344 protein-coding genes, 2 tRNA genes, 25 pseudogenes, 1 riboswitch and 2 other annotated features (1 of these 374 cut by a window edge) are annotated in these 383074 nt (G+C 65.7%); of the genes and pseudogenes, 172 read left to right on the top strand and 199 right to left on the bottom strand.

What is annotated here, in order from left to right:
• Window positions 1-282 precede the first annotated feature (282 nt).
• A complete protein-coding gene (locus tag DQG15_RS18780; RefSeq protein ID WP_304466039.1) occupies window positions 283-897 on the bottom strand; it encodes a TetR/AcrR family transcriptional regulator in 615 nt (204 codons plus the stop codon).
• Between the two features lie 111 nt (window positions 898-1008).
• Here DQG15_RS18780 and DQG15_RS06375 point away from each other — a divergent pair, with 111 nt between their 5' ends.
• Window positions 1009-2130, top strand: a complete 1122-nt coding sequence (locus tag DQG15_RS06375; protein WP_116083612.1) for a zinc-binding alcohol dehydrogenase family protein — start codon at window positions 1009-1011, stop codon at window positions 2128-2130.
• Between the two features lie 152 nt (window positions 2131-2282).
• Here DQG15_RS06375 and DQG15_RS18565 read toward each other — a convergent pair whose 3' ends face one another.
• Window positions 2283-2654 (bottom strand): RidA family protein, encoded by a 372-nt coding sequence (locus tag DQG15_RS18565; RefSeq protein WP_255415107.1) that lies wholly within the window; start codon window positions 2652-2654, stop codon window positions 2283-2285.
• Between the two features lie 45 nt (window positions 2655-2699).
• Between DQG15_RS18565 and DQG15_RS18375 the strand changes: the two genes are divergently transcribed.
• Both DQG15_RS18375 and DQG15_RS18370 read left to right on the top strand, forming a co-directional pair.
• Window positions 2700-3053, top strand: a complete 354-nt coding sequence (locus DQG15_RS18375) for a LysR family transcriptional regulator (RefSeq protein ID WP_232830726.1) — start codon at window positions 2700-2702, stop codon at window positions 3051-3053.
• A complete protein-coding gene (locus tag DQG15_RS18370) occupies window positions 3005-3610 on the top strand; it encodes a substrate binding domain-containing protein (protein WP_232830741.1) in 606 nt (201 codons plus the stop codon). The genes DQG15_RS18375 and DQG15_RS18370 overlap by 49 nt, the downstream gene beginning before the upstream one ends.
• A gap of 437 nt (window positions 3611-4047) precedes the next feature.
• Here DQG15_RS18370 and ftrA read toward each other — a convergent pair whose 3' ends face one another.
• A complete protein-coding gene (gene ftrA, locus DQG15_RS06360) occupies window positions 4048-5103 on the bottom strand; it encodes a transcriptional regulator FtrA (protein ID WP_232830725.1) in 1056 nt (351 codons plus the stop codon).
• Between the two features lie 14 nt (window positions 5104-5117).
• On the opposite strand from ftrA, the gene DQG15_RS06355 reads away from it, so the two are divergent.
• Window positions 5118-5528, top strand: a complete 411-nt coding sequence (locus DQG15_RS06355) for a rhodanese-like domain-containing protein (RefSeq protein WP_232830724.1) — start codon at window positions 5118-5120, stop codon at window positions 5526-5528.
• A gap of 110 nt (window positions 5529-5638) precedes the next feature.
• A complete protein-coding gene (locus DQG15_RS06350; RefSeq protein ID WP_116083608.1) occupies window positions 5639-6061 on the top strand; it encodes a GNAT family N-acetyltransferase in 423 nt (140 codons plus the stop codon).
• Between the two features lie 64 nt (window positions 6062-6125).
• Here the strand turns inward: DQG15_RS06350 and DQG15_RS06345 are convergent.
• The 3 pseudogenes from DQG15_RS06345 to DQG15_RS18835 all read right to left on the bottom strand — a co-directional run.
• Window positions 6126-6428 (bottom strand): annotated as a pseudogene (locus DQG15_RS06345) (integrase core domain-containing protein); the annotation flags it as partial.
• Between the two features lie 4 nt (window positions 6429-6432).
• Window positions 6433-7149, bottom strand: a pseudogene (locus tag DQG15_RS06340) (IS30 family transposase); the annotation flags it as partial.
• Window positions 7150-7752: pseudogene (locus tag DQG15_RS18835) on the bottom strand (IS3 family transposase); the annotation flags it as partial.
• Window positions 7467-7621: a sequence feature (AL1L pseudoknot), on the bottom strand. (Overlaps the previous pseudogene by 155 nt.)
• A gap of 391 nt (window positions 7753-8143) precedes the next feature.
• Between DQG15_RS18835 and DQG15_RS06330 the strand changes: the two are divergent.
• From DQG15_RS06330 to DQG15_RS06310, 5 genes and pseudogenes are all read left to right on the top strand, one after another.
• Window positions 8144-8449, top strand: a pseudogene (locus DQG15_RS06330) (transposase); the annotation flags it as partial.
• A 175-nt stretch (window positions 8450-8624) separates the two neighbouring features.
• The gene (locus tag DQG15_RS06325; protein WP_116083606.1) at window positions 8625-9497 is read left to right on the top strand and encodes an oxaloacetate decarboxylase; all 873 of its coding nucleotides are present in this window, start codon (window positions 8625-8627) and stop codon (window positions 9495-9497) included.
• A gap of 64 nt (window positions 9498-9561) precedes the next feature.
• A complete protein-coding gene (locus DQG15_RS06320) occupies window positions 9562-10509 on the top strand; it encodes a tripartite tricarboxylate transporter substrate binding protein (protein ID WP_116083604.1) in 948 nt (315 codons plus the stop codon).
• A gap of 58 nt (window positions 10510-10567) precedes the next feature.
• A complete protein-coding gene (locus DQG15_RS06315; protein WP_157968919.1) occupies window positions 10568-11041 on the top strand; it encodes a tripartite tricarboxylate transporter TctB family protein in 474 nt (157 codons plus the stop codon).
• A 12-nt stretch (window positions 11042-11053) separates the two neighbouring features.
• Window positions 11054-12604, top strand: a complete 1551-nt coding sequence (locus tag DQG15_RS06310; protein ID WP_116083601.1) for a tripartite tricarboxylate transporter permease — start codon at window positions 11054-11056, stop codon at window positions 12602-12604.
• Window positions 12605-12883: 279 nt separating this feature from the next.
• Here DQG15_RS06310 and DQG15_RS06305 read toward each other — a convergent pair whose 3' ends face one another.
• On the bottom strand, window positions 12884-14038 hold the full coding sequence (locus tag DQG15_RS06305) for a 2-methylaconitate cis-trans isomerase PrpF family protein (protein WP_116083600.1): 1155 nt from the start codon (window positions 14036-14038) through the stop codon (window positions 12884-12886).
• 154 nt (window positions 14039-14192) lie between these two features.
• Here DQG15_RS06305 and DQG15_RS06300 point away from each other — a divergent pair, with 154 nt between their 5' ends.
• Window positions 14193-14891 (top strand): GntR family transcriptional regulator, encoded by a 699-nt coding sequence (locus DQG15_RS06300; RefSeq protein WP_116083598.1) that lies wholly within the window; start codon window positions 14193-14195, stop codon window positions 14889-14891.
• A gap of 19 nt (window positions 14892-14910) precedes the next feature.
• On the opposite strand, the gene DQG15_RS06295 is transcribed toward DQG15_RS06300, so the two are convergent.
• The gene (locus DQG15_RS06295) at window positions 14911-16254 is read right to left on the bottom strand and encodes an MmgE/PrpD family protein (RefSeq protein ID WP_116083596.1); all 1344 of its coding nucleotides are present in this window, start codon (window positions 16252-16254) and stop codon (window positions 14911-14913) included.
• The gene (locus DQG15_RS06290) at window positions 16251-17657 is read right to left on the bottom strand and encodes an MmgE/PrpD family protein (protein WP_116083595.1); all 1407 of its coding nucleotides are present in this window, start codon (window positions 17655-17657) and stop codon (window positions 16251-16253) included. The genes DQG15_RS06295 and DQG15_RS06290 overlap by 4 nt, the downstream gene beginning before the upstream one ends.
• A 156-nt stretch (window positions 17658-17813) precedes the next feature.
• Between DQG15_RS06290 and tcuA the strand changes: the two genes are divergently transcribed.
• Both tcuA and DQG15_RS06280 read left to right on the top strand, forming a co-directional pair.
• Window positions 17814-19331: an FAD-dependent tricarballylate dehydrogenase TcuA gene (tcuA, locus tag DQG15_RS06285; RefSeq protein WP_116083593.1), complete on the top strand. Its 1518-nt coding sequence runs from the start codon at window positions 17814-17816 to the stop codon at window positions 19329-19331.
• Window positions 19332-19345: 14 nt separating this feature from the next.
• Complete coding sequence (locus DQG15_RS06280; RefSeq protein ID WP_116083591.1) at window positions 19346-20806, top strand: MmgE/PrpD family protein; 1461 nt, start codon at window positions 19346-19348, stop codon at window positions 20804-20806.
• Between the two features lie 276 nt (window positions 20807-21082).
• On the opposite strand, the gene DQG15_RS06275 is transcribed toward DQG15_RS06280, so the two are convergent.
• Window positions 21083-22069, bottom strand: coding sequence for an Ldh family oxidoreductase (locus tag DQG15_RS06275; RefSeq protein WP_116083590.1), 987 nt, complete (start codon window positions 22067-22069; stop codon window positions 21083-21085).
• Window positions 22070-22144: 75 nt separating this feature from the next.
• On the opposite strand from DQG15_RS06275, the gene DQG15_RS06270 reads away from it, so the two are divergent.
• The 10 genes from DQG15_RS06270 to DQG15_RS06225 all read left to right on the top strand — a co-directional run bounded on the left by DQG15_RS06270 (window position 22145) and on the right by DQG15_RS06225 (window position 32365).
• Complete coding sequence (locus DQG15_RS06270; RefSeq protein ID WP_116083588.1) at window positions 22145-23005, top strand: alpha/beta fold hydrolase; 861 nt, start codon at window positions 22145-22147, stop codon at window positions 23003-23005.
• Between the two features lie 67 nt (window positions 23006-23072).
• A complete protein-coding gene (locus tag DQG15_RS06265) occupies window positions 23073-24137 on the top strand; it encodes a C4-dicarboxylate TRAP transporter substrate-binding protein (RefSeq protein WP_157968918.1) in 1065 nt (354 codons plus the stop codon).
• Window positions 24138-24226: 89 nt separating this feature from the next.
• Window positions 24227-24742: a TRAP transporter small permease gene (locus DQG15_RS06260; protein WP_232830722.1), complete on the top strand. Its 516-nt coding sequence runs from the start codon at window positions 24227-24229 to the stop codon at window positions 24740-24742.
• Entirely contained in the window at window positions 24742-26052 is a 1311-nt protein-coding gene (locus DQG15_RS06255; protein ID WP_116083583.1) for a TRAP transporter large permease, read from the top strand. Before DQG15_RS06260 ends, DQG15_RS06255 begins: the two co-directional genes overlap by 1 nt.
• 25 nt (window positions 26053-26077) lie before the next feature.
• Window positions 26078-26890 carry an N-acyl homoserine lactonase family protein gene (locus DQG15_RS06250; RefSeq protein WP_116083582.1) on the top strand — a complete coding sequence of 271 codons (813 nt, stop codon included), beginning with the start codon at window positions 26078-26080 and terminating at the stop codon, window positions 26888-26890.
• Between the two features lie 16 nt (window positions 26891-26906).
• The gene (locus DQG15_RS06245; protein WP_116083580.1) at window positions 26907-28043 is read left to right on the top strand and encodes a zinc-dependent alcohol dehydrogenase family protein; all 1137 of its coding nucleotides are present in this window, start codon (window positions 26907-26909) and stop codon (window positions 28041-28043) included.
• Window positions 28044-28076: 33 nt separating this feature from the next.
• Entirely contained in the window at window positions 28077-29555 is a 1479-nt protein-coding gene (locus tag DQG15_RS06240; protein WP_116083578.1) for an aldehyde dehydrogenase, read from the top strand.
• Between the two features lie 73 nt (window positions 29556-29628).
• The gene (locus tag DQG15_RS06235; protein WP_116083576.1) at window positions 29629-30099 is read left to right on the top strand and encodes a nuclear transport factor 2 family protein; all 471 of its coding nucleotides are present in this window, start codon (window positions 29629-29631) and stop codon (window positions 30097-30099) included.
• Window positions 30099-31571 carry an FAD-dependent oxidoreductase gene (locus tag DQG15_RS06230; protein ID WP_116083575.1) on the top strand — a complete coding sequence of 491 codons (1473 nt, stop codon included), beginning with the start codon at window positions 30099-30101 and terminating at the stop codon, window positions 31569-31571. The genes DQG15_RS06235 and DQG15_RS06230 overlap by 1 nt, the downstream gene beginning before the upstream one ends.
• A 23-nt stretch (window positions 31572-31594) precedes the next feature.
• Window positions 31595-32365 (top strand): SDR family NAD(P)-dependent oxidoreductase, encoded by a 771-nt coding sequence (locus DQG15_RS06225; protein ID WP_116083573.1) that lies wholly within the window; start codon window positions 31595-31597, stop codon window positions 32363-32365.
• A gap of 69 nt (window positions 32366-32434) precedes the next feature.
• Here DQG15_RS06225 and DQG15_RS06220 read toward each other — a convergent pair whose 3' ends face one another.
• Entirely contained in the window at window positions 32435-33409 is a 975-nt protein-coding gene (locus DQG15_RS06220) for a D-2-hydroxyacid dehydrogenase family protein (protein ID WP_116083571.1), read from the bottom strand.
• Between the two features lie 2 nt (window positions 33410-33411).
• Window positions 33412-33654 (bottom strand): AbrB family transcriptional regulator, encoded by a 243-nt coding sequence (locus DQG15_RS06215; protein ID WP_255415099.1) that lies wholly within the window; start codon window positions 33652-33654, stop codon window positions 33412-33414.
• Between the two features lie 654 nt (window positions 33655-34308).
• Between DQG15_RS06215 and DQG15_RS06210 the strand changes: the two genes are divergently transcribed.
• The 4 genes from DQG15_RS06210 to DQG15_RS06195 are packed head-to-tail and all read left to right on the top strand — an operon-like array spanning window position 34309 to window position 37339.
• On the top strand, window positions 34309-35211 hold the full coding sequence (locus DQG15_RS06210; protein ID WP_116083785.1) for an acyl-CoA dehydrogenase: 903 nt from the start codon (window positions 34309-34311) through the stop codon (window positions 35209-35211).
• Complete coding sequence (locus tag DQG15_RS06205) at window positions 35204-35881, top strand: PIG-L deacetylase family protein (RefSeq protein ID WP_116083568.1); 678 nt, start codon at window positions 35204-35206, stop codon at window positions 35879-35881. The genes DQG15_RS06210 and DQG15_RS06205 overlap by 8 nt, the downstream gene beginning before the upstream one ends.
• Window positions 35865-36455, top strand: a complete 591-nt coding sequence (locus DQG15_RS06200; RefSeq protein ID WP_232830721.1) for a trans-aconitate 2-methyltransferase — start codon at window positions 35865-35867, stop codon at window positions 36453-36455. The genes DQG15_RS06205 and DQG15_RS06200 overlap by 17 nt, the downstream gene beginning before the upstream one ends.
• Window positions 36452-37339, top strand: coding sequence for a glycosyltransferase family 2 protein (locus DQG15_RS06195; protein WP_116083565.1), 888 nt, complete (start codon window positions 36452-36454; stop codon window positions 37337-37339). The genes DQG15_RS06200 and DQG15_RS06195 overlap by 4 nt, the downstream gene beginning before the upstream one ends.
• Before the next feature lie 128 nt (window positions 37340-37467).
• On the opposite strand, the gene DQG15_RS06190 is transcribed toward DQG15_RS06195, so the two are convergent.
• The 12 genes from DQG15_RS06190 to DQG15_RS06135 all read right to left on the bottom strand — a co-directional run bounded on the left by DQG15_RS06190 (window position 37468) and on the right by DQG15_RS06135 (window position 52331).
• On the bottom strand, window positions 37468-38238 hold the full coding sequence (locus tag DQG15_RS06190) for an ATP-binding cassette domain-containing protein (protein ID WP_116083563.1): 771 nt from the start codon (window positions 38236-38238) through the stop codon (window positions 37468-37470).
• Complete coding sequence (locus DQG15_RS06185; protein ID WP_232830720.1) at window positions 38235-39287, bottom strand: ABC transporter permease; 1053 nt, start codon at window positions 39285-39287, stop codon at window positions 38235-38237. The genes DQG15_RS06190 and DQG15_RS06185 overlap by 4 nt, the downstream gene beginning before the upstream one ends.
• A gap of 76 nt (window positions 39288-39363) precedes the next feature.
• Window positions 39364-40389, bottom strand: a complete 1026-nt coding sequence (locus tag DQG15_RS06180) for a substrate-binding domain-containing protein (protein WP_370454160.1) — start codon at window positions 40387-40389, stop codon at window positions 39364-39366.
• Window positions 40390-40566: 177 nt separating this feature from the next.
• Window positions 40567-41520, bottom strand: coding sequence for a sugar-binding transcriptional regulator (locus DQG15_RS06175; protein ID WP_116083560.1), 954 nt, complete (start codon window positions 41518-41520; stop codon window positions 40567-40569).
• Between the two features lie 4 nt (window positions 41521-41524).
• Window positions 41525-42982 carry a xylulokinase gene (xylB, locus tag DQG15_RS06170; RefSeq protein WP_116083558.1) on the bottom strand — a complete coding sequence of 486 codons (1458 nt, stop codon included), beginning with the start codon at window positions 42980-42982 and terminating at the stop codon, window positions 41525-41527.
• A 64-nt stretch (window positions 42983-43046) separates the two neighbouring features.
• A complete protein-coding gene (gene tkt / locus DQG15_RS06165; RefSeq protein WP_116083557.1) occupies window positions 43047-45032 on the bottom strand; it encodes a transketolase in 1986 nt (661 codons plus the stop codon).
• A 497-nt stretch (window positions 45033-45529) separates the two neighbouring features.
• Window positions 45530-46939: a M20 family metallopeptidase gene (locus DQG15_RS06160; protein WP_198665077.1), complete on the bottom strand. Its 1410-nt coding sequence runs from the start codon at window positions 46937-46939 to the stop codon at window positions 45530-45532.
• The gene (locus DQG15_RS06155) at window positions 46932-47924 is read right to left on the bottom strand and encodes an ABC transporter ATP-binding protein (protein WP_116083555.1); all 993 of its coding nucleotides are present in this window, start codon (window positions 47922-47924) and stop codon (window positions 46932-46934) included. Before DQG15_RS06155 ends, DQG15_RS06160 begins: the two co-directional genes overlap by 8 nt.
• Window positions 47921-48907: an ABC transporter ATP-binding protein gene (locus tag DQG15_RS06150; protein ID WP_116083553.1), complete on the bottom strand. Its 987-nt coding sequence runs from the start codon at window positions 48905-48907 to the stop codon at window positions 47921-47923. Before DQG15_RS06150 ends, DQG15_RS06155 begins: the two co-directional genes overlap by 4 nt.
• Window positions 48907-49818: an ABC transporter permease gene (locus DQG15_RS06145; RefSeq protein WP_116083552.1), complete on the bottom strand. Its 912-nt coding sequence runs from the start codon at window positions 49816-49818 to the stop codon at window positions 48907-48909. The genes DQG15_RS06150 and DQG15_RS06145 overlap by 1 nt, the downstream gene beginning before the upstream one ends.
• Window positions 49819-49831: 13 nt before the next feature.
• Complete coding sequence (locus DQG15_RS06140) at window positions 49832-50749, bottom strand: ABC transporter permease (protein ID WP_116083550.1); 918 nt, start codon at window positions 50747-50749, stop codon at window positions 49832-49834.
• Window positions 50750-50813: 64 nt separating this feature from the next.
• Window positions 50814-52331, bottom strand: coding sequence for an ABC transporter substrate-binding protein (locus tag DQG15_RS06135; protein WP_157968916.1), 1518 nt, complete (start codon window positions 52329-52331; stop codon window positions 50814-50816).
• A 293-nt stretch (window positions 52332-52624) separates the two neighbouring features.
• Here DQG15_RS06135 and DQG15_RS18830 point away from each other — a divergent pair.
• The 7 genes and pseudogenes from DQG15_RS18830 to DQG15_RS06100 form a co-directional block, all read left to right on the top strand.
• Window positions 52625-52849: pseudogene (locus DQG15_RS18830) on the top strand (P27 family phage terminase small subunit); the annotation flags it as partial.
• Window positions 52850-53043: 194 nt separating this feature from the next.
• Window positions 53044-53736, top strand: coding sequence for a GntR family transcriptional regulator (locus tag DQG15_RS06125; RefSeq protein WP_116083545.1), 693 nt, complete (start codon window positions 53044-53046; stop codon window positions 53734-53736).
• Window positions 53733-54728: a TRAP transporter substrate-binding protein DctP gene (dctP, locus tag DQG15_RS06120; protein ID WP_116083543.1), complete on the top strand. Its 996-nt coding sequence runs from the start codon at window positions 53733-53735 to the stop codon at window positions 54726-54728. Before DQG15_RS06125 ends, dctP (DQG15_RS06120) begins: the two co-directional genes overlap by 4 nt.
• A 79-nt stretch (window positions 54729-54807) precedes the next feature.
• The gene (locus DQG15_RS06115; RefSeq protein WP_157968915.1) at window positions 54808-55320 is read left to right on the top strand and encodes a TRAP transporter small permease; all 513 of its coding nucleotides are present in this window, start codon (window positions 54808-54810) and stop codon (window positions 55318-55320) included.
• A gap of 11 nt (window positions 55321-55331) precedes the next feature.
• Window positions 55332-56645 carry a TRAP transporter large permease subunit gene (locus tag DQG15_RS06110; protein ID WP_116083540.1) on the top strand — a complete coding sequence of 438 codons (1314 nt, stop codon included), beginning with the start codon at window positions 55332-55334 and terminating at the stop codon, window positions 56643-56645.
• Window positions 56646-56673: 28 nt separating this feature from the next.
• A complete protein-coding gene (locus DQG15_RS06105; RefSeq protein WP_116083538.1) occupies window positions 56674-58071 on the top strand; it encodes an FAD-binding oxidoreductase in 1398 nt (465 codons plus the stop codon).
• Window positions 58068-58805: an HpcH/HpaI aldolase/citrate lyase family protein gene (locus DQG15_RS06100; RefSeq protein WP_116083537.1), complete on the top strand. Its 738-nt coding sequence runs from the start codon at window positions 58068-58070 to the stop codon at window positions 58803-58805. Before DQG15_RS06105 ends, DQG15_RS06100 begins: the two co-directional genes overlap by 4 nt.
• Before the next feature lie 229 nt (window positions 58806-59034).
• Here the strand turns inward: DQG15_RS06100 and DQG15_RS06095 are convergent, their stop codons facing one another.
• The 12 genes and pseudogenes from DQG15_RS06095 to rfbC form a co-directional block, all read right to left on the bottom strand.
• Window positions 59035-59931, bottom strand: coding sequence for a glycosyltransferase family A protein (locus DQG15_RS06095; protein WP_198665076.1), 897 nt, complete (start codon window positions 59929-59931; stop codon window positions 59035-59037).
• Window positions 59928-60641, bottom strand: coding sequence for a hypothetical protein (locus DQG15_RS18130; RefSeq protein WP_232830719.1), 714 nt, complete (start codon window positions 60639-60641; stop codon window positions 59928-59930). The genes DQG15_RS06095 and DQG15_RS18130 overlap by 4 nt, the downstream gene beginning before the upstream one ends.
• Window positions 60626-61393, bottom strand: coding sequence for an oligosaccharide flippase family protein (locus DQG15_RS18125; RefSeq protein ID WP_157968913.1), 768 nt, complete (start codon window positions 61391-61393; stop codon window positions 60626-60628). The genes DQG15_RS18130 and DQG15_RS18125 overlap by 16 nt, the downstream gene beginning before the upstream one ends.
• Window positions 61394-61428: 35 nt before the next feature.
• Window positions 61429-62157 carry a hypothetical protein gene (locus DQG15_RS18120; RefSeq protein WP_157968912.1) on the bottom strand — a complete coding sequence of 243 codons (729 nt, stop codon included), beginning with the start codon at window positions 62155-62157 and terminating at the stop codon, window positions 61429-61431.
• A gap of 155 nt (window positions 62158-62312) precedes the next feature.
• Window positions 62313-63410, bottom strand: a complete 1098-nt coding sequence (locus tag DQG15_RS06085; RefSeq protein WP_116083534.1) for a DegT/DnrJ/EryC1/StrS aminotransferase family protein — start codon at window positions 63408-63410, stop codon at window positions 62313-62315.
• Window positions 63407-63829 carry an FdtA/QdtA family cupin domain-containing protein gene (locus DQG15_RS06080; RefSeq protein WP_116083532.1) on the bottom strand — a complete coding sequence of 141 codons (423 nt, stop codon included), beginning with the start codon at window positions 63827-63829 and terminating at the stop codon, window positions 63407-63409. The genes DQG15_RS06085 and DQG15_RS06080 overlap by 4 nt, the downstream gene beginning before the upstream one ends.
• A complete protein-coding gene (locus DQG15_RS06075) occupies window positions 63826-64374 on the bottom strand; it encodes a GNAT family N-acetyltransferase (protein ID WP_116083531.1) in 549 nt (182 codons plus the stop codon). The genes DQG15_RS06080 and DQG15_RS06075 overlap by 4 nt, the downstream gene beginning before the upstream one ends.
• Window positions 64374-65074 (bottom strand): annotated as a pseudogene (locus DQG15_RS06070) (nucleotide sugar dehydrogenase); the annotation flags it as partial. The pseudogene DQG15_RS06070 and the gene DQG15_RS06075, both read right to left, overlap by 1 nt.
• Before the next feature lie 266 nt (window positions 65075-65340).
• Window positions 65341-66222: a glucose-1-phosphate thymidylyltransferase RfbA gene (gene rfbA, locus DQG15_RS06065; RefSeq protein ID WP_116083529.1), complete on the bottom strand. Its 882-nt coding sequence runs from the start codon at window positions 66220-66222 to the stop codon at window positions 65341-65343.
• Window positions 66219-67076 carry a dTDP-4-dehydrorhamnose reductase gene (gene rfbD / locus DQG15_RS06060; RefSeq protein ID WP_116083528.1) on the bottom strand — a complete coding sequence of 286 codons (858 nt, stop codon included), beginning with the start codon at window positions 67074-67076 and terminating at the stop codon, window positions 66219-66221. The genes rfbA and rfbD overlap by 4 nt, the downstream gene beginning before the upstream one ends.
• Window positions 67073-68113, bottom strand: a complete 1041-nt coding sequence (gene rfbB, locus DQG15_RS06055) for a dTDP-glucose 4,6-dehydratase (RefSeq protein ID WP_116083526.1) — start codon at window positions 68111-68113, stop codon at window positions 67073-67075. Before rfbB ends, rfbD begins: the two co-directional genes overlap by 4 nt.
• On the bottom strand, window positions 68110-68682 hold the full coding sequence (gene rfbC / locus DQG15_RS06050) for a dTDP-4-dehydrorhamnose 3,5-epimerase (RefSeq protein WP_116083524.1): 573 nt from the start codon (window positions 68680-68682) through the stop codon (window positions 68110-68112). The genes rfbB and rfbC overlap by 4 nt, the downstream gene beginning before the upstream one ends.
• A 264-nt stretch (window positions 68683-68946) precedes the next feature.
• Between rfbC and DQG15_RS18555 the strand changes: the two are divergent.
• A pseudogene (locus DQG15_RS18555) lies at window positions 68947-69376 on the top strand (transposase); the annotation flags it as partial.
• 150 nt (window positions 69377-69526) lie between these two features.
• Here DQG15_RS18555 and DQG15_RS06035 read toward each other — a convergent pair.
• The 12 genes and pseudogenes from DQG15_RS06035 to DQG15_RS18110 all read right to left on the bottom strand — a co-directional run bounded on the left by DQG15_RS06035 (window position 69527) and on the right by DQG15_RS18110 (window position 80340).
• Window positions 69527-70638, bottom strand: a protein-coding gene (locus tag DQG15_RS06035; RefSeq protein WP_116083523.1) for an IS3 family transposase whose coding sequence is annotated in 2 segments (ribosomal slippage) — window positions 69527-70377 and window positions 70377-70638 — 1113 coding nt in all. Because the reading frame shifts where the segments join, the coding sequence is not laid out codon by codon here.
• 83 nt (window positions 70639-70721) lie between these two features.
• A pseudogene (locus DQG15_RS06030) lies at window positions 70722-70865 on the bottom strand (transposase); the annotation flags it as partial.
• Window positions 70866-71068: 203 nt separating this feature from the next.
• Entirely contained in the window at window positions 71069-72118 is a 1050-nt protein-coding gene (locus DQG15_RS06025) for an EpsG family protein (protein ID WP_116083521.1), read from the bottom strand.
• A gap of 50 nt (window positions 72119-72168) precedes the next feature.
• Window positions 72169-73131, bottom strand: a complete 963-nt coding sequence (locus DQG15_RS06020) for a hypothetical protein (RefSeq protein WP_116083519.1) — start codon at window positions 73129-73131, stop codon at window positions 72169-72171.
• Complete coding sequence (locus DQG15_RS06015) at window positions 73128-74327, bottom strand: ATP-grasp domain-containing protein (protein ID WP_116083518.1); 1200 nt, start codon at window positions 74325-74327, stop codon at window positions 73128-73130. Before DQG15_RS06015 ends, DQG15_RS06020 begins: the two co-directional genes overlap by 4 nt.
• 78 nt (window positions 74328-74405) lie before the next feature.
• Window positions 74406-75230, bottom strand: coding sequence for a hypothetical protein (locus tag DQG15_RS06010; RefSeq protein ID WP_116083516.1), 825 nt, complete (start codon window positions 75228-75230; stop codon window positions 74406-74408).
• Window positions 75205-75861: a haloacid dehalogenase-like hydrolase gene (locus DQG15_RS06005; protein WP_116083514.1), complete on the bottom strand. Its 657-nt coding sequence runs from the start codon at window positions 75859-75861 to the stop codon at window positions 75205-75207. Before DQG15_RS06005 ends, DQG15_RS06010 begins: the two co-directional genes overlap by 26 nt.
• Complete coding sequence (locus DQG15_RS06000; RefSeq protein ID WP_232830718.1) at window positions 75858-77045, bottom strand: glycosyltransferase; 1188 nt, start codon at window positions 77043-77045, stop codon at window positions 75858-75860. The genes DQG15_RS06005 and DQG15_RS06000 overlap by 4 nt, the downstream gene beginning before the upstream one ends.
• Before the next feature lie 29 nt (window positions 77046-77074).
• On the bottom strand, window positions 77075-77227 hold the full coding sequence (locus DQG15_RS18115; RefSeq protein WP_157968911.1) for a hypothetical protein: 153 nt from the start codon (window positions 77225-77227) through the stop codon (window positions 77075-77077).
• A 73-nt stretch (window positions 77228-77300) separates the two neighbouring features.
• Window positions 77301-78413, bottom strand: a complete 1113-nt coding sequence (locus DQG15_RS05995) for a glycosyltransferase (protein ID WP_198665074.1) — start codon at window positions 78411-78413, stop codon at window positions 77301-77303.
• Entirely contained in the window at window positions 78410-79498 is a 1089-nt protein-coding gene (locus tag DQG15_RS05990) for a glycosyltransferase (protein ID WP_116083511.1), read from the bottom strand. The genes DQG15_RS05995 and DQG15_RS05990 overlap by 4 nt, the downstream gene beginning before the upstream one ends.
• Before the next feature lie 35 nt (window positions 79499-79533).
• Window positions 79534-80340 carry a hypothetical protein gene (locus tag DQG15_RS18110; protein WP_157968910.1) on the bottom strand — a complete coding sequence of 269 codons (807 nt, stop codon included), beginning with the start codon at window positions 80338-80340 and terminating at the stop codon, window positions 79534-79536.
• A gap of 192 nt (window positions 80341-80532) precedes the next feature.
• Here DQG15_RS18110 and DQG15_RS05980 point away from each other — a divergent pair.
• A pseudogene (locus tag DQG15_RS05980) lies at window positions 80533-81465 on the top strand (IS5 family transposase).
• An 81-nt stretch (window positions 81466-81546) separates the two neighbouring features.
• Here the strand turns inward: DQG15_RS05980 and DQG15_RS05975 are convergent.
• From DQG15_RS05975 to DQG15_RS05915, 13 genes and pseudogenes are all read right to left on the bottom strand, one after another.
• Window positions 81547-82386: a glycosyltransferase domain-containing protein gene (locus DQG15_RS05975; protein WP_116083508.1), complete on the bottom strand. Its 840-nt coding sequence runs from the start codon at window positions 82384-82386 to the stop codon at window positions 81547-81549.
• A gap of 55 nt (window positions 82387-82441) precedes the next feature.
• The gene (locus tag DQG15_RS05970; RefSeq protein WP_232830717.1) at window positions 82442-83242 is read right to left on the bottom strand and encodes an FkbM family methyltransferase; all 801 of its coding nucleotides are present in this window, start codon (window positions 83240-83242) and stop codon (window positions 82442-82444) included.
• A gap of 55 nt (window positions 83243-83297) precedes the next feature.
• Window positions 83298-85121, bottom strand: coding sequence for an ABC transporter ATP-binding protein (locus DQG15_RS05965; protein WP_198665073.1), 1824 nt, complete (start codon window positions 85119-85121; stop codon window positions 83298-83300).
• A complete protein-coding gene (gene tviB / locus DQG15_RS05960; RefSeq protein WP_116083776.1) occupies window positions 85118-86392 on the bottom strand; it encodes a Vi polysaccharide biosynthesis UDP-N-acetylglucosamine C-6 dehydrogenase TviB in 1275 nt (424 codons plus the stop codon). The genes DQG15_RS05965 and tviB overlap by 4 nt, the downstream gene beginning before the upstream one ends.
• Before the next feature lie 190 nt (window positions 86393-86582).
• Window positions 86583-86771: pseudogene (locus tag DQG15_RS18825) on the bottom strand (UDP-glucuronate 5-epimerase); the annotation flags it as partial.
• A 14-nt stretch (window positions 86772-86785) separates the two neighbouring features.
• On the bottom strand, window positions 86786-87142 hold the full coding sequence (locus DQG15_RS05945) for a MarR family EPS-associated transcriptional regulator (protein WP_116083503.1): 357 nt from the start codon (window positions 87140-87142) through the stop codon (window positions 86786-86788).
• A 326-nt stretch (window positions 87143-87468) separates the two neighbouring features.
• Window positions 87469-88611, bottom strand: a complete 1143-nt coding sequence (locus DQG15_RS05940; RefSeq protein ID WP_232830716.1) for a glycosyltransferase family 4 protein — start codon at window positions 88609-88611, stop codon at window positions 87469-87471.
• Between the two features lie 197 nt (window positions 88612-88808).
• Window positions 88809-89324 (bottom strand): hypothetical protein, encoded by a 516-nt coding sequence (locus DQG15_RS05935; protein WP_116083498.1) that lies wholly within the window; start codon window positions 89322-89324, stop codon window positions 88809-88811.
• A 77-nt stretch (window positions 89325-89401) separates the two neighbouring features.
• Window positions 89402-91993 carry a DUF927 domain-containing protein gene (locus tag DQG15_RS05930; RefSeq protein WP_116083496.1) on the bottom strand — a complete coding sequence of 864 codons (2592 nt, stop codon included), beginning with the start codon at window positions 91991-91993 and terminating at the stop codon, window positions 89402-89404.
• Complete coding sequence (locus DQG15_RS05925; protein WP_116083495.1) at window positions 91990-92325, bottom strand: hypothetical protein; 336 nt, start codon at window positions 92323-92325, stop codon at window positions 91990-91992. The genes DQG15_RS05930 and DQG15_RS05925 overlap by 4 nt, the downstream gene beginning before the upstream one ends.
• A 408-nt stretch (window positions 92326-92733) precedes the next feature.
• Window positions 92734-94044 carry an AAA family ATPase gene (locus DQG15_RS05920; protein ID WP_116083493.1) on the bottom strand — a complete coding sequence of 437 codons (1311 nt, stop codon included), beginning with the start codon at window positions 94042-94044 and terminating at the stop codon, window positions 92734-92736.
• The gene (locus tag DQG15_RS18105) at window positions 94041-94181 is read right to left on the bottom strand and encodes a hypothetical protein (protein WP_157968909.1); all 141 of its coding nucleotides are present in this window, start codon (window positions 94179-94181) and stop codon (window positions 94041-94043) included. The genes DQG15_RS05920 and DQG15_RS18105 overlap by 4 nt, the downstream gene beginning before the upstream one ends.
• Window positions 94182-94463: 282 nt before the next feature.
• Window positions 94464-95655, bottom strand: a pseudogene (locus DQG15_RS05915) (IS3 family transposase).
• Between the two features lie 259 nt (window positions 95656-95914).
• Between DQG15_RS05915 and DQG15_RS18100 the strand changes: the two are divergent.
• Complete coding sequence (locus DQG15_RS18100; protein WP_157968908.1) at window positions 95915-96766, top strand: hypothetical protein; 852 nt, start codon at window positions 95915-95917, stop codon at window positions 96764-96766.
• A gap of 959 nt (window positions 96767-97725) precedes the next feature.
• Here the strand turns inward: DQG15_RS18100 and DQG15_RS18820 are convergent.
• Complete coding sequence (locus tag DQG15_RS18820) at window positions 97726-97866, bottom strand: hypothetical protein (protein WP_370454170.1); 141 nt, start codon at window positions 97864-97866, stop codon at window positions 97726-97728.
• Between the two features lie 352 nt (window positions 97867-98218).
• Window positions 98219-98992: pseudogene (gene sbcD, locus DQG15_RS18815) on the bottom strand (exonuclease subunit SbcD); the annotation flags it as partial.
• 556 nt (window positions 98993-99548) lie between these two features.
• Between sbcD and DQG15_RS05895 the strand changes: the two are divergent.
• A pseudogene (locus DQG15_RS05895) lies at window positions 99549-99971 on the top strand (transposase); the annotation flags it as partial.
• 2 nt (window positions 99972-99973) lie between these two features.
• Here the strand turns inward: DQG15_RS05895 and DQG15_RS05890 are convergent.
• A pseudogene (locus tag DQG15_RS05890) lies at window positions 99974-100144 on the bottom strand (transposase); the annotation flags it as partial.
• Window positions 100145-100196: 52 nt separating this feature from the next.
• Window positions 100197-100376: pseudogene (locus DQG15_RS05885) on the bottom strand (transposase); the annotation flags it as partial.
• A 438-nt stretch (window positions 100377-100814) separates the two neighbouring features.
• On the opposite strand from DQG15_RS05885, the gene DQG15_RS05880 reads away from it, so the two are divergent.
• Both DQG15_RS05880 and DQG15_RS05875 read left to right on the top strand, forming a co-directional pair.
• Window positions 100815-101198 carry a hypothetical protein gene (locus DQG15_RS05880; protein ID WP_116083486.1) on the top strand — a complete coding sequence of 128 codons (384 nt, stop codon included), beginning with the start codon at window positions 100815-100817 and terminating at the stop codon, window positions 101196-101198.
• Entirely contained in the window at window positions 101185-102297 is a 1113-nt protein-coding gene (locus tag DQG15_RS05875) for a tyrosine-type recombinase/integrase (RefSeq protein ID WP_116083484.1), read from the top strand. Before DQG15_RS05880 ends, DQG15_RS05875 begins: the two co-directional genes overlap by 14 nt.
• A gap of 154 nt (window positions 102298-102451) precedes the next feature.
• Here DQG15_RS05875 and DQG15_RS05870 read toward each other — a convergent pair whose 3' ends face one another.
• Genes DQG15_RS05870 through DQG15_RS05860 form a run of 3 tightly spaced genes read right to left on the bottom strand, consistent with a single transcriptional unit; the run spans window position 102452 to window position 105396 of the window.
• Entirely contained in the window at window positions 102452-103798 is a 1347-nt protein-coding gene (locus DQG15_RS05870; protein WP_116083482.1) for a TRAP transporter large permease subunit, read from the bottom strand.
• The gene (locus DQG15_RS05865; RefSeq protein WP_116083481.1) at window positions 103795-104322 is read right to left on the bottom strand and encodes a TRAP transporter small permease subunit; all 528 of its coding nucleotides are present in this window, start codon (window positions 104320-104322) and stop codon (window positions 103795-103797) included. Before DQG15_RS05865 ends, DQG15_RS05870 begins: the two co-directional genes overlap by 4 nt.
• A 15-nt stretch (window positions 104323-104337) precedes the next feature.
• Complete coding sequence (locus DQG15_RS05860) at window positions 104338-105396, bottom strand: TRAP transporter substrate-binding protein (RefSeq protein WP_198665072.1); 1059 nt, start codon at window positions 105394-105396, stop codon at window positions 104338-104340.
• A 25-nt stretch (window positions 105397-105421) separates the two neighbouring features.
• Between DQG15_RS05860 and DQG15_RS05855 the strand changes: the two genes are divergently transcribed.
• Window positions 105422-106273 (top strand): SDR family NAD(P)-dependent oxidoreductase, encoded by an 852-nt coding sequence (locus DQG15_RS05855; protein WP_232830715.1) that lies wholly within the window; start codon window positions 105422-105424, stop codon window positions 106271-106273.
• Window positions 106274-106290: 17 nt separating this feature from the next.
• On the opposite strand, the gene DQG15_RS05850 is transcribed toward DQG15_RS05855, so the two are convergent.
• A complete protein-coding gene (locus tag DQG15_RS05850) occupies window positions 106291-106797 on the bottom strand; it encodes a winged helix DNA-binding protein (RefSeq protein WP_116083477.1) in 507 nt (168 codons plus the stop codon).
• Window positions 106798-106868: 71 nt separating this feature from the next.
• Between DQG15_RS05850 and DQG15_RS05845 the strand changes: the two genes are divergently transcribed.
• Genes DQG15_RS05845 through DQG15_RS05835 form a run of 3 tightly spaced genes read left to right on the top strand, consistent with a single transcriptional unit; the run spans window position 106869 to window position 110055 of the window.
• A complete protein-coding gene (locus DQG15_RS05845) occupies window positions 106869-108494 on the top strand; it encodes an AMP-binding protein (protein ID WP_232830714.1) in 1626 nt (541 codons plus the stop codon).
• Window positions 108491-109654 (top strand): thiolase family protein, encoded by a 1164-nt coding sequence (locus tag DQG15_RS05840; protein WP_116083474.1) that lies wholly within the window; start codon window positions 108491-108493, stop codon window positions 109652-109654. Before DQG15_RS05845 ends, DQG15_RS05840 begins: the two co-directional genes overlap by 4 nt.
• Window positions 109655-109662: 8 nt before the next feature.
• Window positions 109663-110055 (top strand): Zn-ribbon domain-containing OB-fold protein, encoded by a 393-nt coding sequence (locus DQG15_RS05835; protein WP_116083473.1) that lies wholly within the window; start codon window positions 109663-109665, stop codon window positions 110053-110055.
• Window positions 110056-110387: 332 nt separating this feature from the next.
• Here DQG15_RS05835 and DQG15_RS05830 read toward each other — a convergent pair.
• Window positions 110388-110461, bottom strand: a tRNA-Cys gene (locus tag DQG15_RS05830).
• Window positions 110462-110837: 376 nt separating this feature from the next.
• Between DQG15_RS05830 and DQG15_RS05825 the strand changes: the two genes are divergently transcribed.
• From DQG15_RS05825 to DQG15_RS05815, 4 genes and pseudogenes are all read left to right on the top strand, one after another.
• Window positions 110838-111419: a GAF domain-containing protein gene (locus DQG15_RS05825; RefSeq protein WP_157968907.1), complete on the top strand. Its 582-nt coding sequence runs from the start codon at window positions 110838-110840 to the stop codon at window positions 111417-111419.
• 2 nt (window positions 111420-111421) lie between these two features.
• A pseudogene (locus DQG15_RS18810) lies at window positions 111422-111499 on the top strand (hypothetical protein); the annotation flags it as partial.
• A gap of 178 nt (window positions 111500-111677) precedes the next feature.
• Window positions 111678-111809, top strand: a complete 132-nt coding sequence (locus DQG15_RS18715) for a hypothetical protein (RefSeq protein ID WP_255415096.1) — start codon at window positions 111678-111680, stop codon at window positions 111807-111809.
• A 152-nt stretch (window positions 111810-111961) separates the two neighbouring features.
• Window positions 111962-112777, top strand: a complete 816-nt coding sequence (locus DQG15_RS05815; protein WP_116083468.1) for an alpha/beta hydrolase — start codon at window positions 111962-111964, stop codon at window positions 112775-112777.
• 49 nt (window positions 112778-112826) lie between these two features.
• On the opposite strand, the gene DQG15_RS05810 is transcribed toward DQG15_RS05815, so the two are convergent.
• The 5 genes from DQG15_RS05810 to DQG15_RS05790 all read right to left on the bottom strand — a co-directional run bounded on the left by DQG15_RS05810 (window position 112827) and on the right by DQG15_RS05790 (window position 117563).
• Window positions 112827-114095 (bottom strand): ABC transporter substrate-binding protein, encoded by a 1269-nt coding sequence (locus tag DQG15_RS05810; RefSeq protein WP_116083466.1) that lies wholly within the window; start codon window positions 114093-114095, stop codon window positions 112827-112829.
• A gap of 85 nt (window positions 114096-114180) precedes the next feature.
• Entirely contained in the window at window positions 114181-115137 is a 957-nt protein-coding gene (locus DQG15_RS05805) for a branched-chain amino acid ABC transporter permease (protein WP_116083465.1), read from the bottom strand.
• Window positions 115134-116039, bottom strand: coding sequence for a branched-chain amino acid ABC transporter permease (locus DQG15_RS05800; RefSeq protein WP_116083463.1), 906 nt, complete (start codon window positions 116037-116039; stop codon window positions 115134-115136). Before DQG15_RS05800 ends, DQG15_RS05805 begins: the two co-directional genes overlap by 4 nt.
• The gene (locus DQG15_RS05795; protein ID WP_116083461.1) at window positions 116020-116769 is read right to left on the bottom strand and encodes an ABC transporter ATP-binding protein; all 750 of its coding nucleotides are present in this window, start codon (window positions 116767-116769) and stop codon (window positions 116020-116022) included. The genes DQG15_RS05800 and DQG15_RS05795 overlap by 20 nt, the downstream gene beginning before the upstream one ends.
• The gene (locus DQG15_RS05790; protein WP_232830713.1) at window positions 116766-117563 is read right to left on the bottom strand and encodes an ABC transporter ATP-binding protein; all 798 of its coding nucleotides are present in this window, start codon (window positions 117561-117563) and stop codon (window positions 116766-116768) included. Before DQG15_RS05790 ends, DQG15_RS05795 begins: the two co-directional genes overlap by 4 nt.
• An 81-nt stretch (window positions 117564-117644) precedes the next feature.
• Between DQG15_RS05790 and DQG15_RS05785 the strand changes: the two genes are divergently transcribed.
• From DQG15_RS05785 to DQG15_RS05770, 4 genes are all read left to right on the top strand, one after another.
• Window positions 117645-118034: a RidA family protein gene (locus DQG15_RS05785; protein WP_116083459.1), complete on the top strand. Its 390-nt coding sequence runs from the start codon at window positions 117645-117647 to the stop codon at window positions 118032-118034.
• Window positions 118035-118294: 260 nt separating this feature from the next.
• Window positions 118295-120145, top strand: coding sequence for an ABC transporter ATP-binding protein (locus tag DQG15_RS05780; protein WP_116083457.1), 1851 nt, complete (start codon window positions 118295-118297; stop codon window positions 120143-120145).
• Complete coding sequence (locus tag DQG15_RS05775; protein WP_116083456.1) at window positions 120142-122034, top strand: ABC transporter ATP-binding protein; 1893 nt, start codon at window positions 120142-120144, stop codon at window positions 122032-122034. Before DQG15_RS05780 ends, DQG15_RS05775 begins: the two co-directional genes overlap by 4 nt.
• A gap of 240 nt (window positions 122035-122274) precedes the next feature.
• Window positions 122275-122829, top strand: a complete 555-nt coding sequence (locus tag DQG15_RS05770; RefSeq protein WP_232830712.1) for a TetR/AcrR family transcriptional regulator — start codon at window positions 122275-122277, stop codon at window positions 122827-122829.
• Between the two features lie 139 nt (window positions 122830-122968).
• Here the strand turns inward: DQG15_RS05770 and DQG15_RS05765 are convergent, their stop codons facing one another.
• The 7 genes from DQG15_RS05765 to DQG15_RS05735 form a co-directional block, all read right to left on the bottom strand.
• Window positions 122969-123586 (bottom strand): DUF1989 domain-containing protein, encoded by a 618-nt coding sequence (locus DQG15_RS05765; protein ID WP_116083453.1) that lies wholly within the window; start codon window positions 123584-123586, stop codon window positions 122969-122971.
• A gap of 11 nt (window positions 123587-123597) precedes the next feature.
• The gene (locus DQG15_RS05760; protein WP_116083452.1) at window positions 123598-125592 is read right to left on the bottom strand and encodes a CocE/NonD family hydrolase; all 1995 of its coding nucleotides are present in this window, start codon (window positions 125590-125592) and stop codon (window positions 123598-123600) included.
• Between the two features lie 61 nt (window positions 125593-125653).
• Window positions 125654-127210, bottom strand: a complete 1557-nt coding sequence (locus tag DQG15_RS05755) for an ABC transporter substrate-binding protein (protein WP_116083450.1) — start codon at window positions 127208-127210, stop codon at window positions 125654-125656.
• A gap of 23 nt (window positions 127211-127233) precedes the next feature.
• A complete protein-coding gene (locus DQG15_RS05750) occupies window positions 127234-128235 on the bottom strand; it encodes an oligopeptide/dipeptide ABC transporter ATP-binding protein (RefSeq protein ID WP_370454169.1) in 1002 nt (333 codons plus the stop codon).
• Window positions 128214-129179: an ABC transporter ATP-binding protein gene (locus tag DQG15_RS05745; RefSeq protein WP_116083447.1), complete on the bottom strand. Its 966-nt coding sequence runs from the start codon at window positions 129177-129179 to the stop codon at window positions 128214-128216. Before DQG15_RS05745 ends, DQG15_RS05750 begins: the two co-directional genes overlap by 22 nt.
• A complete protein-coding gene (locus tag DQG15_RS05740; RefSeq protein WP_116083446.1) occupies window positions 129176-130057 on the bottom strand; it encodes an ABC transporter permease in 882 nt (293 codons plus the stop codon). The genes DQG15_RS05745 and DQG15_RS05740 overlap by 4 nt, the downstream gene beginning before the upstream one ends.
• Window positions 130058-130060: 3 nt before the next feature.
• On the bottom strand, window positions 130061-131005 hold the full coding sequence (locus DQG15_RS05735; protein WP_116083444.1) for an ABC transporter permease: 945 nt from the start codon (window positions 131003-131005) through the stop codon (window positions 130061-130063).
• A gap of 203 nt (window positions 131006-131208) precedes the next feature.
• Between DQG15_RS05735 and DQG15_RS05730 the strand changes: the two genes are divergently transcribed.
• Window positions 131209-131952 (top strand): GntR family transcriptional regulator, encoded by a 744-nt coding sequence (locus DQG15_RS05730; RefSeq protein WP_116083442.1) that lies wholly within the window; start codon window positions 131209-131211, stop codon window positions 131950-131952.
• Window positions 131953-132221: 269 nt separating this feature from the next.
• Window positions 132222-133055 carry an MBL fold metallo-hydrolase gene (locus DQG15_RS05725; protein WP_116083441.1) on the top strand — a complete coding sequence of 278 codons (834 nt, stop codon included), beginning with the start codon at window positions 132222-132224 and terminating at the stop codon, window positions 133053-133055.
• Here the strand turns inward: DQG15_RS05725 and DQG15_RS05720 are convergent.
• A complete protein-coding gene (locus tag DQG15_RS05720; RefSeq protein ID WP_116083439.1) occupies window positions 133025-135166 on the bottom strand; it encodes a CHASE2 domain-containing protein in 2142 nt (713 codons plus the stop codon). The genes DQG15_RS05725 and DQG15_RS05720 overlap by 31 nt on opposite strands.
• Before the next feature lie 140 nt (window positions 135167-135306).
• Between DQG15_RS05720 and DQG15_RS05715 the strand changes: the two genes are divergently transcribed.
• Genes DQG15_RS05715 through DQG15_RS05705 form a run of 3 tightly spaced genes read left to right on the top strand, consistent with a single transcriptional unit; the run spans window position 135307 to window position 138496 of the window.
• Window positions 135307-136443 carry a tetratricopeptide repeat protein gene (locus DQG15_RS05715; RefSeq protein ID WP_116083438.1) on the top strand — a complete coding sequence of 379 codons (1137 nt, stop codon included), beginning with the start codon at window positions 135307-135309 and terminating at the stop codon, window positions 136441-136443.
• A gap of 10 nt (window positions 136444-136453) precedes the next feature.
• Window positions 136454-137362 carry a FecR domain-containing protein gene (locus DQG15_RS05710; protein ID WP_116083436.1) on the top strand — a complete coding sequence of 303 codons (909 nt, stop codon included), beginning with the start codon at window positions 136454-136456 and terminating at the stop codon, window positions 137360-137362.
• A gap of 3 nt (window positions 137363-137365) precedes the next feature.
• Window positions 137366-138496 (top strand): nucleotide disphospho-sugar-binding domain-containing protein, encoded by a 1131-nt coding sequence (locus DQG15_RS05705; RefSeq protein ID WP_116083435.1) that lies wholly within the window; start codon window positions 137366-137368, stop codon window positions 138494-138496.
• On the opposite strand, the gene DQG15_RS05700 is transcribed toward DQG15_RS05705, so the two are convergent.
• The 8 genes from DQG15_RS05700 to DQG15_RS05665 all read right to left on the bottom strand — a co-directional run bounded on the left by DQG15_RS05700 (window position 138493) and on the right by DQG15_RS05665 (window position 147583).
• Window positions 138493-139221: a DUF6065 family protein gene (locus tag DQG15_RS05700; protein WP_198665071.1), complete on the bottom strand. Its 729-nt coding sequence runs from the start codon at window positions 139219-139221 to the stop codon at window positions 138493-138495. The two genes, DQG15_RS05705 and DQG15_RS05700, sit on opposite strands and share 4 nt — an antisense overlap.
• Window positions 139218-140966, bottom strand: coding sequence for a patatin-like phospholipase family protein (locus DQG15_RS05695; protein ID WP_198665070.1), 1749 nt, complete (start codon window positions 140964-140966; stop codon window positions 139218-139220). Before DQG15_RS05695 ends, DQG15_RS05700 begins: the two co-directional genes overlap by 4 nt.
• 149 nt (window positions 140967-141115) lie before the next feature.
• Window positions 141116-142156 carry a sodium:calcium antiporter gene (locus DQG15_RS05690; RefSeq protein ID WP_116083431.1) on the bottom strand — a complete coding sequence of 347 codons (1041 nt, stop codon included), beginning with the start codon at window positions 142154-142156 and terminating at the stop codon, window positions 141116-141118.
• Window positions 142157-142387: 231 nt separating this feature from the next.
• Window positions 142388-143908 (bottom strand): aldehyde dehydrogenase (NADP(+)), encoded by a 1521-nt coding sequence (locus DQG15_RS05685; RefSeq protein WP_116083430.1) that lies wholly within the window; start codon window positions 143906-143908, stop codon window positions 142388-142390.
• A 13-nt stretch (window positions 143909-143921) separates the two neighbouring features.
• Window positions 143922-144716 (bottom strand): NAD(P)-dependent oxidoreductase, encoded by a 795-nt coding sequence (locus DQG15_RS05680; protein WP_116083428.1) that lies wholly within the window; start codon window positions 144714-144716, stop codon window positions 143922-143924.
• A 9-nt stretch (window positions 144717-144725) separates the two neighbouring features.
• Window positions 144726-146003, bottom strand: coding sequence for a TRAP transporter large permease (locus DQG15_RS05675; protein ID WP_116083426.1), 1278 nt, complete (start codon window positions 146001-146003; stop codon window positions 144726-144728).
• 4 nt (window positions 146004-146007) lie between these two features.
• Entirely contained in the window at window positions 146008-146523 is a 516-nt protein-coding gene (locus DQG15_RS05670) for a TRAP transporter small permease (RefSeq protein ID WP_116083425.1), read from the bottom strand.
• A gap of 67 nt (window positions 146524-146590) precedes the next feature.
• Window positions 146591-147583, bottom strand: a complete 993-nt coding sequence (locus DQG15_RS05665; RefSeq protein ID WP_116083423.1) for a TRAP transporter substrate-binding protein — start codon at window positions 147581-147583, stop codon at window positions 146591-146593.
• A gap of 98 nt (window positions 147584-147681) precedes the next feature.
• Between DQG15_RS05665 and DQG15_RS05660 the strand changes: the two genes are divergently transcribed.
• From DQG15_RS05660 to DQG15_RS05635, 6 genes are all read left to right on the top strand, one after another.
• Window positions 147682-148395, top strand: a complete 714-nt coding sequence (locus DQG15_RS05660; RefSeq protein WP_116083421.1) for a FadR/GntR family transcriptional regulator — start codon at window positions 147682-147684, stop codon at window positions 148393-148395.
• A gap of 85 nt (window positions 148396-148480) precedes the next feature.
• On the top strand, window positions 148481-149386 hold the full coding sequence (gene kdgD / locus DQG15_RS05655; RefSeq protein ID WP_116083419.1) for a 5-dehydro-4-deoxyglucarate dehydratase: 906 nt from the start codon (window positions 148481-148483) through the stop codon (window positions 149384-149386).
• Complete coding sequence (locus DQG15_RS05650) at window positions 149383-150519, top strand: mandelate racemase/muconate lactonizing enzyme family protein (RefSeq protein ID WP_116083418.1); 1137 nt, start codon at window positions 149383-149385, stop codon at window positions 150517-150519. The genes kdgD and DQG15_RS05650 overlap by 4 nt, the downstream gene beginning before the upstream one ends.
• Complete coding sequence (locus DQG15_RS05645) at window positions 150520-151380, top strand: amidohydrolase family protein (protein ID WP_116083416.1); 861 nt, start codon at window positions 150520-150522, stop codon at window positions 151378-151380. It abuts the gene before it with no gap.
• A 270-nt stretch (window positions 151381-151650) separates the two neighbouring features.
• On the top strand, window positions 151651-153105 hold the full coding sequence (locus tag DQG15_RS05640; protein ID WP_116083415.1) for an aminotransferase class V-fold PLP-dependent enzyme: 1455 nt from the start codon (window positions 151651-151653) through the stop codon (window positions 153103-153105).
• A 176-nt stretch (window positions 153106-153281) separates the two neighbouring features.
• Window positions 153282-154193, top strand: a complete 912-nt coding sequence (locus DQG15_RS05635; RefSeq protein WP_198665069.1) for a LysR substrate-binding domain-containing protein — start codon at window positions 153282-153284, stop codon at window positions 154191-154193.
• Here DQG15_RS05635 and DQG15_RS05630 read toward each other — a convergent pair.
• Window positions 154190-155074 carry an EamA family transporter gene (locus tag DQG15_RS05630; RefSeq protein ID WP_116083411.1) on the bottom strand — a complete coding sequence of 295 codons (885 nt, stop codon included), beginning with the start codon at window positions 155072-155074 and terminating at the stop codon, window positions 154190-154192. The genes DQG15_RS05635 and DQG15_RS05630 overlap by 4 nt on opposite strands.
• Window positions 155075-155152: 78 nt before the next feature.
• Between DQG15_RS05630 and DQG15_RS05625 the strand changes: the two genes are divergently transcribed.
• From DQG15_RS05625 to DQG15_RS05545, 17 genes are all read left to right on the top strand, one after another.
• Window positions 155153-155647 carry a MarR family winged helix-turn-helix transcriptional regulator gene (locus DQG15_RS05625; RefSeq protein ID WP_116083410.1) on the top strand — a complete coding sequence of 165 codons (495 nt, stop codon included), beginning with the start codon at window positions 155153-155155 and terminating at the stop codon, window positions 155645-155647.
• Window positions 155648-155986: 339 nt separating this feature from the next.
• Window positions 155987-156985 carry a TRAP transporter substrate-binding protein gene (locus tag DQG15_RS05620; RefSeq protein ID WP_157968904.1) on the top strand — a complete coding sequence of 333 codons (999 nt, stop codon included), beginning with the start codon at window positions 155987-155989 and terminating at the stop codon, window positions 156983-156985.
• 75 nt (window positions 156986-157060) lie between these two features.
• Entirely contained in the window at window positions 157061-157531 is a 471-nt protein-coding gene (locus DQG15_RS05615) for a TRAP transporter small permease (RefSeq protein WP_116083407.1), read from the top strand.
• A complete protein-coding gene (locus DQG15_RS05610; RefSeq protein ID WP_116083405.1) occupies window positions 157528-158832 on the top strand; it encodes a TRAP transporter large permease in 1305 nt (434 codons plus the stop codon). The genes DQG15_RS05615 and DQG15_RS05610 overlap by 4 nt, the downstream gene beginning before the upstream one ends.
• A 4-nt stretch (window positions 158833-158836) precedes the next feature.
• Window positions 158837-159775 (top strand): dihydrodipicolinate synthase family protein, encoded by a 939-nt coding sequence (locus DQG15_RS05605; protein ID WP_116083403.1) that lies wholly within the window; start codon window positions 158837-158839, stop codon window positions 159773-159775.
• A 10-nt stretch (window positions 159776-159785) separates the two neighbouring features.
• Entirely contained in the window at window positions 159786-162014 is a 2229-nt protein-coding gene (locus DQG15_RS05600) for a molybdopterin-dependent oxidoreductase (protein WP_116083402.1), read from the top strand.
• 1 nt (window position 162015) lies between these two features.
• Entirely contained in the window at window positions 162016-162795 is a 780-nt protein-coding gene (locus DQG15_RS05595) for an SDR family oxidoreductase (RefSeq protein ID WP_116083400.1), read from the top strand.
• Window positions 162796-162805: 10 nt separating this feature from the next.
• Window positions 162806-164032, top strand: coding sequence for a D-amino acid dehydrogenase (locus tag DQG15_RS05590; RefSeq protein ID WP_116083398.1), 1227 nt, complete (start codon window positions 162806-162808; stop codon window positions 164030-164032).
• A gap of 155 nt (window positions 164033-164187) precedes the next feature.
• The gene (locus DQG15_RS05585) at window positions 164188-165063 is read left to right on the top strand and encodes an STAS domain-containing protein (protein WP_116083396.1); all 876 of its coding nucleotides are present in this window, start codon (window positions 164188-164190) and stop codon (window positions 165061-165063) included.
• Between the two features lies 1 nt (window position 165064).
• Entirely contained in the window at window positions 165065-165418 is a 354-nt protein-coding gene (locus DQG15_RS05580; protein ID WP_116083394.1) for an STAS domain-containing protein, read from the top strand.
• Window positions 165411-165830 (top strand): ATP-binding protein, encoded by a 420-nt coding sequence (locus DQG15_RS05575; protein ID WP_232830711.1) that lies wholly within the window; start codon window positions 165411-165413, stop codon window positions 165828-165830. The genes DQG15_RS05580 and DQG15_RS05575 overlap by 8 nt, the downstream gene beginning before the upstream one ends.
• Complete coding sequence (locus tag DQG15_RS05570) at window positions 165827-166831, top strand: ATP-binding SpoIIE family protein phosphatase (protein WP_116083392.1); 1005 nt, start codon at window positions 165827-165829, stop codon at window positions 166829-166831. Before DQG15_RS05575 ends, DQG15_RS05570 begins: the two co-directional genes overlap by 4 nt.
• A complete protein-coding gene (locus DQG15_RS05565) occupies window positions 166828-167964 on the top strand; it encodes a sensor histidine kinase (RefSeq protein ID WP_116083390.1) in 1137 nt (378 codons plus the stop codon). Before DQG15_RS05570 ends, DQG15_RS05565 begins: the two co-directional genes overlap by 4 nt.
• Window positions 167965-168213: 249 nt before the next feature.
• Complete coding sequence (locus DQG15_RS05560; RefSeq protein ID WP_232830710.1) at window positions 168214-169164, top strand: DMT family transporter; 951 nt, start codon at window positions 168214-168216, stop codon at window positions 169162-169164.
• Between the two features lie 147 nt (window positions 169165-169311).
• Complete coding sequence (locus DQG15_RS05555; RefSeq protein WP_116083389.1) at window positions 169312-169794, top strand: Fur family transcriptional regulator; 483 nt, start codon at window positions 169312-169314, stop codon at window positions 169792-169794.
• The gene (locus tag DQG15_RS05550; RefSeq protein WP_116083387.1) at window positions 169791-170594 is read left to right on the top strand and encodes a metal ABC transporter ATP-binding protein; all 804 of its coding nucleotides are present in this window, start codon (window positions 169791-169793) and stop codon (window positions 170592-170594) included. Before DQG15_RS05555 ends, DQG15_RS05550 begins: the two co-directional genes overlap by 4 nt.
• Window positions 170594-171415 carry a metal ABC transporter permease gene (locus DQG15_RS05545; RefSeq protein ID WP_116083765.1) on the top strand — a complete coding sequence of 274 codons (822 nt, stop codon included), beginning with the start codon at window positions 170594-170596 and terminating at the stop codon, window positions 171413-171415. Before DQG15_RS05550 ends, DQG15_RS05545 begins: the two co-directional genes overlap by 1 nt.
• Here the strand turns inward: DQG15_RS05545 and DQG15_RS05540 are convergent.
• The 8 genes from DQG15_RS05540 to DQG15_RS05505 form a co-directional block, all read right to left on the bottom strand.
• Complete coding sequence (locus DQG15_RS05540; RefSeq protein WP_116083385.1) at window positions 171412-172557, bottom strand: alpha-hydroxy acid oxidase; 1146 nt, start codon at window positions 172555-172557, stop codon at window positions 171412-171414. The genes DQG15_RS05545 and DQG15_RS05540 overlap by 4 nt on opposite strands.
• Window positions 172554-173915: an FGGY-family carbohydrate kinase gene (locus DQG15_RS05535; protein WP_116083383.1), complete on the bottom strand. Its 1362-nt coding sequence runs from the start codon at window positions 173913-173915 to the stop codon at window positions 172554-172556. The genes DQG15_RS05540 and DQG15_RS05535 overlap by 4 nt, the downstream gene beginning before the upstream one ends.
• Entirely contained in the window at window positions 173912-174229 is a 318-nt protein-coding gene (rhaM, locus tag DQG15_RS05530; protein WP_116083382.1) for an L-rhamnose mutarotase, read from the bottom strand. The genes DQG15_RS05535 and rhaM overlap by 4 nt, the downstream gene beginning before the upstream one ends.
• Window positions 174226-175233, bottom strand: a complete 1008-nt coding sequence (locus tag DQG15_RS05525) for an ABC transporter permease (protein WP_116083380.1) — start codon at window positions 175231-175233, stop codon at window positions 174226-174228. Before DQG15_RS05525 ends, rhaM begins: the two co-directional genes overlap by 4 nt.
• Window positions 175230-176198, bottom strand: coding sequence for an ABC transporter permease (locus tag DQG15_RS05520; RefSeq protein WP_116083379.1), 969 nt, complete (start codon window positions 176196-176198; stop codon window positions 175230-175232). The genes DQG15_RS05525 and DQG15_RS05520 overlap by 4 nt, the downstream gene beginning before the upstream one ends.
• Complete coding sequence (locus tag DQG15_RS05515; protein ID WP_116083377.1) at window positions 176195-177715, bottom strand: sugar ABC transporter ATP-binding protein; 1521 nt, start codon at window positions 177713-177715, stop codon at window positions 176195-176197. Before DQG15_RS05515 ends, DQG15_RS05520 begins: the two co-directional genes overlap by 4 nt.
• A gap of 83 nt (window positions 177716-177798) precedes the next feature.
• On the bottom strand, window positions 177799-178794 hold the full coding sequence (gene rhaS, locus DQG15_RS05510; RefSeq protein WP_116083375.1) for a rhamnose ABC transporter substrate-binding protein: 996 nt from the start codon (window positions 178792-178794) through the stop codon (window positions 177799-177801).
• 32 nt (window positions 178795-178826) lie between these two features.
• On the bottom strand, window positions 178827-179630 hold the full coding sequence (locus tag DQG15_RS05505) for a DeoR/GlpR family DNA-binding transcription regulator (RefSeq protein WP_116083374.1): 804 nt from the start codon (window positions 179628-179630) through the stop codon (window positions 178827-178829).
• A 181-nt stretch (window positions 179631-179811) separates the two neighbouring features.
• On the opposite strand from DQG15_RS05505, the gene DQG15_RS05500 reads away from it, so the two are divergent.
• Window positions 179812-181914, top strand: a complete 2103-nt coding sequence (locus DQG15_RS05500; protein ID WP_116083372.1) for a bifunctional rhamnulose-1-phosphate aldolase/short-chain dehydrogenase — start codon at window positions 179812-179814, stop codon at window positions 181912-181914.
• A 34-nt stretch (window positions 181915-181948) separates the two neighbouring features.
• The gene (gene rhaI / locus DQG15_RS05495) at window positions 181949-183223 is read left to right on the top strand and encodes an L-rhamnose catabolism isomerase (RefSeq protein WP_116083370.1); all 1275 of its coding nucleotides are present in this window, start codon (window positions 181949-181951) and stop codon (window positions 183221-183223) included.
• 123 nt (window positions 183224-183346) lie between these two features.
• Here rhaI and DQG15_RS05490 read toward each other — a convergent pair whose 3' ends face one another.
• The gene (locus DQG15_RS05490; protein ID WP_116083369.1) at window positions 183347-185854 is read right to left on the bottom strand and encodes a cation:proton antiporter; all 2508 of its coding nucleotides are present in this window, start codon (window positions 185852-185854) and stop codon (window positions 183347-183349) included.
• 387 nt (window positions 185855-186241) lie between these two features.
• On the opposite strand from DQG15_RS05490, the gene DQG15_RS05485 reads away from it, so the two are divergent.
• Window positions 186242-186841, top strand: coding sequence for a malonic semialdehyde reductase (locus DQG15_RS05485; protein ID WP_116083367.1), 600 nt, complete (start codon window positions 186242-186244; stop codon window positions 186839-186841).
• A 27-nt stretch (window positions 186842-186868) separates the two neighbouring features.
• Here the strand turns inward: DQG15_RS05485 and choV are convergent, their stop codons facing one another.
• The 3 genes from choV to choX all read right to left on the bottom strand — a co-directional run bounded on the left by choV (window position 186869) and on the right by choX (window position 189913).
• Window positions 186869-187894: a choline ABC transporter ATP-binding protein gene (choV, locus tag DQG15_RS05480; protein WP_116083366.1), complete on the bottom strand. Its 1026-nt coding sequence runs from the start codon at window positions 187892-187894 to the stop codon at window positions 186869-186871.
• On the bottom strand, window positions 187891-188724 hold the full coding sequence (choW, locus tag DQG15_RS05475) for a choline ABC transporter permease subunit (protein WP_116083364.1): 834 nt from the start codon (window positions 188722-188724) through the stop codon (window positions 187891-187893). Before choW ends, choV begins: the two co-directional genes overlap by 4 nt.
• Before the next feature lie 265 nt (window positions 188725-188989).
• Window positions 188990-189913: a choline ABC transporter substrate-binding protein gene (gene choX, locus DQG15_RS05470; RefSeq protein WP_116083362.1), complete on the bottom strand. Its 924-nt coding sequence runs from the start codon at window positions 189911-189913 to the stop codon at window positions 188990-188992.
• Window positions 189914-190013: 100 nt separating this feature from the next.
• Here choX and betI point away from each other — a divergent pair, with 100 nt between their 5' ends.
• From betI to betA, 4 genes are all read left to right on the top strand, one after another.
• A complete protein-coding gene (betI, locus tag DQG15_RS05465; RefSeq protein ID WP_198665068.1) occupies window positions 190014-190586 on the top strand; it encodes a transcriptional regulator BetI in 573 nt (190 codons plus the stop codon).
• Window positions 190583-192091, top strand: a complete 1509-nt coding sequence (betC, locus tag DQG15_RS05460; RefSeq protein WP_116083359.1) for a choline-sulfatase — start codon at window positions 190583-190585, stop codon at window positions 192089-192091. The genes betI and betC overlap by 4 nt, the downstream gene beginning before the upstream one ends.
• Before the next feature lie 16 nt (window positions 192092-192107).
• Window positions 192108-193565 carry a betaine-aldehyde dehydrogenase gene (betB, locus tag DQG15_RS05455; protein ID WP_116083764.1) on the top strand — a complete coding sequence of 486 codons (1458 nt, stop codon included), beginning with the start codon at window positions 192108-192110 and terminating at the stop codon, window positions 193563-193565.
• A gap of 81 nt (window positions 193566-193646) precedes the next feature.
• Window positions 193647-195314: a choline dehydrogenase gene (gene betA, locus DQG15_RS05450; protein WP_116083357.1), complete on the top strand. Its 1668-nt coding sequence runs from the start codon at window positions 193647-193649 to the stop codon at window positions 195312-195314.
• Between the two features lie 46 nt (window positions 195315-195360).
• On the opposite strand, the gene DQG15_RS05445 is transcribed toward betA, so the two are convergent.
• The 8 genes from DQG15_RS05445 to DQG15_RS05410 all read right to left on the bottom strand — a co-directional run bounded on the left by DQG15_RS05445 (window position 195361) and on the right by DQG15_RS05410 (window position 204169).
• Window positions 195361-196092, bottom strand: coding sequence for an SDR family NAD(P)-dependent oxidoreductase (locus tag DQG15_RS05445; protein ID WP_116083356.1), 732 nt, complete (start codon window positions 196090-196092; stop codon window positions 195361-195363).
• The gene (locus DQG15_RS05440) at window positions 196089-197759 is read right to left on the bottom strand and encodes an SMP-30/gluconolactonase/LRE family protein (protein ID WP_116083354.1); all 1671 of its coding nucleotides are present in this window, start codon (window positions 197757-197759) and stop codon (window positions 196089-196091) included. Before DQG15_RS05440 ends, DQG15_RS05445 begins: the two co-directional genes overlap by 4 nt.
• A gap of 11 nt (window positions 197760-197770) precedes the next feature.
• Window positions 197771-198901 (bottom strand): ABC transporter ATP-binding protein, encoded by a 1131-nt coding sequence (locus DQG15_RS05435; protein WP_116083352.1) that lies wholly within the window; start codon window positions 198899-198901, stop codon window positions 197771-197773.
• Between the two features lie 17 nt (window positions 198902-198918).
• Window positions 198919-199752: a carbohydrate ABC transporter permease gene (locus DQG15_RS05430; protein ID WP_116083351.1), complete on the bottom strand. Its 834-nt coding sequence runs from the start codon at window positions 199750-199752 to the stop codon at window positions 198919-198921.
• 12 nt (window positions 199753-199764) lie between these two features.
• A complete protein-coding gene (locus DQG15_RS05425) occupies window positions 199765-200658 on the bottom strand; it encodes a carbohydrate ABC transporter permease (protein WP_116083349.1) in 894 nt (297 codons plus the stop codon).
• 142 nt (window positions 200659-200800) lie between these two features.
• Window positions 200801-202066 (bottom strand): sugar ABC transporter substrate-binding protein, encoded by a 1266-nt coding sequence (locus tag DQG15_RS05420; RefSeq protein ID WP_116083347.1) that lies wholly within the window; start codon window positions 202064-202066, stop codon window positions 200801-200803.
• Between the two features lie 32 nt (window positions 202067-202098).
• Window positions 202099-203274, bottom strand: a complete 1176-nt coding sequence (locus DQG15_RS05415) for a mandelate racemase/muconate lactonizing enzyme family protein (RefSeq protein WP_116083346.1) — start codon at window positions 203272-203274, stop codon at window positions 202099-202101.
• The gene (locus DQG15_RS05410; protein WP_116083345.1) at window positions 203267-204169 is read right to left on the bottom strand and encodes a dihydrodipicolinate synthase family protein; all 903 of its coding nucleotides are present in this window, start codon (window positions 204167-204169) and stop codon (window positions 203267-203269) included. Before DQG15_RS05410 ends, DQG15_RS05415 begins: the two co-directional genes overlap by 8 nt.
• A 110-nt stretch (window positions 204170-204279) precedes the next feature.
• Here DQG15_RS05410 and DQG15_RS05405 point away from each other — a divergent pair, with 110 nt between their 5' ends.
• From DQG15_RS05405 to nrdF, 12 genes are all read left to right on the top strand, one after another.
• Window positions 204280-205179, top strand: coding sequence for a 2-dehydro-3-deoxygalactonokinase (locus DQG15_RS05405; RefSeq protein WP_116083343.1), 900 nt, complete (start codon window positions 204280-204282; stop codon window positions 205177-205179).
• Window positions 205176-205532 carry a VOC family protein gene (locus DQG15_RS05400; protein ID WP_157968903.1) on the top strand — a complete coding sequence of 119 codons (357 nt, stop codon included), beginning with the start codon at window positions 205176-205178 and terminating at the stop codon, window positions 205530-205532. Before DQG15_RS05405 ends, DQG15_RS05400 begins: the two co-directional genes overlap by 4 nt.
• A complete protein-coding gene (locus DQG15_RS05395) occupies window positions 205529-206392 on the top strand; it encodes a DMT family transporter (RefSeq protein ID WP_116083340.1) in 864 nt (287 codons plus the stop codon). The genes DQG15_RS05400 and DQG15_RS05395 overlap by 4 nt, the downstream gene beginning before the upstream one ends.
• 13 nt (window positions 206393-206405) lie before the next feature.
• Window positions 206406-207035, top strand: a complete 630-nt coding sequence (locus DQG15_RS05390) for a 2-dehydro-3-deoxy-6-phosphogalactonate aldolase (protein ID WP_116083339.1) — start codon at window positions 206406-206408, stop codon at window positions 207033-207035.
• 5 nt (window positions 207036-207040) lie between these two features.
• On the top strand, window positions 207041-207784 hold the full coding sequence (locus tag DQG15_RS05385; RefSeq protein ID WP_116083337.1) for a ChbG/HpnK family deacetylase: 744 nt from the start codon (window positions 207041-207043) through the stop codon (window positions 207782-207784).
• Between the two features lie 79 nt (window positions 207785-207863).
• Window positions 207864-209603, top strand: coding sequence for a type I secretion system permease/ATPase (locus tag DQG15_RS05380; RefSeq protein ID WP_116083336.1), 1740 nt, complete (start codon window positions 207864-207866; stop codon window positions 209601-209603).
• Window positions 209603-210904: an HlyD family type I secretion periplasmic adaptor subunit gene (locus tag DQG15_RS05375; protein ID WP_116083334.1), complete on the top strand. Its 1302-nt coding sequence runs from the start codon at window positions 209603-209605 to the stop codon at window positions 210902-210904. Before DQG15_RS05380 ends, DQG15_RS05375 begins: the two co-directional genes overlap by 1 nt.
• A 195-nt stretch (window positions 210905-211099) precedes the next feature.
• On the top strand, window positions 211100-211903 hold the full coding sequence (locus DQG15_RS05370) for an aspartate dehydrogenase (RefSeq protein ID WP_232830709.1): 804 nt from the start codon (window positions 211100-211102) through the stop codon (window positions 211901-211903).
• Window positions 211904-211960: 57 nt separating this feature from the next.
• Window positions 211961-212154, top strand: a riboswitch (cobalamin riboswitch).
• Window positions 212155-212268: 114 nt separating this feature from the next.
• Window positions 212269-212490, top strand: a complete 222-nt coding sequence (nrdH, locus tag DQG15_RS05365) for a glutaredoxin-like protein NrdH (RefSeq protein ID WP_116083332.1) — start codon at window positions 212269-212271, stop codon at window positions 212488-212490.
• A 6-nt stretch (window positions 212491-212496) separates the two neighbouring features.
• On the top strand, window positions 212497-212901 hold the full coding sequence (gene nrdI / locus DQG15_RS05360; RefSeq protein WP_116083330.1) for a class Ib ribonucleoside-diphosphate reductase assembly flavoprotein NrdI: 405 nt from the start codon (window positions 212497-212499) through the stop codon (window positions 212899-212901).
• Entirely contained in the window at window positions 212871-215030 is a 2160-nt protein-coding gene (gene nrdE / locus DQG15_RS05355) for a class 1b ribonucleoside-diphosphate reductase subunit alpha (RefSeq protein ID WP_116083329.1), read from the top strand. The genes nrdI and nrdE overlap by 31 nt, the downstream gene beginning before the upstream one ends.
• Window positions 215031-215121: 91 nt before the next feature.
• Complete coding sequence (gene nrdF / locus DQG15_RS05350; RefSeq protein ID WP_116083327.1) at window positions 215122-216096, top strand: class 1b ribonucleoside-diphosphate reductase subunit beta; 975 nt, start codon at window positions 215122-215124, stop codon at window positions 216094-216096.
• 148 nt (window positions 216097-216244) lie between these two features.
• Here nrdF and DQG15_RS05345 read toward each other — a convergent pair whose 3' ends face one another.
• From DQG15_RS05345 to DQG15_RS05320, 6 genes are all read right to left on the bottom strand, one after another.
• The gene (locus DQG15_RS05345; RefSeq protein ID WP_116083326.1) at window positions 216245-217072 is read right to left on the bottom strand and encodes an ATP-binding cassette domain-containing protein; all 828 of its coding nucleotides are present in this window, start codon (window positions 217070-217072) and stop codon (window positions 216245-216247) included.
• Complete coding sequence (locus tag DQG15_RS05340) at window positions 217069-217956, bottom strand: ABC transporter ATP-binding protein (RefSeq protein ID WP_232830708.1); 888 nt, start codon at window positions 217954-217956, stop codon at window positions 217069-217071. Before DQG15_RS05340 ends, DQG15_RS05345 begins: the two co-directional genes overlap by 4 nt.
• A 49-nt stretch (window positions 217957-218005) precedes the next feature.
• The gene (locus DQG15_RS05335; protein WP_116083323.1) at window positions 218006-218908 is read right to left on the bottom strand and encodes an ABC transporter permease; all 903 of its coding nucleotides are present in this window, start codon (window positions 218906-218908) and stop codon (window positions 218006-218008) included.
• Complete coding sequence (locus DQG15_RS05330) at window positions 218905-219912, bottom strand: ABC transporter permease (RefSeq protein ID WP_116083322.1); 1008 nt, start codon at window positions 219910-219912, stop codon at window positions 218905-218907. The genes DQG15_RS05335 and DQG15_RS05330 overlap by 4 nt, the downstream gene beginning before the upstream one ends.
• Before the next feature lie 77 nt (window positions 219913-219989).
• Window positions 219990-221546, bottom strand: a complete 1557-nt coding sequence (locus DQG15_RS05325; RefSeq protein WP_116083320.1) for an ABC transporter substrate-binding protein — start codon at window positions 221544-221546, stop codon at window positions 219990-219992.
• Between the two features lie 115 nt (window positions 221547-221661).
• Window positions 221662-225483, bottom strand: a complete 3822-nt coding sequence (locus tag DQG15_RS05320) for a hydantoinase B/oxoprolinase family protein (RefSeq protein ID WP_116083319.1) — start codon at window positions 225481-225483, stop codon at window positions 221662-221664.
• Between the two features lie 282 nt (window positions 225484-225765).
• Here DQG15_RS05320 and DQG15_RS05315 point away from each other — a divergent pair, with 282 nt between their 5' ends.
• The gene (locus tag DQG15_RS05315) at window positions 225766-226383 is read left to right on the top strand and encodes a helix-turn-helix domain-containing protein (RefSeq protein ID WP_116083317.1); all 618 of its coding nucleotides are present in this window, start codon (window positions 225766-225768) and stop codon (window positions 226381-226383) included.
• A 29-nt stretch (window positions 226384-226412) separates the two neighbouring features.
• Window positions 226413-227621: a M20/M25/M40 family metallo-hydrolase gene (locus DQG15_RS05310; RefSeq protein ID WP_116083316.1), complete on the top strand. Its 1209-nt coding sequence runs from the start codon at window positions 226413-226415 to the stop codon at window positions 227619-227621.
• An 81-nt stretch (window positions 227622-227702) separates the two neighbouring features.
• On the opposite strand, the pseudogene DQG15_RS18545 reads toward DQG15_RS05310, so the two are convergent.
• From DQG15_RS18545 to DQG15_RS05280, 9 genes and pseudogenes are all read right to left on the bottom strand, one after another.
• Window positions 227703-227828: pseudogene (locus DQG15_RS18545) on the bottom strand (IS5/IS1182 family transposase); the annotation flags it as partial.
• A gap of 44 nt (window positions 227829-227872) precedes the next feature.
• Window positions 227873-229042, bottom strand: a complete 1170-nt coding sequence (locus tag DQG15_RS05305) for a mandelate racemase/muconate lactonizing enzyme family protein (protein WP_116083315.1) — start codon at window positions 229040-229042, stop codon at window positions 227873-227875.
• A gap of 90 nt (window positions 229043-229132) precedes the next feature.
• The gene (locus DQG15_RS05300; RefSeq protein WP_157968902.1) at window positions 229133-230896 is read right to left on the bottom strand and encodes an ABC transporter permease subunit; all 1764 of its coding nucleotides are present in this window, start codon (window positions 230894-230896) and stop codon (window positions 229133-229135) included.
• A gap of 45 nt (window positions 230897-230941) precedes the next feature.
• Window positions 230942-231973: a polyamine ABC transporter substrate-binding protein gene (locus DQG15_RS05295; protein WP_116083312.1), complete on the bottom strand. Its 1032-nt coding sequence runs from the start codon at window positions 231971-231973 to the stop codon at window positions 230942-230944.
• Window positions 231970-233085 (bottom strand): ABC transporter ATP-binding protein, encoded by a 1116-nt coding sequence (locus tag DQG15_RS05290; RefSeq protein WP_116083310.1) that lies wholly within the window; start codon window positions 233083-233085, stop codon window positions 231970-231972. Before DQG15_RS05290 ends, DQG15_RS05295 begins: the two co-directional genes overlap by 4 nt.
• Window positions 233086-233094: 9 nt before the next feature.
• Window positions 233095-234267 carry a Xaa-Pro peptidase family protein gene (locus DQG15_RS05285; RefSeq protein WP_198665067.1) on the bottom strand — a complete coding sequence of 391 codons (1173 nt, stop codon included), beginning with the start codon at window positions 234265-234267 and terminating at the stop codon, window positions 233095-233097.
• A gap of 360 nt (window positions 234268-234627) precedes the next feature.
• Window positions 234628-234936, bottom strand: a pseudogene (locus tag DQG15_RS18540) (hypothetical protein); the annotation flags it as partial.
• A 418-nt stretch (window positions 234937-235354) separates the two neighbouring features.
• Window positions 235355-235582 (bottom strand): annotated as a pseudogene (locus DQG15_RS18535) (transposase); the annotation flags it as partial.
• A 97-nt stretch (window positions 235583-235679) separates the two neighbouring features.
• Complete coding sequence (locus tag DQG15_RS05280; RefSeq protein WP_198665066.1) at window positions 235680-236675, bottom strand: LacI family DNA-binding transcriptional regulator; 996 nt, start codon at window positions 236673-236675, stop codon at window positions 235680-235682.
• Window positions 236676-237004: 329 nt separating this feature from the next.
• Here DQG15_RS05280 and DQG15_RS05275 point away from each other — a divergent pair, with 329 nt between their 5' ends.
• The 4 genes from DQG15_RS05275 (at window position 237005) to DQG15_RS05260 (ending at window position 240564) form a co-directional block, all read left to right on the top strand.
• Complete coding sequence (locus DQG15_RS05275) at window positions 237005-238006, top strand: D-2-hydroxyacid dehydrogenase (protein ID WP_116083305.1); 1002 nt, start codon at window positions 237005-237007, stop codon at window positions 238004-238006.
• Window positions 238007-238089: 83 nt separating this feature from the next.
• Window positions 238090-238326 carry a glutaminase gene (locus DQG15_RS05270; RefSeq protein WP_116083303.1) on the top strand — a complete coding sequence of 79 codons (237 nt, stop codon included), beginning with the start codon at window positions 238090-238092 and terminating at the stop codon, window positions 238324-238326.
• 486 nt (window positions 238327-238812) lie between these two features.
• Window positions 238813-240195: an aldehyde dehydrogenase family protein gene (locus DQG15_RS05265; RefSeq protein ID WP_116083302.1), complete on the top strand. Its 1383-nt coding sequence runs from the start codon at window positions 238813-238815 to the stop codon at window positions 240193-240195.
• A 12-nt stretch (window positions 240196-240207) separates the two neighbouring features.
• Window positions 240208-240564 (top strand): Rid family hydrolase, encoded by a 357-nt coding sequence (locus DQG15_RS05260; RefSeq protein WP_116083300.1) that lies wholly within the window; start codon window positions 240208-240210, stop codon window positions 240562-240564.
• 34 nt (window positions 240565-240598) lie between these two features.
• Here DQG15_RS05260 and DQG15_RS05255 read toward each other — a convergent pair.
• Window positions 240599-241897: pseudogene (locus tag DQG15_RS05255) on the bottom strand (IS3 family transposase).
• Window positions 241465-241581: a sequence feature (AL1L pseudoknot), on the bottom strand. (Overlaps the previous pseudogene by 117 nt.)
• Before the next feature lie 65 nt (window positions 241898-241962).
• Between DQG15_RS05255 and DQG15_RS05250 the strand changes: the two are divergent.
• Window positions 241963-243266: pseudogene (locus DQG15_RS05250) on the top strand (IS3 family transposase).
• 131 nt (window positions 243267-243397) lie between these two features.
• Here DQG15_RS05250 and dctP (DQG15_RS05245) read toward each other — a convergent pair.
• The 5 genes from dctP (DQG15_RS05245) to DQG15_RS05225 all read right to left on the bottom strand — a co-directional run bounded on the left by dctP (DQG15_RS05245) (window position 243398) and on the right by DQG15_RS05225 (window position 249004).
• Window positions 243398-244438, bottom strand: coding sequence for a TRAP transporter substrate-binding protein DctP (gene dctP / locus DQG15_RS05245; RefSeq protein ID WP_116083298.1), 1041 nt, complete (start codon window positions 244436-244438; stop codon window positions 243398-243400).
• Window positions 244439-244745: 307 nt separating this feature from the next.
• Entirely contained in the window at window positions 244746-245882 is a 1137-nt protein-coding gene (locus DQG15_RS05240) for a mandelate racemase/muconate lactonizing enzyme family protein (protein WP_116083297.1), read from the bottom strand.
• Between the two features lie 40 nt (window positions 245883-245922).
• Complete coding sequence (locus tag DQG15_RS05235) at window positions 245923-247218, bottom strand: TRAP transporter large permease (RefSeq protein ID WP_116083295.1); 1296 nt, start codon at window positions 247216-247218, stop codon at window positions 245923-245925.
• Complete coding sequence (locus DQG15_RS05230; RefSeq protein WP_157968899.1) at window positions 247218-247778, bottom strand: TRAP transporter small permease; 561 nt, start codon at window positions 247776-247778, stop codon at window positions 247218-247220. The genes DQG15_RS05235 and DQG15_RS05230 overlap by 1 nt, the downstream gene beginning before the upstream one ends.
• Window positions 247779-248080: 302 nt before the next feature.
• Window positions 248081-249004, bottom strand: coding sequence for a LysR family transcriptional regulator (locus DQG15_RS05225; protein WP_116083292.1), 924 nt, complete (start codon window positions 249002-249004; stop codon window positions 248081-248083).
• A 153-nt stretch (window positions 249005-249157) separates the two neighbouring features.
• Here DQG15_RS05225 and DQG15_RS05220 point away from each other — a divergent pair, with 153 nt between their 5' ends.
• The 7 genes and pseudogenes from DQG15_RS05220 to DQG15_RS05190 all read left to right on the top strand — a co-directional run.
• Complete coding sequence (locus tag DQG15_RS05220) at window positions 249158-250249, top strand: FAD-binding oxidoreductase (protein ID WP_116083290.1); 1092 nt, start codon at window positions 249158-249160, stop codon at window positions 250247-250249.
• Window positions 250233-250541 carry a (2Fe-2S)-binding protein gene (locus DQG15_RS05215; RefSeq protein ID WP_232830707.1) on the top strand — a complete coding sequence of 103 codons (309 nt, stop codon included), beginning with the start codon at window positions 250233-250235 and terminating at the stop codon, window positions 250539-250541. The genes DQG15_RS05220 and DQG15_RS05215 overlap by 17 nt, the downstream gene beginning before the upstream one ends.
• On the top strand, window positions 250538-251950 hold the full coding sequence (locus DQG15_RS05210; protein ID WP_116083289.1) for an NAD(P)/FAD-dependent oxidoreductase: 1413 nt from the start codon (window positions 250538-250540) through the stop codon (window positions 251948-251950). Before DQG15_RS05215 ends, DQG15_RS05210 begins: the two co-directional genes overlap by 4 nt.
• Window positions 251934-252278, top strand: a complete 345-nt coding sequence (locus DQG15_RS05205; protein WP_116083287.1) for a RidA family protein — start codon at window positions 251934-251936, stop codon at window positions 252276-252278. Before DQG15_RS05210 ends, DQG15_RS05205 begins: the two co-directional genes overlap by 17 nt.
• Window positions 252279-252395: 117 nt before the next feature.
• On the top strand, window positions 252396-253292 hold the full coding sequence (locus tag DQG15_RS05200; protein WP_116083760.1) for a glutaminase: 897 nt from the start codon (window positions 252396-252398) through the stop codon (window positions 253290-253292).
• Between the two features lie 272 nt (window positions 253293-253564).
• Window positions 253565-253657: pseudogene (locus tag DQG15_RS18530) on the top strand (hypothetical protein); the annotation flags it as partial.
• 102 nt (window positions 253658-253759) lie between these two features.
• A pseudogene (locus DQG15_RS05190) lies at window positions 253760-253933 on the top strand (IS3 family transposase); the annotation flags it as partial.
• Window positions 253934-255493: 1560 nt separating this feature from the next.
• Here the strand turns inward: DQG15_RS05190 and DQG15_RS18805 are convergent.
• The 3 genes from DQG15_RS18805 to DQG15_RS18095 all read right to left on the bottom strand — a co-directional run bounded on the left by DQG15_RS18805 (window position 255494) and on the right by DQG15_RS18095 (window position 257026).
• Complete coding sequence (locus tag DQG15_RS18805) at window positions 255494-255874, bottom strand: SEC-C metal-binding domain-containing protein (protein WP_116083286.1); 381 nt, start codon at window positions 255872-255874, stop codon at window positions 255494-255496.
• Window positions 255817-256212 carry a hypothetical protein gene (locus DQG15_RS05180; protein ID WP_116083284.1) on the bottom strand — a complete coding sequence of 132 codons (396 nt, stop codon included), beginning with the start codon at window positions 256210-256212 and terminating at the stop codon, window positions 255817-255819. Before DQG15_RS05180 ends, DQG15_RS18805 begins: the two co-directional genes overlap by 58 nt.
• 457 nt (window positions 256213-256669) lie before the next feature.
• Complete coding sequence (locus DQG15_RS18095; RefSeq protein ID WP_157968898.1) at window positions 256670-257026, bottom strand: hypothetical protein; 357 nt, start codon at window positions 257024-257026, stop codon at window positions 256670-256672.
• A gap of 445 nt (window positions 257027-257471) precedes the next feature.
• Between DQG15_RS18095 and DQG15_RS05175 the strand changes: the two genes are divergently transcribed.
• Genes DQG15_RS05175 through DQG15_RS05160 form a run of 5 tightly spaced genes read left to right on the top strand, consistent with a single transcriptional unit; the run spans window position 257472 to window position 263931 of the window.
• Window positions 257472-259544 carry a hydantoinase/oxoprolinase family protein gene (locus tag DQG15_RS05175; RefSeq protein ID WP_116083283.1) on the top strand — a complete coding sequence of 691 codons (2073 nt, stop codon included), beginning with the start codon at window positions 257472-257474 and terminating at the stop codon, window positions 259542-259544.
• Between the two features lie 18 nt (window positions 259545-259562).
• Window positions 259563-261353, top strand: coding sequence for a hydantoinase B/oxoprolinase family protein (locus DQG15_RS05170; protein WP_116083281.1), 1791 nt, complete (start codon window positions 259563-259565; stop codon window positions 261351-261353).
• A gap of 36 nt (window positions 261354-261389) precedes the next feature.
• Window positions 261390-262385, top strand: coding sequence for a TRAP transporter substrate-binding protein DctP (dctP, locus tag DQG15_RS05165; protein WP_157968897.1), 996 nt, complete (start codon window positions 261390-261392; stop codon window positions 262383-262385).
• Window positions 262382-262597 (top strand): hypothetical protein, encoded by a 216-nt coding sequence (locus DQG15_RS18090; RefSeq protein ID WP_157968896.1) that lies wholly within the window; start codon window positions 262382-262384, stop codon window positions 262595-262597. Before dctP (DQG15_RS05165) ends, DQG15_RS18090 begins: the two co-directional genes overlap by 4 nt.
• On the top strand, window positions 262594-263931 hold the full coding sequence (locus tag DQG15_RS05160) for an amidase (RefSeq protein WP_157968895.1): 1338 nt from the start codon (window positions 262594-262596) through the stop codon (window positions 263929-263931). Before DQG15_RS18090 ends, DQG15_RS05160 begins: the two co-directional genes overlap by 4 nt.
• Window positions 263932-263952: 21 nt before the next feature.
• On the opposite strand, the gene DQG15_RS05155 is transcribed toward DQG15_RS05160, so the two are convergent.
• The 17 genes from DQG15_RS05155 to DQG15_RS05075 all read right to left on the bottom strand — a co-directional run bounded on the left by DQG15_RS05155 (window position 263953) and on the right by DQG15_RS05075 (window position 280432).
• A complete protein-coding gene (locus DQG15_RS05155) occupies window positions 263953-264624 on the bottom strand; it encodes a class I SAM-dependent methyltransferase (protein WP_116083275.1) in 672 nt (223 codons plus the stop codon).
• On the bottom strand, window positions 264590-264973 hold the full coding sequence (locus tag DQG15_RS05150) for a MerR family transcriptional regulator (RefSeq protein WP_116083274.1): 384 nt from the start codon (window positions 264971-264973) through the stop codon (window positions 264590-264592). Before DQG15_RS05150 ends, DQG15_RS05155 begins: the two co-directional genes overlap by 35 nt.
• Before the next feature lies 1 nt (window position 264974).
• Window positions 264975-265781, bottom strand: coding sequence for a CoA ester lyase (locus DQG15_RS05145; protein WP_116083272.1), 807 nt, complete (start codon window positions 265779-265781; stop codon window positions 264975-264977).
• Window positions 265778-266974: an MFS transporter gene (locus tag DQG15_RS05140; RefSeq protein ID WP_116083271.1), complete on the bottom strand. Its 1197-nt coding sequence runs from the start codon at window positions 266972-266974 to the stop codon at window positions 265778-265780. The genes DQG15_RS05145 and DQG15_RS05140 overlap by 4 nt, the downstream gene beginning before the upstream one ends.
• Complete coding sequence (locus DQG15_RS05135; RefSeq protein WP_116083269.1) at window positions 266971-267744, bottom strand: GntR family transcriptional regulator; 774 nt, start codon at window positions 267742-267744, stop codon at window positions 266971-266973. The genes DQG15_RS05140 and DQG15_RS05135 overlap by 4 nt, the downstream gene beginning before the upstream one ends.
• The gene (locus DQG15_RS05130) at window positions 267741-268919 is read right to left on the bottom strand and encodes a CaiB/BaiF CoA-transferase family protein (RefSeq protein WP_116083267.1); all 1179 of its coding nucleotides are present in this window, start codon (window positions 268917-268919) and stop codon (window positions 267741-267743) included. The genes DQG15_RS05135 and DQG15_RS05130 overlap by 4 nt, the downstream gene beginning before the upstream one ends.
• On the bottom strand, window positions 268916-270067 hold the full coding sequence (locus DQG15_RS05125; protein ID WP_116083266.1) for an acyl-CoA dehydrogenase family protein: 1152 nt from the start codon (window positions 270065-270067) through the stop codon (window positions 268916-268918). Before DQG15_RS05125 ends, DQG15_RS05130 begins: the two co-directional genes overlap by 4 nt.
• Before the next feature lie 11 nt (window positions 270068-270078).
• Window positions 270079-271497, bottom strand: coding sequence for an MmgE/PrpD family protein (locus tag DQG15_RS05120; RefSeq protein ID WP_116083264.1), 1419 nt, complete (start codon window positions 271495-271497; stop codon window positions 270079-270081).
• 17 nt (window positions 271498-271514) lie between these two features.
• The gene (locus tag DQG15_RS05115; protein WP_116083262.1) at window positions 271515-272783 is read right to left on the bottom strand and encodes a TRAP transporter large permease; all 1269 of its coding nucleotides are present in this window, start codon (window positions 272781-272783) and stop codon (window positions 271515-271517) included.
• 3 nt (window positions 272784-272786) lie between these two features.
• The gene (locus DQG15_RS05110; RefSeq protein WP_198665065.1) at window positions 272787-273356 is read right to left on the bottom strand and encodes a TRAP transporter small permease; all 570 of its coding nucleotides are present in this window, start codon (window positions 273354-273356) and stop codon (window positions 272787-272789) included.
• Window positions 273340-274335: a TRAP transporter substrate-binding protein DctP gene (gene dctP / locus DQG15_RS05105; RefSeq protein WP_198665064.1), complete on the bottom strand. Its 996-nt coding sequence runs from the start codon at window positions 274333-274335 to the stop codon at window positions 273340-273342. Before dctP (DQG15_RS05105) ends, DQG15_RS05110 begins: the two co-directional genes overlap by 17 nt.
• Before the next feature lie 43 nt (window positions 274336-274378).
• Window positions 274379-274885 carry a MaoC family dehydratase gene (locus tag DQG15_RS05100; protein ID WP_116083259.1) on the bottom strand — a complete coding sequence of 169 codons (507 nt, stop codon included), beginning with the start codon at window positions 274883-274885 and terminating at the stop codon, window positions 274379-274381.
• Between the two features lie 737 nt (window positions 274886-275622).
• Window positions 275623-275697: transfer RNA gene (locus tag DQG15_RS05095), tRNA-Gln, on the bottom strand.
• A gap of 61 nt (window positions 275698-275758) precedes the next feature.
• Window positions 275759-277102 carry a mechanosensitive ion channel domain-containing protein gene (locus tag DQG15_RS05090; protein ID WP_116083257.1) on the bottom strand — a complete coding sequence of 448 codons (1344 nt, stop codon included), beginning with the start codon at window positions 277100-277102 and terminating at the stop codon, window positions 275759-275761.
• Window positions 277103-277168: 66 nt separating this feature from the next.
• Window positions 277169-278014: a 3-deoxy-8-phosphooctulonate synthase gene (kdsA, locus tag DQG15_RS05085; protein WP_116083255.1), complete on the bottom strand. Its 846-nt coding sequence runs from the start codon at window positions 278012-278014 to the stop codon at window positions 277169-277171.
• Window positions 278011-279795, bottom strand: coding sequence for a capsule biosynthesis protein (locus tag DQG15_RS05080; protein WP_116083254.1), 1785 nt, complete (start codon window positions 279793-279795; stop codon window positions 278011-278013). The genes kdsA and DQG15_RS05080 overlap by 4 nt, the downstream gene beginning before the upstream one ends.
• Complete coding sequence (locus tag DQG15_RS05075) at window positions 279773-280432, bottom strand: ABC transporter ATP-binding protein (protein WP_116083252.1); 660 nt, start codon at window positions 280430-280432, stop codon at window positions 279773-279775. Before DQG15_RS05075 ends, DQG15_RS05080 begins: the two co-directional genes overlap by 23 nt.
• A gap of 197 nt (window positions 280433-280629) precedes the next feature.
• On the opposite strand from DQG15_RS05075, the gene DQG15_RS05070 reads away from it, so the two are divergent.
• From DQG15_RS05070 to DQG15_RS05050, 5 genes are all read left to right on the top strand, one after another.
• Window positions 280630-281232 carry a uracil-DNA glycosylase family protein gene (locus DQG15_RS05070; protein WP_116083756.1) on the top strand — a complete coding sequence of 201 codons (603 nt, stop codon included), beginning with the start codon at window positions 280630-280632 and terminating at the stop codon, window positions 281230-281232.
• Window positions 281229-282005, top strand: a complete 777-nt coding sequence (locus DQG15_RS05065) for an SseB family protein (RefSeq protein WP_116083250.1) — start codon at window positions 281229-281231, stop codon at window positions 282003-282005. The genes DQG15_RS05070 and DQG15_RS05065 overlap by 4 nt, the downstream gene beginning before the upstream one ends.
• A 96-nt stretch (window positions 282006-282101) precedes the next feature.
• On the top strand, window positions 282102-283877 hold the full coding sequence (gene aspS / locus DQG15_RS05060; protein WP_116083249.1) for an aspartate--tRNA ligase: 1776 nt from the start codon (window positions 282102-282104) through the stop codon (window positions 283875-283877).
• Window positions 283878-284143: 266 nt separating this feature from the next.
• Entirely contained in the window at window positions 284144-285523 is a 1380-nt protein-coding gene (locus DQG15_RS05055) for a DUF1800 family protein (protein WP_116083755.1), read from the top strand.
• 4 nt (window positions 285524-285527) lie between these two features.
• Complete coding sequence (locus tag DQG15_RS05050) at window positions 285528-286739, top strand: DUF1501 domain-containing protein (protein ID WP_116083247.1); 1212 nt, start codon at window positions 285528-285530, stop codon at window positions 286737-286739.
• Window positions 286740-286757: 18 nt separating this feature from the next.
• Here the strand turns inward: DQG15_RS05050 and DQG15_RS05045 are convergent, their stop codons facing one another.
• Window positions 286758-287450, bottom strand: a complete 693-nt coding sequence (locus DQG15_RS05045; RefSeq protein ID WP_116083245.1) for a response regulator — start codon at window positions 287448-287450, stop codon at window positions 286758-286760.
• 174 nt (window positions 287451-287624) lie between these two features.
• Between DQG15_RS05045 and mce the strand changes: the two genes are divergently transcribed.
• Both mce and DQG15_RS05035 read left to right on the top strand, forming a co-directional pair.
• On the top strand, window positions 287625-288029 hold the full coding sequence (gene mce / locus DQG15_RS05040) for a methylmalonyl-CoA epimerase (RefSeq protein ID WP_116083244.1): 405 nt from the start codon (window positions 287625-287627) through the stop codon (window positions 288027-288029).
• Window positions 288030-288341 (top strand): DUF1467 family protein, encoded by a 312-nt coding sequence (locus DQG15_RS05035; protein WP_116083242.1) that lies wholly within the window; start codon window positions 288030-288032, stop codon window positions 288339-288341. It begins immediately after the preceding gene.
• On the opposite strand, the gene DQG15_RS05030 is transcribed toward DQG15_RS05035, so the two are convergent.
• The 3 genes from DQG15_RS05030 to DQG15_RS05020 form a co-directional block, all read right to left on the bottom strand.
• Window positions 288256-288996, bottom strand: coding sequence for an EI24 domain-containing protein (locus tag DQG15_RS05030; protein ID WP_116083240.1), 741 nt, complete (start codon window positions 288994-288996; stop codon window positions 288256-288258). The two genes, DQG15_RS05035 and DQG15_RS05030, sit on opposite strands and share 86 nt — an antisense overlap.
• Window positions 288993-289568, bottom strand: coding sequence for a nitroreductase (locus DQG15_RS05025; RefSeq protein WP_116083238.1), 576 nt, complete (start codon window positions 289566-289568; stop codon window positions 288993-288995). The genes DQG15_RS05030 and DQG15_RS05025 overlap by 4 nt, the downstream gene beginning before the upstream one ends.
• Before the next feature lie 65 nt (window positions 289569-289633).
• Complete coding sequence (locus DQG15_RS05020) at window positions 289634-290734, bottom strand: class II histone deacetylase (protein WP_116083237.1); 1101 nt, start codon at window positions 290732-290734, stop codon at window positions 289634-289636.
• A 54-nt stretch (window positions 290735-290788) separates the two neighbouring features.
• Here DQG15_RS05020 and DQG15_RS05015 point away from each other — a divergent pair, with 54 nt between their 5' ends.
• Window positions 290789-291046: a DUF167 domain-containing protein gene (locus tag DQG15_RS05015; RefSeq protein ID WP_116083235.1), complete on the top strand. Its 258-nt coding sequence runs from the start codon at window positions 290789-290791 to the stop codon at window positions 291044-291046.
• A 76-nt stretch (window positions 291047-291122) separates the two neighbouring features.
• Here the strand turns inward: DQG15_RS05015 and DQG15_RS05010 are convergent, their stop codons facing one another.
• The 3 genes from DQG15_RS05010 to DQG15_RS05000 all read right to left on the bottom strand — a co-directional run bounded on the left by DQG15_RS05010 (window position 291123) and on the right by DQG15_RS05000 (window position 293025).
• Entirely contained in the window at window positions 291123-292202 is a 1080-nt protein-coding gene (locus tag DQG15_RS05010) for a 5-(carboxyamino)imidazole ribonucleotide synthase (RefSeq protein ID WP_116083234.1), read from the bottom strand.
• Entirely contained in the window at window positions 292195-292683 is a 489-nt protein-coding gene (gene purE / locus DQG15_RS05005; protein ID WP_116083232.1) for a 5-(carboxyamino)imidazole ribonucleotide mutase, read from the bottom strand. The genes DQG15_RS05010 and purE overlap by 8 nt, the downstream gene beginning before the upstream one ends.
• Before the next feature lie 123 nt (window positions 292684-292806).
• The gene (locus DQG15_RS05000; RefSeq protein WP_116083230.1) at window positions 292807-293025 is read right to left on the bottom strand and encodes a YdcH family protein; all 219 of its coding nucleotides are present in this window, start codon (window positions 293023-293025) and stop codon (window positions 292807-292809) included.
• A 190-nt stretch (window positions 293026-293215) separates the two neighbouring features.
• Here DQG15_RS05000 and DQG15_RS04995 point away from each other — a divergent pair, with 190 nt between their 5' ends.
• Window positions 293216-293656 (top strand): Hsp20 family protein, encoded by a 441-nt coding sequence (locus DQG15_RS04995; protein ID WP_116083229.1) that lies wholly within the window; start codon window positions 293216-293218, stop codon window positions 293654-293656.
• Window positions 293653-293889 carry a DUF1150 family protein gene (locus DQG15_RS04990; RefSeq protein ID WP_116083227.1) on the top strand — a complete coding sequence of 79 codons (237 nt, stop codon included), beginning with the start codon at window positions 293653-293655 and terminating at the stop codon, window positions 293887-293889. Before DQG15_RS04995 ends, DQG15_RS04990 begins: the two co-directional genes overlap by 4 nt.
• A gap of 128 nt (window positions 293890-294017) precedes the next feature.
• Here the strand turns inward: DQG15_RS04990 and DQG15_RS04985 are convergent, their stop codons facing one another.
• Together DQG15_RS04985 and trxB are read right to left on the bottom strand one after the other, a co-directional pair.
• Entirely contained in the window at window positions 294018-295724 is a 1707-nt protein-coding gene (locus tag DQG15_RS04985) for a bifunctional sulfate adenylyltransferase/adenylylsulfate kinase (protein ID WP_116083225.1), read from the bottom strand.
• A gap of 256 nt (window positions 295725-295980) precedes the next feature.
• Window positions 295981-296991, bottom strand: a complete 1011-nt coding sequence (gene trxB / locus DQG15_RS04980; protein WP_116083224.1) for a thioredoxin-disulfide reductase — start codon at window positions 296989-296991, stop codon at window positions 295981-295983.
• Between the two features lie 179 nt (window positions 296992-297170).
• Between trxB and DQG15_RS04975 the strand changes: the two genes are divergently transcribed.
• Entirely contained in the window at window positions 297171-297671 is a 501-nt protein-coding gene (locus tag DQG15_RS04975; RefSeq protein WP_116083222.1) for an Lrp/AsnC family transcriptional regulator, read from the top strand.
• 4 nt (window positions 297672-297675) lie between these two features.
• Here the strand turns inward: DQG15_RS04975 and DQG15_RS04970 are convergent, their stop codons facing one another.
• The 11 genes from DQG15_RS04970 to DQG15_RS04920 form a co-directional block, all read right to left on the bottom strand.
• Window positions 297676-298434, bottom strand: a complete 759-nt coding sequence (locus tag DQG15_RS04970) for a TIGR02186 family protein (RefSeq protein ID WP_116083221.1) — start codon at window positions 298432-298434, stop codon at window positions 297676-297678.
• Window positions 298431-299342, bottom strand: coding sequence for a sulfite exporter TauE/SafE family protein (locus tag DQG15_RS04965; RefSeq protein ID WP_116083219.1), 912 nt, complete (start codon window positions 299340-299342; stop codon window positions 298431-298433). The genes DQG15_RS04970 and DQG15_RS04965 overlap by 4 nt, the downstream gene beginning before the upstream one ends.
• A 70-nt stretch (window positions 299343-299412) precedes the next feature.
• On the bottom strand, window positions 299413-300378 hold the full coding sequence (locus DQG15_RS04960; protein ID WP_116083217.1) for an ABC transporter permease: 966 nt from the start codon (window positions 300376-300378) through the stop codon (window positions 299413-299415).
• Window positions 300379-300472: 94 nt separating this feature from the next.
• Window positions 300473-301627 (bottom strand): ABC transporter permease, encoded by a 1155-nt coding sequence (locus tag DQG15_RS04955; RefSeq protein WP_116083216.1) that lies wholly within the window; start codon window positions 301625-301627, stop codon window positions 300473-300475.
• On the bottom strand, window positions 301627-303252 hold the full coding sequence (locus DQG15_RS04950) for an ABC transporter ATP-binding protein (protein WP_116083214.1): 1626 nt from the start codon (window positions 303250-303252) through the stop codon (window positions 301627-301629). Before DQG15_RS04950 ends, DQG15_RS04955 begins: the two co-directional genes overlap by 1 nt.
• Before the next feature lie 70 nt (window positions 303253-303322).
• Complete coding sequence (locus DQG15_RS04945; RefSeq protein ID WP_116083213.1) at window positions 303323-304321, bottom strand: BMP family protein; 999 nt, start codon at window positions 304319-304321, stop codon at window positions 303323-303325.
• A gap of 166 nt (window positions 304322-304487) precedes the next feature.
• Window positions 304488-304928, bottom strand: a complete 441-nt coding sequence (locus DQG15_RS04940; protein WP_116083211.1) for a GNAT family N-acetyltransferase — start codon at window positions 304926-304928, stop codon at window positions 304488-304490.
• Window positions 304925-305578 carry a tRNA (adenosine(37)-N6)-threonylcarbamoyltransferase complex dimerization subunit type 1 TsaB gene (gene tsaB, locus DQG15_RS04935; protein ID WP_116083209.1) on the bottom strand — a complete coding sequence of 218 codons (654 nt, stop codon included), beginning with the start codon at window positions 305576-305578 and terminating at the stop codon, window positions 304925-304927. The genes DQG15_RS04940 and tsaB overlap by 4 nt, the downstream gene beginning before the upstream one ends.
• A complete protein-coding gene (locus DQG15_RS04930) occupies window positions 305571-306140 on the bottom strand; it encodes a NifU family protein (protein ID WP_116083208.1) in 570 nt (189 codons plus the stop codon). The genes tsaB and DQG15_RS04930 overlap by 8 nt, the downstream gene beginning before the upstream one ends.
• Window positions 306141-306291: 151 nt before the next feature.
• A complete protein-coding gene (locus tag DQG15_RS04925) occupies window positions 306292-306747 on the bottom strand; it encodes a universal stress protein (protein WP_116083753.1) in 456 nt (151 codons plus the stop codon).
• Between the two features lie 67 nt (window positions 306748-306814).
• The gene (locus DQG15_RS04920) at window positions 306815-307675 is read right to left on the bottom strand and encodes a branched-chain amino acid aminotransferase (RefSeq protein ID WP_116083206.1); all 861 of its coding nucleotides are present in this window, start codon (window positions 307673-307675) and stop codon (window positions 306815-306817) included.
• Window positions 307676-307893: 218 nt separating this feature from the next.
• On the opposite strand from DQG15_RS04920, the gene DQG15_RS04915 reads away from it, so the two are divergent.
• A complete protein-coding gene (locus DQG15_RS04915) occupies window positions 307894-308214 on the top strand; it encodes a hypothetical protein (RefSeq protein WP_116083204.1) in 321 nt (106 codons plus the stop codon).
• Between the two features lie 138 nt (window positions 308215-308352).
• Here the strand turns inward: DQG15_RS04915 and trpS are convergent, their stop codons facing one another.
• The gene (trpS, locus tag DQG15_RS04910) at window positions 308353-309390 is read right to left on the bottom strand and encodes a tryptophan--tRNA ligase (protein ID WP_116083203.1); all 1038 of its coding nucleotides are present in this window, start codon (window positions 309388-309390) and stop codon (window positions 308353-308355) included.
• Between the two features lie 79 nt (window positions 309391-309469).
• On the opposite strand from trpS, the gene DQG15_RS04905 reads away from it, so the two are divergent.
• Window positions 309470-310159 (top strand): rhomboid family intramembrane serine protease, encoded by a 690-nt coding sequence (locus DQG15_RS04905; protein ID WP_116083201.1) that lies wholly within the window; start codon window positions 309470-309472, stop codon window positions 310157-310159.
• Window positions 310160-310162: 3 nt separating this feature from the next.
• Here the strand turns inward: DQG15_RS04905 and murJ are convergent, their stop codons facing one another.
• The 3 genes from murJ to DQG15_RS04890 form a co-directional block, all read right to left on the bottom strand.
• On the bottom strand, window positions 310163-311707 hold the full coding sequence (gene murJ, locus DQG15_RS04900) for a murein biosynthesis integral membrane protein MurJ (protein WP_116083199.1): 1545 nt from the start codon (window positions 311705-311707) through the stop codon (window positions 310163-310165).
• Window positions 311708-311798: 91 nt separating this feature from the next.
• A complete protein-coding gene (locus tag DQG15_RS04895) occupies window positions 311799-314636 on the bottom strand; it encodes a [protein-PII] uridylyltransferase (protein ID WP_116083197.1) in 2838 nt (945 codons plus the stop codon).
• Window positions 314596-315777, bottom strand: a complete 1182-nt coding sequence (locus DQG15_RS04890; RefSeq protein WP_116083195.1) for a penicillin-binding protein activator — start codon at window positions 315775-315777, stop codon at window positions 314596-314598. Before DQG15_RS04890 ends, DQG15_RS04895 begins: the two co-directional genes overlap by 41 nt.
• 74 nt (window positions 315778-315851) lie before the next feature.
• On the opposite strand from DQG15_RS04890, the gene rsmI reads away from it, so the two are divergent.
• From rsmI to gshB, 3 genes are all read left to right on the top strand, one after another.
• On the top strand, window positions 315852-316754 hold the full coding sequence (gene rsmI, locus DQG15_RS04885) for a 16S rRNA (cytidine(1402)-2'-O)-methyltransferase (RefSeq protein ID WP_116083193.1): 903 nt from the start codon (window positions 315852-315854) through the stop codon (window positions 316752-316754).
• Between the two features lie 25 nt (window positions 316755-316779).
• Window positions 316780-317151, top strand: coding sequence for a YraN family protein (locus DQG15_RS04880; protein ID WP_116083191.1), 372 nt, complete (start codon window positions 316780-316782; stop codon window positions 317149-317151).
• A 149-nt stretch (window positions 317152-317300) separates the two neighbouring features.
• Window positions 317301-318245 carry a glutathione synthase gene (gshB, locus tag DQG15_RS04875; protein WP_116083190.1) on the top strand — a complete coding sequence of 315 codons (945 nt, stop codon included), beginning with the start codon at window positions 317301-317303 and terminating at the stop codon, window positions 318243-318245.
• Here gshB and DQG15_RS04870 read toward each other — a convergent pair.
• Window positions 318191-318859 (bottom strand): annotated as a pseudogene (locus DQG15_RS04870) (ATP-binding protein); the annotation flags it as partial. The gene gshB and the pseudogene DQG15_RS04870 overlap by 55 nt on opposite strands.
• 147 nt (window positions 318860-319006) lie before the next feature.
• On the opposite strand from DQG15_RS04870, the gene DQG15_RS18085 reads away from it, so the two are divergent.
• On the top strand, window positions 319007-319540 hold the full coding sequence (locus DQG15_RS18085) for a hypothetical protein (protein ID WP_157968894.1): 534 nt from the start codon (window positions 319007-319009) through the stop codon (window positions 319538-319540).
• Window positions 319537-319740, top strand: coding sequence for a hypothetical protein (locus DQG15_RS04865; RefSeq protein WP_116083186.1), 204 nt, complete (start codon window positions 319537-319539; stop codon window positions 319738-319740). Before DQG15_RS18085 ends, DQG15_RS04865 begins: the two co-directional genes overlap by 4 nt.
• Before the next feature lie 3 nt (window positions 319741-319743).
• Here DQG15_RS04865 and DQG15_RS04860 read toward each other — a convergent pair whose 3' ends face one another.
• Entirely contained in the window at window positions 319744-319974 is a 231-nt protein-coding gene (locus DQG15_RS04860) for a DUF6471 domain-containing protein (protein WP_116083185.1), read from the bottom strand.
• 98 nt (window positions 319975-320072) lie between these two features.
• On the opposite strand from DQG15_RS04860, the gene DQG15_RS04855 reads away from it, so the two are divergent.
• From DQG15_RS04855 to DQG15_RS18525, 3 genes are all read left to right on the top strand, one after another.
• Window positions 320073-321032 carry an IS1595 family transposase gene (locus DQG15_RS04855; protein ID WP_116083183.1) on the top strand — a complete coding sequence of 320 codons (960 nt, stop codon included), beginning with the start codon at window positions 320073-320075 and terminating at the stop codon, window positions 321030-321032.
• Window positions 321033-321255: 223 nt separating this feature from the next.
• On the top strand, window positions 321256-321789 hold the full coding sequence (locus DQG15_RS04850) for a hypothetical protein (protein WP_157968893.1): 534 nt from the start codon (window positions 321256-321258) through the stop codon (window positions 321787-321789).
• Window positions 321790-322050: 261 nt separating this feature from the next.
• Window positions 322051-322248: a hypothetical protein gene (locus DQG15_RS18525; RefSeq protein ID WP_116083752.1), complete on the top strand. Its 198-nt coding sequence runs from the start codon at window positions 322051-322053 to the stop codon at window positions 322246-322248.
• A 17-nt stretch (window positions 322249-322265) separates the two neighbouring features.
• Here the strand turns inward: DQG15_RS18525 and DQG15_RS04840 are convergent, their stop codons facing one another.
• Window positions 322266-322736, bottom strand: a complete 471-nt coding sequence (locus DQG15_RS04840; RefSeq protein WP_116083180.1) for a hypothetical protein — start codon at window positions 322734-322736, stop codon at window positions 322266-322268.
• A gap of 49 nt (window positions 322737-322785) precedes the next feature.
• Window positions 322786-323721: pseudogene (locus DQG15_RS04835) on the bottom strand (YifB family Mg chelatase-like AAA ATPase); the annotation flags it as partial.
• Window positions 323722-324302: 581 nt separating this feature from the next.
• Between DQG15_RS04835 and DQG15_RS04830 the strand changes: the two are divergent.
• Entirely contained in the window at window positions 324303-325181 is an 879-nt protein-coding gene (locus tag DQG15_RS04830) for an RNA polymerase factor sigma-32 (protein ID WP_116083750.1), read from the top strand.
• Window positions 325182-325431: 250 nt separating this feature from the next.
• Here the strand turns inward: DQG15_RS04830 and DQG15_RS04825 are convergent, their stop codons facing one another.
• The 7 genes from DQG15_RS04825 to DQG15_RS04795 all read right to left on the bottom strand — a co-directional run bounded on the left by DQG15_RS04825 (window position 325432) and on the right by DQG15_RS04795 (window position 332157).
• The gene (locus tag DQG15_RS04825; RefSeq protein WP_116083176.1) at window positions 325432-326349 is read right to left on the bottom strand and encodes a LysR family transcriptional regulator; all 918 of its coding nucleotides are present in this window, start codon (window positions 326347-326349) and stop codon (window positions 325432-325434) included.
• A gap of 15 nt (window positions 326350-326364) precedes the next feature.
• A complete protein-coding gene (locus tag DQG15_RS04820; RefSeq protein ID WP_116083174.1) occupies window positions 326365-327798 on the bottom strand; it encodes an aminobutyraldehyde dehydrogenase in 1434 nt (477 codons plus the stop codon).
• A 1-nt stretch (window position 327799) separates the two neighbouring features.
• On the bottom strand, window positions 327800-328870 hold the full coding sequence (locus DQG15_RS04815) for an ABC transporter ATP-binding protein (RefSeq protein ID WP_116083173.1): 1071 nt from the start codon (window positions 328868-328870) through the stop codon (window positions 327800-327802).
• A 6-nt stretch (window positions 328871-328876) separates the two neighbouring features.
• On the bottom strand, window positions 328877-329680 hold the full coding sequence (locus DQG15_RS04810) for an ABC transporter permease (protein ID WP_116083171.1): 804 nt from the start codon (window positions 329678-329680) through the stop codon (window positions 328877-328879).
• Entirely contained in the window at window positions 329680-330498 is an 819-nt protein-coding gene (locus DQG15_RS04805; protein WP_116083169.1) for an ABC transporter permease, read from the bottom strand. The genes DQG15_RS04810 and DQG15_RS04805 overlap by 1 nt, the downstream gene beginning before the upstream one ends.
• Before the next feature lie 82 nt (window positions 330499-330580).
• Window positions 330581-331615 (bottom strand): ABC transporter substrate-binding protein, encoded by a 1035-nt coding sequence (locus DQG15_RS04800; protein WP_116083168.1) that lies wholly within the window; start codon window positions 331613-331615, stop codon window positions 330581-330583.
• A 65-nt stretch (window positions 331616-331680) separates the two neighbouring features.
• Entirely contained in the window at window positions 331681-332157 is a 477-nt protein-coding gene (locus DQG15_RS04795) for a DUF3830 family protein (RefSeq protein ID WP_116083166.1), read from the bottom strand.
• A 290-nt stretch (window positions 332158-332447) separates the two neighbouring features.
• Here DQG15_RS04795 and DQG15_RS04790 point away from each other — a divergent pair, with 290 nt between their 5' ends.
• The 11 genes from DQG15_RS04790 to DQG15_RS04740 all read left to right on the top strand — a co-directional run bounded on the left by DQG15_RS04790 (window position 332448) and on the right by DQG15_RS04740 (window position 344726).
• Window positions 332448-333746, top strand: coding sequence for a WcaI family glycosyltransferase (locus tag DQG15_RS04790; protein ID WP_198665062.1), 1299 nt, complete (start codon window positions 332448-332450; stop codon window positions 333744-333746).
• Complete coding sequence (locus DQG15_RS04785) at window positions 333743-335209, top strand: hypothetical protein (protein ID WP_116083163.1); 1467 nt, start codon at window positions 333743-333745, stop codon at window positions 335207-335209. Before DQG15_RS04790 ends, DQG15_RS04785 begins: the two co-directional genes overlap by 4 nt.
• On the top strand, window positions 335206-336495 hold the full coding sequence (locus DQG15_RS04780) for a hypothetical protein (protein WP_116083162.1): 1290 nt from the start codon (window positions 335206-335208) through the stop codon (window positions 336493-336495). Before DQG15_RS04785 ends, DQG15_RS04780 begins: the two co-directional genes overlap by 4 nt.
• Window positions 336492-337505, top strand: coding sequence for a glycosyltransferase family 9 protein (locus DQG15_RS04775; protein WP_116083160.1), 1014 nt, complete (start codon window positions 336492-336494; stop codon window positions 337503-337505). The genes DQG15_RS04780 and DQG15_RS04775 overlap by 4 nt, the downstream gene beginning before the upstream one ends.
• Entirely contained in the window at window positions 337502-338632 is a 1131-nt protein-coding gene (locus DQG15_RS04770; protein ID WP_157968892.1) for an AGE family epimerase/isomerase, read from the top strand. Before DQG15_RS04775 ends, DQG15_RS04770 begins: the two co-directional genes overlap by 4 nt.
• Window positions 338629-340104 carry a D-glycero-beta-D-manno-heptose-7-phosphate kinase gene (gene rfaE1 / locus DQG15_RS04765; protein ID WP_116083157.1) on the top strand — a complete coding sequence of 492 codons (1476 nt, stop codon included), beginning with the start codon at window positions 338629-338631 and terminating at the stop codon, window positions 340102-340104. The genes DQG15_RS04770 and rfaE1 overlap by 4 nt, the downstream gene beginning before the upstream one ends.
• Window positions 340101-341081 (top strand): ADP-glyceromanno-heptose 6-epimerase, encoded by a 981-nt coding sequence (gene rfaD / locus DQG15_RS04760; RefSeq protein ID WP_116083155.1) that lies wholly within the window; start codon window positions 340101-340103, stop codon window positions 341079-341081. Before rfaE1 ends, rfaD begins: the two co-directional genes overlap by 4 nt.
• Window positions 341078-341611, top strand: a complete 534-nt coding sequence (locus DQG15_RS04755; RefSeq protein WP_116083154.1) for an HAD-IIIA family hydrolase — start codon at window positions 341078-341080, stop codon at window positions 341609-341611. The genes rfaD and DQG15_RS04755 overlap by 4 nt, the downstream gene beginning before the upstream one ends.
• Window positions 341608-342777: a glycosyltransferase gene (locus DQG15_RS04750; RefSeq protein WP_116083152.1), complete on the top strand. Its 1170-nt coding sequence runs from the start codon at window positions 341608-341610 to the stop codon at window positions 342775-342777. The genes DQG15_RS04755 and DQG15_RS04750 overlap by 4 nt, the downstream gene beginning before the upstream one ends.
• The gene (locus DQG15_RS04745) at window positions 342761-343348 is read left to right on the top strand and encodes a putative colanic acid biosynthesis acetyltransferase (RefSeq protein WP_198665061.1); all 588 of its coding nucleotides are present in this window, start codon (window positions 342761-342763) and stop codon (window positions 343346-343348) included. The genes DQG15_RS04750 and DQG15_RS04745 overlap by 17 nt, the downstream gene beginning before the upstream one ends.
• 85 nt (window positions 343349-343433) lie before the next feature.
• The gene (locus DQG15_RS04740; protein WP_116083151.1) at window positions 343434-344726 is read left to right on the top strand and encodes a hypothetical protein; all 1293 of its coding nucleotides are present in this window, start codon (window positions 343434-343436) and stop codon (window positions 344724-344726) included.
• Window positions 344727-344729: 3 nt separating this feature from the next.
• On the opposite strand, the gene DQG15_RS04735 is transcribed toward DQG15_RS04740, so the two are convergent.
• Window positions 344730-346979, bottom strand: a complete 2250-nt coding sequence (locus DQG15_RS04735; RefSeq protein WP_116083149.1) for a DEAD/DEAH box helicase — start codon at window positions 346977-346979, stop codon at window positions 344730-344732.
• Between the two features lie 215 nt (window positions 346980-347194).
• Here DQG15_RS04735 and DQG15_RS04730 point away from each other — a divergent pair, with 215 nt between their 5' ends.
• Window positions 347195-347728: an invasion associated locus B family protein gene (locus tag DQG15_RS04730; protein ID WP_157968891.1), complete on the top strand. Its 534-nt coding sequence runs from the start codon at window positions 347195-347197 to the stop codon at window positions 347726-347728.
• A 96-nt stretch (window positions 347729-347824) separates the two neighbouring features.
• On the top strand, window positions 347825-348583 hold the full coding sequence (locus tag DQG15_RS04725; protein WP_116083146.1) for an NAD kinase: 759 nt from the start codon (window positions 347825-347827) through the stop codon (window positions 348581-348583).
• A gap of 33 nt (window positions 348584-348616) precedes the next feature.
• On the opposite strand, the gene DQG15_RS04720 is transcribed toward DQG15_RS04725, so the two are convergent.
• The 3 genes from DQG15_RS04720 to DQG15_RS04710 form a co-directional block, all read right to left on the bottom strand.
• Window positions 348617-350209, bottom strand: a complete 1593-nt coding sequence (locus DQG15_RS04720; protein WP_116083144.1) for a sigma-54 dependent transcriptional regulator — start codon at window positions 350207-350209, stop codon at window positions 348617-348619.
• A gap of 165 nt (window positions 350210-350374) precedes the next feature.
• On the bottom strand, window positions 350375-352285 hold the full coding sequence (locus tag DQG15_RS04715; RefSeq protein WP_116083142.1) for an AMP-binding protein: 1911 nt from the start codon (window positions 352283-352285) through the stop codon (window positions 350375-350377).
• 348 nt (window positions 352286-352633) lie between these two features.
• On the bottom strand, window positions 352634-353431 hold the full coding sequence (locus tag DQG15_RS04710; RefSeq protein ID WP_116083141.1) for an SDR family NAD(P)-dependent oxidoreductase: 798 nt from the start codon (window positions 353429-353431) through the stop codon (window positions 352634-352636).
• A gap of 209 nt (window positions 353432-353640) precedes the next feature.
• Between DQG15_RS04710 and treZ the strand changes: the two genes are divergently transcribed.
• The 5 genes from treZ (at window position 353641) to DQG15_RS04685 (ending at window position 360964) form a co-directional block, all read left to right on the top strand.
• On the top strand, window positions 353641-355410 hold the full coding sequence (gene treZ, locus DQG15_RS04705; protein WP_116083139.1) for a malto-oligosyltrehalose trehalohydrolase: 1770 nt from the start codon (window positions 353641-353643) through the stop codon (window positions 355408-355410).
• On the top strand, window positions 355407-357698 hold the full coding sequence (gene treY, locus DQG15_RS04700; RefSeq protein WP_116083138.1) for a malto-oligosyltrehalose synthase: 2292 nt from the start codon (window positions 355407-355409) through the stop codon (window positions 357696-357698). The genes treZ and treY overlap by 4 nt, the downstream gene beginning before the upstream one ends.
• A gap of 97 nt (window positions 357699-357795) precedes the next feature.
• A complete protein-coding gene (locus DQG15_RS04695; protein WP_116083136.1) occupies window positions 357796-359058 on the top strand; it encodes a sugar phosphate nucleotidyltransferase in 1263 nt (420 codons plus the stop codon).
• 104 nt (window positions 359059-359162) lie between these two features.
• Entirely contained in the window at window positions 359163-359573 is a 411-nt protein-coding gene (locus DQG15_RS04690) for a PaaI family thioesterase (protein WP_157968890.1), read from the top strand.
• Between the two features lie 68 nt (window positions 359574-359641).
• Window positions 359642-360964 (top strand): cytochrome-c peroxidase, encoded by a 1323-nt coding sequence (locus tag DQG15_RS04685; protein WP_116083132.1) that lies wholly within the window; start codon window positions 359642-359644, stop codon window positions 360962-360964.
• A gap of 70 nt (window positions 360965-361034) precedes the next feature.
• On the opposite strand, the gene DQG15_RS04680 is transcribed toward DQG15_RS04685, so the two are convergent.
• Window positions 361035-362573 (bottom strand): CRTAC1 family protein, encoded by a 1539-nt coding sequence (locus DQG15_RS04680; protein ID WP_116083130.1) that lies wholly within the window; start codon window positions 362571-362573, stop codon window positions 361035-361037.
• Window positions 362570-363823: an ROK family transcriptional regulator gene (locus DQG15_RS04675; RefSeq protein WP_116083128.1), complete on the bottom strand. Its 1254-nt coding sequence runs from the start codon at window positions 363821-363823 to the stop codon at window positions 362570-362572. The genes DQG15_RS04680 and DQG15_RS04675 overlap by 4 nt, the downstream gene beginning before the upstream one ends.
• Window positions 363824-364030: 207 nt before the next feature.
• Here DQG15_RS04675 and xylF point away from each other — a divergent pair, with 207 nt between their 5' ends.
• From xylF to DQG15_RS04605, 14 genes are all read left to right on the top strand, one after another.
• On the top strand, window positions 364031-365068 hold the full coding sequence (xylF, locus tag DQG15_RS04670) for a D-xylose ABC transporter substrate-binding protein (protein ID WP_116083127.1): 1038 nt from the start codon (window positions 364031-364033) through the stop codon (window positions 365066-365068).
• Window positions 365069-365178: 110 nt separating this feature from the next.
• Complete coding sequence (locus DQG15_RS04665) at window positions 365179-366468, top strand: sugar ABC transporter permease (RefSeq protein WP_116083125.1); 1290 nt, start codon at window positions 365179-365181, stop codon at window positions 366466-366468.
• A gap of 4 nt (window positions 366469-366472) precedes the next feature.
• Window positions 366473-367234: an ATP-binding cassette domain-containing protein gene (locus DQG15_RS04660; protein ID WP_116083123.1), complete on the top strand. Its 762-nt coding sequence runs from the start codon at window positions 366473-366475 to the stop codon at window positions 367232-367234.
• Window positions 367235-367289: 55 nt separating this feature from the next.
• Window positions 367290-368747, top strand: coding sequence for a xylulokinase (xylB, locus tag DQG15_RS04655; RefSeq protein WP_116083121.1), 1458 nt, complete (start codon window positions 367290-367292; stop codon window positions 368745-368747).
• A complete protein-coding gene (gene xylA / locus DQG15_RS04650; protein WP_116083120.1) occupies window positions 368744-370042 on the top strand; it encodes a xylose isomerase in 1299 nt (432 codons plus the stop codon). Before xylB (DQG15_RS04655) ends, xylA begins: the two co-directional genes overlap by 4 nt.
• Window positions 370043-370235: 193 nt before the next feature.
• Window positions 370236-370916, top strand: coding sequence for a ribulose-phosphate 3-epimerase (gene rpe, locus DQG15_RS04645; protein ID WP_116083118.1), 681 nt, complete (start codon window positions 370236-370238; stop codon window positions 370914-370916).
• Between the two features lie 50 nt (window positions 370917-370966).
• The gene (gene gph / locus DQG15_RS04640; RefSeq protein ID WP_116083117.1) at window positions 370967-371641 is read left to right on the top strand and encodes a phosphoglycolate phosphatase; all 675 of its coding nucleotides are present in this window, start codon (window positions 370967-370969) and stop codon (window positions 371639-371641) included.
• Between the two features lie 11 nt (window positions 371642-371652).
• Window positions 371653-372522, top strand: a complete 870-nt coding sequence (locus DQG15_RS04635; RefSeq protein ID WP_116083115.1) for a LysR family transcriptional regulator — start codon at window positions 371653-371655, stop codon at window positions 372520-372522.
• Between the two features lie 102 nt (window positions 372523-372624).
• The gene (locus tag DQG15_RS04630; RefSeq protein WP_116083113.1) at window positions 372625-373092 is read left to right on the top strand and encodes a formate dehydrogenase subunit gamma; all 468 of its coding nucleotides are present in this window, start codon (window positions 372625-372627) and stop codon (window positions 373090-373092) included.
• The gene (locus DQG15_RS04625; protein WP_116083111.1) at window positions 373089-374597 is read left to right on the top strand and encodes an NADH-ubiquinone oxidoreductase-F iron-sulfur binding region domain-containing protein; all 1509 of its coding nucleotides are present in this window, start codon (window positions 373089-373091) and stop codon (window positions 374595-374597) included. Before DQG15_RS04630 ends, DQG15_RS04625 begins: the two co-directional genes overlap by 4 nt.
• Complete coding sequence (locus tag DQG15_RS18775) at window positions 374594-374821, top strand: hypothetical protein (RefSeq protein WP_116083109.1); 228 nt, start codon at window positions 374594-374596, stop codon at window positions 374819-374821. The genes DQG15_RS04625 and DQG15_RS18775 overlap by 4 nt, the downstream gene beginning before the upstream one ends.
• A complete protein-coding gene (fdhF, locus tag DQG15_RS04615) occupies window positions 374818-377733 on the top strand; it encodes a formate dehydrogenase subunit alpha (protein WP_116083108.1) in 2916 nt (971 codons plus the stop codon). The genes DQG15_RS18775 and fdhF overlap by 4 nt, the downstream gene beginning before the upstream one ends.
• Window positions 377730-378497: a formate dehydrogenase accessory sulfurtransferase FdhD gene (fdhD, locus tag DQG15_RS04610; RefSeq protein ID WP_116083106.1), complete on the top strand. Its 768-nt coding sequence runs from the start codon at window positions 377730-377732 to the stop codon at window positions 378495-378497. Before fdhF ends, fdhD begins: the two co-directional genes overlap by 4 nt.
• Window positions 378494-378766, top strand: a complete 273-nt coding sequence (locus DQG15_RS04605; RefSeq protein ID WP_116083104.1) for a formate dehydrogenase subunit delta — start codon at window positions 378494-378496, stop codon at window positions 378764-378766. Before fdhD ends, DQG15_RS04605 begins: the two co-directional genes overlap by 4 nt.
• Window positions 378767-378803: 37 nt before the next feature.
• Here DQG15_RS04605 and DQG15_RS04600 read toward each other — a convergent pair whose 3' ends face one another.
• From DQG15_RS04600 to dtd, 5 genes are all read right to left on the bottom strand, one after another.
• A complete protein-coding gene (locus tag DQG15_RS04600; RefSeq protein ID WP_116083102.1) occupies window positions 378804-379541 on the bottom strand; it encodes a proteasome-type protease in 738 nt (245 codons plus the stop codon).
• Between the two features lie 32 nt (window positions 379542-379573).
• Complete coding sequence (locus DQG15_RS04595; protein ID WP_116083100.1) at window positions 379574-380377, bottom strand: transglutaminase family protein; 804 nt, start codon at window positions 380375-380377, stop codon at window positions 379574-379576.
• A 4-nt stretch (window positions 380378-380381) separates the two neighbouring features.
• The gene (locus tag DQG15_RS04590; protein WP_116083098.1) at window positions 380382-381323 is read right to left on the bottom strand and encodes an alpha-E domain-containing protein; all 942 of its coding nucleotides are present in this window, start codon (window positions 381321-381323) and stop codon (window positions 380382-380384) included.
• 4 nt (window positions 381324-381327) lie between these two features.
• Window positions 381328-382755, bottom strand: a complete 1428-nt coding sequence (locus DQG15_RS04585; protein ID WP_198665060.1) for a circularly permuted type 2 ATP-grasp protein — start codon at window positions 382753-382755, stop codon at window positions 381328-381330.
• 190 nt (window positions 382756-382945) lie between these two features.
• On the bottom strand, window positions 382946-383074 hold the 3' end of the coding sequence (dtd, locus tag DQG15_RS04580) for a D-aminoacyl-tRNA deacylase (RefSeq protein WP_116083096.1). It continues 318 nt past the right edge of the window; the window shows 129 of its 447 coding nt (coding positions 319-447); the start codon falls outside the window, past its right edge; it ends in the stop codon at window positions 382946-382948.

Here is a 383074-nt window from a genome sequence, read left to right as displayed (position 1 = left end):
TCTTTGATAACGTTCAAAGTAATGCCTAAGCAGCAACAGCAGCTAAGTCCGCACTGCCGACCTTGTGCCGTTGGAAATGCTGCACCACAACTGAATGACCGGTCTGGGGCGCCGCGTGGCAAAATTGGGGCCGGCAAGGAACGGAAGGTTTGGGCCGCAAGCGTCGACCATCTGGATGAGAGCTCGAAGAATGCAGCTGCGTCGGGGCAGGTCGCATTCGCGCCCAGATAACCCAAAGGCGGCATGGCAACTGTTCGCGCCTCCGCCCCGAGATCGAGTGTTTCATTCGAAGACCATCTTGCACGCCAGGCGGCAGTGCTCGTCGACGAGCTCCTGCATGTTGCCCCACGGGAATGCCGGTCGCGCAAGCAGGAGCGAGACGAGGCCGTGGAGGGAAGCCCACAGGCTTTGACTTCGCATCAAGACCGTTTCGGCAGAGAGGTCCGGACGATTCAGCCCGACGATCCGGATCAGATGCCCGAATGCCCGAGGGCCGGGATGATCGGTTTGATGGAACGCGGACACGCTCGGGTCGGCCGGGTCTGGCTTGTCCGCCGGATATTCCAGCATGAAAGCAATCCGGTAGGCATGCGGGTGAGAGAGACCGAACTCGAAATAGCCGCGCACCGCCTTTGCGAGCTGTGTTTCCGGGCTCTCGCCGTCTGCTGAGGATATCGCCTGTTCCAGACGCGCGAACGCCTCGGCCGCGACCTCGTCCTGGATCTGCTGGAGCGAGGCGAAATGCGCATAGAGCGAGGGCTGCGAGATCCCGACCGCCTGCGCGATGCGCCGCGTCGACACCGCGTCCACGCCGTGGCGGGCGAAGAGCGCGCCGGCCGCATCCAGGATCTCATCCCTGCGGTTGCGGCGCCTCGGTGTCCTCTGCTCGGGCGGCATGATCGGTGGTCCCTCCCCCATCCTGGGCTTCCCAACCTAACCCTGCCTGCCGGACCTTGAAAGTATCCCTATCAGCGATAGTTTTACCTATCATTGATAGGACAACGCTTCATGTCGTCGAACGCAGCCGCCTGGCTTGTCGCCCCCCACGAGCTCCTGACCGTTGCCGATGCCCCGCTCGTGCAACCCGAGCCCGGCCAGATCCGGCTGCGGGCTCGCGCGGTCGCGATCAACCCGGTCGACCGTTTCAAGCAGAAGATGGGCAGACCCCTCTACGGCTGGCGGGAATATCCTATGATCCTGGGCTTCGACGTAGCCGGAGAGGTCGAGGCAGTCGGCCCCGGTGTCACGAGGTTCGCGCCCGGTGACCGGGTCGTCGCGCTCGCGACCGGCATGGAGAAATCCCGCAACCGCAACGCCGAGGCGGCCTTTCAGCTTTTCCCGATCGTGCGAGCCGACCTGTCGGCGCCGATCCCGGATGATATGAGCTACGAGGCCGCCGCAGTCCTGCCGCTGGCCCTGTCGACGGCAGCCTGTGGTCTGTTCGCAGAGGATCAGCTTGGCCTCTCCCGGCCCGGCGCCACGCCCGAGGATCAAGGACAGACGGTGCTTATCTGGGGCGGGTCGACCAGCGTGGGATGCAGCGCAATCCAGCTGGCCAAGGCGGCAGGCTATCGGGCCGTCACCACCGCCTCGCCGGCCAATTTCGACTATCTGAAGCGCCTTGGTGCGGACGACGTGCTCGACTACGCGGGCCCGGACGCCGCGGGCCGCGTGGCGCGGGCGCTGCGCGGCCACGAGGTCGCAGGAGCGATCGCGATGGGCGCGGGCTCGGCTCGGGCGTGCATCGAGGTGCTCGGCGTCAGCGCAGGCTCGCGCAAGGTCGCCATGGCGACCTTCCCGCCGGTCGATATCGATGCCCTTCCGGACCGGCCGGGCCCCTGGACGCTCATGACCCGGATGCTGCCCCGCATGGTCGCCGGCATGGCCGGGCTCTCGGTCGCGGCAAAGCGCCGAGGCGTGGCGCGCTCGACCATCTGGGGGACGGCACTGATGGACACTGATCTCGGCCCGGCAACCTTCGAGAGCTTCCTGCCTCATGCGCTGGCGTCGGGTCAGATCGTCGCCGCCCCGCCGCCCTTGATCGCGGGTCACGGGCTGGAGGCGATCGAACCGGGCTTCGAGCGGCAGAAACAGGGGGTCTCGGCTGCCAAGATCGTCGTGACGCTCTGAAGCCGATCTCAGCTTTGAAAGGCGAAATCAAACGACGGCGCATGGACCATGCGCCTTCCTGAACCGTTGGTGTCAAACCTTGCTGAAACGATCGATCGCACGCGCTCCACCAGGCGAGCGACTGCCCCTCGGCCGAGGAGGGACAGCACCGGTCACGCGGGAAGGCTGACGATCATCTCGATTTCAAGCTGCAACTCCGGCTCGGCCAGCACGGACACGCCGATGCCGGTTAGGCTCGGTTGCGCCCCGTTCAGGAAGGCCGCGAGCCGGGTCATGACAATCCCCTGCGTTTCCGGGCGCAGCTCGGTCATGTAGATCCGCATCTGGGCGATCTGCTCCGGGCCCGCGTCCAGCGCCGCCAGGGCATGCGAGAGGTTTTCGATCACGCTGTCGGTCTGCTCGTCCAGATCGGCCGGCACCGCGCCGCCGTCGCGCTGCCACGGGACCTGACCCGAAACGAAGGCGAGCGGACCCGGCGGGGTCACCGAGATCTGGGAGTAACCGACGCGCCCCGCGTCGGGCAGCGATCTGCGAATGGAGTTCGCCGCTGTGATGAAGATGGAGCCCCGGTGACCCGCGCCGCGCTGAACGGGACACGCGTGGACGAGATCCTGACCTTTCTCGCGATCGTCGAGACAGGGAGTTTCGTGTCGGGCAGCCGGAGCATGGGCCTGTCGCGATCCGCCGCCGGCAAGGCCCTGACGCGGCTCGAGGCGCATTGCGGGGCAAGGCTGCTGAACCGGACCTCGCGCGCCCTCAGCCTGACCGAAGAAGGCCGGCGGCTGTATGCCCAGGGGTCGAGCTTCGTAGCACGCTCGACGCGGTCGGTGCCCAGTTCGCGGGCGACGGCGGCGATCCGCGCGGCGAGCTCCGCATCAGCGCGCCGGACGCCCTTGGTCGGCGTCTCGTTCTGCCGGTGGTGAAACGGTTTCTCGAGAGCTGGTTGGAGGGGCAGGTCGAGATGAGCCCGTCGGATGGGGTGACGGACCTCGTCTCGGACGGGGCGGACCTGGCCGTGCGGATCGGCGTCCGTATGCCGAATCCTGGCTTGATCTGCCAGACCCTGCGGCAGGAACCGTTGGTGCTCTGTACCAGTCCCGCCTACCTATCCCGCACCACCGCTCCGACTCGGGTCGAGCATCTGAGCCGACATGATCTGCTCATACATGCCAGCCAGAACATGCGGCAGACCTGGCGGCTGAAGGAAGTCGACGGCACATTGGTGCGGGCCAGCCGGCGCTCTCGCCTGCGACTGGATCCCGGCGAATCTCTTAGGGAGGCGGCATTGGCGGATCTCGGCGTGGCGCCGTTGCCGAAGCGCATCGTTCAGGGCGACTTTGCAGATGGGCGCCTGCGAAGGGTTTTGCCGGAGCGCAACACGGGATCAGTCGAGATCATGGCGCTCTATCCGCACAAGCGCTTGCTCGAGGCGAAGGTGCGTAACTTCGTGGATCTGGACGCCGCGGATCTTGCAATCTGAGCGTTGCATCGATCGGGATCGGGATCGGGATCGGGATCGGGATCGGGATCGGGATCGGGATCGGGATCGGCGCGAGACTGAAGATACTGTGGTATGGCAAGCGAGGATCGGCTCCTCCCGGTCTACCGATGACCCGTTTTGCAGAAGTCAGAAATGTCCTGCATAGTTGAATCCCCCCTACAAACCGATGCTGCGTGAAGGCCCCGACGACCGCATTTTGCGCGCTGAACCGCGGCGCCGGCCCACCATTTGAGAGCCCGCATCGGGCCGACCCCAGACGTGGCCAGCGCTTGGCGTGAAGGTCGGCTCTGGGCCGGGACCGGTCAGCCGCTGAGCCTGGCGCGAACGGCAGCTTTGGGCCGGGTGCGACGGGCGCTGCGTCCCGCCAGGTGTTCGGCTCGCTTCGTCACCGCAAGTCGGCTCCGAGCCCACCCCGGTCATATTGATGCGTCTACACTCGTGGGCAGGAACAGCAGTCGGTAGGACGAGGGGGTCAATCCGGTCCGACTGCGGAAGTGGTAGCGAAACGCGTGCGCGGAGCCAAAGCCAACGGCTTGCGAAACCCCCTCGATGCTAATGTGACCCTCGCACAAGAGCGCCTTGGCAGCCTCTACCCGCTCCGCGATCAGCCAGTCGCCCGGCGTGGTGCCGGTTGCGTCGCGGAACCGGCGCAGAAAGGTTCGCAGGCTCATCCCTCCGTCCCGAGCCATGCGTTCGACCGGCCAATCATCATCCAAGGTCTCGCGCATCCGGTCGAGAAGCGGGGCAATTCCGCCAGTTGGGTGGACCGGCACCGGCCTCTCCAGGAACTGCGCTTGGCCGCCCGTCCGGTGGGCCGGCACGACCAGGCGGCGCGCGACCGAATTGGCCGCTTCAGGGCCAAAGTCCTGTTTGACGATCTCGATCAAAAGATCGATGCCGGCGGCGCTTCCGGCCGAGGTGTAGACTCGGTCATGGCCGCGATAGAGCGACGCTGCATCGACGCGGACCTCGGGGAACCGGGCCTGCAACGCGTCGGCATAGCGCCAGTGCGTCGCGGCGGCCGCCCCGTCGAGCAGGCCGGTCGCGGCCAGCACGAATGCACCAGAGCAAATCGACACCAGTCGAGCCCCACGAGCGTGTGCCGCGCACAACCGGTCGGCCAGAGCCTGCGGTACGACCGCGTCCGCACCCTTCCAACCCGGAACGATGATGATGTCTGCCTCGTCCAGCAAATCCGGTCCCTGGTCGGGAGTAATGCTGAAGCCGCCATGCGCCCGCAGCGGCCCCAGCTCGATTGCGCAGCTGGCAAAGCGATACCAACCCGACCCCATCTCGGGCCGGTCCAGCCCGAACACCTCGGCTACGATCCCAAATTCGAAGGTGCAGAGACCATCATAGAGGAGGGCCGTCACCAACGGACCGGTGGCGTTCGGAGGAGCGGATCGGTTTGGCACAATATTTACGGAGGATGTCATTTCCGCCAATTGCCATGAACGGCCGTACTTCGCCATATCCTCCTGACAACTTGAAAGGATATTCCATGGTGTCTGCCGTAACAGATTTCCCCGCTGCCTCCAGCGACGCCGCGCGCCAGCATTTTGCCGCTGAGTTCGCGTTCGAGACCGACTGCTGGGACGTTCATGACGCTTTGGCCAAGGGGGCGGATTTCGTCCTGCTGGATGTGCGCGGTCCCTCGCTCTACGCCGCAGGACATATCTCCGGCGCCGTTCTTCTGCCGCACGGCAAAATCACCCGCTCGAAAATGAGCGCGTGGCCCGAGGACACGGTGTTCGTCACCTACTGCGCCGGGCCGCATTGCAATGGGGCGGCCCGCGGCGCGCTGCGCCTGGCCGAGCTCGGGCGGCCGGTCAAGATCATGGCCGGAGGCATCACGGGGTGGATAGACGAAGGGTTCAAATTGGTCACGGACGTATAATCCTTCGGGGTGCTCAGCCAGACGATGGCGACCAGCTTCTATCGCTGATCCAAAACCACGCTGCGTTCGAACGCGGCGCAGCGACATTAACGGCGGATGTTCTGGACGACGTGCTGCTGTGTTCCAATCCGCCGGTTCACCTGTTCGTGGCCGACATGGAGGGGTTGGTCGCTTATGCCGCGCTGACGTTCCACTACGCACTCTGGCACGGTCTGTTTGTCGCCCAGCCATGCCGTGGGCTCAAGATCGGCGGCAGCCTTCTCACTAAGGTTGTTCAGTCGGCCCACGAGGCCGAAGCCATCTGGCTGGAATGGCAAACGCCGCGATGGAACACGGCCGCCACGAACTTCTATCTGCGAAATGGCGCGGAAAACTGGAGAAAGAGCGCTTCCGCTTGTCCTTCTGAGCGCCTGCATTGTCCGCTCAGCGGACGTTGGCTGTCGGAGAATGCTGAGCGACGCACGAACGACCGCTTCGGTGAAGCCGCGTCGCGGCATGGTAACCAAGTCCCAAGGTCGGCAATGGGCCGGTAGCGAAGCCACGCGAGGGACGACCAAGTGAACCGCGCCGGGTTTGCCGGAGGCTGATTTTCGTTAGTTACGCGGCCATGTTCTCAGTTCTCTGAGCGGCGTAGAAGTTTGTTTCAGCTTCCGAAGGCGGGATATTTCCGATCGGCTCGAGCAGCCGGCGATTATTGAACCAGTCCACCCATTCGAGGGTGGCGTATTCGACGCTCTCAAAGCTGCGCCAAGGTCCCCGGCGATGGATGACTTGGGCCTTGTAGAGACCGTTGATCGTTTCGGCCAACGCGTTGTCATAGCTGTCGCTCACGCTGCCGACGGACGGTTCTATGCCGGCTTCGCCCAGCCTTTCAGTGTAGCGGATTGACAAGTATTGGGCAGTCTCAACCGGTCGTCGCAACATAGCCATTTTGGGCCTCGAGGAGATAGGTTTCCAGTGCTTCGGCGGGGGTTCTTCAGGCGAGAGTCTTTCGCGGTATGCCGTTGAGAGCGGCGGCTACGGCATGAAGGACATCGGGGGCATGGAGGCTAAGACCGGTGCCCTTGGGAAAGTACTGACGGAGTAATCCGTTGGTGTTCTCGTTCGTGCCCCGCTGCCAAGGGCTTTGAGGATCGCAGAAGTAGACCGGCAATCCGTGATCAATCTTCAGGTCGGCGTGACGCGCCATCTCGGCGCTCTGGTCCCAGGCCAACGAGCGCCGCAGCTGTGCAGGCAAGGTCGTGATCGCAGCGGCGATGGCGCCACGGACGGCTTCGGCGCCATGGCCAGCGAGCGGTGGCCCGTTCTTCACTCGAGGCTCCTCACCGTGCCCCGGCATCGGCGGGAGGTGCAGAAGCATGGTGAACCGCGTCGTGCGCTCGACCAGCGTGCCGATCGCCGAGCGGTTCAGCCCCAGGATCAGATCTCCCTCCCAGTGGCTTGGCATGGGGCGGTCAGCGGCCTCCGGGGGCCGTTCGCTGATCATCACTTCCGGCGTGACGAAAGATTTCCCTCTCCCGGATCTGCGAGCGTGGGGAACGCGCAGGACCCGCCCCGTGCGCAGGCAGGCGGTCAGCTCCCGACGCAGGGCGCCGCGGCCTTGGATGTAGAGCGCCTGGTAGTTGGGCGCCGGGGCGCGGAACTCCGGTTCACCTTGTCCAGAGGGCACGGGGCCTTCTTGTCGGGGATTGTTGTTCGGTGCAGCTTGCCGCGGATGATGCCTTGGATGCCCATGTCTTTCATCAGCCGGGCCACGGTGCAGCGCGCGACAAAGAGGTTTTCTCGGACGAGCTGTCGCCAGACCTTCCAGACGCCGTAGACTCGCCAGTTCTCCTCGAAGACACGGCGGATCTCGGGTCGCAGAGCGGCATCACGGCGGGCACGGTTCGACAACCGCGCCGGATCACCCCGCTTCGACAGGTGGTCGTAGTAGGTGGAAGGGGCGATCGGCAGCACCGTGCAGATCGGCTCGACCCCGTGGGCGCTCCTATGCGCGTCGATGAAATCCACCATCATGTCGACCGGCGGTCGAGCTATCTCGGGCAGTGCTCGAAGCGATGCCGCTTCTGCCTTCGATAATCGCAAAATACGCCGACGCCTTCCTGAGGATCTCGTTCGCCTGGCGCAGCTCCCGGTTCTCTCGCTCGAGCGTCCTCATCTTCTCGGCCACCGAAGCGATCGCCTACCAGCGCGATCCGTGCTGACCCGGATTGTCGAGGACCATGCGCACGGCGCGCTCGCGGACCTCAGCGGAAAACTTGTTCGTCGTCTTGCTCGATGATGACTCCAGTCCACTCAAGAGTTGGAGCCTCCGGCAGACCCGGTGCGGTTCATATGGCCGCTGCAAGGCGATGCATCCGCCGATGCAGCCATACGTTTAAGTCACACGCTTCGGGTTTCGCTTCGATAGCTATCGCAGCATGGGGCCGAGCCGTTTGTGCCTCAACACAAATGAAACTCACCTTTGGTGCTCCGGATCTAGCCATCTAAATTTAAAAGCTACTTTGTCCGCACCGCCGACGTCCAGCCGCCCAAAACGCTGCAGTCTGGATCAATGGGGCCCAGTTGCACGAGGCCTGACCGGGATTCACATCGCGAGTCCAGCAGCAGGCTGGATGCCCGCCCCAACCCGCTACCGCACCCTGAACTGGTGCGCCTACAACGCCTCGCTGAGTGAGCGTGGGTCGTTGACCGTCTGGTTCGACCCTTCGACGCCTTGGCACGCGGCGCCATCGGGCAAACGCGGCGGCCAACCGGTCTAGAGCGACGCCGCGATCCAGGCTTGCCTGACGATCAAGATCCTTTTCAGCCTGCCGCTTGGTCAGACAACGGGCTTCGTCGCGAGCCTTCTGAAGTTGGCGCGTCTCGACTGGCCGGTGCCGGACTTCTCGACGCTCTGCCAACGGATGAAGGTCTTGGCGTGGCGATTGAAAGGGGAAACTCACCCTTCGGGCGTTCCGGCCAACAGAGTCCATCGCCGCGATAGAAGGCAAAAATAGTGCCGAATGGGCCGTGCATCTTTTGCCTAAATATGAAAACTGTATAATGTTGACAATCTAAGTGGGCTATGGCCTTGTGGGCCCGAGAGGTAGAGAGATGCGCGAAACCACCAAGCTCAAGAAGATCCTGGCGCGCCGCGAAGCGGTGATCGTGCCGGGGGTCGCCAACGCCATGTTTGCCAGGATCGTCGAGGCCCAGGGGTTCGAAGCAGTCTACGTCACGGGCGCTGGCATCGCGAACATGCATCTCGGTGCGCCGGATGTCGGTCTGACCACCGTGACCGAAGTAGCCGAGATCACAGCCACGATCCGCGATGCGACCACCGTGCCGCTGATCGTCGACATGGACACCGGCTTCGGCAACGCGGTCAACGTGGTGCGCACCGTCCGGCTGCTGGAGCGGGCCGGCGCGTCCGGGCTTCAGCTCGAAGACCAGGTCTTTCCCAAGAAGTGCGGGCATTTCAGCGGCAAGGAGGTCATTCCTGCCGACGAGATGGTGCAGAAGATCCGCGCCGCCGTCGATGCCCGCGTCGACGGTGACCTGCAGATCATCGCCCGTACCGACGCCCGCGCGATCGAGGGGCTCGACGCCGCGCTTGACCGCGCCTCCGCCTACATCGAGGCGGGGGCCGACGCCACATTCGTCGAGGCGCCGACCGATCTCGACGAGCTCGCGGCAATCCCCGCGCGGCTCGACGTGCCGCAGTTCGCAAACATGGTGCATGGTGGCCGTACCCCTGATCCGGGTCAGAAGCGACTGGCCGAGATGGGCTTTTCGGTCGCCCTTTATGCCAACGCGGTGCTTCAGGCGACCATCCGCGCTGCAAACGACACGCTGGCCGAACTCAAAAGCGAGGGCAGCCTTGCGACACTCGGCGACCGGCTCGCCGGGTTCGAGGAGCGCCAGGCGACCGTGGACAAGGACGCATGGGACGCGCTGGAGGAGCGCTACCGCAAGCGCGGAGAGTGACTGCGCCTGCTGAGACGCGGGGCGAGGCGTGCCCCGCAAGAAGGGGAAGAGGGAGGAGATTCAGATGAAGTACGTTGTGAAGATGATCGGCGCAGCCGCCATAGCGGCGGGGCTCGCCACCGGTGCGGCCGCGCAAGACGACTACCCTAGCAAGCCCGTCACCTGGACCATTCCGTTCGGCGCCGGCGGCGGCACCGACCAGCTCGCCCGTCTGCTCGCGGCCGAGGCCGACCGCATCTTCGGTCAGCGCGTGTCGGTCGAGAACCGGCCCGGCGCGGGCGGTGTCGCAGGCTGGGAGTATATCCTTGATCAGCCGGCCGACGGCTACACGATCTTCAATGCCTCGCCGACGCCGATCATCACCCTGCTGAGCGAGAGCAATCCGCCGATCCAGCCAACTGACATCTCGATCCTCGGCTACCTGACCACCTACTCCTCGCTGATGGTCGGGCAGGAGGACATGTTCCCTGATTGGGACAGCTTCGTCGCGACCACCGAGGAGCGTGGCGTAACCATCGGCGGTACCAACTCCACGCTTCTTGGCATGGCAAACCTGCTTGACCAGGCCGGCGTTGAAGCCGTGCTGGTGCCTTACGCAAGCACTGGCGAGGCGGTGACCGACTATCTTGGCGGCCACATCGACGCCGCCGTGGTGACCGAGGCGACCGCGATGACAATAGTACCCGAGAACGGCCGCGTAATCGTGAATTCCTCGAGCCGGAACCTGCAGCCCGAGATCGAGGAAGCGCTCGGCGGGGACGTCCTGATGGCCGAGGATCTGGGCTTCGACGGCATTGCCTTCCCGCGCTGGGTCGGGGTGCACCCCGACACCCCGGAGGACGTCCAGGCGCGCATCTCAGAGCTGGTCGAGGAAGTCGCCAGCGATCCCACCGTCAAGGAAGCCTTCGCCAAGGCGGGCTCGCCCATCGATTACGTGAGCCGCGAGGAAGCCGCCAAGGACTACTCCTCGCTGGTCGAGCGGATGCGGTCGGCATCTGAGCTGCTGGAGTGAGGCAAGACGACGGCCGGCGCGCATGCGCCCGGCCGTCACTTCTCGGGGGGATATCGACATGACCGGCGCGTTTCGCACCAACCGGCTGGTCGGGGTGGTCCTGACCGCGGCAACCGGCGGCCTTTGCCTGTTTCTCTGGCTCCGGCCGTGGACACACGAGGTCCTGCGCGACGGCTTCACTCTCGGGTTCTTCCCGCTTATCGGCGCGGGCGCGATGCTGATCTGCGCGGCACTGATGATCGTCGATCCGCTGCGCCGCGAGGTGCCCGAAGGTCTTGAGGACGTGCGCTGGTCCGACGTCGGTATCGCCGCGATGATGCTTTTGGGCATCGGGATCTACGCGGTTCTCATGCGGCGCTGGGGCTTCGTGACGGTCACGCCGGTCTTCCTGCTGGTTTACATGTGGTGGCTGGGCGTGCGCCCCCTGCACACCGCCCTCGCGCTTGCAGTGGCACTGCCCATCGCAATCTATGCCCTGTTCACCCTGCTCGGCGTATCGCTGCCGAAGGGTGTCCTGGCCTTCATTCTTTGACGGAGCTCCCGGATGTCTGACGCTCTCTACGAAGCGTTCAGCCTCGTCTTCCAGTTCAAGACGATCCTTTGGCTGATGGCCGGTGTCGCCCTCGGGGTCGGGCTGGGCGCGATCCCGGGCCTGACCGCATCGACGGGTATCGCGCTGGTGCTGCCGCTGAGCTTCACGCTCGACATCGCGGCAAGCCTCGGGCTGCTGATTGGTCTCTACAAGGGCGCGGTCTTCGGCGGCTCGATCTCGGCGATCAGTTTCGCCACACCCGGCTCTCCGGACAGCGCCGCGACGGTCTTCGACGGCTACAAAATGACGAAGTCGGGGAAGGGGCGCAAAGCGATCCTCATGGCGCTCTACAGCTCGGTCACCGGCGACGCAGCCAGCGACATCGTGGTGATCCTCGTAGCGCCCTCCATCGCGCTCCTGGCGCTGCAGTTCGGCCCGACCGAACGGCTCTGGCTGATGGTGCTCGCCATCGCGCTGCTTGGCGCGCTCAGCGGCCGGCATCTTGCCAAGGGGCTGTTCAGCGCCGCGATCGGTCTGTTCCTCGGGACCATCGGGGCCGACCCGGTCAGCAACGTCGCGCGCAACACGTTCGGGCAGGACTGGTTGCGCGACGGCATCCACCTCGTGCCGCTGGTCATCGGCATCTTCGCCATGTCTCAGATGATCGAGCAGGGGCTCGAACTGGTGCGCCGCAAGCGCGTCGTGCAGGAGGCGACGGCCAAGCTTGGCGATCTCTTCGGCAAGAACACCGAGGGACTGAGTTTCCGCGAGTACCTGTCTGCCTGGCGCGAGATGGGCATCGGCATCGGCATCGGCACCTTCATCGGCACTCTTCCGGGGCTGGGTGCCACGGTGGCGGCTTTCCTGTCCTTCGGCATTGCCAAGCAGCTCTTCCCGAAGAAGAAGATCGGCGAAGGCTCTATCTACGGCATCGCCGCGGCAGAGGCCGGCAACAATGCGACCGTCGGCCCGACGCTCGTGCCGCTCCTTGCCTTCGGAATTCCGGGCAGCGCGACGGCGGCCCTGATCGGCGCGGCACTGATGCTGCAAGGGATCACGCCGTCGCCGCGGATGTTCCAGATGTACCCTGAGGTGATCTACGCGCTGTTCATCATCCTGATCCTCGGGAACGTGTTCAACCTAGCGATCGGGCGGTTCTTCGCGTTCTTTTATGCGCGCCTGGGCCAGTTGCCGGGCGAGATCCTCGTGCCGACGATTATGGTCATGGCGGTCATCGGGGCCTACGCCGCGCGCAGCGACCCCTACGACGTACTGATGATGCTGGGACTGGCGTTCATGGGCTTCGGGATGCGCAAGGTCGGGATGCCCGAAGCTCCGCTGATCATCACCTTCCTGATTGCGCCGCTGCTGGAACAGAACCTGCGTCGCGCGCTGCTCATCAACCGGGGCGAGTGGGGTGACGCGCTCTTCGGCTCGCCGGTGGCCATCGGCCTGGCCGGGGGGGCGGTGCTGCTGCTGGTAGTGACGATGCGGATGAACATGGGCAGCCGCCTTGCCCGCTATGGCCGAGAGGAGAAGGAAGAGTCCGCCGGCGGGTCCTGATCGCACGGCGCGGGGGGCACCTGTAAAAGGAGCCGGTTCAGCTTGCGGTGGGCAGCCTTTGAGGCCCCCGTAAGCGTTCGTACCGTCAAGCGTGACGTGCCAAAGGCGTGGTCCGAGGTTCCGGCCGTCTGGATCGCCTGCACGAGGGGATCGGCGCTTGAATGGGAATTCGGGCCGGGCAGCGGCGGCAGCCGATCATGCGGACCTCTCCGGCCTCCGATCCCGCGCTGGGCGTAGAAGTGAATGGACCCGCGCTGTGCATAGCGCGGGCCTGCTCGCTTAGGCCGCCGAGGCGGCGGGGATCAGGACGTGGCCCTCGAACAGCCGCCGCGCGGTCCGGTAAACCGCTCCATGGACGGCATAGGGGCCGTCGTCGCGCGTCTCCACCCTCGCGTCCACGTCGAGCGTACCCGAGGGATGACCGATACGGATCGCGCCGTTGCTAAGCCGCGCGACACGGGCGGGCAGGGTGCCCGGGGTGCGCGCCGCGACGCCAAGGCACAGCCCGCCGGTCAGCGGCGTCGCGCGGTGCGGCTTGCCGATGGAGACCATGCGTACGCAGATGTCGTGATCGTCCGCCGACACGGTCGTGCCTGACAGTGTCTGGTAGTCCTTGGGCGCGCAGACCATTGCCGCCTTGGGGATGGAGGGCAGACGCCCGGCCTCCTCGGCGGTCGCGGCGATGCCCATGGAAACGGCAGCGGCCCTTCGGATCGCCTCGATCGCCGCGCCGAACTCGGTGTCCGCCTCGAGCGCCTCGGGGTGTTCGGTGCCGGCCTTGCCAACGGTCGCCGGCTCGAGGAAGACGCAGGGGTTGGCCGCGTCGATCATCGTCACCTCGATGGTGCCGAGCCCCGGCACCTCGAGCTGCGAGACGGTTTCGCCCCTCGCCGGCAGGAGTTTTCCGGTGCCCGCTCCGCCGGGCTCGAGGAACTCCAGCTTGATGGGCGCCCCAGACCCGGCGACCCCGTCGAGCGTCTGCGTGCCGGCGACGGCGGCGCGGCCGTCCAGCACCGGGAAGCGCGCACGGATGATCTTGGAGGTGTTAGTGTTGTGAATGCGCACCGTGGCCTCGTCGCCTCCAGCGTGTGTCACCAGCCCTTCGTCGAGCGCAAAGGGCCCCATGGCCGAGGACATGTTGCCGCAGTTGCCGCTTTCATCGACTAGGTCGTCGGTGACACCGATCTGGAAGAAGCTGTAATCGATATCGGCGTCGTCGCGGCTGGGCGGGCCGACCACGCAGACTTTCGACAGCGAGGATATGCCCCCACCCATGCCGTTGAGCTGCCGTCCGTTCGGATCGGGCGAGCCCATGGCCTTGCGGAAGATGTCGGCCCACAGCCCGGTGTCGTCGGGCAGATCGCCCCGTCGGAACACGAGCGCCTTGGATGTTCCGCCGCGCATGAAAGTGCAGGGAATACGGATATAACTCATGTCTCCTCCACCAGAAATTGGCCTCTGAAGCTACATGTTTGAACCGAAATACGATAAAGTGTCAACAATTTACACTAATCAGTTTATACGTGGCGCCACCTGCGTTATAGGATAAGGAAACAAATGGCGGCACGAACCAACGAAGGACAACCGAGTGCAGGGATTTGCGAAGAAGGTCGAAGCGAAATCGCTGGTGGATGCAGTCACCGAACGCCTGGAAGAGGCGATCATCGGTGGCGAGCTGGCCCCCGGCGAACGCATCCGGGAACAGACGCTCGCGGCGTCCCTCGGGGTCAGCCGCGGTCCTTTGCGCGAGGCGATCCGACGGCTGGAGGGGCGACGCCTGCTCGACCGGAAGATCAACTTCGGCGTGCGCGTGGCGGAACTCTCGCCGCAGAAGCTCGACGATCTCCTGACGGTGCGCGAAGCCCTCGAAGGCATCGCCTGCCGGATCGCAGCTGATCGAATGAGCGACGCCGAGATCGACGAGATGCGCCGCCTGCTCGACGGTCATGCCGAACAGCGCGAGGTGCGGTCCGGGGAAGGCTACTACGTGGAATCGAGCGATTTCGATTTTCACTCCCGCATCGCCGCCTCGACCCAGAACGAATTGCTGACCTCGATGGTCACGGGCGACCTGTACGACCTGCTGCGGGTCTACCGTTACAAGTCGTCGACCATGGCCGGGCGTGCCGCGCAGGCCTTGGAAGAGCACCGCGCGATCCTCGACGCGCTTGCGGCGCGCGATCCGGAACTGGCAGAGCAGTCGATGCGCACGCACATCCGCAACGCACGCAAGCATGCCAAGCTGGCCTTGGAAAAGGCTGCCGCAGCAGCGCCTGCCGCGGAATAGGGTCCCATCCGGTCGGGTCTCAGTCCGGGCGCAGCGTGGCGGTGAGCGCCGCGAGCTCGTCCGCGCCCATCTCGGCGATCCGGTCCAGCCGGGCATGCAGGTCGGGCGCAACGCCGCCATGGGCCAGGCAATCCCGCGCCTTGTCGGCAAGCCGCGCAGCCGGCGCGGCGCGGCCCCAGATGCCCGGCGGTCCGTCGCACCGGCCCTCAGCCATCCCGCGATCGGTGTCGATCTCCACGTCCACCACCATTCGGTCGAACCGGCCCTCGCGGGCGGGATCGGGCGCGAGGACGACCTTGGGCAGCGTCGGCTCCATGTCCGGTGCGCGGCGCCGCGCATCTGCGAAGGTGTCGAGCGCGACGCGCGCGTCGAGGATTGCCGCGGCGGCGACGTACTGGAAGCTGAACTTGCCGTCGAGCCCGCTCGCCGGGGCGGGGCGATCGACATAGGGCATCGGCGGCGCGACGATACGCACAGCGCGGACCTGCGCGCCCGCGGTCATCTGCCGCCGCGCCGCGAGCGCCGCCTCGATCACGAAATGCGTGCCGTACTGGCTGGGATAGAACTTGTAGGCCGGACCGGGATCGAGGAGCGCGAGGGGCGCCTCGCGGGTCAATTCGTGGGGATCTGCGGCCTCGCCGAAGAAGGCGGCAAGGAACCCGCGCGGATTGCCAAGCGCGTCGGGATCGGCCTGGAACCCGGCCTCGGCCAGCAGCGCAGCGTCGAGCCCGTCCGCCGCCGCGGCCCCGCAGTGCAGAGACTTGGTCATGCTCCCGACGTTGGCGAGGAGCGCGCCGGACCGCGAAGCGGCGATGCCCATGGCGTGCCGCATCCGGTCTGCGTCCAACCCCAGGAGGCAGGCGCAGGCCGCCGCCGACCCGAGCGGGCCCACGAGGCCCGGCGGATGGAACCGCAGGTCCTTGGGGTCGAACTCCTGCGAGGCGCGGCGCAGGCGCAACTGCGCCTCGATCCCGACCGCAAAGGCGGCCAGGAGGTCGCGCCCGGTGACGGCGAGGTCGCTGCGAAGCTCCGCGAGACCCAGAAGCGCCGGTAGGATCGTGGAGACCGAGTGGTTGGCGGGCGACCACATGGGTTCGTAGTCGAGCACGTGCATCGCCGCGCCGCCGGCGCGCACCGCAAGAAGCAGGGGCATCGGTCCGGCGCCGCCGATGGGATGAACGCCGCCCGCGTCGCCGTCCGGACAGACCGACCGCAGCGCGGTCGGCGACGGCTCCTGCGCACCGGCGAGCGCCACCGAGATTCCGTCGACGAACAGCGCGGTCAACTGCGGATGGGCTGCCGGGCAACCGTGGTAAGCGTCCAGCAGGATTCTTGCGAAGGCGTATGTCAGCCCGGCGGTCATGCCCCGCCGAGCGTTCCCATAAGGGTCGCGACATCGTTGTCCTCGAGCCCGAGGATCAGGTCGCGGATGTGGTGCGCGCGACTGTCGTCGATGGCGAGCCCCGCGTTCATCATGTATTTCTTGGTCACGCCGTCGACGTCGAGCTGCCGTTCGCCCGCACCGGAGTTCACCGGCACATGGGCTTCGAGCACGCGACCGTCCGACAGCGTCACCTTGACCCCGCCCGAGAAGTAGTCGGGCCAGCGGGTGTCGGGGTCGACCTCGCAGGAACACCGCGCGGCCACGGCGCGCGTGTCGGCATCGGCCAGCGCCGCATCGGTCAGGTCCGGCAGTCCGAACCTGCCGCGCAGGAGCATTGCCGCGACCACGAAGGGGGCGCTGAACTTCGCCTCGTACTCGTTGGTGGCGTTGCGCTTTTGCTCGATCGGCTCCGCGACGATGGGCAGGGTGTCCTTGGGCAGGCGGATCTCGACCTTGGTGATCTCCGTCCCGCCGATCTGCGGATGCAGCTCTGCCGCGGCATCGGCCGCGCCGTGGATGAAGTGACACACGGGGTAGGGCTTCAGCGCCGTGTCGGCCATCATCCATCGCTCGCCCAGACCGTCGGTCAGGTAGCTGTAGTCGACGTTCTCGGCATGCTCGTGAAGATGGGTGTGAAACAGCCCGAAGCGGCCTTCAAAGACGCGGGTCGGGGCCTTGAAGCCGCTCTGCGCCAGCGTCGCCGCGGTGATGCCCGCCGCCGCCGCCCAGCCGGGATGGAGGCGTTTGGTCCACGCGCCTTCCTCGAGGAAAACCTGGATGCCCGAGGCGGTGCTGCCCGCGATGCCCATGGCGGCGACGTGCTGCGCGGCATCGCTGCCCATCAGCCGCCCGGCCGTCACGGCCGAACTGAAATGCGCGATCACGCCGGTTGCGTGGAAGCCGGTGTGGTGGAACCCGGCCTGCACCGCCGCGCCGATGCGCACCGCGATTTCCATCCCGATGCAGTAGGCGGCGAGCGCCTCGCGCCCCGAGGTGGCCCTCGCCTGTCCGATGGCCAGCATCGTGGGCATCACCGCGGCGGTCGGATGCACGATGGCCTGCTGGTGGGTGTCGTCGAAGTCGAGCCCGTGGATCAGCACGCCGTTGGCCATGGCCGCGTCGCGCAGCGTGCCGGTGACGTTAGAGCCGATAATCGCCGAGGACCCCTCGCCGAGGGCGCACACGGCGTCGATGGTCGGCCCGGCGAAGGGGAACTGCGTGGAGGCAAGGCCCAGGCCCGCGCCGTCAAGGATATGCAGCCGCGCGCGATCGAGCACGTTGGCGGGAATGTCCTCGAAGCGCAGGTCCGCGGCGAAGCGCGCCAGCGCGTCGGAAGGGCCGGTTTTAGCGGTCGTGGTTTGGGCGGTGTCGAGTGGCGCCATGGCGGGATGACTCTCCTTGCGGGTACACCCAATGAGTAGACGCACTACACCTCATTTGTAAACTGTTGACATTTTTCTTGGGATGCCCTTTTTTGCGCAGCGACCGGGGCGGCATCTGTGCCGCTCGTCTCGTGGGATGCAAAGGGAGTTGGAGACATGCCGGATTATGATGTGATCGTTGTGGGCGCCGGAAACGCGGCGCTGGCCTCGGCGGTATCGGCGAAGGAAAACGGAGCCGAGCGCGTCGTGGTCCTCGAGAAGGCGCCGCGTGAGATGCGCGGCGGAAACACCCACTGGTCCGGGGGCGTCCTGCGCTTCGCCTTTGACGAGCCCGAAGAGATCGGGCCGCTCGTGCCGAACGCCTCGGAAGAGATCGAGAACTTCTACGAAGGCATCATGCCTTACCCGCGCGAGGACTATCACGGCGACCTGATGCGGGTCACCGGCGGCCGCACCGACCCCGTTCTGTCGCGCATCCTCGTCGACAATTCCAAGGACACGGTGTTCTGGATGAACGAGGTCGGCAAGGTTCCCATGGAACCGGCGCTGTCGCTGTCGGCCGTGAAGAGGGACAACAAGGTGATCTGGGCGCGCGGCCTTGTGGTGCGCGCAAAGCACGAAGGTGTCGGCCTTTCGAAGTCGTGGTTCAAGACTGCCGAGGCGATGGGCATCGAGATCCGCTACGGCACCGCGGCGCGGTCGCTCGTTCAGGGTGACGACGGGCGCATCTCGGGCGTGAAGATCCGCGACAACGAGGGCGTCAAGACGCTGACCGCCCACGCGGTGATCATGGGCTGCGGTGGCTTCGAGGCCAACGTGCAGATGCGCACACAGCATATCGGCGTGAACATCGGCGGCGCAAAGGTGCGTGGCACGCCCCATAACCAGGGCGACGGCCTGAAGATGGCGATGGACGTCGGCGCCATGCCCTGGGGCCAGTGGTCGGGTTGCCATGCGACCCCGATCAGCGCCGACTGGGGCGAATTCGCGCCGCGCGAGATGACCGACCGTTCGAACCGTCTGAGCTACGTCTACTCGGTGATGCTGAACCGCAAGGGCAAGCGCTTCGTGGACGAGGGCGAGGATGCGGCGCTCTTCACCTACGCCAAGTTCGGCCGCGCGATCCTTGCCGAGCCGGGCGCGAAGGCCTGGCAGATCTTTGACAGCAAGGTGCTGCACCTGCTCGAGCCACGCTACTCGACCTCGGACCCGATCGTCGCAGACACGCTAGAGGACCTGGTCGACCAACTCGACTTCGAGGACCCCAAGCAGGCACTGGCCACGCTCAAGGAGTACAACGAGCACGGCCGTGACGAGGACGAGGGCTACGATCCCTCGCGCAAGGACTCGCTGGCGACGAAGGACGGACTGGAGCTGCCCAAGACGAACTGGGCCCTCAAGCTCGACAAGCCGCCGTACCATGCCTACAGCGCGACCGGCGGCATCACCTTCACCTTCGGCGGCCTGAAGATCACCGAGGACGCGCAGGTGGTTGGAACCGACTGGCGCGGGATCGATGGTCTCTACTGCTGCGGCGAGATGGTTGGTGGCCTCTTCTACGACAACTATCCCGCAGGCACCGGCCTCGTGTCTGGCGCGACCTTCGGCCGGATCGCCGGGCGCAGCGCTGCGCAGGCCGCGGCAGAGGCCGCCGGCAAGGCCAAGGCGGCGTAAGGGGAGGACACCTCATGGCGGACACCGATCCGATTGCACTACGGCTGGCGCGGAACATCCGCGCCGTCACCCACGACGCCCTGAGCCCGAAGGCGCGCACCCGTGCTGTCATCGGGATCGTCGACACGGTGGGCGTGACGCTCGCTGGGGCCGGGGAGGACTGCGTGCAGCTCCTCCTCGCCACGCCGGGCGTGGCTGAACACGACGGCCCGTCCGCGCTGATCGGCGGCGCCAAACGGGTCTCGATGCTCGACGCGGCGCTGATCAACGGCACCGCGTCCCATGCGCTCGACTACGACGACTTCTCGTCGGTCTTCGGCGGGCACCAGTCGGTGCCGCTGGTTGCGCCGCTGTTCGCGCTGGCCGAAGCCGAGGGCAAATCCGGCCGGGAGGTCATTACCGCCTATGCCGCCGGGGTCGAGACCGAGATTCGGCTGGCCCGCGCGGTGCACTGGCACCACTACGACAAGGGCTGGCACCCGACGGCCACGCTTGGCACCATCGCCGCCGCGGGAGCCTGCGCGCGCCTTATGAAACTCGACGAGGACGCGACAGCGACGGCGTTGTCCATTGCAGCGTCTCAGTCGGCGGGCCTGAAAGCCAACTTCGGCACGATGACCAAGCCGCTGCACATTGGCAACTGCGCGCGGGCGGGCCTGCTGTCGGCACTGCTGGCGCGGCAGGGCTACACCGCCAGCGCGCGCGCCTTCGAGCACGACCAGGGTTTCTTCGAGGTGTTCAACGGCGCGGGCAACTACGACGCGGAGAAACTCTTCGAGGGATGGAGCGCGCCGTGGGAGCTCGAGGACGACGGTCTCGCGCTCAAGCTCTGGCCCTGCTGCGGCTCCACACATGCAGCCATCGCGGCGGCACTCGACCTGCGCAAGGACGAGGGTCTGACGGCCGACGATATTGTTCGCATCGAGGTGCTGCCGCATCCCCGCCGGCTCAAGCACACCGACGCGCCGCACCCCAGGACCGCGCTCCAGGCGAAGTTTTCGGTGCAGTACGTGGTGGCGCGGGCTCTGGCGGACGGGGCGGTCACGCTGCGCGACTTCGAGGAGGACCGCATCGCCGAGCCGCGCATCGCGGCACTGCTCGACAAGCTCGTGGCCAAGGGACATCCCGAGATGGGTGACAGCACCGACGGACAGTGGGCGGCCGAGGTGAAGGTCGAGACCACCGACGGGCGGCACCTCTCAAAGCGCATCGACGACCTTATGGCCGGCGGGCGGACCATGCCGGCCGCGCCTTCGGCGCTGGAGGACAAGTTCGAGGACTGCGCCAAGCGCGCGCTGCCTGAGGACCGCATCTTCTCGCTGTTCGAGCGGATGGAGACCTTCGAGTCGGTGACCGACATGGCCGCGCTCGGACGAATGCTCCTGGCCCCCGCCGTGAAGGCCGAGAAGGAACGCATCTCGGCTGCGACGGGCGAGGATGCCGACCGGCTCGCAGAGACCCAGTGGGTTCCCTGACCTACAACCGGTTCTGACGCCGACGCGGGCCATCTCCGAAAGGGGGTGGCCCGTTTCCGTTGCGCCCGGGGCACCGTCCCGGCCTTTGGCGCGCGGCGGTGCTGCGGTTTGGGGCAGGGTGTGGCGGTCGCGCCCTGACTGCTCGCGAACGGCGGTTCGAGGGGGATGCGCATCGCCGGGCCGGTGGGGGTCGGCCCGGTGACGGGCGCCGAAGATCGGCGCGGCGTCGGGCTTAGCGGGCTCCCCTCTGGCACGATGCGTTCGATGTCGCCGGGTCTAGGCGGCGATCGCGGCGCGGAGCGCCTCGATCACGTGGTCGGCGACCTCGATCTCTGCGGAGGCGCGGCGCGCCTCGCGCTCGTCATAGGACCGGTCGAAGGGCATTCGCGGCGCGCCGGCGCCGTCCAACGGTTTCGCGCCGCGTACCTCGTCGGCGTAGGCGTCCACATGCTCGCGGAGCGCGTCGGTGCCGATCAGCAAGTCCGGCGACATGAACATCAGGAACAGTGAGCAGTCCGACAGTGGGTCCGGCCGCAGTTGCGATCCCGAAAGCAGGCCAAACAACTGGATCATCGTGCCAAGCGCGGACCCCTTGTGACCGCCCCAGACGGCGAAGGCCCCCGCGAGGCCCTCGGCCGGATCGCGGGTCGGTACGCCGTCGGCCGTCCACGCAATGCCCTCCGGCAATTCTTGCCCGAGCCGGCGCGCCAGCGTGGCCTCCGAGATCATGATCGACGCCACGCCGGTGTCCATGATCACCGGCCGGTCGCGGCCCGGAAAGCCGAAGGCGATCGGATTCGTGCCAAAGCGCGCCTCTGAGCTGCCCGCGGGCGCCACGCGCCAATCCGAACTGCCGGCGGCCATAGCGATCATGCCGCGCTGCGTGGCCATTTCCATGTAGTGCGCGAACATCCCGGTGAACCAGGTGTTGGTCAGGCCGGCAACCGCGATCCCGCTTTCGGCGGCCTTTGCGAGCCCCATGGTCGTCGCGCGATGCCCGACGAGGTAGCCCGCCTGGCCGCCGCCATCGAGCAGCACCGATACCGGTGTCTCCTTGATCACGCGGATCGGGTAGCGCCCCTCGGGCCGCTTGCGGATGCGCTCCATCACCGACAGCGCCCGCGCCAGCCCGCCGTAATCCTGTCCGCGCAATTCGCAGTCCATCAGGTGGTCGGCGATGATCTCGGCCTCCTCGGGCGAATGTTCTACCGCCAGCATCGCCTCGACCACCATGGCGCGCGCTTCTTCAAGCGTCAGTTTCATGTCCGTCCTCCCTCAAATTCCGTGCATTGACAGAAGATAGTAAACTGTTGACAGTTTGCGTAAAGGGGGGGAGTCATGAGACGTTTCGTGGACACGAGGATGGGGCAGGTCTGCTGCCACGAAGAGGGGCAGGGCGCGCCGCTTCTGATGATTCACCAGTCCGGACAGTCCGCGCGCATGTTCTTCGAGGCGCTCCCGCTTCTTGGCCGGACCCGCCGCGCGATCGCCATCGACCTTCCCGGCTTCGGATTGTCCGACTCGATGCCCGAGGGCGCGAGCATGGCAGACCTTGCCGATCTCTGCGTCGATGTGCTCGACGCGTTGGGGATCGCGCGCGCGGATGTCTACGGGCATCACTCCGGCAACAAGATCGCGACCGAACTCTCCGTCCGCGCGCCGGACCGCGTGAAACGCCTCGTCCTGGCCGGTCAGAGCCACAGCATTATCGCGGACCGCGATGCGCGTAACGCGGCGATCGCAAAGTTCACGTCGCCCCATACAGCGCTTGCCGCGATCGACGATCCCGTTGCCGCGGCGGCCGAGAAGTGGATGCGTACGCTCTCCACGGTGTCCTCCGCCTGGACCCAGCCGGGGGCTGCGTCGTCGGATGAGGTGCGGCGCCATGCCCGTCGGCAGGCGCTCGACGCCATCGACGGGGCAGAGGGATCGGCGCGGCTCTACGCCGCCAATACCGCCTACGACCTTGGCCAGGGTTACACCCGGATCCCGGTCGAGACCCTTCTGATCGAGATCGTCACCGACGAGGAGGACGAGATGATCGGCCGACAGGGTGCGCCGGTCTGCGCGCTCATCCCGAATGCCAGGCTGGCCGAGATCTCTGCGCCGAACGGGGACGGCGTGACACTCGAATGGCAGGCGCAAGACCTTGTCGGCTGCCTGGAAGAATTTCTGGGAGAGCCCGACGACAACACTTGATCGATACCGCAGACGTGTTACAAAAAATGCCAACTGTAAAATGTCTACAGTTGTGGAGGAGGTCAGAATGAAACTGTCGAAACTGCTTTGCGCGACTGCGCTTGTAAGCGCCGCCGCGGTAGCTGGGCCCGTCGTTGCTCAGGAGGACATTCCTGAAATGACGCTGCGCTGGGCACATTTCGCGCCCGACGCCTGGGGCTCGGCGCAGGCCGAACAGCTCTTCGCGAAAGAGATCGAGGAGCGCACGGACGGCAAGGTGAAGATCCGGTTCTTCTGGAACGGCTCGCTTGGCGGTCCGGCAGAGCTGATGGAGCTGGCGCAGTCCGGCGCCGTCGATTTCGCGAGCTTCCCGCCGACCTACTATCCCGCTCAGTGGCCGATGATCGGGCTGACCAACAGCCTGCCGATGACCTGGCAGGACGCCTCCACCGCCATGGACGTGCAAGAATACCAGATCGAGAATAACGCCGCCGTTCAGCAAGAGCTCGAGGACAACGGCCTCAAGATTGTCCTCGTCCACGGCCTGCCGCCCTACCGGCTACAGTGCACCACGCCGGTCGAGACCATCGACGACCTGCAGGGCCTGCGCATCCGTACCTTCGGCGACTGGCCGCCCTACGTCATGCAGGAGCTTGGTGCGGTGCCGGTCAGCGTGACGCTGGGCGAGGTCTACGAGGGCCTGCAGCGCGGCAGCCTCGACTGCGGCTATAACCCGGTCGAGAACGCCGGCTTCCTGAAGCTCTACGAGGTCGCGCCCTACTGGAGCACGATCAACTTCGGCGCCATCGCCGCCTATTCGTCCTTCACCAGTCAGGCGAACTGGGACAGCTGGCCGCAGAGTCTCAAGGACATCATGGCCGAAGCCTACGATGTGGCCATCGAGTTCGAGAAGGGCAACTTCGACAAGCTGGCCGAACAGCACATGGCCGACGCCCGCGACGCCGGCGCCGAAGAGATCACCTTCAGCGAGCAGGAAGAGCTGAACGCCCGCTTCCCCGACATGCTGACCACCTGGCAGGAAGCTATGTGCGAGCGTGACATGTGCGAGCAGGCGGAAAGCGTCGTCGCTGACACCAAACAGGTCATGGAAGAAATTGGCGGCTCCATGAGCGCCGAGGGCGAAAGCCAGTGACTGAAGACGGTTCGCTACGACATCCCGGCGCGGACCCCAGCATGACGCCGGGGTCCCCCCAGGGGGCCCCGGTCTTGATCAGCCGGGTCATGGGCTGGATCACCCGGGGCGCGCTCGCCCTCGCAGCGGTTTCGGTGGCGGCGATCGTCGTCATCGGCACCTGGGACACAGTTGGGCGGATCCTCGGACATCCGCTGCTCGGCTCCGTCGAGATGACCGAGTCGCTGCTTGCGGCCACGATCTTTCTCGCGCTGCCCTTCGCGCAGCGTGAATATCGCCACGTGGTCGTGGATATCGTGATCCAGAACCTGCCCAAGGTCACCGAGCGTCCGCTGAACATAATCGCGCTGGTCTTTACTCTGGGCGCCTTCGGCCTGCTGTTTCTGCAGAGCTACGAAGGGGCGCACCGGGCCTACGCCGTCGGCGAGGTGTCCTCGGGCTCCGTCCGGGTGCCCGTGTGGCTTGCCAAGATTTTCGCCAGCATCGGCCTGCTGATCGCCACCGTGGAGACCGCGCGGCAGCTCGTCTTCACCCTGTTCTGGCCCGATCTCGAACTTCGCGCGATCGCGACCGACCCTGAAACCGGTACGTCGGAAAGCGACTGATGGATCCTTTCTCTATAGCCTTGTTAAGCATCTTCGGGATGCTCGCCCTGATGGCGCTCGGCATTCCTGTTGCCGCCGCGATGATCTCGGCCTCGGCCGTCGGTCTCTGGGCGAGCGTCGGACCGGGCTTCACGCTTACAACCTTGACAACGCTCCCGTTCGCGACCGCGAGCTCCTACAATTTCGCCGCCGTCCCGACCTTCGTGGCGATGGGCATCATCGCCGGATCGACGGGCATCGTCTCGGACATATACCGCTCGGCGGACATGTGGCTCGCGCGGATGCGCGGCGGGCTCTACTTCGCCACGACATGTGCCTCGGCGGGGTTCTCGGCGATCAACGGCTCGACGATCGTGGGCGCTGCGCTGTTTACCCGCATCGCGCTGCCCGAGATGATCAAGCTCGGCTACGACAAGGCCGCCTCGGCCGGTTCGATCGCCGCGGCAGGCACCTTTGCCGCGATGATCCCGCCCTCGATCACCATGGTCCTCTACGGCGTGCTGACCAACGAATCCATCGGTCAGATCCTGATCGCCGGCGTTCTCCCCGGTCTGCTGACCGCGGTCATCTACATCATCGGCATCATGATCTTCGTGCGGGTGTTCCCGCACTGGGCCCCGCCGTCCGACCGCCGCTTCCCGCTGGGCGAGCGCATCCGCAGCCTCAAGACCGTCTGGCCGATCCTCGTTATCGCATTCATCGTGGTCGGTGGCATCTACTCGGGCCTTGTCTCGCCTTCGGCGGCGGGCGCGGTGGGGGCCATGGCGGCGCTGCTCGTCACCATAGTGATGCGACGCATGAACGTGCGTACCTTCGGCCAGGCCATGGCTGACAGCGCCTCGACCACCGCGGTGATGTTCTTCATCGTGATCGGCGGGCTTGCCTTCTCGCGGCTGCTGCTGATCACCGGCTTCGTCGATGACGTGCTGACCGGGATCGAGGCGATGGAGCTTTCGGCCTTCGTGCTGCTGCTGGTCATGATCAGCATCTACCTGGTGCTGGGGATGCTCATGGACCCGGTGTCGATGATGGTGATGACGGTGCCCATCGTGCACCCGATCGTCACCGGCCTCGGCTACGACCCGATCTGGTTCGCGATCATCATGGTCAAGCTGATCGAGCTGTCGTGCATAACGCCACCAGTTGGCCTGAACCTCTTCGTGGTGGCGGGAACGACGCGCGGACTGGTGTCCATCAAGGACGTATTCCGCGGGGTGCTGCCCTTCATCTTCCTCGAGATCGTGGTGCTCACCATCCTTATCGCGTTCCCGCAGATCGTCCTGATCCTGCCGACGCTGATGCTGCGATGACCGAAGCCCCGGAGGAGGAGGCCAGATGACGAACCCCGACACCTACGAGATCCACGCGGTCCGCTACGCCACCAGCCCCGACCGCAAGCGGTTCCACAACTGCCTGCACTGCGCGACGGCGGACGTTCACGACGCGATGCCAATGGACTTCTACGTCTGGGTGATCCGCAACGCCGAGCGCACCATTGTCGTCGACACCGGCTCGCGCGAATGGAAGTGCAAGCAGCGCGGCCACGTCTTCATCCGCTCGCCCGTCGAGGGGCTGGCGGCGCTCGATGTCTCGCCGGAGCAGGCCGACGACGTGATCGTGACTCATCTGCACTGGGACCACGCGGGCAACATCGACGCCTTCGACCGTGCACAGGTGCACCTGACCCACGCCGAGATGCGCAACGTCACCAGCCAGGACATGGCCGACCCGACGATCAACGCGTTCTTCCTTGCCGACGACGTCTGCACGGTGGTGCGGCGGCTCTTCGAGGGGCGGGTGAGCTTCAGTTCGGGCGACCGGGATATCGCGCCGGGGGTCAGCGTTCACGAGGTCGGCGGGCATTCCGCCGGCATGCAGGTGGTCCGGGTCTATACCCGGCGGGGCTGGGTCGTGCTCGCGTCGGACGCCACGCATTTCTACGCCAATTACCGCGACCGCAACCCGTTCCCGGTGCTTTTCAACTTCCAGGACATGGTGACCGGCTGGGACCGCTGCCTGGAGCTTGCCGACAGCCCCGACCACGTCGTGCCCGGCCACGATCCGGCGGTGCTCCGCCGCTATCCGCCTGTGTCGGGCACGCTCGACGGCGACGCCGTGCGGCTCGACCTCGACCCGATTTCCGCGTGACCGGAGGATTCCACGCATGAAGATGACTGCCGCCGTCCTGCACGAGCAGGGCCTTCCCGCACCCTACGAAACAAGCAAGCCGCTGGTGATCGAGGACGTGGACCTCGACGGTCCCGGCCCCGGCGAGGTGCTCATCGAGATTGCGGCGGCGGGTCTGTGCCATTCCGACCTGTCCACCATCGAGGGGCTGCGTCCGCGAAAGGTGCCGACGGTGATGGGCCACGAGGCGGCGGGAATCGTGCAAGAGGTCGGCGCAGGCGTCACCCGCCTGAAACCGGGCGACCACGTCGTCGCGGTCTTCGTGTCGAGCTGTGGCGAATGCCGCTACTGCGCCGACAGCCGCCCGAACCTGTGCACCTCGTCGTGGCAGGCGCGGGCCGAGGGCACGCTGAAATCCGGCGCCCGCCGCCTGTCGCGCGGCGGCACGCCGATCCATCACTACACCGGCCTCTCGACCTTCGCTGAATATGCGGTGGTCTCCGAAAACAGCCTCATCGCCATCGACAAGGCCGTGCCGCTCGAGATCGCGGCGCTGTTCGGCTGCGCGGTGGTCACCGGCGTCGGTGCCGTCTTCAACACCGCCCAGATCCGCCCGGGCCGCAGCGCGGCGGTGCTGGGCCTGGGGGGCGTCGGGCTCAACATGCTGCTGGGTCTCGTCGCGGCGGGGGCCTACCCGATCATCGCGGTCGACCTGTCGCCCGAGAAGCTGGAACTCGCCCGGTCCCTTGGTGCCGATCACGGCATCGTCGCGGGAACCGATACCACCGTGCAGGAGGTCCACGACCTGACTGGCGGCGGCGTCGATTTTGCCTTCGAGGCGGCGGGCTCCATCCCCGCGATGGAGGCGGCCTATTCGCTTCTGGGGCGCGGCGGCACGGCGATCAGCAGCGGCCTGCCAGACCCCTCCAAGACCGTCGCCTACAAGCACGCGCCGATGGTGTCGGACGAGAAGTCCGTCCGCGGCAGTTACATGGGAAGTTGCGTCCCCCAGCGCGACATCCCGCTCTTCATGAATCTCTACCTCGCCGGGCGGCTTCCCGTGGACAAGCTGCGCACTGGCGACGTGAGCTTCGACACCCTCAATCGCGGCTTCGACCTGCTCTCGCAGGGCAAGGTCGTGCGGCAGACCCTGCGCCCCCGCGCGGCGGCGTGACACCGGAACAAGACAAACCGAAAGGCCACTGACATGGGCAAGCAATACCCGCTCTTCATCAATAACGAGCACGTCGAGGCCGCGAACCAGGAGAGGTTCCCGGCGATCAACCCCTTCACCGGCAGCGAATGGGCAAGCCTGTCGCAGGCAAGCCCCGACCAGGTGGCCGACGCCATCTCGTCCGCGCGGACGGCCTTTGACAGTCACTGGAGCAAGACCAGCGGCTATGAGCGCGCCAAGCTGATGCACAAGCTGGCCGATCTCATGGACGCGCGCGCCGACGAGATGGGCCGGATGGAGACCACCGACAACGGAAAGGTGATCCGCGAGACGCGCAGCCAGATGGGCTTCGCCGCGCGTGCCTACCGCTTCTTCGCCGGCATGGCCGACAAGCTGACCGGCAACACGATCCCGCTGGATCAGGGCAACGTGTTCGATTTCACCAAGCGCGAGCCGATCGGCGTGGCGGTCCTGATCACTGCGTGGAACTCCCCCATGGGGCTTCTGTCGAACAAGCTCGCCCCTGCGCTTGCGGCGGGCTGCTGTGTGGTCGTGAAGCCTTCCGAGCACGCGTCCGTCACGACGCTCGAGTTTGCGGAGCTGGTCAAGGAAGCCGGCTTCCCGCCGGGCGTCTTCAACGTCGTGACCGGCGACTACCGCACCGGCCAGGCGCTGCTCGCCAGCGGCCGGGTGGACCGCGTCAGTTTCACCGGCAGCCCGGCGGTCGGACGCATCATCGCGGCGGATGCCGGCAAGGCACTGGTGCCGGTGACACTGGAACTGGGCGGCAAGTCCCCGAACATCATCTTCGAGGACGCCGACATCGACAAGGCCACCGTCGGCGCGCTTGCGGGGATCTTCGCGGCGACCGGCCAGACCTGCATCGCGGGCTCGCGGCTCCTGGTACAGCGCGGGGCCTACGACGAGGTCTCGAAGCGGCTCGTGGAACGGGCCAAGCAGATCAAGCTCGGCGATCCCCTGGACACCGCGACCGAGATGGGCACGGCGGCGAACGAGCCGCAATTCAAGCGCATCCTCGAGTGCATCGAGAACGCCAAGACCGAGGGCGCCAACCTTGCCACCGGCGGGCAGGCGGCCAAGGGCGACCACCTGGGCAACGGCTACTTCATCGAGCCGACGATCTTCACGGACGTGAAGAACTCGATGACGCTCGCGCAGGAAGAGGTGTTCGGCCCGGTACTGTCGATCATCCCGTTCGACACCGAGGAAGAGGCGGTCTCGATCGCCAACGACACCAAGTACGGGCTGGCCTCTGGCGTCTGGACGCAGAACCTCAGCCGCGCTTTGCGGATGACCAACGCGATCTCGGCCGGCACGGTCTGGGTGAACACCTACCGCGCGGCCTCGGTCATGGCGCCCTTCGGCGGCTACCGCGACTCGGGCTATGGCAAGGAGCGGGGCGTCGTGGCGCTCGAGGAGTTCCTGCACACGAAGAACGTGATGATCGACTACTCGGACGAAGAGCGCGACCCCTTCGCGATCAAGGTCTGATCGTCAGTCGATACACCGAGACCGGGCGGCGCGGGAGGCGCCGCCCGGAGCCATTCCGGAAGGACTTTGCGTCATGATCACGCCGTCGGTTCAGGACTACATCGAGATCCATCAACTCTACGCCCGCTACGCGCGCGCCATCGACAGTGGCGACGGGGCGGGCTGGGCAAACTGCTACGCCGAAAAGGGCCGCTACCTGTCGTCGACCTTCGGCGAATGCAACGGCCGTACCGAACTCTCGGACTTCGCCGTGGATCACTATGCGCGCTGGATCGACCTCGGCGTGCAGACACGGCACTGGAATAACCAGGTCCTGCTCGAACAGCAGGACGACGGCAGCGTCGCGGGCTCCGTCTACATCCTGCTCTTCGGGGTGAAGGAAGGCGAAGCGCCGCAGGCGCTTCTGCAAAGCGTCTACACCGACCGGCTGGTGCAGGAGGAGGGCCGCTGGGTGCTCGCGCAGCGCCGGTCGGATGCGGATCAGACCCCGGCACCGACGCAGCTCGGCTTCACGAGTTGGGTCTCCGGGGAAGGGAGGGGATGATGACTGTGGAAAGCTACGACCTGATCGTCGCGGGCTGCGGTATCGCCGGTCTCTCGGCGGCCGTGTCTGCGGCCGAGACCGGCGCGCGCGTCGCGGTGCTGGAACGCGCCACGCCGGACGAGCGCGGTGGCAACACCCGCTGGACCGAAGCCTTCATGCGCATGAAGTCCGAGGACGAGGTGTCCGACGACTTCGAAGAGCATTTCATGGCCAATTCCGGCTTCCACCTCGATCCCGGGCTCATTCAGGACACGATGCGCCCGCACGAGGACTGGCCCGGAATTCTCAAGGCGCTGTCGTTCACGGACCCCGAAATCATCGGCACGCTCGCGGCCGAAGCGGGGCCGACACTGTCGTGGCTCAAGAGCTACGGCGTCACCTTCTCGGAGATGCCGAGCTACCTGATCACGCAATCGACCACGCGGATCAGCCCCGTCGGCGGCGGCCAAGCGCTGATTGACGCGCTGGCGGCGGCGGCCGAGGAACTCGGTGTCACGTTCTACTACGAGACGACCGCGCGCGGGCTCGTGACCGATCCCGACACCGGGCAGATCACCGGCCTCCGGGCGCTGTCCGCGTCGCAGGGACCGATCCATTTCAACGGTTGCGTGGTTCTGGCCTGCGGCGGGTTCGAGGGAAACTCCGAGATGCAGGCGCGCTACTACGGCCCTGCCGCGCGGTACATCCGGCCCGTGGCACGCGGCGGCTACTACAACCGCGGCGAGGGCGTTCAGATGGCGCTCGACGCAGGCGCGGCGCCCTGCGGCGACTTCAGCGAGTACCACGCCGAGCCGATCGACCCGCGCTCGGGCGAATCCGAAGCTATCGTCTTCAACTTCCCCTACGGGATCCTCGTCAACCAGTCCGGCAAGCGGTTCGTGGACGAGGCTTCGGACGCGGTGGACGCGATCTACGAGAACATCGCCCGTATCATCAACCGTCTGCCCGGCGGTGTCGCCTACGTTGTGACAGATGCCGGGCTCGACGACGTGCCGAACTGGCAGCGCACCGTCCGGTCGTCGGAAAAGCCCTTCGAAGCGGCGACACTCGACGCGCTGGCCGCGCAGATCGGCGTGCCGGCGGCGGCGCTGGCGGACACGGTCGAGAGCTTCAACGCGGCTTGCGGCGACGGCGACTTCAGCCCGCTGGAACTGGACGGTCTGGCGACCGAGGGCCTCGACCCGCCCAAGTCCAATTGGGCGCGGCCCATCGCGCGCGGTCCGTTCCGCGCCTGGCCGATCAGTTCCGCCAACTGCTTCACCTTCGGCGGGCTGCGCTGCGACACCGCCGCGCGGGTGGTCGACCACGACGGGCGGGCTATCGGGGGACTCTATGCGGCGGGCGAGACCATGGGCCTCTACTACGGCCGCTACACCGGCGCGACCTCGGTTCTGCGTGGCGCCGTCTTCGGCCGCATCGCCGGCAAGGACGCGGTCACGCATCGCAACGACACCCAGCGCGCGGCCTCCTGAGCGGCGCGGAAACGAGGAAAGACATGGCACGGACACCCGACTACTTCAAAGGCAAGACCATCGCGATCACCGGCGCGGCGAGCGGGCTCGGGCGCGCTGCAGCGGTGATTTTCGCGCGCGAGGGCTCCAACGTGATCTGCGGCGACATCGACGAGGCGGGGCTCGCCAAGACCGTCGAGATGGTCGAGGCCGAGGGAGGCGCAGCCGTCACGACGCGGTGCGATGTGATGAAGCGCGCCGACGTTCGCACCTTCGTCGACGCAGGCATGGAGCGTTTCGGGCGCATCGACTTCCTGTTCAACTCCGCCGGCTCCGCGCTCAAGCGCTGCGGCTTTCTCGAGGTAGACGACGCGCTCTATGACGCCTCGTTCGACCTGAACGTACGCGGCACGTTTTACGGGATGCAGGAGGTGCTGCCGCACATGATCGCGGCCGGGGGCGGCACCATCATCAACGTCGCGAGCATGGCGCACAAGCGCGGCGGACCGGGGACCTCTGTGCACTACGCCGCGGCGAAGGGGGCGGTGGTCACCATGTCGCTGGGAGTCGCGCGGGAATTCGCGGACCGCAACATCCGCTGCATCCCGATCGCTCCCGCGGCGGTGAACACGCAGTTCCAGGCGTCCTCGGGCACGAGCGAGGAGATGTCGCGCGCGCTGACCGAGGCGATCCCCATGAAGCGCAACGCCGAGGCCGACGAGCTTGGCGAGCTGGTGCTCTTCCTGTGTTCGGACGCTTGCCAGTTCATGACCGCGGACCCGGTCTACGTCAGCGGCGGAGGCGGCTTCCGCTGACCCCAGGCCCGTCCCGAAGCTTACGGGCGCCGGGGCGACCTGTGCTGCGCCGGCGCACCCGGGCGCGTCTCAGCGCCCGAGGACCTCGGGATTGGCGACGTTGATCGGCGCTCCCTCGGCGAAGGCGTTCACCTGGTCGTAGATGTCGTGGTAATGCACATCGAGTTCTTCCTCGGTAACGTAGCCGATGTGCGGCGTGGGGATGACGCGCGGGTGCCCCAGGAGCGGGTGGTTCGGATCCGTCACCGGCTCTTCGTCAAAGACATCCAGGGCCGCGCAGCCCGGCCGCCCCGCGTCCAGCGCCTCCTTCAGCGCACCCGGTGCGAACAGCCCGTCGCGTGAGGTGTTCACGATGATCGCGTCGGGCTTCATCTGCATCAGGTCGTCCTTCGTGACGACGCTCTGCGTGCCCGGCTTCAGCCTCAGGTGCAGAGAGATCGCATCGCACCCGGAAAAGAACGCCTCGCGGTTTTTGGCCACCGGTTCGCCGTCGGCGCGGGCGCGTTCGCGGCCCGCCTCCGAGCTCCACCAGACCACGTTCATGCCGAAGGCGCGAGCGTAGCCCGCAACCGCCCGGCCGATCCGCCCGTAGCCGTAGATCCCGAGCGTGCGGCCCGACAGGGTCTTGCCGACGCCGATCTGCCAGCGGCCTTCGCGCGCCGCCGCGGTCTGGGCCGGAAGCTGCCGCGCGGCGTTCAGCAGCAGCGCGAAGGTCAGTTCCGCCGCCGCCGCGCAGTGGCTGTCGCTGTGCAGGTTGGAGCTGAGCACGATGCCGCGCCGGGTCAGGGCCTCCACGTCAACATGCGGCCAGACGCTGCGCTGGCTGACGAGCTTCAGGTTCGGCAGGCGCGCCACCAGGCTGTCCGTTACCTTCGTGCGTTCGCGCATCAGCACCAAGACCTCGGCGTCCGCGACCCGCTCAACCAGCTCGTCCTCGGAGCCGGCGCGGTCGGTCCAGACGGTCACGTCGTGCCCGGCCATCTTTTCGTAGCTGGGCAGGCCGCGCAGCGTATCGAACCAGTCGTCGAGGATATGGACTCGCATGATCAGGTCTCCAGTTTTTTCACGCCGAGCAGGCGCGCGACTAGCGGCGCGCCTGCGATCACGATCAGCAGGCGCAGCAGATGGTGCGCCACGATACAGCCGAGGTCGGCGCCGGCGATGATCGCAAGCACCGTCATCTCGGAATGGCCGCCCCGCACTAGGGCAACAAAACCCTCCACGGGGTCGGTGAAGCCCGCCTGCATAACGACCTCGATCATGGAGGCGGCGAGGCAAGCGAGAATCAATACCTAGAAGATGCCCGACAGGACGTCGCGGAGCAATTCCCGCGGTATGGTGCCGACGCCGCCGATGTTCGCGCTGATGAGGAACTGCGCGATGTTCACCGCCTCGGCGTGGGGGCTCGAGGATGCTGGTCTGCGCCAGCACCGTCAAACGATCAGCAGCCCGAGGGTCGAGGCGCCGAATGACCGATACGTTCGCCGCCCTTGATGCCGACGACGGTCGCCCGAGGGCAACGGTGTATTGCAAAACAACTTGCATAACACTTTGCTGACGTTTCTCCATTAAAAATGTATTAAAACCAATGTTTTATACGTCAGTCGCATGGCGCTGTGACGGACACCTCCTCCGCCATCAGCCTAAAGCATTTATACTGCTGATAAGATATGTGCTTTGAGGTTGATCTGCGCCTCTTAATGCCCCCCCCTCGGATGGAGGCGTGCCGAACGTCTCGCTCTCGGAACGCAAGTAGGCCAAGGAACGTTGCAACCTTCGGGCAGGTCGTAGTGCTCCGCTAATCGCGACTGGATCAGACGGTGCGCAACCGGCCTTCCTTGCATTTCAGAACATCAATCCTGGCGACTTGTCGCGACGCGGCCCCGGCCGAAGATGCCGGAGCATCGCTGGACGGCACGATGCGGGCGGTGCTGAACAGCGGCATGCTGGATGACGACCACCCCGTCGATCTTGCCCGTTCCCTCGTTGCCCTTGCCGAAGCCAATCTACCGCTTGCGCGTTTGTGCGAAGGTCATGTGAACGCCCGTCAGCTGGTCGAGCGTCATGCCCCCGGCTCCGCACCGGCGGGGGCGATCCTCGGTGTATGGGGGGCGGACGGCGATCCTCCGGTGACCCTGAGCGATGCCGTTCTGTCAGGACGCAAGCGATATGCGTCGGGCCTCGGGATCGTCACGGACGCGCTGGTGACGGTACTCCACGATGGCGCATGCCGCCTGGCACTGGTCGACGTGACCGATCCTGCCCGGCATCATCCCGAAACCTGGGACATGCTCGGCATGCGAGCGACGGTGTCGGGCGACGTCGATCTAGCAGGTCTGGCGCCAACATGGATCGGCGAGGCGGGCGCTTATCACATCGAGCCGAGCTTCGTGGGCGGTGTCTGGCGCATCGCCGCGCTTCAGCTGGGGGGCACGTTCGGTCTGATCGGCGCCGCGCGGGATTACCTCTCCGCTTTGAACCGGCTGGAGACAGAGGCTCAGATCTCCCGGCTGACCCCACTTCTGGGGAGGTCGCTGGCCGCGTTCGGATTGATCGAAAAAGCTGCGCAAGTTGCTCAGGGGCCGTCGGGCAGCAATGACCCGGAGCGTGCGGTGGCCTTGTCGATCCAGGCCCGATTGCTGACCGAAGAGCTTGCGCAGGACACCATTGCCGCGGTGGAAAGGAGCGTCGGGCTCGCGCATTTCGCGCGCGGTTCGGACACGGGGCGGATCGCGCGCGATCTGGCGACCTATTGTCGTCAGGTCGCTCGAGACGCGATGGAGCAACGTTCCGGACGGATCCTCCTTGCGCGGAAGGGACCGCTGTCGGACGTCTGGCATGGATGACGCGGTCGATCTGTCGGGTGACACGCCGTGCTTGATCCTCGCCCCCCACGCGGACGACGAGGTGTTGGGATGCGGTGCGCTGCTGGCCGATCGCTGGCAGAGCGGAAAACCCGCCCACGTGGTCTGCCTGACCGACGGGGCGGCCTCGCATCCGAGGAGCGCGCTTGATCTCACCGAACTCCGCGCCCGCGAGCTGGCCGACGCCGTATCGATCCTTGGTGGCGATCCGAGGACGGATCTGACCTGCCTGCGCTATCCCGATGCGGCCCTGCACGACGTGCCCCGGGACATTGTCATCCGGGCATTTGAAGCCCTGATCCAAGGGCTTGGCTGCCGCATTCTCATTGCCCCATCGCCCCTTGATCCCCATTGCGACCATGTCACGACGGCCGCCATCGCCGAGATCCTTCGCGCACGACATCCGCAGCTGCATCTGCTGTATTATCCGATCTGGTCGCGCTGGCTCGGGCGCGGACAGGCCCCCAGGGTTCCTGGCACCCGGCGCATCACCTACCCAGTGGACGCGGCCTTGAAGTCACGCGCAATCGCAGCCCATGCCAGCCAGCAGGGCCACGTGATCTTCGATGATCCGGACGGTTTCACGATGCCTGCCGGCTTTGCCGAGATGTTCGCCCAGGGTCCCGAAATCTACGATGAGCGAAGCGGATAGCGCCATGGCCGTCACTCTTTCGCATCTCGAAAATCTGTATGCCCAATCGGACGATCCGTGGAACTTCCGCTCGTCGACATATGAACAGAGGCGGTTCGAGGCGACGCTCGCCGCGTTGCCACTCGCCCGCTACGCTCATACCCTCGAGATCGGTTGCGGCAACGGGGAACTGGCCCGCAGGCTGATCCAGCGCAGCGCGGCCTATACCGGGATCGATGCCGTGAAGAGCGCGCTGGAGACCGCCCGCGTCTCCGTGCCGGAAGGCACCTTCCTCGAGGCGTTCCTGCCCTGCGATCTGCCGCCGGGCCCGTTTGATCTGATCGTGCTTTCGGAAATTCTCTACTTCCTCGATCCGGCCGGACTGACGCTCCTTGCCGAACAGCTGGACCGGCGCTGGCCTTGCGCCGAGGTGCTTGCTGTCACGTGGCTCGGGCCGTCCGGAAACCCGCTCGAGGGGTGTGACGCCTTGCAGCGCTTCGCCGCCGCGACGCTCCGCCCCATGGTCCCGGCGCAACCCGGCGATCCTCGGCATCGGATCGACCTTTTCGGGCCGCTGGAAAGGCGCGCGCCATGACGTCGCTGCACCTGCCGCCCGGTTGGGGCGCCAGCGGCCTGATCGTGGCCATACCGGCGCGGAACGAAGCCTCGCGCTTGCCGTTCGCCCTGTCCGCACTGTGTCGCGGTACGAATGTGGACGTCATCGTCATTGCCAACGGCTGCACGGACGACACAGTCCGGATCGCACATGCCTTCACCGACCTGCCGGTCGCCGTGCTGGATGCCGGAAACCTTCCGAACGGCGTCGGCGAAGCCCGTCGGCTGGGAATGGAGGTGGCGCTCAAAGCGGCCCCGAGGGCTTCGATCCTCGCCACCACGGACGCCGACTGTACCGTAATGCCCGGCTGGGCGCAGTGTGTCCGGAAAGGACTGCAGGTGGCGGACGTCGTTTGCGGCAGGGTCGTGCCGGACCCGGCCGAATTCGCGCGACTGCCCGACATGGTGCAGCATCATGGCATGTTGGAAGACGCGGTTGCCGCCCTGCAGGCCGAGCTCGACGGCCTGCAAGCGCCCAGCCCTCACGATCCCCTTCCGCGACATGGACAGACGCCTGGGGCGAGCCTTGCCTTCCGCACGGGGACCTACCTGTCCGCAGGTGGCTTCAGCGCCATTCCCTGCCACGAGGATCGCAAGATCATTACGCGGATCGAAGCCTTGGGGGGGCGGATCGCACGGCCCTGGAATCTTGTCGTCACGGCGTCGTGCCGCCTGACGGGGCGAGCGCCGGGAGGGATGGCCGCGACCATCCTTGCTCGTGCCGCCGATCCAGCACAACTCGCCCGCGAAATCACGCAAATGCGCGGGTTGAGGGATCAGCTGCACGTTGCGATCGCAAGGCTGCAGAGCCAGGAGGGCGGCGGCGGAAAAAGTGAGGTATGTGCGATACCCGCCCCGAACTGAGGGATGCGCCAAAGTCGGCGCCACGCAGGACCGGTTGATGTTGGCTAGACGTTATGTTCGGCCGTTTTGTTGGACTTGCGATCGCAAACCCAGGCAGGCTTCGCGTCACAAAGCCCTTCGACAAGGCTTCAGGTGTTTTCCCAGCTCTTCGCGCCCGTCATGTATGCGACTGCATCCGAGGGTGTGCAGTCCCCCGGGTCGAGAACGCAGAGACGCCTTCCCAGGCGATGAACGTGAATTCTGTCTGCGACCTCGAACACATGTGGCATCGAGTGGCTGATCAGGATGATCGAGATCCCCCGATCGCGAATGTCCTTTATGATCTGCAGGACCTGACGGGATTCCTTCACCCCGAGCGCCGCGGTGGGTTCGTCCAGGATGATGACGCTGGAGCCGAAAGCTGCGGCCCTGGCCACGGCCACGCCCTGCCGCTGGCCTCCCGAGAGCGTCTCGACGGGCTGGCGAATGTCCTGGATGGTCAGCAGGCCGAGCTCGCGGAGCTCCCGGCGGGCGGCTTCGTCCATCCGCTCCTGATCGAGCATTCGCAGAACGGAGCCGAGGGGCCCCCGCCGACGCAGCTCGCGTCCCATGAAGATGTTTTCCGTGATCGAGAGCGAAGGCGAGAGCGCGAGGTCCTGATATACGGTCTCGATCCCCAGCGCCCGCGCAGCTTGTGTGTTCGGCAGGCGGATCGGCTTGCCGTCGAGGGTAATCCTGCCGCTGTCGGGCACGATCGCCCCGGAGAGCGCCTTGATCAGGGTGGACTTGCCGGCCCCGTTGTCGCCGATGACGGCGAGAACCTCGCCCCGGCGCAGGTCAAAGTCGACGCCGTCCATCGCGACAACACGGCCGTAAGTCTTGGTGATGCCCTCGGCAGTCATCAGGAAATCGCTGGTCATGCCGCGGCCCTCCGAACGAAGTGATCGAAGGCGACGGCTACGATGATGAGTACGCCGATCAGCAGGTAGGTCCACTGCGGGTCGGTTCCCGCCATGCGAAGGCCCATGGAAAAGGTGCCGACGATCAGCGCTCCGAAGAGGCTGCCGATAACGCTGCCGCGCCCTCCGAAGAGCGAGGTCCCCCCGATGACCACGGCGGTGATCGTCTCGATGTTGGTGAGCTGCCCCGCGGTCGGCGAGACCGACCCCAGCCGGCCGATGAGCGTCCAGCCGGCGAAGCCGCAGATCAGCCCGGATCCCGCATACACCGTGAGAAGGACATTGCGCGAGCGGACCCCCGCGAGCTCGGCCGCCTTGGGGTCGTCACCTACCGCGTAGACGTGCCGGCCCCAGGCGGTGCAAGTCAGAAGGTAGTGCACGACTGCCGCGAGGATCAGCATCGCGATGACGCCGTAGGTGAAGACCGCGCCCCCAACCTCGATGTTGCGGCCGAAGAATTGCAGGATCGGTGCTTGGTCGGCGATGTCCTGGGAGCGGATCGTCTCATTCCGCGAATAGAGGAAGTTGGCCGCAAGCACGATTTGCCACATCCCCAGTGTCACGATGAATGGCGGCAAGCGAACGATGGCCACGAGGATGCCCGAAACCAGCCCGCAGAGCGTGCCGAAGGCCAGGCCGATGACGATCGAGATTTCCGGAGGCAGTCCGTAGCGGAAGGTGCATTGTCCCATGACGACGGAAGAGCAAACCATGATCGCGCCCACCGACAGGTCGATCCCTGCGGTGAGGATCACCAGTGTCTGGGCAATCGCCACGATGCCGACGATCATGACCTGCTGAAGCACCAGTGTCAGTGAGAAGGGAGAAAAGAAGCGCGTCCCAAGAACGAGGCCGAAGACAACAATCGCCGCTGCCAGCACCGCGAGCGGGATGATGGCGGGGTGTGTATGGATGAAGTAGAGCGTCTTCCCGAGCCACCCGCGGCGCTGCGGCTCGAACTGCGCGAAGTCCTCTGACGGCTCCGTCTCCTCCCGGTGCGTTTGATCCATCATCTCTCCCCCCGATACTCTGGCCACGCGGCTCCGCCCGGGTGCGTCCGGGCGGAGCCAGTTTTTTGGCTGGACGTCAGCCCCAGCAGATCTCGCTGGCTTCCTCGGGCGTGATCGACTCGACGCCGTCGGCCTCATTGCCCGTCACGAGGTTGACGCCGGTGTCGTAGAAGTCCTTGCCCTCGGTCGCCTCGATGGGGGCGTCGTCACGGACCGCATCGGCGATCGCCTGGATGCCCTCGGACGCCATGCGCAGCGGGTACTGCTGGGCGGTCGCGTCGATGACGCCGTCCTTGACGTTCTCGATGCCCGGGCAGCCCCCGTCCACCGCGACAACCATCACGTCGTCCTGCCGCCCGAGGGCGCGAAGGGCCTCATAGGCGCCGGCCGCGGCGGGCTCGTTGATCGCATAGACGACATTGATGTTCGGGTCCTGCTGGAGAAGGTTCTCCATGCCGGTGCGTCCGCCTTCCTCGCTGCCTTGCGAGACGTCGTTGCCGGAGATCCGGGGATCCTCCTCGTCGCCCCAGACATTGGGGTCGGCGAGCTCGATGCCGAGACCGTCGAGGAAGCCCTGATTGCGCAAGACACCGACGCTCGACTGGCTGACGAGACCGTTCAGCAGGCCGATCCGTGCATTCTCCAAATCGTCGCCAAGCTGAGCCGCGGTCCACTCGCCGATCGCCTGGCCTGCCGCGAAGTTGTCGGTCGCGAACGTGCCGTCGGCGGCGTCCAGTGGATCAAGTGGCGTATCCAGGGCGATGACGATGATTCCAGCGTCCTGGGCGCGCTTTACGGTCGGAACGATGCCGCGGGTATCCGAGGGCACGAGCAGGATGCCGTCGACCTCGTTGGCGATGCAGGTCTCGATCGCGTCGATCTGGCTTTCACTGTCCCCATCGATGCGGCCGGCATAGGTGTTGAGCTTCACGCCCAGCTCCTCGGCCTTCTGCATCGCACCTTCCTTCATGGCGACGTAGAACGGGTTTGTGTCGGTCTTGGTGATGAGACAGGCGGAGACGTCTTGCTGCTGAGCCGACGCCGCAAACGGTGCCAGCCCGAGCGCAAGGGTCGCGCAGCCGAACAGTTTCATATTGGTCATTTGGATCCTCCCTTCGATGCAGGCCGCGGAATGCGCCCTGTAACGTCCTCGGCGGTAGCCGGCGGCGGGGATCTGGCCTGGATTGGGCCGGATCTGCACCTGGAACCTCCGATGAGATGAGCCTAGTTTTTCCGGAATTACTTGCAACAATTTCTACTTAGTGAAAAAAGTTGCACATCAAGCGGCGGCCTCCCGGCGCAGGAGCTGCGCTGCGGTTTCCGTGTCGGTTGCCAGCGAGGTGAGCAGTCCGCCCGACAGCGCTGCACGGATGGCCGCCACCTTTTCGGGACCCGCCGCAATGCCGAAGCGGGACGGAACTGCGAGGAGCTGCTCGAACGTGATCGAGATCGTGCGGTCCTCGAAGGCCTTCACCGGCGCGCCGCTGCCGTCGATGAACCGTGCGCAGATTGTGCCCACGCCACCGTGCTCCGCGATCTGACGAAGCTGATCGGCCGTGAAGAGGCCGTCGCGCACCGTCGAGGAGTCGGGAGTGAGCGAACCGACCCCGACGACTGCCAGGTCGAGCCGGGCGTAAAGATCGCTGAGTACGCGATAGGCTTCCGTTCCCCGCAGGACGTCCAGCATCTCCTTCGACTCGAGGAGGGCGGGCAGGGGGAGGATACGGGACTGACCGCCGGTCGCCTGGGCGAAGCGGCGGCAGATCTCGGTGGTGTGGCTCTCGGACTCCGCCTGGCCGACCCCTCCGATCAAGGTGACCACGTTCGTCGACGGCGCGTCGATCCTAGGCATTTCGGCCGTCACCGCCGCCATGCTTGTGCCGTTTGACACGCCAACCATCGTTCCCTCGCCGATATGGGCGATGATGGCACGGCCCGCCGCGCTGCCGAGAACGCGCAGCGTCGCCTCTTCCGTCCCCTGTGTCTGAACGACGATCACCTCCTCAAGCCCGAACGCCAGCTGGAGCTCTCGCTCGATGCGGAACTCGCGATAGGCGCTTTCGACCACCCGAACCTCGATCAGACCGCGCTCGAAAGCCTGTGCGAGATACCTGCTTACCGTCGCGGCCGAGACCCCAAGAGCCTTGGCGATGTCTCCCTGCGAAAGGTTGCGTTCATACCGCATCCGAGCGGTCTTGATGATCGTGGCGAGGTCGCGGCTCGGTCTTGGCATGGGGTCAGGCTTCGAGTGTCAGGAAGGTGGACGAGAGCCCGGCATAGAGGGCCCGATAAGCCTCCAGGCGCTCTGCATAGGCGGCATGGCGGGCGGGGTCGGGCAGATAGACTGCCTCTTCGGGCAGTGCGGGGCAGCACTCTGCAACCGTCGATCGCGTGGCGGCCGCGCGCGCCAGCCGGGCGGCGCCCAGTGCCGGCCCCACCTCGGACCCGCGTGACCGAACAAGCGGCCGGTCCAGCACATCGGCGATAAGCTGACAAAGGAAGGGCGAGCGTGACCCACCGCCGGTCAGCGCAAAGCAATCCGGCAGGCTGCCCAGAGCGTCCGCGCCGTCCGCGAGCGAGAAGGCGATGGCTTCCATCATCGAGAGGGCGAGCTCCCAGGTCTCGGTCGTCGCCGACATTCCCACGAAAGCGGCGCGGGCGGCCGGGTCGTCGTGAGGCGTACGCTCGCCCGCCAGATATGGCAGGGCCAAGAGGGTGCCGGGTCCGCTATGGCGGGCCTCGACCGCGCTGATGAGGGATTGCACGCTGTCGTAGCCGAGCCAGCCCGCCGTCTTTCCGAGGGCGCTGGCGCCGTTGAGCAGGGCCGCCATGTCGTACCAGGTGCCAGGGGCCACATGGGCGTGGGAGTGCACGGCCCGCCCGACCGCCGGCCTATAGCTGCCGCGTGCGACGAAGACCTGGGCCGAGGTGCCCAGGGAGATCATCCCCTCGCCCTCCGAAACTACTCCGAGCCCCGCCGCGCCTGCAGCCACGTCTCCGGCGCCGGTGGCGACAGGGATCCCGGGTCGCATCCCGAACCGCTGCGCGATCTCGGCGCGAAGCACGCCCGCGACCTCTCCCGATCCGACCAGGGCCGGCCGCGACAAACTGGCGGCCGCACAGGCCTCGAATGTCTCGCTGTCCCAGGTCCGGGAAGCCTGGTCAAAGAGCCAGCTGCCGGCGGCGTCGGTCGGATCGGTCGCTATTTCCCCGGTCAGATGCTGGCGCAGGTAGTCCTTGGGAAAGGCAAAGCAGGCAGCGTCCGCCAGGGCCTTCGGGTCGTGCCGGGCGGTCCAGAGCAACTTGGGACCCGTGAAGCCGGGCATCGGTTTCACCCCGAGCCGGTCCGCCAGTCCGGTTCGCCGCAACTCCTGCGCTTCCTCCACCGCGCGGAAGTCGCTCCAGATGCTTGCCGGTCGAACAGGGCGCCCGTCTTTGCCCAGAAGGAGCAGGGTATGCATATGCCCTGAGAAGCCAATCGCCTCGACACGGGCTAGGGCCTCGCCCGCCGTCTCGGCCAGCGCTGCCATGGCGCATTCAAAGGCCGCGATCCAGTCGTCGGGGGACTGCTCCACACGGCCTTTGGCAGGATAGAAGGTCTCGACCGGCGCCCGGGCGCTTGCATGCTCTCCATCTGTTTCGTTGGAGAGCACAACCTTGATCGAGGAGGTGCCGAGATCGACGCCGAGATACATCGCCCGAACTCCCGCTTCTGCTTTTCGTAGGTGTGGCTTGGGCCTGACTGCCCGGACGTCCGGGCTATGCGTTCAGTCGCGCCTGGATCTTCGCGGCGATAATTTGCGCCGTCAAACCCTTGGCTTCATAGACTTCCGGCCCTGGTGCCGAAAGTCCGAAATCGTCCAGGCCGAAAACGTTCTCGCGGCTGCCCACGTAGTCCGACCAGCCGAGCGGGGTGCCGGCCTCGACCGCAAAGCGGGGGGCAGAGCCAAGTATCTCGTGCCGCTCCGCTGCCGGCCTTTCGTCGAAGCGCTCCCAGCAGGGCACGGATACGACCGCGAGGTTCAGACCGTGGTCGGCCAGCAAGCGTCTCGCCTCGAGCGCGAGAGCGACCTCGGTGCCCGTCGCCAGCAATGTGGCATCCCGCTTGCCTTCGGCCTCGGCCAGGACGTAGGCACCGGAGCGCGCCGGCATGTCCGGGCGGTGCGAGAGCCGGACCTGCGGTGTCTTCTGCCGCGAGAGGATCAGGGCCGAGGGGCCCTCCCGTTCGATCGCGTCGAGCCAGCATTCCAGTGTCTCTACGGCGTCCGCAGGGCGATAGACGTTCAGCCCCGGGATCGCGCGCAGAGCCATGACCTGTTCGATCGGCTGGTGGGTCGGCCCATCCTCGCCCACGCCGATGGAGTCATGCGTGAAAACATAGATCAGGCGGAGTTTCATCATCGCGGCAAGCCGGATGGCGGGGCGGCAGTAGTCGCAGAAGGTGAGATAGGTCGCGCCATAGGGCACCAGTCCGCCATGGGCCGCGATCCCGTTCATCGCCGAGGCCATGGCGTGCTCGCGCACCCCGTAACTCATGTGCTGTCCTGCAAAGCCTGCCTCGGCGACCGAGGTCATGCCCTCGGCTTGCGACAGTACGCTGCCGGTCAGATCGCCGGAGCCGCCGAACAGGCGATCGGGCATCAGCTTGAACAGCGCGCTTGCGGCCCGCCGCCCGGACTTGCGCGTGGGTTCTTCGACGGCCTCGGTGACCAAGTTCGAGATCTCGTCACGGATGGCGTCCTGAAGCGTCTCGGGCAGTACGCCGGTTTCGGCCTCCATGAATTCCTTGCCCCGGTCGTGATTGCCCAACCGCACCTCCCAGTCGCGGCGCTGCTCAGTTCCGCGCGCGCCGGCCTCGCGCCAGGTCGCGCCGATCTCCGGGGGAACCTCGAAGGGGGCGGCGGTCCACCCGAGCGCCTTGCGCAGACCCTCAAGCTCCTCCGCTCCGAGAGGCGCGCCGTGAGCGGTGTTGCTTCCCTCCTTCGTGGGGGCGCCGAACCCGATGCGCGTGCGCGCCGCGATGAAGACCGGGCGCTCACTCTTGAAAGCCCGGTCGAAGGCGGACCTGATCTCTGCCACGTCGTGGCCGTCGATCTCCATCGTCTCCCATCCTGCCGCGGCGAAGCGATCCAGGTGCCGCTCGCTGGTCGAGATGTCCGTGGAGCCATCGATGGTGGTGGAGTTGTCGTCGAAGACGAGTGTCAGCTTCGAGAGCCCCAGGTGACCCGCGAGCGAGATGGCTTCCTGGGCGACACCTTCCATGAGGCAGCCGTCGCCACAGAAGGCATAGGTGCGATGGTCAACGAGGTCCTTGCCCCAGCGAGCCTCGAGAAGACGCTCGGCCAGGGCCATTCCGACGGCATTGGCGACGCCTTGTCCAAGCGGGCCAGTGGTTGTCTCGACCCCAAGCGGCTCGCCGCGTTCGGGGTGTCCTGTCGCCACGGAGCCCCGCTGACGGAAGGCGCGGATATCCTTGAGCGGCATTCCCTCGTAGCCGGTCAGGTGCAGCAGGCTGTATTGCAGCATTGATCCGTGCCCGTTCGACAGGACAAAGCGGTCGCGGTCGGGCCAGGCGGGCGAGGAGGCGTCGTACTTCAGGACCTCGGTGAAGAGGACGGTCGCAATATCCGCCATGCCTAGCGGCATGCCTGGATGGCCGGACTGTGCTGCCTCCACTGCATCGGCGGACAGGATGCGTAGTGCATTCGCCATGTCCCGGACACCAACTTCGAGTTCGTCGCGCATCGCCATCTCCTCTCTCGGGGCCGCTTTTCAGAAGGCTTACCGGTAATGAACGAATTTGCAATTTTTACCTTAAAATGCAAAAAAATGCACAACAGCTGAAGGCTTGGAGTCTTCCCTCATGGTGCCAGCTAGCGAGCTGCTTCGGTATGAGATGGAAGAAACCAGTCGCGCTGCCTTGGTAGGCTCAAAGATAGTAAGGCGCAGCGTGAGGTGATGGCACGCGGACGGTACGACAGCGGAACAAGACACCCAGTTCGGACCGAAGCGCCCTGACTGCGCGCCATTGATCGGGACCCGACCGCCGGCTGACTTCATCAGGGTGCGCAGCCGCATGATGCTGCATCCTGGACGTCGAGAGACCCCCACCGCGAAACTGCCCAGCTTCACATCCGCATCGCTCTCATGAATCGCTTCAATGCCTGCGGCACCGTCGCGATCCTCTCAGGCGTTAGCTCTGCAACAACGCCGTTGCCGGCGTCGCCCGAATCCCGTTTCGATCATGGCACGTCGGTCTCGCCGAGATCCCAGAAGAGGCCGGCCATCAGGCCCAGCCCTTCGCGCACGATCGACACCGGCAGGTGTTCGTTCGCGCCGTGCTGGCGGCAGCCGGGATAGGAATGCGGCACCCAGATCGTCGGCAGCCCGAGTATATTGGTGAAGATCGCATTTGGCAGCGAGCCGCCGAGGTTCGGCAGGATCACCGGCGCCCGGCCCGCCGTGCGTTCCAGGGACGCGGCGGCGAAGCGCACCCACGGCCCATCCAGGTCCGACCGGCTGGCGGGGAAGGAGGCGTCGGGCGCCGGCACGATCTTCACCCGTTCGAAGCCCGCGGCGTCGAGCTTGCGGCGGACCGCCGGTTCCACCTGCGACTGGTCGACGCCGACCGGGTGGCGCAGTTGCAGCCGCGCCCGCGCCCAGGGCGGGATCGCGTAAAGAGGCTTGGCGAGGTTGCCGACCTCGATCTCCATCACCTCCAGCGTCGACCAAGCGTAGACCCGTTCGGCCTGCGTCAGGCCCGGTGCGCCCCACCAGGGATCGAGCGGCGGATCGCCCTCGGCAGGGGTGATGGTGCAGTCCTTGAGCGCATCGCGCACGTTCTGCGGGATCTCGCCCGGCGTCAGCTCGGGCACGAGGCATTCTCCGGTGGGACCGATCAACGCGGCGATGGCGTGGCTCAGCTCCACCCCAGGATTGGCGAGAAGACCGCCCCAGTTGCCCGAATGGTGAAAGCCCTCGCGCGCGACCACTTCGAGATGCAGGTTGATACCGCCCCGCGAGCCGAGGAAGATCGTCGGATCCTCAAGCGACATGCGCGGCCCGTCCGAGGCGATGAGCACGTCGGCGGCGAGCCGCCCCTTGTGGCCCGCGCAGATCGCGTCGAGCGCGGGGGAGCCGTATTCCTCCCCCATTTCGACGAGGTACTTCAGGTTGAAGCCGAGCCTGCCGCGCACCGCCAGAACCGCTTCGAGCGCGGCGAGGTTGACCGAATGCTGGCCCTTGTTGTCGGCGGTACCGCGCCCGTACCAGCGGCCGTCCCGCTCGGTCATCTCCCAGGGGTCCAGTCCTTCGGACCACTGCTCGGGAATGCCTGTGACGACGTCGCCGTGGCCGTACATCAGGACGGACGGGCGCGCCGGATCCTCGATCCGCTCGGCCAGGAGGAACGGACCCGGAGCCTTGTCGTGACGCAGGATCTCGCAGGAGAAGCCGAGCCGTTCGTAAAGCGGCATCATCTCTTCGCGCAGATAACGCTCCAGCTCGGGCCAGTGTTCTTCCTCGCGCGAGACGGTGGGCATGGCGACGCGGCGGGCAAGGTCCTCCCGGAAGCGGCCGCTCTCCAGCGTCTCGCGGGCGGCGGCGATGGCGGCGTCGCGGGTCGCGGTGCGCTCTTGCGTGGTGTCAGGCAAACGCTCGCTCCTTGTCCGGGGCGTGTTCGGGATCGGTCAGGTGGCACGCGGCCCCGCCGGTCACCGGCGAGACGGGGCGCGGCACGACGCTGTCGCAGGGGCCGTAGGCGCGCGGGCAGCGGGGGTGGAACGGGCAGCCCGGCGCGGGATGCAGGGGGTCGGGGAACCCGGCGCCGAGCGCAAGGTCCGGCACCCCGTCCTCGGGTGCGACGGTGAGGACCGACTCGAGCAGCGCTTTCGTGTAAGGGTGCTGCGGCGCGTCGAAGATGCCGTCGACGCCTGTCAGCTCCACCACCCGGCCGAGATACATCACCGCCACCCGGTCGGCGATATGTTCGACCACCGACAGGTTGTGGGAGATGAAGACGTAGGTGAGGTTGAAGTCCGCCTTGAGCTCCATCAGCAGGTTCAGGATCTGGCTCTGCACCGAGGCGTCGAGCGCGGAGGTCGGCTCGTCGCAGATCACCACCTCGGGCTGCATGACGAGCGCGCGGGCGATGGCGACGCGCTGGCGCTGGCCGCCAGACAGCTCCTTGGGATAGCGGCTGGCAAAGCGCGCGGGCAGGCCGACCCGCTCCATCAGGCGGCGGGCGGTGCGCTCCTGCTCGGCCGCGGTGCCGATGCGGTGGACGCGCAGGGGCATCGACACGATGTCGAGGATCGTCTTGCGCGGATTGAGTGACGAGAACGGGTCCTGAAAGATCGGCTGCACGCGGCGGGCAAAGGCGGCGCGGCCCGCGTCCGCCGCGGGGTGGCCGTCGAAGAGGACATGGCCTTCGGACGGCGGCAGAAGGTTCAGCAGCATCTGCGCCAGAGTGGACTTGCCGCAGCCGCTTTCGCCGACGATGCCGAGGGTTTCGCCACGCATCACGCGCAGATCGACACCGTTCACGGCGTTCAGCGTCGCCTTGGGCTTGAACATGCCCTGGCTGACGCGGAACCGGCGGTGGAGGCCCGTGGTCTCGAGGATCGGTGGCTGGCTCATGCGGGCGCCCTTTCGGTTTCGTCCTTCTTTGCGCCGTGGATGCAGGCCCAGAGGTGGCCGCCCTCGGCGCGCAGCGGCACCGCATCGGCGCAGACCGGCTGCGCCACGGGACAGCGGCTGCGAAAGGCGCAGCCCCGGACATCGCCCACGAGCGAGGGCACGACGCCCGGGATCGTGCCGAGCGGCGCGCCGCGTTCGGACTTGCCCGGCTGCGGGATGCAGTCGATCAGTGCCTGGGTGTAGGGGTGGCGGGGCGACCCGAAGATCTCGGCGGCCGAGCCTTCCTCCACCCGCGCGCCGGCGTACATGACCACGATCCGGTCCGCGATCCGGGACACGAGGCCAAGATCGTGGGTGATGAACACGATGGCGATGCCGAGCCGATGTTGCAGATCGCGCAGAAGCCGCAGGATCTGCGCCTGGATCGTCACGTCGAGCGCCGTGGTCGGCTCGTCCGCGATCAGGAGCTTGGGCGAGGTCATCAGCGCCATGGCGATCATCACTCGCTGGCGCAGCCCCCCCGACAGCTGATGCGGATATTGCCCCAGGCGCTTTTCCGGCGACGCGATGCCGACCTCGGTCAGCATCTCGACCGCCCGCGCGCGGGCCGCGGAGCCGGTGGCGCCGGTGTGGTGGATATAGGCCTCGGTCATCTGGTCGCCGATGGGGAAGGCGGGGTTCAGCGCCGTCATCGGTTCCTGGAAGATCATCGCCATCTCGTTGCCGCGCACCCGGCGTACCGCGCGGCGGTCGGTCAGGTCGACCTCGCCGAAACGCATGGCGCCGACCGACCGTGTCGCGGCACGCGGCAGAAGATCCATCAGCGCCAGCGACGTCATCGACTTGCCGCAGCCTGACTCTCCCACGATGCACAGCGTCTCGCCCTCGCGGACCTCAAAGGACATGCCGCGCACGGCATGAAGCGTGTTTGTCCGCAGCTTGAAATCGACCTTGAGGTCGCGGACCTGCAACAGCGGTTCCATCAGCCCCTCCCGTCCGGTGATACCAGATCGCGCAGCCCGTCGCCCGCGAGGTTGATCGCAAAGACCAGCGTCGCGAGCGCGATACCGGGAATGGAGATCAACCAGAACGAAAAGAACATGTAGCTCTTCGCCTCCGAGATCATCAGCCCCCAACTTGGCGTCGGCGGCTGCACCCCGAGGCCGAGGAACGACAGCGCCGCTTCCATCAGGATCGCCGACGCGATCTCGATCGTCGCGATGACGATGAGTTGCGGCGTGAGGTTCGGCAGCACTTCCCGCGTGAGGATGTAGAAGTTGGACGCGCCCGCCGCCTTGGCCGATTGCACGTATTCCATGCGCGAAACCTGGGACGAGGTGGCGCGGACCACGACGGCGAAGCGGTCCCACTTCAGAAGGCCCAGCACGACCACGACGATGGTGATCGACCCGCCGAAGACGGCGACGACGGCCAGCGCCACGAGGATGATCGGCAGAGACAGGCGGATCGTGGTCAGGAAGGTGACCACCATGTCCACCCGGCCGCCGAAATAGCCGCCGAGAAGCCCCAGCGTCGTGCCGATGACCGACGCGATCGACACCGCGGCAAAGCCGATGAGAAGCGACACCCGCGCGCCGTAGATCAGCCGCGACAGGTAGTCCCGGCCAAGCTGGTCGGTGCCGAGAACATGCTCCCAGCTTCCGGCCTCGAACCAGACGGGCGGCACGGCGCGGTTGGTGATGTCCTGCGCGTAGGGGTCGTGGGGCGCCAGCAGCGGCGCGAAGATCGCGATCAGGATCATCAGGATGACGATGCCGCCGCCGATCAGCAGCGAGGGATGCTCGCTGAGCCGGCTCCACGACATGCGTCCGGGCGGCGTCTCGGCCAGTTCGGCCGTCGCGGTGGGGTCCGCGGAATTGCTCAGGTCTGCCATGATCGGCCCCTTCTCAGCTGACGCGCAGGCGTGGGTCGAGCCACGCGTTGACGATGTCGGACAGGAGCGTCAGCACGACGTAGACGACCGACAGCAGCAGGACGACGGCCTGCAGCACCGGGAAGTCGCGGTAACCGATCGCCTGGTAGGCGAGGTATCCCAGGCCATCGAGCGCGAAGATGCTCTCGATCACCACCGAGCCACCGATCAGAAGGCCAAGCTGCACGGTCACGAGCCCGACCACCGGCACCAGCGCGTTGCGCAGCGCATGCTTGAGGATCACACGATGCGCCGGCAGCCCCTTGGCCCGCGCTGTGCGCACGTAATCGTTGGACAGCGCATCGATCATCCCGGCGCGCACCAGCCGCATGAAGGGCGGCGTGATGTAATAGCCCAGCGTCGCCGCCGGCAGGATGAAATGTCGCCAGCTATCGGCGCCTGAGGCCGGCAACATCCGCCACTTGATCGCGAAGAGCATGACGAGGCAGAGCGCGAGGAAGAATGACGGCAGCGCCTGCCCAAGAAGCGAGACCAGCGAACACAGCCGGTCGATCCAGCTTCCCGAGAAGACAGCGGCCAGAACGCCGAGCGGGATGGATATCGCCAGCGCGATGGTCAGCGACATGATCGCGAGGATCACGGTGTTGCCGATCTTGTCGAAGATCAGATCCGAAACCGGCGACTTGAAGAAGTAGGACGTGCCGAAATCGCCGCGTAGCACGTCGCCGAGCCAGGAGGCGTACTGCACGATGAGCGGCCGGTCGAGCCCGTAGGTCTCGACGATGATGGCGAGGTCCTCGGCGCTTGCCCCTTCGCCGGCCAGCGCGCCGGCGGCATTGCCCTGAAGGCGCAGAAGGGCGAAGGCGAGGATCGACACGCAGAAGGCCACGAGCACGGCAAGCCCGAAGCGTTTGGCCAGGTAGATCGGCATGGGATGGCTCCTCGATCGGCGCAATGTCGGCCGGGGCGCGGTCCTTCGCGCCCCGGCCAGCCCGTCACTCGCTCCAGGAAAATTCCCAGAAGCGCAGGATCTCGTCGGGGTAGGTGTCGAAGCTCAGACCCTCGGCGCCGGCATAATAGACCGGCAGCGTGAACATCGGCACCGCCAGTGCCTCGTCCGCGATCCGCTTCAGCGCCTGCTGGTAGAGCGACTTGCGCTCTTCGGTGTCCATGGTCTCACCGGCGTCCTTAAGCGTCTCGATCAGCTCGGGGTCGAGCGCGTTGTCGTCCGGCTGACCGCCGAAATAGACCGGCGTGGACGCCGACAGATCGTAGATCGAATAGGAGCCCCAGGCGTTCTGAGCCAGCTCGACCTCGCGGGCGCGCATCGCGTCGCGCATGGCGGCGGGCTGCATGAAGTTCAGCTCCACGCTCACGCCGACATCCGACAGGTAGTTGATCACCGCCTCGGAGATATGACGCTCGCGGTAAGCGTAGAGCTCCACCGTCAGACCGTCGCCGTAGCCAGCTTCCTCCAGAAGCGCGCGGGCCTTGTCCGGATCGAAGGCATAGCTCGTCGCGCCCTCGTCGGTGCAGCCGAACTGGTCGATGAAGCAGACGGTGTCGATGGTGTTCGACCCCTCGCCTACGAGGTTCTCGGAGATCGCGTCCCTGTCGATGGCGTGGTTGAGCGCGCGGCGCACCCGCACGTCCTGCAGCGCGGGGTTGGGCGTGTCCTCGGACGTGTTGATCTGCAGAAAGACGATGCGCATCGTCTCGCCGCTTTGAACCTCGACCCCGGGCATCTGTGCGAGCTGGTCGGCCTGGTCCTTGGGCAGGCCCATGGTCAGGTCGAGACCGCCGGACAGAAGCTCAGCGATCTGGGTCTGCTGGTCGGGGATGGTGCGGATCGACACACGGTCGAGCGACGCGGCGGATTTGGCGTCGGTGGCGGTGTAATCTTCGAACCGCTCCAGCACGATCTCGCCGCCGGCGGAGTATTCGGCATACCGGAAGGGTCCGGTGCCGATCGGCAGGTCCGCGTCGGTCGTGCCGCCGGGGCCCGTGTAATGGTCGCTCGGCATGATCGCGAGCTGGGAGGAGACGAATTCCAGCGCGGAGGGCGTCGGCCCGGTGGTGGTGATCCGCACCGAATAATCTCCGGTCTTCTCCACGCTCTCGATCCAGTTCGCCACCTGCTGCGACACGATCCGGTTCTCGGGATCGGCGGCGTAGCTCAGGGTGTAGACCACGTCGTCGGCCTCAAAGGTCGATCCATCGTGGAAGGTCACGCCCTCGCGCAGCGTCAGGTCGAGCGTGGTGTCGTCGACCCACTCCCATTCGGTGGCGAGCAGCGGCTCGAATTCGCCGGACTCGAGGTTCCGCACGACCAGCGTGTCCCACACGTTCCGGCCGAGGATCACGCCAAGGCGCAGCGTGGTGAAATAGGGATCGGGGCTTTCCAGCGTCTGGCCGTAGGCGAAGCGCACGGCATTCTCGGACTGCTGGGCGGCGCCGGGAAGGGCGGCCAGGAGGCCGAGGCTGGCGCCGGCAAGGGTGGTTCTGAAGGTCATGGTCCTCTCCGTTGCAAGATCATTCGCGCGGATTTGTCCGCCCCGGCTGTTCCGTCGGGTTCGCGTTGATCCAACATATTTGATCAAATCGATCAATAGTCTCTTCATGTTTAAAATAAATTTGCTCGCAAGACGCGCAAATCGCCCGGTTTTTGATCGGATGGCGAACTGCGCCGGTCTGGAAGCGGCAACGCCATCCAGTACCCGCTCTTCGACGCCGGCATCCTGAGCGCGATCGACCGTGCGGCCTTTGCGGCTACTGCCAGTCCTGCAACCAATGACGTGAAGCGACCCGGACGCTCCGCGAGACGCCGAAGCTGATCAAGACGCCTTCGGGATACACGCAGCAGTCGCCCTTGTTCGGGATCGCCAGCAAGCAGCTCGATTTGATGGGGCGCGACAAGTCCGAGCTCGGGATCACGCCGACCTCCCGAAGTCGCTTCGACATGACCGAGGCAGCCAGCGTCGCCCACGAGCGGGTCTCGACCGCCCAGCGGGGTAGGTCCGGGTTGGGCTAGGCGGCACAGCGGGGAGCCATCAACGACTTGGCCGGGGCCAGGGAAGCCGAGTGCTCGGGCGCTTCATCGAGGTCGAGAGCGGGCGAGCGAAACGGGGCTCATTCAGGCTGTTCATCTGCATCGGGAAAACCCGTTGACACGCGACGCCTCGGCGAATGTATACTGAGTACGGTACACAGAGATGATGTTCAGATATGGCTGAAATCGAGATTTCCCGCGGCTCTTCCCTCTCGGATCAGGTTTACGATGTGCTGCGAACCCGGTTCCGGCAGAACATCTATCGTTCGGGCGAGCGGATGACCGAGGTCGCCATTGCGCAAGAGCTTAAGGTCTCGCGTACGCCGGTCCGCGAAGCGCTGTTCCGCCTGACCGCGGATGGACTGCTCGAAGAAGCGCGCGCGGGACGTTTCATGGTCTCGTCATTCTCGATCGCGGATGTTCGGCAGATCTTCGAGATCCGTCAGCTTCTTGAGCCATCGGCATTCGCTCAGGTGGCCCGCGACGCCGATGCCACTCTGGATGCCGAAGCGAGCCAAGCGGCGCAGCTCGTCGAAGCGGCGCGAGACCAGGAGTCGGCCGCCGATGCAAACACACGGTTCCGGTCGACCTGGCTCAGGCGGGTTGCGAATGGCCGCCTGCAACAAACAATCCTGAAATTCAACGATCAGGTCAGCCTGGTGCGCGGCGCGACCCTGTCTTCGCCGGAAGCGCGAGAGGATGCGCGGGACGGTGTCCTGCGACTAACGGAAACGATCCACGCCCGAGACGAAGCTTCTGCACGCTCTGCGATGGTCGAATTCGTGACCGTGGCCCTGGGGTACTTTGAAGCCTCCAAAGAGGGTTGGTCGAAAACCAGAAACGACACAGGGAAGGAAATCAGAAAATGACATTTCTTACGAGATCGAGAGTTGCTCTTGCAGCTACGGCGCTGGCGGCGAGCAGCATCGCGGCGCAGGCCGAAGAGGTGATCCGCGCCATTCACTTCGCCCCGGCGCAGGTCAGCTTCTCGAAGAACTTCATGACGTTCGTCGACAAGGTCAACGACCGCGGCGAAGGTGTCGTGAGGATCGAAGTGCTTGGCGGGCCGGAGACAATCCCGCAGGAGCGTATGGCCGAGGCGCAACGAAACGGCGTCGTCGACATGGTGCTCCTGGCGGGCGGACGGTTCCTCGAAATCATCCCCGAAGCAGAGGCGTTCGCGGGATCGAACCGCACCCCGATGGAGGTGCGCGAAGATGGCGGGTTCGAACTGATCAACGAGCTGTTCCATGAGAAGGCCAATGCGCATCTGCTGGCGCATGTGGATGGCGGTGCCGGGTTCCACGTCTGGCTGACTGAAAAGCCGGAGATCGCAGAGGATGGAATGCTGTCGCTGGAGGGGCTTCGCTTGCGGTCCTCGCCGCTCTACCGGGCCTTCCTCGAAGAGCTTGGCGCGACGCTGGTCGTGCAGGCGTCGCCGGAGGTCTACACGTCACTCGAGCGTGGGGTCGTTGACGGTACCGGCTATCCGATCATGGGGCTGCGCGACTTCGGCTGGGACAAGTTTCTCAACTATCGTATCGACCCGGGTTTCTTCCAGGTCGACGTGCTGGTCACGATGAACCTCGACAGCTGGAACAACCTGTCGGACGAAGCCCGCGACATCGTCGAGACCGTGGCCATCGAGCACGAAGCCTCGTCCTATGAGGCGAATATCGAGCAGACTGCGGCGGAATCCGAGGCCATGGCGGAAAACGGCATGGAAGTCATCGAGCTCACCGGCGAGCAGCGCGAGGCCTATCTGAAGACGGCCTATGACATCGCCTGGCAGCGAATGGCCGAACGTGACCCTGCCAATGTCGATGCGCTGAAGGACGTCTTCTTCGAAGAAATCGAGTGATCGGTGGCCCCCTTCTGGGGGCCACACCCGCTTTGCCGGTTGATCTTCCGAGAGCCGCCTCCCAATCCGGAGATATTGCGTGACCATAGCCTTACGGACCCTCGACCGGCTCTGTCAGCTGCTGTTCGCCCTGGCCTGCGCCCTGACCGCCTTCATCGCTCTGACTGTCACCTACGACGTGGCCTCCCGGAACCTCGGGCTGCCGGTGATCATATGGGCGGTGAATTCGGTGGAATACGCGATGCTTGCCATCACGTTCCTCGCGATGCCCTGGCTCGTCCGCACGCGCGGACATGTCTGCGTCGAGGTGGTGCTGACCTTCCTGCCCATCACGCTTCGGCGCTGGTGGGAGGCCGCATTGCACTACCTCGCGGCCGGGCTGTGCTTCTTTCTGGCCTACCGCGCCGGGCTTGCCGCCGCCGATGCCATGGCGCGCGAGCTCTATGACGTGCGCGCCTTCGATATGCCGATGTGGCTCCTCTACGGCGTGATGCCCATCGGTTTCTTCTTCAGCGCCCTTCAATTCCTGGCCTTTCCGATCCAGGGCCAGAGCTTCTACGGCGCTCCGCCGAGCGAAAAAGCCGGACTGTGAAAGAACGCTGAATGTATGACTGGACCATATCCATCGCCATCCTGATCGGCGGGCTGCTGCTGTCGATGGGAATTGGTTTGCCCGTGGCGCTTGGCTTCTTTGCGGTGAACATCGCCGGTGTCTTCCTGTTCATGGGCGGGAGCCGCGGCATCGATCAGATGCTCGCAAACGCGACGACCGCGGCATCGACCTATTCGCTTGCGCCGGTGCCACTGTTCCTCGTGATGGGATCGCTGTTCTTCCATTCGGGACTCGCACGCCGAGTGCTCGACGGCATTGATGCCTTGCTGGGCAGGCTGCCTGCACGTTTGTCATACCTGACGCTTACTTCGGGAACGGCCTTCGCCGCGCTGTCGGGATCGTCCCTGGCAAATACCGGGATGCTCGGCTCGCTGATGGTGCCGGAGATGACCAAGCGTGGTTACAAGAAGCACATGTCCCTCGGTCCGATCCTGGGCTCCGGCGGACTGGCGGTGATCATCCCGCCCTCTACCCTGGCGGTGCTGTTCGGCTCTCTCGCGCGCATCGACATCGGCGCGCTTCTGATTGCGGGGCTTCTTCCGGGGGTGGTGCTGGCGATGCTGTATGCCGGGCTGATCTACGGCCAGGCCAAGGTCGACCCCGACGCCGCACCTTATTTCGACGTGACGCCGCTGCCGATCAGCAAGCGCGTGTGGATATTCACGCGTGACATCCTGCCGATGGTTCTGATCATCATTGCCGTCATCGGCTCGATCCTGACAGGCGTCGCAACCCCGACCGAAAGCGGCGCGATGGGCATCGTTGCCGTGGCACTCCTGGCGCTGGCCTTTCGGGCGCTCGACATGGATGCCGTGATCAAGGCGATCTCCGAGGCCACTCGCGTCACCGGCATGACCTTCCTGCTGATCACCGCCTCGTCCACCTTCGCGCAGCTTCTGGCCTTCTCCGGTGCGTCCTCAGGACTCGTTCGCTGGGCCACGGGGATGGATTTCGGCGGTATGCAGATGCTGCTCATCATGGGGCTGATCCTGCTCGTCCTCGGCATGTTCATGGATCAGGTGTCGATGATGCTCGTCACCCTCCCGGTCTTCGTACCCCTCGCGAACACGCTGGGCTTCGACATGGTCTGGTGGGGTCTCATCATGCTCCTCCTTCTGGAAGCCAGCTTCACGACACCCCCCTTCGGTTTGCTGCTCTTCGTCATGCATGGGGTCAGCCCGCCCGGCACGACCCTGCCCGAAGTGGCCAAAGCGGCGCTGCCCTATATCGCCTGCAGCTTCATTCTCATCGCCATTCTGCTGGTCTTCCCCGGGCTGGCGACATGGCTGCCCTCGCTGATGTGATGACCTGCGCCAAACGAACGGAAGAAGAATGAACGATTTCACGCAGGCGCTTTGCAGCGCGTTTGACACCGGCGTCATCCTCGTCGGGGACGATATCCCCGAGCATTTCTGCAGCGACTGGGCGGGTCTGCCACCGGTGCGCCCGCTCGCTCTGGCGCGGCCACGGACGACCGAAGAGGTGTCGCGCATCCTCGCCCTTTGCCATGATGCGGGGATCGCGGTCGTACCGCAGGGCGGGCTGACCGGGATCTCCGGTGCGGCCCATCCCGAAAAGGGCGGGATCGCGCTGTCCCTGGATAGGATGAACCGGATCGAGTCCGTGGATGCCGAGGGCCGTACCCTGACTGCGGGCGCGGGAGCGGTTCTGGAAACCGCCCAGAACGCAGCGCGTGAGCACGGGCTGATGCTCGGCATAGACATCGGCGCGCGCGGCACCTGCCAGTTGGGCGGTGTCCTGGCGACGAACGCGGGCGGCAACACCGTGATCCGTTACGGGATGGCGCGCGATCATGTTCTGGGCCTTGAAGTCGTCCTGGCCGACGGCACCGTCATCAACGGCATGAACACGCTTCTGAAGAACAACGCAGGGCTCGACCTGAAACAGCTCTTCATCGGATCAGAAGGCCTTCTGGGGATCATCACACGCTGCGTACTTCGGCTGCATCCGCATCCGCCGTTCACTGCGACGGCGTTTTGCGGCTGCGCCGATACACAGGCGGTCATCTCGCTTCTGTCGGCGGCCGGGGCCAAATTGGGTCCTATGCTGACCAGCTTCGAAGTCATGTGGCCCCAGTTCTTCGATATCATGTCGGAGGGGACCGGCGCGGGATCGCCGCTCGAGGGGCGCCACGGCGCGTATGTCATCGTCGAGGCGTCCGGCTTCGACGAGGGCGCGACGCGTACCGGCCTTGAGACGGTCCTTGAAAAAGCCTTCGAGGACGGGCTGATCGAAGATGCGGTCTTGGCCAATTCACTGAAGGAGGAGGCCGCGCTCTGGGCGGTTCGCGAAAGCCCGTCTGAATATCAGGCAATTCTCGGGCCCATCATCCCCTTCGATGTGGGGTTGCCGTTGCATCGGATGCACACGGCCGTGACGCAGATCGAGGCGGAGATCGCCGAAATGTATTCATCGGCGCGTGTCCTGTCCTATGGCCATATCGGAGACAGCAACCTGCATGTCGTGATCAATGTCCCCGAAGCCGGGGAGAACCAGCCCGAGGCGGAGGTGAAGGAACTGGTCTACGGCATCGTGAGCGAACTCGGTGGAACGGTCTCGGCCGAGCACGGAATTGGCGTGATCAAGCGTGACTACCTGTCGTATTCCAGAACACCGCAAGAGATCGCGACCATGAATCTGATCAAGCAGGCGCTCGATCCCAAGGGTATCCTGAACCCCGGTAAGAGCTTTCACGAGGTCGTGGCATGAGCGATCTGCGCGCGCGCATTCGCCGTCAAGAGCAGCTCCGCGGGGTGTTCGCCTCCATTCCGTCGCCTGTCGCCGTGGAGATCCTCTGTCAAGCACGCCCTGACTTCATCTGCATCGATTGCGAGCACAGCTTCATCGCGGGCGAATTGCTCGAGAACATGATCCGCGCCGCCGCCCTTCACGCAGTTCCGGTCTTGGTTCGGGTGGCTGAGAATGATGGCGCAGAGATCGCGGGCGCGCTGGACAGCGGTGCCGTTGGAGTTCTGGTGCCGCGTGTTTCCTCCCGGGCCGAGGCTGAACGCTGCGTGTCCGCCGCTCGCCATGCGCCCGAAGGTCGCCGCGGTGCAGGGCCCGGACGGGCCTCCAACTATGGCGCGGATATCCCCGGCGCGGTCGCGAAGGCCCTGCGGGAAACTGTGGTCATCGCCCAGCTTGAAACGCCCGAGGCTGTCGAGGCCGCCGCGGAAATCCTCTCCGTCCCGGGCCTGGACTTGGGCTTTGTTGGACCAGGCGACCTGGGCCTTTCGTTGAAGGCCGCTAATTCGAAGGCGTCTTTGGATGCCGCGATCGATTGTATTCTCGACGCAGCACGTGCTTCGGAAAAGCCTGCTGGCATCTTCTCCATGTCGCGTGAAGATAGCGAGGCGTGGCTAAAACGGGTGAATTTTGTAATTCAACAATCAGACACCATGCTCCTGGCACATGCAGCACAGTATGCACTGAAAGCGCTTTGAGAGGCGCGCTTTAGTCCATCGAGGTGGAAGAAACTGTTGGAGCTCAAAAATATTAGCTTCTCCCTTGCATTCACCTGTAATATCCTCCGCTCCATGGGCTGAGCCGTCGATCACTACGATCTTTTCAGTTCTGCTTCCCTGAGACAGTGCCGACTGGATGCGAGTTTAATAAATGCTTCTCCGTTCTAAAGCGGGGATGATGATCGATATTCACGACAAGCAGTTGTTCTTACGGGGTTTTGTTCTTGGTGCAAAGGATGCGAAACGCTGCTGCGTCCAATAAGTAAAGAGCCTTAAGTGTTGTTCGATGCATCCTGCGAAATTTTGATGTAAATATCCTGTAGTGCAGCGCTGTCACCACGCGTCCAGAGACTGGGGCACCAAGCCGTTCCATCTCCCTCAGGTCATCTAATAGGACTCTTAGATGAGTGGAGTTCTCTTTCGCGAGTCGCCGTTCGTCGTTGAGTTTGCGGGTCAGACTGTTTTCTACTATGCGATACCTGACAACAGGTTCCGAGGTCCTTATGACCTTGCCGACGATGGCGGCTCGGAAAGGAAGTATTCGGTCTTCACTTTCAATCGCGCTTGGAATCGGACGTGGTGTCGTAAAACAGTCGCGTCGATAAGAATAGGCCGCTCCTTTTCCGATGCCGCCGCCATTGAACGAAATGGCGTTGTCTGGAATTTGCTTAAATGATTTATTTGAGATTCCTGTTGAGTCTAGAATACCAATTGTTTTGCCGTATGTCGCGGCAACGTTTTTAAATCTATTGAATACGTCAACCGCAATGCTGCATCTCAAGGGCAGTGAAATATCGTCGCCAGCAGCCAGGCATATTATCTCCCCTGTGCAGATTTCTACGACAGTATTGATGTGACCTGAAAGCCCCTGATTTCGTTCGTTTCTCCGAGCGCGTACGGTATGGTTGCCCGCGTATCGTGCCACCATCTCCTCCATGATCTCGAATGTCCGGTCCGTCGAGCAATCGTCCGACAAAATGATCTCGAGCGGCTCGTAGGTCTGCGCGAAGGCTCCTTCGATAGCCTCGCGGATGTAATCCTCCTGGTTGTAGGCAAAGAGGGCGAAGGTGACGAGCGGACGTTCGCTCGTGGTGGTCTTGGTCATGGGGCTGTCCTGATGGGCCATCCGGCCCTGTCGAATAGGGTAGTGAGCCGCCCGGCCACTTTGCCATCTGGCCCGGTTTTGGCCAGCACCGCGCGCAGGCCAAACACCGCCGTTCCCACGGCGAGCACCGGAGCCGCTGTCAGGCCCGCTGGGGCAGATATCATAGCGAGCGACAACAAGGCCACTGAAAGTGCTGCGTGCAAGCCCAGCAGGTTCCGGGTTAGGGGTGCCATCCGGTAGCCTACGGACCTCGAGACGATGATCATCAATAGCGTGAAGTTGATGGAATAGGCCACCGTAAAGGCCGGTCCGTGATAAAGGCCTTCACTGGGTATTCCGAGCAGCGTCATTGCGAGAAATATCACGTTGAAGTTGATTTGAGCAAAGAGGAACGTCTTCCCCTTTGCAGCAGTGGCGAGGGAGAACCCCAACGGCCAGCTGGCGAGTTTGAATGTGCTGCCGACCGGCTGCCACTGGAGAATTCCAACGGCTGGCGTGAATTCCTCGGAATAGAGGAACCTGATGACCCAGGGTGCCCAGCCGATCAGCATCAGCAACACCGGGCCGCCGATGGCGAAACAAAGCTGGGCTTGGTCATTCATTAAAGACACCGCCGCGGATTTGTTTGCGATGACCTCGGTCAGTCGGGGATAATAGTCAGCCGCCATGGCCCCAAGTAGAAAGCCGGCATAGGTCATCGTGATGCCCATGCGGCAGCGAAGTGACCCGCTGCCTCGAGCCTAAGCTGGGTCGAGATATGTCTCCGTAGGACCAGCAAGGTCATGCCAGTTGCAAGGCCGCCCACCATGAAGGTAAAGCCCAATTTCGACATCGGCAAACAGATGCGAGGAAGATCGCGCAGGGCAGGCGGTGACGAGGCGCTGGTCCTGATAAGCCCAACGAACCAACGCGCGACGATGAGGTTGCAAAGTGGTTGCACCAGGAGAAACCAGATCAGACCATCTTGGCCGAACAGCCAGACCGCCGAGAGACCTGCCGCGGTCCCAAATAGCGCGCCGATGACTGTGACGCGCCCGAGATCTCCTATGCGACGGAGGCCCTGCAATAGGGCAGTGTGGGCGGACGCAAGCAGGCTCATGGCGACTGCAAAGCCGACCAAACCCACTTGAAGTGCGAACCCTTCATCTCCGAACAGCCAGATCGCGATTTGTTCGCGTAGCAGCCATAAAGCGATCAGTGCCAGGCATCCCTGCGCCAAATGCGCGCTCAAAAGGACCTTCCTGACCCTTGCGAGCGTTTCGGGGTCATCGCGGACTGAGGCGATCTCCCGGACGCCGCTGGAAGACATCCCAAGGCCAGCGCCTTGAGCTGTCATGGTCATGAGATTGTTGTAGATACTCAGAAGGCCAATGCCTGTAGGCCCGAGCAAAACGGCCAAGGCTTTCTGACGGAAAATTGAGATTGCAATGTTAACGGCCTGCGCTGATCCGATGATCAACATCGACCGCAGAGCGGTTCGATATGAACTAGTAATCATCACGCATCTCTATGTTGCAGGTACCTCAGGCAGTGTTCGTAAGATCTATTCAGATCCTCCAGTCTTTCTGATGGCGGGCTCACTCTTCTGTACCCAGCCTTCCGGAAAGTCATGGATCTCGACAACATCTTAACTCTTTCAAAGGCAGAGGGGGCAACTTCTTTGATGAAGTCTGCGAGCTTTCTTACCAGGCCTATTCTCCCCATGTCGGCTACCGTAACGGCAGGAAGTTCACGATTCTTATTCGGTAGTGTTCTCCCTTGGTTGGAGTTTGGAATGGAAATTTCGATTCCACTTAGTCCATCTTCACCAAGTGCGGCGCCAAGGTCAAAAGAACTTGACGTTAGATTGTCAAAATGAATGAACACAACTCGGCTCTTGGCGCGTTCAGACCAATTCAAGAGTTTTCTGTAATCATAACAATCACACCTCTGGTTTCTGTAGAAGCAGCTTGGTCGCAACTTTTCGACGAGAGAGAGGCCAGCGTATAATTCTTGGTAATAAGATGGCAAAACATCCTCGGGCTTGCGCAATGTGACAACATACGTGTGCTCTATGTCGTTAAGGCGCTGTTCCAGCCGATCTAGTTTGTCCCAAAAATGCGCTTTCTTTTGCCAAACCAAGAACATCTCTTCGGAGATGAAGACTGTTTGACCGTTTTGAGTGAGTTGTCGAATGTCTTCGACCGCTTTCTCCGCCTCGGGTGAGCTTTGGTTCTTGGATACCATGCTGTGGAGAAGCCGTGCGTGAGACTCTGAGTTCCGTTCCCTTGGTTGAAAAGTGCCGAGATAGGTGATCTTGGGTGAGCATGTCCGCTCAAGGCCAATCTGCAGTGATGTAGTGGCTGTTTTGGGTGGGCCGATGTGAATGTAAAGGTGACCTGTCATCGTGCAGCCAACATGGCTTTCGTTGCTTCTTCCACGCTCGATGCCTTCAAGTGTGGCCCCATGGGCAAACTCAGAACCTCATCTGCCAACCGTCGGGCAAGCGGCAGCGCATCAGCTTCGATACCCAGCGGTTCGTAGGCAGCCTGCATGTGTGGCGGGATGGGATAATGAATGAGGCTACCGATGCCGTTCTCCGCCAGGTGCGCTTGCAATTCGGTGCGTTTTTGATTGCGAATGACATAAAGGTGCCACGCCGGCTCCGCCCAGCTGGGAACCAAAGGCAGGATGAGGTTGCTCACTTTCAGGCCCTCCTCGTATGCCGCAGCCAACGTCCTGCGTCTCTCAGTCCATTCCTCGAGATGGGCCAGCTTCACCCGCAGCACCGCTGCCTGGATCGGGTCGAGCCGCGAGTTGGCACCCTGCACTTCGTTCACGTATTTCTCGCGCGAGCCGTAGTTGCGCAGCAGGCGAATGCGTTCGGCGAGATCCGCGCGATCGGTTGTAACCGCCCCGGCATCCCCGAGGGCACCGAGGTTCTTGCCCGGGTAAAAGCTCCAGCAGACGACGTCGCCATGACTGCCGATCCGGCGTCCCTTGTAGCGGGCGGCGTGGGCCTGAGCGGCGTCTTCGACCACCGCAATGTTGTGACGCCGAGCGATGGCGAGGATCGGGTCGAGATCCGCTGGCTGGCCATAGAGGTGGACGGGCAGAAGAGCCTTGGTCCGGCCGGTGATCGCTGCCTCGATCAGGTCGGGGTCGATGTTGTGCGTTGCAGGATCCGGCTCCACCGGGACGGGCGTCGCTCCGACGGCGGAGACGGCCAGCCAAGTGGCGATGTAAGTGTTGGAGGGCACGATTACCTCGTCACCTGGGCCGACTTCCAGCGCTCTTAGGGCCAGCGTCAGGGCGTCGAGCCCGTTCGCCAGTCCAACGGAGTGCTCGGCCTCACAGAATTCTGCCCATTCGGCCTCGAAAGCCTCGACCTCCGGGCCGAGAATATACCAGCCGCTTTCCAGGGCCCGCAGAACGGCGGCGTCTATCTCCGGCTTCAATTCCCGGTAGGCGGCGCCGAGATCGAGAAAGGGGATTTTCATGTTTGAAGGCCTCTGATCGCGGCAAGGAAGTCATCGTAGTCGCGGTAGTAGTCGTTCTCGTCGTACCGATGTGACGCGAGGACCATGCAAACAGCGCCTTGGCTGAAGCGGTCCATCTCGCGCCATACCATCCGGCTGATATAAAGGCCCTTTCGAGGGTCCCGCAGCCAATATTCGGATTTCTTGTGTCCGTCGTCGACCTTCATGCGGAAGCTGCCCGAGAGGGCAAAGACAACCTGCTCCAGCTCCTTGTGCGCATGTCCGCCGCGCTCAGCATCGACGGGAACGTTGTAGAGATAATAGACCCGGGCGATGTCGAAGGGCAGGTGGTTCCCGCCTTCGACAAAGGTCAGGTCGCCACGAGGGTCATGAACCTGGGGAAGTTCGAATTCTCTTACATAGCCAGGGTTTTCAATCATAGGGCCTCCAGCAGTGATGCCTGATACTGTGCGGTCAATGAACGAAAGATCTCGGACGTGAGTGAGAAGTAAATGTCGCAAGCATCGCGTTTACTCTCTGTCATGCCAAAGCGCCGATAAAAGGCCTCCGCGTGAACGTTATCGGTCCTTACGTCGATCGAGGCGCACCTGAGGCCCAGACGCTCGAAGCCGATCCGGAAGGACAGTACCGCACTCTCCAACGCCGCCTTTCGCGGTTTGTTTTCGTCGAGGATCCAGCTTCCCCAAGTGAAACCGTCGCCCTCGATGTTGTAGAGCCGAACGGTGCCGCACCGGGTGCCGTCATGCCGTTCGATGATGTAGTAGAATTCCCCGCCAGCGGCTTCCCGAGCCTTGTAGGCTTCGATCCATGCGCGTTGGTCTTCGGCGGTCCCGCGCACCTCCGACAGGTGCTGGTTGTAAGCCGGGTTGATCCGCAGGTCGTGGACATAGGCCGCGTCATCCGGCTGGATGAGCCGGAGCGCGAGGTTGGGGCCTTCGATGCGTGTTGCGTCGTCTCGGGTCATCACAGCCTCAGATCACTGACGTTATAGGGAAGCACGCCCTTGAGATCGCAGAGAATGCTCGCCGGCTTGCGCCAAGCAGCGAAGGTATCCAGGCCACCGTCCTGGAACGTATCATGAGCCACCGCCAGCACGATGCCGCCATAGGTTCCCCCCGCCGGCTCCTCAATCAACTTCAAGCCGCATTCGTGCAGCGCCTCTTTCGGATCCACCCATGAGTCATGCACGTCGACCTCAACGCCATAGTCTCTAAGCTCGCCACAACATCTACGACCCGCGTATTCCTTAGGTCCGGGCAATTCTCCTTGAACGCCAGGCCCATCACGAGCACTCGAGCGCCTTCCACCTGAATCCGCTTCTTCAGCATCGCCTTGACCATCTGTCCGGCGACGTAAGCCCCCATCCCGTCATTTATCCGCCGCCCGGCAAGTATCACCTGCGGGTGGTAGCCCATCGCTTCGGCCTTGTGGGTCAAGTAGTATGGATCCACGCCGATGCAGTGCCCGCTGACCAGCCCCGGACGGAAGGGCAGGAAGTTCCACTTCGTTCCAGCCGCCTCGAGCACCGCCTGCGTGTCGATCCCCATCTTGTTGAAGATGATTGCGAGTTCGTTCACCAGCGCGATGTTTAGGTCCCGCTGGGTGTTCTCGATCACCTTTGCGGCTTCGGCCACCTTGATGCTCTCGGCTTTGTAAGTGCCCGCGGTGGGGGGGGACAAAAGGGGCTTATAGTGGTCAATGGAGGCGAGTGCCTGAATCGAACAAGTCTACACGGATTTGCAAGCCGCCTTCGGCGCTGTTTTCATTGATTTTTTTCTGTAAACCACGCCGTGGGGTGGTCGTGGAAAATCAATGGGTTAGCCGAAGGCCTGTAAACCGCTTTTCACGCCATTCGGCCTGTCGGGAGACGGGTCAAATCGCCTCGCACGGCTTTATGATGGTGACGGCGGGTCCTTCCCGCAAGGCCCCTCTACAGATCCTCGTCCGAAGCGATCTCACTCAGGTAATGCCCGTAGAAATTCTTCCCGAAGAGCTTCGCTCGCTCGCCGAGCGCCGCCTTGTCGATGAAGCCCATCCGATGGGCGATCTCGTCCGGGGAGCCGACCTGCTGGCCTTGTCGCTCGGTCAGGGTGCGCACGAAGTTGGCGGCGTCGAGCAGGCTGCCGTGGGTGCCGGTATCGAGCCAGGCGTGGCCACGGCCGAGCGCCTCGACAGCCAGCATTCCCTCGTCGAGGTATTGCTGGAGAAGATCGGTGATCTCCAATTCGCCGCGGGCCGAGGGCTTCACCTTCGCTGCTCGTTCGGGCGCGCTGCCGTCGAGGAAGTAGAGGCCGGTGACCGCGTGGCGGGACGGGGGGCGTTCAGGCTTCTCCACGATCTGGCGGGCGGTGCCGTCGGGGCCGAACTCCACCACGCCGTAGCGCTCCGGGTCGGTCACCCGGTAGCCGAAGATCGTCCCGCCTGTCTCGCGCGCATTGGCTGCTGCCAGTTGCTCAGGCAGGCCGTGGCCGAAGAAGATGTTGTCGCCCAGGACGAGCGCAGAGGGCGCGCCGGCGAGAAAGTCCTCCGCCAGCAGGTAGGCCTGTGCCAGCCCGTCCGGCGAGGGTTGCTCGATGTAGGTGAATGTGAGGCCCCACTGGCTGCCGTCGCCCAAGAGGCGCTTGAACTGGTCCTGATCCTGCGGGGTGGTGATGATGGCAATCTCGCGGATGCCGGTGAGCATCAGCACAGAGAGCGGATAGTAGATCATCGGCTTGTCGTAGACAGGAAGCAGCTGCTTTGAGAGCCCCATGGTGATCGGGTAGAGCCGCGTGCCGGAGCCTCCGGCGAGGATAATGCCCTTGCGTATCAATCTCTTGCTCTCAATTCGTCCAATACGTCGTTCAGGTCGTCCCGCCAGTCCGGCCGGGGGATTCCGAAGGTCTGTTCCGTCGACGCGCAATCCAGCCGGGAATTCAGCGGTCGGGGCGCCGGCGTCGGATAATCGCTGCTGGGGATCGGGGTGACGTCGACATTGCGGCCGGCGGCGGCAAAGATCGCCTGGGCGAAGCCGGCCCAGCTGACATCCGGCGCGCCGGAGAAGTGGTAGATGCCGGAGGGGGCGGTGCCATCGCGCAGCTGCTCCGAGACCGTCAGGACGGCACGGGCGATGGAGGCGGCCGAGGTGGGCCCGCCGATCTGGTCGTCGACAATGTTCAGCGCATCGCGCGTCTCTGACAAACGCAAGATGGTTTTCAGGAAGTTCTGCCCGTGGGCGGAGAAGACCCAGGAGGTGCGCAGGATGGCATGACGTCCGCCAATTGCTGTCACCGCCCGCTCGCCCGCGAGCTTCGTGGCCCCGTAGGTTCCCAGCGGGGCAGGGGTGTCCTCAGGCGCCCACGAGGCAGTGCCGCTGCCGTCGAAGACGTAATCGGTGGAGACATGAACGAAGGTCGCACCGATCTCACGCGCGGCCTCGGCGATGACGCCGGGGGCGGTGGTGTTGATGGCATAGGCCAGCTCAGGCTCGCTCTCGGCCTTGTCGACGGCGGTGTAGGCGGCGGCGTTGATGATGCGGTGGGCGCCGCTCTCCAGTACCGCCCCCCTGCAGGCCTTGGGGTCGGTCAGGTCGGCCGCGGTGCGGCCCAGAAACCGCGCGTCGGGGGCGAGGCGGGCCAGTTCGCGGGCAACCTGCCCGTTGGCGCCGAAGACCAGAAGGTCGCTCATGCCTTGGTGCCCAGCCGTTGCCCAACCCCCTCGCGGTCCAGCAGAGGGCGCCACCAGGCCTCATTGTCCAGATACCAGCGGACGGTTTGGGCGATCCCTTCCTCGACCGTGACCGAGGGCCGCCAGCCCAGCTCATCGCGGATGCGGGTCGGGTCGATGGCATAGCGCTGATCGTGGCCGGGCCGGTCGGTGACAAAGGTGATTAGCCGGCCATGGGGCGCGCCCTCGGGGCGCAACTCGTCCAGCTCGCCGCAGATCATCCGCACGAGGTCGATGTTCCGCGCCTCGTTCTCGCCGCCGATGTTGTAGGTACGGCCCACCGCGCCCCGTTGCAGCACGGTCAGCAACGCGTCGGCATGATCCTCGACGTAGAGCCAATCGCGGACGTTGCTGCCGTCGCCGTAGACCGGGATCGGCTCCCCGGCGAGGGCGCGCAGGATCACCACGGGGATCAGCTTCTCGGGAAAGTGGTAGGGCCCGTAATTGTTCGAGCAATTGGTGACGAGGACCGGCAGTCCATAGGTCTCGCCCCAGGCGCGCACGAGATGGTCAGAGGCGGCCTTGGAGGCAGAGTAGGGCGAGCGCGGGTCGTAGGGCGTGTCTTCGGTAAACTTGCCGGTCGGACCGAGGCTGCCATAGACCTCGTCGGTCGAGATGTGGTGGAAGCGGAAGCCCTGGGTCTTGCCGGCCGCCTGCCAGTAGGCGCGCGCGGTCTCGAGCAGGTTGAAGGTGCCAGTGACATTGGTCTCGATGAAGAGCGCGGGGCCGTCGATGGAACGGTCGACGTGGCTCTCTGCCGCCAGATGCATGACGGCATCGGGGCGGTGGGCGGCGAAGATCCGGTCGAGCGCTGGACGGTCGCGGATGTCGGCCCGCTCGAACGTGTAGAACGGACTCTCCGCAACGGAGGCGAGACTCTCGAGGTTGGCCGCGTAGGTGAGCGCATCGAGGTTCACCACGGCGTGGCCGGCCGCCACCGCCTGCCGCACGACCGCAGAGCCGATGAAGCCCGCGCCGCCTGTGATCAGGATCTTCATGGCGTGGCCTCCTCATAGATGAAGGGCATCTCGATATCGCTCAGTCGGGGCGCCGCGCGATCCTTGTCCGACAGGATCGGATCTGTGCCTTCGAGGCCCCAGTCGATGCCGATAGCCGGGTCATCCCAGGCCACCGCGCCCTCGGTCTCGGGGGCGTAATAGTCGGAGCACTTGTAGACGATCTCCGTATCCGCTTCCCGGGTGACGAACCCATGGGCGAAGCCGGCGGGGATCAGGAGCTGGCGGCCATTCTCGGCGCTGAGCTCGAAGCCTTCCCACTGCCCGTAGGTCGGCGAGCCCCCCCGCAGGTCCACCACCACGTCGAAGAGCCGACCCCGCCCGCAGCGCACCAGCTTAGCCTGCGCATGGGGCGGCGCCTGGAAGTGCAACCCGCGCAGGGTGCCGGGGGTGGCGGAGAGGGAATGGTTGTCTTGGACCCAGTCGATTACGATGCCCTCGGCTTCGAAGGCCCGGCGGTTCCAGGTCTCGGCGAAGAAGCCCCGATGGTCGCCGAAGCGGCGGGGTTCGATGAGGTGGAGGTCGACCAATCGTGTTTCCAAGACGTTCATGGTGTCCTTTCGTAGGGCGTTGTTGCAGAACTCACGCCTGAGGCATGACTTCCCTTTACCCTGCTGAGGTTATGCAACGCGAACGATATCGGCAGTGTCGAGGGCATTGAAGCGGTTGATGAGTGCGACGCGGATGTGGATCTCGGCGGTTTGGCGGTCGGGGGCGAGCCTTTGGCCGCCATTGATGGTGTGGATGGCCCCGCCAGCGGCATCGCGATGTGCCAGGGTGGGAGCTGCGAAGCATTCCGCCGAGGGGAGCCATCCATGGACCAGCCTATCATCATCGGCCTCGATCTGACGAAGAGTGTATTCCAGGTTCACGGCGTCGACACGGAGGGGCGGGTCGTCGTTCGCCGCCAGTTGCGGCGCTCGCAGGTTCTTGGGTTCTTCGAACGTCTCGGGCCGTGCCTGGTGGGGATAGAAGCCTGCTCGGGCGCGCACCACTGGGCAAGAGATCTCGGCGCACTCCGCCACGAGGTGCGGCTGATGCCGCCGGCCTAAGTAAAGCCGAATGTAATGCGGGGGAAGACGGACGCGTCCGACGCGGAGGCGATCTGCAAGGCCGTCACTCGGCCCACCATGCGCTTCATGCCGGTGAAGTCGGCCGAACGGCAAGCGGCGCTCCTGGATCACAAGGCGCGGGATTTCCTGGTTCGCCAGGACCCAGACAGTGAACGCGATCCGCGCGCATCTTTAGGAGTTTGGGATCGTGGTCGCGAAGGGCATCCACAATCTGGACCGGCTAACCTGAGACCCGACTCTCCTCCGATTTTTCAGAGAGTCCGCGGGTTGATGCTCCGCTCCCCAACCTTGGATCGCCGGAAGCTGGATTTTTCCGGCTGTCTCACGATGACGGGCTGGCTGCGTCACCGGGATAATCGGGATAATGCAGTGCGATCGGGACGTTGTATCCGATCGCGCTGTGGGGTCGGTCCTCATTGTAGTGCCTACGCCAATCCTCAAGCTTTTCGCGGGCGTCGGCAAGGCTCATGAGCCAGTGCGCGTTCAGACATTCCGCTCGGAACTTCGAATTGAACGCCTCGATGAACCCGTTGTCGGTCGGTTTTCCGGGCCGCGAGAAGTCCAGCGTGACGTCGTTGGCATAGGCCCAGAGGTCGAGGTCTCGTGAGATAAACTCGCTGCCGTTGTCGACCCTGATCGTGTTCGGATAGCCAATTCTGGCACAGACCCTTTCGAGTGTCTGGACCACGTCCTCGCCGCGGTAGGCGAACCGGGGATCAGCTGCTGGACACAGCCGGGAATGAGTATCGACGACGGTTAGGATCCGGAGCTTCTTGCCTGTGGCGAGCTGATCGTGGACGAAGTCCATCGCCCAGACATCGTTCGGCCCGGCAGCCTCCTGCCGATCCTCCCGCAGCTTCGCCTTTACCCGCCGCTTCGGATGCTTGTTGCGCAGCTGTAGGCCCAACTCATTGTAAATCCTGCGGGTCTTCTTCATGTTGATCACCCATCCCTCCCGTCGCAGCAGGACATGCACGCGACGGTAGCCGTAGCGCACCCGCGTCTCTGAGATCTCCTTAATCCGCCTTTCGACGGCCGCCTGGTCGGTGCGCCGGGACTTGTAGTGGAACGTCGAGGTCTCGAAGCGGAGGGCCCCACAAGCCCCCCGGATCGATACGCCCCAATCGATGCACATCCCGCGAACCAGCTCGCGCACCCGAGCAGGCTTCAGAGCTTTCGGCGAATGACGTCCTGCAACATCTCCCTGTCGAGCGTCAGGTCAGCGACAATCTTCTTCAGCCGCGCGTTCTCATCCTCGAGCGCCTTCAGCCGCCGCATCTCGTCGGGCAGCAGGCCGCCATACTTCTTCTTCCAGTTGAAGTAGGTCGCCTGGCTGATCCCGGCTTTCCGGCAGACCTCCGCGACCGGCGTGCCTTCCTCGCCCTGCTTCAGCACGAACGCTTTCTGCGCCTCCGTGAACCTCGATGCCTTCATCCGTCTCAGCTCCTCTCCCAGCCAGGAAAGCGTAGCCGAAAACTCCAGCTTCGCGCGGTCCAGTTTTCAGGGGGCAGAGCAGCCAGCTCGAAGAGCATATTGGCCGACAGACAGAACTGGATGGCGGCATCCGAGAAGTCGGGCGGGCGTCCGGGCCGACCGTCAGGAGGCACCAGCCAACCCATCTCCCGGTCTATCCAAATCAGCATCGAGCCGCGCTTGCGCAGCCCCGCGTTGTAGCTGGACGATTTCGTCGTGAGGTAGCCGGCGGGGGTGGCTTGCTCAAGCGGTCTGTCTAACCGACTGGATTCACGTTGTGAATCGCCAGAGGGCAGAGTTCTGCAACAACGCCCCTTCGATGGGTCCGTCGGGGTATGGAAAGGAGGGCGTGCCGTTCACCGGCAGCAGGCCACGATGACCTGCTCCTCCGTCAGAAGGCGATGGTTTCGACGAACCAGGTATTCTCGTAGGGTGCATAGCAAAGCTGCGCGTGGTGAGAGCTCAAGAACCAGCTCAGGGAATATCCGCCATAGGCGAGAATGGCGAGCCAGTGACCATGCGACGGCTTTTTCGACAGCACCGCTCCGGCATAGACGAATATGAGGATCGACAGGGGCATGACGTAGTAGTTCAGCCGATGCAGCGCGATGGAGGACAGGACCACCAGAGGCGCCAGTGCCAGGATGCTCAGGGTGCCGAGCTTGAGCAGGGGATAGACATCCGGAAAGCCCCTCTTGATTTTCCGGCGATGGAGAATGAAGAGCGGCACGGGCAGGAAGATCAGGGCATATCTGACGATCGCCCCGCCCGAGGTCACCGTCCCCTCGATATACCGGCTTTCATAGGTGTCGAAGCGATCCGTTAGAAGAAGGCCTGCCACCGGTCCCAGGATGGCCAGGCTTGCGGCAAGCCTGATCGTGTTGACTTGCCGTCCGGCCAGCAGGGCAATGGGAAGGAACATGACGACGCTGGCGTGGAACTGCATGCCAACCAGGATCCAGATAGCGGTCCACAGCTTTTCCTGCCGGGCGAAAGCGTTGAAGGCCAGCATCAGGAACCCGCCCGCCAGGGCCTGCCTTATGCCCGACATGCCGAGCTGCACGATGATCACCGGGAAAAGCAGGGCGAGGATCAGGGGCGCGAACGGGTGTGCCCGGGCGAAGCGGATGTAGCAGACCACCAGGATCGCCGAAGCCGCGACGTTCAGCCAAGTGTATTCCAGGCCCGACGCCTTGATCGACCCCATGAGAAAGGCAAATCCCGCCTCCTCGCCGTGCAAGAGCCGTGTGAGGCTGTCCGGAGGCGAGAAGTTGACCCAGCGGTTCAAGTAGCCGAAATAATCGCAGCCGGTCTCGTAGCGGAACCCCATGAACCACACGAGGAAGACCCCGGCGAGCGCGAAGAGAAGCGTATTGCGCCGGGAGTGGTTTCCGACCGCCGCAAGTGCGAGTCCGCTGTAGATGCCGAGATAGACGAGCATGGTTCTGCAGGGCCCCGTATGCGGTTACGTCGTGCTGTCACGCCGGGCGGTCACGAAAGGGCAAGGTCGCGCATGGTGCGGCTTTCCATCCCGAAATCGTCGCGGCACCGTTTGAAGCAGGCGATCACCCGGTCGAGCTGCGCGAGGTTGCGGGCCGTGTTGCGGCCGAAATTGTGCGGGTGCCACCAGAGGTGATAACACTCGCCCCGCCGCGCGGCCAATTCCATCTCGGACTCGATCCGGCGGATATGCAGTTCATGGTAGGCGGCCAGCTTCGCGGACCAGGGCCTGAGGAACCGTGAGGCCGGGACATTGCATGCTGATCCGTGGCGTTCGGCATGCACGACCTGCGCAGGCCCTATCGGCAGCGCGCCATCGAGGAAGCGCGCCAGCCGGAAGGGCAGGGTGGTCTCGCCGCCCGACCGGGCCCGGTAGAGCCAGCCCGTCGCATCGCCGCGATAGGCGGTGACGCCCAGCCCGGCACTCGCCGCGACGAAGGCCTCCGATGTCTGGTTGCGCGGGAAGACAATGCTCTGCTGGCTGTGCCCGGTCTCGCCGGCGATCGCGACGGCGGAGGCGAGATCCGCCTCGAAGGAGGCGACATCCGCGCCCGGCTCCAGGCAGTAGTAATGGCTGTAGGTGTGGGTCGCGATCTCCTGCCCCTCGGTCCTGGCGATCCGGTCGAGCAGAGAGGCCCCGAAATGCAGCGGGTCGGCCTGCTCGTCCTCGCCGATCAGTCCCGTCTCGATGGCGGGGTAGGGCGACAGGGTGGCATCCCGATAGGCGGGCCGCAGCGTGGGCGCATGATCGAGCATCCCGGTGCGGTTTCTTGCGAAGAGCAGGCCCACCGTGGCCCATGTCGCCCGGATCCCGGCCTCCTTGAACCGCGACAGCATCAACGGGATGGCCTCCCGCCCGCCCAGCACGGCATCGCCGTATTCCGCCACCGTCCGGTGGTCGCGTACCCCCCACATGAGCTCGAAATCGAGCGAGATGACGAAGCTGCCGGTCATGCCCGTCCCTTGCCCCCGGCGCCGAGCCGTCCGGCCAGCTTGCCCGCGAAGGCGACCAGTTCGCCGAAGACCGGCGCGGGATCGTCCCGCGCCCCCGTCACATCGGCATGGCGCGTGACCGGCAGCATGCCCGAGAGGTCCGGGACGGGTAGGACGAAATCCCGGTTGCGCGCATAGAAGAGCCGCGCAGCAAGGTCCTTGGCCGTGTAGCGCCATAGCACGCCGTCCTTCTGCGCGGCGGCGGGCGGCAGGGGGACCCCGTGCGCCTCGGCGATGGCCGTCTCGACCAGCGGCACGCCGGCGCGGGTCGAGACCGAGAACCACAGCGACGGACGCGGGTTCACCTCGATGATCTTCAGCGCCCCGGTCTCGGGATGGCGCTTGAATTCGGCCGCGGCGATGCCCCTGTATCCCAGCGCGGTCAGCAGCCGCTCCGCGATCTCTGCGGTTTCGGGGCAGGGTTCGCTCTGCACCAGCGAAGCCGATCCGAACCCGGCCGGATACTGCCGCAGCTTGCGAGCGGTGAAGCGCTGGCGGACCTGCCCCGCGCCGTCGAGATAGCCGCACCAAAGGGTGATGGCGCTTTCCGGGCCGGGCACGATCTCCTGCATCAGCAGGGTGCCCGCCTCAGGCGGGAGGCTGGGCAGGGTAGCGTCGAACTCGGCGGGGCTACGGACAATCCATCCCTTACGGCCCGCCATGAGGTGCTTCGCGTCTTGAATGCGAGCGGGCTTGATCATCGCGGGATAGACGATCCGGTCGCGATACGCCGCCGCCCCAGCCACATCGGCGGATAAAAGGAACGGGTAGACCACGCCGTGGGCCTCGCAAAGCCGGTAGAAGCTATCCTTGTCCATGATCCGGTGGGCGAGGCCGTCGGTATATGAGCCCTGCAATTGCACCCGTCCGGTCAGGTCGTCGGCCCGCGCGACGACCGCCTCGAGATCCTGGTCGGAGGTGACGATAAGCACGGGCCTTGTCCCGCCGCCCGCCGGCGCCCGCTCCAAGATGGCCTCGACCCGCGCCGCGGGCGTCGGCGCCGAGACGCGCGCGCTCAGGAACCGCGACCAGAGCCCGGGCGCCCCCGGCGCGCCCACGCCCAGCACCGAATACCCCGCCCGCGCCGCCTCACGCACGGCATAAAGGCCGGTGGGCGACAGGCCCAGGACGATGACGTCGGGAATACGCGTTGTCATCTCGCCTCTTTTCAACACTCCGACGGCGTCCGGCAACCGCCGTGGTTTTCGCGGCTGTGCCCGCGAAGCCGCCGGGTGTTATGCCCCGCCATCCGCGTTCCTGCCGATGACCTTCTCGACGAAGGGCAGATGCCTGCCCGCGAAAAGCAGGCTGGCATAGGTCATGAAATAGGCCCAAGCGAACAGCATCAAGGTCTCGCCTGTCGACACCGAAATCAACAGGACGACGGGGGCGAAAACCGCATAGATCACGAGCAGGAATCCGGGTTGCTTCCGCTCGGGGATCCGCAGACGGTTCTTCGAATCGAGATAGGTCAGGAACCGCGGGAACACGAAGAACAGGCATCCGATCAGAATTACGATGGCACCTTCTTCCATCGCGGTCGCGATGAAGACGGGAATGCTGAACCGCATCAGGGACATCTGGAAAAATGTCGCCATCTTAAATTCTTGGCGAACGACAAGGTTGTGCGCCAGGATCGCTAGAACCAGCAGGCCCAGAAGCGCCCAGAACCAAAGGCTAGACAGGGTGTTGACCCAGAAGCCGAGCGAAAGGACCGTGACAAGGCGGATCGCGACGAAGAGAACGAGGAACGTCGGGCTGTAGTCGACGTCGATTCGGCGGCGCGGTGTCTCATCATGCCGCAATCCCCAAGTATCGTTCATCAGATACCCTAGCTCGTAGACGGATATGAAAACAAAATAACCGGCAAAATAGCAGGAGACGGCGGCTACCGAAAAGTCATCCAGCAACAGCGTCGTCAACAGCAGACCGGGGCCCCAAAGGGTCACCGCGTTGAAGCCGAAGGCGCGCAATCTGCGCATCCGCGAGAAGAACGCATAGAGAAACGGCACCAGCAGGATGACGTGATTGCGCTCAGTGACGAAGTTGTTCGCCGACATGCTGTCTCATCCATGGTTTTGGATGGCCCTTGGCCACTAGGACCGCGACGCTCGCGGCGTTCATGACATCCGCATCGCTCCGGTTGTCCGTCATGACGGACAACCGGTCGGCCGGCAAGGCACCGAAAATCTCTTCGAAGGCCGCCAGTTTCCGGCCTTTCAGGTCACGGGCCAGAATCCCGGCGCAGACATCGCCGCGCCAGTCGAGCGTGGAGGCCAGCCAGTCACAACCCTTTCTGTCCGCGATCGCGGCGATGACGACATCGAGGCTGTTGGAGACCATGACCGGTCGCCACCCATCGGCTTCGAAGTGCGCGAGCCGTTCGTGCGCGACGGCTATCTTCTTGCCGGCATCCAGGGCCTCGGCATAGGCCGTGGCCCGGGCTTCGAGGTCGCTTCGCGTGATGCCTGCCAGGCAGCGGATATAGCCCGTGCGGAACAGATCTCGCCCGATCATCCCGCCAAGAGCCGTGACGACTTTCCGGGCTGGGCCGCGACGCAACCGTTCCAGCAGCCGGAAGAGCCGAGGCCGGCGCAGAAGGCCCGCACCGGCCACGAAGCGCACGAATCCGGCGGTGGTGTTTTCGTCGTAGAGCGTACCGCAGACATCGACGATGACGATGCGTGTCATCGCGCCAGGTCCCGATAGAGCATGTCGTAAGTGCCGACAGCGGTGTCCATCGAAAAGTAATCGCCGGACCTGGCCTTGATGCCAGGGCGATCGAGGGAAAACCCCGACAGGAACCGTGCCGCGCACCGGTCAATTTCCGCATCGCTGTCATCGGCCAGGATCATCCCGTTCTCGCCTTCGGCGATGATCCTCCGGATATCGCCGATGCCGGTGCTGGACGCCACGGGCAGTCCGCAAGCGAGGTACTCGCCGACCTTGGTGGCCGAAACGCCGAGGCTGGAGGGGGACTGGATCCTGAAGGATATGCCGAGGTCGGCGGCGTTGAGCATGGCGGGCACCTCGTGATGGGCCACGCGGCGGCAGATCAACGACCCGGGGGCCAGCGTCACGCCGTGCCTTGCCGCCGCCTTGGCATGTTCCTGGGCATCGTGGTTCCCCACCAGCATCAGCCGGACTTCGGGGGATCTAGCCCGGACCGCATCAAAGAAGCGATACAGCAGATGCATGCGGTAGAGAGGGCTGGCAGAGCCGAGATATAGGATCACGGGCGTGTCGGTAGACAGTCCAAGCTCGGTGCGTGTGGCGGCACGCAGGGCCGGATGCACCCCAAAGCGCTCCTGGTCGACACTGCAGGGAATGACGGAGATCGGAGCACCCCGGTAAGCGGGCTGTGCCTCCACCACTCTTTTCGCGTCATGGGTCAGAACGACGATGGCCGCGGCTTCGGCATAGGCGCGGTCCTCCAAGGCGCGGAAGTGGCGGATCAGCAATCGGCCCGTCAGACCCTTCGGGTCCCACATGCCGCCTTCGATGCGTTCATCGATCCAGAAGCCCCGCATGTCGAAGATCAGTTTCGCCCCATGCCTCCCGGCGGTATTCAAGGCACTGGACAAAGGCATGTAGCTGCGGCAGTGCAGGATGTCGGGTCGCACTTCGCGGACCAGTCCATCAAGCCGCCTGGCCAGTCTCGGTGCGACCAGCAGCCTGTCGGCAAGCCGCCCGTAGCCGGTCCGACGTTGCATCTGGTGGCAGTTCAGGGTGCCGATGTCCAAACCGGCCATGCCTCGGTCGGCGGTCTGCTCGACGCTCAAAACGGACATGCTGTGCCCGCGTGCGGCAAGGCCCGAGAGATAGGGCAGGACCTGAGCCTGCCCTATGTGATCCCGCAAGCCGTTGTTGCTCACGAAAACCGAGGAAGCATGCCCATCGTTCACTAGCTGGCCTCCCCTTCGGAGCGGACATCCCGGGGCAGTCTATCCTGCCCGTTCTGCAGTTCGATGACGATGCCGGCATCCGGAACATAGGGCATGGTCAGGTCCGGTGCCGCGAGCCCGGTATAAGAAATGTACAGACCGCTTCGGGCCATGCTACCTCGGATTTCGCAAGAACCTTTGCCATCGGCTCTCTGCGGATGAGAGCGCCGCATATAGATATTCGGATCATATCAGTTCCAATAATTCCAGATATCGTTGTGCTGCGATTGCAGGTGTGAAATCTGCTGCTCTTCGAATCAACGAATCCCGGTTGGCAGGTGCGATCAGCGCATCCGATATCGCCAGTGCCATTGACGCGGCATCATTTACAGGAACCAGTTGACCGTAGCGGCCTCCTTCAAGGATTTCTCTTGGCCCAGAGGGGCAATCGGTCGAAACGACAGGGGTGCCGCAAATCAGCGCCTCAACGATGACATTGCCGAATCCTTCGTAGTCGGAGGACAGAACGAACAGATCGGCAGTCTTGTAAAACGGAGTCGGGTCGGGGTGAAACCCCGCAAGGATCACCCGGTCGGCGACGCCCAGCTCCCGGGCGAGCGACACGAGCGCGTCGCGCGCCGCCCCGTCCCCGACGAACATCAACCGCGCGTCGGGCCGGTCGAGCCGCGCGAAGGCGCGCATCAGCAGCGGATGATTCTTCATGGGCTTCATGGTGCCCACGGTGACGATGCGCGCGCCCTTGACGCACGACCAGAGGGCTTCCGCATTACGCATTGTCAGGCTTGACGGCTCGGATCGCGGTGGTACCGGGTTGTAAATCACATCGAACGCAGCCCGGCTCAGCCCCGACAGCGCGGCAATATCGGAGACTACGCCCGAGGAGACGCCCACGCGGCGGTCCGCGAACCGATAGCCCACGGCCATTGACGCCCGCATTGCGGCTCGGTGGCCCCGGCCCCAATTACGGTATTGCGCAGACAAGATGTTGTGCTCAGACACCAGCACCTTGCAGTGGTGCCCAGATAGGCGCTGTGCGATGGGGGCAATCACGGTCAGCGGCCACATCGCGGCAAGCAGAGCATCTGGTTTGTGCGTGCGTAGGTAGGAGACCAGCTTGGGGAGTAACTGTCGAACACGGGGCACATTTAGATCGTGTATGCAGTGATTTGCTCGCGCCTCATTAAGCAGCTCCCCGCGTGCTTGGCGAAGAACAAACTCCACTTCGTGGCCGGCACGGACGAATTCATGGGCAAGGTCAAGGTTAACACGCTCTGCCCCGCCGCCACGTAGGTCGGGGAGGAGGACGGAAATCTTGGCGGGATGATGCAGCTTTTTCACTTGAGCAGCTTCACCAGGTCCGCAGTAATGTTTCTTACGTGAAACCGCATCCCACGCGAAGTTAATCGGCCCATGTCATGGGACGTCTCCAAAGATGCCAAAATCGCCTTGCTCAGTTCGACTGGCTGCCTGACCGGGACGATGGTGCCGAAATCCCCATCAGACAGGATCTCGCGCGGTCCACTCGGGGCATCTGTACTCACCACGGGACATCCGCAAGCAAGCGCCTCTGCAACAACATTTGCAAATCCCTCATAATTCGAGGAAAGAACAAAAAGGTCTGCCTTGCGCATGAATTTAAAGGGGTTATCTAAATGACCATGAAAGTCAACTAGATCATCAACTCTAAGATCTGATGCTTGACGCTCGAATTTACCCCGCAAATCTCCCTCGCCTAGAATGATGAGTCTGACCTTGCGTCTTTTATTGACAAGCGCCATCGCTGAAACGAGCGTATCGATGCCTTTTTGTTCTACCAGTCTAGCGACACATACGATTACAGGGGCGCTCCGATCCATGATCCACGGGTGCGAAACATTTTCATGTGACATCGCGATGATGTCATCGTCAATCGATGGGTTGTAGAGGACGTCTATTTTCTCTTGTGGCACACCAATGACTCGCGCAAGATCATCAGCAGCTCCACGAGATGCAGCAATATGACCATCAGCAACATTTCTAAAAGCCCAAAGCAAGAAGCGAAGAAGCTGTCTGTTCAGAAAGCCGCGTTCTTTTAGATACAAAGATGTTTCGATATGTGTTCGCGTGTAAATTTTGACAGAGCTTCGTGATAACATCTTTGCAATCGCAGAGACCACGTGCATCACCGCGCCAGATGGAAGCAGATAATCCGGATTTTCCTTCTTGAGATATGCCGACAACCCCCTGATTGTGGCAAGATTCGAGTTGCTTTGCAGTGAGATAATCCTGATCGTTTCAGGCGCTTTTTCATAGGTGGAAGCCGCAACGTTGGTGCCGACGAGGTCAACCTTATGGCCAAGCTTTATAAGCTCCTGGGAAAACCGGAAGTTATTGTTAGTTATCGGGCCGATGCCCGGCCCTACTTGGAGAAAAGCTATATGCACGCTATCGCATCCCTGCCATCATGGAAACTAACACCTCAATGCCCTCCTCTAAATCTGTTTGAGCATCTCGACAAAAATCGGTTTGGAGCCGTGAGTTTTTGCTTGAGGCGTACAAATCGGAAGTCTTGAAAATTTTCATTCACGACTTCTCCGGTGGATCGGACACGACTTCCCCGAACCGTGAAGTGCTTTACCCGTGCCCCGCTGCGGTCAACTGCATATTTGACTAACTTCTCCGCATGTAATTTTCCCTTATCAGCACAGAATCTTTCAACCTGTAGTATCCGCTCAGTATAAGCGCGAACTGCTCTTTCACCAACACATACGCAGAATCGATCATTGTATCCAGGGCCCCAATTTGCCCAGTTAGGGATAAAAATCGTGTTGTCAGGAGCATTCGTAGCTTTATATAGAACCCGATCAAAGCTGTCATGATAAATAATATCAGGTCGTGCAAAAACGTAAATATCTGCGCCCCAGGACAGAGCAGCGCTGGACACTTGCTTGAGGGAATAAAGTTGATGTAGAAGGTTGCGAATTGAACGAAACTCATCTATATACTCATCTCCAAATTTTTTAATTCGCAAGAAAAGGGCTGGGTCGATAACGACATCCGGCTCTTCAAGCTCCAGCGAGTCGGCTGCGAGTAAGGTATGTTCATTTTGCGGGAGCTGACCTTTTTCCCCAGAGCGGGGATTGTTTATCTCAACCTGCCGAAAGAAATGGGCGAAGGTCCGCACCTCCCCTACCGCGCGCGCAGGCTCCAGAATGTTCTGTTCTATCGACCCTATAGTGCGCGCGAGTGAACGTGTGATGCCAAAGAAGCAAATCGCGACCTTCATGTTTTTGCGGCAAGCGTTAAGAGCGTTATCATCGATCCTGTCACCTCAAAAATCTCCTTATCCGCCACTGGCAATCTGCTCAACGGCATATTTAATAGAATAGTTGCCACATCCCGGAAGGTAGTACGGAGCTTTTTGCACAAAGCGGTGATGAGGATTCACACGAGGAATCCAGTGCGTTAGATCGGCGCTATGCCGAAGCCCTTTCCCACCGGCTATCGCACAACGAACTGGTCCGACTACAACGCCGCGATGCGCCAGCGGGGTTCGCTCCCGGTTTGGTTTGATCCCAACACGGTCTGGCACGCCGGAAAGGCGGGCAAGCGGGGACGGCCCGAGACGTTCTCGGATACGGCGGTCCAGGGCTGCCTTACGCTGAAAGTGCTCTTCGGCCTTCCGCTTCGGCAAACGGTTGGGCTGGTCGAGAGCCTGATCCGGATGGCTGGGCTCGACTGGCCGATGCTGGACTACTCGACGCTGTGCAGACGGCAGGCCCGGATCGGGGTGCAGGTCCCGTATCGCCGTTCGGGCAAGCCCTTGAACCTGCTTGTCGACAGCACAGGCATCAAGTTTCGCGGCAATGGCGAATGGCTGGCCAGCAAGCATGGGTCGTCGCGCTGCAGGCAATGGCGCAAGGTCCACATCGCCATGGACACAGAGACCGGCGACACACGCGCAGTCGAGTTCACCTCGAGCCTTCAGGGGGACAGCCCTCTGTTGCCGGACCTGCCGCCGCAAATTCCCGAGGGTAAATAGATCACCACCGTCACCGCGGATGGTGCCTATGACACGCGGCGATGCCACACTGCCATCATCGAGCGAGGCACTGATGCCATCATACCCATTCGCCGGAATGGCCGTGCCTGGAAAGAAGACTGTCCCGCCGCAATTGCGCGAAACGAGATCCTGCGCGCAGCACGGCACCTCGGAAGGGCCCTCTGAAAGATGTGGGCGGGCTACCATGTCCGAAGTCAGGTCGTGGCGCGAATGAACTGCCTGAAGCTTTTCGGTTAGCGGATCATGTCATGAGATCCCGACCGCCAGGCCGCAGAAATTTAGATCCGCATCGCCATCATGAACCGCTTCTACGCCCTCGGCAGAGCCGAGATCGAGGCTATCGCCTGAAGCACAACGGGAGAGGGGACCTTCAGCCCGAACGCTGATTTGCGCAACAAAGTCTGAGTGTTTACGGCCGTTCTCAGTTTCTTACTCATTGCTGCGGCTTCCTGTATTTCGCATGGCGCGAAGCGTTGGTAATGATGAAGCACTTTTAAATCTCCGCGTTATTCTTCGGATGGCACGATACTTTATATTCAAAGCGAGGCCTTCAGATTTCCGTGCGGAGTTGTAAGCATTAAGCGAGTCCACCCATGTTGCAAGTGCCCCAAAGTGAGGGTAGAGATCGAAGTAGGGGTTCGGTTCTCTAAAGTTCATAGGCAGAATTAGTTTGCGCACTGAAGCTTTATGCAGGCAGTGGTGAAGCGAAATTTGATCCCGCCCGCTAAATTTTTGGATGAACTGCCACCAATGCTCCATGGCATTTTGCAGCTCCATACTTTGGTGAGACCTTACAATAACGCCGTTTTCTGTCAGGTGACCTATATCCACAAATCCATCCTCGAGCAGTTTTGAGTATTCTGTCTCAATTATCTCACGGGATTGAACCTTTTTTCTAGCAATACATTCAGCGACTTCTTCGGCTACGAAGTTGCGTTTGGGATGCCTAAAAAGCACTATATCGTATCCATCATCCGCGCAATCAAACAGCCTTGAGAGGTTTGAGAGAATTCTAACGTTTCCGTCGACGTAGATGCTTGTTCTGGCCAGCGGCAGGTATTTCCAGGGGAAACACTTGCAGTGCCTGTTCTGCATAGATTTTGACAGTTCCAAATCAAGATCGATAACTTGCACTTCCCACCCCGGCGCGCGCAAGTTCGGATCGTCTGTTAGTGCAATATAGCGTGTCTCTGTATCAGCAGCCAAAGGTCGAAATAGTTTATCATATCCACCAACAACGCAGGTGTAGACAATTCTTTCGGATTTCATCAAGTTTGACTGCTCTTGTTCGGCATTGTCAATGCTGTCTTCTTCGGCTTGGGAGTTAGAATCGCGTGTTGACGAAAACGCATGTCATTCTGTTCGGGTTAAAGTCTATCATTTTGAACCCATGGTTGCTGAGGATGTCGAGAACCGGAACTAATGTCGACTTTTTTTCCTCGCCCCGTTCCGGTCCTGCATCAACAGAGATGAAGTGAATGCGGTCCATGATGCCATTTGAGCCTTCAAGAACTTCTGGTTCGGCGCCCTCGGCTTCAAGTTTCAATAATCGGATGGTGCCGCTTGGCGCCACGCTGGAGACGAAACTATCGAGCCTAACAGCCTTTACCAGTGCTGTTTCCTCGCTATTTATTGTCTTATAGACCCCGCTGTCTCCAGTCTCATTGGCGAGAAAAATTTCTAGATTCTCATCCGAGTGCCATAAAGCCATGTTTAATGATGTTGCGAAGTCGCCAACATTTTCTGTCAACGCCGCGTGTTCAGTTGGGTCTGGTTCAAAGGCAAATATATTTTGTGAAGAATTCAAATTCAACGCGCAAACAAATTCACCAATGTTCGAGCCGCAATCGATGATGATGTCGTCTGGCGCGAACTCTATGTGAGTTTCTCCAAGGTATTCCTTTTTTAAGGAGCGCAGTCTATTTTTTAGTCCGTTTTCATAGTAGTGAAGCCTGGATCTTCTTGGCACTCTAAGGGATATTCCCTCTTCTTTTAGAAGAAAGCCTTTGGTCGGCTCAAACGTAATGGAAAGATCACTTGTCTTTGATTTGTTTCGTGACATCCAGGCTGCATATTTATCCTCATTGAGGTGTTGCAGGTACTTTCTTCTAACGCGCTTTGCCAAGCTGTACATTTCGTTTTTCCGTTTCTTGGTCGGTCTCTTGCATGTTGGTCGTCATCTAAGTGCATTGTTCACCTTGTGCTAGGCGCCTGAAGTGGGAGTTGTCTCGCAGCAAGACGTCCCAAGTGTCGTATGCAATTAAGCACCCAGCTTCCAACATCACTATGCGATCACAGCGTTCGACCGTGCTCAGGCGGTGCGCGATCATTAGTACCGTTTTTTCATCGGGCAGCGCCTCAATCGCGGCCATAACTTCGCGCTCGGTCAAATTGTCGAGCGCGCTGGTCGCCTCGTCAAAGACAATCAGGTCAGCATCGTGATAGAGCGCCCTTGCAACGCCGATCCGCTGGCGTTGCCCACCCGACAGGCGGACGCCACGCTCGCCGATCTGGGTGGCGTACCCCTTTGGCAGTTCGTTACGGATGAACCCGTCGATCTGCGCGATCTGCGCAGCACGTTCGATGGCCTGCTGGTCGATCTCATGGAGGGGTATGCCAAGTGCAATGTTCTCTGTGACACTGGCAGCAGTCAGGAATATGTCCTGTGGGACATAGCCGACGCTTTGCTGCCAGGCGCGAAGATTGGCAACGGTTATCTCCACACCGTCGGCGAAGAGCCGCCCGGTGCTTGGCGCAAGAAGCCCAAGAATGATGTCGGCCAGGGTTGTCTTGCCCGCGCCGGTGCTGCCGACGATGCCGATTTTCTCGCCCGCGTTGATCGTGAGCGACACCTCTTTCACGCCGGCATGGGCGGCATTCGGGTAGTGATAGGTAACATCCTCGAGCACCAGTTGCTCCGTCAGCCCGAGGGCCGGCGGCATGGTATCCGGCAGCTTCCCGGACCCCGCATGCACAATCAAATCGTCATAAATGATATCTACTGCCGCCGATGATGCCTGTATATGGGCAAGCGATTGATAGAGTTTTGACAACTCAGGCATCAGCCGCTGCCCGGCCACGGCAAACAGCCCCAGGGTCGGAAGAATGCCGCCTAGAGTAGTGCCCGAGGCCAGACCTTCGGCATTCATCAGAAAGAGGCATAGCAAGATGATGCCGCCGAATGCGACAGCATCAAGCATGAACTTTGGAACCTGAGATATCACCTGCGTCGTGGCCATCGTTCGCGCCATTCGGTGCGAAGGCCGACCGTAACGCGCGGAGTAAGAGCTTTCGCGACCAAGCAGCTTGATATCCTTGATGCCGCCGAGAGCCTCAGTTGCAATCCGGAAGCGCGCCGTGTTGGTTTCGACGCGCACTTCCCCCAGCTTCTTCAAGATTCTTCGGCTGAGCGCATAGATTCCCCCGTAGCTCCCGCCGAGCAGCGCAAAAGCGATCATCGCCACCACTGGCTCCATCCAGAGCAGCAGGCTGACGATGGCAACGATCGTCAACAGCGCAGCTACCGCCTCCGCGGCGGGGCGGAGAAATTGCATGACGAGCTGTTGGGTTTCCGCAAGGATTCGCGTGCCCATCTCGCCCGTGTGCCGATTGAGAAAGAACTCGTATGGTTGCCGCATGTAAGCCCTCATCAGCCGGTGGCTGATGGAATGCATCCGCATCGTGGCAAAACGTGCGACGGCCCAGGTCTTGAACACCTGCATCGCGCTGGTGAGCACGATCACCGCGAGCGCGGCCAGACCCAGCCCGGTGAGAAAGCCGTAGTCACTTTCGAAGCCGAACGTATCGTAAGCCCAAGCCAGGGCGGGAACGGTCTTGATGAGCTCCGGGTCGGCCAGAACCGACAAGAATGGCAGCACTGAGCCCACCATCAGAGCAGAAGACATTGCCCCGACGATCACTATACCCAGAACGATCCACGCATTGCGCCGCTCGCGCGAGTCGAGCAACGCCCAGGCTTTTTTCCATGTCCCGAAGTCGATCATAGTCTAAGATCGCTTTGATCGGGCGAAAAGGCGCTTTTCAGATCGCAGAGGATGCTCGCCGGCTTGCGCCAGGCGGCGAGGGCCTCCGGGCCGCCGGCCCGGAACGTGTCATGAGCCACCGCCAGCACGACGCCGTCATAGGCCCCCGCCGCCGGCTCCTCGATCAACTCCAGCCCGTATTCGTGCCGCGCCTCCTCAGGATCCATCCAGGGGTCATGCACGTCGACCTCAACGCCATAGTCTCTAAGCTCTGCCACAACATCTACGACCCGCGTGTTCCGCAGATCCGGGCAGTTTTCCTTGAACGCCAGCCCCATCACCAGCACCCGAGCGCCTTCGATCTGGATCCGTTTCTTCAGCATCGCCTTGATCATCTGCCCGGCGACGTAAGCCCCCATCCCGTCATTGATCCGCCGCCCGGCCAGGATCACCTGCGGGTGGTAGCCCAAGGCCTCGGCCTTGTGGGTCAGGTAGTAGGGGTCCACCCCGATGCAGTGCCCACCGACGAGTCCCGGCCGGAAGGGGAGGAAGTTCCACTTCGTCCCCGCCGCCTCGAGCACCGCCTGCGTGTCGATCCCCATCTTGTTGAAGATGATCGCGAGTTCGTTCACCAGCGCAATGTTCAGGTCCCGCTGAGTGTTCTCGATCACCTTGGCGGCTTCCGCCACCTTGATGCTCTCGGCTTTGTAGGTGCCGGCGGTGATGATCTCGGCGTAGAGCGCGTCAACCGTCTCCGCGATTTCGGGAGTGGAGCCGGAGGTTACCTTCCTGATGCTCGGCAGCCGGTGCTCCTTGTCGCCCGGGTTGATCCGTTCGGGACTGTAGCCGCAGAAGAAGTCCTCGTTGAACGTCAGGCCCGAGACGCGCTCAAGCACCGGCACGCAATCCTCCTCGGTCGCACCGGGGTACACCGTGCTTTCGTAGATCACGATGTCGCCCTTCTTCAGAACGCTGCCGACGGCCTCCGAAGCCTTGATCAGCGGCGTCAGATCGGGTCGCTTGTGCGCGTCGATCGGGGTCGGGACGGTGACGATGTAGATCGTGCAATCGGCGATGTCGGAGGTGTCGGCGGCGAAGGAGAGCTGCGTGGCGGACGCCAGCTCCTCGGCCGAGGTCTCTCGCGTGCGGTCGTGGCCGTCCTTCAGCTCGGCGATCCGCGCCCGGTTTATGTCGAACCCCACGGTGGGACGGATCTTGCCGAACTCCGCGGCAAGGGGCAGGCCGACATAACCGAGGCCGATGACGGCTATCTTCTTTGTTGGCTCACTCATCAAATCATCTTCCGTAATATTCTCTGAACACTGTCAGGAATGGCGCGATCCCGTGCGTGAATTCGGTCTTCGGCCGGTAGCCAGTCGGCTCCTGAATCAGCGCTGCATCGGCCCAGGTCGCCAAGACGTTGCGTTTCTGCATGTCCACGAAGTAGCGTTGCGCTGTCTTCCGGAGCGCCGCTTTATCTCACAGCTTTCTCTCCTTGGCCGAGGAGTACTCGTTCGGGAGCAGCAGGGCATGGCGGCGCTGCTTGAAGGTGCCATCTTATTAATCGTTCATCCCGTCGTAGCCCTGAATGCGGAAGCCCTCGGCCAGAAGAGGCTTGGCCAGGTGGAAGCCGATGAACCCGGCGGTGCCTGTGATGAGAACGCGCACCATGTCGGTCGGGATGCTCATTCCGATGCGGTGGGCTTGCCGTCGATCTCGCTTTGCAGCGCCTCGATCTCAGCGCGCAGCGCCTCATATTCCGCCCGTTTCCGCGCGAGGAACCGCCGGGTGAGGGCGGCCTTGGCGGCGATGCCGCGCGGGGTGAGGATATAGGCGTAGCGGCGCTTGTCGGGGTTGGCCGAGAAGTTGCCGAGCTTGATCATGCCTTTGTCGACTAACGCTTTGAGTTGGAAGTTCACGCTGCCGAGGCTGATGCCGACCGCTCGAGCAAGGTCGCGCTGGCTCATCTCGGGGCTGTCGTCCAGCAGTTTGAGCATGCGGAACCGCATGTCTTCCTGCATGGCATCACGGCGGTCTGTCATGGATGCGTCATGAAGGCAGGGCAGGTAACGGCTACCGCACAAGAGCTGGCCGGGCCATCTCCTGCGGGGTGGTTCGATGATGTAAGACAGGGCTTGGCCATATCGTTCAGTCTTGAACGGTATGGGTTTGCTCGCCTTTTGGCAAGATGGCGCAGCGATGGTTGACGTTCTGGTTGCAGAGCACCGCCGAAGCAATGGGAAACGGCCTAACTTCAGGCCCGTTGCTCGGCCCTTGCATCGGATCGCCGGGCGCCGTTGCGGGGTGCTGGAAGTCCGGGCAGGCTCGACCCGCGCGAGGCCGGCTCGGGACGGTTAACGCCGGCTGCTCAGATGCCCAGCCCGAGCATCTCCGACATGGCACGCCCGTAGGCCTGCACGATCAGCGCCTCGTCGTACTCGGCGGCCATCTTGGCCCGGCCCGCCTGTCCCATCTCGCAACGTTCGCCCGCCTCAAGCGACAGGAAGCGGCGGCAGGCGTCGGCCAGGCTCGAGCCGCTGCGCACCTCGCACAGAATGCCGCTCGCCTCGTGGTCCACCACCGCCGTGCAGCCGGGCACATCGGTCGCGATCAGGGGCCGCGCCATCGCTGCCGCTTCGATCAGCGTGCGGGGCGCGCCCTCGCGATAGGAGGGCAGGACGACGCAATGTGAGGCCGAGATGTGGGGGCGCACGTCCGGCGTGGTGCCGAGATAATTGATCACGCCCTCCGCCTCCCAGCCGGCCAGCTCCTCGCGGGAGATGGCTGTGCGGTTCTCGGAGTCAGTCGAGCCGAGGATCTGAAAGCGCGCCGTGACGCCCTCGGCCTTGAGTATCCGTGCCGCCTCGACGTATTCCCGCACGCCCTTGTCGCGCAGCAGCCGGGCGATCATCAGGAATCGCGTCTCCTCCCCCTCGGGGTAGGGCGCGGCGGCAAACCGCTCAAGGTCGATGCCGGAGCCGGGCAGCACCTCGCATTGCGCCTCGCGTACCAGCCGGCGCGACAGGAACAGCGCCTTGTCATCTTCGTTCTGGAAGAAGACCCTCGGCAACGGACGGAAGGCGTGGCGATAAAGTGTTTCTGCCACCCGCTGCAGCGCTCCGCCGGAGAGGAAGGCCGTGCCGAGCCCGGTGACATTCGGCAGGAAGGGCACCCCGCAAGTCCGGGCCGCCATGGCCCCGAAGAGATTGTTCTTGATCGTGTAGCTGAACACGATGTCGGGCCGCTTCTCCCGGAAGGCGCGCAGAAAGGCCCTGCGCAGGCGCAGCCCTTCCAGCGGGTTGAGCCCCTTGGCGGACATCTCCAGCGGCAGGACCCGGCAGCCCATCTCCTCGAGCTGTGGCACGCTGTCATCGGGCGGCGCCAGAACGGTGACGCGGTAGCCGCGGGAGAGCAGCGCCTTCAGAACCGGCTGGCGGAAATTCCAGATGTTCCAGGCGGCATTCACGGTTAGCATCACGTGAAGTGGGCGTGTCTGGGCTCTGGACGTCATGGTCATGGAAATTCGGGCCGACTGTGCTTCGTTTGAACTTCGCGCTGGTCCTATTGGCGCAGCTACCCGGAGGCCAGACGTTCTTTTCCACCCGGAGGCAGCGCTGACCCTCTCAAAGCACGACCGATCCGAGGCGATTGCTCTGCGACGGTTTCGATCGATGTGCCGGTCCGTCCGGGGGCGGACCGGCGGACCCATCACGCCTTCCAAGTATGCTGGTGCCGGAGGTTTCCGAGCGTCTCCGTAAACGCCTTGATGTCGAGGTCCAACCCGTCATGCTCGGCTTCGGCGTGGATACCGTTCTCGATCTGGGTGAGCTGTACGTCGGACAACCCCGCGAGGTCGAGACCTTCGGCGGCATTCCTGACGTAACTGGCGGTATGGGCCGCGCTCAGCTTGATCGGCGGAAGGGCCCGGCGTGCAGCGATCATCTCGTCCTGCGGATGGTAGGGGATCTGGCGATCCTCGGGTGCGATCCGCTCGGAGCGGCTCGAGAACAGCATGTCCATCTCGTGGCAAGCTTCGTCCTCATCAGCGAACGCTCCGATGGCGACGATCTCGCGCCCCGAGACCTTGAGGTAGCAACCATCGGGCAGGGGCACGCCGAGGGCCAGAAGCAAAGGCCTCCGGGACACAGCGGCATAATCGAACAGGTCGATGCTGTTGATGGCGTTGGCCGGGAACTCTTCCCGCGCGGCGATGACGTAGTACATGGGGTATCCTTCAAGGTGAAAGCGCCGCGAATGCGGCAGGTGGGCCGGCAGGCCGGGGATCCGGCCTGCCAGATTGTTCAGGGCAGATTGTCGGGCTGGATCGCGTAGATGCGCGTGCCGCCAGGGTAGTCCGGCAGACGCTGTTTCTTCTGCAGGCGATTGTTTTCGCCGGGGATCAACGCGCCGTACTTGCGGGCGACCCTCGCGACGAATTCGGCATCCCGGCCATTGCAGATCTCCGTCCGCCATGCCTCGGGGGTGACGTAATACGTCGTGTGTGCGGTGCCGTCGGGGCCCGGAACGAATGCACGATAGCCGCAGCGCGCGTGGACAGGGCGATCCTCAAGACGCGTGGGGACCTCCTCGTCCTCACTTGCCTCGGTGCTCCCGCGAGATGCGCTGATCGTCTCGAACCGGCTCCCGCCATGGATCTCGAAGTACCGCTGCAGGAGGCGGATCGCATCGGTCTCGTCCTCAGATGCGTTGCTGCCCCGCTCACGCCGCCACGCCTCGAAACATGCGAGCGCGGCTTCGTAGGCCGTGTCCCCCTGCCAGGGCACGACGCCATAACCCGTCGCGAGGCTTCCGGCCGCAGCGACCACCCCGAACCTGCGGGCGACACGGCCAACCTGCGCATCGTCATCGTCGCGGCGGACCTGCGCGACAAACCGGTCGACCGTTTGCCTCGCCGTCGCGATGGCCGCATCGCGGTCTTCCACGAGGGCCTCCACGAATGCCGGGCCGGCATGGCCGTAGGAGCGGGCTGCCTCACGAGCGAGATGATCGGACAGGGCGGCTTCACTCTTGAACCCATGGAGATCTTCGTAGGTGCGGTCCGATCCGGGCGCGGTCTCGATCGGCACGTCAAAGGCGCGGGCGGTTACGCCGCCAAGGAGCCTTCCGCGCTCTCCGAGCTTGCCGGAGGACATGTGCTGCCCGATCTTGACCTCGCCCGACGAGAGCGCGAGGACGCGCCATCCGAGCGCCGCACGCGCCTTGCCGGTCTTGTCCGCGCGGGCCTTTCCGCTGCCGTTGCCGAGCATGTAGATCACGTCGCCAAGCTCGTCCGGCGCGACCTGCTTGATCTCGTCAAGGACGAGCACGTTGTCGTTGTAAAGCGCCGCGATCCCTTCGAGACCATTCGCGGTAGCGCGCCACGTCGTCGAGTTACCGTTCTGGCCGCCGCCACCTGCCACGCTACTGGCGACGAAGATGATGGTTGTCTTGCCACGGGACGAGAGGCCAAAAATGTGGAAGACGGCGTTCTCCTCGCCAAGAGGTTCGAGGAGATAGCCGGAGAATGCGACGGAGATCGCGAAGGCGAGCCGCGAATTGCCGACCGCCAAGGCCGCGAGGCGCTGCCAGGCCTCGGGATCGCCGTGGCTGCGCATCTTGTGATCCATCTCGCCGAGATCGAGTTTCAGGCGCCGCTTCGTCCCAGGCGGCTGGATGACCCTGTCCGGGAAGCAATAGCTGTCGCCGTGCCAGCCGGGCTGAGTGACGACCTCGACGATCTCTGAGGTCTGCGCATGGCCGATATAATCCGCCAGAGCCTGCCGGCCGGCGCGACCCTGCGGACAAATGAAGCCCAGTTCGGCGAGGAGCTCGCGGAATTCCCGACCGTCTCCCGCAAGGAGACGTCCGGGCACGACCAGCATCTCCCAATCGCCCACCGGCGTCATCACGACAACAAGGTAGCCCCAGCCCGCGCCGGCCCGGCCGGTCCGCGTGCGGCCGACGACGAGCATCGGCGACCCCACAAACACCTCGTTCAAAGTGCCCTTGGCGGAGACAACGGGTTTGTAGATGCCGGTCTCGTCGATGCGGAAGCCGTCGGGCAGGGAGAGCCGCGTCTGCCAAGTATCCTGCATATACGTCGCGATCGGGTTGGCCGCACCAGCGGCCGGGTCGCCCGTCGCTTCGTCCGGGCCGGCCGGCGTTTCGGCGAGAAGATCTACCTCCGTCAGGAGGTCGGGCTGCTTCTCGATCATCCCGCGCAGCGCCGCCCCATCGAGCCCGTCCGCCACGGCGTCGGCGATGTCATAGCCGGGCGGCGTCTCGCCGGAGACAGCTGCACCGATCCGTGCGATATCGAGCCGGCGGATCCGCGCGCAGCGCGTATTGCGGAGGATCTCCTCGATCGCGCCCGTGGCCTTCGCGCCGGCATTGTCATGGTCGGGCATGAGGATCACATCGCGGCCCGTGAGCGGCGACCAGTCCGTCTTCGCGACAGCATTGCTCCCGCCGGACCACGACAGGCTCACGTTCTGCGGGAACGCCGCGGCGACCGCGTCGGCGCACTTCTCGCCCTCGCTGATGATCACCGGTGCTTCCGGCCGCGCGAGGAGGTCAGCAAGGCGATAGAGCGGCCGATTGTCGGACATGCCGCGCCAGGCGAAGACAAGCCCGCGCTCAGGGTCGCGCCAGAGCGTGACCTGGCGAAAAGTCTTGCGCGTGCCACTGGGCGTCTTCGGATCCTGCCGTTCGTAACGCGCCACAAGCCCGACGATACCGCCCGTTTCGTCGCGGTACGAATAAGCGGCAGTGCAAGACGCGTCGCGCGAGAGATCAGGCAGCGCAGTGTCGGTCGGCACCGGCACAACCCGGGTCGCGTCGGGCGAGAGGTCGCAGATGAGGGGGATCGGGGCGCGGACGATGGTATCGATCATGCCGCCACCCCCAGCTCGAGGGCAAGCCGGCGCGCCGCGTCGATCTGCTTGAGCCCGTGCAAATAAGCATAAAGCGAGATCGGGTCCCCGCCGGCGTCGCCCGTCGCAAAATCCGACCAGCGACCGGTCCTGATGTTGATGCAGAACGAGCCGATCGAGCGGTCGTTACGAGTGGGGTTGAGCGCAAGGTATTCCGCACCGCGCGTCACGCCGCCCGGCGCCCAGGTCCGGCAGAGGGTTTCGAGGCGGGGCAGCGCGGCAGCATTGACCGCGACAAAGATGTCGGGCCCGCTGCGGGGCCGGCTAAGGGTGGACGCGCAAGACTGCGTCATGGCAAATCTCCTTTGTGCGCCGACAGGCTTGCCTGCGGCGGTCGGGCGTGAGAGTTTGCTGGAAGAAGGCGTTGGTCGGGTCGGTTTGATGTGGCGTCAGCGACCCGGCCGCTCTTTCAGCGCGGTGTCCTCTTAATAGAGTCGTAAAGAACGAAAGCGCCAAGTGCTGGGCCCCGGGGTCAGGCGGGCTTTATGTGGATAACCTCAAAAAAACGGCCCAGAACCCAAAGATTTGTTCCCACGTTCCCGGTCCAGAACCTAAAGAAAGCAGTCCATGCGGCTGCTTTTCTTAATCTTTTTCACAAATTGTCAGATGTGGTGTCTTTGGAGGCTGCTGCGCTGAAGCGCCGGGAACACCGGGAACGGTGGGACCAGATCCCGCACGCTGCGTATTCCCGGCAGCCCTTTTCAGTGCAGGATTGGCGCTTCGGCGATCGCGCGGAGCTGATCGGCTAGCCGCGATAGCCAGCGCAAGGACCGACCGCCCGCGACCGCCTCAGTTGCCGTCTCGAGGATCGCCGGATCGACATCATCGCCGAGGATCCGCGCGACGAGATCACGCAAAAGCGCGCCTTCCGGCATCGGGCACTGCACGACTCGAACTCGGTCTCTCAGGGGGCGAGGCAGGTACGCGACATCGTTGACGCAAAGGACCCAGGAGACGTGGCTGAGATCCACGGGCGCTTCGAGATAGGGCGATTGATACGCAGCCGCGGTCGAGCGCTCGAGCAGTGGCAACAGCGCGTTGGCAGCATCGCCGCCATTCGAGCCGTGGGCGCGCTTCTCGATCTCGTCGAGGATGATGATCGGGTTTGCGACCTTTGTCTCCGCGATATGCTCGATGGGTCGCCCGGCGCTCGCGCTCGCCCACGTGTATTCACTGCCGGTCACGATGAAGCTTGCCGTGCTGCTGCTCATATCGAGGCGCAGCGGCGAGCAGCCCGACACAGCGCCGAGGCGCTCCGCAATGTAGGTCTTGCCACACCCGGGCGGGCCCGCGAGCACGAGCGGTGGAAGAGTAAAGGTGCCGGACTGCTCGACAGCAACACGGGCGGCCCGCCACAGGTAAGTGAGCGCCTCGGAGAGCCAGGGACTTTCTGAGTAGAGAGCTGCGAAGAGCTCGTCGCATCCATGCCGGTCCCGCGGGCCCGCAAGCGTCATGGGCTCGCAGAGCTCGGTGCGCAGTGCCTCGCGGTCCCGGGCCTTGGCATCCGTACGAGAAGATCGATCGACCGGGCGGTAGGTATGGATGCGCACGCTTCGCGCGCTCGTATCGATGCATCGGGACAATAGCTCGGCGGTACGGGATGCGTTCTCAGCCGTGGCGTCCTCAATCATCGCGCGGTGGCGCGCAATCGTCGGCGTGAATCGATGCCCGTCATGATACGCGTTTGTCGCTTGTCGGCGTGCTTCCCTCAGTCCCGACGTGCATCGCACGAAGGACCAGCGCGTCGTCGCTGTTAGCAGGTGCGACGCATACGTCTCGCTCTTTCCCTTGCAGAAATAGAGCGCGAGGCGCTGCGCCGCTCCATGTTTTGCGCGCAGCTCCACGTCCCGCCGATGCCGCCAGGCAAGCCGCAGCATCTGCGGTGTCAGGTCCAAACCTCGGCGGACTTGTTGCGCGATATCGACCTGGGGCAGATCGGAGGAACCATGCACATCGCCCGGCCATCCGAAGAGCCAGTAGGTGCCATAGCGCTTGATGGTGCAGGCGATCATGCGAAGAACTCCGCAAGAGCCGCGGCCGCGCCGCCGAGGACGGCGGCAACCCAGCTGAGCGCCTCGTAGACGCCATAGAGATTTGAAAGAGTGCGAAGACGACGCGTAAGCGCCGCGCGATGGGGGAAACGATGCATGGGACCCGACCTGCCGACATTGGAAAAGACGTCTGTCGTGATCGGGAGCGGCGACGTCTGTCTGCAGGCAGCCCGATCGCTCCGCCAAGGCGGAGACGTCAGCGTATGTGCAGGGCCGGTGTAATGATCGTCATGGGCTGTAAACTGGCGGAGCGATCGCGAGGTTTCAATGCCGGGGGGGGCAAAAATTTAGGAACAGGTATTCCGGAGGCAGGCAGATCTTTCATGCGAGCCATCGGGCAGGGGCGGTGGGTGACCTGCTCCCCATAGAGTCCGCGGTGATTAGTTCGCTCTGTTCAGGGTTTGGTCCTCTACTGACCGTTGGTGATACTCCCACGGGGTGAGCCCGTCGAGGCTCGTGTGGGGGCGGTGGTGGTTGTAGTCGTCGCGCCAGGCTGCGATCAGCTCTCGGGCATGGCGCAAGTTGGCGAACAGGTGCTCGTTGAGGCACTCGTCGCGCAGGCGACCATTGAAGCTCTCGACGAAGCCGTTCTGCATGGGCTTTCCCGGAGCGATGTAGTGCCATTGGACCCGGCGCTCCTCCTGCCATTTGAGGATGGCGTTCGAGGTCAGTTCCGTGCCGTTGTCGCTGACCACCATGCATGGATAACCACGCACCCGAGCGATGCTGTCGAGCTCACGGCCAACGCGCTGCCCTGACAGCGAGGTGTCCACGACCGCGGCATTCGCCATTGTCGCTCGGACCAATGGCGCGACATGGCAAATCATTCCCGGCTGAAGTCGTCGATGACGCAGAGCACCCGGAAGCGGCGACCATCGGACAGGCTGTCTGACACGAAGTCCAGCGACCACCGCTGGTTCGGTCCCTGCGGGATCGCCATAGGTGCCCTGGTCCCCAAGGCCCGCTTGCGACCGCCCCGTTTACGGACTGTTGAGCCTTCTTCTCGGTAGATCCGGTAGAGTGCTCCGGCCTACGAATGGTCCACTGGACCATTCGCTTCACGGCCTCCGATCCAGTTCACCTTCCAGCCTTCGCGACCAAGAAGCAGGTGCAGCCTTCGATAGCCGAAGCGACGCCGCTCGCTGGAAAGCTCCTTCAGCCTGTCTCGCAGCTCGGTGTCCGCAGGTCTGCTTGATCCACGTCGATACACCCGCGGATCGATCCCGGCCAAGGCACAGGCCCGTCGCTGCTTATAGCTCTTCTCTGTCATGGCCCAGTCCACGGCTTTCCGCCGCGCACCGGGCTTCAGAAGTTTTTTCCCAGCATCTCCTTGAGCATGGCGACATCGAGCATCTGCTCCGCCAGCATCTTCTTCAGCTTCGCGTTCTCGGCCTCAAGCGCCTTCCGCCGTTTGGCCTCGGACACTTCCATGCCTCCATACTTCGAGCGCCACTTGTAAAAAGTGCCATCGCTGATGCCATGCTTCCGGCAGAGCTACTTGGCGCCTATCCCGGCTTGGTGCTCCTTCAGAATGCCAATGATCTGTTCTTCGCTGAAACGGCTTTTCCGCATCGTCTGTCCCCTCGTGTGGAGAACAGGCTAACCTCAAACCGCGGACGTTTCAGGGGAGCAGGTCAGCCTCGAGGATGTCCGGCACTATCGTGACGACGACGATGATCGCGAGATCCGGGCAACCCTCGACGGCATCACCTTCGAGGCCGAATACGATGATGGTCGACTCGAAGAACTCACGGCCGCCCCCGGCTCAATTCTGCCGCAAGCGCTGCTCGATGCGCTGGTGCCTCCCGAAGCCTTGTTGCGCGCCGCGGACATGAGCATCCGCCACATCGTCCGGGTGGAGTTCGACGACGACGGCGAAATCGAGATGACCGGTATGGATGACGACGGCTCGGTCGAGGTGACCTTCGCCGCAAACGGACAGATGCGCGAATTCGACCGCCGCGACGACGCCCGCCGTGGCCCTACGGGTGACGCGTTAAATCATGGCCTCGCCGGGGGCGACGTGCGGCGTATCGCTGCCGATGCGGGATATGCGGATGTGGACTGGATCGAGATCCGCCCAAACCACGTGGAATTCGACGCCACCAATCCCGACGGCGAAAGCGTCGGGGTCCGCCTCAACCGCGACGGACAGGTCGTCCGCGAGAAGCGGCGCCGACTGGCGACCGCGAGAAAAGCCGCGCACGCCCGCATAGGGGGCGGGCGCGGTTCACTCCTATTTTTGAGCCGTCCCGGCACTAACCGGGACGGCTCATCCGATTATGCCTCGCTTTCCGCTTCCTCTTTCCGTACGATCTCCTCCAAAACCGGCAAGCTCTTTGCGAACAAGAAGCTGGAAAGAAACGTGTCGCGGGGCGCCAAGCGCCGGGACGTCTGGCACTCAAGCCCAGTCATGCGCCAAATCTCCGGCTCCGAGTTATCCACTGTCAGGTCGGCCGCCGTTCCATCCAAAAACACCCAGCGAAAAGTGAAAAGGGGTCCGACGCGCGTTACTCCCTTCAGAATTCAGGCGTCTGCGACACTAGGATCGTCTGCAAAGACGCACTCGACGGGTTCCCCGGTAAATTCCGCAATCACCTCACGGAGGTTGAAAGCAATCCCTTCATTCGCCGTACACATACGGTTGCTGACAAGGCTGAGGCCAAACCACTCGATCGGCTGAAGAGAACGGTAAACCTCCAAGTCTTCTTCCGGCGCAACGATGTCATCCAATCCCCACGGCATGAGACGGAGTGACTTCGGGTTAATCACTCCAACATTGCAGATCTGAGACAGGAGCGTCGTCCACTGCTGTAACGTCAATTTCGGCACGTGACGGCCCACGACCCAAATCATGGCATCCAAAATCCCCAACAGGCGGGCATCTCCCACCTCCGGTTCATCATAATAGAAAGACTCCCCGACTTTTGCGCGGTCTTCTTCCATCAAGGATGCGAGCTTCACGACCTTTTCGTAGGCAACGGTGGACTTTGCGCACTCGGCATTGTGCGCAAGAATGATAGCGGTGTCCATAGGACAACCCCCTGAAAAGCAAGGTCTCTTAGCATCAAAAGACCAATTGGTATTCTGAAAAGCAGTGCATTAACGACCGACTTTCCGATGAACCTTCCCGTTTTGGCTGCATACCCGGGGAAGTTTTCGAAGCCCATTGATGTCGAATGACATCGCTCCGCGGAATTAATAGAAGGTCGCCTTACCAGCCTGAACTTGTTTTGCTTTCGCGGTGTCCAGCGCCGTGAAGAGGATGCGCCTCTTCTGGGTGACAGGAGAATATGCTCTCGATCTCCGGCTTCAAGTGATGACAGAAAATTTTTTCCAGAGCCCAGTGGAGAGCCGCACCGGTGAGACCGAAGTCTCGATTCCGATGCCAAGGCATCCAGACGACGTCGGTCCAGCGTCTCAAGCTCGCCGAATTAAGACAAGGATTCCCGGGGTGCGAATGTTTGCCTTCACGCCTCATTGCAGAGCGAAATCAGTATCTTAGCTCTATCAGAGAATTTGATTACGCCACCAATTTCTATCAGGCAGCCCCCGCGAGCTCAATCGTGCTGGCGCCAGCGCCGCGGCGCGTGACGCGCACCTGAACCGGGATGCGGTCCTTCATCGCCTCCACGTGGGAGATCACGCCGATCGTGCGGCCCTGCGCCTAGAGCGTCTCGAGGGCGTCCATGCGATGTCGAGGTCTTCCGCATCGAGTGAGCCGAACCCCTCGTCGATGAAGAGCGTCGCGGCGAGGCCGCCCTGCCCGCCCATCTGCGACAGGGCCAGCGCCAGCGAGAGCGAGACGAGAAAGCGCGCGCCGCCCGAGAGGGAGCGCGTCGCGCCGCACGCGGATCCGCGCGGGCCGCACCGGCGCGGCGGCGAGCAGTTTCTCGGCCTCGGCCAGAAGGACCGCGGCCGGCCCGGTCGCCTCGAGGTTCACGTAGACGAAGGGCTGCAGGCCGCTCGGGGTGTCGGGATCGAGGCAGAGCGCGTCGAGCGCCGCCTCGAACTCCGCAAAGGTCATGGCGCCGCGCTGCGGGAGTCGCAGCATCTCCGCGGGACGCGCGATCGGCACATGCGTGTGAGAGATGTCGTTTCCCTCGATCTCGAGGAGGGTCACGCCGTGATCGTAGCCGGCCTCCGCTGCCGAGAGCGGAAAGCACGAGCCCGCGTAGCGGGTCCGGCCACCGAGCGTCTGGTGGCGATGCAGGTGGCCAAGCGCGACGTAGTCGAAGGCCTCCGGGAAGACATCCTCGGGCAGCGCATGCTCACCGCCGATCAGGATGCGCCGCTCCGCGCCCTCGCTCTCGGTGGTGCCGTGGCAATGCAGGTGTCCCATGGCGATGACCGGCAGGTCGCCGGCGATCTCAAGGGCTTGTGCCGCCATGCTCGCATGGAAACGCCGGGCCGCCTCGACGATGGGCGAGCCGCGGCCCTCGCCGGCTGCGGAACTGAGGCCCGGAAGATCCGGCGCGCGCAGGAACGGGATGGCGCAGACCCAGGCGCGCGGCGCGCCGTCCGGGCCCGGCAGCGGGACCATGTGCCGGCCCGACAGGATCTCCTCACCCTCGCGGCGGATTGTGGCGAAGACATGGACATCGAGGCTTTCGAGAATGGCCGAGGGCGCCTCGAGGCGGCCCGCGGGGTCGTGGTTGCCGCCGGTGATCACCGTGCGCAGCCCGGGGCGCGCATCCTTGAAGCGGCGCAGCGCCGAGTAGAGCAGCCGCTGGCTGTCACCCGAGGGGTTGATGCCGTCGAAGACATCGCCCGAGGCCAGCAGCACGTCGATCTCTTCGCGGGAGAGGATGCCGCAGAGCTCGTCGAGCCACACCCGCTGCTCCTCGTCCCGGGACCAGCCGTTCAGTGCCTGGCCGATATGCCAGTCTGCCGTGTGAAGAATTCGCATGCTTCCTGATCCCTGCGTCTGTTCTGCGACAGCTCCGAACGCGCGATCTCCGAGGACGGCAAAGCACCCGAAGTTTTTTCATCAGGTCTTGTTGTACGGGTTTTGTCACGGAAATCGGCCGATTTGTCACGCCCTGTGACACCCGGTGTGACACTCGTAACCCACTGACAATTATTACGAATAACTCTTACTATCTATCGGTGTCACGGAATATAGAGATATGTATTCACGTACGCGCACCCACTCGCACCCACGCGCACGCACGCAATACTCATCTCGGCGTGACATGTGGCATAGGCTAAGTCATTGATATGGTTTGATATAGCTGTCACGCGTGGCAGGACACGTCCAGAGGCGTGACGGCTTCAGGTGAATCGAAGGGCAGAGACTCGGCGTTCGCCACGGGCGCGGAAGTCCAGTCGGGAAGCGCGGAGGAGCTGCCGTTGATGCGTCTGACCCGAACGTCTCGGATGGGCGTATTCCGTTGAAAAACTCGGCTTGTCCGAAGATCTGACCGCTGATTCAATATCGTTGCAACGGTCCGAGGTGAGCGGCGATGATGGGGTCCCGGCAGGAGGCGCAAGGCGCTCTGTTCTATGAGTTCTCGATCGAAGCGCATGTGCCGCCAGACCATATGCTCCGATCTGTGGATCGGTTCGTCGATCTGGCCGGCGTCCGGCAGCACCTTGCACCGTTCTACAGCCCCACCGGGCGGCCGTCGGTAGATCCTGAGCTGATGATCCGCATGCTTCTGGTCGGTTACATCATGGGCATCCGGTCCGAGCGCCGTCTCTGCGAGGATGTCCATCTCAACCTTGCCTATCGGTGGTTCTGCCGTCTCGATCTGGCCGATCGCGTCCCGGATCACTCGACCTTTTCCAAGAACCGCCACGGTCGTTTCCGCGACAGCGACCTGCTGCGGCATCTGTTCGAGACGGTGGTGGCGCGGTGCATTGCGGAGGGCTTGGCGAGCGGTCAGCGCCTCTCCGCCTTTCCTGATGACGCCTTCGCGAACTTCTTCTTCCAGGCGTAGAGCGAATACGGGCTGACCCCGAGCCGCTCCAACACTTCCCTGACCGGGTAGCCCCGCTCGGTGATCTGCGCGACCGCGCCCCGTTTGAACTCATCGCTGAACTTGCTGCTGCTCATCATGGCCTCCTTGCCTAAAAATTAGCGAAGAAGGCGTCCACAATACACGGGGCTATTCAAGCGCCTTCAGCCGTTTGGCCTCGGACACTTCCATGCCCCCATACTTCGAGCGCCGCTTGTAAAAAGTGCCATCGCTGATGCCATGCTTCCGGCAGAGCTACTTGGCGCCTATCCCGGCTTGGTGCTCCTTCAGAATGCCAATGATCTGTTCTTCGCTGAAACGGCTTTTCCGCATCGTCTGTCTCCTCGTTGAGAGAACAGGCTAACTTCAAAAAGCGGACGGTTCAGGGGAGCAGGTCATGGGTAACTCGAATGCTCTTGAAACGCGGATCGCGCACCAACACTCTTGTTAGACGGATAGCATGGATGACGTGGTTCGTGATCAATCACTGCCCTCAGGGACCCCATTCGAGCAGCTCACTCGGTCCAGATTTATGCTCGTGGAGATGATTTTGAGAAAATATTTTCGCACCATCGCGACGGTCCAGATCGGTCCTATGTCACTGTTTCGGCGGGTGGTTCTTAGGAAAAAGTTTTTCATAACAGGCTCTTGAGAGAGCCGGTCCAGGCGCGATTTCCCCCGGGTGCTCTTGTGGGCTGAAAACCGGCGCATAGTCTTCCCGAAAATCGAGAAGACGAGCCGTCCGAAAGGGCGGCAAACCGAGCCGGGCCTATGAACGAAATGCAAGCAAACACAGCACCTCCTACCTTCCCGGAGCGCAAACCGCGCCTCTCCGGGCAGTATGAGGAAGTGCGCAGCGATCGTTCCGGATTTCCGCATGTCAACGGCGTTCCGCTCCGCCTTATGACCGGCGAAGAGTTGGCAGAAATGATGCTTTACGACGGTGTCACCAGCGGATTTCGCGCTTGGTGCCGGCAACTTGGCATCAGGACCGTGCCCGGCCGAAAGAACGTCTACGATCCGGTACATGTCCGCGCGCGGATCGATGCGGCGCATGAAAATGGTCTTACGCCCGGATCCCGGAATGAGCCCGAGAACGAACAAGAGCTGAGTTTCACCGAGAGGAGCAGGATCCGCCGAAATGCGCGCACGTAACAAGAACTACATTCGCGGAGTTCACCGCGTTGCGAAGCGCCTGAGTGACGGGACGCGCCGCGAATACCACTACGTCTACCGGGGAGGGCCGAAATTCTGGTCGAACGATATGGATTTCGGAGAAGGCGATCCCCGCTACGTGGCGGCATATCAGCAGTTAGAGAAGGGGCCGGGCCAGCGGCGTACGGTCGACCCGAAATCCGTGCGTGCAGTTCTCGAACGCTATCGCAGCTCCGCGGAATTCGTAAAACTGAAGTCGCGGACGCAGAAGGACTACGCTTCCTTTCTGAACGACTTCGAGTCGGAGTTCGGTCCCGACCCCATTGCGATGTTCGAAGAGGTGGAGTCCGTTGGCGAAATCAGGCAGTGGCGCACGAAGTGGGCGCACTCGCCAAAACGCTATGACTATGCCGGAACCGTCGTGACCCGCTTTCTCAACTGGGCCTGCGCGAGCGACACCAGCCTTCGCACGCATCATCACACAGGCCAGAAAAAACTCTACAAGTCGCAGCGCGCGTCACTCATCTGGACGCCGGAAGAAGTGCAGACACTGCTCGCGGCGGCACGTCCCGCGGAAGCGCGTGTCATTGTCGCGGCCTCTGAGGGAGGCCTTGCGCCGCAAGACATCGGGACGCTCAGCCTCACGCACGTCCAGACCACACCACGCGGTCGGCGACTGTTTCTTCAGCGCGGCAAGAACCGCAACCCGGTCAGCATCCCGGTGACCGAAGCTCTGGGTGAGTTGATCGATACCGTTCCGGAGGGTCAGGCGCATATCGTCACGTCCCTGACCGGACGTCCGTTGACAGCGCTCCGGGCGAGCCAGATCATTCGCGGGGTGAAGGAGCGCCACAATGCTCGCGCCGAGGCGGACCCGTCGCTCATGCCAATCCGCGACGAGCTGCATCCCTATGATCTGCGCGGCACGGCAGCCACCGCGCTGCTCCGTGCCGGCTGCAGCCTCAATGAGATCGCGGTGACAATGGGGTGGGGACTTCGGCACGCGGGAAACGTGATCGAAAGCTACGCGGCGCTGGTACCTGAAGTGTCCGACGAGGTCTTGCGTAAACTCATTGCGGCACGGTCAGGGGCGGTTTGACTGGCTGGATCGAAAGCTATCGGCAACACCCTCAAAGAACTCCAGCGGTCGGATGCGGGACGAGCTGCCCCGCCGATTGCGTCATCTGCATGGGCATCCCGTCCGGGGTTCAGGTCCTGGGTCCGGAGGGTAGGGGTGCGTAGCGCGTCCGCTCTCAATACGCCACTTCCGGCAGCCACAGGGCGAGGAAAGGGAAGAACGCGACGAGCAGCAGCGCGAGCATCTGGAGGGCGACGAATGGAACCACGCCGCGGTAGATATGTCCGGTCGTCACGCCCGCCGGCGCCACAGCTTTGACGTAGAACAGTGCCATGCCCACGGGCGGCGTCAGGAACGAGGTTTGCAGGCAGATTGCCATCAGGATCGCCACCCAGACCGGATCGAACCCCATGGATACTACGATCGGCACGGTCAGCGGCGCGACGACAAGGACGATTTCCATCCAGTCGAGCACGAATCCCAGCGCGAAGACAGTCGCCAGGATGAGGATCAGAATGCCGGTGGGCGACCAGTCGAGCCCGGTCAGGAGCCCTTCGACGAGATCGTCACCGCCATAGCCGCGTAGCACGACGGAAAAGCAGGTCGCGCCGAACATGATCGCGAACAAGAAGGCGGTGGTGCGCGCCGTGGCCGTGCAGGTGTCGATCAGCGTCCGCCAGTTCAAGGTGCCGTTGGCGAGCGTGATCAGCGTGGCGCCGAGCGCACCGAGGCCCGAGGCCTCGGTGGGGGAGGCGATGCCGAAGAAAATCGAGCCGAGCACGAACAGCATCAGAAGAAGCGGCGGCACCAACGCCCGTACGATGGCGATAAGCGCCTCGCGATCGAGTGGCCCGGCGTCAGGGTCGGGCGGCGCGTAGCTTGGCCTGAGCATCGACAGGATGACGATGTAGCCGACGTAGAGCACCGCGAGGACGACGCCCGGCAGCACCGCCGCCATGAAGAGGTCGCCGACGGACAGGCGCAGCTGGTCGCTCATGACGATCAGCATGATCGAGGGCGGGATCAGGATGCCCAGGCAGCCCGAGGCCGCGACCGTTCCGAGACCGAGCGGCATGTTGTAGCCTGACCGCTGCAGCGCCGGCAGGGCCACGGTGGCCAGAAGCACCACCGAGGCGCCGATGATACCCGTGGATGCGGCGAGGATCACGCCGATTACGACGATGGAAAGCCCCAGGCTTCCCGGTGTCCGCCCGAGGCTTCGCGTCATCGCGGCGAGCAGGCGTTCGGCCACGCCGGATTTCTCTAACATGAACCCCATGAAGACGAACATCGCGATGGGAACGAGCGAATAGTTCGTGAGCGTGGAGAAGATGCGGTCTGCGGAGAAGCCGATGAAGTTGATCCCCGCGAAGACGTCGATACCGGCATAGGGCAGCACCTCGGCCAGGAGGGCGAAGAGCACCCCGACACCGCCCAGCACGAAGGCCACCGGAAATCCGGCGAAGAGGCCCACGGCAAACGTGGCGAACATCGCCATCACGAGGTACGCTTCGCTCGTCATGATCGGTCGGCCTTTCGCGGTTCGAGAAGAATGAGGGCATTGCGGGCGAGGGCGGCAATGCCCTGGAGCAGCAGCAGCACGATGCCGACGAACATCAGCAGCTTCACGAGATAGCGCGCCGGCAGACCGCTCGGCATGGGGGAGCCTTCACCGATGCTCCACGAATAGGTGAAGCTGCCCCAGGAGAACCAGGCAATCCCGATGGTGAAGGGAAGCAGGAAGAGAAGCACACCGGCGATCTCGATCCACGCGCGACGTCGCGGCGACCAGCGTTCGCGCAGGACATCGACGCGGACATGGGCGTCGTGCCGGTAGGCGTAGCCAAGGCACAGCATGACGGTGATTGCGTTGAGGTGCCATTGCAGCTCCTCAAGCTCGACTAGGCCGAACCCGAAGCCGTAGCGCAGGACCACGTTGCCCACGACGACAAGCATCAGGAACGGCAGCACGAGGGAGCCGGCGATACCAGCCCCCTCGTTCAGCCATTCAATCGGGCTGGCCAGACCCTGGAGGAAACGCCTCATGGCTGTCCTGCCCGCTTACTGGCGCAACTCTTCCCAACTGCCCGCGGTCTCGCGATAGGCGGACAGGGAATCCCAGACCTCCGCGAAGGTCTCGTCCTGTTCGGATTGTTCGGCCATCACTTCGGCGGTCGCCTCCTCGAACGCGGCGAGGACCTCTTCGGGGAATTGCCGGATCTCGACCCCGTTCTCGGCGAAGGCGTCGATCGCTTCGGCGTTCTCGACATAGGTCGAGGTCAGGCCCCACAGCATGGTCTCCCGGCAGGTCAGTTCGATCAGGCTTTGCTGACCCTCCGACATCTCGTCCCACTTGCGCTGGTTGATGATCAGTTCGTTGATCGCGGCGGGCTGGTGCCAGCCGGGGAGATAGTAGTTCTTCGCGACCTGATCGAAACCGCTCTGCCGATCGATGGCGGGCATCGAAAACTCGGTGCCGTCGATCACGCCGCGCTCGAGGTTCGGGAAGATCTCGCCTCCCGAAAGAAGCACGACGGAGGCACCCATCTTCTTCATGACCTCGCCCGCGAGGCCGGCGAAGCGCAGCTTGAGGCCTTGGATGTCCTCGACGGATTCGATCGGCTCTTTGTACCAGCCGCCCGCTTCCTGGGCCATCAGGCCGCAGGGTACGGTGACGACGCCCTGATCGGCGTAGATGTCGCGCCAGATCTCGAGGCCGCCGGCATTGTAGAGCCAACCGACATAGCCTACCGCGTCCGGCCCGAAGGGCACGCCTCCGAAAAGCTGCACGGCGGGAAACTTGCCCGCGACGTAGAGCGGCGAGGTATAGCCGGCGTCGAGCGTTCCGCGCTGGACGGCATCGAAGATTTCCAGCGGCGGAACGAGGGCTCCGGCATCGTAGAGATCAATGCTGACGGCGCCGCCGGATGCCTCGCCGATGGCGTCGGCGAAATGCTGTGCGTCCCGCCCGCTGGCGGGCAGGGTCAGCGGCCAGGCGCTCTGCACTGCGAGCTGCACGCTTTCCTCCTGCGCCTGGGCTGCCGGCATGAGAGCCATGAGGCCCGTCGCGGCAAGCGCGAGCGGGCGCAGGGAGCGTTTGGAAGCAAGGGAAATGGGCATTGGGTAGATACCTCCGGTCTGACTGTTGGATCCGCACGAAACGGCGGGTGCAGCGGCGATCTTGGTGTCGCGTCCGCATCAGCTTTACCCAAATTTACTATTTTATAAAGATATTTTTCGATGTAATTTACCCTTTATGGATCGTGGAAACGCCTCAGGCAGCCTGGAGGGCAAAGCGTTTGTCACCGGCGCGGCCGGCGATATCGGACGACGAATCGCGGATCGCCTGGAAGGATCGGGTTGCCGGGTCATTCGCGGGGATCTTTCCGGCGGAGCGGGGATCGTGCAGCTGGATGTCCGGGACGAAGCCGCCGTCCGGGCTGCATTCGACGAGGCGGAAAGCGACGGCGTGCCGGTGTCGATACTCGTCACCTGCGCGGGCATCATGCCGGCGGGAAAGGCGGCGATGCGGATCGCGGCAACATCCTTGCGGGAATGGGATGACGTGCTCGCCGTCAACGCGACCGGCACCTTCCTGTGCCTGAGGGAGTTTTTGCGCCGGCGCGAGGCCGATCCGGTGCCGCAAGGTCGCGCGATCCTGCTGTCCTCGGCGGCGGCGCAGCTCGGCGGCTATCGCGGCAGCGCCTCCTACGTCGCGTCCAAGGCGGCCCTGTTAGGTCTGACGAAGATCGCCGCGCGCGAGGCGGCCGGCTACGGTGTCACGGTAAACTGCATCGCGGCGGGCCCGATCGAGGGCGGCATGTTCGATGCGGCGACCACGCCCGAAAGCGCCGAGGCGCTCGCCGGGCGCATTCCCATCGGTCGTATCGGAACGCCGGACGACGTGGCCGCGGCGGCGCTCTATCTCGCCGGGGCGGGGGCAGAATGGGTGACCGGCGCGACGCTGGACGTCAATGGCGGGTACCGGATGCAATGACCCGGCGAGGCGCCCTCTCACTCCGGCTTGTGCAGAAGCATGTCCCCGGCCTGATCGTACATGCCCACCATGAGATGCATGGTTGTCACCATCGTCTCGAGCCCGCCGGGCGCGTGGGGCATCTGGCGGAACAGGCGCAGCAGCGTCTGGCGCCTCTTTTCCTTGTAGGCAGTCACCAGGCTGTCGCCCAACTCGGACACGACGTAATGCGTTGTCTTGCGCGAGGCGCCGCGCTTTTCGATCAGCTTGAGCTGGGACAGCTTCTTCAGCCCGTATTGCAGGTTGGGCAGATCGTCCCGGTGGAGAAGGCGACTGATCTCCATCAGGCCCTTCGGCGCGTTGTTCATGTGAATGACGTGCAGGATGGACGCTTCGGTTCCGCTGAGATTGAGATCGCAGACCGCCGCGAAACAGTCCCGCCGCCAGCGCGAGAAGGCGGCGCCCAGGTGCCAGAGGGCATATTCGAATTCGGCCAGTTCAGTCTCTTCCGAAGCCTCTGCGGGGTTTTCGGTCGGCTTGGACACAGTCAACGACTCCTCGAGGATTGAAAAGAATGAGCGCGGAAGAAGAGATATCGGGTCCCGTTTGTCAATTCTTGCAGGCTGGCAGCGTCTTCGCCTTGCTGGAACGGCAATCCGGGCACTACGCCGAGAACGACCTGCTTGTCCTGACGAAGGGCACGGCCGAGCTGTGGTCTTCCCCGCGGCGCCGCTGGTCCTATGCGGAGATGCTGGAGGCCATCCGGACCCTGTCGGATCGATACGCCGCGGCCGGTCTCGGGGCCGGGGATCGAGTGGCGCTCCTTCTGGAGAACCGCCCCGACCATTTCGCGCACTGGCTTGCGCTCAACAGGCTCGGCGCCTCGGCGGTACCGGTCAATCCTTCCGCCAGCGCTGCGGAGCTGACCTATCTGCTGGAACACAGCGAGGCGAAACTGCTCGTCCGGCTGGATGCCCATGCCGACCTCGCCGATCCGGTCGCCGCGGAACTTGGCCTGCCCGCCATCGGGCCCGAGGGCCAGATCCCGCGGATCGGGGAAACGTCCGCGCCTGCCGCGCCCGAGTTGTCTAGGGAATGCGCGCTCATATACACGTCGGGGACCACCGGTAAGCCCAAGGGCTGTATCCTGAGCAACCGCTACTTCCTGAACTGGGCCACGTGGTATGATGCGCAGGGCGGATTTATCTCGCTCCGCAAGGGGCGGGAACGTCTTCTGACGCCGCTCCCGACATTCCACGTCAACGCCATGGGACATTCCTTCATGGGAATGCTGTCCTGCGGCGGTGCCCAGATCATCATGGACCGCTTTCACCCGCGTTCGTGGTGGGCGGACGCGGCTGAGACGGGGGCGACCTGCTTTCACTATCTCGGTGTGATGCCCGCCATCCTGCTCGAGCTTCCCGAGGGCCCCGAAGACCAAGCCCACGGAATGCGCTTCGGTCTTGGTGGTGGCGTCCATCCCGACCATCACGAGCGGTTCGAGGCGCGTTTCGGCGTGCCGATCCTCGAAGGCTGGGCGATGACGGAAACGGGGGGCGCCGGGACCTTCTGCGCCGCGTCAGAGCAGCGCCATACCGGCACCCGTGCCATCGGCCGGCCAGACCGGCCGGGTCCGCCGCTCGAGGCCAGGTTGATCGAGGAGGATGGCTCGGAGGTCGAGCCGGGCGCGCCCGGCGAACTCGTCCTTCGTGCCGCGGGAGACGATCCGCGTGTGGGGTTCTTTTCCGGCTATCTCAAGAACGCGGAGGAGACGGAGAAAGTCTGGCAGGGCGGCTGGCTTCGTACCGGCGACGTGATGCGGGCAAGCGCGGACGGCACGCTGCATTTCGTCGAACGGCGCAAGAACATCATCCGACGCTCGGGCGAGAATATCGCGGCCTCCGAGGTCGAAGGGGTGGTCCTGTCCGTCCCGGGCGTTTCGGGCGCCGCCGTCATCAGCAGCCCCGATCCGCTCAGGGAGGAGGAAGTTCTAGCCGTGATCGTGCCAGAAGGGGACCGGAGCGCCGATGCGCTGGCCGAGGCGGTCTTTGCCGCCTGCGCGGAACGGCTGAGCTACTTCAAGGTGCCGGGCTACATCGTCTTCCGAGACTCCCTGCCGACGACATCGACGCAGAAGGTACAGAAACACGTTCTGCGCAGTATCGCCGCCGCGCCGATGGACGAGGCACGCGCTTTCGACTTGCGGGCGCGCAAGCAGGCTCTGCGAACGGACGCCCAATGAACCTGCGCGGCTATGACGACATCGTCCTCGCGGCGCCCGTTTCGGTGCCCTACGAGCGATATTCCACGGACGGGGCGGCAGTGTTCTTCGCGCGTACGCTCAAGGGATTGCTGGAGGCATCAGGCCTGGGGAAAGACCGCATCGACGGGATGTGCATCGCCAGTTTCACGCTTTCGCCCGACAGCGGCATCGGCCTGACGCGCGCACTGGGGCTCGCGCTCGACTGGCTGGACACGATCCCGCTGGGCGGCGCCAGCGCCATCGCCGCCATCCGCCGCGCGGCCGCGGCCGTCGCGCGGGGCGATGCGGATATCGTCGCCTGCATGGGCGCCGACACCAATGTTCCCGGCGGGTTTCGGGAGAACACGGCGACCTTCTCTCAGGCGTCGCAGGATGCGGTATATCCGATGGGGGCGGGCGGGCCGAACCAGAGCTTCGCCTATATCACGGACAATTACATGCGCCGCTTCGGCGCCACCGCTGAGGATTTCGGGCACCTCTGCCTCGCCCAGCGCAAGAATGCCGGCGGCAACCCGCGCGCCATGCTGCGCAAGCCACTGACCATGGAAGATTACCTGACTTCCCGCCCCATCGCCGGGCCGATCAGGCTTTTCGATTGCGTGATGCCCTGCGCCGGGGCCGAGGGATTCCTCGTCATGCGCCGAGCCGAGGCCGAGGCGCTGGGGCTGCCGCATGCCTCCCTCCTCTCTGCGATCGAACGGCATAACAGCGCCACCGCCGATCCGGTGCAGGAGAGGGGCGGTTGGGCCGAGAGGGCAGATGCCCTGTTTGCAAGCGCCGGTATCGGGCGAGAGAGCATCGACGTCCTCCAGGTCTACGACGATTACCCCGTAATCAGTTTCTTGCAGCTGGAGGATCTGGGCTTCTGCGCCAAGGGGGAGGCCGCCGCCTTCGTCGCATCGCACGATCTGACCTATGCGGGGGATTTTCCGGTGAATACCGGCGGTGGCCAGCTGTCCGCCGGCCAGGCTGGCGCGGCCGGCGGTTTTCTTGGCGTGACGGAGACGCTTCGCCAGCTGTGCGGGACCGCGGACGGGCATCAGGTAGAGAGCGCCCGCATCGGTCTCGTCAGCGGATTCGGAATGATCGTTTACGACAAGGGGCTGAGCAGCGGGGCGGCCATCCTCGCCGCCGCCTGAAAGGACGCATGACCGACCAACTCCCCCCCAATCGCCGCAGCCCCGCCGCCCGGGCCCTCACCGCGCCGGCCGCGGAAGGGCGTTTCGTGCTCCAGCATTGCAATGTCTGCGGGACCGTTCAGTATCCCCCGCAGGAATTCTGTACCGGGTGCCTTTCCCTCGATCTCGGCTGGAAGGACACCTCGCGCGACGGCCAGCTGGTGGCCGAGGCCGAGATACATCACAGCCTGGAGCCCGCATTCGGCCCCGATCTTCCGATGAGAACCGGCCTCGTCCGTCACGAAAGCGGCGTGACGCTGGTCGCGTTCCTCGACGACACTTGCCGTGTCGGCGCGGGGGTGCGCCTGGAGCTGGCCCTCGACCGGGGCGGCGCCGCTATCGTGAAGGCGAGTGTGCGTTAGAAACGTCGGTTCGGATGGTGCCGGGCGGCATGAGTGACGAGCAATCACATGCCGAACAGGTTGCGGAAGAGCTTCGTGGGCGCGGTTCCAAAACAGGCCTAGCTGGCCCACCTGACCTACATCCGTACCGTGGTTGGCATCCCGTTCCTCCTCCTCGTCGTCCAAAGAGTCGGCCCGCCTTTGGTAATCCCTCTCGTTCGGGCGATTTTCGCGAGTAGCAGGTGAGCCGAAGCCGCCTCGCTTGCGCGATGCGACGAGCAAGAATTGTAAACCGGTGTGTAAACCGGAAGAGCCGCCTCAGGTCGCTCTCTATCTAAGTCATTGAAATTAAATGGAGGCGAGTACCGGAATCGAACCGGTGTACACGGATTTGCAATCCGCTGCGTAACCACTCCGCCAACTCGCCTTGTCAACAGGTTAGCCGCGCGTGTGGTTGGCGCGGCAACGTCTTGGCGGGCAGTCCTAGTCGGTGGCTTGCTCTTCCGCAAGGCGCTTTTTGGGAAGGTCGTTCCGTCATCTTTCCGCGGCTCGCAGCCTGAAACCTGCGGGCCATGCCGGGCTCGTACGGTCGCGGAGGCGGCGTCTTTCCGTTGCTCGGTCTGGCGACTGGCGGCGCGGGCTTGTTCGAACGTCCGTCCGCCGATGTCACTGCAGGGTTCCTGCCGTCGGACGGATTTCCAAGGCATGATCGCCATATTGAGGGCCAATTCGGGCTTCATCCCGGTCGGGCGCTGCGCCAGGCGCCGGCCGACGAGAACCCCTGCTGACGGATGAGCTTTGCAATGCGACCATTCCCGATCCCTTTCAACGAGGAAGAGCGGCAGGCTGCGGTCGCGAACCTGAGCGGCGTCAGGCCCGACGAGGATCCGATACTGCGGGAGATCGTCGGACTCGTGCGCGGGGTCATGGATGTCCCGACGGCGCTGGTCAGCATCGTGGACGATGAGCGTCAGTGGTTCGCCGCCCGCGAGAACTTCCCGGTGGGGGAGACGTCCCGGGACTACTCGATCTGCGCACATGCGATCATCACGCCCGAGACCCTCGTCATTCCGGACACCCATGCCGATCCGCGGTTCCGGGACCATCCCGTCGTCGTCAATCCCCCTAACGTGCGGTTCTATGTCGGCTCTCCCATCGTGCTCACTTCCGGCTTCCGGGTCGGCAGCCTGTGCGCCCTCGACTACGTCGGACGGGAGCGTCCCGATCCGGCGGCGATCGCGATGCTGGAAAGCCTTGCGCGCATCGTGGCCGAAACGCTCGACCGCCAGAGCGCGCAGTCCGGGGACGACCGCGAGACCGAGCGCGACCAGGGCGCGCGGGGGGAGATCCTTGCCTCGTCGGCCACGAGTTTCGCACGCCGCTGACCGTGATCCTCGGGTCGTCGCAGCTTCTCGGAGCGCGGCTCGACGGGGCGGACCAGCGCATAGCCGAAGCCGCGGTGACGGCGGCCCGGCACCTGTCGGACCTCGTGGACAACCTGCTCACCCTTTCCGACCTCTCGACCGGCGATGTCCGCGTCGGCGAAACCGAAGACGACATTCGTGAGATTTTGAGGGCCGTCCACCTGGATGGGGAGCTCCTGTTCGAGGAGGGCGGGGCAAGTCTCACCCTCGAAATGGAGGATGCGCATTGCCGAGATGCACGGGGGCGAGCTCGAATTGCGGTCGGAGACCGACGGCTTCTACGCTGCCATCACGCTTCCCGCGTGGCGCGCGCAGCCCGAAGCATTCAAGGAGGCTCGCAAGGCCGGGTGAACCGCCCATCATCGAGGAGCGCCGTCCCCGCCGCCCGGGCTTGCCGGAGCCGGAGGCGTGCCCTGTCCGGTTTCCCCCGTTCATGACCGCGTCTAGAGTGCGGCGGAACGGCGTTGTCTCGTACGGCGCGACTACATGCCAGGAGGCAACACATGGCACAGCCAATGGACCGGGCGTTCTCGCTCGATGATGTGGATGATCTGGACGGCCTTTTTGCAAGGCGTCAGAACGCGGCGACGAAGGCCACTGAAGAGGGCCAACCGGAGCGCGGCGTCGCCTACGGCTCATTGCCGGGCGAGCAGCTGAACCTGTTCAGACCCGCGCCCGGCACGGGCGCGAAAGCACCGGTGCTGGTGTTCATCCATGGCGGTTTCTGGAAATCGCTCGACGCCGATCTCTTCAGCTTCATCGCGCCGGCTTTCGCGGCCAGGGGCATTCTCGTCGCCGTCATCGACTATCCGCTGATGCCGGCTGCCCGGATGGCCGACGTGGTCGCGTCCTGCCGCCGTAGCGTCGCGTGGCTGCACGCAAACGCTGAAGGGCTTGGCGGAGATCCGGAGCGCATCTTCGTTTCGGGCAACTCGGCGGGCGGGCATCTCGTGGTCGAGCTGCTTGATGCGCCGGAGCTTGCGGGCAAGGTCGCGGGCGGACTGGCGATCAGCGGGATCTACGATCTGGAGCCGGTCACGCGCTCGTTCCAGAACGACGATCTGCAACTGACCGCGGAGGAGGTCGCCCAGTTCAGCCCGCTCCAGCGCGAGCTCGATCTGCATGCGCCCTTGCGCGTGACGGTGGGCGGAGACGAGACGGGGGAGTTCCTGCGGCAGTCGAGCGAGATGGCGCAGAAGGTGGGCGCGCCGTCGATGGTCGTGCCGGGGACGAACCACGTCACGGTTCTTCTCGATGCGCTGGCGGTGGAGGGGCATCCGCTCCACGGCTTCCTGTGCGAGATGATCGACGCCGCCTGACGAGGGGGGCAGGGTGCGGGCCGCCGAGGCCGCCCGCACCGGGATTACGTCACTCTTCGGAGACGCCGGCCATCGCCTCGTTCACCCGCTCGATGTCCCAGGTGTCGAGGGTGACGAGAGCGCCGTCCTCGACGCCCCAGGTCAGGTACGGACCGGTCACGTCGCCGTTGTCGTCGAAGGTGATCGGGCCGGTGGCGCCGACGTAGCGGATCGGCTCCCCCGCGGCGATCAGCTCCTTGGCCTTCGCGAAGCCCTCGGGGCCGGGATAGACCTCCTCGCCTTCGCCGCCGGTGATCTCGCGCACGCTGTCGCGGATCGCGGTGCCGTCCGCCTCGCCGGCCTGCTCCATCGCGAGCAGCGCCACGGCGGCGGCGTCATACATGGTGTGGAGGCCCGGACCGCTCGGATCGCTCTCGTACTGCTCTTTCCAGGATGCGTTGAACGCCTCGACGGACTCGCCCTCGACCTGCGCGTTGTCGATGCCGACGGCCTCGGTGAGGTACTGCGCGCCCACCGCGTTCACGAATTCTTCCGCCCGGAGCGCGTTCGACAGGAGCATGTTCTGGCTGCCCCCGAAGGAAATCCATTCGCGCGCGGCGGTGGCGCCGTCCGCCGGGAAGGCGATGAGGAAGAGCGAGTCGGGATCGCCCTGAAGCGCCCTGTTGATCTCGGCGCGGTAGGAGGCCTGCTCCTGGTTGTAGGGCGTGATGCTGGACACTTCGCCGCCGAGCGCCTCGAAGGCCTGCTCGAAGTTGCCGGCGAGGCTGTTGCCGTAGTCGGAGTTCACGTGAACGACGGCGATCCGCTCGTAGCCCTTCTCGCGGGCGATGGTCGCCATCACGACGGCCTGCGGACGGTCCGTCGGCAGCGTACGGAACCAGTAGCCGTCCGTTCCGCCTTCCTCGGCGAGTTCCGTGAAGCTCGGCGCGGAGGAGCAGCAGGAAATCTGCGTCACGCCGGCCGGCACCGTCACGGAGGACAGGATCGGCAGGGAGATGCCGGACTGGATCGCGCCGAGGATCACCGGCACGTTCTCGATCTCCACGAGCGTCTTCGCGGCGTCGACGCCGACATTGGGAGAGCCCTGATCGTCGCGCAGGATGTAGTTCACATCACAGCCGTTCACGCCGCCGGCCTCGTTGAAGTGATCGACGGCGAGCTGGCCCGCATCTCCGATCGCCGAGCCGATGGCGGCCATCGAGCCGGTGACGGACAGCACCGCACCCACATTGACCTCGCAGGATTGCGCGCTGGCGGAGCCGGCGGCGAACGTGGTCGCCGCAAGGGCGGCGGCGGTGGAGCATAGGTAGCGTCTCATGGGGTCTTCTCCTTCTGTTGGATGGAGGCCGGCGCTTTTGCTGCGCTCTGTCGGCCTGGACGAGCGATCCTGCAGGGGGGCAGGGTCACGGGGCGCCCCGCTCCTTATGGCTGGAGACGGTGGCACGTTCTCCGATCAATCCGCGCGGCCGGAAGATCAGCATGGAGACGATCAGGAGGCCGATCAGCATGGTCTGGATCGCGCCGGCCTGGTTCTGGAAGCCGACCGGGCTGAAGCGGCTGATCGCGAGGCCGCTCATGGTCCACAGCGCCCAGACGACGATCGCTCCGAGCAGCGCGCCGGCATTGTTGCCGCTGCCGCCCACGATGAGCATGGCCCAGATCTGGAAGGTGAGGATCGGAAGGAAGTCGAGCGGGCTCACGAAGCCGATGAAGGCGACGTAAATTCCGCCCGAAAGCCCGATCAGGGTGCAGCCCAGAACGAAGGCCTGCAGCCGGATCAGCGCGATGTTCTTGCCGAGCGAGCGCGCCGCGACCTCGTCCTCCCGGACCGCGTTCAGAAGGCGCCCCCAGGGGGAGCGGACGGCGGCTTCCAGCGCGACGTAGACGAGACCCGTGACGCAGGCCACCACGGCGAGGAAGAAGAGGTTGTAGCTGGTGGTCGACTCGAAGGCGTCGATGAAGGGACGCGGCAGGCCGACAAGGCCGTTCGCGCCGCCAGTGAGGCTCTCGAAGTTGAGGGCGACGAGCTGGATCGTGATGGCGATGCCGAAGGTGGCGATGGCGAGATATTCTTCTCGCAGTTTGAGCGTCGCGAGCCCGACGACGATGGCCGCCAGGGCGCAGAGGATCATGCCGCCGAGAATGGCCAGCGGGAACGGCAGCCCAAAGCCCCCGATCAGCGCCGCTCGGTCCGGCCCCGCGAGGATTGCCGTGCCGTAGGCCCCGATGGCGTAGAAGCCGACGACGCCCGCGTTGAAGAGGCCGGTATAGCCCCATTGCAGGTTCAGGCCGAGGACCATGATCCCGTAGTTCAGCGCGATGATAAGGAAAAAGACGAGGTAGATACCGAATCCGCTCATTTCGCTGCTCCTGCAGTGCCTGCAAACAGTCCCGTCGGCCGGACATAGAGCACCGCCAGCAGGATCAGGAAAGGGACCGCCATCTTGTAGCCCGGCGGCAGGATGAAGACCGCGAAGGATTCCGCCAGCCCGACGATCATGCCGCCGATGACGGCTCCGGGGATGTTGCCGACCCCGCCGAGGATCGCGGCGGCGAAGAGCGGCAGGATGAGGTGGAAGCCGACTTCGGGGCGAAGCTGCACCGTCAGCCCGTAGAGAACGCCAGCAACTGCCGCGAGGGACGCGCCGATGATCCAGGTCCAGCGGATCACCCGCGCGGTCGAGACACCGTTCACGCGGGTCAGGTCCGGGTTCTCCGCCAGCGCCCGCATCGACAGCCCGAGGCGGGTGTGCTGCAGGAAGAGGTAGAGTGCGACCACGAGGACGGCCGCGAGCCCCAGCGCAAAGAGTTGGTCCGGCATCAGTCGCAGGCCGGGCGCAACCGGAATCGCGATCTGCAGCGTGTTCGAATAGTAGGTCGCCGCGCCGCCGAAGATCAGCAGGATCAACATCCGCACAAGGAGCGACACGCCGAAGGACGCGAAGACGAGCGTCAGGTGATTGCTCGTCCCCCGCAGCTGCCGGAAGACGAGTCCGTCGATGGCGAGGGCGAGAACGGACGTCAGCGCCATGGCGGCGATGGTGCCGAGGATCAGCGGCAGCCCGAAGGAGAAGGGGCCGATGGGGCCGCCGAGGGGGCCGAGAAGCGAGACCGCCGCCAGCGCCATGTAGGCGCCCCACGTGATCAGTTCGGCATGGGCGAAATTGGCGAAGCGCAGGATGCCCATCGTCAGGGTCAATCCGATTGCTCCGAGCGCGATGATCGCACCGGTTAAGATACCGTCAGCCAGCGCTTGCAGCATGGGTGCTCCGTTTCGTTCCGCCGAAATAGATTGCTTTCATGTCCGGATCGTCGGCAAGGACGCCGGACGGGCCGTCGATCCGGTTCTCGCCCTCCGCGAAGACGTAGGTCCGGTCCGAGATCGCCAGGGCCGCCTTCACGTTCTGCTCGACCATGAGGATCGTGATGCCGTCCTTGCTGAGGTCGGTGAGATGTCCGAAGACCTCGCTCACCGCCGCCGGGGACAGCCCCGCGCTCGGCTCGTCCAGCATCAGCAGGGCGGGCTCGGTCAGCAGGGATCGCGCGAAGGCGAGAAGCTGACGCTGCCCGCCGGAGAGGACGCGGGCCTTGCGGTCGCGATGATCGCGCAGGGCAGGGAAGCGCTTGTAGGCCTGCGCGATGCGGTCCTTCGCGAGCGATCGGGGCAGGGCGGCGGCCCCGAGGCGCAGGTTCTCGTCGATGGTCAGCGTCGTGAAGACGTTGTCCGTCTGGGGAACGTAGGCGACGGAGGCGGAGCCCATCTTGTGGGTGGCAAGGGAGGTGATGTCGGTGCCGTCGAGTTCGACCCGACCCTCGCTGATCGGGACGAGGCCTGCGATCGCCTTGATGAGGGTGCTCTTCCCGGCGCCGTTCGGCCCGACGATCGTGACGAGTTCGCCGCGATGAACCTCGAGCGAGATCCCGTGAAGGATGGGCAGGTCGCGGCGATAGCCCGCGACGACGCCGCTGACGGTCAGTAGCGCATCGCTCATGCCGCCGCTCCCCCCAGATAGGCCTCGACCACGTCGTCCCGCGCGATGACCTCGCGCGGCTTGCCCTCGGCGATCTTCCGGCCTGCCGCCATGACCACGAGGGAGTCGCAGAGGGAGGTGATCAGGTCCATGTTGTGCTCGATGATGAGGAACGTCATGCCCCGGCGGTTGAGCTCCACGATGCGCTCGATGATCGTGTCGAGAAGGGCGGGGTTCACGCCGGCGCCGGGCTCGTCGAGAAGAACGATCGCCGGATCCGCCATCAGCGCGCGGGCAAGCTCCACGAGCTTCTGCTGGCCGCCGGAGATGGACCCGGCGGGCTGCATGGCGACGGCGGAAAGGTTGCAGAACGCGATCACGTCATGCGCCTTTTCCCGCAGCTCCGCCTCCTGCCGCGAGACCCGCCCGCGGCCGATCCAGTTGTTCCAGAACCGCTCCCCCGCCTGCCGCTCCGGCACGACGAGGAGATTCTCGAGGACGGTCATCCGCGCGAAGGGGCGCGGGATCTGAAAGGTCCGGGTCAGGCCGCTGGAGAAGACCTCGTGCGGGCTCAGGCCGCCGATCTGCGTTCCGTCCAGCGTGACGGTGCCTGAATCGAGCGAGGCTTCGCCGGCGATGGCATTGAACAGCGTCGTCTTGCCGGCGCCGTTCGGGCCCACGAGTCCGGTGATCCGGCCGGCCTCCGCAGTGAAGGATACGCCGTCCACCGCACGGACGGACCCGAACGCCTTCCTGGCGTCGCGGATCTCCAGCCGGCCTGTCTTCCCTGTCTCGGGCGTCTGAGCGGTTTGCACGTGCGCCTCCCGGTGTTCTGTTCACTCTTGAGCGGATCTGATATACATGATCACGTGATCAAACAACCACAAAGGTGACGCATGGATCGGGGACGCTGGACGATCAACTCCGGGTCGAAGTTCGAGGAAATGGCCGGTTACTCGCGCGCGGTCATCGACGGCGAGTGGATCTTCGTGTCCGGCACCGCCGGCTACGACTTCGAGAATGACACGATTTCGGATGATGCGGCCGAGCAGACCCGGCAGTCCCTGCGCACCATCGCGGGCACTCTGGAGCAGGCCGATGCCTCTCTGTCCGACGTCGTCCGCGTTCGCGTGTACGTCAAGGATCGGTCGGATATCATGGCTGTCTCGAAGGTGCTCGGCGCGGCGTTCGGCGATCCCAGGCCGACCAACACGACGATCGTCTGCGGCTTCGCGATGGAGGAGATGAAGGTCGAACTCGAGATGACGGCCCTCGTCCGCCGGTAAGGCAGCGCAACCCTCTCGCGAGGCGGACGAAGCCCACTGGCCGCCAAGCGAACGTCCGCTCGTCGTCGGCGCCCGGCGGGGCGGGCGGCCGCTGCCTGGACCCGGCGCGTGATTGCGCCGGGCGGGGCCAGATGGCAGTAACGCCCGGAGTGCCCGGACGGGGATCCCGGCGATCCCGGCTTCCCCGAACGCGCCCCGGCCGCGCCAGCGCGCCCCGGCATCCGGGCCGACAGGATCGCCTGCAGCGAGGACAGACCAGCATGACCCGGCACCAAGAGGCCGCGGCGGACACCCGGATGGAGTTCCGCAGAACGGCCGCCGTCGACCGGCAGGCCGGCATCGGCGCCATCGCCCGCATTACGCGGATGTGCTTCCGCTACCCGTGGCGTGCCGGGCTCGCCATGGCCGCGACGGTACCCGCGGTGTGCATGCAGCTCGCGATCCCGGTCATCCTGGGGCGGGCGGTGGACCAGACGCTCGCGATGGACCGCGATACCCCCGATCTGCACGCGCTGACCCTTATCGCGCTCACGCTCCTCGTCGTCAGCATCCTGCGCGGGGTCTTCACGCTGGTGCAGAACTACGCCGCGGAATCGGTCGGACATGCGCTGGCGAAGGATCTCCGCGAGGCGATCTACGACAAGGTCCAGCGGCTGCCCTTCTCCTTCCACGACCGCACCCATTCGGGCGATCTGATCACCGTCGGGATGCTCGATCTCGAAGGGGTGCGGATGTACTTCTCGACCGCTCTCGTACGGACGCTGCTGCTGACGCTGCTGATCGGCATCGGCGCCGTGATGCTCCTGCGCACCGACGTGGTCCTCGGCCTTCTGGCGCTGTCCTTCGTGCCCTTCGCCGCGTGGCGCAGCTCGGTCATGCAGCTGACGCTGAGGCGCACCTGGCTGATCCTGCAGGAGAAGCTCGGCGTCCTCAGCCAGAAGATGGAGGAGAACCTCGCCGGCATCCGCGTCGTCCGGGCCTTCGCCGCCCAGGATCACGAGATGGCCCGGTTCGACGCCTCCTCCCGCGAGGCGCTGGAGTACAGCCACCGCCGGATCGACGTGCGGGTGCGCAGCACCTCGGCCATGACGCTGGCCTTCTTCGCGGCGATGGGGCTGGTCCTGCTCTACGGCGGACGGCAGGTCGCGGCTGGGGAGATCACCGTCGGCACGCTGGCGACGTTCCTGACCTTCATGACCATCCTGCAGATGCCCGTCCGCCAACTGGGATTGATGGTGAACGGCTATGCCCGCGCCTCGACCTGTGGCAGCCGCCTCTTCCAGCTGATGGATGCGCCGGTCGAGATCGCCGATGCCGACGGCGCGCGGGACCTGGAGATCATTGAGGGCACCCTTCGGCTCGACAACGTGGGCTTCGCCTACCCGGGGCAGGGCGCGCGTCCGGTCGTCTCCGGCATCTCGTTCGAGGCACGGCGCGGGGAGACCATCGGGATCCTCGGCGCGCCCGGAGCGGGCAAGACCTCCCTGATGCAGCTCCTGCCGCGCTTCTACGACGTGACCGAAGGGGCCATCACCATCGACGGTCAGGACATCCGCGACGTGACCCTCTCCTCGGTCCGGCAGGCGGTGGCCATCGTCCAGCAGGACAGCTTCCTCTTCACGACGTCGATCGAGAACAACATCGCCTATGCCTCGCCCTTCGCCGACGACCGCCGTATCCGCGGCGTGGCGGACAGCGCGCAGCTTCACGATTATGTCCTCGGCCTGCCGCAGCAATATTCCACCGTGGTGGGGGAGCGGGGCGTGTCGCTGTCGGGGGGGCAGCGCCAGCGCCTCTCCATCGCGCGCACGCTGATGGCCGAGCCTGCCGTCCTGATCTTCGACGACAGTACCGCGGCCATCGATGCCGGCACCGAGAGCCGCATCCGCGCGGCCCTGCGCGATCATGGCAAGGGGTGCGTCACCCTCATCGTCGCGCATCGCCTCGCGAGCCTCAAACATGCCGACCGGATCCTCTTCATGCAGGACGGACGGATCGTCGAGCGCGGAACGCATGCCGAGCTCCTCGCCCTCGGAGGACGCTACAAGGCGCTCCACGATCTGCAGATGAACCCCGAGCCGGACGTTCTGGAACAGGAGGCGAGCCGATGAGCCCGCATGGTCAGGCCGAGCCGCGCGATCCCCATGCCGACGGCCGCTCGAGGATGCGCGCCGTGGTGGGCTCGACCCGCGTCGAGGAAGAGATCTTCGGCCGGGTGTTCGATGGCAAGGTCGTCCGCCGCCTCTGGACGTTCGTCGCCCCGTACAAAGGGCGCGTCCGGATCGCCGTCGGCGCCGTTCTCGTCTTCACCCTCTCGCAGCTCCTGATCCCCCTCCTGATCCGCTACGCCATCGATTACGGCATGGCGCCCGATGCGCCGGGGGGGCTTCTGGCCGGCATCGTCGCCATCTTCGCGCTGGTGATCGCCGTCAATTACGGCGCCTCGCTCCTGCAGGAACGCATCACCGGGCAAGTGGCCGAGAACGTCCTCTTCGATATCCGCCGCAAGATGTTCGGCCACCTGCAGCACGTGTCGCTGACCTTCATGGACAAGACCGAGGTCGGACGGCTGATGTCCCGCCTGCAGGGCGACGTAAACTCGATGCAGGAGTTTCTCGAAACGTCGGTCCAGTCCGTCGGCGATATCGCCCTGCTGATCGGGATCGTCGCCGTCATGCTCTGGCTCGACTGGCAGCTCGCGCTTCTGGTGCTGATGGTCCTGCCGATCCTGCTGGTGGTGCGGGTGCTGTGGCTGGCGCGGGCGCGGTCCGCCTTCATGGCGGCGCACGAGGCCAATTCGGTCACGAACGGGGCGCTCTCGGAGGCGATCCACGGCGTTCGCGCGATTCAGGCCACGCGCCGCGAAGGGTTGAACGCGGAGCTCTACGCTGAGCTGACCGAGCGCACCTACCGCTCGCAACTGCGGGCCTCGCGCCTTGCGCAGATCATGATCCCCATCGTCGATACGCTGACCGGCATCGCGATGGCGGTGGTCGTGGTGGCCGGGGGGCTGATGGTCGTCTCGGGGCGGATCGAGGTCGGCGCGATGGTGGCGTTCCTGTTCTACATCCAGCGGTTCTTCGACCCGATCCGCTCGCTGACCATGCAATACTCGGTCATGCAGCGCGCGATGGCGTCCGGGCACCGCCTGACGGAGGTCCTCGACGTCGAGGTCGACGTGGAGGACGCGCCGGATGCCGTTGCGCTCGGGCCCCACGATGACGCCTCGGTCGAGTTCAGGAACGTCACGTTTGGCTACGATCCCGCGCACGCTGTCCTCAAGGATGTCAGCTTCTCCGTGGCAAGCGGCGAGAGGGTCGCGCTGGTCGGGCCGACGGGGTCCGGGAAATCCAGCTCGATCTCCCTGATCCACCGTTTCTACGACGTGCAGGACGGGTCCGTCCGTGTGGGCGGGCACGACGTGAGGGACGTCACACAGGAAAGCCTCGGGCGGCATATCGCCATGGTCCTGCAGGAGCCGTACCTCTTCACCGGCACGGTCATGGAGAACATCCGCTATTCCTCCCATTGGGCCAGCGATGCGGACGTGATCGAAGCCGCGAAGGCTGTCGGCGCGCACGACTTCATCGAGTCGATGCCGCGCGGCTACGACACCCTGCTCGACGAGCGCGGCTCCAACCTCAGCCTCGGACAGCGGCAACTTCTCAGTTTCGCCCGCGCCCTGGCCGCCGATGCCAGGATCCTGGTGCTGGACGAGGCGACGGCGAATATCGACAGCTATACCGAGCTGCAGATCCAGAAGGCGTTGCAGAAGTTGCTGGAGGGGCGGACCGGCCTCGTCATCGCGCACAGGCTCGCCACGATCCGCAACGCGGACCGCATCGTCGTGCTGCAGCAGGGAGTGAAGATCGAGGAGGGCAATCATGACGCGCTGATGGCGCGGCAGGGGCTCTACTCAAAGCTCTTCACCCTGAACTATGCCAGCTTCGACGACATCGCGGAGGACCTCGACGACGAGGAGCGCAAGGTCGCGACCTGAGGTGTCGCGCGTCATCTCCGGACATGCCGGGCAGATGCGCCGCGGCCCCCGCCACGCAAAAGAAGAATGCCAGGAGCGTGGCTCGGTCGGGAAAACGTAGTATTCCGGTCAGCAGTCATGGGCGAGGCCGATCCCCACGAGGGGCTTCGCACATTTCGCACGGTGTGTAGTACGGTGCGATTACGTAGAGTAAGGGTTAGTATGTCCGAGTTGAAAGCGCCAGTTGCGCATCTCAAACGCATGAAGACGGCGCGCCGCATCCAGCAGGCCACGCTGCATCTTGCGGCCGCGTCAGGCTATGCCGGCCTCACGGTCGACATGATCGCCGAGGAAGCCGGGATCAGCCGGCGGACCTTCTTCAATCATTACCGTAACAAGCAGGAGGCGCTGGCGGGGCCTCAGATCCACGATTTCAGCCAGCATCACAACTGGTTCGCGACCTCTGTCGCACCGCTTCTGCCGGACCTGAAGCGGCTGATACGGGAGACCCTGATCGTTGCCTCGCCCGAGCGTTCGACGGTCCACACGATCGGTCTGGTGCTGCAGGATACGCCCGAGCTGCAGCCGGTGTTCAGCGCGCTGATGGACAACGTCGCATGCCAATACGAGAGCCTTCTGGTTCGCCGCCTCGGGGAGGAGCAGGGCGCGATGTGCCAGCTTGTGGCGCGCCTCGTCGCGCATTCCATCGCGCTGTCGTTCCGGGAATGGGCCCAAGGGTCGGACGGCACACTGGACGCGGTTGCGGACATGGCCTGCGAGAAGTTGTCGGCGGTCGCGGCCGCGTTAGGGGGCTGAAACGCCGGTGCGCTCGCCGCGCCGTCCGCTTTCCGGGCAGGGACCGTCGGTCCGACGCGTCCCCGGTGGAGCGGGTCCAGTCAACGCGTGACGGCCGGTCATCCTGCACGGCGCATCCTCGACGCGACGCGCAGAGCCGTCACGCAGCCCGCGTGATCCTGAGCTGCACGTCCCGCGGAACGCCGTCCGTGCCATTGATGACGATGAGGTCCTGGGGGCAGGCGGATACGGCGAAGAGGCAGTCCATTTCCGCGCGCAGGCGGACGTACTGGCCGGGCTCGGTGCGGCTGGGATTGTCCTCCAGCTTGTCGTTGTCCCGGATCACCGTCTCCATGAAGAGGTTCCACGGGGTGGGGATACGCGGAGGCCTGCGGCCCATCCGGTCGAAGGCGGCGCGGAGGTTGTCGGCGCAGTTGTCGTGATAGCCCTTGTGCCCGTAGAAAATCTCGTAGCTGGGCGCGCAGCAGGCGGGGCAGAGCGTGTCGTGAACGCCGGGCGAGGTGTCCTCCATGAAGGTCAGGATGGTACGCCACGTGTCGGTGCAGAGGACATCGCCGGGGCGGAAGGTCATCCGGTAATGCAGGATGCGGCTGTGCTCCATGGACATGTATTCGTCCGGCGCGTCCTGCGGGAAGGCCCAAGTGTCCACCACCTGTCCGCCATGGGTGTTCACGACGTCCACGATGTCCCCGGCGGCCAGTGCGACCATGCGGGCTTCGCGGGCGGGGACGTGATGCGTCTCGGTCAAGTCGGTCATTTCCTGTGCCCTCAGTAGTCGAATGCGTGGGTCCAGTGGCGGGCATAGACCTCCCGGTCCCCCTCCATGGCGGAGGCGCGGGAGGCGAGGGTGAGCTTGCCGCCCTGCCAGAAGACCTGCGTGTCCGTCTCGATGCGGACGCGCCATCCCTCCCGCTCGTAGGTCTCGGCGAACTGGAAACCGGCGCGGGCCGAGGTGCCGTCACCGGGCATGATCGCATAATCGTGGCCGCCTTCGGTGGTTATGTTTAGCCCGTCGATCTGTCGCGTGGAGGGAGACCTTGCGGACACGATCGTCTGCTCGCCCGTGACGAGGTTCCACGTCACGTCGCGGGTCTCCTCGCCGGTGGCGAGATCGGCGGAGGGGACGGGCATGGCGTGGATCGCCTCTTCGAAGGGGGACAGATCGTGCCTCGCATCCCGCGGCATCCCCGGCAGGTCGAGCCTGAGGGCGCCCGGCGCGATGCGGATCGCGTTGTCCCCGGCCTCCGGCCAGACCATCGGCCAGTAGCTCGTGGAGAGGGACAGCCGGAGGCGGCTGCCGGGAGCGAAGGCATGGGCCACGCTCTTTATCGGCAGGGCGACCTCGCACATCTCGCCCGGCGCGATGCCTTCGGGACGCTCGAGGCGGTGCAGCGCGAAGGTGATGCGGGCCACGGTGCCGTCCGGGCGAACCTCGTTCAGCCGGATTGCGAGAAGGGCGCGGGGGCCGTCGAAGGCGAGGCGGAGGCGGAGCGTCGCATTGCCGACGAGATGCAGGGGATCCGCGAGGCGGGGCGTGTCGAAGCAAAGCGACAGCCCGTCGTCGATGGCCGCGTCGCCGGCGAACTCGGGGCCGTTGCCGCCACCGTCGAGCGGGCACCATTCGCCGCCGGCGGACCCGACGGTGAGCGGAGTGTCCAAGAGCATCTCGGCCTGATCCGGCACGGGCGTCCCGCTCAGCCGCAGATCGTCCGCATGGAGCGTCGTCACCGGCGCGTCGGCGGGCCAGCTATCCACCCCGATCCAGTCTCCGTCGATCTTCGGATCGTTTGCATCGGGAACGGGGTCCCGGCCGACCCAGAGCCGGAGCATCGGCTCGTCCATGATGCCGGTTTCCTCGCCCAGGAGCCAGTGACGCCACCAGCGCATGCACTCCTGCAGGAAGCCGATCTGCGGGCCCGGCTGGCCCCAAGTGGGGTACATGTGCGTCCAGGGGCCGATGAGAGCCTTACGCGGGCCGGAGAGGTTCTCCATCAGGCGCAGGATCGGATCGGTATATCCGTCCACCCAGCCGCCGACGGCATAAACGGCGCAGTCGATGTCGCCGTAGTTCTCGCACACGGAGCCGTGGCGCCAGAACGCGTCCCGCTCCATATGCGCCATCCAGCGCGACAGCGGCGGCTCGACCGCGTCCAGCCGGGACATCCAGAGATCGCGCCAGCTTTCCCCGGCATGGGCCGGATCGGGCGGGCGGCACAGCTGGGTGAAGAGGCCCGCGCCCCATTGCATGCCGTCGATGAGGAGCCCGCCGCCCATGAAATGGACGTCGTCGCGGTACCGGTCATCGGTCGAGCAGGCGGTGACGATGGCCTTGAGCGCAGGGGGCCGCCGCGCAGCGATCTGAAGCCCGGCAAACCCTCCCCAGGATATTCCGATCATGCCGACATTGCCGTTGCACCAGTCCTGCCGCGACAGCCAGTCGATGACCTCCAGCGCGTCGTCCTGTTCCTGCTTCAGGTACTCGTCGTGCAGCAGGCCCTCGGAGTTGCCCGAGCCGCGGATGTCCACCCGGCAGGCCGCGATGCCGCTTTCGGCGAAGTAGCCGTGCATCATGCTGTCAGCGAGCGCCGTGCCGTCGGACTGGCGGTAGGGGATCCATTCCAGAACGACCGGCACCCGGTCGGCAGCGGGCGCCTCCGGCAGCCACAGGCGCGCTGTCAGCTTCGTGCCGTCGGACAGGGTAATGACGATCTGGCGATAGGGGGCGGGCCGATCGCTGGTCGTGGCGACGGAGAAATTCTGCATGGATGGCGTCCCGATAGTCTGGTGCCGCGCCCGGAGCCGTCCCGGGCGCGGCGGAAGTGCCTCAACCGGCGGTGAAGTCGCGCAGGAGCGCCCATTGCGCATCGGCGCTGTAGGCCGCGTTCACAGACGGCTTGGAAACCCAGGCGTTCACCCCGTGATAGAGGAAGACATAGGCGCCGGTCTCCTCGAGCTCGTCCTGGAGCGCGACATAGCGCGCCGCCCGCGCCTCCGGATCGGAAATGGTCAGCGCTTCGTCGTTCCGTGCGTCCCACTCCTCGGAGCAGGTGCGCTGGAAATTCCAGTCGCCGATCTGATCGCAGGTGAACCACTCGGTGACCCAGGAGGGATCCGGCGCCGTGGTGAACGGCTCGATGATCAGCTCGATGTTCTGGTGGTCCGTCGGATGCTGCGCCTCGGCGACCATGGTGTTGCTGTCCATCTGGCGGATCGTCAGGTCGATCCCGACGGCGGCCAGCTGGACCTGGAGCACCTGCGCCACGATCAGAAGGTCCGGGCTGGTGCCGAATGTCAGCGAGAGCGAGAGGCCCTGGACGCCCGCTTCCGCCAGAAGCTCCCGCGCGCGCTCGGGATCGTAGCCGTAGAGCACCTCATCCCGCGCGCCCGGAAGCGGCGGCGGCACGAGCCCGTGGGCCTGATCCACCGCACCGCCGAAGGTCGCATCGACGATCTGCTTCACGTTCACCGCGTGCTGGATGGCGCGTCGCACGGTCAGATCGGAGAGCTTCGGGTTCTCCACGTTCATCCCGAGCCACGCATAGCCGAGCGCCGGCTTGACGACGAGATCGGAGCGGCCGCCCTCATAGGAGGGGATCGAGTTCACGGCGATCTGCGTGCAGTCGATGTCGCCCGCGGCGAAGGCCGTTTCGGCCGAGGTCACGTCGCCGATGGGGAGGATCTCGATCCGGTCGTAATACGGCTCGGGACCGGTCCAGCCGGGGTTGCGGACAAGCCGGATGACCTCGCGCGGCCGCCATTCGTCCAGCATGTAGGGGCCGGAACAGGCGGGAACCTCGGTCGCGAAACTCTTGGTCCCGGACGCCTCCATCGCGGCCTTGCTCAGGATCAGGCCGGAGGCGTGGGGTAGGGTGGAGGTGAAGAGCGGGGCGAACGCCTCCTTCAGGTGGATGATCCCGGTATAGGTGCCGGTCACCTCGACATGGTCAAGCGCGGCCCAGTCGGAGGCATAGACGGCGTTGACCTCGGGATCGGCGAAGCGCTCGTAGGAAAACTTCACATCCTCGGCGGTCATCTCGCCGTGATCGTCGGAGAAGAGGAGGCCGGGGCGCAGCTCGAAGCCAATATGCAGCGGGTCGCTGTCGTCGATGGAGGACGCCGCGTCCAGCTCCCAGGTCCAGTCGTCGCCCGGCGCGTAGCGCACGAGGCCGGAGAAGATCGCGAACATTACCGTCTCGTCATACCAGCCGCCGCGGGTGGCGGGGTCGAGCCGCTCGATGTCGCGGTCGTTGCGGATGCGCAGGGTCGTGTTCTCCTGCGCGAAGACGGCGCCGGTGCCGGCGAGGGAGCCGAGGGCGAGGGCAACGCCGCCGCCGCCGGCACGTTGCAGGGCCTGTCTGCGGGTCAATCTGAACTCGGTCATGGGGATATCCTGTTGGCTGTTGATTATGAGTGGGACACGCCCGCCGGCTGCCCGGCATAGTGGCAACTGGCGGTGTGTCCGGGGGCGATTTCGCGCAGCGCCGGCGCTTTCGCGGCGCAGAGGTCGGTGGCAAGCGGGCAGCGGGTTCGGAACTCGCACCCCTCGGGCCGCCGTGTCAGGCTGGGCACGTCCCCCTCGATGAGACCGCCACCGCCGGTCGCCTCGCGGGCGCCGATCAGGGCGCGGGTATAGGGGTGCTCCGGCGCGCTGAAGATGGTCCGGGTCGGAGCCTCCTCCACGATCCGGCCGAGATACATGATCGCGATCCGGTTCGTGACATGCCGCGCCACGGACAGGTTGTGGGTGATGAAGAGGAAGCTGACCCCGAGGCGGTTCTGGAGCTCGCCGAGGAGGTTCAGGAGTTCCCCCTGCACGGATAAATCGAGCCCCGCGGTCGGCTCGTCAGCGATCACGAGGTCAGGCTCCAGCGCGAGGGCGCGGGCCACGGTCACGCGCCTGGCCTGCCCGCCGGAGATCTGGTGCGGGTAGCGGTCGGCGAAGTCGGGCGAGAGACCGACGAGGCCGAGAAGTTCGGCGGCCTTGTCCCTGCGGTTCCCGTCGAACCCGCCGGCGATTGCCAGGGGCTCCGTGACGGACGTGCCGAGGGTCATCCGCGGATCGAGGGAGGCGACCGCGTCCTGGAACATCATCGAGGTGCGCCGCCGGATCCCGGCCCATTCGGGCGCATCTTCGGATGTCGCCGTCGCATCGCCCACGCGGATGGACCCACCCGAGATCGGAGCGAGCCCGATGGCCGCGCGGCCAAGCGTGGTCTTGCCGCTGCCGCTTTCGCCGATCAGGCCGAGCGTCTGGCCGGCCTCCACCGACAGCGAAACGTCCGGCAGAACGGTGACATGGCGGGGGCCGCGGCCGAGAAGCCGGTCGGTCAGGGTGCCGGAGGGGTAGCGGACGCGCAGGTTCCGCGCCTCGAGGATGGGTTGGGTCATGGGGTCACCAGATGGCAGGCGGCGCTGCGCCGGGGGCCGAGGTCGTGGCGCAGCGGCGCTTCGGCGCGGCAGCGCGCGACGGCGGACGGGCAGCGCGGCTCGAAGATGCAGCCCGCCGGCCTGTCATCGAGGGCGGGCACGGTGCCGCCGATGGTCGGCAGTTCGGAGGTGGGCTCCTCGATCCGGGCCGGATCGCATTCCAGAAGCGCTTTCGTGTAAGGATGCTGCGGATTCCCCAGCACCTCGGCCACGGTCCCGGTCTCGACCAGCTCACCCGCATAGAGAACGGCGATCCGGTCACAGAGCCGCTCCACCACGCTCATGTCGTGAGTGATGAAGACCGTCGCCCCGCGCAGCGTTTCCTTCGCCTCCGCCATGATCCCGAGGATCTGCGCCTCGGTCGTCGCATCGAGCGCCGTCGTCGGCTCGTCCGCGATCAGCAGCTTGGGTTCGGCCAGAAGCGCCGCGGCGATGGAGACACGCTGCAGGATGCCGCCCGAAAGCTGATGCGGATATTGCTGCATCCGCACGTCGGGATCCGAGAGGCGGACCTGCTCCAGCATCTCCAGGATGCGGGCCTTGCGCTCAGCGCGCGGGCGGTCGTGATACCAGTGCTGGAAGATATCGAGCTGCCGCCCGATCTTCATCACCGGGTTGAGCGCGGTGAAGGGATCCTGCGCGATGGTGGCGATGTCCCGGCCGCGGAGCTGGCGCAAGTCCCGCTCGGTCATCTGCCCGAAGAGGTCGCGCCCCTCGAAACGCAGGCTGCCCGTCACGCACGATCCGCGCGGCAGGAGGCCCATCATCGCGGCGGCGAGGGTCGATTTGCCGGAGCCGCTTTCTCCGACGATCCCGAGGGTCTCGCCGGTGCCGACCTCGAAGCTGACATTGCGCACCGCGGCCGCCGGAGCGCTGGGATAGCGGATGGAAACGTTATCGAGGGCAAGGACGGGGGCGCTCATGTCCGCACCGCCCGGCGCGGATCGAGCGCGTCCCTCAGGGTCTCGCCGAGAAAGGTGAAGGCGATTGTAGACAGAACGATCGGCAGGCCGGCGGCGATCGCGATATGCGGCGCCTGCCGGACATAGGTGTACCCTTCGGACAGCATGTTCCCCCAGCTTGATTGCGGTGGCTGGATGCCCTGGCCGAGAAAGCTCAGACCGGATTCGATGCCGATGACGGCGGGGATATCCATCGCGATCAGGACGAGGATCGGGCCGATCAGGTTCGGCAGCATGTGGGTCGCTGCGAGGCGGAGGCGGGAGGCCCCCATCGATTGCGCCGCGACGATGAAGTCGGCGTTGTTCAGCACCAGCACCTGATTGCGCACGACGCGGAAGTAGCCGGGCGCCATGGAGATCGCGATGATCACGATGAGCGCGGGGACCGAGGCGCCGTAGATCGTCACCAGAGCGAGGGCGAAGAGGACGAGCGGCAGGGACTTGATGGAATCGTTGAGCAGGACGAGCGCGCTGTCGAGGATCTTGCCGCCCAGACCCGCGATCATTCCCATCGCCATGCCCACCCCGAGCGCCGCGCCGGTCCCGGTCAGGGCGATGTAGAGCGCGGTGCGCGTGCCGAAGACGATGCGGGAGAGCAGGTCCCGTCCGAGCTGGTCGGTGCCCAGCCAGTGCGCGGCGCTCGGTCCCTGCATCCGGTTGATCGGATCGATCGCGTTCGGATCGTAGGGCGCGACCAAGGGCGCCGCCAGCGCGGCGATCACGAAGGCGGCGACGACGAGGGACGCGACCGCGCCCGTCGGCGTGCCGAGCAGGCGGCGGAGCGTGGCGTGGCGCTCGGCCTTGACGGCCCTCGGCGCGGCTGCTGTCTGGTCGGTCATGGGTCAGCCCTTCTCCGCAAGGCGCGGATCGAGATAGGCGATCAGCGCGTCGGCAAGGAAGTTCGCCAGGACGTAGAGCCCCGTCGTCACGACCACTGCGCCGAGAAGGACCGGGAAATTCCGGCTGAGCACGGCGTCGTAGGCGAGCGAGCCGAGGCCCGGCCGGGAGAAGACGACCTCCACCAGAACGGCGCCCGAGAGCAGGTTCCCGATGCCGACGCCGAGAACGGAGATGACCGGAACGACCGCGATGGGCAGGACGTACCGCAGCGCGATGCGCAGATCCGAGACGCCGAAGGAGCGGTAGGTCCTCACATGCGGCTGCGCCAGCGTCTCGAGCATGGACACCCGCACGAGCCGGGCGATGTATCCGACCCAGGCGACGCCGATGGCAAAGGCCGGCAGGGCAAGGTGGTGGAGCTGGTCGAGCAGGTCCCCCGGTTCGCCCGCGCCGATGGCCGGAAACCAGTTCAGCATGACCGCGAAGAGGATCAGGGCGTAGATCGCCATGAGAAACGCGGGGAGCGCCACGACGCTCGTGGAGATGACGCCGATCAACCAGTCGATGAAGGTGTTCGGCCGGAGCGCTGCCCAGATCCCGAGGGGCGTCCCGATGGCCGCGGCCCAGATCACGCCTACGACCGCGAGCGTGACGGTGCGGGGCAGGGCGGCGAAGACCAGATCCGCCACCGGACGCTGGCTGAGGATGTCCGTTCCGAAATCGCCGTGAAGAAGATTCCACAGAAAGCTCGCCGCCTGCATCGCCAGCGGCTGGTCGAGGCCCATCTGCTCGCGGAAGAACGCCTTCTGCGCCTCGCTCGCGCGAGGTCCGAGCGCGATGGCCGCGGGGTCCCCGGGCACGGCATAGATCAGCACGAAGAGCAGCAGCATCGACACGATGAGCACGCACAGGCCCAGTGCGAACCGTCTCAGCAGGTAAGTCGTCATGTGTCAGTGACCCGATCCCGGGCGCACGCCGCGGGTCGACCTCTCGAATGGTGATGATGTCGTTTGAAGATGCGCTGTAATATATCACGGGATATATTGCAAGTGTACTGCCTCGGGTGCTAGCCTTGGCCTCGGGTTGGAGGAGAGCGCAGGAAGCCGTTTTTTCCCGGCCGTCCTGCACGTTAGAACATGAGATCGGACAGATGGGACCACGACATCCGGACCGGGTCTTCCGCTGGCGCGAGCGGATCGGGGAGGAGCCGGCCGGCTACCGGACCCTGACGGATCGCGCCTACGATCAGATCCGCACCCGTATCATGACCGGCGACTTCGCCGCTTCGACGCCCTTCACCGAGGCCGATCTCGCGCGTGAGCTTCAGATGAGCAAGACGCCGGTGCGGGAGGCGCTGGTTCGACTGCAGACTGAGGATTTCGTGCGTGCCATTCCCCGGCGCGGCTATATCGTGGCCCCCGTTCAGATCGCGGAAATCCGGGACCTTTTCGGGTTCCGGGCGCTGATCGAGGGCGAGGCCGCCGCGCTGGCCGCGCGCCATGCCGGGCCGGAGCGACTGGAGGAACTCGAGGAGCTGATCCGGATCGACGCCGAGAACGACAGCGAGGGGTCTGAACGCGTCGCCAGAATGATCCTGATCAACAACGCCTTTCACGAGACGATCGCGCTCGGAGCCGGGAACCGGCGCCTGCACCGCAGCACGGTGCAGATCATTCGCGAGTTCGAGCGGTTCTACTTCCTCGAAGCGAGCCTGCCCGAATTCTACGACCCCGGTTTCGTCGGGCACGAGGCGGTGCTGGAGGCGATCAGCGGCGGCGAGCCGGAAACCGCGCGGACGCGGATGAAGGAGCATGTCGACAGCTCCCGGCGCGTGCTGTCGAAGGCGATCAGCGAAGGCATGGCGCCAGCCTCGTCCATGCCGATCATGCTCTGACGGGAGCGCCCGCCCGGGATCGGGCGGACGGCAGGTCGTAGCTCGGTGTCTCGGCCGCTGGATGTCCTCATGCCGGGGGCATGGACTGACCGTCGTCTGGCACCCGCAGGAACAACGTGGCTCTCGCGCGCGGGACATGGCATATGAGGGTGTAAGGCCAGCATCTGCCCATCTCTGACAAGGATGATTGGAGTGTCCCGGTTTTTCCCGTTCTGCCCCGGCCATGCCTCGCCGGAGACAGATCAGGGCGGCGCGAGGATCGTCGAGCGATGCCCGGTCTGACCCTGTCCATTCACGGTGCCCGCGGGACCGCTGCCGAGGACGGTGCGGGCGTGGCGCAGCATGGCGGAGCGACGAGTTGCGCGACGCTCACCTGGGGCGATCCCGACGCAATCCTCGTCCTCGATGCGGGATCGGGCGCCGCGGCCGCGGGTCCGGCGCTTGCCGGGCGGCGGCGGATCACCGTCCTTCTGTCGCATCTTCATCTCGATCATCTGGTCGGCCTGCCGCTCCTTCTGTCCGCCGCGCCGCAAGGGGCCGAACTGCGCGTGGCGTCCGCCGCAATGAGCCCCGCGGCGCTGGAGGGCGCGCTCCGCCGCCTCATGGCGCCACCCTTCTATCCCGTCGCGCCGGAGACGCTCTGTCCCGGCTTCGCGGTCACCGGGATGCCCGGCCGGCTGCTGGACGGGCCGACGCTTGGCGCCGCGCCGCTGTCGCATCCGGGCGGTGCCAGTGGATACCGCGTCGCGTGGGAGGGGCGATCCCTTGCCTATCTCACGGACCACGAGCCGGACGGGGGTGTGGGCGATGCCGGCCTTCGCGGTCTCGCCGAAGGCGCGGACCTCGCTCTCATCGATGCGACCTGGACCCCGGGAGAGGCCGCGTCCCGCCGCGGCTGGGGGCACGGCGACTGGCGCACCGCCCTCGATCTGACGCAAGGGGCGGGGCAGGTCGGGCTCTGGCACCACGCGCCCGGGCGGAGCGACGACGAGCTGGATGCGATCGTTGAGGACGCGCGGCAGGTCCGGCCGGGGACCTTCGCCGCGGCGGCGGGGCAGGTCGGCGCGGTGGGTCAGGTGGGGGATTTTTCCCCCGGATCGTAGAGCCCGCTCCAGCCTTCGGGCCGCGCTTCCGTCTCGAGCCGCAAGGTGCGAGCCGACTGGAGCGTGAGGAGGCCCGGCGGAAGGCCCGGCAGATCGGCGAGCGCCGCCCGCGCCGATGCGGCGTCCCAGGCCCGCCAGGCCGCCAGCCACCGCGCCTGCGCCTCGGCAAGCCGCGCGAAGTCGGGGCTTTCCGCCATGGCACGGTCGCCAATCAGGGCATGAAGCTCCACCGGCGCATCGCGGCCCTTCACCCGGACGCGGTCGACCTCCAGCGTGGCCAGAGGGCTGCCCCGGGCCGTCTCCGCCGAGGCGAGGGTCTCGACGCCGTAGTACCGGGTCAGGGCCTCGATGCGGGAGGCGACATTGACCGGATCGCCGATGGCCGAATAGGCGAAGCGCTGGGCGGAGCCCAGATTGCCGACGCAGCAGGTCCCGGTGTTGAGGCCGATGCCGATGGCGAGAGGCGGGTGGGCGCTGTTCGTGTTCAGCGTTTGCAGTGCATCGCCCATCGCTCTGGCCGCCTCCAACGCCCGCACGCGATGCGCCTCGACCGGCAGGGGGGCGTTCCAGAAGGCCATGATCGCATCGCCGATGAACTTGTCGATGGTCGCGCCGTGCGCCAGCAGGATCTCGGTCATGGGGGTCAGGAAGCCGTTCAGAAGCGCCGTCAGCTCCGTCGGGTCCATTCCCTCGGACAGGCCGGAAAAGCCGCGAAGATCGCAGAAGAGGATCGTGATCTCGGTGGCCTCTCCCTCCAGCCGGGCGGCGGAGGGGTCGTCTGCAAGCCGGTCCACCACCGCCGGCGCAAGGTAGAGCGAGAAGGTCCGGCGCACGCCGCGCCGCTCCCGCTCCGTGAGGAGGGCAAGGGTCGTCGCTCCGCACAGGAACGTCGTCAGTAGCGCGAGGATGGCGGGCCCGGGATCAAGGACCAGCCCGCGGGGCAGGGCGGCCCAGGCGACGCTGAGGACGCCGACGATGAGAGCTGACGCAAGCGCCGCCGCGCCGCCCGCCCCGAGGAGCGGCATGAGGACGGAGAGCGACAGGCCAAGGAGGAGCGCGGCGGCGAATTCCGCGCCCGGTGCCCAGCCCGGACGTACGAGCGCCGCGCCGGACAGCATCTGGTCCAGCGCCTCCGCATGGGCCTCGACGCCCGGAACCAGGCCGCCGAGCGGCGTTGCCACGAGATCCCTGAGCCCCGCGGCGGACGTGCCGACGAAGACCACACGCCCTGAGATCCGGTCTGCCCATCCCCCGGCATCGTCCAGAATGACCTCGGCGGCGGAGAGGCGGGGCACGTCCGGCAGGCCGGACCAGTGCAGCCAGAGCCGCCCGTCCGGGCCGAGCGGAATGTCGATCCCGCCGATCCGCATCGCTTCTAGGCCGGGCCGGCCACCCTCGTCCGCGACATGCAATTGCAGCGCTCCCGCGCCCTGCGCCACCCGCAGCGCCTCCGCCGACAGGCCGGGGATCAGACCCGCCTCCGTCGCGAAGAGAAGCGGAACGCGCCGCACCACGCCGTCCGGCTCGGGAAGAAGGCTGAAGCTGCCGAGACCGGCCGCCGCCGCGTCGAGGATGGGCAGGTTCGACACCGCGCCGCCGAGCCGTGGCAGGAACGGGGCGGGATCCGGCCCGCGAACCGCGATCCCGGCTTTCGGCGCCGGCGGCGACGCGCGGCCCTCAGGGGTGAGAATGAGACCGGCGACGACGGGACCGGCGGCGAAGGCGCGTGCGAGGCTCTCGTCTCCGTCTGCTGCGCCCGGTGGCAACTGCGCCGTGCCGCCCGCGCGCCGGATAGCGTCCGCCGCCGTGGTGACGGAGAGGCGGTCGGGCTCGGCGAAGACGATGTCGAAGGCGATGGCAGCGGCGCCGGCGTCCGTCAGCCGCTCCACCATCCTCGCGAGATCCCCGCGCGGCCAGGGCCACTGTCCGAGCCGGGCGAGCGCGGCCTCATCGATATCCACGATGGCGATGGGCGGATCGAGGGATTGCCGCGGGGCGGACCGCTGCCAGCCGTCCACCATAAGGGCCATCGCCCGCTCCCGCTGGCCCGGCAGGGCGAGGACGAGGACCAGCGCGATAACAGTTCCGACCATCCCTGCCGCGCGGGTCATCGGACGCAAACGCCGGCCGGTTCGTGGTATCAAGGTCACACGCTGTCCATTCCGCGCCACTCTCGCAAGACACTGGCTTACGCAACGGCAATCGGGGCTACTCTGCAACCCGTATCAGGATCGAATCGGCTCGGAGTGTCATGCGTCCCATAGCGACCGCCCTCCTTCTCAGCCTCGCTGGCGCACCGGCCTTCGCGCAGGGCACGGGCGATCTCGACGCGGCCCGCGCCTCCATCGCGGCCGGCGAGGTTCAGGCCGCCCTCGCGCCCCTCGAGCGGATCCTTCTCGCGCGGCCCGAGGCGGACGATGCGCGGCTCCTCTACGCCCGGACGCTCTACGATCTGGGCGATTACGAAGGGGCGGAGCGGGAATTGCGGCTTCTGGAGGGTCGTCTCGGGCCGGGCGATGCAGCCTATGCCAGAGACTTGCGGCACAGCGCCGTGGCGCGATCCAAGGCCTTTCGTGGGCGCGGCGCCGTCTTTGCCGGGATCCGCGCCGAGAGCGACCCAGGACTGGGCACGCTGGACGCTGAGGACGACACGGCTGCCGTCGCCGGGCTCGATCTGCGGCTCGAACACGAGATCGCCGGAACGGGCGGCGGCCTTGCCTTCGGAGATTTGCGTCTGCGCGGCGCGCTCTACGACGAGGCGGAGGAGCTGGACGGGCTGGGTGGCGCCCTGACCCTCGGCCTTGAGCTGCCCTACGCGGACCTGACGCTCATTCCCTACCTCACCGCCTCCTCCGAGCGGACCGACGATGGCGGACGCCTCGACGCGGCGGGCGGCGGACTTGCCCTGCGCTACGCGCTCACGAAGACGACGGGCCTGACCTTCGGTCTCGAGCGGGAAACCCGGTGGCAGCGGGACAGCGACATCCGCGGCGAGGGCGATGCGCGCCGCGCGGAGATCGGTCTGCGGTCGCGCCCGATGCCTGGGGTGCTGTTGGGTGCCGCAATCGCGACGGAGGAGTTCGACGCGGACGGCGACGCGCTCTCCTACACGGCGCCCGAGCTGACGCTCGATGCGAGCTACGCCTTCGATGACGGCGGTCTGCTCTTCGGCCGCGCGATCGCCATCGAGCGGGATTACGACGACGAAGGTGACGAGAGCATCCGGGACTACTTCGTCGGCTATGCCCGGCCCTTCACCTTCGCGGGGCTGGAGGGGCTGACCCTTCAGGTGGGACTGAGGCACGAGCACCGGAGGTCCGACTTCGACGCGCGGGACGGGCGGAACACCTCGCTCGAGGTGACGCTCCTTCGAAATTTCGAGTTCTGAGAGGGCCGCGATGACCGATAAGCACCGCTTCGCACTCGCGCTTTTCGCTTCGGCAAGCGTCCTGGCGCTCACCCCGCAGGCGGAGGCGCAACAGGTCGGCACATCGAGCGCGGTCCGGGGGGAGGTGTTCCTGACCCCGGCGGCGGCCCCGCAGCGACGGCCCGCGACACCCGGCCTCGGAATCTCGCTGTCGGACCTCGTCGAGACACGCGCGGCGAGCACCCTCCAAGTGCTGCTCCTCGACCGCTCGACCTTCACGGTCGGCGAGAATGCCTCCCTCGTCATAGACCGTTTCGTCTACGATCCGGACCGCGGGACCGGGGATGTCGCGGCGGACCTCGCGCGCGGCGCGTTCCGCTTCGTCTCGGGCCGGGTGACGCGGCAGGGGACGGTGGCGCGGATCAACACGCCCGCGGCAACGATCGGCATTCGCGGCACCTTCCTCGAGGGCGTGGTGGGGCCGGATGCCGTCGCCGCGGCGCGGGCTTTGGGGCATGACGTCTCGGGCTGCTCCGATCCGGCGAAAGCCCTCTTCGTCGCCCTGCGCGGTCCGGCCCAGGGGCCCGGCCGGGGTGGCCAGATCACCATCGCGAACCGCACCGGCAGCCAGACCCTCTCGCGGGCCAACCAGGGCGTGTTCGTCGGCGGGCCGGATTGCCCGATCCGTGGCGCACGGCGCTACGAGGGCGAGGCGCGGGCCATCATCGACGCCGCCCTCAGGACGGCTCCGTCCGGCCCGTCGGCGCCGGTCTCCGCGGGCGTCCTTCCGGGGGCGCCGCCAGCCGCCGGCATATTGCCAAGTCGGCCCGGCACCGGCGTAACGGCGACCCCCCCGGTGGCCGTGAACCCGGTCGAGCCCCCGCCGCCTCCTCCTCCGCCGCCGCCACCTCCTCCCGGGTCCGGTCTGGGCGTGCTCTGACGCGTGGCCGAGGGCCGGTCCGCGCTCCTTGGAACCGAGGCCTGGCCCAGAGCCGGGCGCGGTCATGCCGCGCGCCTCAGCTCCGTCGCGGCGCTCCTCGAGGACGCCGGGTGGCGGACGATCATCGTTCAGCCGCCCGATGGACCCGGTCTGCCGCATCGCCGGGACGGCGGCGGTGACGCGACCTTCGCCGAGACGCTGGCCGGGTTCGGACTCGCCGATCCGGACGGCATGCGCGCGGGGATGGAGGCATGGCTTGGCCGGATCGGGGCAGTGGTGCCCGATCTCGTCATCGGCGATCTGGCTCCGCACCTGATGCTGGCGGCGCGGGGGGCCTTCCCGACAATCGCGATCGGCAACGGCTTCTTCGTTCCGCCGCCGGATCTGACGCCCCTGCCTGTCCTGCCGGGGCTGGGCGCGCCACGGGTCGATCAGGAGGAGTTGCTCGCCGGGGTGAACGCCTGCCTCGCTGAGTTCGGCCGTCCCCCGGCCGCCTGCCTCTCGGCAGCCGTCGGGGGAGACCGGGCTCTCGCGCTGACGCCCGACCTGCTCGACCCCTACGCGGGGAGACGCGATGGCGGGGGCATCGGTGCGATCTTGCCGCCAAGGCTGGCCGGATCGGGCGGACGAGGGCAGGGCATCGTCGCCTATGCATCTGGGTCGGTGCCCGTCGCCTGCCGCATCCGCATCGCGGAGGCCCTCGAGAGCGCCCCGGGAGACCGCGTCGCGATCCTGCCCGGCTTGCCGGGGGACATCGCGCGGCGGCTCGTCTCGAAAGGCGTCGAGGTAAGGGAGGAGAACCTTCCGCTGTCACGGATTGCAGCGCGGGCGCGGCTCGTCGTGCATAGCGGCGGGTTCGGGCTCGCCGCGGCGATGCTGGCGGCCGGTGTGCCGCAGCTTTCGCTGCATACGGACGGGGAGAAGTCGCTGACCGCGTCGGCCCTCGTGCGGGCCGGGGTCGGCCGTGCCCTCCGGCTCGACCTGCTGCCCGGGGCGGACTTGATCGCTGCGGAAATTGCGGAGGCGGCAACGGACGAGGAGCTTGCGCGCACCGCCCGGCAACTCGCTCGCCGCCCCCGGAGCGATCCCCGCCCGGCGATCCTTGCGAACTGCGATGCGCTGGTACCGGACTAATCCGCGAACGGCTTCGGGCGCAGGCGGGTGCGGTGGGGCGGCGTCACCGGTTCGGCCGGTCCGCGCGTATAGTCCCGCTGCCACCCGGCCTCCCGCGCGGCGCTGCCCTCGCGTTTCAGATCGCCGAGGAAGGCATTGCGGCTTTCGGCCCAGGCGCGGTGGTCGGCATGGACCGGCGCGTCCGCATCGTAGTCCGACCGTGCAGGCTCCACGGTCTCGATCAGTCCCCGCGGCATGGGAAAGAGATGCGCGAAGGGCTCGCCTGCCTCGAAGGCCACGGTGGCGCCGGGCGTGGTGAAGCGCCAGTTCATCGTGATCCCGAACGGGGACCAGTCGGTCTCGACGATGCCGGTCAGCCCCTGGATATGCGGCTTGGGGCGATTGACCGGCCCCTGCAGCCAGAGATCGTGGCCGGGCGAGGTGGAGATCCGGCCGGGGAGCTGGAAGGTCAGGATGCCGGAGCCGAAATGCGACACCGCAAGGGGAGGACGCCGCTCGTCCTGCCCGAGGACGACGACATCGCCGGTCGCGGCGCCGCCGGTCCATGTGGCGACGAAGCGGGAGGGGTTCAGAAGCTCCCAACCATGGGCATTGGCTATGGTGAGGGGCAGGCAGCGATTGGCGAAGGCTTCGGGCGTCGCGTCCATCCAGACCCGCCGGGCGGGCGCCGGGCGCGCGCCGATCTCCCAGGATGGATCAAGCTCGAGACGCAGGCCGATACTCACGACGTCAGCTCGTCCAGCACACCGGCCGCGATCTGTTCTCGCATGTGGGCATAGCCGATGGCTTCGAGCTCGGCGCCGGCATGCCAGTCCATCAGGCCCAGATGCGGCGGGATCGGCGGAACCAGAAGGAGGTTGCCGCGCATCGAGGCCGTCGCCATCGCGCGCCGACTGGTGATGCCCATGCCCTTCTGGAGGATCTGCATGATGCGGGGGAAATCGGCCGGATCGTGGCGGCGCAGCGCCAGGTCCCGCGCGAGGCGGAAGCGCGGCGGCAGGCGGTCGTAACTGCTCGTCACCCGCCATTCCGTCGGCTGCGAGAGGCCGATGACGAGGTTCGGCCCCAGCTTGATCGCCTGGAGCGGGCCGACGGGAAGGTTGTCGATGACCCCGCCGTCGATCAGGATCTCGCCATCCTCCGTCACGACGGGCGGCAGAAGCCCCGGAAGGGACCCCGAAGCGCGGACCGCCATCCAGGCAGGACCGGTCCGGTGCAGGTGGACGTCGTTGCGCGTCAGCGAGGCGGAGACCGCAAGGACCGGGACTGGCAGATCCTCCAGCTGGACCGAGCCATAATGGTGCTTCAGCGAGGCGTCGAACGGGTGATGGTCCAGCAGGGCATGGATCGGCACGGTCAGCTTCTTCAGCGCGGCCGACCAGACGAAGATCTCTTCCGAGCGGCGCAGAACCTCCGAGGGCGAGAGGCCCGAGGCAAGTGCGATCGCCATCGCCGCGCCGCCGCTGGTGCCGGCATAGGTGTCGATCTCGACCCCGGCCTCGTCGAGCGCGCGGGCGACGCCGAGATGCGCGCAGCACAGCGCCCCGCCGCCGGCAAGGACGAGCCCGAGGCCCCGCCCGCCCACGAGCCGCGCGGCGCGGGCGAGGTCGGCCTCTCCCGCGATCTGGTGGTGCATGTGCGGATCGCGCCCTTCGAGCCAGCGCGCGGTCCCGGTGATGGCGGTGCCGGACCTTCGACGCAGGGCGAGGTGGCGCGCCTCGGGCCGGTGCAGCCTGAGCGCCTCGGCTTCGAGCGGCAGGATGCGCGGATCGGCATCCGCGTCGCCGATCAGGATCGCGGCATCCGATTCGGACAGGGCGGCACTGGCGAAGGGCGTCAGCTCCATGTCCTCGATCCAGATCGTCTGGCCGCCGCCTTCGGCCTCGCGGGTGTGGAACCAGCGGGCGATCCCCTCGGCGTCGTCGCGGAGTTCGGCAGGAAGATCTGCCGCTCGCAGCGGCGCCTTTCCGAACAGGCCGCGGGCGAAGGGCTCGGCGAACTCTCCCGGCACGGGCCGGTCGCCGGCCGGAACGAGCACGACGATCCCCGGCGGAGCGGGGGCGAGGCGCGGCACATGGGGCACCGCCTCGGCGAGGCGGGCGGCGAGGGAGGCAAGGACCCTGCTGGGCACATCCGTCTGACGGGCCGCCTCCTCCCATCCGTCCCGGTCGAGGCAGATGACCTCGGCGGTGCGGGCGGCCACGACATCCGCGGTGCGGACGCCGCCGGTAAAAAAGGCGATCTCCCCGATGGGCTGACCTTCGGAGATCTCGGCGATCACCCGACCGCCGGCGATGACGTGGAACCGTCCCAGCGTGACCAGGTAGAGCGCCTTGGCAGGATCACCGGCGGCGATCAGACGCTCGCCGCGTCGCAGCTTTCTCAGATGCCCGTGCTGCCGCAGCGCCGCCTCGGTTGCGGCGTCGAACATCGCGGCACCAGCGCGCTTCACATCACGGTCATGGGTCACCTGGGCGGAACTCGCATCGGGAGCTGACTTTAGGTAAACGCTATGTCCTCCCTTCCGCCGCATCAAGCGCGGAGATGCCGGGACGGGCTTTCACCGGAGCCGTACCCGGCCGCCTCTGTCCGCTGACGGTCCTCCTGCCGGAGCCGATCTCAGGGGCCGGCGGAGAACTGGATGGCGACGGCTGCGGCATAGATCCCGATCAGGAGGATGCTCTCGCCGCCGATCTTGCCCGGCCCCTGCCGCTGCCGCGCAATGAGGCCCCCGATCAGGATGCCGGTCATCAGGAGCGCTGTCGCGATCCAGTAGAAATCCGCATCGCCGACGGCGTGGTAGAGCGAGCCTTCCCGGTACGAGATGTCGGACGCGACGAGGAACAGCGTGTCGAAGGTATTCCCGCCGATGATGCCGCCGACGGCGAGTTGCAGCGCGCCGCGCCTCACCGCTGCGACGGTCGTCACGAGCTCCGGCATGGATGTCACGGTCGCCGTCGCGAGGGCACCGACCGTCGATCCCGAGATGTCCAGACGCTGGGCGAGTTCCGAGGCGGTTTTCGAGATGACATAGCCCGCCACGCCCATCAGCAGCATCAGACCGCCAAAGATCAGGAAGAGCCGCACGGTGCTCTGGCCGCGGCTCTCGTTATCCTCCTCGTCGGGCTCGTCCGCCTTGGTGTCCCGCGTGGCGACGGGGGTCCACATCGGATTGTCCTGCACGCGTCTCTGCGTGAAGAGGCCGCCGGCATAGACCAGCGGGATCACGAACGAGATCGGGTGAACGGCCCAGAGGGTGAATTCGGGCGACGACATCGCCAGGAACGGCAGCGTCAGGAGCACCATCAAAACGATGCCTTGGAAGAGGTTGCTCAGGTCGGCGGCGGCGTGTTCGAGGTTGACCTTGCGATAGAACATGTCGGCCACCGCCAGGAACAATGTCTGGGCCGCGATGCCGCCCACGCTGTTCGAGAAGGCGAGGGACGCATTGCCGTCGAGCGCCGCCGTCACCGAGACGATGATCCCGCCGAGCGATGTCGCCGCCCCCAAGAGGACGCCCCCGATGAGCGCCTCGCCCAGACCCGTCCGGTCGGCGATGCGGTCGGCAAGCCCCGTCATGCGCAGGCCCGCGAGGACGATCACGGCGCTCGCGGCGAAAAAGGCGCCCGCCAGGATCGACGACGAAAGGGCGTCCCACATGAAATGGCTCCGATGGAAAGACGGCGCCGGGCACATCATCGCGCGTCGGCTGGGAGGGCCACATCCCAACACGGACGCCCGGAAATGAACAGCCCCCCGCCGTGGGGGGGCGAGGGGCTTTCGTCTTTAAGGCGTCTCGACGCGAGGATCGGAATTTGTCGAGTGGCAGGGGGCGTAGCCGGCCGGCCCTTCGGTGCCGGGGCCGACCCGAGGGCCGGCCCCTATGAGACCTCAGCCCTTCAGATCGGCCGGCAGGACAGCGTCCGGCAGGTTCTGGTAGCAGACCGGCCGCAGGAAACGGCGGATCGAAAGGGTGCCGACACTGGTCGCGCCGAAGTTCGTGGAGGCGGGGTACGGCCCGCCATGGACCATTGCTTCGGCGACCTCGACGCCGGTCGGGAAACCGTTGGCGAGGATCCGCCCCGCCTTGCGTTCCAGCACCGGCAGGAGCGTCTTCGCGGCGTCCGCATCGCCGTCATCCATGTGGATCGTGATGGTGAGCTGACCCTTCAGGCCGCGCGCGATTTCCTCCATCTGGGCCGCGTCGCGGCACCGCACGATCAGGCCGAGCGGTCCGAAGACCTCCTCGCCGAGCGCCTCGTTGGACATCCACGTTTCCGCATCCGTCTCGAACAGGAACGGCGTGGCGGAGCGTTCGGCGGGCTCCGTGGTCACGATGGCGGTGACGCCGGCCTCCTTGCCCATCGCCGTGGCACCGTCCTTGTAGGAGGAGGCGATGCCGGAGGTCAGCATGGTCTGCGGGCCCATCTCTTCGAGCGCGCTCTTCGCGGCATCGCGAAGGGCGTCCGCGCCCGGACCGTCAAGCACCACGGCGATGCCGGGATTGGTGCAGAACTGACCCGCCCCCATGCAGAGCGACCCGGCCCACGCCTTGCCGATCTCGGCCCCTCGCGCGGCGGTGGCCTCGGCGAGAAGGAACATCGGGTTCACCGATCCCAGCTCGCCGTAGAACGGGATCGGCTCGTCGCGCTGCGCGCAGAGATCGTAGAGCGCGCGGCCCCCCTTGAGCGAGCCGGTGAAGCCGACGGCCTTGATGAGCGGGTGCTGCACAAGGGTCTGACCGACCGTCCGGTCCCCGCCCTGGATCAGGGAGAAGACGCCCTGCGGCATTCCGGTCCGCTCGGCGGCGGCCTGGATCGCCTCGGCGGCGAGTTCGCCGGTGCCGGGATGGGCGCCGTGGCCCTTGACGACGACGGGGCAACCGGCAGCCAGCGCGGCCGCCGTGTCACCACCCGCGGTCGAGAAGGCGAGCGGGAAATTCGACGCGCCGAAGACGGCGACGGGACCGATCGGACGCTGGATCATCCGCAGGTCGGGACGGGGCATCGGCTGCCGGTCGGGCATCGCGGCGTCGTGGCGCACATCGAGATAGGCGCCGTCCCGGATGTGTTTTGCAAACAGGCGAAGCTGGTTCGCCGTCCGCGGCAGTTCGACGGAGCGGATGCGCGGTTCGGGCAGGCCGGTCTCGGCCATCGCGGTCTCGGTGATCTCGTCGACGCGGGCCTCGAGTTCCTCGGCGATGGCCTCGAGAAATGCCGCTCGATCCTCGCGGGAGGTCGCGGCATAGGCATCGAAGGCGCCTTCTGCAGCTTCGCAGGCGCGGTTCACCAGATCCGGTGTGCCGACCGAGAAGTCATGCGCATCGCCGGTGGCGGGGTCGGACGGGAAGGTCTTGTCCGAAGCGACCCGTTCGCCGGCGATCAGGTGTTTGCCGTGGGGTTGATAGGTCATTGTGTCCTCGCAATCAGTCTCGGTGAATCGGCTCGGCGGTGAACGCCCCGCCCTGGTAGACGGCATCCGGCGAATCCGCGGCCGGCCGGGCATTGTTCGCCTCGACCTTGTCCCGGAAACGAGCGGAACTGTCTTTTGGTTGCCAACCCAGATAGCGCGACGCGGAATTGTCCCACCATTGCTCGTCGTTGTCCGACACGCCCCAGATGATCGGGCAGCCGAGCCGCGGCGCGCGGAAAACGCATTCGATCAGGGAGACGAAGTCGTCCGGGCTGAACCATGTCGCCATCATGCGGTGATTCCGGGGCTCGGGGAAGCAGGAGCCGATGCGCACGATCGCCGTCTCTTGGCCGAACTTGGAATGATACATCGAGGCCATCGCCTCACCGAAGCACTTGGAGACGCCGTAGAGCCCGTCGGGCTTCATCGGGTCCTCCACGGTCAGATGCCTGTCCTGCGGGTGATAGCCGATGGTGTGGTTGGACGAGGCGAAGAGAATGCGCGGATGGCCGTTCGCCCGGGCCGCCTCGTAGAGGTTGTAGACGCCGCGGATGTTCGCATCGCAGATCGGATCGAAGGGCTGTTCCACGGAGACGCCGCCGAAATGGACGATGCCGTCGCAGCCCGCGACGAGATCGTGGACGGCGGCCTCGTCGGCGAGATTTGCCCGGACGACTTCCTCACCGCCCTCGGCCGGATCCATCTCGGCGAGGTCGGACAGGCGGATCGTCTCGGCAAGGTGGCCGAGGCGGGTTCGCATGACCTGGCCCAGCCCTCCGGCTGCTCCGGTGATGAGAAGGCGTTTCATGTGTCGCTCCTAGTCAAACAGGCTTGGCAGATACATCGAGAAGAACGGCACGTAGGTGACGAGCATCAGCGCCACGATGATGGCCGCATAGAAGGGCAGGATCGTCCGCACCGCCTGATCGATCCTGATGCCGCCGACGACGCAGCCCACGAAGAGGCAGGCGCCCACCGGCGGTGTGCAGAGGCCGAGGCCGAGGTTCATCATCAGGATCACGCCGAACTGCAGCGGATCCATCCCGAGGTCGGTGACGACGGGCAGGAAGATCGGCGTGCAGATCAGGATAAGCGCCGCCATGTCCATGATCATGCCAAGGACCAGCAGCGTCACGTTCAGCAGCAGCAGGATGATGATCGGGTTGTCGGAGATCATCGTCACGCTCGTCGCCAAAAGATCCGGTACGCGGTAGAGCGCGAGAAGATAGGCAAACGCCGAGGCCGTCGCGACGAGGATCATCACGAGCGCGGTCGTGCGCACCGCGGCGACCACGGCGAGGACGAACTTGTCCCAGGTGAGCTCCCGGTAGACGAGGGCCGTGACGAGAATTGCCCAGATCGCGCCGAACGCGCCCGATTCCGTCACCGTCATCACGCCAGAGAGCACGCCGCCGACGATGATGACCGCGGTCAGGAGGCCGGGGATCGCGACGAGGAAGCTGATCCCGAGGGCCCGGAAGCCGGGGAACGGCTCGCCTGGATAGCCGCGGCGGACCGCGATGGCCCAGGCGACCACACCGAGGATCAGGCACATCAGGATGCCCGGCAGGATCCCGGCGATGAAGAGGTTGGACACGGAGACGCCGCCGGCGGCGACGGCATAGAGGATCATGTTGTGCGAGGGCGGAATGACCACGCCCGCGACCGAGGAGGTCACCGTGACGTTGACGGCGTAGTCCGCGTCGTAGCCCTTTTCCTTCATCACGGGCACGAGGATCGAGCCGAGCGCCGAGGTGTCCGCGACGGCGGAGCCCGAAATGCCGCCGAAGAGCATCGACGAGGCGACGTTCACCACGCCGAGGCCGCCGCGCATGAAGCCGACGGCGGAGGCGGCGAGGCGGACGAGGCGGGCGGCGATCCCGCCCTGCATCATCAGCTCTCCCGCGAAGATGAAGAACGGGATCGCGAGCAGCGAGAAGACGGAGATGCCCGACAGGATGCGCTGGAACGCGATGAAGAGCGGCAGGCCCTCGTAGAGAAAGCCGCCCACCGTGGCGAGCCCGAGCGCGAAGGCGACGGGCATCCCGGCGATCAGGCCCAGAAAGAACAGGCCGAAGAGAAGGGCGAGGCCCATGCGGTCAACCTTTCAGCGGATCCCGGCCGCGCGCATGCTCGGCCATGTGGTAGAGGGTGAAGAGGGCGGAGAGCGCGCCGCATATCGCCATCGGCAGCGCGCGAAGGCCCTCGGCGACGCCCAGCATCGGAATGCGGCGGCCCCATGTGTTCAGCGTCAGCTCGAAGCCGTAGACCGCGAGCGATACGGAAAAGGCGAGGACACCCACGAGCGCGAGCCAGCGAAGAGGCACGGCGATGGCGGCGGGCATCATCTCGCGCATGAAGTCGACGGAGAGGTGGGACTTGGTCCAGACCCCGACGGCCCCGCCCAGAAAGGTGATCCAGACAACCAGCACGAGGGCCAGCTGTTCGACCCAGGTCGGCGTGTCGTTCATCACGTATCGGCCCCAGACGAGCCAGCCGAAGATCACGATCAGCAGGGCGAGCTGCACTCCGGCGATGCCCATGCACACGGTCGCGACCCCGTGGAGCACGCGGTAGACCGGGTCGCGGGTCTGGCGTTCGTCGACGAGTAGCATGGGGATCCCCCTCATGACGCGAAAGGGCCGGGCAGCGCGCCGCCCGGCCTCCTTGGCAAGCCTCGGGTCAGCCCTCGCCGCCCTGGGTGGCGCGGATGTCCGTGATGTAGCTTTCGAGGTCCGGGTTCTCGGCGATGAAGGTTTCGTAGATCGGCTGCATCGCGTCCTGGAACGCGGTCGGGTCCTCGACGTCGTTCACCTCGACACCGGCATCCATCACCTTCTGGCGGCTCTCTTCGGAGCTTTCGGCCCAGAGCTGGCGCTGAAGGTCGGCGGCCTCGATGGCGGCCTGGCGGACGATCTCCTTGTCCTCGTCGGAGGTGGCGTCCCACGTTTCCTTCGCGATGCAGATGCACTCCGGCAGGATCAGGTGGTTGGTGTTGGAGTAGTAGCCCGCCACCTCGTAGTGATTGGAGGTGTCGAAGGACGGCCAGTTGTTCTCAGCCCCGTCGATGACGCCGGTGCGCAGCGACTGGTAGACTTCGCCGTAAGCCATCGGCGTCGCGTTTCCGCCGAGCGCGTCGACCATGTCCACGTAGAGATCGTTGCTCATGACGCGGAACTTCAGGCCTTCGAGGTCCGCCGGCGTCACGATGGGGCGCTCGGTGTTGTAGAAGCTGCGTGCGCCCGAGTCGAACCAGGACAGGGCGACGATCCCGGCCTCTTCCAGGGCCGCGGCGAAGCGCTCGCCTGTTTCGCCGTCCATCACCTCGTGCATGTTGTCGAGGTCGGTGAACAGGAAGGGCAGCGAGAGCACGTTGGTCGCGGGTACGATCTGGCCCATCGGCCCCATGTTGAAGTTCGCGAAATCGATGCCGCCATTGCGGAGCTGCTCGATGGCGTCCGGCTGATCGCCGAGAACGGCGTTGTGATAGACTTCGGGCTCGATCCGTCCCTCGGTGCGCTCGGCCACGGTCTCGGCGAAGCTGTCGAGGGCGACGCCGTTGGGATAATCCTCGGGGTGGATGTTCCAGCCGCGCCAGGATTCGGCGGCGACGGGCAGGGCGGTCATGCCGGCCAGAAGGCCGGCGATGGCGGTCGTCGTGAACGGTTTATTCATGATACTCCTCCTCAGGTAGTGGAGGTTGTATGATAAGTTGAGCCTGGTTCTGTCAAGCGATATGATGGGATCGTCAGAAACTGGAGGGCCCTTCCGCCGTGGCCAAGACCGCTTCCCCCCGTGCCCGCGCCCGCAACCTCGTCGGCAGCCTCGTCGATGCCCTGCGCGCGGAGATCGCGGACGGCACGTTCGAGCCCGGTGACAAGCTGCCGTCAGAGGCCCGCCTGACCGAGCGCTTCGGCGTCTCCCGGACGGTGGTGCGGGAGGCCATCGCGGGATTGCGCGCGGACGGCCTCGTCGCGCCGCGCCAGGGCGCCGGCGTCTTCGTGCTGGAGCCGCCGGAGGTCACGACTCCCTTTCATCTCGCTGATTACGAACGGATTTCATCGGTCATCGAGATGCTTGAGCTCCGGGTGGCCGTGGAGATGGAGGCTGCGTCCCTGGCCGCGGTAAGGCGCAGTCCGCAACAGGAGGAGGCGATCTTCGAGGCCGCTGCCCTCCTGCCTCGTCATGCCAAGGAGGGGCGTCCCACCAAGGAGGCCGACCTCGCGTTCCACCTCGCCGTGGCAGATGCGACGAACAACCCGCGTTTCCGGGAATTCCTGGAAGTGCTGGGCCTGTCGATGATCCCCCGCGCGGCGCTTACCATCGGCGACGCCCCCAGCCCGCCCGACTATATCGACCTGCTCTCCGCCGAGCATTCAAGCATCGCCGAGGCGATTTCTGCCGGCGATTCGGAGGCGGCACGGGGTGCGGCACAAGCGCACCTGCGCAATTCGATGGCCCGTTACCGCGAATATATCAGACGATAGCACCCAACTTGTCATACAAATCTTGACATCCAATCGGTCGCGCGGCTAAGCGGGAAAAAACCGCCGGTCAGATGGAGTGCACCCGATGGATCCCCAGTCAGTGAAGTCCGCCCTCGAGTCCGGTCTGCTGTCCTTTCCCGTCACCGCGTTCGACGAAGGCGGTGCCTTCGCGCCGGAGCCCTACAAGGCGCATGTCGAGTGGCTGTCGGGCTATCCCGCGAGCGCTCTCTTCGCCGCCGGCGGAACGGGGGAGATGTTCTCCCTGACGCCGGAGGAGATCCCGCAGGTCATTCGCGCCGCGAAGGAGGCCTCGGGCGACACTCCCATCATCGCAGGCTGCGGATACGGCACAGAGATCGCCGTCGGCATCGCGCGCGAGGTGGAGAAGGCGGGCGCGGACGGCATCCTGCTCCTGCCGCACTACCTGACCGAAGCGCCGCAGGAGGGACTCGCTGCCCATGTCCGCGCCGTCTGCAACTCGGTCGGCATCGGCGTGACCATCTACAATCGCGGCGTCTCGCAGTTCGAATACGAGACGGTGGCCGGGCTCTGCGATGAGTTGCCGAACCTCATCGGCTTTAAGGACGGCTCGGGCGAGGTCGGCCGGATGCGCCAGATCACCGCCCGCATCGGCGACCGCCTCGCTTATCTCGGTGGTCTGCCCACCGCGGAGGTTTTCGCCGAAGCCTACCTCGCCGCGGGCTTCTCGACCTATTCCTCCGCCGTCTTCAATTTCGTCCCGCGCCTCGCGATCGAGTTCTACGATCGCCTTCAGGCCGGTGAGCGCGGCCGCTGCGAGGAGATCCTGAACGACTTCTTCTATCCGTTCCTCAAGCTCAGGGACCGAAAGGCAGGCTATGCCGTTTCCGCCATCAAGGCCGGCGTCCGGATCCAGGGCTTCGATGCTGGCGCCGTGCGGCCCCCGCTGACCGATCTGACGGACGAGGAAATGGGAATGCTTGAAGACATCATCGGCGCCGAGAAGCGATGAAGATCGCCGAGGTCCATACCCACCTGCTCGATCACCGGCTGGAGGTGCCGTTCGAGAGCGCGTCCATGCGGTTCGACCGGCGCACGCATGTGCTGGTCGAGATCGTCTGCGATGACGGGACCGTGGGGTGGGGCGAATGCCTTGGCCCGGCCGGTCCGAACGCGGCGGTCGTGAAGGCCTACGCGGCCCGCCTCGTGGGGAAGAACCCGCTCGAGACCGAGAAGATCTGGGCCGACCTCTACAACGCGCTGCGCGACCAGGGGCAGCGCGGCCTCACGATCACGGCGCTCTCGGGCATCGACGTCGCGCTCTGGGATATCAAGGGCAAGGCCCTCGGCCAGCCCGTCTCCATGCTGCTCGGTGGCCGGTTCCGCGAGAGCGTTCGCGCCTATGCCACCGGCTCCTTCCGCAGGGACGGGGTGGACCGGGTGGCGGACAATGCCGAGGAAGCCGCCGGTCACCGTGCCGCGGGCTTCCACGCCATGAAGATCAAGATCGGCTTCGGCATCGCCGAGGACCTGCGCGTCATCGCCGCGGTCCGGGACGCCATCGGGCCGGAGATGCGCCTGATGATCGACGGCAATCACGGCTACGACACGCTGGAGGCCATCGAGCTCGGACGCCGGGCGCATGCATTCGACATCGACTGGTTCGAGGAGCCGGTCGTTCCGGAGCATCTGTCCGCCTACCGCGAGCTTCGTTCCCGCCAGCCCATCCCGATTGCCGGGGGAGAGACCTGGCACACCCGCTGGGGTTTCCGCGAGGCGCTCGAGACCCGCGCGGTGGACATCGCCCAGCCGGATCTCTGCGGGTGCGGCGGGTTCACCGAAATGCGCCGCATCGCAGATCAGGCCGCGCTCCACGGCGTCCGCCTCGTGCCTCATGTCTGGGGCACGGCCATCCAGATCGCGGCCTCCCTGCAATGGATGGCGGCGATGGTGCCGAGCCCTGTCCGTCGGGACCCTATCGAACCCATTCTCGAATTCGACCGGACCCATAACCCGTTCCGCCAGGCGGTGATCACGGCGCCGATCGAGCACGAGGGCGGTGTCGTCGCGATCCCGGACGCTCCCGGCCTCGGCATCGAGGTGAATCGCGACGCGCTGGCGGAATTCGCGCTGAAGGAGGTCTGAATGACCATCGACCGCAAGCTGACCGGAACGCCGCCCGCCACCCGTCTGCCGGAGGGCGCGGTGGACACGCAGATGCACATGTATCTCCCCGGCTTTCCGGCCGTCGAGGGCGGCCCGCCGAATCCGCCGGGCGAGCTTCCGGGGCCCGATCAGTATCGCGTCGTCATGGACTGGCTTGGAATCGACCGGGTCGTGATCACGCAGGGAAACGCGCAGCAGAAGGACCACGGCAACCTTCTGGCCTGCCTTGCCGAAATGGGCGATGTCGCCCGCGGTATCGCCTGCATCGACGAATCCACGAGCGAGGCGGAACTGGATCGTCTTGCCGAGGCAGGCGTCGTCGGGGCGCGCATCATGGACCTGCCGGGCGGCGCCGTTCCCCTGTCCCGGCTCGAGGCGGTCGCCGAACGGGCGCGTGCGCGCGCCTGGCTGATGACGGTTCAGTTCGACGGCTCGCGTGTCGAGGAGGAGGAGCACCGCCTTGCCGCCCTGACGCAGCCATGGATTCTCGATCACCACGCCAAGATCTTCGACGGTCCGACGCCGGGCCGAAGGGCCGCGATCAAGCGCCTGCTCGACACCGGTTACTGCTACTTCAAGTTTGCCGGGTGCTACGAGAGCAGCAGCGCCGGCGCGCCGGGGTACGAGGATGTCGCCGAGGTCGCCCGCGAGATGGCGGACCACGCCCCCGAGCGCATCATCTGGGGAACGAACTGGCCGCACAACATGTCCAAGACCACGGAAGACTATCCCGACGACGCTGCGCTTCTGGATACGGTTCTGGACTGGTTTCCCTCGGACGAGGCGCGGACGCTGGCACTGGTGGATACCCCCCACCGGCTGTTCTTCGATCCGCGATAGGCCGCGATCCTCGGGGCAGGGCGTCCCGGCGCCCTGTCCCGTCGCGGGTGTGGTGCCGTCCGCCGCCCCTCCGGAGCTTCGGAGCGATCCTGACGTCCCGGGGGTCAAAACCCACGGCGGATATCGGGATGTGAATTTGAACGATCCTGCCAGATAATTGGGTCAAATGACCCAAAATGGCCGTGCCGTCTGAAGGATATTGTGCTGCTTTCCCACCAATGGTGGGTCAGGCTGCCACCAGTGCAGACCTGACCACCGGAGGTGTTCCCCATGGCGACCGATAGCGCAGCCCCGTTCGATGTCTTCGAGGCGGAGATCGCAGGCCTCGGACGCGAGGGAGTGCGGGACGGCGTCATCGGTGACGGGACCAGTTTCGAGACGCCCTTCGGCACACGGTCCATGATCTACGCGGACCACGTCGCCTCCGGCCGCGCCCTGATGCCGGTGGAGCGGTTCGTGATGGAGAAGGTCCTGCCGATCTACTCCAACAGCCATACCGAAGCGTCGCATTGCGGCCGTCAGATCACCCGCATGCGCAAGGCGGCGCGGGACGTGGTGGCGCGCGAAACGGGCGCCGGCACCGGCGATCACGTCGTCTTCTGCGGCAACGGCGCCACGGCCGGCCTGAATCGCCTCGTCCTGCTCCTGCGCTGCGCCGAGCGGGTGGCGTCCGGCGAGCGCGTCGTCGTTCTGATCGGCCCGTACGAGCACCATTCGAACATCCTGCCCTGGCGGGAGAGCGGGGCCGAGGTCATCGAGATCGCCGAGGCGCCCGGGGGCGGCCCCGATCTCGGAGCGCTGGAGGAGGCGCTGGGCGCGGCGGGGGACGCCGATCTGGTCGTCGGCGCCTTTTCCGCCGCCTCGAACGTCACCGGCCGCCTTTCCCCGGTCGCCGAGGTGACGCGGCTCCTGAAGTCCTTCGGCGCGCTTGCGATCTGGGATTATGCCTGCGGAGCTCCCTACCTTCCGATGTCCATGACCCCGGAACAGGACGCGCCGATCGATGCCATCGTCTTCTCGCCGCACAAGTTTCTCGGCGGGCCGGGGGGTTCCGGCGTTCTCGTCCTGCGGCGCGAGATGGATCAGGGCCAGCGGCCCACGGCGCCCGGCGGCGGGACGGTGTCCTTCGTGTCGCCCTGGTCGCACACCTATCTTCCGTCCCTCGCGGCGCGCGAAGAGGCCGGCACCCCGGACGTGATCGGGGATATCCGCACGGCGCTGGCGCTTCTCGTGAAACGCGCCATCGGGCAGGACACGATTGCCCGTCAGGACGAGGCCTTGCGGCAGAAGGCGCTCGCGGCGTGGGCGGGCCTTCCGGGCCTGCATCTCATGGGCCAGGACGCAGACGTGCCTGCGCTGCCGATCTTCTCCTTCCAGGTCTTCGACGGGGAGGCACAGGTCCATCCGCAGCTCGTCACCCGGATGCTGTCGGACCATTTCGGCGTTCAGGCGCGCGGCGGTTGCGCCTGCGCCGGACCCTATGCGCACCGCCTGCTCCGGATCGATCAGGCCTCCTCCGAAGCGCTCGAGGGTCGCCTGATGCGGGGGGAGGAACTGGCCAAGCCCGGGTGGACGCGTCTCTCCCTGCACTGGGCGCACCGGGAGGAGGAGGTGGACGCGATCCTCGCCGCCGTGCGGGATGTCGTGCTGAATGCGCGTGAGCTTGCCGGCGGCTACAGAGCGGATCCGGCCACGGCCCGGTTCACACCGTCCGAAGCCGCCTGAGGCACGCTCCGTCCGCCGCGTGCACGGGCCCGCATAGCCTGCACAAGGCCGCCCGCGGCGCCGCACTCTTGCGTGATCCCCGATGCCGCGCGACTTGAGATGAAGCCCCGGACGTGCTTCGCTTGTCTATGACCTCGTTCGTCGGGTCAGGCCGGCCAAAAGCGGTAGGAAACGGGGTGAACCAGAAGCAGATCGAAGCCTTCCGCATGGTGATGCGCCACGGTACCGTCACCGGCGCCGCCAAGGCGCTCAGCGTGTCGCAGCCCGCCGTCAGTCGTCACATTGCGGATCTCGAAGCGTCCCTGGGCTTTCCGCTCTTGCTGCGGTTCGGCGGCCGCGTGGAGGCGACGCGGGAGGCCCATGCCTTCTTCGCCGAAGTCGAGCGGATGTATTACGGCTTCGACCGGCTGGCGCAGGAAGCGCAGAAGATCCGCGGTCACCAGCGGACGACCCTGCGCCTCGCGTCGCTTCCCATGGCCTCGTTCGGACTGATCCCCGCCGCCGTCAGCGCATTCGTCGCGCGCCACCCCGGCGCCGAGGTGACACATGACGTTTACACCTCCTCCCGCATCCTCGACCAGCTCTCCGCCCGGCAGATAGATATCGGAATGGCGCAGACCGTCGCGGCGCGGCCCGATGTGGAGGTCGTCGCGTCCTACACGACGAGCTGCGTGTGTGTCATGACGCGATCGGATCCGCTTGCGGGCCGGGACGTGGTCACGCCCGCAGATCTCGCGGAACGCCCCCTCGTTGTTCTCAACCATCGCACCGTGACCTACGGCTACCTGCTCCAGCGATTTGCGGAGGCGGGCGTCGCGCCCAATATCGTCGCCGAAACGCAGCCCTCCTATTCCGCCTGTGGCCTCGCGGCGCTCGGAGTTGGTATTGCGATCGTGGATCCCGTCACCTCCGGCGTCTTCGGGGACGCTCTGACCTCGGTGGCTTTCGCGCCCGAGATTCCGTTCGACTTCCAGGTGCTGACGGCGCGCGATGCGCCCTTCTCCCGCGCGGCGGCCGCGTTTCTTGAGGATCTTACCTCCGTTCTCGACGCGGATCCGCGCCTGTCCCGTCGGGGTGCCGGCGGCTAGACCGACGCGCGTGCCGTCCCGGATCCGGCCCGCGAGGCAGGGACGGCCCGGCTGCCGATCCAGACGCAGCCAAGAACGATGGCCGCGCCGAGAAGCTGGAGCCCGGTCAGCGCCTGTCCGAGGATCGCCCAGCCGAGGAAAACCGCGGTCAGGGGGCTGAGAAAGCCAAGCCCCGTGACGGCGGCGGGGCCGATCCGTTCGATCCCCCGGAACCAGAGGAAATAGCTGAGAGCGGCGCCTGCGATGGCCAGCCAGAGGAAGCCCGCGACGTGGGCGAGGCTCGGGGCAGGGAGGGCCGGCTCGAAGATCAGCGCCGCAGGCAGGAGCAGGAGCCCGCCCGCCGTGAGTTGCCACGCGGTGAAGGTCAGCGCGGGAACGTCGGGGCGCCACTTGCGTGTCAGGACGACGCCCGAGGCCATGGAGACCGAACCGATGAGCGCCGCGGCGATGCCGACTGCGTCGGGATCGGCGTCCGGTCCGAGAACCAGCAGCCCAACTCCCCCGATTCCGACGAATGCCGCACCGATGCCGCGCGCGGTGAGAGGTGTGCCGAGGAGCGCCCGCGCCAGAATGAGCACGATCAGGGGCTGGATGGAGGTGAGCGTGGCCGCAAAACCGCCGGGCAACCGGTAGGCCGCGACGAAGAGTGCCGTCCAGAAGATGGAGAAGTTGAGCGCGCCGAGTACCGCGAGGCGTCCGAGCCAGCGCAGTGGCGGAAGCTGCCGGGTGACCAAGAGGAGCAGCAGCCCGGCGGGAAGCGCTCGCAGAACGGCGTCCGTCAGTGGGTAGCCCGGCGGCAGAAGCTCGGACGTGACGATGTAAGTGCTTCCCCAAACCGCCGGGGCGGAGGCGGCAAGGAGAGTGTCGGACAGATCCGGCATGTGATCCTCCATATGTCTCGACGTCGAGATAGGTGCTTTTACCTTGGCGTCAAGATAAAATCGGGATATGGCGTCGGCATGGATCAGGTGGATCGCATCCTTTCCCAATGGGGCGCCGAGCGTCCGGACCTGGACGTCTCGGCGATGGGCACGTTCGGTCGGATGAAACGGCTCGTTGATCGCCTCTCGCAGGAACTGCTCAAGGTCTACAAGGCGCACGACCTGACGCCGGCCTCCTTCGACGTGCTCGCCACCCTGCGCCGCGCCGGATCGCCCTACGCGCTCACACCGTCCGCCCTGATCTCGTGGACGATGGTGGCTTCGGGCACGATGACCAACCGCCTCGATCGCCTCGAAGCGTCCGGGCTGGTGCTGCGTCAGGTCAATCCCGAGGACGGCCGCGGCTCGGTCGTCGCGCTGACCGACAAGGGGTTTGCGCTGATAGATGCTGTCGTGACCGAGCATGTCGCGAACCAGCATCGTCTGATGGAGGGCCTGCCGGAGGAGCTCCGCCCATCGCTGGATGAGGGGCTGCGGGTCTGGCTCGCGTCCTTCGAGGGGGACGCGGACTGAACGGGCTCCGCGAGCAGGGTGCCCGCCCATCGGAATGCGCTTTACCGGGTGCCGTGAAATCACGCATCATGCCTCTGAAACGACCGCGGCGCGGCAGCACCCGGATCGGGGCGCTGGCCCGGGGCACGGATCTGTCGCCCGGCGCGGGACCAGGCGGCTCGCTCTGGACCCTGCTGCGCCGGGGCAGTTCGTTGCCCGGGCCCAATGGGGCAGGGTTGGCAGGATCGGCCATAAGCTCCCGGTATGGTCCGATCCTCTAATTATATTTGTAATTATCGCGAAGCTGGGTTGAGCTTCGTTACGTCAGCTTCACCGACCGTTCATGAAAGCGAGATCAACATGACCCATTCCAGGCGCCTCTTCCTTCTCGGCTCCGCCGCCGGACTTGCGGCCGTCTCCCTCGTGAGCGCCGCGGCCGCGCAGGAGCACACGCTTCGCGTCCACACCCTCGTGCAGTCGCCGCACCCCTACAACGACATGGCCACGGCCTTCAAAGAGCAGGTCGAGGAGGAAAGCGACGGGCGGATCGCCGTCGAGATCTTCGATTCCGGACAGCTCGGTCAGGACCCCGCCGTCATCGGGGAGATGGGCTTCGGGACGATCGACATGATGATCTCCACCACCTCGAACGCGGTGCAGAACGTCCCCGAATACGCGATCTTCACCATGCCCTACCTCTTCGAGGGCATGGACGACGTCCTGGCGAAGGTGGGCCCCGGCACGGCGGTGCACGATCATTTCCAGACCGTCTATGACGAACGCGGCGTCGGCCTGCACCTCCTCGCCCTCGGCGCGTCCGGCACGCGGAACATGTCCACCGCCGACACGCCCGTCGAAGGGCCCGAAGACCTTTCCGGCCTGAAGATGCGCACCCCGCCCTCGCCGATGGACGCCGAGACGTGGTCCGCCTTCGGGATGCTGCCGGTCACGGTCGCCTGGGGCGAGCTCTATGCCGCCATGCAGACGGGCGTCGCCGACGCGATGGAAAGCTCCCTGCCGGGCTATTCCGGCTCCAAGCTCTACGAGGTCGCGCCGAACCTCGCGCTGACGGCGCACACCTTCCAGGTCAACCACACGTCGATCTCGCAGCGGACGTGGGACAAGCTTCCCGACGATCTCAAGACGATCGTCGAAGAGGCGGCCATCTCGGCCAACGAATACGGTGTCGAGCAGTCCAAGATGTATGACGAGGAGCTCGTCGAGACGCTTCAGTCCGAGAACGGCGTGACCGTCACGCGGCCCGACCCGGCCGCCTTCATCGAGGTGCTGTCCCCGATCCAGGTCCAGCTTGCCGAGGATCTCGACCTCGTCGAGGAATACGAGCTGGTCACCGAGTAAGCCGCCCATTGCGCATGCCCTCCGGCCGGTCCCGCGCGGCCGGCCGGACGGCCCCCCAACCCGGATCTTCATCCCATGCTGAACAGGATCGTCGACGGCGTGACATGGGCCGTGCGGCTCTTCATGTGGCTCGGCTTCGCGGCCATGATCGCGACGGTCGCGCTCCAGGTGGTGGCGCGCAACATTCTGCAGACGTCCTTCATCTGGACTGGAGATGTCGCGCAGCTTCTCTTCGCGTGGCTGATCTTCATCGGCGCGGCTGTCGGGCTCAGGGTCGGCGCGCATTACCGGGTGGACATGATTCCGGACGGGCGCCCCGCGATGCAGCGCGCCGCCGAGATCATCGCGCTCGCGGCCGGTGCCTGCGTCGCCCTCATCCTGCTGATCTACGGCTGGCAACTGGCCCAGGTGCGCGCTTCCGCCGACGTGCAGTCGCTCGGCATCTCCCGCTTCTGGATGTTCGCGCCCATGCCTGCTTCCGGCGCTCTGATGCTTCTCTACCTGGCCGAGATGGTCATCGCTCCGCGTGAGGGGATCCGGCCATGAACCCTCTCGTCACGCTCCTTCTCAGCTTCTTCGTGCTGATCGGGCTTCGGGTGAATATCGGCTTCGCGCTGATCCTCTCCTCCGCCTTCGTCATCGTCCTCGAGGACCTGCCGCTGATCTCGGCGGTCAACCAGATGTATGCCGGCATCGACAGCTTCACGCTGCTGGCCGTGCCGTTCTTCATGTTTCTCGGTCGGGTGCTGAACGCGGGCTCGATCACCGGGCGGCTGCTCGATGTCGCCGATGCGACGGTGGGACACGTCCGCGGCGGTCTCGGGCACGTCAACGTCGTCGTGTCGATGATCTTCGCCTCCCTCTCGGGGTCGGCGGCGGCCGATACCGCAAGCGTCGGCTCGATCCTGATCCCGGCGATGAAGAAGGCGGGCTATCCTCCGGCCTTCGCGGCGGCCCTCACGGCGGCGTCCTCCACCCTTGGCGTCATCATCCCGCCCTCGATCATCCTCATCGTCTACGGCGCTTTCGGCAACGTCTCCATCGGGGCGCTCTTCGTCGGCGGCGTGCTTCCGGGCGTGCTCGTCGCGCTGTTCATGATGATCTACACCTACATTCTCGCGGTGAGATACGGCTATCCGTCCAACCCCTTTCCGGGCGTGCGCGCAGCGGCGTGGACGGTGCTGCGGGGCTCCCCGCCTCTCCTCATCCCGGTCATCGTCCTCGGCGGCATCGTCGGCGGCATCTTCACCCCGACCGAAGGCGCCATCGCCGCGGTGCTCTGGGCGCTCTTCCTGACCTACATCGTCTACCGCGATGCGCCGCTGCGCCTCCTGCCGCGGATGCTCGCGGATGCGACCGTGGATTTCGCGATCCCGATGTTCACCGTCGCGGGCGCCGGCATCTTCGGCTGGCTGATCGCCTATCTCGGCGCCGCGCGGCTGGTGGTGGACTTCATCATGGGCGTGACGCAGGATCCGACTATGATCATGCTCCTGCTGATGGGCTTCCTGCTTCTCGTCGGCATGGTCCTCAATCCCATCTCGGCGGTGCTGATCTTCCTGCCCATCATCCAGGCGCTGGGTACCACGGCGGACATGAACCCCGTCCATCTCGGCGTCGTGACCACGATCACGCTGTCCGTCGGGCTGATCACGCCGCCTTACGGGATCTGCCTGCTCATCGCCTCGCAGATCGCCGGCGCCTCGCTCGGCAAGTCCATGCTGGCGGCGGCGCCGATCTGCGCGCTCACGATCCTTGTCGCGGTCCTGTCGCTCTGGATCCCCGATATCGTCTTGGGGCTGCCGAAGCTCCTCGTCCCCGAACTCTTCCCCGCAACCGGAGGCTAGACTCATGTCCCGCACGAACCCGACCGGCTCCTTCGTCGCTCTCGTCACGCCGATGAATGCCGATGGCAGCATCGACTTCGAGGGCTTCCGCACCCTGCTGAACTGGCACGCCGAGAACGGCACGAGCGCGGTTCTCATCATGGGCTCCACCGGGGAGGTCTCCATGCTTTCCCCCGAGGAGCGCAAGGCGATCATCACCGAGACGGTGAAGATGAAGCCCGGCAACATGCAGATGTGGTACGGGATCACCGGCAACAACACCGCGACCACCATCGACTACGCCCGCTTCACCAAGGACGCCGGGGCGGACGGCGCGATCATGGCCGCGCCCGCCTATATTTGCGCCGACAATGACGCGATCGAGGACTACGCCAAGGAGGTGCTGGACAGCACCGACCTGCCGATGGGCTTCTACAACAACCCCCCGAGGGTGAAGACGGACCTGCACTGGGACAATCTCCTGCGGCTCGCCGATCATCCCAACATGGTCGTCCTGAAGGAATCCACCACGCGGGTCGGGCAGGTGGCGCAGGTCTGCGCCGGCGGCAAGGACCTCTCCGTGATGTGCTGCTGTTCCCCGAACCTCGGCCTCATCATCCCGACCATGGCGCTTGGCGGGCACGGCACCGCGAACATGACCGGCAACATCATCCCGCAGGAGATGGCGACGATCTCGACCCCGTGGGCGACCGGCGAGGATGCCTTCGCCTGCCGCGAGACGTATCTGCGGATGCTGCCGATCCTCCATTTCGTCTATTCCGCCATCAACCCGGTGGCGCTGAAGACGATGATGCGGCAGATCGGCCTGCCTTCGGGCCCGCTCCGCAAGCCGCTGCAGCCTGCCAAGCCGGAGATCCTGCAGAAGGGCCTCGATGCCTGGCAGGCGCTGGGGCTGGACGAGAAGTACGGTCTCCCCGTCAAGTCTCGCCTCGCCGCAGAATAAAGGAGGCGCCATGAGCCGCCGGCCGATCAGCCTGTGTCACTGGGGCCCGTTCGAGGCGGAGGTCTCGGACGGACGTCTCGTGCGGACCGTTCCGATGGAGGGAAGCGGCGCCGATCCGGACATGATCGGCGCCTGGCCGGAGCTGCTCTATTCCGAGACCCGCATCTGCGAGCCCCATATCCGCGCCTCCTGGCTCGAGGGGAAGAAGGCGGGCCGCGGCCGCGATCCGCTCGTTCCCGTCGGCTGGGACGAGGCTTTGAGCCATGTCGCGGCGGAGCTCGCCCGCGTCCACCGCGACTTCGGCCCCGCCTCGATCTTCGGCGGCTCCTACGGCTGGTCGAGCGCGGGGCGTTTTCATCACGCCCGCACGCAGATCCGCCGCTTCCTCGCCGCGACCGGTGGTTTCACGGATCAGCTCGGTAACTATTCCTGGGGCGCGGCGCAGATGATCCTGCCGCATGTCCTGGGCTCCCACGCGGCCGTGTCCAGCGCGGCGACGTCGTGGGCCAGCATCGCCGAGCATACCGATACGCTCGTCGCCTTCGGCGGCCTGAAACCGGCGAACTGGAACGTGACGTCCGGCGGCGCCGGCAGCCATCACCTTCCCGAGGCGGTTCTGAACGCGAAGGCCCGGGGCACCCGCTTCGTCCTCGTCACGCCACATGCGGGCGATGCGCCGGACGGCCTCGACGCCGAGGTGATCGCCCCGCGCCCCCATTCGGACACCGCGATCATGCTCTGCCTCGCGCGGCAGGCGGTGATCACCGGCCGGGCCGACCGGGACTTCCTCGCCCGCTACACCCATGGGGCGGACCGCTTCCTCGCCTATCTCGCCGGCGAGACCGACGGGCAGGAGAAGACGCTCGCCTGGGGCGCCGAAATCGCTGGTCTGCCGGTGGAGGATCTCGAACGGCTCTGGTCGCGGATCGCCGAGGGGCGGGTGATGCTCACGGCGAGCTGGTCCCTCCAGCGGGCGGAGAACGGGGAGCAGACCTACTGGGCGCTCATCGCGCTCGCCGCGCTTCTCGGTCAGATCGGGCTGCCGGGTGGCGGCTTCTCCTTCGGATACGGCTCGATGAACGGGGTCGGCGCCGACGCGCGCTCAGGTCTGGTGCCGACCATGCCGGGCCTGCCGAACCCCGTCCCGCCGATCCCCACCGCCCGCTTCGCCGATGCCTTCCTGAACCCCGGCCAGAGCATCGACTTCAACGGCCAAACGGTCGTCTATCCGGATATCCGGCTGGTGTACTGGGCCGGTGGCAACCCGTTCCACCACCACCAGGATCTCTCCCGGATGGAGAAGGCCTGGGCCGTGCCCGAGACGGTGATCGTGCATGAGCCGTGGTGGACGCCGACCGCGCGCCGCGCCGATATCGTCCTGCCCGCCACCACGTCGCTGGAGCGGCAGGACATCGGCGGCTCCTCCCGCGATCCGTCGGTGTTCTTCATGCCGAAGCTCGTCGAGCCGGTGGGCGACGCGCGGAGCGACTTCTCGATCTTCTCCGATCTGGCGGATCGTCTGGGCTGCGGCGCGGCCTATCACGAGGGGCTGGACGAGGCGGGGTGGCTTCGCCGGCTCTGGGACGTCTCGCTCGAACGCGCGGAGAAAGCGGGGATCGACCTACCGGACTTCGAGACCGCGTCCGGGATGAACCACGTTCCCGTCCCGCCGCCGGCCGACCCCGAGATCCTCCTTTCCGCCTTCCGGGCCGACCCCGAGGGGGCCGCGCTCGGCACCCCGTCGGGTAGGATCGAGCTCTATTCCGAGGCCATCGCCTCGATGGGCTACGCGGACAGTCCGCCACATCCGGCCTGGCGCCCGCCCCTCGAATGGGCCGGCGCGGCGGGGGAGGGGGAGTTGCACCTTCTCACCAACCAGCCGGCGAAGCAGCTTCACGCGCAGCTCTACCCCGTCATGAAAGACAGGGATGGCCCCGCCGCCTGCCGCATCGCGCCGGGCGATGCCCGTGCGCGGGGGATCGAGGATGGCGACCTCGTGCGACTGCATAACGGCCGCGGCGCCTGCCGGGCGCGGGCGGTGATCGATGACGGCCTCCGGCCGGGCGTCCTTCTGATGTCCACCGGCGCCTGGTACGATCCCGACCCGGAGGGCGGACCGGAGCGGGCGGGCAATCCCAACGTGCTGACGGCGGACCGGCCGACATCGACCCTCGCTCAGGCGACGGCGGCCCAGAGCGCGCTGGTACGGATCGAAGGGCTGGACCGGGAGAGGACCTGACATGGAACTGGGACTGACGGGCAAGCGCGCGCTCTTGACCGGCGCGAGCCGGGGAATGGGGCGTGCCTGCGCCATGGCCATCGCGGCCGAGGGCGCGGAGATCACCATCGCCTCCCGCGGCGCCGAGGCCCTGGAACGGACCGCCGCCGAGATCCGGGAGGCGACCGGGGCGCGTGTTCACACCGTCGCGGCCGACGTGACGACGGAAGAGGGTCGCACGAAGATCCTCGCCGCCTGCGAGGCGCCCGACATCCTCCTGAACAACGCCGGAGGCGCGCCTCCGGGCGATTTCCGCGACTGGGGTCACGACGAGTGGATCGGGGCGGTGGAGCTGATGATGTTGCCCGCGATCCTGATGATGCGCGGCACCGTGGACGGGATGATGGAGCGCGGCTTCGGCCGCATCGTGAACATCGTGTCCCGTTCAGTGAAGATCCCGCAGCTGGAGCTGGGCCTCTCCAACGGCGCCCGCTCCGGCCTCGTCGGCTTCACCGCGGGCCTCGCGCGGCAGACGATCCGCAAGGGCGTCACCATCAACAACATCCTGCCCGGGATCGTGGAGAGCGACGGTCAGCGGGACCACATCAGGGGAATGCTGGAAGAGGGCGGCGAGACCTTCGAGGAGATCTGGGACCGCCGTGCCGCGGCCAACCCCGCCGGACGCTATGGCCGCCCCGAGGAGATCGGTGCATGGTTCGCGTTCCTGTGCAGCCGTCATTCGGGCTTCGTCACCGGGCAGAACCTGCTCGTGGACGGCGGCAGTTATCCGGGGACCTACTGAGGGGCAAGTCATGCGGGTCATCGTCATCGGCGCGGGCATCGTCGGCATCGCCAGCGCGTGGTACCTGACAAAGGACGGCCACGACGTCACCGTCCTCGAGCGCCGCGAGGGCCCGGCAAAAGAGACCTCCTTCGGCAATGCAGGCGGCGTCTGTCCCGGCTTTGCGGGTCCCTGGGCCGCGCCGGGAATGCCGCTGAAGGCGCTGCGCTGGATGTTCCGGGACGAGGCGCCCCTCAAGATCCGCCCCTCGCTCGAGCCTGCGCGCCTGTCCTGGCTTGCACAGTTCACGCGCAACTGCACGGCGGACAGGTTCGCCACCAACAAGGCGGCGATGCAGAGGATCGCGCATTTTTCCAAGGCCTGCTTGCAGGAGCTGAGGGCCGAGACCGGCATCTCCTACGATCACGGCACGGGCGGCGTGGTGCAGGTCTTCTCCACGGGGGCCGAAATGGAGGCCGGGCGCCGGTCGGCGGAGGTCCTGGACAGCCTCGACATCCCCCACCGCCTGCTCGGGCCGGACGAGCTGGCCGCGGCGGAGCCGGGGCTCGCGCGCTCCGAGGTCGCCTTCACAGGCGGGCTGCACCTTACCACGGACGAGACCGGCGATTGCCACCTTTTCTGCGCGGCGCTTGCACGGCTCGCGGCCGAAGCGGGCTGCACCTTCCGGTACGGTGTGGATGTGGCCTCGATCGAGCAGGGTGAGGGCCGGGCCTCGGGCGTGCGTCTCCGTGATGGTGAGCGGCTCGGGGCGGACGCGGTCGTGGTTGCGACCGGTCCATGGGCGCGCGAACTTCTGGACCCGCTCGGCATCCGCGTGCCGGTCTATCCGGTCAAGGGCTACTCGATGAGCGTGGAGATCGGGGAAGACGCGCTCGCGCCTGCCTCCTCCGTCATGGACGAGCATTCGAAGGTGATGATCACCCGCCTCGGCTCCCGCATCCGCGCGGCGGGCGTTGCGGAGATCGCGGGCTTCGACCGGGCGATGCCGAAAGCCGTGATCGAAAGCCTCAGGGGCCGTGTCGCCAGCCTGTTCCCCGGCGCGGCCGATTATGGGGCGGCGACCTTCTGGCACGGTTTCCGCCCGATGACGCCGGACGGCCCCGCGATCATCCGCGAGAGCCGCGTGCCGAAGCTCTACCTCAATGTCGGCCACGGCTCGAACGGGTGGACCCAGGGCTGCGGCGCCGCGAAGGTGCTCGCGGCCGAGATCTCGGGGCGCCCCTCGCCACTCGCATGATGCGCGGGAAGCTGCTGCCCGGGATGGTCCGGGGCTGAAGCAGTTGCAGTAATTGCGATTTTCCGGATCGGATCGCTGCGTGACCCGTCGGGGTAAATTGACTCTTCCGATGAGTGCTGCGTCTTATCCCCGCAAACGACACCAGAGGACCTCACATGCCGCAGACCGGTACAGCCACCATACTCAAGATCTTCGAGGCCGATTTCGGGGGCATCGTGGAGGAATGGCGCGGCACTCAGGTCGAGGAAGGGGTGCGCCGGTCGGATCTGTTCACCGATTCCGAGAGCCGGGCGCAGAACATCGAGCTTCTGAAGGCGTTCCTCACCGGCATACGCTCCGGCGTCCACGAGCAGGATTTCAGCTTCGAGGACACCGCCTGGGAGGACCTGCGCGCCGTTCTCGCCGATCTGACCAAGGAACGGGTCAGCCGCGGCGTGACCCCGTCCGAGATGGCAAACTTCGTGCTGGCGCTGAAGACACCGCTCTTCTCCCGTTTGGCCACGGAACTCGCCGGCGACACGGACCGGCTGATCGCGGAGATCCGGCTCGTCACCCGGCTGATCGACGCGTTCGCGATCTATACCAACGAGGTCTTCATCGCCGAGCGCGAGCAGATCATCGAGCGCCAGCGCGAAGAGATGATGGAACTGTCGACGCCCGTCGTCGAGCTGTGGGATCGCGTCCTGACCCTGCCGCTCATCGGCACGCTGGACAGCGCCCGCTCGCAGGAGGTCATGGAGAACCTCCTCGAGACGATCCTGCAACGTCAGGCCGAGGTCGTCATCGTGGACATCACGGGCGTCTCCACGGTGGACACGCAGGTCGCGCAGCACCTCCTCCGGGCCGCCGCGGCGGTGCGCCTGATGGGGGCGGAGTGCATCATCTCCGGCATCAGCCCGATGATCGCGCAGACCATGGTGCAGCTCGGCATCGATGTCGGGACCGTCTCCACGCGCTCCAGCATCCGCACCGCGCTGGCCGATGCCCTGCGCAAGGTCGGTTACGTGATCGAGAAGCGGGACGCGCACTGACATGTCGGGTGTCGCGTCCATCCACCTCGTCGAAAACGCGCTCCTCGTCTCGATCCAGGACGACGTGACGGATACCGAGATCATCGATCTGCAGGACGCGCTGTCGAACCGCATCGCGGACGAGAACGTGGACGGCGTCATCGTCGATATCAGCGCGCTGGAGATCGTCGACACGTTCGTCGGCCGCGTCATCGCGCAGCTCGCCGGAATCTCCCGCCTCCTCGCGGCCGAGACCTACGTCGTCGGGATGCGCCCGGCCGTGGCGGTCACGCTGGTGGAACTCGGCATGTACCTGCCCCAGACGCGCACCGCGCTCAGCCTGTCCCACGCGCTGGCACAACTCCGGCGTGGCTGAGCCGCAGCCCGACTTCCTGCACAAGATCCTTCAGCGCATCGACCTCAAGACCGGGAAGGATGCGGTGCAGGCCCGCCAGGTCGTGGCGCGTGAGCTGAAGGCCCGGGGCGTCTCGGCCCTGCGCGTCACGCGCTTCGCCACCGCCGTCAGCGAGATTGCCCGTAACGTGATCGTGCATGGCGGCGGGGGACACTTTACCGTTGGGCTGAACGCCGCGACGTCGTATCTGGACGTCGAATGTCGCGATCGGGGGCGCGGAATTCCCGATATCGATCAGGCCATGAAGGACGGGTTCACGACCGCGGGCGGTCTTGGCCGGGGCCTGGGTGGTGCGAAGCGGCTGTCTGACCGGTTCGAGATCGAGACCGTGCCGGGCCAGGGGACGACAGTGAGGATGAGCGCGAAGATATGAAACGCTGGATCGAGATCGAGGACCGGTCCGCCATCGCGGCGGTGCGGCGACTGGCCCGGCGCTACGCCTCCGGCCTCAAGCTGTCCGAGAACCGGCTCGAGGAGATGGCGATCGTCGTGACCGAGGCCGCGACGAACATCCTGCGCTATGCCGGCAAAGGGCGGATGCTGATCGAGGTCCTGCGGGCGCAGGGCGTCTCCAAGGTCGTCCTCGTCTTCACCGACAGGGGTCCCGGCATCTCCGAGATTGGCCGGATGGTGGAGGACGGCATCAGCTCCTCCGGATCCGCCGGCCTCGGCCTCGGGGCGATAAGGCGCCTGTCCGACAGCTTCGATATCTTCAGCACGGCGGAGGACGGCACCACGATCGTCTGCACCTTCGAGGCCGAGAACGCGCCGCCCAATGCGGACCTGCTGGATGTCGAGGGGCTGCGCGTGTGTCACCCGGCGGAGACGACCTGCGGCGATGACTGGTTCGTGCGGCAGATTCCGGGGCGGGCGGACGTTCTGCTCTGCGACGGGCTCGGCCATGGTCCGAAGGCGGCGGAGGCCTCGGCTGAGGTGCTGGACGCGGCGCGGGCGGCGGATGTGGCGCCCGAGGACATGATGATGCACCTGACGCGCGAACTCGTCGGCGCGCGAGGGGCCGTGGCCGCGATGATCAGGATCGATCTCGAGACCTCGACACTCAGCTACTCGGCCCTTGGCAACATCACCACCATGCTCGTCGGTCGCTCCGGCTCCAAGCGGATCGCGGTGAGGGACGGGCGGATCGGCGGCGCGCCGACCCACGGCTATGCCGAGACGCTGCCGATCGAGCCGGGCGACATGATCATCATGCACAGCGACGGCCTCAAGACCCTGCGCGAGGGGGACCTGCGCCCGGCGCTTCTCGCCCGGTCCCCCCTCCTGATCGGGGCCTTCCTTCTCGACCGCGCCTTTCGCGGCCGGGACGACGCGAGCATCGTCGTCGTGAAGGTGAGGAAAGAGGCCCGCGCATGAGCGGGGCGCGGCTCGCGACGGTCCGTCTCGAGAAGGCCGATGACATCGTCCGCCTGCGCGAGGTCACGATGGCGCTGACCGACGTGCTGCAATTCGGCACCTTCGAGAAGACACGGACAGTGACGGCGGTTCTGGAGCTCGGGCGCAACGTGATCGAGCACGGTGAGCGCGGCCGGGCGACGTTCACGCTCGCCCAGGCCGCCGGCCGGCAGGCGCTCGGGGTGACGGTGCAGGATCAGGGCCACGGCATCCCCGATCACAAGCTGAAGGGCACGGGGGAAATCGCCTCCGAGACCGGCCTCGGTCTCGGCCTGCGCGGCGTGCAGCGGATCGCGGAGCGCTTCGAGGTGCAGACGAACGCCGAGGGCACGCGGATCGACGCGGTCTTCCTCGCTCCCGTCCTGATGCGCAAGCCGGAGGCGCTGATCGCCGCGGCGGGCGAGGCCATGAAGACGCTGGACGCCGCGGACCCCGCCGCCGCGCTCACGCAGCAGAACCGGGAGCTGATGGACAGCATCGCCGACCGGGACCTCCTGATGCGGGAACTGCATCATCGCACGGGCAACAACCTGACCCTGATCGTCGCGCTCATCCGCATGAGCAAGGGCCAGTCCGAGGCGCCGGAAACGCGCCAGATCCTCGGTGAGCTCGAAACCCGCGTCGCCTCTCTCGCCAAGGCGCACGAGCTGATGCAGAAGGCCGCGAATGCCGGCACCATCCCCGCCGAGACGCTCCTTCGGGAGGTCGCCCGGAATGCCGAACGGGCCTTCAACACCGAAGGGCTGCGGGTGACGATCGACGTCACCTGCGACTGGACGCAGCTCGAGGGACGTCTCGCCACGGATATCGGTCTGATCGTCGGGGAACTGATCACGAACGCCTACAAGCACGCCTTCAAGGGGCGCTCCGAGGGGCGGATCACGGTCGCCTTGTCGCGCGATGCGTCGGGCGGGCTGGACCTGACGATCAAGGATGACGGGACCGGCCTGGCGGACGGGGCGACGCGTCCCGAGCGGTCCGATAGCCTCGGCTGGAAACTGATCCGGACCCTGGCGTTCCAGCACGACGGCACGCTGACGGTCGGCGGCGAGGACGGATTCACCGTCCGCATTCTTTTCGCGGGTAAGCCGTAGGCCTCGCAGGGCGCTCGATCGGAGTGCGGTCTGAGCCGGATCCAGCCCGTCACCGGCGGCCCGCCCGCGGCTTGACCCGACCTTCGGGCGGCCCCTATAGCGGGTGAGTGGTGCGTCCACTCCCGCAATGGCGTTGCGGCTGGACGGCGCACGCACGGCAGACCCCGCAATCGATCGATGTCCCGAACGCCCGGACGTCCCCCCGGCCCGCCTCCTCCCGCGCCGGGGCAGATGGTACGAGGTGCAGACATGACCGAAACCTTGACCCGACCCGCCGTCCGCCCGAGCGGCACGAGCGCCACCGGCATCGTGGCGATGATCATACCGATGGCACTTCTTCCCATCGGCGATGCCTTCGCCAAGTTCCTGACGGGCGAGATCCATCCCGTGGAGGTCGCGACCGGCCGGTTCGTGGTGCAACTGGTGTTGCTTTTCGCGGCCGCCGCCCTTCTGCGCCGCAGGCTCGAGGGGCCCATGTTCTCGCCCTTGGTCGCCGTGTCCGGCGGGCTCGTGATGGTGACGCTCACGATGCTCATTTCCGCCTTCGCGGTCATGCCGATCGCGACGGCGATCGCGATCTTCTTCGTCGAACCGCTGCTCCTGACCGTCCTCGCGGGGCCGCTCCTCGGCGAGCGCGTCGGAGCGCGGCGGCTTTCGGCGGTGGGCGTGGGGCTACTGGGGGCGCTGATCGTGATCCGTCCGGGCGGGGAGCTCGGCTGGGCGGCCGTGATGCCCCTCGTCGCCGCGCTGACCTACGCGCTCAACATGATCGTGCTGCGTCGCGCCTCGGCCACCCGCTCGTCTCTGACCCTGCAATGCGGCGCGACCTTCTACGCCGCACTGGGCTCGCTCACCATCACCGCGCTCCTCTATGCCACGGGCACCGCCCCGCCACGGATCGGGGCGCTGCCCGGATGGGGCTGGGGCGCGCTGATCGCGGCGGGCGCCTTCGCCGCCTGTTCCTTCCTGCTGATCGCCGAAGCGTTCCGCCGCGTCGAGGCCGGCATTCTCGCGCCGCTGCAGTATTTCGAGATCATCGGCGCAACGGCGGTGGGGTACATCGCCTTCGGAGAGTTTCCCGATGCGCTGACCTGGGCGGGGCTCGCCGTGATCCTCGCCTCCGGCCTCTACGTCTTCTACCGCGAGCGGCGGCTGGCGGTGGCGCCCCGGCGCAGCCGGCGCCGCGTGCCGCCCCGCTGAACGGGATGGGGCGCGATCGAAGCTGCAAAAGTAGCAAGGGTCGGACCGAGAGGATGGAAATCCGGCTGCGTTGTGATTAGGTAACATTGAGCATACGGCTCGACGTCATGTAACAGGCGTCACCACCCCGTCCGAACCGAGGTCCAGATGTCCGGTCACGCATTCGAGCAGCACGATCACCATTCCTGCATCGCCGACGGCGTCACCGCCGCCGTGGCCTACTGCGCCGAGCACAAGCTGCAGTTCACCAAGACGCGGAAGCGCGTTCTTGAGATCCTGCTGGAAAGGCACAGGGCGATGGGCGCCTACGAGATCCTCGACCGTCTCCGGGAAGAGGGCCTCGGCTCGCAGCCGCCCGTCGCCTACCGCGCCCTTGATTTTCTCGTGACCAACGGCTTCGCCCACCGCATCGAGCGGCTGAACGCCTTCATCGCCTGCACGCACGTCGAATCCGGTCACGCGCCGGCCTTCCTGATCTGCCGCTCCTGTGAGCGCGTGGTGGAAGCCGAGACCGATCTCGGCGCCGGCGAGCTGGCCCGCGCGGCGGCCGCGACGGGCTTCGTGATCGAGCGCACGGTGCGGGAGGCGGAAGGGCTTTGCCCCGATTGCAGTCCGAGCGAGGTGGCATGACGGCGCTGATCGAGACGGCCGGCCTGACCGTTCGCTACGGCGGGGCCACGGTCCTCGACCGGGTCGATCTAAGCATCGAACGTGGGGAGATCGTCACGATCGTCGGCCCGAACGGGTCCGGCAAGTCGACCCTCCTGCGGTCCCTTCTCGGTGGCGTTGCGCCGAGCCGTGGAACGATCCGCCGCGCGCCGGGCCTGCGCATCGGCTACGTGCCCCAGCGCCTCGTCCTCGATCCCACGCTCCCGATCACCGTGATGCGCTTCCTCGGCCTGCCGAGAAAGGTGCCGAGCGAGGCGCGCGTCGCGGCGCTCGAAGCTGCAGGCGTGCCCGGGATCGGCGAGCGGCAGATGTCGGCGCTTTCGGGCGGGCAGTTCCAGCGGGTGATGCTGGCGCGCGCCATACTGGAAAAGCCGGATCTTCTGATCCTGGACGAGGCGACGGCGGGGCTGGACCAGATCGGCGCGGCGGCCTTCTACCAGCGGATCGAGGGGCTCCGGACCGAGACCGGCTGCGCCATCCTGATGGTCAGCCACGATCTGCACGTGGTGATGAGTGCGTCCGACCGGGTGATCTGCCTCAACGGCCATGTCTGCTGCGAGGGAACCCCCGAGGTGGTCGCCGAGGCGCCGGTCTACCGCGCGCTCTTCGGGGAGGGCACGAAAGGCACCTTCGCGCTCTATCGTCACAAGCATGACCACGAGCATGATCACGTCGCCGGAGATGCGTGTTCGCATGGGCCGGCGAAGGCGCTTTCGGCAGCTGATCCCCATGCAGGCCGGCAGTCGGAGGCCGCAGAGTGATACTCGACGATTTCATGGTCCGCGCCACGCTTGCGGCGATCGGCACGGCGCTGGCTGCCGCGCCGCTCGGCTGCTTCGTCGTCTGGCGGCGGATGGCGTATTTCGGCGATGCCACCGCCCATGCCGCAATCCTCGGGGTGGCGCTGTCGCTCGCCCTGTCCCTGCCCATCTTCGCGGGGGCTCTCGTCGTGGCGCTGATCATGGCGACGACGGTGGCGCTCCTTTCGGGCCGGGGCTACGCGATGGATACGCTTCTCGGTGTCCTCGCGCATTCGGCGCTGGCCTTCGGGCTCGTCGCGGTCTCGTTTCTCACGACGGTGCGGATCGACCTGATGTCCTACCTCTTCGGGGACATTCTCGCGGTCGATCGCACCGATCTCGGCATCATCTGGGGCGGAGCGGCGCTCGTGATCGCGCTCATCGCGTGGCGCTGGTCCGCACTTCTGACATCGACGCTCAGTCCCGACCTCGCCCGCGCGGCGGGGATCGATCCGAGGCGGGAACAGCTGGTGCTGACCTTTGCGCTCGCGGTGGTGGTCGCCGTGGCGATCAAGGTCGTCGGTGTCCTTCTGATCACCGCGATGCTGATCATCCCGGCGGCGACGGCTCGGACCTTCTCGCGGACGCCGGAGGCGATGGCGGTCATAGCGGCGGGCACGGGCATCGCGGCGGCCTTGGGCGGGCTCCGGCTGTCCTACGATTTCGATACGCCCACCGGCCCGACCATCGTCTGCGTCGTCGCGGTCTTCTTCTGCGCGGCCTCCATCTTCGCGGCCCTGCGCGAGGTGGTGTCCCGCCGGGGCGGGGCGCCAGCGGATTAGCGGAAGCGCAGGTTGTCGCGGGTCAGCTGCTCGATCCTGTCGCGCCCCATCAGGCGCATGTCCCGCACGAGCTCGTCGCGCATGAGGCCGAGGGCGCGCTCGACGCCGGGTTGCCCGGCCGCGGCGAGCGGGAAGAGGTAATAGCGCCCGAGCCCCACCGCCTTTGCGCCGAGCGAGAGCGCCTTGATGACGTGGCTGCCCCGCGTCACGCCGCTGTCGAGCAGGACGTCCAGCCGGTCGCCGGCGGCCTGCACGATCTCGTCAAGTTGGTCGAAGGAGGAGCGGGAGCCGTCCAATTGCCTTCCGCCATGGTTCGAGATGACAACGCCGTTGCAGCCTATATCGGCTGCGCGCACCGCATCCTCGGGCGCCATCACGCCCTTGAGGCAGAACTGCCCGCCCCAGAGCTCCACCATCTCGGCGACGTCGTCCCAGGTCATCGTCGGGTCGAGCATCTCGCCGAAATACTCGGAGATCGACGCCGTCCCGCCGCCCATGTCGATATGGTAGTCGAGCTGGGGCAGGGAGAATTTCTCGTGCCGGACGTAGTTGATGCCCCAGGCGGGCTTCATCACGAACTGCGCCAGGCCGCGGGCATTGAGCCTGAAGGGGATCGAGAAGCCGGTGCGCTTGTCCCGCTCGCGGTTGCCGCCGGTGATGCTGTCCACCGTCAGCATCATCACCTCGACGCCCGCCTCCTTCGCTCGCTCCATCATCGCGCGGTTCAGGCCCCGGTCCTTGTGGAAGTAGAACTGGTAGACCTGCGGATTGGAGTGGCGACGGCGCACTTCCTCGAGGCTGACCGTGCCGAGGGAGGAGACGCCGAACATGGTGCCGAACTTCGCCGCCGCTGCCGCCGTCGCCCGCTCCCCCTCGTGATGGAACAGCCGCTGGAGCGCCGTCGGCGAGCAGTAGACGGGCAGGTCCAGCTTCTGCCCCATGACAGTGACGGAGAGGTCGATGTCCTGCTTCCCGCGCAGGACGTTCGGAATGAGGTCGACGTCGGCGAAGGATGCGGCGTTGCGCGCGAGGGTGCCCTCGTCATCCGCCGCACCGTCGATGTAGTTGAAGATCGGACCCGGCAGGCGCCGCTCCGCAAGGCGGCGGAAGTCGCGGAAGTTGTGGCAGTCTTTCAGTCTCATGTCGTCCTCCCGGTGCGGTCGCGCCACGTTTCTGCATAGGCCCGAAGCGCGTCCTCGTCACGCGGCACAATGGCGCGCCCGGGCTGTTCGACGTGAGGCCCCACGAGGAGGAGCGCGCCGCCCACGGACGTCCCGGTGGCCGAGGCGCTCGCCTCCACCGGGCCGCGGAGGGCACTGAGCATGTCGAGGTAATCCTCGTTCCGGGCGAAGGGGCCCTCCACGATCACGGGGCCGTCCGCGCCGATCAGCTCGAGACAGGTATCGGTCATCAGCGCCAGGTACCAGGAGAGCGCGAGGCGCCGCTCCCCGTCCGTCCGGGGCTCGCGGGTGAAGCCGCCGGCATGGTCTCCGAAAGGACCCGTGCCGGGCTCGATGGCGGGCAGGATGAAGAGATCGTCCAGTACTGCCGAGCGGTCGGCCTCGGTGGTTCTAGCCTCCCCCTCCGGCCGCAGCCGCTCGTATTCGCGGCCTCCCATGAACCGGGCGGATGGCACGGCGTCCCCGAGGGCGTTCACGTTGACCAGCGTATCGCGTGCGGGATCGAGCGAGCGGGACGCGCCGCCGACCGCCATCGCGATGACCCATGTGCCCGTCGAGACGACCGAGAACGGCGCGGCCCGGCCGGCCAGATGGGGATAGAGCGAGGCGTTGCTGTCATGGATCCCGCAGACGACCGGCGTTCCCTCGGCGATGCCGGTGTGGGCGGCGAGGTCCGGCCGGAGGGTGCCGAGGATATCGGAGGAGCGGCGGGCGGGCGCGAGGCGCTTCGAAAGGCCAAGCTTCTCCACGAGCGACGAGGGCCGACCCTGCCATGGATTCCACAGATCGGTGTGACAGCCGAGGGAGGTCACGTCCGTCGCCAGTTCCCCGGTCAGCCGATAGCCCCAATATTGCGGGTAGGTGACGACATGGGCGAGCCGTTCGCCCAGATCCGGATCGCGGCCGAGTTGCCAGTGCAGCTGCGCGCCGAGATTGAGGCCGAGCGGCAGGCGCGGGGACCCAGTTTCCGAGAAGGGCGGGCGGATGGCGTCGTAGGCCTCCGCGCTCTCCGAGGGGCCGTCATGCTCGTAATCCAGCATTGGCGCCGCGAGCGATCCGTCCCCCGCCAGAAGAACGGCGGCGGCGCCGTGGGTGGTCACGGAAATGGCGTCGATCCCGTGGCTGGACGCGATGTCGCGGAGCGCATCCAAGAGGAACGTCCAGTGTCCGTCCAGATCGAAATGCGGATAGGGCGGTCCGGGGCGGACCGCGTTCGGCCGCGTCCGCACATCTGTTTCGGACAGCGTGTCTGCATCCACGAGGGCCAGCTTGACGTTGGTCTTGCCGATATCGATGACGGCGATACGCTTTGGTTTCATGGAAGATGGAAGACCGTCTCGAGATCCCGTTGCCACGGGGATTGGTCGGCGTTCGTCTCCATGATGTCAGCCATGTGCGCCCACCAGCGGCGCATGACCGGATGCTCCGGCAGCGCCTCCATCCCGTGATCGTCGCTGCGCCAGAGCACGCCGAAGAGGGTGGACGTCTCGCGGTCGAGATGGATCGAATAGTCGCTCACGCCGGCGCCCTTCAGAAGCTCCGCAAGCTCCGGCCAGATCTCGTCGTGCCGGCGGCGATACTCGTCTTCCTGGCCGGGGACGAGCCGCATGACGAAGGCGTGCTTCTCGCTCATGCCGCCTTCCCCGTCCGGACGAGCCGGATCAGGCGGGGCAGGGCGATGACGCCGATCAGGAGCGCGCCGATGAAGATCGACATGACGATGCCCGGCACGTTCAGAAGCCCGAGGCCGAATGTCACCATTCCCATGATCAGGGCCGCGATCACCACGCCGAGGATCGAGCCTGCGCCGCCGAGGATCGACACGCCGCCGAGGACGACCATCGTCACCACTTCGAGTTCCCACGCGAACGCGATGGAGGGGCGGGTGGAGCCGAGGCGCGCGGTCAGACAGATCGCGGCGATGCCGGACATCAGGCCGGTGAGCAGGAACAGGATCATCTTCACCCGCGCAACCCTGATGCCGGAGAAGGTCGCGGCGGTGGCGTTGTTGCCGATGGCGTAGATCTGCCGTCCGAAATTGGTCGCGTGAAGGACGACGCCGTAGATCACGGCGAGGACCGCGAAGAGGACCAGTTCGAAGGAGATCACCCAGAAGACGTAGCCGCGCCCGAAGAAGGCGAAGTCCGAAGGGTAGCCGTTGAAGGCCTGATCGCCGAGAACGATGTAGCTGATCCCGCGGAAGAGGCTCATCGTACCGATGGTCACGACGATGGACGGCAGGCCGAGCCTCGTCACGAGAAGCCCGTTGAACGCCCCGCAGACAAGGCCGACGCCGAGGCCGATCAGCACGAGCACCGGCATTCCGGCGCCGTATTGCAGCGCCCAGCCCATCGCGGTCGACGCGAGGGCGATGATCCCGGCGACCGAGAGGTCGATCTCCCCGGCGATGATGAGAAGGGCCATCGCGAAGGCGATCATCGCCTTTTCGGTGAAGTTGAACGTCGCGTCCGAGAGGTTCCAGGGATCGAGGAAGTAGGGGCTCGCCTGCGTGTTGGCGAGGAAGATCAGGATGGCGATGACGGTGAGCAACAGTTCCCACGAGCGCAGGATGCGGGCCGGGCGGCTCGCGAGCCGGTCGGGAACGTGGCGGGGTCTCGTACCCTCTGCGATGCTCATTGGGCAGGCTCCTTGAGGATGACGCGGCCGGGATCCTTGCGGCGGTTGAAGGCGACGGCGATGATGATCGCGGCGCCCGAGATCGCCATCTGCCAGAACGGCGAGATGCCGGCGACGGGCAGCGCGTTCTTGATCGTGCCGAGAAAGAGTGCGCCGAGGACCGCGCCGGTGACGCTTCCGAGGCCGCCGGCGATGGAGATGCCACCGATCACGCAGGCGGCGACGATATCGAGCTCGAACCCGCCCGCCACGTCGGTATAGGCGACCGCGTAGCGCGAGACCCAGAGATACCCGCACAGACCGGCGAGGCCGCCCGCGATCACGAAGGCCATGAACCGCGTCCGCCCGACGTCGATGCCGGTATAGACCGCCGCCGAAGGGTTGCCGCCGACGGCGAAGAAGGCCCGGCCGAGCGCGGTGCGGTTCACGAGGATGGCAAAGCCCGCGATGACGGCGAGGGCGATCCAGCTCAGGACCGGGAGCGTCAGGAACTCCGCCCGCGGGAACGCCTTGTAAGCCGCGCTCATCTCGTGGGAATTGACCCATGCGCCGCCCGAGACGACGAAGATGATGCCGCGATAGATCGTGAGCGTGCCGAGCGTGACGACGATGGGCGGGATGTCCAGCTTCCAGACGAGCAGGCCGTTGAACGCCCCCATCAGGAGGCCGAGCGCGACCGCGATGGAAATGAGCGCGACGACCGGAACACCCGGCATCGCCGCATTGATCATCGCGGTGACCATGCCCGTCAAAGCGAGGTTCGACGCCTGGCTGAGGTCGATGCAGCGGGTGAGGATCACCAGCGTCTGCCCGAGCGCCAGCATGATCAGGATCGAGGTGTCGTTGAAGACGGAGGCGAGGTTGCCGGGTGCCGCGAAGCCGGAGAACCGCGTCTCGACGAGCAGGATCAGCGCGACGAGCGCGGCCAGCAGGATCGCCTCGCGGGACGTGATGAACTGCTTCATGCGGCGGTCTCCTCGTATCCGGCCGCGGCGCGGACAAGCTGTTCGGGGGTCAGGCCGTCGCGGTCCAGTTCCGCGGCGATGCGGCCGTCCCGCATGACGATGACGCGGTCGGACATGCCGAGGATCTCCGGAATCTCGGAGCTGACCATGATGACGGACAGGCCCTCCGCGGCCAGCTCGGCCATGAACTCGTGAACCGCCGCCTTGGACCCGACGTCGATCCCCTTGGTCGGCTCGTCGAGGATGATGACCTTGGGTCTGGTCGCGAGCCACTTGGCGATGACGACCTTCTGCTGGTTGCCGCCCGAGAGGTTGCCGACCGCCTGATCGAGGGAGGCGGCCCGCAGATCCAGCCGTTCGGTGTATCTGCGGGCGAGGGCGAACTCATCGGCCATCTGCACGAAGCCGTTTCGGGAGGTCTGGGTGAGGGAGGGCAGGGTGACGTTCTGGAAGATCGGCATGGCGGTGATGGCGCCCTGCTTGCCCCTGTCCTCGGGGACGTAGACGATCCCGCGGGAGATGGCCTCCGCGGGGGAGCGGATCACGGCGACCTTGCCGTCGATCTTCACCGCGCCCTTGGACGGAGTGGTGACGCCGAATAGGGCCTGCATCAGCTCCGAGCGCCCGGCGCCCACGAGGCCGTAGAAGCCGAGGATCTCCCCCCGGCGCAGCCCGAAGCCGATATCGGCGAACTCGGTGGGGTGGGAATAGCCCGCGACGCGCAGGATCTCCTCCCCCGGACTGGACGTGCGCGCGGGGAAGATCGCGTCCATCGAGCGGCCGACCATCTTGGTGACGAGGGCGTCCTCGGTGACATCCTCCATCATCCCCGCGTCGACCATCTCGCCATCGCGGAAGACGGTATATCGGTCGGCGATGCGGAAGATCTCGTCGAACTTGTGGCTGATGAAGAGGATTGCCTTGCCTTCGGATTTCAGTCTTTCGACCAGCTCGTAGAGCTCCTCGATCTCCGCCTGGGAGAGGGAGGCGGTCGGCTCGTCCATGACCACGACGCGGGCATCGACGGACAGGGCGCGGGCGATGGCCACGAGGTGCTTCGACGCGATGCCGAGATCGCGGAGCGGGGCCATGGGATCGAGTTTCGCGCCGATGCGCGTCAGGATCTCGCGGGCCTCCGCCCGCATGCGGCTCCAGTCCATGAGGCCGAACCGGCCGCGCGGGGCGTGACCGAGGAAGATGTTCTCGGCGACCGTCAGCTCGTCGAAGAGGACGGTTTCCTGATGGATGGCGGTGACGCCGGCCTCCTGCGCCGCTGTGGCGGTGGGAAAGCGGGTAGTGGTCCCGTCCACCTCGATATGCCCTTCGTCGGGCTGGTAGATGCCGGTGAGGATCTTCACCAGCGTGGATTTGCCGGCGCCGTTCTCGCCGATCAGGGCGGTGACCTGCCCTTCGTGAAGCTCGAGCTCCACGCCGGACAGGGCCGTCACGCCCGGAAAGCGTTTCGTGATGCCTTCGAGGCGGAGCACCGGCCCCGCGATCGTCCTGCCGTCTTCCATGGGGGGGCCTTTGTCGATCCCGGGCTGGAAAGGTCGGCCCGGCCCCTGAGAAGAGGAGCCGGGCCCGATGGATCCCGGGAGGATCAGAAGACGCTCTTGAACTCGTCGATGTTCGAAGCGTCGTAGGTGAAGGGCTCGCTCATCGCGGCCTGGTTGTCGTCGTCCAGCGTCGCGGTGCCCATGCGGCCCATGCCAATCTCGGCGCCCGGCTCGGCCTTGGCCTCATCGGTGGCGAGGTTGTAGGCGAGCATGGCGGTCGCGTAGCCCAGATCGACCGGGTTCCAGATCGCGAAGGATTGGGACGCGCCGCTCTCGATGGCGCCGGCCATCTCGGAGGGCAGGCCGAGGCCGGTCACATTCACCTCGCCCGTCTTGCCGGCATCCTGAACGGCCTGCGCGGCGGCGACGATCCCCACCGAGGTCGGCGCGATGATCGCGTCGAGATCGGGATAGGATTGCAGCAGCCCCTGGGTTTCACGGTAGGACTTGTCGGCCAGGTCGTCGCCGTAAACCGTCGCCACCAGCTCGATGTCGGGATACTGGTCCATGACCTTTTCCATCTCAGCGATCCAGGTGTTCTGGTTCGTCGAGGTGGAGGTCGCCGACAGGACCGCGACCTTGCCGCCGTCGGGCAGCTTGTCCGCGGCGAGCTTGATGATCGTCTGACCGATCAGCTCGTCGGAGGAGGGGGCGAGGTGCATCTCGCGGCCCTCGGGGGCGACGCCCGAATCCCAGGAGATCACGGTGATGCCGCGCTGCATGGCCTTCTGAAGGGCCGGGACGACCGCGTCGGGATCGTTGGCGGAGATCGCGATGGCGTCCACCCGCTGTGCGACGAGGCTGTTGATCACCTCGATCTGGCCCTCGGCCGTGGTGCTGGTCGGGCCGGTATAGATGATCTCGGCATTGCCGAGCTCTTCGGCCGCTTCTTCCGCGCCTCGGGCGGCGGCTTCGAAGAAGCCGTTGCCGAGCGACTTGGCGACGAGGGCGATGCGCACGTTGTCCTGTGCCATGGCGGTCGTGCCCATGAGGGCCGCGGCGACCCCCGTGGCGATGGCGATGCGTCTGGTGATGCTCATGTCGTTTCCTCCCTGGATGAGCGGTTCGTTGATTACCCCGCGGAGCGCGCCTCCTGCGCGCGGTTCGGGGTCGTGACGGTCAGCGTGATGCCCTCGGCCTCGATCATCGCGGCGTCGGCATCGCCGATCCCGTCATCGGTGATGACCGTGTCGATGCGCGACAGCGGACAGAGGATCAGCGCGGAGCGGTTCCGGAACTTGCTGGAATCGACCATCAGGACGACCTCGTCGGCCTGGCCGATGAGCTTGGTCTCCGCCTGGATGATGAGCGGGTCCTGCTCCATCACGCCGAGTTTGGAGAGGCCTTGCGCCCCGAGGAACATGCGTTTGGCCGCAAAATTGCGCGTGACGTCGTTCTCGAAGGGGCTGAGGACGATGTTCTGCTCGCGGTAGATCGTGCCGCCGGCGAGCATCACGGTGTTCTTAGACTGCTTGAGCAGATGCTCGGCGATCGGAAAGGAGTTGGTGAAGACGAGGCAGCGGCGATTGGCCAGCGGGTGGACCATCTGGAAGGTGGTCGTGCCGCCGTTGATGATGATCGCATCCCCGTCGTCGCACATCTCGACCGCGGCCTGCGCGATGGCGCGCTTCTCGGCGACGCGGCGGGTGGCGTTCATCTCGAAGGGGCGCCCGGAGAGACCGACGAATTGCGGCGGCGCGAGGCTCTCGACCCCGCCGCGCACCCGGCGGACCTTCTTCTGCATGTGGAGGGTGGCAATGTCCCGGCGGACCGTCGCCTCGGAGGCGTCGGTAAGTTCGCAGATCTCGGACACCGTCACCACGGGCCGGGCCTGGACGGCCGACAGGATCACGCGATGACGCTCACTTTCAATCATGGACACTCCTCCCGGCGCTCAGATTTCCCATATTTTACCTTTCTGTCAATCATAAATCGTCATAAGTAATCGTTTATGCGGTGCGACGTGATTGGTGTTGATCGCTTTGGATTGACTTTCACCCGCTCCCCTCGGAGAGTGCTGCGCGATTGAACGAGGCTCGATGCGGGGGAGACCAGCCATGCCCGAGGATACCGCCGGCGGAATGATCGCCAACAACTGGGACTCCGCGAAGGCGCAGTCGATGAGCGAGCCGGAGAAGCTTCTCTACCGCTCGAACCTTCTCGGCTCCGACAAGCGGGTCACCAATTACGGCGGGGGCAACACCTCCGCCAAGGTCATGCAGCCCGATCCCCTGACCGGCGAAGAGGTCGAGGTGCTGTGGGTGAAGGGCTCGGGCGGCGATATCGGCTCGATGGACATGGCCGGCTTCTCGACCCTCTACATGGACAAGCTGCGCGCGCTCAAAGGGGCCTATCGGGGCCTCGAGCACGAGGACGAGATGGTGGGCTACCTGCCGCATTGCACGTTCAACCTGAACCCGCGCGCCGCCTCCATCGACACGCCGCTTCATGCCTACGTGCCAAAGAAACACGTCGATCACGTCCATCCGGATGCTGTCATCGCGATCGCCGCTTCCGAGGATTCCAGGGAGCTGACGCAGAAGATCTACGGCGATGCGATCGGCTGGCTGCCGTGGAAGCGTCCGGGCTACGAGCTCGGCCTCTGGCTCGAGAAATTCTGCAAGGAGAACCCCGAGGCGAAGGGGGTCGTCCTCGAAAGCCACGGCCTCTTCACCTGGGCCGACGATGCCGAGGAATGCTACAAGCTAACCCTCGATGCGATCAACCGCGCGATCGAATGGTTCGCGTCGGAGACGGCGGGCAAGGCGGCCTTCGGCGGCGAGGTCCAAGCTCCGCTCCCCGCAGATGAGCGCCGCCAGATCGCCTCGTCCCTGATGCCCGCGATCCGCGGGATGATCTCGGAAGACGGCTACAAGGTCGGTCATTTCGACGACCAGAATGCCGTTCTGCAATTCGTCGGCGCGAAGGACATGGAGCGCCTCGCCGCCCTCGGCACCTCTTGCCCGGACCACTTCCTGCGCACCAAGATCCGGCCGCTCGTGGTCGACTTCGACCCGGCCAATCCCGATGTGGACGGCACGCTCGAGCGCCTGAAGGGCATGGTCGAGACCTACCGCGCCGATTACGCCGCCTACTACGAGCGCTGCAAGCATGACGACAGCCCGGCCATGCGGGACCCCAACGCGGTCGTCTACCTCGTGCCCGGCGTCGGCATGATCACCTTCGCCAAGGACAAGGCGACGGCGCGGATCTCGGGCGAGTTCTACGTCAACGCCATCAACGTGATGCGCAACTCGGACGCCGTCTCGACCTACCAGGGCCTGCCGGAGCAGGAGGCGTTCGACATCGAGTACTGGCTCCTCGAGGAGGCCAAGCTCCAGCGGATGCCGAAGCCGAAATCGCTCGCGGGCCGCATCGCCATCGTCACCGGCGGCGCCGGCGGCATCGGGGCGGCGACGGCGGAGAAGTATCTCAGCGAAGGCGCCAGCGTCGTCCTTGCCGACATCGACGCCGACGCGCTCGCCGCCACGAAGGAGACCCTCGCGAAGCGGTACTCGGCGGACGTCGTGAGCACGGTCGAGATGAACGTGACGCGCGAGGATGCCGTCGCGGACGCCTATGCCGAGATGGCGGTCCGGTTCGGCGGGGTGGACATCGTCGTCTCCAATGCAGGCATCGCCTCCTCCGCGAAGGTCGAGGACACGACGCTCGAGCTGTGGGACAAGAACATGTCCATCCTATCTACCGGGTATTTCCTCGTCTCCCGCGAGGCGTTCCGGATGCTGAAAAAGCAGGGCATCGGCGGCTCCATCGTCTTCGTCGCCTCGAAGAACGGTCTCGCCGCGAGCCCCGGCGCTTCCGCCTACTGCACCGCGAAGGCCTCCGAGATCCATCTCGCCCGCTGCCTCGCCCTCGAAGGCGCCCCCGAGGGCATCCGGGTCAACACCGTGAACCCCGATGCGGTGCTTCGCGGCTCCAAGATCTGGTCCGGCGAGTGGCTCGACCAGCGTGCGAGCACCTACGGCACGGACAAGGAGGGGCTCGAGGAGATGTACCGCGAGCGGTCGCTCCTGAAGCGATCCGTGCTGCCGGAGGACATCGCCGCGGCCTGCTACTTCTTCGCCAGCGACGAGAGCGCCAAGTCCACCGGCAACATCGTCAATGTCGATGCCGGCAACGTTCAGGCCTTCACGCGCTGAGGCGCGTGCGGCTCGAAAGGGAGGGAAGATGCCAATGATCGGCAAGGACAGGATCGACGCCGCCAACGAGGCGGCTGAAGCGGATCTTCGCGCGGAATACGACGCGCTCGGCGCAGTGCTGGACCGTCGCGCGATCGACATCGCAGGCGTGAAGGAGAAGGTCGCGGGCTACGGCATCGCCGTTCCGTCATGGGGCGTCGGGACCGGTGGCACCCGCTTCGCCCGCTTTCCGGGGGCGGGGGAGCCGGCGACGATCTTCGACAAGCTCGACGATTGCGGCGTCATCCACGAGCTGACCGGGGCGACCCCCCGCGTGTCTCTTCATGTTCCGTGGGACGATGCCGATCCGGCGGATCTCGTCGCAAAGGCAGAGGAGCTCGGCCTCGGCTTCGACGCGATCAATTCCAACACCTTCCAGGATCAGGCGGAGCAGGCGGCGAGCTTCAAGTTCGGCTCGCTGTCGCACACGCAGAAGGAGGTCCGGTCGCAGGCGGTGGAGCACAATCTCTACTGCATTGAGCTCGGCAGGAAGATCGGGTCGCGCGCGCTGACGATCTGGGTCGGGGACGGCTCCAACTTCCCCGGTCAGGTCAACTTCACGCGCCAGTTCGAGCGCTACCTGGACAGCGCAAGAGAGATCTACGCCGGGCTGCCGGAGGATTGGCGGCTGTTCACCGAGCACAAGATCTTCGAGCCCGCCTTCTACTCCACCGTGGTTCAGGACTGGGGCACCAACTACCTGATCGCGACCGAATTGGGGGACCGCGCGTCCTGCCTCGTCGATCTCGGTCATCATGCGCCGACGGTGAATATCGAGATGATCGTCGCCCGGCTGATCCAGTTCGGCAAGCTCGGCGGGTTCCACTTCAATGACAGCAAGTACGGCGACGACGACCTCGATACGGGCTCCATAGACCCCTACCGCCTGTTCCTCGTCTTCAACGAGCTGGTGGAGGCGGCCGACGTGCCGGGGTTCGATCCCGCGCACATGCTCGACCAGAGCCACAACGTGACGGATCCCATTGAAAGCCTGATGAACTCCGCCATGGAAGTGCAGCGCGCCTACGCGCAGGCGCTGATCGTGGACCGGGGCGCCCTCGGCGGGTTCCAGGAGGAGAATGACGCGCTCATGGCCTCCGAGACCCTGAAGCGGGCCTTCCGCACGGACGTCACCCCGATCCTGCAGATGGCCCGGCTCGAGAAGGGCTGCGCCATCGATCCCGTCGCGGCCTATCGCGCTTCGGGCTATCGCGGGAAGGTCGCGGGCGAGCGCCCGGTCTCGACCTCCGGCGGGGGTGGCATCGTCTGAAGAAGACGCCCGCCTGACTGCGTGTCGATCAGGCGCCGTGCCCTCGCTTGGCATGGCGCCTACGCTTTAAGGCCTCGACCGGCTTACGTCCTGCTACCAAGAGGCCCGCAGGCGGACGCTCCCTTACTCCGCTCCATCGGCGATCAGAGCGGTCGGATCTATTCCGCGCTTTTCGGCGCTGGCGCGCAGGGCTTCGCGCAGGGACTTGCTCCGTCGAAGGAGGCGCCGAAAGCGTGCCTCGTCCAGGACGGCCAGCGTGGACGGGGCAATGGCGCGGACCTTGGTGCGGAGCGAGCGGGCCATCAGGATTTCCATCTGGCCGAACATCTCGCCGCGGCCGAGCCGCCATGTCTGGCCGGCGCTCTCCAGCTCCACCGCACCGGAGACGATGAAGAAGACGCTCCGCGCCGCGATGTCCTTTCGGACCACCACGTCCCCTGCATTGACGTAGCGGGTCCGAAGCGCACGGGCGAGGCGGGCGAGGGAGGCCTCGTCGAGGTCGGAGAAGAGCGGAAGCTGGCGGACGAGCTGGCTTCTCTGGAGCGCGAGGTCGAGCGGGGGGCGTTCCTCCGACACGGTGCGGCGGTGGGCGCCGCCCTGGATCAGCGCCGTATGCACCTCTTCCCCGATCAGCCCGTCCTCCCGCATCGCATCGTATTCCCGCTCCTCGAGGCGCAGCGCGGTGCGGCGGATGAAGCGGCGCTCCAGTTCCTCGGCATAGCCCGGATATTGCAGGCGAAGGCTTTCGAGCGCCGTCTCTATGGCCTCGATGCGGCGTGAGAGAAGCTCGTGCAGCAGGTCCGCCACGCGGCGCCCGTGGATGCGCCGGATGCGCCCGTCGATGAAGGCGCCGAGGTCCCGAAGGATCAGGCGTTGAGACAGCAGAAGCTCGAAGCGGTCGGCGGTGATCCGGGCGAGAGGAGCGGAGATCCCTGCGCGGTCATGAAGGCGCATGGCCGCCTGGAACGCGCTGCTGTAGGCCACGCTCGACCGGGCCGCGTTCTGGTAGCCGTTTCGCCCGTGGATCCGCGTTCCCTCTATCAGGCTGTCGGCATTCGACAGGACCTGTTCGGCCATATTTCCGGAGATCGTCCGCTCCCGGACGCGGCTCAGGATTGTGTCCCGCTCGTGGCCGGCCAGAGCGATGAGACCGAGCGTGACGCGGTCCCGGTCGAGGATGTCGGAGCTGTCCTCAGCCTCGGTGACGGCGTCGTCGAGGCGCTCCCCGAACCGCTTGGCTTCCGAGCGGACGATGTCCCGGCTCAGCTCGTACTTCTCCGTTGTCTTTGCCACGTCCGCCCGCACGGTCTGCAGCGCGACGGCGACGACCTGACGGGACAGCGCCTCGTCCATCGGCGACAGCCGGTCGAGCCCGAGCCGTCCGATCACCCAGCGCAGCGTCGTGCCCTGCACCATGAGGGTGTAGAGCGTGAAGCCGGTGGCGAGGATGCCGACCACCCGCTTGACTTCGTCGGGAACGCGGAAGCTCTCGGTGACGGCCAGCGCAAGCGCGAGCGTCACCGCGCCCCTCAGCCCGCCCCAGAGGATCGCGACGCGGTAGGGCCGCTCCACCTGCGGCGACATCCGGGCGAGGCGGAGGAGCGGAAGCACGCCGAAGAGGATCACCGCCCGGGCCGCGAGTGCCGCGGCGATGACCACGCAGATCAGTCCGATATCGGCGACGTTCACCCTTTCGAGGAGCCGCGGGATCAGGAGCGCGGCGAGAATGAAGATGAGCGCCCCGGCCCAGTGCGCGAGAAGGTCCCAGACCTCGCGCAGGTTCGACCAGGCCTGCGGCGGCAGGCGACCCGGCCCGGTGAGGTTCAGCGTCACGCCAGCGGCGACGACGGCGATGACGCCGGAGGCCCCGATCAGTTGCTCGGCAGAGACATAGGCGAGGTAGGGCAGGGCGACGGAGATGGAGATCTGCGCCCGCTCGTGCCGATGGACAAGCGCCATCAGCCACACCGTGGCCCGCGCGATGACCCAGCCCGCGACGGCGCCGCCGATGATCAGGACGGGAAAGCGCGAGAGCGCATCGCCGAGCTCCGGGTCCGGCACGCCGCGCATGACGAACCCCATGAAGAGCCCGAAGAGCGCGATGGCGGCGGCATCGTTCAGCAGGCTCTCGCCCTCGATGATGCGCGCCAGCCGCCGCGGGGCCGACAGCGAGCGGAAGATGGAGACGACCGCCGAGGGGTCCGTGGTCGCGACGATGGAGCCGATCAGCAGGCACGCGGTGAGCGGAAGCGGGCTCGCCCAGAACAGCGCGTAGCCCACGCCCAGCGTCGCGACGACCACCGCCACCACGGCAAGGACGAGGATCGGCACCCAGTCGTCCATCATCCGGCGCAGGTTCATCCCGAGCGTCACCTGGAACAGCAGCGTCGGGAGGAAGACGTAAAGAAAGACGTTGGACCGGATCGGCAGACCGACGATCGCCTCGGCGACTGGGTTCAGCGCATCGGTCAGGTCGGTCCGCAGGAAAAAGATCGCGCCGAGGCCGATGACGATCCCGAGCGCGGCGAGGATCACGCTGTAGGGAAGGCGCAGCCGTGCCGCGAGCGGCTCGGCCACCCCGATCACCAGAAAGAGTGACGCAACGAGCGTCGTGAGTACGATGATGTCCATGACCGCTCGGATAGCATGAGAACGACGCGCGCGGGACCGTGTCCGGCCCTGCGGGAACGCCGTCGCAGGGGCGCGAGACTCTCCCGAAACGGTGTCGGGATAAAGCCCCGGAGATGCAGGGCGCGCGTCAGGTCGCGAAATTTTGCGCGGGGTGGCATGGGACGCGGAGTGCCGCGCGCTGCGACGCGATCACGCATGAGCGGGCATTGCGCCGGCGGCGGCGGCGGCCGATGTTCTGCTTCGAAGCGGAAGCTCCCCCGATCTATGGGGGGGCGGCCTCGTCCGGACGGGGGCACTGCAGCGCGAAGGCATCCCCCCGGATGACAAATTCAGGCGCGCGGCCCGGCCTGCCAGGCCCGCGCAAGCGACCCCAAAATCGGAGGCTTCATGCCCGATACGCTCCAAGCGCCCGACGCCGACACCCTCTCACGCCTCTTCCTCGAGGCGCGCAGCCACAATGGCTGGCAGGATCGCAAGGTGCCTGACGACACGCTCCGCACGCTCTGGGACACGTTGAAGATGGGGCCGACCTCGGCCAATTGCTCGCCCGGACGCTTCGTCTTCATCCGGTCCGAGGAGGGCAAGGAGAGGCTGCGTCCGGCACTGTCGGGCGGCAATCTCGACAAGACCATGGCCGCGCCCGTCTGCGTGATCATCGCGCACGACCCGAAGTCCTACGAGCATCTGCCCGACCTCTTCCCCCATGCCGATGCGCGGTCGTGGTTCACGGGGTCGGACGATCTGGCCCGCGAGACCGCGTTCCGCAACGGCACGCTCATGGGGGCCTACCTGATGATCGCGGCGCGGGCGCTGGGGCTCGATGTCGGGCCGATGTCCGGCTTCGACAAGACGAAGGTCGAGGAGATCTTCTTGGCGGAGACGGGCTGGAAGGCAAACTTCCTCTGCAATCTCGGCTACGGCGACGCAAGCAAGCTCTACGACCGGTTGCCCCGGCTGGGCTTCGACACGGCCTGCCGGCTCGTCTGAGCCAGCAGGGCGGGCCAGTCCTGCCGCCTACGCCCCGGTCGCGCCGCCAGTAAGGCCCCGCAGCAAGCTGGATTCGGTGACGCGACCGACGAGGGCTCCGCCCTCCGTCACGCCGACCGCGCCGGTGGCGGCATCGAGGGCGTTCATCACTTCGGCGACGGGCGTTTCGACGTCGAAGGCGGGGCCGGTCGCTTCACCGGGTTCCATCACGTCCCGCGCGGTCAGCACGCCGAGCGGGTTCATGTGGGCCACGAAGTCGGCGACATAGTCGTTCGCGGGTTTGGTGAAGATCTCCCGCGGGGTGCCGACCTGGATGATGCGCCCGCCTTCCATGATCGCGATCCTGTCGCCCAGCTTGAACGCCTCGTCGAGGTCGTGGCTGACGAAGAGGATCGTCCGCTTCAGGCGTTGCTGCACTTCGAGAAGCTCGTCCTGCAGGCGGGTGCGGATCAGCGGATCAAGGGCGGAGAAGGGCTCGTCCATCAACAGAATGGGCGCTTCGGTGGCAAAGGCGCGGGCAAGGCCGACGCGCTGCTGCATGCCGCCCGAAAGCTCGGCGACCTTGCGGTCTCCCCAGCCGTCGAGGCCGACGAGGGAAAGCTGGTCGGCGATCTTCTTGCCGCGCTCCTCCTTCGGCACCCCGGACAGCTCGAGGCCGAACCCCACGTTCTCCTCGACGCTTCGCCAGGGCAGGAGGCCGAACTGCTGGAACACCATGGCGACGGAGTGGCGCCGGGCCTGCCGCATTTCCTTGGCGGAACAGTTCGCCATGTCGACCATGCCGTCGCCGCTCTTCACCCGCACCGATCCGCGGGTGACCTTGTTCAGCCCGTTGACGGCGCGCAGCAGCGTCGACTTGCCGGAGCCAGACAGGCCCATCAGGACCAGCGTCTCCCCTTCGGCGACCGTCAGGGTGCAGTTGTGGACCCCGAGCACCTGGTCCGTCCGATCCTGGATTTCAGGGCGGCTCATCCCCTCGTCGGCCAGCGGCAGGGCTTCCTGCGGCTTGTCCCCGAACATGATCGAGACGTTCTCGAATTCCACGGCGCTCATTTGCGATTCACCCTCAGCATCCGGTCGAGCATGATGGCCACGACCACGATCACGATCCCGCTCTCGAACCCGAGCGAGGTATTCACCTGGTTCAGCGCGCGGACGACGGGCACCCCAAGGCCGTCCGCCCCGACCAGAGCGGCGACCACGACCATGGACAGCGACAGCATGATGGTCTGGTTCAGACCGGCCATGATCTGCGGAAACGCCGATGGCAGTTCGACCTTCCAGAGCTTCTGTTGCGGCGTGGCGCCGAAGCTGTCGGCGGCTTCGAGAAGCGGCTTCGGCGTGCCGGTGATCCCCAGATGCGTCAGGCGGATCGATGCGGGCAGGACGAAGATCACGGTGGCGAAGAGGCCGGGCACCATGCCGATGCCGAAGAAGACGATCGCCGGGATCAGGTAAACGAAGGTCGGCAGCGTCTGCATCAGGTCGAGGATCGGGCGCACCGCGGCATAGAGCTTCGGACGGTGCGCAACGGCCACGCCGGTCGGCACCCCGAGCGCCATGCACACCACGCAGGAGGAGAGCACCAGCGTCAGCGTCTCGGCCGTCTCCTCCCAGTAATCCTGGTTCAGGATGAAGAGAAATCCGAGCAGGACGAAGAGACAGACCTGCCAGCTGCGTTGCAGGGCCCATGTCAGCGCCACGAAGGCGAGGATGATGACCAGCTCGGGCGGCGTCAGGAGCAGCCAGAGAATCCCCTCGATCAGTCCCTCGCCGCCCTCGGCGATCGCATCGATGAGGCCGGAGAAGGTGTTCTGTATCCAGTTGAAGAGATCCGCGGCGGCATCACCGACCGGAATCTTGTACGCGCTCAGCCAGTCCATTCGTGGCCTTTCCTGATCTTGTCACTGTCCGGGTGCGCGGCTGCTGCCGGCGCGGTGCGCCGCGGCTCGGGGCCTGTGCGGCCGGAGCGGGGCAGGTCCTCGCGCCTGCGCCAGGCTCGGCGATGCGGTCGGGGCTCCGGCGAGGCGGGGCCTCCCGGTGTGGCTTGCATCCGGTGCGACGGAAGGGGGAATAGGGCTGCGCGCGGCGCGCAACCCCGGAGCGGCGGCGGCCCCGCCATATCGAGCGAAGCCGCCACCCCCTGTCTCAGAGACCGAGAGCGGTCTGAGCGGCGGCGAGGCCCGGCTCGCCGTCAACGGTGGTCACCCCCTCGAGCCAGGGCTCGATGACGGCGGGGTTCTCCTGCAGCCATGCCTGGACGGCCTCGTCGGGATCGGAGCCCTCGTCGAGGATCCGGCCCATGATGGCGTTCTCCATGTCGAGCGTGAAGTCCATCTGTTCGAGGAGCTTGCCGGCATTGGGGCACTCGGTGGTGAAGCCCGCGCGGGTGACGGTGTAGACCGTGCCTTCGCCGCCGAAGAAGTCCTCGCCGCCCTCGAGATATTTCAGCTCGAAGTTGGCGTTCATCGGGTGCGGGGCCCAGCCGAGGAAGACGATGTCCTCGTCGCGGTCGACGGCGCGGCGAACCTGGCTGAGCATGCCCTGTTCCGAGCTCTCGCGGATGCTCAGATCGCCCATGCCGTACTCGCCCTCCTCGATCAGGCTGATGAGGTAGGCATTGCCCTCGTTGCCGGGCTCGATGCCGTAGATCGTGCCGTCGATCTCGTCGGAGAACTCGGCGAGATCCTCGTAGGACTGGAGGCCCTTGTCATAGGTGTAGGACGGCACGGCGAGGTTGTAGATCGTGCCTGTGAGGTTGTCGTTGACCGACTCGATCGAGCCGTCGTCGAGATAGGGCGTGATCGCGCTTTCCTGCGACGGCATCCAGTTGCCGAGGAAGACGTCGATGTCGCCGCCCGACAGCGACGCGAACGTCACCGGCACGGACAGGACGGACACGTCCACGTCGTACCCCAGCGCCTCGAAGACCTGCTTCGCGGCGGAGGTGGTGACGGTGATGTCGGTCCAGCCGACATCGGAGAACGAGATCGAATCGCACTGCGCCTGGGCCGAGGCGGTCCCGGCAACGGCTGTGAGGGCCAGCGCGGAAAGGGTGGTCTTGAACGTCATGTTGGGTCTCCCTGTTTTCTTGATTGACCGATCAATAAAAAATCGACATGGCTCCGGCAACACCTTTCTGCCGCCGGGGGTCGATGTGCCGAAGATCGGAATGGAGCCTATTCGAAAGGAAGCGCTCCTGAAAGCGACAATACGGGAGGTCGGCTCGGCCGGCACGCTCGAGGTTCCCGTGAGCCGGATCGCGCGCTCCGCCGGCATGTCCGCCGCGCTTGCCCACCATTACTTCGGCGGCAAGGACAGGATCTTCCTCGCCGCGATGCGCTACATCCTGTCCGAATACGGACGCGGCGTGCGCGCGGCCCTGACCCGGGCAAGCGGCCCGCGGGAGCGGCTCGCGGCCATCCTGCGCGCGTCCTTCGAGGATCCGAACTTTCGCAACGAGGTGATCGGCGCCTGGCTCGTCTTCTACATCCAGGCCCGCAATTCGCCCGAGACCGCCAGGCTCTTGCGAATCTACCATCGCCGCCTCGCCTCCAACCTGATCTGCGAACTGCGCCCCCTCGTCGGCGACCGCGCGGTGGCCGCCGGTGCCGCGCTCGGCGCCCTGATCGACGGCGTCTACCTCAGGCACGCGGTCGGGGACGAGGAAGCCGATGCGGAAGCGGCCGAAGCGACCGTTTACTCCTATCTCGATCTCGTCCTGGCACAGGGAAGACTCCAATGACGCGCCCCAATATCCTGGTCATCATGGTCGATCAGTTGACCGGCACGCTCTTCCCGGACGGCCCGGCGGACTGGCTTCACACGCCCAACCTCAAGCGCCTGGCGGAGCGATCCGCGCGGTTCGAGACGGCCTATTGTCCCTCGCCGCTCTGCGGGCCGTCCCGCGCCAGCATGATGACGGGGCAGTTGCCGTCCCGCACCGGCGTCTACGACAATGCCGCCGAGCTGCCCGCTTCGGTCCCGACCTATGCGCACCACCTGCGCCGCGCCGGCTACCACACCGCGCTCGTCGGCAAGATGCATTTCGTCGGGCCCGACCAGCTGCACGGGTTCGAGGAGCGCCTGACGACGGATATCTATCCCGCCGATTTCGGCTGGACCCCGGATTACCGAAAGCCCGGCGAGCGGATCGACTGGTGGTATCACAACATGGGATCGGTCACGGGAGCCGGCGTCGCCGAGATCTCCAACCAGATGGACTACGACGACGAGGTCGCCTTCCGCGCCGGCCAGAAGCTCTACGATCTCGCGCGGGAAGAGGAGGGGCGGCCGTGGTGCGTCACCGTCTCCTTCACGCATCCGCACGATCCCTACGTCGCCCGCCGCCGCTTCTGGGATCTCTACGAGGATTGTGGACATCTGGAGCCGCGCGTCCAGCCGATCCCGTACGAGGAGCATGACGCCCATTCGAAGCGCATCTACGACGCCAATGACTGGCACCGCTTCGAGATCGAGAACGAGCATGTCCGCCGCTCCCGTCGGGCGTACTTCGCCAACATCTCCTATCTCGACGAGAAGATCGGCGAGCTTCTGGATATCGTCGAGCGCACGCGGCAGGACTGCGCCGTGGTCTTTACCTCGGACCACGGGGACATGCTCGGCGAGCGCGGCCTGTGGTTCAAGATGTCGCCCTTCGACGGCTCCTCACGCGTCCCGTTCATGGTCGCGGGCGCCGGCATCGAGGCCGGTCACGTGGCAGAGCCCGTCTCGACAGTCGATCTGTGTGCGACCCTCTGCGATCTCGCCGGGATCGACATGGGGGAGGTGTCACCCTGGACGGACGGTCACTCGGCCCTGCCGGTCGCGTCCGGCGATCCGCGTCCGGCGCCGGTCGCGATCGAATACTGCGCCGAAGGCTCCTATGCCCCTGTCGTGACGCTCCGGGACGGGCGCTGGAAGTATACCCGCTGCCAGCTCGATCCGGACCAGCTCTACGACATGGATGAGGATCCGGACGAGTTGACGAACCTCGCGGGCGATCCTGCCCATGCCGATACGCTGAAGCGGATGCGGGAGCTGTCGGAGGCACGCTGGGACCTCGACCTCTTCGACAGCCAGGTCCGCCAGAGCCAGGCCCGCCGGTGGGTGGTCTACGACGCCCTCCGCGCAGGCCGGTACACCCCGTGGGACCATGAGCCCGAAACCAAGTCCTCCGAGCGCTTCATGCGCAACCACATGGATCTCAACACGGTCGAGGAGCGCCGCCGCTTCCCCCGTGGTGAATGACGAGAAGGCCGAAGACATGACTTATGACGTCCAGCCCGAGGGCAGCCACTTCGTGAACGGCAACCTGGTCGGTGATGCCGAAGGCGCCGAGCTGCCCGTGATCTATCCCGCCACGGCGGAGCGCATCACGCTTCTGAACGAGGCGACCCCGGCCGTGATCGAGGCGGCGCTTTCCGGCGCCGAGGCCGCCTGGCGCGACTGGGCCGCGCGCCCCGGCGTCGAGCGCGGGCGCGTCCTGCGCCGTGCCGCCGATATCCTGCGCGAGCGCAACGAGGATCTCTCCCGCCTCGAGACCCTCGATACCGGCAAACCGATTCAGGAGACGCGCGTCGCGGATGCCGCGTCCGCCGCAGACGCTCTCGAATGGTTCGGCGGGATCGCCGCCGGCATCGCGGGCGAGCATGTCCAGCTCGGGGAAGACTTCGGATACACCCGCAGGGAACCGTTCGGCGTCTGCGTGGGCATCGGCGCGTGGAACTACCCGATCCAGATCGCCGCGTGGAAATCCGCCCCCGCGCTCGCCTGCGGCAACGCGATGGTCTTCAAACCCTCTGAAACCACGCCCCTCTCCGCCCTGAAACTGGCCGAGATCTACATCGAGGCGGGGCTGCCCGAAGGCCTCTTCCAGGTGGTGCAGGGACGGGGCGCCGTCGGCGCGGCCCTGATCGAGGACGAGCGCGTCGCGAAGGTCTCCCTCACCGGCTCGGTCCCCACCGGCCGCCGGGTCTACGAGGCGGCCGCGCGCGGGCTGAAGGCTGCGACCATGGAACTCGGCGGCAAGTCCCCGATGATCGTCATGGAGGATGCCGATCTCGACGCGGCCGTCGGAGGGGCCATCCTCGGCAACTTCTATTCCTCGGGCCAGATCTGCTCCAACGGCACTCGCGTCTTCGTGCAGGAGGACGTGCTGGAGGACTTTCTCGCCCGGCTCGCGGACCGCACTGCCGAGGCGAAGGCCGGTGATCCCCTCGATCCGGAGACCACCCTCGGTCCCCTCGTCAGCGAGGCGCAGCTCGAGAAGGTCATGGGCCATATCGAGGCCGGAAAGGCGGAGGGCGCCCGCCTCGTCTGCGGCGGAACCCGGCTCGAGGGGAAAGGCTACTTCGTCGCGCCCACGGTCTTCGCGGACGTCACCGACGAGATGAGCCTTGCCCGCGAGGAAATCTTCGGGCCGGTCATGTCCGTCCTGTCCTTCAAAACGGAGGAGGAGGCGCTTGCCCGCGCCAATGCCACGCCCTACGGCCTCGCCGCCGGGGTCTTCACCCGCGACATTTCCCGCGCTCACCGGATGGCCGCCCGGCTGGACGCCGGCACCTGCTGGATCAACACCTACAACCTGACCCCCGTGGAGCTGCCGTTCGGCGGTGTGAAGGCCAGCGGCGTCGGCCGGGAGAACGGCCATGCCGCCATCGAGTTCTACAGCCGCCTCAAGACCGTCTATGTCGGCATGGGAGGCGTCGATGCGCCCTTCTGACCGCTATCTTCGTCCTGCGGGTCCGGGGAGGGCCGCGCCGGGAGCGTCCCGCCGCCGCGCCCCTCGCGCCGGAGCGATCCGATGAGCACCGATTACGTCATCGTCGGCGCCGGCTCGGCGGGCTGCGCCATGGCCTACCGGCTGTCCGAAGCGGGCCGCTCCGTCACGATCGTGGAATCGGGCGGCACCGATGCCGGCCCGTTTATCCAGATGCCGGGCGCACTGTCCTACCCGATGAACATGCGCCGCTACGATTGGGGATACACCACCGAGCCCGAGCCCCATCTCGGCGGCCGGCGCCTCGCCGCGCCGAGGGGCCGGGTGATCGGCGGGTCCTCCTCGATCAACGGCATGATCTATGTCCGCGGCCACCCGCTCGATTACGAGCACTGGGCCGAAAGCGGCGCCTCCGGCTGGTCGTGGTCCGATGTCGCTCCGTATTTCCGCCGTATGGAAAACTGGCATGCCGGCATCCATGGCGGCGATGCGGCGCGCAGGGGGCATGACGGCCCGCTCCATGTCACGCGCGGCAAGCGGGACAACCCGCTGGTGAAGGCCTTCGTCGAGGCCGGCCGCGAGGCGGGCTACGGCGAGACGAAGGACTACAACGGAATCCGCCAGGAGGGCTTCGGGCCGTTCGATGCGACAATCTGGAAAGGCCGCCGCTGGTCCGCCGCCTCCGCCTATCTGAGGCCCGCGCTCAAGACCGGCCGGGTCAGGATGGTGCGCGGCGAGGCTGCCAAGGTCGTCATCGAGGAGGGCCGCGCCACGGGCGTCGCGCTCGGGACCGGGGAGATCGTGCGGGCCGGGCGGGAGGTGATCCTCTCTGCCTCCGCCTTCAACACTCCGAAGCTCCTCATGCTCTCCGGGATCGGCCCTGCCGCGCATCTCGCGGAGCTCGGGATCGAGGTGGTCGCCGATCGTCCCGGCGTCGGCTCGAACCTTCAGGACCACCTCGAGATGTACATCCAGTACGCCGCGACGCAGCCGGTCAGCCTCTTCAAATACTGGTCGCTCCTCGGGAAGGCCTATGTCGGCGCACGCTGGGTCCTGGGCCGGAAGGGTCCCGGTGCCTCGAACCAGTTCGAGAGCGCGGGCTTCGTGCGCTCGAGGGCCGGGGTTCGCTATCCCGACATCCAGTACCACTTCCTGCCCCTTGCCGTGCGCTACGACGGCAAAACCGCGGCCGAGGGACACGGCTTCCAGTGCCATGTCGGCCCGATGCGCTCGCCGAGCCGCGGCAATGTCCGGCTGACCTCCGCGGATCCGGCCGAGGCGCCCTCGATCCTGTTCAACTACATGGCCGAGGAGAAGGACTGGGAGGATTTCCGTCGCTGCATTCGCCTGACGCGCGAGATCGTCGCCCAGCCAGCCTTCGACGCGTTCCGCGGGGCGGAGATTACGCCGGGTGCCGCGGCGCAGACGGATGACGAACTCGACGACGTGATCCGCGAGGAGGTGGAGAGCGCCTATCACCCCTGCGGTACCGCGAAGATGGGGCGGAAGGACGACCCGGGCGCCGTCGTCGATCCGGAGGGCAGGGTGATCGGCCTAGAGGGGCTGCGGGTGGCGGACAGCTCGATCTTCCCACGCATCACGAACGGCAACCTCAATGCCCCGTCGATCATGGCGGGAGAGAAGATCGCCGATGCCGTCCTTGGCCGGGCCCCCCTGCCGCCCGAAGAGGGCGGATGGTGGGAAGCGCGCGACTGGCAGACCCGGCAGCGCGAGAGCGACCCGGTCCGGTGATGCAAAGGGGGGGCTTCGGCCCCCCGCGCAACCGGTTAGCGGCTGGTCAGACCACGCCGCCGTCCACGACGAGCGTCTGTCCCGTCACCATGCGGGCGCCCGGTGAGGCGAGCCAGAGGGCGGCCTCCGCGATGTCGTCCGCGCGGATCAGGTCCGGGATGCATTGAAGCGCGTGGGTCTCGGCGATCCAGTCATCGGTGAGCCCGGCCTCCACGCGCTCCGTGACCACCCGACCGGGCGCGATGGCGTTCACCCGGATCCCCTTCGGGCCCAGGTCCCGCGCGAGGCCGCGGGTCAGTCCGACGATGCCCGCCTTCGCGGCATGGTAGGCGGCGAGGTTGCCCGCGAGCTTCATCCACGCGGTGGAGGAGAGATTCACGATGGCGCCGCCGCCGGCCGCCTCCATGCCCGGCGCCACGAGGCGGGCGAGGGCGGCGTGGTGGTCGAGGTTGAGCGCCATCATTTCCCGCCACGCGCCGGGCGTCAGCTCGCCCAGGGCCATACGCCGGTCGACGCCTGCATTGTTCACCAGGACCCGTACCGGGCCGCGCTGCCGGACAAGATCCGCGACGACGTCTTCGAGTGCGTCCAGATCCCGCAGGTCGAGCCGGACGGGGTGGACGTGCCCCGGCCCGGCGTCTTCGGGGGCGATGGCGATGGCGTCTCGGTCAAGCGCCGAGACCTCGGCGCCGGCGCGGGCGAAGGCAAGCGCCGTCGCCTTGCCGATCCCCGCCGCGGCACCGGTGACGAGGACATGCGCGCCCTGATGCGCGCTCACACCGCCACCTCGCGGGTCGGCAGGCCGGGTATGTCCATCTCGATCGCGAAGAGACCGCCCGACAGCGGCGCTTCGGAGAGCACCTGCGCAGGCAGGCGGATCGACGCGGAGGTGATGTAGAGGGTGGTGAGGTCCGGCCCGCCGAAGCAGCAACTCGTCGGGCGCGGGACGGGCATGTCGATTTCCCGGATCAGGCGGCCGCCGGGCGTGTAGCCCGCCACGCGCCAGCCATCCCAGAAGGCGATCCAGACATTGCCCTCGGCATCCACGGACAGACCGTCGGGCTTGCCGTCCCGCGGGTCCACCGTGAGAAAGACGCGGCGGCCGGTGATCGCCCCTTCGGCGGCGTCGTAATCGTAGGCGAAGACAGTGCCGAGGCCTGAATCGGTGAAGTAGAAGGTCCGGTCGTCGGCCGACCAGCCGAGACCGTTGGAAACCTGGAAGCCCCCGTCCACCGCGCGGGAGGAGGTGGGCGTGTCGAAGCGGTAGAGCGAGCCCGACGGCATCGAGGCGTCGAGGCTCATCGTCCCGGCCCAGACCCGGCCCGAACTGTCGCACTTGGCGTCGTTGAAGCGGTTGGAGGGCAGATGCGCCTCGGGATCGTGGATGGGATCCAGATCGCCGGAGGGGCCGAGCCGTTCGAGGCCGTTCTGCGTGACGGCCATCATCGTTCCGTCCGAGGCGGGAAGGACGGCCGAGACCAGGCGGGGGGAGGGGTGCATCGCGCTCCTCGCGCCCGCGGGATCGAAGATGCGCGTGGCAGGCGCCGCGATGTCGACCCAGCGCAGGAGGTTTTCCCGCGCGTCCCAGACCGGCCCTTCGCCGACGATGGCGCCGGCGGCGTCCACGCATTCCAGCGTCTCGGCGATGTGGCTGTGGCGGCGCGGGTTGGGGGAGATGCTCACGCTGGCGGTTCCTATGTTGCCCATCACGCGGCGGGCGGATTCCATCAGGTCCCGCCCGACGATATGGCGCTGTTCGAGGCCGAGCGCGCTTTCGTGAGCGGTCACCGCGATGGCGCCGCGGCCCATTCCCGGCGGCCCGTGGACCTCCACCGCAACGACGATGAGGCCGGGGACGGACCCCGATTCAGCGATGGAATAGCCCCGCGCCCGGCTGATCGCGATTTCCGACAGGATGCTGTGCTGGGTGTCTCGGTCGTAGCTGGTGATGAAGCGGCTCATCTCGTGCGGGGCCATCGCCGCCATCATCGCCCGCCCGGAAGCGGACTCGGCGGCCGGCACCGAGCGGCCCACATCGACGCCGACGGCGAGCGGGTTCTGCGGGCGGCGGACGTCGACGTAGATGATCTCGTCCCCCTCGAGGACGGTCAGCGAAACCGTCTGGCCGAGCTCCGCGGAGAGGCGGGACAGTTCATGCTCCGCCGCCGATCGCAGGTCGAAGGAGGAGAGGGAGGACCGCCCCAGCTCGATGAACCGCTTGCCGAGGGAGTAGGTCTTTGCCGCGTTGTCGTGCTTGAGATAGCCGAACTCCACCAGCGCGCCGAGGAGCCGGTAGAGCGTCGCCTTGGGCAGGCCGGTTTCGCGCAGGAGGTGCGCGGAGGTGCAGGGCGCCTGGGCCTCCCCGATCAGTTCGAGGAGCTGGATGCCCTTCACCAGCGTTCCGGCGCCGGGATATCGCTTGGCGATGTTGTCGAAATCCGGCACCGGCGCGGTCCTCAGCTCAGGGCTTTCTGGGTTTCGGGATCGAATACATGAACCTTCCCCTCCGGCAAAGCGACCCGAACGTGCTCCCCGTCCGAGTAGCGCCTGTCGTCGATGACGCGGGCGAGCATCGTGGTGCTGTCCCGCGCGGCATCGTCCGAGCCGATGACCTTTTGGAGCGAGTGGATCGCCTGCCCCTCGGGGGTCGGGAAGTGCAGGATCTTCTCCGTTCCGAGGCTTTCGACGAGGCCGAGAGAGACGGGGGTGCCGCCGGTCTCGCCGCCGATCTTCAGGTGCTCGGGGCGGATGCCGAAGATCGCCTCGCCCCGCGGCAGCCGGTCCGGCGAGACGGACAGCGGCACGACCTGTTCGCCGAAGCGGGTCTGCGCCCGTCCGTTTTCGATCTCGACGGGGCCGCGGAAGAAGTTCATCCCCGGCGAGCCGATGAACCCCGCGACGAAGATGTTGGCCGGCTCCGCGAAGAGCGTGTCGGGCGAGCCGATCTGCTGGATCACGCCGCCGCGCATGACGACGATCTTGCTCGCCATCGTCAGCGCCTCCACCTGGTCGTGGGTGACGTAGATCGTGGTCACGCCGAGGCGCTTCTGCAGGTTCACGATCTCGGAGCGCGTCTGCACCCGGAGCTTGGCGTCGAGGTTGGAGAGCGGCTCGTCCATCAGGAAGGCGCTCGGCTCGCGGACGATGGCCCGGCCGAGGGCGACGCGCTGGCGCTGGCCGCCCGACAGCGCACGCGGGCGCCGGTCGAGGTAGGAGGTCAGCTCCAGCGTCTCGGCGGCGGCCTCCACCCTGCGGTTGATGTCCGCCTTGTCCTGACCGCGCATCTTCAGGCCGAAGCCGATGTTGGAGCGCACGGACATGTGCGGGTAGAGCGCGTAGTTCTGGAACACCATCGCGATGTCCCGCTTGCCGGGGCCGAGCTCGGTCACGTCGCGCCCGCCGATGGAGATGCTGCCCGCGCTCGTCGCCTCGAGCCCGGCGAGCATCTTCAGCGCGGTGGACTTGCCGCAGCCCGAGGGGCCGACGAAGACGCAGAAGTCGCCGTCCTCGACGTGGAGGGTGAAGTCCCGGATCGCATGGACCTCGCCATAGCTTTTCTGGACGTTGTCGAAATCGATGGTCGCCATTGGTCTGGCCCTTTCGTTTACTTGTCTGAGCCGGACGAGAGACCGCCCACGAGATAGCGTTCGAGGAAGAGGTAGACGCCGATGATCGGCACCGCGGCCATCAGGGACGCGGCCATGATCGTGTTCCAGTCGGTCACGAACTCGCCCTTGAGCGTGGCGATGCCGACATTGAGCGTCCACTTGGATTCGGACGTGGTCAGGAAGGTCCGGGCATAGAGGAAGTCCGACCAGCTGATGACGAAGGCATAGAGCGCCGTGGCCGCGAGGCCGGGCGCGGCGACCGGCAGCACCACCCGCACGAGCGCTCCGAGGGGGGAGCAGCCGTCCACCAGGGCGGCGTGTTCGAGCTCCGGCGGGATCGTGTCGAAATAGCCCTTCAGCATCCAGGTCGCGAAGGGGACGATGAGGGTCGCCTGCGCGATCACCACCGACCAGAGCGAGCCGACGAGGCCGAGGGACTTGAAGATCGCGAAGAGCGGGATGACGAGGAGTGTCGCCGGCAGCATCTTCGATGTCAGGATGAAGAGGCCGAGGCCCTGACCGCCGCGCAGACGGTGGCGGGAGAGCGCGTAGGCCGCCAGCACCCCCACCGTCAGCGACAGGATCATCGTGGCCACGGCGACGAGGATCGTGTTCCACATCCAGAGCGCGAAAGGCTGCGTCGCGAGAAGGTCCGCGAACACGCCCCATTGCGGATCGTCCGGCCAGAAGCGGGGCGGGTATTCGCGCAGCCGCGTCCGGGGGCTGAGCGCGGTGAGGATCATCCAGTAGATCGGGAACAGCAGGGCCGCGCAGGTGAAGATCACCGTGGCGTAGATCCCGAAGGTCCCGAGGGGAGAGCGTTTCTGCATCGGGGCGGGCTCCTAGTGAACCGAGTTGGCGAAGCGGCCGACCAGCGCGCGGCTGATGAAGGCGCAGATGACGAGGGTGACGACGCCGACGGCAGCGCCCTGTCCCATGCGGAAGAAGGAGAAGGACTGCTCGAAGGTCAGGATCGAGAGCGTCGTGGTGGAGCCGATCGGCCCGCCCTGCGTCAGCACGTAGATGATGGCGAAGTCACGGAAGACCCACAGGGTGGTCATCACCGCGGTGACGCCGATCACCGGCGCGAGGCTCGGAAGCGTGATGAAGAGGAAGCGCTGCCAGACATTGGCGCCATCCACCCGCGCCGCCTGGTACTGTTCCTCGGGGATCGACTGGAGGCCGGCGAGAAGCATGATCGAGACGAGCGGATAGCCCTTCCAGATCATCACGAAGCAGACCGCGAAGAAGGCGGCGGTGGCGTTCGAGGCGAACTGGATCGGCGCTCCGATCAGGCCGACCTTCAGAAGCGCCCAGTTGACGACGCCGAAGGAGCTGTCGAGCATCCATGCCCAGATCACAGTGGCGACCACTTCGGGCACCGCCCAGGGCAGGGCGACGAAGAGGCGGGCCAGGGCGCGGCCGCGGAATTTCTGGTTCACGAGAAGCGCGGTGGCGAGCCCGATCGCGAGGGAGATCCCGCCCACCGTCAGCACCATCTTCGCCGTGACCCAGACCGCGTTCCAGAATTCGCCGGAGCGGACGAGCCAGTCGTAGTTCTCCAGCGTCCAGGGCTCGCGGTCCCCGCCGACGCGGGCGATGCGCACGTCCTGGAGCGAGATGTCCACCGAAAGCAGGATCGGATAGATGATGATGAGCGCCATCATCAGGACGGCCGGCGCGAGCAGCAGATACCCGAATTTCGCGCGGTGGCGCGGCGAACTGAAATCGATCACGTTGGGTCTCCTCCCCCGGTGGGGCCGGCCGGGCATGGCGGCGCCTTAGGGGGGCGTTCGGTTGATGCGGCCGCGCGGGGCAGGGTGATGCGCCCGCGCGGCTCGGCGTCTGTTTGGGTGTGATCCTAGTGCGTGACCGGGATCAGTCGGCGATGCGCTCCACGGCGGCCTGGATGTTGCCGGCGGCCACTTCGGGATCGAGGTCCTCGATCAGCATCCGCTGGGTTTCGCGGAAGACCAGCTTCACCACCTCGTTGAACTCAAGTTCGAGCCCGGCGGGCAGACGGTCGACCCCGGCCGCGGCGGCCTTCGCGTTCGCGGTATCGAAGAGCTCGAAATAGGGGTCGGCCTCGATCTCGGCGGTGTAGTCCAGCCCGGGCATCGGCGCGGGGGAGGATCCGAGGGTGGCGAAGCGCTGCTGCATCTCCTCCGAGGCGGCGATCTCGATGAAGTCCCAGACGAGGGCCTTGCGCTCATCCGAGATGTCGGACGGCATCCCGATCACGTTCGAGGTCCCGCCGACCGGCGGATCGAGCGGCGATTCCGCGAGCTTCAGGTCGCCGCGGGTCTCGTCGCCCGCCTCCTTGATGATGTTGTAGATCCACGGCCCGTCGAGACGCATGGCGATGCGGCCCTCGACCAGAAGCTGGCGCATGTCGCCCGCCTCGGCGTCTTTCGGCGTCAGGCCTTCGGAGTAGATCTGCTTGAAGCGGCGCAGACCCTCGATCACGCCGGGGCTGTCGAAGGCGGGCTCGCCGTCCTCGGTCCAGTTGCCGCCGGCATCGAGCACGAAATGCAGCATGTCGTGCATCATGTTGGAGCCGCCGGCGCTGGAAACGCCGATGCCGTAGACATCGGTCTGCCCGTCGCCGTCGGTGTCTTGCGTGGTGGCCTTGGCGGCGGCGAGCAGCTCCTCCCAGCCCTGCGGAACCTCCTCGATGCCGGCCTCGGTCAGCAGCCGCTCGTTATAGGCGAGGATATAGGCCGTGTAGAGCAGCATGAGGCACTTGGTCTCGCCCTCCCAGACACAGGTATCCTGTCCGGCCCAGCCCTCGAGATCGAGGCCGCTCTCCTCGATGTAGGGGTCGAGGGTCTCCATCCAGCCTTCGTTGGCGAAGCTCTGGTACTCGAACGCGGCGAGATGGACGATGTCGGGCGGGGTGCCGCCGGCAAACATGGTGAACATGGTGTCGGCGTATTCGGAGCGCGCGACCTTGGTCATCTCGACCTCGACGCCCTCGTGCTCGGCCTCGAACTTCTCGATCACCTCGTTCCACCAGTCGCCGTAGCCCGGCTCGCCCTTCATCCAGCTGACGAAGGTCAGGGTCTCCGCCGAGGCGGCAGATGCGGTCAGGGCGGTCGTGGCGGCGAGGGCCGCGATGGCGGCAGTCCTGTTCAGATGTCTCATGTAGGTCTCCTCCTTACATCTGTTCTCTACGGTCAATCGTCGATCCGGGTGAGGAACGCGAAGGCATCCGGGGCCGGCATGACGCCGATCCCGGGGGTGTCGTCGATTCTGAAACGGCCGCTCTCGCAGACCGCCGCGCCCTCCAGCAGCGCGGCGTTGCGGCCGTAGATCGAGTGCTGGAATTCGTGGCAAGCCGCGCCCGCCGCGAGGCCGGCGCGCAGCGACGCGGCCATGAAGAGGCCGAGCCCGATGGTCGCGTGCGGGATGATGTCCGCCCCGCGTTCCGTCGCCAGCTTCGCGATGCGCGCGAACTGGGTGATGCCCGTATGGCCCATTTCCGGTTGCACGATGGCGCAGGCGTTCCGTGCGGCACGGGGGCGGTAATCCCAGTCCGTCCGCCATTCCTCCCCGAGGGCGAGCGGGCAGGAGAGGCCCGCCGCGACGCGGGCCTGCGCCTCGACGTCCTCGGGGGCGACCGGCGCCTCGAGGAACCAGGGGTCGTGGGGAGCGAGAGCGGCGCCGAGGGCGATCGCCTCATCCGCCGCGTAAGCCCAGTGCATGTCCACGGCGATCCTGTGATCCGGGCCGAGGGCAGCGCGCAGGGCCTCGACCTCACCCGGCACGTCCCCGTTCTCGGTGTGGCTGATCGGGATCTTGACGGAATCGAAGCCGTCCGCCGCAAAGCGCTCCGCCATCTCGATGCGGCCCGCGCGGTTCGGGGCGGGCAGGCCGGACACATAGCCGTGCAACTCTCCCGGCCCCGGCCGCCCGAGCGCTGCCTGGAGGCTCTGCCCGCCGGCTCTCGCATGCAGATCCCAAAGCGCGATGTCGAGCGCGGCGAGGGCATCGGCAAGGTAGCCGCCCCAGTAGCCGCGGTTCCGCTGGAGCGCGTAGAGTGCGTCCCATGTCTCGCCCGGATTCATGGGCGGCAGAGCTTGGAGGTATGGCGCGAAGAGGTCGCGAATGATCTCCATCACCGCACGCGGCGCGATGAGACCGTAGGTTTCCCCCCAGCCTTCCGCACCCGAGGCATCGCGCAGGCGCACCACGATGGAGCGGTCGATCAGCGGATAGACCGTGCCGTTGAAGCCGCGCACGACGTAGCGCTCGCCGATCGCCACCTCATCCGCGCCGGGCGCACCGAGATAGGCCGTGTCCCGGGGGCGCTCGAAGAGGAAGACCTCGACGGAGGTGATCCGCTCACGCATGCACCGTCTCCAGCGCGGACATGGCGCGCGCGTGGAATTGCAGGATCAGCCGCTCGAGGGTCTCGTCCGGCTCCGGCAGGGCCTCCCGCACGTCGGCCGTGGCGCAGAGCCCCTTCTCCCGCAGGATCAGCTTGGTGAGGCGCATGCGGTAGGGCGCCTGGACGAGCAGGAGCGGCAGGGTGCGTTCGTAGAGATCGAGGGCCCGGTCCCGGTCGCCCGCCTGCCACGCATTCATCAGCGCCACGTGGAGTTCGAGAAGTTCGAGAGCCGGCATCGTCGCCATGGCGCCGCGCACCAGTTCCTCGTAGAGGTAGCGCGCCCCGCCGCCGCCGATCACGCCGTCGAGGTCCGCGCCGCAGCCGGCCACGAGCTGGCTGACCTTGGGGCCGGACGGCACGCCTTCCTCCTTCACGTAGCGGATCGAGGGAACGGCGCGCGCCAGTGACAGCATCTCCTCGGCGGAGAGATCCGCGCCGCGGGGGGCGAAGAGGTTCTGAAGCACGATGATGCCGCCGTCGAGCGCCTCGGCGATGCGGTGGAACCACGCCTCGCTGTCGTCGCCCATCGCCGGGATTGCCATGGCCATCGCGCCGTCCACGCCGCTCTTGGTCACGCTCCGGGCCAGCTCGACCATGGTCTCGGGCTCGGCGGCATTGACGCCGGCAAGGACGGGGAGGCGACCGGCGGCGGTCTCCACCACGATCTCCAGGGATGTCCGCCGCTCCTCTGCGCTCAGCTGCACGTCCTCGGACGCGACGCCCGGATAGACGAGCGCCGCGGCGCCGGCGGAGATTGCGTGCTCGGTGAGACGGCGCAGGCCGCCGAGGTCCACGGTGCCGTCCGCACTGAACGGGGTGGGAACAATCGGCAGAACGCCTTCCAGTCGAACACTCATCCCATTCCCTCTATTTGAGACTTGATTTCCATAATTGAAACCTAGCCAAGCCGGCAATAGGATGTCAATGAGTTTCGGAAGGCCGGTATCGGACCGGGAGGGAGTGACATATGGATTTCATTGCAGTCGATTGGGGCAGCACGCGCTTCCGGGCGTGGTCGATGGGGGCGGATGGCGACGTCCTGGACAGCGTCGAGAGCGATACCGGTCTCAAGGCTGTCGAGGGCGGGCGGTTCGAGGCGGCGCTGATGACCGCCTGCGGCGACTGGCTGGCGCGCGATCCCGGTCTTCCTATCCTGATGTCCGGCATGGTCGGGTCCCGCGCGGGCTGGAAGGAAGCACCCTATTGCCTGTGCCCCGCGGACCTCGCGGCCGTCACCGCCGATGCACTCCGCTTCGAGGTGGCCGGCCATCCCGCCGCGATCCTGCCCGGTGCGACCTGCGACGATGCGCTCGGCCATGCGGACGTGATGCGCGGCGAGGAGGTGCAGATCTTCGGCGCGGCCGGACTTCTGGGCGTGGAGGACGCGGTGATCTGCATCCCCGGCACCCATTCGAAATGGGCGCGCCTCGAGGGCGGGCGCCTTGCCGGGTTCGAAACCCACATGACGGGCGAGATCTTTGCCCTCCTGCGCAACCAAAGCCTCGTCGGTGCGCTCGCCGAGGGCGATGCGGACGATCCGGCCGCGTTCCGGGACGGTCTCGCTCACGGGATGGCCACCCCGCTCGCCCATGCCGCCTTCGCCGCGCGGGCCGACGCGCTGAGGGGCACGCTTCCCGCGACCTCCATCTCCGCCTTCCTCTCCGGTGTCCTGATCGGAGCGGAGCTGGCGCGGCGCCCGGAGGCGGATGAGGTGGTGCTGATGGCGACCGGTATCCTTGCCGAGCGCTACGGCGCCGCGCTCGATCACGTGGGCGCTGAGGTGCGCTTCGTCGATGCCAAGGACGCGACACGCGCAGGCCAGATCCGTGCCGCTGCGACGCTCTGGCCGGAGCGTGTGCCCGCGTGAGCGGGTTCCCGGAGGCCGAGATCGACCACGTCGCGATTCCCTGCCGCGATCCCGAGGCGTCGGCGGCCTTCTATGCCCGCCTCGGCTTCACGCGCGGCTTCGCCAAGGACGGTCTCCTGCAGATGCAGCTGGGGGGCGCGATGATGGAGCTGATCGCGGCAGAGGCGGAGGCGCAGGACGCTCCCGTCCCGCGCCACGTGGCCCTGCGCGTCGCGGATGCGCAGCGGGCGGCCGAGGCGTTGGGCGAAATGGGGATCGAGACGGACGGCCCGCCGCGGAGGGGCGCGTCCGGGGCGCTCTTCCTGTTCTTCAAGGATCCGGACGGCAACTGGATCGAGATCGTGTCCCGATGAGCATGGGCGCTCCCGGAGCAGAGCGGGGCGGTGCGCCTCTGGCGCTCACCGCGCTCTTCTGCGGCGTCGCCTCGAGTGTGATGCTGAAGGGGATCGCGGACCTCGCCCCGGGACATGCCATCGCCATCCGCTCCGCCATCGCCGTCGGTCTGCTTGGTCTCGTGATCGGCGTGCGGATGGCGCGGGGGAGGAGCGGCGGGCTCGATCGGGCCGGCGCCGCGCGGGCCGTGTTCGATGCGCTGGCGGGGCTCACCTTCGCGCTCGCGATCTTCGAGCTGCCGCTCGCCCTTCTGGCGACAATCCACGCGACGATGCCGCTCGTGAGCGTCGCGCTCGCGGCCCTTATCCTGCGGGAGCCGCTGCCCGCGCGCGCGCTCGTCGCCATCGCCGTCGGTTTCGCGGGCGTCGTGGTGATCCTCGATCCCGGTTTCGGCGCCTCGCCGCTCGGCCTGACGCTCGCGCTGGTCTCCACGCTCGCCTATGCCTGCCGGGATCTCGTGACCCGTCGTCTGAGGCCGGAGGCGGACATGCTCAAATCCGTGATCCTCTCCTCGGTCCTGATCGGCGCGGCCGGGCTCGTCACCGCCGGACTGCCGGACCGCGCGCACATGCCCGCCACGCCCGATCTTGTGCGCCTCTTTTGCGCCGCACTCACCTTTCTCGGGGCGAACACGCTGATCATTGCCGCATTTCGCCGCGCGACGGTCGCCCGGATCGCACCGCTGCGCTATACCAGCATCCTGTGGTCGCTCGTCTTCGACGCCGCGATCTGGGGACATGTTCCCGATGCCGCCACAGCGGCCGGCATCGCCCTCATCGTGATTGCGGGGCTGATCCTGCTCCGCCCTGCCAGACCCTGACCAGAGGACGACCATGATTTTCGCCGACGCCCTGTCCACCACCCCGCTCGTCGCCATCCTGCGCGGCATCGAAACGCACGAGGCCGGGGATATCGCTCTCGCCCTCGTCGATGCCGGCTTCACCATCGCCGAAGTCCCGCTGAACTCGCCTGATCCCCTGAGGAGCATCGCCGCGATGCTAGAGGCCGCCGGGGATCGGCTGATGGTCGGGGCCGGAACGGTGCTGCGGGCGGAGGATGTCGACGCGGTGGTGGACGCAGGCGGACAGATCATCGTTTCGCCGGACTACAAGGAGAGCGTCGTGCGGCGGACGAAGGAGCGGGGCGCGGTCTCCCTGCCGGGCATTTCGACGCCGACCGAAGCCTTCGCCGCCATCGACGCGGGCGCGGACGGGCTGAAGATCTTCCCTGCCGAGGCGTCGCATCCGGGCGTGCTGAAGGCGTGGCGCGCCGTGATGCCGGCGGACCTGCCGATCCTGCCCGTGGGCGGTATCGACGAGACCAACCTCGCCGACTGGTGGCAGGCCGGCGCCTCCGGTTTCGGCCTCGGCTCCTCGCTCTACAAGCCGGGACGCAGCGCGGCGGAGATCGGCGAGCGCGCGGCGGCGATCCGGGCTGCGCTGGAGCGGGTTCGCGAAGGGTAGGGACCATGCGCATCATCGTGACGGCGGATGATGCCGGATTGTCCGAGGCGGTCGATCAGGGAATTGCCGAGGCCGCCCGGGCGGGGACGGTGACGCAGACGACCTTCATGGTCGCAGCGGCCTTCCCGGACGTCGCGAGCGCCGCGGCGCGGGTCGGGGCCATGAACATCCCCTGCGGCGTGCATCTGCAACTGACCACCGGCGCCCCGGTGAGTGCCGCCTTGCGCGACGTCGTCGGAGAGCGCCTGCCGGATCACGCGGGTGCCCTCCGGCTCGACCCGGAGCTCGCCTTCACGGAGTGGCGCGCCCAGATCGAGGCGGCGCGGGCGGCGGGCCTCGCGCCCTCCCATCTCGACACGCATCAGGGCGTCCACCGCCTCGCCGCCTTTCGCCACGTGTACTTCGCCCTTGCCCGGGAGTTCGGTTTGCCCGTGCGCGGCCATGACGCTGCATTCGCAGCGGAGGCCCGGGCCAGCGGCGTCGCCGCGACGCGCCATGTTCTCGCGGGATGGACCGGCCGGCGCCTCGGCCGCGCGGAACTCCTGTCCGAGCTGGGGCCGTATGACGGGTCCGGCGGCATCCTCGAACTCGTCACGCATCCGGGCCACGTCGATGCGCGCCTCGAGGAGATGTCCGCCTGGCGAGGGCGCCGGGAGGTCGAACTGGCCATTCTCACGGATCCCGAGCTGGTCGAGACCCTGACGGCGCGGGGGATCGTCCTCTGCGACTACACCGCCCTCGCCACCTGATCCGCGCCCCATCCTGCCGGCTTTAATCGGGCCTTAGCGAATTTCTGCTTGAACCGTGCGGGGTATCAAGGGTGACGGGATGGCAGGCAATCGGCACAGACCCTGCGGAGTTCGGGAACTGCGCGCCGCGCGGCGGGAGGGGCGCCCGCTCTTTCTCGCCGTCGGCCTCTTCAGCTTCTTCGTGAACCTGCTGATGCTTGCCGGTCCGCTCTACATGCTGAACGTCTACGACCGTGTGCTCGGGTCGCACTCGGTAGAGACCCTGCTGTCGCTGACGGTGCTCGTGGTCTTTCTCTACGTGCTGATGGGCGTGCTCGACTATGCCCGCGGGCGCGTCATGGGCCGCGCTGGCGCACGGTTCCAGAGCCATCTCGACCGCCGCGTCTTCGAGGCGATGATGCGGGCCTCGGCCCTGTCGCCGCCGCCGCGGGAGGCCGCGACCGGGCTGAGGGATCTCGATGCCGTGCAGCGGCTCTACAACGCGCCCGTGCTTATGGCCCTGTTCGACCTGCCGTGGACGCCGCTCTTCTTCCTCGGGATCTTCGTCTTCCATCCGGTCCTCGGACTGGCCGCGCTCGCCGGAGCCGGGGCGCTGATCGTCGTCGCCTTCGCCAACCAGATCCTGTCACGCCCCTCGCTCGAGGCGGCCGGAACGGCGAGCCGGTCCGCGGAAGCGTTTGGCGCCCGGATCCGGGAAGACGCCGAACTGGTCCAGTCGCTGGGCATGCGGGACGCGGTCTTCTCCCGCTGGAACGTGGCGCGGCATGCCTCGCTCGGCGCGTCCATCGGCGCAGCGGACCTGACGGGAACGTTCGGCGCGATCACCAAGGCGCTCAGGCTCTTCCTGCAATCGGCAATGCTGGGTCTCGGCGCGTTCCTCGTTCTCAGGGGCGCCATGACGCCGGGCGCGATGATCGCCGGTTCGATCCTGCTCGGCCGCGCGCTGGCGCCGCTGGAGCAGGGGATCAATGGCTGGCCGCTCGTCCGCCGGGCTCAGGAGGGCTGGCGGAACCTCGCCGTCCTCCTCACCGCGGTGCCACCGGCAAAGCCGCGCACGGCCCTTCCGGCGCCTTGCGGCCATGTCGAGGCTCAGGGCATCACCGTCGTTCCTCCCGGGGAGGCGCGTGCCGTCCTGCGCCAGCTTTCCTTCACGGTCGAGCCCGGTCACGCGGTCGGCGTGATCGGGCCCTCCGGATCGGGCAAATCGAGCCTTGCGAAGGCCCTGACCGGCTACTGGCCGCCGGCGGCCGGAGCGCTCCGGCTCGATGGCGCCGCGCTCGAGCAGTACGAGCCGGACGCGCTGGGGCAACATGTCGGCTACCTGCCGCAGCGGGTCTCTCTCTTCGAGGGAACGATCCGGGACAATATCGCGCGCATGGCAATGGACCCCGACGACGCCGCGGTCGTCCGCGCGGCGAAGCAGGCCGCGGCGCACGACATGATCGTCTCCCTGCCGGACGGGTACGACACCCGCGTCGGCCCGGGCAACGGACGCCTGTCGGGGGGACAGGCCCAGAGGATCGGCCTCGCCCGTGCCCTCTACGGCGATCCGGTGTTGATCGTCCTCGACGAGCCGGATTCCGGCCTCGACAACGATGGGTCCAACGCCCTGAGCGCCGCGATCCGGACGATGAAAGCCGAGGCGAGGGTGATCTTCGTCATGGCGCACCGGCCGTCCGCCATAGCCGAATGCGACATGCTTCTCGCCCTCGACGGCGGTACCTGTCGCGCCTTCGGTCCGAAGGCGCAGGTGCTGAGGGACCTGGTGCAGAACGCCGACGCGATCCGCCGGGCGCCTGCCGTGGCGGGGGTGGCGTGATGGACCCGGGGCGGGAGGCATGGTCCCCGCGCGGGCCGATGCTTGCGGGGCTCGTCGCCGTGCTGCTGCTTCTCGCGGGCGGCGGCGCCTGGGGTCTCACCGCACGGATCGCAGGCGCCGTGATCGCGGCCGGGCGGCTCGAGGTGGAGCAGGCCCGGCAGGTCGTGCAGCATCCCGATGGCGGCGTGGTCGACCGTATCCTTGTGGAGGAGGGGGACCGCGTCGCGGCGGGCGATCTGCTGATCCGGCTCGATGCAGATGCCATTCGTTCGGAGCTTTCGGTCACCGAGGCACGCCTCTACGAGGTTCTTGCCCGCCGGAGCCGCCTTGCGGCGGAGCGGGACGGCGACGCGCGGATCGAGTTCGACCCAGCTCTCCGTGCCGAACCCGCGCACCGGGTGCGCGAGCTGATGGACGGGGAGGAGCGGCTCTTCGGTGCCAGGCGCGACAGCCTGCTGTCGGAGATGGAGCAGTTGTCGAAGCAGCGCGAGCAGATCGCCGATCAGATCGTCGGCATCGAGGCTCAGCGCCGTGCCGTGGACCGGCAGATAGAGCTGCTGTCGGCGGATCTGGCCAACCACCGCAGCCTGCTGGGCAAGGGGCTGGTCCGTGCGTCCCAAGTCTCCGGGCAGGAGCGCGAGCTGGCGGTCCTGACCGGCCGAGCCGGCGAGCTCACGGCCGGCATCGCCGGCGCGCGGGGGCGCATCACCGAAATCGAGCTTCGCCTGATCGCGATCCAGCGCAAGCGGAGGGAGGAGGCCATTACGGAGCTGAGGGATCTGCAGTATGACATGACGGAGCTGTCCGAGGCGCGCCGGGCGCTGAGGCGCCAGCTCGACCGGCTGGAGATCCGCGCACCGGCCTCCGGCATCGTCCACGACATGCAGGTCTTCGCCCGGCGCGCGGTGATCCGGGCCGCGGAGCCGGTGCTCCATATCGTTCCGCAGGACCGCCCGCTGGTGATCGCCGCGCAGGTCGAGCCGTTTCACGTGGACGACGTCCATGTCGGCCAGGAGGTCTCCCTGCGCTTCTCCGCCCTCGATCAGCGCGCCACGCCGGAACTCTTCGGCCGGGTTGCCAAGCTCTCCGCGGATGCGCTCACGGACGAGGTGACGGGCGCACACTATTACCGCGCCGAGATCGTGCTCCTCGACGGCGAGCTCGGCCGCCTGCCGGAGGGTGTAGCGATGTTGCCGGGAATGCCGGTCGAGACGTTCATCCGCACGGCCGATCGCACGCCGATCGCCTTCCTGACAAAGCCGCTCGCCGATTATTTCGCGAAGGCGTTCAGGGAGAGTTAAGTAAATCTGTCTAGCGTGTCCCCTGTCTCGACCGGGCCGGTCGCGCGGGGGAGCCGGCGGCCCGGCCGTGAGGAATGTGCGGTCCACGAGCGCCATCCTGCCCGCGGCGCGGCGGAACGGGTTTGTCCCCCGGTTGCGGCCGTGATCATAAGGAGAGGAGTCTGGAAGAGGTAAGGCACCATGGAGCGAAGGACATTGAAGGTCGCCGTCGGCGGGTTCGGCGCTGTCGGCCGGGCCGTCGCCGAGGCGCTCGACCGGGGGATCGACGGGCTTGAGCTGGTGGCCGTGTCCGCGTCCGACCGGGCGCGGGCCGAGGCGCGCATGTCGGATGGCTTCCGCAAGTTCTACCCGGTCAAGCCGCTCGACGAGCTGCACGACGGGGCCGATGTGGTCGTTGAATGCTGCCCGGGTCGCCTGTTGGACACGATCGCCCGCCCGGCGCTGGAGGCTGGCCGGATCGTCGTCGTCGTGAGCGCCGGCGCGCTTCTGGCCAATCCGCATCTCGAGGAGGTCGCGGCGCGAACGGGCGGGCGGATCCTGGTCCCGTCCGGCGCGCTGGCCGGGCTCGATGCGGTGAAGGCAGCGGCAGAGGGCAATGTCGAGAGCGTGACGATCTCGACGCGGAAGCCGCCCGCGGGCCTCAGGGGCGCACCGGCGATCGAGGCCATGGGGCTGGATCTGGACGCTGTCACGGAGCCGGTCCTGTGCTACGCGGGGCCGGCCAAAGATGCGATCGAGGGCTTTCCGGCGAATCTCAACGTCGCGGTCGCACTCGGTCTTGCGGGGATCGGCACGGCGCGCACGATGCTTGAGGTCTGGGCGGATCCGACGGTAGAGCGCAACACTCATACGATCCGGCTCGTGTCGGACAGCGCGACCATGACGATGACCATCGAGGGAATTCCCTCGGACGAGAATCCGCGCACGGGCCGGATCACGCCGCTGAGCGTCATCGCCCTTCTTAAACGCCTCGCCGCGCCGATGGTGATCGGAACCTGACGAAGCGAAAGGCGCGGGTCGGTAAATCTACATATTGACGCAGCCCCTCCGCCTATCCCAAGATATCCATGCTTTGGTGCCGGCGACTCGTTGCCGGTGAAGAGGGAAGACCGGTGGAAATCCGGCGCTGCCCCCGCAACTGTAAGCGGCAAGCCGACCCCCGGCGATCCACTGGCGCGACGTGCCGGGAAGGTGGGGGAAAGCGTTCGAGCCGTCGAGTCAGGAGACCTGCCAGAGCAGAAACACGATACGGGCGGTGGGCCCGGAGGCGTCGTTCGGACGGTATCGGCCCCAGGGTCGAATCGGCTCCTTTCGTGCCTTCGATCCTCGCCACGAGACACGGAAGATCGAAGGGACCGAGCCGCATGACCATCACCGTCTATTCCAAACCCGCCTGCGTTCAGTGTACCGCAACGACCCGCAGCCTCGATGCCAAGGGCATCACCTATGAGGTCGTCGATCTGACCCTCGACGACAGCGCGCTCGCCCGTGTTACCGAACTGGGATATCGTCAGGCTCCCGTCGTGGTGGCCGGCGAAGAGCATTGGTCCGGCTTCCGCCCGGACATGATCGGCCGCCTGGGCTGACGCGTCTTGCGCCTGGCGTTCTACTCCTCCGCCTCCGGCAACACCGCGCGCTTCGTCGAACGGCTCGGAGTACCGGCGGAGCAGATCGGGCCAGGTGCACCGCCGCGCATGACAGCGCCTTACGTGCTGGTGACGCCGACCTATGCCGATGGCGCAGGTCGCGGAGCCGTCCCGAAGCCGGTAATCCGGTTTCTGAACGACGCCGAAACTCGCGGTCACCTTCTCGGGGTCATCGCGGGCGGCAACCGCAATTTCGGTGAGACCTTCGCCCTCGCGGGCGACATCATCGCGGCGAAATGCGGGGTGCCCTGCCTCTACCGGTTCGAACTGGCCGGCACGGACGGGGACATCGCGCGGGTGAGACAGGGACTTGAAAGATTATGGACGCAGAAACCCTCGACCGCGGCGTGAGCGCCAGCCCCGAGATCCAGGGGATGGATTACCACGCGCTCAACGCGATGCTGAACCTCTACGACGACAAGGGGCGCATCCGGTTCGAGGCGGACCGTCAGGCGGCGCGCGCCTACTTTCTCGAGCACGTGAACCAGAACACGGTGTTCTTCCACTCGCTGGAAGAGAAGCTCGGCTACCTCGTCGAGAAGGGCTACTACGACGCGAGCGTGCTCGACGCCTATGACAGGGCGTTCGTGCACAAGATCTGGGATGCGGCCTTCGCCAAGAAGTTCCGCTTCCCGACCTTCCTCGGCGCGTTCAAGTACTACACGTCCTACACGCTCAAGACGAATGACGGGAAGCGCTACCTCGAGCGCTACGAGGATCGCGTCTGCATGGTCGCGCTGGCGCTCGCGCGCGGGGACGAGACCCTGGCAATGCGCCTGATGGATGAGATCGTCGCGGGCCGGTTCCAGCCGGCGACGCCGACCTTCCTCAATGCCGGCAAGGCGCAGCGCGGGGAGCTGATCTCGTGCTTCCTTCTGCGCATCGAGGACAACATGGAGTCCATCGGCCGGTCGATCAATTCGGCTCTGCAGCTGTCCAAGCGCGGCGGCGGCGTGGCTCTCCTGCTGACCAACATCCGCGAGCACGGTGCGCCCATCAAGGGCATCGAGAACCAGTCCTCCGGTGTCATCCCGGTGATGAAACTGCTCGAGGACAGCTTCTCCTATGCCAACCAGCTCGGCGCGCGGCAGGGGGCAGGGGCGGTCTATCTCAATGCCCACCACCCCGACATCCTGCGCTTCCTCGACACCAAGCGCGAGAATGCGGACGAGAAGATCCGGATCAAGACGCTCTCCCTCGGCGTCGTCATTCCAGACGTGACCTTCGAACTCGCCAAGCGCGACGAGGAGATGTATCTCTTCTCTCCCCATGATGTCGCGAAGGTCTACGGCAAGCCGTTCTCCGAAATATCGGTGACCGAAAAATACCGCGAAATGGTGGACGATCCGCGCATCCGGAAGTCCAAGGTCCGCGCCCGGCGCTTCTTCGAGATCCTTGCGGAGATCCAGTTCGAGAGCGGCTATCCCTACATCATGTTCGAGGATACGGTGAACCGCGCTAACCCGGTGCAGGGCCGGATCAACATGTCCAACCTCTGCTCCGAGATCCTGCAGGTGAACGAGGCGTCCGAGTTCGAGGACGACCTGAGCTACAAGCACCTCGGGACGGACATTTCCTGCAACCTCGGCTCGATGAACATCGCCAAGGCGATGGACGGCGGCGATCTTGCAGCGTCCATCGATGTCGCGGTCCGGGCGCTGACCGCGGTCAGCGACATGTCCGCCATCGACAGCGTGCCCTCGGTGCGCCGCGGCAACGACGAGAGCCATGCGATCGGGCTGGGGCAGATGAACCTGCACGGCTACCTCGCCCGCGAGTGCATCCATTACGGCAGCCCCGAGGCGCTGGACTTCACGTCCGTCTATTTCGCGACGGTGCTGTTCCACGCGCTGACGGCGTCAAACGCGCTGGCCTCCGAACGGGGCAAGTCCTTTGCCGGTTTCGAGAATTCGACCTACGCGGACGGCTCCTTCTTCGACAAGTATGTCGAAGAGGACTGGATGCCGAAGACGGAGGTCGCGAAAGCGCTGTTCGAAAAGGCCGGCATTCCGCTGCCGACGCGCCGGGACTGGGCGCAGCTGCGCGATGCCGTGATCGCCGAAGGGCTCTACAATCGCAATCTGCAGGCCGTGCCGCCCACCGGATCGATCAGCTACATCAACAACGCGACCTCCTCGATCCACCCGATCGCGTCGAAGATCGAGATCCGCAAGGAAGGCAAGATCGGACGCGTCTATTACCCGGCGCCGTTCATGACGAACGAGAATCTCGAATATTACCGGGATGCGTACGAGATCGGGCCCGAGGCGATCATCGACACCTATGCCGCCGCCACCGAGCATGTCGACCAGGGGCTGAGCCTGACGCTGTTCTTCCGGGACACAGCGACGACACGGGACATCAACCGCGCGCAGATCTACGCGTGGCGCAAGGGGATCAAGACGATCTACTACGTCCGCCTGCGCCAGATGGCCCTCGAAGGCACCGAAGTTCAGGGCTGCGTCTCCTGCACTCTCTGATATCCTCCAGGCGACCAGGTCCTTCCGGCTTCGCCCGGAGGGGCCACCGTCCCGCCCTCGACCGTCACTTCGATCTTGAGAGTATGCCGAGATGAAAGACCTCACCCGCCGCGTCGCGGCCCGCGCCGTGAACTGGAACCGCGTCGAGGACGACAAGGACCTCGAGGTCTGGAACCGTCTGACGGCGAATTTCTGGCTGCCCGAGAAGGTGCCGCTGTCCAACGACGTGCAGAGCTGGGCCACCCTCACGCCCGAAGAGCGCAAGCTGACGATCCGCGTCTTCGCCGGCCTCACCCTGCTCGACACCGTGCAGGCCAGCGTCGGCGCGCCGGCCCTGATGGCGGACGCGACGACGCAGCACGAGGAGGCGGTCCTCGCCAACATCTCCTTCATGGAGGCGGTGCACGCGAAGTCCTACTCCTCGATCTTCTCGACGCTCTGCTCCACCGAGGAGATCGACGCGGCGTTCCGCTGGGCCGAGGAGAACGAGCATCTCCAGGCGAAGGCGGCCCGCATCCTCGAGGATTACGCGCCGGGCGGCGATCCGCTGAAGAAGAAGATCGCCTCGACCTTCCTCGAGAGCTTCATGTTCTACTCGGGCTTCTACCTGCCGATGTACTGGTCGAGCCGGGCGAAACTGACCAACACCGCCGACCTCATCCGCCTGATCATCAGGGACGAGGCCGTGCACGGGTACTACATCGGCTACAAGTTCCAGCGCGCCCTCGCAAAGGAAAGCGCCGAAAAGCAGGCGTCGATCAAGGATTACGCCTTCTCGCTGCTGTTCGAGCTCTACACCGTGGAGGACCGCTACACCGCCGAACTCTATGACGGCGTCGGCCTCACCGAGGACGTGAAGCGGTTCCTGCACTACAATGCGAACAAGGCGCTGATGAACCTCGGATACGAAGCGCTCTTTCCCGAGACCGCGACCGAGGTGAACCCGGCGATCCTGTCCGCGCTCTCGCCCAACGCCGACGAGAACCACGACTTCTTCTCCGGCTCCGGGTCGTCCTACGTGATCGGCAAGGCCGTGGCGACGGAAGACGAAGACTGGGACTTCTGAGCGTCCGCGCTCCTCGGTGAACGATAAAAGGCCGCCAGCGATGGCGGCCTTTTTCGTATGGATGTCAACGTCCTGCGTCGCTCGGGTGTCCAGCTCGCCACCCGTTATTACCCCGAAACATCCGCTCCCTATGGCCTGCCCCTTCCGGTCATCCTAGGCGACGAAGTGGCGACACGTCCGGATCCGGGTCCGGGATCGCGTCCATGAGCTTGCGCGTATAGTCCTGTGACGGGTTGTCGAAGATCTCGGCCACCGGGCCCTGCTCGACGATCCGGCCGCGCTCGATCACCGCCACGCGGTCGCAGGTGTAGCGGATGACGCCCAGGTCATGGCTGATGAAGAAATAGGTCAGCCCCAGTTCTTTCTGAAGACGCTGCAGGAGGTTCAGGATATCTGCCTGTACCGATACGTCGAGCGCCGAGGTCGGTTCGTCGAGGATCAGCAGTTCCGGCTCCACCGCAAGCGCGCGGGCGATGTTGATGCGCTGGCGCTGGCCGCCGGAGAATTCGTGCGGGTGGCGATAGAGGTGTTCGCGGCCAAGGCCGACCTGCTCGAGCAGGTCGAGCACACGCCGGGTGTAGCGTTTGCGTGCGATCCCGAGGTCGGGGCCGTGGACCACCAGCGCCTCGGCGATCGTGTCGTGGATTGTCATGCGCGGGTCGAGCGAGGCCTGCGGATCCTGGAAGACGATCTGCATTCGGCGGCGCAGCCGGCGCTCGCCGCCGCGGCCAAGGTCGATCACCGGGTGGCCGTCGAACAGCACGTGCCCCTCGGAGGGGCGTTCGAGGCCGAGGATATTTCGGGTCAGCGTCGTTTTGCCCGAGCCGCTCTCGCCGACCAGCCCGAAGCTCTCGCCGCGGGCGATGGAGATGTCGATGCCGGTCAGGGCGCGGAAGGCGGGGGAGGTGCCGAACAGCCCGCGGCGAGCACCGTAGACATGGCCGAGGCCCTCGATCCTGAGAAGTGGCGTGCTCATGCGGTGACCTCCTTTGCGGTTGCGGCGATCTCGGCCTCGATGCGGTCGCGCAGCGGCCCGTCGATCCCGCGCAGGGTGTCCATCCGCGCGCGCGCGGTCGGGATCGCGCCCATCAGGGCGCGGGTGTAGATGTGTTCGGGTGCCTTCAGCACCTTGCTCACAGGCCCGCGCTCGACGATGCGGCCGCGATACATGACCGCCACATGCGAGCACAGTTGTGCCACCACGCCGAGGTTGTGGGTGATGAACATCACCCCGATGTTCCGCTCCTCGACCAGGCGGTGGATCAGCCGAAGGATCTGCGACTGCACCGAGACATCAAGTGCCGTGGTCGGCTCGTCCGCGATCAGCAGGTCGGGCTGGCCGATCATCGCCATGGCAATCAGAACCCGCTGGCGCATGCCCCCCGAGAACTCGTGAGGGAAACGCGGCATGCGGTCCTCGGCATCATGCAGGCCGAAGCTTTCAAGCAGCGCGACGCTGGCCTGCCACGCGGTGCGGCGGCGGGCCCGGCGCGACTCTCGGCCCGTAAGGCCGAGAATCTCGGGCTTGTCGCGGGCGGCGTGCAGGGCGGCATCGACCATCTGGGTGCCGATCCGGAAGCTCGGGTTCAGGTTGGTCGTCGGGTCCTGGAAGATCATGCCGATACGCCCGCCGCGTAGCGCGCGCATGTCCCGGTCGCTGGCGCGCAGCACGTCCTTGCCGTCGAACAGCACCTGCCCGCCGGTATAGTGCGCGGTCGTGCTCGGCAGCAGGCGTGAGATGGTCAGCCCGGTCAGCGATTTGCCCGATCCGGTCTCGCCCACAAGGCCCCAGATCTGACCGCGCTCGACGGTCAGGTCGATGCCCTTGAGAATGGGGGTCTCGCCCTCGAAGCTGCGCATCGAGAGGTGAAGGTCGGAGATGTCCAGCAATGCCATGCGATCGCTCCTCTCAGCGGCGGGTGCGCGGGTCGAGCACGTCGCGCAGACCATCGCCCAGCAGGTTGAAGGCCAGCACGGCCAGGAAGATCGCGGTGCCCGGGAAGATCGCCGTCCACCAGTACTGCGGCATGTAGTTGCGCGCCTCGGCAAGCATCGTGCCCCATTCCGGGGTCGGCGGCTTGACCCCGATGCCGACGAAGCCGAGCGAGGCCACCAGGAGGATCGCGAAGCCCACGTCGAGCGAGGCTTTCACCACCACCGGCGTCACGATGTTGGGCAGCACGTGGCGTCCGATAAGCCGCATCGGCCCGACGCCCAGCACGCGCGAGGCGATGACGAACTGCTCCTGTTTCTTGGCGGCAACCTCGGCGCGCACCAGCCGTGCGTAGGTCGGCCACCAGGTGATGGTGATCGCGATGATCATGTTCCAGATGCCGGTGCCGAGCGCCGCCGCGACGGCCATGGCGAGGATCAGCGAAGGGATGGTCAGCAGAAGATCGGTGATGCGCATGATCACCTCGTCGATCCAGCCGCCGACCCAGCCCGCGATGACGCCGAGCGTGCCGCCGATAATCAGCGCCAGCAGGATAACGGTCACCCCCGAAAGCAGCGAGATGCGGCTGCCGTAGATCACCAGCGTCAGGATGTCTTGGCCGACCGAATTGGTGCCGAACCAATGCGCGGCAGAGGGCGGCTGAAAGGCCGCCGCCGGGTTCACGGCGCCAACCACATCGCCGGGGTAGGGCAGCAGCCAGGGCGCCAGCAACGCCATGGTGATCAGGAACACCGCGATGGCGAGGCCGATCACCGAAAGCAGGCTCTGGCGGAAGCGGTAGATCGCGCGGGCGCGCGCCTCGGCCCGGGCGGACCGGGCAAGGTCGGCCCTGGGAAGGGACATGTCGGTCTGGCTCATTGCAGGCGCACCTTCGGGTTGAGGACCGCCTGGAGGATGTCGACGATCACAGAGGTGACGAGGTAGATCATGGCGATCACGAGGGTCACGCCGATGACCGGCATGAAGTCCTGGCCCAGTATGGCCTGCGTCGAATAGAGACCGATGCCCGGCCAGTCGAAGATCGTCTCGACCAGCACCGTACCGCCAAGCAGCCACGACACGTAAAGTCCGATCACCGTCAGCGTCGCCGAGACCGCGTTGCGCAGGGTGTATTTGAACAGGATGATCCACGGGGGGATCCCCAGCGCCCGTTCGGTAAGGATGTAGTCCTGCTGCAGCACTTCGATGGTCGAGGCGCGCATCATTCGCAGGATCGTTGCCAGCGGCGACAGCGACAGCGCGAGCGCGGGCAGCGCGAGATGCTGCAACGCCAGGCCGAGCGCGTGCCAGTCTCCGATCAGGATGGCGTCCACGGTGTAGAAGCCGGTTATCCGGTCGGGCGGGAACTCGATGAGTGGGAAGCGTCCGGACAGCGGCAGCCAGTTCAGTGCCATGGCGAAGGCCAGCTGCAGCAGCAACCCGAGGAAGAACCGCGGCATGGCGATGGCCCCGAGCGAGACGGTTCGCGTCAGGTAGTCGAAGATGCCGTCGCGGCGGATCGCGGCCAGCAGGCCGAGCGGGATGCCCACGATCACGGCGATCAGCAGCGCCGCGATCACCAGCTCCAGCGTGGCGGGCACAAACTCGGCCAGGTCGTCGATGACCGGACGCCGGGAGAACAGCGACACGCCCCAGTCGCCCTGCAACAGGCCTGTGAGGTAGTTCCAGTATTGGACCGGGATGGGCTTGTCCAAGCCGAATTCGGCAGCGACCGAGGCGATGACCTCGGGGGTGGCATTCGGCCCGGCGGCCAGGCCCACGGGATCACCCGGCAGCAGGCGGGCGATCGCGAAGACGATCACCGTGAGGCCGAGCAGCGTGGGTATGATCAGCAGGAGGCGGCGGATCACGTACCAGAGCATGGAGGTCTCCCCGGTTCGGAGTGTGAGAAAGGCCCCGGCCGTGGTTCGGCCGGGGCAGTTTCGTCAGGTGGTCCGGATCAGTCCAGAGACAGCGGCAGCAGCTCCACCGCGTTTGCGGCGACCGGCGTGAACACGAAGTTCTGCACGTTGTCGCGCAGCGCCAGCTTGCGCTTCTCGAGTACTCCGAAGAGGTCCGGCGCATCGGCGACGACCGCGCGCTGGAATTCGCCGTAGATCTCGGCGCGGGCCTCGGCGTCGATCTCGCCGCGGGCCTGTTCGATCAGCGTGTCGACCTCGGGGTTGCCGTAGGTCGGGTTCTGCCAGGTGCCGTTGCGCGACGAATGGTAGGCCGCATAGGCGATGTTGTCGGGGTCCGCGTAGTTCGCTGTCTGGAAGATGAAGTGGAAGTCCGGTGCCGTTTCGGGCGTCGCCACTGACGACACGATGTCCGGCCATGCGGTCGGCTGGATGTCGAGGGTGATGTTCAGCTCTTTCAGCGATTCCAGCAGGATCAGTGCCCAGCGGCGCATGTTCTCGTAACCGGCAGCGTAGCGCGCGGTCAGCGTGAAACCGCCCTCGGCGAATTCCGACTTGGCCAGGTACTCGCGGGCCTTCTCCATGTCGCGGCGCGGCACCTCGAGCTCGGGATCGAAGCCGAGGATGCCGGTGGGCAGCGGGCCGGTCATCAGCTCGGCCGGGCCGGCAGCGGCCAGCATCGCGTCGTAATCGTAGGCATAGCTGATCGCGCGGCGCAGGTTCACGTCCTGCAGCGGTCCGTCCTGCGTGTTCATCTTGATCGAGAAGGTCCGGTACTCGGTCTCGTAGATCAGATCGACACCCTCGGTACCTTCGAGCGCCTTCATGTCCTCGGCAGAGAGGTCCATCGCCATATGCGCCTCGCCTCGCGCCACCATCAGGCGCTGTGTCGAGGTCTCGCGGGTGATCTTCCAGATCGCGCCATCGAGGTTGCCGCCGCCGGCGTGCCAGTCGTTCTCGGCACGCGTCAGCTGGTAGAGGTTGCCGGTCTGGTAACGGCCCATAGTGAACGGACCCGAGCCCGCGATGTTGGTCATCAGCCAGGCCTGGCCGTCATCATCTGCAAGGTTGGGCTCGACCGCATCCTTGTTGACGATGAACATCCAGATCATCACCTGCAGGAACGGCGCGTAGGGCGTCGTGAGGGTGAATTCGACCGTGTGCTCGTCCAGCGCGCGGGTCGCACCGGGCTCGACGATGCCTTCGATCATCCACGCGTTGCCACGCTGAAGCTTCAGGATGCGCTCGATCGACCAGACGACGTCATCGGCGGTGACGGGCGAGCCGTCGTGGAACACGGCGTCGGGATCGAGGGTGAAGGTGTAGATGAGGCCGTCGTCCGAAAGCGTCCATGACGAGGCGAGGGCCGGCTGGATCTCGGGCGGGTTGCCGGAGACACGAACCAGCGGATCATAGACGTTGCGGAACAGCATCGCGGGCGCGTAGCCGGTTGCGACATGCGGGTCGAAGTTGGGGATGTCCACGGCGCTGGCAAGCACCATGACCTTGCTGCCCTGGGCAAGGGCGGCGGGGGCGAGATGCGCCAGAACCGCGCTTGCGGCTGCAGTGCCCAGCAGGGCGCGACGGGTGAGGATCATGGCAGAAACTCCTGTTGGATATTACGTTTTTCGTTGAAGGCGAGACCGCCGGAGCGGTCCCGCCGAGAGCTTCGCGCCCGTTAGGACGTCGTCCCGCGCGGGCCCGTTCTTTGGCTCAGGCAGCCGAATTGCGGCGCTTGGACAGGCCGTAGATCTCCTCGGCGGCCTCGGCGCTGATGTAGCCTTCCGACAGGTCGTGCTGGATCGCGTCGAGCGTCCGGTCCTCGGGCTTGCCGAAGCCGGAACCGCCCGAAAGGCAGAGCTCGACCACGGTTTCGGTGTCGTTCAGATCGACCATGCCGCCGGTGCCCACGTCGTGGATCACCTCGCCCTGCGGGTTGCGCAGCAGCCCCTGAGCGGTGCGGCCCGGGGAGCCGCCAAATGCACCCTCCATCGGCAGGTTCACGCCCTCGGGCGCGACCATCGCCTGCATCGGGCTGCCGCTGGTGAGACGCCGTGCCCGGACGCGGACGCCGAGGCCACCGCGGTTTGCTCCGGCCCCTGCGCTGTCCTGGATGAGGCTCTTTTCCTCGATCAGCACGGGGATGCGGGTTTCCATCAATTCGAGCGACGTGGTGGCTGCCGAAGTGGGCCAGAGGATCGGGGACTTGCCGTCCTGCTTGGCCGAACCACCCTGACCGGCCCCGAGCAGCAGGAGTTCGTAGAACATCCTGCCCTCGTCGTTGGAGCCATAGAATGACAGCAGGCTTGGCAACCCCGAGAAGGCCTGCACGCGGTCGGGCGCGGTGTCTTCCATGGCGCGGAAGACGTTCGGTGCGAGATACCAGCCGGTGCGGGTGCGCAGGCTGACCGGCGAGGGTTTCTCACAGTTCAGGATCGACCCCTTCGGCGCGGAAACGGTGAATGGACGGTAGCAGCCCGCGTTGCCGCGAACATTCGGCGTCAGCATGCACTTGAGCGGGTAGGTGGCATGGGCGCTGGTATAGGACAGCGTGCAGTTGATACCGCCCTTGGTCACCGCCGGCGGCGCGCCGTCGAAGTCCAGCGCGATGGTGTCGCCGTTCACGGTCAGTTCCAGCGGGAAGGTCATCACCTCGCCCATCGGGTTGTTGCTGATCGACGAGGTGTAGACACCGTCGGGCAGGTCGCGGATCGCAGCGCGCATCGCCGCTTCGGAGCGGGACTGGATCACCTCGGAGAAGGCTTCGAGGTTCTCCAGCCCGTATTCGGACAGGAAGCTCTCGATCCGGTGCTGGCCGCGCTCGTTTGCGGTGATCAGGGAGCGGACGTCGCCCAGAACCTGCTCGCTGTCGCGAATGTTCTCACCCATCAGGCGGAACAGGTCCTCGTTCTCCACGCCTTCGCGGATCAGCTTCATCGGCGGGATCTGCATGCCTTCTTCGAAGATCTGCGTCGCAGAGAGGCCGTCGCGCAGGCCGCCGATGTCACCGACGTGACCCACGGTGCCCATGAGCGCCACGACATTGCCGTTCGAGAAGACCGGCGTGACGATGGCCAGGTCAAAGAGGTGGCCCGCGCATTCCCACGGATCGTTGGTGATGTAGACGTCGCCGGGCTTCATGCTCTCGACCGGGTAGGTCTTGAGGATGTGCCGTACCGCCCAAGGCAGGGTCAGGTTGAACACCGGCATGACCCGCGCCGAATGCGCGATGGTTTCGCCCTTGGGGTCGAGGATGGCGCAACCGAAATCCTGGCTTTCGGAGATGATAAGCGAGAAGGCCGTGCGGCAGACCGTGTGCCACATCTCTTCCGAGACGGTGACGAGCCGCGACCACATGATTTCCAGCGTGATCGGATCGGCCTCGAGCAGCTTGATCGCCTCGTCGCGCGGGGTCTCGGCGGTGATGCGCGTCGCGGCGCGGGCCGAGGCGGCGACCTTGATGATCAGGTTGCCGGCGGCGTCCTGCGTAGCCACGTCGCCCGGCGGGATGATGGTGGTGGATTCGGGTTCCTCGACGATCGCCGGGCCGACAACCTCGTCGGCGGGGGTCAAGGCGCGGCGGTCGTAGACGCTTGCCTCGAGGAACTCGCTGCCGAACCAGGTCTGACGCGTGCCCTTGAGCGCCGCGCCCGCGGCGGCGTTCACACCGCCCGAGGCCATGGTAAGGGTGATCTTCGGTTCCGGCCCGCGCAGGCGCAGGCGGAGCGAGAGGATCTCGGTCTGCGCGTCGGTCGGCACGCGGGTGTAGCGTTCAGAGTAGGCGGTAGCAAAGGCGGCGCGGATCGTCTCTAGCGCATCCGCCCCCAACGGTCCCTGAGGCAGCGGGACGGTGATGTCATGCAGCTGGCCGCGGATACGCATGTCGGCGGCGGGCTCGGCCACCATGTCGGACTCTTTCACGCCCGACGCGGCAAGCTCGGCTTTCGCATCGGCGACCATCTCGGCCAGCACTTGCGACAGCTCACGGGAGGCCAGCGCCTCCGAGAGATCCATCGGGCGCGAGCGCACCAGGTCCACCGAAAGCGGCGCGGTCAGGAAGCCGAAGGCCGAGGCCGCACCGGAGGCCGGGGGAATGATCACCTCGCGGACGCCGAGAATGCGCGCGACCTTGGCCGCGAAGGCCGGGCCCGCGCCGCCGAAGCCGATCATCGAATAGGCGCGCGGATCCTTGCCCTTTTCGACAAGGTGGATCTGGGCGGCCGAGGCCATGCTTTCGGCCACGGTCTGGTGGATGCCCCAGGCGGCGTCCATCGTGCCGATGCCCAGCGGACCGGCAAGCGTGCCGATGGCGGTCTCTGCCGCGGCCTTGTCGAGCGTCATGCGCCCGCCGAGGAAGTTGTCGGGGTTGTAATAGCCCAGGGCCACGGAGGCATCGGTCACCGTCGGCTTGTCGCCGCCCTGTCCGTAGCAGGCGGGGCCGGGGGCAGCGCCGGCGGAATGGGGGCCGACCTGCATCAGGCCGACGGCGTCGATGGAGGCGATCGAACCGCCGCCCGCGCCGATCTCGATCATGTCGACGACGGGCGACTTGATCGGGAGGCCGGAGCCGTTCTTGAAGCGATGTGTTCGGCCAGCCTCGAGGAACGAGGCAATATGCGCGCGGCCGTTCTCGATCATGCAGGCCTTGGCGGTGGTGCCGCCCATGTCAAAGGAGATCACGTTCTCCTTGCCAACGGCGAGCCCGAACCATGCCGTGGCCAGCGCGCCCCCGGCGGGGCCGGATTCCAGCAGGCGGATCGGCAGCTCGCGCGCGGTGCGCGAAGACACCAGCCCGCCGGCGGAGGACATCAAGCGGAAGTCGCCGTCAAAGCCATGCGCGGCCAGTTCGCTTGCGAAGCGCTGCAGGTAGCGGTTCATCAGCGGCTGCACGTAGGCATTGGCGCAGGTGGTGACGAACCGCTGATACTCCGAGATTTCCGCGACGACTTGGGAGGAGATCGAGACAGAGATGTCCGGGTGCTCGGCGCGGATCAGCTCCGCGGCACGCTGTTCGTGTGCAGGATTGCGGTAGGCATGCATGAATGCCACGGCGATGGCCTTGGCGCCTTCGGCAACCAGTTCGGCGGCCTCACGCAGCACCGCCGCTTCGTCGAGAGGGGTCAGCTCGCTACCGTCTGCGGTGATCCGGCCCGCGACTTCGCGGCGCCAGGCCCGCGCCACGAGCGGCTCCGGGAAGGCAAGCGTCAGGTCGTAGATGTCGTAACGCTGCTCGGTGCCCATCTCGAGGATGTCGCGGAAACCTTTGGTGGTGATCATGCCCACCGGCGCACCCTTGCGTTCGATCACCGCGTTGGTGACGAGCGTGGTGCCGTGTACGATCTCGGCAAGGTCCGCATGCGTAAGAGCCGCAAGTTCCAGAAGTTCCGACAGGCCCTTCAGTGCGCCGAGGGACGGATCGGCCGGAGTGGTCAGGTGCTTGTAAAGCTGAATCTCGCCGGTCCGTGTGTCTGTGAGAACGAAGTCGGTAAAGGTGCCACCGATGTCGATCCCCACGCGGTAAGTCTTTGCGGTCATCTTACGCCTTTCCAGAACCATGGTTCCGACTCACGGAACACGAAAAATTTTCGAAATGGAAAGATGTATCGCGAAATCGCGGATAATTTTCCTCTGTTTGCAATTTTTGCACAAAAATTGGACAGTTGCAGTCGACATTATGCCTAAAAGTTATGCATTTCGTCCGGCGAACTCAAGAATTTCGTCAGATTGGGGAGGTTTCGATTTTCCTTTTGGAAAAATTTGGCGATCAGGGAAGGGAGGCCACGTCCTCGTTTGAGACCGGCAAGGGGCAGGAGCGACATGGCGAACGGTCAGAAGAAGGATTCGGCCAGGCAGGCGCCGATCGGCAGCAAGGTGCAAAGCCTTCGTCAGGAGCAGGGGATCACCCTTTCGGACCTCGGGGACCGCAGCGGGGTGTCGATCTCGACTTTGTCGAAGATCGAAAACGGCCAGACCTCGCCGACCTTCGACACGCTTACGCGGCTCGTTGCGGGGCTGGGGGTAGATCTCACCGCCCTGTTCCATTCCGAAGCGCCTCCCAGCGTCAACGGGCGACGGGCCATCACCCAGGCTGGGACCGGCCCGCGGCACCGGAGCGGCAACTACGAGTATGAACTGCTTTGCGCGGATCTCGCCCACCGCGCCTTCGTGCCGCTGCTCACGACCCTGCATGCCCGCAGCATCGAGGACTTCCGCAAGATGGCGAACCATGCAGGCGAAGAGTTCTTCTACGTGCTGTCGGGCGAGGTCGTGCTGCACACCGAACACTACGCGCCGGCGCACATGAAAGCGGGCGACAGCTCCTATTACGACAGCACCATGGATCATGCCGTCTATTCCGTCTCGGAAGAGCCGGCGCAGATCCTGTGGATCGCGACCAAGGTTTCGAAGGCATTCAAGGATGTCGTGGGAACCTGACCCAATTCCCTGAGAAAGGTCCAAGACCCATGAAAGATGCCGGCCCCGTCGCCGAAAGTGCCGCCCTGCAGGCGGCGCTTGCTTCGCTTGATGCAACGCATGAGCGCTTCGTCGAGGATATCGTCTCGCTCGTGCAGATCCCGGCACCGACCTTCGACGAAGCGGCCCGCGCCCAGGCGTTTGCCAAAATGCTGCAGGCCGAGGGTCTGGAGCCCGAGATCGACGCTGTCGGCAATGTCACCGCCCTGCGGCGCGGGACCGGTGCCGAAGGCGGCCCGGTGATCGTCGCCGCGGCGCATCTGGATACGGTGTTTACCGCTGATACCGATCTGACGGTGCGGCGCGACGGCACACTTCTGCGGGCGCCGGGCATCGCCGATGATGCACGGGGCCTCGCCGCGATCCTGGCCTTCCTGCGCGCGATGAATGCCGGCGGCGTCGCCACCGGGCATGACATCCTGTTCGTTGCAGACGTTGGCGAGGAAGGGCTGGGGGATCTGCGCGGCATTCGTCATCTCTGCACCGAGAGCCGATGGAAGGACCGGATTGCCGGCTTCTTCACATTCGATGACATCCGTACCGAGGATCTCACGATCCGCGCCATCGGCTCGCGGCGCTACCGCGTCGTTCTGCGCGGGCCCGGCGGTCACAGTCTGAACGATTTCGGACGTCCGAACCCGGCCATCGCGCTCGGCACTGTCCTGTCCGGACTGGGCGACATTTCAGCGCCGAGCACGCCGCGCACGACCTTTTGTGCCAGCACGCTCGCCGGCGGCACGACGATCAACTCGATCCCCGAAGAGGTCTCGCTGGGCGTCGATCTGCGATCGGAAGGCATGGACGAGCTTGCGAAACTGGACGCGCAACTGCGCGCTCTGGTCGACGCCGCGGTGACCCGGGAAAATGCGCGCTGCGGCACCGAGCACGGACCGATCACCGCGGAGCTGGTCACCCTCGGCGACCGCCCCGCCGGCGCCACGCCGGAAAGCGCGCCCATCGTGCAGTCCAGCATCGCCGCGATCCGGGCCGAGGGCTTCGAGCCTGAGCTGACCTGTTCCTCCACCGACGCCAATATCCCGATGTCACTCGGCATCCCGGCCGTGAAATTCTCCCACGGAGGGGCCGGCGGCCAAATGCACAGCCTCGATGAGTGGATCGACGTGTCACCTGAAATGAGCCTGCGCGGATTGCGAGCCGGATTCCGCGCATTGGTGGCCACTGCCGGTGAGGCAAGCTGACCGGCCAAGGTCAGCTGCCAGTAACGGGGCGTTGTTGCGGAAGTCACGCCTGAGGCATGACTTCCGCTTACAACTCCGAGGTCATGCAGCGCGAACGATCTCGGCAGTGCCGAAAGCATTGAAGCGATGCATGAGGGCGACGTGGATCTGGATCTCGGCGGTCTGGCCTACGTGGTCCCTCACGGCGAAGCGTTCGCCGAATGCCTTGATGCCTTGCAGAAGCATCCCCGCCTGGAGAAGGGTGCGGGCTGCTAGCCGAGGTCTCTACGGAAGTCGAAGGTGAGGAACTCGCTGATGACGGAAGAATCCACATCCGCCCCCAATCCAGGCGATTTTGAAACTGTCAGTTTCCCATCGCGTATGGATTCTTCCGGTGCGTTGTTGAGCACTTGAACGTAGGAGTTGTTTTCGGAGAAATATGGATAGATCTCCAGCGGCATTGCCATTGAGGATGCCGTTGCGACCTGAATAGAGGCGGCAGTCAGAAGGGAGCTGGCGCAGTTGTGAGCAGAAACGCGCGCGTTGTAAGATTCTGCCATGGCTGCAATCTGGACGAACTCGAAGATCCCACCGCAGTTGCCAACATCCGGCATCACGATGTCGACTCCACCGGTATCGAGGAGATTGCGGAAACCGTGTCGTGTATAGACACGTTCGCCTGCGGCAATAGGCACTGACCACCTACCTGCCTGAACTTTCATATTCTTAAGATCGAACGGATCAAAAGGCTCTTCCACCCAGATCAGATCGAGTTCTTCGCAAACATCCATGAAACGAATGAGCTGATCATTGTTCAGTCCGCCCGACAGATCGAGCATGATACCTATGTCCGGTCCGACTACGTTGCGTAGCATCCGTACACGGCCGATAGCGCGCTGAAAGGCTTCGTCGCTCAATTGTCGGCGTTGGACGTGGCGCAGACTTACGCCGTTCACCTCATGGGCAAGTGGATAGCACTTTAGAAGCCGGTATCCGTCGGCAATTGGGCGTTCAGCCGACCTAGCCCATCCTTCGACATCGTTGTGAGACGCACTCCAACCATTGGCATAAACCTCGATTTCACTGCTGAACTTTGCGCCGAACAGCTCATACACGGGAACCCCCAGGGACTTGCCTTTGATATCCCACAGGGCTTGATCGATCGCGGAGAGCGCTGCAAAGACGATTGCGCCACCCCCCTTGGTCCAGAATGAATTGTCGTAAATTTCATGCCAAACGGATCTCGGATAAGTTGCATCGGCACCGATAACACTTGGAGCAAGATCGGCCAGCATTCCAGCGGCTGCCTTCGCGCCATGCCCATAAGCGACGGCCGCTTCACCATAACCGACAATACCATCCTTTGTAGTCAGTTCGACGATGACGGGGTGCATGCCGCCTCCGCGTACGTCGAATACCTTCATATTTTGGATGATTTGCATATCTGCTGTCCTTTCTCTTGTTCACGAATTCGCAGGAGTTGAACCCGCAAAAGCGAGGGGGATGGGTTATTAGGCGATGGCAAGAAGAGTTCAGGCGGATTCGGAATTTGCCTGAAGCGCCGGGGATGACCGCTTTTGGCGTTTAATGATGACCATGATGCCAAGTAGGATTATCAAGCACGTAGCGGTTAGAAGCATTGCAGAGACAGCGGCTGCCTCTGGGCTGGTGTTAAATCGGATGCCTTCCCAAAGCTTTCGAGGCAGCGTTTTAACGGACAGATTGCTAAGGAAGATTGAGGCGATGGACTCGTCGAATGAGTTGAGCATCGCAAGCAACGCGCCAACCGAAAGCCCGGGCAGGAGTAGCGGGAAGGTGACGGTATTGAACGCGCGAAAAGGATTTGCGCCGAGGCTGGCGGCAGCCTTCGCCAGCCCTGGGTCGATGGAGCTAAAGGTAGCTGCCGCAACAAGGTATACTACGGGAAACCCTAGCACCGTATGCGCCAAGATGATTCCCATTTTGGTATCGACTAGTCCAACTTTTGAGAAGCTAAGATAGGCGCCGAGAGCGAACACTACTGCTGGCACCGTCATTGGGGACAGCATCAAAGCCTCTGCGGCATTCCGGTAACGAAATTTATGGCCAAATCCGAGGACAGTCAGGGTTGCAAGGGTGAGTGTCAGAACACTGGTGGCGGCCCCTATCTGAAAACTCGTCCACGCCGCTTCGATCCATTCGGGGCTGTTCACGATTTCCTCGAACCAGCGAAGGGAGAAACCCGGGGGTGGGAAGACAAGGACCTCTGCCGAACTAAACGCCACTGGAAACAACACGAGAAGGGGCAGTAGGAGGAAAGTGGAAATGAGTGCGATGTAGGTTGGTGCAGCATACTTCACCACTACGCGCCAAAGCCTCGACATGTTAAACCGTGGCTCGGAGCGTTTAACCGGGTTACGCAGCACGGAACGATCGACTGTCGGCGGGATATGTTTGATGTCGCCCTGTGTTGCTTCTCTTGGGTTTTGCCAACGAGAGAAAATCCCAAGAAATATGGATAGAGCGACCACGATAAGTGTGGCGACCCCGGCCAGGGTAATGCCCAGTGCTGCTGCTAGCGACCAATTGGCACCGGTCTCAATTTCTGACTGAATGACCTGCGCCAGCATTTGCTGACGTTGATTGCCCAGAAATGCAGGCGCTATGAAGGTCGCCATCGTGAAGAGAAACACGATAATCACACCGGATTGTATGCCGCGGATTGCTAGCGGAACGACCATCCCGAACCAGGCTCTAGCGGGATTCGCACCCAATGTGTGCGCCGCCAGAAGAATGCGGCCGTCGATGCGACGCAAGACGCTGAAAAGGGCGAATACCATCATTGGAATTGCGGAGTGAACAAGAGCCAGCACCACCGCTGTCTCGCTGAACAAGAGTGGTAAGGGCTCGGAAATGAGTCCCAGGCTCAGAAGTGTCGCGTTAACAAGGCCTTTCTGACCTAAAATGGCAAGCCACGCGAAGGTTCGAACAAGAACGCTGGTCAGGAATGGCACGAGCACGACAAGGCCCAGAAGGAGCGCACCTATACCCTTTGACCGACTAAGAAGCCACGCGAGCGGAAACGATACAAATAGCGTAATGGCCGTAGCCTCAAAGCTGATCCGTACAGTCGTCCAGATTATCTTTGTATAGACCGGACTTTGAAATATCCGAAGAAATCGTTTGAAAGCATCACCGCTGAACGCTTCAGGTACAATGTAGAGCAGCGGAAGGACGAACGCGACAAGCAGCAAGATCGTCACTGGGGCGAGCAGGCAGGCCTTTCGCCAATCAATCATTTCTTGAATACGAGTCACATTCGTTCTCCCGATGCCTATTCTATCTGTTTCTATTTTTCGTAATTATTGGAGAACGTATTCGTCCCACCGCTGCTTTACAGTCTCGAGATTTTCATTCCACCACTCGGAATCGATAACTACGCCAAGTGCGGCATTGGCGGGAAAGCTCGGCAGTGTTTCGGCCAGAGACGGCTCCAGCAGATCAAGTGCTTCGATATTGGTCGGTCCGTAGGGGATTTGGCGCGTAAGTTCCGCCTGTTGTTCTGGCTGAACGGCGAAGTTGATGAATTTCATGGCCTCGTCAGAATTCTGGGCGCCCTTAACAACCGACCAGTACTCGAGCGCTACAACGGATCCATTCCAGCCATACGCCCAATTGGCGCCGGCCTCGATCGCGTTGTTGAGCCGACCATTCGGGCCTAGTGCGACATCGACCTCACCTTGTTGAATGAAAGCCTGAATGTCGGAAGACGACTTGAAGCCAACGAGTTGATCCTTGATGCGGTCAATGACTGCAAGTCCCCGATCGACGTCCAACGGATAGAGATCCTCGGCTGCAACACCATCCGCCATAAGGGCAAACTCGAGATTGTAATATGGCAACCCCAACATAACGCGACGCGCTTTGACTTCGGGGTCGAAGAACTGCGCCGGGGTCAGCCCCTCCGGAAACTCGTCTTTGTTCCAGGCTAGGTTTTGGGAGAATTTGATGTAGGCGACGCCGTATTCTTTTCGGAATTCCTCCGGGATGCCATCGGCTTGCACGACGGAATAATCAATGGGCTCAAGCAACCCATCCACAACCTCAGCTTCGTAGGCTGCGCCGTCGGCCGAGATGACATCCCAAATAACGTTGCCGCTTTCGACCATAGCTTTCACCTTGGCGTACCCAGTGCCGGTTGTGCCGGTTACTTTGACACCTGAGGTTTCTGCGTAGGGCTCGAAAAACGCCTCCGTCTGTCCATCCTGGAATGACCCGCCGTATGAGGCGACGACAAGATCTGCTGCTTTGACAGCCGACGACGACACAGCGAATAGGCTTGTGGTTGTAAGTATCGCGGCAACTACACGGTTTTTGAATCGTTGTGATCTCATTTTTTCTCTCCTTGTTGGTTGGCTTCGGTAGTTTCTTCTGCCGGCAAAATTGCGACGGAAGTGGGGTCCCAGGTCGCGATCACGTTCAAGCCATCTGCCAGGTTTCCTGCCAGATCATGACCGCGCGGGATGTTTGCTAAGAGTGATTGCCCGTCATCAAGCTCGGTTGAGACACGCCAACCGGATCCGACATAGGTAATCTCACGGATGGTTACGGGGATGCCGAATTGGCCGCTCGGGTTGGAACTCTCAATTGAGCGCAGGGCTACATTCTCGGGTCGAACGACAATATCAAATGGGGCCGTAGATGGGGTCGGCAGCAACTGCCGGGCGCCAGAAATCTCATAGCCTTTCCCGCCATCAAACGAGGCGACCCGCAGGATGGAACATTCGCCGATAAAACGAGCGACAAAGTGATTGGCTGGTTCGGCATAGATGGTCTCGGGGTCGGCGACCTGCAACAGTTCTCCACCCGACATGACGCCTACTCGATCTGCCATTGCCATGGCTTCGGACTGGTCATGGGTAACGTAAATGACGGTTACGCCCAATTCATGCTGAATACGTTTGAGTTCGATCTGCATCTGATCGCGTAGTCGACGGTCAAGGGCGCCAAGTGGCTCATCCATCAAGAGGACATCCGGCCCGAAAACCAGCGCACGCGCCAGCGCGACGCGTTGCTGCTGACCACCCGAAAGCTGTGAAGGGTAGGACGCACCACGATCGGAGAGAGAGACGATACCGAGAGCGGCATTGACACGGTTGTCTCGCTCATCGCGAGGCACTCCACGCATTTTCAAAGGATACGCTACGTTTTCTGCCGCTGTCATATGCGGGAACAGTGCGTAATTCTGGAATACAACGCCGATGCGTCGCCGATGTGGGGGAAAGTCCGATATAGGTGTCCCCGACATGAGTACTTGCCCATCACTGGGTTGATCGAAGCCTGCAAGAAGCATCAAGAGCGTCGTCTTCCCGGAGCCACTGGGCCCAAGGAGTGCGAAGAATTCGCCTGGGGCGATGTCTAGATCTATGTCTCGGACGGCGGTCACGGAGCCATAGCGACGGGTTACTCCTTGGAACGAGACGGCGGCGAGAGGTTCGTCGTTCATCGAAAGCTCCTATGCATTTGTTTTTGTCAGTAGTTTCCGAGGTGCGCGCGTGAGCCTCTCGATGCCGTCATCGGTCACACAGATTGTTTCGCTGATCTGTATCCCCGCCGCTGAGAGGTACATGTGAAACACCATGCCCTGCTGCAATTCCCATTCCGACGCTGGCGTAAATAGGTGGGCAAAGTCTGCCAGTTTCGGACCCGTAATTATTCCGATTCCATAACCGGTATTGTGAGGGAAGTGATCGCGAAGGCCGGACCTGGCGAGATCCTCGCGGGCGAGGCGGTCGATCTCCTTTGCCGGAACCCCCGGACGCATGGCCGCGAATTGGCGATCCTGTATTTCGATTAGTTGTTCGACATCGGCATGAAGTTGTGAGGGTGGCGTTCCGAGCACGGCAGGACGCATTATTCGGGTGGAGTAGCCGTTGGACTGCGGAAGAAGTTCGATATGCACAGGCTGACCCACTTCAAGCCGCCGGTCTCCGACCCCGCCGTGCATATGCTGCGTCGTGGCCCCCATCCCAAGCAGGACGAGGCGCGGCGCATTGTTGTCTGCACCAGCTGCAAGCGCCGCTGAATAGCCGGCAGCAACGAGTTCGCCCTCGCTGACGCCTTCCGCCATCGCGTCGAGAACCGCTGATACACCTAAGTCGGCAATAGCGGCGGCGCGCCGATGTTCCTCAATCTCTGCCGGCGACTTTCGGGCACGCATTCTTAGAATGACACCCGAAATATCGGTGAACTTCACGTCTGGGAGCGCTGCGGCGAGGCGGCGTTGATCTCGTGTGGTCAAATAGTTCGAGTCCAGTTCCTGTGCGATTCTGGCCTTTGCGAGGCCCAGTCGCTGGATCTCGGAGATTAGGAGGTCGAACGGATCTTCCCAATCGACGTAGGCTGCGCGCTCCGTAACCCAGGACGCCGACGCGAAAAGTGCTTCGTCCAACTCGCGTACAATTGCATGGGCGCTGCCGTTAGCCGTGACAATACAACATTGATACATGACCGCGCTTGCGGAGTAGCCAAACAGATACCGCATGTGCTCGGCCGCATCGATTATCGCGGCGTCGATGTTGCGGGAGCGAAGGACCTCAGCGAGTTCGGCAACTCTGTTAAGTTGATCAGCGCGATGCCCGTTAGCTTGGCGACCACCGCTCGCAGGGGAGGTGTTGATCGGCTGCATTGGGTTGGCGCGTCTTTCGGCCTGATGGGAGACATCAACGGAGCCCAAGTTGGTTCTAGGGTGGGGGAGAGTGTGGGACAATCTCGGCCTCATAGGTGTACAATCGATTGTATAACACTGTACAATCGATTGTACTGTCAATGGTTAATTTGGTGAAAGTTGTCGGTCGTCGGTGCGGGGGCGAACCTGTCGGGTACCGTCGGAGAACGCGCATGACGCAGATCAACACGCCAGCTCGGAGCGGTCCTCACGCCGTCCAGGTGCCGGGTTTCGTCGGGTAGCGGTGGCGGTTGGATGTGACGTGCGAAGAGACGAACCGAGGTCGTCGGCTGGAGATGCGCCAACGCGGGCGCAGCACATGCGGTTCGCCTGGATGGACCACCCGACCACGCGCCGAGAGAACAGGTCGATGACTACAGCGGGTTGGCGAGGCCTTCCTGGGTGCGGATATAGGTGATGTCGGTCGCCCGGCATCCAACGGGCGTTTGCTTGCAATCGCCGCAAAGGTAGGCCTTATCCGGCACCTCCACATCGAACTGCCGATGTAAGGTGGCGTCGCCACGCCGAGGGGGTGCCACCATACGTGTCTTGGCGGCGCTTGTAGCCGATTCTTGCCGTAATCCTGGCTAGCCTGAGCAGGCGCCCGACGCGGTTGAGGCAGGCGTCGTCGCATTCGCCTCTGTCGCTCGGACCATGCATGGATGGCCCCTTGGCAGGAGCCTTGTTTGGCTGGTGGCGTTCGGTCGGTTGCGGCCATGTACACGGCGTCTGATCAGCGGCATGAGGTGTCGCGCGCCCTGATGAGGTCGGCTGGGGGGGCGGGTCCCGATCAATGCCCGCGGTCTGAGCCGTATTGGTCCCGCGCGCGATGTCGATCCTCTCCTCCAGATCACGCAGCTGGCCGATAAGCAGGTCGAGCGCCGGGCGCGCCGCCGCGGGCACGTCGCGCTCACCCTCGAGCAGCCGGTTCAGGGTGTGGATGCCTTCGCGACCACCATCCCGAACTCCGACAGATTCGAGGGGGTCGCGTTCAGCTCCCAGCTTGGCGCATCGCCATGCCGCTGTCGGGCCACCCACATCATCAACGGCGCGCCAATGACGACCCTTTTTCCAGGATATCGAGCTCCTCAGAGATCCGCGCCAGCTCCTTCTTGAGGCGTTGGATCTCGGTGTCTTTCTCCGCCTCTCTCGCTGACGTCTTCGCGAACTTCTTCTTCCACGCCTAGAGCGAAAACGGGCCGACCCCATGCCGTTCCGAAACTTATCTGACCATGTAGCTTTGCTCGATAATCTGCGAGACAGAATCTCGCTTGATTTTGTCGCTGAACTTGCCGCGCTTTCTGGCCTCCTTGCTTCAAAAACAGCGACGAGGACGACTACAGAGCGCGGGGATATTCAGTTTCTACTCAGAATTATAGAATTTGGAGCACGCTGTTTCTTAGGGCAAGGTGATGCTCCAGAACGATCTTATCTGATGCTTTTGCGCCTTGGTAGATTTGGTTGAATAGAGCATCTGCACCACAGCGTCCCATTTCGAAGCGCGGTACGGATACCGTCGAAAGTGGGGGGGACATCAACGAAGTCAGCTTCAGGTCATCAAACCCAAAGAAAGAGATATCGTCAGGGATAGCCAAACCTAACTTCCGCGCAGCGGCCATTGCGCCGATCGCAAGTTCGTCTGTCACGCAAAACGCCGCCGTAGGTATCGAGCGGCTATCAAGTATAGAGCTCATAATTGCGAAACCGGACTCAGCATCGTCGCGAAAAGATTCGGTTTCGCGCGTGCTCATGACTTCGACGAGGTCATTGTCCTGCATGAAATCCCTATAAGCCGCGCTTCGGTTGCGATAGGTTTGTGAGTAGTTTGGGCCGCCAATGAAGAGAATCTTCCGGTGTCCCATTTCGTGGAGATACGCCATGACCTCCTTGGTGGCCGCGTAGTTGTCGATACTTACGCTCGTGATGTCGTCACGGTCGATCGGTCGCGAGATTGCAACAATCTTGCGATTGATATCAGGTATCTTCTCTAGTGATTTGGGGATGTTCCCGGTGAGTGTGATAATGCCATCTACCACGCCCGTCAAAAGTTGCTTCGCCAGTTGGGACTCGCGTTTCTCCTGGTTGAGTGTGATGCCCAGAAGGACACCGATACCCCTCTCCGCAAGGGTCCCGACGATGCCCTGAATAACATCTGAATAGAACGGCGCGGCAATGTCTGTGCTTATTACGAGTATCTGATTGGCCCGTTGATCTCTTAAGGCGCGAGCTCTTTCATTAACAACGTAGCCTGTCTCTCGAACAACCTTGTCAATTAGAGCTCGTGTCTCCTTCGCGACGCGGGGACTTCCTGCAAGCGCTCGGCTAACGGTGGAGACGTCGACCCCGGCTTTGCGCGCGATTTCGGCCATCGTTGGCGGTCGTCTGTTAATTGGTCCAGCTTTCATTTTATCACCAGCCGATTTGTAAGTGCCGAGCTATTTTCTCTGGTTTATCGCCCGCATTGCCAAGCGCTCAATATTTGATGGTCGCAAGTGGATCGCTCCCTCGTGGCCATGTGCGTTGACAGTACAATCGATTGTATATAGAGGGAAGCCCAAAATCGCCGCTCTGGACGGTACGGAGCGTTCCCTCGTCGCGGCCAGAGTGTGACCCGCTACCATGTGAGGAACACCCATGTGTTGCGAAGCATTAGGTCGCATTTCACCCTTGAAGATGGTGCGTGGAGAGAGAAGAAACGATGGGCAAAATTTCAGATGATTGGCTTCATGCGCCGCGCATATACGTTGAGAATACACGTGGCCATGATCCCTCCTATGAGGTGACTGCCGAACACGTTCTTCGCAACCTCCCGGTTTGCCGTCCTGCTGAACTGACGTGCCGCTACTCCGATGAGCGAAATATAGAAAGCTTACGCCGCGCCGATATTCTGATTGCCGGCAAGCTCGACACTTCTCTGATTTCCAGAGAAGCTAAGAGCCTCAAAATTATCCAATGTACAAGTGCAGGTGTGGAGAAGTATGCTCCTTTAGAATGGCTGGACCCGTCTGTTGCACTTACAAATGCCAGCGGCGTTCACGCTGAAAAAGTTGGCGAATTTGCGCTTATGGCGACACTAATGCTGCATGCACATGTGCCTGCGATCGCCACGAAACAACGGCATCATCGTTGGTCGAGAACTTTGCGAGGCACATCTGCTGGATGCCGCGTCTTGATATATGGCGTAGGCGCCCTTGGCGGAGCTGTTGCCAAGAGGTTACATTCAGCGGGATTTCACATTACTGGTATTCGGCGGAGTGGAGAGCCGGTCGAGTCCGTTAATCTCATGACGACACCTGATCACTTTCACGAGTGTTTGCCCTTTACTGATGTTCTGATTCTTGCGTGCCCACTTACTTCTGCAACCTCCGGACTAGTGGGAGCTAGTGAACTCGCTGCATTACCAGAAGGTGCAAGTGTTCTCAATATTGCCCGCGGTGGGGTCGTTGACCATTCGGCGCTCCGGGACGCTCTTGAAAGCGGCCACCTTTCTGGCGCTATCCTCGACGTTTTCGAAAAGGAACCGCTCCCCCCAAATTCAGAGCTGTGGGATATTCCGAACCTAATGATCTTCCCTCATGTTTCTGCGGATGCACCTGAAGGGTATGTTGATCGCTGCCTCGAGATTCTGGCGGATAACCTTGCGCGTGCAAAGGCTGGTCGTCCACTGCGCAACGTGGTCGATCGTCAGTTCGGCTATTAATTTAATAGTATGAATGAGAGAGCTGCACATCGATGCGGCCGGACGGAACACTCTAGCCACTTTTTTTGGTCATGGGCGCATAGATGATGCAGGCCTCAGTGTTCGAGTTGCATGGCCTTCAAGCGATCATTGACGGGATTTCAAGAAAAATGGAGCGGGAAACGGGGCTTGGTCGAGTAGCCGGCCTTATCCCGGAATTCGCCTGCGTTGACAAAAGGCAGTTTGGGATTTCCGTTGCATTGCCGTCGGGAGAAGTGTTTGCAAGTGGCGATGCGCAAACGCGCTTTTTCAATTTGAGTGCAAGCTCCAACTCAGGATGACGCTTTAAACCGTCCGAAACGGCCTCTGCGAGAGCATCTGGAATTGAACCGGGGACGACAGCCCCTGATGATCGGTCGGCCTGGCCCGACAAAGGCGGCCGACGCATTGCCGTTGGCCTCCGCGAACGCGCGGGCCTTCACCCCGGAGCGGGAGCCGACGGCGGTGGCCGACAGGCCCGATGTGGCGAGGTCCTTGGTGAACGTCTCTCCGATCAGGCCGTTATCCGTGACGCCCGGTCTGAGGCTCTGGGTCCATGTAGTGCTCTGTCCTGCGGCCCGCGTCCGGACCGAGGGCGGACGCCCAATTTCAGTTGCCGTGTTCGTCGGTTTCGAAGGGTTTTTCGCATCAAGGCCTTTCTTTGTCGATTTCAGGCGCTTCGCCCGCGCACGGCTTTTGCCCGGATGCGGATGCGGACAATTTGTCCCTAAACGCGACTGCCAGACCGGGGTGCGACGGGCCTGCGGCATGCAGACAGAGAGGGCTAAATGAGCCGACACTTGGAGATCAGGAACCCGCGCAGCGGACAGAAGGACTACCGGATCGAGATCCCGGATCTGGCCGAGATGGAAGAGACCTGCGCCGCCATGCGCGACGCTCAGGCCAAGTGGCTGGAGATCGGGTTGGAGGGTCGCAAGACGGCCATGCTGCATCTTTGCGAGGCCGTGGACCGGCATTACGACGCCATCCTCAACGCGCTGTGCACCGACACCGGTCGCTACGAGATGTCGGTGGCCGAGCTCGAAGGGCTGGAGGGCATCACGCAGATGCGCGTAGCCACCGCTGCCGAGTCGCTGGAGGCGGCCACCGGCGGCTCGCCCGACCTGTCCTTCCGCCAGCAATATGTGCCCCACCAGCTGGTTGGCATCATCTCGCCTTGGAACTACCCTCTGATCCTGTGCATGATCGACGCGATTACCGCGCTGCTGGCGGGCTCCGCCGTGGCGATCAAGCCCTCGGAGGTGACGCCCCGCTTCATCGAACCCTTCCGCGCCGCCATTGCCGATGTCGAACACCTGCGCGACGTGCTGGAGGTCTTCCCCGGCGACGGCCAGACCGGCGAGACAATCGTCGATCTGACCGATACGGTCGTCTTCACCGGCTCGGTGCCGACGGGCCGCAAGGTGCAGGAACGCGCCGCAGCGCAGTTCAAGACCGCCTTCCTCGAACTGGGCGGCAATGATCCGGCCGTGGTGCTGGACAGCGCCGACGCCGATGTCGCGGCCGAAATCGTGGTACGCGGCGCGATGGAGAATAGCGGTCAGCTGTGCTGTTCCATCGAGCGGGTCTATGCCGGGCCGCAGGGCTTTGCGCCGCTGGCCGATGCCGTCACCGCCCGCGTTAAGGCGATGACGATGAACACCGACGGTTTGCAATCGGGCGAGCTGGGTCCGGTCATCTTCGAGAAACAGGCGCAGATCCTGCGTGACCAGATTGCCGACGCGGTCGAGAAGGGCGCCAAGGTCCTCACCGGCGGCCAGGTGATCGAACGCGACGGAGGCCTCTGGTGCGAGCCGACCGTGCTGGTCGACGTGACCCAGGACATGAAGATCATGCAGGACGAGACCTTCGGCCCGATCATCCCCATCGGGCGCTTCAAGACCACCGAAGAGGCCATCCGCCTGGCCAATGACACCGACTTCGGCCTCTCAGCCACCGTGATCGGTGCCGAGGACGAGGCCATTGCCGTGGGCGAGAAGATCAATGCCGGCGGCCTCTGGATCAACGATTTCGACACCATGGGCGGGGTCGGCGACAAGGCCGAGAAGACGGCCTTCGGCATCTCCGGCTTGGGCGGCACTCGCTACGGCGCCGACGGTTTCTTCCGCTTCATGCGCAAGAAGGCCATCATCGTGCGCCGTGCCAGCTGAGGAGAGACAGGAATGACCGACATGAAAGACCGCATCTTCACCGGCGCCCCGGCGGAGGATTTCGCCGGCTTCGCGAAGGCCGTGATCGATGGTCGCCACGTCCACGTCTCTGGCACGTTGGGTCAAGACGCCGACGGTACCCTGCCCGAAGGCGTGGCCGAGCAGCTAAAGAACGCCATCGCCTCGGTTGCGGCCACGCTGGAACAGGCGGGAGGCCGCTCTGTTCGCCTGCCGCAATGCGGGCGACGTGAACTACAAGGTGCAATGCCCGCAGGGGCCCTTCCGGATGATCGGTCTTTACGTCGACCCCGAGCTGCTGCAGCGCGATTACGATTTCACCTCGGAGGTGGCGGAACAGCTGCTGTTTAACCGCGCCGGGTCTGTCGGAGCTGAATTTCGTTAGTTACGCGGCGACGGCATCGGCTTCCCGAGCTGCGTAGTCTTCGTCTTGGGCTTCGGCGGGCGGGATGTTCCCGATGGGCTCGAGCAGACGTCGGGTATTGAACCAGTCGGCCCATTCGAGCGTGTCGTATTCGACGGCCTCGAAACTGTGCCAAGGGCCGCGGCGGTGAATGACCTCCGCCTTGAATGGGCCATTGACCGTCTCGGCCAGAGCATAGTCATAGCTGTCACCGACGGCCGCCGAGGAACGCCATCGGTCCGAGTGACGATGGCGGCGAAAGATAGCTCGTTACCAGCCTCGCCGAGCCGCTCTGTATACTTAATGGACAGGTATTGGGACCCACGATCCGACTGGTGGACCAGTCCCATGCCCTTCGCCGGCCGGCGCTCATGGACGGCCTGCTCCAGCGCATCGAGCGCAAAGCCCGCGTGGGCCGACGTGCTGACCCTCCAGCCCACAATCCGTCTGGCGTAAGCATCGATGACGCAGGCGATGTAAGCGAACCCTTTCCAGGTGGCCACGTAGGTTAAGTCGCTGACCCACAGCATGTTGGGCGCGGGCACGCGGAACTGCCGGTTCACCTTGTCGAGCGGACATGGCGCCTTCTTGTCAGGCACCGTCGTGCGATGTGGCTTGCCGCGTATGATGCCTTGAAGGTCCATATCCTTCATCAGCCTGGCCACGGTGCAGCGGGCGACAGTGATCCCCTCGCGCCCGAGTTGCCGCCACACCTTGCGGACACCGTAGACCTGTCAGTTCACTTCGAACACGCGGCGGATCTCGGGGCGCAGGACGGCATCCCGCCGGACCCGCGCCAACCGTCGGCCCGGATCGGCCCGCTTCGAAAGGTGATCGTAGCAGGTGGATGGGGCGATCGGCAGCACCTTGCAAATCGGCTCGACCCCGTGCTCCGCACGACGAGCATCGATGAACGACACCATCGCTGCGACCGGCGGTCGAGCTCCGCCATGGCAAAATATGCTGTCGCCTTGCGGAGGATCTCGTTCGCCTGGCGCAGCTCCCGGTTCTCTCGCTCGAATGCGCTCGCCATTGTCCTCGGACCAATGGCGGACAAAGGCTCGCTCCTCTCGGCCATGTCGCTTGAGATGCCAGCGCGCTGCCCGCTGTCCTCCTCGGCCTTCTTGACCCAGCTGTTCAACGTGTTCGCTGAACAACCGATCTTCGCGGCCACCGAGGCGATCGCCTGCCGCGCGATCCATGCTGACCCGGATTGTCGAGGACTATCCGGACCGCACGCTCGCGGACCTCAGGGGAGAACTTGTTCGTTATCTTGCTCATGATGGCTCCAGTCTACTCAAGAGTTGGAGCCTCCGGCAGATCCGGGGCGGTTCAAGGAGTGTCCAATGGGGAATAAGAAGCGCCGGTATTCTCCGGGCGGGTTCAGGCGGCAGGCCGCGGAACGCGTCGAGACGAGCGGGCTGTCAATCATGGATGTCGCGGCGGAACTGGGTTTCCACGAGACCCAGCTGCGCCGCTGGATACGGCAATTTTGCAGGTCGGGGACGGGCTCTGCGAGACGCCCGGCTACGCAGGCGCAGAGCTCGTCCCTGGCCAACCTGGCGGCGGAGAATGCGCGATTGAAGCGAGAGTTCCGAAGGGACCAGACGGAGCGTGACATCCTAGAAAAGGCGGCGCTCACCTTCGGTGCGGCCACCCGACGAGTTTCGGGTTCGTGGGTAAGCATCGTCATACCTGGCCCGTGTGCACCAACTGTGCCGTGCTCGAAGTCTTCGCCAGCGGATACGATGCTTGGCGGCGACGACCGGAGAGCCAACGCAGCGTGGAGAACCGGGCCCTTCTCGACGATATCCGCGGTGGCCATGCGGAAAGCGGTGGATGCTACGGAGTCCCGCGCAACCAAGCCGTGTCTCGCGCGCTGCCGGCAGGCGCGTCGGACGGCGAGGAGGATGCCGCGAACCGTCCGGGGGACGGTTTACCCGACGAGCGTATCGCCCGTCTGATGCGCTTGGCTGGCTGCGCGGGTTGGTCGCGATCCCGCGGCGGGTGCGCACGACCGACAGCCGCCACGCCTATCCGATCGCTCCGAACAGGCTACCCGGAACTTCACGGCGAAAGCACCGAACCAGATCTGGCTGGCCGTCTTGACCTACATCCTGTTCGGCGAGGGCTGGTTCCCGGGGCTTTCGCGGCCCCACTGGGTCCACGGTTCCCGTCTACTAATTGCGGCGCTGATCGACATGCACACCCGCAAGATCGTTGCTGGAGCATGCGCGAGACCCTGCAAGCATCGATCACTCTTGAGATGGTAATCAAGCGCCCGAGCCCGGCTCCAAGTCTGATCCAGCATTCGGACGGCGGCGTTCAATACGCGGCCGACGAATATCGCCGAGCCCAAGCCGCCGCAAAGGTAACTCCGTCCATGAGCCGGAAGGGGATTGCCTGAAATTCAAGGCGTCCGCGCCAGCGGGTCGAACGGTCCGATGGACCATTCGAAGCCGCAGAACGCGCCAATGGAGAGCTTCTTCCACACTCTCAAGGTCGAGCGCGTTCATCATCGCGTCTACGCCATAAGAGACGAAACGCGACGCGATCTCTTACCTCAATCGAGGGCTTCTACAGTTCAGGCCGCCTTCATTGCGCGATCAGCTCGAGATCACCGGCCGACATGGAGCGCATGGCGGCCTGACCCCGTCCACTTTTTCGAGTTAGGATCACTTTACGTTGCCTGAGCGTGAATGCCGGATAAAACCGCAATAGAGCGTCGGTGCCTGCAGGTGGGTGGCCGGCCTCATGATGGGCCGGCCACCCGATGACGTCTCACTCGATGAGACCGGCGCGCTCTTTCATGGTGTTCATGATATCTTCGCCGATGACATCGTCCATGAGCGGCCAGACACTCGTCCGGACAGCGGTGGCGATTTCGGCGAGTTCCTCATCCGTGGGGGTAAGGACGACTACCCCTTCCTCGGCCTTCATCAGGTCCATGTACTGCTGATCTTCCGCGCGGGCCATCTCGAGGCTGCCTTCGGCATGGCGCGCAGTGATGTCGCGAATGAGGTCCTGATCCTCGGCCGACAGCTCCGCGAACGTTTCTGCATTCGCAAACACGAAGGAGTTCTGGAAGTGGGTGTTGATCTGCGCCCAGCAGTCGGTCACGTCACGGAAGTTGGCGTAGGTGCTGGACGGCTGCCCGCCGACCTGTCCATCGACAAGACGGGTTTGCAGACCGAGATACAGTTCGCCCCAGGGAACAGGGGTCGGGGCAAAGCCCATGGCGTCGACCATGTTTTCCCAGGATTGATTCCCGGGAGGAAAGCGGACGCGAAGACCTCCCTTGTCCGCATCGATATCGAAGATGTCGACGTCCGGGCATTCGCGGAATCCTGCACCGCCGAAGCCCTGGGCGACGACACCCAACGCCGTGAGGTCGCTCTCCGCCATCATCTCTGCCATCAAGTCGAAGAGGTACGGGTCATCACCGAAATAGGCCGCTTCCGCTTCATCGTAATTCATCACCGAATAGGGCAGAACCCGGATCTGAAGACGCGGATCGGTGGAGGACGACACGGGCTGCGTGGCAAAATCGACCGAACCGCGCTGGACCTGCGATGACACCTCGTTCCAGTCGCCCAACTGGCTGGCCGGGAACACCTTGATCGAGATTCGGCCCTGAGTCTCGGCCTCGATATCGTCAGCGATCGCACGCGTTACCTTATCGACGATGGAGTCGAGAGGTTCGTGGTGCGACCAACGGAACTCGACCTCGGCATCTTGTGCGATTGCGCCCGTCGAAAGACCTAGCGTGAGCAAGGCAGACGTCGCAAGGCACATGCCCCTACGTGTCAGTGAACTTTTCATGTGTTTCTCCCTGTTTTTCCAGTTGGGCCGTGGCGGCAGCCTTTGCGGCCATCGAATGACAAGAGAAGTATGGCGGCGGGAAAAACATAATATCAAATCGAATGTTTCGAGTATATTATCGGTTTGTTCTATATTTTAGTGCAAGAGTGTGCGGAACGGCGCCAAACTATTGGCGAGACCTGTCGACGGGTCCGGAAAACCCTCGGACAGGAGTCAAACGGTTGCGCTTCCGGGTGGCCGACTACGACATCGTGCGCGGCGACTGCGGGCCCGGGGGCCCCCAGTCCTGCACGTCTGCGGTCCGACCTCAGGACCCCGCTGCCCTCAACTGCGGCATCGAAACCGCGTATTCCGAGAGCTTTCTTTCGTCGAGCTCGACGCCAAGCCCCGGTCGTTTGCTGACCTTGATGGTGGCATTCTCGATTTCGAGACCGCCTTCCATCAGGATGTCGTCCTGAAGGCGCAAGGTGGACATCAGAGCTGCCGAATACGGGATAACATTCGGCGTGGATGCAGCGAATTGCAGACTTGCCGCAACGTTCCCGCCCGTCTCGACCATGCTGTTCATGAAAATCGGGACATTGGCCGCCTGCGTGATGGCCGCAATCTTTTTTGCGCGGCTGAAGCCCTCGCTCTTCTGGAGCTTCAAACTCACGATGTCCACGGCATCGCGTTTTATCAACGACATTGCATCGTACATCGAGCAGATGCTCTCGTCCGCTGAAATAGGCACGTCCACTGCGCCTCTCACCCTCGCGAGACCATCAAGATCCCAACGCGGAACGGGCTGTTCTACCCACGCGACACCGTATTTCGCCATTCCACGGATGCATTGAAGCGCAACTTGCGGCGTCCATCCCTGGTTGGCATCGGGAATGATGACGAAACCGTCTCCCACAACCTTCCGGACAGCGGCAACCCTCTCGATTTCGACTTGTGGATCGTTATGCCCGACCTTGATCATGACCGACCTGTGGCCACGTTTGACCGCGCTTTCCGCCTCTTTGGCGTTCGTATCGGCGTCCCCGCCCATGAGCGGCCATAGAAGCGGGAACTCTCCCCGACACAACCCACCGATAAGCGCATGAACCGGGAGTCCAAGGTGCTTTCCCAAAAGGTCATAGAGTGCGATGCCAATCGCCGCCTTTGCAAAGGAATTCCCTTTGAGGACCTCGTCCATGCGCAAATGGATCGCCTCTATGTCGAAAGGATCCATGCCCTTGATCGCGGGCTCAAGGAAGTCGGTCAGAGAGCTTACGACGGATTGCTGACTTTCCTCAGAAAACGTCGGTGAGGGGGATGTATCTCCGATCCCGAAAACCCCATTGTCCGCATGCAGCTTGATGATGACGGATTGTGCCGAACCCACAGTCCCGTGGGAAAGCACATAGGGCATCAGGGTCGGGATATTGATCGGGAAAACTTCAATTTCGGAGATTTTCACTGGGGCGGTCCTCTGCGGCACAGGATGGGATACATGGAGTTCAAAGCACCCCGAGCAATCGAGGCAGATAGAGGGACAGCGGCGGCCAGAACGTGGTGACCAGGATGACCGGGATAGATGCGAAAAAGATCAGCACCATTGAGGTCTTAAACATCTGATCTATCGTGACCTTTCCAACCCTGGCTCCGATATACATGATCCCCGCCATGGGCGGAGTCATCATGCCCATTCCCAAGTTGGTGCCGATGATCGCAGCGAAATGGATAGGATGAATCCCAAGCTCCAACACCACGGGGTAAAGCAACGGCGTGACAAGAAGGATGCCGCTGAGTTCATCCATTATCATGCCGGTGAAGATCAGCAGCAGATTGATCAGGAGAAGCACGACTATTTTTTCGGATGAAAGGGACAGGAGGGAGTCGCTGACCTGTTGGGGCACCTGCTCCATGACGTAGAGCCTTCCCAATAGGGCGGCGAAGAACGTCATCACGATCATCGTGCCAGTACTCGAGACCGAGGTCCGCAATGATCTCAGAATTTCGTTCAGGCTCATGTCCCGATAGACGAAATAACTGAGGCAGATCACGTAGAACACCGCGACCGCTGCGGCCTCGGTCGGCGTCATGATGCCACCGTAGATTCCGCCCAGGATGACGATCGGCAGCATGATTGCACCAAGCGCCGACCTGGATTCATTTCCGATATTGCGGATGGTCTTGCCGAAGGACAGCCTGACGGGCTTTTCAATCGTCGGAATCTTCCGGACCATGATGAGGTTCAGAATGCTGAACATCGTCGCGAGCAACAACGCAGGGCCGACGGTTGCAAGGAACGCTGCCGCGACTGATTGCCCGGTAACAAAGGCGAACATGATCATGGCAAGGCTTGGCGGGATCATGGTAGCCAGAACGGCTGCAGAACTGATGAGGGCTGCGGAATACCCCCTCGGATAGCCCTGCTTTTCCATTTGCGGAATCATTGTCGTGCCAATGGCGACCACGGACGACGCAGCTGCACCCGAAATCGCACCAAAGACGCAGGAAACAACAATCGCGACTACGCCCAGCCCTCCGCGGATGGGTCCGAAAACAGCGTTCGCTACTTGTATAAGTCGGGTTGCGATACTGCCTGCGGTGACGAGGTAGCCAACGGCAATGAAGAACGGCAAGGTCAGCAGCGTGACGGAACTGAACTTTGAGAACCCGGCCGGTAGCAGGAAGCTCGGATCGTAGTCTTTCACGATGACCAGAAAGACTACCGCGCCCAAGAACCCGAACGGGATCGGAGTGCCCGCGAATATCAGGACGCAGAAAATCACCAATGAGAGGATGATCATTATATCCACGATGCAATCTCCTCGCGCTCGGTCGCCAGTTCCTTGGGCACATCTCGACCCGTTATCAAAGGATGGAGCCACTGCAGCATCTCAATGAAGAAATAAAACGCCATGAGTGCGAGGCCGTAGAGTATGCTCGCCTGAAAAAAGTAGATCGGATATGTCCCACCGAGGAACGAGGAATCTGATTGCTCCCCCCTGGTGTATCCCCATTCGATATATCGCCAGGCCCATGGCAAAATATATACGGCAAGGCCGAAAGAAATGGCGTTAGTGACAACTTTGGTCACGGCCAGATGTCTTGGATTTTTCAATACGAGGTGCGTAAGTTCCGCACTGATGTGACTTCTGGTGTATGTGCCATATGCGGCTCCCGAGAAGTACAACCATATGGCGGTATATGCCGCGAGTTCTTGTATGCCGATGATTGATGATTGGAAGACGTATCGCATCACGACTTCGATCATTATGGCAGACGACGTCACGATGATTGTGACGAGCATGACTAAACGCTGAACCTTCAGCAGCCCGGTCCAGATACTTCCGCCAATCCGGTACATTGCGCCTTCTCGGGACACTGGCATCCTCCAACGAGTGGTCTCTCTTCAAGCTGAATCCTGGTACCCCACCGCAGAACGGAGCCGTTCTCAGCCGAAAGCCGGCTCCATCCCGGGCAGGTTCGGAAGGTCGGTCCGACCACGCCGCGATGTCGTAGGGTCCGGCACCACAGGCAACCTGCACCGAGTAGAGACATAAGCGCAAATTGAAAATTACGCTGAGAACATATATTATCTCTATATGCGGCCCATGGTACCCTCATGCTTGAAGCCGCGTCAGAGGCAAACTTCGGGCCGCGGAATCTTCAGCCCTGGAAGGCCAGGTATGCGCCGAGCCTGGAGCCCAACTCGCCGAGGAACTCCTCGGCCAGCATCGACAGCGGCCTGTTTGCCGGCGTCATCAGTGACATGTCGAGGTACATCGCCGGTTCGAACGGGCGAAAAACGATATCGCTCCTGTCAGGGTACTCCTGGCGATGACTGAAGGCGGAAAAGCTGTCGCAGATAACGGCACATTGCCCTTTCGAGGTCAGGTGCAGGGCCGGTTGGAAGGTTTGGAACTCGAACCGTTTGGTTATGGGAACGCCGAAGGTCTCGAAGGCTCGCGACGTTTTCACGGTAATCGTGTGCTCCTCGTTGAGCATCGCCATGGGAACCCCTTCAAGGTGCTCCGGCGTGATAATCTTCAGATCCTTCAAGGGGCTTTGCATCGATACCGCGCACAGGCACGGAAACGAGAAGTTCTGGGTCTGTATCGTCGTCCTCGCCGGAGGCGTTTCCCCGAACCCTATGTCGTACTGCTGCGAAGCGATCCAGTCGGCAACAACAGTGGATGACCTCATCATGAGAGAGACAAAGAGATCAGGCTTTCCGACAAGATAATCTGACAGCACCTGAGGCATGAAAAAGTTCGCTGCGGCCGGGTTGCACGCTATGCGCAGCTTCCCTTTCCGAAGGTTGCCGATCTCCTGAAGGGTTCGGGTCGACCGGGCAAATCGATCCATGATGGCCTGAGCTTCCTCGAGGAAGTAGTAGGCTTCAGGCCGTGGAATGATCCGCTTGCGCTCTCGCTTGAACAGCGGGAACCCGATTTCGGTCTCCAGCCCGGAAATTGCCGTGCTGACGGAAGGCTGGGTGCGGCCAAGCGTGCGAGCAGCGTCTGACAGTGTTCCGGTGCGCATGACCTCGACAAAGGTCAGAAGCTGGCGAAAGGAAATGTTCGGCGTCATATAGGGCAATCCTATATATGCAATGTTATTTCTAATTTGAGTATATGAAGGCTTTGGTGTCTGCTCAAGGGCGCATGGATCGTTTTGTCACGGTGCCTGTACTTGGCGGGTCATTTTCCGGACCCGCAACGTTCAAGTCGGATCGGAGCGACGGTGGAAGCTGACTACGCGGTAATCGGAGGGGGAGTCGTCGGGCTCTCATTGGCCTGGGGTCTTCAGGCGCGTGGCTTCTCGGTCATCGTACTGGACGGCGATGACGGCAGTTTTCGGGCCAGTCGCGGGAACTTCGGGCTGGTCTGGGTTCAATCGAAAGGTCTTGAGCAGCCCGAATATGCAAAGTGGTCACAGCTGGCCGCGGGGCTATGGCGCGAGTTCGCCAGTGAGCTTGCCCATAATACCGGCCGGGACGTCGGCTTGCGTCAGGAGGGGGGTCTTGACCTTCATTTCAGCGAGGAAACCCTCGACCAGACAGTGCGAGACTACGAGAAAATCAAAAGGGCTGTGGGAGGCGACTACCCTTTCGAAGTTCTCGGCCGCAACGCGCTGAAACGGGACGAGCCGGAAGTCGGCCCGACCGTCGTCGGCGCGGTCCTCCACGAGCAGGACGGGCACGTAAATCCGCTGAAGCTGCTCAAGGCGCTGGCCGACGACGTGCGCAGGCGCGGAGGCCGCGTTTTGAACGGGCAACGGGTCGAGACCGTACGACAGACGTCGCTGTTCGAAATTGCCTGTTCCGACGGGCGCATCGTCGAAGCCGGCAAGGTCATCCTCGCAGCTGGCCTAGGTGCTGCGGAGCTCGGACCGAAAATGGGGTTCAAGGCGCCGATCAGCCCCCAACGCGGGCAAATTCTCATCACGGAAAAGATGCCTGACCTCATTCGCAGGCCGTCCCTGATCGCTCGTCAGACGGATGAAGGCGGCATCCAGATCGGGGCGACGAACGAAGAGGTCGGCCTTGATGATGGCGTGACGCAGGCCGGAATTGCACAGCTCGCCGCCAAGGCCGTTGCAGCCTATCCGAAACTCTCCAAAGCGCAGATGATCCGAAGCTGGGGGGCATTGCGCGTGCTCTCCCCCGACGGCCTCCCGATCTATGAAGAAAGCCCCGAAATGCCAGGGGCGTTCCTCGTGACATGCCACAGTGGCATCACGCTTGCGGCGGTTCACGCGCGCCTGTTGCCGGACTGGTTCGAGCGTCGCGACAACGCCCCAGACCTAGAGGTGTTCAGTGAAGCCCGCTTTTGAACTTCTTCCAAGAAACGCCTCCGATCCCGAGGTGACGGTCACGGTGGACGGGACCGGCTACGACATGCGCGAGGGTGAGAACCTTGCCGCAGAGCTTCTGCGTTTGGGCATGTCCGTCACGCGGCGAACACCGGTCTCCGGCGCGCCGCGGGGGCCTTTCTGCATGATGGGCGCTTGTTACGACTGTCTTGTCGAGATCGAGGGCGCAAGACTGCAAGCCTGCCGGATCAAGGTGACCGCCGATTTGCGGATTTCCTCCATAGGGGGCGAGACCGAAGGGGCCCTGCCATGAGCGAAGACGTCGATCTTGCGATCATAGGCGCCGGACCGGCAGGCCTTGCTGCCGCCGCGACCGCTGCTCGGGCGGGCCTGAATGTAGCGCTTCTCGACGAACAATCGTCTGCTGGCGGCCAGATCTACCGCGATATCGAAAGGGCTGCCGCTGCGCGCGGTGACATACTCGGCAAGGACTACCTCGGTGGTCTTTCGCTGGTCGCAGACCTCGACAGTCCTCGTATCCGCCACATCCGCAACGCAACGGTTTGGCAGATAGACCGGGATGGCAGCCTGACATACTCGGTTCACGGCGAGGCTCGCGTTCTGATGGCCAAGCGGTTGTTGATCGCGTCAGGAGCGCTTGAACGACCGATGCCGGTTGTCGGATGGACGCTTCCGGGTGTGATGACTGCAGGCGCGGCGCAAATCCTTCTCAAGCAATCCGGCATCGTAGCTCGGGACGCTGTCTTGATCGGTTCCGGCCCGCTTCTGTATCTGGTCGCTGCACAGCTCTGCCGGGTCGGCAAGCCACCCATGGCAATCGTTGAGACGCAGACGTTCTCGGACCTCCTTTCCGCGGGACGCCACCTTCCGGGCGCGCTCGTCGGATGGCGCTACATGGTCAAGGGCCTCGGGCTGCTCCATGAGATCCGCAAGGCCGGCGTGACTCGGTTTCGAGGCGCATCCGAGATCGAGATCGCGGGAACTCAGATGGTGTCGGGTGTCAGGTTTCGGCATGGAAAACGGTCGCATGAACTGGCTTGCGCGACGGTCCTTCTTCACCACGGTGTCATCCCGAACACACAGATCGCGCGGTCCCTCGATATTGAGCATGCTTGGGATGAATCACAGAAGTGCTTCGTGCCGAAGATCGACCAATGGGGTCGGTCTGACCGTGAAGATGTGTTCATCGCGGGTGACGGTGCCGGCATTGGCGGGGCGGTTGTTGCCGCATTGCGTGGAAGATTAGCCGCCCTGGAAATTGGCCGCGATCTGACGGCCATGACCGAAGCGGAACGCGACGAGATTGCGTCGCGCCTCCGAGCTCAGCTTCGCAGGGAAATGGCCGCGCGGCCATTCATAGACACCGCATACCCTCCCTTTGACGAAGCCATGTCACCCAAGGATCCGGTCATCGTCTGCCGCTGCGAAGAAGTGACCGCAGGCGACATCCGGGGCTATTCCAGACTTGGATGCCTCGGTCCTAACCAGGCCAAAGCCTTTGGACGATCCGGCATGGGGCCGTGTCAGGGGCGTTACTGCGGAACAACAGTCACCCAACTGCTGGCAGAGGCCAACGGGGCGACGCCGGATGAAACGGGCTATTACAAGATAAGGGCGCCGCTGAAACCCGTCAGCCTCGGCGAGGTGGCCGCGCTGCATGATCCAAACTCGGAGGACGAACGAAATGATCGAGCGCATTGAGACGAATGCACGTATGAGCAAAATCGTGAAGCACAATGGCATTGTCTATCTGTGCGGACAGGTCGGGGAGGGCAAAACCGTCGCGGACCAGACACGTGACTGTCTCTGCCGCATCGATGCGCTTCTGGAGAAGGCGAACGCGTCGAACCGGACGATCCTCCAGGCGATTGTCTGGTTGTCGGACATGGCCGATTTCGACGCGATGAACGACGTCTGGGATGCCTGGATTCCTGAAGGGCATGCCCCGGCGCGGGCCTGTGGTGAAGCCAGGCTTGCCAGTCCCGAACGCCTTGTCGAAATCATCATCACAGCCACCGACAGACCCTGACGACTGATGGTGTGGCATCTGCCGCCGCACAAGTGTAGTCGTCAGAACCAGTAATTTTTCCGAAGCGAGTGTCAGATCGTGGGTGATCCGTTTGATACCGAACGGCTCAAGGCCGCGATGCTGAGAGCCGAACGGGAAGCCCGGTCCCGGACCGAAAAGGGGATGGTCGCCAGCTATATCCCCGAGCTTGCCAGGGTGAACCCGGACCATTTTGCGATGTCAGTCTGCCTCTTCGATGGGACGCAGTTCGATGTGGGGGAGGCCGATCGCGCCTTTTCCGTTCAAAGCATCTCAAAGATCTTCACGCTCGCAATCGCGCTCGGTCGGTTTGGAGACGATCTGTGGGTTCGGGTTGGCCGTGAGCCATCGACACATAATTTTAACTCAATTCAGGAACTCGAAATCAGAAAGGGTCATCCGCCGAATCCCTTCATGAACGCCGGTGCGATTGTCACAACCGACACCGTGCTCGGGCAATCGACACCGGCAGAAGCAATTGCTGAAATTCTTCAGTTCGTTCGAGGTGCGGCGTCTGACGACTCGATCTACGTGGATGCGGAGGTTGCCGCTTCAGAGACAGAGACAGGGCTTCGAAACTGGGCTCTCGCATATTGCCTCAAAGAATTCGGCAACCTGGAAAATTCGTGCGAAAATGTGTTAGGAACTTACTTCCATCATTGCGCCATAGCTATGTCATGTCGGCAATTGGCCCGCTTCGGTCGCTTCCTTGCGGGGATCACGCTTAACCGTAATTTTCTGAGTGAGAGGAATGTCCGCCGCATCAACGCACTCATGCTTACGAGCGGTCACTACAACGGGTCTGGCGAATTTGCATTCAGCGTTGGCTTGCCGGCAAAAAGCGGCGTGGGAGGCGGCATCCTGGCAATTGTGCCCGGGACTGCCTCGATTTCAGTCTGGTCACCGGGACTGGACCACAAGGGCAATTCTCTACGCGGGACCCAGGCCTTACAGGTGATGAGCGAAGAACTGCGGTGGTCAGTTTTCCACGCGTAAGCGGGCAAACATCGTACCCGGGTCATCTTCACAAACAAGACACCCACTAGCGTATCGAGGTTTTGTCTATGAAACCAAGGAAGCTCTCCACGCTTCTTTCGTAGCGAGCATTGAACCGCCCCGGATCTGCCGGAGGCTCCAACTCTTGAGTAGACTGGAGCCATCATGAGCAAGATAACGAACAAGTTCTCCCCTGAGGTCCGCGAGCGTGTGGTCCGGATAGTCCTCGACAATCCGGGCTAACATGGATCGCGGGGCAGACGATCGCCTCGGTGGCCGCGAAGATCGGTTGTGCAGCGACCACGTTGAACAGCTGGGTCAAGAAGGCCGAGGTGGGCAGCGGGCAGCGCGCTGGCATCTCAAGCGACTTGGCCGAGAAGGTGAAGGCACTCGAGCGAGAGAACCGGGAGCTGCGCCAGGCGAACGAGATCTTCCGCAAGGCGTCAGCATATTTTGCCATGGCGTAGGTCATTCACCGCCGCGGCCCTTGGCGCAGTTTCGAGGCCGTCGAATACGACTCGCTCGAATGGGTCGACTGGTTCAATACCCGCCGTCTGCTCGAGCCCATCGGGAACATCCCGCCCGCCGAAGCCTCAGACGAAGACTACGCAGTTCGGGAAGCTGATGCCGTCGCCGCGTAACTAACGAAATTCAGCCTCCGGCAGACCCGGCGCGGTTCACTGCTTTCCTGTTTGAGAATTCTGCCAAAATCCCTTTTGAAGGCAGTACGCTAAAGAAACTTGCTGCTCCAAAGGATCAAGGAAACATCGGCGATCTAATGTACCTTGAAGCAAGTGGCCTTGTTCAGGGTGCGAGCGGCTCAGGTCTGCAAAAGATGTTTACGTTCAATAAAGATGGCCGATCCTTCCTTCGCAAGGATAAATAATTAATTATTCTGACTGGCGAGGTCGGGAAAAGGCTCAATATCAGGCTGTCGTTTTGACTCAGCTCGGCCAAGAATTGCTTTGTTTGGTTGGAAGTCGAAATTCTCGGGACGCTGCCCGAGCAGTTGCGCACGCGATTCACTATCCAATTATCCACGAAGCGCATCTAGGCGTGCTGACCGGTGAGAAGAGCGGGGAAATTAGCCAGATGGAGGTTATTTGGGATAAAGAAACAGCAGAATTGCCAATTGTTGAGGGAGCCAGGACTAGGTCCAATTAAGCCTAAGCTACTTAGCTGCTATATTGGTGTCACGGTAGCAGCACCAGCGAGCAGGGCCGCTTTCGGCCCGCGCACGCGCTGCGCCCCTTCACACAGCCGCGGCTAAGGTCTCGAGAGTCCGCATCGTGGGGGTTCGTCCAGCTCCCGACTTTGCTCACGCAGCGAAAGTCCGGTCTGACGGGCCGCATCGCAGCGTAGGAGCTTCATGCCAACGACCGCTTCGGGCCGGGACCGATCAGCCACTAGGCCTGGCGTGAAGGTCGGCTCTGGGCGGGGAGCAGCGGCCGTCGCGGTTCGCTAGGTATTCAATTAGCCGCGCCGCGGCATGACCGCTTCGAGCCCAAGGTGACTGATGCTGCGGAGCGAACGAGTGGCGGCTCTCCTGACGGTTCAGTGAGCCTCAGCTTTGATGTATTTGCCGCGCAGAATTACCAGCATTGCCAGCAAGACACTGAATGAAACGAATGGCCACGACAGAGCAAAGAAGAGTTCGTCACCACTGCTAGGATATGAGGGCCCTTCTAGGACGGTACATGCAGAGTGACCTTGTACCAGTATTTCATAACTCAGGCGTGACGAAAACCAAACTTGCCAAAAGATGATGGGAAGAATCGGAAAGCAGGACAAAACGATTGAGCGGGTTCTCGACGACAACCACAAACTGAGTAACGCTATGCTATAGAGCGCGAGTGAAAGAACTACGCCGTGCAATCGGTCGGCGTCACCTTGCGTGCAGGTGCCAGCAACACGGGAAATCACTGTATTGCCTGCTGCAAGGTAGAAGAACGTGATAGAGAGTGGTTGCCAAGGTTCCATGTCTTAAGCCTAGTTCTGCAATTTCAACGAGTATAGGTTCGAGTCACGATCAAGAGCGGACGTGCAGGCGGATGCAGCGAATTGATGCTTTGTCCCGCATACCGCTCCTCAAAGGTGCCAAGGACGCTGCATTACGCCGCCGTCGGCTGCTATGGGATACGGCTTCACGGCATCGGCACCACGCGTGGCTGGCCGCTAAGGGCCGGATTACAACCGACAGATCAGTTCCGACCGCAGCATTTCTTGTATTTACGCCCCGACCCGCAGGAGCATGGGGATCTACATTGGCATCGATCGCATAGAGAAGGGATCGGGCGCCCGTGGTGGGTCGTCCGGCACTGTCCGGCAGGTGATGATCGAAGCGTGAGGCCTTGGAGCCGTAGTCTCGAAAGTGCGCGAAGCCCGATGCGTAGGCGCTTTGAGAAAAACAGATACGCAAAAGGCGCACCCCTTGGGAGAGAGTATGGAGCGCAGGCGGAACGGCGGAAAGGGCGGCCGCCCCGGGAGACCTTGGGAGATAATCCATGGAGCGGCTGCGTCTCTATCAGAGGCTGGCGAGAAGGCCTTCGAGGATCGACGGGTCGCGCCCCTCGATGAGCCAATCGCGTGGTGACATCCCATGAAGATCATCATGCGAGCTTACGAAGAACCGATGCATTGCCTCGTCCGATACCGGACGGGCGACAGCTTTCAGGATGCGGCCCAGATGAGGGATCTCCCCGCTGCCGGTGATCTGAAAGGTCGGAATGAGCCAGCCGCGCCCATGAGGACGATGAACGGCGAGAAGAGACCCCTCAGAGATCCGTTGCCGCAGGCGAGCATCGCTCAAGCCCATTCGCGCAGCCGCATCCGCTAGGGGAATGGCCTCACTAATCTGGAGGATCTGCTGCGCGAGACCACGGAAGACCGGGTCCGACGCAAGGAACTCCGCATCGGACATACCCTTGTCCGTCTCGATCCCGATGTCTTCGAGCGCGCGCGTCTCGGCGCCCCAAAGAGGACCGTCATCCTCCGTGGAGGTTGGCGCGCTTGAGATCAGCCGCGCGGCGACGTGCAGAGCAGCCTCGGCGAGCGCTCGAGTCTCCTCGCTGGCGAGAGCTTCGTCGATCAGGCCAACATCCTCTTTTCGCGCCCCTGGTCAGGGGGCGGTGCCCTCGCGGGCTTCCTGCTGGGTGAAGATCATGAACTGCATGGATGCCTCCTTAATGGGAAATATTTACCGTTAGCTCCCGTAAGCAAAGGAGCGTAAGTTTACGTAAAGGGGCCTGAGAGGTCCTCGCAATGCTCTTCATTGGCGACGGTCCTGCGGGATGTTTGTGGTACAACCGCTCCCCTCCATGGATTTATACAGACCCACCGTGGCACATCGATGCCGTCGGGGCGCGGTTGAACCATCATCAATGCCGTGCGGATGACGCCTCGATGTAGATCCCGTCAGTGGTTCGCGCGACTTCTAGGGCATAGACAATCTCGTCGGGAAGCGGCTGGTTGATCGGCGGCAGCGCCAGCATGCGCACCGGCTTTTGGCGAAAAGGACGTTGTGCGAGAGCGTCCAGCATCTCGTCGACGAAGCGGATGAGCCTCGAGGAAATCTGTCGGAAGGTAAACTGGATAAGGGGATGCTGACGCGAGCTGCCGAGAAGTCGCGCGCGCAGATTCTGGATGCGGGCCCTGACGTGTCCGACGGGATCATCCTGCGTTGGCTTATCTACGCCGAGGTCTTCGCAGGCTGCACCACTGTCGTTGCGGGTCATGATTTCTACCGGCCGTTGCGCGATCCGCAGTGATCGAAACGGCCGTTTCCAAAGGAAATCGTGAAACCTTGAGGGTCTGGATGCAGAGCAATCTTCGCCCATTGGTAGAGTAGCCAAGGTTCCCTGAAGAGTTGGGCCTACGCCAAGACGTTGATGGCGCAACCGCCTTGTCCGTGAACTCCGCCCCCGCCTTGCCGTCCTGACCTGCTACACCGCGGTCGGCACGCATATCACTGAAGTCATGGGATAAGTCTGTCTGCGGGTAGGGGAACCTCACCCGTTTGCCGATTTGCGCGACAACTCACTCGGTCTCTCAAAAATGAGCTGAAATGAACCTTAAATGCCTCTCGGCACCAAAATCCTTGAAATGTACGGACATACTGACATAATGGCGGGATTGAGGGACGGCGAACCCGCAGGTTCGTGGCGACAGGGAGGATACTTGATGGCGCGTGTTGGCGTAGATGTTGGGGGGACGAACACGGATTTCGTCCTCGAATGCGAAGAGGGGATCTTCTATCATAAGCTTCCGACGACCCTCGAGAACCAGGCCCTGGGCGTGGTGCAGGGGATCGGCGAGATATGCGAGAGAAACGGCATCTCGATCTCGGATATCGAGATGATCGTTCATGGCACGACGACGGCTACGAACATTACCATCGAGCATAATGGCTCGGAATGCGGGATGCTCACGACCGAGGGGTTCCGCGACATCTTGCACGTCGCGCGGCACAAGCGGCCGCATAACTTTTCTCTTCATTTCGACGTGCCATGGCAGAGCCGGCCGCTCGTCAAGCGGCGCAACAGGATTCCCGTGACCGAACGCATCGCCGCGCCCTCGGGCGAAGTCGAGATCCCACTTGACGAGGCGGCTGTTCGCGCGGCCTGCGCGCTATTCCGCAAACGCGGGATCTCCTCTGTCGTGGTCGGCTTTCTCTTTTCTTTCCTCAACCCGATCCACGAGCGGCGGGCGCGTGACATCGTGGTTGAGGAGATGCCGGACGCCTATGTCACGATCTCATCGGACGTGGCTAACGTAATGCGCGAGTACGAGCGGTTCTCGACGACTGCGATGAACTCCTACGTGGGGCCGAAGACAGCCTTTTACCTGCGTGACTTGGCGGCACGGTTACAGGCCGCCGGTATCAGCTCGCGGTTGCGGATCATGCAATCAAATGGGGGTATCTCCACGGTGGAGGCCTGCGCGCGAAAGCCCGTCAACATTCTCATGTCCGGTCCTGCGGGCGGGGTGATCGGCGGCGCGGCCGAGGGCGAAATGGCCCAAGAGGCGAACGTCATCACTGTCGATATTGGCGGCACCTCTGCCGACATCAGCACGATCCCGGACGGGCGGCTAAAGGTGAAGAACGTTCGTGACACCTATGTGGCGGGCCACCCCGTCCTGACGCCGATGATCGACCTCGTGACAATCGGGGCAGGGGGCGGCTCCATTGCCTTCGTGGACGAGGCGGGTGCCTTCAATGTCGGACCACGCTCGGCGGGATCGAACCCGGGGCCGGCCTGCTATGGACGCGGCGGCGAGGAGCCGACCGTGACAGATGCGCAGGTCGTGCTCGGAAGGCTCGATCCCGACCATGCGCTCGGCGGTGCGTTGAAGCTTGACGCGGACCAGGCCCGCAAGGCGATCAAGGAGAAGATCGCCGATCCGCTCGGTATGGAGGTCGAGGAAGCTGCGCTCGGGATCGTGCGCATCATCAACTCGAACATGGCGCTGGCGATCCGCTCTAATTCCGTGGCGCGCGGGGTCGATCCCCGCGAGTTCTCGATCATGCCCTTCGGGGGGGCGGGGCCACTCCACGGCGTTGCGCTCGCCGAGGCGGTCTCGGCCAAGGACGTGATCGTGCCGGTCGCTCCCGGGATCACGGCAGCGGTAGGCCTTCTCAAGACCGATCTCCAGTACGAGCACACGGAGGCTCTGATCATGCCGCTCGATCCTGGTGACGAGGCGGCGCCGGGACGGATCGAAGGGGCCACTGAGCTCTTGCGCGAGCGCCTGACCGCCGATCTCGACGAGGACGGAATCGATCCCTCGCTGCGCTCGCTGACCTTCGCTGCCGAGTGCCGTTACTTTGGACAGGGATTCGAACTCCGTACGGCGGTCCCGCCCGGAGAGATCACCGCCGAAACCGTATCGGGGATCATCGACGCATTCCACGACCAGCACGAACTCGATTACGGGTATGCCTACCGCGATGCTCCGGTCGAGCTGATCGCACTGCGCGGCATCGGTACGGCGCAGAGCCGGCGCCTGTCGATCCCGAAGATCGGCAAGGGTTCGCAGGGGGATGTGGAGACTGCCTACCTCTTCACCAGGCCCACCACTTTCGACGACGGATCGACCCTCGACACGCCCCGCTACGATCGGAGCAAGCTCGGTGCGGAGGTGTCCCTCAAGGGTCCTGCAATCCTGATCCAGCAGAACGCGACCACGCTCGTCCCGCCGGGATACGAGGCCGTTACGCTGGACCATGGCAACATGCGCATCCGCGCGATCTGATTACGGGAGGAGCATGAAATGAACGACGCACTGGACACCGCCACTCCGAGCGACATTGATCCGATCACCCTACAGGTGATCCGGGGATCTTTCGAAACGATCGCGGAGGAGATGGCCCATGTCCTCTACCGAATGAGCTTCTCGTCCATCATTCGTGAAAGCCAGGATCTTGGGGCCGGTCTCTTCGACGCCGCCTACAATACCTTATGCGAGTCCGAGTCCACGCCGATGCACATCGGCTCGATCCCGGGTTACCTGGCCGGGATCGAAGAGAGGCTGGAGGATGGCGAATGGCACGAGGGGGATGTGGTCATCCACAATCATCCCTACCACGGGGCCTCGCATGCCCCGGACCTCGCGATCATCGTACCCGTGTTCCACGAGGGGAAACTTGTCGGCTTTTCGGGGAACACGGCCCATCATATTGACATCGGGGCGGCCACACCGGGTCTCATCATCGACGTTCCGGACGTCTTCGCCGAGGGGATGCTGCTCGCAGGGGTCAAGCTCTACCGACGCGGCGAAGCGAACCAGACGATCTGGAACTTCATGCGCCGCAACAGCCGCACGCCCGATTTGCTCATCAGCGACGTGGAAGCCCAGATCGCCTCGGCGCGTCTCGGGGCCCGGCGTTTCTCGGAACTCCTCGACAAGTACGGAGAGCGCACCGTCTTCCGTGCGGCGGACCAGCTCATGGACTACGCAGAACGTATCATGCGCCAGCGCATCTCCGAGATCCCCGACGGGGAGTATCAGGCCGAGGGGTATCTCGATGACGACGGACGCAACCGCGAGACGACCCTGCCGATCAAGGTGACCGTGCGCGTGACTGGCGACGAGGTCGAGGTCGATCTCACTGGATCGGCCGATCAGGTACCGACCGCGTTCAACGTTCCATTCGAGGGCTCGACGAAGGTCGCGGCCTTTGCGGCCTTTCGCAAGCTCCTGCTCGATGCCGAACTTGCCGAAACGCGTGTTCCCTCCAATCAGGGATCGTTCAGGCCTATCAAGGTGACAGCTCCCTTGGGGTCGATCTTCAATCCCAAGGCCCCGGCTTCGGCCAGCGCGCGCTTTGCACAATGCAACCGGATGATCGACCTGGTCATCAAGGCGCTGGCCCCGGTCCTTCCCGAACGAGTGATCGCGGGTAGCTCCGCCGTCTTGTCGGCAGCGGCCTACTCGGGGGTCCGCGACGACGGCTCCTACTGGGTCTTCGTGGAGATCAACGAGGGCTCCTACGGGGGACGTCCGCGCTCGGATGGGCCGGACGGGATCGACAGTTTGATGGCGAACACCCGGAACAATCCCATCGAGGATCTGGCGATGCACATACCCATGAAGTGCGAGCGCTACGAGCTTCGTGACGACATGCCGCCCGGAGCGGGTGAGTTCCGCGGCGGTCTCGGCATCGTCAAGGCCCAGCGCGTTCTCACCGCCGGGTCCATTACCCATGAGTCCGAGCGGCACCTTGAAGCGCCTTGGGGGATCTTCGGCGGGCAGGACGGGGCGGCGGGCAGCTGCACGCTGCACAACTACGCCTCTCCCGGAGATCTCGAAGCTCTCCACTCCAAGTTTTCCGGACTGTCAGTCCAGCCGGACGATGTGATGACCTACCGCTCTCCGAACGGCGGGGGCTATGGCGATCCGCTTAAGCGCACGCCCGCAAAAGTGCTCGGGGACGTGCTGGACGGGTTCTACAGCGCGGATCACGCGCGGGATGTCTACGGCGTATTACTGGATCTGGATGCGGAGACCGTGGACGGTTCCGGGACTGAAGCGCGCCGCATGGAGATGGCGCGTGGCGTCTGAGGTCGGCACCCCATGTCAACAACGAGGAGAGCTCTCATGACCCATCTGGCAAGGCTCTTGGTCTGCACCGCCGCCGTGGGCATCCTGCCGGTCTCGGCGGGGGCGCAGGATGCGATCGAAATGATCATCACGAACGAGCTGTCCCGCTCACACTGGACTGCCGACCAGATGGAGCAATACGCCGACGCGATCGACGAGGCCTCTGGGGGCCGGATCGACGCGAAGGTATTCCACAGCTCGACGCTCTACAGCGATCAGGAGGCGATCGGTGCCCTTGGCACTGGGGCCGTCCACATGGTCTGGCCCGTCTCCGTCCGTCTCGAAACGATCGCGCCAGAGGCTGGCATTCTGACCCTTCCCTTCGTGCTCGACGACGAGACGATGGCGAAGCCCGGCGCGCCAAGCGCGGTCGGCAATTTCCTTACCAATTACATGGACCCCGTGGGGATCGGCGTTCTCGGTGTGGCGCGGACGGCCGATCTCTTTTTCCTGACGAAGGAAGCGCCCGTCGAGACGATGGACGATTTGCAGAACCGCAAGATCAGGGCGACGGGTGGGCGTGTGATGCTGAATCTCTTGGATGAGTTCGGCGCCAGCGCAATCTCGATGTCTGCGACCGAGATGGGCCCTGCGATGTCGCAGGGGGCTATCGACGGCATCCTGACCTCCTCCGGCGGTTGGGAGATGGTTGGAACCAGCACTGCGCCCTACGGCTCTCTCGTTTCGGGTCTGAACCTCGTGGTCTACGCGATCCTCGTCGATCAGGCTTGGCTGGACGGTCTGCCAGATGACCTCGGCACGGTGGTTGAAGATGCGACGAAGGCATTCGTCGACGAGAACTGGGCCTCGGCCAAGGACCTCGACAGGACGACGCTCGAAAAGGTCATCGACGCCGGAGGAATGTTCTCGCAGGTAGATCCCGAGGCACGAGATGCTTTCGTCGAGGCCGCAGAGACGGTGAGGCAGGACTGGAGTCAGGACTATCCCGAAGCGTGGTCGGAGTTCCAATCTGTTCTGGAGCCGTACCGATGAGCGACACCCCGGCAGCTTCGGACGGGGGAGATCTCGGCAAACTGGCCGAGATTTCCCTCGGCTATCGCCCAGACGCAGAGGAGCTCGCCTGGTTCGGCTCTGAATTCCACCGGACATGTCGTCTCATGGACCGGGCACGCAGCGATCACCCTGGTCTCCACTTGGTCTCGACCCGCGAGTTCGATCGGCTCATCGCGGGGGAGGAAGCATGAACCCATCCAGTATGACGCTCCGTGAAGCCGCGGATTCGATCCGCACGGGAGATATCGGATGCGAGGAGTTGATGCGCGCCTGTCTCGACCGGATCGAGGCAAAAGATGGCGAGCTCAATGCCGTCATCGCCGTCGAGGCGGAGCGCGCCCTCGAGCGCGCTGTGGCCTGCGACCGAACGGACCAAGGTGAGAGGGGGGCGCTGCACGGCATTCCCTTTGGCTACAAGGACATGTTCCACCGGGCAGGGGCCGTCTCCAGCTACGGGGCCACCGAGGCGCACTGGAAAACGCCGGACGAAACCTCGGTCCTTCTTGGCGCTGTCGAGACGGCCGGAGGGATCGGATGCGCCCGCCTGAACATGGCCGAGTTCGCCATGGGGCCCACCGGGCACAACCCCCATTTCGGGCGGTGCCGCAATCCGCATGCCCCTGCACGTATCTCGGGCGGCTCCTCCTCCGGCTCCGGGGCGGCAGTGGCGGCCGGATACGTGTTCGGTGCGCTGGGTTCCGATACCGGCGGATCGGTCCGCCTGCCGGCGTCGATGTGTGGGACAGTCGGATTGAAGCCGACACAGTACCGACTGTCTTCGGCGGGCATGATGCCTCTTTCCCCCAGCCTCGATTGTCCCGGCATCTTTGCGAAGACCTGCGCGGACGCTGCGCGGATCTTCGATGCCCTGACGGGTGAAGCGAGCGAGGCTGGACTGGATGACCCCCTGCATGCGCGGATCGGCGTTCCGGGAGGCTATTACACCGACGATCTGGACGAGGATGTCGCGGTCGCCTTCGAGAGTAGCTTGGGCGTATTCCGCGCGATGGGCCTCAGTTTGAAAGAGGCGGACGTGGATGGGCAGGGCAGCTTGGCTCATTACGCCGATGTGATCTGGAAGACCGAGGCGGCGGCCTTGCACCGCGGCAGCCTTCCCCCGGGCCGAGGCCAACTTGGGAGGCAGGTCCGAGCGAGGCTGATCCAGGGAATTGGCATCCGGGGGACGGACTACGTCGATGCCGCGCGGCTCAGGACACTGAGCCTGAGACGGTTCCTCGCAGGCCCCCTCGCGGCGGTGGACGCTCTCGTGATGCCGACAGTTCCGATCATGACTCCGCTGGCCGATACCGTCTCGGCGGAGGGCGGTGAAAAGATGCGGCGCACACTCGAACTGATTTCGCGCAACACGCGACCGATCAGCTTTCTCGGCCTACCTGCTCTCTCGGTTCCAATGGGAATGGATCGGAACGGGATGCCGATGGGACTTCAGATCGTGGGTAGGCCATGCTCCGAGGCTCTTCTCCTGCACATTGGGGATCTCTTCGCGCGCACTGCCACGTGGTAGGAGCCCTTTGGGTGTAAGCGCTCAGGCGGCGAAACTGCGCAGGCGCATAGGCTGTGACAGGGCAAAGCCCTCGGGCCCATGACGGGCGTGGCGCGCAAGAAGGCCTCTCAGGGTATCGGCCTGCGCGGCCATTGCCTCTGCGCGCCCCGGATCACCCGCGATCAGAGATGCGGTGAATGCGGCCTCGTCCGCATAGGTCGTGACCCGCTCGAAGCGGACGTCCGTGAGGCGAGGAAAGGAGGTGCGATCCATGACGGCCTGTGCCTTGGCACGAACCTCTGTCTCATCGTCCACGGGCCGCAGAACCTCGAAGAGCGGGCCTTCGGCCAGCGGCTCGACCACCACGATGCGGCCGCCTCGCCGGGTGACGCGCACCGCTTCCCTGAGCGCCCCTTCCATCTCGGCAACGGGAATATGGTGCAGCGAGTTCAGGAAGACAGCCGCATCGAAGCTTTGGTCGGGATAAGGTAAACGGGCGGCCGAAGCGACGTCGAAGCGGGCCCCCGGCGCACCTGCCCGTGCGAGTTCGATCATTTCCATCTGCGGGTCGATGCCGGTGACGTCGAAACCGCGCTTACCGAGTGCCCGGGCGAGCGTGCCTCTTCCGCATCCGGTGTCGATCACGGTTCGGGCACCGTCGAGTTCGGCGAGGATTGCGTCAAGAACCGGGTTGGGCATGTTCTGTCTCGGCATCTATGCGGTCAAGGAGGCCGGTAAGATGGTCGCGTTCGGCTGCGAGGTGTGCCCTCTGGCGGTGAAGGATCTCGCGCCAGCGCTCGGCCTGTATCTTGGCACCGTGTGTATCGTGAAGTTCGATGATCTGTCGGATTTCCTCCAGCCGCAGGCGATAGGCGCGACCCTTCAGGATGAGTTCGATCCGAACCTGTTGGCGCGCGTCGAAGACGCGATCGCGTCCGTCGCGCTCCGGAGAGAGGATTTCGAGAGCCTCGTAGTAGCGCAGGGCACGAGGAGTCAGCCCATACCGGTCGCAGGCGTCGTGAAACCGCAAGGGCACCCGGTTCGGATGTGCGCCTCCGTTCATGTCATCCTCCGGCCTGTTCCAGCGTGCGACGGGCGCGGTCGACGACGGGAATATCCACAAGCTTCCCGTCAAGCCGGATCGCGCCCTTCGCGCCAGCGTCCTCGGCGGCCGAGAGGATGCGGCGGGCCTGCGCGATCTCGGTGTCGGTGGGGGAGAACCCTTTTTCCACGCCGGCAACCTGCTTCGGGTGAATGCACAGCTTGCCGCCCATGCCGTATCTGCGCGCCGCGGCGCAGTCGGCGGCAAGCTGCTCGGGATCGTCCAGTGCGAGGGTTACGCCGTCCACCGGCCCCATGATGCCTGCGGCTGCCGAGGCGATAACGAGGCTCGAACGGGCGTGGGCGAGGCCCTCTCGATCGTCCTCGATCCCGCATTCGTTCATGAAGTCGATCGAGCCAAAGAGAAGCCGTGCAACGCCTTGTATCGCCGCGATCTCGGGGGCCTTCAGCAGTCCTTTCGCGCTTTCAATGAGGGGGAGGAGCGCGATGCCGGAGATCATGCGAGAAAGTACTGCCGCGCAGTCTTCCGCGCTCTCGGCCTTGGGCAACAGAACGGCGGTGAGGTTCGCATGATCCACGAGCGCGAGATCCTCCTCGTGGAACTCCGTCCCTGGAGGATTGATACGTAGCGCCGCCCTTCCGCCAGCGGTCAGCCACTCAGAAACAGCCGCTCTGGCCGCGGCTTTGTCTTCAGGTTTCACGGCATCTTCGAGGTCGAGGATCGTGCATCCCGCGCCGGCAGCGATAGCCTTGTCGAAACGATCCGGGCGATCTCCCGGCACAAACAGGAAAGAGCGAGCGGTGGTCATGTGGGGGACTCCTCGGGGTCGTGACTGGAGTGGCCACTGTCGAGCATCAGGAAGGCGGCCATGGCGGCCATGACAACGGCACTGGCGGAGAAACCGGCTATATATCCGGCGTTGGAGACGATTCCGGCGAAGACTGGGGGACCCGCGACCACACCTGCGTAGGTCATGAAGAGGGCGGCCCCTGTCGCGGCGCCGACACTGCCTTCCGGGGCAATCCGGGCGACTTCGGCGAGAAAGACGCCGTTCCAACCTATTGCAGCGGCTCCGAAGATGGCAGACGTCAGGGCGATGAGCAGGACCGTGCCAGAGCCGGATTCGATGGCGAAGAGAGCCGAGCAGATCGCCGAGAGAGCGGCAATGATGGTCATGAGCGTGCGCGCATCCAGAAGACGGTCGGCGCACCAGCCCCAGGCGAGGCGCCCGGTGACGCCCGCGGCCTGGCTGATGGCCATGATCGTGCCAGCGGTTGCGAGCGACAGACCGCGCGCCTCCGTGAGGAATGTGACGAGATAGCCGGTGAGGATGAGCTGCATGGCGGCGAACACAAAGGACACCAGGGCAAGGCGGCGTAGGGCAGGATCGGCAAGGAGGGTGCGCATGGCGTCGCGCATTTTGGGCCCCCGGCCAGGGCTGCGATCCGCGTCGAGGCCGCCCCGGACGCTCTGGGCCGACAGGGCGACGAGCAGGCACAGCGCGATGGAGATGCTGACGGCCACACGCCATCCGAAGGTCAATGTGAGGGGGGGCAAGGCGAGGCCGGCGAGAATGCCTCCCAGCGGAACACCCGTCTGCTTCAGCGAGAACACGAGGCCCATGCGATGCTTGGGCGTGCTCCGGGCGAGAAGGTGCGAACTTGCCGGTGTGACTGCGCCGTAGCCGATCCCGATGAGCAGTGCGCCAAACGCAATGGCGAGGGCGGTGCCGATGAGGGAAAGGCCAAGGCCGGCAGCGGCGAAGAGGAGGGCAAGCTGGCTGAGACGCACCGCACCCAATCGCCGGATCATGTTGCCGGAAAAGAGGCTCGAGGTTGCGGCGGCGGCGTAGATGAGACCGATCTGGATGCCGACGAGCGCGGCGCGGAGGCCGATAGTCGGCGCGATGTCCGGGGCGAGGACGGGGCCGACGAGCGCGGCGGCCGAAATCATCGCCTGGATGGCGAGCGTGACGGCCAGTACGATCCAGGATCTGCTCATGTGTCCCCCGGATGCCCGGTTTCGACGTGCAGAGTCGTGGCGTAGCTGAAGCGGTCGCCTGGATGAAGCGAGATCGCCGTCTCGAAGATTTCCCCAGTGGAAGAAACGTAGGTGCGTGAGACGCGCAGACCCGGTGCGCCGTCTTCGGTTCCGAGGCGGCGGGCCGCTTTGTCCGTCAGGAGGACTGCTTCGATGTTCTGGCGGATCTCGGCGGTGACGACGCCGAAACGACGCTCGATCATGGAATAGAGCGGCTCGGAGGGCGCGGTGAGGCCCTCGCAGACCGATCGGAATCGGCGTGCGACCCAGATTTCGGTGAGGGCGAGAGGAGTTTCCGGATCCGTGGCAAGGAAGCGCTCGCCCGTGAGGTGGAGCCAGCCCTTTCCCTCCGGTGAGCCGATGAGAGAAGCGATCTCGCCCTCGGCGATGATATCTTCGGTTCCGATGATCCGCAGGTTCACGTCGCGCACGTAACGCAGCAGGTCGGAGGCGTTTTCCCCGGCCTGAACGTAGCGCGACGCAATCCGATCCGCAGTAACCGTCGTGCCGACCCCCGCCTGGCGACTGAGCAGCCCCAGGTCCACGAGGCGGCGCAGCGCCTCGCGGACGGTGTGGCGCGAGACGTCGAACTCACGGCAAAGGTCAGTCTCGGGGGGCAGCAAGCTCCCCACGGGATAGCGGCCCGACTGTATGTCGTCGAGCAGCGCTTCGGCAAGCGCGGCGTATCGGGTGCGCCCGCCGAAGCGGGACTCTCGGGCAGTCTCGGTCAAGTGGCGGTCTCCTTCTCCTCCGCCATGAGCATACCGATTGCGCCAAGGATGTCCTCGTTGCCCTCGCCCAAGGCAGGACCGGGACGCAGCGGCAGATCGTCTCCAGGACAGCGGATCGGGCAGGCGACGGTGCCGATGGTGCCGCGCGCAGGGTGGGGCACTTCGGCGATGGTGCCGCGTGCCTTTGCGAAGGGGGCATCGAGCGCTGAGCCGATGTCGTGGACGGGGGAAGCGGGCACCTTGCCGCCGAACTTCGCCATCCAGCCCTCGGTAGTGTCGGACTGGAGCGCGGCATCGAGCGCTTCGGTGAGCGCGTCGCGGTTCTCCAGACGGGACTTAAAGGAGCCGAAGCGGTCGTCGGTCTTCCACTCGGGGCGGGCGATGGCATCGCACAGGACGCCCCAGAACTTTTCCTTGTTGCACATGATGAAGATCCAGCCGTCGCCGGTCTTGTAGAGCTGCGAGGGGGTCAGCGAGGGATGGGCCGAGCGGGGGTGGCGCCCGGTGTTGACGCCTTCGTTGAGGTACCACGCGGCGAGGTAGTTCAGGTTGTGCATCGCGACCTCGTAGAGCGAGGTGTCGATGTCGCGACCCTGGCCCGTCGAACGCGCACCGAGGACGGCCGAGACGAGGGCGAGGGCCGACATGGTGCCGGTCATCATGTCGATGATCGACAGCCCGAAGCGCGAGGGGGGCTGGCCCGGCTCGCCCGTGACCGACAGATACCCGGCCTCGGCCTGCATGAGATAGTCGTAGCCCGGCCAGTCGGCCCGCTCCCCGTCGCGTCCATAAGCCGAGAGATGGCAGCATACGATGTCGGACTTCACCTTCGAGAGCGCCGCGTAGTCGAGGCCAAGCTTGGCGGGTAGGTCGCCGCGCAGGTTGTTGAAGACGGCATCGGCCGTCTTGGTCAGCTCGTGCAGCGCCTCGCGGCCCTCTTCCGACTTGAGGTCGAGCGTGATGGAGCGCTTGTTGCGGTTGAAGGCCTGGAAGAAGTGGCTGTCGCCCTCGCCGAAGAAGTAGGGGCCGACGAGGCGCCCCACGTCTCCACCCTGCGCGGCGTTCTCGATCTTGATGACCTCGGCGCCGAGGTCCGCGAGGTGCTGGGTGCCGAAGGGGCCGGCACCGTATTGTTCGACCGCGAGGATGCGCAGCCCGTCGAGGGGGAGGCTCATGCCGGGTTCCTTTCGATCTGCTGCTTGGCGATGATGATGCGCTGGAGTTCGTTGGTGCCCTCGCCGATGGTCAGGAGGGGGGCGTCGCGGTAGAGGCGCTCGACGTTGTATTCCTTGGAATAGCCGTAGCCGCCATGAATGCGCATGGCCGCCGTGGCGTTCTCCAGCGCGGCCTCGGTGGCGAAATACTTCGCCATGCCCGCCTCCATGTCGCAGCGCTCGCCGCGGTCGAAAGCGCGGGCGGCGTCGAGCGTCAGCAGGCGCGCGGCGCGGGTTCGCGTCGCCATCTCGCCGAGCTGGAGCTGGATCGCCTGATGCTCGCAGATGGGCTTGCCAAAGGTCTTGCGGACCTGTGAATAGCTCGTCGCCTCGTCGAGGGCAGCCTGCGCGAGGCCCACGCCGCGGGCGGCAACGTTGATGCGCCCGAGTTCAAGGCCGGAAAGGACATGCTTGAGGCCCTTGCCCTCCTCGCCGCCGATCAGACGGTTGGCGGGCACGCGGTAGTCCTTGAACTCCAGCTCGCAGGTGTCAATTCCGCGGTAGCCCAGTTTCTCGAGCTTGCGCGCGACGTTGAAGCCCGGCCCCTTCTCGGCGATCAGGAGCGACATGCCCCGGTGGCGAGGCTCGGCCTTGGGGTCGGTCTTGACCAGAAGGGCGATGCAGTTGCCCTGACCCGAGTTGGTGATCCAGGTCTTGGTGCCGTTCACCACGTAGTCATCGCCGTCGCGCACCGCCGTGGTGCGGATGGCTTGAAGGTCGGTGCCCGCGTCGGGCTCGGTCAGGCCGATGCCGCCCCGAAGCTCGCCGGTGGCGAAGCGGGGGAGGAACTCGGCCTTTTGCTCCTCGGTGCCTGCGCGCTGGACGGCGGAGGCCATGATGAGGTGGCTGTTGATGATGCCGGAGACCGACATCCACGAGCGCGCGATGCGCTCGATGATCTGGGCATAGACTTCGGTGGAGAGCCCGAGGCCGCCGTAGTCCTCGGAGATGATGCAACCGAAGAGGCCCATCTCCTTCATCTTCTCGACGATCTGGTGGGGGTACTCGTCCTTGGCTTCGAGGTCGTGGGCGACGGGGTCGATCTCTGTGGTGCAGAAGCGGTCCACGGAGTCGAGGATCATGCGATCCTGTTCCTGCATGTCGTTCATATCCGTTTCCTTCAGTTGGCCTGCCCGGCAAGCAGACGCTCGATCCGGTCAAGGCTTTGAGCCTCGTGCAGCGACATGATCGCGGCGCGCAAAGTCTCGGCGCGAGGGGCGGTCCTGGTCGTGCAGGCGTTTTCGGTGTACTTGGCCGTGATGTCTTCCGCGGTTAGCGGCCGGTCGGCGGCGCCGCGGTTCACCTCCTCGCGGTGCCTGAGCTCGCGTCCGTCCTTGGTTCGGACGATGACTTCCCCGGAATAATATTTGGGAAAGCGCGAGTTGGGGTCTGTCTCGTGGCGAACGCGCGTCATGAGGGCAAGCGCCTCGGGGTCGGTGTAGCCCTCGGGGTCGAGGTCCGTCAGGCCGAACTGCCCACGCAGCAGGCCCGAAGCGACGGCGTAGGGGATGGAGAACTGCGCATCATAGCTGTTCTGCGGCTTAATCTTGGTCTCGCGCGGCTCACAGACGGTTTTGATGACCTCTTCGGGAACAAGGGCGATAACGTCCTCGATGTCGTCGGCCACAAGACCATGCTCGGCCCGGAGCGCGACTGCCGCATCCGCGCAGGCGTGCGTGAAGTGGCAGGCGGGCATGGGTTTGACCGCCACATTCATGATTTCCCATGTGGCGCCGAGCTCGCCGGTCGCGATGGAGAGATCGGCCTGCGCGGCTCGTTCGCCGAGATAGAGATTGAAGAAGCCGAAGCGACCTTCGTAGACGGCCTTGGGGGCCGCGTAGCCGTGGCGAGCCATGGTCACCGCGGTGATTGCTGCCGAAGCGGCCCAGCCGGGATGCATCCGCTTGGTCCAGGCGCCATCTTGGAGGAACTCCAGAGAGCCCGAGGCCATCGAAAGGGCGATGCCCTGAGCGGCGGCAAGTTGCGCCTCGGTCAGACCGCGCAGTCGCCCGGCGGCGACGGTTGCGCCGAAGATGCCGACGATGCCCGTGGGATGGAAGCCGACCTGATGGAAGCCGCCCCTCGCCACGGTCCCGAGGCGCGTCGCGACCTCCATACCGGCGATGTAGGCAGTCTGCATGTCTTCGCCCGTCGAACCTGTCTCCAGCGCCATGGTCAGAGCTGCGGGCAGCACCGGAGCCGTGGCGTGTATGACGCCCGGCGTGTGGGTGTCGTCGTAATCGAGGCCATGGATCAAGAGCCCGTTGAGCATGGCCGCGTCGCGCGGCTGCAGCCGCGTGCCGAAACCGATGGCGCGGCGCGATCCCCCCGCTCCGAGTTCGGCGAGAGCCGAATGGGCGCGGTGCGCGAAATCGTAGCCCGTCGAAGCGACCGCGATACCCAAGGCGTCGAGTATCAGGTGGCGGGCACGCTCACTGACCTCGGCGGGGATGGTGCCGGGGTCGAGGTCCACGACGAACCTCGCGAGGGTTCGGGCGATGGGCACGCCGGTTTCGATGTCGGTGGCGGTATCTTTCATGGGTATTCCTCCCTGCGTCAGATGAGAGCCAGCGAGATTGCCGGGATAAAGGAGATGAGCGAGAGGCCGAGGAGACGCACGGCGTAGAAGGGCAGCACGCCGCGGGCGACCTCATGCACGGGAATGCGGGCGATGCCGCTCATCACGAAGAGGTTGAGGCCGATGGGGGGCGTCAGCGTCGCGATCTCGACGTTGGCAACCATGATGACTGCGAAGTGGACCGGATCGATCCCGAGAGCCGTGGCCATTGGAAAGAGCAGCGGCGCAGTCAGTACAATGAGCGCGATCCCGTCGAGGAACATACCCATGACAAGAAGGACAATGTTCACGACGATCAAGAATTGCCACCATGTCAGCCCCGCTTCTTGAAGGCCCGTGACGAGTTGTTGAGATACCCCCAGGCGTGCGAGGATGAACCCGAGAAGCGAGCCGCCCATGACCACCGCGAAGATCATCGTGGTCTGGAGAAGGCTTTCCCGCGAGGTTGCCCAGAAGGTCCTGAGGTCCACGGTACGGTAGACGACAAAACCGAGAAACGCGGCGTAGGCGGCAGCGAAAGCGGAAACCTCGGTCGGGGTCATCCAGCCGGTGTAGATCGAGCCGAGCACAAGCACGGGCATCAGGATCGCCGGCAGTGTCTTGGGAAGGAGCCTGGCGAAACGGCTCCAGTCCGGAGACTGTGCCTTGGCCCCGTAATCGCCGCGTCTGGCGAGGGTATAGGTCGCGATGGAGAGCAGCACCGCCTCCATTATGCCCGGCAGGAGCCCCGCGATGAAAAGTCGGTCGATGGGAAGGCCGACGATCGAGCCGATGAGGATGAAGCCGAGCGAGGGTGGGATCATCAACCCCAGCGTGCCTCCCACGGCGACGATCGCGGCCGAAAAGCGGGCCGGGTAGGCCTCGCCGCGTAGTCCAGAGACAGTGGAGCGACCGATCGCTGCGGCGCTGCCTACCGAACTGCCCGAGACGGCGGCGAAGAAGACCGAGGCGGCCAGCACGGTGAGGGCGAGGCCGCCGCGGATCGCGCGGACAAGACTTCCCACGAGGTCGATCATCATCTGCGCGATCTGTCCGCGCATCATCAGGTTGCCCGCGAGGATGAACATCGGGATGGCGATCAGCGGGTAGGAGTTGACCGAGGAGAAGGCCGTCTGCGCGATCACCGTGGCGGGCACACCCGAGACGAAGAGCACGATGGCGGCAGTGACGAGACCCAGCACCGTGGCGACATGGGCGCCGAGGGCGAGGAGGATCAGGATGAGGGCGAGGGCGATGGCCAGTATCATGGTTCAGAACTTTCCGGCCGGGCCGTCCTCATCGTCCGCGAAGGGATCGTTTCCCTTGAGCGCACGCAGGAGAAGACGGGCGTAGTAGACGGCGTAGAGCACCGCGCCGATGGGCATTGCCATGAAGACCGCCCACATGGGCAGTTCGAGGTTCGACTCCGAGAGCATTCCCATGCTGTAGTAGCGTCGGATCTGCGGGATCGCGCCCCAGAAGAGGATGACGGCGAAGGCGAGACCGATGAGGGCGGCAAGGACGCCGCAGACCACGCGCATCCTCTGGGACAGCATTTGCGTGACCAGGTCGGTCCGGATGTGATATCCGCCCCGCCCAGCTGCGCCGAGGGTCAGGAAGAAAGCCCAGATGATCATGAAGCGTACGGCTTCCTCGGCCCAGAAATAGCTGTGCGAGAAGAAGGCACGCGAGCCCGCCTCCCAGAGCATGATGAGGGTTGCCGCGAGCAAGAGGAGAGTGGCTGCGCCAATCAGCGGGCCACGCTCGATCCGGTCCCAGAGCGAGGAGTGGACCGGCGGCGAGGAGCCGCCGGTGACATGGCTTTTATCCGGAGATGCCACACTCGGCCTCCAACGCATCGAGATCGGCGACAGCCTGCGGATAGGCGTCCGAGAAACTGGCCGAAGTGCTCGCCGTCAACTCGCGCCACTTCGCGGCCTCGGCATCGTCCGCGACGACGAGGTTGGCACCTTGGGAGGTCATCTTCTCCAAGGCTTCCTGGTCCTTCTCCATCGCCTCGGTCCACTGAGTGGTGGAGATGTCGGAGATCGCGGTACTGATCGCGTTCTGCTGCTCTGCGGGCAGGTTTTGGTACCAGTAGTCGTCGACGACAATGGCGTAGGTGAGGATCGAGAAGCCGGGGACGTAGAAGGCATTCTTGCCCGTCATGCCGATCATCTCGGCCCATCCCGCGGGGGAGGTGAAGACCCCGTCGATGGCCCCTTGCGAGAGGGCGGTAGACATCTCGGAGGCTGCCATGGAAACTGGGGAAATGCCGAGAGCGTTCATGGTGTCTTGTACGACGCGGCCGCCGGTAACGCGCACCTTGGCCCCTTCAAGATCGCCCATCGACGCGACTTCGCGGTCCGAGAAAATGAAGTAGAGGTCGGCGGTACGCAGCAGGCCAAGGACGCGCAGGCCCGAGGATTTCATGTCTTTCGAAAGAAGGTTGGTGATCCCCTCCTTCATACATGCATTCTGCATCATCTCGTCGGAGATGGCGAAGGGGAGGTTGATGACTCCCGTCTCGGGAGCAATGGTTTCGAGGCGCACGGAAACCGGCCAGACCATCTGGACAGCGCCTGTGCCGAGCGCTCCGAGAGCAGCCTGGTCGGAATAGAGTTGTCCCGCGGGGAAGACCTTCACATCGATCTCGCCGTTCGTGGCGGCGTTCACCTCCTTGGCGAAGCGGTCCATGTATTCTGTTTTCCAGTGGGTCGCGGCGACCTCGCTGGGCAGTACGAGATCCTCGGCAATTGCCGCCCCGGATATGATGGTCGCAGCCGCAAGAGTGGCCGCCAGCGTCCTGAATTTCATCATTGTCTCCTCCCTGGTGTGCGGCTGGATACGGCCGCCTGCTATGTCAGTAGTTCGTGGGGGTCTCCGCGTCGGCAGCGCGACTCTTGATGAGCGCGCTGCGCTCGAAGCTCATGAAGACGGTGTCATCATGCTTCTTGCCGAGGGTACGCACCTTGACGATGCCCTGTCCGGGGCGCGAGCGGCTCTCTCGCTTTTCCAAGACTTCGCTTTCGGCGTAGATCGTGTCGCCAGCGAAGACCGGGGCCATGAGCTTGATCTCCTCCCAACCGAGGTTGGCGATGGCCTTGCCGGACACCTCGGGCACGGACATGCCGAGCACGGTAGCAACCGTTAAGCCGGAGTTGATCAGCAGCTTTCCAAACTCGCTCTGCGAGGCGAAGTGCGCGTCGCAATGCATGGGGTGGTAGTTCATCGTCATGAGCGAGAACTGGATATTGTCCTGATCCGTCAGCGTGCGGCCGGGGCGATGCTCGTAGACGTGCCCCACTTCGAAGTCCTCGAAATAAAGACCGATTTCGCCTCTGAACCGGTTTGGTCCGACCTGCCGCATGCTTTCCTCCAACTTTGTTAGTATGTACGGACAATACGGACAACTGTCTATCTGTCAACGACTTTAAAAATGTGCGCCGACCCGTACGATGACGCTTAAAAACAGGTCAGGAGTGGAAGTAGGCGTTCCGATTAGTGCAGTTCGGATTTTGGGCGGAGCGCGAGGAAGACCGTGGATTGGTCCGAGCCCTGCGAAGCTGAGGCCATATCGGCATCTGAAACGGGCGTTCGCGGCATTTCGCTCAAGAACGGCAGGCGCAAGAAGCAGCCGGTGTTTTCGATAACCTGGGATCAATCCAGTGGCGACAGTGTCGTCCAAATGGATGGGGCGATTTCTATCGAGAATATTAAGCCACGTGTTCGGCCATATTGCGTTCGTGGCAAAAGCGGAGCTACGACCACGACCCGTGCACGGTTTGACGACGCTTATAACGACCTGATGGTTGCTGTCTTCGGACAGTAGAGAGTTGCCGCGCTCGGCGAAGCGACAACGAGGCACCTTGGCAGCATGTCGCAGCCCATGCTGGCCGACATGCTCTTGAGAGAGATGATCCGCGACTAGCGTTCGGCCTGACCCGCTCATCAACACGGCACAATGCCCGGCGGATCACCCTGCCGGGCATCTTCGTGACCGTCGAATCGCGGTCACGGTGTTCCGCCTGATTAGGCCAGGCGACTGTTACGGACGCGCCCGGATCGGATCGTGCAAGTTATTCGAATGTATAGGAAAGACACTAATGGCTGGGGTGGTAGGATTCGAACCTACGGTACACGGTACCAAAAACCGCTGCCTTACCACTTGGCTACACCCCAGCAGGTGGCGGGCGTTCTAGCGTCCAGTTGCGCGGGCTGCAAGGGTGTGGCGGGGCAAAAATCACTCTTCCTTGGCGTCGTGACTGAGCAGGTCGTTCCGGCCGGTATCGGCCCGTTCGGCATCGACGATCCGCTCGAGCGCGGCGTCCTCGACGGCGACCGGATCGAGCATGGTGTCCGGCCGGCGCGGCGCGGTGGATTCGGCGGGCGGAGGCGCCGGCGCGGGTGCGGGCGCGTCCTCGTTCGACTCGCTCACCTGGAGTGCGTTGCCCAGAAGCTGGACGCGGTACGTCGTGTCCGGAACCTCGACCCCCGCCGCTTCGATCGCGGCCTTCACGTGGCGCAGCGCCTCACCGCGCGCGCGGGCGTAGGAGGTCACTTCCTGGTCGATCCACCCGGTGATGATGAGGAAGACGGCGCCGTCCCCGATCCGCTCGATCCAGGCGAGCGGCGGGGGCTGCCTCAGCGTGAAGGGCAGGGCACCCACCGTCTCCTCGGCGAGGGTGCGCATAGCGGCCAGATCGGCATCCCCGGCGACGCCGACCTCGAAGGAGAAGCGCCGCTCCTTGTTGCGCGTGTAGTTCACGATGCGGCTTTTGAAGACGGTCGCGTTGGGCAGGCGGATCTGGTTGCCGTCGAGCGACAGCAGGATCGTCGCGCGGCTCGTCAGGCGGATCACCTTGCCGAGGTCTCCGTCGATCTCGATCAGGTCGTTGGGCCGGAACGGCTGCCGGATCGACAGCATGATCGAAGCGATGAAGTTCTCCACCGTATCCTTCACCGCAAAGCCGAACGCGAGGCCGACGATGCCCGCCGCCCCGAGGATCGTGCCCAGAAGGGCCGTTGCGTTGAGGATGTCGAGCGCCGTCACGAGGGCGACAATGCAGAAGACCAGCCGCAGGATCATCCGGTAGATGTCGGCGATGAAGGCATTGGGAGCGATGCGGTCCCAGGGCTGCCTGCGCGTTCCGAGAAAGAGACCGAGCGCGACGATGGCGGCGGCGATGCAGAGTGCGACGAGCAGGAGCGGGCCGAAGGCGATGAGCTGCTGGGTCCGGTCCTGGAAGCGTTCGAGCGCCGGGTTCAGCCGCTCGCCCAGATCGGTGCTCGCGACCAGATCGTTCTGGATGGCGACGACGCCCTCGACTCTGTTCGCGATCTCTTCCACGCGGGCGGACCGGGATGCATCCAGCACCGTGCCGCCGAGCGTGACGATGCCGTTGCTGACGTCGATGCGGACGTCGTCGTACCCGTCCAGTTGCCCGAGGATGCCGCGGATGCGGGTTGCGATGGCGTCGTCGTTTGCAGATCCGCTTTCGACGGTGATCGTGTTGCCCGGCGTCGTCGTCTGCGCCGCGAGGGGCAGCGGCAGAAGAAGGGCGAGGAGAAGGACGAGGAAGCGCATGGGACGGCCGGGGCAGGGGGCGGGACCGGCCAAGCGTAGACGCCCGTCGCCCGCCGCGCCAGCGCCTCAGATGCGGGCCGGCTCTTCCTTGGCGATCGCGTCGAAGCGCATCAGGGTGGCCACGAGCTCCGCCATCCGGTCCAGCGGGATCATGTTGGGGCCGTCGGAGGGCGCGGTGTCCGGGTCGGGATGGGTCTCGATGAAGACCGCCGCGATGCCGAGCGAGACCGCTGCCCGCGCGAGGACAGGCGCGAATTCGCGCTGCCCGCCGGAGGCACCACCGAGGCCGCCGGGCTGCTGCACGGCGTGGGTCGCGTCCATCACCACCGGCCAGCCGGTTTTCGCCATGGTCGGCAGGCCGCGCATGTCCGTCACCAGTGCGTTGTACCCGAAAGAGACGCCGCGCTCGGTGAGGAGGATCCGCTCGTTGCCGGTGGAGGCAATCTTCGCGGCGACGTTCTCCATGTCCCAGGGCGCGAGGAACTGACCCTTCTTGACGTTGATCGCGGCGCCGGTCTGCCCGGCCGCCAGAAGCAGATCGGTCTGGCGGCACAGGAAGGCGGGGATCTGGAGGATGTCCACCGCATCGGCGGCGGCGGCGCACTGATCGGGCGCGTGGATGTCCGTGAGGACGGGGCAGCCGATCCGCTCGCGCACCGCGGCAAGCTGGGCGAGGCCGTCCTCGAGACCGGGCCCGCGGCGGCCTGAGAGCGAGGTGCGGTTGGCCTTGTCGTAGGACGCCTTGAAGACGAAGGACGCGCCTGCCGCGGCGCAGGCCTCCGCCATCGTCTCGGCGATGGCCAAGGCGTGGTCCAGCCCTTCGAGCTGACAGGGGCCAGCGATGATGGTGAGCGGAAGATCGTTGCCGCAGCTTATGCCGGCGCCGAGATCGACGGATTTTTGTGGGGTCATGCCGTTACCTGTTCGCGCAGCACCGAGGCGGTGAGCGAGACGAGAAGATAGATGCCGGAGAAGATGAAGAAGGCGAGGAGCGTATTCTCGAAGCCTCTGGGATAGGTCGCCTCGTCGGGGGCCACCGGGGCCACGCCCATCGCCATGTAGCGGACCTGGCGGTTGGCCTCGATGCGGGCGCCCTCCATCTGCTGCGCGGCCTGCTGGAGCAGAAGCTGCCGGGTCGCGAGATCCGCCTCCGCAATGCGCAGCTCGCCTGTGATCCGCGCGAGGGACGCGCCGCCCGAGGCGCCTTGCGTCATCGAGGAGCGCAGCCGTGCGATCAGCTCCTCGAGCCGCGCGATCTCCCCGCGGACGGCGGCGACGCGCGCCTCGTTGGGGCTGGACGTCGAGAGGAACTGGTCGAGCTGCAGCTTCTTCTGGTTCAGCTCCAGCTCGAATTGCGTGATCTGCGACATGAGCGAGCTGCTTTCGGAGACCGGATCGAGCACGCCGAGGCGTTCCTGTAGGTCCAAGACGCGGTTCTGCGCCTCCTGCACCCGTTCCTCGGCTTCCTCGAAACTCTCCCTCGCGCCGGCCATCTGGTCGTCCCTGAGGCGGGAGGTCAGCTGGTCCACCTGTTCCTCGGCATAGCCGATCAGCGCTTCGGAGAAGGATTGAGAGGCCTCCGGCGTGGCCGCGATCACCTCCATCTTGAGGATGCCCTCGGACGGGTCGAACCCGACTTTCACGTTCTTCTGGTAGATCCCGTACGCGTCTTCCATCGAGGCGCCCGGCTCCAGCCGCTGGAGCGGGTCGATCCAGTCCTGGCTGAAATGGGCGCGGAAGCCGAGATCCCGGTCCAGCCGCAGCATCGCGTCCCGCGACTGGAGGTAGGATTGCACCGTGGTCGAATCCTGCTGAACGGCGAGGCCGGTGCCCTGGAACAGCCCGCCGAGGCCCATGGCGCCCTGCGCTTCGGCCTGCTGGATCACGAATTCGGACTTGGTGGCGTAGAGCGGCGTCGCCATGACGTTGTAGTACCAGCCGGCGAGGATGGTCGGCAGCAGCACGAAGAAGGCGAGCCGCACCATGAGAAGGAGCGACTTGCGGCGACGGCGGCGGCCGATATCGCGCTGGATCTTCCAGATCTCGGCGGCGCTCTCCTCGGGCAGGCGGAGCGGATTCGATGACGGCTCGACCACGGCCGGCGGGCCATGCTGCGGGACCGTCGCCGGCAGGCCGCCGCTAGCCGCCTCAAGCGACGTGCCTTGCGACGTCGCGGGCGTTTTCGCCTCCGGCACGACCAGTTCGAGCATGTTGGCGCGCTGGAACGGGTCGATCCCCCTGGCGCGAAGGAGCCGGACGGCATCGAAATCGGAGGTCGGCGCAAGGCCGTGCTTGTGGGCGACACGTCGCGCCATGCGCAGCTGCCGACCCGTCAGCCCCTCGCGGCGGATCGAGGCGATGTCCACCTCGCTGGCCATCTCGGCCGCGTCCGTGATCTCGCCGGAGAATGCGCTGCGGCTGCCGGAGCGGGGCCCAGAACTGGCAGGCGCCGCGCCGTCCGTCCCGGTCCGCAACTCCTCGACCGCCTGCGCGCGGGGCTGCGCCGCCGCCTCGGCCATGGCGTCCGACGGCTGGACGGCGGCCTTGGCCGCGGTCACTGCCTCGGCCGGCTGCGCCGCCGACACCCGTTCGGCCTCGGCCACGGACGCGCGCTGAGCCGCCGGGACAACGCCTTCGGCCAGCGCCTCTCCGCGCCTCAGGCGGTATTTCCTAGCCCTGGCCTTGGTAGTCATAGAGTGCCTTGGCCTCTTCGAGGGTGTCGAACATGTGCAGCTTGCCGTTGCGGAGGACGGCGGCGGAGCGGGCGAATTTCTCCAGCGTCTCTGGCTGGTGCGATACGATCACCACCGTCGTGCTCTTCAGCCGTTCGCGCAGGATGGATCCCGCCTTGCGGTTGAACTCCACGTCGGTGGTATGCGGCATCCCCTCGTCGATCAGGTAGATGTCAAAGTCCAGCGCCAGCATGAGCGAGAAGCAGAACCGTGACCTCATTCCCGCGCTGTAGGTGCCCATCGGCTGGTCGTAATACTCCTCCAACCCGCAGAGCCAGCGGCTGAAGGCTTCGACGTAATCCGGGTCAAGCCGGTACAGACGGGCGATGTAGCGGGCGTTCTCCCGGCCGGTATGCTTGGTGACGACACCGCCCATGAAGCCGAGCGGGAAGGAGATGCGGCTGGTGCGGGTGATCTGCCCCTCGTCCGGCTTCTCCAGCCCCGCCATCATGTTGATCAGCGTGGTCTTACCGGTGCCGTTGGGAGCAAGGATGCCGATCGAGTGGCCCAGTTCGACGCGCAGGTTCGCCCGGTCGAGGATCACCTTGCGGCGCTGGCCCGTCCAGAACGATTTGCTGACATTGGTGAACTCGATCATGGGGCGTCCGCCGCGGCCGTGTGGGGCCACCATGCATCATGGGGCGCTTCCAGTCTGTAAAGGATCACGGGCCTTTTCGGCGGCATTATGTCGTCAAAGTGAGGTAATCTGACCGAAGATCGCCGGATTCTGGCGACACCGCGGCGGGCCCGCCGTCCCTTGCCGGGGCTCGGGGCCGGGCCTAGCTCATGGCGGCGATGAACGATCCACGCCCTCTTCCGGAGCGCCTCGGCGCCTGCACGATCTGCGCCGATCGCTTCGCCGCGACGGCCTCCGCGCATCGTCCCAATCCCGTCGTGTGGTTCCGCAACGAGGCACGTCTGCTCATTGCGTCGCAGGCGCCGGGGATGCGCGTTCACAAGGCCAACAAGCCGTTCTGGGATCGCTCCGGGGACCGTCTCCGCGATTGGCTGGGGCTGGACGAGGCCACGTTCTATGACCGCAAACGCGTCGCCATCATTCCGATGGGCTTTTGCTTTCCAGGCTACGACGCGAAAGGCGGGGACCTGCCGCCGCCGAAGGTCTGCGCCGAGACGTGGCGGCAGGACGCGCTCGATTATGCCGGGCCGTTCCGCCTGACCGTACTGATCGGGGGCTACGCGCAGAAATGGCACCTCGGTCCGCTGGCCGCCGGCGGGGTGACGAAGACGGTCGCGAAATGGGAGGAGCTTGCGCCGCGCGGGATCTTCCCCTTGCCGCACCCGTCCTGGCGCAATACCGCGTGGCTGAAACGCAATCCGTGGTTCGAGGCGGACGTTTTGCCCGAGCTCCGGGCGCAGGTTGGAAAGGCGATCTCATGAGCGCGACGGCAATCGATGCGGCCCATGCGGCCATGGAGAGCGCGCCGCAGGACGATGCCGCACGGCTCCGTTTCTACGAGCGGCTGGCGGATGCGGAACTGTTCCTCCTCCTCGAGAAGGAGGCAGACGGGGACGCGATCGAGCCTCGCGTCTTTCCGCTGGAGGACGGGCCGGTCGTCCTCGCCTTTGATCGGGAGGAACGGCTGGCCGCATTTGCCGGGCCGTCGCCCTATGCCGGGATGTCGGGGCGCTCGCTGTCCGAGCTTCTCGCGGGGCAGGGGCTGGGCCTTGGGCTGAACCTCGAGGTCGCGCCGTCCTCCACCCTCCTGCCGGCCTCTGCTGTGAGCTGGCTTTCCGAAACCCTGGCTCACCGCCCCTCCGAAGCGGCGGCCCGGCCGGACGAGATCTCGGCGCCCACCGGCCTGCCGGAGGCGCTGCTGACCGCGCTGGACGCCAAGCTGGCGACCGCCGCCGGCCTCGCCCCCATGGCCTACCTCGCGGCCGTCACCTACGAGGGCGGGGCGAGGGGGCACCTTCTGGCGTTCGTGGGCGTCGTGCCGGGGGCGGAGCCGTCGCTCGCCCGCGCGACCGGCGAGGCGCTGACCTTCTCGGGGATCGAGGCGGGCGCGCTCGACGTCGCCTTCTTCCGCGCGTCCGATCCAGTGGCGGCCAGGCTGGCCCGGGTCGGCCTGCGCTTCGACCTGCCGAAAGCCGAAACACCGGTGCGCGCGGCCCCCGGAAGCGACCCAGACGCGCCGCCGCGCCTGCGCTAGGGGCGCCCGTCCGTCCTCCCTCGCTTGACATGGGGGACGGCGCGGGGTGTATCGGCGCGGACATTTTCATGCCACCGCCCCGAAAGGCTCGCCCCCATGCATCCTTACCGCTCGATGACCTGCGCCGATCTCCGCAAGGAGCATGTCGGACAGACCGTCCGTCTCGCCGGGTGGGTCCATCGCATCCGGGATCACGGCGGCGTCCTCTTCATCGACCTGCGCGACCATTACGGCACGACGCAGGTCCTCGCGGATTCCGACAGCCCGGTCTTCAAGGACATCGAGAAGCTGCGCTCCGAATGGTGCATCCGGATCGACGGCGAGGTGAAGGCGCGGGACGAGAGCCTCGTGAACTCCAAGCTGCCGACCGGCGAGATCGAGGTCTATGCCCGGGACATGGAAGTTCTCGGCGCCTCGGAGGAGCTGCCACTCATCGTCTTCGGCGATCAGGAATACCCCGAGGAAACGCGCCTGCGCTATCGCTACCTCGACCTGCGCCGCGCGGTGATGCAGAAGAACATGACGCTCCGGTCGGACGTGGTCTCCTCGATCCGCAGGCGGATGTGGGACCAGTCGTTCCGCGAGTACCAGACGCCGATCATCACGGCCTCCTCGCCCGAGGGCGCGCGGGACTTTCTCGTCCCCTCCCGCCTGCATCCGGGCAAGTTCTACGCGCTTCCGCAGGCCCCGCAGCAGTTCAAGCAGCTGATCATGGTGTCCGGCTTCGACAAGTACTTCCAGATCGCGCCCTGCTTCCGCGACGAGGACCCGCGCGCCGACCGCTCGCCCACCGATTTCTACCAGCTGGACATGGAGATGTCCTTCGTCACGCAGGAGGACGTCTTCGCGGCGATCCAGCCGGTCGTTCAGGGCGTGTTCGAGGAGTTCGGCGAGGGGGCCAAGGTCGACGATGTCTGGCCGCAGATCTCCTATGCCGACGCGGCCCTCTGGTACGGCACCGACAAGCCCGACCTGCGCAACCCGATCAAGATGGAGCGCGTGTCCGAGCACTTCGCGGGCTCGGGCTTCGCGATCTTCGCCAAGATCCTCGAGCAGGACGGCACCGAGATCCGCGCCATCCCCGCGCCCGGCGGCGGCTCCCGCAAGTTCTGCGACCGGATGAACGCGTTTGCGCAGAAGGAGGGCCTGCCGGGGATGGGGTACATCTTCTGGCGCGACGGCGAGAACGGCCTCGAGGCGGCCGGCCCGCTGGCGAAGAACATCGGCCCCGAGCGGACCGAGGCCATCCGTCAGCAGCTCGGTCTCGGTAAGGGCGATGCCGCGTTCTTCCTCGGCGGTCGTCCGGAGGAGTTCGAGCGTGTGGCCGGAAAGGCGCGTACCACCATCGGCGACGAGCTGGGCCTGACCGATCAGAATCGCTTCGCGTTCGCCTGGATCGTCGACTTCCCGATGTACGAGAAGGACGAGGAGACGGGTCGCGTCGATTTCTCCCACAACCCCTTCTCCATGCCGCAGGGCGGGATGGAGGCGCTGGAGGGCGATCCGCTGAAGGTGCTCGGGTACCAGTACGACCTCGCCTGCAACGGCTACGAGCTGATCTCGGGTGCGATCCGGAACCACCGTCCGGAGATCATGTTCAAGGCGTTCGAGCTTGCCGGCTACGGCGAGGACGAGGTGCGCAAGCGCTTCGGCGGCATGGTCAACGCGTTCCGCTTCGGCGCCCCGCCCCACGGTGGCTGCGCGGCCGGCATCGACCGGATCGTCATGTTGCTGGCGGGCGAGGAGAATATCCGCGAGGTCATCATGTTCCCGATGAACCAGCGCGCCGAGGACCTGATGATGGGCGCGCCGTCCGAGCCGGCGGGCGAGCAGCTCCGCGAATTGTCCCTGCGGGTTCTGCCGCGGGAGTGAGGCGACCGGCGATATGGCGTCCTGCGGGAGATCCCGGGGGCCGCCGCATCGCTTGCATCTCGCCGGATCTTGACGCTTTGCGCTAACCCTCCGGGCGGACCTTCGGCGCCAGTCCGCGGCCTGAAGTGCAGCGCGCCACGGCCGCGAGGACCGAAGCGGCGCGGTATCACTCGATCGTGCGCGGCGCCGGGGCGGTGCGGCTGGATCGGGCAGGCCGGATCGGCGAGACTCCGTCCGATCCAACCTGCCCGAGGCGTACCCATCCCGTGACGTTCCAGCCAGAGATCGCCGCGATCCGCTTCGGCACAGGTCTCGGCCCGACGCACCGTCCGCCGACCTCTCCCGAAGCGCTCCTGCGTCCGCTCGCCGGGCCGGACGACATGGCCGCGCTGCATCCGATCCCGCGCTCCGGCCATATCGAGGCCGAAGTTCACGCGATCCGCACGCTCGTGCGCCAGAAACGGGACGAGCCGGATCGCGAGGAGGAGCTGGACCGTGCGATGCGCGCACGGCGGGACGCCCTGCGCGATCTTCACGCCGGGATGGCCGCCGCGACCTTTGCCCGCGCCATGGACACTGCCGACCCGTTCCGCGAGCGGCTGGTGCAGTTCTGGCAGGACCATTTCACCGTTCTCGGGATGGGTGGCCTCGGGGACTACGCGGTCGCGCCCTACATCGAATCGGCCATCAGGCCCCATCTTCAGGGACGGTTCGCGGACATGCTGCGCGCCGTCATCCAGCATCCCGTCATGCTCCTCTACCTCGATCAGAACCGCTCGGTCGGCCCGAATTCGGTCAAAGCGAGGCGCGGCAACCAGATGAACGGGATGAACGAGAACCTCGCGCGCGAGCTTCTGGAGCTGCATACGCTGGGCGTCGGCGCGGGCTACGATCAGGGGGACGTGCGCCAGCTCGCCGAACTCCTCGCCGGGCTCGGCGGCAACCTCGAGAACGGCTTCCGGTTCTTCGTGGATTACGGCGAGCCGGGGCCCGAAACGGTGGTCGGCCGATCTTACGGGCGTCGCGATCCGAAGCTGGAGGACATCCACGCCGTTCTCGAAGACCTGTCTGTTCATCCCGAGACGGCCCGGCACATGGCGCGCAAGCTCGCGGTCCACTTCGTTTCTGATGTGCCGGACCCGGCGCTCGTCGATCACATGGCTGCGCGCTGGGCGGATACGGGCGGCGAGCTGATGACCGTTTACGAGGCGCTTCTGGAGCATCCGTCGGCGCAGGAGGGCCCCCTTCAGAAGGCGAAGCTGCCCTTCGGGCTCATGACCTCGGCCTTCCGCGCACTCGGACTGGACGGCGCCCGCCTGACGGCGCTCGATGCGCCCCGGGTGCGCCGCCTCCTCTTTCGGCCGCTCGCCGCGATGGGGCAGCCGTGGCAACGCCCGCTCGGTCCCGATGGCTGGCCGGAGGCGGCGGAGCGCTGGATCACCCCGCAAGGCCTTGCGGCGCGGATCACCTGGGCGATGGATCTGACGCGGAAGCTCGAGATCGAGCTGCCGGACCCGCGGGACTTCCTGACCCATGCCCTTGGGACAATCGCGTCCGAGGAGACGATCTTCGCGGCCCATGCCGCGGAGACGGTGGAGGACGGGGTCGCGCTCGTCATCTGCTCCCCCGATTTCCAGAGGAGATGAGGACATGATCGACAGACGCTCCCTTCTCCTGCGAGGTGCGGCGCTCGGCTGCTCCGCGGCAGCGAGCCCCCTCATTTCCCCCGTCGCCCTCGCGAGCGCGCCGTGGGATGCCCGCCTCGTCGTCGTCATCCTGCGCGGCGCGATGGACGGGCTCGACGCCATCCGGCCCGTCGGCGATCCGCATTATGCCGAGTTGCGTCCCGGCCTTCTCGCCGCCGTTCCGGGTGTTCCCATTTCCGATTTCTGGGCGCTCCATCCCGCGCTTTCCCGCCTCGTGCCGCTCTGGGAGAAGGGCGAGCTGGCCTTCGCCCATGCCGTCTCCACGCCCTATCGCGACAAGCGCAGCCATTTCGACGGGCAGGACCTCCTAGAAGCCGGGACGGGCTTCGTTCCGGGCGCCCCGCGCGCGCGGGACGGCTGGCTCAACCGTATGCTGCAGGTCGTGCCGGGGATGGAGGCGGAAACCGCCTTTGCCGTCGGGCGGGACGACATGCTCCTGCTGACGGGGGACGCCCAGGTGGCGAACTGGGCCCCCGAGCAGCGGCTGACCCTGACGCCGCAGGCAGAGCGCCTCCTCAATCGTCTCTATGCGAGCGATCCCCTTTTCGGCAGTTCCGTGCGGGAGGCGATCGCGCTGACGGAGAGTCTCGCGGCCTCCGAGGGGACCGACCTCGATGCCGAGGAGATGGAGGAGATGTCCGGGATGACGTCGATGAGTGCCGGCAACCATGCCGATCTCGCCCGGTTCACCGCGGATCGTCTGCGCAGGGACACCCGCGTCGCGGCCTTCTCGCTGACGGGATGGGACACGCACAACAAGCAGATCGGCGGCATCGACAAGGCGCTCACGCAGCTTAGCGACGTGATCGAGGTTCTGCAGGTCGGCCTTGGCGAGATCTGGGGCAAGACGGCGGTCCTCGCGATGACCGAGTTCGGCCGCACCGCGCGGGAGAACGGGTCGGGCGGCACGGATCACGGAACCGGCGGCGCGATGCTCATGGCCGGAGGGGCGGTCCGGGGCGGGACGGCCTTCGGAGCGTGGCCGGGGCTGTCCGAAGGGGACCTCTACGATCGTCGGGACCTGATGCCGACAGGTGATGTCCGCGCCTTCGCCGCAAGCGCGATGGAGGGCCTCTTCGGGCTCGATCGGACCGTGCTTGAAAGCGCGGTCTTTCCCGGCCTCGACATGGCCGGGACGGACAGGGTCATCCTCTGACGCGCAGATCCCTTCGCCTCAGAGGGCCAGCCGCTCCCGTGCCAGGGCGCCGATCCGCGCGGCAAAGACCTCCTGACAGCTCCCTTCGAGGTCGATCGCCGTGGCGCTGATATGGGGGTCGTCCGCAGCGCGGCCGAGGGAGGCGAGGAACTGCGTCAGGTACTCGAGTCGTGCCCCTTCGGTCTCCCCCGATCGAGCGACCTCCTGGGCGTGCAGCAGGTCCTCCTGAAGGCTCGTGAGATCCGGCTTGACGATCTCGCTCGATACGGCTCGGACCGACATGTCGGGCGAGGAGATCGGCAGGTAGCGCAGGATCGTCTGCTGAAAGGCCGCGAGGCCGAAGATCGGCTTGGGCATGAAGGCATCCGCTCCGGCCTCCAGCGCGCTGGCTTCGGCCAGGTCATCCCCGCTGGTGGCGATGATCGCCGGAATGCGCGGTTCGGCCCTCGACAGCTCCCGCACCAGATCGAGGCCGGAGCCATCCGGCAGGCCGATATCGATGATCATCGCGCTCGGCCGATAGACCGCGAGATGGCGGCGCGCCGAGGCCACGCAATCCGCGCGCCGAAGCCGGGCGCCGCTCTTGAGGCAGAGACAGCGCAGGACCTCGCTGGCAAGTCGGCTGTCCTCCACCGTCATGATCGTCAGTCCGGCAAGCGGTCGGTCCGCGGTTCGCTTCGGTGCGGTGTTGATGATCTCGAAGTCGTTCATGGTGTCCCCCGTTCCTGGGTTGGTTGCTGTTTCTGGCTTGCAACCCGATTGAGCGGTGAAATCCCCTAATACGGAGTAAAGGCCGCCGGAGAATCTGTCGCGGGGGGTGCCCCTTGCGATGAGGCTCTGGCGCTTTCATAGCAGGGGGCAGCCTAGACGCCTCGGAGACCGCCCATGATCGGCCGCCTCAACCACGTCGCCATCGCCGTGCCGGATCTCGCCGCCGCGACGGAGCAGTATCGCGGCGCGCTCGGCGCGGATGCGGGCGCGCCGCTGACCTTGCCGGACCACGGTGTACGGGTCGTCTTCGTCACGCTGCCCAACACCAAGATCGAGCTCATGGAGCCCCTTGGCGAGGAGAGCCCGATCGCACGCTTCCTGGAGGCCTCGCCTTCGGGTGGCCTCCACCATATCTGCTACGAGGTCGCGGATATCGGAGCCGCGCGGGATCGTCTCGTGGCGACAGGCGCGCGCGTTCTCGGAGACGGCACGCCGAAGGCCGGCGCCCACGGAAAGCCAGTGCTCTTCCTTCACCCGAAGGATTTCAGCGGCACGCTCATCGAACTGGAGGAAGTCTGAATGTCCATCGCATCTGTCTTCGTGGTGCTCGCGGTCCTGTGGTTCCTCGTCCTGTTCCTGGTGCTACCGGTGCGGTTGAAGACCCAAGGGGACGTCGGGGCGCTGGTGCCCGGAACGCACAAGTCCGCCCCCGAGGATTTCCGCGTGGGACGCACCGCGCTCATCGTCACGGCCATCACCATTCCGCTCTGGCTGCTGTCGGTGTTTTTCATCGTGACGGACTACGTCACGCTCGACGATTTCGATCTCTATAAGCGGTTCGGTCCGAACGGCGCGCCGCTTGCCCCTCCCAGCGATGAAACAGGTGGGTGAAGGTCGCGGCCCCCAGGATCGGAATGAAGAGGTTCACAACCGGGATCGACAGGGGGGCTGCCATCAACGCTCCGGCGCCCCAGATCTTCAGCCGGTGACGATGCCGCGCCGCCCGCGCGCCTGAGCGCCCGAGCCGGCGCATGGCGACCATGGAGAAGTACTCCCGTCCCAGCAGGAAGCCGTTCACCGCCCAGAAGAGGAAGGGCGCAAGCGGCCCGACGAAGAAGTAGAGCGTCAGTGCTACCGCGTTCACCGCGACGATGAGGACGAGGAACTGGGCGCTGTCCACCAGCGCCTCTCCCCAGGGCAGCCCGTCGGCGGGAGGCAGGCCGGGATAATGCTCCGCCTCGACGGCCTCCGCCACGTCCTCGAGGAACAGCCCGGTAAAGGCCGAGGCGACCGGCACCATCAGGAAGACGGACAGGACCAGCATGAGAAGCAACGAGGCGACCGATGCTGCGTCGTCCACCCAGGAGATCTCGCCGAAATAGGGAAGCGAGATCGCTTCGGGGACGAGCCAGCCCACGAGCCAGAAGGTCAGCCCGTAAAGCCCGGCGAGAAGAAGGAGCGTCAGGCCGAGGCCGAGGAGGAGAACCCGCAGGAAGCGGGGATCCACCATCTGCGCCAGGGCCTTGCCGAAGTCGGCGAGGATCATGGCAGGAACGTCACGATATCGGAAAGGTCAGGACGGGGGCGCTCCGGCGGCGCGGCGGTCTCGGTGCCGATATGAATGAAGGCGGCGACGTACTCTTCTTCGCCGAGGGAGAGGCCCTCGCGGCCGAACTCAGCGTCATGGGCGGGCCAGCCGGTGAGCCAGTTCGCCCCCCATCCGGAGGCGAGCGCGGCCGACAGAAGGCCGTAGCAGGCCGCCCCGACGGACAGGGTCTGCTCGATCTGGGGCACCTTGGCGCTTTCTTTCGGCGATCCGATCACCGCGACGGCGCAGCCGCTGTCCGCGAACTGGGAGACGCCCTTGCCGAGATCGCGTTCGGGCAGATCGAGGGCCGTTCCGCGGGTCCCCGCCAGCGCCGCCAACCGCTCCAGCGCGCCCTTGCCGAGCACGACGAACCGCCACGGCACGAGGGCGCCGTGATCGGGGGTGCGTGCGGCGGCGGTGAGCAGGGTCTCCAGCGTCGCCTGATCGGGGTAGGGCGCCTCCAGCGTCTTGGCGGGGCGGGACCGGCGCGTCAGGAGGAAGTCCATCGCGGCGGGGCTTGGGTCGGGCATGGGAGCGCTCCTCTTCGGTCGGGGCGCAGGTGTCCGTCAAAGCCGCCCGCCGCGCAAGGGGCGGCTCAGAAAAGCGCCTCGGCCATCTCGGCGATCTGCCCCTCGACGAAGCGGTCGAAGGCCGGGCCGGGTTGCCGGGCGGCGAAGGTCTGCGCCAGGGGATCGGGCGCGTGGACGTCAGTGCCGGAGAGCCGCTCCAGGACTGCATGACCGCAGAAGGGGACGTAGACCTCCGAGTACCCACCCTCGTGGACCAGCGTCAGCCGCCCGCCGCAGAGGTCCCGCGCCGCCTCCATCACCATTCCGGTCATCTCCGAGAAGGTCCCGGCCGTCGCCATCATCCGCCCGAGGGGGTCGATCAGCGCGGCATCGTACCCGCAGGCGACCACGATGGCATCGGGCTCGAAGCGGCGAAGGGCCGGAAGGACGATCCGTTCCATCGCATGAAGATACCCGACATGCCCGGTCCCGGCGGGGAGCGGCACGTTGATGTTCGCGCCGAGGCCCTCCCCCTCACCGCGCATCTCGAAGCTGCCCGTGTCGACGGGATAGTTCCGCTCCTGATGCAGGGAGATCGAGAGGACGTCCGCCCGGTCGTAATAGATCGCCTCGGTTCCGTTGCCGTGATGCACGTCCCAGTCGATCACCGCGACCCGGCCCGCGAGGCCCTCGGCCTGCGCCGCCTCGACAGCGATGGCGATGTTGGCGAGAAGGCAGAACCCGTTGGGCCAGTCCGGCAGGCAGTGATGCCCCGGCGGGCGGGACAGGGCATAGGCGTTTTCCAGTTCCCCCCGCAGCACGGACAGGACCGCATCCCGCGCAAGCCCGGCGGAAAGAGCGGCGATCTCGTAGCCTCCCGGCCCGAAGGGCGCCCGCAATCCCAGCTCGCCGCCGCCCTGACCCGACAGCTCGCGGAACCGCGACAGGTAGGAGTCGGGATGGACCCGGCGCAGCTCCTCCTCCGTCGCGGGCTCGGCGGTCCGCACGTCGAGCTGCCGCGCAAGGCCCGTCACCTCGACGAGGTTCTTCAGGCGCCGTTTCGTCTCCGGATTCTCGGGCAGACCGCCGGGAAGGGGCTGGACATAGCCGCCCACCGGCAGGTTCATCGCGTAATTGCCGCCGCCGTGCCAGAAACAGCGTTCGTCGGTGAAGAATCCGGTCGCCATGCGCGCCTCCTCATGAGAGGGCCGAACCTAGGCGGATCGCGGGAGAGGGGAAAGATGAAGAAGGGCGCGCTGTCACATCTCGCCGAAACCGGCACGGAGCTGAGCGTCCGCGTCACACCGGGCGCCTCGGCCGAGAGCGTCGCCGAGACGGATGCGGGGCTCGCGATCCGCGTCACCGCTCCGCCAGCGGACGGGCAGGCGAACAAGGCCGTTCAGAAGCTTCTCGCCCGCGCCCTGGGGCTCCCGAAGTCGCGCCTGACCCTCGAGCGAGGCCACTCCGCGCGGGACAAGACGTTTCGGATCGAGCCCTGAGGCCCGCTAGTCTTTCAGCGCAATCCTCCGAGGGACGCCGAAGGGGCAGGGCATACCCTCTACCGGCCCGTGCGCCTCACGCCTTGCGGATGGGGGTCACCCGGTTCACATGGCCCATCTTGCGCCCCGGGCGGGCTTCCGCCTTGCCATAAAGGTGAAGCGCGGCGCCCGTCTCCGCCGCCATTGCGGGCAGGCGGCCCACGTCGTCCCCGATCAGGTTCTCCATCACCACGTCCGAATGGCGGGACCCGTCGCCGAGCGGCCAACCCGCTATGGCCCGGATGTGCTGTTCGAACTGGTCCACCGCGCAGCCGTTCTGCGTCCAGTGTCCCGAATTGTGGACCCGCGGCGCGATCTCGTTCACGACGAGGCCGTCCGCGGTGACGAAGAGCTCCACCCCGAGGACACCGACATAATCGAGCGCGTTCAGGATCCGGCCCGCCAGGATCACGGCATCGGTATTCAGGCGGGACGCGATGGGGGCCGGTACCGTTGTCTCGTGCAGGATGCCATTGCGGTGAACGTTCATCCCCGGATCGAAACAGCTCACCTGTCCATCCGCCCCGCGGGCGGCGATCACGCTGATCTCGCAGGCGAACTTCACGAAGCCTTCGAGGATGGCGGGCACGCCGGCGAGCTCTTCAAGCGCGGGTTCCGCCGCCTCCGGCCGGTCGATCCGCGCCTGCCCCTTGCCGTCATAGCCGAGGCGCCGGGTCTTGAGGATCGCGGGCGAGCCGATCTCTGCGATGGCCTCCCGCAGGGACCTGGCGTCCTGCACCGGCGCATGGGGCGCGACGGCGAGGCCAAGCCCCTCCAGGAACTGCTTTTCGGTCAGCCGGTCGGAGCTGACTTCGAGCGCCTTGCGACCCGGATAAATCGGTGTCTCTGCGCCGATGAGGTCCAGTGCTTCGGCCGGGATGTTCTCGAACTCGTAGGTGATGACGTCGCAGCCCGCGGCAAAATCGCGAAGAGCCGAGACATCGTCCCAGCCGGCCTTCACATGCGTGTTGGCGACATGGGAGGCGGGCGGATTGCCGGCGGGATCGTAGATGCAGGTGCGGTACCCGAGCCGGGCGGCCGCGATGGAGAGCATGCGGCCAAGCTGCCCGCCGCCCAGAATGCCGATCACGGCGCCTTGCGGCAGCATCTCAGTCATCGCTCGGAACCTCCGGGATCGAGGCGGACAGATCGGCGCGCCAGCGATCCAGCCGCTCGGCCAGCGCGGCATCCGAATTGGCAAGGATGGCGGCGGCCATGAGCCCGGCATTGGCGGCGCCCGCCGCGCCGATGGCCATGGTCGCGACGGGATAGCCGCGCGGCATCTGCACGATCGAGTAAAGCGAATCGACGCCCGAAAGCGCCTTCGTCTGGATCGGAACGCCGATCACGGGCACCCGCGTCTTGGATGCGACCATTCCCGGAAGATGCGCCGCTCCGCCCGCGCCCGCGACGATCGCCTTGAGGCCACGCCCCGCGGCACTCTTGCCGAAGTCCCAGAGGCGGTCCGGTGTGCGATGGGCGGAGACGATGCGCACCTCGAACGGAACGTCCAGCTCCTCCAGGATCAGAGCCGCCTCCTTCATCGTCGGCCAGTCGGACTGGCTGCCCATGATGATCGCCACGACTGGATCGGCCATGTTCGCTCCAAAAAAGGAAAGGATCGTGTCGCGGCCCGATCTACATCGCGGGCGGGTCAGGGGGCAATTGCGGCCAGGCGCAAATCGTCACCCCGGCGGCGAGTCCCGCCGGCGATGTGGCATTCAGGCGATAATGTCGGGGGTGATCTGGTCTTCGAGATGCGCGATGCGGTCCTTGAGGGACAGCTTCTGCTTCTTGAGACGGCGGATCGCGAGGGTGTCCAGCCGCAGTCCGCCTTCCAGCGCCGCGATGGCCTCGTCGAGTTCCCGATGCTCCCGCTGCAGGACGTCCAGCCGCACGCGCTTGACCTCGATCGGGTCCATTTCGTTGAAAGCGTTCATGGCGGCGATTCCCGGCGGGGCGAATTGTGGTGAATGAGCCGTATCATAGGCCGGAACCATGGATCCGCATAGCCTTTTGAGGCGCCCGCCCCAACATCTTGCAGGCAAGCGGACCGGGGCCCATATGTGTGTCACGGTCGCCGAAACGGGGCCGATGACGGCATGGTCGCTTGAGCAAGGACGTGCAGACATGACGAAACCGACACTCGGCTCATACCCGTTCCTTCTCGGGTTCGAGCAGCTGGAACGCCTCGTCGAGCGGACGGCGAAGTCCGGCAACGAGGGCTATCCGCCCTACAATATCGAGCAATCCGGAGAGCGCAGCTATCGCATCACGCTCGCCGTGGCCGGGTTCTCCGAGGAGGATATCGCGATCACCGTGGAGGACAGGCAGCTCCTGATCCACGGTCGGCAAACGGACGACACCGAGGGCCGCATCTTCCTCCATCGCGGCATCGCCGCACGTCAATTCCATCGCAGCTTCGTGCTCGCGGATGGAATGGAGGTGTCCGGCGCAACGCTCGAACACGGGTTGTTGCATGTCGATCTGGAACGGGTTCCGCCCGAAAGTGTTGTTAAAACAATCCGCATAGGCGGCAAAGCGGCCTCGAAAGGGGAGAAGACAAGATGAACGAGCAGTTCGATTTCGAAGCACATCGCGACGACGGCCCCCAGCCGATCGTCTATGTCCGCCCCGTAGCGGTCGCCGAGCTACCGCAGGACATCCAGAATGAGGTCGGCGATATCGCCACTCTCTATGCCGTGCACAGCGAGGAGGGCGAGCGACTGGCCCTCGTGAAGGACAAGTCCCTTGCCTTCATCCTTGCCCGGCAGAACGACCTCGCGCCGGTCGGCGTTCACTAGGCGGTCAGGCCGTAGCTTTGACGGAAAAGGGGCGCAGCGATGCGCCCTTTTTCGTGCGCGGCATCTCGTGACGTGGAGAGGGCGGGACCTTGGTCCCGCCCTTCCTGAGTGTCCGCGTGTCGCAGCGATCAGCCTGCGACGAGGCCCATGCCTTCGAGCTTGAGAAGGACCTGATGGGCACAATGGTCCACGTCGGACCCTTCGGTGTCCAGCCGCAGCTCCGGCGTCTCGGGGACGTCGTACGGGTCGGAAATCCCGGTGAATTCCTTGATCTTGCCTTCACGGGCGAGCTTGTAGAGACCCTTCCGGTCCCGCCGCTCGCATTCCTCGAGCGACGTCGCGACATGGACCTCGACGAAGGCGCCGTGCTCCTCGATCTCCTCGCGCACGGCACGGCGGGTGGCCGCATAGGGCGCGATCGGCGCGCAGATGGCGATGCCGCCGTTCTTGGTGATCTCGGAGGCGACGAAGCCGATCCGGCGGATGTTGAGATCCCGGTGCTCCTTCGAGAAGCCGAGCTCCGACGAGAGGTTCTTGCGAACGACGTCCCCATCGAGCAGCGTCACCGGACGCCCGCCCATCTCCATCAGCTTCACCATCAGCGCGTTCGCGACGGTGGATTTGCCGGAGCCGGAGAAGCCGGTGAAGAACACAGTGAAGCCCTGCGCGGCCCGCGGCGGACGGGTCCGCCGGAGTTCCCGCACCACTTCGGGGAAGGAGAACCATTCGGGGATCTCCAGCCCCTCGGCGAGACGGCGGCGCAGTTCGGTGCCGGAGATGTTGAGGACGGTCAGGCCGTCCTCGATCTCGTCCGCCGGTTCATACTGGGCGCGCTCCTGCACATAGACCATGTGCTTGAAATCGACCATTTCGATGCCGATCTCGTCCGCGTATTTGCGGAACAGCTCCTGAGCATCGTAGGGGCCGTAGAAATCTTCACCGGCGCTGTTCTTGCCCGGCCCGGCATGGTCCCGGCCGACGATGAAATGCGTGCAGCCGTGGTTCCGGCGGATCAGCCCGTGCCAGACGGCCTCCCGCGGCCCGGCCATGCGCATCGCGAGGTTCAGCAGGGACATGGTCGTCGTCGCGGCGGGGTACTTGTCCAGCACCGCCTCATAGCAGCGGACGCGGGTGAAATGGTCGACGTCGCCCGGCTTCGTCATGCCGACGACGGGGTGGATCAGGAGGTTCGCCTGCGCTTCCTTGGCGGCGCGGAAGGTCAGTTCCTGGTGCGCGCGGTGCAGCGGGTTGCGCGTCTGGAACGCCACGACGCGGCGCCAGCCCATCTTGCGGAAGAAGGCGCGCAGCTCGTTCGGCGTATCCCGGCGGGCCTTGAAGTCGTAATGCACGGGCGGCTGGATCCCGGTGATCGGACCGCCGAGATAGACGGAGCCTGCCTTGTTGTGCAGGTAGTTCACCGCCGGATGAGCCGAATCGTCCGCGCCGAAGACCTTCTCGGCCTCGCGCGCCTTGTCGGGCACCCACTTGTCGGTAACGGTCATGGTCGCGAGGATGACGCCTTCGGCGTCGCGGAGCGCGATGTCCTGCCCCTCTTCAATGGTCGCCGCGAATTTCTCGGTGACGTCGAGGGTGATCGGCATCGGCCAGAGCGCGCCGTCCTTCAGCCGCATGTCCTCGACGACGCTGTCGTAATCCTCTTGGCCGAGGAACCCCTTGAGCGGGTTGAACCCGCCGTTCATCAGCAGTTCCAGATCGCAGGTCTGGCGCGGAGACAGGTCCCAGGACGGCAGATCGCCGGCCTCGACCTTCAGCTTCTGTGCGCTTTCGTACGAAACGTAGAGTTCCGGAATGGGGGCGAGGTTCTGCAACTGCATCTTGGCCACTTCATCACTGGTGCACCGGCAGGACAGTCCCGCCGTGCGTTGGTCGGCGGCTTAGTCGCCAAATACGGTATATTTCAAGTTAACGAAGGGCGATTCGGCGGAAAAACGGCGCAGATGATGCAGGTCGGCATTCATGCGGAACGTGCGTTCTCGGATCCTGGCGCGCAGGACAATTTCTTCCGTCCAGCGCGCCCAATCTACTCTAGGGAGTGCACCACCGCGATCCGGGCCGGAGCCGCTCCTTGAATCACTCCGCCGGCGCGGTGCCCGGAACTTCTGCGCCGTAGCCGAGCGGCTCGCTCTCGACCTTGCCGTCCGTCTCGCCGATCTCCGCCAGGAAGCGCTCGGCCTCCAGCGCCGCCATGCAGCCCATGCCGGCACTGGTGACGGCCTGACGATAGACATGGTCGGTCAGGTCGCCCGCGGCGAACACCCCGGGAATCGACGTGGCGGTGCTGTCGGGCTTGGTCACGACGTAGCCGCCGTGATGCGTCTCGAGCTGATCCTTCACAAGTTCGCTCGACGGGGCGTGGCCGATGGCGATGAAGACGCCAGCGCAGTCCAGCTCCCGCGTTTCCTTCGTCTCGGTATGAGCGAGGCGAACGCCGGTGACGCCCTCGCCTTCGGCGCCCAGCACCTCGTCGATGCCGTGATCCCAGATCACCTCGATCTTGGGATTCCGGAAGAGCCGGTCCTGCAGGATCTTCTCGGCGCGCAGCATGTCCCGGCGGTGGACGAGAGTGACCTTGCTGGCAAAGTTGGTCAGGAAGAGCGCTTCCTCGACGGCGGTGTTTCCGCCGCCCACCACGACGACCTCCTTGCCGCGATAGAAGAAGCCGTCGCAGGTCGCGCAGGCGGAAACGCCGAAGCCCTTCCACTTCTCCTCGCTCGGCAGGCCGAGCCACTTGGCCTGCGCCCCGGTCGCGAGAATGACGCTCTCGGCGACATAGGTGGTCCCGCTGTCACCCGTGGCGACGAAGGGGCGCTTGGAGAGATCGATCTCGCGGATATGGTCCGAGACGATGTTGGTGCCGACCTCGCGGGCATGGGCCTCCATGCGCACCATGAGATCGGGGCCCTGGACCATCGCATCGCCCGGCCAGTTCTCAACTTCCGTCGTGATCGTCAGCTGGCCGCCCGGCTGGATGCCCTGGACGAGGACCGGGTCCAGCATGGCGCGGCTGGCATAGACGGCGGCGGTATAGCCCGCCGGGCCGGAGCCGATGATCAGAACCTTGGTGTCGATGCGCGTTGTCATGGCCGTATTCCTCTATCACGGACCCTACCTAGAAATTGGAGCCGGCGGCCGCAATGGCGGGTCGGTCCTTGCGTCACGTCGGCGCACTCGATTCCATATCTTGCGCAGCGATGAACGAATCTTGCGCGTCCGGCGTTTCATGGGGTACAGCGCGCTACTCTGTAACAGGGAGACTCCCAGTGGCCGGCGCCAAGCTCGACCCGATAGACCGCCAGATCCTCGCCGAGCTCCAAGCGGACGGGCGAATGACCAATGTCGAACTCGCCCGAAGGGTGGGCATATCGGCTCCGCCATGCCTGCGTCGCGTGCGATCGCTGGAGGAGGCAGGCTATCTGCGGGGGTATCACGCTGACGTCAATCCAAGGGAGCTCGGCTTCGAGGTTCAGGTCTTCGTGATGGTCGGCCTCGGCTCCCAGGCGGATGCCGATCTCGCAACCTTCGAGGCGATGTGCCGGGATTGGCCGCTCGTGCGGGAGTGCCACATGCTCAACGGCGAGATCGACTTCATCCTCAAATGCGTGGCGCCGGACCTGTCGGCATTTCAGTCCTTCCTGACGGGAGAGCTTTTGACCGCGCCGAAGGTGGAGAGCGTGAAGACGTCCCTCGTGATCCGCGTCGCCAAGGCCGAACCCGGCGTGCCGTTCGACGTCCTGGAGGAGCGGACCGCGCGGGCGCCCTGATCCCTCAGCCGCGCCGCCCGAAGGCCGCAGACGCGGCCCAGCCGGCCACCACCGCGATGATCACGGCGAGGATGCCGTAAACCAGCGGCTGTTCCTGCGAGAGATTGTAGACGAAGCGCTCTATTCCGACCTTCCGGACGCCGACGAGACGCTCGAGCTGCGTCACCACGCGGCCTTCCCGGAGCAGGAAGATCCGCACCCGGTAGTTTCCTTCCTCGATGGAGGAGGGCAACTCGAAGGTCGTGCGGAAGAGCGACTGCTCGGCGATCTGCACCGTTCCTTCCTGCATCGCGTAGAGGCCCGACGCCTCCCGGATGCGCACCAGCGCGTCGATGAATTCTCCCGCCTGCTCGAAATGATCGGGGATGCCGCCGGTGCGGATCACCCGCTCGACAGTCACGCGGTGGACGAGATCCGAGCCGTCGGTGAGGATGTCGTCCAGCGGATGGCTCGTCGCGATGCGGTAGACGGCGGGCGCGGCGGCGATATCGAAGGATTCGGTATTCACCCAGATCCCGGCCCGGCGCTCCGCCTCGCGCACTGTGACGGGATGCTGGGGCCCCTCGAGCGTGACGATGACGTCGACATCCTCTTCCTCCCGCTCGGTGCCGCCCCGCCGGATCGCCCCGAAGACGAGCAGTTCCGAGCCGTCGAAACTCGTGGTGATGGAGACGCGGTTCTGGCTGAGATCGGCGACGATGTCCTGCGCCGCGGCCAGCGACGGCAGGAGAAGCGACAGAACGAGCAGGGCAAGGCGGCTCATAGCAGCACCGGCTGCAGGGAGAAGAGCTCGTCCGGACGGATCAAGAGGTCCAGCGCGAGCTTGATGCAGACCGACAGGACGAGCAGCGCCAGGAGAACCCGCAATTGCTCGGCCTTCATCTTCGCGCCGATCCGCGTTCCGACCTGGGCGCCGATCACTCCGCCGATGAGGAGCAGAAGCGCCAGGGCGATGTCCACCGTCCGGTTCGTGGCGGCGTGGAGGATCGTGGTGAAGCCGGTGACGAAGATGATCTGGAAGAGCGAGGTGCCGATCACGACCTTCGTGGGCATTCCCAGAAGATAGATCATCGCGGGCACCATGATGAAGCCGCCGCCGACACCCATCACCGCCGACAGGACACCCACGGCCAGCCCGACGATCGCGGGCGGGATGACGGAGATGTAGAGGCCGGAGACCCGGAAGCGCATCTTGAACGGAAGCGCATGGACCCAGCCGCGCTGGCGCCGGGGCTTGGGCGGTGCGCGCCGGTTGCGGACCATGGCCCGCAGGCTCTCGACGAACATGAGCGCGCCCACTGCGCCGAGAAACACGACGTAGCAGAGCCGGACCATCAGATCGACCTGACCGGCATTGCGCAGGATGTTGAAGAGCCACACGCCGATCGCCGCCCCGACGAGGCCGCCGCAGAGCAGGACGGTGCCCATCTTGAGGTCCACCGTGCGCCGCCTGAGATGCGCGAGCACGCCTGAGACGGAGGCTGCGACGATCTGGTTGGCCGACGTCGCGACCGCCACGGCGGGCGGAATGCCGACGAAAAAGAGCAGCGGCGTGATCAGAAATCCGCCGCCGACCCCGAACATGCCGGACAGCACGCCCACGAGGCCGCCAATCCCCAGGAGGAGGATGGCGTTGACCGAGATTTCGGCGATGGGCAGGTAGATCTGCATGGCGCCTGATACGCCGATTTTCTGCCCTGCGGCAATGGGGCGCCGGGGCAGAAAGCCCCCCGTCGGCGGCTTAGCGTTCCTTCACGTAGGGCTCGCCGCCGGCCCGCGGCGGGATCGCCTTGCCGACGAAGCCGGCAAGGATGACGACGGTCAGGATATAGGGGGCTGCGTCCATGATCTGGGTCGGCAGGGGGATGCCGAAAATGTCGAGGTTCTGGTAGCGCAGGGCCAGCGCCTGCAGGAGGCCGAAGAGCAGGCAGGCGCCGAGCGCGTACCACGGCCGCCACTTGGCGAAGATGAGCGCGGCGAGCGCGATGTAGCCGCGGCCGGCGGTCATGTCCTTCACGAAGCCGGCCTGAAGGCCGGTGGAGAGGTAGGAGCCGGCAATGCCGCAGAGGAGGCCGGCGATGGCGACGGAGGCATAGCGCAGGCCGACGACGCTGACGCCGGCCGTGTCCACCGCCGCCGGGTTCTCGCCCACGGCGCGCAGGCGCAGGCCGAAGCGGGTGCGGAAGAGGACCCACCATGTCAGCGGCACCGTGAGGAGAGCGACATAGACGAGGATCGAGTGGCCTGAGAGCAGGTCGGCATAGATCGGCCCGAGGATCGGCACATCTGCCAGCGACTCGGCGAAGGGCAGCGTGACCGGCTCGAACCGCGCCCCGCCGAAGAGGGATGGCGTGCGACCGCCCTGACCGAACCAGGACTGGGCGATGAGCACTGTCATCCCGGCGGCGAGGAAGTTCAGCGCGACGCCCGAAATGAGCTGGTTGCCGCGGAAGGTGATGGAGGCGACGCCGTGGATCGCCGAGAGCGCCATCGAGGCACCGATCGCGGCCAGAAGCCCGATCCACACGCTGCCCGTGGTGTAGGCGACGGCGCCCGACGCGAAGGCGGCAACGAGCATCTTCCCCTCGAGGCCGATGTCCAGGATGCCCGCGCGTTCGGAGAAGAGCCCGGCAAGACAGGCGAGGATCAGCGGCGCCGAGAGGCGCAGCGTCGAGTCGAGGATCTGCAGCAGGGTGGCGAAGTCCATCAGGTCCTCGATCTGGCGGGAAACGGACAGGCCGAGCGGTCCCGCGCAGGGCGCGCGGGAGACGTCGCGAGGGCACGGGCGTTCGTTACCACCCTCATCGTGCCGCGGGCTCCGTCTTGGCCTCTGGGCCGGCGGGGGGCTCGGCGCTCGCCTTCGCGGCGCGGCGGTCGCGGGCCCGCAGGAAGAGCGCCTCGATGGGCATCCGCACCATGTTGTCGAGCGCACCGGTGAAGAGGATCACGAGCGCCTGGATCACCACGATCAGTTCGCGCGGGATCGAGGTGAAGAGCGCGAGTTCCGCGCCGCCTTGGTAGAGGAAACCGAAGAGGATCGCGGCGAGGAGCACGCCCAGGGGATGCGACCGTCCCATCAGCGCCACGGCGATCCCGATGAAGCCTGCGCCCTCGACGGAGTTCAGCACCAGCCTCTCCGCCTCGCCCATGACGTTGTTGATCGCCATCAGGCCGGCCAGCGCGCCCGAGATCATCATCGTCAGCATGATGATCTTGCGCGGCGAGATCCCGGCATAGACCGCTGCCGGCTCGGAATGGCCATAGGCGCGGATCTCGTAGCCGAGCCGCGTTCGCCAGATCAGGACCCAGACGAGGAGGCAGGCCAGAAGCGCGATGACGAAGGAGACGTTGGCGGGGCCAGCGCCGGAGAACGGAATGCCGATCGGGTTCAGCATCTCCGCCAGCGTCGGCAGGTGGGCGCCTTCGGGGAAACGGGCCGTCGCGGGGTCCATCGAGCCCTGCGGCTTCAACGTGTTGACCAAGAGGTAGTTGAGGAGCGCCGCGGCGATGAAGTTGAACATGATCGTCGTGATCACGATGTGGCTGCCGCGCCAGGCCTGCGCCCAGGCCGGGATCGCGGCCCAGAACGCGCCGAAGAGCGCACCGCCCAGAATGGCGGCGGGCAGGGCCAGCGCCCAGTGCGGCCACGGAACCGCGAGGCACACGAGGGCGACGCCGAGGCCCCCGAGGGCCGCCTGACCCTCGCCGCCGATGTTGAAGAGCCGCGCATGGAACGCGACGGCGACGCAAAGGCCGGTGAAGATGAAGTTGGTCGCGTAATAGAGCGTGTATCCCCAGCCATAGGTCGAGCCGAGGGCCCCCGAAACCATGGTCGTCAGCGCATCCCACGGGTTCTCGCCGATGCCGAGGATGACGAGGCCGGAGATCGCGAAGGCGAGAATGATCGAGATGACGGGGACGAGGATCACGTCCGCCCAGCGAGGCATCACGTCCATCAGTTCACCTCGCCGCGCTTGGACTTCAGTTGTTCTTCGACGACCTGCCAGTCTGGCCTGTCATCCGGAGCGTGGTCGATCCCGGCCATCAGGAGACCAAGCTCGCGCTCGTTCGTCTCCTCGGGAAGCCGTTCGCCCATGATCCGCCCGTCGAAAATCACCGCGATGCGGTCCGACAGGGCGAGGATCTCCTCCAGCTCCACCGACACCAGGATGATCGCCTTGCCGGCGTCCCTCAGCTCGACGATCCGCTGATGGATGAACTCGATGGCGCCGATATCGACGCCGCGGGTCGGCTGGCCGACGAGCAGAAGGTCCGGATTGCGCTCGATTTCGCGCGCCAGCACGATCTTCTGCTGGTTGCCGCCAGAGAAGTTCTTCGCTGCAAGCGCCGGGTTCGGCGGCCGCACGTCGAACCGTTCCATCTTGCCGGCGGTGTCCTCGCGAAGCGCGGCGTTGTCCATCAGGATGCCGGAGCCGTAGGCGGGATCGTCATGATAGCCGAAGCCGGTGTTTTCCCAGGCGTGGAAATCCATGATCAGCCCGAGGCGCTGCCGGTCCTCAGGGACATGGGCGATGCCGCGCCTGCGGCGCGAGCGCCCGTCCGAATGCTTGCCGGAGAGGTCGATTTCCTCGCCGTTCATCAGGACCGTGCCGGTGGCGGTGCAGGTGCCGCCGAGCACGTCGAGGATCTCCGACTGGCCATTTCCGGCGACGCCGGCAATGCCGAGGATCTCGCCCGCGCGGACGTTCAGCGAGACGCCGCGCAGCCGCTCGACGCCCTTGTCGTCGACAACGCGCAGGTTCTTCACGTCGAGAACGGTCTCACCGGGCGTGGCCGGGGCCTTGTCGACCCTGAGGAGCACCTCGCGCCCCACCATGCGCTCGGCGAGGTCCTGCGGGCTGGTCTCGGAGGTCTTCACCGTCCCCGTCATCTCGCCGCGGCGCATTACGGACACGGTGTCGGTGACTTCCATGATCTCGCGCAGCTTGTGGGTGATGAGGATGATCGTCTTTCCCTCGTCCCTCAGCCCGCGGAGGATGCGGAAGAGGTGATCCGCCTCGGCGGGGGTCAGAACGCCGGTCGGTTCGTCGAGGATCAGGATGTCGGCCTGGCGGTAGAGCGCCTTCAGGATCTCCACCCGCTGCTGCATCCCGACGCCGAGATTCTCGATCTTCGCGTCAGGGTCGACGTTCAGCTCATACTCGGCGGCAAGCTGGGTCAGGAGCGTCCGTGCCCGCGCGAGGGAGGGCCGCAGGAGGCCGCCCTGCTCGGCGCCGAGGACGACGTTTTCCAGAACGCTGAAGTTCTCCACCAGCTTGAAGTGCTGGAACACCATGCCGATGCCGGCACGGATCGCAGCCTGGCTGTCGGGGATGTCGACCGGCTTTCCGCCGATCAGGATCTCCCCCCGGTCGGCCTTGTAGAAGCCGTAGAGGATCGACATCAGCGTGGACTTGCCGGCGCCGTTCTCGCCGATGATCCCGTGGATCGTGCCGCGGCGGATGTTCAGCGAGATGTCCTTGTTCGCCTGCACCGGGCCGAAGGACTTGGAGATGCCGCGCAGTTCGATGGCCGGTGGCGCATCGGCGGCAGCCTCGGCGGCGGGGGCGGTCTGCGTCATGGAGGGGGAGCTTTCGAACGGGGGAGGGCGGGCCGATCGCGGCCCGCCCGGGTTCAGGTGCCGGTCGCGATCAGAACGACAGGTCGGGGCAGCTGTCGTCAGAGGTGTAGTCGTGCACCTCGACGTCGCCGGAGATGATGTTCGCCTTCGCCTCTTCGACGCGCGCTGCCATCTCTTCGGTGATCATCTCCTCGTTGTACTCGTCCACCGCGTAGCCGACGCCGTCATCGGCCAGGCCGAGGATCTGAACGGTGCCGGTCTCGAGATCGTCGCCCGACATCATGACGTCGTAGACGGCGTTGTCGACGCGCTTGGTCATCGAGGTCAGGACCTGGCCCGGATGCAGGTAGTTCTGGTTGCTGTCCACGCCGATGGAGAGGATGTCCTCATCCGCCGCGGTCTGCAGGATGCCGACGCCGGTGCCGCCGGCGGCAGCATAGATCACGTCGGCGCCCTGGCCGATCTGCGCGCGGGTCAGCTCGGAGCCGGTGACCGGATCGTTCCACGCGGCCGGCGTGGTGCCGGTCATGTTGGAGATGACCGTGGCGTCGGGGTTCACCGCCTTCACGCCCTGCGCGTAGCCGCAGGCGAACTTGCGGATGAGGGGCACATCCATGCCGCCGATGAAGCCGACGGTATCGCCCTCGGAGGCCATCGCGGCCAGAACGCCGACGAGGTAGGAGCCCTGATGCTCGGCAAAGCCGATGGTCAGAACGTTCGGTGCATCGACATAGCCATCGATGGTCACGAAATCGGTGTCGGGGTAGTCCGGCGCGACCTGGGCGATCGGATCGGAGAAGGCGAAGCCCGTGGTGATGATCGGGTTGGCCCCGGCCTCGGCGAAGCGGCGCAGGGCCTGCTCACGCTGGGCCTCCGACTGCATCTCGATCTCGAGATACTCGCCGCCGGTTTCTTCCGCCCACCGCTCGGCGCCCATGTAGGCGCTCTCGTTGAACGACTTGTCGAACTTGCCGCCGAGGTCGAAGATCAGCGCCGGCTCGGCCAGTCCGGCCCCCGCGGTCAGAGCGGTTGCGGTGGCCGCCCCGAGCAATGTGCGCATCATGGTCATGGTCTTGTATCTCCCGGTTGTGTGCAGTCGGGGCCATTCCTTCGGACCTGTCATCGGCCATGCTTGAGGGAGGCCCGCCGCTGCCGGTGGATTAGGGCGCAGCACCGCCGGACGGTCAACCATTTTTAAGGGCTTAGGACGCCGGGGAACCGGGAGAATGCGGGCCTCAGCCCCCGGCCGGACGGAGGGAAAGCGGCTTGGTGAGGACGACGGCATCGACCTGGGCGCCGTCCGGGGTGCTGTAGTAGCGAGCACGCCGTCCGGCCTCGCTCCAGCCGTTTGCGCCATAGAGCGCACGGGCGGCGGCGTTGAGGTCCGAGACCTCGAGAAAAGCCGTATCCGCGCCCCGGAGCAGGGCTTCCGTCTCGAATCCCGACAGAAGCGCGCCGGCCCGTCCCTGCCTGCGAAGCGCCGGATCGACGGCGAGGGTCAGGAGTTCCGCCTCGCCCGCAATCGCGCGACCGAGCAGAAATGCGGACGCGTCGCCGAGAATGAAGGCGCCGGGCGAACGCGCGAGGGATGCGATCTCCGTGGCGGACCAGGGGCGGGGCTTCGTGAAGCACCGGCCATGGAGCGCGGCCAGCTCCGCGGCGTCCTCCGGAGTCACGGCAGTATGGCCGGTGGGGGATCCGAGGAGGGCGCCGCATCGGCGCGCCGGAGGTAGAGCGGGGCCGGGCGGGGTTGGCCTTCCCGCGCATGACGCCGGAGCGCGATCCGTCCGATGGCCTCGGCGAGGGGGAGGGCGGGCGCGGCGACGGACAGGCCAAGGCGCCCGGCGATCTCCTCGGCGAAGGGGCCGATGCAGACGGTGCCGGCCGGCGCAGCAGGGAGACTGTTCAGCTCGGCGAGGCAGGGTTCACCGGGAGCGCCGTCGTCGAAATCCTGAAGGTAGGCCGCGCCGCGCCGGCCGTCGAGACAGGCGCGCACCTGCCCCCCTGTCCCTTCCGCCAGAGCCTCCATGACGCCCACGCCGATCGCCGGCCGCCCGAGGGACAGCGCAAGCCCCCGCGCGGCGGAGACGGCGATACGAATGCCGGTGAAGTTGCCGGGCCCCGTGCCGACGCCGATCGCGGTCACGTCCTGCGGCGATGCGCCGGCGGCGCCGAGGACCTCGCCAAGGAGCGGCATCAGTCGTTCGGCCTGGCCCGTCTGCATCGTCTCGACGCGGTCCGCCAGAACCCGGTGGCCCGACATGACAGCGGCCGCGCAATGCGCGGCCGACGTGTCGAAGCTGAGTATGAGGGGACCCTCAGACACCGACGGGCCGAACCTCGGTCACCTCGGGAATGTAGTGCCGCAGGAGGTTCTCGATCCCCATCTTCAGCGTCAGGGTGGAGGAGGGGCAACCGGCGCAGGCGCCCTGCATGTGAAGGTAGACAACGCCGCGCTCGAAGCCGTGGAACGTGATGTCCCCGCCATCCTGAGCCACGGCCGGGCGCACGCGTGTGTCCAGCAGATCCTTGATCTGGCTCACGATCTCGCCGTCCTCGCCCTCGTGGACGGCGTGTCCGTCACCGGCGGCGGGGGCGGTGCCCTCGTCCATGACCGGCGCGCCGGACTGGTAGTGATCCATGATCGCGCCGAGCACGCCGGGCTTCAGATGCTCCCACTCGCGGCCGTCTTCCTTGGTCACGGTGATGAAGTCGGTGCCGAAGAACACGCCCGTCACGCCGTCCACCCCGAAGACGCGGGACGCCAGCGGAGATTTCCCTGCGGTGTCCGGGCTCGGGAAATCGGCGGTGCCGGCATCGAGCACGGTCTGGCCCGGAAGAAATTTCAGCGTTGCCGGGTTCGGCGTGGATTCGGTCTGGATGAACATCGGACGGCCCCCTTTCGGCTTGGCCCATATATGCGAAGGGGGAGCCGGGATGTCAACGTTTCTGGAATGGTTCTAAAAAGCACCCGGCCCCTGCGGGCCGCGTTCCCCTGTCTCCGGGCGCTATTCGAACGGGGAAGAGCGCACCCGGCCCTCAGGTGACCGCTTCGAGCCGCTCCTTCGACATCTCTCCCGGAACGATGGTGATCGGGATCGGCAGGCTGCCCGCCGTGCGGGTCAGTTGGGAGACGAGGGGGCCGGGCCCGCCCTTGCCTGTACCTGCGCCGAGGACGAGGACGCCGATCTCGGAGTCCGTCTCGATCAGATCCATCAGCTCGGGCACGGCATCGCCTTCGCGGATCACCAGTTCGGGATCGATTCCCTGCCGGTCCCGCATCCACTTGGCAAAGACCTCGTAATGCGCCTCGATCCGCTCGCGGGCTTCGGCGCGCATCACGTCGCCGACGCCGATCCAGTGCTGGAACTCATCGGTGGGAATGATGGCGAGGATCTGCACGCCACCGCCCGTCTTCGCCGCGCGCATCGCGGCGAAGCGCATGGCGTTCAGGCATTCGCGACTGTCATCCAGCACGACGAGGAACTTGCGCATCATCTCTCTCCGCTCGCGCTGACATGATGGCGTCTCGCGGGATGTCCGTCCACTGGATCCGTGACGCTCATCGCGAATGCGCCCAATCCCAGTACAGCTTTCGCGCGCGGCGCGTCATGGGCCCGTGCTCGTAGGTGACGTCCTCGAAGGCGGTGACGGGCGTCACCTTCATCATGTTGCCGGTGAGAAAGACCTCGTCCGCCGCGGCGACGTCCTCGAAGCTCAGCACCGTCTCGATCACCTCGACCCCGTCGCTGCGCAGGTTGGCGATGTGCCGGGCGCGGGTGATGCCGGCGAGGAACGTGCCGTTCGGCACGGGCGTCCTCACGACACCGTCCGTCACGATGAAGACATTGGCCGTCGCGGACTCGGCCACGTTGCCCGCCGCATCTGCGACGAGCGCATTCCCGAAGCCTTTGGAGCGCGCTTCGGCCAGCATCCGCGCGTTGTTGGGATAGAGGCAGCCGGCCTTGGCATTGACCACGTTGGTCTCCAGTACCGGGCGGCGGAAGCGGGTGCGGCAGAGCGTTGTGGATGTGCCTTCGGGCGCCATCGGGATGCGCTCGAGGCAGATCGCGAAGCCCGTTGCCCCTTCCTTCGGCAGGACCCCGAGGTCGCCGCCCTCGAGGGCCCAGTACATCGGACGGATGTAGACGGCATCGTCCGGGGAGTAGGCGGCGAGCCCCTCGCGAACGATGTCCACCATCTCGGCGGCGTCCACGGTCGGGGTGATCATCAGCGCCTCGGCGGAGGCGTTCACCCGCGCGCAGTGAAGGTCCAGATCGGGCGCGACGCCTTCGAAGTAGCGCGCGCCGTCGAACACGGTCGAGCCGAGCCAGCTGCCGTGATCGGCCGCGCGCATGATCAGCGCGTCGCCGTCCTGCCAGCGCCCCTCGAAATAGGTGCGGATTGCGTCTCCGGTGGCCATCGGTTCCGTCCTCTCAAGTCTGCAGGCGACCGTATTGGCTGCACTGGCGGGATGCCAGCCCCGCCGCCGCGTCTCGCTGACGCGGCCGGTCCTCTGCCGGTTGCTCGCTGGCCACACCTCTGGCGGACAAAGGCGAATCGCTGCTGCCGGATGCGTGGACATCCTTGCGCGGCTGGGCTTAACCCATCCTCGAACACCATCCGAAAGGTCCGCTCACTATGAAGAAAATCGCCCTGACCGCATCGGCCGTCATGCTCCTGTCCGGGCCCGCATCCGCGGATGCCCTGTTCAGCTTCGGCCTGAACTTCGCTCTCGGCGGTGGTGGTGGCTTCGGCGCCACGGCGGGCCTGTGGTCCACCGACCAGACGGACAGTATCGCCGGCGGCCTGACCGGAACCTACTACCTCGACACCGGGCTTTCGGGCATCGGCGCCAATGTCGGCTACGTCTCTGATGGCTGGGTCGGCAGCTTCGGCTACGACTTCCTGCGCGCCGAACCCACCCTTGGCCTCAACATCGCAAACACCGTCGAGGACTGACCCCGCGGCGGGTCTCGTCCGCCGGGCGACACGACCGGAGGCCCTCCCGAACGGGACGGTGCATCGTCCTTCAGGCGAACGCGAGCCGGTCGGAGCGGGCCCGCGCGGCGGCGGACCCTCCGGCCCCGGCGCGGGGCGTCAGCCGGCCGACAGCCCGACGATCTCGTAGGCGCGCTTCACGATGGGCGCCGCGATCTCGCGGGCCTGCTCGGCGCCGCGGGCAAGGATCCGGTCGATCTCGGCGGTATCGTCGGTAAGCCGCTTCATCTCGGTCGAGATCGGTGCGAGCTTCTCGACGGCAAGCTCGGCCAGCATCGGCTTGAACTGCCCGAATTGCTGACCGGCAAGCTCGGTCATCGCCTCGTCCATGCTCCGCTCCGACAGGGCGGCGTAGATGTTGACGAGGTTGCGCGCCTCGGGGCGGCCGTCCAGCTCCTTCGCCGTCTCGGGCAGGGGCTCGGGGTCCGTCTTCGCCTTCCTGATCTTCTTGGCGATCGTGTCCGCGTCGTCCGTCAGGTTGATCCGGCTCATGTCCGACGGATCGCTCTTGGACATCTTCTTCGAGCCGTCCCGCAAGCTCATCACGCGTGTCGCGGTCCCCTCGATCACGGGCTCGGTCATCGGGAAGAAGTCCGTCCCGTAATCGTGGTTGAACTTCGCCGCGATATCCCGAGTCAGCTCCACGTGCTGCTTCTGATCCTCGCCCACCGGAACGTGCGTCGCGTGGTACGCGAGGATATCCGCCGCCATGAGGGCAGGGTAGGCGTAGAGGCCGAGCGAGGCGGCCTCGGCATTCTTGCCGGCCTTGTCCTTGAACTGGGTCATCCGGTTCATCCATCCAAGGCGCGCGACGCAGTTGAAGATCCAGGCCAGCTGCGCATGTTCCGGCACGCGGGACTGGTTGAACAGGATGGACCGTTCAGGATCGACGCCGGAGGCGATGAAGCCGGCCGCCGCTTCGCGCGTGGCATCGGCGAGGCGCGCCGGGTCCTGCCAGACCGTGATCGCGTGCATGTCCACGAGGCAGTAGATCGTCTCGTAGCCGCCGGTCTCCTGCATCCCGACGAAGCGCTGGATGGCACCGAGATAGTTCCCCAGGGTCAGGCCGCCGGACGGCTGGATCCCGGAGAAGACCCGAGGGGTGAAGGCGGAGGATTCGGTCACGGGGGCGGACATTGGATCGGCTCCGGCTTTATTTCGCTGACAGGGTCGCTTACTTGGGGGCGCATTTCCCGTCAAGAAAGGCGGCGCCCGAATGGACACCGACCACGACGCTTCTCCCTTCAATCGCCTCCCGCCGGTGGTGCTGGCCCTGGCCGGCGCCATGTTCGCCGTCGAGATCTGGTTCGCCCTGAACGCCTCGGGCTTCGTCGCCGCGATGGGCCCGCCGCGCGATCTGCGCATCTTCGCGCTCGAACGGTTCGCCTTCTCCGGTGAGATCTTCGACTGGATGCTGGAGACACGCCGCTTTCCGCCCGAGCACCTCTTGCGCTTCGTGTCCTATCCCTTCGTCCACGGCTCCTTCACGCACATGGTCTTCGTCGCCGTCTTCGTGCTGGCGCTCGGCAAGATGGTGGCCGAGGTCTTCTCGCCCGTCGCTGTCGCCGTGATTTTCTTCGCCTCGGCGATCCTCGGGGCCTGCGCCTTCGGCCTCCTCACGAACGATCCGCGCCCACTCTTCGGCGGATTCCCTGCGGCCTACGGGCTGATCGGGAGCTACACGTTCCTGCTCTGGGTGGGCTACGGCGCGCGTGGGGAGAACCGCTTCCGCGCCTTCACGCTGATCGGGTTCCTGATGGGGCTCCAACTTATATTCGGCGTGCTCTTCGGTGCGACGAACGACTGGATCGCGGAGATCACCGGCTTCCTGACGGGGTTCGTCCTGTCCGGCGTCCTCAGCCCCGGAGGCTGGTCCCGGCTTCTGGCCACTATCCGGACGCGCTGAGGCTCAGCGCCGTCTTTTCATCGCGCCGGTGATCTCGGACAGCCGCGTCGCTCCGAGCCATTGGGCGAAGGCGAAGTAGCTGAGGATGCCGGACGCGACGAGCCCGAACAGCGCAAGGTAGCGCCAGCCGCCCTGCGCAAGGGGCTCCCGCAGCAGCCAGGCGAGGCCGACGAGCAGGGCCGCCATCAAGAGCGCGGACAGGACAATCCGGGGGATGCGCCGGCGCAGGCGGTCGTCCACGCGCGTCGCCTCCCCCATGTTCCGCGCCCCCCGGACCAGAAGCGCCAGCATGATCCAGCCGGCAAGCGTCGTGCCGAGGGCCGCGGCGTAGAACCCGAGCCACGGCGCGAGCCCCAGCGCCACGCCGGCATTCACCACCATCGCCACCAGCGCGTAGTGAAACGGCGTCTTCGTGTCCGAGCGGGCGAAGTAGAGCGGCTGCCAGACCTTCTGCAGGACGAAAGCGGGCAGTCCTGCGCCGTAGATCGCGGTGACGATTGCCGTTCGCGCCGCCGCGGAGGTATCGAAGGCGCCGCGCTCGTAGAGCACGGAGACGATCGGGCCGGGGATCGCCACGAGGGCGAGGGCCGCCGGGACGGTGAGGAGAAGCGCGAATTCCGCCGCCCGGTTCATCGCCGCCTTGCCGCCGACCGTATCCTCCGCGGCTATGCGCCGGGACAGGTCCGGCAGAAGCACCACGCCGATGGCGATGGCGATGACGCCGAGGGGCAGCTGGTAGAGCCGGTCCGCGAGGTTCAGGTACTGGATCGCGCCGTCGTAATAGCTCGCCACCTGCCGGCCGACGAGCAGGTTGACCTGCATCACGCCGCCGGCGAGCATTGCCGGCCCCGCGATGCGCGCCAGCCGCTTCAGCTCCGGCGTGAGCTGCGGCCGCCGGGGGATCACGCGGAACCCCGCCTTCGCCGCCGCGATCCACAGGATCGCCAGCTGGGCGACGCCCGCCACCGGCACCGCGACCGAGAGCGCAAGCCCGTAGGGCCAGCCCGCCCAGCCCGCCGCGAGGACGGCCGTCACGAGGACCACGTTCAGCATGACGGGCGCCGCCGCGGCGGCCACGAAGCGCCCGGACGCGTTCAGAACGCCGGAGAGGAGCGCCGCGAGGGAGATCAGGAGGATGTACGGAAAGCAGATCCGTCCGAAGAGTACGGCCATGGGAAACCGTTCATCCTCGGCAAACCCGCTCGCCATGGCGAGGACCAGCCCCGGCATCGCCACCTGCGCGATCAGAGTGAACACGATCAGGAGCGAGGCGAGGCCCGTCGCCGCGTCCCGCGCGAAGCCGAGCGCGTCCTTGCCCGCCTCGAGCTTGCGCGCGAACAGCGGCACGAACGCCATGTTGAACGCGCCTTCGGCGAAGAACCGGCGGAACATGTTGGGCAGCGAGAAGGCCACGAGAAAGGCCTCCGCCACCGGCCCGTCCCCGAGCCGTGCGGCGATGATGATATCCCGCGCGAAGCCGAGCACGCGGGAGAGGAGGGTCCAGACCCCGACGGTCAGGAAGCCCGACATCAGACGAACGGGTTTCACGGGCGCGCCCCTTCACGTTTCACGAAGATGCCCCACGAGGGGCGGCGGGGGTCTGAGCCCCCCGAGCGGGCATCGCCCGAAGGAGACAAGCTCACCCCTGGCCTGCCCGGCGGGCGCCGTCGGCGACCGCCTCCCTCAGACGGCGTTCCAGCGCGGCCTGCTTGGACCGCGTGTAGAACTTCAGACCGAACAGATCCTTGACGTAGAACGTATCCACCACCTGCGCTCCATAGGTCGCGATCACGGCCGAGGCGATGTAGATGTTCGCCTCCGCCAGTGTGCGGGTCAGGTCGTAGAGCAGGCCCGGACGGTCCCGCGTATCGACCTCGATGATCGTGTAGATCTCCGATCCGTCATTGTCGAAGGTGATCGACGTCGGGAAGCGGAATTCGCTGTTCCGCTTCTTCACCTTGTCGCGGGACACCAGCGCCTCGCGGGCGCTGACTTCGCCCTTGAGGGTGCGCAGGATCATCTCGTTCAGCCGGGGCAGGCGGTCCTCCTCGAACGGCGCGCCGTCCGCGTCCTGCACCCAGAAGATCGCCGTCGCCCAGCCATCCTTGCTGGTGTAGGTCCGCGCATCCACCACGTTCGCCCCGACGAGGGCGAGCGCGCCCGCAAGGCGGCTGAAGATGCCTGGATGGTCCGCGAGTGCGAAACAGGCGCGGGTCGCGTCTCGGTCCGCATCCGGGGTCAGGTCGATCCGGATATCGTCCGCCGGAAGCCCGCGCAGCATCCCCGCGAGCGTCGTATGGGCGGAGGTCGGCAGGCCCTGCCAATAGGGCGGGTAGTGCCGCGCGAGTTCCGATCGCACGTCCGCCGCGGGCCAGTCGGACAAAGCCGCGCGCAGCGCGCGCTTCGCCTCCGCGCCGCGGTTCTCCCGGTTCAGCGCTTCAAGGCCGCTCTCGAGGGCCTCGTCGGTCTGCCGGTAGAGGCTCCGCAGCAGCATGGCCTTCCAGTTGTTCCAGACGTTCGGCCCGACGCCGCGGATGTCGCAGACGGTAAGGACGGTCAGAAGGTCGAGCCGCTTCTTCGACTTCACCGCCTTGGCGAAGTCCCGCACCGTGCGGGGATCCGAGATGTCCCGCTTCTGCGCGAGGTCGGACATCAGGAGATGGTAGCGGACGAGCCACTCGACGGTCTCGGCTTCCTCTGGCTTCAGATGCAGCCGGGGGCAGACGGTCCGCGCGATACGGGCGCCGACGACCGAATGGTCCTCCGGACGGCCCTTGCCGATATCGTGCAGCAGCATGGCGACGTAGAGCACCTTTCGGTTCACGCCGCCGTTCCGCAGGATCCCCGTGGCGAGGGGAAGGTCCTCTTCCAGCTCGCCGCGCTCGATGGCCGCGAGCTGGCCGATGCACTGGATGGTATGCTCGTCCACCGTGTAACTGTGGTAGACGTTGAACTGCATCATCGCGACGATCGGGTCGAATTCAGGAATGAACGCCGCGAGGAGGCCCAGCTCGTTCATTCGCCGCAGGGCCGGTTCCGGGTTGCGATGCTTCAGCAGCAGGTCGAGGAAGATCCGCGAGGCCTCCTTCCGGCTGCGCACGGCGGCATCGATCAGGGTCAGGTTCGCCGCGATGATCCGCATCGCTTCGGGGTGCAGGAGCAGCCCCGAGCGCAGCGACTGGTCGAAGATGCGCAGCAGGTCGAGCGGATGGTCCGGAAGCGTCTCCGGCTCCGAGAAGGTCAGGCGTCCCTGTTTCACGTCGAGGCGCTCCGGCAGCTTCCGCCGCCGCCGCCGCTTGAGGAAGCCGGCGATCGTCCCCTCGGGCTTGAGATGGATCGCCTCGAGCGCCGTCAGGAAGATCCGCGTCAGCTCCCCCACGCGCGTCGCATGGCGGAAATAGTCCTGCATGAACCGCTCGACCGCCCGGCGTCCGGCGCTGTCGCTGTAGCCCATCCGGGCGGCGACCTCGACCTGCAGATCGAAGGTGAGCTGGTCCATCTCCCGCCCGGTGATCAGGTGCAGATGCGCGCGAACCGCCCAGAAGAACGTTTCCGCCTCTCGAAAGGCGCCGTACTCCGCCTCGGTGAAGACGCCGAGGTCGACGAGTTCCCGGATGCGGATGACGCAGTGCACGTACTTCGCGATCCAGTAGAGCGACTGCAGGTCCCGAAGCCCGCCCTTGCCCTCCTTCACGTTCGGCTCGAGCATGTAGCGTTGCCCGCCCTGACGCTTGTGCCGGGCGGAGCGCTCCTCGAGCTTTGCGGCGATGAACTCCTTCGCAGTGGTGCTGAACAAGTCCTCCCAGAGGCGTTCGAACAGCTCCACCGACAGCGCCTCGTCCCCCGCCACGGGGCGCAGCTCCAGCATCGAGGTCCGGATGGTGAAGTCTTCCTTGCCGAGGCGGATGCACTCCTTGACCGTCCGCGCGGCGTGGCCGACCTGCAGCTTCAGGTCCCACAGGATATAGAGCATCGTCTCGATGACGCTCTCGGCCCAGCCGGTGATCTTCCACGGCGTGAGGAAAAGCAGATCGACGTCCGAATGCGGCGCCATCTCGGCGCGCCCGTAGCCGCCGGCAGCGAGGACCGAGAGGGATTCGCCCTTCGTCGGCGATTGCCGCGGGTGAATCATCTCGGAGGAGACACGGAACGCCTCCTGGACGAGCGCGTCGGTCAGCCAGGAATAGGAGGCGACGAGCGCCGCCGACTCTTTCGGGGCGGCCTCGAATGCGGTCTGGATCGCGGTCCGGCCACGGCTTCTGGCGCGCGCGAGGACCTGGGTGACGGCGTTGCGTCCGCCGGCTCCCTGGCGCGGGTCCTCGATCTCCGAGAGAGCCTCGGCGATCTCGGAACGCACGGTTTCGCGGTCGAAAATGGCAACCGCCGGACAGATCAGGCTGTCCGGCGGGATTGTGACGTAGGCAGACGGGTCCGGTTCAGAAACCGGCGCCGCCAAAGCCTCTGGGAGCAGGGTCAACGACAACCACCCTGTTGTTGCGGATCTGGGCGACGGCGAGCGCCCGCTGATTGGTGCCGTCGTTGCGCAGGCGGAAGATGCCGCCCGTGCCGGTGAAGCCCGACCCCTGCGTCAGGGCGGAGCGGGTCAGCGCATTCGAGCCACGCTGCTCGACGAGGGCGCCGATGGCGGCGATCCCGTCGTAGGCGAGGCCCGCGAGCGGATGCGGATCGCTGCCGTAGGCGGCACGGTAACGCTGCTGGAACGCGGTGTTGAGGTTCGGATCGGGCAGGGCGAACCAGGACCCCTGGAGGCCCGGCTGGCTGAGGGCCGAGGACGGAATGTCGAACCGGGCCAGACCGATATACTGCGCGGTCGAGGCGCCGAGGCCATTCTCCGGCAGGAGCTGGGCGAGGAGCGGCATGGCGCCGGCATTGTCCGAGGTGAAGAAGACCGCGTCGGCGCCTGCCGCACGGGCCTGCGAGGCGATCTGCGGGGCGGCGGAGGCGACGCCCTGCTGGCTGACGGTGAAGCGGGACTGGCCGGCGAGGTTCGCGCGGGAGCTGCCGATGGCGTTCACGATGGCCTGGCGACCGACTTCCTCACCCGGCGAATCGCCGGCCACGACGTAGATGTTCCGGCGGCCGTTCCGCGCTGCGTAATCGACGAGGCGATTGGCGGTATTGTCGAAGGTATTGCCGAGCAGGAACAGGTTGCCGCCGGCGATCTCGGCATTGTTGGAGAAGGACAGGACGTTCACGCCCTCGTCGGCCACGGCGACCGCGGCGGCATTCGAGGCGCCCGAATAGAGCGGCCCGAGAAGGATCTTGGCGCCCTCGGCGACGGCGGTGTTCGCGGCCTGCGCGGCCCGGGCGTCGCTTCCGCCGGTGGAATAGGTGCGCAGGTCGATCTCGACGCCGTCCAGGTCGGCCATCGCGAGGCGCGCGGCGCGCTCGAGAGACTGGGCGACCTGTGCGTCCTGCGGGTTGCCTGATCCCGTCGGGATCATCAGGGCCACGGGAACAGGGGCGCTAGCGTCGATGGACGGGCCGGAGCCGCCACTCGTGATCGGCAGCGGTCCGCACGAGGCGAGAAGGACGATGGAGGCCAGAGCTGCGAGGCGGGCTATGGCCGTTCGGGGGATGTCCAGGACGGCGGTCATGGGCTAGGTCTCACTCTTCCGGAGTTCGGCAATTGGGTCGGACGGGACCCTAGGTGACGAGGGACGGCAAGTAAATGACGGACGAGACCGACCAGACCGGCTTCGAGGAGAGCACCGGCGGAACACCTGCGCGGCAGGTCGCTCTTGCGCCGGGCCTCTATCTCGTCGCGACGCCCATCGGTTCGGCCCGCGACATTACCTTGCGCGCGCTCGATATTCTCGCTTCCGCGGACACGATCGCCGCCGAGGACACCCGCACGGCCCGGCACCTGATGGAGTTGCATGGCATCAAGGCGCGAGGACGGCGGATCGTCGCCTATCACGACCACAGCTCGGACGGGGACCGCGCGCGCCTCCTCGGCCTCGTCCGGGAGGGCGGCTCCGTCGCCTGCGTGTCCGAGGCGGGCACGCCCCTCGTCGCCGATCCGGGGTATCGCCTGGTGAAGGACGCCGTGGCCGAGGGGCTTGCCGTCACGGCCGCGCCCGGCCCGTCCGCTGTGCTTGCGGCGCTGTCGATCTCCGGCCTGCCGAGCGACCGCTTCCTTTTCGCCGGTTTCCCTCCCAGCAAGGGGGCGGAACGGCGCAAGGTGCTCGAGGAGCTGGCGGCTATTCCGTCGACGCTGGTGCTCTACGAGAGCCCCAAGCGCATAAAGGGTTTGTTAGCGGATCTGGTGGATATTGCGGGAGCGGAACGGAAAGCCGCGATTTGCAGGGAGCTGACGAAACGATTCGAGGAGGTGATCCGCGGCACTCTGGCGGAGCTTGCGGAGGCGGTGCCGGACAAGGGCCTTCGTGGTGAGGTCGTCCTTGTGCTGGACAGGCCGCTCGCGCGGCAGATCGATCAAGAGGAAGTCGACGCTGCGCTTCTGGACGCGCTCGAGCGTCTTCCGATGAAGGCCGCCGCCAACGAGATCGCGACGCGGTTCGGGACGGCGAAGCGGGACATGTATCAACTGGCGCTCCGCCTGAAGGGCTGAGCGAGACGGGGATCGGAGCCGGTCCATGGCAGGAGGAAAACGGGAGACGGGGCGCGTTTCCTGGTATGGCGGTCGCGCCGCCGAGGACGCGGCGGAGCGCGCGCTCGAGGATGCCGGCCTGTCCATCGAGGCGCGGCGCTGGCGCGGGGCGGGCGGAGAGATCGATCTCGTGGCCAGGGACGGTGAGACCTATGTCTTCGCCGAGGTGAAAAGCGCTCCCTCCCACGAAGAGGCGGCATGGCGCCTCGGAGTTAGGCAGATGGCCCGCATCGCCGCGGCGGCCTCGGAGTATCTCGCAAGATCGCCGAAGGGGCTCCTCAGCGACGCCCGCTTCGACGTCGTGCTTGTCGATGGGACCGGCCGGACGGAAATCCTTCGCAACGCGTTCACCGCCTGATCGCGGGCCCCGTTCGGCAGCTATCGCGCTGACCGGCCCGGCCGGCTCGAAGCGCGGCGCCATCCGCACGGTCGTCAGCACCTTCGCCCCGTGTTGCGCCTGACCGCGGCATCGGCCATCAAGAGGCGCGCCAGTCAGGAGAAGTCACGATGTCGCTCAGGATCGCCTTTCAGATGGACCCGATCGAGCGGGTCGACATCGATGCCGACAGCACCTTTCGTCTCGCAGAAGAGGCGCAGGCGCGCGGCCACGAGATCTGGATCCACGCCCCGGAGCGGCTGAGTTTCGTCGAGGGGAAGGCCGTCGCCCGGGCGCGCCGCGTGACCCTGCGCCGCGAGCGGGGAAACCATGTCACCGTGGAGGAGGAGAAGACGCTCGACCTCGCGGAGATGGACGTCATCTGGCTGCGGCAGGATCCGCCGTTCGACATGTTCTACATCACCACGACGCATCTGCTCGAAGCCGCGGGGACGGTGGTTTTGAACGACCCCTTCTGGGTGAGGAACTCGCCCGAGAAGCTGCTGGTCCTGAAGTTTCCCGACCTCATCCCGCCGACGGTGATCTCCCGCGATCTGGAGGTTCTGCGGGCCTTCAAGGAAGAGCACGGGGACATGATCCTCAAGCCGCTCTACGGCAACGGCGGCGCGGGCGTGTTCCGGCTGGGGCAGGAAGATCGCAACCTGTCGTCCCTCCACGAACTCTTCGCCAGCTTCAGCCGCGAGCCGCTGATCGCGCAGAAGTACCTGCCTGCGGTGACCAAGGGCGACAAGCGCGTCATCCTGATCGACGGTGAGGCCGCTGGCGCGATCAACCGTGTCCCGGCCGAGGGCGAGACACGCTCGAACATGCATGTGGGCGGCCGCGCCGAGAAATCGGAACTGACGGACCGGGATCGCGAGATCTGCGCCGCCATCGGTCCCACGCTGAAGGAGCGCGGCCAGCTTTTCGTCGGGATCGACGTGATCGGCGACTACCTTACCGAGATCAACGTCACATCGCCGACCGGTCTTCAGGAAATGGAGCGGTTCGACGGGGTCAACTATACCGCCCGGATCTGGGAGGCCGCCGAGGCCGCGGTTGCCGCGCGCGGCTGAGCAGGGGCGTCCATTCCGCCGATCGCGAGACGAAAGCCCACCGCTTCCGCGATGTGGATCCGGCTGACGCCGTCCGACCCGTCGAGATCGGCGATGGTTCTCGCCACCCGCAGGACACGGTGGTAACCGCGCGCCGAGAGGCCGAACCGCCCCGCGATCTGCGCCAGAAGCGCGCGCCCCGCCTCGTCGGGCGTCGCGATGCTGCCGAGCAGCTCCCCGTCCGCATCGGCATTCACCCGCACGCCGTCTATCCCGGCAAAGCGCGCGCTCTGAATGGATCGCGCTGCGCTCACCCGCGCGGCGACCTCCGCCGATCCGTCAGGGGGCGTCGGCAGGTCAAGATCGGCGTAGGCCACGGGCGGCACTTCCACGCGCAGATCGAAGCGGTCCATCAAGGGGCCGGAGATCCGGCTCATGTAATCCTCGCCGCAGGCCGGAGCCTTGGAGCAGGCCCTGCCCGGATCGCAGAGATAGCCGCAGCGGCAGGGATTCGCGGCGGCGACCAGCATGAAACCGCATGGGTAGCGCACGTGCGCATTGGCTCTCGCGACCACGACTTCGCCGGTCTCGACGGGCTGCCGCAAGGTTTCGAGGACGGCGCGGGAAAATTCCGGCATTATGGAGCAAACTCACCATATATGATGATGTAATACATTGATAGTGATGTTTCAGGCGAAACCTGCGCCTCATAAGAAGGCCACTTAGTAAACTCTCGACAAAAATGTTACTGCTTCGCCTCAGATGACTTAACGGAGCGCGTAGTGAACAGTGAATTGCGAAGGGTGCGGGATCGAACCGAAGCTGCTTGGCAGGAAGCCGTCAACGCCTTCGGAAAAAACGTCATAAGCTTCCACGAGCGCCCCGTTGCAGTTCGTCTTTGGTCCCGCACAATCGAAGAAGCCTACAGAAGTCAGTGGCTTACAGCCACCAGGAGCGATGATGCCGGGTGGGAGTGGCCCGAGATCAGCAATCGATACCGCAACGAACCTAAGGCTAGACAGTTTGCGATCATGGCAGATGACCGGCTTGCTGCACTGTGCTTTCTGTTAGCTTCGCGCCAACGGGTTCTTGTTAGGTTTCTTGAGGGTGATCCGCGGCAGGATTGCCCCTTGCGAGGCAAGAGGGCTCTACTTGCCCTTGATTTGGCCGCAACTTACGGGCAACGGTTGGGATGCCATGAAATCCATCTTGAACCTGTGAACGAACCCTTGGCGGAACTATATCGAGGGCGGTTCGGTTTTAAGGATGGAAAAGACGGAAACAAGAAACCTGTTCTTAAGCGAGGTCTGGCATGACCGTAATGATGAAAAAGGTTAAGAATCTAAGGCGTAGGATGTTTGGGCAGGAAGCGAAGGCTCCTGCCAAACCAGAAGTCCTTTACCAGCAGCCCAAGCCTATGGTGGGCCTGTATGCGCTTCTTTCTGCTGAGCAGAAGAAGTCTGCTGTCAAGTTCAACGAGTGTGAAGCGTTTGGTGACCCGGCGCTGAGTCGCTAGCCGTCAAAGCGCGAGCGACTCAGCGCCTATCGCATCCATACACATCATGAAGAAAGCCGCGGTGAAGCTGCCGCGGCTTATTTTGTTTGCAAGGTTCCGCTCGTTGTCTGGCGCGCCCATGTCAGTCAGGCGCGCGGCCAAGTCGCGGTAGGTCACGCCGCGGCGCTTCAGCTCAGCCTTGAGTATGTTCTTCGCCTTGTCCTCGTAGGATACGGCGCTCACGTCTTTGGGCATCGGGCTACCTCATAAAACATCATATACGATGATATAGCCCTTGTAAGCGATGATGTCATCCCTTACATACGGTGTAGAATATCACCGGATACGATGACATGGCACAGCACTTCCTCCTCTCCCCCGCCGCCAAGACCCTCTCATTGGTCAAGGTGATGCGCATGTCGGACGAAGAAGCGCGCGCCGCCTTTCGCAAGATCCGGTGGTCCGAAACGGATGGCGAACCGATCTGCCCCGAGTGCGGTTGCACCGAACACTACGACCTCAAAACCCGCCCCGTGTGGAAGTGCAAGGGCTGCGGAAAGCAGTTCAGCGTCACTAGCGGATGCATCTTCCATAGCCGCAAGCTGGCCGTCCGCGACATCCTGGCTGCAATCGCCGTGTTCATAAACGGTGCGAAGGGCTACAGCGCCCTCCAGCTTTCCCGTGACCTCTCCGTTGACTACAAAACCGCTTTCGTCCTGCTGCACAAGGTGCGCGAGGCCATAGAGCTTGCCCGTGAGGAGGGCGCTCTGTCCGGCGACGTCGAGGTCGATGGCGCCTACTTCGGCGGTTACGTGAAGCCTGCCAATGAGCGGAAGGATCGCAAGGACCGCCGCAAGCTGGTGAACCAGAACGGCAAGCGGCAGGTCGTCATCGCCCTCCGCCAGCGCGACGGCAGGACCGTCACGCGGATCGGAAAGAACGAGGCCGAAGGCGTTACAACGGTTGTTGATCGCGTCGATCGCGGCGCGACGGTCCATGCGGACGAGGCTTCCCATTGGGATCGGCTGGCCGCGCACTTCCCGATAAAGCGGATCAACCACAAAGAGGCCTACTCCAAGGACGGCGCCTGCACCAACCAAGCCGAGAGCTTCTTTAGCCGCCTGCGCCGCGCCGAGATTGGCACCCACCACCATATCGCGGGCCGCTACCTCCACGCCTACGCCGCCGAAATGGCGTGGCGGGAGGACATGAACCGGGTAGCTAACGGCACACAGTTTGCCATGGCTGCCGGGGCCGCTGCGGTTGCGCCCAAGTCTGAGGCGTGGTGCGGGTACTGGCAGCGTCGAGCCTGAGTAGCGCGATGTAGGTGATGATGCAGAACGTGACGCAGGGCTCTTGCAAGTGAGCTTTCGGAGTAATTGCACAAAATGCGTCGAAAATGCGTTCTCATATTGACGCGAATCGATTCATCTGATTATCTTGCTGAAATAGACAAAGCCCGCGATCCAAAGGATGCGGGCTTGTCCGGGGGTAGACTGTGGAGGTCTATGATCCCCCTCTAGATGTGAGGCTATGATGTCAGACCATACGGAAGCTGTCAAGCAGGCGAGAACGCTTGTATCTCGATCTGCGGTCAAACTTGCAGACTCCAACCCCGATCTAGCCGCCGAGAGGAGCGCCCTCGTAGAGGCTCTATCGGGCGTTTTGGATAGGATGTTAGAGCTCGAAGCGCTTACATCCGCTCTCCCGCCCGACCTGGGCAACATTCTCGACCTTCCCCCTGAGCTATTGTCGGAGCTTTCAGTCGGCAAAGGCGATGAGCTCGAAGATCAGCTTGTGACGGTGATCAATGCCTACGGCGGGGAGGCTACACTCGATCAGATTCTAGTCGGCCTCTATAGGCGGTTCGAAGTAGTTCATAAGCGCCGCTTCATACAGAATAAGCTCTACCGCATGGAGATGATCTGGGGCGTCGAAGGGAAAAAGGGCGTCTACACCACATCAAAGCCGGAAGAGGCAACGCCGGACGACCCCAGCGGCGGGGATAACAAGTTCACCCGCGGAGGGTACGGCGGCTACGGCGACGACCCAGAGGAAGTTCCCTTCTAGTGCACGGCGCTAGTGAGGGTAGGACGAAGCCAAAAGAAGGAGGATAATCTTGGAACCCATATGACGACCACCCTGACCTAATTGGAACTGGTACTTCCGTTTAGGTGAGCAGTCGCCACAAGGGCGGCGGGAGGCGGGACTTGAGGTTCCGTCTCCACCCTCAAACTGACCGGATTAAGGACAGCCAACAAGATACAGATGATTCATTTGGGGCATCTGGTCAAGCCTGACGTCCGGTCGCAGCATCTCGAAAGGTCTCAGATGCACGACTGCAAGGTGACGCCTGCCATGGCGTCCGTAATCAAACTGGCACGATCCAAAGGCGTCCCGTACTCGTGGATCACCGGCTACTATATGGGACTCAACTTCGGACGGGTTGCCGACATCCAAGACGGGCGTTTGTTCCCTGAGGTCCCGCCCGCCATGGCGTTGCCGCCCGACTTCCCGAAGTCGATCTAAGAACGTTGGAGGGCGGCTCACAGGCCGCCCTCTTTCAGTTTCCACAGCTTGTAGGGGCCGTTCTCACCGTGGTCCGTGGTCCAACCCGCGTCCTCGATAAGCCCTTGGTTCACGCAGCCCTTAATGCAGGCGCCGATCCGCTTGCGCAGTAGCGTCAACGTGGCCTCGTCGGCGGCAAGACCGCGATCTTCGGCCCATGCCTCCGTGATCTGGCGCGACGTGAGCGGGCCGGGTGCCTCGCGGAACTGGCCTAGAACGAACCGCTTCACGCTTCCCTTCGCGGCCCGATGCTTGGTCACGTACTCTTTTATCGCGTAGGTGTCAGACTGCGGATCGAAGAGGCGGATGGCCGCATCCAGGTGATCTATATCCACGGTCAGCTTCTTGATCTCGACCTTGTAGCGCTCGCGAAGGTCAGACAGTTCTTTGTGCTTAGCCACTAGGCCGGCAACTGTGTTCGGGCGTTGATAGGTAGGTTCATTGCTCATTCATGAGCTATACCACCATATACGATGATATGCATCACCTTATTTGGTGAGTTTGCTCCATAATGCCGGAAAATTCGGGGAGCTCGTCCAGAAAGAGGACGCCGTTATGGGCGAGGCTGATCTCCCCCGGTTTCGCGCCGCGCCCGCCGCCGACGATGGCGGCCATGGAGGCGGTGTGGTGCGGCTCGCGAAAGGGCCGGGCGCGGGAGAGGCCGCCCTTGTCGAGAAGCCCGGCGAGGGAGTGAATCATCGAGGTCTCCAGCGCCTCGGCCGGGCTCAGCGGAGGCAGGATGGAGCCGATGCGGGCGGCCAGCATGGACTTGCCCGAGCCGGGCGTGCCGACCATCAGGAGATGATGGCGTCCGGCGGCCGCGATCTCGAGGGCACGCTTGGCCCGTTCCTGACCCTTCACGTCCCGCAGATCCTTCGCGCCCGGATCGCCCGTCACTTCGCCGGGGGGTGCGGGCCGCAGGACCGTCTGCGCGGTCAGGTGCCGCACGGTCTCGCCGAGAGACGCAGGAGCGATAACCTCGGCCGCGGCGACCCATGCCGCCTCCGCGCCGCAATCCTTGGGGCAGATCAGCCGACGTTCGGCTTCCGCGGCGGCGATGGCCGCCGGCAGGGCGCCGCGAACGGGCACGAGTGCGCCGGCAAGGGAAAGCTCTCCGAGCGAGGTCGTCCGCTCCACCTCGTCGACCGGCAGGATCTCCATCGCGGCGAGGACGGCGAGGGCGATCGGCAGGTCGAAATGGGAGCCTTTCTTCGGCATGTCGGCGGGGGAGAGGTTGAGCGTGATCTTCTTCGGCGGCAGCGCGATGGCGAGGTCGGACAATGCGGCGCGGACCCGCTCTCGCGCTTCGGAAACCGCCTTGTCAGGCAGGCCGACGATCGTGAACGCTGGAATCCCAGGTGCGATGGCGCACTGCACCTCGACTTCCCGCGCCTCGATCCCCTCGAAGGCCACCGTGTAGGTGCGCGCCACCATTGTCCCATCACTCCGCCATGCACCCTCGGGGGTAATCGGATCGTAGTTAAGAAGTGGTTACGCGCTCGGAGGGGCCGGTCCCGAGCGAGATACTCCCCGCAGTAGCGTTCCAGCGTTTCCCCGGCGATGAGCTCGGCCTCGTGCCCTCTGAAGGTCGTCGGCTCGGGACACTTCCGTCAAGGCGCCAAGGGGCTTCGGCAGGCGCGGCCTGTCCCGAAAGAAATCTGTTGAGATCGGGATGGCGCGCGCTAAATCGATCCATGCGGTAAAAGTTTGGAACCAATCCAGATCTCGCGCCGTTCGTCTCCTGAAATCATGGGAGACCGAAATGTTCGCAACGCTGTCTTCAAGCCGGGTCGACACTCGGCGGGCGCATCGCCCGACAGCCGAACGGTTTCTCTCCCCATTCTCTCGAATGAACATCATCGCGCGGGCGGTTCAGCGCCTTCGCTCTGCGCGCCACGTATCGGCATTTCGAACTGCGATCCGCAAGGCCACCGGTTTCCGGGCGGCTGACCTTGTCGGGTGCATCAACGGTCAAGAATGGCCCGCATAGACGGGCAGAGACAGGGGTATTGAAGATGGCTTTGGACGGTTCCTACGATCATTCGCTTTCCCGGCGCGCCATGCAGGCCGAGCTTCTGGACGCCGAGACCGAGCTTACTCTTGCCTATGCGTGGCGCGACAATCGCGACGAGCGCGCTCTGCACAGGCTCATCACGGCCTATATGCGCCTCGCGATCTCCATGGCGGCGAAGTTCAAGCGCTACGGCGCACCGATGAACGATCTTATCCAGGAAGCGAGCCTCGGCCTCATGAAGGCGGCCGACAAGTTCGACCCCGATCGCGGTGTCCGCTTCTCGACCTACGCGGTGTGGTGGATCAAGGCGTCGATCCAGGATTACGTGATGCGCAACTGGTCCATGGTCAGGACCGGGTCGACCTCCAGCCAGAAGTCTCTCTTCTTCAACATGCGCCGGGTGCAGGCCCGTCTCGAGCGCGAGGCAGCGGCCTCCGGGGAGCAGCTCGACGGGCACCAGCTTCGCCAGATGATCGCGACCGAGGTCGGCGTTCCTCTCCATGACGTCGAGATGATGGAAGGTCGCCTGTCGGGGTCCGACTACTCGCTGAACGCGACGCAATCGTCGGCTGACGAGGGGCGGGAGTGGATCGAGACGCTGGAGGACGGCAGCGATCAGGCCTCCGAGTCCGTCGCCCGCGACAAGGACATCGACACGCTTCGCGGCTGGCTGGTCTCTGCCCTCGGCGATCTGAACGAGAGAGAGCGTTTCATCGTCCGCGAGCGCAAGCTGCGGGATGCCCCGCGCACGCTCGAGAGCCTTGGCGACGAGCTCGGTCTGTCGAAGGAGCGTGTGCGCCAGCTCGAGGCAGCAGCCTTCGGCAAGATGCGCAAGACGCTGGAAGGTCAGTCCCGCGAGGTTCACGACTTCTTCGCCTGATCCCGTAAGCGATTGATTTCGTGTGGGCCGCCCCGGTGGGGCGGCCTTTTTCGTTTGAAGGGTTCAGCGGGTCCGGCGGCCCTCTTCCTGACATGGGGCGCGCGGGGCGACTGGGGGGGCCGTGCTGGCCTTCCGGGGTGAGAAGCTGGCTGTGCTCACGCTTGTTGCGGCGGTCACCGCATGGTCATGCCGATCTGACGGCGAAGCGTCTGCCCGACGTGCCCGGTTGCCCTCTTTCGCCGGGGCGGTCTCAGTCGACCCAGGCGAGGTCCGGACGGACGGAGGCGCAGTAGGTTCCCGCCGCCTCCTGCGCTTCACGGACGACTTCGCGGATGAGATCGCTTCGCGTCGCGGTCTGGAAGCTCGCGAGGATGGGCATGGCCGGAAAACGCTTGGAGACAGCCAGCGGGTAGAGGGCGCCCGAATGCAGCTCCCGACCGATGGTGACGGCGGGAACGGCGCCGACGCCGAACCCGTCCATCATCATCGAGATGATCGCGTAGAGCGAATTGCAGCTCGTCAGCTTCGAGGCCAGCGCGTGTTCGTCGTGGAAGTACGGCGCGATCATCTCGTAGGGCGGAGACCCTTCCGGGAAGGAGATGATCGGCAATTTCGCCAGATCGCTCACCGTGTAGGTGCGGTCCGGGTCGATCAGTCGTGCGGAGCCGGCCCATGTCATCTGGAAAACGCAGGCGCTGTAGCTGCGAAAGCTCTCCCCGAGGACCGGACGCAGGCAGAAGATCAGGTCGAACTCGCCCTTCTCCATCCCCGACGTGAGGGCCTTCGTCGTGTCCACCGTCAGTTCCACCGGCAGGTCGGGGAACCTCATGTGGAGCGCGTCGACCAGCGCCCGCATCCAGGTGGAGGACACCGAATCGATGGCGCCAATACGGATGGGCTCGGAGAGGGCGGGACCGCCGGACAGCGTCTCCCGCAGATCGTCGACATCATCGAGAATCTTCTCGAAGCGGCGCAGGGTTTCCTGCCCCTCGGCGGTCAGCGCGAAGCGTCCCTCGCCCCGCTCGACGAGGCGGTGGCCGAGATCCCGCTCGATTCCGGCCAGCCGTGCGGAGATCGCGGGCTGTGTGGTGTTCATCTCCGTCGCGGTGCGCCCGAAATGCCGGTTGCGCGCAAGGACGACGAAGCTGCGCAGGTCGATCAATCGCATGGAGTGGCGGCCCGATCAGCCGGCAAGAAGCACGTGGCGCGCTTGGGTGTAGTCGAGGAGGGACTGCATCGACAGGTCCGATCCGTACCCGGAATTCTTCATGCCGCCATGGGGCATTTCCGTGGCGAAGACGCCGTGCGTGTTGATCCAGGTGACGCCGTATTCGAGCCGGTCCGCGATCTGCATCGCCGCCGCGCCGTCCCGCGACCAGACGGAGGAGGCGAGCCCGTACTCGGAGGCGTTGGCCCAGCGGAGCGCCTCGTCCGGTTCCGAGAACGGCGTGACGGTGACGACGGGACCGAAGACTTCCTTCTGGACGATTTCGGCATCGATCGGCGCGCGCACCAGTGTCGGCTCGAAGAAATAGCCGTTGCCGTCCGGGGCGTTGCCGCCGACGACGATCTCGGCGCCGCCCTCGCGGGCGCGGGAGACGAAGCCGTCGATCCGGTCGCGCTGAGCAGCGGAGATCACGGGGCCGAACTCGACGCCCTCGTCGTTCGGCGCCCCCCAGGTGATGTCCTTCACCATCGCTTCGAGCTTGGCGGTCAGCTCGTCCGCGATGGCGGCATCGGCGAGGACGCGGCAGGCCGCCGTGCAATCCTGACCCGCATTGTAGAAGGAGGCCTCCCGCAGCGTGGAGGCGACGGCGTCCAGGTCCGCGTCCTTCATGACGATGACAGGGGCCTTGCCGCCGAGCTCCAGATGCGTGCGCTTGATCACGTTCGCAGCGGCGGAGCGCAGGACGGCGCGGCCGGTCCGCACGTCCCCGGTCAGGGAAATCATCCGCACGAGGTCGTGCTCGATCAGCTTGCGGCCAACCGCCTCGCCGCCGCCGCAGAGGATGTTCACCACGCCTTTGGGCAGAACGTCGCTGAGGATCCGGCCAAGGGCGAGAAGGCTGAGCGGGGTGTTCTCGGACGGCTTGATGACCACGGTGTTGCCCGCCGCGAGGGCAGGGGCGAGCTTCCAGGCGGCCATCAGGAGCGGGTAGTTCCAGGGCGCGATGGAGGCGATGACGCCGATCGGATCGCGCCGGAGCATGGAGGTCATTCCGGGGGCGCGGTAGCCGTTCGCGGCGACGCCGGGGATGTTCCGCGCGGCGGTGGCGAAGTAGCGGAAGACGTCAGTCACGTTCGGGATCTCGCCGCCGGCGACGAACCGCGCGACCTTGCCGGCATTCAGGGACTCGAGCGCGGCGAGACTCTCGGCCTCCGCGTCGATCCGGTCCGCGATGGTCCAGAGCAGGCGGGAGCGCTCCTTCGGCGTCGTGCGGCGCCAGTCCTGGAAGGCACGGTGGGCGGCCTGGACGGCGTGGTCGATCTGGTCGGGCGCGGCAGAGCCGACTTCGGCGATCACCTCGCCCCTCGAAGGATCGCGCGCGGCCTCCGGCGCGGCACTTCCGTCCACGTAGTCACCATCGATCAGCAGTCGGGTCTCGAAGTCGCTCATGTCAGGTGTCCTTGGAGGTCTTGTCGGTCTCAGGGGGGAGAATGCGGATGCGGTCCGGGTCGAACTCAAGGCCGACCCTGGAGCCCACCTCATGCGTCGGCGTCGTACCGGTCAGAACACGGAGCTCCTGCCCGGCGAGGCGGAGTATATAGCGGCTCCGCGCGCCGAGATAGACACGTGTCGCGACCTCGGCGGTCAAACGCGCGTCGCCTTCATCGGACAGGGTGATGTCCTCCTGCCGCAGCGCGAGGGTGCAGGCCCCTTCGGCGGTGTCTGCAGGCAGCGCGATGGTCTGCCCGTCCTCGAGTTCGGCGATGGCTGTCCCGCCGCTGTGGCGGACGGTCGCCGGCAGGAGGTTCGACGCGCCGAGGAAAGAGGAGGCGAACGGTGTGGCAGGGTTCGAATAGATCTCGTCCGGCGCGCCTTCCTGCTCCACCTTCCCCTTGTTCAGAAGGACGATGCGATCCGACAGGGACAGCGCCTCCTCCTGATCATGGGTGACGAAGATCGTCGTCAGACCGAGCCGGCGGTGAATCTCGATCAGTTCGACCTGCATGTCCTCCCGGAGCCGCGCGTCGAGGTTCGACAGCGGCTCGTCGAGCAGAAGGACCTTGGGCTTGGAGACGATGGCGCGCGCGAGCGCGATCCGCTGCTGCTGACCGCCCGAGAGCTGCGAGATCTTGCGCTCAGCGAGATGCCCGAGCTGCACCGTCTCCAGCGCTTCGGCGACCCTCTCGCGCTGCTCCGCCTTCGTTCCGATCCCGCGCATCCGGAGGGGAAAGCGGACGTTCTCGCCGACGCTCAGGTGCGGCAGGAGAGCGTAGGACTGGAACATCATCGCGATATCCCGCTTCTCGGGCGGCAGTCCGGTCACGTCCTGACCGCCAAGCTCCACACGCCCCTCCGTCGCGCCCTCGAGCCCGGCGACGATCCTCAGAAGCGTGGTCTTGCCGCAGCCCGAGGCGCCGAGAAGGCTGATGAACTCGCCGGAGGCGATGTCCAGCGAGATGCCGTGCAGCACTTCGACGGAGCCGAAGGATTTCTTGATCTGGTGTAGTCTGACGTCTGCCATATCGGATCAGGAACTCGCGAATCTCTGCACGCCGAGCATGCGGTCGATGATGAGGATGAGGCCGACCGTCAGGGCGATCATGATCGTGGAGACGGCGGCCACGGAGGGGTCGGGGCTGAATTCGAGCTGGCCGTAGATCTGCACCGGAAGGGTGGTGAGGCCCGGTTTGCGTAGGAACAGCGAGACGACCGCCTCGTCGAAGGAGATGTTGAAGGCGAAGAAGGCGCCGGCGGCGAGGCCCGGAAGGCATTGCGGCACCACCACGAGCCAGAGCCGCTGGAAGCGGTTCGCCCCCATCGTCTGCGCGGCTTCCTCGAGGAACGGATCGCTCTCCGACAGCACCGCCAGCGTCGTGCGCACGACGTAGGGAATGGTGATCACGGTGTGGCCGATCCAGATCGTGACGATGGTGACGGGGCCGAAGATCGCGCTCCACAGCATCAGCATCCCGATGGCATAGATGATCGTCGGCAGGACGAGGGGCGAGAGGAAGAACGTCGCGAGGACGCCGGAGCCGGGCAGGGCGCGGCGGTTGATCGCGATGGCCGCCGCACCGCCGCAGAGAGTGGAGGTTAGCGTCACGAGAAGCGCCACCCGGAAGGAGATCCATGCCGCGCCGAGGTACGAATCCGACGACAGGACCTCCCTGTACCACCGCAGGGACAGGCCGTCCGGCGGGAAGGAGATGAACTGGCTCTCGGACACAGATACCCCGATCACGACGACGAGCGGCGCGAGGAGGAACAGGCCGGTGGCGAGGACGAAGATCCACGCGGCAATGCGAACGGGCCGGGAGATTGCGCCGACCATCAGCGCGTCCCCCCGCCGAGACGTGCATAGGGCACGAGGATGAGCAGGACTCCGACGAAGAGGATCACCGCCTGCGCCGCGGCGAAGGGCCAGTCGAGCGTCTGCGTCACCGAGCGGTAGATCGAGGCGGCGAGGACCTGGATCCGGGAGCCGCCGAGAAGGTTCGGGGTGACGAAGGAGCTGGCCGACAGGGTGAAGCACAGAAGCGAGCCCGCCACGATGCCGGGCAGCGCGAGCGGCAGGACCACGGTCCGCAGCGTCGCACCGAAGCCGCATCCCATCGTCCGCGCGGCTTCCTCGAGGCGGGTGTCGATCCGGGAGACGACGCCGAGGATGGAGAGGGTCATGAAGGGCAGCAGAACCTGGACCATGCCGATGACGATGGCGCTCTCCGTCTGCATGATGGAGAAATTGCGCCCGGCGAGGCCGAGGGAGCGCAGGATGTCGGGGACGAGGCCCGAGCGCCCCAGGAGCACCATCCAGCCGAACGTGCGCACGACGACCGAGGTCATCAGCGGCAGGATCACGAGGACGATCAGCCACAGGCGCATGCGGGGGCCGATGCGCGCCATGATGTAGGCGAGCGGAAAGCCGATCAGGGCGCAGATCGCGGTGATCAAGAGCGAGAGCCGCACCGTCCGCCAGAGCACGCCGAGGTAATAGGGATCGCCGAGGAAGCGGGTGAAGTTCGCAAGCGTCAGTCCCTCCTCCCCCTGCACCGACAGGAGCAGCATCTGGGCGATGGGCACGAAGAAGGCCACGGCGAGCAGCAGCAGGCCGGGCAGGGCGAGGATCAGGTTCTCCGCACGGTCGCTCAAGAGATCTCTCCGGGAGGGGACGGCAGCGAGGGACTGCGCCGGGCCCGAACGGGGGCCCGACGCGTTGTATGCCGGTCGCGACTTAGCGCGCGATGGTGCGGTTCCACTGGTCGACCCAGTCGGAGCGGTTTTCCTCGATCTTGACCGGATCGAAGCGGATCAGCCCTTCGACGGCCTCGGCGCCCAGGACGACGTCGGCGGCGACGTCATCGGCCAGCTCGACGGTGCTGTTGGTCGGGGAGTAACGCAGCGCCTCGGCGAAGCATGCCTGCGCCTCGGCGGAGATCGTCCGGTCGATGAACTGCGTCGCCAGCTCCTGGTTGTCCCGTCCGGCCACGAGGTTCGCCGTGATGAAGCTCGCGGGCGTGCCTTCCTCGCCCTGCACGAAGCGTGCGGGCAGGCCGGCGCTGGACAGGGTGTAGGCGTAGTCGGACGCGTAGGGCGCGATCCAGGCATCGTTCTGCGCGAACTCCTGCTGGATCTCCGGCGAGGTCGAGACGACGAAGGCTCCGTTCTCGAGCAGCTGCGACACCGCGTCGAGGCCGGGCTGGATATCGTCGAGCGAGCCGCCCTGAACCTGGTTCAGCATCAGGAAGCCGAGCATCCCGTAGCCGTTCGAGATATCCGTGAGGACGATGTGGTCGGCATAGGTGCCGTCCATCAGGTCTGCCCAGGCGGCGGGCGTCTCGGGGGCGGTCTCCTCGTTGTAGACGAGGCCGATGGCCGCGATCGAGTAGGCAGGGCCTTCTCCGCCTTCGAGGTTGGTCTTGGCGAAGTCATAGAGGTCGCCGGCATTCTCGAGCGCGGCGGGGTCGATCGGGGCCAGAAGCCCTTCCTCGGCGCCGACGATTTCCTGACCGCCCGAGAAGTGGATGACGTCGAATTGCGGGGCACTGGCCTGGGCGCGGAGCTGCGCGAAGGCGTCGGCCGAATAGGCGGTGACGATCTGCACCGTGGCGCCGGTGGCCTCCTCGAAGGGCGTGATCACGCATTCGCGGTGCGCTTCTTCATAGGCGCCGCCGAAGGAGTTGATCGTCAGCGTCTGCCCTTGGGCGAAGGCGCCGCCGGCGCTGACCGCGAGGCCCGCAAGGGCGAGGGTGGAAGTCATGGTCTTCATGTCGCGTCTCCCTGAAAGAGAATGGTGAACGAAGTGGCGGGCCGCTGTCACGCGGCCCTGCCGTATCACTTCAGCCGGCCGATCTCGACGGTCTTGATGCCGTCCTTGCGGATCGCCTTGCACTGCTCGGCAACGGCGTCGAGCCCCTCGGTCATGCGACCGAAATAGGAGCAGGAAATCCAGCCGGTGGGCCCGAACGTGCGGCCGCCATGGGCGTAGAACATGCCGATCTCCCAGAACTCGTCGGGGTCGATCTTGAAGAAGTTCTTCGGCTGATAGAACCACAACATGTCGCCGGCTTCGGGCTGGATCGTCTGGTTCTCGGGCGGCAGGGCGCGGGGATCGAATGTCCGCGCCTCCTCCGGCAGTCCCATCATGATCTCGGGGCCGGAGAAGATCGCGTGGCTGGCCGGCACGGTGATGGGCGATTCGAGAGCCCCCCACAGCGCGGCGCAGGTTTCCGGAGCCGTCTCCCAATAAAGAGTGATGATGCCGCTGACATCGGTGTCCGTGAAGGTGAGGTAGAGCTGCCTGTCTGCCATGAATGCCGCCTGGTTTGAGTAATAGCTGCCATGTTTGCGTCTGACGTCGGTGCTGTCCAATGGGAAACACGCATGAAATTGATAAAAAAAACATATCGGATGTCGCGACATGCAATAAGTTTTGCGAAATGACATGAAACAACCTAAAGGAGAGCAATCTATAGTTGCAAAATGAAAAAGCCAAAATACCCTGAGCAAAGTGTTGCGTGAGTCAGGTGTACGGCGATGTCGACCGGTGCGTTCTCTGTGTTCAAAAACGGCAATCGCCGCATCTGCCTCGCGCAGTTGTCGTGCGGGATCGGGGCTCGAGCCCGGTGAAGGTGCTCATCGTAGGGTTGAACTCCGAGCCAGAACGCACCGGGATCGCGGTCTATACCAGCGGACTTGCGCGGTACCTCGCGCGGCGGGGCGCCACGATCCACCATATCGCCGGACAACCCTACTATCCCGGCTGGACCGTCGCCGCTGGGCATTCGCGCATCCTGTGGCAGCGGCGCCGGGTCGCGCCGGGGCTCGCCGTCCTTCACTGCCCCCATTACGTTCCGGCCCGCCCGACCGGCCGGCTTCGCATTCTGCATCACCTGTCCTTCGCGGTTTCGTCCGCCCTTCCTGCGGCCTGGTCCGCCATTCGGTTCCGGCCGGACATCGTCGTCACGGTAGCTCCCTCCCTCGCCTCCGCCCCGGTGGCCCTTGCCGCGGCCGCTCTCGCAGGGGCGCCCGCCTGGCTCCACGTGCAGGACCTCGAGGTGGACGCGGCCGGTGCGACCGGGCTGATGAGGGATGGACCGGTGCTGCGCCTCGCCCGCGCCCTCGAACGGGCGATCCTGAGGCGGTTCGACCGGGTGAGCACGATCTCCGCCCCGATGAAGCGGCGCCTCGCTGCCAAGGGTGTTCCCGAAACGCGTCTGACGGAGTTCCGCAACTGGGCGGACATCACCGCGATCGCGCCCCTGGAGGGGCCGTCCCCGATGCGGCAAATCCTCGGCCTTACCCGCCCGCGCATCGCCCTCTACTCGGGAAGCCTCTCCCGCAAGCAGGGCGTCGAGCTTCTGGCCGGCGTGGCGCGGTCGCTGGAGGGGCGGGACGATCTGACCCTCCTCGTCTGCGGCGACGGGCCGTCGCGCGCGGAACTGGAAGAGCTGTGCCGCGGTCTGGGCAATGTCGCTTTCCGCCCGCTGCAACCGTCCGACCGGCTGCGCGCGCTCCTCGGCGCGGCGGACGTGCACCTCCTGCCGCAGGTGAGCAGTGCGGCCGACCTCGTGCTGCCGTCCAAGCTTACCAACATGCTCGCATCCGCCCGCCCGGTCGTCGCCACCGCCGCCCCGGGAACCGCCCTTGCCGAAGAGGTCGCCGGCTGCGGGATCGTGACGCCGCCGGGGGATGCCGCCGCGATGGCGCACGCGGTCGGCCGCCTTCTGGACGATGAGCCCCTGCGTCTGTCCCTCGGCCGCGCTGCCCGCGAGCGCGCGTTGTCGCGCTGGGATGGCTCCGCGATCCTCGCCCGCGCAGCCGCGGAGATGGAGGCGCTGGCCCGTGTCCCCGGCGCGGCGCGTGCGTCCGTCCCCCTCGATGCGGAGCGGGGCGGATGACGGGCGGAATCCTCCCTGCTGCGCATCCGCGCCTCGCCGCCGCGATCTGGCTGACGGGCGCGTCGCATCTCTGCCTCGCGGCGGGGCATCTGGCGCTCGGCTCGGACCGGTTCCTGACGCTGTCGATGGGGGCCATGTCGCTCTGGGGGATCTCCCGGCTGATGCGGGACGAGATCTGGCCCGGGGATTACTACGTCTTCGCGCTCGGCATCTATTCGGGGACCGCCGCGCTCGCGGTGAAGCTGGCCTACGGCCAGCCCCTCCAGTCGAACCTCCAGCACCCGGGAATGGCCTGCGCGATCCTCCTTGGCGGCTTCGTGGCGGCAGCCGGCGCGGCGGAGATCGCGCGCCTCGTCGCCCGCCGCGTCGTTCCGCCGGCAACGGTCCGGGCCTGGGCGGATCCGGGGCTGCTCGCGCGCGCCTATCCCTGGCTCCTGGCGGCGGGAGCGGCGTTCCTCCTTCTGCACGTCGCGGTGCGTCCGCGCATGGTCGCGGGGGTCCTGCACCAGACGGACGGCTTCGGCGGCTTCGGCGCGTTCACCTTCCTGCTCACCCTGGGGTTGGCGGCAGCCTCCCGCCGGCTCCTCATCGACGGCGCGCGAGGCCCGTTCCGGGTCCTCATTCTCGCCGGGATCGCGATGGTGACGCTGTCGCTCGTGGCGAACACCAAGCGGGAGGTGTTCGAGTTCGGAATCTGCCTCCTTCTCGGGCTCCTGGCCGCAAGGGCCCGGCTGAGGATCCTGCCGTCGCTGGCGGCCATCGGTGCGGCGGCCGTCGTGGCGCTCTACGTTTCGCCTGTCATCCATCTGATGCGGAACGATTTTCTTGAGATCGGGCTGGTGGGTCGCGTCTCCGAGGGGTGGAGCATCCTGAAAGCGCACGGCTTCGATCCCGCAGCCCTTGCCGAAGAGGAGGCGCGGTTCTTCGCCGGCTTCTCCTACGCCTATCGCGAGGCGGGCAGCTACATCTTCCCGGAGCGCGGCGCCTTCGACCGCTTCATGCTCATCCTGCCCGTCGACCAGGTCGCTCGGATGGCTCTCGAGGGGGAGGTGATGGGCGTGCGGCCCTTCGCGCGGGAGGCCCTCGAGGGGATCCTGCCGTCGATCCTGATCGACAAGAGCGTGATGGTCGGCTCGGATCGCGTCGCCTGGGCCTACGGAATCCGCGAATATGGCAGCTCCGCGCGGCCGGTCCTGGGCTTCACCGCAACGGCGCTCGCGATGGGCGGACCCGTCGCCGTGATCTCAGCGCCGATCCTGGTTCTGCTCCCTGTCCTGATCGCCTTCAACATCGCGTTCGGTCACCTCAGGGCCTCAGCCCTCGGCCACGGCTTCATCGCGATCAGCTGGTACCTGGCGGAGCAGGGCGTGGATTCGCTGATCTCCTTCGCCGGGCGGAACGCGGCGCTGATGTGGGTCGTCTCGGCGCTCCTCGCCACGTGGTGGAAGGAGCGGAGGGCATGAGCCGGCTGAAGCGAACGCTCGGCGCCCAGGTCTACGGGCAGGCGGTGACCGTCGCGGTGCAGGTAGGGCTGCTGCCGATCCTGATCGCATCATGGGGCGTGGAGGTGTTCGGCGTCTGGGCGGTGATGACGGCAATCCCGGCCGCTCTCTCCCTCGCGGATTTCGGCTTCACCTCCGCCGGCAAGACCGACATGGCCCTGCGCGTCTCCGCCGGGGATCGGGACGGCGCGGTGGAGACCTACCACAGCGTCTTCGTGCTTCTTCTCGCGGGCGCGGCCCTGCTGGCGATCCCCCTCGGAGCGGGCGCGCTGCTGCTTCCCTTGGAGCGGATCCTGCAACTGGGGCCGGTGGCGCCGGACCTCGTGCGGGCGGTGCTGCTTGTCCAGATCGCGAGCGCGCTGTCGTACCAGTTCTTCCTCCTGATGGCAGCCGGCCTGCGCGCGGCCGGGCGACCGGCGACGGAAGCGGCGTTCGGCGCCACGGCGCGGCTCGGGGAGGCGGCGGCGGTCGCGCTCGCGGCGGTTCTCGGCGGTTCGCTCCTCTGGGCCGCCGCATGCGCCCTCGCGACTCGTCTCGCGGCGCTGGTGGTGCTTGCCGTGTGGCTCGGGGCCATCGCGCCATGGCTCAGGCTCGGTCTGTCGCGGGCAAGTGGCGCGCGCATCCGTGCGCTCGCGGGGCCCTCGGTGGCCTCCATGCTGATACCGCTCGGACACGCGCTTCTTCTCCAGGCGCCTCTCCTGATCCTCGGTGCCGCGGCATCGCCGACGGCCGCGGCGCTCTACTCCGTCAGCCGCACCGTCGCGCGGGTCGGCGTGTCGGCGGCGAATGCCATCTGCCACGCCTTCACGCCTGAATACAGTTACGCCCACGGCGCCCGGAACCGTGCGCGTCACAGCCGGCTCGTCCGGGCCCAGGGCAGGATCCTCGGGGGCGGTGCGGTGCTCTACGCGCTCGCGGCCCCCTTCGGCATCCCGGCCGGTGCGGCGCTGCTTTCGGGCGGCGCGCTCTCGCCCGGCCTCGCCCTCACGGCGGCCCTCGCCGCGGCCGCGCTTCTCGAGATCCTCTGGTCGGGCCTCTTTGCGCCCGTCGCTGCAATCAACCGGCACAGGGACATCGCGCGGGCGTTCTGTCTCGCCGCCATTCTCGGCGCGGCACTGGCATCAAGGCTCGCTACGCCCGCCGGGATCGCGGCGGCGGTGGCTCTGGCCCACGGCCTCACCTGTCTTGCAGCCCTTCGTCACGCAGTCGGGCTGATCCGAACACACCCTGAGGAGGCGCACCCATGACACGGCCCATACTGATTTATCGCCTAGGCAGCTTCGGCGACACGGTGGTCGCGTTGCCCTGCTTCCATGCGATCAACCGCGCGTTCCCGGGGCGCGAGCGCATCGTGCTGACGAACATGCCGGTTGCCGCGGAGGCGCCGCCGCTGATGGCCGTCCTGGGGCAGCACGGTCAGTTCGCGGACCGGGTGCTGACCTATCCCGTGGGCACACGCGATCCCAGGGTGCTGGCGAGGCTGGCCCGGCAAATCCGCAAGACCGGCGCTGACGAAGCGGTCTGGCTCATGCCGGAGCGGAGTTCCTGGGCGATCCGGCGGGACGTGGCCTTCTTCCGCCTTGCCGGGATCCGGACGATCCATTGCCTGCCGAAGACAGAGGAAGAGCGGCGCGCCCGCGTACACCCCGGGACCGGCGAGACGGAACGCGAGGCGTTCCGGCTCCTCCGGTGCTGTGCGGAGCTGACGCCCGGGGACATTCCGGTGCGCTTGGCCTTCGACCTGAAGCTCACCGACGCCGAGGTGCGCGCGGGGCGGGCAGCGCGGGAGCCCTTCGGCGGTCTGCCCTTCATCGCGATCAACATGGGCGGCAAGGCGGCGACGAAGGACTGGGGCGCCGGCAACTGGACGGAGCTGGCGCGGATCATCGGGCGGTACGACATCGGCGTGATGGCGATCGGCGCGGCGGAGGATCGGGGGGCGGCGAACTGCGTCCTCTCGGCCTGGCCGGGTCCGGTGGCGAACCTTTGCGGCACCCTGTCGCCGCGGGTCAGCGGCGCGGCGATGCGGAGGGCGCTCGCGTTCATCGGCCACGATTCGGGACCGCTGCATCTCGCCGCGGCCCTGGGCGTGCCGACGATCGGCCTCTTCGGGGACCATAACGCGCCACGGCAATGGCATCCGATGGGTCAGGACGTCCAGATCATTCACCGCACCTCCGGCATGCGCGACATCGGCGTCGAGGAAGTCGCGAACATGCTGGATCCGCACCTCACCGTCAGGGAGGCGGCGGAATGACACCGGCCGAGCTTCTGCGGTGGATGACCGGGACAGCGTTGCCGCTCTGGGCCGCCCACGGCGTCGAAGCGGATGGCGGGTTCGCCGAGCTTCTGACGGCGGATTTGCAGCCCATCGCGCGGCCCCGGCGCGCGCGGCTCACGGCGCGACAGGTCTACGTCTTCGCCACGGGCACACGGCTCGGTTGGGAGGGGGCGGGGCTCAGGATCGCGCGGTCGGGACTGGAGATCCTGTCGCGAAGGTTCGTGCGGCTCGACGGAACGGTGGTCCCGCGGCTCCAGACGGACGGGCGGGCGACGTGCGCGGGGCATGACCTCTACGACGATGCCTTCGTTCTTTTCGCGCTCGCCGCGCTGTCTCCCGATCCGGCGGCGGAAGCGCTGGCGCGGCGCGTGACGCTGGCGCTGGCGGATCGGTCCCTTGCCGGTGGCGGCTACTCGGACGGTCACGCCGGGCCGGGGCGACGGCTCGCCAATCCGCACATGCATCTTTTCGAGGCGGCCATCGCCTGGGCCGCGACCGGTCGGCCGGGACCGTGGCGTGGCATTGCGGCGGGGCTGGCGCGGCTGGCGCGGCAAAGGCTGATCCAGCGCGACACCGGCGTGATCCCGGAGGTCTACGCCGCCGACTGGACGCCGGTGCCAGACGCCGACGGCCTGCTGATCGAGCCGGGGCACCTCTTCGAATGGGGTTGGCTCCTGATCCGGTGGGGTCGCATGTCCGGCGACAAGGGGGCGGTCGCGGACGGCGAGCGCCTCGGCCGGACGGCGGAGGCCCACGGGCTCGCCGCGGACGGCACCGTCCTCGACGCGCTGAATGAGCGGCTCGAGGTGCGGGCGCACTGGGCCCGGCTCTGGCCGCAGGCGGAGCGGGCGAAGTTCTGGCAGGAGGTCGCGTCCTGCGAGTCGGGCGCGAAACGAAGCGATGCGATCGGGCGACGGGACTGCGCGCTGAGGGCCCTCGCGCGGTTCCTGTCGGGGCCCCGGCCGGGGCTCTGGCGGGAGGAGCGGCGGCCGGACGGGACGTTCGTCGACGAGCCGGTGCGGGCGTCATCCCTCTACCACATCATCTCGGCGGCGGACGTCATGGCCGGGGCGGTGCCCGTCTACGAGGAGGTCCTGCGATGACGTCGCTCGCGCCATGGATCGCCGCCTTCGCAGGCCAGCGGATCGTCTGTGTCGGAGACGTGATGCTGGACACGTTCACCGAAGGGCATGTCGGACGCATCTCGCCGGAGCGTCCGATCCCGGTCTTCGAGGCGGGGCGGGAGCGATCCGTGCCCGGCGGCGCGGCGAACGTCGCGCGCGGCGTAGCGGCGCTGGGCGGGGCTTGCGATCTGGTCTCCGTGATCGGGACGGACGAGGCCGGAGTGGTGCTCGGCGCGCTTCTGGACGGGGCACCCGGCATCGAGGCCGACCTGATCCGGTCGCCTGACCGCTGCACCAGTCACAAGACCCGCTTCGTCGCGTTCGGCCAGCACATGCTCCGGGTGGACCGGGAGATGCCACGGCCCCTGTCTCCGTCCGAGGAGACGGCCGTCGTCGAGGCCGCGCGGCAGCGCATTCCTGGGGCCGGAGCGCTGATCCTGTCCGACTATGCCAAGGGTGTGCTGACCGGGCGCGTGATCGCGGATCTCGTCGCGGCCGGGCGGAAGGAGGGCGTTCCGGTGGCCGTCGATCCCAAGGCGCAGGGCTTCGAGCGCTATGCGGGGGCCGACGTTCTGACCCCAAACCTTCCGGAGCTGGAACGGGCCTTCGGCGCGCCCCTCGGGGATGAGGCGGCGCTCTCGGCGGCGGCGGTGGAGCTGGCGGCGCGCGCCGGCGTCGGGGCGCTCCTCGTGACCCGGGGGAGCGATGGAATGACGCTCGCGCGCCCCGGACAGGCCCCGCGCCACATCCGCGCCGAGGCGCGGGAGGTGTTCGATGTGGTCGGTGCCGGCGATACCGTTATCGGCACCCTCGCCCTCGCTCTCGCCGCCGGGGTCGCGCTGGCCGATGCCGCGCGCATCGCCAATGCCGCCGCCGCGATCGTGGTCGGCAAGCGCGGCACCTCGACCGTTTCGCCGGAGGAACTGGCGGATCGGCTGGAGGCGGCGGAGCAGGACGGCAAACGCCTCGGCGCACCGCATCTGCTGACGCTCGAGGAGGCTGTGCGCTACGTCGCCCGGCGCCGCGCGGAGGGCCGCCGCATCGGCTTCACCAACGGTGTCTTCGACATCGTGCATCCTGGCCATATCGCGCTTCTGGAATTCACCCGCAGCACCTGCGACGTGCTGATCGTCGGGCTGAACGGCGACGTCTCCGTCCGCCGCCTCGGCAAGGGGCCGGGTCGCCCGGTCAATCCCGAGCTCGACCGCGCCGCCGTCCTCGGCGCCTTCGGAACGGTGGATGCGGTGGTGATCTTCGATGAGGACACGCCCGTCCGCCTGATCCGCTCCCTGAAGCCCGACGTTCTGGTGAAGGGGGCGGATTACAGCATGGATGCGGTGGTCGGCTCGGATATCGTCCTCGGCTACGGCGGCGAGGTGCGTCTTGCGCCGTTGGTGGACGGCAAGTCCTCCACCTCGATCATCCGCCGCGCGCGGGAGGGGGCGGCGTGATCCTCGTCACCGGCGGCGCCGGCTTCATCGGGTCCAACATGCTTGCCGAGCTGGAGAAGGCGGGCGCGGGGCCTCTCGTTCTCTGCGACTGGCTCGGAACGGGGGAGAAGTGGCGCAACGTGAGCAAGCGCCAGATCGCGGAGTTCGTGCGCCCGGAGGATCTTCCGCGCTGGCTCGAAGGCCGGCAGGGCGTCGAGGCGGTGATCCACATGGGCGCGATCTCGGCCACGACGGAGCGGGATGCGGACCTGCTGGTCGATCGCAACATCCGCGCGACGGTCCGGCTCTGGGACTGGTGCACCGCGGCGCGGGTGCCCCTTCTCTATGCTTCGTCGGCGGCGACCTACGGCGCGCGGGAGACGGACCTTGCCGATGACGAGGCTCCCGCCGCCCTCGCAGCCCTTGCCCCCCTGAATGCCTACGGCTGGTCCAAGGCCGCCACGGACCGGATCCTGCTGGATCGGGCGCGCGCCGGGGAGGCGCCGGCACTCTGGGCCGGCTTGCGGTTCTTCAACGTCTACGGCCCCAACGAGTATCACAAGGAGAACATGATGAGTGTCATCGCCAGGTTTTTCGGTCCCGTGTCCCGCGGGGAGACAGTCGAGCTCTTCAAGTCGGACCGTCCCGGCATCGCGGACGGACAGCAATCGCGCGATTTCGTCTACGTCAAGGACTGCACGGCCGCGATGCTGGCCATGCTGGAGCGGCCGGTTCCGTCCGGTCTCTACAACCTCGGAACGGGCGTCGCGCGCAGCTTCGCTGACCTCGTCGCCGCCCTCGGCCGTGCGCTCGGGCGGGAGCCGGAGGTCCGCTATATCCCGCTCCCGGTCGCCCTCGAGGGGCGCTACCAGTACCGCACCGAGGCGCGGATGGCGAAGCTCCGCCGCGCCGGGATCGACATGCCCTTTCACGATCTCGAGGCCGGCGTCGCCGATTACGTGGGCAAGCACCTTTCGATGACGGACCCCTACCGATGATGCGGCGCGCCGTCTTTCTGGACCGGGACGGGACGGTGATCGAGGATCGTCATTTCCTCAGCGATCCCCGCGGCGTGCGCCTGTTGCCCGGCGCGGCGAAGGGGATGCGGCGCTTCGCGGAGGCCGGCTACCGGATCGTCATCGTATCCAATCAGTCGGGCATCGGCCGCGGCCTCTTCGCGCGGGATGCGCTCTCGAAGGTCATGCGGGAGACGGACCGGCAGCTCGTGGCCGAGAAGGTCTTCGTGCAGGACTGGCAGAACTGCCCCCATGCGCCGGACGCGGGCTGCACCTGCCGCAAGCCGGGTCCGGGGCTGCTCGACCGGGCTCAGAGCCGGGGGGATATCGATTTCGGCGCGTCCTGGATGATCGGGGACCGTCCGAGCGATATCGGGGCGGGGCGCGCGCGGGGTGTTCCCGGCATCCTCGTGATGACGGGTCAGGGCATGTGCCACGTCGACTGGGCGCGGCGCGAGGGAGTGCCGATCGCGGAGAGCCTCGAAGAGGCGGCGGAGATCGCCCTGACATGAGGGTGCTTCGTATCATCGCTTCGGTCGATCCGGCGCAGGGCGGCCCCGTCGAAGCGCTGCGCCACTCCGCCATGGCGCAGGCCGCGCTCGGCATCGAGACGGACGTGCTGTGCCTCGACGAGCAGACATCCCCCCACGCGCTGTGCTTTCCGGCCAGGGTCTTCGGTATGGGGCCGGTGCACCGCCGCTACGGGTACACGCCGCGCCTCGGCATGTGGATGCAGCAGCATGCGGCCGCCTATGACGCGGCGGTGATCCACGGGCTGTGGAACCACGCCTCCGTCGCCGGGGGGCAGGCCGCGATCCGGGCGGGACTGCCGCACCTCGTTTTCACCCACGGGATGCTCGATCCCTGGTTCCGGGCGGCCTACCCGGCGAAGCACGCGCTGAAGCAGGCCTTCTGGGCAACGTATCAGGGCAGGGTGCTGGCGCGGGCGCACAGGGTTCTCTTCACCTCGGGGGAGGAGCAGCGACTGGCCGAGGGCATGTTCCGCATGTGGCCCTACCGCGGCCATGTCGTTCCCTACGGAGCGGCCCAGCCCGGCAGTTGCGACCGAAAGGAGGGGCCGGCCGCGTTCCGAGCGACCTGTCCGGGCCTCGGGGCAGCGCCATTCGTGCTGTTCCTGTCGCGGCTTCATCGCAAGAAGGGGGCGGATCTGCTCGTCGATGCCTTCGCCGAGATCGCCGCGCGCCGACCGGACCTTCACCTCGTCGTGGCGGGACCGGATCAGGAGGGCATCGCGAAGACCCTTGCGACCACCGCCGCGGCGGTCGGGCTCGGCGGGCGGGTCCACCTGCCCGGACCGCTCCTTGGATGTGCGAAATGGGGCGCCCTTCTCAGCGCGGAAGCGCTGGCGCTGCCGTCGCACGGGGAGAATTTCGGCATCGTTCTCGCCGAGGCGATGGCCTGCGGCACGCCGGTTTTGACGACGAAGCGGGTCAATATCTGGCGAGAAATCGAATCCGGCGGCGCGGGGCTCGTGACGGAGAACGACCGTGCCGGTACGGTCGAGGGCCTCGCCCGCTTTCTCTCCCTCGCGCCCGCCGCCGTCGAGGGGATGAGGCGGCAGGCGCGCAGGACGTACGAGCGCCATTTCTCCGTGACCTGCGCGGCGGAGGCGCTCGCGGAGCTTCTTCGGGAGGCTGCTCATGGGCGCCGGGCCTGATCTCCTTCAGGCACGCGAGGGGCGGAACATCTTCACCGGCAGCGCCTCCTTCACGCTCGCCAACCGCCTGGAACGGATAGTTTTCGCGGCGGTCTGGCTGCTCCTCGCGCGTTGGACGCCGCCGCCCCTCCATGCGTGGCGGGCGGTTCTCCTGAGGGTCTTCGGCGCGCGGATCGGGGCGGGCGCCCGGATCTACGGCTCGGCCGCGATCTGGCTGCCGCGCAATCTGGACATCGCCGAGGAGGCGGTGATCGGTCCCCGCGTACGCCTTTATGCCATGGGGCGGATCGCCGTCGGGCGGCGTGCCGTCATCTCCCAGGGCGCGCATCTCTGCGGCGGCACGCACGATACGTCCGATCCGTCGTTTCAGCTCGTGACGCGGCCCATCGAGGTGGGCGAGCTGGCGTGGATCTGCGCCGAGGCCTTCGTCGGACCGGGCGTGCGCATAGGCGAGGGCGCCGTGCTCGGCGCGCGGGGCGTCGCCATGCGCAGCCTTGCGCCCTGGATGATCCATGCCGGCAATCCCGCGCGGGAGGTGCGGGCGCGGGCCACGTCCCGCCCGCCCCGTTAAGCCGGTGGCAAGCCGCCCCCCCGATCGTTCCATCGGCGGCCGGGCAGGACCCGCCGCGCGGGGCCTATCGAGGAGAGCGGTGATCATGCTGGGGATCGGAGCGACGACGGGCGGGCTGGCGCTCGGCTATGGGAGCTGGCGCCATCGGACGGGCCTCGCCGCACGGGCCGTCGCGGCCTGGGGGGACAGTCTCACGGAAGGCGCGGGAGCGGGGCCCGATGAGGCCTGGCCAGCGGTGGCCGAGGCGAAGAGCGGCCGGCGCATCGCGAATCTCGGGATCGGCGGGCAGACGTCGACGCAGATCGCCGCCCGGCAGGGCGCGGTGCCCATCGCGGTCTCGCTGACCGAAGGCGCAATCCCCGGCTGGATCGAGGCGGACTGGGATTTCCGGGACGGGCTTTCGGCGTGGGCGCCCCGCCTTGCGGCTCCCCCTGCCGCAATCTTCGCCGAGGGCGATGCGCTCGTGATCGAGGCCGAGGGGACGCCGTTCTCGGGCGCGCAGGTCTGGCTGGGACAGCAGCTGGAGGCGGGCCGGACGGTGACCCTCAGCTTTGAGATCGACATGGGCGGCGCGTCCTGGATCGAGGTCGGCCTCGTCAATTCGGGCAGCGCCACGACGTTCAACGGAAGCTGGTCCGCAAGGCGGGGCTTTTCCTCGGGCGGGCTCAAGAGCTTCGATCTGACGGTCGGATCGGATGGCGAGGCGACCGCCAACAGCCTGTGCGTGATGACGCATACGCAGGTTGGCACGGTGCGGATCGGCAACGTGTCGCTGGAGGAGGCGCAACCGGAAGCGGCCGTCTCGGACATGTCGGTCAACGTGCTCACCCGCTCCGGCGCCCATGTCGGCGCGATGCAGGGACGGCTGGCCGAAGCGGCTGGGACGATGGTGACGGATCCGGACGGGCACTGGACGTTCCTGCGCACGGAAACGGGGCCTGCCGTGACGGTGGCGGACGGCACGGCCTTCGTGCCGGACATCGCCGCGGCGATGGCGGATCGGGCCGCGTGGATCTGGGCGGGGCGGAACAACGCGGTGGCCCCGGAGACGGTGAAGGCCGATATCGGCGCCATGATCGCGCATCTGGACCACGGTGAGTACCTCGTCGGGTCGGTCCTTCCGAGCGCGTCGGATGGCAGCACGACGCTCGCTGCCATAGGGGCCCTGAACGCCGATCTCGCGGCCCATCACGGCGGGCGCTTCGTCGATTGTCTCGCAGCCTTGCAGGCGGGCAGCGACGGCAGCGCCGGGGATCAGGCGGACGTCACCGCCGGTCTTGTCCCCCGGTCGCTGCGCTCCGATGCGATCCACCTGGACGCGGCGGGCTATGCGCGTGTCGCCGAGGCCTTCGTGGCGGCCTCGGCGCGGAGTGGCTAGGTCTCAGCGGTCCTTGCGGCGGGGCGGCTGGCCGCCACCGTTCGGACGCTTGCCCGGCTTGCCGGGTTTCGGGCGCGCACCCCCCGGGGTGAATCGCTTGGAGGTGTCCGACGCGTTCGGCCGCTCGGGGGCTGCGGACCTCGGGCCTGTGCCCTTCGGACCGCCCTTCCTCGCGTCGCCGCCCTTGAACCCGGCGCCCTTGGGGCCGGGGGTGCCGCCGAACTTGGCCTTGCCCTTGAAGGGCTTGCCGTCCCGATCCTGGCGCGCGTCCCGGTCGGGACCGGAGCCGCCTTTCGGGCCCGGGCGCGAGGCGCCCTGCGGCTTGCGGGGCTTGCGGTCCGCTCCACCGAAGTCAGGCTTGCCGCCCTTGGGCCCCCGCTCGGTGCGGTCCGCGGGCTTGCGGTCAGCCGGTTTGCGGTCCGTCCGCTCTTTCCATGCCGGTCGGTCCACCGGACCCGCGTCCCGCCGAGGGGACGGCGCCGGGGCAGGGGGCGCGGCAGGGGCCGGGGCGTCGGCGGCCGGCGCGGGCGACTGCGCCGGTTGCTCAGGCTTCGAGGCGGGTTCAGGGCGCCGTGCCTCATGCGCCGGCTTGCCCGAGGGCTTCGGATCGCGGCGCGGTCCCGGTTTGGGGCCGCTCTTCCGGTCGGGGCGCTTCGGAGGAGCGGACGGGCGGCCGAGGTCCGGCGCGCCGTCGAGCTTTCGCACCGAGACGCCGTCCTCGAGCTGCCCGGCCTCGCCAAGCGCGTCCATGAGGCCCGGCAGGGCGGCCTCGGTCAGTTCCACGAAGGTCTCGGATTGCTGCACGCGGATCGCGCCGATGGCGTCCTTGTCCAGGTTGCCGGCCCGGCAGAGCAGCGGCAGGAGCCAGCGCGCCTCGGCACGGTCATCCCGCCCAACGCTCAGCGCGACCCAGCCCGACGGGCCGAAGGGCGCGCGCTCGCGCGGGGCCGGCCGGGCATCGGGGGCGGACAGCTCTTCGGGCGCGGAATGCCGCTCCCGGAAGAGGCGCAGGTAGGCCGCCGCGACCTGCTCGGCACTGTACGTGGCCAGAAGGCGCGTCGCGAACTCTGCCTCGTTCTCGGTCGCCTCCGCCGACCATGTCGGATCGGAGAGGAGTCGTTCCTCGTCCTTGCGCAGGATCTCGTCCGCATCGGGGGCTGTCGTCCACTCCGCGGTGATCCGGGCGGTCTGCAGCAGGCGCTCGGCACGCTTGATCGCCTTCGGCGGCACGATGAGGGCGGAGATGCCCTTGCGGCCGGCGCGGCCGGTCCGGCCGGATCGGTGGAGCAGGCCCTCGGCGTTCGACGGCAGCTCCGCATGGATCACGAGTTCGAGGTTCGGCAGGTCGATGCCGCGCGCGGCGACGTCGGTGGCGACGCAGACCCTCGCCCGCCCGTCCCGCATCGCCTGAAGCGCGTGGCTGCGCTCGGCCTGGCTCAGCTCCCCGGAGAGGCAGACGACCGCGAAACCGCGATTGGAGAAACGCGCGGTCAGGCGATTCACCGTCGCGCGGGTGTTGGCGAAGACGATCGCGTTCTGCGCCTCGTGATAGCGCAGGACGTTGATGATGGCGTTCTCCGCATCGGTCTGCGCCACGCGCAGGGCCTGATACGCGATGTCGGCATGCTGGCTCTTGTCCGACAGCGTCGTCACCCGGACCGCGTCGCGCTGGTAATGCTTTGCCAGCGTCGCGATCATGGGGGGCACCGTCGCGGAGAACATAAGCGTCCGGCGCTCTGCGGGGGCCTCGCCGAGCATGAACTCCAAGTCTTCGCGGAAGCCGAGGTCCAGCATCTCGTCCGCCTCGTCGAGCACGATGGCCCGCAGGGAGGACATGTCGAGCGACCCGCGCTGGATATGGTCGCGCAGACGTCCGGGCGTGCCGACGACGATGTGGGCGCCCCGCTCCAGAGCGCGGCGTTCGTCCCGCATGTCCATCCCGCCGACACAGGAGGCAACGCGCGCGCCGGCCTTCGAGTAGAGCCAGCCGAGCTCCCGCGAGACCTGAAAGGCCAGCTCCCGCGTGGGGGCGACGATGAGGGCGAGGGGGGCTGCAGCGCCCCCCAGGGTGCCGTCGTCTCCGAGGATCGTCGAGCCGATGGCAAGGCCGAAGCCCACCGTCTTGCCGGAACCGGTCTGCGCCGAGACGAGCAGGTCGGCATCCGCAAGTTCGGGGTTCGTCACCGCCTCCTGCACCGCGGTCAAAGTGTCGTAGCCGCGCTCGGCGAGCGCATCTGAGAGGGTCTGGATCATGAGGACGTAGCCGATCTGCGGGGGGCTTGAGCCGCCGTCGTGTCGCGCGCGAGGAAAGCCGCGACGGGAGGAAGGAAAGGCGGCTCTCTAACGTGTCGCGCACGCTTTGTATAGCTCCGATGTGGCGGGCGGGCGTGACAGCCTGCGCGCGTGGACAAGGCAAGCCCGCTTGTTATAGGGCTGAGGGTAAGAAGATGACCCCGAGGAGGCCTCTCATGTTCCGCGTCCCACGTCGCCTTGCCGCCCTCGGCGCGGTGTTTCTCGTCGCCGGCGCCGCCGCTCTTCCGGCTCAGGAAGCGGCCGGCGATGGCCCGCTTTCCGCGGGTGACGAAGTCGGCCGGTGGCGCGTCGAATGCCCCGAGGGGCAGGCGCAGTGCATGCTCTCGCAGACGCTGACGCGGCGGGAGGGCGGCGCCCTCGTGGTCAAGTTCCTCGTCTTCCCCGAGCCCGGGACTGATACCTATTTCTTCGCCGCCCAGGTGCCGGAAGGCGCGTATCTTCCGACGGATTTCTCCATCGGCGGCGCCGAGGACGACGCGCGCATTCCGCTGACATGGCAGACCTGCCGCGGCGGGCGGTGCGAAGCGCTGATCCGGCTCGAGGCCGAAGCGCCGAGCCGCCTGGAGGAAACGGACCAGATCGGCGCCTACCGGCCCGGCCTCGGCGCCGAGCCGGTCGTCTTCGAGTTCGAGACGGAAGGGCTCGCCGATGGTCTGTCCCGCCTGCCGGAGGCGCCTGCGGCCGAGTGAGGCGGTTCTTCGTGGCCGGTCCCTCTTGTCGTCGCATCCGGTGCGGGCAAAGACTGACCCCGAACCGGAGCAGCACGTGACCGGGAGACACGACGCGTGATCAGGATCGCCTTTCTCGCCAGCCCGGCCGCCCAGGCGCAGGATGCCCACGAACGCCTCGTCGCGCGGCACGGCGACACGCCGCCCGAAGAGGCGCAGGTGATCGTCGCGCTCGGCGGCGACGGTTTCATGCTTCAGACGCTTCACGCCACACAGCATCTCGACGCGCCCGTCTACGGAATGAACTGCGGCACCATCGGCTTTCTGATGAACGAGTACAGCGAGGCCAACGTGGTCGAGCGCGTCGCCGCGGCCGAGGAGCAGGTCATCAACCCCCTCGTGATGGAAGCGACCTCCGCCGACGGATCACGCCATACCGGGCTTGCGATCAACGAAGTCTCCCTGCTCCGTGCCGGACCGCAGGCCGCGAAGCTGAAGATCTCGGTCGATGGGAAAGTCCGCCTGCCGGAGCTTGTCTGCGACGGGGCGCTGGTCTCCACCCCTGCGGGATCCACCGCGTACAACTACTCCGCTCACGGCCCGATCCTGCCCATCGGCGCGGACGTGCTGGCGCTCACGGCCGTCGCCGCGTTCCGGCCGAGGCGCTGGCGGGGGGCCCTGATCCCGAAGCGCTCCGAGGTGCGTATCGACGTGCTGGAAGCGCAGAAGCGACCCGTCATGGCCGATGCGGACAGCCGGTCGGTGGAGGATGTGGTGACGGTTCTCGTGCGCTCGGAGCCGGAGGTGCGGCACCGGATCCTCTTCGATCCCGGTCACGGTCTCGACGAGCGTCTGATCCGCGAGCAGTTCGTCTGAGATGCGAGGGGCGCTGGTCCGGCGCTCCGCCTGTCAGGCCTCTCCGTTCCAGGCGGTGCGCTTGCGGTAGATCGTGGATGGCGCGAGGCCGAGTTCGCGCGCGGCGCGGGGGATCGAGCCGGAGTTGCGCCGGATCGTGGCCTCGATGATCAGCTCCTCGACCTCCGCCCAGGATCGCCCGGCCAGTAGTTCCAGCGCATGGACGAGGGCGTCGCTCTCCATCTCCGCGATGGGATCGGCCGGTGCATCGCTTCGGTCACGTTCGAGCAGACCGAACACGTCGATCCCGGTATCCTGGAGAAGCGTCTTCGGATGTCCGTCCGCAACAAGGGGCGCGCGTCCGTCGATCGGGTGTCCCCCGTTGCCGGCCACGCCGTCGTGTTGCACAGGGCCCTCGTCACGGGACGAATCGTCCGTCGGCTCATGCCCGTTCAGGCCGGGATCCGGATCGGACCCTTCTTCCGGAGGAGGCGACGGCGAGTCGGCAAATGAGCCGAGCGCGTTCACGTCGATCTCGTTCCCGGACCCCAGGACGACGGCATTGCGCAGAACGTTCTTCAGTTCCCGGACATTGCCCGGCCAGGAATGCTCCCGCAAAGCGGCCTCGGCGTCCTGCGTGAAGCCGAAAATGGTGCGGCCCTCCTCGGCGGCGATCTCGGCGACCACGTTGTGGGCGATCTCGATCACGTCGTCAGCCCGCTCGCGGAGGGGAGGCAGGAAGATCGGCAGGACATGCAGACGGTAGAACAGATCATTGCGCAGTCTGCCCTCGCGCATTTCCTGCACGGGGTCGCGGTTCGTGCTCGACACGATGCGCACGTCCACCTCGCGCGCGTCGGACGATCCGATCGGCCGGATCTGCATCGTCTCGAGAAAGCGCAGGAGCTTGCCCTGCATCTGGAGATCCAGCTCGCAGACCTCGTCGAGAAAGAGCGTGCCGCCATCGGCCCGTTCGGCGGCGCCGGTGGTGTCCGACAGGGCGCCGGCAAAGGAGTCCTTCAGGTACCCGAAGATCTCGGGCCCGAGCATGTTGGGCCGGATCGACGCGCAGCTGACGGTCACGAAGGGCGCGTCCGCCCGGCGGGACAGGGCATGGATCGCCTTGGCGCTGAGCTCCTTGCCGGTGCCGCTCTCCCCGATGAGAAAGATCGGCGCCATGGATCGGGCCGCGGCACTGAGGCGGCGCTGCAGAAGCTGCATTTCGGGCGAGGCACCGACCATCGTTGAACGGGCCTCGGAGAACACGTCCCGGGATGCGTCCGCCCCGCCGGTGCGCAGCGCATCCGCGACGATGCCGGCGAGACGGGGCGGCTGGACCGGCCGCACCATGAATTCATACGCGCCCTGCCGCAGGGCACTGATCGCGAGGGCAACCCTACTCGGCGTCGTGATGGCGATGACGGGAAGGCCCTCGTGCATCTCGAGCAGCTCACGCCACTTCTCCTCGCCGTCCTCTTCCGCAAAGGGCAGCTCGACGATCGCAAGTCCCGGGCGCCGGGCACGCGCGGCGGCAAGCGCACCGCTCACGTCACGCACCGCCGTCACCTCGTACCCATCCTCGGCCAGCATAGCATCCAGATGCTGCCGGTCGGGACCCGAGCGCTCGAGAATCAGGATCTCGACCATCTGCGCCTCCCGGTCTGGAGTGGAAGGGCGGGCAGGATTTGCGACGGTCTGGTCATCGCCCTTTCTGGCGCGAGATCGCGCTGCACCGGCATGATATATGTCTGTTCGGGAAAGGCGGCACGTCGCCAAATCCTGGAATCGTTCGGCGTGAGTATCTGCCGAAAATTAACAAATGTCTGTCCCCTCTATGCGCGATTGCGCAGTTCGCAGGATTTTGCCGATATCTTCGAGTATTTCTGGGTCATCAACCGTGGGAGGAACCCGAACGGGGCCGCCATTGGCGAGTTCCTGCAGGGTCTTGCGTAAAATCTTGCCCGATCGCGTTTTCGGCAGGCGGTTCACGACGAGCGCGGCACTAAGGCCGGCGACCGGACCGATCCGGTTGCGCACCATATCGGCGGCCTCCCGGCAGATGTCCTCCGAAGGGCGCGCCGTGCCGTGGTTGAGACACAGAAACCCGAGCGGAACCTGCCCCTTGACCGCGTCGTCGATACCGATCACGGCACATTCGGCGACGTCGGGATGGTCCGCGAGAACCTCCTCCATCGCGCCGGTGGACAGGCGGTGCCCGGCCACGTTGATGACGTCGTCGGTGCGGGACATGATCCAGAGATATCCGTCCTCGTCCATCACGCCTGAATCGCCGCTGTCGTAGTAGCCGGGGAAGCGGGAGAGATAGGCGGACCGGAAGCGGTCTTCGGCCTGCCAGAGCGTCGGCAGGCATCCGGGCGGCAGGGGCAGGCGGATCGCCACAGCGCCGAGGGTGCCCGGCGGAAGGGGGCTGCCGTCGTCGCCGAGGATGGCGATGTCGTAGCCCGGCATCGGAACGGATGGCGAGCCGATCTTGATGGGGAGCTGTTCAAGCCCGACGGAATTGGCGGCGATGGCCGCGCCCGTCTCCGTCTGCCACCAGTGGTCGATGACCGGAACGCCCAGCATCCGCGCCGCCCACTCCACCGTATCGGGGTCCGCGCGTTCTCCGGCGAGGAACAGCGTGCGGAGGCTCGAAAGGTCGTAGCCCGACGCCAGCTTGCCTTCGGGATCCTCCCGCTTGATGGCCCTGAGGGCCGTGGGCGCGGTGAAGAAGATCGACACGCCGTGCTCCGCGATCACTCTCCAGTAGGTCCCGGCATCGGGTGTCCCCACGGGTTTTCCCTCGAAGAGAACCGTGGTGCATCCGCGGATCAGGGGACCGTAGCAGATATAGCTGTGCCCGACGACCCAGCCGACATCGGAGGCCGCCCAGTAGACCTCTCCCGGCGCGGCGCCGTAGACATGTTCCATGGTCCAGGCGAGCGAGACGAGATGCCCGCCCGTCGGCCGCACGACGCCCTTGGGCGCGCCGGTCGTGCCGGATGTGTAGAGAATGTAGGCGGGGTGGTCGCCCGCGACGGGAACGCACTCCGCCGGTTCGGCGGCCGCGCAGATCTCGCGATAATCGAGGTCCCGCCCGTCCATCAGTTCCGCCTGCAACTCGGGGCGCTGGAGGATGACGCAGAAATCGGGCGCGTGCGCCGCCTCATCGAGGGCTGCGTCGAGCATGGGCTTGTAGGGAACAACGCGGCTGGGTTCGATCCCGCAGGAGCCGGCTATGATCGCCCTTGGGCGCGCGTCGTCGATGCGGATGGCCAGCTCGTGCGCGGCAAAGCCGCCGAACACCACCGAGTGGACCGCGCCAAGACGGGCGCAGGCCAGCATCGCCTCGAGCGCCTCGGGAACCATCGGCATGTAGATCACGACGCGGTCGCCGGCCACAACGCCTCGGGCCTTCAGCGCGCCGGCGAGGGCGGCGACGCGATCCTGCAGTTCGCGGTAGGTGATTTTCGCGGTCCGGCCCGTGACGGGGCTGTCATGGATGATGGCGATCCGCTCGCCGTGTCCCGCCGCGACATGCCGGTCCACCGCGTTCCAGCATCCGTTGATCCGTCCGCTGGCGAACCAGCTGCCCACGGAAGACCGGCCGTCGTCGAAAGCACGGTCCGGACCCACGTCCCAGTCCACCGCCCGTGCAGCTTCTAGCCAGAAATCGTCCGGAGCCCGGCGCCACTGCGCCATGGCCGATGCGTATGCGCCCATCTGTTCCCCAACTGATTGGATCGCACTAACGTCCGTACGGCGTCGTGAGCTTTTGATCAAGAAGTTTACCCGGCGGAATGTCGCCGACCTCATGATACCGCGCAGGCGGACGTCGCATTCTGCCCGAGGCGGCGTTTTTCTCTCAGACCGCCTGAGGCGAAGCGGCTTTCCTGGGCTCACCGGCGACGCTCATGCCGCCGCGCAATCATGGATCGTGACATGGCCGACAAGAAAGCAAAGCCCGCCAAGCAGGACGGTGCCAAGCCGTCGAAGAAGTAATCTCTGAAGGCTCCGGGCCGGCTCGTGCGATGGCGCGCGCCGGCCCGGGTTCCGGGCGGAGGGCGGCCCCTAGATGTTCATCGCGCCGACGGAGCCGCCGTCCACGCGGTAGGCGGAGCCGGCTGTGAAGCTGGCCCGTGCCGAGCACAGCAGCGCGATCACGGGGGCGACCTCCTCGACCTTGCCGCGGCGGCCGATCTTCAGGAACGGACGCTCCTCCTTGAGGAAGCTCTCGATGGCCTCATCCCGCGACACGCCGAGCTTCTCGGCTCGCTTCTCCATCATGCCGTCCGTCATCGGCGTTTCGATGAAGGCCGGGGAGACGGCATTGAACAGGACGCCTTTCTCCGAGTAGGGCAGCGACACGCATTTCGTGAAGTTGAGAAGCGCCGCCTTCGCCGCATTGTAGACCGCCTCGTCGGGGTAGGGCTGCACGGCGTTCTCGGACGTCACGAAGACGACCCGGCCCCAGCCCTTTTCGACCATGTGCGGCACGATCTTCCGGCTGAGGCGCACGGCGGACATGAAGTCGATCTGCCAGGCCTCTTCGTAATCCTCATCGGTCATCTCGAGCGGATCGCCCTTGGCGCCGGTGATCCCTGCGCCGTGGACGAGGATATCAGCGCCGCCGCGCTCCTTCACGTGGGCCGCGAGATCGTCGAAGCCGTCCTTTGCGGTGAGGTCGGCGGCGCAGCCCGTGACGCGATCGTCGCCGAGTTCCTTCACCGCGTCGTCCACGTCGGACTGCTTGAGATCGGACAGGATGATGTTCGCGCCTTCGCCCAGAAGGACGCGGGCGACCTCCCGTCCCATTCCGCCGCTGCCGCCGGTGATGAGGGCGGTCTTGCCCTTGATGCCGAGATCCATGATCGTCTCCTGAAATGGTGTCGTGCTGCGCGCCGATCCGGGCGCATCCGAGCGGAAGACCCGCGAGGCGCGGCATTGTTCCGGCCCGTGTCGCATCAGCCGCAGCGCAGGCTTTGCGCGATCCGGCGTGGAACAGAGCTCCCGTCGGCGTGTTTCGGCTCGGCATGTCCACGCGCTGCGCCGTCTTCAGACCACTGAAAGCCCCCGTCATGAGCCAGCAAACTCCCGCGACCCATCATTTCGAGCGCCGCTGGGGCACCGAGCCCGCCGGGGACGGCCTGTGGCGCGCGCGGCTCTGGGCGCCGCAGGCCGAGAAGGTGGAACTCATCCTCACGGAGGGCGAGACGCGCCACGCCATGGAACGGGGCGAGGGCGGATGGTGGGAGGCCGAATTTCCGGCCGAGGCCGGCTCGGCCTACATGTTCGAGGTGGACGGGCTCCGCGCTCCCGATCCTGCCTCCCGGCAGCAATCCGGGGACGTCCATTCCCCCTCGATCCTGCACGATCCGCGCGGATACGAGTGGCGGACGGAGTGGGAGGGCCGCGCCTGGGAAGAGGCGGTGATCTACGAATTCCACGTCGGCGCCTTCACCGAGGAAGGCACGTTCGCCGCTGCCGCACGCGAGTTGCCGAAGCTGGAGCGCTTGGGGATCACCGCCGTCGAAATCATGCCGGTGGGCCAGTTCCCGGGAACGTTCGGCTGGGGATACGACGGCGTTCTGAGCTATGCGCCGCATAATGCCTATGGCACGCCGGAGGACTTCAAGCGCTTCGTGGAAGCCGCCCAGGGCATGGGGCTGATGGTGCTTCTCGACGTGGTGTATAATCATTTCGGGCCGGACGGCGCCTATATCCACGCCCTCGCTCCCGGCTTCTTCGACAAGGACCGGCAGACGCCGTGGGGCGACGCGATCGATTACAGCGAGTCCGCCGTGCGCAGTTACTTCATCGAAAACGCGCTGTACTGGCTGACCGAGTTCCGCCTCGACGGACTCCGCCTCGACGCGACGGACCAGATCCGCGATCCCGGCAGCGATCCCGAACTGATGGTCGAGCTGGCCGAGGAAGTGCGCAAGCGCGATTGGGGCCGCCCGATCCATCTCACCACCGAGGACAACCGGAACATCACCCGGCTGCACGAGCCCGAGGCGAACCTCTATACCGGGGAATGGAACGACGACTGGCACCATGCCATCCACACGCTCCTGACGGGGGAGAGCGAGGACTATTATGCGACCTACGCCGTCGCGCCCCTCGATGACCTCGTGATCGCGCTGAAGGACGGATACGTCGAGCAGGGACAGGCGCGGGAGCAGGCGCCCGCGGGACCGCCGAGGGGCGAGCCGTCGGCACATCTGCCGTGGAGCACTTTCGTCAATTTCAACCAGAACCACGATCAGACCGGTAACCGCGCGCGCGGCGAGCGGCTCCTTGAGCTGGCGGATGATCCCCGCGCGGTGGAGATCGCGCATTGCCTGCTGTGCCTCTCCCCTTTCACGCCGATGTTGTGGATGGGCGAGGAGGCAGGGGAGCGCGCGCCGTGGCTCTTCTTCGCCGACTTCACCGGCGACCTGGCCGAGGGGACGCGGAAGGGCCGTCAGGCGGAGTTCGCCAACTTCTCCGGCTTCACCGGACAGGTCCCCGATCCCTGCAGCCGCGAGACCTTCGAGGCCAGCCGTCCGTTCCGGGGCGATCCCGCCGAGCAGGATCGGTGGCGCGGCCTGACGAAGGAGCTCTTGCGCCTGCGCGCCGACGTCATCGTGCCCTTGTCGCGATCCGGCCGGTCGGGGAGCGCCTCCGCCTCGCGGACCGGCCCCCGGTCGGTTGCCGCGGAATGGCCGTTCCGGGACGGTACGCTTCGCGTCGCTGGCAGTTTCGGTACTCCACCAGACCGCGCCCCGACCTTCGATCCCGACTTCGCCCGCGGTGACATCGCCGCGGATCCCTATGCCTTTGCCATGAGCGTGAACCCAAAATGAGAGATCTGTCCGCCACCTACCGTGTCCAGCTTCGGGAGGGTGTCGATTTCGACCGTGTGCGGGACCTCATCCCCTACTTCACCGACCTCGGCATCTCGGACATCTATCTTTCGCCCATCTTCGCGGCGGGATCGGGGTCCACGCACGGCTACGACGTGATCGACCCGTCTCAGATCGAACCGGACCTCGGGGGGCGGGAGGGGTTCTCCCGCCTCGCCGCCGCCGCGAAGGAGGCGGGTCTCGGCGTCATCATCGACATCGTCCCCAACCATACCGCCTTCAGTCTGGAGAACCCGTGGCTGAGGGATGTTCTGCGTCACGGACAGGACAGCCGCTACGCGCCGCATTTCGACATCAACTGGGACTACAAACTCGTCCTGCCGTTCCTGCCCGCGCCGTTCGAGAAGATGCTTCGCGAGGGACAGTTGTCGGTGGATCGCCGGGAGGATGGACCGGTCTTCTGCGCCGGAGGCCTCGACGTGCCGATGGCCCCCGGAACGGAGCCCGAAGGCGATGATGCCGACGCGCTGAGGGAGGCACATGGCAAGCAGCCCTGGCGTCTCACGCATTGGGAGTTCGAGCGGGACGGCGTGACCCATCGCCGCTTCTTCCAGATCACCGGCCTCGTCGGAATGCGGGTGGAGGACAGCCAGGTCTTCGAGGACACCCACGCGCTGGTGCTCGATCTCGTGAAGGCGGGCGAGGTCACCGGTCTTCGCATCGACCATATCGACGGCCTGGCGGATCCGGCCGCCTATCTCGATCGCCTGCGCGAACGGATCGGTCCCGACGTGCCGGTCTGGGTGGAGAAGATCCTTGTCGGCGAGGAGCCGCTTCCGGACTGGCCCATCGAAGGGACGACCGGGTACGAGGCCGGCCGCGCCATCGCCCGGGTCCTGACCGAGGCCGAAGGCATCGCGAAGCTGGACGAAGCCTGGCGGGACCGTTCAGGCCGTGAGGAGGAATTCGGCGAGGTGCTCGACGCCTCCAAGCGTGAGGTGCTCACCGAGGAACTGGCGGCGGAACTGCGCCAGCTCATCGATCTCGCCCGTCCCGCGGTTTTCGCGACCGGCGAGGCCGAGCCGGGGGATGAGGCCCTGCGTCAGGCGATCCGGGAGCTTCTGGTCCGGTTCCCCCGCTATCGGACCTACTACGCGGGCAACGAGGGCCGGGACGGCGATGACGAGATCATGGATGCCGTGGCCGAGGCTTCCGCTGCGGTGATCCGCTCGGAAACGATCGTGCGCGAACTTGCCCGCATGATCCGCGCCGCTGCGACCCCGGCCGAGGAGCGCTTCCGCGTGCGGTTCCAGCAGGTAACGGGCGCGCTTCTCGCGAAGGGGCAGGAGGATACGGCCGGCTTCCGCTTCAACCGCTATCTCGCGGCCAACGAGGTCGGCGCGGAGCCGGATGAGCCGGAGATGAGCATCGAGGCGTTCGCGGGCTACATGGGAGGCCGGATGGAGGCGCAGCCCAAAGGACTGACGCTGACCTCGTCCCACGATACCAAACGCAGCGAGGACGCGCGGATGCGCCTCGTCGCTATGTCCCGCGACGCGGACGCCTTCATTTCCCTCTTCGACGCCAGCGCCTTCATCCCCGGCCATGACGAGGTCGATCCGAACCTGCGTTGGTACGTCGTGCAGGCGTTCCTCGCCATCTGGGAGCCGCACCGGGAGGACATTCCGGACCGTCTCGTCGCCCATGTCGAGAAGGCCATCCGGGAGGCCAAGGAGATCACCACATGGGCCTTCCCGGACGAGGAGGCCGAGGGCAAGGCGCTGGGGTTCACCCGTACCCTTGCCGAGCGCTGGAGCGGCCAGGTCCCGCCGCCGGCAATGCGCCTGATGCAGAGCGGCGAGCGGCTGTCGCTGGCGCAGGTCGCGCTCAAGGCGGCGATGCCCGGCATTCCCGACATTTACCAAGGGTGCGAGGGCGCGAGCTTCGCCCTGACCGATCCCGACAACCGTCAGCCGGTCGACTGGGGCCACATGGCCGCGCTCGTGGACGAAGAGGGGTTCTCCGCCAGCAAGGCGAGGCTGACGCGGGTTCTCTTGCGCCTGCGGCGTGAGCGTCCCGGCCTCTTCGCCGGCGGCGCGTCCGATGCCGTTCAAACGGAGGCCGGCCTCATCGTCTGCCGGGAGGGGGAGGGGGCTCGCCTTTCGGTGGAAATCAACCTGTCCGGGCACCCATACGACGTCGGAGAGGAAACCGGCGGGGACCTGCTTTATCCGACGGATGAGCGGGATCGCGAAGGCTCCGTCACCGTTCGCCTTACGGTAGATTAAACCAATCTAGTTCTTGCCACATTCTGCGCTGCGGCGAGGGGAACAGGGGGCGTGGGGCGGCGTTCAGTTAGAAAATACTGGACAGAAAGTCGACCTCATGCCCCAAGTCACCGAGGCGCGCAGAGGCGCGCCAGTTGCCCCTCCAGATCCCATCCAAGATACGTTCGCCGTTTTGCTCGCAGGAGGGCGGGGTACGCGCCTCCATGAGCTGACGGACGACGAGTGCAAGCCCGCGCTGTGGTTTGCAGGGCGCCACCGCATCTGCGATTTCGCCATGGCAAACGTGGTGAAGGCCGGGATCGGGCGAATGATCGTGGCCACGCAGTATCGTCCCGCCACGCTGACGGAACACATGGCAAGCAGGTGGTCGCGCGCGTTCACCGGACCCGGTCGGGGTCTGGAGATCAGGGACGGCGCATCGGCAGGCTCTACGGGGTATGCCGGCACGGCCGATGCCGTCACCCGCAACATCGACGTCATAGACAGGGCGGCGCCGAAGCACGTTCTCGTTTTGGCGGCAGACCACGTCTACGAGATCGATTATGCGCAGATGCTTGCCCAGCACGTCGCGTCCGGCGCGCCTGTCACCGTCGCGATGGACGTGGTGCCCCGCAAGGTCGCGAGCGGCTTCGGCGTGGCGGACACGGATGCCGGCGGCCGCGTGACCCGCTTTCACGAGAAGCCCTCCGACCCGCCGGGCCTTCCCGATGATCCGACGCGCTCGCTCGCCAGCATGGGGATTTACGTCTTCACCTGGAGCTGGTTGCGGGAGCGGCTGATCGCGGATGCCGAGGACCAGGGTTCGAGCCACGATTTCGGCCATGACATCCTTCCGACAGCCGTCGCCGAGGGGGGCGTCCATGCCTATCGTCTCACCGCGACGGGGACCCGGAAGGCCGCCTACTGGCGGGACGTCGGTACGCTCGACGCCTACCGCACGGCCCAGATGGACTTCGTCCGCGGAACGACGCCGTGCGACCTGCCGCTGTCGGGCCGGATCGAGACCGCGCGGGACCGGATCGAGCGGATCGGTGGCGCGGCTCAGGTGCATCGCGCCCTGGCCGGATTCGGCGAAGGTCTGGCCGGCAGCATCGAGGAGAGCGTGGTCCTTCCGGGCGCATTCGTCTCGCCACTTGCGCGGATCCGCCGGGCCATCGTCGCCAGCGGCGCCCGCATCTCCTCGGGCGTGACCATCGGGGAAGATCCCGCCGAGGACGCGACGTGGTTCCGCCGTACGCCCGGCGGCACGGTTCTCGTGACCGCCGCGATGCTGGCGCGCCGGGAGTCCGAGCGGCGCAGTCTCCATCCGGTCGCGGCTCATCGTGCGCGGTCCGTGGACGTCGGCCTACGCAGGATCTGACGTCCTCGCACTCTCCTCGACGGCCGCGCACGGAGACGTGCGCGGCCGTTCTGCACGCATTCAAGCCCTTGAACGCCCGGCCTTTCGGCCGCATGAGAGGGGTCATGAGCGCGCGAGAAACACCCATGGGCAAGGGGTTCGGTCCCGGACCGTTTCAGAGGCTGATCGGCCTTGAGCCGCCCGTGATCGCAGAGGGGCGGGCGACGATCCGCCTCGTCCTCGGCCCCGACCACATGAACCGCCAGGACAGGCCGCATGGTGGCCTGATCTGCACGCTGCTCGACTGCGCCATGGGCGAGGCCGTATCTCACCGCGATGGCCGACCTCCCTTCCGCACTCTGACGCTGAACATGTCCACCAACTTCATCGCCGCAGCGAGGGGCGCCTCCATCACGGCCGAGGGCTGGCGCACGGGCGGCGGGCGAACGACCGTCTTTGCCGAGGCCGTCGTAAAGGACGAGGATGGCACGGTCCTTGCCACCGCCCAGGGGACATTCCGCGTGAAGGAGCAGTAGGACGCGCCTTGTCCCGCTCCCCGGCTCCGTGCATCAAAGAGCGACCTTTGGGAGGAGGCGGGATTTCGATGCATCTGCTGCGCGCGGCGTGTCTGGCCGCCTGTTTCGGGACGACCGCCCTCGCGGGGCCGGAGCTTCCGCCCCCCGTGACGGACGAGATGTTCGCCCCGGTGAACGAAGCGGAAGCGCGGCTCGGACAGCTGCTCTTCTACGATCCGATCTTGTCGGGCAATCGCAACATCTCCTGCGCGACGTGTCATCATCCGACGTTCGGCACCTCCGACGGGACCAGCCTCGCGCTCGGGGAGGGCGGTATCGGCCTTGGCCCTGAGCGCGTCGCCGACCCTGAGAACCTGCCCGAGGAGCGCGTCCCGCGAAATGCGCAAGCGCTCTGGAACCTCGGCGCCACCGAATTCACCGTCCTCTTCCATGACGGGCGGATCGAGGTGGACGAAAGTCGGCCCTCCGGTCTGCGCACGCCGCTGGAGGAGGAGATGGCGCAGGGCTTCGCGTCCCTTCTCTCTGCCCAGACCATGTTCCCCGTGCTCTCGCCGGACGAGATGGCGGGGCACTATTCCGAGAACGGGGTGTCCGAGGCCGTCCGGCAGGGCCGCCTGACCGGGGAAGACGGCGCGTGGGACAGGATTGCCGCGCGCGTGCGCGAGATCCCGGAGTACCAAGCGATGTTCGAGGCCGCGGACCCGGAGATCGCCGCCGGCCGCCCCATCGGCTTCACCGACATCTCGGACATGATCGCCGCCTTCGTCGCCTTCGAATGGCGCAGTGACGACAGCCCCTTCGACCGGCATCTGCGTGGCGAGGCAGAGCTCGATGGAGCGGCGGGGGCGGGATTGCAGCTCTTCTACGGGGAGGCAGGCTGCGCCTCCTGCCATTCCGGGCCGTTCCAGACGGACCATGACTTCCATGCGATGGGCGTGCCGCAATTCGGCCCGGGAAAGTCGGAACGGTTCGAGTTGCACAGCAGGGATCTCGGCCGGATGCGTGTGACCGGTGATCCGGAGGATGCCTATGCCTTTCGGACCCCGTCCCTGCGAAATGTCGAGTTGACCGCGCCTTACGGCCATACCGGCGCCTACCCGGACCTCGCTACCTTCGTTGCCGCCCACGCCGATCCCGCGACGGCGCTCGCCTCCTATGACAGGACGCTCGCGGCACTTCCGGATCTCTCCCACGCGTCCGACTGGGACGTTCTGGACAGTGCAGAGGAAACGGGGGCCATCGGCGCGGTCCTTTCCCCCGGAACCGTCCTCCCGGAGGACGAGGTCGCGGCGATCACCGCGTTTCTCGAAAGTCTCACGGGCGATGGTGCCTCCACGGGCCGGCTCGGAATCCCCGAGAGCGTGCCAAGCGGTCTGCCGGTCCAGCGATAGGCGCGATGGCGTCCCGATCCGGGCATGGTTCGGGGTCGTACGTGGGAGGGTAGGGCGCCCCGCGGGCCGGTCAGTGGATCGGCGTCAGCCGTATTCCTCCGGCTTCGTCGATGCGCTCGAGCGCGACTTCCCGCCCGGCCTCCACCGAAACCCAGGGCGATGTCGCTCCGTCCGGCCAGATGACGCGCGCTCTTGCGGTGTCCGCGTCGCCCAGACCGAAATGCGCCGGCCCTCGCGTGCCGCCGACATGACCGCCGCCGACCGTGATTTCGCGAAAGGCCGTCGGCGCCCCCTCGCGCTCGAGCTCGATCCAGGCCCCGACCGCGTCGGTATTGGGGGCGGGCTGGCGAGGCAGGAGGGCCACCCAGGCACCCGTCCTTTCCGTGTCGTTGCGCCAGAGCTCCATCGGGGCCCGGCGATTGACGACGACGAGGTCCAGCCGCCCGTCCCGGTTGAGGTCAGCGAGGGCGGCTCCGCGGGCGCGGTCGGTGGTGGCGATGCCCGCCTGCGCGGCGCGCTCCTCGAAGGTGCCGTCGGCCTTCTGCACGAGCAGGTTGTTGGGGTCCGCCATGGCATTCGACGGCATCTGGTCGACATTGCCCTTGGCGATGAAGAGATCGTCGCGCCCGTCATTGTCGACATCGCCGAACGCGGCGTGCCACCCGGTGGAGGGGCGCCCATCGTCGCCTTGGAACGGGCGCTGCGCGAAGGTGCCGATGGAATAGGGGGCGAGGGTGTAGCCGTCCTGCCCCGCGATCATCATCAGTTGATCCCCCATCGAGGTCAGCACGATCTCGGGGAGGCCGTCGCCGGTCAGATCGCGGCTCGCGATTCCCATGCCCCAGATCGAGGGGCCGTCCCAGCCATCCTCCGGGCCGAGGAACCGGCCCTCGCGAAGCGAATACATCTGCTCCGCTCCGCCGCGGACGTAGTAGTGCCTGTCATTGGACAGGCGCAGGTCCGCCGTTCCGTCCCGGTTCCAGTCGCTGAAGAGGATGGAGAGGGCGCAGAAGCCGGGGGAGAGGAGGGTCGGGGGGTCGTAAGTCTCCCCGTCCGGGCGGTGCAGCTCGTTCACGTCGCAGGCCTCGAAGGGACCGTCCGGGTCTTTGCGATCGACGTAGTTGCCGATCGCGATGGTCGGCAGGAGATTTCCCTCCTCCCACGTGAGGGAGGCGGCGGTGGACCATCGGTCTCCCCCCTCGAAACCGCGGCCCATCGGAGTGAAGGCGCAGTCCGGGCCTCCCTTGAGCAGGACGTTCCCGCCGGCGCGCAGGACGAGCAGGTCGCCGATCCCGTCGCCATCGATCTCGGCGGGGTAGATCCCGGTGACGCCGGTCAGGTCCGGAAAAACGCCGGGTTCGAACGCGAGGTCGGGATCCGCGAGGTTCCGGAACAGTCGGGAGGGGGAGGCGCCGCCGGCCGCGGCGATCTCCGGCCAGCCGTCGCCGTCGCAATCGAACACTGCGACGCCGCCGCCGACGAAATGCTCCCAGCCGCCGGAATACACATGCTCGGCGCCAAGCGCTCCCGAGCGATCGGTAAAGCGCGGATCGGCTTCAGCGGGCAGCGCGGCAAGACAGGCAAGGGCGCCCGCGAGACAGGGCCTCATGGAGCCCCCCGGCCGATGAGAGAAGCCGTCACCCGCTCGAGCGCGAGCGCCGCGCCGCCGCGCGCCCAGACGTGATCCCCCCAGGCGTTGATCTCGATCTTCGGCGCCTCGTTCAGCGTCCAGTCCCGCATCAGCGCCAGCACTTCCTCGGCATAGAGATAATCGTAGCGCATCCGGCTGCCGGACAGGATGATGAGCGAGGGGTCGAACAGGTTCGCCGTGTTCGCGAGGATGAGAGCGAGGTAGCGACCGGCGCGATGGAAGATCGCGCGGGCCGTCTCGTTGCCGGCGCGGGCCTGCTCGAAGAGTGCCTCCAGCGTCGCCTGCGTGCCGCCGAGGGGCGCCGAATGCGGGCGACGGAGCGCGAGACCGGCCTCGCGCACGAGGGCGTAGTCGGCAACGTAGGCTTCGGCGCAGCCGCGGGATCCGCAGCGGCAGAGCGCTCCGTCCATCTGCACCTTGGTGTGCCCCAGTTCCATGCCCTGGCCGCCGGCGCCGCGATGGAGGCGATGGTTCAGCACGAGGCCCATGCCGACGCCGTGCTCGATGGTGACGACGCAGAAGTCGGACATGGTGCGACCCGCCCCGAACCAGAGCTCGGCCATGGTGAGGAGATTCGCGTCGTTATCGACATGGACGGGCAGCCCGAGGCGCGCTTCGGCCAGTTCGCGCAAGGGCACGTCCCGCCGGTCGGATACAGGGGACCAGATGACCCGCCCACCAGCGTCGATCACGCCCGGCAGGCCGAGACCCACGGAGAGGATCTGCTCGCGGGCGAGGCCCGACTGGCCGAGAAGGTCGGCAAAGAGCGCCTCCGCCTCGTTCAGCCGCAGCTCCATGCTCTTTTGCGGATCGCGCAGCGGCAACATCGCATCGGCTACCGGCTCTCCCGCGAAATCGACGAGAACGGCGGTATGCACCTCGTCCGACAGTTTCATCCCGACAACGTACCCCGCCTCCGGCCGCACCCGGAGCGCGACGGGGGGGCGCCCCCGGCCGGACGGCGCCTCGGTGGCCTGTGTTTCCTCGAGGTACCCCTCCGCGATGAGGTCCGAGACGATCGGGGTGACGGTGCCGGGGCTGACATTCAGGGACTTCGCCATCTCCGCGCGGCTGATCTGACCGGCAGAGCGTACCGCCTCGAAGACCTGCTGTCGCAAGGGAGCGGCGGGCTCGGCGGCGACGGGCCAGATCGGACCGCAGCCCGGCGGCCGCTCCCGAATCTCGTCGATCGTCGCCCAGTCGGTCATTCCTTCGACGCTCCGCCCTAAATCGCTGCGATGCAGCGCAGGTTTCCAGTTCCGGCGCCCGATCGGTGCCCAATTCTAGAGCACTCGAGGTCTGGGGCGTCAAATTAATTTTGACAGACGAAATAAAACCTGCCTCTATCCCCGAGGGAGAAACGCCCCCCGAACCGGAGCCAGCCGGATGGGGAACCCTGGGAGGAGACCAATCTCATGAAATCCACGATTCTATCCGTAGCCGCGCTTGCCGCCGTCGCCGGCCTGACGCTTCCTGCCGCCGCACAGGACGATCTCACCGTCGGTGTGAGCTGGTCCAACTTCCAGGAAGAGCGCTGGAAGACCGACGAGGCCGCGATCCAGGCCGCGCTCGAGGAGGCCGGGGCCTCCTACATCTCGACCGACGCGCAATCCTCTTCCTCCAAGCAGCTCTCTGACATCGAAAGCCTGATCGCGCAGGGCGCCGATGCCCTGATCATCCTCGCGCAGGACAGCCAGGCCATCGGCCCCGCCGTCCAGGCCGCGGCGGACGAGGGCATTCCGGTGGTGGGCTACGACCGTCTTATCGACGATGACCGCGCCTTTTACCTGACCTTCGACAACGTCGAGGTCGGCCGGATGCAGGCCCGCGCGGTGTTCGAGGCGCAGCCCACCGGCAACTACGTCATGATCAAAGGCTCCCCCACCGATCCCAACGCGGACTTCCTCCGCGGCGGTCAGCAGGAGGTGCTGCAAGACGCGATCGATTCGGGTGACATCACGATCGTCGGCGAGGCCTATACCGACCAGTGGCTCCCCGCGAACGCGCAGCGCAACATGGAGCAGATCCTGACGGCCGAGGACAACAACGTCGACGCCGTGGTCGCCTCCAACGACGGCACCGCCGGCGGCGCCGTGGCCGCGCTGACCGCGCAAGGCATGCAGGGCATTCCGGTTTCCGGCCAGGACGCCGACCATGCCGCGCTCAACCGCATCGCGTCGGGAACGCAGACGGTCTCCGTCTGGAAGGACAGCCGCGAGCTCGGCCGCGAGGCCGGCGAAATCGCGCTCGCCATGGCTGGCGGCACCGAGATGAGCGACGTCGAGGGTGCCGAGGAGTGGACCTCCCCGGACGGCACGACGCTCTGGGCCAAGTTCCTCGCGCCGGTCCCGGTGACGCAGGACAACCTGGACGTCGTGGTCGATGCGGGCTGGATCAGCCAGGAAGCTCTCTGCCAGGGCGTCGAGAACGGCCCCGCGCCCTGCGATCAGTAAGCCTTGATTGCCGCCGCCGGCCCTTGGGGGCTGGCGGCGGCCCCGGCTCTTCCCAGAAGGCCCCCGCCAAACGGGGCCTTTCCTTCCCTCTGCGACACGGGATCGTCCGCATGTCCGATATTTCCGAGGGCGCCGCGAGGCCCCGTCGTTCCTTTGTCAATCAGCTCGAACTCGATCTGCGCCTCGTCGGCATGATCGGGGCGTTCGTGCTGATCTGCGTCGTCTTCAACGTGATGTCGGACGGGCGCTTCCTGACGCCCCGCAACGTCTTCAACCTGTCGATCCAGACCGTTTCCGTCGCCATCATGGCCACCGGCATGGTTTTCGTGATCGTCACCCGCCATATCGACCTGTCAGTGGGCTCGCTCCTCGCCACCTGCTCCGCCATCATGGCCATGAGCCAGACGGCATGGCTGCCCTCGATCTTCGGCTTCAACCTCGACGATCCGATGAACGCGCTTCTCGCGGTGATGATCGGTGTTGCCTGCGGCGCGCTGATCGGAGCTTTTCATGGCTGGCTCGTCGGATACCTGGGCATCCCGGCCTTCATCGTGACGCTGGGCGGTCTTCTCGTCTGGCGCAACGTCGCGTGGTACCTCACCACCGGCCAGACCATCGGCCCCCTCTCGGAGCCCTACCTGCTCTTCGGCGGGGTGAACGGCACGTTGGGGGAAACGTGGTCCTGGATCGTCGGTCTCGTCGCGGTCGCCTTCTCGGTCTGGGTGCTGATGCAGGCCCGGCGCAACAAGACGGCGCATGACATGCCGGTGAAGCCGATCTGGGCCGAGGCCGTCGTCGCGGCGATCATCGCCGTCGCGATCCTCGGCTTCATCTGGATCCTGAACTCCTACGACATTCCCTCGGGCCGGCTCGAGCGCATCTTCGCGGCCCGCGGAGAGACCCTTCCGGAGGGCTTCTCGACCGGCTACGGCCTTCCCGTCTCGGTGCTCCTGCTGATCGGGGTCGCCATCGTGATGACCGTCGTCGCCCGGCGCACGCGGCTCGGGCGGTACATCTTCGCCACCGGCGGCAACCCCGACGCGGCGGAGCTCTCGGGCATCAACACCCGGCTCCTGACGGTCAAGGTCTTCGCCATCATGGGGGCGCTCTGTGCGATCTCGGCCGTGGTCGCCTCTGCGCGCCTTGCCAACCACGGCAACGACATCGGCACGCTCGACGAGCTCCGCGTCATCGCCGCCGCCGTCATCGGGGGCACCGCCCTCGCGGGTGGCATCGGAACGATCTACGGCGCGATCCTCGGCGCGCTCATCATGCAATCGCTGCAATCGGGCATGGCCATGGTCGGCGTCGATGCGCCCTTGCAGAACATCGTGGTGGGCTCGGTCCTCGTCCTCGCCGTCTTCATCGACATCATCTATCGCAAGCGGACGGGGGCCTGACAGCATGACCGGACATAGCGGCACACCCCTCGTCGAGATGCAGGACATCTGCCTGTCCTTCGGCGGGGTCCAGGCGGTCGATCACGTCTCGATCGATCTGCATCCCGGCGAGGTCGTCGGGCTCCTCGGCCATAACGGCGCCGGCAAGTCGACGCTCATCAAGATCCTCTCGGGCGCCTACCGGATGGATTCGGGCGAGATCCGCATCAACGGGAAACGGGCGGAGATCACCTCCCCCCGCGACGCGCGGCGCCACAACATCGAGACGATCTACCAGACGCTCGCCCTGGCGGACAATCTCAACGCCTCGCAGAACCTCTTCCTCGGGCGGGAACTGACGACGTCCGTCGGCTTCATGGACGATGCGCGGATGGAGTCGGAAACGCGCAAGATCATGCAGCGCCTCAACCCCAACTTCCGCAAGCTGAACGACCCCGTCAGCGCCCTGTCGGGCGGTCAGCGCCAGTCGGTCGCCATTGCCCGCGCGGTCTATTTCAACGCGCAGATCCTGATCATGGACGAGCCGACGGCGGCCCTCGGCGTGCACGAGACGCAGATGGTGGCGGACCTCATTCAGGAGCTGAAGAAGCAGGGCCTCGGCATCTTCCTCATCAGTCACGACACGCGGGAGATGCTGGAGCTCTGCGACCGGGTCAGCGTGATGAAGAACGGCCAGCTCGTCGGCACCGAGCGCGTCGAGGACGTGACAGAGGACGACATCCTGTCGATGATCATCCTCGGCAAGGCGCCGGAGCGCGCCGCCTGATCCCAATTGAAGAACGCCGGGGCGACGTCCGCCCCGGCAGGAAGGCACGTATCCAATGTATCTCGGTCTCGACCTCGGCACATCCGGTCTCAAGGCGCTCCTGATCGGAGAGGACCAGACGGTCCTCGCCGAAGCCCATGCTCCGCTCACGGTCTCCCGGCCCCATGCCGGCTGGTCCGAACAGGATCCGGCCGCGTGGATCGCCGCCGCCGAGGCGGTGCTGGAGGAACTCAGGGGCAGCGCCGATCTGTCCGGTTTGCGTGGCATCGGGCTGTCGGGCCAGATGCACGGCGCGGTGCTTCTCGGGGCAGGGGACGAGGTGCTCAGGCCCTGCATCCTCTGGAACGACACGCGCTCCCATGTCGAGGCCGCTGCGCTCGACGCGGATCCCCGCTTCCGCGACATCACCGGCAACATCGTGTTCCCCGGCTTCACCGCTCCGAAGATCGCCTGGGTCCGGGCGAACGAGCCCGAGGTCGCGGCGAGGATCGAACGGGTGCTGCTGCCGAAGGATTATCTCCGCCTGTGGCTGACCGGCGCCGCCGTCTCCGACATGTCCGATGCCGCCGGGACCGCCTGGCTCGACGTGGGCAAACGCGACTGGTCCGAGCCGCTCCTGGATGCGACCGGCCTCAGCCGCGACGCGATGCCGGACCTCGTCGAGGGATCGGACGCGTCCGGCACCCTCAGGGGCGATCTCGCCGCCCGGTTCGGCCTGCCCGAGGGCGTCATCGTGGCCGGCGGCGGAGGGGACAACGCGGCTTCCGCGATCGGCGTCGGCGTGGTACAGGAGGGGCAGGCGTTCCTCTCTCTGGGGACATCGGGCGTCCTCTTCGCCGCGGCCGGCTCCTATGCTCCGGATGCCGCCTCCGCCGTCCATACCTTCTGCCACGCCGTCCCGCAGACATGGCACCAGATGGGCGTGATCCTCGCGGCCTCGGACGCGCTCGAATGGCATTCGCGGCTGACCGGCACACCCGCCGCGGAGCTCACCGGCGAACTTGGCGATGTGGAGGCGCCCGGGCGCACGCGCTTCCTGCCCTATCTCGGCGGCGAGCGGACGCCGCACAATGACGCCCATATCCGCGGCGCCCTCACCGGCATCGAGCATGCCACCGACCGGGCCGCGATGACACGGGCGATCCTCGAAGGCGTCTCCTTCGCCTTCCGCGACAGCCTCGAGGCGCTTACGGCAACCGGCACCAAGATCGAGCGGCTGACGGCGGTGGGCGGCGGCTCGCGCTCGGATCACTGGCTCTCCATGCTCGCCTCCGTCCTCGGCCGCCCGGTCGACCGCCCCGTCTCGGGCGATTTCGGCGGCGCCTTCGGCGCGGCGCGTCTCGCCCTCATGGCGGATCGCGGCGGCGTCACCGATGCAGCCACCGCAGCGGAGCTCGCCCCGCCGCCGCAGATCGCGCGCTCCTTCGAGCCCGATCCGGCCCTCGCGGACGCCTTCACCGAGAGCTTTCAGGCCTTTCAATCCCTCTACACGGCCCTCAAGGACCAGCCATGACCTCCTATTTCGACGGCATCGCGCCCATCAGCTTCGACCCGGATGCAACCACCGATCTGGCCTACCGCCATTACGACCCGGACGAGATGGTCGACGGCAAGCGCATGGAAGATCACCTGCGCTTCGCCGTCGCGTGGTGGCACTCCTTCGCCTGGGAGGGCGGGGATCCCTTCGGCGGGCGCACCTTCGACCGGCCCTGGTTCGGGGACGACATCGCGGCGGCCAAAGCCAAGGCGGATGCCGCCTTCGACCTCTTCGCGATCCTCGGCCAGCCGTTCTTCTGCTTCCATGACGTGGACATCCGGCCCGAAGGTGCGTCCTTCGCCGAAAGCTCGGACAACCTCGCGCGCATCATCGATCATATCGGTGAGAAGATGGCGGCCGGCGGGCCGCGCCTGCTCTGGGGAACGGCCAACCTCTTCTCGCATCGCCGCTTCATGTCCGGCGCTGCGACGAACCCCGATCCGGACGTCTTCGCCTATTCCGCGGCGACGGTGAAGGACTGCCTCGACGCGACCCACCGGCTCGGCGGCGAGAACTACGTCCTGTGGGGTGGCCGCGAGGGCTACGAGACGCTTCTGAACACCGACCTGCGCCTTGAGATGGACCATATGGGCCGGTTCCTGAATGCCGTGGTCGAGTACAAGCACAAGATCGGCTTCAAGGGCACGATCCTGATCGAGCCGAAGCCGCAGGAGCCGACGAAGCACCAGTACGACTACGATGTCGCCACCGTGGCCGGCTTCCTGCAGCGGTACGGGCTCGAAAAGGAGGTGAAGCTGAACCTCGAACAGGGCCACGCCATTCTCGCGGGCCATTCCTTCGAGCACGAACTCGCCCTTGCGGCGTCGCTGGACATGCTCGGCTCCATCGACATGAACCGCAACGACTACCAGTCGGGCTGGGATACCGATCAGTTCCCGAACAACGTCCCCGAGGTCGCCCTTGCCTATTACGAGATCCTGAAGGCCGGTGGCTTCACGACCGGCGGCACGAACTTCGACGCCAAGCTCCGCCGCCAGTCCCTCGACCCCGCCGACCTCGTCGCCGCCCATGCGGGCGCCATGGATGTCTGCGCCCGCGGCCTCAAGGCGGCTGCGGCGATGCTGAAGGACGGCGCTCTCGAGGACGCCCGCCGTGAGCGGTATGCCGGGTGGGACACCGAGGCCGGCAAAGGCCTTCTCTCCGCCTCGATCGAGGATATCCACGCCCGGGTCCTGCGCGACGGGATCAACCCCGAGCCGGTCTCCGGCCGGCAGGAGCGGCTCGAAAATATCGTCAACCGCTACGTCTGAGGGCGGAGGCGGGGCACTTTCCGACCCGAATGTCTGCCGCCGATACGAAAAGGAAGGGGCGCCACCCGGCCGGTGGCGCCCTTTTGTCTTCAAGTGAAACCTATTGCCGTGGGCGATCCCGGACGCTGCGGTCTTTCCTGAGCGCGCTCGCTGTGCGACAGGACGGCAAAGCGCCAAGGAGTTGGTTTCCCCCGTGCCCGACGACAGACCCGTTCTCATCGCCCCGTCCATTCTCTCCTGCGACTTCTCCCGCTTCGGCGAGGAGATCCGCGCCATCGAGGCCGCCGGGGCGGACTGGATCCATGTCGACGTGATGGACGGGCATTTCGTGCCCAACATCACCTTCGGCGCACCCGTCGCGAAGGCCCTGCGCCCCCACATCGGGACCGTGATGGACGTTCACCTGATGATCGCGCCCGTCGATCCCTATATCGAGGCGTTCGCCGAGGCGGGGGCGGACATCCTGACCGCCCATGTCGAGGCCGGGCCGCACATCCACCGGACGCTGCAGGCGATCCGCGCAAACGGGATGCGGCCGGGCGTGGCGCTCAATCCCGGAACGCCGGTGGAGGCGGTGCTGGACGTGCTGGACCTCGTGGACCTCGTCGACGTGATGACCGTCAATCCCGGCTTCGGCGGGCAGAAGTTCATCCGCTCCCAGCTCGGCAAGATCCGCCGCCTCCGTGAGGCGCTGGGGGACCGGCCGGTGCATATCGAGATCGATGGCGGCGTCGATCCCGAGACGGCGCCGCTGTGCGTCGAGGCCGGGGCGGACGTGCTCGTCGCGGGCTCTGCGGTCTTCCGCGGCGGCTCACCCGATGCGCCGGGCCCCTATGCCGACAACATCCGCTCGCTTCGCGCCGCCCTCTCCTGACTGCCTGAAAGGCCTCCCATGATCTTTGCCCGTTTCGAAAGGACCGCCTCGTGAGCCGCGGAATCGTCATCTTCGACCTCGACGGAACGCTGATCGACAGCGCGCCCGAGATCCATGCCATCGTCAACTCGATCCTGACGGAGGAGGGCGGCACCTCGCTCTCCGAGGGGCAGGTCCGCGGCTTCATCGGCTGGGGTACGGATCACTTCATCGGCAAGGCGATGGGGGCCGCCGGGCTCGACCCCGAGGATGCGGATCTCAGGGGGCGGATCACCGCGGCGTTCCTCGAGCGCTACGAGAGCCAGCACGAGAACACCAAGGTCTATCCCGGCGTGGTGGACACGCTGGAGCTCCTGGCGACGTACGGATTCGCGATCGGGCTCTGCACCAACAAGGCCACGGGCCCCACGCGTGCCGTCCTCGCCCATTTCGATCTCGAGGCGCGATTCGACACCGTCGTCTGCGGTGACATGGTCGGGGTGCAGAAGCCCGATCCCGCGCCGCTTCTGAAGGCGGCCGGCGATCTGGGGGGCGGGCCGGTTCTCTATGTCGGCGACAGCGAGGTGGACGCGCAGACCGCCACGGCCGCCGGCATTCCCTTCGCGCTCTACACCCAAGGCTACCGGCACGCTGCAGTGGGGGATATCGAGCATCACGAGGCGTTCGATCATTTCGACAAGCTGCCGGCGGTGGTCGCGCGCCTCTTGCCTCCGGGCACGGCCTGAGCTGATCGCCGATGCTGGCCGAGCTCGAGATGTTCGTCGCTCTGGCCAACGAGGCCCATTTCGGGCGTGCGGCGGAGCGGTGTGGCGTTACCCAGCCCTCGCTCTCGGCGGCGATCAAGCGGCTGGAGGATCAGCTGGGCGTCCGGCTCGTGGAGCGTGGCTCGCGCTATCGCGGTCTGACGCCGGAGGGGCGCCGCGCGATCGACTGGGCGCACCGGATCGTCGCCGATGCCCGCGCCCTGCGGGACGACATGCGCTCCGCACGGGAAGGCATCGCGGGGCATCTGCGCCTTGCGGTCATCCCGACGGCGCTTGCCATGACGGAGCGGCTGACCCGGCCGCTTCTCGCGCGGTCCCCCGGGCTGACCGTCGAGATCCGGTCCTCCACGGCGGCGGAGGCTGCGCAGCGCCTTGACGGCCTCGACGCGGATGCGGCGATCACCTATCTCGGCGCCCCCTCCGGGCGGCGCGTGGAGATCCCGCTTTATGCCGAGCGCTACTACCTGCTGTCCCGCGGGGCCGGCACGGAGGACGGCCCGATCCCGTGGGAGGAGGTCGCGGCCCGGCCGCTCTGCCTTCTGACCGAGGACATGCAGAACCGCCGGATCCTCGATGCGCTAATGCTGGGCGCCGGGGCAGGGCGGGCGCCGCGGCTCACCTCGAACTCCGTGATCGCCCTGATCGCGCATGTGCGCAGCGGCGGCTGGGAAACGGTCCTGCCCGAAGCGACGGCGGCCCTTTTCGCCGGCGACCCCTCGCTCGTGTCCCGCCCCGTCGCACAGGAAGGGGCCGCCCCGGTCGTCGGCCTCGTCGCCACATTGCGCGAGCCGCAGGTGCCGGCGCTGGCCGCGCTGCTCGATGCCGCCCGGGCGGGCACGTGAGCGATAGGCGATGCCTATCGTTCAACGCAACATCAATATTGATCGACGCTGCATCAGGCAGGTAGAGCAGACGGATACAAGGCAGCGAAAGGCGCGCGGCACATGGCGCTCGATGCAACCCGGCTGGAGACCCGCCTGCGAGAGATCGTGGCGGAGCACGGCGCCCTAGAGGGGCCGCTTCTTCCCATCCTGCATGCGGTTCAGGTGGAGTTCGGGCATGTCCCGCCTTCCGGAATCCCCGTGATCGCGGATGAGCTGAACCTCAGCCGCGCCGAGGTGCATGGCGTCGTCTCCTTCTACCACGATTTCCGGGAGGCCCCCGCGGGCCGAAGGGTCCTCAAGCTGTGCCGCGCGGAGGCCTGCCAGTCGATGGGCGGGGCGGCGCTCGAACGAGAGGTGCAGGAGCGGTTCGGCGTCGGCTGGGGGGAGACGAATGCGGACGGTGTGACGCTCGAGCCGGTCTACTGCCTCGGCCTTTGTGCCGCGGCGCCCGCGGCGATGGTGGGGGAGCGGCTTGTCGGTCGTGCGACCGCCGGCGCGCTTTCTGACATGGCGGAGGACGCGGAATGACCTGGTATCTCTCCGCCGACAGCTTCGCCGCGGCGCTCGGCGCGGACGATGTGGCCGGGGCGTTCGAGGGCGCCGGCATCACCCCCGTGCGAACGGGGTCGCGCGGGATGGCGTGGCTGGAGCCGATGGCGGAGCTGGAGCTGGACGGCGTGCGCCATGCCTTCGGGCCGCTCGAGGCGGGGGACGTTCCGGCACTGCTCGCGGATCCCGAAGGCCACGCCAAGGCGCTCGGCCCGACGGAGGAGATCCCCTTTCTCGCCGCGCAGACGCGGCTCGCCTTCGCCCGCTGCGGCCGGATCGACCCGTTCGACATCGCTGCGTACGAGGCGGAGGGCGGTCTCGCGGGGTTGCGCCGCGCTGCCTCGATGTCCGCCGAGGAGATCGTCCGCGAGGTGACCGAGAGCGGTCTGCGCGGGCGCGGCGGCGCGGGCTTTCCCGCCGGGATCAAGTGGGACACGGTGCGGGGGGCTCCGGGCGCCATCAAGCACATCGTCTGCAATGCCGACGAGGGTGACAGCGGCACCTTCGCCGACCGCATGATGATCGAGGGCGATCCGCTCTGCCTGATCGAGGGAATGGCGATCGCGGGCCTGGCGACGGGGGCCGAGAGCGGCTTCGTCTATCTCCGCTCGGAATACCCGCTGGCCATCGCCGCCTTCCGCCGGGCGCTCGGTGTCGCGCGGCGCGCCGGGATGCTGGGCGCGTCGGTGCTGGGCAGCGGCCGCGCCTTCGACATCGAGCTCCGCGTCGGGGCGGGCGCCTATGTCTGCGGCGAGGAGACCAGCCTTCTGAACTCCCTCGAGGGGAAGCGCGGCGTGGTGCGGGCCAAGCCGCCCCTGCCGGCGCTGGAAGGGTTCATGGGACGCCCGACGGTGGTGAACAACGTGATCACGCTGGCCTCCGTGCCGTGGATCCTCGCGAACGGGCCGGAGGCCTATGCCGCTTTCGGCCTCGGCCGGTCCCGCGGCACGATCCCGATCCAGATCGCCGGAAACGTCGCACGCGGCGGCCTGTTCGAAGCGGGCTTCGGGATGACGCTCGGCGCGCTGGTGGAGAAGATCGCAGGGGGCACGGCCAGCGGACGGCCCGTGAAGGCGGTTCAGGTCGGCGGCCCGCTCGGCGCCTACTTCCCGCCCTCGCTCTTCGACACGGCCTTCGGCTACGAGGAGTTCGACGGGCAGGGCGGTCTCATCGGCCATGCCGGCATCGTGGTGTTCGACGACGCGGCGGACATGCTGGCACAGGCCCGCTTCGCGATGGAATTCTGTGCCGTGGAAAGCTGCGGAAAGTGCACGCCCTGCCGCATCGGCGCCGTCAGGGGCGTGGAGACCATCGACCGGATCGGACGGGGCGACGCCGCTGCCGTTCCGCTGCTCGAGGACCTCTGCGAGACCATGTCCTCCGGGTCCCTCTGCGCCCTTGGCGGGTTCACCCCCTATCCCGTGCTCTCCGCGCTCCGCCACTTCCCCGACGAGTTCGCCCCCGCCAGGGAGGCTGCAGAATGACCCGGGGCCTGACGCACGCGCCCGTCATCGGCCGGAGCGACCTCGCAGGGGACGGGGCCCGGCTGGACGCGATCTGCGGGCAGGGCATCCGCCCGCCGCGGTCGCGCATGGCCGGCGAGGGCCGGGCGATCTACATCCGCGACAAGGACAATTACCTCTTCGAGCTGCCTGCGGGTCTGCTGGAAGAGCGTCCGGCGCAGGGCGCCGAGGGGAGGCACGCATGAAGGACTTCAGGTTCCCGTCCGATTACGATCTCGGCACGCCGGAGAGGCATGGCGCGCCTGTCACGCTCATCATCGACGGGGCGGAGATCACCGTTCCGGACGGCACGTCGGTCATGCGCGCCGCGGCGGAGGCGGGGACGCGAATTCCCAAGCTCTGCGCCTCGGACAATATCGAGGCATTCGGCTCCTGCCGGCTCTGCCTCGTGGAGATCGAGGGGCGGCGCGGCACGCCGGCCTCCTGCACCACGCCGGTCGCCGAGGGCATGGTCGTGACGACCCAGTCCGAACGGCTGCGGCGGCTCCGGAAGGGCGTGATGGAGCTCTACGTCTCCGATCACCCGCTCGACTGCCTGACCTGCGCCGCGAACGGCGATTGCGAGCTTCAGGACATGGCCGGCGCCGTGGGGCTGCGTGACGTGCGCTACGAGCCGGGCGACAACCACTACGACCCTTCGGCCACTGGCGCGCGGAGCCAGGCCGAGGCACGGGCGCGGATGCCGGACGGGATCGCGAATCCGGCCTATATCCCGAAGGACGACAGCAACCCCTACTTCACCTACGATCCCTCCAAGTGCATCGTCTGCTCGCGCTGCGTCAGGGCCTGCGAAGAGGTGCAGGGCACCTTCGCGCTGACCATCGAGGGGCGGGGGTTCGACAGCCGGGTCTCCGCCGGGACGGGGTTCGACGATTTCCTCTCCTCCGAATGCGTCTCCTGCGGTGCCTGCGTGCAGGCCTGCCCCACGGCGACGCTTCAGGAGAAATCCGTGGCGGAGCTGGGCGTGCCGGACCGGAAGGTGGTCACCACCTGCGCCTATTGCGGCGTCGGCTGCTCCTTCGAGGCGCAGATGTCCGGCGACCGGCTCGTGCGGATGGTGCCCTACAAGCACGGCAAGGCGAACCGCGGCCATAGCTGCGTGAAGGGCCGCTTCGCCTATGGCTATGCCGAGCATTCGGACCGCATCCTGTCCCCGATGATCCGGGAGGATATCGCCGAGCCGTGGCGCGAGGTGTCGTGGGACGAGGCGCTCTCCTTCGCCGCTGAACGTCTTCGCCGCATACAGGCCGAGAGCGGGGTCGGCGCGATCGGGGGCATCACCTCCTCGCGCTGCACCAACGAAGAGACCTACCTCGTCCAGAAGATGATCCGACAGGTCTTCGGCAACAACAACGTCGATACCTGCGCCCGTGTCTGCCACTCGCCGACCGGCTACGGGCTGAAGACCACCTTCGGCACCTCCGCCGGAACGCAGGATTTCGACAGCGTCGAGAAATGCGACGTGGCCGTAGTGATCGGCGCGAACCCGACGGACGGACATCCGGTCTTCGCCTCACGCCTGAAGAAGCGACTGAGGGAGGGCGCGAAGCTGATCGTGATCGACCCGCGCCGGATCGACCTCGTGAAGTCTCCGCATGTCGCCGCCTCCCACCATCTTGCGCTGACGCCGGGCACGAACGTCGCGGTCCTGACCGCGCTCGCCCATGTCATCGTGACCGAGGGGCTGGTGGACGAGGCCTTCGTGCGCGAGCGCTGCGACTGGGACGCGTTCTCGGACTGGGCCGCCTTCGTTTCGGACGAGCGGCACAGCCCCGAGGCGACCGAAGCGCTGACCGGCGTGCCCGCCGCCGAGCTGCGCGCCGCCGCGCGCCTTTACGCGAAGGGTGGCAACGGCGCGATCTATTACGGCCTCGGCGTGACGGAGCACAGCCAGGGCTCGACCACCGTCATGGCCATCGCCAACCTGGCCATGGCGACGGGCAACATCGGCCGTCCCGGCGTCGGAGTGAACCCGCTGCGGGGTCAGAACAACGTGCAGGGCGCTTGCGACATGGGCTCCTTCCCGCACGAACTGCCGGGCTACCGCCACGTCCACGACGACAGCGTCCGCGCGACCTTCGAGGCGATCTGGGGCGGCAGGATCCAGGACGAGCCGGGCCTTCGGATTCCCAACATGCTCGACGCCGCCGTCGACGGCTCCTTCCGCGGACTCTACGTCCAGGGCGAGGATATTCTCCAGTCGGACCCCAACACGCGGCACGTCGCAGCCGGTCTCGCGGCGATGGACTGCGTCATCGTCCATGACCTCTTCCTCAACGAGACGGCGAACTACGCTCATGTCTTCCTGCCCGGTTCGACCTTCCTCGAGAAGGACGGGACCTTCACCAATGCAGAGCGCCGCATCAATCGCGTCCGCCGGGTCATGGCGCCGAAGGCGGGTCTGGCCGACTGGGAGGTGACGCAGGCGCTGGCCGGCGCCCTCGGCGCGGACTGGCGCTACACCCACCCCGCGCAGGTGATGGACGAGATCGCCGCCACCACGCCGAGCTTCGCCGGCGTCTCCTACGAGCGGCTGGAGGAGCTGGGCTCCGTCCAGTGGCCCTGCAACGAGACCACGCCCGAAGGCTCCCCCGTCATGCACGTGGATGGCTTCGTGCGGGGCAAGGGTCTCTTCGTCGTCACCGAATACGTCGCGACGGACGAGCGCACCGGTCCGCGCTTCCCGCTTCTGCTCACGACGGGCCGGATCCTGTCGCAGTATAACGTCGGCGCCCAGACCCGGCGGACGGAAAATACCGTCTGGCACGCGGAAGACGTGCTGGAGCTTCATCCCCACGATGCCGAACAGAGGGGCGTGAGGGAGGGCGGCTGGGTCCGCCTCGCCTCCCGGTCGGGCGAGACGACCCTGCGCGCGAAGATCACGGACCGCGTGGCGCCCGGCGTGGTCTACACCACGTTCCACCACCCGGACACGCAGGCCAACGTCGTCACCTCCGAGTTCTCCGACTGGGCGACGAACTGTCCGGAATACAAGGTGACGGCGGTTCAGGTCTCCCCCTCCAACGGCCCCTCCGACTGGCAGGAGGATTATGCCGCGCAGGCCGCGCGCGCCCGCCGGGTGCTGGCCGCCGAATGAGGATGGACCCGCTCCGCCCGCCCCACGAGGGCCGTACGCTCGCCGAAGAGGTTCCGGTTGCGCTGGTCTATCACGGCTCGACGCAGGCCGTGATGATGGCGACGCCGCAGGACCTCGAGGATTTTGCGGTGGGCTTCTCGCTGACCGAGGGGGTCGTGGACAGCGCGGGGGATATCGAGGATCTCGAGGCGGTCGATCATGGAGAGGGCATCGAGCTGCGGATGTGGCTCGCAGGCGACCGCGCCGCGCAGCTCTCCGAGCGCCGCCGCCTCGCCGCGGGGCCCGTGGGCTGTGGTCTCTGCGGCATCGAATCCATCTCCTCCGCCGTGAGGCCGCCCCCCGGCATCGGGACGGCGACCTTGCGCATTCCCCGCCCTCTCCTTGCCGGACTGGCAGATGCGCTGCGAGACAGTCAGCCCCTCCACGATGCGACGGGAGCGGTTCATGCCGCCGGTCTCTGGCGCCCCGACGAGGGGGTCATGATGGTGCGCGAGGACGTCGGCCGCCACAACGCCCTCGACAAGCTCGCCGGCGCAATGGCGCGCGCCGAATGGCAGGGGGCCGGGTCCGCGATCGTGCTGACCTCCCGCGTTTCGGTGGAGATGGTCCAGAAGGCCTGCGCCATCGGCGCCGAGGCGATCCTGTCGGTCTCGGCGCCCACAGAGCGCGCCGCGCGCATGGCAGAGGCGGCCGGGCTCACGCTCGTCTGCAACCTCAAGTCGGGGCCGCGCTGCCTCGCCCATCCCCAAAGGATCGACGGATGAAAGACGAAACGCTGATCCGGATGATCCGTCAGATCGCAACGGCCTTCGCGCACTTGTCCGAAGAGGAAGCCGCCCGCTCGATCGCCGCGCATGTGAACGATTTCTGGGAGCCCCGGATGCGTCGCCCCCTCATCGCGCTTATCGAAGCGGGGGATGATCGTCTCCCCAGCGCCGTCCTCGCCGCCGGCCCCGACATCCGCCGCCCCTCCGAACCCGAAGCCGGGCACCCGCAAAGCGACTACGCCCGGAACGCGCCGGGCCCGGGGTAGGGCGCTCGGGCGGCGCGAGAGGCGAGGCCTCCCTGCGTCAGTCGAGGACGAAATCGGGCAGCGATTCCAGCGCGTTCTTCAAGGCCTCGCCCCATCCCTCGGACACCTGCGCGAAGTAGGGATCGTCCGCCTCGATGCGGCGTTCCTCGCCCGGCGCGTAGCTGTCTGCCTCGTAAGTCAGAAGGTCGAGGGGCAGGCCGACGGAGAGATTGGCCTTGATGGTGGAATCGAAGCTCACCAGCAGCAGTTTGATCGCCGCCTCGAAACTCATCTCGGGATCGTAGGCGCGCACGAGGATCGGGCGGCCGTATTTGGTTTCGCCGATCTGGAAGAACGGGGTGTCATCCGAGGCTTCGATGAAATTGCCTTCGGGATAGATCAGGAAGAGCCGCGGGGGCCCGGGCTCGATCTGACCGCCGAGGATGAGCGTGGCGTTGAAGGGACTGGTGCTCGCCGCGTTCTGGCCCTCGCCCTTCTGGCGCGAGATCGTCTCCCGAAGACACTCGCCCACGGTCAGCGCCGCCTGGAACATCGACGGCTGTTCGAGGATCGACGGGCTGCGGTCCTCGGCGGCCTTCGTGCGTTCCTCGAGATGGGAGACCACGGCCTGCGTCGTGGCGAGGTTGCCCGAGGACAGGAGGGTGAGGAAACGTCCCTCGCCCTGCCACGTGTGCATCTTCCGGAATGTGGAAATGTTGTCGACGCCGGCATTCGTGCGGGTGTCGGACATGAAGAGAAGGCCGCGGTTGAGCCGGAGCCCGACGCAGTAGGTCATGTATCTCGTGTTCGCCCCGGGGAAGGGGCGCCTTATTGCTGCTGCACCTCGATCTGCACGTGCGGCATCGCACCGGAGGAGGCGCCGTAATGTAATCCGGCAATCGGGGCCGCTTCCTTGTAGTCGAGCCCGGTCGCCACCCGCACATAACGCATGTCGGGGGAGATTGCATTGCTGACGTCGAAGCCGACCCAGCCGAGCCCGTCGATATGCGTCTCCGCCCAGGCGTGGGTCGCCTCCTGCTCGGTGCGGTCGTCCATCATCAGGTAGCCCGAGACGTAGCGCGCCGGCAGTCCCATGGCGCGGGCGGCGGCGCAGAAGATGTGAGCGTGATCCTGGCAGACGCCGCGACCCTCGATCAGCGCCTCCTCGGCCGTGGTGATGGCCGAGGTCCGGCCGGTCTCGTAGGCGACGTTCTCGGCGATCCTTGCGGACAGGGCGTGCATCCGTGTCACGAGGTCGCTCTCGTCCCGCAAGCCCTCGATCAGCGCCTCGACGCGCTCGCCGGGGCGGCTGAGATCGGTGTTCCAGAGAAAGTACCACAGGGGCGTGAAGCCCGCATGCTGCCCGACGACGCCGCTGGTGTCTGCCGTTTCCACCTCGCCGTCGCAGGTTATCGTGACCTGTTCGACGCCGGGTGTGAAGGAGGCGAGGATGACGCGGTTCATGTTGTGGTCGTCGAACTCGGTCTCGACCCGGCCGCCCTCGATCTGCGTGTCCCAGGTCAGGACACTCTGCCCGATCCGGCTCTTCGGCGTGAGCCGGATCTGTTGCAGCCCGTAGCTGGCGGGAGCCGCGAACTCGTAGGCCGTCTTGTGTCTGATCCTGAGGCGCATCTGGTTACCCGTAGAAGCGGTATTCGGTTTCGATCTGCCGCCCGAGCGCCGCGTTCGTCTCGAGGAAATCGACGATGAACTCATGCAAACCGGCATCGAGGATGGACTGGATCGCTGTTGAGCCGAGCCGTCCGACGAGGCCGTCGGCATAGTCGTGGCAGGTCAGGCGATCGCCGTATTGCTGCATGATGTAGGACAGGTTCCCCGCGATGTTCTCGGCGCAGAAGATCAGCGAGCGCGGCATCTGCCGGTCGAGGATCAGGAACTCGGCGATCCCGGCGGACGAGATGTCCGACCCGTTCAGCCAGCGATAGGCCCGTGCCCCGCCGACCGAGCGCAGGATGTTTTCCCACTGCACGTTGTCGAGGGCGGAGCCGATCTGGCTCGCCGAGGGCAGGAGCACGTAGTACTTGACGTCGAGGATCCGTGCCGTGCTGTCCGCCCGTTCGAGGAACGTGCCGATGCGGGCGAAGTTGAAGACATCGTTACGCAGCATCGTTCCATGAAGTGCGCCGCGCACGAGCGCGCTCTGCTTGCGGATGAGGGCGAGCACCTCGGGCAGGTCCCTGTCCTTCACCGGCTGCGAGAGCGCCTGACGGACCTCCATCCAGCACTCGTTCGTCGCCTCCCAGACCTCCCGGGACAGCGCCACCCGGACGAGGCGGGCATTGTTGCGCGCATTCTCGATGGCGTTGAGCGTGCAGGACGGGTTCGCAGGGTCGCGCAGCAGGAAGTCGATGGCGTTCCCTTGCGTGAACTCCGAATGCCGCGCCTCGTAGGCTCTGCGGCAGCCCGCGGCATCGATGATGCCGGCCCACTCGTCCTCCGAATTCGACGGACGCGTGAGCGCGATCCTGAAGCCCGCCTCGATCAGGCGGGAAATGTTCTCGGACCGTTCGAGATAGCGGAACATCCAGTAGAGTCCGCCGGCTGTCTTGCCCAGCATGGCGTTACTCCTCCAGCACCCAGGTATCCTTGGTCCCGCCGCCCTGGCTCGAATTGACCACGAGCGAGCCCTCCTTCAGCGCCACGCGGGTCAGCCCGCCCGGCGTGATGTCGATCCGGTCGGGGGAGACGAGAACGAAGGGCCGAAGGTCGACATGCCGCGGAGCGAGCCCCGCCTCGGTCAGGATGGGCACGGTCGACAGCGCGAGCGTCGGCTGGGCGATGTAGTTTCCCGGCTTCGCTTGCAGCTTGGCGCGGAACGTCTCCAGCTCCTCGCTGGAGGCCGCCGGGCCGACCAGCATCCCGTAGCCGCCCGAGCCGTGGACCTCCTTGACAACGAGTTCGGACAGGTTGTCGAGCACGTAGGCAAGGCTCTCGGGATCGGAGCACCGATGCGTCGGCACGTTCTTCAGGATCGGCTTCTCGCCGGTGTAGAACTCGACGATCTCGGGCATGTAGGAATAGATCGCCTTGTCGTCGGCGATGCCGGTTCCGGGGGCGTTGGCGATGGTGATCCCGCCCGCGCGGTAGATGTCCATGATCCCCGGAACGCCGAGGTAGCTGTCCGGACGGAAGTTCAGCGGATCGAGGAAATCGTCGTCCACCCGGCGATAGAGCACGTCGATCGGTGTGTACCCCCTCGTCGTGCGCATCGCGATGCGGCCATTGTCGACCCGCAGGTCGTGGCCTTCCACCAGCTCGGCGCCCATGTGATCGGCGAGGAAGGAATGTTCGTAGTAAGCGGAGTTATGGATGCCGGGCGTCAGCACCGCCACGCGCGGCTTTCCGGACGTGGAGGGCGGCGCGCAGGCGGCGAGGGAGCGACGGAGCCGCAGCGGATAATCCTGGACGCCCTGCACCTTGATCGCGCCGAAGAGCTCCGGGAACATCTGCAGCATCGTCTCCCGGTTCTCCAGCATGTAGCTGACGCCGGAGGGCGTGCGGGCATTGTCCTCGAGAACGTAGAACTCGTCCGGGCCCGTGCGCACGAGGTCGACGCCGACGATGTGGGTGTAGACACCGCCCGGAGGCGACACGCCGATCATCTTCGGCTCGAAGGCCTCGTTGTTCTCGATCAGGGACTGCGGGACGCGACCGGCGCGGACGATCTCCTGCCGGTGGTAGATGTCATGCAGGAACGCGTTGATCGCGCGGACGCGCTGCTCGATGCCCTTTGTCAGGCGCGCCCATTCGCGCCCCGAGAGGATGCGCGGGACGATGTCGAAGGGAATGAGCCGCTCGCTCGCTTCCGTCTCGCCGTAGACGTTGAAGGTGATGCCGGTGCGACGGAAGAAGCCTTCCGCCTCGCTCGCCTTCTTGCGCAGACGGGCCAGTTCCTCGGCCTCGTACCAATGGCTGTATCCGGCGTAGGCGGAGCGGGCACTGCCATCCGCCGCCAGCATCTCGTCGAAAAATTTCTGGCCGCTGTTCATGGCTTAGCAGAATGGCGCGGCTCTAACGTAAGTCAAGCAGCCGTGAGGTGCACGTGAGGCCGGCAGCGGGGCGGGCGCTCCGGCCGCGCATGGAGCAGGGGGAGCACTACCCGGCCCGGACGCCTGCTCTTCATGGCTCTCGCGCCGCGATCCCATGATCCCGCGACACCCCGCACATGACGCAGCGGCATCAGCTCCCGGCCGTGTCCATCCAGATGGTCACCGGCCCGTCATTGACCAGCGAGACGGCCATGTCCGCTCCGAACCGCCCCGTGGCGACCTCGATGCCGGCCGCCCTCAGCGCCTCCGCGAAGGAGAG

It is taken from the genome of Tropicimonas sp. IMCC34011 (assembly GCF_003390865.1).
In the GTDB taxonomy this organism is placed as follows: domain Bacteria; phylum Pseudomonadota; class Alphaproteobacteria; order Rhodobacterales; family Rhodobacteraceae; genus Tropicimonas_B.
This window is presented reverse-complemented; position numbering and strand designations above follow the sequence as displayed.

Excerpts from the sequence above, each read along its gene's own strand:
- DQG15_RS18780 (WP_304466039.1), bottom strand. The coding sequence starts at position 897 with ATGCCGCCCGAGCAGAGGACACCGAGGCGCCGCAACCGCAGGGATGAG.
- DQG15_RS06375 (WP_116083612.1), top strand. The coding sequence starts at position 1,009 with ATGTCGTCGAACGCAGCCGCCTGGCTTGTCGCCCCCCACGAGCTCCTG.
- ftrA (WP_232830725.1), bottom strand. The coding sequence starts at position 5,103 with ATGGCGAAGTACGGCCGTTCATGGCAATTGGCGGAAATGACATCCTCC.
- DQG15_RS06325 (WP_116083606.1), top strand. The coding sequence starts at position 8,625 with ATGCGCGAAACCACCAAGCTCAAGAAGATCCTGGCGCGCCGCGAAGCG.
- DQG15_RS06320 (WP_116083604.1), top strand. The coding sequence starts at position 9,562 with ATGAAGTACGTTGTGAAGATGATCGGCGCAGCCGCCATAGCGGCGGGG.
- DQG15_RS06315 (WP_157968919.1), top strand. The coding sequence starts at position 10,568 with ATGACCGGCGCGTTTCGCACCAACCGGCTGGTCGGGGTGGTCCTGACC.
- DQG15_RS06310 (WP_116083601.1), top strand. The coding sequence starts at position 11,054 with ATGTCTGACGCTCTCTACGAAGCGTTCAGCCTCGTCTTCCAGTTCAAG.
- DQG15_RS06305 (WP_116083600.1), bottom strand. The coding sequence starts at position 14,038 with ATGAGTTATATCCGTATTCCCTGCACTTTCATGCGCGGCGGAACATCC.
- DQG15_RS06295 (WP_116083596.1), bottom strand. The coding sequence starts at position 16,254 with ATGACCGCCGGGCTGACATACGCCTTCGCAAGAATCCTGCTGGACGCT.
- DQG15_RS06290 (WP_116083595.1), bottom strand. The coding sequence starts at position 17,657 with ATGGCGCCACTCGACACCGCCCAAACCACGACCGCTAAAACCGGCCCT.
- tcuA (WP_116083593.1), top strand. The coding sequence starts at position 17,814 with ATGCCGGATTATGATGTGATCGTTGTGGGCGCCGGAAACGCGGCGCTG.
- DQG15_RS06280 (WP_116083591.1), top strand. The coding sequence starts at position 19,346 with ATGGCGGACACCGATCCGATTGCACTACGGCTGGCGCGGAACATCCGC.
- DQG15_RS06275 (WP_116083590.1), bottom strand. The coding sequence starts at position 22,069 with ATGAAACTGACGCTTGAAGAAGCGCGCGCCATGGTGGTCGAGGCGATG.
- DQG15_RS06270 (WP_116083588.1), top strand. The coding sequence starts at position 22,145 with ATGAGACGTTTCGTGGACACGAGGATGGGGCAGGTCTGCTGCCACGAA.
- DQG15_RS06265 (WP_157968918.1), top strand. The coding sequence starts at position 23,073 with ATGAAACTGTCGAAACTGCTTTGCGCGACTGCGCTTGTAAGCGCCGCC.
- DQG15_RS06260 (WP_232830722.1), top strand. The coding sequence starts at position 24,227 with ATGGGCTGGATCACCCGGGGCGCGCTCGCCCTCGCAGCGGTTTCGGTG.
- DQG15_RS06255 (WP_116083583.1), top strand. The coding sequence starts at position 24,742 with ATGGATCCTTTCTCTATAGCCTTGTTAAGCATCTTCGGGATGCTCGCC.
- DQG15_RS06250 (WP_116083582.1), top strand. The coding sequence starts at position 26,078 with ATGACGAACCCCGACACCTACGAGATCCACGCGGTCCGCTACGCCACC.
- DQG15_RS06245 (WP_116083580.1), top strand. The coding sequence starts at position 26,907 with ATGAAGATGACTGCCGCCGTCCTGCACGAGCAGGGCCTTCCCGCACCC.
- DQG15_RS06240 (WP_116083578.1), top strand. The coding sequence starts at position 28,077 with ATGGGCAAGCAATACCCGCTCTTCATCAATAACGAGCACGTCGAGGCC.
- DQG15_RS06235 (WP_116083576.1), top strand. The coding sequence starts at position 29,629 with ATGATCACGCCGTCGGTTCAGGACTACATCGAGATCCATCAACTCTAC.
- DQG15_RS06230 (WP_116083575.1), top strand. The coding sequence starts at position 30,099 with ATGACTGTGGAAAGCTACGACCTGATCGTCGCGGGCTGCGGTATCGCC.
- DQG15_RS06225 (WP_116083573.1), top strand. The coding sequence starts at position 31,595 with ATGGCACGGACACCCGACTACTTCAAAGGCAAGACCATCGCGATCACC.
- DQG15_RS06220 (WP_116083571.1), bottom strand. The coding sequence starts at position 33,409 with ATGCGAGTCCATATCCTCGACGACTGGTTCGATACGCTGCGCGGCCTG.
- DQG15_RS06210 (WP_116083785.1), top strand. The coding sequence starts at position 34,309 with ATGCTGGATGACGACCACCCCGTCGATCTTGCCCGTTCCCTCGTTGCC.
- DQG15_RS06205 (WP_116083568.1), top strand. The coding sequence starts at position 35,204 with ATGGATGACGCGGTCGATCTGTCGGGTGACACGCCGTGCTTGATCCTC.
- DQG15_RS06200 (WP_232830721.1), top strand. The coding sequence starts at position 35,865 with ATGAGCGAAGCGGATAGCGCCATGGCCGTCACTCTTTCGCATCTCGAA.
- DQG15_RS06195 (WP_116083565.1), top strand. The coding sequence starts at position 36,452 with ATGACGTCGCTGCACCTGCCGCCCGGTTGGGGCGCCAGCGGCCTGATC.
- DQG15_RS06190 (WP_116083563.1), bottom strand. The coding sequence starts at position 38,238 with ATGACCAGCGATTTCCTGATGACTGCCGAGGGCATCACCAAGACTTAC.
- DQG15_RS06185 (WP_232830720.1), bottom strand. The coding sequence starts at position 39,287 with ATGGATCAAACGCACCGGGAGGAGACGGAGCCGTCAGAGGACTTCGCG.
- DQG15_RS06180 (WP_370454160.1), bottom strand. The coding sequence starts at position 40,389 with ATGACCAATATGAAACTGTTCGGCTGCGCGACCCTTGCGCTCGGGCTG.
- DQG15_RS06175 (WP_116083560.1), bottom strand. The coding sequence starts at position 41,520 with ATGCCAAGACCGAGCCGCGACCTCGCCACGATCATCAAGACCGCTCGG.
- xylB (WP_116083558.1), bottom strand. The coding sequence starts at position 42,982 with ATGTATCTCGGCGTCGATCTCGGCACCTCCTCGATCAAGGTTGTGCTC.
- tkt (WP_116083557.1), bottom strand. The coding sequence starts at position 45,032 with ATGCGCGACGAACTCGAAGTTGGTGTCCGGGACATGGCGAATGCACTA.
- DQG15_RS06155 (WP_116083555.1), bottom strand. The coding sequence starts at position 47,924 with ATGAGCCAGCCACCGATCCTCGAGACCACGGGCCTCCACCGCCGGTTC.
- DQG15_RS06150 (WP_116083553.1), bottom strand. The coding sequence starts at position 48,907 with ATGGAACCGCTGTTGCAGGTCCGCGACCTCAAGGTCGATTTCAAGCTG.
- DQG15_RS06145 (WP_116083552.1), bottom strand. The coding sequence starts at position 49,818 with ATGGCAGACCTGAGCAATTCCGCGGACCCCACCGCGACGGCCGAACTG.
- DQG15_RS06140 (WP_116083550.1), bottom strand. The coding sequence starts at position 50,749 with ATGCCGATCTACCTGGCCAAACGCTTCGGGCTTGCCGTGCTCGTGGCC.
- DQG15_RS06135 (WP_157968916.1), bottom strand. The coding sequence starts at position 52,331 with ATGACCTTCAGAACCACCCTTGCCGGCGCCAGCCTCGGCCTCCTGGCC.
- DQG15_RS06125 (WP_116083545.1), top strand. The coding sequence starts at position 53,044 with ATGGCTGAAATCGAGATTTCCCGCGGCTCTTCCCTCTCGGATCAGGTT.
- dctP (WP_116083543.1), top strand. The coding sequence starts at position 53,733 with ATGACATTTCTTACGAGATCGAGAGTTGCTCTTGCAGCTACGGCGCTG.
- DQG15_RS06110 (WP_116083540.1), top strand. The coding sequence starts at position 55,332 with ATGTATGACTGGACCATATCCATCGCCATCCTGATCGGCGGGCTGCTG.
- DQG15_RS06105 (WP_116083538.1), top strand. The coding sequence starts at position 56,674 with ATGAACGATTTCACGCAGGCGCTTTGCAGCGCGTTTGACACCGGCGTC.
- DQG15_RS06100 (WP_116083537.1), top strand. The coding sequence starts at position 58,068 with ATGAGCGATCTGCGCGCGCGCATTCGCCGTCAAGAGCAGCTCCGCGGG.
- DQG15_RS06095 (WP_198665076.1), bottom strand. The coding sequence starts at position 59,931 with ATGACCAAGACCACCACGAGCGAACGTCCGCTCGTCACCTTCGCCCTC.
- DQG15_RS18130 (WP_232830719.1), bottom strand. The coding sequence starts at position 60,641 with ATGGGCATCACGATGACCTATGCCGGCTTTCTACTTGGGGCCATGGCG.
- DQG15_RS18125 (WP_157968913.1), bottom strand. The coding sequence starts at position 61,393 with ATGTTGATCATCGGATCAGCGCAGGCCGTTAACATTGCAATCTCAATT.
- DQG15_RS18120 (WP_157968912.1), bottom strand. The coding sequence starts at position 62,157 with ATGGTATCCAAGAACCAAAGCTCACCCGAGGCGGAGAAAGCGGTCGAA.
- DQG15_RS06085 (WP_116083534.1), bottom strand. The coding sequence starts at position 63,410 with ATGAAAATCCCCTTTCTCGATCTCGGCGCCGCCTACCGGGAATTGAAG.
- DQG15_RS06080 (WP_116083532.1), bottom strand. The coding sequence starts at position 63,829 with ATGATTGAAAACCCTGGCTATGTAAGAGAATTCGAACTTCCCCAGGTT.
- DQG15_RS06075 (WP_116083531.1), bottom strand. The coding sequence starts at position 64,374 with ATGACCCGAGACGACGCAACACGCATCGAAGGCCCCAACCTCGCGCTC.
- rfbD (WP_116083528.1), bottom strand. The coding sequence starts at position 67,076 with ATGAGCGACCTTCTGGTCTTCGGCGCCAACGGGCAGGTTGCCCGCGAA.
- rfbB (WP_116083526.1), bottom strand. The coding sequence starts at position 68,113 with ATGAAGATCCTGATCACAGGCGGCGCGGGCTTCATCGGCTCTGCGGTC.
- rfbC (WP_116083524.1), bottom strand. The coding sequence starts at position 68,682 with ATGAACGTCTTGGAAACACGATTGGTCGACCTCCACCTCATCGAACCC.
- DQG15_RS06025 (WP_116083521.1), bottom strand. The coding sequence starts at position 72,118 with ATGCTCGTCTATCTCGGCATCTACAGCGGACTCGCACTTGCGGCGGTC.
- DQG15_RS06020 (WP_116083519.1), bottom strand. The coding sequence starts at position 73,131 with ATGACCGGCAGCTTCGTCATCTCGCTCGATTTCGAGCTCATGTGGGGG.
- DQG15_RS06015 (WP_116083518.1), bottom strand. The coding sequence starts at position 74,327 with ATGACAACGCGTATTCCCGACGTCATCGTCCTGGGCCTGTCGCCCACC.
- DQG15_RS06010 (WP_116083516.1), bottom strand. The coding sequence starts at position 75,230 with ATGTCGGCGAACAACTTCGTCACTGAGCGCAATCACGTCATCCTGCTG.
- DQG15_RS06005 (WP_116083514.1), bottom strand. The coding sequence starts at position 75,861 with ATGACACGCATCGTCATCGTCGATGTCTGCGGTACGCTCTACGACGAA.
- DQG15_RS18115 (WP_157968911.1), bottom strand. The coding sequence starts at position 77,227 with ATGGCCCGAAGCGGTCTGTACATTTCTTATACCGGGCTCGCGGCACCG.
- DQG15_RS18110 (WP_157968910.1), bottom strand. The coding sequence starts at position 80,340 with ATGAAGGTCGCGATTTGCTTCTTTGGCATCACACGTTCACTCGCGCGC.
- DQG15_RS05975 (WP_116083508.1), bottom strand. The coding sequence starts at position 82,386 with ATGAAATCCGAAAGAATTGTCTACACCTGCGTTGTTGGTGGATATGAT.
- DQG15_RS05965 (WP_198665073.1), bottom strand. The coding sequence starts at position 85,121 with ATGATCGACTTCGGGACATGGAAAAAAGCCTGGGCGTTGCTCGACTCG.
- tviB (WP_116083776.1), bottom strand. The coding sequence starts at position 86,392 with ATGAGTGAGCCAACAAAGAAGATAGCCGTCATCGGCCTCGGTTATGTC.
- DQG15_RS05945 (WP_116083503.1), bottom strand. The coding sequence starts at position 87,142 with ATGACAGACCGCCGTGATGCCATGCAGGAAGACATGCGGTTCCGCATG.
- DQG15_RS05940 (WP_232830716.1), bottom strand. The coding sequence starts at position 88,611 with ATGACGTCCAGAGCCCAGACACGCCCACTTCACGTGATGCTAACCGTG.
- DQG15_RS05935 (WP_116083498.1), bottom strand. The coding sequence starts at position 89,324 with ATGTACTACGTCATCGCCGCGCGGGAAGAGTTCCCGGCCAACGCCATC.
- DQG15_RS05930 (WP_116083496.1), bottom strand. The coding sequence starts at position 91,993 with ATGATCGATACCATCGTCCGCGCCCCGATCCCCCTCATCTGCGACCTC.
- DQG15_RS05925 (WP_116083495.1), bottom strand. The coding sequence starts at position 92,325 with ATGACGCAGTCTTGCGCGTCCACCCTTAGCCGGCCCCGCAGCGGGCCC.
- DQG15_RS05920 (WP_116083493.1), bottom strand. The coding sequence starts at position 94,044 with ATGATCGCCTGCACCATCAAGCGCTATGGCACCTACTGGCTCTTCGGA.
- DQG15_RS18105 (WP_157968909.1), bottom strand. The coding sequence starts at position 94,181 with ATGCATCGTTTCCCCCATCGCGCGGCGCTTACGCGTCGTCTTCGCACT.
- DQG15_RS18100 (WP_157968908.1), top strand. The coding sequence starts at position 95,915 with ATGAGCATCCGCCACATCGTCCGGGTGGAGTTCGACGACGACGGCGAA.
- DQG15_RS05880 (WP_116083486.1), top strand. The coding sequence starts at position 100,815 with ATGAACGAAATGCAAGCAAACACAGCACCTCCTACCTTCCCGGAGCGC.
- DQG15_RS05875 (WP_116083484.1), top strand. The coding sequence starts at position 101,185 with ATGCGCGCACGTAACAAGAACTACATTCGCGGAGTTCACCGCGTTGCG.
- DQG15_RS05870 (WP_116083482.1), bottom strand. The coding sequence starts at position 103,798 with ATGACGAGCGAAGCGTACCTCGTGATGGCGATGTTCGCCACGTTTGCC.
- DQG15_RS05865 (WP_116083481.1), bottom strand. The coding sequence starts at position 104,322 with ATGAGGCGTTTCCTCCAGGGTCTGGCCAGCCCGATTGAATGGCTGAAC.
- DQG15_RS05860 (WP_198665072.1), bottom strand. The coding sequence starts at position 105,396 with ATGCCCATTTCCCTTGCTTCCAAACGCTCCCTGCGCCCGCTCGCGCTT.
- DQG15_RS05840 (WP_116083474.1), top strand. The coding sequence starts at position 108,491 with ATGAACCTGCGCGGCTATGACGACATCGTCCTCGCGGCGCCCGTTTCG.
- DQG15_RS05835 (WP_116083473.1), top strand. The coding sequence starts at position 109,663 with ATGACCGACCAACTCCCCCCCAATCGCCGCAGCCCCGCCGCCCGGGCC.
- DQG15_RS05825 (WP_157968907.1), top strand. The coding sequence starts at position 110,838 with ATGCGACCATTCCCGATCCCTTTCAACGAGGAAGAGCGGCAGGCTGCG.
- DQG15_RS18715 (WP_255415096.1), top strand. The coding sequence starts at position 111,678 with ATGCGCATTGCCGAGATGCACGGGGGCGAGCTCGAATTGCGGTCGGAG.
- DQG15_RS05815 (WP_116083468.1), top strand. The coding sequence starts at position 111,962 with ATGGCACAGCCAATGGACCGGGCGTTCTCGCTCGATGATGTGGATGAT.
- DQG15_RS05810 (WP_116083466.1), bottom strand. The coding sequence starts at position 114,095 with ATGAGACGCTACCTATGCTCCACCGCCGCCGCCCTTGCGGCGACCACG.
- DQG15_RS05805 (WP_116083465.1), bottom strand. The coding sequence starts at position 115,137 with ATGAGCGGATTCGGTATCTACCTCGTCTTTTTCCTTATCATCGCGCTG.
- DQG15_RS05800 (WP_116083463.1), bottom strand. The coding sequence starts at position 116,039 with ATGCTGCAAGCGCTGGCTGACGGTATCTTAACCGGTGCGATCATCGCG.
- DQG15_RS05795 (WP_116083461.1), bottom strand. The coding sequence starts at position 116,769 with ATGAGCGATGCGCTACTGACCGTCAGCGGCGTCGTCGCGGGCTATCGC.
- DQG15_RS05785 (WP_116083459.1), top strand. The coding sequence starts at position 117,645 with ATGGATCGGGGACGCTGGACGATCAACTCCGGGTCGAAGTTCGAGGAA.
- DQG15_RS05780 (WP_116083457.1), top strand. The coding sequence starts at position 118,295 with ATGACCCGGCACCAAGAGGCCGCGGCGGACACCCGGATGGAGTTCCGC.
- DQG15_RS05775 (WP_116083456.1), top strand. The coding sequence starts at position 120,142 with ATGAGCCCGCATGGTCAGGCCGAGCCGCGCGATCCCCATGCCGACGGC.
- DQG15_RS05770 (WP_232830712.1), top strand. The coding sequence starts at position 122,275 with ATGAAGACGGCGCGCCGCATCCAGCAGGCCACGCTGCATCTTGCGGCC.
- DQG15_RS05765 (WP_116083453.1), bottom strand. The coding sequence starts at position 123,586 with ATGACCGACTTGACCGAGACGCATCACGTCCCCGCCCGCGAAGCCCGC.
- DQG15_RS05760 (WP_116083452.1), bottom strand. The coding sequence starts at position 125,592 with ATGCAGAATTTCTCCGTCGCCACGACCAGCGATCGGCCCGCCCCCTAT.
- DQG15_RS05755 (WP_116083450.1), bottom strand. The coding sequence starts at position 127,210 with ATGACCGAGTTCAGATTGACCCGCAGACAGGCCCTGCAACGTGCCGGC.
- DQG15_RS05745 (WP_116083447.1), bottom strand. The coding sequence starts at position 129,179 with ATGAGCGCCCCCGTCCTTGCCCTCGATAACGTTTCCATCCGCTATCCC.
- DQG15_RS05740 (WP_116083446.1), bottom strand. The coding sequence starts at position 130,057 with ATGACCGACCAGACAGCAGCCGCGCCGAGGGCCGTCAAGGCCGAGCGC.
- DQG15_RS05735 (WP_116083444.1), bottom strand. The coding sequence starts at position 131,005 with ATGACGACTTACCTGCTGAGACGGTTCGCACTGGGCCTGTGCGTGCTC.
- DQG15_RS05730 (WP_116083442.1), top strand. The coding sequence starts at position 131,209 with ATGGGACCACGACATCCGGACCGGGTCTTCCGCTGGCGCGAGCGGATC.
- DQG15_RS05725 (WP_116083441.1), top strand. The coding sequence starts at position 132,222 with ATGCCCGGTCTGACCCTGTCCATTCACGGTGCCCGCGGGACCGCTGCC.
- DQG15_RS05720 (WP_116083439.1), bottom strand. The coding sequence starts at position 135,166 with ATGACCCGCGCGGCAGGGATGGTCGGAACTGTTATCGCGCTGGTCCTC.
- DQG15_RS05715 (WP_116083438.1), top strand. The coding sequence starts at position 135,307 with ATGCGTCCCATAGCGACCGCCCTCCTTCTCAGCCTCGCTGGCGCACCG.
- DQG15_RS05710 (WP_116083436.1), top strand. The coding sequence starts at position 136,454 with ATGACCGATAAGCACCGCTTCGCACTCGCGCTTTTCGCTTCGGCAAGC.
- DQG15_RS05690 (WP_116083431.1), bottom strand. The coding sequence starts at position 142,156 with ATGTGGGACGCCCTTTCGTCGTCGATCCTGGCGGGCGCCTTTTTCGCC.
- DQG15_RS05685 (WP_116083430.1), bottom strand. The coding sequence starts at position 143,908 with ATGACCTATCAACCCCACGGCAAACACCTGATCGCCGGCGAACGGGTC.
- DQG15_RS05680 (WP_116083428.1), bottom strand. The coding sequence starts at position 144,716 with ATGAAACGCCTTCTCATCACCGGAGCAGCCGGAGGGCTGGGCCAGGTC.
- DQG15_RS05675 (WP_116083426.1), bottom strand. The coding sequence starts at position 146,003 with ATGGGCCTCGCCCTTCTCTTCGGCCTGTTCTTTCTGGGCCTGATCGCC.
- DQG15_RS05670 (WP_116083425.1), bottom strand. The coding sequence starts at position 146,523 with ATGCTACTCGTCGACGAACGCCAGACCCGCGACCCGGTCTACCGCGTG.
- DQG15_RS05665 (WP_116083423.1), bottom strand. The coding sequence starts at position 147,583 with ATGAATAAACCGTTCACGACGACCGCCATCGCCGGCCTTCTGGCCGGC.
- kdgD (WP_116083419.1), top strand. The coding sequence starts at position 148,481 with ATGGATCCCCAGTCAGTGAAGTCCGCCCTCGAGTCCGGTCTGCTGTCC.
- DQG15_RS05650 (WP_116083418.1), top strand. The coding sequence starts at position 149,383 with ATGAAGATCGCCGAGGTCCATACCCACCTGCTCGATCACCGGCTGGAG.
- DQG15_RS05645 (WP_116083416.1), top strand. The coding sequence starts at position 150,520 with ATGACCATCGACCGCAAGCTGACCGGAACGCCGCCCGCCACCCGTCTG.
- DQG15_RS05640 (WP_116083415.1), top strand. The coding sequence starts at position 151,651 with ATGGCGACCGATAGCGCAGCCCCGTTCGATGTCTTCGAGGCGGAGATC.
- DQG15_RS05630 (WP_116083411.1), bottom strand. The coding sequence starts at position 155,074 with ATGCCGGATCTGTCCGACACTCTCCTTGCCGCCTCCGCCCCGGCGGTT.
- DQG15_RS05625 (WP_116083410.1), top strand. The coding sequence starts at position 155,153 with ATGGATCAGGTGGATCGCATCCTTTCCCAATGGGGCGCCGAGCGTCCG.
- DQG15_RS05620 (WP_157968904.1), top strand. The coding sequence starts at position 155,987 with ATGACCCATTCCAGGCGCCTCTTCCTTCTCGGCTCCGCCGCCGGACTT.
- DQG15_RS05615 (WP_116083407.1), top strand. The coding sequence starts at position 157,061 with ATGCTGAACAGGATCGTCGACGGCGTGACATGGGCCGTGCGGCTCTTC.
- DQG15_RS05610 (WP_116083405.1), top strand. The coding sequence starts at position 157,528 with ATGAACCCTCTCGTCACGCTCCTTCTCAGCTTCTTCGTGCTGATCGGG.
- DQG15_RS05605 (WP_116083403.1), top strand. The coding sequence starts at position 158,837 with ATGTCCCGCACGAACCCGACCGGCTCCTTCGTCGCTCTCGTCACGCCG.
- DQG15_RS05600 (WP_116083402.1), top strand. The coding sequence starts at position 159,786 with ATGAGCCGCCGGCCGATCAGCCTGTGTCACTGGGGCCCGTTCGAGGCG.
- DQG15_RS05595 (WP_116083400.1), top strand. The coding sequence starts at position 162,016 with ATGGAACTGGGACTGACGGGCAAGCGCGCGCTCTTGACCGGCGCGAGC.
- DQG15_RS05590 (WP_116083398.1), top strand. The coding sequence starts at position 162,806 with ATGCGGGTCATCGTCATCGGCGCGGGCATCGTCGGCATCGCCAGCGCG.
- DQG15_RS05585 (WP_116083396.1), top strand. The coding sequence starts at position 164,188 with ATGCCGCAGACCGGTACAGCCACCATACTCAAGATCTTCGAGGCCGAT.
- DQG15_RS05580 (WP_116083394.1), top strand. The coding sequence starts at position 165,065 with ATGTCGGGTGTCGCGTCCATCCACCTCGTCGAAAACGCGCTCCTCGTC.
- DQG15_RS05570 (WP_116083392.1), top strand. The coding sequence starts at position 165,827 with ATGAAACGCTGGATCGAGATCGAGGACCGGTCCGCCATCGCGGCGGTG.
- DQG15_RS05565 (WP_116083390.1), top strand. The coding sequence starts at position 166,828 with ATGAGCGGGGCGCGGCTCGCGACGGTCCGTCTCGAGAAGGCCGATGAC.
- DQG15_RS05560 (WP_232830710.1), top strand. The coding sequence starts at position 168,214 with ATGACCGAAACCTTGACCCGACCCGCCGTCCGCCCGAGCGGCACGAGC.
- DQG15_RS05555 (WP_116083389.1), top strand. The coding sequence starts at position 169,312 with ATGTCCGGTCACGCATTCGAGCAGCACGATCACCATTCCTGCATCGCC.
- DQG15_RS05550 (WP_116083387.1), top strand. The coding sequence starts at position 169,791 with ATGACGGCGCTGATCGAGACGGCCGGCCTGACCGTTCGCTACGGCGGG.
- DQG15_RS05540 (WP_116083385.1), bottom strand. The coding sequence starts at position 172,557 with ATGAGACTGAAAGACTGCCACAACTTCCGCGACTTCCGCCGCCTTGCG.
- DQG15_RS05535 (WP_116083383.1), bottom strand. The coding sequence starts at position 173,915 with ATGAAACCAAAGCGTATCGCCGTCATCGATATCGGCAAGACCAACGTC.
- rhaM (WP_116083382.1), bottom strand. The coding sequence starts at position 174,229 with ATGAGCGAGAAGCACGCCTTCGTCATGCGGCTCGTCCCCGGCCAGGAA.
- DQG15_RS05525 (WP_116083380.1), bottom strand. The coding sequence starts at position 175,233 with ATGAGCATCGCAGAGGGTACGAGACCCCGCCACGTTCCCGACCGGCTC.
- DQG15_RS05520 (WP_116083379.1), bottom strand. The coding sequence starts at position 176,198 with ATGAAGCAGTTCATCACGTCCCGCGAGGCGATCCTGCTGGCCGCGCTC.
- DQG15_RS05515 (WP_116083377.1), bottom strand. The coding sequence starts at position 177,715 with ATGGAAGACGGCAGGACGATCGCGGGGCCGGTGCTCCGCCTCGAAGGC.
- rhaS (WP_116083375.1), bottom strand. The coding sequence starts at position 178,794 with ATGAGCATCACCAGACGCATCGCCATCGCCACGGGGGTCGCCGCGGCC.
- DQG15_RS05505 (WP_116083374.1), bottom strand. The coding sequence starts at position 179,630 with ATGATTGAAAGTGAGCGTCATCGCGTGATCCTGTCGGCCGTCCAGGCC.
- DQG15_RS05500 (WP_116083372.1), top strand. The coding sequence starts at position 179,812 with ATGCCCGAGGATACCGCCGGCGGAATGATCGCCAACAACTGGGACTCC.
- rhaI (WP_116083370.1), top strand. The coding sequence starts at position 181,949 with ATGATCGGCAAGGACAGGATCGACGCCGCCAACGAGGCGGCTGAAGCG.
- DQG15_RS05490 (WP_116083369.1), bottom strand. The coding sequence starts at position 185,854 with ATGGACATCATCGTACTCACGACGCTCGTTGCGTCACTCTTTCTGGTG.
- DQG15_RS05485 (WP_116083367.1), top strand. The coding sequence starts at position 186,242 with ATGCCCGATACGCTCCAAGCGCCCGACGCCGACACCCTCTCACGCCTC.
- choV (WP_116083366.1), bottom strand. The coding sequence starts at position 187,894 with ATGAGCGCCGTGGAATTCGAGAACGTCTCGATCATGTTCGGGGACAAG.
- choW (WP_116083364.1), bottom strand. The coding sequence starts at position 188,724 with ATGGACTGGCTGAGCGCGTACAAGATTCCGGTCGGTGATGCCGCCGCG.
- choX (WP_116083362.1), bottom strand. The coding sequence starts at position 189,913 with ATGACGTTCAAGACCACCCTTTCCGCGCTGGCCCTCACAGCCGTTGCC.
- betI (WP_198665068.1), top strand. The coding sequence starts at position 190,014 with ATGGAGCCTATTCGAAAGGAAGCGCTCCTGAAAGCGACAATACGGGAG.
- betC (WP_116083359.1), top strand. The coding sequence starts at position 190,583 with ATGACGCGCCCCAATATCCTGGTCATCATGGTCGATCAGTTGACCGGC.
- betB (WP_116083764.1), top strand. The coding sequence starts at position 192,108 with ATGACTTATGACGTCCAGCCCGAGGGCAGCCACTTCGTGAACGGCAAC.
- betA (WP_116083357.1), top strand. The coding sequence starts at position 193,647 with ATGAGCACCGATTACGTCATCGTCGGCGCCGGCTCGGCGGGCTGCGCC.
- DQG15_RS05435 (WP_116083352.1), bottom strand. The coding sequence starts at position 198,901 with ATGGCGACCATCGATTTCGACAACGTCCAGAAAAGCTATGGCGAGGTC.
- DQG15_RS05430 (WP_116083351.1), bottom strand. The coding sequence starts at position 199,752 with ATGCAGAAACGCTCTCCCCTCGGGACCTTCGGGATCTACGCCACGGTG.
- DQG15_RS05420 (WP_116083347.1), bottom strand. The coding sequence starts at position 202,066 with ATGAGACATCTGAACAGGACTGCCGCCATCGCGGCCCTCGCCGCCACG.
- DQG15_RS05415 (WP_116083346.1), bottom strand. The coding sequence starts at position 203,274 with ATGCGTGAGCGGATCACCTCCGTCGAGGTCTTCCTCTTCGAGCGCCCC.
- DQG15_RS05410 (WP_116083345.1), bottom strand. The coding sequence starts at position 204,169 with ATGAGTGTTCGACTGGAAGGCGTTCTGCCGATTGTTCCCACCCCGTTC.
- DQG15_RS05405 (WP_116083343.1), top strand. The coding sequence starts at position 204,280 with ATGGATTTCATTGCAGTCGATTGGGGCAGCACGCGCTTCCGGGCGTGG.
- DQG15_RS05395 (WP_116083340.1), top strand. The coding sequence starts at position 205,529 with ATGAGCATGGGCGCTCCCGGAGCAGAGCGGGGCGGTGCGCCTCTGGCG.
- DQG15_RS05390 (WP_116083339.1), top strand. The coding sequence starts at position 206,406 with ATGATTTTCGCCGACGCCCTGTCCACCACCCCGCTCGTCGCCATCCTG.
- DQG15_RS05385 (WP_116083337.1), top strand. The coding sequence starts at position 207,041 with ATGCGCATCATCGTGACGGCGGATGATGCCGGATTGTCCGAGGCGGTC.
- DQG15_RS05380 (WP_116083336.1), top strand. The coding sequence starts at position 207,864 with ATGGCAGGCAATCGGCACAGACCCTGCGGAGTTCGGGAACTGCGCGCC.
- DQG15_RS05375 (WP_116083334.1), top strand. The coding sequence starts at position 209,603 with ATGGACCCGGGGCGGGAGGCATGGTCCCCGCGCGGGCCGATGCTTGCG.
- nrdH (WP_116083332.1), top strand. The coding sequence starts at position 212,269 with ATGACCATCACCGTCTATTCCAAACCCGCCTGCGTTCAGTGTACCGCA.
- nrdE (WP_116083329.1), top strand. The coding sequence starts at position 212,871 with ATGGACGCAGAAACCCTCGACCGCGGCGTGAGCGCCAGCCCCGAGATC.
- nrdF (WP_116083327.1), top strand. The coding sequence starts at position 215,122 with ATGAAAGACCTCACCCGCCGCGTCGCGGCCCGCGCCGTGAACTGGAAC.
- DQG15_RS05345 (WP_116083326.1), bottom strand. The coding sequence starts at position 217,072 with ATGAGCACGCCACTTCTCAGGATCGAGGGCCTCGGCCATGTCTACGGT.
- DQG15_RS05340 (WP_232830708.1), bottom strand. The coding sequence starts at position 217,956 with ATGCGCAGCTTCGAGGGCGAGACCCCCATTCTCAAGGGCATCGACCTG.
- DQG15_RS05335 (WP_116083323.1), bottom strand. The coding sequence starts at position 218,908 with ATGAGCCAGACCGACATGTCCCTTCCCAGGGCCGACCTTGCCCGGTCC.
- DQG15_RS05330 (WP_116083322.1), bottom strand. The coding sequence starts at position 219,912 with ATGCTCTGGTACGTGATCCGCCGCCTCCTGCTGATCATACCCACGCTG.
- DQG15_RS05325 (WP_116083320.1), bottom strand. The coding sequence starts at position 221,546 with ATGATCCTCACCCGTCGCGCCCTGCTGGGCACTGCAGCCGCAAGCGCG.
- DQG15_RS05320 (WP_116083319.1), bottom strand. The coding sequence starts at position 225,483 with ATGACCGCAAAGACTTACCGCGTGGGGATCGACATCGGTGGCACCTTT.
- DQG15_RS05315 (WP_116083317.1), top strand. The coding sequence starts at position 225,766 with ATGGCGAACGGTCAGAAGAAGGATTCGGCCAGGCAGGCGCCGATCGGC.
- DQG15_RS05310 (WP_116083316.1), top strand. The coding sequence starts at position 226,413 with ATGAAAGATGCCGGCCCCGTCGCCGAAAGTGCCGCCCTGCAGGCGGCG.
- DQG15_RS05305 (WP_116083315.1), bottom strand. The coding sequence starts at position 229,042 with ATGCAAATCATCCAAAATATGAAGGTATTCGACGTACGCGGAGGCGGC.
- DQG15_RS05295 (WP_116083312.1), bottom strand. The coding sequence starts at position 231,973 with ATGAGATCACAACGATTCAAAAACCGTGTAGTTGCCGCGATACTTACA.
- DQG15_RS05290 (WP_116083310.1), bottom strand. The coding sequence starts at position 233,085 with ATGAACGACGAACCTCTCGCCGCCGTCTCGTTCCAAGGAGTAACCCGT.
- DQG15_RS05285 (WP_198665067.1), bottom strand. The coding sequence starts at position 234,267 with ATGCAGCCGATCAACACCTCCCCTGCGAGCGGTGGTCGCCAAGCTAAC.
- DQG15_RS05280 (WP_198665066.1), bottom strand. The coding sequence starts at position 236,675 with ATGGCCGAAATCGCGCGCAAAGCCGGGGTCGACGTCTCCACCGTTAGC.
- DQG15_RS05275 (WP_116083305.1), top strand. The coding sequence starts at position 237,005 with ATGGGCAAAATTTCAGATGATTGGCTTCATGCGCCGCGCATATACGTT.
- DQG15_RS05270 (WP_116083303.1), top strand. The coding sequence starts at position 238,090 with ATGATGCAGGCCTCAGTGTTCGAGTTGCATGGCCTTCAAGCGATCATT.
- DQG15_RS05265 (WP_116083302.1), top strand. The coding sequence starts at position 238,813 with ATGAGCCGACACTTGGAGATCAGGAACCCGCGCAGCGGACAGAAGGAC.
- DQG15_RS05260 (WP_116083300.1), top strand. The coding sequence starts at position 240,208 with ATGACCGACATGAAAGACCGCATCTTCACCGGCGCCCCGGCGGAGGAT.
- dctP (WP_116083298.1), bottom strand. The coding sequence starts at position 244,438 with ATGAAAAGTTCACTGACACGTAGGGGCATGTGCCTTGCGACGTCTGCC.
- DQG15_RS05235 (WP_116083295.1), bottom strand. The coding sequence starts at position 247,218 with ATGATCATCCTCTCATTGGTGATTTTCTGCGTCCTGATATTCGCGGGC.
- DQG15_RS05230 (WP_157968899.1), bottom strand. The coding sequence starts at position 247,778 with ATGTACCGGATTGGCGGAAGTATCTGGACCGGGCTGCTGAAGGTTCAG.
- DQG15_RS05225 (WP_116083292.1), bottom strand. The coding sequence starts at position 249,004 with ATGACGCCGAACATTTCCTTTCGCCAGCTTCTGACCTTTGTCGAGGTC.
- DQG15_RS05210 (WP_116083289.1), top strand. The coding sequence starts at position 250,538 with ATGAGCGAAGACGTCGATCTTGCGATCATAGGCGCCGGACCGGCAGGC.
- DQG15_RS05205 (WP_116083287.1), top strand. The coding sequence starts at position 251,934 with ATGATCGAGCGCATTGAGACGAATGCACGTATGAGCAAAATCGTGAAG.
- DQG15_RS05200 (WP_116083760.1), top strand. The coding sequence starts at position 252,396 with ATGCTGAGAGCCGAACGGGAAGCCCGGTCCCGGACCGAAAAGGGGATG.
- DQG15_RS05180 (WP_116083284.1), bottom strand. The coding sequence starts at position 256,212 with ATGTCCGATGCGGAGTTCCTTGCGTCGGACCCGGTCTTCCGTGGTCTC.
- DQG15_RS18095 (WP_157968898.1), bottom strand. The coding sequence starts at position 257,026 with ATGACCCGCAACGACAGTGGTGCAGCCTGCGAAGACCTCGGCGTAGAT.
- DQG15_RS05175 (WP_116083283.1), top strand. The coding sequence starts at position 257,472 with ATGGCGCGTGTTGGCGTAGATGTTGGGGGGACGAACACGGATTTCGTC.
- DQG15_RS05170 (WP_116083281.1), top strand. The coding sequence starts at position 259,563 with ATGAACGACGCACTGGACACCGCCACTCCGAGCGACATTGATCCGATC.
- dctP (WP_157968897.1), top strand. The coding sequence starts at position 261,390 with ATGACCCATCTGGCAAGGCTCTTGGTCTGCACCGCCGCCGTGGGCATC.
- DQG15_RS18090 (WP_157968896.1), top strand. The coding sequence starts at position 262,382 with ATGAGCGACACCCCGGCAGCTTCGGACGGGGGAGATCTCGGCAAACTG.
- DQG15_RS05160 (WP_157968895.1), top strand. The coding sequence starts at position 262,594 with ATGAACCCATCCAGTATGACGCTCCGTGAAGCCGCGGATTCGATCCGC.
- DQG15_RS05155 (WP_116083275.1), bottom strand. The coding sequence starts at position 264,624 with ATGCCGAGACAGAACATGCCCAACCCGGTTCTTGACGCAATCCTCGCC.
- DQG15_RS05150 (WP_116083274.1), bottom strand. The coding sequence starts at position 264,973 with ATGAACGGAGGCGCACATCCGAACCGGGTGCCCTTGCGGTTTCACGAC.
- DQG15_RS05145 (WP_116083272.1), bottom strand. The coding sequence starts at position 265,781 with ATGACCACCGCTCGCTCTTTCCTGTTTGTGCCGGGAGATCGCCCGGAT.
- DQG15_RS05140 (WP_116083271.1), bottom strand. The coding sequence starts at position 266,974 with ATGAGCAGATCCTGGATCGTACTGGCCGTCACGCTCGCCATCCAGGCG.
- DQG15_RS05130 (WP_116083267.1), bottom strand. The coding sequence starts at position 268,919 with ATGAGCCTCCCCCTCGACGGGCTGCGCATCCTCGCGGTCGAACAATAC.
- DQG15_RS05125 (WP_116083266.1), bottom strand. The coding sequence starts at position 270,067 with ATGAACGACATGCAGGAACAGGATCGCATGATCCTCGACTCCGTGGAC.
- DQG15_RS05120 (WP_116083264.1), bottom strand. The coding sequence starts at position 271,497 with ATGAAAGATACCGCCACCGACATCGAAACCGGCGTGCCCATCGCCCGA.
- DQG15_RS05115 (WP_116083262.1), bottom strand. The coding sequence starts at position 272,783 with ATGATACTGGCCATCGCCCTCGCCCTCATCCTGATCCTCCTCGCCCTC.
- dctP (WP_198665064.1), bottom strand. The coding sequence starts at position 274,335 with ATGATGAAATTCAGGACGCTGGCGGCCACTCTTGCGGCTGCGACCATC.
- DQG15_RS05100 (WP_116083259.1), bottom strand. The coding sequence starts at position 274,885 with ATGCGGCAGGTCGGACCAAACCGGTTCAGAGGCGAAATCGGTCTTTAT.
- DQG15_RS05090 (WP_116083257.1), bottom strand. The coding sequence starts at position 277,102 with ATGCGCTTCCTCGTCCTTCTCCTCGCCCTTCTTCTGCCGCTGCCCCTC.
- kdsA (WP_116083255.1), bottom strand. The coding sequence starts at position 278,014 with ATGACCCCACAAAAATCCGTCGATCTCGGCGCCGGCATAAGCTGCGGC.
- DQG15_RS05080 (WP_116083254.1), bottom strand. The coding sequence starts at position 279,795 with ATGACTACCAAGGCCAGGGCTAGGAAATACCGCCTGAGGCGCGGAGAG.
- DQG15_RS05075 (WP_116083252.1), bottom strand. The coding sequence starts at position 280,432 with ATGATCGAGTTCACCAATGTCAGCAAATCGTTCTGGACGGGCCAGCGC.
- DQG15_RS05070 (WP_116083756.1), top strand. The coding sequence starts at position 280,630 with ATGAACGATCCACGCCCTCTTCCGGAGCGCCTCGGCGCCTGCACGATC.
- DQG15_RS05065 (WP_116083250.1), top strand. The coding sequence starts at position 281,229 with ATGAGCGCGACGGCAATCGATGCGGCCCATGCGGCCATGGAGAGCGCG.
- aspS (WP_116083249.1), top strand. The coding sequence starts at position 282,102 with ATGCATCCTTACCGCTCGATGACCTGCGCCGATCTCCGCAAGGAGCAT.
- DQG15_RS05050 (WP_116083247.1), top strand. The coding sequence starts at position 285,528 with ATGATCGACAGACGCTCCCTTCTCCTGCGAGGTGCGGCGCTCGGCTGC.
- DQG15_RS05045 (WP_116083245.1), bottom strand. The coding sequence starts at position 287,450 with ATGAACGACTTCGAGATCATCAACACCGCACCGAAGCGAACCGCGGAC.
- mce (WP_116083244.1), top strand. The coding sequence starts at position 287,625 with ATGATCGGCCGCCTCAACCACGTCGCCATCGCCGTGCCGGATCTCGCC.
- DQG15_RS05035 (WP_116083242.1), top strand. The coding sequence starts at position 288,030 with ATGTCCATCGCATCTGTCTTCGTGGTGCTCGCGGTCCTGTGGTTCCTC.
- DQG15_RS05030 (WP_116083240.1), bottom strand. The coding sequence starts at position 288,996 with ATGATCCTCGCCGACTTCGGCAAGGCCCTGGCGCAGATGGTGGATCCC.
- DQG15_RS05025 (WP_116083238.1), bottom strand. The coding sequence starts at position 289,568 with ATGCCCGACCCAAGCCCCGCCGCGATGGACTTCCTCCTGACGCGCCGG.
- DQG15_RS05020 (WP_116083237.1), bottom strand. The coding sequence starts at position 290,734 with ATGGCGACCGGATTCTTCACCGACGAACGCTGTTTCTGGCACGGCGGC.
- DQG15_RS05015 (WP_116083235.1), top strand. The coding sequence starts at position 290,789 with ATGAAGAAGGGCGCGCTGTCACATCTCGCCGAAACCGGCACGGAGCTG.
- DQG15_RS05010 (WP_116083234.1), bottom strand. The coding sequence starts at position 292,202 with ATGACTGAGATGCTGCCGCAAGGCGCCGTGATCGGCATTCTGGGCGGC.
- purE (WP_116083232.1), bottom strand. The coding sequence starts at position 292,683 with ATGGCCGATCCAGTCGTGGCGATCATCATGGGCAGCCAGTCCGACTGG.
- DQG15_RS05000 (WP_116083230.1), bottom strand. The coding sequence starts at position 293,025 with ATGAACGCTTTCAACGAAATGGACCCGATCGAGGTCAAGCGCGTGCGG.
- DQG15_RS04995 (WP_116083229.1), top strand. The coding sequence starts at position 293,216 with ATGACGAAACCGACACTCGGCTCATACCCGTTCCTTCTCGGGTTCGAG.
- DQG15_RS04990 (WP_116083227.1), top strand. The coding sequence starts at position 293,653 with ATGAACGAGCAGTTCGATTTCGAAGCACATCGCGACGACGGCCCCCAG.
- DQG15_RS04985 (WP_116083225.1), bottom strand. The coding sequence starts at position 295,724 with ATGCAGTTGCAGAACCTCGCCCCCATTCCGGAACTCTACGTTTCGTAC.
- trxB (WP_116083224.1), bottom strand. The coding sequence starts at position 296,991 with ATGACAACGCGCATCGACACCAAGGTTCTGATCATCGGCTCCGGCCCG.
- DQG15_RS04970 (WP_116083221.1), bottom strand. The coding sequence starts at position 298,434 with ATGAGCCGCCTTGCCCTGCTCGTTCTGTCGCTTCTCCTGCCGTCGCTG.
- DQG15_RS04965 (WP_116083219.1), bottom strand. The coding sequence starts at position 299,342 with ATGCAGATCTACCTGCCCATCGCCGAAATCTCGGTCAACGCCATCCTC.
- DQG15_RS04960 (WP_116083217.1), bottom strand. The coding sequence starts at position 300,378 with ATGGACTTCGCCACCCTGCTGCAGATCCTCGACTCGACGCTGCGCCTC.
- DQG15_RS04955 (WP_116083216.1), bottom strand. The coding sequence starts at position 301,627 with ATGGACGTGATGCCTCGCTGGGCGGACGTGATCCTCGTCCCCGTCATC.
- DQG15_RS04950 (WP_116083214.1), bottom strand. The coding sequence starts at position 303,252 with ATGACGCAGACCGCCCCCGCCGCCGAGGCTGCCGCCGATGCGCCACCG.
- DQG15_RS04945 (WP_116083213.1), bottom strand. The coding sequence starts at position 304,321 with ATGACCATGATGCGCACATTGCTCGGGGCGGCCACCGCAACCGCTCTG.
- DQG15_RS04930 (WP_116083208.1), bottom strand. The coding sequence starts at position 306,140 with ATGTTCATCCAGACCGAATCCACGCCGAACCCGGCAACGCTGAAATTT.
- DQG15_RS04925 (WP_116083753.1), bottom strand. The coding sequence starts at position 306,747 with ATGCGCAAGTTCCTCGTCGTGCTGGATGACAGTCGCGAATGCCTGAAC.
- DQG15_RS04920 (WP_116083206.1), bottom strand. The coding sequence starts at position 307,675 with ATGGCCACCGGAGACGCAATCCGCACCTATTTCGAGGGGCGCTGGCAG.
- DQG15_RS04915 (WP_116083204.1), top strand. The coding sequence starts at position 307,894 with ATGAAGAAAATCGCCCTGACCGCATCGGCCGTCATGCTCCTGTCCGGG.
- trpS (WP_116083203.1), bottom strand. The coding sequence starts at position 309,390 with ATGTCCGCCCCCGTGACCGAATCCTCCGCCTTCACCCCTCGGGTCTTC.
- DQG15_RS04905 (WP_116083201.1), top strand. The coding sequence starts at position 309,470 with ATGGACACCGACCACGACGCTTCTCCCTTCAATCGCCTCCCGCCGGTG.
- DQG15_RS04890 (WP_116083195.1), bottom strand. The coding sequence starts at position 315,777 with ATGACCGCCGTCCTGGACATCCCCCGAACGGCCATAGCCCGCCTCGCA.
- rsmI (WP_116083193.1), top strand. The coding sequence starts at position 315,852 with ATGACGGACGAGACCGACCAGACCGGCTTCGAGGAGAGCACCGGCGGA.
- DQG15_RS04880 (WP_116083191.1), top strand. The coding sequence starts at position 316,780 with ATGGCAGGAGGAAAACGGGAGACGGGGCGCGTTTCCTGGTATGGCGGT.
- gshB (WP_116083190.1), top strand. The coding sequence starts at position 317,301 with ATGTCGCTCAGGATCGCCTTTCAGATGGACCCGATCGAGCGGGTCGAC.
- DQG15_RS04865 (WP_116083186.1), top strand. The coding sequence starts at position 319,537 with ATGACCGTAATGATGAAAAAGGTTAAGAATCTAAGGCGTAGGATGTTT.
- DQG15_RS04860 (WP_116083185.1), bottom strand. The coding sequence starts at position 319,974 with ATGCCCAAAGACGTGAGCGCCGTATCCTACGAGGACAAGGCGAAGAAC.
- DQG15_RS04855 (WP_116083183.1), top strand. The coding sequence starts at position 320,073 with ATGGCACAGCACTTCCTCCTCTCCCCCGCCGCCAAGACCCTCTCATTG.
- DQG15_RS04850 (WP_157968893.1), top strand. The coding sequence starts at position 321,256 with ATGTCAGACCATACGGAAGCTGTCAAGCAGGCGAGAACGCTTGTATCT.
- DQG15_RS18525 (WP_116083752.1), top strand. The coding sequence starts at position 322,051 with ATGCACGACTGCAAGGTGACGCCTGCCATGGCGTCCGTAATCAAACTG.
- DQG15_RS04840 (WP_116083180.1), bottom strand. The coding sequence starts at position 322,736 with ATGAGCAATGAACCTACCTATCAACGCCCGAACACAGTTGCCGGCCTA.
- DQG15_RS04830 (WP_116083750.1), top strand. The coding sequence starts at position 324,303 with ATGGCTTTGGACGGTTCCTACGATCATTCGCTTTCCCGGCGCGCCATG.
- DQG15_RS04825 (WP_116083176.1), bottom strand. The coding sequence starts at position 326,349 with ATGCGATTGATCGACCTGCGCAGCTTCGTCGTCCTTGCGCGCAACCGG.
- DQG15_RS04820 (WP_116083174.1), bottom strand. The coding sequence starts at position 327,798 with ATGAGCGACTTCGAGACCCGACTGCTGATCGATGGTGACTACGTGGAC.
- DQG15_RS04815 (WP_116083173.1), bottom strand. The coding sequence starts at position 328,870 with ATGGCAGACGTCAGACTACACCAGATCAAGAAATCCTTCGGCTCCGTC.
- DQG15_RS04810 (WP_116083171.1), bottom strand. The coding sequence starts at position 329,680 with ATGGTCGGCGCAATCTCCCGGCCCGTTCGCATTGCCGCGTGGATCTTC.
- DQG15_RS04800 (WP_116083168.1), bottom strand. The coding sequence starts at position 331,615 with ATGAAGACCATGACTTCCACCCTCGCCCTTGCGGGCCTCGCGGTCAGC.
- DQG15_RS04795 (WP_116083166.1), bottom strand. The coding sequence starts at position 332,157 with ATGGCAGACAGGCAGCTCTACCTCACCTTCACGGACACCGATGTCAGC.
- DQG15_RS04785 (WP_116083163.1), top strand. The coding sequence starts at position 333,743 with ATGACGGGCGGAATCCTCCCTGCTGCGCATCCGCGCCTCGCCGCCGCG.
- DQG15_RS04780 (WP_116083162.1), top strand. The coding sequence starts at position 335,206 with ATGAGCCGGCTGAAGCGAACGCTCGGCGCCCAGGTCTACGGGCAGGCG.
- DQG15_RS04775 (WP_116083160.1), top strand. The coding sequence starts at position 336,492 with ATGACACGGCCCATACTGATTTATCGCCTAGGCAGCTTCGGCGACACG.
- DQG15_RS04770 (WP_157968892.1), top strand. The coding sequence starts at position 337,502 with ATGACACCGGCCGAGCTTCTGCGGTGGATGACCGGGACAGCGTTGCCG.
- rfaE1 (WP_116083157.1), top strand. The coding sequence starts at position 338,629 with ATGACGTCGCTCGCGCCATGGATCGCCGCCTTCGCAGGCCAGCGGATC.
- DQG15_RS04755 (WP_116083154.1), top strand. The coding sequence starts at position 341,078 with ATGATGCGGCGCGCCGTCTTTCTGGACCGGGACGGGACGGTGATCGAG.
- DQG15_RS04750 (WP_116083152.1), top strand. The coding sequence starts at position 341,608 with ATGAGGGTGCTTCGTATCATCGCTTCGGTCGATCCGGCGCAGGGCGGC.
- DQG15_RS04745 (WP_198665061.1), top strand. The coding sequence starts at position 342,761 with ATGGGCGCCGGGCCTGATCTCCTTCAGGCACGCGAGGGGCGGAACATC.
- DQG15_RS04740 (WP_116083151.1), top strand. The coding sequence starts at position 343,434 with ATGCTGGGGATCGGAGCGACGACGGGCGGGCTGGCGCTCGGCTATGGG.
- DQG15_RS04735 (WP_116083149.1), bottom strand. The coding sequence starts at position 346,979 with ATGATCCAGACCCTCTCAGATGCGCTCGCCGAGCGCGGCTACGACACT.
- DQG15_RS04730 (WP_157968891.1), top strand. The coding sequence starts at position 347,195 with ATGTTCCGCGTCCCACGTCGCCTTGCCGCCCTCGGCGCGGTGTTTCTC.
- DQG15_RS04720 (WP_116083144.1), bottom strand. The coding sequence starts at position 350,209 with ATGGTCGAGATCCTGATTCTCGAGCGCTCGGGTCCCGACCGGCAGCAT.
- DQG15_RS04715 (WP_116083142.1), bottom strand. The coding sequence starts at position 352,285 with ATGGGCGCATACGCATCGGCCATGGCGCAGTGGCGCCGGGCTCCGGAC.
- DQG15_RS04710 (WP_116083141.1), bottom strand. The coding sequence starts at position 353,431 with ATGGATCTCGGCATCAAGGGCAAGACCGCCCTCATCACCGGCGGCAGC.
- treZ (WP_116083139.1), top strand. The coding sequence starts at position 353,641 with ATGAGCCAGCAAACTCCCGCGACCCATCATTTCGAGCGCCGCTGGGGC.
- treY (WP_116083138.1), top strand. The coding sequence starts at position 355,407 with ATGAGAGATCTGTCCGCCACCTACCGTGTCCAGCTTCGGGAGGGTGTC.
- DQG15_RS04695 (WP_116083136.1), top strand. The coding sequence starts at position 357,796 with ATGCCCCAAGTCACCGAGGCGCGCAGAGGCGCGCCAGTTGCCCCTCCA.
- DQG15_RS04690 (WP_157968890.1), top strand. The coding sequence starts at position 359,163 with ATGAGCGCGCGAGAAACACCCATGGGCAAGGGGTTCGGTCCCGGACCG.
- DQG15_RS04685 (WP_116083132.1), top strand. The coding sequence starts at position 359,642 with ATGCATCTGCTGCGCGCGGCGTGTCTGGCCGCCTGTTTCGGGACGACC.
- DQG15_RS04680 (WP_116083130.1), bottom strand. The coding sequence starts at position 362,573 with ATGAGGCCCTGTCTCGCGGGCGCCCTTGCCTGTCTTGCCGCGCTGCCC.
- DQG15_RS04675 (WP_116083128.1), bottom strand. The coding sequence starts at position 363,823 with ATGACCGACTGGGCGACGATCGACGAGATTCGGGAGCGGCCGCCGGGC.
- xylF (WP_116083127.1), top strand. The coding sequence starts at position 364,031 with ATGAAATCCACGATTCTATCCGTAGCCGCGCTTGCCGCCGTCGCCGGC.
- DQG15_RS04665 (WP_116083125.1), top strand. The coding sequence starts at position 365,179 with ATGTCCGATATTTCCGAGGGCGCCGCGAGGCCCCGTCGTTCCTTTGTC.
- DQG15_RS04660 (WP_116083123.1), top strand. The coding sequence starts at position 366,473 with ATGACCGGACATAGCGGCACACCCCTCGTCGAGATGCAGGACATCTGC.
- xylB (WP_116083121.1), top strand. The coding sequence starts at position 367,290 with ATGTATCTCGGTCTCGACCTCGGCACATCCGGTCTCAAGGCGCTCCTG.
- xylA (WP_116083120.1), top strand. The coding sequence starts at position 368,744 with ATGACCTCCTATTTCGACGGCATCGCGCCCATCAGCTTCGACCCGGAT.
- DQG15_RS04635 (WP_116083115.1), top strand. The coding sequence starts at position 371,653 with ATGCTGGCCGAGCTCGAGATGTTCGTCGCTCTGGCCAACGAGGCCCAT.
- DQG15_RS04630 (WP_116083113.1), top strand. The coding sequence starts at position 372,625 with ATGGCGCTCGATGCAACCCGGCTGGAGACCCGCCTGCGAGAGATCGTG.
- DQG15_RS04625 (WP_116083111.1), top strand. The coding sequence starts at position 373,089 with ATGACCTGGTATCTCTCCGCCGACAGCTTCGCCGCGGCGCTCGGCGCG.
- DQG15_RS18775 (WP_116083109.1), top strand. The coding sequence starts at position 374,594 with ATGACCCGGGGCCTGACGCACGCGCCCGTCATCGGCCGGAGCGACCTC.
- fdhF (WP_116083108.1), top strand. The coding sequence starts at position 374,818 with ATGAAGGACTTCAGGTTCCCGTCCGATTACGATCTCGGCACGCCGGAG.
- fdhD (WP_116083106.1), top strand. The coding sequence starts at position 377,730 with ATGAGGATGGACCCGCTCCGCCCGCCCCACGAGGGCCGTACGCTCGCC.
- DQG15_RS04605 (WP_116083104.1), top strand. The coding sequence starts at position 378,494 with ATGAAAGACGAAACGCTGATCCGGATGATCCGTCAGATCGCAACGGCC.
- DQG15_RS04600 (WP_116083102.1), bottom strand. The coding sequence starts at position 379,541 with ATGACCTACTGCGTCGGGCTCCGGCTCAACCGCGGCCTTCTCTTCATG.
- DQG15_RS04595 (WP_116083100.1), bottom strand. The coding sequence starts at position 380,377 with ATGCGCCTCAGGATCAGACACAAGACGGCCTACGAGTTCGCGGCTCCC.
- DQG15_RS04590 (WP_116083098.1), bottom strand. The coding sequence starts at position 381,323 with ATGCTGGGCAAGACAGCCGGCGGACTCTACTGGATGTTCCGCTATCTC.
- DQG15_RS04585 (WP_198665060.1), bottom strand. The coding sequence starts at position 382,755 with ATGAACAGCGGCCAGAAATTTTTCGACGAGATGCTGGCGGCGGATGGC.